Annotated in this window: 443 protein-coding genes, 4 tRNA genes, 5 pseudogenes and 2 riboswitches (2 of these 454 only partly in view); of the genes and pseudogenes, 267 read left to right on the plus strand and 185 right to left on the minus strand. The window is 72.1% G+C overall.

Annotated features, from left to right (window positions below; genetic code table 11):
• The 4 genes in view from FB554_RS00270 to FB554_RS00285 are tightly spaced (at most 8 nt apart) and all read left to right on the plus strand, a layout consistent with a single transcriptional unit that may run on beyond the window.
• On the plus strand, positions 1–774 hold the 3' portion of the coding sequence (locus tag FB554_RS00270; RefSeq protein WP_142004109.1) for a DUF8017 domain-containing protein. The gene continues 279 nt to the left of window position 1, outside the view; 774 of the gene's 1,053 nt are visible here — the last part of the coding sequence; the start codon falls outside the window, past its left edge; the stop codon is at positions 772–774.
• The gene (locus FB554_RS00275; protein WP_142004110.1) at positions 771–1,763 is read left to right on the plus strand and encodes a DUF8017 domain-containing protein; all 993 of its coding nucleotides are present in this window, start codon (positions 771–773) and stop codon (positions 1,761–1,763) included. The genes FB554_RS00270 and FB554_RS00275 overlap by 4 nt, the downstream gene beginning before the upstream one ends.
• Positions 1,764–1,771: 8 nt before the next feature.
• Positions 1,772–2,749, plus strand: coding sequence for a DUF8017 domain-containing protein (locus FB554_RS00280; protein WP_142004111.1), 978 nt, complete (start codon positions 1,772–1,774; stop codon positions 2,747–2,749).
• A gap of 1 nt (position 2,750) precedes the next feature.
• Positions 2,751–3,935, plus strand: a complete 1,185-nt coding sequence (locus tag FB554_RS00285) for a cytochrome P450 (protein WP_236022191.1) — start codon at positions 2,751–2,753, stop codon at positions 3,933–3,935.
• A gap of 70 nt (positions 3,936–4,005) precedes the next feature.
• Here FB554_RS00285 and FB554_RS00290 read toward each other — a convergent pair whose 3' ends face one another.
• Positions 4,006–4,992: an SAM-dependent methyltransferase gene (locus FB554_RS00290; RefSeq protein WP_142004113.1), complete on the minus strand. Its 987-nt coding sequence runs from the start codon at positions 4,990–4,992 to the stop codon at positions 4,006–4,008.
• Positions 4,989–5,336, minus strand: coding sequence for an ArsR/SmtB family transcription factor (locus FB554_RS00295; protein WP_142004114.1), 348 nt, complete (start codon positions 5,334–5,336; stop codon positions 4,989–4,991). Before FB554_RS00295 ends, FB554_RS00290 begins: the two co-directional genes overlap by 4 nt.
• 62 nt (positions 5,337–5,398) lie before the next feature.
• Here FB554_RS00295 and FB554_RS00300 point away from each other — a divergent pair, with 62 nt between their 5' ends.
• The 6 genes from FB554_RS00300 (at position 5,399) to FB554_RS00325 (ending at position 10,449) form a co-directional block, all read left to right on the plus strand.
• A complete protein-coding gene (locus tag FB554_RS00300; RefSeq protein ID WP_211344504.1) occupies positions 5,399–6,622 on the plus strand; it encodes an MFS transporter in 1,224 nt (407 codons plus the stop codon).
• A 1-nt stretch (position 6,623) separates the two neighbouring features.
• On the plus strand, positions 6,624–7,520 hold the full coding sequence (locus FB554_RS00305) for a Rossmann-like and DUF2520 domain-containing protein (RefSeq protein ID WP_236022192.1): 897 nt from the start codon (positions 6,624–6,626) through the stop codon (positions 7,518–7,520).
• 70 nt (positions 7,521–7,590) lie between these two features.
• Positions 7,591–9,114 (plus strand): DNA-3-methyladenine glycosylase 2 family protein, encoded by a 1,524-nt coding sequence (locus FB554_RS00310; RefSeq protein ID WP_142004116.1) that lies wholly within the window; start codon positions 7,591–7,593, stop codon positions 9,112–9,114.
• Positions 9,111–9,641, plus strand: coding sequence for a methylated-DNA--[protein]-cysteine S-methyltransferase (locus tag FB554_RS00315; RefSeq protein ID WP_236022193.1), 531 nt, complete (start codon positions 9,111–9,113; stop codon positions 9,639–9,641). The genes FB554_RS00310 and FB554_RS00315 overlap by 4 nt, the downstream gene beginning before the upstream one ends.
• Positions 9,642–9,793: 152 nt before the next feature.
• Positions 9,794–9,994 (plus strand): hypothetical protein, encoded by a 201-nt coding sequence (locus FB554_RS00320; protein ID WP_142004117.1) that lies wholly within the window; start codon positions 9,794–9,796, stop codon positions 9,992–9,994.
• Between the two features lie 122 nt (positions 9,995–10,116).
• Complete coding sequence (locus FB554_RS00325; protein WP_142004118.1) at positions 10,117–10,449, plus strand: histone-like nucleoid-structuring protein Lsr2; 333 nt, start codon at positions 10,117–10,119, stop codon at positions 10,447–10,449.
• A 39-nt stretch (positions 10,450–10,488) separates the two neighbouring features.
• Here FB554_RS00325 and ligD (FB554_RS00330) read toward each other — a convergent pair whose 3' ends face one another.
• Positions 10,489–11,412 carry a non-homologous end-joining DNA ligase gene (gene ligD / locus FB554_RS00330; RefSeq protein WP_142004119.1) on the minus strand — a complete coding sequence of 308 codons (924 nt, stop codon included), beginning with the start codon at positions 11,410–11,412 and terminating at the stop codon, positions 10,489–10,491.
• Positions 11,405–12,370, minus strand: a complete 966-nt coding sequence (gene ligD, locus FB554_RS00335) for a non-homologous end-joining DNA ligase (protein WP_170206733.1) — start codon at positions 12,368–12,370, stop codon at positions 11,405–11,407. The genes ligD (FB554_RS00330) and ligD (FB554_RS00335) overlap by 8 nt, the downstream gene beginning before the upstream one ends.
• A gap of 18 nt (positions 12,371–12,388) precedes the next feature.
• Between ligD (FB554_RS00335) and ku the strand changes: the two genes are divergently transcribed.
• Positions 12,389–13,390: a non-homologous end joining protein Ku gene (gene ku / locus FB554_RS00340; protein ID WP_142004120.1), complete on the plus strand. Its 1,002-nt coding sequence runs from the start codon at positions 12,389–12,391 to the stop codon at positions 13,388–13,390.
• Positions 13,391–14,058: 668 nt separating this feature from the next.
• Here ku and FB554_RS00345 read toward each other — a convergent pair.
• Together FB554_RS00345 and FB554_RS00350 are read right to left on the minus strand one after the other, a co-directional pair.
• Positions 14,059–14,919 (minus strand): SDR family NAD(P)-dependent oxidoreductase, encoded by an 861-nt coding sequence (locus FB554_RS00345; protein WP_142004121.1) that lies wholly within the window; start codon positions 14,917–14,919, stop codon positions 14,059–14,061.
• Positions 14,916–16,412 (minus strand): flavin-containing monooxygenase, encoded by a 1,497-nt coding sequence (locus FB554_RS00350; protein ID WP_142004122.1) that lies wholly within the window; start codon positions 16,410–16,412, stop codon positions 14,916–14,918. Before FB554_RS00350 ends, FB554_RS00345 begins: the two co-directional genes overlap by 4 nt.
• Before the next feature lie 68 nt (positions 16,413–16,480).
• Between FB554_RS00350 and FB554_RS00355 the strand changes: the two genes are divergently transcribed.
• Entirely contained in the window at positions 16,481–17,134 is a 654-nt protein-coding gene (locus FB554_RS00355) for a TetR/AcrR family transcriptional regulator (RefSeq protein ID WP_142004123.1), read from the plus strand.
• A gap of 46 nt (positions 17,135–17,180) precedes the next feature.
• Here the strand turns inward: FB554_RS00355 and FB554_RS00360 are convergent, their stop codons facing one another.
• Positions 17,181–18,314: a hypothetical protein gene (locus FB554_RS00360; protein WP_142004124.1), complete on the minus strand. Its 1,134-nt coding sequence runs from the start codon at positions 18,312–18,314 to the stop codon at positions 17,181–17,183.
• A gap of 280 nt (positions 18,315–18,594) precedes the next feature.
• Here FB554_RS00360 and FB554_RS00365 point away from each other — a divergent pair, with 280 nt between their 5' ends.
• The 11 genes from FB554_RS00365 (at position 18,595) to FB554_RS00415 (ending at position 31,535) form a co-directional block, all read left to right on the plus strand.
• Complete coding sequence (locus tag FB554_RS00365) at positions 18,595–21,135, plus strand: ATP-dependent Clp protease ATP-binding subunit (RefSeq protein ID WP_142004125.1); 2,541 nt, start codon at positions 18,595–18,597, stop codon at positions 21,133–21,135.
• A 96-nt stretch (positions 21,136–21,231) separates the two neighbouring features.
• Positions 21,232–22,398: an LCP family protein gene (locus FB554_RS00370; protein ID WP_170206734.1), complete on the plus strand. Its 1,167-nt coding sequence runs from the start codon at positions 21,232–21,234 to the stop codon at positions 22,396–22,398.
• The gene (locus tag FB554_RS00375) at positions 22,385–22,915 is read left to right on the plus strand and encodes an amino-acid N-acetyltransferase (RefSeq protein ID WP_142004127.1); all 531 of its coding nucleotides are present in this window, start codon (positions 22,385–22,387) and stop codon (positions 22,913–22,915) included. Before FB554_RS00370 ends, FB554_RS00375 begins: the two co-directional genes overlap by 14 nt.
• Before the next feature lie 73 nt (positions 22,916–22,988).
• Positions 22,989–23,477: a hypothetical protein gene (locus FB554_RS00380; protein WP_142004128.1), complete on the plus strand. Its 489-nt coding sequence runs from the start codon at positions 22,989–22,991 to the stop codon at positions 23,475–23,477.
• On the plus strand, positions 23,449–25,011 hold the full coding sequence (locus tag FB554_RS00385; protein ID WP_211344505.1) for a sensor histidine kinase: 1,563 nt from the start codon (positions 23,449–23,451) through the stop codon (positions 25,009–25,011). Before FB554_RS00380 ends, FB554_RS00385 begins: the two co-directional genes overlap by 29 nt.
• Positions 25,008–25,679, plus strand: a complete 672-nt coding sequence (locus FB554_RS00390) for a response regulator transcription factor (RefSeq protein ID WP_142004130.1) — start codon at positions 25,008–25,010, stop codon at positions 25,677–25,679. Before FB554_RS00385 ends, FB554_RS00390 begins: the two co-directional genes overlap by 4 nt.
• On the plus strand, positions 25,676–27,181 hold the full coding sequence (locus FB554_RS00395) for an SLC13 family permease (RefSeq protein ID WP_236022194.1): 1,506 nt from the start codon (positions 25,676–25,678) through the stop codon (positions 27,179–27,181). The genes FB554_RS00390 and FB554_RS00395 overlap by 4 nt, the downstream gene beginning before the upstream one ends.
• 34 nt (positions 27,182–27,215) lie before the next feature.
• The gene (locus FB554_RS00400) at positions 27,216–28,424 is read left to right on the plus strand and encodes a glycerate kinase (protein ID WP_142004131.1); all 1,209 of its coding nucleotides are present in this window, start codon (positions 27,216–27,218) and stop codon (positions 28,422–28,424) included.
• A 240-nt stretch (positions 28,425–28,664) separates the two neighbouring features.
• Positions 28,665–29,789, plus strand: a complete 1,125-nt coding sequence (locus FB554_RS00405) for a sensor histidine kinase (protein WP_142004132.1) — start codon at positions 28,665–28,667, stop codon at positions 29,787–29,789.
• Positions 29,786–30,928, plus strand: a complete 1,143-nt coding sequence (locus FB554_RS00410) for a sensor histidine kinase (protein WP_142004133.1) — start codon at positions 29,786–29,788, stop codon at positions 30,926–30,928. Before FB554_RS00405 ends, FB554_RS00410 begins: the two co-directional genes overlap by 4 nt.
• The gene (locus tag FB554_RS00415; RefSeq protein ID WP_142004134.1) at positions 30,921–31,535 is read left to right on the plus strand and encodes a response regulator; all 615 of its coding nucleotides are present in this window, start codon (positions 30,921–30,923) and stop codon (positions 31,533–31,535) included. The genes FB554_RS00410 and FB554_RS00415 overlap by 8 nt, the downstream gene beginning before the upstream one ends.
• 40 nt (positions 31,536–31,575) lie before the next feature.
• Here FB554_RS00415 and FB554_RS16995 read toward each other — a convergent pair whose 3' ends face one another.
• From FB554_RS16995 to FB554_RS00430, 4 genes are all read right to left on the minus strand, one after another.
• Positions 31,576–31,749 carry a hypothetical protein gene (locus FB554_RS16995; protein WP_170206735.1) on the minus strand — a complete coding sequence of 58 codons (174 nt, stop codon included), beginning with the start codon at positions 31,747–31,749 and terminating at the stop codon, positions 31,576–31,578.
• Positions 31,750–31,857: 108 nt separating this feature from the next.
• The gene (locus FB554_RS00420) at positions 31,858–32,805 is read right to left on the minus strand and encodes an ABC transporter ATP-binding protein (RefSeq protein ID WP_236022195.1); all 948 of its coding nucleotides are present in this window, start codon (positions 32,803–32,805) and stop codon (positions 31,858–31,860) included.
• Positions 32,806–32,966: 161 nt separating this feature from the next.
• Positions 32,967–33,806 (minus strand): ABC transporter permease, encoded by an 840-nt coding sequence (locus FB554_RS00425; RefSeq protein ID WP_236022196.1) that lies wholly within the window; start codon positions 33,804–33,806, stop codon positions 32,967–32,969.
• Positions 33,799–34,605 (minus strand): ABC transporter permease, encoded by an 807-nt coding sequence (locus FB554_RS00430; RefSeq protein WP_142004136.1) that lies wholly within the window; start codon positions 34,603–34,605, stop codon positions 33,799–33,801. Before FB554_RS00430 ends, FB554_RS00425 begins: the two co-directional genes overlap by 8 nt.
• Before the next feature lie 57 nt (positions 34,606–34,662).
• Between FB554_RS00430 and FB554_RS00435 the strand changes: the two genes are divergently transcribed.
• Positions 34,663–35,187 carry a gluconokinase gene (locus tag FB554_RS00435; protein WP_142004137.1) on the plus strand — a complete coding sequence of 175 codons (525 nt, stop codon included), beginning with the start codon at positions 34,663–34,665 and terminating at the stop codon, positions 35,185–35,187.
• Here the strand turns inward: FB554_RS00435 and FB554_RS00440 are convergent.
• Genes FB554_RS00440 through FB554_RS00450 form a run of 3 tightly spaced genes read right to left on the minus strand, consistent with a single transcriptional unit; the run spans position 35,156 to position 37,842 of the window.
• On the minus strand, positions 35,156–36,052 hold the full coding sequence (locus tag FB554_RS00440) for an HhH-GPD family protein (RefSeq protein ID WP_142004138.1): 897 nt from the start codon (positions 36,050–36,052) through the stop codon (positions 35,156–35,158). The two genes, FB554_RS00435 and FB554_RS00440, sit on opposite strands and share 32 nt — an antisense overlap.
• Positions 36,049–37,125 carry a DNA integrity scanning diadenylate cyclase DisA gene (gene disA, locus FB554_RS00445; protein ID WP_142004139.1) on the minus strand — a complete coding sequence of 359 codons (1,077 nt, stop codon included), beginning with the start codon at positions 37,123–37,125 and terminating at the stop codon, positions 36,049–36,051. Before disA ends, FB554_RS00440 begins: the two co-directional genes overlap by 4 nt.
• Before the next feature lie 42 nt (positions 37,126–37,167).
• Positions 37,168–37,842: a peptidoglycan recognition protein family protein gene (locus tag FB554_RS00450; protein ID WP_142004140.1), complete on the minus strand. Its 675-nt coding sequence runs from the start codon at positions 37,840–37,842 to the stop codon at positions 37,168–37,170.
• Positions 37,843–38,008: 166 nt separating this feature from the next.
• Here FB554_RS00450 and FB554_RS00455 point away from each other — a divergent pair, with 166 nt between their 5' ends.
• On the plus strand, positions 38,009–40,468 hold the full coding sequence (locus FB554_RS00455; RefSeq protein WP_142004141.1) for an XRE family transcriptional regulator: 2,460 nt from the start codon (positions 38,009–38,011) through the stop codon (positions 40,466–40,468).
• On the opposite strand, the gene panC is transcribed toward FB554_RS00455, so the two are convergent.
• From panC to radA, 4 genes are all read right to left on the minus strand, one after another.
• Entirely contained in the window at positions 40,387–41,235 is an 849-nt protein-coding gene (gene panC / locus FB554_RS00460; RefSeq protein WP_142004142.1) for a pantoate--beta-alanine ligase, read from the minus strand. The genes FB554_RS00455 and panC overlap by 82 nt on opposite strands.
• 51 nt (positions 41,236–41,286) lie before the next feature.
• Complete coding sequence (locus FB554_RS00465; protein WP_142004143.1) at positions 41,287–42,348, minus strand: peptidoglycan recognition protein family protein; 1,062 nt, start codon at positions 42,346–42,348, stop codon at positions 41,287–41,289.
• A 149-nt stretch (positions 42,349–42,497) separates the two neighbouring features.
• Positions 42,498–43,238 (minus strand): D-Ala-D-Ala carboxypeptidase family metallohydrolase, encoded by a 741-nt coding sequence (locus FB554_RS00470; RefSeq protein WP_142004144.1) that lies wholly within the window; start codon positions 43,236–43,238, stop codon positions 42,498–42,500.
• 161 nt (positions 43,239–43,399) lie between these two features.
• Positions 43,400–44,779, minus strand: coding sequence for a DNA repair protein RadA (gene radA / locus FB554_RS00475; RefSeq protein ID WP_142004145.1), 1,380 nt, complete (start codon positions 44,777–44,779; stop codon positions 43,400–43,402).
• 101 nt (positions 44,780–44,880) lie between these two features.
• Here radA and FB554_RS00480 point away from each other — a divergent pair, with 101 nt between their 5' ends.
• On the plus strand, positions 44,881–45,501 hold the full coding sequence (locus FB554_RS00480) for a flavin reductase family protein (protein WP_142004146.1): 621 nt from the start codon (positions 44,881–44,883) through the stop codon (positions 45,499–45,501).
• 452 nt (positions 45,502–45,953) lie between these two features.
• Here FB554_RS00480 and FB554_RS00485 read toward each other — a convergent pair whose 3' ends face one another.
• Complete coding sequence (locus FB554_RS00485; protein WP_142004147.1) at positions 45,954–46,757, minus strand: DUF3109 family protein; 804 nt, start codon at positions 46,755–46,757, stop codon at positions 45,954–45,956.
• Positions 46,758–46,795: 38 nt separating this feature from the next.
• Here FB554_RS00485 and FB554_RS00490 point away from each other — a divergent pair, with 38 nt between their 5' ends.
• Entirely contained in the window at positions 46,796–47,722 is a 927-nt protein-coding gene (locus tag FB554_RS00490; protein ID WP_142004148.1) for a Ppx/GppA family phosphatase, read from the plus strand.
• A 211-nt stretch (positions 47,723–47,933) separates the two neighbouring features.
• The gene (locus tag FB554_RS00495; RefSeq protein WP_142007336.1) at positions 47,934–48,725 is read left to right on the plus strand and encodes a sugar phosphate isomerase/epimerase family protein; all 792 of its coding nucleotides are present in this window, start codon (positions 47,934–47,936) and stop codon (positions 48,723–48,725) included.
• A 95-nt stretch (positions 48,726–48,820) separates the two neighbouring features.
• Here FB554_RS00495 and FB554_RS17000 read toward each other — a convergent pair whose 3' ends face one another.
• Positions 48,821–49,375 (minus strand): hypothetical protein, encoded by a 555-nt coding sequence (locus FB554_RS17000; RefSeq protein WP_170206736.1) that lies wholly within the window; start codon positions 49,373–49,375, stop codon positions 48,821–48,823.
• Here FB554_RS17000 and FB554_RS00505 point away from each other — a divergent pair.
• The 27 genes from FB554_RS00505 (at position 49,374) to FB554_RS00635 (ending at position 74,674) form a co-directional block, all read left to right on the plus strand.
• Complete coding sequence (locus FB554_RS00505) at positions 49,374–49,607, plus strand: hypothetical protein (RefSeq protein WP_142004149.1); 234 nt, start codon at positions 49,374–49,376, stop codon at positions 49,605–49,607. The two genes, FB554_RS17000 and FB554_RS00505, sit on opposite strands and share 2 nt — an antisense overlap.
• Before the next feature lie 123 nt (positions 49,608–49,730).
• The gene (locus FB554_RS00510; protein ID WP_392425299.1) at positions 49,731–51,350 is read left to right on the plus strand and encodes a circularly permuted type 2 ATP-grasp protein; all 1,620 of its coding nucleotides are present in this window, start codon (positions 49,731–49,733) and stop codon (positions 51,348–51,350) included.
• Positions 51,344–52,285: an alpha-E domain-containing protein gene (locus FB554_RS00515; RefSeq protein ID WP_142004150.1), complete on the plus strand. Its 942-nt coding sequence runs from the start codon at positions 51,344–51,346 to the stop codon at positions 52,283–52,285. The genes FB554_RS00510 and FB554_RS00515 overlap by 7 nt, the downstream gene beginning before the upstream one ends.
• Positions 52,282–53,127: a transglutaminase family protein gene (locus tag FB554_RS00520; protein ID WP_142004151.1), complete on the plus strand. Its 846-nt coding sequence runs from the start codon at positions 52,282–52,284 to the stop codon at positions 53,125–53,127. The genes FB554_RS00515 and FB554_RS00520 overlap by 4 nt, the downstream gene beginning before the upstream one ends.
• Before the next feature lie 107 nt (positions 53,128–53,234).
• A complete protein-coding gene (locus tag FB554_RS00525; RefSeq protein WP_142004152.1) occupies positions 53,235–54,185 on the plus strand; it encodes a proline dehydrogenase family protein in 951 nt (316 codons plus the stop codon).
• 42 nt (positions 54,186–54,227) lie between these two features.
• On the plus strand, positions 54,228–55,070 hold the full coding sequence (gene proC, locus FB554_RS00530; RefSeq protein ID WP_142004153.1) for a pyrroline-5-carboxylate reductase: 843 nt from the start codon (positions 54,228–54,230) through the stop codon (positions 55,068–55,070).
• An 86-nt stretch (positions 55,071–55,156) separates the two neighbouring features.
• Positions 55,157–55,732 carry a GNAT family N-acetyltransferase gene (locus FB554_RS00535; RefSeq protein WP_142004154.1) on the plus strand — a complete coding sequence of 192 codons (576 nt, stop codon included), beginning with the start codon at positions 55,157–55,159 and terminating at the stop codon, positions 55,730–55,732.
• 302 nt (positions 55,733–56,034) lie between these two features.
• Complete coding sequence (locus FB554_RS00540; protein ID WP_142007338.1) at positions 56,035–57,168, plus strand: acetoin utilization protein AcuC; 1,134 nt, start codon at positions 56,035–56,037, stop codon at positions 57,166–57,168.
• Between the two features lie 233 nt (positions 57,169–57,401).
• Positions 57,402–57,602, plus strand: coding sequence for a helix-turn-helix domain-containing protein (locus tag FB554_RS00545; protein ID WP_142004155.1), 201 nt, complete (start codon positions 57,402–57,404; stop codon positions 57,600–57,602).
• Positions 57,603–57,722: 120 nt separating this feature from the next.
• Positions 57,723–57,821: a 30S ribosomal protein bS22 gene (locus tag FB554_RS00550; protein WP_003792170.1), complete on the plus strand. Its 99-nt coding sequence runs from the start codon at positions 57,723–57,725 to the stop codon at positions 57,819–57,821.
• A gap of 156 nt (positions 57,822–57,977) precedes the next feature.
• Positions 57,978–58,961: an NAD-dependent epimerase/dehydratase family protein gene (locus FB554_RS00555; protein WP_236022197.1), complete on the plus strand. Its 984-nt coding sequence runs from the start codon at positions 57,978–57,980 to the stop codon at positions 58,959–58,961.
• Entirely contained in the window at positions 58,958–60,409 is a 1,452-nt protein-coding gene (locus tag FB554_RS00560) for a lysophospholipid acyltransferase family protein (RefSeq protein ID WP_142004157.1), read from the plus strand. Before FB554_RS00555 ends, FB554_RS00560 begins: the two co-directional genes overlap by 4 nt.
• Positions 60,409–60,693 carry a glutaredoxin family protein gene (locus FB554_RS00565; RefSeq protein WP_142004158.1) on the plus strand — a complete coding sequence of 95 codons (285 nt, stop codon included), beginning with the start codon at positions 60,409–60,411 and terminating at the stop codon, positions 60,691–60,693. The genes FB554_RS00560 and FB554_RS00565 overlap by 1 nt, the downstream gene beginning before the upstream one ends.
• 173 nt (positions 60,694–60,866) lie before the next feature.
• The gene (locus tag FB554_RS00570; protein ID WP_142004159.1) at positions 60,867–61,577 is read left to right on the plus strand and encodes a redox-sensing transcriptional repressor Rex; all 711 of its coding nucleotides are present in this window, start codon (positions 60,867–60,869) and stop codon (positions 61,575–61,577) included.
• Positions 61,574–62,971, plus strand: coding sequence for a glutamyl-tRNA reductase (locus tag FB554_RS00575; protein WP_142004160.1), 1,398 nt, complete (start codon positions 61,574–61,576; stop codon positions 62,969–62,971). Before FB554_RS00570 ends, FB554_RS00575 begins: the two co-directional genes overlap by 4 nt.
• A complete protein-coding gene (gene hemC, locus FB554_RS00580; RefSeq protein ID WP_142004161.1) occupies positions 62,968–63,966 on the plus strand; it encodes a hydroxymethylbilane synthase in 999 nt (332 codons plus the stop codon). The genes FB554_RS00575 and hemC overlap by 4 nt, the downstream gene beginning before the upstream one ends.
• Positions 63,963–65,594 carry a bifunctional uroporphyrinogen-III C-methyltransferase/uroporphyrinogen-III synthase gene (locus tag FB554_RS00585; RefSeq protein WP_142004162.1) on the plus strand — a complete coding sequence of 544 codons (1,632 nt, stop codon included), beginning with the start codon at positions 63,963–63,965 and terminating at the stop codon, positions 65,592–65,594. Before hemC ends, FB554_RS00585 begins: the two co-directional genes overlap by 4 nt.
• Positions 65,594–66,583 (plus strand): porphobilinogen synthase, encoded by a 990-nt coding sequence (hemB, locus tag FB554_RS00590; protein ID WP_142004163.1) that lies wholly within the window; start codon positions 65,594–65,596, stop codon positions 66,581–66,583. Before FB554_RS00585 ends, hemB begins: the two co-directional genes overlap by 1 nt.
• A gap of 98 nt (positions 66,584–66,681) precedes the next feature.
• On the plus strand, positions 66,682–67,629 hold the full coding sequence (locus tag FB554_RS00595; protein ID WP_142004164.1) for a M15 family metallopeptidase: 948 nt from the start codon (positions 66,682–66,684) through the stop codon (positions 67,627–67,629).
• 66 nt (positions 67,630–67,695) lie between these two features.
• Positions 67,696–68,184 carry a MarR family winged helix-turn-helix transcriptional regulator gene (locus FB554_RS00600; protein WP_142004165.1) on the plus strand — a complete coding sequence of 163 codons (489 nt, stop codon included), beginning with the start codon at positions 67,696–67,698 and terminating at the stop codon, positions 68,182–68,184.
• 65 nt (positions 68,185–68,249) lie between these two features.
• Positions 68,250–69,605 carry a glutamate-1-semialdehyde 2,1-aminomutase gene (hemL, locus tag FB554_RS00605; RefSeq protein WP_236022198.1) on the plus strand — a complete coding sequence of 452 codons (1,356 nt, stop codon included), beginning with the start codon at positions 68,250–68,252 and terminating at the stop codon, positions 69,603–69,605.
• A 3-nt stretch (positions 69,606–69,608) separates the two neighbouring features.
• A complete protein-coding gene (locus tag FB554_RS00610) occupies positions 69,609–70,286 on the plus strand; it encodes a histidine phosphatase family protein (RefSeq protein WP_142004167.1) in 678 nt (225 codons plus the stop codon).
• Positions 70,283–70,966, plus strand: a complete 684-nt coding sequence (locus FB554_RS00615; RefSeq protein WP_338070543.1) for a TlpA family protein disulfide reductase — start codon at positions 70,283–70,285, stop codon at positions 70,964–70,966. The genes FB554_RS00610 and FB554_RS00615 overlap by 4 nt, the downstream gene beginning before the upstream one ends.
• A complete protein-coding gene (locus FB554_RS00620; RefSeq protein ID WP_142004168.1) occupies positions 70,963–71,709 on the plus strand; it encodes a cytochrome c biogenesis CcdA family protein in 747 nt (248 codons plus the stop codon). The genes FB554_RS00615 and FB554_RS00620 overlap by 4 nt, the downstream gene beginning before the upstream one ends.
• Position 71,710: 1 nt before the next feature.
• Positions 71,711–73,342 carry a cytochrome c biogenesis protein ResB gene (gene resB, locus FB554_RS00625; protein ID WP_244937439.1) on the plus strand — a complete coding sequence of 544 codons (1,632 nt, stop codon included), beginning with the start codon at positions 71,711–71,713 and terminating at the stop codon, positions 73,340–73,342.
• Positions 73,339–74,430 (plus strand): c-type cytochrome biogenesis protein CcsB, encoded by a 1,092-nt coding sequence (ccsB, locus tag FB554_RS00630; protein WP_236022200.1) that lies wholly within the window; start codon positions 73,339–73,341, stop codon positions 74,428–74,430. Before resB ends, ccsB begins: the two co-directional genes overlap by 4 nt.
• A 4-nt stretch (positions 74,431–74,434) precedes the next feature.
• A complete protein-coding gene (locus tag FB554_RS00635) occupies positions 74,435–74,674 on the plus strand; it encodes a DUF4229 domain-containing protein (protein ID WP_142004170.1) in 240 nt (79 codons plus the stop codon).
• A gap of 183 nt (positions 74,675–74,857) precedes the next feature.
• Here FB554_RS00635 and FB554_RS00640 read toward each other — a convergent pair whose 3' ends face one another.
• The 3 genes from FB554_RS00640 to menE all read right to left on the minus strand — a co-directional run bounded on the left by FB554_RS00640 (position 74,858) and on the right by menE (position 77,248).
• Positions 74,858–75,739: a 1,4-dihydroxy-2-naphthoate polyprenyltransferase gene (locus FB554_RS00640; RefSeq protein ID WP_142004171.1), complete on the minus strand. Its 882-nt coding sequence runs from the start codon at positions 75,737–75,739 to the stop codon at positions 74,858–74,860.
• 72 nt (positions 75,740–75,811) lie between these two features.
• Positions 75,812–76,072 carry a PLD nuclease N-terminal domain-containing protein gene (locus FB554_RS00645; protein WP_142004172.1) on the minus strand — a complete coding sequence of 87 codons (261 nt, stop codon included), beginning with the start codon at positions 76,070–76,072 and terminating at the stop codon, positions 75,812–75,814.
• Positions 76,073–76,093: 21 nt separating this feature from the next.
• On the minus strand, positions 76,094–77,248 hold the full coding sequence (menE, locus tag FB554_RS00650) for an o-succinylbenzoate--CoA ligase (RefSeq protein ID WP_236022201.1): 1,155 nt from the start codon (positions 77,246–77,248) through the stop codon (positions 76,094–76,096).
• 32 nt (positions 77,249–77,280) lie between these two features.
• On the opposite strand from menE, the gene FB554_RS00655 reads away from it, so the two are divergent.
• A complete protein-coding gene (locus FB554_RS00655) occupies positions 77,281–78,027 on the plus strand; it encodes an SDR family NAD(P)-dependent oxidoreductase (RefSeq protein ID WP_142004173.1) in 747 nt (248 codons plus the stop codon).
• A gap of 91 nt (positions 78,028–78,118) precedes the next feature.
• Here the strand turns inward: FB554_RS00655 and FB554_RS00660 are convergent, their stop codons facing one another.
• Positions 78,119–79,057, minus strand: coding sequence for a 1,4-dihydroxy-2-naphthoyl-CoA synthase (locus FB554_RS00660; RefSeq protein ID WP_142004174.1), 939 nt, complete (start codon positions 79,055–79,057; stop codon positions 78,119–78,121).
• A 91-nt stretch (positions 79,058–79,148) separates the two neighbouring features.
• Positions 79,149–79,267: riboswitch (SAM riboswitch) on the plus strand.
• 79 nt (positions 79,268–79,346) lie between these two features.
• Between FB554_RS00660 and metB the strand changes: the two genes are divergently transcribed.
• The 3 genes from metB to FB554_RS00675 are packed head-to-tail and all read left to right on the plus strand — an operon-like array spanning position 79,347 to position 82,049.
• Positions 79,347–80,525 carry a cystathionine gamma-synthase gene (metB, locus tag FB554_RS00665; protein WP_142004175.1) on the plus strand — a complete coding sequence of 393 codons (1,179 nt, stop codon included), beginning with the start codon at positions 79,347–79,349 and terminating at the stop codon, positions 80,523–80,525.
• 31 nt (positions 80,526–80,556) lie between these two features.
• Positions 80,557–81,051: an NUDIX hydrolase gene (locus FB554_RS00670; protein WP_142004176.1), complete on the plus strand. Its 495-nt coding sequence runs from the start codon at positions 80,557–80,559 to the stop codon at positions 81,049–81,051.
• Entirely contained in the window at positions 81,048–82,049 is a 1,002-nt protein-coding gene (locus FB554_RS00675) for an o-succinylbenzoate synthase (protein ID WP_142004177.1), read from the plus strand. Before FB554_RS00670 ends, FB554_RS00675 begins: the two co-directional genes overlap by 4 nt.
• 110 nt (positions 82,050–82,159) lie before the next feature.
• On the opposite strand, the gene FB554_RS00680 is transcribed toward FB554_RS00675, so the two are convergent.
• Positions 82,160–84,190, minus strand: coding sequence for a heavy metal translocating P-type ATPase (locus FB554_RS00680; protein ID WP_211344506.1), 2,031 nt, complete (start codon positions 84,188–84,190; stop codon positions 82,160–82,162).
• A gap of 76 nt (positions 84,191–84,266) precedes the next feature.
• On the opposite strand from FB554_RS00680, the gene FB554_RS00685 reads away from it, so the two are divergent.
• Positions 84,267–84,590 carry an ArsR/SmtB family transcription factor gene (locus FB554_RS00685; RefSeq protein WP_236022202.1) on the plus strand — a complete coding sequence of 108 codons (324 nt, stop codon included), beginning with the start codon at positions 84,267–84,269 and terminating at the stop codon, positions 84,588–84,590.
• Between the two features lie 57 nt (positions 84,591–84,647).
• Here FB554_RS00685 and FB554_RS00690 read toward each other — a convergent pair whose 3' ends face one another.
• Entirely contained in the window at positions 84,648–85,436 is a 789-nt protein-coding gene (locus FB554_RS00690; RefSeq protein WP_142004179.1) for an inositol monophosphatase family protein, read from the minus strand.
• 228 nt (positions 85,437–85,664) lie between these two features.
• Between FB554_RS00690 and FB554_RS00695 the strand changes: the two genes are divergently transcribed.
• From FB554_RS00695 to FB554_RS00710, 4 genes are read left to right on the plus strand one after another with little or no spacing between them, the layout of a single operon-like run.
• Positions 85,665–88,511 carry a hypothetical protein gene (locus FB554_RS00695; protein ID WP_142004180.1) on the plus strand — a complete coding sequence of 949 codons (2,847 nt, stop codon included), beginning with the start codon at positions 85,665–85,667 and terminating at the stop codon, positions 88,509–88,511.
• The gene (locus FB554_RS00700; protein WP_142004181.1) at positions 88,496–91,213 is read left to right on the plus strand and encodes a hypothetical protein; all 2,718 of its coding nucleotides are present in this window, start codon (positions 88,496–88,498) and stop codon (positions 91,211–91,213) included. The genes FB554_RS00695 and FB554_RS00700 overlap by 16 nt, the downstream gene beginning before the upstream one ends.
• On the plus strand, positions 91,210–92,067 hold the full coding sequence (locus FB554_RS00705; RefSeq protein ID WP_142004182.1) for an ABC transporter ATP-binding protein: 858 nt from the start codon (positions 91,210–91,212) through the stop codon (positions 92,065–92,067). Before FB554_RS00700 ends, FB554_RS00705 begins: the two co-directional genes overlap by 4 nt.
• Positions 92,064–92,666: an ATP-binding cassette domain-containing protein gene (locus tag FB554_RS00710; RefSeq protein WP_142004183.1), complete on the plus strand. Its 603-nt coding sequence runs from the start codon at positions 92,064–92,066 to the stop codon at positions 92,664–92,666. Before FB554_RS00705 ends, FB554_RS00710 begins: the two co-directional genes overlap by 4 nt.
• Before the next feature lie 197 nt (positions 92,667–92,863).
• Here the strand turns inward: FB554_RS00710 and FB554_RS00715 are convergent, their stop codons facing one another.
• A complete protein-coding gene (locus FB554_RS00715) occupies positions 92,864–93,631 on the minus strand; it encodes a ribosomal RNA small subunit methyltransferase A (RefSeq protein WP_142004184.1) in 768 nt (255 codons plus the stop codon).
• Between the two features lie 169 nt (positions 93,632–93,800).
• Positions 93,801–94,253, minus strand: coding sequence for a MarR family winged helix-turn-helix transcriptional regulator (locus tag FB554_RS00720; protein WP_211344507.1), 453 nt, complete (start codon positions 94,251–94,253; stop codon positions 93,801–93,803).
• Positions 94,254–94,452: 199 nt separating this feature from the next.
• Between FB554_RS00720 and FB554_RS00725 the strand changes: the two genes are divergently transcribed.
• From FB554_RS00725 to FB554_RS00740, 4 genes are all read left to right on the plus strand, one after another.
• The gene (locus FB554_RS00725; protein ID WP_142007344.1) at positions 94,453–96,357 is read left to right on the plus strand and encodes an ABC transporter ATP-binding protein; all 1,905 of its coding nucleotides are present in this window, start codon (positions 94,453–94,455) and stop codon (positions 96,355–96,357) included.
• 46 nt (positions 96,358–96,403) lie between these two features.
• On the plus strand, positions 96,404–97,198 hold the full coding sequence (locus FB554_RS00730) for a hypothetical protein (protein WP_142004185.1): 795 nt from the start codon (positions 96,404–96,406) through the stop codon (positions 97,196–97,198).
• A 126-nt stretch (positions 97,199–97,324) separates the two neighbouring features.
• Entirely contained in the window at positions 97,325–97,708 is a 384-nt protein-coding gene (locus FB554_RS00735; RefSeq protein ID WP_142004186.1) for a cold-shock protein, read from the plus strand.
• Between the two features lie 2 nt (positions 97,709–97,710).
• Positions 97,711–98,619, plus strand: coding sequence for a DUF3027 domain-containing protein (locus tag FB554_RS00740; protein ID WP_142004187.1), 909 nt, complete (start codon positions 97,711–97,713; stop codon positions 98,617–98,619).
• Positions 98,620–98,636: 17 nt separating this feature from the next.
• On the opposite strand, the gene FB554_RS00745 is transcribed toward FB554_RS00740, so the two are convergent.
• On the minus strand, positions 98,637–98,888 hold the full coding sequence (locus FB554_RS00745) for a DUF2530 domain-containing protein (RefSeq protein ID WP_236022203.1): 252 nt from the start codon (positions 98,886–98,888) through the stop codon (positions 98,637–98,639).
• A 64-nt stretch (positions 98,889–98,952) separates the two neighbouring features.
• Here FB554_RS00745 and FB554_RS00750 point away from each other — a divergent pair, with 64 nt between their 5' ends.
• Positions 98,953–100,428 carry an NCS2 family permease gene (locus tag FB554_RS00750; RefSeq protein ID WP_142004189.1) on the plus strand — a complete coding sequence of 492 codons (1,476 nt, stop codon included), beginning with the start codon at positions 98,953–98,955 and terminating at the stop codon, positions 100,426–100,428.
• Positions 100,429–100,459: 31 nt separating this feature from the next.
• Here the strand turns inward: FB554_RS00750 and FB554_RS00755 are convergent, their stop codons facing one another.
• The 4 genes from FB554_RS00755 to FB554_RS00770 form a co-directional block, all read right to left on the minus strand.
• Positions 100,460–102,343: an FtsX-like permease family protein gene (locus FB554_RS00755; protein ID WP_142004190.1), complete on the minus strand. Its 1,884-nt coding sequence runs from the start codon at positions 102,341–102,343 to the stop codon at positions 100,460–100,462.
• Positions 102,340–103,011: an ABC transporter ATP-binding protein gene (locus FB554_RS00760; protein WP_142004191.1), complete on the minus strand. Its 672-nt coding sequence runs from the start codon at positions 103,009–103,011 to the stop codon at positions 102,340–102,342. Before FB554_RS00760 ends, FB554_RS00755 begins: the two co-directional genes overlap by 4 nt.
• Positions 102,995–103,543 (minus strand): PadR family transcriptional regulator, encoded by a 549-nt coding sequence (locus FB554_RS00765; RefSeq protein WP_142004192.1) that lies wholly within the window; start codon positions 103,541–103,543, stop codon positions 102,995–102,997. Before FB554_RS00765 ends, FB554_RS00760 begins: the two co-directional genes overlap by 17 nt.
• Positions 103,544–103,675: 132 nt before the next feature.
• Positions 103,676–105,322, minus strand: a complete 1,647-nt coding sequence (locus tag FB554_RS00770; RefSeq protein ID WP_142004193.1) for a DNA repair helicase XPB — start codon at positions 105,320–105,322, stop codon at positions 103,676–103,678.
• 107 nt (positions 105,323–105,429) lie between these two features.
• Here FB554_RS00770 and FB554_RS00775 point away from each other — a divergent pair, with 107 nt between their 5' ends.
• Positions 105,430–105,825, plus strand: coding sequence for a type II toxin-antitoxin system VapC family toxin (locus FB554_RS00775; RefSeq protein WP_142004194.1), 396 nt, complete (start codon positions 105,430–105,432; stop codon positions 105,823–105,825).
• Between the two features lie 27 nt (positions 105,826–105,852).
• Positions 105,853–106,791 (plus strand): hydroxymethylglutaryl-CoA lyase, encoded by a 939-nt coding sequence (locus FB554_RS00780; protein ID WP_142004195.1) that lies wholly within the window; start codon positions 105,853–105,855, stop codon positions 106,789–106,791.
• Between the two features lie 13 nt (positions 106,792–106,804).
• Here the strand turns inward: FB554_RS00780 and FB554_RS00785 are convergent, their stop codons facing one another.
• On the minus strand, positions 106,805–108,232 hold the full coding sequence (locus FB554_RS00785) for a hypothetical protein (RefSeq protein ID WP_142004196.1): 1,428 nt from the start codon (positions 108,230–108,232) through the stop codon (positions 106,805–106,807).
• A gap of 71 nt (positions 108,233–108,303) precedes the next feature.
• Between FB554_RS00785 and FB554_RS00790 the strand changes: the two genes are divergently transcribed.
• From FB554_RS00790 to FB554_RS00800, 3 genes are read left to right on the plus strand one after another with little or no spacing between them, the layout of a single operon-like run.
• Positions 108,304–110,253, plus strand: a complete 1,950-nt coding sequence (locus FB554_RS00790; protein WP_142004197.1) for a M13 family metallopeptidase — start codon at positions 108,304–108,306, stop codon at positions 110,251–110,253.
• Positions 110,253–112,403, plus strand: coding sequence for an alpha/beta hydrolase family protein (locus FB554_RS00795; protein WP_142004198.1), 2,151 nt, complete (start codon positions 110,253–110,255; stop codon positions 112,401–112,403). Before FB554_RS00790 ends, FB554_RS00795 begins: the two co-directional genes overlap by 1 nt.
• An 11-nt stretch (positions 112,404–112,414) precedes the next feature.
• Positions 112,415–112,939: a hypothetical protein gene (locus FB554_RS00800; RefSeq protein WP_170206737.1), complete on the plus strand. Its 525-nt coding sequence runs from the start codon at positions 112,415–112,417 to the stop codon at positions 112,937–112,939.
• 350 nt (positions 112,940–113,289) lie between these two features.
• Here the strand turns inward: FB554_RS00800 and FB554_RS00805 are convergent, their stop codons facing one another.
• Both FB554_RS00805 and FB554_RS00810 read right to left on the minus strand, forming a co-directional pair.
• Positions 113,290–115,170, minus strand: coding sequence for a CocE/NonD family hydrolase (locus tag FB554_RS00805; protein ID WP_142004200.1), 1,881 nt, complete (start codon positions 115,168–115,170; stop codon positions 113,290–113,292).
• Between the two features lie 162 nt (positions 115,171–115,332).
• Complete coding sequence (locus FB554_RS00810; RefSeq protein ID WP_142004201.1) at positions 115,333–117,558, minus strand: helicase-associated domain-containing protein; 2,226 nt, start codon at positions 117,556–117,558, stop codon at positions 115,333–115,335.
• A 120-nt stretch (positions 117,559–117,678) separates the two neighbouring features.
• Here FB554_RS00810 and FB554_RS00815 point away from each other — a divergent pair, with 120 nt between their 5' ends.
• The 3 genes from FB554_RS00815 to FB554_RS00825 are packed head-to-tail and all read left to right on the plus strand — an operon-like array spanning position 117,679 to position 121,717.
• Positions 117,679–119,097 carry a hypothetical protein gene (locus tag FB554_RS00815; RefSeq protein WP_142004202.1) on the plus strand — a complete coding sequence of 473 codons (1,419 nt, stop codon included), beginning with the start codon at positions 117,679–117,681 and terminating at the stop codon, positions 119,095–119,097.
• Between the two features lie 35 nt (positions 119,098–119,132).
• Positions 119,133–120,794, plus strand: coding sequence for an AMP-binding protein (locus FB554_RS00820; protein ID WP_142004203.1), 1,662 nt, complete (start codon positions 119,133–119,135; stop codon positions 120,792–120,794).
• A complete protein-coding gene (locus tag FB554_RS00825) occupies positions 120,791–121,717 on the plus strand; it encodes an aldose 1-epimerase family protein (RefSeq protein WP_142004204.1) in 927 nt (308 codons plus the stop codon). The genes FB554_RS00820 and FB554_RS00825 overlap by 4 nt, the downstream gene beginning before the upstream one ends.
• Before the next feature lie 87 nt (positions 121,718–121,804).
• On the opposite strand, the gene FB554_RS00830 is transcribed toward FB554_RS00825, so the two are convergent.
• Together FB554_RS00830 and FB554_RS00835 are read right to left on the minus strand one after the other, a co-directional pair.
• Positions 121,805–122,410 (minus strand): GNAT family N-acetyltransferase, encoded by a 606-nt coding sequence (locus FB554_RS00830; protein ID WP_142004205.1) that lies wholly within the window; start codon positions 122,408–122,410, stop codon positions 121,805–121,807.
• Entirely contained in the window at positions 122,407–123,012 is a 606-nt protein-coding gene (locus tag FB554_RS00835; protein WP_142004206.1) for a TetR/AcrR family transcriptional regulator, read from the minus strand. Before FB554_RS00835 ends, FB554_RS00830 begins: the two co-directional genes overlap by 4 nt.
• A gap of 103 nt (positions 123,013–123,115) precedes the next feature.
• On the opposite strand from FB554_RS00835, the gene FB554_RS00840 reads away from it, so the two are divergent.
• Positions 123,116–123,589 (plus strand): hypothetical protein, encoded by a 474-nt coding sequence (locus tag FB554_RS00840; RefSeq protein WP_142004207.1) that lies wholly within the window; start codon positions 123,116–123,118, stop codon positions 123,587–123,589.
• Here the strand turns inward: FB554_RS00840 and nagA are convergent.
• Entirely contained in the window at positions 123,570–124,487 is a 918-nt protein-coding gene (gene nagA / locus FB554_RS00845) for an N-acetylglucosamine-6-phosphate deacetylase (RefSeq protein WP_142004208.1), read from the minus strand. The two genes, FB554_RS00840 and nagA, sit on opposite strands and share 20 nt — an antisense overlap.
• On the opposite strand from nagA, the gene menD reads away from it, so the two are divergent.
• The gene (menD, locus tag FB554_RS00850) at positions 124,486–126,267 is read left to right on the plus strand and encodes a 2-succinyl-5-enolpyruvyl-6-hydroxy-3-cyclohexene-1-carboxylic-acid synthase (RefSeq protein WP_236022204.1); all 1,782 of its coding nucleotides are present in this window, start codon (positions 124,486–124,488) and stop codon (positions 126,265–126,267) included. The two genes, nagA and menD, sit on opposite strands and share 2 nt — an antisense overlap.
• Before the next feature lie 118 nt (positions 126,268–126,385).
• On the opposite strand, the gene FB554_RS00855 is transcribed toward menD, so the two are convergent.
• Genes FB554_RS00855 through FB554_RS00865 form a run of 3 tightly spaced genes read right to left on the minus strand, consistent with a single transcriptional unit; the run spans position 126,386 to position 129,435 of the window.
• On the minus strand, positions 126,386–127,648 hold the full coding sequence (locus FB554_RS00855) for a GNAT family N-acetyltransferase (RefSeq protein ID WP_142004209.1): 1,263 nt from the start codon (positions 127,646–127,648) through the stop codon (positions 126,386–126,388).
• A gap of 51 nt (positions 127,649–127,699) precedes the next feature.
• The gene (locus tag FB554_RS00860; protein WP_142004210.1) at positions 127,700–128,155 is read right to left on the minus strand and encodes a flavodoxin family protein; all 456 of its coding nucleotides are present in this window, start codon (positions 128,153–128,155) and stop codon (positions 127,700–127,702) included.
• The gene (locus FB554_RS00865; protein ID WP_236022205.1) at positions 128,155–129,435 is read right to left on the minus strand and encodes an isochorismate synthase; all 1,281 of its coding nucleotides are present in this window, start codon (positions 129,433–129,435) and stop codon (positions 128,155–128,157) included. Before FB554_RS00865 ends, FB554_RS00860 begins: the two co-directional genes overlap by 1 nt.
• A gap of 61 nt (positions 129,436–129,496) precedes the next feature.
• Between FB554_RS00865 and FB554_RS00870 the strand changes: the two genes are divergently transcribed.
• Entirely contained in the window at positions 129,497–130,192 is a 696-nt protein-coding gene (locus FB554_RS00870; RefSeq protein WP_142004212.1) for a demethylmenaquinone methyltransferase, read from the plus strand.
• A gap of 184 nt (positions 130,193–130,376) precedes the next feature.
• Here the strand turns inward: FB554_RS00870 and FB554_RS00875 are convergent, their stop codons facing one another.
• Positions 130,377–131,315, minus strand: coding sequence for a hypothetical protein (locus tag FB554_RS00875; protein WP_142004213.1), 939 nt, complete (start codon positions 131,313–131,315; stop codon positions 130,377–130,379).
• 399 nt (positions 131,316–131,714) lie between these two features.
• Here FB554_RS00875 and FB554_RS00880 point away from each other — a divergent pair, with 399 nt between their 5' ends.
• The 16 genes from FB554_RS00880 to FB554_RS00955 all read left to right on the plus strand — a co-directional run bounded on the left by FB554_RS00880 (position 131,715) and on the right by FB554_RS00955 (position 150,364).
• Positions 131,715–133,022: a geranylgeranyl reductase family protein gene (locus FB554_RS00880; RefSeq protein ID WP_142004214.1), complete on the plus strand. Its 1,308-nt coding sequence runs from the start codon at positions 131,715–131,717 to the stop codon at positions 133,020–133,022.
• Between the two features lie 70 nt (positions 133,023–133,092).
• Positions 133,093–133,467, plus strand: coding sequence for an NADH-quinone oxidoreductase subunit A (locus FB554_RS00885; protein ID WP_433997035.1), 375 nt, complete (start codon positions 133,093–133,095; stop codon positions 133,465–133,467).
• A gap of 25 nt (positions 133,468–133,492) precedes the next feature.
• Positions 133,493–134,047 (plus strand): NuoB/complex I 20 kDa subunit family protein, encoded by a 555-nt coding sequence (locus FB554_RS00890; RefSeq protein WP_142004215.1) that lies wholly within the window; start codon positions 133,493–133,495, stop codon positions 134,045–134,047.
• Between the two features lie 242 nt (positions 134,048–134,289).
• On the plus strand, positions 134,290–134,982 hold the full coding sequence (locus FB554_RS00895) for an NADH-quinone oxidoreductase subunit C (protein ID WP_142007347.1): 693 nt from the start codon (positions 134,290–134,292) through the stop codon (positions 134,980–134,982).
• Positions 134,982–136,325 (plus strand): NADH-quinone oxidoreductase subunit D, encoded by a 1,344-nt coding sequence (locus FB554_RS00900; RefSeq protein WP_142004216.1) that lies wholly within the window; start codon positions 134,982–134,984, stop codon positions 136,323–136,325. The genes FB554_RS00895 and FB554_RS00900 overlap by 1 nt, the downstream gene beginning before the upstream one ends.
• Positions 136,326–136,358: 33 nt before the next feature.
• Complete coding sequence (nuoE, locus tag FB554_RS00905) at positions 136,359–137,249, plus strand: NADH-quinone oxidoreductase subunit NuoE (protein ID WP_142004217.1); 891 nt, start codon at positions 136,359–136,361, stop codon at positions 137,247–137,249.
• A complete protein-coding gene (nuoF, locus tag FB554_RS00910) occupies positions 137,246–138,583 on the plus strand; it encodes an NADH-quinone oxidoreductase subunit NuoF (RefSeq protein ID WP_142004218.1) in 1,338 nt (445 codons plus the stop codon). The genes nuoE and nuoF overlap by 4 nt, the downstream gene beginning before the upstream one ends.
• Positions 138,580–141,075: an NADH-quinone oxidoreductase subunit G gene (locus FB554_RS00915; RefSeq protein WP_142004219.1), complete on the plus strand. Its 2,496-nt coding sequence runs from the start codon at positions 138,580–138,582 to the stop codon at positions 141,073–141,075. Before nuoF ends, FB554_RS00915 begins: the two co-directional genes overlap by 4 nt.
• A complete protein-coding gene (nuoH, locus tag FB554_RS00920; protein ID WP_142004220.1) occupies positions 141,072–142,463 on the plus strand; it encodes an NADH-quinone oxidoreductase subunit NuoH in 1,392 nt (463 codons plus the stop codon). The genes FB554_RS00915 and nuoH overlap by 4 nt, the downstream gene beginning before the upstream one ends.
• Before the next feature lie 28 nt (positions 142,464–142,491).
• Complete coding sequence (gene nuoI / locus FB554_RS00925; RefSeq protein ID WP_142007348.1) at positions 142,492–143,163, plus strand: NADH-quinone oxidoreductase subunit NuoI; 672 nt, start codon at positions 142,492–142,494, stop codon at positions 143,161–143,163.
• Positions 143,160–143,984 (plus strand): NADH-quinone oxidoreductase subunit J, encoded by an 825-nt coding sequence (locus FB554_RS00930; RefSeq protein ID WP_142004221.1) that lies wholly within the window; start codon positions 143,160–143,162, stop codon positions 143,982–143,984. Before nuoI ends, FB554_RS00930 begins: the two co-directional genes overlap by 4 nt.
• Complete coding sequence (gene nuoK, locus FB554_RS00935) at positions 143,981–144,280, plus strand: NADH-quinone oxidoreductase subunit NuoK (RefSeq protein WP_142004222.1); 300 nt, start codon at positions 143,981–143,983, stop codon at positions 144,278–144,280. Before FB554_RS00930 ends, nuoK (FB554_RS00935) begins: the two co-directional genes overlap by 4 nt.
• Before the next feature lie 18 nt (positions 144,281–144,298).
• Positions 144,299–146,251, plus strand: coding sequence for an NADH-quinone oxidoreductase subunit L (nuoL, locus tag FB554_RS00940; RefSeq protein WP_142007349.1), 1,953 nt, complete (start codon positions 144,299–144,301; stop codon positions 146,249–146,251).
• The gene (locus tag FB554_RS00945) at positions 146,251–147,804 is read left to right on the plus strand and encodes an NADH-quinone oxidoreductase subunit M (RefSeq protein ID WP_142004223.1); all 1,554 of its coding nucleotides are present in this window, start codon (positions 146,251–146,253) and stop codon (positions 147,802–147,804) included. Before nuoL ends, FB554_RS00945 begins: the two co-directional genes overlap by 1 nt.
• Complete coding sequence (nuoN, locus tag FB554_RS00950) at positions 147,801–149,363, plus strand: NADH-quinone oxidoreductase subunit NuoN (protein ID WP_142004224.1); 1,563 nt, start codon at positions 147,801–147,803, stop codon at positions 149,361–149,363. The genes FB554_RS00945 and nuoN overlap by 4 nt, the downstream gene beginning before the upstream one ends.
• Positions 149,360–150,364, plus strand: coding sequence for a polyprenyl synthetase family protein (locus FB554_RS00955; protein WP_142004225.1), 1,005 nt, complete (start codon positions 149,360–149,362; stop codon positions 150,362–150,364). Before nuoN ends, FB554_RS00955 begins: the two co-directional genes overlap by 4 nt.
• A 292-nt stretch (positions 150,365–150,656) precedes the next feature.
• Here the strand turns inward: FB554_RS00955 and FB554_RS00960 are convergent, their stop codons facing one another.
• Entirely contained in the window at positions 150,657–152,870 is a 2,214-nt protein-coding gene (locus FB554_RS00960) for a PhoX family protein (RefSeq protein ID WP_338070544.1), read from the minus strand.
• A 315-nt stretch (positions 152,871–153,185) separates the two neighbouring features.
• Between FB554_RS00960 and FB554_RS00965 the strand changes: the two genes are divergently transcribed.
• The 3 genes from FB554_RS00965 to FB554_RS00975 all read left to right on the plus strand — a co-directional run bounded on the left by FB554_RS00965 (position 153,186) and on the right by FB554_RS00975 (position 156,553).
• Positions 153,186–154,331 (plus strand): alanine racemase, encoded by a 1,146-nt coding sequence (locus tag FB554_RS00965; protein ID WP_142004226.1) that lies wholly within the window; start codon positions 153,186–153,188, stop codon positions 154,329–154,331.
• Positions 154,324–155,628 (plus strand): D-arabinono-1,4-lactone oxidase, encoded by a 1,305-nt coding sequence (locus FB554_RS00970; RefSeq protein WP_142004227.1) that lies wholly within the window; start codon positions 154,324–154,326, stop codon positions 155,626–155,628. Before FB554_RS00965 ends, FB554_RS00970 begins: the two co-directional genes overlap by 8 nt.
• A gap of 505 nt (positions 155,629–156,133) precedes the next feature.
• Positions 156,134–156,553, plus strand: coding sequence for a hypothetical protein (locus tag FB554_RS00975; protein WP_170206738.1), 420 nt, complete (start codon positions 156,134–156,136; stop codon positions 156,551–156,553).
• A 270-nt stretch (positions 156,554–156,823) separates the two neighbouring features.
• Here FB554_RS00975 and FB554_RS00980 read toward each other — a convergent pair whose 3' ends face one another.
• From FB554_RS00980 to FB554_RS01015, 8 genes are all read right to left on the minus strand, one after another.
• Positions 156,824–158,842 (minus strand): HNH endonuclease signature motif containing protein, encoded by a 2,019-nt coding sequence (locus FB554_RS00980; RefSeq protein ID WP_142004229.1) that lies wholly within the window; start codon positions 158,840–158,842, stop codon positions 156,824–156,826.
• 386 nt (positions 158,843–159,228) lie between these two features.
• Positions 159,229–159,570, minus strand: coding sequence for a hypothetical protein (locus FB554_RS00985; RefSeq protein ID WP_142004230.1), 342 nt, complete (start codon positions 159,568–159,570; stop codon positions 159,229–159,231).
• Positions 159,571–159,621: 51 nt separating this feature from the next.
• A complete protein-coding gene (gene rarD / locus FB554_RS00990) occupies positions 159,622–160,551 on the minus strand; it encodes an EamA family transporter RarD (protein ID WP_142004231.1) in 930 nt (309 codons plus the stop codon).
• A gap of 73 nt (positions 160,552–160,624) precedes the next feature.
• On the minus strand, positions 160,625–161,251 hold the full coding sequence (locus tag FB554_RS00995; protein WP_170206739.1) for a hypothetical protein: 627 nt from the start codon (positions 161,249–161,251) through the stop codon (positions 160,625–160,627).
• Entirely contained in the window at positions 161,248–162,543 is a 1,296-nt protein-coding gene (locus FB554_RS01000; RefSeq protein ID WP_142004233.1) for a hypothetical protein, read from the minus strand. The genes FB554_RS00995 and FB554_RS01000 overlap by 4 nt, the downstream gene beginning before the upstream one ends.
• The gene (locus FB554_RS01005) at positions 162,540–163,319 is read right to left on the minus strand and encodes an ABC transporter ATP-binding protein (RefSeq protein ID WP_142004234.1); all 780 of its coding nucleotides are present in this window, start codon (positions 163,317–163,319) and stop codon (positions 162,540–162,542) included. The genes FB554_RS01000 and FB554_RS01005 overlap by 4 nt, the downstream gene beginning before the upstream one ends.
• 100 nt (positions 163,320–163,419) lie before the next feature.
• Positions 163,420–164,517, minus strand: a complete 1,098-nt coding sequence (locus tag FB554_RS01010; protein WP_142004235.1) for a 2-oxoacid:ferredoxin oxidoreductase subunit beta — start codon at positions 164,515–164,517, stop codon at positions 163,420–163,422.
• Positions 164,514–166,394: a 2-oxoacid:acceptor oxidoreductase subunit alpha gene (locus FB554_RS01015; RefSeq protein ID WP_142004236.1), complete on the minus strand. Its 1,881-nt coding sequence runs from the start codon at positions 166,392–166,394 to the stop codon at positions 164,514–164,516. Before FB554_RS01015 ends, FB554_RS01010 begins: the two co-directional genes overlap by 4 nt.
• Positions 166,395–166,653: 259 nt before the next feature.
• Between FB554_RS01015 and FB554_RS01020 the strand changes: the two genes are divergently transcribed.
• Complete coding sequence (locus tag FB554_RS01020; RefSeq protein WP_142004237.1) at positions 166,654–167,730, plus strand: glycerophosphodiester phosphodiesterase family protein; 1,077 nt, start codon at positions 166,654–166,656, stop codon at positions 167,728–167,730.
• Between the two features lie 347 nt (positions 167,731–168,077).
• On the opposite strand, the gene galK is transcribed toward FB554_RS01020, so the two are convergent.
• The 22 genes from galK to FB554_RS01130 form a co-directional block, all read right to left on the minus strand.
• Positions 168,078–169,289 carry a galactokinase gene (gene galK, locus FB554_RS01025; protein ID WP_142004238.1) on the minus strand — a complete coding sequence of 404 codons (1,212 nt, stop codon included), beginning with the start codon at positions 169,287–169,289 and terminating at the stop codon, positions 168,078–168,080.
• 83 nt (positions 169,290–169,372) lie between these two features.
• Positions 169,373–170,446 carry a galactose-1-phosphate uridylyltransferase gene (galT, locus tag FB554_RS01030; protein ID WP_142004239.1) on the minus strand — a complete coding sequence of 358 codons (1,074 nt, stop codon included), beginning with the start codon at positions 170,444–170,446 and terminating at the stop codon, positions 169,373–169,375.
• 43 nt (positions 170,447–170,489) lie between these two features.
• Positions 170,490–171,884, minus strand: a complete 1,395-nt coding sequence (locus FB554_RS01035) for an ABC transporter substrate-binding protein (RefSeq protein ID WP_142004240.1) — start codon at positions 171,882–171,884, stop codon at positions 170,490–170,492.
• 8 nt (positions 171,885–171,892) lie between these two features.
• A complete protein-coding gene (locus FB554_RS01040; protein ID WP_142004241.1) occupies positions 171,893–172,834 on the minus strand; it encodes a carbohydrate ABC transporter permease in 942 nt (313 codons plus the stop codon).
• A 7-nt stretch (positions 172,835–172,841) separates the two neighbouring features.
• Positions 172,842–173,780, minus strand: a complete 939-nt coding sequence (locus FB554_RS01045; protein WP_142004242.1) for a carbohydrate ABC transporter permease — start codon at positions 173,778–173,780, stop codon at positions 172,842–172,844.
• Between the two features lie 12 nt (positions 173,781–173,792).
• On the minus strand, positions 173,793–176,057 hold the full coding sequence (locus FB554_RS01050) for an alpha-galactosidase (protein WP_142004243.1): 2,265 nt from the start codon (positions 176,055–176,057) through the stop codon (positions 173,793–173,795).
• 16 nt (positions 176,058–176,073) lie between these two features.
• Positions 176,074–177,102, minus strand: coding sequence for a LacI family DNA-binding transcriptional regulator (locus tag FB554_RS01055; protein WP_142004244.1), 1,029 nt, complete (start codon positions 177,100–177,102; stop codon positions 176,074–176,076).
• Between the two features lie 148 nt (positions 177,103–177,250).
• Entirely contained in the window at positions 177,251–177,457 is a 207-nt protein-coding gene (locus FB554_RS01060) for a hypothetical protein (protein WP_142004245.1), read from the minus strand.
• A gap of 112 nt (positions 177,458–177,569) precedes the next feature.
• Positions 177,570–177,770 carry a hypothetical protein gene (locus FB554_RS01065; protein ID WP_142004246.1) on the minus strand — a complete coding sequence of 67 codons (201 nt, stop codon included), beginning with the start codon at positions 177,768–177,770 and terminating at the stop codon, positions 177,570–177,572.
• 67 nt (positions 177,771–177,837) lie between these two features.
• Entirely contained in the window at positions 177,838–178,059 is a 222-nt protein-coding gene (locus FB554_RS01070) for a hypothetical protein (protein ID WP_142004247.1), read from the minus strand.
• 49 nt (positions 178,060–178,108) lie between these two features.
• Positions 178,109–178,309, minus strand: coding sequence for a hypothetical protein (locus tag FB554_RS01075; protein ID WP_142004248.1), 201 nt, complete (start codon positions 178,307–178,309; stop codon positions 178,109–178,111).
• 61 nt (positions 178,310–178,370) lie between these two features.
• Positions 178,371–178,577, minus strand: a complete 207-nt coding sequence (locus FB554_RS01080; protein WP_170206740.1) for a hypothetical protein — start codon at positions 178,575–178,577, stop codon at positions 178,371–178,373.
• 233 nt (positions 178,578–178,810) lie between these two features.
• Complete coding sequence (locus FB554_RS01085; RefSeq protein WP_142004250.1) at positions 178,811–180,451, minus strand: purine-cytosine permease family protein; 1,641 nt, start codon at positions 180,449–180,451, stop codon at positions 178,811–178,813.
• Positions 180,452–180,507: 56 nt separating this feature from the next.
• Entirely contained in the window at positions 180,508–181,263 is a 756-nt protein-coding gene (locus FB554_RS01090) for a hypothetical protein (RefSeq protein WP_142004251.1), read from the minus strand.
• 30 nt (positions 181,264–181,293) lie between these two features.
• Positions 181,294–181,767 carry a CoA-binding protein gene (locus tag FB554_RS01095; protein WP_142004252.1) on the minus strand — a complete coding sequence of 158 codons (474 nt, stop codon included), beginning with the start codon at positions 181,765–181,767 and terminating at the stop codon, positions 181,294–181,296.
• Positions 181,764–183,092, minus strand: a complete 1,329-nt coding sequence (locus FB554_RS01100) for an O-acetylhomoserine aminocarboxypropyltransferase/cysteine synthase family protein (RefSeq protein WP_142004253.1) — start codon at positions 183,090–183,092, stop codon at positions 181,764–181,766. The genes FB554_RS01095 and FB554_RS01100 overlap by 4 nt, the downstream gene beginning before the upstream one ends.
• 31 nt (positions 183,093–183,123) lie before the next feature.
• The gene (locus tag FB554_RS01105) at positions 183,124–183,921 is read right to left on the minus strand and encodes an urease accessory protein UreD (protein WP_142004254.1); all 798 of its coding nucleotides are present in this window, start codon (positions 183,919–183,921) and stop codon (positions 183,124–183,126) included.
• On the minus strand, positions 183,918–184,628 hold the full coding sequence (gene ureG / locus FB554_RS01110) for an urease accessory protein UreG (protein ID WP_236022206.1): 711 nt from the start codon (positions 184,626–184,628) through the stop codon (positions 183,918–183,920). The genes FB554_RS01105 and ureG overlap by 4 nt, the downstream gene beginning before the upstream one ends.
• Entirely contained in the window at positions 184,621–185,253 is a 633-nt protein-coding gene (locus tag FB554_RS01115; RefSeq protein WP_142004255.1) for an urease accessory protein UreF, read from the minus strand. Before FB554_RS01115 ends, ureG begins: the two co-directional genes overlap by 8 nt.
• Before the next feature lie 6 nt (positions 185,254–185,259).
• Positions 185,260–186,963 carry an urease subunit alpha gene (locus tag FB554_RS01120; RefSeq protein WP_142004256.1) on the minus strand — a complete coding sequence of 568 codons (1,704 nt, stop codon included), beginning with the start codon at positions 186,961–186,963 and terminating at the stop codon, positions 185,260–185,262.
• Positions 186,956–187,291 carry an urease subunit beta gene (locus tag FB554_RS01125; protein ID WP_142004257.1) on the minus strand — a complete coding sequence of 112 codons (336 nt, stop codon included), beginning with the start codon at positions 187,289–187,291 and terminating at the stop codon, positions 186,956–186,958. The genes FB554_RS01120 and FB554_RS01125 overlap by 8 nt, the downstream gene beginning before the upstream one ends.
• A gap of 46 nt (positions 187,292–187,337) precedes the next feature.
• Positions 187,338–187,640, minus strand: a complete 303-nt coding sequence (locus tag FB554_RS01130) for an urease subunit gamma (RefSeq protein WP_142004258.1) — start codon at positions 187,638–187,640, stop codon at positions 187,338–187,340.
• 104 nt (positions 187,641–187,744) lie between these two features.
• Here FB554_RS01130 and FB554_RS01135 point away from each other — a divergent pair.
• Positions 187,745–187,993: pseudogene (locus FB554_RS01135) on the plus strand (LLM class flavin-dependent oxidoreductase); the annotation flags it as partial.
• Positions 187,994–188,022: 29 nt separating this feature from the next.
• On the opposite strand, the gene FB554_RS01140 reads toward FB554_RS01135, so the two are convergent.
• The 11 genes and pseudogenes from FB554_RS01140 to FB554_RS01195 form a co-directional block, all read right to left on the minus strand.
• A complete protein-coding gene (locus tag FB554_RS01140; RefSeq protein ID WP_019175589.1) occupies positions 188,023–188,349 on the minus strand; it encodes a thioredoxin domain-containing protein in 327 nt (108 codons plus the stop codon).
• Positions 188,346–188,900 carry a signal peptidase II gene (gene lspA, locus FB554_RS01145; protein WP_077350329.1) on the minus strand — a complete coding sequence of 185 codons (555 nt, stop codon included), beginning with the start codon at positions 188,898–188,900 and terminating at the stop codon, positions 188,346–188,348. Before lspA ends, FB554_RS01140 begins: the two co-directional genes overlap by 4 nt.
• The gene (locus tag FB554_RS01150) at positions 188,897–190,810 is read right to left on the minus strand and encodes a heavy metal translocating P-type ATPase (RefSeq protein ID WP_174718230.1); all 1,914 of its coding nucleotides are present in this window, start codon (positions 190,808–190,810) and stop codon (positions 188,897–188,899) included. The genes lspA and FB554_RS01150 overlap by 4 nt, the downstream gene beginning before the upstream one ends.
• The gene (cmtR, locus tag FB554_RS01155) at positions 190,807–191,166 is read right to left on the minus strand and encodes a Cd(II)/Pb(II)-sensing metalloregulatory transcriptional regulator CmtR (protein WP_077350333.1); all 360 of its coding nucleotides are present in this window, start codon (positions 191,164–191,166) and stop codon (positions 190,807–190,809) included. The genes FB554_RS01150 and cmtR overlap by 4 nt, the downstream gene beginning before the upstream one ends.
• 92 nt (positions 191,167–191,258) lie before the next feature.
• Positions 191,259–192,161: a hypothetical protein gene (locus FB554_RS17895; protein ID WP_343074628.1), complete on the minus strand. Its 903-nt coding sequence runs from the start codon at positions 192,159–192,161 to the stop codon at positions 191,259–191,261.
• A 412-nt stretch (positions 192,162–192,573) separates the two neighbouring features.
• A pseudogene (locus FB554_RS17900) lies at positions 192,574–193,035 on the minus strand (relaxase/mobilization nuclease domain-containing protein); the annotation flags it as partial.
• Positions 193,032–193,622 (minus strand): hypothetical protein, encoded by a 591-nt coding sequence (locus tag FB554_RS01170; protein WP_142004260.1) that lies wholly within the window; start codon positions 193,620–193,622, stop codon positions 193,032–193,034. The pseudogene FB554_RS17900 and the gene FB554_RS01170, both read right to left, overlap by 4 nt.
• Entirely contained in the window at positions 193,619–195,043 is a 1,425-nt protein-coding gene (locus tag FB554_RS01175) for a Rep family protein (RefSeq protein WP_142007352.1), read from the minus strand. The genes FB554_RS01170 and FB554_RS01175 overlap by 4 nt, the downstream gene beginning before the upstream one ends.
• Before the next feature lie 327 nt (positions 195,044–195,370).
• A complete protein-coding gene (locus FB554_RS01185) occupies positions 195,371–195,619 on the minus strand; it encodes a hypothetical protein (RefSeq protein ID WP_077350343.1) in 249 nt (82 codons plus the stop codon).
• Positions 195,619–195,831, minus strand: coding sequence for a hypothetical protein (locus FB554_RS01190; RefSeq protein WP_077350345.1), 213 nt, complete (start codon positions 195,829–195,831; stop codon positions 195,619–195,621). Before FB554_RS01190 ends, FB554_RS01185 begins: the two co-directional genes overlap by 1 nt.
• A gap of 181 nt (positions 195,832–196,012) precedes the next feature.
• Positions 196,013–197,449, minus strand: coding sequence for a recombinase family protein (locus FB554_RS01195; protein ID WP_138572852.1), 1,437 nt, complete (start codon positions 197,447–197,449; stop codon positions 196,013–196,015).
• A 14-nt stretch (positions 197,450–197,463) separates the two neighbouring features.
• Between FB554_RS01195 and FB554_RS01200 the strand changes: the two genes are divergently transcribed.
• Positions 197,464–198,309, plus strand: a complete 846-nt coding sequence (locus tag FB554_RS01200; protein ID WP_142004261.1) for an LLM class flavin-dependent oxidoreductase — start codon at positions 197,464–197,466, stop codon at positions 198,307–198,309.
• A 74-nt stretch (positions 198,310–198,383) separates the two neighbouring features.
• Here FB554_RS01200 and FB554_RS01205 read toward each other — a convergent pair whose 3' ends face one another.
• Positions 198,384–200,468: an MMPL family transporter gene (locus FB554_RS01205; protein ID WP_142004262.1), complete on the minus strand. Its 2,085-nt coding sequence runs from the start codon at positions 200,466–200,468 to the stop codon at positions 198,384–198,386.
• Positions 200,469–200,521: 53 nt separating this feature from the next.
• Between FB554_RS01205 and FB554_RS01210 the strand changes: the two genes are divergently transcribed.
• The 3 genes from FB554_RS01210 (at position 200,522) to FB554_RS01220 (ending at position 205,097) form a co-directional block, all read left to right on the plus strand.
• Positions 200,522–201,067: a MarR family winged helix-turn-helix transcriptional regulator gene (locus FB554_RS01210; protein ID WP_236022209.1), complete on the plus strand. Its 546-nt coding sequence runs from the start codon at positions 200,522–200,524 to the stop codon at positions 201,065–201,067.
• Positions 201,068–201,198: 131 nt separating this feature from the next.
• Positions 201,199–203,127, plus strand: coding sequence for a serine/threonine-protein kinase (locus FB554_RS01215; RefSeq protein ID WP_170206741.1), 1,929 nt, complete (start codon positions 201,199–201,201; stop codon positions 203,125–203,127).
• A gap of 65 nt (positions 203,128–203,192) precedes the next feature.
• Positions 203,193–205,097 carry a serine/threonine-protein kinase gene (locus tag FB554_RS01220; RefSeq protein WP_170206742.1) on the plus strand — a complete coding sequence of 635 codons (1,905 nt, stop codon included), beginning with the start codon at positions 203,193–203,195 and terminating at the stop codon, positions 205,095–205,097.
• A 33-nt stretch (positions 205,098–205,130) separates the two neighbouring features.
• Here FB554_RS01220 and FB554_RS01225 read toward each other — a convergent pair whose 3' ends face one another.
• Positions 205,131–206,387: an FAD-binding protein gene (locus FB554_RS01225; RefSeq protein WP_142004265.1), complete on the minus strand. Its 1,257-nt coding sequence runs from the start codon at positions 206,385–206,387 to the stop codon at positions 205,131–205,133.
• A gap of 207 nt (positions 206,388–206,594) precedes the next feature.
• Between FB554_RS01225 and FB554_RS01230 the strand changes: the two genes are divergently transcribed.
• The 5 genes from FB554_RS01230 (at position 206,595) to FB554_RS01250 (ending at position 211,535) form a co-directional block, all read left to right on the plus strand.
• On the plus strand, positions 206,595–207,365 hold the full coding sequence (locus FB554_RS01230) for an SDR family NAD(P)-dependent oxidoreductase (RefSeq protein ID WP_142004266.1): 771 nt from the start codon (positions 206,595–206,597) through the stop codon (positions 207,363–207,365).
• 38 nt (positions 207,366–207,403) lie between these two features.
• Positions 207,404–208,852, plus strand: a complete 1,449-nt coding sequence (locus FB554_RS01235) for a GntP family permease (RefSeq protein ID WP_142004267.1) — start codon at positions 207,404–207,406, stop codon at positions 208,850–208,852.
• Positions 208,853–208,915: 63 nt separating this feature from the next.
• A complete protein-coding gene (locus FB554_RS01240; RefSeq protein WP_142004268.1) occupies positions 208,916–209,791 on the plus strand; it encodes a transketolase in 876 nt (291 codons plus the stop codon).
• Positions 209,788–210,810 (plus strand): transketolase family protein, encoded by a 1,023-nt coding sequence (locus tag FB554_RS01245; RefSeq protein WP_142004269.1) that lies wholly within the window; start codon positions 209,788–209,790, stop codon positions 210,808–210,810. The genes FB554_RS01240 and FB554_RS01245 overlap by 4 nt, the downstream gene beginning before the upstream one ends.
• A gap of 68 nt (positions 210,811–210,878) precedes the next feature.
• Entirely contained in the window at positions 210,879–211,535 is a 657-nt protein-coding gene (locus FB554_RS01250; protein ID WP_142004270.1) for a GntR family transcriptional regulator, read from the plus strand.
• 35 nt (positions 211,536–211,570) lie between these two features.
• On the opposite strand, the gene FB554_RS01255 is transcribed toward FB554_RS01250, so the two are convergent.
• Together FB554_RS01255 and mmsB are read right to left on the minus strand one after the other, a co-directional pair.
• Positions 211,571–213,055: a CoA-acylating methylmalonate-semialdehyde dehydrogenase gene (locus FB554_RS01255; protein WP_142004271.1), complete on the minus strand. Its 1,485-nt coding sequence runs from the start codon at positions 213,053–213,055 to the stop codon at positions 211,571–211,573.
• Positions 213,052–213,984, minus strand: coding sequence for a 3-hydroxyisobutyrate dehydrogenase (gene mmsB / locus FB554_RS01260; protein WP_142004272.1), 933 nt, complete (start codon positions 213,982–213,984; stop codon positions 213,052–213,054). Before mmsB ends, FB554_RS01255 begins: the two co-directional genes overlap by 4 nt.
• 116 nt (positions 213,985–214,100) lie before the next feature.
• Here mmsB and FB554_RS01265 point away from each other — a divergent pair, with 116 nt between their 5' ends.
• Positions 214,101–214,955, plus strand: coding sequence for a LysR family transcriptional regulator (locus FB554_RS01265; RefSeq protein WP_236022210.1), 855 nt, complete (start codon positions 214,101–214,103; stop codon positions 214,953–214,955).
• Between the two features lie 12 nt (positions 214,956–214,967).
• Here FB554_RS01265 and FB554_RS01270 read toward each other — a convergent pair whose 3' ends face one another.
• Positions 214,968–215,711 carry a MerR family transcriptional regulator gene (locus tag FB554_RS01270; RefSeq protein WP_211344510.1) on the minus strand — a complete coding sequence of 248 codons (744 nt, stop codon included), beginning with the start codon at positions 215,709–215,711 and terminating at the stop codon, positions 214,968–214,970.
• A 102-nt stretch (positions 215,712–215,813) separates the two neighbouring features.
• On the opposite strand from FB554_RS01270, the gene FB554_RS01275 reads away from it, so the two are divergent.
• From FB554_RS01275 to FB554_RS01295, 5 genes are all read left to right on the plus strand, one after another.
• Entirely contained in the window at positions 215,814–217,034 is a 1,221-nt protein-coding gene (locus tag FB554_RS01275; protein ID WP_142004274.1) for an acetyl-CoA C-acetyltransferase, read from the plus strand.
• A 33-nt stretch (positions 217,035–217,067) separates the two neighbouring features.
• Positions 217,068–219,257 (plus strand): 3-hydroxyacyl-CoA dehydrogenase NAD-binding domain-containing protein, encoded by a 2,190-nt coding sequence (locus tag FB554_RS01280; protein ID WP_142004275.1) that lies wholly within the window; start codon positions 217,068–217,070, stop codon positions 219,255–219,257.
• Position 219,258: 1 nt separating this feature from the next.
• Positions 219,259–220,107 carry a CoA transferase gene (locus FB554_RS01285; protein ID WP_142004276.1) on the plus strand — a complete coding sequence of 283 codons (849 nt, stop codon included), beginning with the start codon at positions 219,259–219,261 and terminating at the stop codon, positions 220,105–220,107.
• 5 nt (positions 220,108–220,112) lie between these two features.
• Positions 220,113–221,270 (plus strand): acyl-CoA dehydrogenase family protein, encoded by a 1,158-nt coding sequence (locus FB554_RS01290; protein ID WP_142004277.1) that lies wholly within the window; start codon positions 220,113–220,115, stop codon positions 221,268–221,270.
• Between the two features lie 336 nt (positions 221,271–221,606).
• Positions 221,607–222,353 (plus strand): SDR family oxidoreductase, encoded by a 747-nt coding sequence (locus FB554_RS01295; protein ID WP_142004278.1) that lies wholly within the window; start codon positions 221,607–221,609, stop codon positions 222,351–222,353.
• 21 nt (positions 222,354–222,374) lie between these two features.
• Here the strand turns inward: FB554_RS01295 and FB554_RS01300 are convergent, their stop codons facing one another.
• The 3 genes from FB554_RS01300 to FB554_RS01310 are packed head-to-tail and all read right to left on the minus strand — an operon-like array spanning position 222,375 to position 225,084.
• Positions 222,375–223,040, minus strand: coding sequence for a methionine ABC transporter permease (locus tag FB554_RS01300; RefSeq protein ID WP_142004279.1), 666 nt, complete (start codon positions 223,038–223,040; stop codon positions 222,375–222,377).
• The gene (locus FB554_RS01305) at positions 223,040–224,116 is read right to left on the minus strand and encodes a methionine ABC transporter ATP-binding protein (RefSeq protein WP_142004280.1); all 1,077 of its coding nucleotides are present in this window, start codon (positions 224,114–224,116) and stop codon (positions 223,040–223,042) included. The genes FB554_RS01300 and FB554_RS01305 overlap by 1 nt, the downstream gene beginning before the upstream one ends.
• Positions 224,113–225,084, minus strand: coding sequence for a MetQ/NlpA family ABC transporter substrate-binding protein (locus tag FB554_RS01310; RefSeq protein ID WP_142004281.1), 972 nt, complete (start codon positions 225,082–225,084; stop codon positions 224,113–224,115). The genes FB554_RS01305 and FB554_RS01310 overlap by 4 nt, the downstream gene beginning before the upstream one ends.
• Positions 225,085–225,199: 115 nt before the next feature.
• Positions 225,200–225,311, minus strand: a riboswitch (SAM riboswitch).
• Positions 225,312–225,404: 93 nt separating this feature from the next.
• Between FB554_RS01310 and FB554_RS01315 the strand changes: the two genes are divergently transcribed.
• The 13 genes from FB554_RS01315 to FB554_RS01375 all read left to right on the plus strand — a co-directional run bounded on the left by FB554_RS01315 (position 225,405) and on the right by FB554_RS01375 (position 239,125).
• Positions 225,405–225,779, plus strand: coding sequence for an NADH-quinone oxidoreductase subunit A (locus FB554_RS01315; protein ID WP_142004282.1), 375 nt, complete (start codon positions 225,405–225,407; stop codon positions 225,777–225,779).
• Positions 225,780–225,835: 56 nt separating this feature from the next.
• Entirely contained in the window at positions 225,836–226,363 is a 528-nt protein-coding gene (locus FB554_RS01320; RefSeq protein ID WP_236022422.1) for an NADH-quinone oxidoreductase subunit B, read from the plus strand.
• Positions 226,360–226,884, plus strand: a complete 525-nt coding sequence (locus FB554_RS01325) for an NADH-quinone oxidoreductase subunit C (protein WP_142004284.1) — start codon at positions 226,360–226,362, stop codon at positions 226,882–226,884. The genes FB554_RS01320 and FB554_RS01325 overlap by 4 nt, the downstream gene beginning before the upstream one ends.
• A 5-nt stretch (positions 226,885–226,889) precedes the next feature.
• The gene (locus FB554_RS01330; RefSeq protein WP_142004285.1) at positions 226,890–227,846 is read left to right on the plus strand and encodes a complex I subunit 1/NuoH family protein; all 957 of its coding nucleotides are present in this window, start codon (positions 226,890–226,892) and stop codon (positions 227,844–227,846) included.
• A gap of 91 nt (positions 227,847–227,937) precedes the next feature.
• On the plus strand, positions 227,938–228,591 hold the full coding sequence (locus FB554_RS01335; RefSeq protein ID WP_142004286.1) for a NuoI/complex I 23 kDa subunit family protein: 654 nt from the start codon (positions 227,938–227,940) through the stop codon (positions 228,589–228,591).
• Positions 228,588–229,118, plus strand: coding sequence for an NADH-quinone oxidoreductase subunit J family protein (locus tag FB554_RS01340; RefSeq protein ID WP_142004287.1), 531 nt, complete (start codon positions 228,588–228,590; stop codon positions 229,116–229,118). Before FB554_RS01335 ends, FB554_RS01340 begins: the two co-directional genes overlap by 4 nt.
• A complete protein-coding gene (nuoK, locus tag FB554_RS01345; protein WP_142004288.1) occupies positions 229,115–229,423 on the plus strand; it encodes an NADH-quinone oxidoreductase subunit NuoK in 309 nt (102 codons plus the stop codon). The genes FB554_RS01340 and nuoK (FB554_RS01345) overlap by 4 nt, the downstream gene beginning before the upstream one ends.
• The gene (locus tag FB554_RS01350) at positions 229,420–231,423 is read left to right on the plus strand and encodes an NADH-quinone oxidoreductase subunit 5 family protein (RefSeq protein ID WP_142004289.1); all 2,004 of its coding nucleotides are present in this window, start codon (positions 229,420–229,422) and stop codon (positions 231,421–231,423) included. The genes nuoK (FB554_RS01345) and FB554_RS01350 overlap by 4 nt, the downstream gene beginning before the upstream one ends.
• 5 nt (positions 231,424–231,428) lie before the next feature.
• The gene (locus FB554_RS01355; RefSeq protein WP_236022423.1) at positions 231,429–233,060 is read left to right on the plus strand and encodes a complex I subunit 4 family protein; all 1,632 of its coding nucleotides are present in this window, start codon (positions 231,429–231,431) and stop codon (positions 233,058–233,060) included.
• Positions 233,057–234,505: an NADH-quinone oxidoreductase subunit N gene (locus FB554_RS01360; RefSeq protein WP_142004291.1), complete on the plus strand. Its 1,449-nt coding sequence runs from the start codon at positions 233,057–233,059 to the stop codon at positions 234,503–234,505. Before FB554_RS01355 ends, FB554_RS01360 begins: the two co-directional genes overlap by 4 nt.
• Positions 234,506–234,962: 457 nt before the next feature.
• Complete coding sequence (gene htpX / locus FB554_RS01365; protein ID WP_142004292.1) at positions 234,963–235,832, plus strand: zinc metalloprotease HtpX; 870 nt, start codon at positions 234,963–234,965, stop codon at positions 235,830–235,832.
• 21 nt (positions 235,833–235,853) lie between these two features.
• Positions 235,854–238,358, plus strand: coding sequence for an aminopeptidase N (gene pepN, locus FB554_RS01370; protein WP_142004293.1), 2,505 nt, complete (start codon positions 235,854–235,856; stop codon positions 238,356–238,358).
• Positions 238,355–239,125, plus strand: a complete 771-nt coding sequence (locus FB554_RS01375) for a serine hydrolase (RefSeq protein WP_142004294.1) — start codon at positions 238,355–238,357, stop codon at positions 239,123–239,125. Before pepN ends, FB554_RS01375 begins: the two co-directional genes overlap by 4 nt.
• Positions 239,126–239,131: 6 nt before the next feature.
• Here the strand turns inward: FB554_RS01375 and FB554_RS01380 are convergent, their stop codons facing one another.
• The 4 genes from FB554_RS01380 to FB554_RS01395 form a co-directional block, all read right to left on the minus strand.
• Positions 239,132–239,590 (minus strand): MaoC family dehydratase, encoded by a 459-nt coding sequence (locus FB554_RS01380; RefSeq protein ID WP_338070545.1) that lies wholly within the window; start codon positions 239,588–239,590, stop codon positions 239,132–239,134.
• Positions 239,590–240,348, minus strand: a complete 759-nt coding sequence (gene fabG / locus FB554_RS01385; RefSeq protein WP_142004296.1) for a 3-oxoacyl-ACP reductase FabG — start codon at positions 240,346–240,348, stop codon at positions 239,590–239,592. The genes FB554_RS01380 and fabG overlap by 1 nt, the downstream gene beginning before the upstream one ends.
• Positions 240,349–240,424: 76 nt before the next feature.
• A complete protein-coding gene (locus FB554_RS01390; RefSeq protein ID WP_142004297.1) occupies positions 240,425–241,225 on the minus strand; it encodes an SDR family oxidoreductase in 801 nt (266 codons plus the stop codon).
• A 2-nt stretch (positions 241,226–241,227) separates the two neighbouring features.
• Positions 241,228–241,983: an SDR family oxidoreductase gene (locus tag FB554_RS01395; RefSeq protein WP_236022211.1), complete on the minus strand. Its 756-nt coding sequence runs from the start codon at positions 241,981–241,983 to the stop codon at positions 241,228–241,230.
• Positions 241,984–242,120: 137 nt separating this feature from the next.
• Between FB554_RS01395 and FB554_RS01400 the strand changes: the two genes are divergently transcribed.
• A complete protein-coding gene (locus FB554_RS01400; protein ID WP_142004299.1) occupies positions 242,121–242,720 on the plus strand; it encodes a TetR/AcrR family transcriptional regulator in 600 nt (199 codons plus the stop codon).
• Between the two features lie 214 nt (positions 242,721–242,934).
• Here the strand turns inward: FB554_RS01400 and FB554_RS17475 are convergent, their stop codons facing one another.
• The 3 genes and pseudogenes from FB554_RS17475 to FB554_RS01410 form a co-directional block, all read right to left on the minus strand.
• On the minus strand, positions 242,935–243,066 hold the full coding sequence (locus FB554_RS17475; RefSeq protein ID WP_236022424.1) for an Lsr2 family DNA-binding protein: 132 nt from the start codon (positions 243,064–243,066) through the stop codon (positions 242,935–242,937).
• 113 nt (positions 243,067–243,179) lie between these two features.
• Positions 243,180–243,266, minus strand: a pseudogene (locus FB554_RS17905) (Lsr2 dimerization domain-containing protein); the annotation flags it as partial.
• A 76-nt stretch (positions 243,267–243,342) separates the two neighbouring features.
• The gene (locus FB554_RS01410) at positions 243,343–244,404 is read right to left on the minus strand and encodes a DUF3644 domain-containing protein (RefSeq protein WP_142004300.1); all 1,062 of its coding nucleotides are present in this window, start codon (positions 244,402–244,404) and stop codon (positions 243,343–243,345) included.
• A 391-nt stretch (positions 244,405–244,795) separates the two neighbouring features.
• Here FB554_RS01410 and FB554_RS01415 point away from each other — a divergent pair, with 391 nt between their 5' ends.
• Genes FB554_RS01415 through FB554_RS01430 form a run of 4 tightly spaced genes read left to right on the plus strand, consistent with a single transcriptional unit; the run spans position 244,796 to position 249,371 of the window.
• The gene (locus tag FB554_RS01415) at positions 244,796–245,677 is read left to right on the plus strand and encodes a DNA-methyltransferase (protein ID WP_211344511.1); all 882 of its coding nucleotides are present in this window, start codon (positions 244,796–244,798) and stop codon (positions 245,675–245,677) included.
• Positions 245,677–246,366, plus strand: coding sequence for a hypothetical protein (locus FB554_RS01420; RefSeq protein WP_142004302.1), 690 nt, complete (start codon positions 245,677–245,679; stop codon positions 246,364–246,366). The genes FB554_RS01415 and FB554_RS01420 overlap by 1 nt, the downstream gene beginning before the upstream one ends.
• Entirely contained in the window at positions 246,363–247,550 is a 1,188-nt protein-coding gene (locus FB554_RS01425) for an McrB family protein (RefSeq protein ID WP_142004303.1), read from the plus strand. Before FB554_RS01420 ends, FB554_RS01425 begins: the two co-directional genes overlap by 4 nt.
• 3 nt (positions 247,551–247,553) lie before the next feature.
• Positions 247,554–249,371 carry a DUF2357 domain-containing protein gene (locus tag FB554_RS01430; protein ID WP_142004304.1) on the plus strand — a complete coding sequence of 606 codons (1,818 nt, stop codon included), beginning with the start codon at positions 247,554–247,556 and terminating at the stop codon, positions 249,369–249,371.
• Here the strand turns inward: FB554_RS01430 and FB554_RS01435 are convergent.
• The 4 genes from FB554_RS01435 to FB554_RS01445 form a co-directional block, all read right to left on the minus strand.
• On the minus strand, positions 249,328–250,371 hold the full coding sequence (locus tag FB554_RS01435) for a PGN_0703 family putative restriction endonuclease (RefSeq protein ID WP_217925242.1): 1,044 nt from the start codon (positions 250,369–250,371) through the stop codon (positions 249,328–249,330). The two genes, FB554_RS01430 and FB554_RS01435, sit on opposite strands and share 44 nt — an antisense overlap.
• A 9-nt stretch (positions 250,372–250,380) precedes the next feature.
• Complete coding sequence (locus FB554_RS17005) at positions 250,381–250,551, minus strand: hypothetical protein (protein ID WP_170206743.1); 171 nt, start codon at positions 250,549–250,551, stop codon at positions 250,381–250,383.
• A gap of 313 nt (positions 250,552–250,864) precedes the next feature.
• Entirely contained in the window at positions 250,865–251,239 is a 375-nt protein-coding gene (locus FB554_RS01440; RefSeq protein ID WP_142004306.1) for a hypothetical protein, read from the minus strand.
• Positions 251,240–251,455: 216 nt separating this feature from the next.
• The gene (locus FB554_RS01445; protein ID WP_142004307.1) at positions 251,456–251,959 is read right to left on the minus strand and encodes a YajQ family cyclic di-GMP-binding protein; all 504 of its coding nucleotides are present in this window, start codon (positions 251,957–251,959) and stop codon (positions 251,456–251,458) included.
• A gap of 112 nt (positions 251,960–252,071) precedes the next feature.
• Between FB554_RS01445 and FB554_RS01450 the strand changes: the two genes are divergently transcribed.
• Both FB554_RS01450 and FB554_RS01455 read left to right on the plus strand, forming a co-directional pair.
• A tRNA-Tyr gene (locus tag FB554_RS01450) sits at positions 252,072–252,155 on the plus strand.
• 65 nt (positions 252,156–252,220) lie between these two features.
• Complete coding sequence (locus FB554_RS01455; RefSeq protein WP_142004308.1) at positions 252,221–252,868, plus strand: IMPACT family protein; 648 nt, start codon at positions 252,221–252,223, stop codon at positions 252,866–252,868.
• On the opposite strand, the gene FB554_RS01460 is transcribed toward FB554_RS01455, so the two are convergent.
• Positions 252,856–253,770: an endo-beta-N-acetylglucosaminidase H gene (locus tag FB554_RS01460; RefSeq protein ID WP_142004309.1), complete on the minus strand. Its 915-nt coding sequence runs from the start codon at positions 253,768–253,770 to the stop codon at positions 252,856–252,858. The genes FB554_RS01455 and FB554_RS01460 overlap by 13 nt on opposite strands.
• 107 nt (positions 253,771–253,877) lie before the next feature.
• Positions 253,878–254,249: a VOC family protein gene (locus FB554_RS01465; RefSeq protein WP_142004310.1), complete on the minus strand. Its 372-nt coding sequence runs from the start codon at positions 254,247–254,249 to the stop codon at positions 253,878–253,880.
• Between the two features lie 115 nt (positions 254,250–254,364).
• Here FB554_RS01465 and FB554_RS01470 point away from each other — a divergent pair, with 115 nt between their 5' ends.
• The 3 genes from FB554_RS01470 (at position 254,365) to FB554_RS01480 (ending at position 257,285) form a co-directional block, all read left to right on the plus strand.
• On the plus strand, positions 254,365–255,804 hold the full coding sequence (locus FB554_RS01470) for an MFS transporter (protein ID WP_236022212.1): 1,440 nt from the start codon (positions 254,365–254,367) through the stop codon (positions 255,802–255,804).
• 32 nt (positions 255,805–255,836) lie between these two features.
• Positions 255,837–256,349: a pilus assembly protein HicB gene (locus tag FB554_RS01475; RefSeq protein WP_142004312.1), complete on the plus strand. Its 513-nt coding sequence runs from the start codon at positions 255,837–255,839 to the stop codon at positions 256,347–256,349.
• Positions 256,350–256,457: 108 nt separating this feature from the next.
• Positions 256,458–257,285 (plus strand): DUF4097 family beta strand repeat-containing protein, encoded by an 828-nt coding sequence (locus FB554_RS01480; protein WP_170206744.1) that lies wholly within the window; start codon positions 256,458–256,460, stop codon positions 257,283–257,285.
• A gap of 190 nt (positions 257,286–257,475) precedes the next feature.
• On the opposite strand, the gene FB554_RS01485 is transcribed toward FB554_RS01480, so the two are convergent.
• Together FB554_RS01485 and FB554_RS01490 are read right to left on the minus strand one after the other, a co-directional pair.
• A complete protein-coding gene (locus FB554_RS01485) occupies positions 257,476–259,407 on the minus strand; it encodes an acyl-CoA dehydrogenase family protein (protein ID WP_142004314.1) in 1,932 nt (643 codons plus the stop codon).
• Positions 259,404–260,114, minus strand: a complete 711-nt coding sequence (locus FB554_RS01490; RefSeq protein ID WP_142004315.1) for a TetR/AcrR family transcriptional regulator — start codon at positions 260,112–260,114, stop codon at positions 259,404–259,406. Before FB554_RS01490 ends, FB554_RS01485 begins: the two co-directional genes overlap by 4 nt.
• Before the next feature lie 109 nt (positions 260,115–260,223).
• Between FB554_RS01490 and FB554_RS01495 the strand changes: the two genes are divergently transcribed.
• From FB554_RS01495 to FB554_RS01545, 11 genes are all read left to right on the plus strand, one after another.
• Positions 260,224–261,501 carry an acetyl-CoA C-acetyltransferase gene (locus FB554_RS01495; RefSeq protein WP_142004316.1) on the plus strand — a complete coding sequence of 426 codons (1,278 nt, stop codon included), beginning with the start codon at positions 260,224–260,226 and terminating at the stop codon, positions 261,499–261,501.
• 136 nt (positions 261,502–261,637) lie between these two features.
• Positions 261,638–263,002, plus strand: coding sequence for a 3-oxoacyl-ACP reductase (locus FB554_RS01500; RefSeq protein WP_142004317.1), 1,365 nt, complete (start codon positions 261,638–261,640; stop codon positions 263,000–263,002).
• Between the two features lie 2 nt (positions 263,003–263,004).
• Entirely contained in the window at positions 263,005–263,877 is an 873-nt protein-coding gene (locus FB554_RS01505) for a MaoC/PaaZ C-terminal domain-containing protein (protein ID WP_142004318.1), read from the plus strand.
• Positions 263,878–263,973: 96 nt separating this feature from the next.
• Positions 263,974–264,046: transfer RNA gene (locus tag FB554_RS01510), tRNA-Thr, on the plus strand.
• 47 nt (positions 264,047–264,093) lie between these two features.
• Positions 264,094–264,167: transfer RNA gene (locus FB554_RS01515), tRNA-Met, on the plus strand.
• A gap of 90 nt (positions 264,168–264,257) precedes the next feature.
• Positions 264,258–264,428 (plus strand): 50S ribosomal protein L33, encoded by a 171-nt coding sequence (gene rpmG / locus FB554_RS01520; protein ID WP_142004319.1) that lies wholly within the window; start codon positions 264,258–264,260, stop codon positions 264,426–264,428.
• Between the two features lie 145 nt (positions 264,429–264,573).
• Positions 264,574–265,017 (plus strand): FAS1-like dehydratase domain-containing protein, encoded by a 444-nt coding sequence (locus FB554_RS01525; RefSeq protein WP_142004320.1) that lies wholly within the window; start codon positions 264,574–264,576, stop codon positions 265,015–265,017.
• Positions 265,017–265,436 carry a MaoC/PaaZ C-terminal domain-containing protein gene (locus FB554_RS01530; RefSeq protein WP_142004321.1) on the plus strand — a complete coding sequence of 140 codons (420 nt, stop codon included), beginning with the start codon at positions 265,017–265,019 and terminating at the stop codon, positions 265,434–265,436. The genes FB554_RS01525 and FB554_RS01530 overlap by 1 nt, the downstream gene beginning before the upstream one ends.
• A complete protein-coding gene (locus FB554_RS01535; RefSeq protein ID WP_142004322.1) occupies positions 265,436–266,503 on the plus strand; it encodes a UDP-N-acetylmuramate dehydrogenase in 1,068 nt (355 codons plus the stop codon). Before FB554_RS01530 ends, FB554_RS01535 begins: the two co-directional genes overlap by 1 nt.
• 34 nt (positions 266,504–266,537) lie before the next feature.
• Positions 266,538–267,614, plus strand: a complete 1,077-nt coding sequence (locus FB554_RS01540; RefSeq protein ID WP_142004323.1) for a hypothetical protein — start codon at positions 266,538–266,540, stop codon at positions 267,612–267,614.
• An 80-nt stretch (positions 267,615–267,694) separates the two neighbouring features.
• Positions 267,695–268,090 carry a hypothetical protein gene (locus FB554_RS01545; protein WP_142004324.1) on the plus strand — a complete coding sequence of 132 codons (396 nt, stop codon included), beginning with the start codon at positions 267,695–267,697 and terminating at the stop codon, positions 268,088–268,090.
• Between the two features lie 22 nt (positions 268,091–268,112).
• On the opposite strand, the gene FB554_RS01550 is transcribed toward FB554_RS01545, so the two are convergent.
• From FB554_RS01550 to FB554_RS01565, 4 genes are all read right to left on the minus strand, one after another.
• The gene (locus tag FB554_RS01550; protein ID WP_142007355.1) at positions 268,113–269,267 is read right to left on the minus strand and encodes an NRAMP family divalent metal transporter; all 1,155 of its coding nucleotides are present in this window, start codon (positions 269,265–269,267) and stop codon (positions 268,113–268,115) included.
• 80 nt (positions 269,268–269,347) lie between these two features.
• Complete coding sequence (locus tag FB554_RS01555; protein ID WP_170206745.1) at positions 269,348–270,679, minus strand: pyroglutamyl peptidase; 1,332 nt, start codon at positions 270,677–270,679, stop codon at positions 269,348–269,350.
• Between the two features lie 308 nt (positions 270,680–270,987).
• The gene (locus FB554_RS01560) at positions 270,988–272,028 is read right to left on the minus strand and encodes an adenosine deaminase (RefSeq protein WP_142004325.1); all 1,041 of its coding nucleotides are present in this window, start codon (positions 272,026–272,028) and stop codon (positions 270,988–270,990) included.
• Entirely contained in the window at positions 272,025–272,537 is a 513-nt protein-coding gene (locus FB554_RS01565; protein ID WP_142004326.1) for a DUF5709 domain-containing protein, read from the minus strand. The genes FB554_RS01560 and FB554_RS01565 overlap by 4 nt, the downstream gene beginning before the upstream one ends.
• Before the next feature lie 190 nt (positions 272,538–272,727).
• Here FB554_RS01565 and FB554_RS01570 point away from each other — a divergent pair.
• The 10 genes from FB554_RS01570 (at position 272,728) to rplL (ending at position 279,695) form a co-directional block, all read left to right on the plus strand.
• A tRNA-Trp gene (locus FB554_RS01570) sits at positions 272,728–272,800 on the plus strand.
• A 48-nt stretch (positions 272,801–272,848) separates the two neighbouring features.
• The gene (secE, locus tag FB554_RS01575) at positions 272,849–273,112 is read left to right on the plus strand and encodes a preprotein translocase subunit SecE (protein ID WP_142004327.1); all 264 of its coding nucleotides are present in this window, start codon (positions 272,849–272,851) and stop codon (positions 273,110–273,112) included.
• An 87-nt stretch (positions 273,113–273,199) separates the two neighbouring features.
• Positions 273,200–274,126 carry a transcription termination/antitermination protein NusG gene (gene nusG, locus FB554_RS01580; RefSeq protein WP_142004328.1) on the plus strand — a complete coding sequence of 309 codons (927 nt, stop codon included), beginning with the start codon at positions 273,200–273,202 and terminating at the stop codon, positions 274,124–274,126.
• 89 nt (positions 274,127–274,215) lie between these two features.
• On the plus strand, positions 274,216–274,644 hold the full coding sequence (rplK, locus tag FB554_RS01585; RefSeq protein ID WP_142004329.1) for a 50S ribosomal protein L11: 429 nt from the start codon (positions 274,216–274,218) through the stop codon (positions 274,642–274,644).
• A 97-nt stretch (positions 274,645–274,741) separates the two neighbouring features.
• A complete protein-coding gene (gene rplA / locus FB554_RS01590; protein WP_142004330.1) occupies positions 274,742–275,464 on the plus strand; it encodes a 50S ribosomal protein L1 in 723 nt (240 codons plus the stop codon).
• 136 nt (positions 275,465–275,600) lie between these two features.
• The gene (locus tag FB554_RS01595; protein WP_142004331.1) at positions 275,601–276,545 is read left to right on the plus strand and encodes an SCO4651 family lipoprotein; all 945 of its coding nucleotides are present in this window, start codon (positions 275,601–275,603) and stop codon (positions 276,543–276,545) included.
• 126 nt (positions 276,546–276,671) lie between these two features.
• The gene (locus FB554_RS01600) at positions 276,672–277,655 is read left to right on the plus strand and encodes an SCO4651 family lipoprotein (protein WP_142004332.1); all 984 of its coding nucleotides are present in this window, start codon (positions 276,672–276,674) and stop codon (positions 277,653–277,655) included.
• 92 nt (positions 277,656–277,747) lie between these two features.
• Positions 277,748–278,326, plus strand: coding sequence for a hypothetical protein (locus FB554_RS01605; protein ID WP_142004333.1), 579 nt, complete (start codon positions 277,748–277,750; stop codon positions 278,324–278,326).
• Positions 278,327–278,602: 276 nt separating this feature from the next.
• A complete protein-coding gene (gene rplJ, locus FB554_RS01610) occupies positions 278,603–279,214 on the plus strand; it encodes a 50S ribosomal protein L10 (protein WP_142004334.1) in 612 nt (203 codons plus the stop codon).
• A gap of 91 nt (positions 279,215–279,305) precedes the next feature.
• A complete protein-coding gene (gene rplL / locus FB554_RS01615) occupies positions 279,306–279,695 on the plus strand; it encodes a 50S ribosomal protein L7/L12 (protein WP_142004335.1) in 390 nt (129 codons plus the stop codon).
• A 106-nt stretch (positions 279,696–279,801) separates the two neighbouring features.
• Here rplL and FB554_RS01620 read toward each other — a convergent pair whose 3' ends face one another.
• From FB554_RS01620 to FB554_RS01630, 4 genes are all read right to left on the minus strand, one after another.
• The gene (locus FB554_RS01620; protein WP_142004336.1) at positions 279,802–280,344 is read right to left on the minus strand and encodes an RNA polymerase sigma factor; all 543 of its coding nucleotides are present in this window, start codon (positions 280,342–280,344) and stop codon (positions 279,802–279,804) included.
• A complete protein-coding gene (locus FB554_RS01625; protein ID WP_170206746.1) occupies positions 280,341–281,945 on the minus strand; it encodes a hypothetical protein in 1,605 nt (534 codons plus the stop codon). Before FB554_RS01625 ends, FB554_RS01620 begins: the two co-directional genes overlap by 4 nt.
• A gap of 102 nt (positions 281,946–282,047) precedes the next feature.
• The gene (locus tag FB554_RS17010; RefSeq protein WP_170206747.1) at positions 282,048–282,581 is read right to left on the minus strand and encodes a SigE family RNA polymerase sigma factor; all 534 of its coding nucleotides are present in this window, start codon (positions 282,579–282,581) and stop codon (positions 282,048–282,050) included.
• The gene (locus tag FB554_RS01630) at positions 282,578–284,038 is read right to left on the minus strand and encodes a hypothetical protein (RefSeq protein ID WP_170206722.1); all 1,461 of its coding nucleotides are present in this window, start codon (positions 284,036–284,038) and stop codon (positions 282,578–282,580) included. The genes FB554_RS17010 and FB554_RS01630 overlap by 4 nt, the downstream gene beginning before the upstream one ends.
• Before the next feature lie 426 nt (positions 284,039–284,464).
• Between FB554_RS01630 and rpoB the strand changes: the two genes are divergently transcribed.
• From rpoB to tuf, 6 genes are all read left to right on the plus strand, one after another.
• Complete coding sequence (gene rpoB / locus FB554_RS01635) at positions 284,465–287,950, plus strand: DNA-directed RNA polymerase subunit beta (protein ID WP_142004338.1); 3,486 nt, start codon at positions 284,465–284,467, stop codon at positions 287,948–287,950.
• 114 nt (positions 287,951–288,064) lie between these two features.
• Positions 288,065–291,946: a DNA-directed RNA polymerase subunit beta' gene (locus tag FB554_RS01640; protein ID WP_142004339.1), complete on the plus strand. Its 3,882-nt coding sequence runs from the start codon at positions 288,065–288,067 to the stop codon at positions 291,944–291,946.
• A gap of 462 nt (positions 291,947–292,408) precedes the next feature.
• Positions 292,409–292,783, plus strand: a complete 375-nt coding sequence (gene rpsL, locus FB554_RS01645; protein WP_142004340.1) for a 30S ribosomal protein S12 — start codon at positions 292,409–292,411, stop codon at positions 292,781–292,783.
• On the plus strand, positions 292,783–293,253 hold the full coding sequence (gene rpsG / locus FB554_RS01650; protein WP_142004341.1) for a 30S ribosomal protein S7: 471 nt from the start codon (positions 292,783–292,785) through the stop codon (positions 293,251–293,253). Before rpsL ends, rpsG begins: the two co-directional genes overlap by 1 nt.
• Positions 293,254–293,357: 104 nt before the next feature.
• On the plus strand, positions 293,358–295,460 hold the full coding sequence (gene fusA / locus FB554_RS01655) for an elongation factor G (protein WP_142004342.1): 2,103 nt from the start codon (positions 293,358–293,360) through the stop codon (positions 295,458–295,460).
• Positions 295,461–295,552: 92 nt separating this feature from the next.
• Complete coding sequence (tuf, locus tag FB554_RS01660; RefSeq protein ID WP_142004343.1) at positions 295,553–296,746, plus strand: elongation factor Tu; 1,194 nt, start codon at positions 295,553–295,555, stop codon at positions 296,744–296,746.
• 447 nt (positions 296,747–297,193) lie between these two features.
• On the opposite strand, the gene FB554_RS01665 is transcribed toward tuf, so the two are convergent.
• From FB554_RS01665 to FB554_RS01680, 4 genes are all read right to left on the minus strand, one after another.
• Positions 297,194–298,060, minus strand: coding sequence for a carbohydrate ABC transporter permease (locus tag FB554_RS01665; protein WP_142004344.1), 867 nt, complete (start codon positions 298,058–298,060; stop codon positions 297,194–297,196).
• Positions 298,057–299,040, minus strand: coding sequence for a carbohydrate ABC transporter permease (locus FB554_RS01670; protein ID WP_142004345.1), 984 nt, complete (start codon positions 299,038–299,040; stop codon positions 298,057–298,059). Before FB554_RS01670 ends, FB554_RS01665 begins: the two co-directional genes overlap by 4 nt.
• An 11-nt stretch (positions 299,041–299,051) precedes the next feature.
• Positions 299,052–300,443 carry an ABC transporter substrate-binding protein gene (locus tag FB554_RS01675; RefSeq protein WP_142004346.1) on the minus strand — a complete coding sequence of 464 codons (1,392 nt, stop codon included), beginning with the start codon at positions 300,441–300,443 and terminating at the stop codon, positions 299,052–299,054.
• A 126-nt stretch (positions 300,444–300,569) separates the two neighbouring features.
• A complete protein-coding gene (locus tag FB554_RS01680; protein WP_236022213.1) occupies positions 300,570–301,085 on the minus strand; it encodes a CGNR zinc finger domain-containing protein in 516 nt (171 codons plus the stop codon).
• Between the two features lie 77 nt (positions 301,086–301,162).
• Between FB554_RS01680 and FB554_RS01685 the strand changes: the two genes are divergently transcribed.
• Positions 301,163–302,374 (plus strand): MFS transporter, encoded by a 1,212-nt coding sequence (locus FB554_RS01685; protein WP_142004347.1) that lies wholly within the window; start codon positions 301,163–301,165, stop codon positions 302,372–302,374.
• On the opposite strand, the gene FB554_RS01690 is transcribed toward FB554_RS01685, so the two are convergent.
• Positions 302,368–303,273 carry a hypothetical protein gene (locus FB554_RS01690; RefSeq protein ID WP_142004348.1) on the minus strand — a complete coding sequence of 302 codons (906 nt, stop codon included), beginning with the start codon at positions 303,271–303,273 and terminating at the stop codon, positions 302,368–302,370. The two genes, FB554_RS01685 and FB554_RS01690, sit on opposite strands and share 7 nt — an antisense overlap.
• A 173-nt stretch (positions 303,274–303,446) precedes the next feature.
• On the opposite strand from FB554_RS01690, the gene FB554_RS01695 reads away from it, so the two are divergent.
• Together FB554_RS01695 and FB554_RS01700 are read left to right on the plus strand one after the other, a co-directional pair.
• Complete coding sequence (locus FB554_RS01695; protein ID WP_142004349.1) at positions 303,447–304,718, plus strand: aspartate aminotransferase type Ic; 1,272 nt, start codon at positions 303,447–303,449, stop codon at positions 304,716–304,718.
• Positions 304,719–304,891: 173 nt separating this feature from the next.
• Positions 304,892–305,692 carry an endonuclease I family protein gene (locus tag FB554_RS01700; protein WP_142004350.1) on the plus strand — a complete coding sequence of 267 codons (801 nt, stop codon included), beginning with the start codon at positions 304,892–304,894 and terminating at the stop codon, positions 305,690–305,692.
• A gap of 194 nt (positions 305,693–305,886) precedes the next feature.
• Here FB554_RS01700 and FB554_RS01705 read toward each other — a convergent pair whose 3' ends face one another.
• Positions 305,887–306,738, minus strand: a complete 852-nt coding sequence (locus FB554_RS01705) for a helix-turn-helix domain-containing protein (RefSeq protein ID WP_142004351.1) — start codon at positions 306,736–306,738, stop codon at positions 305,887–305,889.
• Between the two features lie 118 nt (positions 306,739–306,856).
• Here FB554_RS01705 and FB554_RS01710 point away from each other — a divergent pair, with 118 nt between their 5' ends.
• Together FB554_RS01710 and ppsA are read left to right on the plus strand one after the other, a co-directional pair.
• Complete coding sequence (locus FB554_RS01710) at positions 306,857–307,696, plus strand: pyruvate, water dikinase regulatory protein (RefSeq protein ID WP_142004352.1); 840 nt, start codon at positions 306,857–306,859, stop codon at positions 307,694–307,696.
• A gap of 47 nt (positions 307,697–307,743) precedes the next feature.
• Positions 307,744–310,167: a phosphoenolpyruvate synthase gene (gene ppsA / locus FB554_RS01715; RefSeq protein WP_142004353.1), complete on the plus strand. Its 2,424-nt coding sequence runs from the start codon at positions 307,744–307,746 to the stop codon at positions 310,165–310,167.
• A gap of 33 nt (positions 310,168–310,200) precedes the next feature.
• Here ppsA and FB554_RS01720 read toward each other — a convergent pair whose 3' ends face one another.
• The 4 genes from FB554_RS01720 to FB554_RS01735 are packed head-to-tail and all read right to left on the minus strand — an operon-like array spanning position 310,201 to position 313,749.
• Positions 310,201–311,001 carry an ABC transporter permease gene (locus FB554_RS01720; RefSeq protein WP_142004354.1) on the minus strand — a complete coding sequence of 267 codons (801 nt, stop codon included), beginning with the start codon at positions 310,999–311,001 and terminating at the stop codon, positions 310,201–310,203.
• Positions 310,998–311,912 carry an ABC transporter ATP-binding protein gene (locus tag FB554_RS01725; protein ID WP_142004355.1) on the minus strand — a complete coding sequence of 305 codons (915 nt, stop codon included), beginning with the start codon at positions 311,910–311,912 and terminating at the stop codon, positions 310,998–311,000. The genes FB554_RS01720 and FB554_RS01725 overlap by 4 nt, the downstream gene beginning before the upstream one ends.
• Positions 311,909–312,829: an ABC transporter permease gene (locus FB554_RS01730; protein WP_142004356.1), complete on the minus strand. Its 921-nt coding sequence runs from the start codon at positions 312,827–312,829 to the stop codon at positions 311,909–311,911. The genes FB554_RS01725 and FB554_RS01730 overlap by 4 nt, the downstream gene beginning before the upstream one ends.
• Positions 312,826–313,749 carry an ABC transporter ATP-binding protein gene (locus FB554_RS01735; protein WP_211344512.1) on the minus strand — a complete coding sequence of 308 codons (924 nt, stop codon included), beginning with the start codon at positions 313,747–313,749 and terminating at the stop codon, positions 312,826–312,828. The genes FB554_RS01730 and FB554_RS01735 overlap by 4 nt, the downstream gene beginning before the upstream one ends.
• Positions 313,750–314,076: 327 nt before the next feature.
• Between FB554_RS01735 and rpsJ the strand changes: the two genes are divergently transcribed.
• The 34 genes from rpsJ to truA all read left to right on the plus strand — a co-directional run bounded on the left by rpsJ (position 314,077) and on the right by truA (position 333,961).
• Positions 314,077–314,385: a 30S ribosomal protein S10 gene (gene rpsJ, locus FB554_RS01740; protein WP_006946210.1), complete on the plus strand. Its 309-nt coding sequence runs from the start codon at positions 314,077–314,079 to the stop codon at positions 314,383–314,385.
• A gap of 25 nt (positions 314,386–314,410) precedes the next feature.
• The gene (rplC, locus tag FB554_RS01745; protein WP_142004358.1) at positions 314,411–315,076 is read left to right on the plus strand and encodes a 50S ribosomal protein L3; all 666 of its coding nucleotides are present in this window, start codon (positions 314,411–314,413) and stop codon (positions 315,074–315,076) included.
• A 5-nt stretch (positions 315,077–315,081) separates the two neighbouring features.
• Positions 315,082–315,786: a 50S ribosomal protein L4 gene (gene rplD / locus FB554_RS01750; RefSeq protein WP_142004359.1), complete on the plus strand. Its 705-nt coding sequence runs from the start codon at positions 315,082–315,084 to the stop codon at positions 315,784–315,786.
• A 2-nt stretch (positions 315,787–315,788) separates the two neighbouring features.
• Positions 315,789–316,088: a 50S ribosomal protein L23 gene (rplW, locus tag FB554_RS01755; protein ID WP_142004360.1), complete on the plus strand. Its 300-nt coding sequence runs from the start codon at positions 315,789–315,791 to the stop codon at positions 316,086–316,088.
• A gap of 14 nt (positions 316,089–316,102) precedes the next feature.
• Positions 316,103–316,939 (plus strand): 50S ribosomal protein L2, encoded by an 837-nt coding sequence (gene rplB / locus FB554_RS01760; protein ID WP_142004361.1) that lies wholly within the window; start codon positions 316,103–316,105, stop codon positions 316,937–316,939.
• 15 nt (positions 316,940–316,954) lie between these two features.
• A complete protein-coding gene (gene rpsS, locus FB554_RS01765) occupies positions 316,955–317,236 on the plus strand; it encodes a 30S ribosomal protein S19 (protein ID WP_142004362.1) in 282 nt (93 codons plus the stop codon).
• A 54-nt stretch (positions 317,237–317,290) separates the two neighbouring features.
• Positions 317,291–317,665, plus strand: coding sequence for a 50S ribosomal protein L22 (gene rplV, locus FB554_RS01770; RefSeq protein ID WP_142004363.1), 375 nt, complete (start codon positions 317,291–317,293; stop codon positions 317,663–317,665).
• On the plus strand, positions 317,665–318,510 hold the full coding sequence (gene rpsC / locus FB554_RS01775) for a 30S ribosomal protein S3 (protein ID WP_142004364.1): 846 nt from the start codon (positions 317,665–317,667) through the stop codon (positions 318,508–318,510). Before rplV ends, rpsC begins: the two co-directional genes overlap by 1 nt.
• Positions 318,510–318,929, plus strand: coding sequence for a 50S ribosomal protein L16 (gene rplP, locus FB554_RS01780; protein WP_142004365.1), 420 nt, complete (start codon positions 318,510–318,512; stop codon positions 318,927–318,929). Before rpsC ends, rplP begins: the two co-directional genes overlap by 1 nt.
• Positions 318,929–319,204 carry a 50S ribosomal protein L29 gene (gene rpmC / locus FB554_RS01785; protein ID WP_142004366.1) on the plus strand — a complete coding sequence of 92 codons (276 nt, stop codon included), beginning with the start codon at positions 318,929–318,931 and terminating at the stop codon, positions 319,202–319,204. Before rplP ends, rpmC begins: the two co-directional genes overlap by 1 nt.
• A gap of 1 nt (position 319,205) precedes the next feature.
• Complete coding sequence (rpsQ, locus tag FB554_RS01790) at positions 319,206–319,502, plus strand: 30S ribosomal protein S17 (RefSeq protein ID WP_142004367.1); 297 nt, start codon at positions 319,206–319,208, stop codon at positions 319,500–319,502.
• 100 nt (positions 319,503–319,602) lie between these two features.
• Positions 319,603–319,971 (plus strand): 50S ribosomal protein L14, encoded by a 369-nt coding sequence (gene rplN / locus FB554_RS01795; protein ID WP_142004368.1) that lies wholly within the window; start codon positions 319,603–319,605, stop codon positions 319,969–319,971.
• Between the two features lie 4 nt (positions 319,972–319,975).
• Positions 319,976–320,347, plus strand: a complete 372-nt coding sequence (gene rplX / locus FB554_RS01800; RefSeq protein ID WP_142004369.1) for a 50S ribosomal protein L24 — start codon at positions 319,976–319,978, stop codon at positions 320,345–320,347.
• On the plus strand, positions 320,347–320,946 hold the full coding sequence (rplE, locus tag FB554_RS01805; RefSeq protein WP_142004370.1) for a 50S ribosomal protein L5: 600 nt from the start codon (positions 320,347–320,349) through the stop codon (positions 320,944–320,946). The genes rplX and rplE overlap by 1 nt, the downstream gene beginning before the upstream one ends.
• A 5-nt stretch (positions 320,947–320,951) precedes the next feature.
• On the plus strand, positions 320,952–321,137 hold the full coding sequence (locus FB554_RS01810; protein WP_052594758.1) for a type Z 30S ribosomal protein S14: 186 nt from the start codon (positions 320,952–320,954) through the stop codon (positions 321,135–321,137).
• A gap of 94 nt (positions 321,138–321,231) precedes the next feature.
• Positions 321,232–321,630, plus strand: a complete 399-nt coding sequence (gene rpsH / locus FB554_RS01815) for a 30S ribosomal protein S8 (RefSeq protein ID WP_142004371.1) — start codon at positions 321,232–321,234, stop codon at positions 321,628–321,630.
• Positions 321,631–321,657: 27 nt separating this feature from the next.
• Positions 321,658–322,197: a 50S ribosomal protein L6 gene (gene rplF, locus FB554_RS01820; protein WP_142004372.1), complete on the plus strand. Its 540-nt coding sequence runs from the start codon at positions 321,658–321,660 to the stop codon at positions 322,195–322,197.
• 3 nt (positions 322,198–322,200) lie between these two features.
• Entirely contained in the window at positions 322,201–322,575 is a 375-nt protein-coding gene (rplR, locus tag FB554_RS01825) for a 50S ribosomal protein L18 (RefSeq protein ID WP_142004373.1), read from the plus strand.
• Positions 322,576–322,615: 40 nt separating this feature from the next.
• Positions 322,616–323,314, plus strand: a complete 699-nt coding sequence (rpsE, locus tag FB554_RS01830) for a 30S ribosomal protein S5 (protein WP_142004374.1) — start codon at positions 322,616–322,618, stop codon at positions 323,312–323,314.
• The gene (gene rpmD / locus FB554_RS01835) at positions 323,314–323,496 is read left to right on the plus strand and encodes a 50S ribosomal protein L30 (protein WP_142004375.1); all 183 of its coding nucleotides are present in this window, start codon (positions 323,314–323,316) and stop codon (positions 323,494–323,496) included. Before rpsE ends, rpmD begins: the two co-directional genes overlap by 1 nt.
• On the plus strand, positions 323,496–323,981 hold the full coding sequence (rplO, locus tag FB554_RS01840; RefSeq protein ID WP_142004376.1) for a 50S ribosomal protein L15: 486 nt from the start codon (positions 323,496–323,498) through the stop codon (positions 323,979–323,981). Before rpmD ends, rplO begins: the two co-directional genes overlap by 1 nt.
• A 130-nt stretch (positions 323,982–324,111) precedes the next feature.
• Positions 324,112–325,434, plus strand: coding sequence for a preprotein translocase subunit SecY (gene secY / locus FB554_RS01845; RefSeq protein ID WP_142004377.1), 1,323 nt, complete (start codon positions 324,112–324,114; stop codon positions 325,432–325,434).
• 52 nt (positions 325,435–325,486) lie between these two features.
• Positions 325,487–326,059: an adenylate kinase gene (locus tag FB554_RS01850; RefSeq protein ID WP_211344513.1), complete on the plus strand. Its 573-nt coding sequence runs from the start codon at positions 325,487–325,489 to the stop codon at positions 326,057–326,059.
• 14 nt (positions 326,060–326,073) lie between these two features.
• On the plus strand, positions 326,074–326,916 hold the full coding sequence (gene map, locus FB554_RS01855) for a type I methionyl aminopeptidase (RefSeq protein ID WP_142004378.1): 843 nt from the start codon (positions 326,074–326,076) through the stop codon (positions 326,914–326,916).
• Between the two features lie 135 nt (positions 326,917–327,051).
• Positions 327,052–327,273: a translation initiation factor IF-1 gene (gene infA / locus FB554_RS01860; protein WP_006592631.1), complete on the plus strand. Its 222-nt coding sequence runs from the start codon at positions 327,052–327,054 to the stop codon at positions 327,271–327,273.
• Positions 327,274–327,380: 107 nt separating this feature from the next.
• Positions 327,381–327,494: a 50S ribosomal protein L36 gene (rpmJ, locus tag FB554_RS01865; protein ID WP_007928044.1), complete on the plus strand. Its 114-nt coding sequence runs from the start codon at positions 327,381–327,383 to the stop codon at positions 327,492–327,494.
• Positions 327,495–327,696: 202 nt separating this feature from the next.
• The gene (rpsM, locus tag FB554_RS01870) at positions 327,697–328,074 is read left to right on the plus strand and encodes a 30S ribosomal protein S13 (protein ID WP_142004379.1); all 378 of its coding nucleotides are present in this window, start codon (positions 327,697–327,699) and stop codon (positions 328,072–328,074) included.
• 86 nt (positions 328,075–328,160) lie between these two features.
• The gene (rpsK, locus tag FB554_RS01875) at positions 328,161–328,568 is read left to right on the plus strand and encodes a 30S ribosomal protein S11 (RefSeq protein WP_142004380.1); all 408 of its coding nucleotides are present in this window, start codon (positions 328,161–328,163) and stop codon (positions 328,566–328,568) included.
• Positions 328,569–328,597: 29 nt separating this feature from the next.
• On the plus strand, positions 328,598–329,206 hold the full coding sequence (gene rpsD, locus FB554_RS01880; protein ID WP_142004381.1) for a 30S ribosomal protein S4: 609 nt from the start codon (positions 328,598–328,600) through the stop codon (positions 329,204–329,206).
• Between the two features lie 487 nt (positions 329,207–329,693).
• Positions 329,694–330,728 carry a DNA-directed RNA polymerase subunit alpha gene (locus tag FB554_RS01885; RefSeq protein ID WP_142004382.1) on the plus strand — a complete coding sequence of 345 codons (1,035 nt, stop codon included), beginning with the start codon at positions 329,694–329,696 and terminating at the stop codon, positions 330,726–330,728.
• Positions 330,729–330,784: 56 nt separating this feature from the next.
• Positions 330,785–331,576 (plus strand): 50S ribosomal protein L17, sunset domain variant, encoded by a 792-nt coding sequence (gene rplQ / locus FB554_RS01890; RefSeq protein WP_142004383.1) that lies wholly within the window; start codon positions 330,785–330,787, stop codon positions 331,574–331,576.
• 103 nt (positions 331,577–331,679) lie between these two features.
• Positions 331,680–332,033 (plus strand): ArsR/SmtB family transcription factor, encoded by a 354-nt coding sequence (locus tag FB554_RS01895; protein ID WP_142004384.1) that lies wholly within the window; start codon positions 331,680–331,682, stop codon positions 332,031–332,033.
• Positions 332,030–333,064: a cation diffusion facilitator family transporter gene (locus FB554_RS01900; protein ID WP_142004385.1), complete on the plus strand. Its 1,035-nt coding sequence runs from the start codon at positions 332,030–332,032 to the stop codon at positions 333,062–333,064. The genes FB554_RS01895 and FB554_RS01900 overlap by 4 nt, the downstream gene beginning before the upstream one ends.
• Before the next feature lie 9 nt (positions 333,065–333,073).
• Complete coding sequence (truA, locus tag FB554_RS01905; protein ID WP_142004386.1) at positions 333,074–333,961, plus strand: tRNA pseudouridine(38-40) synthase TruA; 888 nt, start codon at positions 333,074–333,076, stop codon at positions 333,959–333,961.
• On the opposite strand, the gene FB554_RS01910 is transcribed toward truA, so the two are convergent.
• The 5 genes from FB554_RS01910 to FB554_RS01930 all read right to left on the minus strand — a co-directional run bounded on the left by FB554_RS01910 (position 333,873) and on the right by FB554_RS01930 (position 338,977).
• On the minus strand, positions 333,873–334,589 hold the full coding sequence (locus FB554_RS01910) for a DedA family protein (RefSeq protein WP_142004387.1): 717 nt from the start codon (positions 334,587–334,589) through the stop codon (positions 333,873–333,875). The genes truA and FB554_RS01910 overlap by 89 nt on opposite strands.
• A gap of 127 nt (positions 334,590–334,716) precedes the next feature.
• On the minus strand, positions 334,717–335,604 hold the full coding sequence (locus FB554_RS01915) for a 5-oxoprolinase subunit C family protein (protein ID WP_142004388.1): 888 nt from the start codon (positions 335,602–335,604) through the stop codon (positions 334,717–334,719).
• A complete protein-coding gene (locus FB554_RS01920) occupies positions 335,601–336,221 on the minus strand; it encodes a 5-oxoprolinase subunit B family protein (RefSeq protein WP_142004389.1) in 621 nt (206 codons plus the stop codon). Before FB554_RS01920 ends, FB554_RS01915 begins: the two co-directional genes overlap by 4 nt.
• Positions 336,221–336,979 carry a LamB/YcsF family protein gene (locus FB554_RS01925; protein ID WP_142004390.1) on the minus strand — a complete coding sequence of 253 codons (759 nt, stop codon included), beginning with the start codon at positions 336,977–336,979 and terminating at the stop codon, positions 336,221–336,223. Before FB554_RS01925 ends, FB554_RS01920 begins: the two co-directional genes overlap by 1 nt.
• A 39-nt stretch (positions 336,980–337,018) precedes the next feature.
• A complete protein-coding gene (locus tag FB554_RS01930) occupies positions 337,019–338,977 on the minus strand; it encodes an elongation factor G (RefSeq protein ID WP_142004391.1) in 1,959 nt (652 codons plus the stop codon).
• A 239-nt stretch (positions 338,978–339,216) separates the two neighbouring features.
• On the opposite strand from FB554_RS01930, the gene FB554_RS01935 reads away from it, so the two are divergent.
• The 3 genes from FB554_RS01935 to FB554_RS01945 are packed head-to-tail and all read left to right on the plus strand — an operon-like array spanning position 339,217 to position 342,339.
• On the plus strand, positions 339,217–339,729 hold the full coding sequence (locus FB554_RS01935) for a carboxymuconolactone decarboxylase family protein (RefSeq protein ID WP_236022214.1): 513 nt from the start codon (positions 339,217–339,219) through the stop codon (positions 339,727–339,729).
• Complete coding sequence (sigJ, locus tag FB554_RS01940) at positions 339,726–340,616, plus strand: RNA polymerase sigma factor SigJ (RefSeq protein WP_211344514.1); 891 nt, start codon at positions 339,726–339,728, stop codon at positions 340,614–340,616. The genes FB554_RS01935 and sigJ overlap by 4 nt, the downstream gene beginning before the upstream one ends.
• 34 nt (positions 340,617–340,650) lie before the next feature.
• Positions 340,651–342,339, plus strand: a complete 1,689-nt coding sequence (locus tag FB554_RS01945; RefSeq protein ID WP_142004393.1) for an ABC-F family ATP-binding cassette domain-containing protein — start codon at positions 340,651–340,653, stop codon at positions 342,337–342,339.
• A 63-nt stretch (positions 342,340–342,402) separates the two neighbouring features.
• On the opposite strand, the gene FB554_RS01950 is transcribed toward FB554_RS01945, so the two are convergent.
• Both FB554_RS01950 and FB554_RS01955 read right to left on the minus strand, forming a co-directional pair.
• Complete coding sequence (locus tag FB554_RS01950; protein WP_142004394.1) at positions 342,403–343,023, minus strand: hypothetical protein; 621 nt, start codon at positions 343,021–343,023, stop codon at positions 342,403–342,405.
• Positions 343,024–343,131: 108 nt separating this feature from the next.
• Positions 343,132–343,692, minus strand: coding sequence for an ArsR/SmtB family transcription factor (locus tag FB554_RS01955; protein WP_142004395.1), 561 nt, complete (start codon positions 343,690–343,692; stop codon positions 343,132–343,134).
• Between the two features lie 214 nt (positions 343,693–343,906).
• Between FB554_RS01955 and rplM the strand changes: the two genes are divergently transcribed.
• The 3 genes from rplM to glmM all read left to right on the plus strand — a co-directional run bounded on the left by rplM (position 343,907) and on the right by glmM (position 346,379).
• A complete protein-coding gene (gene rplM / locus FB554_RS01960; protein WP_142004396.1) occupies positions 343,907–344,356 on the plus strand; it encodes a 50S ribosomal protein L13 in 450 nt (149 codons plus the stop codon).
• A gap of 38 nt (positions 344,357–344,394) precedes the next feature.
• Entirely contained in the window at positions 344,395–344,901 is a 507-nt protein-coding gene (gene rpsI, locus FB554_RS01965; protein ID WP_142004397.1) for a 30S ribosomal protein S9, read from the plus strand.
• 128 nt (positions 344,902–345,029) lie between these two features.
• A complete protein-coding gene (gene glmM, locus FB554_RS01970; protein WP_142004398.1) occupies positions 345,030–346,379 on the plus strand; it encodes a phosphoglucosamine mutase in 1,350 nt (449 codons plus the stop codon).
• A gap of 566 nt (positions 346,380–346,945) precedes the next feature.
• On the opposite strand, the gene FB554_RS01975 is transcribed toward glmM, so the two are convergent.
• A complete protein-coding gene (locus FB554_RS01975; protein WP_142004399.1) occupies positions 346,946–347,494 on the minus strand; it encodes an NAD(P)H-dependent oxidoreductase in 549 nt (182 codons plus the stop codon).
• A gap of 101 nt (positions 347,495–347,595) precedes the next feature.
• On the opposite strand from FB554_RS01975, the gene FB554_RS01980 reads away from it, so the two are divergent.
• From FB554_RS01980 to FB554_RS01990, 3 genes are all read left to right on the plus strand, one after another.
• Positions 347,596–348,273: a TetR/AcrR family transcriptional regulator gene (locus tag FB554_RS01980; RefSeq protein WP_142004400.1), complete on the plus strand. Its 678-nt coding sequence runs from the start codon at positions 347,596–347,598 to the stop codon at positions 348,271–348,273.
• 41 nt (positions 348,274–348,314) lie between these two features.
• Positions 348,315–349,424 (plus strand): pyridoxal phosphate-dependent aminotransferase, encoded by a 1,110-nt coding sequence (locus FB554_RS01985; RefSeq protein ID WP_142007361.1) that lies wholly within the window; start codon positions 348,315–348,317, stop codon positions 349,422–349,424.
• Between the two features lie 78 nt (positions 349,425–349,502).
• Positions 349,503–349,922: an organic hydroperoxide resistance protein gene (locus tag FB554_RS01990; protein WP_142004401.1), complete on the plus strand. Its 420-nt coding sequence runs from the start codon at positions 349,503–349,505 to the stop codon at positions 349,920–349,922.
• Between the two features lie 83 nt (positions 349,923–350,005).
• Here the strand turns inward: FB554_RS01990 and phnE are convergent, their stop codons facing one another.
• The 4 genes from phnE to FB554_RS02010 are packed head-to-tail and all read right to left on the minus strand — an operon-like array spanning position 350,006 to position 353,685.
• Positions 350,006–350,830, minus strand: coding sequence for a phosphonate ABC transporter, permease protein PhnE (phnE, locus tag FB554_RS01995; RefSeq protein WP_142004402.1), 825 nt, complete (start codon positions 350,828–350,830; stop codon positions 350,006–350,008).
• Positions 350,827–351,573, minus strand: a complete 747-nt coding sequence (locus tag FB554_RS02000) for a phosphonate ABC transporter ATP-binding protein (RefSeq protein WP_142004403.1) — start codon at positions 351,571–351,573, stop codon at positions 350,827–350,829. The genes phnE and FB554_RS02000 overlap by 4 nt, the downstream gene beginning before the upstream one ends.
• Position 351,574: 1 nt before the next feature.
• Positions 351,575–352,486 (minus strand): phosphate/phosphite/phosphonate ABC transporter substrate-binding protein, encoded by a 912-nt coding sequence (locus tag FB554_RS02005; RefSeq protein WP_142004404.1) that lies wholly within the window; start codon positions 352,484–352,486, stop codon positions 351,575–351,577.
• 59 nt (positions 352,487–352,545) lie between these two features.
• Complete coding sequence (locus tag FB554_RS02010; protein ID WP_170206749.1) at positions 352,546–353,685, minus strand: TIGR03364 family FAD-dependent oxidoreductase; 1,140 nt, start codon at positions 353,683–353,685, stop codon at positions 352,546–352,548.
• 187 nt (positions 353,686–353,872) lie between these two features.
• On the opposite strand from FB554_RS02010, the gene FB554_RS02015 reads away from it, so the two are divergent.
• Both FB554_RS02015 and FB554_RS02020 read left to right on the plus strand, forming a co-directional pair.
• Positions 353,873–354,646, plus strand: a complete 774-nt coding sequence (locus FB554_RS02015) for a GntR family transcriptional regulator (RefSeq protein ID WP_142004405.1) — start codon at positions 353,873–353,875, stop codon at positions 354,644–354,646.
• Positions 354,643–355,323: a phosphonatase-like hydrolase gene (locus FB554_RS02020; RefSeq protein ID WP_236022215.1), complete on the plus strand. Its 681-nt coding sequence runs from the start codon at positions 354,643–354,645 to the stop codon at positions 355,321–355,323. Before FB554_RS02015 ends, FB554_RS02020 begins: the two co-directional genes overlap by 4 nt.
• A gap of 15 nt (positions 355,324–355,338) precedes the next feature.
• On the opposite strand, the gene FB554_RS02025 is transcribed toward FB554_RS02020, so the two are convergent.
• The 3 genes from FB554_RS02025 to FB554_RS02035 are packed head-to-tail and all read right to left on the minus strand — an operon-like array spanning position 355,339 to position 358,413.
• Positions 355,339–356,178, minus strand: coding sequence for an MOSC domain-containing protein (locus FB554_RS02025; protein WP_142004406.1), 840 nt, complete (start codon positions 356,176–356,178; stop codon positions 355,339–355,341).
• 7 nt (positions 356,179–356,185) lie between these two features.
• A complete protein-coding gene (locus tag FB554_RS02030) occupies positions 356,186–356,710 on the minus strand; it encodes a beta-class carbonic anhydrase (protein ID WP_420809455.1) in 525 nt (174 codons plus the stop codon).
• On the minus strand, positions 356,707–358,413 hold the full coding sequence (locus FB554_RS02035) for a fumarate hydratase (RefSeq protein WP_142004408.1): 1,707 nt from the start codon (positions 358,411–358,413) through the stop codon (positions 356,707–356,709). Before FB554_RS02035 ends, FB554_RS02030 begins: the two co-directional genes overlap by 4 nt.
• 160 nt (positions 358,414–358,573) lie before the next feature.
• On the opposite strand from FB554_RS02035, the gene FB554_RS02040 reads away from it, so the two are divergent.
• The 5 genes from FB554_RS02040 to FB554_RS02060 all read left to right on the plus strand — a co-directional run bounded on the left by FB554_RS02040 (position 358,574) and on the right by FB554_RS02060 (position 363,935).
• Positions 358,574–359,854, plus strand: coding sequence for an extracellular solute-binding protein (locus FB554_RS02040; protein WP_236022216.1), 1,281 nt, complete (start codon positions 358,574–358,576; stop codon positions 359,852–359,854).
• Positions 359,851–360,810, plus strand: coding sequence for a carbohydrate ABC transporter permease (locus tag FB554_RS02045; RefSeq protein WP_142004410.1), 960 nt, complete (start codon positions 359,851–359,853; stop codon positions 360,808–360,810). Before FB554_RS02040 ends, FB554_RS02045 begins: the two co-directional genes overlap by 4 nt.
• Before the next feature lie 3 nt (positions 360,811–360,813).
• Entirely contained in the window at positions 360,814–361,677 is an 864-nt protein-coding gene (locus tag FB554_RS02050; protein WP_142004411.1) for a carbohydrate ABC transporter permease, read from the plus strand.
• A gap of 43 nt (positions 361,678–361,720) precedes the next feature.
• On the plus strand, positions 361,721–362,995 hold the full coding sequence (locus FB554_RS02055; protein ID WP_142004412.1) for an ABC transporter ATP-binding protein: 1,275 nt from the start codon (positions 361,721–361,723) through the stop codon (positions 362,993–362,995).
• 223 nt (positions 362,996–363,218) lie between these two features.
• Complete coding sequence (locus FB554_RS02060; protein WP_142004413.1) at positions 363,219–363,935, plus strand: SDR family oxidoreductase; 717 nt, start codon at positions 363,219–363,221, stop codon at positions 363,933–363,935.
• 13 nt (positions 363,936–363,948) lie between these two features.
• On the opposite strand, the gene FB554_RS02065 is transcribed toward FB554_RS02060, so the two are convergent.
• Positions 363,949–364,866 (minus strand): carbohydrate kinase family protein, encoded by a 918-nt coding sequence (locus tag FB554_RS02065; RefSeq protein WP_142004414.1) that lies wholly within the window; start codon positions 364,864–364,866, stop codon positions 363,949–363,951.
• Between the two features lie 2 nt (positions 364,867–364,868).
• Positions 364,869–365,879: a class II fructose-bisphosphatase gene (gene glpX, locus FB554_RS02070; RefSeq protein WP_142004415.1), complete on the minus strand. Its 1,011-nt coding sequence runs from the start codon at positions 365,877–365,879 to the stop codon at positions 364,869–364,871.
• Between the two features lie 123 nt (positions 365,880–366,002).
• Here glpX and FB554_RS02075 point away from each other — a divergent pair, with 123 nt between their 5' ends.
• On the plus strand, positions 366,003–366,599 hold the full coding sequence (locus FB554_RS02075; protein ID WP_142004416.1) for a DUF4245 domain-containing protein: 597 nt from the start codon (positions 366,003–366,005) through the stop codon (positions 366,597–366,599).
• Here FB554_RS02075 and FB554_RS02080 read toward each other — a convergent pair.
• Genes FB554_RS02080 through xseA form a run of 4 tightly spaced genes read right to left on the minus strand, consistent with a single transcriptional unit; the run spans position 366,575 to position 368,773 of the window.
• Positions 366,575–366,988 (minus strand): type II toxin-antitoxin system death-on-curing family toxin, encoded by a 414-nt coding sequence (locus FB554_RS02080; protein WP_142004417.1) that lies wholly within the window; start codon positions 366,986–366,988, stop codon positions 366,575–366,577. The two genes, FB554_RS02075 and FB554_RS02080, sit on opposite strands and share 25 nt — an antisense overlap.
• The gene (locus tag FB554_RS02085; RefSeq protein WP_211344515.1) at positions 366,985–367,185 is read right to left on the minus strand and encodes a DNA-binding protein; all 201 of its coding nucleotides are present in this window, start codon (positions 367,183–367,185) and stop codon (positions 366,985–366,987) included. Before FB554_RS02085 ends, FB554_RS02080 begins: the two co-directional genes overlap by 4 nt.
• A 22-nt stretch (positions 367,186–367,207) precedes the next feature.
• Positions 367,208–367,540 carry an exodeoxyribonuclease VII small subunit gene (locus tag FB554_RS17855; RefSeq protein ID WP_142004418.1) on the minus strand — a complete coding sequence of 111 codons (333 nt, stop codon included), beginning with the start codon at positions 367,538–367,540 and terminating at the stop codon, positions 367,208–367,210.
• Between the two features lie 9 nt (positions 367,541–367,549).
• On the minus strand, positions 367,550–368,773 hold the full coding sequence (gene xseA, locus FB554_RS02095; RefSeq protein WP_236022217.1) for an exodeoxyribonuclease VII large subunit: 1,224 nt from the start codon (positions 368,771–368,773) through the stop codon (positions 367,550–367,552).
• Positions 368,774–368,840: 67 nt separating this feature from the next.
• Between xseA and FB554_RS17490 the strand changes: the two genes are divergently transcribed.
• Positions 368,841–369,506, plus strand: a complete 666-nt coding sequence (locus FB554_RS17490) for an N-acetyltransferase (protein ID WP_236022218.1) — start codon at positions 368,841–368,843, stop codon at positions 369,504–369,506.
• 10 nt (positions 369,507–369,516) lie between these two features.
• Positions 369,517–370,569, plus strand: coding sequence for a 4-hydroxy-3-methylbut-2-enyl diphosphate reductase (locus tag FB554_RS02100; RefSeq protein ID WP_142004420.1), 1,053 nt, complete (start codon positions 369,517–369,519; stop codon positions 370,567–370,569).
• Positions 370,570–370,965: 396 nt separating this feature from the next.
• On the opposite strand, the gene FB554_RS02105 is transcribed toward FB554_RS02100, so the two are convergent.
• Complete coding sequence (locus FB554_RS02105; RefSeq protein ID WP_142004421.1) at positions 370,966–372,198, minus strand: DNA recombination protein RmuC; 1,233 nt, start codon at positions 372,196–372,198, stop codon at positions 370,966–370,968.
• A gap of 53 nt (positions 372,199–372,251) precedes the next feature.
• On the opposite strand from FB554_RS02105, the gene FB554_RS02110 reads away from it, so the two are divergent.
• Positions 372,252–373,094, plus strand: a complete 843-nt coding sequence (locus FB554_RS02110; protein WP_142004422.1) for an Fpg/Nei family DNA glycosylase — start codon at positions 372,252–372,254, stop codon at positions 373,092–373,094.
• A 34-nt stretch (positions 373,095–373,128) separates the two neighbouring features.
• On the opposite strand, the gene FB554_RS02115 is transcribed toward FB554_RS02110, so the two are convergent.
• Genes FB554_RS02115 through FB554_RS02125 form a run of 3 tightly spaced genes read right to left on the minus strand, consistent with a single transcriptional unit; the run spans position 373,129 to position 375,472 of the window.
• The gene (locus FB554_RS02115; RefSeq protein WP_142004423.1) at positions 373,129–374,127 is read right to left on the minus strand and encodes a DUF389 domain-containing protein; all 999 of its coding nucleotides are present in this window, start codon (positions 374,125–374,127) and stop codon (positions 373,129–373,131) included.
• A 30-nt stretch (positions 374,128–374,157) separates the two neighbouring features.
• Positions 374,158–374,403, minus strand: coding sequence for a DUF2630 family protein (locus FB554_RS02120; RefSeq protein WP_142004424.1), 246 nt, complete (start codon positions 374,401–374,403; stop codon positions 374,158–374,160).
• Between the two features lie 28 nt (positions 374,404–374,431).
• A complete protein-coding gene (locus FB554_RS02125; protein ID WP_142004425.1) occupies positions 374,432–375,472 on the minus strand; it encodes a hypothetical protein in 1,041 nt (346 codons plus the stop codon).
• A 50-nt stretch (positions 375,473–375,522) separates the two neighbouring features.
• Here FB554_RS02125 and ychF point away from each other — a divergent pair, with 50 nt between their 5' ends.
• The 6 genes from ychF (at position 375,523) to FB554_RS02155 (ending at position 378,749) form a co-directional block, all read left to right on the plus strand.
• Complete coding sequence (ychF, locus tag FB554_RS02130; RefSeq protein ID WP_142004426.1) at positions 375,523–376,596, plus strand: redox-regulated ATPase YchF; 1,074 nt, start codon at positions 375,523–375,525, stop codon at positions 376,594–376,596.
• A gap of 153 nt (positions 376,597–376,749) precedes the next feature.
• On the plus strand, positions 376,750–376,983 hold the full coding sequence (locus FB554_RS02135) for a FitA-like ribbon-helix-helix domain-containing protein (RefSeq protein ID WP_142004427.1): 234 nt from the start codon (positions 376,750–376,752) through the stop codon (positions 376,981–376,983).
• Positions 376,980–377,420, plus strand: a complete 441-nt coding sequence (locus FB554_RS02140; protein ID WP_142004428.1) for a type II toxin-antitoxin system VapC family toxin — start codon at positions 376,980–376,982, stop codon at positions 377,418–377,420. Before FB554_RS02135 ends, FB554_RS02140 begins: the two co-directional genes overlap by 4 nt.
• Before the next feature lie 105 nt (positions 377,421–377,525).
• Positions 377,526–378,083 carry a GNAT family N-acetyltransferase gene (locus tag FB554_RS02145; RefSeq protein ID WP_142004429.1) on the plus strand — a complete coding sequence of 186 codons (558 nt, stop codon included), beginning with the start codon at positions 377,526–377,528 and terminating at the stop codon, positions 378,081–378,083.
• A 98-nt stretch (positions 378,084–378,181) separates the two neighbouring features.
• Positions 378,182–378,409, plus strand: a complete 228-nt coding sequence (locus tag FB554_RS02150) for a ribbon-helix-helix protein (RefSeq protein ID WP_142004430.1) — start codon at positions 378,182–378,184, stop codon at positions 378,407–378,409.
• Positions 378,402–378,749 carry a type II toxin-antitoxin system PemK/MazF family toxin gene (locus FB554_RS02155; protein ID WP_236022219.1) on the plus strand — a complete coding sequence of 116 codons (348 nt, stop codon included), beginning with the start codon at positions 378,402–378,404 and terminating at the stop codon, positions 378,747–378,749. The genes FB554_RS02150 and FB554_RS02155 overlap by 8 nt, the downstream gene beginning before the upstream one ends.
• A 213-nt stretch (positions 378,750–378,962) precedes the next feature.
• On the opposite strand, the gene FB554_RS02160 is transcribed toward FB554_RS02155, so the two are convergent.
• Positions 378,963–379,439 (minus strand): DinB family protein, encoded by a 477-nt coding sequence (locus FB554_RS02160; RefSeq protein ID WP_142004432.1) that lies wholly within the window; start codon positions 379,437–379,439, stop codon positions 378,963–378,965.
• A 233-nt stretch (positions 379,440–379,672) separates the two neighbouring features.
• Between FB554_RS02160 and FB554_RS02165 the strand changes: the two genes are divergently transcribed.
• The 4 genes from FB554_RS02165 to ppk2 all read left to right on the plus strand — a co-directional run bounded on the left by FB554_RS02165 (position 379,673) and on the right by ppk2 (position 383,952).
• A complete protein-coding gene (locus FB554_RS02165) occupies positions 379,673–380,647 on the plus strand; it encodes a DUF4240 domain-containing protein (protein ID WP_170206750.1) in 975 nt (324 codons plus the stop codon).
• Between the two features lie 161 nt (positions 380,648–380,808).
• Positions 380,809–382,167, plus strand: a complete 1,359-nt coding sequence (locus FB554_RS02170; RefSeq protein ID WP_142004434.1) for an 8-oxoguanine deaminase — start codon at positions 380,809–380,811, stop codon at positions 382,165–382,167.
• A 172-nt stretch (positions 382,168–382,339) separates the two neighbouring features.
• Complete coding sequence (locus tag FB554_RS02175; RefSeq protein WP_236022429.1) at positions 382,340–382,951, plus strand: GTP pyrophosphokinase; 612 nt, start codon at positions 382,340–382,342, stop codon at positions 382,949–382,951.
• A gap of 116 nt (positions 382,952–383,067) precedes the next feature.
• Positions 383,068–383,952, plus strand: coding sequence for a polyphosphate kinase 2 (ppk2, locus tag FB554_RS02180; protein ID WP_236022220.1), 885 nt, complete (start codon positions 383,068–383,070; stop codon positions 383,950–383,952).
• 21 nt (positions 383,953–383,973) lie between these two features.
• On the opposite strand, the gene FB554_RS02185 is transcribed toward ppk2, so the two are convergent.
• Complete coding sequence (locus FB554_RS02185) at positions 383,974–384,417, minus strand: variant leucine-rich repeat-containing protein (protein ID WP_142004436.1); 444 nt, start codon at positions 384,415–384,417, stop codon at positions 383,974–383,976.
• A 147-nt stretch (positions 384,418–384,564) separates the two neighbouring features.
• Between FB554_RS02185 and FB554_RS02190 the strand changes: the two genes are divergently transcribed.
• The 3 genes from FB554_RS02190 to FB554_RS02200 all read left to right on the plus strand — a co-directional run bounded on the left by FB554_RS02190 (position 384,565) and on the right by FB554_RS02200 (position 388,817).
• Positions 384,565–385,362: a GNAT family N-acetyltransferase gene (locus tag FB554_RS02190; RefSeq protein WP_142004437.1), complete on the plus strand. Its 798-nt coding sequence runs from the start codon at positions 384,565–384,567 to the stop codon at positions 385,360–385,362.
• 117 nt (positions 385,363–385,479) lie between these two features.
• Positions 385,480–387,837: an endopeptidase La gene (gene lon / locus FB554_RS02195; RefSeq protein WP_142004438.1), complete on the plus strand. Its 2,358-nt coding sequence runs from the start codon at positions 385,480–385,482 to the stop codon at positions 387,835–387,837.
• A 476-nt stretch (positions 387,838–388,313) separates the two neighbouring features.
• Positions 388,314–388,817 (plus strand): OsmC family protein, encoded by a 504-nt coding sequence (locus FB554_RS02200; RefSeq protein ID WP_142004439.1) that lies wholly within the window; start codon positions 388,314–388,316, stop codon positions 388,815–388,817.
• Here the strand turns inward: FB554_RS02200 and FB554_RS02205 are convergent.
• The 3 genes from FB554_RS02205 to FB554_RS02215 form a co-directional block, all read right to left on the minus strand.
• Entirely contained in the window at positions 388,814–389,401 is a 588-nt protein-coding gene (locus tag FB554_RS02205) for a GNAT family N-acetyltransferase (protein ID WP_142004440.1), read from the minus strand. The genes FB554_RS02200 and FB554_RS02205 overlap by 4 nt on opposite strands.
• Positions 389,402–389,525: 124 nt before the next feature.
• Positions 389,526–390,605 carry an acyl-CoA dehydrogenase family protein gene (locus tag FB554_RS02210; RefSeq protein ID WP_142004441.1) on the minus strand — a complete coding sequence of 360 codons (1,080 nt, stop codon included), beginning with the start codon at positions 390,603–390,605 and terminating at the stop codon, positions 389,526–389,528.
• Between the two features lie 2 nt (positions 390,606–390,607).
• Positions 390,608–391,789 carry an acyl-CoA dehydrogenase family protein gene (locus FB554_RS02215; RefSeq protein WP_142004442.1) on the minus strand — a complete coding sequence of 394 codons (1,182 nt, stop codon included), beginning with the start codon at positions 391,787–391,789 and terminating at the stop codon, positions 390,608–390,610.
• A gap of 119 nt (positions 391,790–391,908) precedes the next feature.
• Between FB554_RS02215 and FB554_RS02220 the strand changes: the two genes are divergently transcribed.
• Complete coding sequence (locus FB554_RS02220; protein ID WP_142004443.1) at positions 391,909–392,838, plus strand: universal stress protein; 930 nt, start codon at positions 391,909–391,911, stop codon at positions 392,836–392,838.
• Positions 392,839–392,996: 158 nt separating this feature from the next.
• On the opposite strand, the gene FB554_RS02225 is transcribed toward FB554_RS02220, so the two are convergent.
• The 7 genes from FB554_RS02225 to FB554_RS02255 form a co-directional block, all read right to left on the minus strand.
• Positions 392,997–394,340, minus strand: a complete 1,344-nt coding sequence (locus tag FB554_RS02225) for an acyltransferase family protein (protein ID WP_170206751.1) — start codon at positions 394,338–394,340, stop codon at positions 392,997–392,999.
• Positions 394,341–394,381: 41 nt separating this feature from the next.
• The gene (locus FB554_RS02230; protein WP_142004445.1) at positions 394,382–395,131 is read right to left on the minus strand and encodes a type 1 glutamine amidotransferase; all 750 of its coding nucleotides are present in this window, start codon (positions 395,129–395,131) and stop codon (positions 394,382–394,384) included.
• Between the two features lie 3 nt (positions 395,132–395,134).
• Positions 395,135–396,292, minus strand: coding sequence for an ABC transporter ATP-binding protein (locus FB554_RS02235; RefSeq protein ID WP_142004446.1), 1,158 nt, complete (start codon positions 396,290–396,292; stop codon positions 395,135–395,137).
• Positions 396,292–397,362 carry an ABC transporter ATP-binding protein gene (locus tag FB554_RS02240; RefSeq protein ID WP_142004447.1) on the minus strand — a complete coding sequence of 357 codons (1,071 nt, stop codon included), beginning with the start codon at positions 397,360–397,362 and terminating at the stop codon, positions 396,292–396,294. Before FB554_RS02240 ends, FB554_RS02235 begins: the two co-directional genes overlap by 1 nt.
• Positions 397,363–397,369: 7 nt before the next feature.
• Positions 397,370–398,374 (minus strand): ABC transporter permease, encoded by a 1,005-nt coding sequence (locus FB554_RS02245; protein WP_211344516.1) that lies wholly within the window; start codon positions 398,372–398,374, stop codon positions 397,370–397,372.
• 7 nt (positions 398,375–398,381) lie between these two features.
• Positions 398,382–399,389 carry an ABC transporter permease gene (locus tag FB554_RS02250; protein ID WP_211344517.1) on the minus strand — a complete coding sequence of 336 codons (1,008 nt, stop codon included), beginning with the start codon at positions 399,387–399,389 and terminating at the stop codon, positions 398,382–398,384.
• An 86-nt stretch (positions 399,390–399,475) separates the two neighbouring features.
• Positions 399,476–401,143: an ABC transporter substrate-binding protein gene (locus FB554_RS02255; protein ID WP_142004448.1), complete on the minus strand. Its 1,668-nt coding sequence runs from the start codon at positions 401,141–401,143 to the stop codon at positions 399,476–399,478.
• Positions 401,144–401,211: 68 nt separating this feature from the next.
• Between FB554_RS02255 and FB554_RS02260 the strand changes: the two genes are divergently transcribed.
• Both FB554_RS02260 and FB554_RS02265 read left to right on the plus strand, forming a co-directional pair.
• Positions 401,212–401,472, plus strand: coding sequence for a hypothetical protein (locus tag FB554_RS02260; RefSeq protein ID WP_142004449.1), 261 nt, complete (start codon positions 401,212–401,214; stop codon positions 401,470–401,472).
• Between the two features lie 1,578 nt (positions 401,473–403,050).
• Positions 403,051–403,831, plus strand: a pseudogene (locus tag FB554_RS02265) (IS630 family transposase); the annotation flags it as partial.
• A 36-nt stretch (positions 403,832–403,867) separates the two neighbouring features.
• Here FB554_RS02265 and FB554_RS02270 read toward each other — a convergent pair.
• The 3 genes and pseudogenes from FB554_RS02270 to FB554_RS02275 form a co-directional block, all read right to left on the minus strand.
• Positions 403,868–404,611: an IS3 family transposase gene (locus FB554_RS02270; RefSeq protein ID WP_268885465.1), complete on the minus strand. Its 744-nt coding sequence runs from the start codon at positions 404,609–404,611 to the stop codon at positions 403,868–403,870.
• Positions 404,538–404,765: pseudogene (locus FB554_RS17910) on the minus strand (hypothetical protein); the annotation flags it as partial. The pseudogene FB554_RS17910 and the gene FB554_RS02270, both read right to left, overlap by 74 nt.
• 85 nt (positions 404,766–404,850) lie before the next feature.
• On the minus strand, positions 404,851–405,102 hold the full coding sequence (locus FB554_RS02275; protein WP_170206753.1) for a transposase: 252 nt from the start codon (positions 405,100–405,102) through the stop codon (positions 404,851–404,853).
• Between the two features lie 98 nt (positions 405,103–405,200).
• Between FB554_RS02275 and FB554_RS02280 the strand changes: the two genes are divergently transcribed.
• The 7 genes from FB554_RS02280 (at position 405,201) to FB554_RS02310 (ending at position 414,633) form a co-directional block, all read left to right on the plus strand.
• The gene (locus tag FB554_RS02280; RefSeq protein ID WP_338070546.1) at positions 405,201–405,644 is read left to right on the plus strand and encodes a (deoxy)nucleoside triphosphate pyrophosphohydrolase; all 444 of its coding nucleotides are present in this window, start codon (positions 405,201–405,203) and stop codon (positions 405,642–405,644) included.
• Between the two features lie 13 nt (positions 405,645–405,657).
• A complete protein-coding gene (gene typA / locus FB554_RS02285) occupies positions 405,658–407,553 on the plus strand; it encodes a translational GTPase TypA (RefSeq protein ID WP_142004453.1) in 1,896 nt (631 codons plus the stop codon).
• A gap of 38 nt (positions 407,554–407,591) precedes the next feature.
• Complete coding sequence (locus FB554_RS02290; protein WP_236022221.1) at positions 407,592–408,482, plus strand: PIG-L family deacetylase; 891 nt, start codon at positions 407,592–407,594, stop codon at positions 408,480–408,482.
• A complete protein-coding gene (locus tag FB554_RS02295) occupies positions 408,479–408,973 on the plus strand; it encodes a flavin reductase family protein (RefSeq protein WP_142004454.1) in 495 nt (164 codons plus the stop codon). The genes FB554_RS02290 and FB554_RS02295 overlap by 4 nt, the downstream gene beginning before the upstream one ends.
• Positions 408,970–410,730: a VanW family protein gene (locus tag FB554_RS02300; protein WP_142004455.1), complete on the plus strand. Its 1,761-nt coding sequence runs from the start codon at positions 408,970–408,972 to the stop codon at positions 410,728–410,730. The genes FB554_RS02295 and FB554_RS02300 overlap by 4 nt, the downstream gene beginning before the upstream one ends.
• Positions 410,731–410,893: 163 nt before the next feature.
• Complete coding sequence (locus FB554_RS02305; RefSeq protein ID WP_142004456.1) at positions 410,894–413,743, plus strand: FAD-binding and (Fe-S)-binding domain-containing protein; 2,850 nt, start codon at positions 410,894–410,896, stop codon at positions 413,741–413,743.
• A gap of 161 nt (positions 413,744–413,904) precedes the next feature.
• Positions 413,905–414,633, plus strand: coding sequence for a Type 1 glutamine amidotransferase-like domain-containing protein (locus FB554_RS02310; RefSeq protein WP_142004457.1), 729 nt, complete (start codon positions 413,905–413,907; stop codon positions 414,631–414,633).
• 1,366 nt (positions 414,634–415,999) lie between these two features.
• On the opposite strand, the gene FB554_RS17860 is transcribed toward FB554_RS02310, so the two are convergent.
• Positions 416,000–417,037 carry a GNAT family N-acetyltransferase gene (locus FB554_RS17860; protein ID WP_142004458.1) on the minus strand — a complete coding sequence of 346 codons (1,038 nt, stop codon included), beginning with the start codon at positions 417,035–417,037 and terminating at the stop codon, positions 416,000–416,002.
• Between the two features lie 76 nt (positions 417,038–417,113).
• Between FB554_RS17860 and fdxA the strand changes: the two genes are divergently transcribed.
• The 3 genes from fdxA (at position 417,114) to FB554_RS02330 (ending at position 420,011) form a co-directional block, all read left to right on the plus strand.
• Positions 417,114–417,440, plus strand: a complete 327-nt coding sequence (fdxA, locus tag FB554_RS02320) for a ferredoxin (RefSeq protein ID WP_142004459.1) — start codon at positions 417,114–417,116, stop codon at positions 417,438–417,440.
• Between the two features lie 45 nt (positions 417,441–417,485).
• Positions 417,486–418,595 carry a succinyldiaminopimelate transaminase gene (gene dapC / locus FB554_RS02325; protein ID WP_142004460.1) on the plus strand — a complete coding sequence of 370 codons (1,110 nt, stop codon included), beginning with the start codon at positions 417,486–417,488 and terminating at the stop codon, positions 418,593–418,595.
• 123 nt (positions 418,596–418,718) lie between these two features.
• Complete coding sequence (locus tag FB554_RS02330) at positions 418,719–420,011, plus strand: citrate synthase (protein ID WP_142004461.1); 1,293 nt, start codon at positions 418,719–418,721, stop codon at positions 420,009–420,011.
• A gap of 109 nt (positions 420,012–420,120) precedes the next feature.
• On the opposite strand, the gene FB554_RS02335 is transcribed toward FB554_RS02330, so the two are convergent.
• The 3 genes from FB554_RS02335 to dapD all read right to left on the minus strand — a co-directional run bounded on the left by FB554_RS02335 (position 420,121) and on the right by dapD (position 423,089).
• Positions 420,121–421,086, minus strand: a complete 966-nt coding sequence (locus tag FB554_RS02335) for an esterase/lipase family protein (protein ID WP_142004462.1) — start codon at positions 421,084–421,086, stop codon at positions 420,121–420,123.
• A 110-nt stretch (positions 421,087–421,196) separates the two neighbouring features.
• The gene (locus FB554_RS02340; protein ID WP_142004463.1) at positions 421,197–422,141 is read right to left on the minus strand and encodes a hypothetical protein; all 945 of its coding nucleotides are present in this window, start codon (positions 422,139–422,141) and stop codon (positions 421,197–421,199) included.
• Between the two features lie 15 nt (positions 422,142–422,156).
• Positions 422,157–423,089, minus strand: coding sequence for a 2,3,4,5-tetrahydropyridine-2,6-dicarboxylate N-succinyltransferase (dapD, locus tag FB554_RS02345; protein WP_142004464.1), 933 nt, complete (start codon positions 423,087–423,089; stop codon positions 422,157–422,159).
• A gap of 81 nt (positions 423,090–423,170) precedes the next feature.
• Here dapD and dapE point away from each other — a divergent pair, with 81 nt between their 5' ends.
• From dapE to FB554_RS02375, 6 genes are all read left to right on the plus strand, one after another.
• The gene (gene dapE, locus FB554_RS02350) at positions 423,171–424,253 is read left to right on the plus strand and encodes a succinyl-diaminopimelate desuccinylase (protein WP_142004465.1); all 1,083 of its coding nucleotides are present in this window, start codon (positions 423,171–423,173) and stop codon (positions 424,251–424,253) included.
• Positions 424,250–425,023, plus strand: coding sequence for an LOG family protein (locus tag FB554_RS02355; RefSeq protein WP_392425575.1), 774 nt, complete (start codon positions 424,250–424,252; stop codon positions 425,021–425,023). The genes dapE and FB554_RS02355 overlap by 4 nt, the downstream gene beginning before the upstream one ends.
• 233 nt (positions 425,024–425,256) lie before the next feature.
• Positions 425,257–425,598: a DivIVA domain-containing protein gene (locus FB554_RS02360; protein WP_236022222.1), complete on the plus strand. Its 342-nt coding sequence runs from the start codon at positions 425,257–425,259 to the stop codon at positions 425,596–425,598.
• A 4-nt stretch (positions 425,599–425,602) separates the two neighbouring features.
• Positions 425,603–426,043, plus strand: a complete 441-nt coding sequence (locus tag FB554_RS02365) for an SRPBCC family protein (RefSeq protein WP_142004466.1) — start codon at positions 425,603–425,605, stop codon at positions 426,041–426,043.
• Complete coding sequence (locus FB554_RS02370; RefSeq protein WP_142004467.1) at positions 426,040–426,684, plus strand: DNA-3-methyladenine glycosylase I; 645 nt, start codon at positions 426,040–426,042, stop codon at positions 426,682–426,684. The genes FB554_RS02365 and FB554_RS02370 overlap by 4 nt, the downstream gene beginning before the upstream one ends.
• Before the next feature lie 8 nt (positions 426,685–426,692).
• Positions 426,693–427,967, plus strand: coding sequence for a hypothetical protein (locus FB554_RS02375; protein ID WP_236022223.1), 1,275 nt, complete (start codon positions 426,693–426,695; stop codon positions 427,965–427,967).
• A 251-nt stretch (positions 427,968–428,218) separates the two neighbouring features.
• On the opposite strand, the gene FB554_RS02380 is transcribed toward FB554_RS02375, so the two are convergent.
• Together FB554_RS02380 and FB554_RS02385 are read right to left on the minus strand one after the other, a co-directional pair.
• Positions 428,219–429,019: an enoyl-CoA hydratase/isomerase family protein gene (locus tag FB554_RS02380; protein ID WP_142004468.1), complete on the minus strand. Its 801-nt coding sequence runs from the start codon at positions 429,017–429,019 to the stop codon at positions 428,219–428,221.
• The gene (locus FB554_RS02385; RefSeq protein WP_142004469.1) at positions 429,016–429,801 is read right to left on the minus strand and encodes a PaaX family transcriptional regulator; all 786 of its coding nucleotides are present in this window, start codon (positions 429,799–429,801) and stop codon (positions 429,016–429,018) included. The genes FB554_RS02380 and FB554_RS02385 overlap by 4 nt, the downstream gene beginning before the upstream one ends.
• A 159-nt stretch (positions 429,802–429,960) precedes the next feature.
• Between FB554_RS02385 and FB554_RS02390 the strand changes: the two genes are divergently transcribed.
• Positions 429,961–430,128 (plus strand): DUF3117 domain-containing protein, encoded by a 168-nt coding sequence (locus FB554_RS02390; RefSeq protein WP_142004470.1) that lies wholly within the window; start codon positions 429,961–429,963, stop codon positions 430,126–430,128.
• A gap of 151 nt (positions 430,129–430,279) precedes the next feature.
• Positions 430,280–431,512: a glucose-1-phosphate adenylyltransferase family protein gene (locus FB554_RS02395; RefSeq protein WP_142004471.1), complete on the plus strand. Its 1,233-nt coding sequence runs from the start codon at positions 430,280–430,282 to the stop codon at positions 431,510–431,512.
• Between the two features lie 30 nt (positions 431,513–431,542).
• Here the strand turns inward: FB554_RS02395 and FB554_RS02400 are convergent, their stop codons facing one another.
• Positions 431,543–432,178 (minus strand): O-methyltransferase, encoded by a 636-nt coding sequence (locus FB554_RS02400; RefSeq protein WP_142004472.1) that lies wholly within the window; start codon positions 432,176–432,178, stop codon positions 431,543–431,545.
• 160 nt (positions 432,179–432,338) lie between these two features.
• On the opposite strand from FB554_RS02400, the gene sigE reads away from it, so the two are divergent.
• Genes sigE through FB554_RS02420 form a run of 4 tightly spaced genes read left to right on the plus strand, consistent with a single transcriptional unit; the run spans position 432,339 to position 435,574 of the window.
• A complete protein-coding gene (gene sigE, locus FB554_RS02405; protein WP_142004473.1) occupies positions 432,339–432,980 on the plus strand; it encodes an RNA polymerase sigma factor SigE in 642 nt (213 codons plus the stop codon).
• Entirely contained in the window at positions 432,980–433,585 is a 606-nt protein-coding gene (locus FB554_RS02410; protein ID WP_142004474.1) for an anti-sigma factor, read from the plus strand. The genes sigE and FB554_RS02410 overlap by 1 nt, the downstream gene beginning before the upstream one ends.
• A 30-nt stretch (positions 433,586–433,615) precedes the next feature.
• Positions 433,616–435,127: a S1C family serine protease gene (locus FB554_RS02415; RefSeq protein ID WP_142004475.1), complete on the plus strand. Its 1,512-nt coding sequence runs from the start codon at positions 433,616–433,618 to the stop codon at positions 435,125–435,127.
• Positions 435,128–435,175: 48 nt separating this feature from the next.
• Positions 435,176–435,574, plus strand: a complete 399-nt coding sequence (locus FB554_RS02420; RefSeq protein WP_142004476.1) for a twin-arginine translocase TatA/TatE family subunit — start codon at positions 435,176–435,178, stop codon at positions 435,572–435,574.
• Positions 435,575–435,773: 199 nt separating this feature from the next.
• Here FB554_RS02420 and FB554_RS02425 read toward each other — a convergent pair whose 3' ends face one another.
• From FB554_RS02425 to FB554_RS17015, 4 genes are read right to left on the minus strand one after another with little or no spacing between them, the layout of a single operon-like run.
• Positions 435,774–436,910 (minus strand): Mrp/NBP35 family ATP-binding protein, encoded by a 1,137-nt coding sequence (locus FB554_RS02425; RefSeq protein WP_142004477.1) that lies wholly within the window; start codon positions 436,908–436,910, stop codon positions 435,774–435,776.
• A 41-nt stretch (positions 436,911–436,951) separates the two neighbouring features.
• The gene (locus FB554_RS02430; RefSeq protein ID WP_142004478.1) at positions 436,952–437,575 is read right to left on the minus strand and encodes a DUF1003 domain-containing protein; all 624 of its coding nucleotides are present in this window, start codon (positions 437,573–437,575) and stop codon (positions 436,952–436,954) included.
• Entirely contained in the window at positions 437,568–438,887 is a 1,320-nt protein-coding gene (locus FB554_RS02435) for a magnesium transporter MgtE N-terminal domain-containing protein (RefSeq protein ID WP_142004479.1), read from the minus strand. Before FB554_RS02435 ends, FB554_RS02430 begins: the two co-directional genes overlap by 8 nt.
• A 5-nt stretch (positions 438,888–438,892) precedes the next feature.
• On the minus strand, positions 438,893–439,384 hold the full coding sequence (locus tag FB554_RS17015; RefSeq protein WP_170206723.1) for a hypothetical protein: 492 nt from the start codon (positions 439,382–439,384) through the stop codon (positions 438,893–438,895).
• Positions 439,385–439,804: 420 nt separating this feature from the next.
• Between FB554_RS17015 and FB554_RS02440 the strand changes: the two genes are divergently transcribed.
• Complete coding sequence (locus tag FB554_RS02440) at positions 439,805–440,563, plus strand: L,D-transpeptidase family protein (protein ID WP_142004480.1); 759 nt, start codon at positions 439,805–439,807, stop codon at positions 440,561–440,563.
• A gap of 58 nt (positions 440,564–440,621) precedes the next feature.
• Positions 440,622–441,131, plus strand: a complete 510-nt coding sequence (locus FB554_RS02445; RefSeq protein WP_142004481.1) for a YflT domain-containing protein — start codon at positions 440,622–440,624, stop codon at positions 441,129–441,131.
• A gap of 49 nt (positions 441,132–441,180) precedes the next feature.
• Here FB554_RS02445 and FB554_RS02450 read toward each other — a convergent pair whose 3' ends face one another.
• Positions 441,181–442,704, minus strand: coding sequence for an aminopeptidase P family protein (locus FB554_RS02450; protein ID WP_142004482.1), 1,524 nt, complete (start codon positions 442,702–442,704; stop codon positions 441,181–441,183).
• A 68-nt stretch (positions 442,705–442,772) separates the two neighbouring features.
• Between FB554_RS02450 and FB554_RS02455 the strand changes: the two genes are divergently transcribed.
• The gene (locus FB554_RS02455) at positions 442,773–444,215 is read left to right on the plus strand and encodes a threonine/serine exporter family protein (protein WP_142004483.1); all 1,443 of its coding nucleotides are present in this window, start codon (positions 442,773–442,775) and stop codon (positions 444,213–444,215) included.
• A 103-nt stretch (positions 444,216–444,318) separates the two neighbouring features.
• Here FB554_RS02455 and FB554_RS02460 read toward each other — a convergent pair whose 3' ends face one another.
• The 4 genes from FB554_RS02460 to FB554_RS17760 all read right to left on the minus strand — a co-directional run bounded on the left by FB554_RS02460 (position 444,319) and on the right by FB554_RS17760 (position 447,120).
• Positions 444,319–445,101, minus strand: a complete 783-nt coding sequence (locus FB554_RS02460) for a DcrB/PsbP domain-containing protein (protein ID WP_142004484.1) — start codon at positions 445,099–445,101, stop codon at positions 444,319–444,321.
• 139 nt (positions 445,102–445,240) lie between these two features.
• Positions 445,241–445,918 (minus strand): DUF2076 domain-containing protein, encoded by a 678-nt coding sequence (locus tag FB554_RS02465; protein WP_142004485.1) that lies wholly within the window; start codon positions 445,916–445,918, stop codon positions 445,241–445,243.
• A gap of 135 nt (positions 445,919–446,053) precedes the next feature.
• The gene (locus tag FB554_RS02470) at positions 446,054–446,479 is read right to left on the minus strand and encodes a DUF2752 domain-containing protein (protein WP_142004486.1); all 426 of its coding nucleotides are present in this window, start codon (positions 446,477–446,479) and stop codon (positions 446,054–446,056) included.
• Positions 446,479–447,120: a DUF4190 domain-containing protein gene (locus FB554_RS17760; protein ID WP_142004487.1), complete on the minus strand. Its 642-nt coding sequence runs from the start codon at positions 447,118–447,120 to the stop codon at positions 446,479–446,481. Before FB554_RS17760 ends, FB554_RS02470 begins: the two co-directional genes overlap by 1 nt.
• 94 nt (positions 447,121–447,214) lie before the next feature.
• Between FB554_RS17760 and FB554_RS02480 the strand changes: the two genes are divergently transcribed.
• Positions 447,215–448,066, plus strand: a complete 852-nt coding sequence (locus tag FB554_RS02480; protein WP_142004488.1) for a PHP domain-containing protein — start codon at positions 447,215–447,217, stop codon at positions 448,064–448,066.
• Here the strand turns inward: FB554_RS02480 and FB554_RS02485 are convergent.
• The 3 genes from FB554_RS02485 to FB554_RS02495 all read right to left on the minus strand — a co-directional run.
• The gene (locus tag FB554_RS02485; RefSeq protein ID WP_392426345.1) at positions 448,063–449,829 is read right to left on the minus strand and encodes a BCCT family transporter; all 1,767 of its coding nucleotides are present in this window, start codon (positions 449,827–449,829) and stop codon (positions 448,063–448,065) included. The two genes, FB554_RS02480 and FB554_RS02485, sit on opposite strands and share 4 nt — an antisense overlap.
• Positions 449,830–450,404: 575 nt before the next feature.
• Complete coding sequence (locus FB554_RS17765; protein ID WP_276488534.1) at positions 450,405–451,406, minus strand: helix-turn-helix transcriptional regulator; 1,002 nt, start codon at positions 451,404–451,406, stop codon at positions 450,405–450,407.
• A gap of 14 nt (positions 451,407–451,420) precedes the next feature.
• Positions 451,421–451,995, minus strand: partial view of a DEAD/DEAH box helicase gene (locus tag FB554_RS02495; RefSeq protein ID WP_236022225.1) — the final stretch only. Its footprint extends 967 nt past the window's final position; 575 of the gene's 1,542 nt are visible here — the last part of the coding sequence; the start codon falls outside the window, past its right edge; it ends in the stop codon at positions 451,421–451,423.

Raw genomic sequence — 451,995 nt, forward strand, 5'->3', positions numbered from 1 at the left:
GTGCTGGCGTTGCGGGGCGGTGATCCCGACGTGACGGCCGGGCCGGCTGGCAGCGCCAGCCAGCAAGCCGCGCCGACCACGTCGCCAGCGAGCGCAGCCGCCACGCCGTCGGCCGAGGCGTCGCCCCCGCCGCCCCCGGGCAGGGCGACGGCGCTCACGGCCGGGTCGCAGGTCAACGACGGCTCCGAGGCGCAGTACTTCGCCGCGTACGACGTGCCCGGGAAGAGTCAGACCTTCACCGACACCGAGGGCAAGACGGTGCCGACCTTCGACGTGCGCACGGTCGGGACCTATGCGGGGTTCGCCGACGACGAGACCGGCAAGCCGACGGTCATCGGCCGGGGGCCGACCTACTACCGAGACGGCTACTGCGCCAAGGACAAGACCGACTCGCAGGCCATGTTCGTGTGGCACAACGCCAGGTCGAGCGACCCGGCCGGGGCGGCGCCGCTCGTGCTCGAGAAGTGGGTCGAGGCGATCGCCGAGAAGAAGGACGGCGGGACCGAGCAGGTGTCGGCGCAGACGACCCGGCAGGTGATGGTGAACGGCGGCAGGACGAAGGCGGCACAGTCTCGCCAGACCGTCACCAACACCGACACGGTGGACAAGTGCGGGGTCAAGAAGACCGAGGTGGTGGTCACGGCCTTCGACACCGGGAAGGGCACCGCGACCCTGGTGCTCGTCCGTGACGAGGGCCCGGCCAACGCCATGACCGCTCAGCAGGGTGACGCGATCATCGCCACGCTGCGCCCGAGTCCGGGAGCGACAGGGTGAGCAACAACGACGGACAGTGGCGCGGATACGACGAAAGTGCTTGGCGCGACCAGGAGTTCGGGCACGGGCAGGAGCAGTACTACCGCGGTCTGCAGGTGCCGGGGGGCGGCCCCGGCCGGCCCGAGCAGCAGCCGGCGTCGCCCGGCGGGCCCGGCGACGGACGTACGCCCTCGCCGACGGAGCCGAGGCCGCCGTCGGGCTCGGGCTCGGGGTCGGGCGGGAAGCGCGGGAAGACCGTGGCGCTGCTGGCCGCGGGGGCCGTGGCGCTCGCCGGTGCGGGCGTCGGCGGGTTCGTGCTGCTGAACCGCTCTGGTGACGGATCGCCGGCGGTGGCCGGGTCGTCGAGCCCGGCGGCCGGTCCGTCGTCCGCGCCGTCGGCGGCGACGGCGCCCACCGCCGCCGCGTCCACAGGGACGCCCACCCCGACCGCGCGCAACGCCGGGTTCCGGCTCGTCGTCGACCCGCAGCGGGGCGCGTCCTACGAGGTGCCGCAGACGCACAAGGTCGGCGGGAGCGGCATGGTCGTCCGGTGGACGCACCCGGTCACCGGTGACTCCTCGGTCACGCTGCGCAACCCGGCGTCCGGCGGCAACGGGTTCTGCCCGGAGCAGAACGCCATCACCAGCAGCACCGGCTTCTACGACACCTCCGCGGACCCGGGATCGGCCGGGCCGGCGACGTACGACGAGATGGCCAGGGCCATCGCGATCCGCCCCGACGGCAAGTCCTACGGCTCCTACCCCGCGGCGACGTCGACCACGATCACCTTGTCCGACGGCACCAAGGCGGTGCGGTCGAGGGGGACGGTGCCCTCGACCAAGCCGGAGGATCCGTGCCGCAAGTACCCCACCGAGGTGGCCGTCACCTCGTTCACCAACCCGAATAGCTCACGGACCGTCACCCTGGTCACCACCCGGCTGATCGGTTCGCCGCGCGCCGTGTCGGACACTGTCTTCACGACGATGATCGACTCGATCAGACCGGTGTAGGCGGGGACATGAGCGGCAACGACGGGCAGTGGCGCGGATACGACGAAAGTGCTTGGCGCGACCAGGAGTTCGGGCACGGGCAGGAGCAGTACTACCGCGGTCTGCAGGTGCCGGGGGAAGGTCCCGGGCGCCCCGAGCAGGGGCCGGCGTCGCCCGGCGGGCCCGGCGACGGACGTACGCCCTCGCCGACGGAGCCGAGGCCGCCGTCGGGCTCGGGCGGACTCAGCGCCAAGACCGTCGCGCTGCTGACGGCTGGGGTGGTCGCGCTGGTCGGTGCCGGGGTCGGGGGCTATCTGCTCCTGGGGCGAGGTGACGGCTCGCCCGCGGTGGCCGGGTCGTCGAGCCCGCAGACCGGCCCGTCGTCCGCGCCGTCGTCGGCGACGGCTCCCACCGCCGCCGCGTCCAGCGGGACGCCCACCCCGACCGCCACCACAGCCGGGTTCAAGCTCGTCTCCGACACCGAGCGGGGCGGGGCGTACGAGGTGCCGAACGGGTACATGCGTCTCGGCACGAGCGGCGCCGTCGGATGGACGAACCCGGCGACGGAGGACACGATGGCCCAGATCAGCAATGCCTCCTGGGGCGGCGCCGGCTTCTGCAGCAAGCCGACGACGGTGACCACGAACATCGGGTTCTACGGCACGACCACCGACCCGGGCATGGCGGCGCCGTCTGCCTTCGACCGGTTCGCCAAGGCCGCCGCGGTCAGGCCCGACGGCAAGTCGTCTGGTGACTACGCGTCGCCGACCTCGACCACCGTGACGCTCGCCGACGGCTCCAAGGCGGTTCGCACACGGGGCACGGTCCCCTCTCAGCTGAAGGACGACCCCTGCCGCAAGTTCGACACCGAGCTCGTGGTCACCTCGTTCACCCACCCGTCCACCGGTGCGTCGGTGACCCTCGTCGCGAGCCGCCTGCTGGGCACGCCACGGACGGCGTCGGACGCCGACTTCACCAAGATCCTCGATTCGATCCGGCCGGCCTGAGGTGCTGGACGACCCGGCGCTGCGCGTCGACCCCTATCCGGTGCTGGCCGGGCTGCGCGAGCGCGGCGCGCTCGTCGACACCGGTGGCGGGGTGCGGGTCGCGACCACGCGCGCGGCCTGCGACGAGCTGCTGCGCAACCGGGCTCTCGGCCGGATCTTCACCCCGCGCGAGCCGCAGCAGACGTGGGAGACGTTCAACTGGCTGCACGCCGACTCGGTGCTGGACAGCGAGCCGCCGAAGCACACGCGGCTGCGCCGGCTGGTCGCCGGGGCGTTCGGTCGCGGCCACGTCGCACGGCTGGCCCCGACGATCGAGCGGATCTGCCGCGAACAGCTCGCCGATGCGCGGCCGGCTCTGCGCGACGGCGGCTGGGACGTGGTCGAGCACTACGCCGAGCCGATCCCCGTGCGCGTCATCGCCGCGCTGCTCGACTGGCCGGAGCCCGACCAGCACCTGCTGCGCCCGTGGTCACAGGCCATCGTCCAGATGTACGAGCTCGCGCCGTCCGACGAGCAGTGCGCAGCGGCCGTGCGAGCGGCAGGCGAATTCGCTTCGTACGTCGACGATCTCGCCGATGCCCGCGCGAAGAAGCCGGGCGACGACCTGCTCAGCGACCTCGTGCGGGTGCGCGACGGCAGCGACCGGCTCAGCCGCACCGAGCTGATCGCCACCGTCGTGCTGCTGCTCAACGCCGGTCACGAGGCCTCGGTCAACGGCTTCGGCAACGGGCTGCTCTCCCTGCTCGCGGCGCCGGGCGCGCAACGCGCGGTGCGCCAGCACCTCGCCGACGGCGGCTCGCTCGACACGGTCGTCGAGGAGATGCTGCGGCACGACCCGCCCCTGCAGTACTTCGAGCGCACCGCGACCCGCGACACCACCGTGGCCGGCCGACCCGTGGCAGAGGGCGAGAAGGTCGCGGCCCTGCTCGGCGCCGCCGCCCGTGACCCGGAGGCGTTCGACTCGCCCGACGAGTTCCGTTGGGACAGAAGCGGACCCGCGCACCTCGGCTTCGGCGCGGGCATCCACTTCTGCCTCGGCGCACCGTTGGCGAGACTCGAGCTGGCGACGTCGCTGCGCGAGCTGCTGCGGCATACGGCGGGTCTGTCGGTCGTGGACGTGGAGCGACGCCCCACGTTCGTGCTGCGCGGGTGCTCCCGGATCGTCGTGGCCGACTCCTCCGCATGAAACCGGGTTAGGTGCATATGACCCCAATGCATCAGGGTCATATGCACGTAACCCGGTTTCATGCGGGGATTCACACCTCGCGCAGCACCCACCAGAAGTCGCCGAGACCCGGGCGGGCCGTGGCGGCGGTGGAGGCGCTGCGCGCGGCGAGGGCTCGCAGATAGGCCTGCGGGTCGCTCCGCGCCAGGTCGTACGCCGGTGTCGCCGTGCCGAGACCGAGCTCGCCGAACAGGTCGGCCTGGCGCAGTCGCCGGTCGTGCGCGAGCGAGTCGACCGCGACGTGCCCGGTGAGGTCGCAGCTGCCGTCGGGGACGGCCGCGACCTCGTGCCCGTCGCGGAACGCCGTGAGCGACCCGAACGGTGGGCGCGACGATCGCTCGTGGCCGTAGTCGACGGCGACGACGAGCCCGCGGGAAACCTTGTCGCACAACGACTCCCACGCATCGTCGCGCGCGCGGCCGACCTCGGCGCGGGCGCCTGCTTCTCCGGGTGAGGGCCAGTGAGCGGTCAGCCAGGCCAGGTCGGCCTCTGCGGGTGCGTCGCCGAGCCGTTCGGTGCCGTCGCCGGCGACCTCCACCAGGCGCCACGAGCCGCCCTCGTCGAGCTCGACCACGGGCGCGGGCACCACGTCGAGCCACTCGTGCGCGACGACCAGCGCGGGCTCGCGCAGCGGAAGATCGGGCAGGTCGGGCCCTCCGGGGGAGCGGACCCAGGCGACGGATTCGCCCAGGGCGCAAGGGCGTTCGACCACGTCGACCCCGGTGAGCGCGAGGCCCGGGTCGAGGTCGTGCAGCCGGCCGAGCAGCTCGCCCCGGCCGGCGCCCACGTCGACCACGTGCCGCAGCCCGTGCCGCGCGGCCAGCGAAGCGACGGCCCGCGCCAGCAGCTCACCCACCCCGGGGATGCCCTGCGCGGAGGTCGCGAAGTGGCCCGCCGGACCCTCGGGTCGACGATAGAAGCCGGCGCGGCCGTACAGCGCCTCCTGCCACGCGATCTCCCACGGCCGCCAGGTCGAGGGTGTGCTTGGTGGCGCCGGTGTCGTGCCGCCGCTCGTCATGCCCAGCCGGCGACGACGTCGCGCCCCTGGGGGACGGCGAGGTCCAGCAGACCGGGGAACCTGGCGTCGAGGTCGTCCGTGCGCAACCGGTTCAGCCGCCGAGTCCCCTCGTCGCGCTGCTGGATCACCCCGGCCTCACGCAACGCCTTGAAGTGGCCGCTCTGCGTCGACTTGCTCACCGGCAGGGCGAACGTGCTGCAGGCCAGCTCGCCGTCGGACCCGGCGTCGGCCAGCCGGGCGACGATCGCGAGCCGCACCGGGTCGCTGAGCGCCGCCATCACGCGCGTGAACTCCAGCTCCTCGCGCGGCGGGTGCACCAGCTTGGTCGCGGTCCTGCTTGCCATCCCGCCATCGTACTGTCATGTTCCGAGTACCCGAACATCTGTTATGTTCGGGAAATATGAACATGAACGCTGCCAGTGTGCAGAGCCGGCCGACGAGCCGGGGGACCCGGTGGGTGTTCTGGGGGACGGCGTACGCCCTGCTCGTCCTGCTCACCGGGACCAACCTGCCCACCCCGCTGTACCGGGGCTACGAGACGCGGTTCGGCTTCTCGCCCTTCGTGGTCACCCTGATCTTCGCCGCCTACATCGCCGTGCTCATCCCGTCCCTGCTGCTCGCCGGGCCGCTGTCCGACGCGGTCGGACGACGGCGCGTCCTGCTCCCCGCCCTCGGGCTCGCCGCGCTGGGTTCGGCTGCGTTCGCGCTGGCGAGCGACGTCGCATGGCTGTTCGCCGGTCGCCTGCTGCAGGGCGTGGCCGTCGGCGCCGCGTCCGGTGCGCTCACCGCCGCGCTGAGCGAGCTCGAGCCCGGGGGCAACCGCCGGAGGGCGGCGCTGGTCTCCACCGTGGTGTCCGTCGGGGGCCTGGGGCTCGGCCCGGTCCTCGGTGCCGCCGTCGCCGAGTATGCGCCGGCGCCGGGTGTGCTCCCGTTCCTGCTGGAGATCGTGCTGCTGGTCCCGGCGGCGGTCTTCGTCGCGCGGATGCCGGAGACGTCGCGCGGCGCGGCGCCCGCGCTGTCGAGGTGGCGCCCCCGCCGGCCGAGCGTCCCCGCCGCGGTGCGCGGGGTCTTCCTGACGAGCGGCAGCGCCAGCTTCGCCGCGTTCGCCGTGGTCGGCCTCTTCCTCACGATGGTCCCGGCCTACGTCACGAGCGTGACCGGCAGCGGGAACCTGCTGCTCGGGGGTGCGGCCGCCGCGCTGCTGTTCGCGGCCTCGGCCACGGTCCAGGTGCTGACGTACGGCATGCGGCCGCTGCGGCTGCAGATCTGCGGGCTGCCCGTCCTCGCCCTGGGTCTGGGGCTGCTCGTGCTCGCCGGCAGCCGCGGCTCGCTCGGGGTGCTCCTGGTGGCGACCGCGCTGGCCGGGATCGGTCACGGGCTGGTGTTCCTGGGCAGCCTCACCGCGGTCAACTCGCTCGCGCCACCCGCGCAGCACGCCGAGGTGGTCTCGAGCTTCTACGTCGCGCTGTACGCCGGTGTCGGCGTGCCCGTGCTGGGTCTCGGGATCCTGGCGACCCGCACCGGCCTGCTCGAGGCCGTCGGCTGGTTCGCCGCGTCGGTGGCTGCGCTGTGCCTGGTCGTGCTCACCGGGCTGTGCCTGGCGCACGCCCGCGACGGCTACCGTGCGTGACGTGACCGATCAGGAGATGCGCCCGTCGCTGCGGGTCGGTGTGGTCGGAGCGGGCCGCGTGGGGTCGGTGCTGGGTGCCGCGCTGCGCGAGGCCGGTCACTCGGTGGTCGCCACCTCCGCGGTCAGCGACGCCTCGCTCGACCGCGCTGCCGAGATGCTGCCCGGCGTGCCCGTGGTCGAGGTGGACGAGGTCGTACGCCGGTCGGACCTGGTGCTCGTCACGGTTCCTGACGACCAGATCGCTTCTGTCGTCGAGGGATTCGCGGCCATGGGGCTGCTCGACCAGCCGCGCATGGTGGCGCACGCCGCGGGTTCGCTCGGCCTGGCGCCGCTGGCGCCGGTGCTGGAGCGCGGCGGTCTCGGCTTCGCGCTGCACCCGGCGATGACGTTCAGCGGCGAGCCCAAGGACGTCGAGCGGCTCGTCGGAACCATCTTCGCCGTGACCGCGACCGACGAGTCGCTGGCGGTCGCGCAGTCGATCGTGATGGACCTCGGCGGCGAACCGGTCGTGCTCCCGGAGGCCGACCGGGTGACCTATCACGCGGCCCTCGCGCACGCCTCGAACCACGCGGTCACCCTGGTCGCCCAGGCGCAGCAGGTGCTGCGCGGGCTCGGCATCGACGACCCCGGTCGGGTGCTGCGGCCGATCATGGAGGCCACGGTCGACAACGCGCTGCAGCGGGGCGACCGGGCGCTGACCGGTCCGGTCGCGCGCGGCGACGTGGGCACCGTCGCGGCCCATCTCGCCGCGCTGCGCGACGAGACCGTCGACGTGCCGGCCGCCTACCGGGCGATGGCCCGGGCGACCGCCGAGCGCGCGATCGCCCGCCGCACGGTGCCGGCCGAGCTCGTCGGTGAGCTGCTCGACCTGCTCGGCGAGGACGTACGCCCGGAGTGAGTCGCGACCGCCGACCGCCATGTCGCATTTCGGCTAGTCAGGGCCGGTCGAGCGGGTGAGACTGGTCGGCATGCACACCGATCGAGAGGCCTGCGCCGCCGCCGTCCGCTCCCGCGACGCGCGGTTCGACGGCTGGTTCTTCACCGGGGTGCGCACGACCGGGATCTACTGCCGGCCGAGCTGCCCGGCCATGACGCCGAAGGCCGGCAACATGGTCTTCTACCCCAGCGCCGCGGCCGCCCAGGCCGAGGGCTTCCGCGCGTGCAAGCGGTGCCGCCCCGACACCACGCCGGGATCGCCGGAGTGGAACGTCCGGGCCGACGTCGTGGCCCGGGCCATGCGGCTTATCGCCGACGGCGTGGTCGACCGCGACGGGGTGGCGGGGCTCGCGACGCGGCTGGGTTACAGCGTGCGGCAGGTCGAGCGGCAGGTGCGCGCCGAGCTGGGCGCGGGTCCGCTCGCGCTCGCCCGGGCCCAGCGCGCGCAGTCGGCCCGGCTGCTCATCGAGACCACCGATCTGCCGCTCGCCGACGTCGCCTTCGCCGCCGGGTTCGGCAGCATCCGCGCGTTCAACCAGACCGTGCAGGAGGTCTACGCCGTCGCGCCGCGCGACCTGCGCCGCACCCGCGCGGCCGGCCGCGCTGGGCCCGAGCAGGAAGCCGCGCCCGCGAGTCCCCAGGCCTGGCAGCTCGTCCCGCTGCGGCTGGCCGTCCGCCGCCCGTTCCTGCCCGACAACGTCTTCGGTCACCTGGCCGCCACCGCGGTGCCGGGCATCGAGGAGTGGCGCGACGGGGCGTACGTCCGCTCGCTGCGCCTCCCGCACGGCCCGGCGGTCGTGGCGCTCGCGCCCGAGCCCGACCACGTGGCCGCCCGGCTGTGGCTGTCCGACCTGCGCGACCTCGGCGTGGCCGTCAGCCGGTGCCGCTGGACGCTCGACCTCGACGCCGACCCGCAGGCGGTCGACGAGGCGCTGGGGGCCGACCGGCGGCTGGCGCCGCTCGTGCGGCGCGCCCCCGGCCGCCGGGTGCCTCGCTCGGGCGACGCCGAGGAGGCCGCGCTGCGGATCGTGCTCGGCCAGCAGGTGTCCACGGCCGCCGCGCGCACCCTGGCGGCGCGGCTCGTCGCCTCGCACGGCACCGCCCTGCCCGAGCCGGTCGGCGGGGTGACGCACGGGTTCCCGGCGCCGTCCGAGCTCGCCGACCTCGACCCGGCCGAGCTGGCCATGCCCGCCGCGCGACGGCGTACGTTCTCCGGCCTGGTCCGGGCGCTCGCCGACGGCGACGTCGACGTGCAGCCCACCGCCGACCCGGTGGCCGCGCGGGAGGGCCTCGCGGCCCTGCCCGGCGTCGGCCCGTGGACCGTGGAGTCGATCGCCATGCGCTGCCTGGGCGACCCCGACGCCTTCCCGGCCGCCGACCTCGGGGTGCGCCGCGGCGCCGAGTCGGTGGGGCTGCCCGGCGCGCCGGGCGCCCTGGTCGCCGCGAGCGCTGCCTGGCGGCCGTGGCGGGCCTATGCGGTGCAGCACCTGTGGGCCACCTCCGACCATCCGATCAATCGACTTCCCGAGCCCGGGACGACCAAGGAGTCCGCGTGAGCGACAACAACGACAGCACCACCGCCACCGTGCGCCATCTGCGCATGCCGCAGACCCCGGTCGGACCGATCGTGCTGGTGGCCGACGGGGATTCTCTGGCCGGCGTCTACATGCACGAGCACCGGCACGCGCCCGAGGTGACGCAATTCGGGCCGGAGATCGCCGACGACCCGTTCCTGGTCGGTGTCGCGAGGCAGCTGAGCGAGTATTTCGCCGGTGAGCGGGAAATGTTCGACGTGCCGGTGTCACCGCGCGGCACCGACTTCCAGCGACTCGTCTGGGACGGTTTGCGCGAGATTCCCTACGGCCAGACGTGGACGTACGCCCAGCTCGCCCGCCACATCGGCCAGCCGACGGCCAGTCGCGCGGTGGGGCTGGCCAACGGGCGCAACCCGGTCTCGATCGTCGTCCCGTGCCACCGGGTGGTGGGGTCCGACGGGAGTCTGACCGGTTATGGCGGCGGGCTCGACAACAAGCGGGCGCTGCTGGATCTGGAGCGGTCGCACACGGATTCGGCGCTCTTCTGAGAATCGTCGGAGGAGCCCCGGTCACGACCGTTCGAGGTGGCCGGAGGCGCGGAGCCGACGCTCAGGCAACCCGGTTATCCTGGCCACGGAGCGCAGCACCGTGCGGTGCCGCACGGTGCACCACCTCGCGAGACCGACCAGGAGCCAGATCGATGCTGTCGCAGCTGTGGACGTTCATCGCAGCATTGCTGCCGAGCGCGGGTCTGCTCTATCTGTTCGTCATGGTGATCAAGCACATCGTCGAGGGCGACCGACGCGAACGCGTCGCGCAGCGCCAATGGGAGGCAGAGCAGGACGCCGCGGCGAATGCCGAGCCCGCTTCTGTTTCTTCGCAGGACAAGCCCGGCGAGTAGCCTTTTCTGCCCATCTGCCCTACGGTGACCTCGGTTTACCGTATTTCGGTGCGGTCCGATTCGGCCGAATCCACACCCATCTTTGCGGGTGGACGGCCGCTCGAACGAAAGGCATTCTCCCCATGGCACAGAAGGTCATCGTCCAGCTGCTCGACGACATCGACCAGACTCCCGCCGACGAGACCGTGCGTTTTGCGCTCGACGGTGTGAACTACGAGATCGACCTGACCACCGCCAACGCCGCGAAGCTGCGCGACTCGCTGGCCCAGTGGACCGGGCACGCGCGCCGCACCGGCGGTCGCAAGTCCACCGGTCGTGGTGGCAGCTCCGGCGGCAGCGGCCGTCAGGACCTGAACGAGATGCGTGAGTGGGGCCGCAAGAACGGCTTCAAGGTCAGCGACCGCGGCCGCGTCTCGCGCGAGCTGCAGGAGGCCTACGACAAGGCCAACGGCTGAGCCGAGCAGCAGCCGCGGCCCGGCCGGCGTTCTTGTCGGTCAGGCCGCGCTGATCGGGGCGAACAGGTCGCCCTGGTCGGCCAGCCGCTCCAGCACGTCGTCGAGGTCGAGCTGGCGCAACGACTCCGGGTCGTCCGCGCCGGTCTCGACCTCGTCCCACGTCCGGGGCGCGGCGGCGGTCGGGCGGTCCTTCCCCCGCAGGCTGTAGGGCGCGATCGTCGTCTTCGCCGCGACGTTCTGCGACCAGTCGAGGAACACCTTCCCCGGGCGCAGCGACTTGGTCATCCGCCACACGACCAGCTTGGGCTCGGCCTTCTGCAGCCGCTCGGCGATGCCGCGGGCCAGCTCCCGCGCGTCGTCGCTGCTGCGTGACCCGTCGAGCGGGGCGTACAGCTGCATGCCCTTGCTGCCGGAGGTGACCGGGACGACGGTCTCGAGACCCTCGCGCGCGAGCTCCTCGCGCACGAGCAGCGCGACCCGGGCGCACTCGTGCAGCCCGGCCGGGGCGCCGGGGTCGAGGTCGACGACCAGCCGGTCGGGGTGCTGCGGCTCGGACCTGCCGTCCTCCTCCTCGCCGACCCGCCACTGGGGCACGTGCAGCTCCAGCGAGGCGAGGTTGGCGAAGTAGGTCAGGTCGGCGACGCCGCGCAGCAGCGGGTAGGTGACCTTCTCGCCGCCGCCCCGCGAGCCGTGGCCGACGATCGTGGCCCGCTCGATCCAGCGAGGCGTGCCGCCGGGGATGTTCTTCTCGAAGAACGACATGTCGCCGGTGCCGTGCGGCCAGCGCACCCGGGTCACCGGCCGGTCGGCCAGCACCGGCAGCAGCGCGGCGGCCACCCGCGCGTAGTAGTTGAGCACCTCGCCCTTGGTCGTCTCGGTCTGGGGGTAGAGCACCTTGTCGAGGTTGCTCACCCGGAGCCGCTGGCCGTCCACCTCGACGAGCAGCTGGTCCTGGTCAGGCATCGGTGTCCTTCGGGGTCAGGTCGGCTGGAGTCAGGTCGGACGCGGTCAGGTCGGGGCGCAGCCCCTTCCAGGTCGGCTGCCGGAGCCGGCCGACCTCGGAGATCCCGTGGAACTCCAGGTCGACCACCAGGCTCGGACGCACCCACGTCGCCCCGGCCCGCTCGGCGCGCGGCACGTCGTCGACGAACGGGTCGCCCTCGTCGGGCAGCTCGCGCAGCCGGGGGAGCAGCGCGGCACCGGTGCGTCCCGCGAGCCCGCTGCCGATGCGGCCCCGATACTGCAGGCCGCTCGTCGTCGGTGCCCCGATCAGCAACGCTCCCAGGCGATCTCGGCTGTCGGTCTCGAACTTCCACCCGCCCACGACGAACGAGTCGGTGGTGCGGTGCACGGTCTTGCGCCAGTCGTCGCTGCGCCGGCCGGGGACGTACGGCGAGGCCCAGCGCTTGGAGACCACGCCCTCCATGCCTTGCTCGGCGGTCGCGCGGGAGAGGCCCTCGCCGTCGTCGAACACGGGTGGCACCTGCACCCACGGGCTGCCCAGCCCGGCGCCCTCGAGCAGCTGACGCCGATCGCGCAGCGGGAGCCCGGTGACGTCGGTGCCGGCCGCGCGGAGCACGTCGAACGCCATCAGGGTGATCGGCGCGGTGGCCGAGAGTCGTTCTGCCACACGGGCATTGGTCACGTTGAACCGCTCGGCGAGCGCCGCGAACGACGGGATGCCACCGCGCATGACCACGACCTCGCCGTCGAGGAGCAGGTCGTCGTACGCCGTCAGCCCCGACGCGTCGGTCGTGAGCTCGGGGAAGGCGATCGTCACGTCGCGCTCGGTGCGCGACCAGACCCGCACGCGGCCGCCGCGGACGTCGACGAGCACGCGCATGCCGTCCCACTTGACCTCGTGGCACCACTGCTCGCCGACGGGAACCCCCACGGCGGGGGTGGCGAGCATCGGGCGCATGGGGTCATTCTTGGGGGCATGCGAGCCATCTGGAAGGGCGCCGTCTCGTTCGGCCTGGTCAACGTGCCGGTGAAGCTCTACTCCGCCACCGAGAACCACGACGTGCAGTTCCGCCAGGTGCACCGGGAGGACGGCGGCCGGATCAGATATCGCCGGGTCTGCTCGATCGACGGCGAGGAGGTCGCCTACGACGACATCGCCAAGGGGTATGAGACCGAGGACGGCGAGATGGTCGTGCTCACCGACGACGACCTCGCCGAGCTCCCCACGAGCAGCAGCCGTGAGATCGCGGTCGACAAGTTCGTGCCCACCGAGCAGATCGACCCGATGCTGTTCGACAAGTCCTACTACCTCGAGCCCGACAAGGCCGCGGTGAAGCCCTACGTGCTGCTGCGCGAGGCCCTCAGCCAGGCGGATCGCGTTGCGCTCGTGACGGTTTCGCTGCGCACCCGGATGACCGTCGCGGTGCTGCGCGTGCACGACGACGTCATCACGCTGCAGACGCTGCTGTGGCCCGACGAGCTGCGCCAGGCCGACTTCGGGGTGCTCTCCGAGGCCGCCGACGAGGAGGTCAAGCCGGCCGAGCAGGCGATGGCCCAGATGCTCGTCGAGTCGCTCGCGGGCGACTACGACCCCGAGGAGTACGAGGACGACTACGCCGCCGCCGTCCAGGAGCTGGTCCAGACCAAGCTCGAGGGCGGCGAGGTCAAGGCCGCCCCCGAGCCGGAGGAGGCCGGTGGCGAGGTGGTCGACCTGCTCGCCGCGCTGCAGCAGAGCGTCGCCCGCGCCAAGAAGGGCCGCGGCGAGGACGTGCCCGACGAGGTCGCCGAGGCGGGGGATGCGGGCGAGGTCGAGGAGGAGGCGCCGGCGAAGAAGGCTGCGGCGAAGAAGTCGCCCGCCAAGAAGACGGCGACCTCGAAGGCCCCGGCCAAGAAGACGGCGGCGAAGAAGAGCACCGCCAAGAAGTCCACCGCGAAGAAGAGCCCGGCGAAGAAGTCGGCGAGCAAGAAGGCCAGCTGAGCGAGGGCGTACGGCCATTCCCAGGCCGGCCGAGTAGCTCCGTCGCAAGGTGGTCGAGTAGCCCGGCCAACCACGGTGGTCGAGCAAGGCGGCTGACCACGGTGGTCGAGTAAGGCGGCTGACCACGGTGGTCGAGTAGGCCGGAGCGCTAGCGGAGGCCGTATCGAGACCCGTCGGCTTGGTCTTGAGTCACCGAAAGGCGCCGGGAGGCGGAAGTCGGTCCGTGGTCGGCTGGTCTGGCGGCTCGCGGTGGTGACGTTTCTGACAGAGCCTGACGTTGTTGACAGTCGTGCGTGCCGTAGCAGTCCTTTGTGTCAACAACGCACTGTCGTGTCGAGATCGTGGGGTGCTGTCAGGACCGACCCCGCCCAGACTGGCCAGAAGCTCCCAGACTGGTCAGTTGCAACCGACCAGTCTGTGAGTTCGTGACCACTCTGGCGATGTACGCCATCGGCGACTCGCGAGAACGACGTCACCCCAGGCGTACTCACGCCTCCCGGCGCCTTTCGGTCACCACCGAGCGCGGTGACCGGGTCTCGATACGGGCTCCGCTGCGCTCCGGCCTACTCGACCACCTTGGCCGGTCTCGATACGGACTCGCCTAGCGGCTCGCCCTACTCGACCAGCTTTGGCTGCTCGACCAGCTTTGGCTGCTCGACCAGCTTTGGCTACTCGACCGGCTTGGGCTGGGCGAGGGAGTCGTACCGCTTGGCGACGAGGTCCTGGTAGCGCGAGCCGAGGACCTTGGCCACCGTGTGCAGCAGGTGGGCGTCCCCGCCGACGAGCACCCGGGCCTTGCCCGCGAGCATGCCGTCGAAGATCACCTCGGCGGCCTTCTCCGGCGTGGTCCGGGCGAGCTTCTTGTCGAACAGCCGGGCGGTGCGCGCACCGTCCTCGCCCTCGGCGTAGCGCGCGTTGCGGGCGATCGCGGTCTTGATGCCTCCCGGGTGCACGACCGTGAGCGTCACGGGGGCGCCCTCGATGAGCAGCTCCTCGCGCAGCGACTCGGAGAAGCCGCGGACGGCGTACTTCGCTGCGTTGTAAGCGGATTGGCCGGGCATGCTGAGCAGTCCGAACAGGCTGGAGATGTTGACCAGGTGACCGTCGCTGGAGGCCTTGAGGTGCGGCAGGAACTCCTTGCTGCCGTGCACGACGCCCCAGAAGTTGATGCCCATGATCCAGTCGAAGTCGTCGTAGGTCAGCTTCTGGAACTGGCCGGTGAGGGAGACGCCGGCGTTGTTGACCACCACGTCGACGACGCCGTAGTGCTCGGCCACGGCGGTGGCGTAACCGGCCATCGCGGCCCGGTCGGCCACGTCGACCTTGTCGGTGAGCACCGCTGCGGCGCCGGACAGCTCGGCCTGGCGGGCGGTCTCGGCGAGCCCCTCGCCGTCGACGTCGCTCAGCGCGAGCCGGGCGCCGTCACGGGCCGCGCGCAGGGCGAGCGCCCGGCCGATGCCGGAGCCGGCGCCGGTGATGACGACGACCTTGTCGCGCAGGGGAGGGGTGGCGCCTTCGGTGCTGCTCATGCTGGAACCTGCTCTCGCTCGGTCGAACTCGGGGACTTCGCAGGGACGAACCGGACGCCGTCGGTCAGCGGGCCGTGGCGCAGCTTGACCAGGTCGACCGGGTAGTTCTGCCGCAGCTTCCAGGGCCAGTCGGCGCCCTGCCGCGGCATCAGGTGGGCGCTGCGCCGGACGTACCCCGACTGCAGGTCGATCAGCGGGTCGGACGGCAGCTCGTCGGCGCCGGCGGGCAGCTCGGGCACGAACGCGGCGTAACCGTTGCGGCGCAGGTGCCCGAGCAGCCGGGCGACGTAGTCGGCCACCAGGTCGGCCTTCAGCGTCCACGACGCGTTGGTGTAACCGATGGTGAGCACGAAGTTGGGCACGTCGTTCAGCGCCATGCCCTTGTAGACGTAGTGCTTCGCGAGGTCGAGCTCGCGACCGTCGACCTTGAGCACCGCACCGCCGAGCAGCTGCAGGTTCAGCCCGGTGGCGGTGACGACGACGTCGGCGTCGAGGTGGTCGCCCGACTCCAGCACGATGCCCGTCTCGTCGAAGCGCGAGATGCGGTCGGTGACCACGTCGGCCCGCCCGGACCGGATGGCCTTGAACAGGTCGCCGCTCGGGACGGCGCACAGCCGCTGGTCCCACGGGTCGTACGTCGGTGAGAAGTGGGTGCGGTGGTCGAAGTCGCTGTCGGTGAAGAACCGGGCGACGCCCTTGCCCAGCAGCTCGCGCATGCGCTGCGGGCGGCGCCGGCTGAACTGGTAGATGCCGACGCCCATCGCGACGTTCTTCCAGCGCAGCACCGGATAGCTCAGCCACGACGGGGCGCCCTCGAGCGCCTTGCCGATCGGGTCGATGCGGGGCACGGCCGCGACGTACGTCGGTGAGCGCTGCAGCATCGTCACCAGCCCGGCGTCCTTGGCCAGCTCGGGCACGAGGGTGACGGCGGTGGCGCCGCTGCCGACGACCACGACCTTCTTGCCGGTGACGTCGAGCCCCTCGGGCCAGTGCTGCGGGTGCACGACCTGGCCCTGGAAGTCCTCGATGCCGGCGAGCTCGGGCGTGTAGCCCGCGTCGTAGTCGTAGTAGCCGGTGCACATGTAGAGGAAGCCGCAGGTGATGGTCTGCTCTCCGTCGGCCGTCTCGAGGCGCAGGGTCCAGCGCTGGTCCTCGTTCGACCAGTCGGCCTCGACGACCCGCTGCTCGAAGCGGATGAGCCGGTCGATGGCGTACTCCCGCGCGGTGTCGGCGATGTAGCTCTTGATCGAGCCGCCGTCGGCGAGCGAGCGGGTGTCGGTCCACGGGCGGAAGCGGTAGCCCAGCGTGTACATGTCCGAGTCGGAGCGCACACCGGGGTAGCGGAACAGGTCCCAGGTGCCGCCGAGGTCCGTGCGGCGCTCGAGGATCGCCAGGGACAGCTCGGGGTGCTTGCTGCGCAGCGTGGCCGCAGCCCCGATGCCCGAGAGGCCGGCGCCCACGACGACGACGTCGAGGTGCTCGTTGCTGGTCATGCCGTCGACGGTATCGACACCCTGTCGACTAGATCAACAGTGTGTCGAGAACTGATAGTTTCTGCCGCATGGCCACCTCGTCCGCCGCTGCCCGCACCCGGTCCGCCCGGGGGCGTCGCGGCGCCCGCGCGAGCGGCGACGACCGTGAGGCCGCGATCCTCGCGACGGCCGAGAAACTTTTGGAGACAGTCGCTTTCGCCGACATCTCGATCGACGACCTGGCCAGCGGCGCGGGCATCTCGCGGCCGACGTTCTACTTCTACTTCGCCTCCAAGGACGACGTGCTGCTGGCGCTGCTGGACCGGCTGGTGCAGCGCAGCGAGACCGCGATCGCCGGCCTCACGCCGTCGGCCGACGCGGTGCGCGAGGGCTGGCGCGATGCGCTCGGGGTCTACCTCGACACCTTCGCGGCGCAGCGCGGCGTGGCCCTGGCCTGCGCCGACGCGCGGTTCCGCAACGAGCGGGTGCGCCAGGTGTGGGACCGCGCCACCGCCCTGTGGGTCGACAACACCGCGGCCGGCATCGAGTCCGAGCGGGCGCGGGGCGCGGCACCCGCCGGTCGCCCGGCCCGCGAGCTCGCGATCGCCCTCAACGCGATGAACGAGCGGGTGATCTACGGCGTGCTGGCCGGCACCGAGCCGGCCCTGTCGCGCGAGCAGGCGCTCGACGTCCTGGTCGACATCTGGCTCGCCGCGATCTATCTCTCGCCGCCGCAGCTGTAACTCAACCGGCGCCCGAGTCACGTGCGCCGCCAAGGGGATTCGCCGCTCAGGCGAGCGGGTTGGCCGCCTCGAGCAGGCCGTACGTCATCAGCTGGGTCGCGACGTCGCGCACCAGGGAATCGGCGTCGCCGGGGTCGCCGAACACCCGCACGCACTCCTTGACCAGGGTGGCCAGCTGCTGCGGCTCCTCGGTGCCGAGCCACAGCACGGCGCCCGGCCCGCGCAGGTGCACCGGCACCGCCCCCATCAGCACGACGAGCTCGTCGTCGTCCTCCAGCGCCTCGGTGAACGGCCCGCGCACGAGCATCCCGTCGGCCGGAACCTGCGGCGCCGGACGGTGCGGGTCGTGCTGCTGGTAGGGATCGGGCGGCGGGCCGGCCGGTCGGTGGACGACGGGGGCGACCGGCAGCGGTGTGCTGTCGGCGAGGGCCTGCTCGAGCAGCGGGATCGCCTCGGTGACCTCGCGGTAGCGAAGCCTGCGCACCCCGCCGGTCGCCACCGCCAGCGAGGCCAGCGCGCTGAGCGGGTGCTCCAGGGTGGGCAGGGCGGAGGTCTGCGGGACCAGCGACAGCAGCCCCTCGACGAGCGGCACGTCCTCGAGCACGGGAGGCCCGACGTGGGTGGGGTCGCGGTCGAGCAGCACCAGCAGCCGGGCGGTCGCGTCGTCGTCGGCCACCGTGAGGCCCAGCTCGTCGGGCCCGTGCTGCTGCTTGGCGTGCGCGCTGCCGGAGTGGACGACGAACGACAACGGCTTGGGATAGGCCAGCGCGCGGTGCCGGTCGTCGAGCGCGACCGTCTCGTCGGTGAGGTAGGACATGCCGTCGCCGCACAGGTTCAGCGCCGCGGTCGTCTTGCCGGTGCCCGACTCGGCCACCAGGATCGCGAGGCTCTGCGTGGCCGGGTCGACCACGCCGGCCGCGTGCAGCATCACCCGCCGTCCCATCTGCTGCCGGATGCCGGCGTACGTCACCTGCGAGGCCAGCGCGTACTCCACCCGGTGACGTGCCTCCTCACCCTCCCCGACGTACGCCGGTGCCAGGTCGATCGTCTCCGCCGCCTCCCCGAGGGGCTGGGTGACCAGGCAGTGCGACCACTGCGCGCGCACCGTCGCCAGCAGCTCGTCGGGACAGATGACGTCGACCTCGGCCTCGAGGGCGCGAAGTCGCAGCGTCTGGGGCATGCGGCAGCTCCTGGTGCTGGGACGGGAGGAGGGGGTGCGTTCATCGTAGGGCGGAGTCCCCCTCCACCCGGGTGGTCCAGAACGCCGGATCTGCGCGGGTTGTTCGCCCTCGGCGAAACTCCTGGACCGAGCCCGCCGCGACGGAACAGTCTCGGCACCCGTGGCGTTGTGCGCGTCGAGACCGCCGTCCCGCGGGTGGGGAGCCTCCTGTCGTTCTCATCCCGACGCAATAGCATCGGGGTGACCGGCCCCGCGGGACTCGGCACACGAGGAGAAGAACATGTTCGAACGGTTCACAGACCGCGCCCGGCGAGTGGTGGTGCTCGCCCAGGAAGAGGCGCGCATGCTCAACCACAACTACATCGGCACCGAGCACATCCTGCTCGGGCTGATCCACGAGGGTGAGGGCGTGGCCGCGAAGGCGCTCGAGAGCCTCGGCATCTCGCTGGAGTCCGTGCGCGAGCAGGTCCAGGAGATCATCGGCCAGGGTCAGCAGACCCAGCCCGGGCAGCACATCCCGTTCACGCCGCGCGCCAAGAAGGTGCTCGAGCTGTCGCTGCGCGAGGGCCTGCAGCTGGGCCACAGCTACATCGGCACCGAGCACATCCTGCTCGGCCTGATCCGCGAGGGTGAGGGCGTGGCCGCCCAGGTGCTGGTCAAGCTGGGCGCCGACCTGTCCAGCGTGCGGCAGCAGGTCATCCAGCTGCTCGCCGGATACCAGGGCAAGGAGCCGGCCGGTGCCGGCGTCGGCGGCCAGAGCACCCAGCAGGAGGGCACCCCGGCGGGGTCGCTCGTGCTCGACCAGTTCGGCCGCAACCTGACCCAGGCCGCCCGCGAGGGCAAGCTCGACCCGGTCATCATGCGCGAGAAGGAGATCGAGCGCGTGATGCAGGTGCTGAGCCGGCGCACCAAGAACAACCCGGTACTCATCGGTGAGCCCGGCGTCGGCAAGACCGCCGTCGTCGAGGGCCTCGCGGCCGACATCGTGCGCGGCGACGTGCCCGAGACGCTCAAGGACAAGCAGCTGTACACCCTCGACCTCGGGTCGCTGGTGGCCGGCAGCCGTTACCGCGGTGACTTCGAGGAGCGCCTCAAGAAGGTGCTCAAGGAGATCCGCACCCGCGGCGACATCATCCTGTTCATCGACGAGATCCACACCCTGGTCGGCGCCGGTGCCGCCGAGGGCGCCATCGACGCCGCCTCGATCCTCAAGCCGATGCTGGCGCGGGGCGAGCTGCAGACGATCGGTGCGACGACCCTCGACGAGTACCGCAAGCACATCGAGAAGGACGCCGCCCTCGAGCGGCGCTTCCAGCCGATCCAGGTGGCCGAGCCGACGATCCCGCACGCCATCGAGATCCTCAAGGGGCTGCGCGACCGCTACGAGGCGCACCACCGGGTCACGATCACCGACGCGGCGCTGGTCGGCGCGGTCAACATGTCCGACCGCTACATCAACGACCGGCACCTGCCCGACAAGGCGATCGACCTCATCGACGAGGCGGGCGCGCGACTGCGCATCCGCCGGATGACGGCTCCGCCGGACCTGCGCGAGTTCGACGAGAAGATCGCGCACGTGCGGCGCGAGAAGGAGTCGGCGATCGACGGGCAGGACTTCGAGAAGGCCGCGTCGCTGCGCGACGACGAGAAGAAGCTGATCGACGAGAAGGCCTCCCGCGAGAAGGAGTGGAAGGCCGGCGACATCGACGTCGTGGCCGAGGTCGACGAGGAGCTCGTCGCCGAGGTCCTGGCCGCCTCCACCGGCATCCCCGTGTTCAAGCTGACCGAGGAGGAGTCCTCGCGGCTGCTGCGCATGGAGGAGGAGCTGCACAAGCGCATCGTCGGCAACGACGACGCGATCAAGGCGCTCAGCCAGGCCATCCGCCGCACCCGCGCCGGTCTGAAGGACCCGCGCCGCCCCGGTGGCTCGTTCATCTTCGCCGGCCCCACCGGTGTCGGAAAGACCGAGCTGGCCAAGGCGCTCGCGGAGTTCATGTTCGGTGACGAGGACAGCCTCATCACCCTCGACATGAGCGAGTTCGCCGAGAAGCACACCGTGTCGCGGCTGTTCGGCTCACCCCCCGGGTACGTCGGCTACGACGAGGGCGGTCAGCTCACCGAGAAGGTGCGCCGCAAGCCGTTCTCGGTGGTGCTGTTCGACGAGGTCGAGAAGGCGCACGCCGACATCTTCAACTCGCTGCTGCAGATCCTGGAGGACGGTCGCCTGACCGACAGCCAGGGCCGGGTGGTCGACTTCAAGAACACCATCATCATCATGACCACCAACCTGGGCACGCGCGACATCGCCAAGGGCGTCTCGCTCGGCTTCACCGGCGGTGCCGACACCGGCACCGACTACGACCGGATGAAGGCCAAGGTCAACGACGAGCTGAAGCAGCACTTCCGGCCGGAGTTCCTCAACCGGGTCGACGACACCATCGTCTTCCCGCAGCTCACGCCGCAGGAGATCGTCCAGATCGTCGACCTGATGATCGCTCGCCTCGACGAGCGGCTGAAGGACAAGGACATGGCGATCGAGCTGACGCAGGCGTCCAAGGACCTGCTCGCCAAGCGTGGTTACGACCCCGCCCTGGGTGCCCGGCCGCTGCGCCGCACCATCCAGCGCGAGATCGAGGACGCGCTGTCCGAGAAGATCCTCTACGGCGAGATCGGCGCGGGCGAGATCGTGCTGGTCGACGTCGAGGGCGAGGGCAAGGAGGCGAAGTTCTCCTTCAAGGGCGAGCCGCGCGCCGAGGCCCCCGACTCGCTGGCCGCCGAGGCCGAGTCGGCCGGCGCCGGTGGCGACGGCAGCACCGACTGACCGACGACGTACGCCGTGCGGCCCCGTCCCCTCTCGAGGGGGCGGGGCCGCTCGCACGTCCGACGGCCCTCGGCCCGGCGCGGATACGGTGGGCGCGTGCAGCCACCGAACCGCCGTGACCGAACCCTCCGCGCCGCGATCGCCGCAGCCGTGTGCGGTGGGTTGCTGCTGGCGGGGTGCACGTCCGACGCCGGATCCGCAGACGACGCAACCGGATCCGGCAGCTCCAGCAGCGCCGGCGGCGACCGGGGCGGCAGCGACGGCGCGGGCGCCACGAGCAGCTCCGCCGCGCCGGCGGCCACGACCCCACCGACGTACGCCGGTCAGGCCGGCGCCTTCGACGCCGGGGTCGCGAAGCGGCTGGGCCGGTCCACCGTGCCCGACGCCGAGGTCGCCGGACCGACCGGGACGACCGGCACCTGGAAGGGCACCCGGATCGGTGTCGTGGCCAGCGGCGACGACGCGACCCTGGTCGTGCGCGACGGCAGCGCGTGGCGGATCGTCGGCGGCTGGTGGCCCTCGAAGGACCTGCCGGGGCCATACCTCGGTGGCAGGCAGCACGTGCTGGTGCTCGGGTCGGACGCGCGCCAGGGCCAGTCGATCGAGCGCAGCCGCGCCGACACCATCCAGCTGGTCGGGCTCGACGGCCGCGGGGGCGGCGGCATCCTCGGGATCCCGCGCGACTCGTACCTGCCGCTGTCGACGGGCGGGTCGGGCAAGGTCAACGGCGCGATGCCCAGGGGCGGCCCGGCCGCGATGCGCCAGACGCTCGCCGACGCGACCGACCTGCCGATCAAGGGCTGGATGCTGACCGACTTCGTCGGCTTCCAGCGTGCGGTGCAGGCGCTCGGCGGCATCCCGATCACGCTGCCGCGGCCGGTCGGCGACCTCGAGGCCGGGGAGCAGACGCTCGACGGCAAGCAGGCGCTGTTCCTCGCGCGCGAGCGAAAGTCGTTGCCGCGCGGCGACTTCGACCGTTCGAGCAACCAGGGGCTGCTGCTCATGGCGGGCCTCACCCAGCTGCGCACCAAGGGGGTCACCGAGCTGCCGAAGATCCTCAGCACGATCGACCCGCACGTGAAGACCAGCCTCACCCCCGAGCAGGTGCTGACGTTCGTGGGCTCGGCCTACGCCGTCAACCCCAGCCGGGTCGGGCGCGAGGTGGCGTCGGGCTCGCCGGCCACCATCGGTGGCGCGTCGGTGGTGCGGCTGTCGCCGGAGGCGAAGCAGACGTTCGAGAGGTTCGCCGATGGCAACCTCTGACGGGCCGGTCGCCGGCCCGGCCTCGCCGGCGGTCCGGCGCGCCCGGGCCGGCGACATCCGCCCCATCCGCGAGCTGGTCGCGCCCTACGTCGCCGAGCGGGCGATCGTGCCGAAGCCGGCCGTGGCCTACTACGAGTCGGTGCAGGAGTTCCGGGTCGTCGAGATCGACGGGCGGCTCGTCGGGTGCGGCGCGGTGCACGTCATGTGGGACGACGTCGCCGAGATCCGCACCGTCGCGGTCGACCCGACCGTCAAGGGCCGCGGCGTCGGCACGCTGCTGCTGCGCACCCTCGTCGACGACGCCCGCGAGCTCGGGGTGTCGCGGCTGTTCTGCCTGACCTTCGAGGTCGGATTCTTCGCCGCGCACGGCTTCCGCGAGATCGAGGGCCAGGTCGTCGCGCCGGACGTCTACGCCGAGCTGCTGCAGTCGTACGACGAGGGCGTGGCGGAGTTCCTCGACCTCGACCGGATCAAGCCCAACACCCTCGGCAACACCCGAATGCTGTTGCAGCTGTAGCTCCCGCGGCAGATGAAGATTCCCTCATCGCCGCTTCATCATCGCCTCATCCCGCTCCTGCACACTCGTGCCCGTGATGCTGCGACGACTCGCCCTGCTCGGCGCCTGCCTGATGGTGCCGGTGCTGCTGGCGCTGGCCAGCCAGGCCCTCGCGAGCCGCCCCGGACCGCCCGAGCCGCCGCCCGTCGCGCCCGTGCGCCTGCCCGCCCCGAGCACGCCCGCGCCCAGCCCGACCCCGAGCCCGTCCTCGACCCCGCCGTCGAGCTCGTCCGGCGCGCCGGCACCGTCCACGTCCGCACCGTCCGCGACGTCCTCGCCCGCCGGGCGACCGGGCAGCACGTCTACCCCGACCGGCGCCTCGCCGCGCCCGGGGCCGAGTCCGAGCGAGACGTCCCGCCCGCCGCGCCAGACCCCCGCGCCCGCACGGCCCACGGTGCGCGACCCCGGCGGATCGGTCAGCACGCACACGGTCGCGCCGCGCCCGCCGGCGGGCGACGACGACGACCGCGACGACGCGCCCGACGACGATGACGATGACGACGACGGCGGCGACGATGACTGAGCCGGCGCAGGCGGCCCGGCAGGGCAGCCGGGTCACCGCCCGGTGGCGCATCGTCGCGTGGCTCATGCTGGCGCTGGTCATCGCCATGACCGCGCTGATCGTCACCGTGCGCAGCGCGATGATCGCCGAGGTCGGCCGCAACCTCAACGCCGACGTCGTGCAGGAGAACCAGGAGTTCCGCACGTTCGCCGGCGAGGGCCGAAACCCCGAGACGGCAAGGCCGTTCACCGACGTGTCGTCGATGTTCGAGGTGATGCTGCGCCGGCAGCGCGCTGCCGAGGGCGAGATGCTCGTGGGATATGTCCCGGCGCGCCAGCAGGCGTTGACCGTGGAGGGCGTACGCACGCCGAGCCTGGCCGAGGCCGGTCTCGAGCCCGGCTCGCGCGAGTTCGGCCAGCTGCTCACCGGCCCGCGCAGCGGGATCGTCGAGACCCGCGGGGGCGACGCGCGGTTCGTGCGCGACGAGGTCACGCTCGGTGGGGAGCGCGGCGTCTTCCTGGTGCTGGCCTTCGAGCGGCACCACCTGCAGGAGGTCGACAGCACGGTGCGCCTGATGGTCGGCGTGGCCGCGGGGGCGCTGCTGCTGGCGGCCGCGATCGCCTGGCTCGCCGCGGGGCAGATCCTGCGCCCGGTGCGGTCGGTGCGCCGGGCCGCCGCCGAGATCACCGAGCGCGACCTCACCCGCCGCATCCCCGTGCAGGGCAACGACGACATCGCCGAGCTGGCCGTGACGTTCAACGGGATGCTGGACCGGCTCGAGGCGGCGTTCGCCGCCGAGCAGCGGTTCGTCGACGACGCCGCGCACGAGCTGCGCACGCCCATCACGATCATCCGCGGGCACCTGGAGACGATGAGCGACGACCCGGCCGAGCGCGCGGCCACGACCACCCTCGTGCTCAACGAGCTGAGCCGGATGAGCCGGATCGTGAGCGACCTGCTCGCGCTCGCCAAGGCCGAGCGGCCCGACTTCATCCACCTCGCCGAGCCGGTCGACTTGGCCGAGCTCACCCTCGACATCGACGCGAAGATGCAGGCCCTCGGGCCGCGCCGGTGGACTCTCGCCGAGGTCGCCGACGGCCCCGCGGTCGTCGACGCGCAGCGGGTCACCCAGGCCGTGCTGCAGCTCGCCCAGAACGCGGTCGAGCACACCGGCGACGGCGACCTGATCGAGCTGGCCTCGCGCTTCGTGCGCGACCCCGAGCTCGGCGACGCGGTCGCCATCACGGTGCGCGACGACGGGCCGGGGGTGGCCGCCGAGGACGCCGAGCTGATCTTCGACCGGTTCGCCCGCGGCGCGGGCCAGTCCGCCTCCGGTGCGCGCTCGCGCGCCGGCGCCGGGCTCGGCCTCGCGATCGTGCGCGCCATCGCCGAGGGGCACCGCGGCTCGGTGACCCTGGAGAGCCGCCCCGGCGCCGGGTCGACGTTCGGGCTGCTGCTGCCGGTCGGCGAGGTGCCCGCGACGCGCGACGCGGACGAGCTGGAGCTGTTCGAGGAGATCGACGACGACCGCGAGCCCGCGGAGGCGCACCGATGACCCACATCCTGATCGCCGAGGACGAGCAGCGCATCGTCACCTTCCTGGAGAAGGGGCTGCGCGCCGCCGGATACCTGACCACCGCCGTCGACAGCGGACGTACGGCCCTGCTGCTGGCCCGCTCCGGCTCGTTCGACCTGGTGCTGCTCGACCTCGGGCTGCCCGAGCTCGACGGCGGCGAGGTGCTGCAGCGGCTGCGCGACGAGGGCAGCCGGGTGCCGGTGATCGTGCTGACCGCCCGCGACACCGTGCAGGACACCGTCGCGAGCCTCGAGGGCGGCGCCGACGACTACATGGCCAAGCCGTTCCAGTTCGCCGAGCTGCTCGCGCGGATCCGGCTGCGGCTGCAGCCGGTCGAGTCCGAGCCGGGCAACCGCCTCGTGGTCGAGGCCGCCGGCATGAGCCTGGACCTGCGCTCGCGGCGGGTGCTGGTCGACGGGGTCGCGACCGACCTCACCGCGCGCGAGTTCGCGCTGCTCGAGGTCTTCCTGCGCCACCCCGACCAGGTGCTCTCGCGCGAGCAGCTGCTCGGCCAGGTCTGGGAGGCCCACGTCGACCCCGCCTCCAACGTCGTCGACGTGTTCGTGCGGGCGCTGCGGCGCAAGATCGGGCCGGAGCGCATCGAGACCGTGCGCGGCGCTGGCTATCGGCTGCGGGCGCAGCCGTGAGCGCGCCCGTCCTGCACCGCACCCGACCCGAGCCGGCGCCCGCCGCGCCGGAACCGGGCCCCGGGCGCCCCTCGTGGCTGCGGCCGCGCCTGGTCGTCGGCGGGGTGGCGCTGGCGCTGCTCGTGCTGCGGCTGCTGACCCTGCCGGTCGGCAGCGGTCCCGGCGACCTCACCACCGACGGCCGCGCGACGCTGGTGATCTTCGCCGTGGCGGTCGTGGCGTGGGCGTTCACCCCCGTCGACGACACGTACGTCGCGCTCGGCGCGGGCACCGCGCTGGTGCTGCTCGGGGTCATGCCGACCGAGCGGTTCTTCGCCACGCTCGGCGACGACGTCGTCTGGCTGCTGGTCGCCGCGTGCGTCATCGCGGTGGCGGTGACCGCGTCCGGCCTCGCGCAGCGCGCGTCGGCCTGGCTCGTCAGCGGGGCGGGGAGCCCGCGGCAGCTGGTTCACCTGGTCACCGCCGCGCTGGTGATCACCGCGTTCGCCGTGCCGAGCACCTCGGGCCGGGCGGCCCTCGCGCTCCCGGTCTTCCTGGCACTGCGCGGCGTGCTGCGCGAGAGCCACCCCCGGCTCGTGCGGGTGCTCGCGCTGACCTTCCCGACCGTCATCCTGCTCTCGGCCGTCGGGTCGCTCATCGGCGCCGGCGCGCACCTGGTGACCTCGATGATCGTCGAGTCGGCGGTCGGCACCGGCTTCGACTTCTCCCGCTGGCTGTTGCTCGGCCTGCCGCTGGCGCTGGTCAGCTCACACCTCGCCGCCGAGCTGGTGCTGCTGCTGTTCAGCCGCCGCGAGGACCGTCGCGTGCCGCTGCGGGTGCGCGTCGCCGACCTGGAGGAGCGGCCCGGCCAGCTCACCGGGGCGCTGTCGGTCGCCGAGGGGCGGGCGGCGCTGCTGTTGGCCGTCACCGTCGTGCTCTGGTGCACCGAGGACCTGCACGGCGTGCACCCGGCGATCATCGCGCTCGGCGCCGCGCTGGTCGCGACCTCCCCGCGGTACGGCGTCGTCCGCCTCAAGGACGCCCTGCCCCAGGTGCCGTGGTCGCTGCTGCTGTTCATGGCCGCGACCCTCGCGCTCGGCAACGCGCTGCTCGACTCCGGCGCCGCCCGATACCTCGCCGACGGGCTCTTCGGGGTGCTCGGCGTGCGCACCCCCGGCCCGTTCGTCGTCGTGGTGGTGCTGGTCTCGACCGCCGCGCACCTGCTGATCCAGTCGCGCTCGGCGCGCTCCGCGGTGATCGTGCCGATCGTCGTCGCGCTCGCGCCCGGCGTCGGCGCCGACGTGGCCGCGGTGGCCTTCGCCTCGACCGCGGCCGCCGGCTTCTGCCACACCCTGCCCGCGTCGGCGAAGCCGGTCGCGATGTTCGCCCGCATCGAGGACGTCGAGACCTACTCCGCCGCCGACCTGCGCCGGCTGTCGCTGTGGCTCGCGCCGCTGCACGTGGCCCTGGTGCTGGTCTTCGCCTTCTTCGTCTGGCCGCACCTCGGCCTCCCGCTCACCTGACCCACCCGCACCCCGTCACACCGGAGGAACCGTCATGACCGTCCGAGTCCCGCACCGCGTCGTCATCGCCCCGAGCGGATTCAAGGAGTCCCTCGACGCCGAGCAGGTGGCCGACGCCATCGCCGCCGGAGTACGCCGGGCGCTCCCGGGCGCCGTCGTGTTCACCGCCCCCGTGGTCGACGGCGGTGAGGGGTCGGCCCGCACGCTGGCCTCCGCCACCGGCGGGCGCGTGGTCGAGCGCCGCGTGACCGGCCCCGTCGGGGACCCCGTCGAGTCGCACTTCGCGATGCTCGGACGCACCCCCGTCGCCACGGCCCTGGTCGAGATGGCGGCAGCCGCCGGGCTGCGCCACGTCCCGGTGGACCGGCGCGACCCGACCCGCACGACGACGTACGGCGTGGGTGAGCTGATCCTGGCCGCGCTCGACGAGGGCGCGCGCCGGATCGTCGTCGGCTGCGGCGACTCCGGCACCAGCGACGGCGGGGCGGGCGCGCTGGTCGCCCTCGGCGCCCGCGTCCTCGACCGCGACGGCCGGCCGATCGACACGCCTGGCGGGGCCGCCCTGGCCGACGCCGCGTCGCTCGACCTCAGCGGGCTCGACCCGCGCCTGGCCGAGGTCGAGATGGTCGTCGGCTGCAACCTCACGAACGTGCTGTGCGGCCCGCGCGGCGTGGCCCGGGTCTTCGGCCCGCAGAAGGGTGCCACCGAGCAGCAGGTCGAGCAGCTGTCCGACGCGCTCGACACCTGGGCGGGCGTGCTCGAGGCGGCGGCGAGCGAGCGGGGCGTCGGCGGGCTGGACGTGCGGCACGGCGCGGGCACCGGCGCCTCCGGCGGGCTCGGTGCCGCGCTCGCGGTCGGCTGCGGCGCCGAGCTGCGCTCGCGGTTCGAGGTGTTCCTGCACGACGACCTCGGCGCACCCGAGATCGACGCCGCCATCGCCCAGGCCGACCTGGTGATCACCGCCGAAGGGGCGGTGGACTACCAGACCCCGCGCGGCAAGGTGCCCGCCGAGGTCGCCCGCCGCGCCAAGCTGCACGGCAAGCCCGTGATGGCGCTCGCCGGCTCGATCGGCACGGGCGCGGCCGACGTGCACGACATCGGCATCGACGCCGTCGTCGGCATCATCCCGATCCCGATGGAGCTGGCCCAGGCGGTGGAGCAGGCGAGCGACCTGGTCGCCCAGGCCACCGAGCGCGCCCTGCGCCTGGTGGTGCTGGGGGCGGTGATCTCCTCGGCCGCGTGAGGCCGGGGCGAGGCGTGCATTTTGGGTCGATATCGACCCGATGTGGCACGGATCCGGGGGTCGGGCGTGCACTTTCGGGTCGATATCGACCCCGTACGCCCGGGCCGGCCCCCGGACCTGACCGCCGGCGTACGCCCGGGCCGGCCGCCGGAGTCGGCGGAGTCCGGCGGCGGCGGGCGCGCAGGCACCTACGATGACGGCACCGAGCCGTGCCCGTCGCCGGGCCGAACGGAGTCCGCGATGCGCACAGTCCTGCGAGCACAGGCGGCCGAGGCCCGTCTGGTGCTCGGCCTGTGCTGGGCGCTGCTGCTGCTCGGCGTCGGCAGCGCGTGGTCGCAGCTGGGCTCGGCCGAGGGCGAGCCGTTCGCGGGCCGGCTCGCGACCGCCCTGCTCGCGAGCGCCGGTGCGGTGCTGTTCGCCCGGCTGCAGCTGTCGGTCAGTCGCGGCGGAGCGGCGCTCGGGCGCCGGTGGCTGGCCCCGCTTGTCATGGCCACGAGCCTCGCGCCGCTGCTGTGGGACTCGGTCAACCCGATGCTGGTGGTCGCGTGGGCCGCTGCCCTGCTGCAGCGCGACCTGCGGCGATCGCTCGTGGCCTCGGGCCTGCTGCTGGCCGTCCTCGTCTGGGTGTTCCCGCGCTCGCGGCTGGCGGCGATGGGCACCTTCGCCGACCTGTTCTTCGAGCTGCTGCTCTACACCGTCGTCCTGGTGACCGCGACCCGGCTGGCCGTGCTGCTCGACGAGCTGCGGCTGACCCGCGAGGTGCTCGCTCGCCGTCGGGTCGATGCCGAGCGCGAGCGGGTCGGGCGCGACCTGCACGACATCATGGGCCGCACGCTCGTCGCGGCTTCGCTGCGCAACCAGGCCGCGCTGCGCGCGCTCGGCGACCGCGACCCGGCCGGTTCCCGGGAGCTGGAGCGGCTGCACGACACCATCGGCCGCGGCCAGGCGCAGCTGCGCGAGCTCACCTCCGGGCCGGTCGTCACCCGGCTGGACGAGGAGCTGGAGACCTGCCGGATGCTGTGCGAGCGGGTCCAGATCGAGCTGGCCGTGGACGTACGTCGGGAGCCGCCGGGCGAGCAGGCCGCCCTGGTCGCGCAGGTCGTGCGCCAGAGCGTCACCGACCTGCTCGGGCACAGCCGGGCCACCAGGTGCCGCATCGTGCTCGACCGCGACGACTCCGTCACGGTGGTGGCCGTGACCAACGACGGCTCGGTCCTGCGCGAGGAGCCGCCGGCTTCGCGCCCGGCCGGCCAGCTGGCCCGCGCCGTCGTCGCGGCCGGCGGCAGCATCGGCACCGAGCACGCGTCCGGAGGGCTCGCCACTCGCATCGTCCGCCTCCCGATCCGCTCCGAGGTCCCCGCGTGACGCGCCTGGGTCGCGCCCGCGCCCGGCTGGCCGACGGGGAGGGCGCCCGGCTGCTCACCTGGGTCTGGGTGCTGGCGTGGGGCGAGCACGCGATCGGCGAGGGCCGCGACGTCGTCGTGCAGCTGACGGTCGCGGCCGCGGTGCTGCTGGTCGTCGCGTGGGAGGTGACGCAGGACCGGTGGCGCAGCGGCGGTGCGTGGGCCGGGACGCTGCTGGTGGCCGGGTCCGTGGCGCTGGGCGGCGGGGAGCACCTGCGCGAGAGCAGCTATCTGCTGGGCTGGGGAGTCGCCGTGCTCGTGCTCGCCCTGCCGGGTCGCCGCGCCGCAGCGAGCGTCACGGTGGGGGTGCTCGCCGCCGCGGCGGTGTGGGCGGGGCAGGACCCGGCGCAGCTCCCCGCGCTGCTCCTCGGCGCGGTCGCGCAGCTGCTCGTGGTCTGCCTGCTGCAGCAGCTGGTCCGCACCACCCGCCGGCTCCGCCGCTCCCAGGAGGAGCTGGCGCAGACCGAGGTCGACGGCGAGCGCGGGCGACTGGCCGGAGAGCTCAACACCCTCATCGGACGTACGCTCGCGCAGACGGCGGCGCAGGCGTCGCGGGCGCGGACCCGGGTCGGTGTGGACGACCCGGAGGTGCAGGGCCACCTCGCCGAGGTCGAGAGCCTCGTCGCCCGCGGGCGGGACCAGCTGGCCCGGCTCTCGTTCGAGCCGGTGGTGGACGACCTCGCGACCGAGGTGCGCTCGACCCAGACGCTGTGCACCCGCCTGGGGGTCGCGGTCAACCTCTCGGTGGACGACGTCGACGCCGCGGTGCAGCCGGTCTTCGCGCTGCTCCTGCGCGAGGCGGTCACCAACATGCTCAAGCACGCGGCACCGACGCGGTGCACGGTCGTCACGCGGCAGCAGGACGGGGCGGCGCTGCTCAGCATCACCAACGACGGGGTCCCGGCCGGCCCGACCCCGGCCCGCGCCGGGTCGGGCAGCGGCCAGGCGCGCTGGCGCAGCCAGCTGGACCCGCTCGGCGGCACCCTCGAGGCCGGGCCGCTGCCGGGCGGGCGCTACCGCGTGCTGGCCCGGGTCCCGCTGCCCGTGTCGGTGCCCGAGGATGGCCGAGACACCCGGCTGCGAAGGAGCGCCCATGCCTGAACCGTTGCGGTTGCTGATCGCCGAGGACGTCGACCTCGTGGGGGAGGCGTTCGAGGCGCTGCTGGCGGCCGAGGCGGGGATCGAGGTCGTGGCTCGGGTGACGCGCGGCGACCAGGTGCTGCGCGCGGCGCAGGCGCACCGGCCCGACGTCGCCCTGCTCGACATCGACATGCCGGGCAAGACCGGGATCGAGGCGTGCGCCGAGCTGACCGCGGCCCTGCCGGAGTGCAAGGTCATGCTGCTGACCGCCCTGCCCGGCAGCGGTCACCTGCCGCGCGCGCTCGACGCCGGCGCCTCCGGCTATCTCGTGAAGTCGATGACGGCCCGGCAGCTGATCGACGGCATCCGGTCCGTGGCGGCCGGGGGCACCGTGATCGACCCTGCGCTGGCCGCCGACGCGCTGCGCGCCGGCCCCAACCCGCTCACCGACCGCGAGCGCGAGATCCTGCGCCTCGTCGACCAGGGGGTGTCGACCAGCCACATCGCCGAGGAGCTGTTCCTGTCCACCGGCACGGTGCGCAACTACCTGTCCAACGCCATGACCAAGCTCGACGCGGTGAGCCGCATCGAGGCGGTGCGCACGGCCCGGCAGCGCGGCCTGCTGTGACCGGGGTCTGCGCGAGAGCGGCGGCGGAGGCGGTCTCCGACTAGTCGTTCTCGACGTCGCGCTCACCCACGACGGCGACGGCGAGCCAGGCGAGCGCGACCACGATCCCGCCCGCGATGGCGACCGTCTGCCGGTTGCCCTCGACGAGCGCGACCGCCCCGCCGTAGACGGCCGAGACGGCGATGGCGATGAAGATCAGCATTCTGCGGTCCATGCCGCCGAGCGTGCCGCCGACGAGTCGCCCCCACCACCGTCGTACGGCAACGCGTGACCGGCGCAGTCGGATCCGGTGACGGCCACCACGCGAGCGTGATGACACGTGTCACCCAGCCGAACCCCCGGTGTCTGTCGCCCGTCCGCGCCAGGGTGATCCGGAGTAGAGCCGGCGCACGACGTCCTCGATGTCGGGCTCCTCGATCGACAGGTCGCGCACGTCGGCGCGCGCCGACACCGCGGCGAGCACCCGGGCGGCGGTCGTTTGCTCGGCGTCGAAGGCGAGGCGCTGCTGCAGCCCCTGCGCCTCGCTGGCCAGGTGCTGCGTGCCGGGGATGCCGGTGAGGTCCTCGCCTGGCTCGGCGAGGTCGACCACCAGCACGCGCTGCGCACCCACCTTCGCCGACAGGCCGGGGAGCGTCCCGTCGTACGCCAGTCGCCCGTGGTCGACGACCAGCACCCGGTCGCAGAGCCGCTCGATGTCGCCCATGTCGTGGGTCGTGAGCAGCAGCGTGGTGCCGTGCTCGCGCCGCTCCTCGACGAGGAACTCGCGCAGTCGCTGCTTGCTGAGCACGTCCAGCCCGATGGTCGGCTCGTCGAGGATCACCAGGCGGGGCGAGTGCAGCAGCGCGGCGGCCACCTCGGCGCGCATGCGCTGCCCGAGCGACAGCTGGCGCACCGGGGTCGCGAGGAACTCGCCCATCTCGAGCCGGTCGACGAGCTCGTCGGTGCGGGCGCGCTCGCGCGCGGCGTCGAGGCCGTGGATGGCGGCGAGGATCCCGAACGACTCGCGCACCGGCAGGTCCCACCACAGCTGGGAGCGCTGCCCGAACACCACGCCCACCTCGCGCGCGAGCCGGCGGCGGTCCTCGACCGGGCGCAGGCCGCAGGTGCGCACCTCGCCCGACGTCGGCACGAGGATGCCGGTGAGCATCTTGATCGTCGTGGACTTGCCTGCCCCGTTCGCGCCGATGTAGCCCACCGCCGACCCCGCCCCGACCGTGAAGGTCATCGCGTCGACCGCGCGAATCTGCTTGCGGCGCAAGCCGTCCCGCACGCGGAAGTCGCGGGTGAGGTCGCGCGTCTCGATGATGGGGTCTCGGTCTCGGTCTCGATACGCGGCTCGTTCCTCGCCGCCACCCTTCGATACGCGCTCGTCCCTCGCGCTACTCAGGGCATCGCTCGACCGGCTTGGTCCGCTCGACCGGCTTGGTCCGCTCATCCGCCGCCTCCTTGGTAGTGCCGGACCCCCACGCGCCAGAAGAGCAGCGCCATCGCCCAGGCCCACAGTGCCGCGACCGGGGTGAACCAGGCGAGCCAGGTCGGCAGCAGGCCCGGGCCGGGGAGGCCCAGCAGGCGCAGCGCCGGGAGGTAGGCCGTGAAGGCCATGGGGAAGAAGAAGCCGAACAGCACGGTGAGCGGCCGGCCCCAGACCGAGGCGGGCTGCGTCGCGGCGTAGCGACCGCCGTACACGAACGCGTTGGTCATCTCCGCGCCGTTGATCAGGAAGAACTGCGCCCCCGCCGCCCAGACGAACATCGCGGCGAAGATCGCGATGCCCGACACCAGCGAGATCCCGAGCAGCGCGACGGCCGACACCGACCAGGCGATGTCGTTGACGGCGAGGCCGATGACCAGGCAGACGAGACCGACGGCGGCGCGGGTGAGCCGGCGCAGGCTGATGTCGCTCGTGATCAGCTGCAGCAGCAGCGGTTGCGGCCGCAGGTAGAACACGTCGAGCGTGCCGGCACGGACGTACGTCGGCAGGTTGTCGCAGTGGCCCACGACCATGTCGGCGAGCGAGAAGCACAGGTCGGCCAGCCCGAAGACCAGCAGGATCTGGGTGAAGCTGACGCCGCCGAGCGTCCCGACGCTGTGGAACAGCACCCACACCTCGGCCAGCTCGATGAGCCCCACGAGCAACGAGCTCAGCAGGTCGATGCGGAAGTTCAGCCGGTATGCCCGCTGCGACCTCATCCGCGACGCCAGCACCGCGCGGTAGGCCCGCAGGTCGACCTTGCGCGCCGAACCCGTTGCGAGAGAGGAAGATTCAGCCACCCTGCACCTCCAGCTTGCGGCGCCCGGCGCGGGTGGTGAGGTGCCCGGCGGCCCAGGCGGCGGCGAGCCAGGCCAGCTGCGCGGCGAACAGCCCGAGCGACGCGAGGCCGGTCACGCGCCCGGAGAGGATGTCGATCGGATACATCATCATCGACGGGAACGGGGTGGCCTGGGCGACCACCTGCAGCCACGTCGGGAAGATCGCGATCGGCACGAACAGCCCGGCGAGGAAGCCCGAGACGACCATGTAGAGCACCTGGATGCCCCGTGTCTCGACGAGCCAGAAGCCGGTCGTCGCCACGAGGTAGACCACGGTCGCGCCGAGGGTGATGCCGACGAGCAGGCTGGCGGCGCCGAGGACGTACGCCCCCGGCGAGTCGGGCATGGCCATCCCGACCACGAGCGCCCCGATCAGCACGCTCGGGATCCCGCGCGGCACGAGCGACCAGAGCGAGCGGCCGACCTCCTGCACGATCGCGGCGGCCTGCACGTCGAGCGGGCGGATGAAGTCGATGGCGACGCTGCCGTCCTTGATGCGGGTCGCGAGGTCGCTGCGGCCGTGCAGGTTGATCGCACCGAGCAGCCCCTGCGACAGCCAGATATAGGTGCTCATCGTGGCGAGGTCGTAGCCGTTCAGCTCGCCGCCGGCCGCGCGCACGGTCGCGAACAGCATGGCGACCTTGAGGAACCCGAAGGTGACGTTGGCGACCAGCCCGCCGAGCGCGGCGAGGCGATAGGTGGCGCCCTCCCGGACGCCCGCGACGAGCAGCCGGAGGTAGGGGCGCGGTCGCGGGGGCACAAGCGCAGGAACTTACCGCCGCACCCGCCGGCGGACAAGGGGTTCTAGGCTGGGCCGATGGATTCCGCAGCGCCGCAGAGCATCATCGTCATGGGGGTCTCCGGCTCCGGCAAGACCACCGTGGCCCAGGGGGTCGCCAAGGCCACCGGCTTCCGCTTCGCCGAGGGCGACGACTTCCACAGCCAGGCCAACCGCGACAAGATGGCCAGCGGCCACCCGCTCACCGACGAGGACCGGTGGCCGTGGCTGCGCACGATCGGCGAGTGGATCAGCGAGCGCACCGCCGCGGGCGAGTCGACCGTGGTCACCTGCTCGGCGCTGAAGCGCACCTACCGCGACCTGCTCCGCGAGGGGCGGCCCGAGGTGAGCTTCTGCCACGTCGACGTCGACATCGAGGAGCTGCAGCAGCGGGTCGCGAACCGCAAGGGGCACTACATGCCGGCGTCGCTGCTGCAGAGCCAGCTCGACACCCTCGAGCCGCTCGACGACGACGAGCCGGGCGTGACGGTGCTGACCTCGGGCGACCCCGACCAGGTCCTGCAGCAGGTGCTCACCGCGCTCGACCTGCCCGCGGAAGGCTGAACTCCGCCTCGCCCACCGGCTCCACCAGCCCGTCGGCGACCAGCCCGTCGAGGCAGCGCTCGCGCTGCACCTCGTCGTCCCAGACCTCGCGCAGCCGGTCGTGCGGCACCGGGCCGTCCGACTCGCGCAGCACCTGCAGCAGGCGTCCACGCACCTGACGGTCGGTCCCGGCCCACGCCTGTCCCCGCCGCGCCGGCCCGACGTACGCCGGTCGCCCGTTCGCGACCCATGCGCAGCTGCTCTCGACGGGGCAGTCGGAGCAGCGCGGCGCCCGCGCGGTGCACACCAGCGCCCCCAGCTCCATGACCGCGACGTTCCAGACCTTTGCGTCTGAGTCCGACTGGGGGAGAAGGGATTCCGCGACCTGGCGCTCGGCGGTGGTCAGGCTGGGCGCGGCGTGCTGCACCCCGGTCACGAGCCGCGCCTCGACCCGCCGCACGTTGGTGTCGACCACCGCGACGCGGCGACCGAACGCGAAGGCCGCGACCGCCGCGGCGGTGTACTCGCCGACCCCCGGCAGCTCGCGCAGCTCGGCCACCGTGCCCGGCACCCGGCCGCCGTGCCGCTCGGCGATCGCCGTCCCCGCCGCGTGCAGCCGCAGCGCGCGCCTCGGGTATCCCAGCCGTCCCCACGCGCGCACCGCCTCGCCGGGCGCCTCCGCCGCGAGGTCGGCGGGCGTCGGCCACCGGGTGAGCCACTCCTGCCAGACCGGCAGCACCCGCACGACCGGGGTCTGCTGCAGCATGACCTCCGAGACGAGCACGCCCCACGGCGAGGCGTCGGGGCGGCGCCAGGGCAGATCACGCTGCTCGCGGGCGTACCACTCCAGCACGCGCCGGTGCAGCGCGTCGGCCTGCTCGGTCACACGTAGCGCTCGAGGATGCTCGTCTCGGCCAGCCGCGACAGCCCCTCGCGCACCGCGCGCGCCCGGCTCTCGCCGACGCCGTCGACCGACATGAGGTCGTCGAAGTTGGCCGCGAGCAGCTGCTGCAGCGAGTCGAAGTGGTCGACCAGCCGGTCGACGATCGCGCCGGGCAGCCGCGGCACCTTCGACAGCAGCCGGTATCCGCGCGGGCTGACCGAGGCGTCCATCGCGTCGCCCTGCGCGGGGAAGCCCATCGCCCGGGCGCCGGCCGCGGGATCGAGCAGGTCGGTGGCGGTGAGGGCGCTGATGCGCGCCATCGCCTCCTCGAGCGTGAGCGGCTCGCGCGCGGCGTGCAGGTAGTCGCGCAGCACCAGCTCGCGGTCGTTGCCGAGCCCGCCGACCAGCTCCTCCAGCTGCAGCGCCATGAGCCGGCCGTCGGTGCCGAGCTCGAGGAGGTACTGCGTGATCTCGGTGTTGATCCGGCTGACCATCTCGAGCCGCTGGATGACGTTGGCGACGTCGCGCACGGTCACCAGGTCCTCGATCTCCAGCGCGGACAGGGTGCCGGTGACCTCGTTGAGCCGGGCCTTGTAGCGCTCCAGCGTCTGCAGCGCCTGACCCGCGCGCGACATCACCGCGTTGGAGCCCTCGAGCACGTGCCGCAGCTGCCCGACGTAGAGCGCGACGATGCGCATCGACTGGCTCACCGAGATCACCGGGTATCCGGTCTGCTTGGCCACCCGCTCGGCCGTGCGGTGGCGGGTGCCGGACTCGCGCGTCTCGATGTGCGGGTCGGGCACCAGCTGGGTCGCTGCGCGCATGATGCGGGTCGCCTCGCGGTCGAGCACGATCGCGCCGTCCATCTTGGCCAGCTCGCGCAGCCGCGTCGCGGAGAACTCGATGTCGAGCGGGAACCCGCCGGTGCTGATCTCCTCGACCTCCCGGTCGTGCCCCAGCACGATCAGCGCGCCGGTGCGCCCGCGCAGGATGCGTTCGAGCGCGTCGCGCAGCTCGGTGCCGGGGGCGACAGCGGCGAGAGTCTCGCTGAGCACCCACTCGTCGGATCGCTCCACGGAGTGTCCTTGCCAGGGTCGGGGGAGGCGGTCGCGGTGAGTCTAACGACGGGTCGTCGCCGGGCTGGGAGTCCTGGCCAGCTCCCGGTCGACCGCGTCGCGCAGGTCGGGCAGCCGCGCGAACAGCGCGTCGCCGGGGCAGGCGGTCTGCTCGTAGTCGCGGTGCCCGTCGATGGCGTCGGCCGCGAGGTCGTACGACCGGCACAGCCAGGTGCACAGGCTCACCAGCGCGTCCCACTGGGCGCTCGTCGGCAGCGCCGCGGTGAACGTGCCCTGGGTCTCGATGCCCAGGGCCGTGCGGTTCTGGCTGGCGCTGTGCGCGCCGAACGGGAACTCGCCGTCGCGGGCGCGCACCGCGTCGAGGGTGCCGTGCCGGCCCTCCAGCAGGAAGCCGCCGCGGCTGACCGTGAAGTGCTGGCCGGTGTCGCCCCAGCCGTTGGCCAGGTGCCAGCGCTGGATCTGCCGGGCGATGTCGTACGCACTCTGCCGGCTGGTGTCCGCCACGTTGGCCGACGCGGTGTGGTGGATCAGGACCGTGCGCGGCGGGCCGACGAGCCGCGCGCGGCGGCGCGGCTCCTGCGCACCCCACGCCTGGGTGCCGATCACCTCCGGGCCCGGCACCGGCTCGGCGCTGGAGCGGGAGCAGCCCAGCAGGCCCACGCCGAGCAGCCCGGCGGTGCCGCCGAGGACGGCGCGGCGGGCGGGGCGAGACGGCACGGGCGAGGCTCCTGGTGCAGGGGGAGGGCCCAGCACAGCAGAACCGGCTGTGCGGCCGCTGTGCCGGCCCGGGGAAATTCGGGCGGCCGCTCGGGCGGGTTGCCCCCGCACTTGCTCCTAGGTTTGGACTCGGACAGGGAACGGTCGACCGCATCCCGGGGGAGCGATGAGCGACGACTTCGGTGCGACGCTGCGCGGGCTACGGCTCGCGTGCGGCCTCACGCAGGAGCAGCTGGCCGAGCGCTGCGGCCTGAGCGTCGAGGGCATCAGCGTGCTGGAGCGCGGCCGGCGGAAACGCCCGCGCGCCAGCACGATCGACGCCCTCGTGCGCGGGCTCGGGCTCGACGAGGACGACGCGCGGCGGATGCGCCAGGTGTGCAGCAGGCGCCGGGTCGGCGAGACCTGGACCCGCCCCGACCAGGTGCGCCCCGGGTGGGCGCTGCGCCCCGCGCAGCTGCCCGCGCCCCCGCCGCTGCACGTCGGCCGCGACGACCTGGTGCGCGCGGTGACCGACCGGCTGCGCGAGCCGGCCGGGCTGGCCCCGCAGGTGGTCGGCATCACGGGCATGGCCGGCATCGGCAAGACGTCGCTCGCGCTGCGCGTCGGTCACGCGGTGGCGCCGGACTTCCCCGACGGGCAGATCTACCTCGACCTGCGCGGCCACCACCCGGCCGGTGCGCTGGACACCCGGGCGGCGCTGGCATACCTGCTGGTGTCGCTGGGCGTGCACAGCGACGACGTGCCGCGCGACGCCGACCAGGCGGCGGCCGCCTACCGCACGCTGACCAACGGCACCCGGCTGCTCGTCGTGCTCGACGACGCCGCCGACCACGAGGGCGCGGCCGACGTCGCCCAGCTGCTGCCGGGCACGGCCGGCAACGCCGTCGTCGTGGTCTCGCGCAGCGGGCTGTCGGCCCCGACCAGCGGCTTCCACCTCGGCCGGCTCGACGACGCCTCCGCGACCGAGCTGCTGCGCCACGTGCTGGGCCGGGAGCGCACCGACCCCGACGCCGACGCGCTGCGCCGGCTGGTCGAGGGGTGCGCCGGGCTGCCGCTCGCGCTGCGCATCGTCGGCGCTCGCCTGCAGGCGCGCCCGTCGTGGAGCGTCGCCGACCTCGCCGAGCGGCTGGGCGAGCACGGGCCGCTGGTCGAGCTGCACTGCGGCGGCCTGGGCGTCGAGCAGACCCTCGGCGACTGCATGCAGCAGCTGCGCAGCAGCGCGAGCCGCACCGACCGGCTCGCGGCCGAGGCGCTGCACACCATCGGGCTGCTGCCGACGTACGCCGTCTCGGTCGAGGCGATCGGTGCGGCGCACGGGTGGAGCCGGGCGCGCAGCGCGGCCGCGGTCGACCGGCTGGTCGAGGCCAACCTGGCCGAGGAGTCCGCGAGCGGGCAGTACGCCGTCCACGACCTGGTGCACGCCGTCGCCCGCAGCTGGGCCGAGTCCACGACCACACCCGCCCGGCGGCACGCGCTGCGCCTGCGCGTGCTGCGGCACTACGTCGCGCTCGCCTGGCGCAGCCGCGAGCTGTCCCGCACGCCGCCGAGCGGTATCGACCACGGCGCGCTCACCCGCCCGCTCGACCCGGACCTGGGGCCCAGCGCGTGCCTGGAGCTGGTGAGCGCCGACGCCGACCAGGTGCTGGCGCTGGCCCGGGTGGTGGCGGGGCACGACGACGAGAGCGGGCTCGCCGTCGCCCACCTGGCGCTGGGGCTGATGACCTTCTTCGTGGCCAAGGCCGACAACCTCGGCTGGCCCGAGACCCTCGAGCTGGCCCTGGAGCACCTGCCGGACGACGCCCCCGACGAGCGGGTCTGGCTGTGGCAGGACCTGGCCCTGGCGCGCTCGGGCCGCGGTGACCACGCGGCCGCCGCGGAGGCCGCGCAGACCTCGGCGCGGCTCGCCCGGGAGCACGCACGCCCGCTCGCCGAGGCGGGGGCCGAGATCGCCGGGTCCATCGCGCTGCGCCGGCTCGGCCGGCTGCCCGACGCTGTGCAGGCCTGCATGCGCGGGCTGGCGCTGTCGCTGCAGCAGGGTGACGAGCGGGGCGCGGCCGCCGCCTGGCGCGACCTCGGACTGCTGCAGGCGGCGGTCGGGAAGCGGGCCGACGGCGTGCGGTCCGAGCGTCGCTCGCTCGACCTCTACCGCCGGCTCGGCGTGCCGCGCGGCATCGCCATGACGCTCATCAACCTCGGCGTCATGCTGCGCGACGACGGTGCGCTGACCGACGCCCGGTCGCTGCTGGAGGAGGCGGTCGAGGTGAGCCGGTCGGTCGGCGACCGGGCGCTGGAGACCGAGGCGCTCGACGAGCTGGGCTACTGGCACGTCGTGGCCGGGGACCCACGCGGCGGGATCAGCGTGCTCAGCGACGGGCTGGCCCTGGTCGACGACCGCGGCGCGGGGCAGTGGGAGGTGAGCATCCGGCGGCGGCTCGCGATGGCGCTCGACGGGCTCGGCCGGCACGACGAGGCCGACGAGCACTGGCGTACGGCCCTGCGGCGGCACGAGCAGCGGGGCGAGCGGCGCCAGGCCGCCGAGCTGCGTCAGCTCTGGGCGAGCAGGGTGTCGATGAGGCGGACCGGACCCACGCGGGCGGCGACGAGCAGGCGCACGTCGCCGGCGTGATCGTCCGGCGCCGGTGCGAACGTCTCCGGGTCGACGGCGGTGAGGTAGTCCAGGTCGACGTCGTCGGCGGCGTCGAGCACCGCCCGGCCGGCCCGCAGCATGGCGGGCACGCCGTCGGCCCGGGCCGCGGCGGCCGCCCGCAGCGCCCGGGAGAGGGTCAGGGCGACCTCGTGCTGCCGGTCGTCGAGGAAGACGTTGCGGCTGGAGCGGGCGAGCCCGTCGGCCTCGCGCACCGTCTCGATCTCGTGCACGGCCACCGGCAGGTCGAGGTCGCGGATCATCCGGCGCACCAGGAAGACCTGCTGGGCGTCCTTCTCGCCGAAGCACACGATCGTCGGCTGGGTGATGTTCAGCAGCTTGGTGACGACGGTGAGCACGCCGTCGAAGTGGCCCGGCCGGCTGGCCCCCTCGAGCTCGTCGCCGAGCGGCCCGGCGTGCACCGTCGTGCTGGAGCCGCCGTCGGGATACATCTGCTCCGCGTCGGGCGCGAGCAGCAGGTCGGCCCCCAGCTCCTCCAGCAGCGCCTGGTCGGCCTCCAGGGTGCGCGGGTATCGCTCGAGGTCGCTGCGCTCGCCGAACTGCAGCGGGTTGACGAAGATCGAGACCACGACCACGTCGGCCACCTCGCGCGCGTGCCGCACCAGCGCGGCGTGCCCCTCGTGCAGCGCGCCCATCGTCGGCACCAGCGCGATCTCGCGGCCGGCGCGGCGGGCGTCCTCGAGCGCCGCCCGGCACTCGGCGACGGTCGTGACGGTGTGCAGCGGCATGGTTACCTCGGGGTCGGTTGGCCTCGGACGCCGAGGGTAACCGGGGCGCGCTCAGGCCAGCAGCCGCGACCAGGTGTCGAGGCCGACCACCCCGTCGACGGTCAGACCCTTGGCGTCCTGGAACCGCTCGACCGCGGCCTGGGTGCCCGAGCCGAAGATCCCGTCGACGGTGACCGACGCGCCGCGGGCCGTGAGCGCGGTCTGCGCGGCGCGCACGCCCTCGCCCCGGTCGCCGTTCCGGCGGGTCAGGGCCAGCGGCGCCTCCCAGGTGAGGCGACCGACGACCCCGTCGGGGTCCAGCGACCTGCTCGTCTGGAAGGCCTTCACCGCGGCGGTCGTCGGGTCGTCGAAGACCCCGCCGGTGGGTGCCTCGTGCCCGGCCTGCCGCAGCAGCCGCTGGGCGCACGTCACGCGGAAGCCGGTCGCGCCCGGTCGCAGCACCGGCCACGGCCGCTGGGTCGTCCCGCCACCGCCGAGCAGCGCCGCGACGTCGGTGCGCAGCCGGGGCAGCTCGGCGAAGAACGCGTCGCCGGGACAGTCGGTCGAGTCGAACGTGCGGTGACCCTGGATCGCGCTGGGCGCGAGGGCGTACGTCTGGCACAGGAACGCGCACAGCCGCACCAACGACTGCCACTGGGCGGCCGGCGGCAGCGCGGAGGTGTAGGTCCCCTGGTTCTCGATGCCGAGCGCGGTCCGGTTCTGGCTCAGGCTGTGCGCGCCGAGCGGGAACTGTCGCTGCCCGCCGTCCAGCCCCTCCAGCGTGCGGTGCCGGCCCTCGAGCACGAACCCGCCGCGGCTGACCGTGAAGTGCTGGCCGGTGTCGGCCCAGCCCCGGGCGAAGTGCCACTGCTGGATCTGCCGGGCGATGTCGTACGCCGCCTGCTGGCTCACGTCCGAGACGTTCGCCGAGGCCGTGTGGTGGACGACGATCGTGCGCGGCGGCCCGACCATCGTGATGGGCTCGCGGGCGGGCTCGGCACCCCACGTCGCGGTGCCGATGATGCTGGGCCGCTCGACCGCGGCGGCGCCGGGGGCGTTGCGGGTGGCGGCCCCGGTCAGGGCCGCGGCGCCGAGGGCGCTGCCGAGCAGGGTGCGGCGGGTGATGGCGGGCATGCGGGTCTCCTTGCTGCGGGGTGGTGCCGGGCGGCCCGGAGGGCGGGCCGCCCGGCACGCTGCGCCGACCGGAGGCAGGGGGATCGGTCAGCGGTCTCGGAGGGGCAGGGGGTGGTCGTGCCGAGCGCGGGCGGGTGGCCCGAGCGGCCTCAGAAGCACTGCGACGCGGACCAGGCCTTGGTCGTGCGCCAGTCGCCGTGCACGTGGTTGCTGTGCCCGGGGTATCCCGGCCCGAAGATGCCGCCGTAGCCGGCGGAGCGGGCCTGGCGGGCCAGGGCGCACATGCTGACGCCGCTCGGCGGGGTGAAGTCGAGCGCCTTGCCGGTGAGGTGCTGGCTGCTCGACGCGCCGCCGGAGGCGGAGTTGCACGCGCTGTCGCGGAAGCCGGAGCTGACCGGGAGCGGCTTGTCGCCGAGCTGCCGGCGCAGCGCCTGGGCCTGCCACAGGGAGCGGCGCAGGTTCTCCTTCACCGACGCGCTGCCGGTGAAGCCCTTGCCGCAGTTGTTGCTGGCCTCGGCATAGGTGAAGTTGATCGGGGTGCAGTCGGACTTGGTCAGCGAGCGCAGCTTGGCGAAGGTCTGCGAGCCGGCGATGCCGTCGTCGGCGAGGCCGTACGCCTTCTGGAAGCGGGCCACCGCCGCCTTGGTCTGGTCGCCGTAGATGCCGTCGGCGCCCATGACCTGGCCGCTCGGCACCCAGCCGGCGACCCGGATCTGCAGCTCCTTGACGCCGGAGCCGGTGGACCCCGGGCGCAGCGTGCTCGACCAGCTCTCGCAGGCCTGCGCGGCAGACGCCTGCGAGGCGCCGGTGGCGACGCCGACGCCGGTGAGGCCGGCAGCGACGAGGGAACCGGCGGCGATCAGGTGAGGGAGGGAACGTGCGGTTCGCATGAGGAACTCCTCGGTTCGGGGAGCTCCTACGCTCGCGTAGCCGCCCGGCCGGTCACCAGGGACAACGCGAATGTCCGGGTTGTCCGGGTGGGCGCGGTGGCCTCGGGCAACCGCTGCGGATGGTCGCGGTGGGGGCCGCAGCGCGCGCTGGGCAGCGCGCCTCAGCCGGTGCGGCTCGGCTGCGCCACGTCGACCGCGCTCGCGAGGTCGTCGACCTCGATGACGCGCATGCCGGCGGGCAGCGTCTCGTTGCCGAGCGAGCCGCGGGGGATGATCGCGCGGGTGAAGCCGATGCGGGCGGCCTCGGCGAGCCGGCGGGGGACGCCGCCGACCGCGCGCACGTCACCGGCCAGCCCCACCTCGCCGACGGCGATGCAGCCCGCGGGCAGCGGACGGCCGGAGCTGGCGCTCACCACGGCCAGCGCCATCGCCAGGTCGCTGGCCGGCTCGGCGATGCGCACGCCGCCGACCGTCGAGAGGTAGCAGTCGTGGTCGCGCAGCCGGATGCCGACGCGGCTCTCGAGGACGGCCAGCACCATCGCGGCGCGCGAGGACTCCAGGCCGCTGGTGGTGCGCCGCGCCGAACCGCCGCCGCCGGGGGCGACCAGCGCCTGCACCTCGGCCACGAGCGGGCGCCGCCCCTCGAGGGTGACGGTGACGCCGGTGCCGCTGACCGGCTGGTCGCGGCGGGTGAGGAACAGCCCGCTCGGGTCGGGGAGGCCGACGATGCCGACCTCGGACAGGTCGAAGCAGCCGACCTCGTCGGTGGGGCCGAACCGGTTCTTGACCGCGCGCACCAGCCGCAGCCGGGAGTGCCGCTCGCCCTCGAACTGCACGACGACGTCGACGAGGTGCTCGAGCACCCGCGGGCCGGCGATCGAGCCGTCCTTGGTGACATGCCCGACGAGCAGCACCGCGATGCCGCGGGCCTTGGCGTGCTGGATGATCGAGGCCGCGACCTCGCGCACCTGCGACACGTTGCCCGGCGCGCCGTCGACCTCGGCGCTGGTGATGGTCTGCACCGAGTCGATGACGACCAGGTCGGGCTCGACCTGACCGATCTGCCCGAGCACCGTCGCCAGGTCGGTCTCGGCCGCGAGGTAGAGCGTGCGGGCGATGGCCTCGATGCGCTCGGCGCGCATGCGCACCTGGGCCGCCGACTCCTCGCCGCTGACGTAGAGCACCGACCGCGACTCGCGCGCGGCCCGGGCCGCCACGTCGAGCAGCAGCGTCGACTTGCCGATGCCGGGCTCACCGGCCACGAGCACGACCGCACCCGGCACCAGCCCCCCGCCCAGCACCCGGTCGAACTCGCCCACCCCGGTCGAGCGGGCCTCGGCCCGGGTGGCGTCGACCTCGCCGATCGGCTGCGCCGGGCGCTCGACCACCGCCGCGGGGGCGGTGCGGGCCGGGGTGACCCCGGCCTCGACGACGGTGCCCCACGCCTGGCACTCGCCGCACCGGCCCACCCACTTCACGGCGGTCCAGCCGCACTCTGTGCACTTGTACGACGGTCGGGGACTGCGGGTCTTGGCGGCCATGACGGAAACGCTAGGCGGGAGCACCGACAACGCCCCGACGACCCGCCCGGGCGCACCGCCCCGGCCCTCCCGCCGGCGAGCGCGCGAGCGAGACTGGGCGCGTGCGTACCGAGATCTCCGTGGCCGACCTCGAGCCCCGCCGGGCCTACCGCCTGCTGACCTCCACCGTGCTGCCGCGCCCCATCGCCTGGGTGTCGAGCCGGTCGGCCGACGGCGTCGACAACCTCGCGCCGCACTCGTTCTTCACCGTCGCCTCGAGCCGGCCGCCGGTCGTGCAGTTCACCTCGACCGGCGTGAAGGACACGCTGCGCAACGTGCGCGCCACCGAGGAGTTCGTCGTCAACCTCGCGCCCGAGTGGCTGCAGCGTGAGATCAACGAGACCGGCACCGACTTCCCGCCCGGCGTCAGCGAGTTCGCCGCCGTCGGCATCGAGACCGAGCCGTCGCGCACCGTCGCCCCGCCCCGAGTCGCGGGCTCGCCCGTCGCGCTGGAGTGCCGGCTGCACCAGCTCGTCGAGGTCGGCGACAGCACCCTCGTGCTCGGCGAGGTGCTGCACGTTGCCGTCGCCGAGCAGGCCATGTCGCCCGAGGACGACCTGCCGCTGCCCGAGCGCCTGGCCCCCATGGCCCGCCTCGGCCGCAACCAGTGGGCCACCCTCGGTGAGATCCGCGAGGTCCCGCGCGAGACGTACGCCCAGCGCCAGCAGCGCCTCGCCGACTGACCCACGCCCCCACCGCCTGCCGCATTTCGTGCACCAGTGAACGATCTGAGCAGGGTCACCCCCGGGATCCCGGGCCCGGGCCTCCGCATTTCGTGCACCGGTGAACGATCTGGGGTGGGTCACCCCTGGGATCCCGGGCCTGGCCTCCGCATTTCGTGCACCGGTGAACGAAATGCGGCTGGCAGCGTCGGCCACCGGCGGAGGAGAGCCCGTACGCCCGTGCAGACCTGGCAGCGAACAGAGACGTAGGCGACCGAGGGCGGGCGGGGGAGGCCCGTAGGGCCGTGGACGGGCCTGGCGGGAGGCCGAGCCTGCGAGGCCGGATGGCTGGCCCGTAGGGCCTCCCCCGCCCGCCCGGGCCAGATCCCTCACCATGCCTGCGCACCGTGGCCGTCAGTGATCGAGACCCCGACAGGGGCCCCCAAGCGGACCCCCGCTCGCCCCTCAGCGCGTCAGCGCTTCCTGCGGTTCTGCTTCTCCGCCGCGAGCGTCGCCGGGTGCACCAGCAGCGGCAGCAGCTTGCGGCCGCCCGGGCGGCGCGCCGCCTTCGCCTGCTCCAGGTGCGCCTCGCAGTGCTCGACCAGCACCTCGTACCCGGCGTCGCCCATCAGGTGGCGCAGCTCGCCCTCGTTGGACCGGAAGACCGGCTGGGCGCCGACGTGGGCCTCGGGGTTGCCCGAGCAGTACCAGTCGAGGTCGTGCCCACCCGGTCCCCAGCCGCGCCGGTCGTACTCACCGATCGACACCTCCAGGTAGGACGTGTCGTCGGGCAGCTCCACGGTGCGATAGGTGCGCCGGATCGGCAGCTGCCAGCACACGTCGGGCTTCATCGTGTGCGGCTCCTCGCCGACCAGCAGCGCGTGCTGGTGCAGGGCGCAGCCGCTGCCGGCGGGGAAGCCGGGCCGGTTGTGGAAGATGCAGGCGCCGTCGACCACGCGGGTCTTGGTCTCGCCGTCCTCCTTCTCGCGCCAGCCCTTCTTGCTGTGTCCCTCGTCGTAGTACTGCCACTCGTCGGGGCCGAGCTCGGCGACGACCCGTTTGACGTTGCGCAGGTCGTCCTTGTCGCTGAAGTGCGCGCCGAGGGTGCAGCAGCCGGTGTCGGGGGCGTCGGCGTAGATCCCGCGGCAGCCGGAGCCGAAGATGCAGGTCCAGCTGGAGGTGAGCCAGGTGAGGTCGCAGCGGAACCGCTCACCCGTCTCGGCGGGGTTCTCGAACTCCACCCAGGTGCGTGGGATGTCCAGCGGCGTCTCGGTCACCTGCCGGACGATACTTCCCGGTCGGTAGCCTGGCCGACATGCGCCTAGGGGTGATCGACGTCGGCTCGAACACCGTGCACCTCCTCGTGGTCGACGCGCACCGGGGCGCGCGGCCGTTCCCGGCGTTCTCGCACAAGATCGCGCTGCGGCTGTCCGAGCACACCAAGGACGACGGCCGCATCGCCGGCGAGGGCGTCAAGCGGCTCGTGTCGTTCGTGGGGGAGTGCCTCACGATCGCCGAGGACGAGGGGATCGAAGACCTGCTCGCCTTCGCCACCAGCGCGATCCGCGAGGCGCCCAACGGCGAGGCGGTGCTGCAGCAGGTGCGCGACGAGACCGGCGCCGACCTGCAGGTGCTCAGCGGCGCCGACGAGGCCCGGCTGACCTTCCTCGCCGCGCGGCGCTGGTTCGGCTGGTCCAGCGGGCGGCTGCTCTGCGTCGACATCGGCGGCGGCAGCCTCGAGCTCGCCACCGGCATCGACGAGGAGCCGGACGCCGCGATCAGCCTCCCGCTCGGGGCCGGACGCATGTCGCGCGAGCTGCCCGGTAACCCGCCCAGCCGCGACGACGTGCGCTCGCTGCGCAAGCAGGTGCGCAGCGACATCGCGCGAATCGTCAGAGACCTCAACCGTTTCGGGTCACCCGACCACGTCGTCGGCACCAGCAAGACCATCCGTTCTCTGGCTCGGGTGCTCGGGGCGGCGCCCAGCGCCGAGGGTCCGTACGTCCCCCGCCGGCTCGTGCGGTCCGAGCTGGCCGACCTCGTGCCCCGGCTCGCGACGATGACGGTCGAGGAGCGCGCGGCGCTGCCCGGGGTGTCCGCGGGGCGTGCCCACCAGCTGCTCGCCGGGGCGGTGGTCGTGGAGTCGGCGATGCACCTGCTCGACGTCGAGCAGCTCGACCTGTGCCCGTGGGCGCTGCGCGAGGGCGTGATCCTGCGGCGGCTGGACTGGCTGGAGGCCTGAGGTGCCCGACACCCCGCAGCCCCGCAAGAAGGGCACCCGTGCACGCCCCGCCAAGGCCGTGAGCCAGGCCGCGAAGCGGGTGCGTCAGGCGGCCGATCCCGGGCGCAAGGCCGGCGACTCGCGCAAGCCGAAGCCCGAGCCGCTGGCCCCGCCCGAGCCGGGTCGCGCCCCCGCCCGCACCGCGCCGCGGGTCGAGCCGGAGCGGCGCGCGCTGCAGGTCCCCGACGCCAAGGTCGGGCTGTCCACCGCCTCGGTCTATCCGCGCGGCGCCGCCTCGGCGTTCGAGCTCGCCGGGCGGCTGGGCTACGACGCGGTGGAGGTCATGGTCTGGACCGAGCCGGTCAGCCAGGAGGCGGGTGCGCTGCGCGGTCTCGCCGAGCTGCACGAGGTCGAGATCTGCTCGATCCACGCCCCGACCCTGCTGCTGACGCAGCGGGTCTGGGGCACCGAGCCGTGGGACAAGGTCGACCGCTCCATCGAGCTCGCCGAGGAGGTGGGGGCCTCCACGGTGGTGCTCCACCCGCCGTTCCGCTGGCAGCGCGACTACGCCCTGGAGTTCGTCGAGGGGGTGGCCGAGCGCGAGGAGCGCACCGAGGTGCGGCTGGCGGTCGAGAACATGTTCCCCTGGCGGGCCCGTGCCCGCGAGATGCAGGCCTACCTGCCGCACTGGGACCCCGTCGACGTCGACTACGACCACGTCACCCTCGACCTGTCGCACACCGCCACCGCCGGGTCCGACGCGCTCGCGATGGCCAACGCCCTCGGCGACCGCCTGACCCACGTGCACCTCGCCGACGGGAGCGGGTCGTACAAGGACGAGCACCTGGTGCCCGGCCGCGGCACCCAACCCTGCGCCGAGCTGCTGGAATCGCTTGCGGCACAAGACTTCTCGGGATCGATCGTGGTCGAGGTCGGCACCCGCCGTCTCGACGACGAGCAGCGCGAGCTCGACCTGGCCGAGGCGCTCGCGTTCGCCCGGCTGCACTTCGCCGCCCCCCGCTGACCGCGGGGCGACGAACGCGCCGGGGCTCGCGTTCGCCCGGCTGCACTTCGCCGCCCCCCGCTGACCGCGGGGCGACGAACGCTCCGGGGCTCGGTTCAGTCGGTCGGCGTGGCGCTCGGCGCCGCCGAGGGGGTCGTCGAGGTGCTGCCCGTCCCCGTCGGAGAGACCGTCGGGCTCGACGACGGCGTCGTGGTGGTCGACGAGCTCGGCGTCGCCGGGCTGGTCGCCGAGGTGCCGGTCGATGCGGTCGAGGGGTTCGCCGCCGGCGCGCGCTGCACGGTCGCCGGGCGGGTGCCGCAGACGAGGGTGGGCGAGCCGACGACGATGTCGTCACCGGTGGCCGAGGCGGAGGGTCGCGGGACCGACACCCGCACGGTGATCGTGTACGTCGTCGCCGCCCCCGTGGTGAAGGTGTAGACGATGCCGTCCGGCTTGGCGCTGTCGGTGTTGTGGCTCACCGACTGGGTGCCGACGCCGCTGACGGTGATGGTGGCGGTCTGCGTGTTCTGCACGTTCCACGCGACCACCGGGAACGTCATCGTGTAGGTGGTGTTCGGCGACAGGACCAGCGTGATGCTGGTCGAGACGGTCGCCGTCCCGGTGCCGGGGGCGGGGTCGCGGAACGCCCCGAACTGGGTGTCGGCGTTCATGAACCCCAGCCCGCCGGTCCCTGTGCTGGTCAGCCACCCGGTAGCGGACGCGTTGGTCCAGCTCCCTCTGAAGGCGACGCTCGGCACGCTCGCGCAGGGCGAGGCCGCCTGCGCGGGCGCGGCGCCGGCAACGGCGATCGTCGGCACCGTCCAGGCGGCGGCCTTCGCGACCGTTCGTCGACGGGGGCGGACCGTGGTCGGTGTTGCTGATTCGTGCGGCACCATCGCGTGACCTCCCAGCTCGCTTGCGGTGCAACGGGTTCGGTGACCCGCGGACGCGAACCGCAAGGGTAGGCAGACGCCCCGGTCCGGCGCTGCCTCCGAAGGTGTGACCTCGACCGATAGGTTGGCGCGCGTGAACGGCCTGTTCGACGGTTACGAACCCCGGCCTGCGACGTACGACGAGATGTTCGACGGCCCGCAGGTCCGCCCGGGGTATGCCGCCGTGCGCACCCAGGTCGAGCACCTGTCCGGCGAGGAGATGCAGCGCCGGGCGGGCTATCTCAGCAGCGGCTACCTCGACCAGGGCGTCACGTTCGACATCGGCGGCGAGGAGCGGCCGTTCCCGCTCGACATCGTGCCCCGGCTGATCGACGCCGAGTCGTGGCGGGTCGTGGAAGCCGGTGTGTCGCAACGGGTTCGGGCGCTCGAGGCGTTCCTCGCCGACGTCTACGGCGAGGGTCAGGTCTATCGCGACGGGGTGATCCCGCGCCGGGTCGTCACCAGCTCGCCGCACTTCCTGCGCGCCGTGATGGGGCTGCGCCCGCCCGCCGGCGTGCGCGTGCACGTGTCGGGCATCGACCTGGTGCGCGACGCCCACGGCAACTTCCGGGTGCTCGAGGACAACGTGCGCATCCCGTCGGGCGTGTCGTACGTCATGACCAACCGGCGCGCGATGAGCGCGGCCCTTCCCGAGGTCTTCCACGGCCAGCGGGTGCGGCCGGTCGCGCAGTACCCCGGGCGGCTCCTCGCCGCCCTGCGCGCCACCGCGCCGAGCGGCACGGCCGACCCCACGGTGGTCGTGCTGACGCCGGGCGTCTACAACTCCGCCTACTTCGAGCACGCCCTGCTGGCCCGGCTCATGGGCGTGCGCCTCGTCGAGGGCAACGACCTGCTCGCCCGTGACGGCAAGGTGTTCGTGCGCACGACGCACGGCCTGCACCCCGTCGACGTGATCTATCGCCGCGTCGACGACGACTTCCTCGACCCGGTGCACTTCCGGCGCGACTCGGTGCTCGGCGTCCCCGGGCTGCTCAACGCCGCCCGCGCCGGCAACGTCACGATCGCCAACGCCGTCGGCAACGGCGTCGCCGACGACAAGCTCGTCTACACCTACGTGCCCGACCTGATCCGCTACTACCTCGCCCAGGAGCCGATCCTGGCGAACATCGACACCTGGCGGATGGAGGACCCGCAGCACCGCGAGGAGGTGCTGGACCGCCTCGACGAGCTGGTGCTCAAGCCGGTCGACGGCTCGGGCGGCAAGGGCATCGTCATCGGCCCGCGGGCCAGCAAGGGCGAGATCGAGCAGCTGCGCGGCCGGCTCATGGCCGACCCGCGGGGCTGGATCGCCCAGCCGGTGGTGCAGCTGTCGACCGTGCCGACGTACATCGACGGGCGGATGGCCCCGCGGCACGTCGACCTGCGCCCGTTCGCGGTGCACGACGGCAGCACGGTCGACGTGCTGCCCGGCGGCCTGACCCGGGTCGCCCTCCCCGAGGGCGAGCTGATCGTCAACTCCAGCCAGGGTGGCGGCTCCAAGGACACCTGGGTGATCTCCGGCCGTACGCCCGTCGAACCTCTCGCAGCCCGCGCCGCCGAGCACGGCCCGTTCCACCCGAACGTGAAACTCGTTGCGGCACAGGGCAGCCCGGACGCAACGCAGTCGCAGTCGCAGAGCCAGACCCAGTCCGGCGGCGACGGGTCGCAGAGCCAGTCGCAGTCGCAGAGCCAGAGCGGGGGAGCGTCGTGCTGAGCCGCATCGCCGAGGCGCTGTTCTGGATCGGGCGCTACGTCGAGCGGGCCGAGTGCACCGCCCGCGCCCTCGACGTGCACCTGCAGCTGCTCATCGAGGACCCCACGATCGACCAGGCCGAGACCTGCCGCTCGCTGCTGGCCGCGATGGGCGTGCCCACCGACGGGGAGCCCGACCGCGCGGCGGTGCTGCGGCTGCTGCTGACCGACTCCTCCTCGCCGGCCTCGGTGGCCTGGGCGATCGCCTCGGCCCGCGAGAGCGCCCGCCGCTCCCGCGAGGTCGTCTCCACCGAGATGTGGGAGGCCATCAACACGACCTACAACCGGGTCAACGGCAGCCAGCTGTCGCGCTGGCACGCCGCCGACGCCTTCCGCATGGTGCGCGAGCGCTCCAACCTCGTCGCGGCCCTGTGCGACAACACGATCAGCCACGACGCGGGCTGGCACTTCCTCACCCTCGGCCGGTCGATCGAGCGGGTCGACATGACCGCCCGGCTGATCCTGGTCCGGCCCTACACCGCAGGCCCCGAGCCGGTCGGCGCCGAGGCCGCGTGGCAGGTGTCGCTGCGGCTGCTCGGCGCCCACCACGCCTTCACCCGCACCTACCGCGCGATCGAGTCCCCGCGCGCCGCGGCGGAGTTCCTGCTGCTGGACCGGCTCTTCCCGCGCTCGGCGGTCTTCGGGCTCACCCAGGCGGCCGCCTGCCTCGAGGCCCTCGACCCGCGCCAGCCGCGGCTGGGCTTCGGCGGCGACGCCGCCCGGATCGTCGGTCGCGCGCGGGCCACCCTCGAGGTGCGCACCGTCACCGACCTGCTCGACGACCTCGCCGAGGAGATGCAGGGCCTGCAGCAGGTCTGCGCCGACGCGACCGAGGCGGTCAGCGCCCGCTACTTCGAGGGAGCGGTCGCGCCCGAGTGGCTGGGAGGCACCCAATGAGCATGACGCTGCGGCTGCACCACTACACGGGCTACACCTACAAGGGTGGGGCGAGCGCGTCGTACAACGAGGCGCGCATGCAGCCGCAGTCCAACCCCGACCAGACCGTCCAGTACACCAAGGTCGAGGTCTCGCCGCACCCGTGGTCGATGACCTGGACCGACTACTGGGGCACCCTGGTCACCTCGTTCGAGGTGCACGAGCCCCACCCCGAGCTGAAGGTCGAGGCCACCTCGACGGTCACCGTGGACCGGCGCGCCGCCGAGAGCGAGCACCTCGGCTGGGACCAGATGTACGCCGACGACGTGCGCGACCGCTGGCTGGAGGTGCTGTCGGTCGACGAGCGGGTCGAGCCCGGCACCGAGCTGCGCACCGAGCTGCAGCGGCTGCGCTACGACTCCGCCGCCCCCGAGGACTTCGTCGCGCTGGTCGCCCGGCACCTCAGCGACCAGATGGAGCTGGTGCGCGGCCGCACCACCGTGCACCCGCGCAGCCAGGAGGCCTGGGCCGCGCGCTCGGCGACCGCGCAGGACCTCGCGCACCTGGCCATCGGCGCGCTGCGCGCCTTCCGCATCCCGGCCCGCTACGTCGCCGGCTACATGCTCCCCGAGCCCGACCCGCAGGTCGGCGAGACCTACCCCGGCGACCCGCACGCCTGGATCCAGTGGTGGGACGGCGCGTGGGTGCCGCTGGACCCGACCCGCTGCAGCGTGCCCGACGACCACTACGTCGAGGTGGGCGTCGGGCGCGACCACAAGGACGTCGTGCCCCTCTCCGGCATCTTCACCGGCGCCCCCGGCTCGACGATGTTCACCCGCGTCGAGATGACCCGGCTGGCCTGAGCCTGGTTGCGGCCCCCGCTCCGGGCGTACGTCCGCGCTGGCCTAGCCTGAGCCCGCTCGCCTCCGCCGTCGGGCGAGCGCCGACAACGGAGTCGAAGGAGCCAACGATGGATGCCGGTGCCCTGCTCAGGAACTCGCTGCTGGCGCTGAGCCGCAACACCACGGTGCGCGACGTGATCGAGCGGGCGCCGGTGAGCCGCGACGTGGTGCGCCGGTTCGTGCCGGGGGAGAGCCCGCGCGACGCCGTCACGGCCTCGGCCGAGCTGGTCGGGTCGGGCCGCCTGGTCACGATCGACTTCCTCGGCGAGGACACCCTCGAGCAGAGCCAGGCCGACGCGACGCGCGAGGCCTACCTGGTGCTGCTGCGCGAGCTGGGCGCGGCCGGTCTGAGCGACGGCGGCCGCGTCGAGGTCAGCCTGAAGCTCTCCGCGCTCGGCCAGGCGCTGCCGCGCGACGGCGAGCGCATCTGCCTCGACAACGCCCGGCGCATCTGCGCCGCCGCGCAGGAGGCCGGCACCACGGTGACCCTCGACATGGAGGACCACACCACCACCGACGCCACCCTCGCGACGCTCGGCGAGCTGCGCCAGGACTTCCCGTGGGTCGGGGCGGTGCTGCAGGCGTACCTGCGTCGCACGGAGGCCGACTGCCGCGACCTGGCCACGAGCGGCAGCCGGGTGCGGCTGTGCAAGGGGGCCTACCGCGAGCCCGAGAGCGTGGCGTTCCAGGAGACCGTCGAGGTCGACACGTCCTACGTGCGCTGCGCCCGGATCCTGCTGGAGGGGCAGGGCTACCCGATGCTCGCCACGCACGACCCGCAGATCATCGAGGTCGTCCAGTCCGTGGTCGAGGGTGCGGGGCGCGCGCCGGACAGCTACGAATGGCAGATGCTGTACGGCATCCGCCCGCTGGAGCAGCAGCGGATCGCCGACGCGGGGCAGCAGCTGCGCGTCTACCTGCCCTACGGGCAGGAGTGGTACGGCTATCTCATGCGCAGGATGGCCGAGCGTCCGGCGAACACGATGTTCTTCCTGCGCGCCCTGGCCACGAAGAAGTAGTCCCCGGGCCCCGGCCCCGACGCACCGCACGAGGAGATCGAGATGGACCAGACCGCCGAGCGATCCCACGAGTCCCGCCGCGAGCCGGTGGCGATCATCGGTGCCGGGGTCATGGGCGAGACGCTGGTCTCGGGCCTGCTGCGCTCGGGCCGCACCCCCGAGCAGCTGCTGGTCAGCGACCGCAGCGCCGAGCGGCTCGCCGCCCTGAGCAAGCAGTACGCCGTCCAGGTCCTGTCCGTGGCCGACGCCGTGCCGCAGGTGACCACCGTCGTGCTGGCGGTGAAGCCGCAGGACATGGGGGCGGTGCTGGAGACGATCCGGCCGCACCTGCAGCCCGGCACCCTCGTGGTCTCGATCGCTGCCGGCATCACCACTGCCTTCCTCGAGGAGCGGCTGCCCGAGGGCACCCCGGTGGCCCGGGTCATGCCCAACACTCCCGCGCTGGTCGACGAGGGGATGGCCGCGATCAGCGGCGGCACGCACTGCGAGGCCCACCACATGTGGGTGGCCCAGGACCTGATGCGCTCGTGCGGCAAGGTCGTGACGGTGCCCGAGGAGCACCAGGACGCGGTGACGGCGATCAGCGGCAGCGGACCGGCGTACATCTTCTACGTCGTCGAGGCGATGATCGAGGCGGGCGTGCTGCTCGGGCTGCCGCGCGGGACCTCCACCGAGCTCGTGGTCCAGACGCTCTACGGCGCGGCCACCATGCTGAAGGAGACCGGCGAGCACCCGACCGTGCTGCGCGAGCGGGTCTCCAGCCCCGGCGGCACCACGATGTCGGCGCTGCGCGAGCTCGACGACCACAAGGTGCGGGCGGCCTTCCTCACCGCGATGGAGGCGGCCGCGCGGCGCTCCGCCGAGCTCGCCTCGGGGCAGGCCTGAGCCGCGCCTTCTAGCACACGCGGTCGGTGCTGACCGGGTGCTGGCCTCCCCACCCGGGGGCAGGGGGCTCGTGGGACAGTTGTCGCATGACGGCGATCACGGTGCGCGTCCTCGGGGACGACGATTGGCAGATCTACCGCGACATCCGCCTGGCAGCGCTGGAGGAGTCTCCCGACGCCTTCGCAGCCTCCAGGGAGCAGGAGCAGAGCTTCGACGAAGACTTCTGGCGGCAGCGCATGGGGCGCTCCCGTCGACTGGTCGCCGAGCGCGACAGCAAGCCGGTCGGTGTGGTGTCGGTCGGTGACGTGATCGACACCGAGGACGTCGACGAGGACGGCGACGACACCGAGGTCGTCGCCGAGATCTTCGGCCTGTGGGTCACCCCCGACCTGCGCGGCAAGGGCGTCGCCTGGCAGCTGGTCGAGGCCGGCGTGCAGCAGGCCCGGGCCGAGCAGCGCGACCACGTCGTCTACTGGGTCGGCACCGACAACGGCCGCGCCGTGGCGTTCGCCAGCAGCTACGGCTTCCGCCCCACCGACGCCCGGCGCCCGATGCGCGCCCAGGACGCCTCCGACGACGAGGACGACGACAACCTCGAGATGGCGATGGTCTACCCGCTGGGCGGGGACCCGGGTGCGGTGCCGACGTCGGAGCCAGTCTGAGCGGCGAGGAGCGCGCAGCGCAGGTTGGCGGCGAGGAACGAGCCGCCGGCCGGAGCGGAGTGCGACCGAGCGCGACAGCAGGCATGAGCGGCGAGGAGCGCGCAGCGCAGGTTGGCGGCGAGGAACGAGCCGGCGGCCGGAGCGGAGTGCGACCGAGCGCGACAGCAGGCATGAGCGGCGAGGAGCGCGCAGCGCAGGTTGGCGGCGAGGAGCGCGCAGCGCAGGGTGTGGGCGAGGAGTCCCGCAGCCGGTTCTACTGGGACCCGAGCCTGACCCGGTACGACTTCGGGGCGGGGCACCCGATGAACCCGCTGCGGCTCGACCTCACCACCCGGCTGGCCGACGAGTTCGGCGTGCTTGACGCGCCCGGTCTGCAGGTGGTGGCGCCGCGGCTGCCCGACGCCGACGGGGCGTTCCTGCGCACGGTCCACACCGACGACTACATCCAGGCCGTGCGCCGGGCCTCGCTCGACCCTGCCGAGGCCGACCCGGCGTACGGGCTGGGCACCGAGGACGACCCGGCCTTCCCGGGCATGCACGAGGTGTCGACGCTGATCGCGGCGGGAACCCTGCAGGCCTGCCAGGACGTGTGGCGCGGCGAGACCGACCACGCCGTCAACATCGCCGGCGGGCTGCACCACGCGATGCCCGACCGGGCGGCCGGGTTCTGCGTCTACAACGACGCCGCCATCGGCATCCAGTGGCTGCTCGACAACGGCGCCGAGCGGGTGGCCTACGTCGACATCGACGTGCACCACGGCGACGGCGTCGAGCAGGCGTTCTGGGACGACCCGCGGGTGCTGACCGTCTCGCTGCACGAGAGCGGCCGGGTGCTGTTCCCCGGCACCGGTTTCCCCGGCGACATCGGCGGGCCCGACGCCGAGGGGTCGGCCGTCAACGTCGCGCTGCCTCCGGGCACGGGCGACGCGGCGTGGCTGCGCGCGCTGCACTCGGTCGTCCCGCCGCTGCTGGAGGCCTTCCGCCCGCAGGTGCTGGTGACCCAGCAGGGCTGCGACTCCCACTACTCCGACCCGCTCGCGCACCTGGCGATCTCGATCGACGCCCAGCGGACGGCGTACGACACCCTCCACCGGCTCGCGCACCGCCTCACCGGCGGGCGCTGGGTCGCGCTCGGCGGCGGCGGGTACGAGATCGTCGACGTGGTGCCGCGCGCCTGGACCCACCTCGCGGCCATCGCGGCGCACGTGCCCGTCGACCTGGAGCAGCCGGTGCCGAGCGGCTGGCGCGAGCACGTGCGCACCCTCGTCGGTCGCCCCGGCCCCGCGTCGATGGGCGACGGGGTGAGCGAGCACGGGGTGGTCTGGTACCGCTCGTGGCACAGCGGCTACGACCCGGACAGCTCGCTGGACCAGGCGATCATGGCGACCCGCGAGGCCGTCTTCCCTCTCCACGGCCTCGACGTGTACTTCGATTGACCGCGTTCGACATTGTGTGAACCGCGAATTTCCGCCAGGTGACCGGCGTGTCGGGTGGACGGTGGAGCAATCCGCGCACTCAGGACTTTCCACGGCGACCCGTTCGGCCCTATCGTGTGCGCCACAGAGACCGCCAGGCATCCCCTGCGCCACGCAGGGAACACGAGCCACGCGGTGACCAGCAGCCCCACCGCACAGGGGTCACGCACAGTGGGAAGGTCGGGGCGAACCCCATGACAGAAGACCGCCAGGTCGGCGAGGTGTCGTTCATGACCGTCGCCGAGGTTGCCACGCTGATGCGTGTGTCGAAGATGACCGTCTATCGGCTGGTGCACGGCGGCGAGCTGCCCGCCATCCGGGTCGGGCGCTCCTTCCGGGTCCCCGAGGACGCCGTGCACGCCTACCTGCGCAACTCCTTCATCGACTCGGCCTGACCGCCCCCACCCGCCTCGATTCGGGCTGCGCGCCCTCGGGGGATACCCTGGGCGGAACGACCTCGGCTCGCGCCGCGGCTCACTGACATTCCTGATCGCCACACCGAAGGACGACCACGCATGGGTTCGGTCATCAAGAAGCGCCGCAAGCGCATGGCCAAGAAGAAGCACCGCAAGCTGCTGCGCAAGACGCGCCACCAGCGCCGCAACAAGAAGTAAGGCGCCGCAACGTCCAGAGCCCTGGGTCTGACCCGGGGCTCTTGTCGTACCGCCCGCTCGGGTGGTGAGCGACTGGCCAGCGACGCAGGACGTGCCGCACTAGCATCGGCACGAGCCGCACGGAGAGGGGAGCCGCGGATGGGCAAGGTGGTGCTGGTGACGGGCGTGTCCCGTCTCGTCGGAGGGCTCACCGCGCGTGCGCTGAGCGAGCACGACGACGTCGACCGGGTCATCGGGGTCGACTCGGTGCCGCCGCCGCACAGCATCGGCTCGGCGCGGTTCGTGCGGGCCGACATCCGCAACCCGATCATCGGCAAGGTGATCCGGCAGGAGCAGGTCGACACCGTCGTGCACCTGGGCGTCATCACCACGCCGCGGCAGGCCGGCGGGCGCACCGCCCAGAAGGAGATCAACGTCATCGGCACCATGCAGCTGCTCGCTGCGTGCCAGAAGGCGGAGTCGCTGAACCGGCTGGTCGTGAAGTCCACCGGCGCGGTCTACGGCGCCTCGCCGCGCGACCCGGCGATGTTCACCGAGGACATGACGCCCCGCCGCGCCCCCACCGCGGGCTTCCCGCGCGACTCGGTCGAGGTCGAGAACTACGTGCGCGGCTTCGCCCGCCGCCGCCCCGACGTCGACATCACCCTGCTGCGGATGGCCAACATCGCCGGCCCCGGCATGCGCACGCCGCTGTCCGACTACTTCCGCATGCGCGCCATGCCCGTGCCGATGGGGTACGACGGGCGCATCCAGGTGCTCCACCTCGACGACGCGGTGCGCTCGCTCGTCACGTCCGCCACCAGCGAGGCGACCGGAATCATCAACATCGCCGGCGACGGCATCGTCACCGTGCGGCAGGCCGCCCGGCTGGCCGGGCGTCCGACGGTGCCGTTCGTGCCGGTCCTGGCCGGCGCCGTCACCAGCGGCGCCCGTGCCGCCCGGCTCGGGGCGTTCGACTCCAGCCAGTGGCAGTGGCTGTGCTACGGCCGGGCCCTGGACACCACGCGCATGCGTGAGCTGCTGGGCTTCACCCCCGACCACACGACCCGCGACACCATCCGCGAGGTGTTCGGCGCCGACCCGGTCTGGCCGCCGTCGCCCGGGGTGGCCATCTCGTCGCTGATCGGAGACCGCTCGTGAGCCAGCCGTCCACGCCCCGCCCGCGCAGCACCACCGCGGCGAAGAAGACCGCCGCCACCACGTCGTCCGGCACGCCGTCGAGCTCGGCGCCGGCGGGCAAGAAGCCGACGGCCAAGAAGTCGACCGCCAAGAAGGCCTCGACCCGCAAGACCACGACGACCAAGCGGTCAACGACCGCCAAGAAGTCGACGGCCGGCAAGAAGTCGTCGAGCGCGAAGAAGGCACCGTCGACCACGAAGGCCTCGACCCGCACGGCGACGCCCGCCAAGAAGGCGCCCGTGACCAGCCCGCCCGCCGCCACCGAGGAGACGGCCGTGCCCACCCAGCCGGCCGAGCTGGGCGCGGCCAGCCGCGCGGTGCGCCAGCGCCCGCCGCGCAGCCGGGTGCGGGCCGAGGCCGAGGCGCGCCGCACCGATGCCGAGCGCCGGCTGCGCGCCGTGCCCGACATCGCCGAGGTCGCCGACTCGCCGGAGCCGGTCGCCGCCGAGCCCGGCCCGGGCGGCGCTGGTGGCGCCTCGTCTCCCTCGCTGCTGAGCGTCACCGGCGTCGAGCAGGGGGTGTCGGCGCTGGTCGGCCTGCTGCGCGCGGCCGGTCGCACCGCCGGGCTCGAGGGTGAGGAGCTGGAGCGGCGGGTCGCCCGCACCCTGGCGTACCTGCGGCGCCGGGTCACCGGCGACTACGACCTCGACGCGTTCGGCTTCGACCAGGAGTTCACCGAGGAGGTCTGGCTGCCGCTGCTGCGGCCGATCTACCGGCACTGGTTCCGGGTCGAGGTGCGTGGCGTCGAGCACCTCCCGGCCGAGGGCGCGGCCCTGGTCGTGGCCAACCACTCCGGCACCGTCCCGGTCGACGGGCTGATGCTGCAGTTCGCGATCCACGACGAGATCGGGCGGCACACCCGCATGCTGGGCGCCGACCTGGTCTTCTCCTCGCCGTTCATCGGCGAGCTCGCCCGCAAGGCCGGCAGCACGCTGGCGGCCAACCCCGACGCCGAGCGGCTGCTGTCGACCGACCAGCTCACGACGGTCTTCCCCGAGGGGTTCAAGGGCGTCGGCAAGGGCTTCGCCGAGCGATACCGGCTGCAGCGCTTCGGCCGCGGCGGGTTCGTCACGGCCGCGGTGCGCACCGGCGCGCCGATCATCCCGTGCTCGATCGTCGGGGCGGAGGAGATCTACCCGATGATCGCCAACGTCAAGAGCCTCGCGCGGGTGCTGGGCTTCCCCTACTTCCCGATCACCCCGCTGTTCCCGCTGCTCGGCCCGCTCGGCCTGGTGCCGCTGCCGTCCAAGTGGCTCATCGAGTTCGGCCCGCCGATCGAGACCGCCTCGCTCGGTGCGTCCGCGGCCGACGACCCGATGCTGGTCTTCGACCTCACCGACCAGGTGCGCGAGACCATCCAGCAGACGCTCTACTCGCTGCTGCTGCAGCGCCGCTCGGTGTTCTTCTGATGCCGCTGTGGCGACGCCATGAGGAGCGGGGCGAGCAGCAGGCCGGCGGTCAGCACGAGGTGCTCCTGCTCAGCCGGCCCGGCTGCCACCTGTGCGACGACGCGCGCGCGGTGATCGAGCGGGTCTGCGACGACCTCGGCGTCCCCTGGCGCGAGCAGTCGATCGTCGACGACGCCGAGCTGACCCGGCGCTACGCCGAGATGATCCCGGTCACGCTCGTCGACGGCGCCCAGCACGACTACTTCCGGGTCGACGAGCGGCGGCTGCGCGCGGCGCTGCGCTGACCCCGGCACCCGGACGCGGGCGTACGCCTAGCACACGCGGGCTATAACACGGCAGGGGGTCTCGGCGCGACTTTGTGCGGCCGTTCACAAGCGCATATATTGCGGGGGTCCCCATACCTCCGGAATCACCGTTTGGTATAGGCCGCCGCCCACCGAGAGGAGTGCAGGCGCCCGTGTCTGCCGAGCCCGCCGCACACCGGGTCATCCCCGGCGCCACGGTGGCGCGACTCCCGGTCTACCTGCGCGCGCTGAGCGCCCTGGCGACCGCCGGCACCGACACCGTCTCCTCCGAGGAGCTCGCCGAGGCCGCGGGCGTGCGCTCGGCCAAGCTGCGCAAGGACCTGTCCTACCTCGGGTCGTACGGCGTGCGCGGCGTCGGCTACGACGTCGCCCGGCTGCGCGACGAGATCGAGGGCGAGCTCGGCCTGCGGCACGACTTCTCCCTGGTCATCGTCGGCATGGGCAACCTCGGCCACGCGCTCGCGGCCTACTCCGGCTTCGCGACCCGCGGGTTCGCGGTGCGCTGGCTCGTCGACGAGGCGCCCGACGTGGTCGGCACCCGCATCGCCGGCCTCACCGTCATCGACTTCGACGGCCTCGCGCGCGAGTGCAACGACAGCATGATCGGCGTCATCGCGACCCCGCCCGACGCGGCCCAGGACGTCGCCGACCGGCTCGTCGCTCTCGGGGTGCGCTCGATCCTCAACTTCGCGCCCGCGGTGCTGTCGATCCCCTCCGGGGTCGAGGTGCGCAAGGTCGATCTCGCCACCGAGCTGCAGATCCTGGCCTTCCACCAGCAGCACCCGCGGCTGGACCCCAAGGCGCTCGACCGCGACGCGCTGGACCCCAAGACCGACGACCTCGAGGAAGGGGCGGCGCCGTGAGCACCATCGTCATCGGCCTGTCGCACCGCTCCGCGCCGATCGCCACGCTCGAGCGGGCCGCGCTCGACCCGGCCGGGCGCGCCGACCTGCTCGAGCGGCTCTCGGGCAGCGAGCAGCTGCACGAGGTGCTGCTGCTCGACACCTGCAACCGGGTCGAGGTCTACGCCGAGGCGGCGACCTTCCACGGGGCCGTCACCGAGATCGGCGAGGCGCTCGCCGCCGCCACCGGGATGCCGCTGGCCGAGCTGCGCGACAACCTCTACGTCCACTTCTCCGACCGCGCCGTGGCCCACCTGTTCTCGGTCTCGGCGGGGCTGGACTCGATGGCCGTCGGCGAGGCGCAGATCCTCGGCCAGCTGCGCGAGTCGCTGCGCGAGGGCCGCGCGGCCGGTCATGTCGGCAGCGGCCTCGACGGCCTCGTGCAGCAGGCGCTGCGGGTCGGCAAGCGGGCCCACTCCGAGACCGACATCGACGGCGTCAGCCGCTCGCTCATCGAGCGCGGCATCGGTCTGGTCGAGCCGCACCTGGGCTCGCTGACCGAGCTGCGCGTCGCCGTCGTCGGCGCCGGGGCGATGAGCAGCCTTGCGGCACATACGATCTCGCGCGCCGGTTGCGGATCGCTCACCGTGGTCAACCGCACCTTCGACGCCGCCCAGCGGCTCGCCGGCGCGGTCGGCGCCACCGCCCGCGACTGGTCCGAGCTGTCCGACGTGCTGGCCGAGTCCGACCTCGTCGTCTCGTGCACCGGGGCCGTCGGTCACGTGATCGACGAGTCCCTCCTGCCGGCGGCCACCCCCACGCCGACCGCTGAAACGCGGTTTCAGCGCTCTGACCCTGCTGCAGCGGAGTCAGAGCGCTATAACCGCGTTTCGGGCGAGCGGGGGCCGGTGCGACGGCAGGCGTTCATCGACCTCGCCCTCCCGCGCGACGTCGCCCTCGAGGTGGGGGAGCGGCCGGGTGTCCTGCTGGTCTCCCTCGAAGACCTCGGCGACGGCTCGGGCGCCGAGCACGACCAGGTCGGCGCCGTGCGCTCGATCGTCGCCGGCGAGGTCGACGACTACCTCGTGGCGCGGCGGGCCGCCTCGGTCGCCCCGACCGTGGCCCTGCTGCGCGCCCACGCCGCCGATGTGGTGGCCCAGGAGCTCACCCGGCTGCGCGCGCGCACGCCCGGGCTCAGCGAGAGCGACGCCGCCCAGGTGCAGCTCACCGTGCACCGCGTCGTCGACAAGCTGCTGCACACCCCGACCGTGCGCATGAAGCAGCTGGCCGGCGAGGGGCACGACTACACCGCGGCGCTGCGCGAGCTGTTCGACCTCGACCCGCGCCACACCGAGGCCGTGCGCACCCCGCCGCCCGAGCTGCGCGACACCGACCCGAGAGGGGGCGAGCGATGACCGCCCGCACCCTGCGCCTCGGCACCCGGCGCAGCGCGCTGGCCACGACGCAGTCCGAGCACGTGGCCGAGCGGCTGCGCGTGCTCGGCCACGACGTCGAGCTGGTCGAGATCGTCACCGAGGGCGACACCAACCGCGGTCCGCTGGCCCAGATCGGCGGCACGGGGGTGTTCGCGGCGGCGCTGCGCAACGCGCTGCTCGCCGGCGAGGTCGACCTGGCGGTGCACTCGCTCAAGGACCTGCCGGTCGCTCCGCAGCCCGGCCTCGTGGTCGCGGCCGTCCCGCCGCGCGAGGACCCGCGCGACGTGCTCGTCGCCCGCGACGGCCTGACCCTCGGCGAGATCCCCGCCGGTGGCGTGATCGGCACCGGGTCGCCGCGCCGCGCCGCCCAGCTGGAGGCCCTCGGCCTCGGGGTCGAGGTGCGCGCCATCCGGGGCAACGTCGGCACCCGCATCGGCCTGGTCGGCGACTCCTGCGACGGCGTCGTGCTGGCGCGCGCGGGCCTGGCCCGGCTGGGCCGGCTCGACGAGGCCACCGAGGTGCTCGACCCGCTGCAGATGCTGCCGGCCCCCGGCCAGGGGGCGCTCGCGGTCGAGTGCCGCACCGACGACACCGACCTGGTCGAGCTGCTCCGTGGGCTCGACGACGCCGACACCCGAGCCGCGGTCACCGCCGAGCGCGCCCTGCTGGGCGAGCTCGAGGCCGGGTGCTCGGCGCCGGTGGGCGCGCTCGCCGAGATCGTCGAGGAGGAGGACGGCTCGCTGCTCATCTCGCTGCGCGGCTTCGTCGGCTCCACCGACGGCGCGCTCGAGCTGCGCCGGTCCGCCGTCGGCCCGATCGAGCAGCCCGAGCGGCTCGGGGCCGAGCTGGCGCAGGTCTTCCTCGACGACGGGGCGGCCGACGCGATCGCCCCACCCCGACAACCCGGTCCTGCCGTGGACGCAGGACACCCGCAACCCGCAGGACCCGACAGCACCCCGGAGGGTGAGCAGTGAGCAGCACGACCAAGAGCACGAAGACCAAGGCACCCGGCCACGTCGCATTCGTCGGTGCCGGTCCGGGCGACCCGGGCCTGCTGACGGTGCGGGCCGCGCAGCTGCTGCGCGAGGCCGACGTGATCGTCCTGGACCAGATCGCCGACGAGCGGTTCGCCACGGCGCACGCCCGCGAGGGCGTCGAGATCGTCGACGGCGGCCACGGCGAGGCCGGGCAGCGCCTGACCTCGGCGTCGCGGGCCAAGCTGGTCGTGCGCACGGCGAAGGCCGCCGGCGCCGGCGCCCAGGTGGTGCGGCTGATGGACGGCGACCCCGCGACGTTCAACGGGCTCGCCGAGGAGGCCGCCGCCTGCCAGAAGGCCGGCGTGGCCTTCGAGATCGTCCCGGGCGTCAGCGCGGTCAGCGCGGTCCCGGCGTACGCCGGTGTGCCGCTCACCGCGTCCACCTCCAAGGCGGTCCACGTCGTCACGGCCCGCGCGACGGGCGTCGACTGGTCGCGCTCGGTCGACGACGACATCACCGTGGTGGTGCTCGGCGGCGGCGAGGTGCTGACCGGCGCGCTGGAGAAGCTGCTGGCGGCGGGCCGCTCGGCCGAGACCCCGGTGGCGCTGACCTCCGACGGCACGACGATCCACCAGGCCACCCACACCACGACCCTCGGCGAGGTCTCGACCACGCTGCCGCGGGCCGAGATCGGCGAGCCGACGCTGGCCGTGGTCGGTTCCACGGTGCCGCTGCGCGACGAGCTGTCCTGGTGGGAGACCAAGCCGCTGTTCGGCTGGAACGTCCTGGTGCCGCGCACCAAGGAGCAGTCCGGCTCGATGACCGACCGGCTCACCCGCTACGGCGCGACCAGCGACGTCGTCCCGACCATCAGCGTCGAGCCGCCCCGCACGCCGCAGCAGATGGAGCGGGCGGTCAAGGGCCTGGTCACCGGTCGTTACGAGTGGATCGGCTTCACCTCCGCCAACGCGGTGCGCGCGGTGCGCGAGAAGTTCGTCGAGTACGGCCTCGACGTGCGCGCGTTTGCCGGCCTGAAGATCGCCGCGGTCGGCGGGGTCACCGCCGACGCGCTGCGCGACTGGGGCCTGGAGCCGGACCTGATCCCCTCGGGCGAGCAGTCGGCCCAGGGGCTGCTGGAGGACTGGCCCGACTACGACGAGGTCCTCGACCCGATCAACCGGGTCTTCCTGCCGCGCGCCGACATCGCCACCGACACCCTGGTGGCCGGCCTGCAGGAGATGGGCTGGGAGGTCGACGACGTCACGGCCTACCGCACCGTGCGGGCCGCCCCGCCGGCGCCCGAGGTGCGCGAGGCGATCAAGACCGGCAAGTTCGACGCGGTCTGCTTCACCTCCTCCTCGACGGTGCGCAACCTCGTGGGCATCGCCGGCAAGCCCTACCCCAGCACCGTCGTGGCGTGCATCGGCCCGGCCACCGCCAAGACCGCCGAGGAGCACGGCCTGCGGGTCGACGTGCTCGCCAGCGAGGCCTCCGCCGAGGCGCTCGTCGACGCGCTCGCCGACTTCGGCCGGGGTCTCGCGCTCGCGGCCGAGGAGGCCGGCGAGGCGGTGCGCCGCCCGAGCGAGAAGAAGAAGGCCGGCGCCCGTCGCAAGGTCAAGGCCTGATGGCCCGGGCCGACCTGCCCGTACGTCCGCGCCGCCTGCGTCAGACGCCGGCGGTGCGACGGCTGGTGCGCGAGACTCGGCTGCACCCGGCCGAGCTGGTGCTCCCGATGTTCGTCAAGGAGGGCGCCACCGAGCCGCAGCCGATCTCGGCGATGCCCGGCGTCGTCCAGCACTCGCTGGACTCGCTGGTCGAGGCCGCCCGCGAGGCGGTCGCGGCCGGCGTCGGCGGGCTGATGATCTTCGGGGTGCCCGCCGAGCGTGACGAGATCGGTTCGGGCGCAACGGATCCCGACGGCATCCTCAACGTCGCGCTGCGCCGGCTGCGCGACGAGCTCGGCGACGAGACCGTGCTCATGGCCGACCTGTGCCTCGACGAGTTCACCTCGCACGGGCACTGCGGCGTGCTCGACCAGCAGGGCCGCGTCGACAACGACGCCACCCTCGAGCGCTACGCCGAGATGGCGGTCGTGCAGGCCGAGTCCGGCGCGCAGGTGGTCGGGCTGTCCGGGATGATGGACGGCCAGGTCGCGGCCTGCCGCGCCGCGCTCGACGCCGCAGGCCACACCGACACGATCGTCCTGGCCTACGCCGTGAAGTTCTCCTCCGCGGCCTACGGCCCGTTCCGCGAGGCCGTCGAGTCGACCCTGCAGGGCGACCGCGCGACCTACCAGGAGGACTCCGGCAACGCCGTCGAGGCGCTGCGCGAGCTGCGGCTCGACCTCGCCGAGGGCGCCGACATCGTCATGGTCAAGCCGGCGCTGCCGTACCTCGACGTGCTCGCGGCCGTCGCGGCGGAGTCCGACGTGCCGGTCGCGGCGTACCAGATCTCCGGCGAGCTGGCGATGATCGAGGCCGCCGCGGCCAACGGGTGGATCGACCGCGACCGGATGGTGCTCGAGGCGCTCACCTCGATCCGCCGCGCGGGCGCCCAGATCATCCTCACCTACTACGCCGTCGAGGTCGCCGGCTGGCTGCGCGCGGCCGACTGAGGCCCGCCCGTGGACGACCGGCCGGTCAGCCTTTCGGGCGCGCTATCCTGAGGGTGGGGGCGACCGAAGAGCCGACCGATCGAAGGAGTGCCCGCAGCATGTCCCACCTGGGTCGCTCGACCTGCCGTCGTGCCGCTGCGCTGACGGCGGCGATGCTCGCGCTCCCCGTGTCCGCAGCCGTCGCGGGCGAGGCGCCGTCCCCGCAGCGCGCGCCGCACGTCTTCGCCATGCCGGTCACCCCCGAGCGGGTCGTGGTCGCCATCGACGCCGGTAGCCGTGACGACCTGACCACCGCCGTCGTCCAGGACGACACCGGCCGGGTGGTCGGGCGCACCACGCTCACCGCGAGCGGCAAGGGCCTGGTCCCGCTGTCGGTCGCGACCAACACCCGCCAGCGGGTGCGCGTCACGATCGGCAACGCGGTCGAGCCGCCGGCGCCCGAGGTGAGCCGCGTCGTCGTGGCCACCACCGAGACGGCCTACCTGCGCACCAGCTCCTGGCGGGTGGTCAACAAGCGCACCCCGCTCGCGCCTGACGAGGCGCCCAGCAAGGTCGAGAAGGTGCAGGGCGTCCCGCTCGACGAGCGCGCCGCCGTCGCGCTGCGCCAGCTGCTCGAGCGGGCCAAGGGCGAGAAGGTCGAGCTCTACCCCTCGACCGGGCTGCGGTCGTACGGCTGGCAGCAGGGTCTGTACGACTCCTACGTCCGGCGCGACGGCCGCGCCGCCGCGGACACCTACTCCGCGCGCCCCGGCTTCTCCGAGCACCAGACCGGCCTGACCTTCGACGCCAAGTCGCGCTCGGGCGGCTGCGACCTGCAGGAGTGCTTCGGCACGACCCCCGCGGGCGCGTTCCTGCGCGAGCAGGCCGGGTCGGCCGGGTTCGTGGTGCGCTACACCGAGCAGAACACCAAGGTCACCGGCTACCAGCCCGAGCCGTGGCACCTGCGCTACGTCGGGCAGTGGCTGAGCGGCTATCTCGAGGACTCCGGCAAGGGCTCGCTCGAGGACGCGTTCGCGATGCCGCCCGCACCGTCGTACGACCGCTGAGGCCGCAGCGCCGCACGATTGGACCACCAAGCCCCGCACGGTGACCCCGGAACCTATGATTCGGGGGTGACTGCAGGGACGCACTGGCTGAACCACGAGGAGCAGGCCTCCTGGCGTGCCTATCTGCGCGCGTCGCGTCAGCTGTGGGTGCAGCTGGACCGCGACCTGCAGCGCGAGTTCGACCTGTCGCTGGCCGAGTACGAGATCATGTCGATGGTCAGCGAGGCGCCTGGGCGACGGCTGCGGATGAGCGCGCTGGCCCAGATCGTGGTCCAGTCCCGCAGCCGGCTCACGCACACCGCCAAGCGGCTCGAGGAGCGCGGGCTCGTCGAGCGGGTGCCGGTCACCGACGACCGGCGCGGCGTCGAGCTGGTGCTGCTCGACAGCGGCATGGCCCTGGTCAACAAGGCCTCGCACCTGCACGTGCAGGGGGTGCGCGAGCACCTCATCGACCTGCTCGACCCCCAGCAGTTCGCCGCCCTCGGGGCGGCCTCGGCGCGCATCTCCGAGCACCTCAGCGACGTGCCGGTGAGCGCGCCCAACATGGCGCTGTGACGCCCGGTCCGGGGCACCCGGACCACCGTGCCGCCGCCGACGCGGCGGTTGCGACAATGCTGGGTATGTCCGGCTCGACACCCGCCACCACGCCCACCCCTGACCAGCCGACCGAGCGGTCCGCCGCGCTGCTGGAGCAGGCTCGGGCGGTGACCCCGGGCGGGGTGAACTCGCCGGTGCGTGCCTTCCGCGCCGTGGGCGGGACGCCGCGCTTCATCCGCAGCGCCACCGGGCCGTGGCTCACCGACGTCGACGGCAACCGTTACGTCGACCTGGTCTGCTCGTGGGGCCCGATGATCCTCGGGCACACCCACCCCGACGTGCTCGCGGCCGTCACCGACGCCGCCGGCCGCGGCTTCTCCTTCGGCACGCCCAGCGAGAACGAGGTGGCGCTCGCGGGCGAGATCGTCGCGCGCACCCCGGTCGAGCAGGTGCGCCTGGTCAGCAGTGGCACCGAGGCGACGATGAGCGCGCTGCGTCTGGCGCGCGGGGCCACCGGCCGCTCCAAGGTCGTGAAGTTCGCCGGGTGCTACCACGGCCACGTCGACGCGCTGCTGGCCAGCGCCGGCAGCGGGGTCGCGACGTTCGCGCTGCCCGACTCGGCCGGCGTGCCGGAGTCGTCGGCGAGCGAGACCATCGTGCTGCCCTACAACGACCTGGCCGCGCTCGAGGCGGCCTTCGCCGAGCACGGCGAGCAGATCGCGTGCGTCATCACCGAGGCCTGCCCGGGCAACATGGGCGTGGTGCCGCCGGTGCCCGGCTTCGAGGAGGGGCTGCGGCGCGTCACCCGCGAGCACGGCGCGCTGCTGATCAGCGACGAGGTCATGACCGGCTTCCGCTGCTCGCCGTCGGGCTGGTTCGGCGCCGAGGCCAGCGCGAGCATCGAGGCCGACCTGTTCACCTTCGGCAAGGTCATGGGCGGCGGGTTCCCCGCGGCCGCGTTCGGCGGGAGCGCCGAGCTGATGTCGCGCCTCGCGCCCGACGGCCCGGTCTACCAGGCCGGCACGCTCTCGGGGAACCCCGTCGCGACCGCCGCCGGGCTGGCCACGCTGCGCGGCTGCACCCCCGAGGTCTACGCCCACCTCGACTCGGTGGCCCGCACCATCGCCGACGCCGCCTCGCGCGAGCTGACGACCGCCGGCGTGCCGCACACCGTGCAGTGGGCCGGCTCGATGTTCTCGGTCTTCTTCCGCGACCAGCCCGTGCGGACGTACGACGACGCGAAGTCCCAGGACACCGGCGCCTTCAGCCGGTTCTTCACCGCGATGCTGCAGCAGGGCGTGCACCTGCCGCCGAGCGCGTTCGAGGCGTGGTTCGTCAGCGCCGCGCACGACGAGGCGGCCGTGGAGCAGGTGCTGGCGGCCCTGCCGGCGGCGGCTCGCGCGGCCGGGAATCTCTCAGGTTCGGATGGGACACTCTGACCCATGCCGGAGCGTGACGACCCCTCGCCGGCGATCGACCGTCCCCAGCGCACGACCGTCCACCTGGTGCGCCACGGTGAGGTCGAGAACCCGCAGAAGCTGCTCTACGGCCGGCTCCCCGGCTACCACCTGTCCGCGCTGGGGCGCGAGATGGCCGAGCTGGCCGCCGACTACCTCGCCCAGTTCGACGTCACCCACCTGGTGTCCTCGCCGCTCGAGCGGGCCCAGGAGACGATCGCGCCGCTCGCGCAGCGGCTCGGCCTCGACGTGGCGATCGACGAGCGGGTGATCGAGTCGGACAACCGGTTCGAGGGGCTGACCGTCGGTGCCGACCCGCGCCAGCTGGCGCACCCGCGCTACTGGCGGCTGCTGGTCAACCCGACGCGCCCGAGCTGGGGCGAGCCGTACGTCGAGCTGGTCGACCGGATGGCCGCGGCCATCCGCGGCGCCCGCGCCGCCGCGCGCGGCCACGAGGCGGTGATCGTCTCCCACCAGCTGCCGATCTGGACGATCCGCCAGGCGGCCGAGGGGCGCCGACTGTGGCACGACCCGCGGCACCGCTCGTGCAGCCTGGGGTCGGTCACCTCGTTCGTGTTCTACGGCGACGACCTCGACGTGATCGAGTACGCCGAGCCGGCGGCGGAGCTGCTGCCGCGGGCGGCCAAGGTGGGCGGGGCATGAGCGGCGAGGAGCGCGCAGCGCAGGCTGCGGGCGAGGCACGAGCACGCGGCCGGAGCGGAGTGCGACCGAGCGCGACCAAGGGCATGACTGGCGTGCGGGCGAAGGTGGCGGCGGCGGTGATCGCGGTGGTGGCGCTCGCGGGGTGCGGCAACCAGAACGCCTCGATCTCCGAGCAGGCCCGCCAGGGCGACAACAAGGGCTTCATCGCCGGCGACGGCAGCATCGAGACGCTCACGGCCGACCAGCGCAACGTGCCGCTGGACCTGACCGGCACCACGATGGACGGCAAGAAGTGGGACGTCGCGAGCGAGCGCGGCACGGTGGTCGTGCTCAACGTGTGGGGCGCCTGGTGCGGCCCGTGCCAGCGCGAGATGCCGGCGCTGCAGCAGGTGTGGAGCGGCTACCAGAAGGCCGACGCGCCGGTGCAGTTCATGGGCCTGAACCAGCGCGACTCGGTGGCGGCCGCCGACTCGACCATGCGCAAGTTCGGCATCACCTACCCCAGCCTGCGTGACGACGGCGGCCGGACGCTGCTGGCGCTGCAGGGCAAGGCGGCCACGTTCCCGACGACGCTCATCCTCGACCGCCAGGGGCGGATCGCCGCCCGCGTGTCGGGGGAGACCACCGCGCCGACGCTGCGCGGCCTGGTCGACGACGTCGTCAAGGAATCCGCTTCGTGACGGGCGACGCCACCCAGATCATCGCCGCAGGCAGCTTGCCCCTGGCGCTGCTGCTCGCGCTCGCCGCGGGTGCGGTGTCGTTCGCGAGCCCGTGCGTGCTGCCGCTCGTGCCGGGCTTCCTGGGTTATGTCACGGGCCTGTCCGACGACGAGGTCCGGCGCCGTCGGATGGTGGCCGGGGCGGGGCTGTTCGTCATCGGCTTCTCGGTGATCTTCGTCAGCATCGCGCTCGCCGCGAGCGCCGCCGCCCAGTTCCTGCGCGGCAACCAGACGCTGCTCATGCGCGTAGGCGGCGTGGTCGTGATCGTCTTCGGCCTGATCTACCTCGGCGTCATCTTCCGCGGCGGCAGCCAGGTCCGCTGGCGGCCGACGGCCGGGCTCGCGGGCGCGCCGTTCCTCGGCGCCGCGTTCGGCCTCGGGATGGCGCCGTGCGCCTCGCCGGTGCTCGGCGCGATCGTCTCGCTGTCGGCCTCGCTCACCGACGACGCGTCGTCGATGCAGCGCGGGGTGCTGCTCGCGGCGGTCTACTCCCTGGGCATGGGCCTGCCGTTCGTGCTGATCGCGGCCGGGTGGTCCAAGGCCGAGTCGATGTCGCGCTGGCTGCGCGACCGGCACCGTCCGATCCAGCTGGTCGGCGGTTCGCTCATGGTCCTGATGGGGCTGCTCATGGTGAGCGGCATCTGGGAGCAGGTGACCGCGTGGATGCAGCTGCAGCTCGTCAACAACTTCCAACCGGTGATCTGACGTGACCGACCAGAAGACTTCCGTGGCTCCCGCCGACGAGGCGGAGCGCAAGCAGCGACCCGGCCGGGAGCGTACGCCCGCGCCGCGGCTCGGTGTGATCGGCATGGCCCGCTGGTTCTGGCGTCAGCTGACCGCCATGCGCACCGCGCTGTTCCTCCTGCTGCTGCTCGCGATCGCGGCGCTGCCCGGCTCGATCTGGCCGCAGCGCGGCATCGACGCCGCGCGGGTGGCCGACTACCTGCAGCGCAACCCCGAGCTCGGCCCCTGGCTCGACCGGTTCGGATTCTTCGACGTCTACTCCACGCCGTGGTTCGCTGCGATCTACCTGCTGCTGGTGATCTCGCTGCTCGGCTGCGTCATCCCCCGCATGCGCCAGCAGTGGCGCGCCTCGCGGGCCGTGCCGCCGGTGGCGCCGCGACGACTGAAGCGGCTGCCGTCGTACGTCGAGGAAGAGGTCGACGGGACCCCCGAGGACGTCTTCGAGCGGGCCCGGGAAGTCATGCGCGGCAAGCGTTTTCGCACGCGCGAGGGCGACACCTGGATCTCCGGGGAGGTCGGGCTGCTGCGCGAGCTCGGCAACCTGATCTTCCACGTGTCGCTCGTCGTGATCATCGTGTCGATGGCGCTCGGCAACCTCACCGGCTGGCGCGGCGACGTGATCGTGCCCGAGGGCACGTCGTTCGCGAGCACCGCGAGCCGGTACGACACGCTCGACCCCGGCCCGTGGGTCGACGTCGACGGGTTCTCGCCGTGGACGCTGCAGCTGAACGACCTGTCCGTGAACTTCGAGGACCGGGTCGACCCGAGCAGCACGCAGTACGGCCAGCCGCGCGACTTCCGCGCCGACATCACGACGCAGGGCGAGGACGCTCCGGCCGAGCGCCAGGAGCTCGCGGTCAACCACCCGGTGCGGCAGGACAACACCTCGATCTACCTGCTCGGCAACGGCTACGCGCCGCGGGTCACCGTGCGCGACGCCGCCGGCAAGGTGATCTACCAGCAGGCGACCCCGTTCCTGCCGCAGGACAACACCTACACCTCGACCGGCGCCATCAAGGTCACCGGTGCCTCCCCGCAGCAGCTGGGCTTCTACGGCTTCTTCCTGCCGACCCTGGAGTTCGACGAGCAGCGCGGCCCGGTGTCGACCTTCCCCGGCCTGAAGCAGCCGGCGCTGGTGCTCGGGCTCTACTCCGGCAACCTGTTCCCGCAGGGCAAGCCGCAGTCGGTCTACACCCTCGACACCCAGTCGATGACGCAGGTGAAGCAGGAGAACGGCCAGCCGGCCCGGCTGCTGATCCGCCCCGGCGAGACCGTGCAGCTGCCGAACGGGCTGGGCAGCATCAGCCTCGACCGCGAGGTGCCGCGCTGGGCCGGTCTGTCGGTGCGGTCCGACCCGGGCAAGATGCCCGCGCTGGTCGGCGCGATCGTCGGGCTGTTCGGTCTGCTGATGTCGCTCGTCCTGCGCCGGCGCCGCCTGTTCGTGCGCGTCGCCGCCGCGCCCGACAGCACGCCTGACACCCCGCGTACCCTGGTCCAGGTCGGCGGCCTGGCCAAGCACGACGACCCCCGCCTCGACTCGGCGGTTCGGCAGCTGCTGCGCTCGATCGTCCAGAGAGTAGGACCCACGGCATGATCACCCAGATGCTCGCAGTCGAGACCAACCAGGCGTTGGCCGACAACTCGACGTACGCCCTCTACGGCTCGGCCGTCGTCCTCGCCCTGGCCATGCTGTCCTTCGCCGCCGACCTGGCGGCCACCGCGCGGCGCAAGCACGCCGCCGAGGACGCGGCCGAGGGTGGCAGGGCGAAGGCCGGCGCGGCCGGGGCTGACGCCGGTGCGACGAAGGCCGGGGCCACGAAGGCGGGCGCGACGAAGGCGGCTGCAGGGAGCTCGGAGTCCGGCAGCGCCACCGCCGTGCTCACCCGTGACGACCAGCCGCCCGCCGACGGTCCGCAGGCTCCGGTCAAGCGGCAGTGGGCCGGCATCGGCATGTCGCTGACCTGGCTGGCGATGCTGCTGCTCGCTGCGACCATCGCGCTGCGCGGCTTCGCGGTGAGTCGTCCGCCGCTGGGCAACATGTACGAGTTCGCCCTCGCCGCAGCCGGATTCACCCTCGTGGTCTACCTGCTGTGGAGCCTCAAGCGCGACCTGCGCTGGCTGGGCCTGTTCGTCGTGGCGCCGGTGCTGCTCATCGAGATGCTCGCCGCGATGGTGCTCTACACCGAGGCCACCCAGCTGCTGCCGTCGCTGCAGAGCTACTGGCTGTCGATCCACGTCACCATCGCCACGCTGTCGGTCGGCCTGTTCACCGTCGGTGCGGTCGTGACCGTGCTCTACCTCGTGCAGGCCCGCCGCGAGGCGGCGGCCGCCGCCGGCAAGGGCAGGCGGAGCATGCTCGACGCCCTGCCGAGCGCGCGCGCTCTGGACCAGGCGGCGTACGGCGTGCACATGGTCGCCTACCCGCTGTGGATGTTCACCGTCATCGCCGGGGCGATCTGGGCGCAGGTGGCCTGGGGCCGCTACTGGGGCTGGGACCCCAAGGAGGTGTGGTCGTTCGTCATCTTCGTCGTCTACACCGCCTACATGCACGCCCGCCTCACCGCCGGCTGGAACGCCAAGCGCTCCTCCTACCTGGCGCTCGCCGGTTTCGCGTGCGTGATCATCAACTACACCGTCGTCAACATCTTCTTCGTGGGGATGCACTCCTACTCGGGGCTCTGATCCGTTGCTGCGCTACACCCTGCTTCGCCTGCTCGTCTTCTTCGGGATGATGTGCGCCCTCTATCTCGTGGGCATGCGGGGCATCCTGCTGCTGGTCATCTCCGCCCTCGCCTCGGCGATCCTGTCGGTCTTCCTGCTGGCCGGGCCGCGCGAGCAGTTCGCCCAGCAGATCGACGAGAAGGTGCAGGCGCGCCGCGCCCGCGCCGAGGAGCACCGGACGTACGAGGACGACGACGAGGAGTGAGCCGGGCGACGCCGGGAGAGTCGTGCGTGCTTGTGGCGCCGGGGCGCGTCTCCGCATTTCGTTCACTGGTGAACGGTCTGTACGTCGGAGGCCCGGGATCCCGCGGGTGCAGCTCCGCATTTCGTTCACTCGTGAACGGTCTGCGTACGCCCGGGGTCGGCCGGGGCAACCCCTGGCGGCGCCTCAGAGCGCCTGGGTGAGCCAGAGGCCGAGGCCCAGCAGCACGCCGTACGCCAGCAGGTAGATCCCGGTCGAGGCCAGTGCCGGGACGAGGGCGCGGCCGGTGGCGCCGCCGCCGACCGCGCGGACCGCAGGGACCGCCGCGAGGAGCGCGACCAGGGCGATGAGCGCGAGGGGGTAGTCCAGCGCGATCACGCCGACGGCCACCACGGACACCCCGATCAGCGAGGCGAAGAAGACGCGGGAGGCCTGGTCGCCCATCCGCACGGCGAGGGTGCGCTTGCCCGCCTCGGTGTCGCTGGGGATGTCGCGCAGGTTGTTGACCACGAGCACCGCGCACGCGATGGCGCCGACGCCGATCGCGCCGGCCCAGGTGGTGAGCTCGAGCTGCTTGGCCTGGGTGTAGGTCGTGCCGAGCACCGCGACCAGCCCGAAGAAGATGAAGACGAAGACCTCGCCGAGGCCGAGGTAGCCGTAGGGGTTCTTGCCGCCGGTGTACTTCCACGCGGCGATCACGCACGCGACACCGACCAGCAGCAGCCACGGGGTGTTGGCCAGCGTCACCAGCGTGAGCCCGGCCAGCGCGGCGACGCCGAAGCACAGGAACGCCGCGAGCTTGACGTTGGCCGGGTCGGCGAGACCCTGCCCGACCAGGCGCACCGGACCGACGCGCGCGTCGTCGGTGCCGCGGATGCCGTCGGAGTAGTCGTTGGCGTAGTTGACGCCGATCTGCAGCGCGATCGCCACGATCGCGGCGAGCAGGCCGAGCCCGGGGTTCGCGCGCTCCATCGCGTAGGCGCTGCCGGTGCCGACCAGCACCGGGGCGATCGCGGCGGGCAGGGTGCGCGGGCGGGCGCCGTCGACCCACTGCTGCAGGGTGGCCATAGGTGTTGTGCTCCAAGGGGATTCGGGCGCTCGGGCGCGCCGGCGGACAGGGTCGGTCGGGTGGTTCGGCGGTCAGAGCCCGCGCAGGAAGTCGGGGTCGTCGTCGGGACCGCGCGGCCCGGGCGGGCGACCCCGCGGCGGGCCGAACGAGGTGCGGCGCGACCGTCCGACCACCAGCCAGACGATCGCCCCGACCACCGGCACCAGCGCGATCACGCCGATCCACGCGGGCTTCGGGAGGTGCCGCACGCGGTCGTCGGGCGTCTGGATGCAGTCGGCGAGGGCGTAGACGACGACGGCGAGCCCCAGCAGGGGGATCAGCACCCGTCCCATGCGCACCTCTCGCGTCTCGGCCTACCCCTGATTCTGCCACCCGGGCATGGCCGCGATCGCCGCGCGGTCGGGCTTGCCCGGGCCGCGCGCGGGGATGGCGTCGAGCACGAGCAGGCGGGTGGGGAGGGCGTACGCCGGCAGCAGCTCGCGCAGGCCGGCCCGGACCTCCTCGAGGGTCGGCTCCGGGGAGGCGACCACCGCGAGGCTGACCGCCTGCCCCCAGCGCTCGTGCGGTGTCGCGACCGCGACGGCGTCGCGCACCCCGGGCAGCCCGAGGGCCGCCTCCTCGACCAGGCGGGGGGCGACCTTCAGGCCGCCGGTGGTGATGAGGTCGTCGCGGCGTCCGACCACGTGCAGCACCCCGTCGCGCAGCTCGCCGACGTCGTCGGTCCAGAAGCGGCGGGCGCCGGTGGTCGGGTCGGTGTCGAAAACCGCTGCGGTGCGGTCGGACTCGCCCAGATAGCCGGACGCCACGGTCGGCCCGGAGAGCCCCACGCGCCCGTCGTCGCCGATCGTCACGGCGGTGTCCTCGAGCGGCACCCCGTCGTAGACGCAGCCGCCCGCGGTCTCGCTCATGCCGTACGTCGTGCGCACCGCGACGCCCGCCGCGCGCGCCCGCTCCAGCAGCGCCGGTGCGGTGGCCGCGCCGCCGACGAGCACGCCGTCGAACGTGCCGAGCGCCTCGGTCGCCTCGGGGTCGTCGAGCACGGTCGCGAGCTGCGTCGGCACGAGCGAGGTGTAGCGCCGCACCGGCGGCGCCCACGCGAGCGCGTCGACCAGGTCCGCGGTGCGGAAGCCGTCGATCATGTTGAGCAGCAACGGTGCTCGGCGCGCGGCAAGGGAGCGCAGGATCACCTGGGTGCCGGCGATGTGCTGCGCGGGCAGCGCCAGCAGCCACATGCCCTCGCCGCCGAGCCGGTCGTGCGTGGCGGTGCCGCTCGCGCGCAGCGCGGCCCGGGTGAGCATCGCGCGCTTGGGCGCGCCGGTCGACCCGGACGTGGACACGACCAGGCCGAGGTCGTCGGGCAGGTCGGCGTCGTCGGGGACGGCCGGCTCGGGGTCGCCGTCTTCGTAGGGGAGCAGGGCGGGGCCGTCGCCCTCGAGCATGGCGGCCAGCGCCTCGACGTACGCCGGCAGCCGGTCGGGCGCGACGGCGTACGGGCGGATGGGGGGCACCCGGCCAGGGTAGGCCCGTGTTGAATGGCGCCATGACGGCACGTCCCCTGGCAGTGGTGACCGGCGCGAGCAGCGGCATCGGACGGGCGAGCGCCCGCCGACTGGCCGCCGAGGGTTTCGAGGTGATCTGCGCGGCGCGGCGCACCGAGCGCGTCGAGGAGCTGGCCGCCGAGATCGACGGCCGCGCGGTGACCTGCGACGTGACGAAGGCCGACGACGTGGCGGCGCTCGCGCGCGAGGTCGGCGACCGGCTCGACGTGCTCGTCGCCAACGCCGGGGGAGCGCTCGGCACCGAGCCGGTGGTCGAGGCCGACCTCGACGAGTGGCGAACGATGTACGACACCAACGTGATCGGCGTCGCGCGCTGCGTGCAGGACCTCATGCCGGCGCTGGTCGCCGCCGAGGGCGAGGTCATCGTGATCGGGTCGGTCGCCGCGCACGTGTCGTACGAGGGTGGCGGCGGCTATGTCGCGGCCAAGCACGCGGTGCGCGCGATGGTCGGCTCGCTGCGGCTGGAGATGTTCGACCAGCCGGTGCGCGTGTGCGAGATCGACCCGGGGATGGTGGCCTCCGACGAGTTCGCGCTGGTGCGCTTCCACGGCGACGCCGAGAAGGCCGCCGCGGTCTACGCCGGTGTGGTCGACCCGCTGACCCAGGAGGACATCGCCGAGTGCGTGGCGTTCGTCGCCACCCGCCCCAAGCACGTCAACATCGACTCGATGGTGGTGCGCCCGCGCGCGCAGGCGGCGCAGCACAAGATCCACCGGGTGTCGCCCTGAGAAGGCAGTTCACGCCGGTCCGCGCGATCGGGGCACCGTCTGCGGGGCCTGGCGCGAGGCCCGGCCGCGAACTGCCTTCGCGCAGCGACGCTCAGAAGTACCAGGGGAACGGGGACCAGTCGGGGTCGCGCTTCTGCAGGAACTGGTCGCGTCCCTCGACGGCCTCGTCGGTCATGTACGCCAGCCGCGTCGCCTCGCCCGCGAACACCTGCTGCCCCATCAGGCCGTCGTCGGTGAGGTTGAACGCGAACTTCAGCATCCGCTGCGCCTGCGGGCTCTTGCCCATGATCTCGCGGGCGACCTGCAGCGCCTCGGCCTCGAGCTCGGCGTGGTCGGCGACGATGTTGACCGCGCCCATCCGGTGCATGTCCTCGGCGGTGTACGTCCGCCCCAGGAAGAAGATCTCGCGGGCGAACTTCTGGCCCACCATCTTGGCGAGGTAGGCCGAGCCGTAGCCCGCGTCGAACGAGCCCACGTCGGCGTCGGTCTGCTTGAACCGGGCGTGCTCGCGGCTCGCGATCGTCAGGTCGCACACGACGTGCAGGCTGTGCCCGCCGCCGGCCGCCCACCCGGGCACGACCGCGACGACGACCTTGGGCATGGTGCGGATCAGCCGCTGCACCTCCAGGACGTGCAGCCGCCCGCCCTCGGCCTTGACCCGTCGCTCGTCGACGGACTCGGCGGTGTCGCCGTCGGCGTACTGATAGCCGCTGCGCCCGCGGATGCGCTGGTCACCGCCGGAGCAGAACGACCACTTGCCGGCCGCGCCGGTGCCCTCGGGGCCGGGCCCGTTGCCGGTGAGCAGCACGCAGCCGACGTCGGGGGTGCGCCGCGCGTGGTCGAGCACGCGATAGAGCTCGTCGACGGTGTGCGGCCGGAACGCGTTGAGCACCTCGGGCCGGTCGAACGCCACCCGCACGCACCCCACGTCGACCGCGCGGTGGTAGGTGATGTCGGTGAGGTCCTCGAACCCGGGCACGGGCGCCCAGTCGTCGGGCCGGAACGGGTTGGCGGTGGTCTGCTCGCTCACCTGCGTGATGTTAGGCGTACGTCCGTCGCGGCTCACCCAGCGGACGGTGCCGGACACGGCGGCGCCGGGTCGGTTAACGTGGCGCGCGCAACATCCATCAAGACCGGCTGAGGGACAGGCCCGTTGACGCCGGGGCAGCCTTCCGCGAGGCAACTCGCGGAAAAGGTGCCAAGTCCTGCGGCGGCCCTCGGGCCAGCCGGAAGATGGAGCGTCGCAGACGTCTGACCAGGCGCCGGTGACGCGCAGCCTCCGGTCCGCATGGCTGGCCACCTGTGACCAGGAGGACACCATGACTGACATCTCCCGCCTCACCCGCGGACTCACCACCGGCATCAACGCCGACCCCACCCACGGCGCCGTCGTGCCGCCGCTGCACCTCACGAGCACCTTCAGCTTCAGCGGGTTCGGCGAGTGCGGGCAGTATGACTACACCCGCTCGGGCAACCCCACCCGCGACCTCCTCGGCGAGGCGCTGGCCACGCTCGAGGGCGGGTTCGGCGGCACCATCACCTCGACCGGGATGTCCGCGATCGCGCTGTGCACGACCGCGCTGCTCGCGCCCGGCGACACGATCGTCGTGCCGCACGACTGTTACGGCGGCAGCTGGCGACTGTTCGACTCGCTGTCGACGAAGGGCCAGTTCCGTTGTCGCACAGTGGATCTCACCGATCCTGACGCGCTCGCCGAGGCGCTGCGCGAGCGCCCGAAGGTGGTGTGGGTCGAGACGCCGTCCAACCCGCTGCTGCGCCTCACCGACGTGCGCGCGGTGGCCGACGCCGCCCACGCGGCCGGCGCGCTCGTGGTCGCCGACAACACGTTCCTGTCGCCGCTGCTGCAGCGACCGATCGAGCTGGGCGCCGACGTGGTCGTGCACTCGACGACGAAGTACATCAACGGGCACAGCGACGTCGTCGGCGGCGCGGTCGTGGCGGCCACGCCCGAGCTGCACGAGGAGCTGGCCTACTGGGGCAACGTGCTCGGCGTCACCGGCAGCCCGTTCGACTCCTACCTCGCGCTGCGCGGGCTGCGCACCCTGCACGTGCGGCTGCGCGCTCACCAGGACAACGCCCGCGCCCTCGTCGACGCCGCGCTCGACCACCCGGCCGTCGCGCGGGTGCACTACCCCGGGCTCGCCGACCACCCGGGCCACGACATCGCCGCGCGGCAGCAGGACGGCTTCGGCGCGATGCTGTCGGTCGAGCTGCGCGGCGGGGAGGAGGCGGTGCGCGCGTTCGTCGACGGGCTGCACTGCTTCACCCTGGCCGAGTCGCTCGGCGGCACCGAGAGCCTGGTCGCCCACCCCGCCACGATGACCCACGCGTCGATGAGTCCCGAGGCGCGCGCGGTCGCCGGCATCGGCGACGGGCTGCTGCGCTTCTCGGTGGGCATCGAGGCCCCGGAGGACCTGGTCGCCGACCTGCGCGCCGCGCTCGACCGCGCGGAGGCGCGCACCCCCGTGGCCGTCTGAGGTGGTCGGCCCGGGTTCCTAGACTCGGGTCATGCCGATCCCGGAGTACGTCGCCGACCTGCGCGAGCACGTCGGCACCCGACTGCTGTGGTTGCCGGGGACGTCGGCGTACGTCCTGCGCCAGGTCGACGGGCGCCAGCAGGTGCTGCTGGTGCGCCGCTCCGACAACGGCCTGTGGACGCCCGTCACCGGGATCTGCGACCCGGGCGAGGAGCCCGACGTCACCGCCGAGCGCGAGGTGCTCGAGGAGACGTGCGTGCAGGTCGAGGTCGAGCGGCTGCTCGCCGTGTCGTCGCTGATCCCGATGGAGTACCCCAACGGCGACCGCTGCCAGTACCTCGACCACGCGTTCCGCTGCCGCTGGGTCGCGGGGGAGCCGCGGGTCGGTGACGAGGAGTCCAGCGACGTGCGCTGGTTCGACGTCACCGACCTGCCGCCGCTGCTCCCGCGGTTCGAGCGCCAGCTCGCGATGGCCCTCGCGGACGACGGTCCGGTGCTGTTCGGCAAGGCGCAGCGGGTCCGATGAGCGTCTTCGACGTCGAGCAGCTGGTCCTCGGCATGCGGGTGGTGCAGCTGCCGCTGCGCACCCGCTTCCGAGGCGTCACCGAGCGCGAGATTGCCCTGTTCCCAGGGCCTTTCGGCTGGGGCGAGTTCGGCCCGTTCCTGGAGTACGCCCCCGCCGAGTCGTCCCGCTGGCTCGCCTCGGCCATCGAGGCGGCCCACGTCGGCTGGCCCGAGCCGGTGCGCGGGTCGGTGCAGGTCAACGCCACGGTGCCCGCGGTCGCGGCGGGGGAGGTGGCCGGGGTGCTCGCGCGCTACGACGGCACCCGGACGGCCAAGGTGAAGGTGGCCGAGCCCGGTCAGCGCCTGTCCGACGACCTCGACCGGGTGGCCGCGGTGCGCGAGGCGATGGGGCCCGACGCGCGCATCCGGGTCGACGCGAACGGCGGCTGGAGCGTGGAGCAGGCGACCGACGCGCTGGGGCGGCTGGCGGCCTACGGGCTGGAGTACGCCGAGCAGCCGTGCGCCACCGTCGAGGAGCTGCGCGACCTGCGAATCACCTTGGCCCGCAACGGCATCGACGTGCCCGTGGCCGCGGACGAGTCGATCCGCAAGGCCGAGGACCCGCTGCGCGTGGCCCGGCTCGAGGCCGCCGACGTGATCGTCGTCAAGGTCGCACCGCTCGGCGGCGTGCGGCGCGCGCTCGACGTGGTCGCCGAGACCGGGCTGCCTGCCGTCGTCTCGAGCGCGCTGGACAGCTCGGTCGGCATCCGCGCGGGCCTCGCTCTCGCCGCCGCGCTGCCCCGCCTCGACCACGCCTGCGGCCTCGCGACGCTCGGCCTGTTCGACGGCGATGTGGTCACCGAAAGCCTTGTGCCGCAAGGGGGTTCGATCTCCCTGCGCTCGGTCGAGCCCGACCCGGAGCTGCTCGATCGCTGGGCCGCACCCGACCACAGGCGAGCGTGGTGGGCGGACCGGGTGCGGGCGGCGTACGCCCTGCTCCCGCATTTCGTGCACAGGTGAACGAAATGCGGAGCGGGCCCCCGGGATTCCGCAGCTTCCCGCTGCATTTCGTGCGCTGGTGAACGAAATGCAGCGGACCCCGGACCCCGGACCCGGTCCGCCCGGGTCCGTCACTTCGCCGGCGCGGCCTCGTGCTCGATGCCCTCGTGCTCGCGCCCCACGCGGAAGCGCAGCAGGGTGAGGGCGCTCAGCACGACGATGATCGTCGAGCCCTCGTGCACGAACACCGCCGGCCCGATGCCCAGCCCCATCAGCGTCACCGGCACCAGGACCGCGACGATCGCGAGGCTGAAGATCAGGTTGCGCCGGATGACCTGGCTGGTCCGCCGGGCCAGCGCGACCGCGAACGGCACGCGCCCGAGGTCGTCCGACATCAGCGCCACGTCGGCGGTCTCGAGGGCGACGGCCGAGCCCGCCGTGCCCATCGCCACCCCGACCGTCGCGCTCGCCATGGCCGGCGCGTCGTTGACGCCGTCGCCGAGCATCGCGGTGCGCGTGCCCGACTGGGTCAGCGCGCCGACCGTGGCGACCTTGTCCTCGGGCATCAGCCCGCCGCGCACCTCGTCCATGCCGACGCTGCGGCCGACCACGTCGGCGACCCGCTGGTGGTCGCCGGAGATCATCACCATGCGCTCGACACCTGCGTCGCGCAGCGACTGCACCACCGGCGCGGACTCGCCGCGCTGGGTGTCCATCAGCCCGAGCACGCCGAGCACCCGGTCGTCGGTCGCGACGACCATGATCGTGCGGCCGCCCTCCTGCAACCGCTGTACGTCCTCGCGCACCCGGGCGGGCAGCTCGTCCCCGACCAGGGCCGGGCTGCCGATCGCGACGCTGCGGCCGTCGAGCACCGCCCGCACGCCCTTGCCGGTCACCGACTGCACGTCCGTCGCCTCCGGGGCGGGGCCCTCCGGGCGCAGGTCGCGGACCACCGCGGCGGCGAGCGGGTGGTCGCTCAGCCGCTCGACGGCGTACGCCGTGGTGCGCAGCTCCTCCTCGGAGACGCCGGGGGCGGCGACGACGTCGGTCACCCGCGGGCGGCCCCAGGTGAGGGTGCCGGTCTTGTCGAAGCAGATGGCCTGCACGCGGCCGAGGTTCTCCAGCGGGCCGCCGCCCTTGACGAGCACGCCGGCGCGGGCCGCGCGGGCGACGCCGGCCAGCACCGCGCTCGGGGTCGCGATGGCGAGGGCGCACGGGCTCGCCGCGACGAGCACGACCATCGCGCGGTAGAAGCTGTCGGCCGTCGGCTCGGTCAGCACGAAGGTGCCGAAGAGGAAGACGCCGATGACGAACAGCACCACGCCGGGGACGTAGAAGATCTGGAAGCGGTCGAGGAACTGCTGCGTCGGCGACTTGTGCGAGTCGGCCTCGCGCACCAGCTGCACGACGCGCGCCAGCGTGGAGTCCTCGGCGCGGCGGGTGACGACGACCTCGATCGCGCCGGGGCCGTTGATCGTGCCGGCGTAGACGGTGCTCGCGGCCTCGACCGTGGCGGGCACCCGCTGCGCCAGCTCGGGGTCGTCGACCGGCCACTTGTCCACCGGCACGCTCTCGCCGGTGACCGACGCCTGGTCGACGGAGGTGGTGCCCGTGAGCACGAAGCCGTCGGCGGCGATCCGCTCGTTGGGCCGGATGACGGCGACGTCGCCGAGCGCCAGCTCCTCGACCGGGACCTCGGTGACGGTCTCGCCGCGGCGCACCCGGGCGACGCGCGGGGTCAGCTCGGCGAGCGCCTCGATGGACGACTTCGCCTTGGCCATCGCGACCTCCTCGAGCGCGTGGCCGAGGCTGAAGAGGAACAGCAGCACGGCGCCCTCGGCGAAGCGGCCGATCGCGGCGGCGCCGACGGCCGCGACGAGCATCAGGAAGTCCACCTCGAAGCGGCCACGACGCACGGTCATGATCGCCTCGCGGAGGGTGAAGAAGCCACCGAAGAAGTAGGTGGCGAGGAAGGCGGCCAGGGCCGGCCCCGGCGCGTCGGCGACGTACTCCAGGAGCATGCCGACGACGTACGTCACGCCGGAGGCGATCGCGAACCACAGCTCGGCGCGCTCGCCGAGGAAGCCGTGGGAGTGGTCGTGGTCGTCGGTCTTGCCGGGTGGTGGTCCGGTCGTCTGCGAGGTGCTGTCGGTGGCGTTCATGAGGCAACAACACATCATGACATTGTGATTTGTCAATGTGTCGGGTCGGGCGAGTGCCGGTCGTTATGCTCCGCGGGTGCCTGGAAAGCCTCGTGCGACCCGACCGCAGCCGCGGATCGCCGCAGCCGACGCCGCGGAGATCGCGCAGCTGATGCAGGCGCTCGCGTCACCGGTGCGGGTGCAGATCCTCGGCGAGCTGCAGCACGGGCCGTCGTCGGTGGGGGAGCTGGCCGAGCTGCTCGACCTCAGCCAGCCGGCGCTGTCGAACCAGCTGCGGCTGCTGCGCAACCTGCGCCTGGTCGCCACCGAGCGGCACGGGCGGCACGTGCACTACTCGCTGCACGACGAGCACGTCGCCGAGCTGCTGACCCAGAGCCTGCGCCACCAGCGGCACGACTGAGGCGTACGCCGGCCGGCCGGTCTCGTGGGCCGGCGCGGCCCGCGAGTCCGGGCGGGCTCAGCCGACGCGCGCCTGGTCCTGCAGCAGCGGACCCACCCGATCGGCCACCCCCGTCGTCGCCGAGGCCACGAGCCCGCCGCTGGTCTGGTGCGGGCGGTAGGGCGTGCCGTCGAGGTGGCGCGCCGCACCGCCGACCTCCGAGACGAGCAGCGTGCCGGGCACGTGGTCCCACGGCATGGTGCCGGAGTAGACGACGTAGTCGGCGCCGCCGGTCGCGAGCTGGGGGTAGTCCACGCCGCAGCACACCCAGGTCAGCTCCAGCGGTGGCAGGCCGGGCAGCGCGGTGCCGACCAGCCGACGTCGCGACGTGACGCCGCGCAGCGGTCCGTCGGCGTCGACGGTGCGGTCGGGGATCCGCCGGCCGTCGGCGTACGCCCCCGCGCCCCGCTCGGCGACGAACGCCCGCTCGTGCGCCGGCTGCCAGATCCAGCCGCGCACCGGCTGCCCGCCGCGCACCTCACCGACCATGACGGCGTGGTCGGGGGAGCCGTGCACGAAGTTCTTGGTGCCGTCGACCGGGTCGACCGTGAACCAGTGGTCCACGTCGGCCAGCCCCTGCAGCAGCGTGGGGTCGGCGCTGGTGGCCTCCTCGCCGACGACCACGGCGTCGGGGTAGGCCTCGCGCAGCCGGCGGGTCAGGATGACCTCGGCCTCGTGGTCGGCGACCGTCACGAGGTCGCCCGGGTTCTTCTCCATCACCTCACCCTCGGCGAGGGCGCGGAACCGGGGCGTCACCACCTCGGCGGCGACCTCGCGCAGCATGGTCAGGACGGCGTCGGTGTCCACGGGCCACCATCATGCCCGGCCACGTCACCGGGCATGAAACCCGGTTACGGTCGTTTGACCCTGATGGATTCGGGTCATGTGCGCGTAACCGGGTTTCATGCGGGGTGGTCCGCCCGCACGGACGTACGCCGGTCACGCCTTGGCCACGATCCGTCGCCGTCCGCCCGTGGTCCCCACGGGCGGGAGTACGTTCACCTGCCGTGCCGGGTGGGCGGCGGAGGGGGCTTCATGGGGACACCGGTGGCCGTGACGGCCGGGTCCGACGACCAGGTCGAGACCAGGTCCGGGCGGCGCAGGTCAGCCCGACGCACCACGCGCCGGTTCCCGTTCGCGCGCCGGGCCGCCCGGGCGCGCCGGCGTCAGCAGGGTGTGCTGCTGGGGGTGGTGGCGGGGCTGGTGGCGTTCGCGGCGCTGCTGCCGCTCATGACCGGGTCGATCGCGCGGACCATGGTCGACAACCGGGTGCGTGACCTGGGGGCGCTGGGCCGCACGGTCGAGGTCCGGGCCCTGCCCGACGGCGGCACGGTCCCCTCCACCGCGAGCCTCGCGCCGCTGCTGGGGCCGCAGTGGGACGGCATCGCGAGCCCGGTCGTCCAGCAGCAGCGCATCACCGCCGTCGCCACGGTCGCGGGCGCCACCGGCAGGGTCACGCTGCTCGGACGCGCGGGCTTCTGCGACCGGGTCCGGGTCACGGCGGGGCGCTGCCCGACGTCGCGGTTCGAGGTGATGGTGCCGGGGGCGCCGGGCAAGACCGGCGGCGTGGCGCCCGGCGACCGCGTCGTGCTCGTCCAGGACAACGGGGTCAACGTCCCCGTCCGGCGGACGCTGCTGGTCACCGGCCTCTTCACGCCGCGCGAGCCGGCCGCGGACTACTGGTCGGCGACGTCCGTCCCCCAGGGCGTGGCGACCCTGGCCGGCGCCGAGGGACGCACCGTGCCGCCGCCCACCTGGCTCACCCCGCTCGCCAGCTTCACCGGCACCGTGCCGCCGCCCGTCGACCGCAACGGGCCACCCCCGCCCGCCGACCGCGAGTCGCCGCGCTCGCTCGGCTGGTCGAACGTGCAGACGACCGCCTTCCGGCAGCTGATCCCGCTCGCGTTCAGCTACGACAAGCTCGACCAGGCGCGCGGCGCCGTCGAGCGCACCCGTTCGCTCGCGAGCGCGGCGCAGCCACCGGTCGACGTCACCGAGAACGTCACCTTCCTCGACGAGGGGGTCCGTGGTGACGTCGAGCAGGTGCAGGTGATCGCGCCGTTGCTGCTGGCTCAGCTGGTGCTGCTGCAGGTGGTGCTGGTGTGGGTGGTGCTGCGGGCGTTGTTGACCCAGCGGCGCACGGAGGTCGCGCTCGTACGTCTGCGCAGCCCGGGTGCGCGGGGCGCCCGACGCCTGGTGCTGGGTGAACTGTTGCCACCGCTGCTGGTCGGCCTCCCGGTGGGCATGGCACTGGCCTATGCGCTCCAGGCGCTGCTCCGCACCATCTGGGTGCCGGGGCCGGCCGGGTGGAGCTGGCCGGCGCTGGCAGCGGGCGCCGCGGCGGCCTCGGTCTGCGTGGTGCTGCTCCTGGTGCTGGTCCGTGGGGTGGTGCGCACGCCGATCAGTGCGTTGTTGCGCACGGTGCCGCCGCGTCAGCGCCGGTGGAGCCTGTCGGCGGTCGAGACGGTGCTGCTGACGCTTGCGGCGGGGATGCTGGTGGCGGTGGCGACCGGAAACCTCACGGGCGCACCGGTATTGGTCACTCCGTTGGTCATCGCGCTGGCGGTGGGGCTGCTGGTCGGCGGGTTGCTGGTGCCGCTGGGCAACCGGGTGGCAGGGCGGTTGCTCGACCGGGGCCGGTTGCCGTCGTTGCTCGCGCTGACCGGGCTGGCGCGGCGTCCTTCGACGCGGCAGCTGATCCTCGCGCTGACGGCGGCGGGTGCGCTGCTGGCCTTCGGGGCCAGCACCCTCGTCCTCGGCCAGGCGAACCGGGTCGCCGCCACGAAGGCCGCCACGGGCGCCCCCGTGCGCATGCTCGCGATCGATGTCCCGGGCCTGGTCGAGCCGCAGAACCTCGTGCGCGTCGTCGACCAGGTCGACCCGCAGCGCCGCCACCTCGCGCCGGTCTACCAAGTGCGTTCCGGCAGCAGCGACGGCCCGGTCACGCTCGTGGGTGAACCAGCGACGATGAGCCGAATCACCAGCAAGGTCAACGGGATCGACCCGTGGGCCGCGCTGAGGGACGCGCCGTCGGGCGACGGTGCCCTCCCCGCCGTGGTCTCGTCCTGGTCGGCGCCCGCGAGCGAGGGGAGCTTCAGCGCCCCGAGCCTGCGGGTGCAGGACGCCGACTACTCCGTCGTCTCCCGGGTGCCGATCATCCCTGGGGCGGGAGAGAACACGGTGATCACGCCGCTGGCGCCCCAGCTGCCGACGGCCGACCGGCGCGACCTCTCGGCCGAGATCTGGAGCGACGGCAGCGACCCGGCGCTGGAGCAGCGCGCCCGCTCGGCGCTGGTCGCCGCCGGCTACACCAGCGTGACCGTGGAGCGGGCGAGCACGACCCAGCGGAGACTCGATGAGTCCGCGTCGGCGTACGGCCTGCAGCTGGGTCTGGTCGTCGCGGCGGGCTCGGTGGTGGTGGCCGTCCTGGTGCTGGTGGCGGTGCTGTCGTCGCAGGCGGCGGGTCGCCGCCGCGATCGTGCTGCGCTGGAGCGGGCGGGCGTCTCGCGCGGGGTGCTCGGTCGCGCGGGGCGTCTCGAGACGGCGCTGACCGTCGCGCCGTTGCTGCTGGGCGGCGCGGTCGGGTGGCTGGGTGCCCGGCTGGCGGCGCCGAGCATCCCGTGGTTCACGCAGCCGCCGCCCTATCGCGTCGAGGGCGTGGTGCCGCCGGTGCTGCCGGCCCTGCTCGCCGTCGGCGCGGGGCTCGTGGTGGTCGCGCTGGCCGCCCTGCTCGGGCCGTCGGGGGCGGTCCCGGCGCTTACGCGCGGGTCACGCCGTGGTCACGAGTCGCCCGGGTCCGCCGGTGCGCCGGCGCGGGCGGGAGTACGTTCACCTGCCGTGCCGCGCGAGCGGTCGGAGGGGGCTCCATGGCGACGCCGGTGACCGTGACCACCGCGACGGGGGACGAGGTCGAGGCCGCACCGTCGCGCCGGCCCGCGCGCCGGTTCGCGTTCGCGCGCCGGGCCGCTCGGGCGCGCCGGCGTCAGCAGGGTGTGCTGCTGGGGGTGGTGGCGGGGCTGGTGGCGTTCGCGGCGCTGCTGCCGCTGATGACCGGGTCGATCGCGCGGACCATGGTCGACAACCGGGTGCGTGACCTGGGGGCGCTGGGCCGCACGGTGGAGGCGCGGACCGGGAGCGGGACCGCGACCACTCCGGTCTCGGAGATCGCGCCGGTGCTCGGCCCGGAGTGGGACGGCATCGCCGGTCCGCCGGTCGGGCAGTACCGCGTGCAGGCCGCCGGCACCATCCCCGGGTCGATGCAGACGATCACCCTGCTCGGCAGGGAGGGCTTCTGCGACCACGTCCGGCTCAGCGCAGGGCGCTGCGCGACGTCGCGGTTCGAGGTGATGATCTCGGGGGCCTCGGCCCGGGCCGGCCGACTGACCGTCGGCGACTCGACCGTCGTCATCCAGATGAGCGGCGCGACCGAGCCCGTGCGGCGCACGCTGCGGGTCGTCGGCGTCTTCGAACCCCGCGCGGGTGACGACTTCTGGCGCGGCATCGACGTGGGCGCGGTCCGCATCTCCCGCGACGTGGCCGGCGAGCCGGTGCAGCTGCACACCTGGCTCACGCCCGCCGCGACGTTCTCCGGCACCGTCCCCCAGGTGCGCGGCCGGTCCGAGGGGCTCCCGCCACCGCTGGACCGGGACTCCCCGGCCTCGGTGGGCTGGGCCGAGATCGAGACCTCGGTCGCCCGCCAGCTGACCCCCGCCGCGTTCACCTACGACAAGCTCGACCAGGCGCGCGCCGCGGTCGCGCGCAGCCAGGCGCTGGCGGGGCAGTCGTCCACCCCGGTCGACATCACCGAGCAGGTCACCACGATCGACCAGGCCGTGCGTGGTGATGTCGAGCAGGTGCAGGTGATCGCGCCGTTGCTGCTGGCTCAGCTGGTGCTGCTGCAGGTGGTGCTGGTGTGGGTGGTGCTGCGCGCTCTGTTGACCCAGCGGCGCACGGAGGTCGCGCTCGTACGTCTGCGCAGCCCGGGTGCGCGCGGCGCCCGGCGCCTGGTGCTGGGTGAGCTGTTGCCGCCCGTGCTGATCGGGCTGCCCGTCGGGCTGCTGCTCGCCTATGCCCTGCAGACCGTCTCGCGGCTGACCTGGCTCCCCGGCCCGGCCGTCTGGAGCTGGACCGCGCTGCTCGTCGCCGTGGCCGCGACGGCGGTGTGCGTGCTGCTCCTGCTCCTGCTCGTGCGTGGGCTGGTGCGCACCCCGATCAGTGCGTTGTTGCGCACGGTGCCGCCGCGTCAGCGCCGGTGGAGCCTGTCGGCGGTCGAGACGGTGCTGCTGACGCTTGCGGCGGGGATGCTGGTGGCGGTGGCGACCGGAAACCTCACGGGCGCACCGGTATTGGTCACTCCGTTGGTCATCGCGCTGGCGGTGGGGCTGCTGGTCGGCGGGTTGCTGGTGCCGCTGGGCAACCGGGTGGCGGGGCGGTTGCTCGACCGGGGCCGGTTGCCGTCGCTGCTCGCGCTGACCGGGCTGGCGCGGCGTCCTTCGACGCGGCAGCTGATCCTCGCCCTGACCGCGGCGGGTGCGCTGCTGGCCTTCGGGGCCAGCACCCTCGTGCTCGGCCAGGCCAACCGGGCCGCGGCGACCAGCGCCCAGACCGGTGCGCCGGTGCGGTTGCTCGCGATCGACGCCAGCGCCACCGTCGACCCGCAGAACCTCGTGCGCGTCGTGGACCAGGTCGACCGCCAGCGACAGCACCTCGCGCCGGTCTTCCGGGTGCGCTCAGGCAGCAGCGACGGCCCGGTCGCACTGCTCGGCGAACCCGGCCCGATGACTCGAATCGCGAGCAAGGTCAACGGGATCGACCCGTGGGCCCGCCTCGGAGACGCATCCTCCGGCAACGCATCGGCCGGCGGCGCCGGGCTGCCGGCCGTGGTCGCCTCGTGGTCTGCCCCGGCCACGGAGGGCGGGTTCACCGCGCCGAGTCTGCGCCAGGCCGACACGGAGTACGTCGTCGCCGCCCAGGTGCCCCTGGTCCCCGGCGGCGAGGCCAACACCTTCGTCACGCCGCTCGCGCCGCAGCTGCGCACGGCCGACCGGCGCGACCTCACGGCCGAGATCTGGAGCGACGGGACCGACCCGGCGCTGGAGCAGCGCGCCACCGCGGCCCTGCGCGGGGCCGGATACAGCGGGGTGACCGTGGAGCGGGCGAGCACGACCCAGCGTCGACTCGATGAGTCCGCGTCGGCGTACGGCCTGCAGCTGGGTCTGGTCGTCGCGGCCGGCTCGGTCGTGGTGGCCGTCCTGGTGCTGGTGGCGGTGCTGTCGTCGCAGGCTGCGGGTCGCCGCCGCGACCGTGCCGCGCTGGAGCGGGCGGGCGTCTCGCGCGGGGTGCTCGGTCGCGCGGGGCGTCTCGAGACGGCGCTGACCGTCGCGCCGTTGCTGCTGGGCGGCGCGGTCGGGTGGCTGGGCGCGCGGCTGGCGGCGCCGAGCATCCCGTGGTTCACCCAGCCCCCGCCGTTCCCCGTCGCCCAGGAGACGCCACCGGTGCTGCCGGCGGTGCTCGCCGTCGGCGCGGGACTCGTGGTGGTCGCGGTCGTCGCCCTCGTCGCGGGGCGCGGGAAGGAGTCGGCATGAGCACCCGTGGGCTCTCGGTGCAGGTCTCGCGCCTGGTGCACATCTATCGCTCGGACGGGCACGACGTCGCGGCGCTGTCGGGCGTCGATCTCGTCGTCGCGGCCGGCAGCACGTTGGCCCTGCTCGGTCCCTCGGGTGCGGGCAAGTCGACCCTGCTGTCGCTCATCGCCGGCATGGACCGTCCGACGGCCGGGACGATCACCGTCGGCGAGCAGCGCACCGACCAGCTCACCGACCTGCAGCTCGACGCGCTGCGCGGTGACCAGGTGTCGCTGGTGCTGCAGGGTGGTGCGCGAAACCTGTTGCCATACCTCACGATTCGCGAGAATCTCGACCTCGCACGTTGGGGCGTGCAGCACGACGCCCCCGACCCGCAGGACCTCGCCGACCTCATGGGCCTCGGTCAGGAGACGCTGGCCCGGCACCCCGTGCAGCTGCGACCCTCGGAGGCCCAGCTCGCGGCCCTGTGCGTCGGCGCGGCGAGCGGTCCGGGGCTGCTGCTGGCCGACGAACCCACCGCATCGGTGGGCACGGACGGTGCCGAGCGGGTGATCGCCGCGCTGCACGAGCTGAACCGGACGCTCGGCACGACGGTGCTCACGGTCACGCACGACCCGGTGCTCGCCGGGGCGATGGAGCGCACCGTCACCATCCGCGACGGCCGGGTGGGGTCGCAGGCGCACGACGGCGTCGAGCTCGCGGTGGTCGCGCCCGACGGGTCGCTGCCGCTGCCCGACGACATCCTCGACGAGCTCCCGGCCGGGAGCCTGCTGCGCATCCAGCGCGACCCCGACACCGAGCGCCCGCGCATCATCGTCGAGCCCTACGAGGCCGCCCAGGAGGAGGTCCGATGATCCGCCTCGACCAGGTCGACGTCGACGCCGACGGCGCCCCCGTGCTGCCGGGGCCGGCGTCGTTCACGGTGCAACCGGGCCGGCTGCTCGGCATCTCCGGTACGTCCGGGGTCGGCAAGACCCTGCTGCTGCGCCTGCTCGCGGGGGAGGCGCAGCCGGACCGCGGAGCCGTCGAGGGCGTACCCGCTGCCGGGGAGGTCGTCTGGATCCCGCAGGACAACCAGCTGGCCACCACCCTCACCGCGCTGGAGAACGTCGCCGTCCCCCTCGTGGCGGCCGGCACGGCCGGGCGCGCGGGGCGGCAGGCCGCGGAGCGCGCGCTCGAGGAGGTGGGGCTCGGGGAGGCGATGGGCCAGCTCGTCGAGGAGCTGTCCGGCGGGCAGCAGCAGCGGGTCGCGATCGCCCGCGCCGTCGCCCACCCCGCGACCTGCCTGCTCGCCGACGAGCCGACCTCCGCGCTCGACGCCGGCAACCGCCGCCGCATGCTGCAGCTGCTGCACGAGCAGTCCCGCGCCGGCCGCGCCGTCGTCGTCACGACCAACGACCCGGAGTCCCTGGAGGGCGTCGCCGACGAGATCGTCGACCTCGACGCCGGCTGAGCCCCCCGCCCCACCAGCGCATGAAACCCGGTTTCATCCGTCTCCCAGCGCATGAAACCCGGTTTCGGTCGTTTGACCCTGATGGATTGGGGTCATATGCGCGTAACCCGGTTTCATGCCCGCTCTGGGGCATGTAACCCGGTTTCATGCGGGGTGGGGAGCGCGAGGGGGCAGGGGCGCCGGGGGCATCAGTCGCGTCAGGTGCGGCGGCTGCGGTAGGCCGCTACCCACGTCGCGGCGTCGAGGTCACGGGGAAGGGCGCCCGGGCGCCGTTGCGCCGCAAGCCGATTCGCCGCCTCACGGGACACTCCCGCGCCGGTGAGGATCTGCGCGAGGTGACGTCCACGCCCGCCGAACACCCGACGTACGAACTCGTGGTAGTCGCGTTGTTCGCTCGCCGGGAGCAGTGGCTCGGGGCGGCGGCGCAGGTGCAGCAGTCCGGCGTCGACGGAGGGCACAGGGCGGAAGGCCGTCGCCGGGATCCGCTGCACCAGGCCGGTGTCGACCCAGGGCCACCACTGCGCGGTGAGCTGGGTGGCGCCACCGACGCCGGCGCGCTTGCGGGCGACCTCCCACTGGGTGATGAGCAGCGCGTGCTGCCAGTGCGTCTCGCGCAGCAGGTGCCGCAGGGCGGGCGTCGTGACGTGGAAGGGGAGGTTGGCGACCAGCGTGCGGGTGCCGGCCGGCGGCGCGTGCCGCAGGATGTCGCCCGCGCCGATGCACACGTGCGGTCCGAGGGCGGCCCGCTCCAGCGCGGCCACGCGCCGGGGGTCGAGCTCGACGACGTGCAGGGGAGCGCCGATGCGGGCCAGTGGGCGGGTGAGCGCGCCGCGGCCGGCGGCCCACTCGACGTACGGCCCGCCGCACTCTCGGGCGAGGGCGACGACGGCGGTGATGGTGCGCCGGTCGACGAGATCGTTCTGGCCGAGCTCGTGCGGGCCGGGTCGATGGTGCTGCCGAGACATGCTGCTGCTCCTTGAGGAGATGGGGGAGCCGGGCAGCGCAACGCGCCGCCCGGCGGTGAGCCGGGGACGGCGCGGAAGGATCGAGTCGAGAACCGCGCCGTCAGAGACGGCGGGTCCGGGTGAACGTGATCGACATGGCAGCGAGGCTAACCCGCCTGGTCGTGGGCTCCTAGGGCTTTTCGGTGGCCTCGGCGCGGGTGCTGAGGCGGCCCAGGATCTCGCCGAGGCGGCGCCGGTCGGTCTCGCTGAGCGTCGCGAGCAGCGGCTGGTCGGCCTGCGCGGCGCGCACCTCGCGCGCGACCTTGGCGCCCTTGTCGGTCACCCGCAGCACCATCGCGCGCCGGTCGGTCGGACTCGGCTCCCGACGTACGAGATCGCCGGACTCCAGCGCGTCGGTCACCTCGGTGGCCGACCGGGGCGCGATGCGCAGCACGTCGGCGAGGTCCTTGAGCCGCATCGGTGCGCCGTCGTCGCACGCCCGGCTGATGGTGAGGAACGCGCGGGCCTGGTGCGGCGTGAGGTCGTAGGGCTCCAGCGCAGCCATGGAGTGGTGGCGCAGCGCGTGCATCACCCGGCGCAGCCGCGACATGAGCTCCTGGTCGGAGGGGAGCGGTGCGGGCATGGGGGAATAGTACCGCCGATGCTGAGGTTCTGTGATGATGAGGTAACCTCAGCAAAAGGACCTCAGGTGGTCTCGATACGGCCTCCGCTAGCGCTCCGGCCTACTCGACCGGCTTGACGGCTCTGCCTGCTCGACCGGCTCGAAGGCCCGGCCACCGTGAACGCAACACCGTGAACCCCGGAAGAAGGGAGTGGTGCCTGTGACGGCGCCCACGACTCACCCCAGCCCACCGACCACCCCGACCGCCGGCCCGCACGGAGGCGGCCACGGAGGCGGCCGCGGCCTCGGTCCCGCCCGCCGCGACCCCCGCGACCGCACCCAGCTGCAGGAGCACCCGGTCAGCCTGCGCCGGATCGCCGGACTGTTCCGGCCGTACCGCGCCCGGCTCGGGCTCGTGCTGCTGCTCATCGTCGCCAGCTCGCTCGTCGGGCTGGCCAACCCGTTCCTCACCAAGCACCTGGTCGACGTGGCCATCCCGCAGCAGGACGTGTCGCTGCTGCTGTGGCTCGTCGGCGCGATGCTCGGCGTCACCGCGCTGACCGCGGCGCTGGGCGTCGTCCAGACCTGGCAGTCGACCGTGATCGGCCAGCAGGTCATGCACCGGCTGCGCACCGAGGTGTTCACCCACCTGCAGCGCATGCCGCTCGGCTTCTTCACCCGCACCCGCGGCGGTGAGGTGCAGTCGCGCCTCACCAACGACGTCAACGGGATGCAGGGGGTCGTCACCGGCACCGCGACCCAGGCGGCTGCCAACCTCACCACCGTCGTCGGCACCGCCGTCGCGATGGTGGCGCTGTCCTGGCGGCTGTCGCTGCTGACCCTGATCGTGCTGCCGCCGGCGATCTACCTGACCCGGCGCGTGGCCCAGATGCGCCGCGACGTCACGAGCCGCGCGCAGCGCACCCTCGCCGACATGCAGACCCAGATCGAGGAGTCGCTGTCGGTCGGTGGCGTGCAGCTGAGCAAGACGCTCGGCGCGGGGGAGCAGCTGTCCGACCGGTTCACCGCGTCGTCGCGCCAACTCACCACCCTCGAGCTGGCCGCCCAGCTCGCCGGCCGCTGGCGGATGGCCTCGATGCAGATCATCTTCGCCGTCGTGCCGGCCCTGATCTACCTCGCCGCCGGGCTGCCCGCGACCAGCGACGGGATGACCATCGGCACCCTCGTCGCGTTCGTCGCCCTGCAGTCGGGGCTGTTCCGTCCGCTCATGGCGCTGCTCAACGTCGGCGTGCAGCTGACCGCCTCGATGGCGCTGTTCAGCCGGGTGTTCGAGTACCTCGACCTCCCGCTCACGCTGCGCGACCCCGACCACCCGGTGCCGCTGGAGCGGGCGCAGGTGCGCGGCCACGTGCGGTTCGAGCAGGTCGGTTTCCGCTACGCCGGGGCCGACCGCGACGCGCTGCACGACGTGACGATCGACGTCCCGGCCGGCGCGCGCGTGGCCCTCGTCGGCGCCACCGGCTCGGGCAAGTCCACCCTCGGGTCGCTGGTCAGCCGCCTCGCCGACCCGACCTCGGGCCGGGTCACCCTCGACGGCACCGACCTGCGCGAGCTGTCCCTCGCCAGCATCAGCGAGGCGGTCGGCGTGGTCAGCCAGGACACCTACCTGCTGCACGCGAGCGTGCGCGACAACCTGCGCTACGCCCGGCCCGACGCCACCGACGCCGAGATCGAGCAGGCCGCCCGCGCCGCGCAGGTGCACGACGTCATCGCGGGCCTGCCGGAGGCGTACGACACCGTCGTCGGCGCGCGCGGCTTCCGGTTCTCCGGTGGTGAGCGGCAGCGCCTGGCGCTGGCCCGCACGATCCTGCGCGACCCCGCGGTGCTCGTGCTCGACGAGGCGACCAGCGCCCTCGACACCCGCACCGAGCAGGCGGTGCAGGCCGCGCTCGACGAGCTGGCCCGCGGGCGTACGACCATCACGATCGCCCACCGGCTGTCCACCGTGCGCGACGCCGACCTCATCGTCGTGCTCGACCACGGCGAGGTCGTCGAGCAGGGCACGCACGACGGGCTGGTCGCCCGCGGCGGGCGCTACGCCGAGCTGGTGGCCGCGCAGTCCGCGGATCGCGGCGGAACCGACCGGGCCCTGGCCGTAGTCTGAGGCCGGACCTGCACGCACCGGTGCGCCGATCGATCGAGGGGAAGACATGAAGCGCGAAGGCGTCAAGCGGATGATCGGCGGCGGGGTGCTGTTCTTCCTGGTCGCGCCGGCGATCTTCGTCGCCGTCCTGCTGATCGGCGTCGGCAAGTCCGTCGCCGACATCGCCGGGTCCGACCCGGTCCAGCCCGGCGGCACCGCCCAGCTCGAGGCGGGGCAGAAGGTCTCGCTGCTCGTCTTCGCGGGCACCGCCACCGGCGACGGCGCCACCCAGGGCAGCGGCGTCCCCGCGCCGGACGAGACCTGCACCGTCACCGACCCGACCGGCCAGCCCGCCAACCTCACGCGCGACTCCGGCACCGAGGTCAGCGACGGCGGCCAGTCCTACCGCGAGGGCTACACGCTGACCGCCGGGCCGGCCGGGGCGTACACGATCACCTGCGGCAGCTCCGAGGTGCTGGTCGTGGACGAGAACGCCATGAGCGAGCTCGGTCGCAACGTCGGCGGCACGCTGGTCGCCGCGCTCGTCATCCCGTTCGTCGTCGGCGTCATCGGCCTCGCGCTGTTCATCTGGGGCCTGGTGAAGTTCAACCGGTCCAAGAAGGCGATGCCCGCCGGCGGCTACGGCCAGGGTCAGTACGCCTACGGCCAGCAGCAGTACGGCCAGCCGGGCTACGGCGGCGGGCAGCAGCCGTACGCCGGGCAGGACTACCCGCAGCAGGGCCAGCAGTCCTACGACGGCGGCCAGCAGTCGTACGGCAGTGACCAGCAGTACGGCCAGCAGGGACAGGGCGGCCGGGACGGGCAGAACCCGCCGCAGAACCCGTACGGCCCGGCCAGCTGACTCCGCGGAACGGATTCGGCGAGGCCGCATCGAGCGGATAACCTGTGAACGCTGTCGCCGCCGCGCGCCCGAGCGCGCCCTCCGGTCGCCGCGACAGCCCGCAACCATTGAACGAGTAGGTGGACAGTGCCATCCGGCAAGGTGAAGTTCTTCGACGCCGACAAGGGATTCGGCTTCGTCTCCGGTGACGACGGCCAGGACGTGTTCCTGCCGTCGAGCGCCCTGCCCTCCGGCGTGACCCAGCTCAAGAGCGGCACGCGGGTGGAGTACAGCGTCGCCGAGGGCCGCCGCGGCGCCCAGGCGCTCAGCCTGCAGGTGCTCGACCAGGGCCCCTCGCTGCAGGCCCGCGCGCGCAAGTCGCCCGAGGAGATGGCGATCATCGTCGAGGACCTGATCAAGCTCCTCGACGGGCTCGGCGGCTCGCTGCGCAAGGGGGGCTACCCCGCGAGCGCCCACACCCAGAAGGTCGCTGCCGTGCTGCGCGCGGTGGCCGACGACGTCGAGGGCTGACCATGGCTCCCGCGACCCGAGTACGCCCGGAGGACCTGGTGTCCGTCGGCGCGCCCGCCGAGGCGGTCGAGGCGGCCGCGCAGGGGGCGGTCGACACCGAGGCCACTGCTGAGGCGACGTCCGCCGAGGCCGCCGCGCCCGCGCGGGCCGGCCGCACGCGTACCCCGCGCGCCCCGAAGACCGACAAGGTGCTGGTCGACGACGCGGCCCAGGAGCTCGCGCTGGAGGCGGCGCGCGGCATCGCCCAGCCCGGCATGGTGGGCGACCACGTGCGGGTCGAGATGACCGCCGAGCGGCTCGCGACGCACTACTTCGCCTGCCTGGCCCCGGGTTACCCCGGCTGGCTGTGGAGCGTGTCGGTCGCGCGGGCGCCCCGGCAGAAGTTCGCGACGGTCTGCGAGACCAACCTGCTGCCCGGCGAGGGCGCGCTGCTGTCGCCGGAGTGGGTGCCCTACGCCGAGCGGCTCGCCCCTGGCGACATCGGGCCGGGCGACGTGACCCCGTTCGTCGCCGACGACCCGCTGCTCGAGGCCGGCTTCGAGGCCACCGGCGACGAGGACGTCGACCAGGTGGCGGTGTTCGAGCTGGGCCTCGGCCGTCCGCGCGTGCTGTCCGGCGAGGGGCGCGAGGTCGCCGCGACCCGGTGGTACGACGGGGAGAACGGCCCGGGCTCGGAGACCGCGAAGCAGGCGCCGGCGCCGTGCGCGACGTGCGGGTTCTTCGTGCCGATGTCGGGCGTGCTGCGTCAGGTGTTCGGCGTCTGCGCGAACGAGTGGTCGCCCTCCGACGGCACGGTCGTCTCGCTCGATCACGGCTGCGGGGCGCACTCCGAGGTCGACGCGCCCCAGCCCGAGCCGGAGAAGGTCGACCCGCCGGTCGTCGACGACCTGGCTGTCGTCAGCCTGGACTGATCCGGCGCCTGGACCGATCAGGCGTCGGCGGCGTTGCCGCGGCCGCGCCGCAGGTAGGCCCAGCCGAGCGCGCCCAGGCCGAGACCGGCGACGGGCACCCACAGCCACCAGTCGCGCTCGCCCGTGCGCAGCGCCGGGACAGCCAGCACCGCGACCAGGGCGAGCGCCCAGCAGGCGATCCCGATCTCGACGATGCGCAGCGTGTCGACCTGCAGCGGAGCCGGCGGCTCGGCGCGCGGATCGGGCTCGGCCGGGGTGGGTTCGGTCACGCCACCAGGATAGGTGGCGGGATTCGGTCTGCGCCGGGGCCGGGTGTTCCCTACTCTCACCCTCATGAGCAGTCCCGCACCTGCCGTCGCGCCGTCCGCCCTCGACCGCTTCTTCCACATCAGCGAGCGTGGCTCGTCGGTGGCCCAGGAGATCAGGGGCGGGTTCGTCACGTTCTTCGCGATGGCGTACATCGTCGTGCTGAACCCGCTGATCATCGGCACGGTGAAGGACGGCACCGGCGAGTTCCTCGGCGGCGGCCAGGCCCCGAACCTCGCGATGGTCGCGGCCTGCACCGGCCTGGTCGCTGGCGTCATGACGATCCTGATGGGGGTCGTCGCGAACTACCCGATGGCGCTCGCGACGGGGCTCGGGCTCAACGCGTTCGTGGCGTTCGGCATCGCGGCCACACCCGGCGTGACGTGGGCCGACGCCATGGGGCTCATCGTGCTGGAGGGCCTGATCATCCTGGTGCTGGTGCTCACCGGCATCCGCCGGGCGGTGCTCTACGCGATCCCGTCGGGGCTGAAGACCGCGATCACCATCGGCATCGGTCTGTTCCTGACGTTCATCGCGCTGTTCGACGCCGGCATCATCCGCAAGGCCCCGGCGACGCCGGTCGAGCTCGGCATCGGGGGCGAGCTGAGCGGGTGGCCGGCGCTGGTCTTCGTGCTCGGGCTGTTCACCATCGCGGTCCTGCTGGTGCGCAAGGTGACCGGCGCGATCCTGTACGGCATCGTCGGCGCGACCGTCCTGGCGCTGGTCGTCGAGGGGGTCGGCCGGATCGGCTCGCAGACCGACGCCACCGGCAAGGTGGTCAACCCCGCCGGGTGGAGCCTGAACGTGCCGAAGCTGCCCGAGCAGGTGGTCGCCACCCCGCAGTTCGACCTGCTCGGCAACTTCTCGCTGCTCGGGTCGTTCTCCTCGCTCGGAGTGATCGCCGCGATCCTCACGATCTTCACGCTGCTGCTCGCCGACTTCTTCGACACGATGGGCACGATGGTGGCCGTCGGGTCCGAGGGCGGGCTGCTCGACGAGGAGGGCAACCCGCTGAACAGCCAGCGCATCCTGATCGTCGACTCGGTCGCCGCCGCGGCAGGCGGCGCCGCGGGCGTCAGCAGCAACACGTCGTACATCGAGTCGGCGGCGGGTGTCGGCGACGGCGCCCGCACCGGGCTGGCGTCGGTGACGACGGGCGTGCTGTTCCTGCTGTCGATGTTCTTCGCGCCGCTGGTCAGCATCGTCCCGCACGAGGCCGCGACGCCCGCGCTGGTCATCGTCGGCTTCCTGATGATGCAGAACGTCACCGACATCGACTGGCGCGACATCGAGATCGCGCTGCCGGCCTTCCTCACGATGGTGCTGATGCCGTTCAGCTACTCCATCTCCGCCGGCATCGGCGTCGGCTTCATCGCCTACGTCGTGATGAAGGTCGTGCGCGGCAAGGCCTCGCAGATCCACCCGCTGCTGTGGGGCGTCGCGGGGCTGTTCGTGATCTATTTCGCGATCGACCCGATCAAGCAGGTCTTCGGAGTCGCCTGAGCCGCAACGGTTCTCGGCCGGTCGCGCCGGCTCACTCGACGCGGATCTCCTCCGGCCTGATGCGGGTCGTGGTCGCGACCGTGGTGAGGGCGGCGACGACCACGGCGCCGGCGGCGATGGCCGCGAGCAGCCCGGTGACCGCACCCCACGGATATCCGATCTCCGGCGCCGCGGGGGTGAGGTAGGCCGAGCCCGCCAGCGCCCCCGCCAGCACCGACAGCACCCCGCCGGCGACGATCGGCAGCGCGGCCTCCCACCACTGCGCGCCGCGCAGGGTGCCGGGCGAGGTGCCGACCAGGCGCAGGCTGGTGAGCTCGCGACGGCGTACGAGCGCGCGGTCCACGAGCGTGATCGCCAGCCCGAGCAGGCCCAGGGCGAGGATGGTCCCGGCCACGGTCCACAGCGCGCGGCGCAGGCTCTCCACGAAGTCGTACGAGCCGAGGTCGGCCGAGCTCAGGAACGCGTGGTTCGCGTCGGGGCTGGGCCCCTCGATCAGGTCCCGACCGGGGCCCGCGACGACCCGGACGTCCCGGTCGGTCCGGGGGAGCAGCGCGGCGATCCCGGGGGCCGACGGCGGGATCACCATCGCGAAGTTCTGCCCCAACGGATCCTCGCCCCGTGCCTGCACGGGCGTGCCGACGACCGGCACCTCGGCGCCGACCGACCGCGACTGCACCGTGGCGCGGGCCACGAGGTCGCGGTCGCCCATGGGCCACAGGTTCGTCGGGCGGCCGTCCACGCACCCGCGCAGCTGCGGCGCCACGCGGCGCAGGTCGGCGCAGGTGGCGACCAGGGCGTTCCCGACGTAACCGCCCGGTGGGCTGCCGTTGGGGTCGACGCCGGGCTCCGCCAGCTGCACGACGGGCAGGGCGGTGACCGACCGGGCGCCGGGCAGCGCGCGGCCCTCCTCGATCGCGCGGGGGGTCTCGGCCACCGAGGCGGTCGTCCACAGCCGCTGCTCCGACTCCAGGGAACGCTTGGCCTCGAGGTACTGCGGGGTGGTCTCGAACGCGACGAGCACGCCCCGGGCGCCGACCACCACGAACACGCCGATCATGAGTGCGGCCACGGTGCGGGTGACTCCAGCCGGCTGGGCCTGCAGGCGGCGGGCCGCGACGAGCAGGCTCGGTCGCGTGGCGACCCGGAGCAGCAGGTCGGCGGTGAGCCGCACGAACACCGGCACGATCAGCACGATGCCGAGACCGACGAGCGTCACGCCGGCCAGGACGACCGTGCCCCAGGCCCCACCGAGGTTGTCCGGCTTCTGGATCCGGACGACGGCGCACAGGGCCAGGCCGAGCGCCAGGGGCGCGGCGCGCCACAGGCTCGGGCGGCGGGCGTCGGCCCGGTTGGCGGTGGCGACCGCGCTGGAGATGTCTGTGCGCACCGGGATCACCGCGACGGCGACCACGGCGAGCGGCACGCCGACGAGCGCCAGCAGCCAGCCGAGCCAGCCCGGGTCGAGCTGGGCGGCGGTGCGCTCGGCCGTCACCAGGCGTACGCCTGCCAGCACCGGGCGCAGCGCGACGAACGCCACGGCCCCGACGACGGCGCCGACCAGCGCGGCGACGACCGCCTCGACGGCAGCCGTGAGCCGGGTCTCGGCAGGGCTGACGCCCAGCAGCCGCAGGCCCGCGAGGCGGCGGTCGCGCACCGTGGCGGAGAGCCGGCCGACGCTGGCGGCCAGTGCGAGCGTCGGCAGGGCGACCGTCGCGAGCACCGCGAGGTTGAGGCGCTGCAGCTCGGCCGCGGCGTACTGACCGACGAACGACTGCGTCTCGGCGCGCACCGACGCGGTGACCGCGAGCAGCACGAACGCCGAGAGCGCGCAGGCGATCGCGACGAGGACCGACCGGCCGCGCTGGCCGGGGGAGCCCCACGCCAGGCGCAGCCCGAGCCGCGCTGCCGGCTTCATCGTGCCCCGGCGACGGGCGCGTCGAGCGCCCCGTCGCGCATCGTCACCAGCTCGTCGAGCGAGGACGCGACCCGGTGGTCGTGGGTCACGACCAGCAGGGCGGCGCCGATGCTGGCGGTCAGTCCGACCAGGGCGTCGAGCACGACCTCGCCGGTGACCGTGTCGAGCGACCCGGTGGGCTCGTCGGCGAGCACGACCGCGGGGCGGTGCACGAGCGCCCGGGCGACGGCCGCACGCTGGGCCTGGCCTCCGGAGACGGCGCCGGCGCGCCGGTCGGCGACGTCACCGACGCCGAGGTCGTCGAGCAGCTCGCGGGCCGTGGCCGTCGCCGCCTGCCGGGAGCGGCCGAGCAGCATCAGCGGCAGCGCGGCGTTCTCGACGAGCGTCAGCTCGGGCACCAGGTCGCCGCGCTGGAAGACGATGCCGAAGCGCTCCAGCCGCAGCCGGCTGCGCCTCGCCTCGGACAGGCCCGTCAGGTCCGTGCCGTCGAGCGTCACCCGCCCGGAGTCGGGCAGGATCACCCCGCACAGGCAGTGCAGCAGGCTGGACTTCCCGCTGCCGGACGGGCCCATCAGCGCCGTGCGTTCCCCCGGTCGAAGAGTCAGTGACACGCCGCCCAGGGCCGGCGTCGGCCCGTAGGACAGGTGCAGGTCAGTTGCCTCGAGCATCGTTTCCCTCCTTGCGAATCTGCTTGGCCAGCAATTCGATTCGAGTGCCCGACTCCTCGATCCAGCGCAGGTCCGCGTCGAGGTGGGCGAGCTCGTACGTCGTCGTCAGCAGGTCTGCGCCGGTCGCCTTGCGACGGAGTTCCTGCAGCACGCGCATCCGTTCGAGGTGCGCCGCGCGCTGTGCGTCGAGGATGCGTTCGACGGGCCGCCCGGACAGCAGCGCCACGGTCACCCGCGCGCACAGGTCGCTGGTGGCGAACTCGTCAGGCGCCTGCGACTCGAAGACCCACTGGTCGACCCGCGCGACCCCGGCGGGCGTGATGCCGTAGCTGCGACGGTCGGGGCCGCCCCCTGGATCGACCCCGACCATCGCGGCGAGGCCGTCGCGCTCCAGCCGCCCGAGCGTCGCGTAGACCTGCCCGAACGCCAACGGCCGCCGCTGCGCGAACCAGGTGTCGAACTTCTGCTTCAGCGTGTAGCCGTGCGCGGGCTCGGGCTCCAGGAGCGCGAGCAGAGTGGTGGCCGTCGACATGCCGGCGACTGTACACCGAGAGTATTCACTGAGTGAGTACTTGGCGCGTGTCGTGTCGAGGGATCGCTGACCGGTCCGCCGCCCGACGCAGCGGCCAGCCGATCGCGTCACCAGCCTCCCGGGTCAGTACAGCTAGTCGGCGTGCTCGGACAGGTCCTCGGCATCGACGATGCGGTAGGCGTAGCCCTGCTCGGCGAGGAAGCGCTGGCGGTGGGCGGCGAACTCGGCGTCGACCGTGTCGCGGGTGACGACGGTGTAGAAGTGCGCGGTGCGGCCGTCGCCCTTCGGGCGCAGCACGCGGCCGAGGCGCTGGGCCTCCTCCTGGCGCGAGCCGAACGTGCCCGACACCTGGATCGCGACCGACGCCTCGGGCAGGTCGATCGAGAAGTTGGCGACCTTGCTCACCACGAGCAGCGAGATCTCGCCGTCGCGGAACGCCTGGAACAGCTTCTGCCGCTGGCCGACGGGGGTCTCGCCGGTGATCAGGTCGGCGCCGAGCCGCTCGGCGAGCCCCTCGAGCTGGTCGAGGTACTGCCCGATCACCAGGGTCGGGGCACCGCGGTGCTGCTCGACGATCCGCTCGACCACGCCGTCCTTGACCGGCGCGCACGACGACAGCCGGTAGCGGTCCTCGGGCTCGGCGGTGGCGTACGTCATCCGCTCGGACTCCGACAGCGTCACCCGCACCTCGACGCAGTCGGCGGGCGCGATGTAGCCCTGCGCCTCGATGTCCTTCCAGGGGGCGTCGTAGCGCTTGGGCCCGATCAGGCTGAACACGTCGGACTCGCGGCCGTCCTCGCGCACGAGCGTGGCGGTCAGGCCGAGGCGCCGCCGCGCCTGCAGGTCGGCGGTCATCCGGAAGATCGGCGCGGGCAGCAGGTGCACCTCGTCGTAGACGACCAGGCCCCAGTCGCGCGCGTCGAGCAGGTCGAGGTGGGGGTAGATGCCCTTCCGCTTCACGGTCAGCACCTGGTAGGTCGCGATCGTGACCGGCCGGATCTCCTTGCGGGACCCGGAGTACTCACCGATCTCGTCCTCGGTGAGCGTCGTGCGGGCGAGCAGCTCGTCGCGCCACTGCCGCGCGCTCACCGTGTTGGTGACCAGGATGAGCGTGGTGGCCTTGGCCTCGGCCATCGCCCCGGCGCCCACCAGCGTCTTGCCGGCGCCGCAGGGCAGCACGACCACGCCCGACCCGCCGTGCCAGAAACCGTCGACGGCCTGCTGCTGGTAGGGCCGCAGCTCCCAGCCGTCGTGGCTGAGGTCGATATGGTGCGCCTCGCCGTCGACGTAGCCCGCGAGGTCGTCGGCCGGCCAGCCCACCTTGATGAGCTGCTGCTTGATCGCGCCGCGCTCGGAGTTGTGCACCGCGACCGTGAGGTCGTCGAGTCGCTGCCCCACGAGGGGCTGGATCTTCTTGTGCCGCAACACTTCTTCGAGCACCGGCTTGTCGGTGGTGACCAGCACCAGCTGCTCGCCGTCGCGCTCGAGCCGCAGCCGGCCGTAGCGGTCCATCGTCTCGGCCACGTCGATCAGCAGCGCCTGCGGCACGGGGTAGCGGGAGAACCGGATGAGCGCGTCGACGACCTGCTCGGCGTCGTGCCCGGCGGCTCGTGCGTTCCACAGCGCGAGCGGCGTCACCCGATAGGTGTGCACGTGCTCGGGGGCTCGCTCGAGCTCGGCGAACGGCGCGATCGCGCGCCGCGCCTCCTCGGCCTGCTCGTGGTCGACCTCCAGCAGGATGGTCTTGTCGCTCTGGACGATCAGTGGCCCGTCGGCCATACGTGCACTTCCCCTCGTAGTCCGCCAGGAGAGTAACGATCCGGGCCGCCGGATCCTTCCCGCGCCAGCACGGCGCAGATCCTCGACGCGGTTGCCGACGGCAGACGGTGATCGTCGTCGACGCCTCGGCCGTCGTGGAGGCGCTCGTCGGGCTCGAGCCCGACCCGTGGCTGTGGGACGCGCTGGCCGGCGAGCTGGCGGCGCCGCAGCTGCTGGACGTGGGGGTGCTGTCGGCGCTGCGCGGCCTCACCCTCGCCCACCGCCTCGAGCAGAAGGTGGCTGAGCAGGCGGTCCAGGACCACTTCTCCCTGAACATCCACCGGCACGAGATGGCGCCGCTCGCGACCCGGGTCTGGGGCCCGCGTCACCGGTTCACGGCGTACGACGCGAACTACCTCGCGCTCGCAGAGGGGCTCGGCGTGCCGCTCGTCACCTGCGACGCGAAGCTGGCGACCGACGGTCACGCCGCCGAGGTGCGGGTGGCCTCGCCCAGCCGCCGGTGAGTCGCGTCAGGTGCGACGATGCTGGGCATGACCGCGAACCTGCCGATGACCGTGCCGATGGACGGCATGCCCGACCGCATCACGATCTACGAGGTCGGCCCGCGCGACGGTCTGCAGAACGAGAAGTCGGTCGTGCCGACCGAGGTCAAGGCCGAGTTCGTGCAGCGGCTCGTCGGTGCCGGGCTGGAGACGGTCGAGACCACCTCGTTCGTGCCGCCGTCGTGGATCCCCCAGCTGTCCGACGCACCCGACCTGCTGCAGCAGCTCGCGGACACGGGGCACGGCCCGAAGCGACCGGTGCTCGTGCCCAACGAGCGCGGTCTCGACAACGCGCTCGCGGCCGGCGTCGGCGCCATCGCGATCTTCGGCTCGGCCACCGAGACCTTCGCGCAGAAGAACCTCAACCGCTCGGTCGCCGAGTCGGTCGAGATGTTCACCCCGGTCGTGCGGCGCGCGCGCGAGGCGGGCCTGTGGGTGCGGGCCTACGTGTCGATGTGCTTCGGCGACCCGTGGGAGGGCCCGGTGCCCGTCGAGCAGGTCGTCGACGTGTGCGCGCGGCTGATGGACCTCGGCTGCGACCAGCTCAGCATCGGCGACACCATCGGCGTCGGGACGGTCGGTCACGTGGCCAAGCTGCTGGAATCCCTTGACGCGCAAGGCATCCCGGCGTCGAAGACCGCGGTGCACTTCCACGACACCTACGGTCAGGCGCTGTCCAACACGCTGACCGCGCTGCGCCACGGGGTCACCGTCGTCGACGCCTCGACCGGCGGCCTGGGCGGCTGCCCGTACGCCAGGAGCGCCACCGGCAACCTCGCCACAGAGGACCTCGTGTGGGCCTGCCGCGGTCTCGGCATCGAGACCGGTGTCGACCTGGACGCGCTGGTCGGCACGAGCCTGTGGATGGCCGAGCAGCTGGGGCGGCCCTCGCCGTCCGCGGTAGTCCGGGCGCTCGGCGGCGCCTGAGGCGCGCGGCAGGTCAGACCGACGTACGCCGTCCGAGCCGTGCGCGCAGCGCCGCCCGGAGCTCCTGCTCCTGCTCCGGACCCACCGGCGCCGCCGGCTGTTGCGGGACGAAGCGGGCGCCGTCGGCGTCCAGCAGCACCCACGACCCCTCGCGCACCGGGCCGTGCACGAGCGCGGTGCCGGCGGCGTGCGGGTGGGCGCGGCCGAGGTCGAGCAGCCACGCGGGCCGCCCGTCCTGCACGAGCAGCGCCTGCCAGGTGTTGAGGTCGGTGCGCAGCGCGAGGAACGGCCAGGGGCGGCCGGGCTCGCGCGCGGCGGCGCTCAGCCGGGCCAGCGTGCGCGCCGCGCCGAGCAGCCCGTAGCCGACGACCAGCAGCCCCGGCACGACGAACACCCATCCGCGGGGCAGCCCCAGCAGCCCCATGCCGAGCACGATCGCGGCGAACCACCACAGCACCGGACGGTGCAGCGCGGCCCGCCACCGCTGCCGGCGCTCGGGCAGGACCACCTGCTCCTCGGCGTACCAGCTCTCCCGGGCGGCCACCGCCTGCCACAGCTGGACGAACGAGGCCCCCGCCGGGACGTACGCCGTCGCGCCCGCCCCGGGGTCGGGCTCCTCCGGGAGCAGTCGGGTCGGGCGCCGGGCGATGCGCACCGCACCGGTCACGAGCTGCACCGTCGCGAGCAGCAGCATCGGCAGCAGGGTGAGCACGGTGACGGCGACGAGGGTCTCGTCGGAGATCGTCCAGCGGCTCAGCGGCCACGGCATCGTGTGGATCGTGACCTGCTCGCCGGCGCTCGCGAACCAGTCGCGGCAGCCGAGCTCGCTGGTGGCGCCGTCGGCCCAACGCACCTCGCAGCGCTCGCCTTTCGCCGGGTGCTCCCAGGTGCGCACGATCGAGACGGTGCGGTCTGAGCCGAGCCAGTAGAGCAGGTGCGTCACGACCGGGATCGGCACGATCAGCGCCAGCACGACCCCGATCCAGCGCGGCCCCGCGAGCCACCAGCGCCGCGGCCAGGCCAGCGGCCGCCGGCCCTCCACGGCGAGCGCCTGCCGCCACGCGCGCAGCACGCCGACGGTCCAGCGCTGTCCGGACTCGTCGCGCAGGACCACGGCATCGACCTCGCCCACGCCCTCGCGGACGTACGACCTCGCGACGGGGGCCTGGCGCAGCGACTCCAGCGGCAGGACCGCGTGCAGCCGGGACCCGACGACGCGGCCGGTGGGGCCGTCGAGGACCAGGCGGGCCATCTGCTCGCTGCGGGCGCCGCCGTGGCCGACGCGTCCGGGGTGCTGGACGAACGCGGGCAGCGCCACCCCGCCGCGACGGCGCCGCGCGAGCCGGATGCTGGCCCACGGCAGCACCACGACGCCGATCAGGGTGAACGCCGCGGTGAGCAGCTCGGCGACGAGGCGCGTCAGGGTGCTCCCGGAGTCCACGTCCGCGACTGTATCCACGCGCTGACGCATCCCCGGCGCGGCGAGCAGGCCCCGCCCGTATGTTGGGCGGCATGACGTCTTCCGGCCTGACCCTGGACAACTTCGACCGCGACGTGCGCCCGCAGGACGACCTGTTCGGCTTCGTCAACGGGGCGTGGGTGCGCGAGCACGAGATCCCCGAGGACCGGGCCCGCTACGGCTCGTTCGACCGGCTGCGCGAGGAGTCCGAGGCGGCCATGCGCGAGCTGATCACCGAGGCGGCCGGCGCGTCGGCCGAGCCGGGCACCCCGCGCCGGCAGGTGGGTGACCTGTTCACCTCGTTCATGGACGAGGAGCAGATCGAGCAGCTGGGCGCCGAGCCGATCCGCGAGGACCTCGCGCTGGCCGACGGGCTGCAGACCGCGACCGACCTGGTGCGCGCGTCAGGAGCGTTGGCGCGCAAGGGGATCGACGGTTTCGTCGGGTTCTACTCCATCGCCGACGCGCGCGAGTCGACCACGAACGTGCTCTACCTCGCGCAGCACGGCATCGGCCTGCCCGACGAGTCCTACTACCGCGAGGACCAGCACGCCGAGACCCGCGAGAAGTACGTCGCCCACATCGGGCGGATGTTCGAGCTCGCCGGGCTCGACCCCGAGCAGGCGCAGGTCGTCATGGACCTGGAGACGCGGCTGGCCAAGGCGCACTGGGACCGGGTCGCCAACCGCGACGCGGTGAAGACGTACAACAAGACCACGCGCACCGAGCTGGACGAGCTGACCCCGGGCGTCGACTGGTCGGCGTGGCTCGAGGGGGTCGGCGCCGAGGAGTCGGTGCTCGACCCGGTCGTCGTCGAACAGCCTTCGTACCTCACGGGATTCGCCGAGGCGCTCGCGCAGGAGCCCATCGAGGCGTGGCGCGCCTGGCTGCGCTGGCGGATCATCTCCTCGCGCGCGGCATACCTCAGCGGGGCGTTCGTCGACGAGCAGTTCGAGTTCGTCGGCAAGCAGCTCTCGGGCATCCCGCAGCTGAAGGAGCGGTGGAAGCGCGGCGTGGGGCTCGTCGAGGAGCTGATCGGCGAGGCGGCCGGTCAGCTGTACGTCGAGAAGCACTTCCCGCCGCACGCCAAGGAGCGCATGGAGAACCTCGTCGCCAACCTCGTCGAGGCCTACCGCCGCGACTTCGAGTCGCTGCCGTGGATGAGCCAGGCGACGCGCGACAAGGCGCTGGAGAAGCTGGCCAAGTTCACGCCGAAGATCGGCTACCCGCAGGAGTGGAAGGACTACTCCTCCATCGAGATCGACGCCGCCGACCTGGTCGGCAACGTCGACCGAGCGACCGCGTGGGAGGTCGACCGGATGCTCACCCGCGTCGGCGACCCGGTCGACAAGAACGAATGGTTCATGACCCCGCAGACGGTCAACGCGTACTACATGCCGGTGATGAACGAGATCGTCTTCCCGGCCGCGATCCTGCAGCCGCCGTTCTTCGACGTCGACGCCGAGGACGCGGTCAACTACGGCGGCATCGGCGCGGTCATCGGGCACGAGATCGGTCACGGGTTCGACGACCAGGGAAGCCGTTTCGACGGCGACGGCAACCTCACCGACTGGTGGACCGAGGACGACCGCGAGCGCTTCGACGGCCTGGCCAAGAAGCTCGTCGAGCAGTTCGACCGGCTCGAGCCGCGCGACGCGCCGGGGCAGAAGATCAACGGCGGCCTCACCGTCGGCGAGAACATCGGCGACCTGGGCGGGCTGACCATCGGCTACAAGGCGTTCCAGATCGCGCAGGAGACCGAGGCCTCGCCCGAGCTCGACGGCTTCACCGGCGACGAGCGGTTCTTCCTCGGGTGGGCGCAGGTGTGGTGCGGCAAGGCGCGCGAGGCCGAGGCCAAGCGGCTGCTGACGATCGATCCGCACGCGCCGACCGACCAGCGCGCCAACGTGGCCCGCAACCTGCAGGAGTTCCACGACACGTTCGGTGTGGCCGAGGGCGACGGGATGTTCCTGGCCGAGGACGACCGGGTGCGAATCTTCTGATGACGCAACCGAACTCGTACGGCAGCTGGCCCTCGCCCATCACGGCCGACTACGTGCACGGCAGCACGGTGGGGCGCGGCCAGCCCTGGGCCGACGGGGAGCACGTCTACTGGCGGGAGACCCGCCCGCAGGACGAGGGGCGCAGCGCGCTGGTGCGTCGGGCACCCGACGGCAGCACGACGGACGTGTCGCTGCCGGGGCAGGACGTGCGCACCACGCTGCACGAGTACGGCGGCGGCGACTATGCGGTCCGCGACGGGATCGTGGTCTACGTCGTGCGCGACGGGCAGCGCGTCTGGGTGTCGCGCGACGGCGGCGAGCCGCGGCCGGTGACCGCCGAGACCGACGGGCTCGTGCGCTACTCCGGTTTCTGCATCGACCCGCGGCGCGGCGTCGCGTACGCCATCCGCGAGGACCAGCGCGACCCGAGCCTCGAGCCGGTCACCTCCTTGGTGCGGCTGGACCTGTCCGGCGACGGCTCGGGCGTGGGCGAGGTGCTGCAGCCCGGCCGGGAGCGCCAGGTCGCCGACCAAGCCGGTCGAGTAGCGCGAGGGACGAGCGCGTATCGAGACCAGGCCGAGCCTGGTCAAGATGGTCGAGTAGCGCGAGGGACGAGCGCGTATCGAGACCACGCCGAGCCTGGTCAAGCCGGTCGAGTAGCGCGAGGGACGAGCGCGTATCGAGACCAGGCCGAGCCGGACGACACCCCCGCCCCGCCCGACTTCGTGCTGGATCCCGCGTTGTCGCCGGACGGGCGCCGGCTCGCCTGGCTGACCTGGAACCACCCCCAGATGGCCTGGGACGGCACCTTCTTGTGGGTCGCCGAGCTCGACGACGCGGGCGACCTGCGCGAGGCGCGCGTGGTGGCGGGGTCGACCGATGAGTCGCTGGAGGAACCGACCTGGCTCGACGAGAACCGGCTGCTGGTCCTGAGCGACCGCAGCGGCTGGAGCACGTTCCACCTGCTCGACCTGCGCGAGGAGTCGGCGGGGCTGCGGCCGGTGCACGACGACCAGCACGACTACGGCATGCCGCGCTGGGTGCCGCACATGCGCAGCTTCGCCCTGCTCGACGACGGTCGCGTGCTGGCAGGCCGCATCGTCGAGGGTTTCCGCGGTGCCGTCCTGCTCGACCCGAGCAGCGGTGACGTGACCGACGTCGAGCTGCCGATCACGTACATCGACCAGGTCGGCGCCGCCCCCGGCAGCAAGGCGGTGGCCGTGGTCGGCGCGGCGGACGCGATGCCGACCGTGGTGCGCATCGACCCGGACGAGGCGACCCTGACGCCGCTCGCGGGTGAGACCGACGAGCTGCTCGAGCGGTTCGCCGCGCCGCCCGAGGCGATCACCTGGAGCGGTTTCGACGGGCAGACCGCGCACGGATTCCTCTATCTGCCAAGGAATCCCAACGTCGTCGTTCCCGAGGGGCAGCGGCCGCCGCTGCTGGTCACGACCCACGGTGGGCCGACCGCCGCGACGGCTGCGGTCGCGACCCGGGCGCGGACGTACTGGACCTCCCGCGGCTTCGCGGTGCTGGACGTGAACTACGCCGGGTCCACCGGCTTCGGCCGGGCGTACCGCGAGCGGCTGCGCGGGCAGTGGGGCGTCGCCGACGTGCAGGACGCCGCTCTCGGCGCGCAGCACCTGGCCGACAGCGGTGTCGTGGACGCCGAGCGGATGGCGATCCGCGGCGGGAGCGCGGGTGGCTACCTGACGTTGGCGGCGCTGACCACGACCGACGTGTTCTCAGCCGGCACAAGCCTTTTCGGCATCGCCGACGTCGGCGCGCTGGCCGAGCACACGCACAAGCTGGAGAGCCGCTACACGTGGGGACTCATCGGTCCGTGGCCGGACGACCGGTCGACGTACGACGAGCGCTCGCCGATCAACCACCTCGACGGACTCTCCGCGCCGCTGCTCCTGCTGCAGGGTGACGAGGACAAGGTCGTCCCGCCGAGTCAGGCGCAGATGATGGCGGATGCGTTGCAGCGCAAGGGGATTGCGCACGCGCTGGTCCTTTTCGCGGGGGAGGGCCACGGCTTCCGGGTGCCCGCCAACCAGATCCGCGCGCAGGAGCTGGAGCTGTCGTTCTACGGCCAGGTGTTCGGCTTCGACCCGGCCGGTGAGGTGCAGCAGGTCACGCTGTCGTGAACGGCTGGCGGGTGCGCGCTGTCGGGGACGACCTGGACGTGGTCGACCCCGCCGGGCGCTGGCAGCTGCGGGTGACGTGCGCGGCGTCGGCCGAGGGTTGGGAGGCCGCGAGGCGCGGTCGCATCCCCCTCGACGCGGCCTGCACGCTCCAGACCCCGGCAGGTGAGCAGGTGACCTGTCGGCCGCGCGCGGAGATCCCGTTGCGTCGCAGGTCCGCCACGCGCGACGTCACCCTCGCCGGCAGGGCGTACTCCTATCGGCCCACCACCGACCGCGTCTCGGTGCTGGAGCGTGACGGGGTGCGGATCGCGCGGCTGCACAAGTCGTGGCAGCTGGTGTGGAGCGGGCGACGGCCGAGCACCAAGGACCTCGGCTTCACGATGGAGGCGTCGGCGCCACTGGACGTGCTCGACGAGGCGCTCGTCGTCGCGTTCGGCGCCGTGATCGCCCCGCCGGGCCACGAGGGAGCCGTCACCAGGATCGTGCGGTGCCCGATCCGCCTGGCGTCCTCGACGGCCGACCTGCTGCAGGTCTGAGCCGAGCTGCTCGGGGCGGCGGATGTCCGCCGGGGCGTGCGCGGGGCGTGCGTACGACGTTGCGGTTGTCCGCCGGAGCGTGCGGTGGGGCGCTCGGGGAGGCGGTTGTCCGCCGGAGCGTGCGCGGTGCGTGCGTACGACGTCGCGGTCCACCGTCGAGGGGTGCGGTGGGGCGCTCGGGGCAGCGGTCCTCCGCCGGAGCGTGCGCACGCTTGCGCGGAGGACCGCGGTGCCGGCCGGTGGCGCACCACGTGCCCCAGAGTAAAGGGGCCGTGGCACAGGTCAGGGCGGGCGGCGTAAGGCCACCCCGAACCGCCCGCCCTGGCCTGGAGCGCCGACCGCCGCAGTGCTCAGCGCGCCTGCGGCACCCGGATGGTGAAGCTGCCCTGCCCGGGCGCGACCGTGCCCTCCGCGGTGTAGTAGCGCGTGTAGACGTCCAGCCAGGGGGCGCGGGCGCCGTAGGTGCGCCGGTCGTACGCCGGGTTCTGCAGGTCGAGGCTCAGCTTCGCCGCCTGCACGGTCACCTTCTGCCCGCTCGAGCTCGGCAGCCAGTAGCCGTCGTCGAAGTTCGTGCCGACGCGGACCGCGAGCCGGTGGCCGGGCTCGAGCGTCCAGTCCATCGAGCGCAGCGTGAGCGTGGTGCGTCCGTTGCGGGCGAGCACGGAGATCATGTCGTTGACCTGCACGGCGGTGCCGTCGGGTGCGACGTCCCACAGCTCACCGACCACGTTTCCGCTGCCCTTGGTGTTGACCGTGATCTGCGGCGTGCCGGTGAGCCGGACCGCGCGAGCGACCGGCGCGGAGTACGTGGTCAGCGACGAGCCCGGCACCGCCTGCGACAGCTTGCGCGCCGCCGCCCTGCTCGGCTTGGGCGCCCGCAGGTTCTCCATGTCGAACCGGCCCTGCGGCGCCCGCCCGCGCGACCCGTCGTCCGGCCGCGAGCCTGGCCCCTTGCCCGACCCCTTCCCCGACCCCGAGCTCGCACCCGGGTTGAAGCTGCCCGCGTCCCCGGTGTCGGTGTAGCTGCCCTTGGCCAGCGAAACCTGTTGCCGCCCAGTCACGTTCGGCCACGACTCCTCAGCGCGCCACGTCCCGCGATTGTCCTGGACGGCGTACGCCGGGAACGGGTTGGTGGACCGGTCGCCCTTCAGATAGCGGTCGTAGAACGCCATCACCTCGGTGAACCAGCCGGGGCGGCCCATCTTGAGCACGCCGGCGTCGTTGACGTCGTTGCCGCGCACGTGCTCCCACGGTCCGATCCAGCCGCGCTGCGGGCCGGCGTGGTTGTCGAGGTACTGCTGGAAGTCCTCCGGCTTGGTGTTGTCCTCGACGGTCCCCTGCGTGACGAACAGCGGCACCCGTGACCCCTTGGCCTGCGTCGCGAGGTCTCGTGCGCGCCAGTACGCCGACTGCGGGTCCGGGTCCTGGGTATCGGTGAGGTTGTCGCTCAGGCACTGCGGGTTGCGCGTCTCGTAGGTCGCGTTCGCCTTGTAGCGCGAGGAGTCGTCGGCCATCGGCGCGATGGTGGCGATCGAGTTGTACGCCCGCGGCGTGCCCAGGTGGTTGTAGCGGCGGACCCCGTTGTTGAACAGGTAGTTGTACATGTCCCACACCGGCTCCTGCGCGACCACCGCGTCGGGGCCCTGGTCGCCGAGGTTCGCGCCGACGAGGCCGGTCGAGGCGTCGTAGGACTTGCCGTACATCCCGACCTTGCCGGTGGACCACGGCTGGTTGCGGGTCCACGCGATCGCGGCCGCCACGTCGGCCTGCTCGCCGGGCCCGACCCAGTCGAGGCAGCCGGTGCTGCCGCCGAACCCGCGCAGGTCGACGAGCACCACGGTGTAGCCGCGCTTCATCAGCTCGGCGCCGTCGATCAGGTCGTTGAACCGCTCGGACGGTCCGGTGCGCGTGAACCCGTCGTCACCCGTCTGCCCCGCGTGGCTGAAGTAGGGACCGACGGACAGGATGACCGGGGTCTTCGCGTCGGCGGGCAGGTTGGCCGGCCGCAGCACGTCGGCGTGCAGCTCGGCGCCCTTGGACGGGAAGTACTCCTCGGTCCAGGCCGCGCCCTCGGGGACCCGCTCGTTCTCCTCGTGCGTGACGCCCGGAGCGGTCCGGCTCTCGGTGGGGGTGCTCGGGCTCGCCGTGGCGGGCAGGGGGTATGCCCCCGCGGACATGGCGCCGGCCGCGGCCAGGGCCGTGCCGGAGGCGAGCAGTCGTCGGCTGAGCATGCGGATCTCCTCGTGGTGCGCAGGCAGTGCGGGCGGTCGGACGCGGTTCGCGCGTGCGGAGCGAACCGCGCCCGATCTTTGGAAACTAGCCCGGCGTGCGCGCCCGGAGGCGGTTCAGCGGCAACGGGATTCGGGGTCCGGGGTTACCGGTGGGTCGCCCCGCTACTCGACCGGCGCGACGCCGGTGATCCGGTGGATCGGAAGGGTGCGGCGGCTGGCCGAGCCCTCGATGCTGCCGACGACCCGCCCGCCGTTGACGCGCTCGGGGCGGAACAGCGCCCGACGTACGTCCCCGGTCTCGTCGACGTATCCCAGCCACACGGCGGCGTGGTCGGCGGCGGCATCGGCCAGCATCGTGACGGCGACGGTGGCGTCGGTGTGCGGGATCTGCGGCCCCTGCTGGGTCTCGCGGCGCTCGGCCGCCTCGGTCTCGTGCTGGCGCAGCCGGGCGACGAGGTCGGCAGCGACCGTCTCGTCGACCGGATCGACCGTGACCGGGCGGGCGGCGCTGGACCCGCGACCGGTTGCCCGCCGCGCGGTGCGGCCGGCGAGCACGAGCCCGCCGTCGGAGGTCTCCGCGACGGGCGAGTGCGCGCGCAGCAGCTCCATCGCGGTCGCGGCCGGCGCCGGGGAGACCAGCACCGTCGGCGCGATGCGGCGCAGCTGCAGCGGTGCGAGCTCGCGGTCGGCGAGCATGGCGCTGAGCGCCGTCTCGTCCTCGCTGCGCACGTAGCACCCGACCGACCCGACGCGCGCCTGACCGTGCCGCCGGGCGACGTCGGCGACGAGGTACGACAGCGGCTGGGGGAGCGGCGTGCGCGACGCCGCCCCGAGCTGGTCGAGCAGGTCGGCGCCGGCGAGGCCGCTGTCCAGCGCACGCCGGACGCTCCCGGGAGTGAAGCGGAAAACCGTTGCGCCGCCACGAGACTCGACGTCTGCGGCGAGTCGCATGAGACGTCCCAGGTCGTCGGTGAGCGGGCCTGGTGCGATGGCGGTGAGGTCGGCCTGCACGAGCACGTGGTCGACGGGTTCGGGCAGGTGCGCGGCCGCGACCCGGCCCAGGTCGGCCGGGTCCAGGCCGTCGTGCAGCCCGCGGCCGACCGCGCTCAGCGCGCCGCGACCGGTCACCCCCAGCCAGGCGGCCTCCTGCAGCACGGTGGCGACCTGCGTGGGCGCACCGGAGGGCAGCCGCAACGGCCGCATCCACCGCAAGCGTTCCTCGACGTCTGCCAGCCGCGGCGCCGCACCGGCAGGCAGCCCCGCGAGCACCGCCACGACGTCGTGCCGCCGGGTGCGCAGCAACGGCCAGGCCGCCTGCTCGCTGAGCACGTTCACGACCGACCGGCCCTCGAGCCGTTCACCCACGAGCGACGGCGCCCGCACCGTGCTCCACCACGCGACGGCGAGGTCCGCCCACCGGCGACCGGGCTCGCGGGCGCGCCAGTCGTCGTACGCCGGGGTGGGCAGCCATGACGGGTCCAGCTCGCCGTCGGACGCGAGAAGCCCTGCAGCTGCAGCGATCTCGACGACGAATGCTGCTCGGTCGAGTCCCGAGTCGAGCCGGGTCGCGACGGCCTTGTGGTCCTTGACCGACAGCCCGCCCGACCGCAGCACCCGCGGCGGGTCGCCCTCCCAGGCGCGCGCGACCTCCTCGACCTGGTCGAGCAGCTCGAGCGCCTCGGCGCCCGCGGAGGCGTCGATGTCGGCCGTGGTGAGCGTGGTCAGGTCTGCGGAATCCGGTGGCAGCAAAGGGTTCTCGTGCAGCACGCCGCCGCGCAGCGCGATGCCGACCTCGCGCGGCACGACCGCGTCGGCGCCGTCGAGACGAGCCATGAGGCCGGCGGTGACCAGCTCGTCCCGGGCGGCCGTCAGCGCGGCCCCCTCGAACGACGCCCGCGGCACGCCCCAGCGCAGCCGGTCGAGCACCCGCCGGGCGGCGTCGCTCAACCCGCTGACCGCCGCGCCGACGTCGGCGGGTGGGCGCACGCCGAGCTCGGCCGCCACCGGCCCGAGCCCGGCCGGGTGGGTGAGGGTCTCGCCGACCGCGCGGGCGGGGCGCATCCCCTCCGGCGAGCGCCACACCAGGCCGCGACCCCAGAGCTCGTCGAGGGGAGCCGCGAGCGTGGCCTCGTCGGTGCCGAGCAGCGCGGCCGCGGCGGGGCCGGACGCGCCTGCCACGAGCACGGACTCGAGCACGTGCAGCAGCCCGGCATCCAGCTGTTCGAGGGCGCGCCGGGTGCTCGGCACGGTCGCGGCGCGGGCCGCGAGGGCGCTGAGGTTGGCGGGGGCGGGACGCGCGAGGTCGGGCCGCAGCCGGACGAGGCGGGCGAGCTCGGCGTCGTCGCGCGCGCGAACGTCGTCGGCGAAGCTGCGAGCAGGGCTGGGCACCGCAACAGCCTAAGACCGCGCGTGCGGACGACCCGAGCACCGCCGGGCCGATGGGCACGATCCGGCAACGGTTCGTCGACAACCCGGCGCCCCCGGTCAGCCCCGCGCCACGCTGCCCCCGTGGGGGCACGCTCGCAGCTGATGGTCCACCCGGTCTTCACCGGAGCGGTCGCTCTGCTCGCCGTCAACGACCAGCTGCTCAAGACGTACGTCGGTGGCCCGGTCGTCGGCAAGCTCAGCGACGTCGCGGGCGTGGTGCTGCTGGCCTGGTCGCTCGGCGTCGTGACGCGCCGGCCCGCCGCGTCGTCGGTCGTGGTGGCGCTGGCGTTCGCAGCGCTCAAGACGGTCCCCGGCGTGGCCGAGCTGGCGGCGCCGGTGCTCGGTGGCGCGACGCTGCGCGACCCCACCGACCTCGTCGCGCTGCTCGCCCTGGTCCCGTCCACGGCGGTGCTGCGGCGCACCCTGGCGGCGGGCGGTGCGGCACTCCCCGAGCGCCCGCGCAGCCTGCTCGCGATTCCCGCCGTGGTGTTGGCGGTGCTGGCCGTCACTGCGACGAGCTGTGCCCAGGCGCCGCTGCTGACCGACCTGCGCGTCAACGGCAACCAGGTGTGGGTCCAGCAGAACGGCGTGATCGTCGGCGAGCAGACCAGCGCGGCGCCGACGACGGCGCCCGCACCACCGGGTGCGACGTCGTCCGGGACGGCCGGGCTGCTCTCCGCCGCGCCGTCCTCGACCCGTCAGCCGTGGGAGTCGGGTCAGTGGGCGGTCAGCGGCGATGCCGGTGCGACCTGGACCGAGCGCGAGCCGACGGCCGCGCCCGGCGGGGCCCCCGCGACCCGGCAGGCCTGCGCGCCGGACGTCGGCTGCTTCCGCGTGGACGGCGGGCGACTCGTGGAGCACCGGGCGCGCGAGAGCGACCCGTGGCGTACGACCTTCGCGTTCACCTCGGAGCAGGAGCGTCGCCTCGCCCTGCGCAACAACGGCAGGTGCAACGGTGACGCGAACCGCTTCGAGCTCGACCGCGTCGCGATCGCCCGGACGGGTGCCGGTCCGGTCGTTCTGGTCAGCGCGAACAGCGAGGGCCTGCTGCGTCGCGCACCGGACGGCACCTGGAGCCGCGTGGCGGTGATCGACTGCCGCCCCACCAGGTTGTCCGGTCCGTCCTGGGTCAGCAGCCTCGTGTTCCTGCCCATCACCCTGCTGGCCTACAGCCTCGTCCTGGTTGTGCTCGCGGGCGTCCGGCGTCGCTGGTCGTGGAGTACGGCTGCGGGGGTCGCCGCCTTGGGCGGCATCGGCGTCCTGGCCTTCACCTTCGTGCTGGCGATCATGAGCATCGATTACTTGGCGCAGGGCGTCACCTCCCTGGTGCTCTCGGTGGGCGTGTTCGTCGCCAGCCTCGTCGTCGGCCGGTCCGGCGAGCCGGACGTGCCCCCGTCGCCCCGGCCGCCACCCGGCCCCCTGCCACCCGGCCCGCCGCCACCCGGCCCGCCCCCACCTGGTGTGCCGTCATCCGGTGCGCAGCCCCCGCAGCGCTCCTAGGGTGGGCTCACCGACCCCTCGCCGTGGAGGACGCCATGCCTGATGCACCTGTCCCGACCCCGTCGTACACGTCCGGCATCTCCGACGTGCCGCTGCTGGGCGACACGATCCCGGGCAACCTGGCGCGCACCGTGGCCCAGCACGGCGACCGCGACGCGATGGTCGACCGCACCAGCGGCCGGCGATGGAGCTATGCCGAGCTCGCGGCCGACGTCGACGCCGTCGCGAAGGGGTTGCTCGCGCTCGGGATCGCCAAGGGCGACCGCGTCGGCATCTGGGCGCCGAACTGCCCCGAGTGGACGCTCCTGCAGTACGCCACCGCCCGCGTCGGCGCCGTGCTCGTCAACGTCAACCCGGCCTACCGCGCCCACGAGCTGCAGTACGTCGTCCGCCAGTCGGGCATGCGCACTCTCGTCAGCGCGGTGCGGCACCGGTCGAGCGAGTACGCCGCGATGGTGGAGGAGGTGCGCGGCGAGACGCCCGAGCTGCGCGAGGTCTACTACGTGTCGGTGGGGGAGGCGCCGCGCACCGGCGACGACTCCTGGCAGGCGATGGTCGACGGTGGGCGTGACGTCAGCGACGCCGACCTCGACGCCCGCACGGCCGAGCTGGCACCGGACGACCCGATCAACATCCAGTACACCTCGGGCACCACGGGCTTCCCCAAGGGCGCGACGCTGTCGCACCACAACATCCTCAACAACGGCTTCTTCGTGGGCGAGCTCATCGGCTACACCGAGGCCGACCGGGTGTGCATCCCGGTGCCCTTCTATCACTGCTTCGGCATGGTCATGGGCAACCTCGCGTGCACCAGCCACGGCTCCTGCATGGTGATCCCGGCGCCCGCCTTCGACCCCGCGGCAACGCTGGAAACCGTTGCGGCAGAACGCTGCACGTCGCTCTACGGCGTCCCCACGATGTTCATCGCCGAGCTCGGCCTCGACGACTTCTCGAGCTACGACCTGTCCACGCTGCGCACCGGGATCATGGCCGGCTCGCCCTGCCCGGTCGAGGTGATGAAACGGGTGGTCGCCGAGATGAACATGGGCGAGGTGGCGATCTGCTACGGCATGACCGAGACCTCCCCGGTGTCGACCATGACGCGCGTCGACGACGACCTGCGCCGGCGCACCGAGACGGTCGGGCGGGTCATGCCGCACCTCGAGGTCGAGGTCGTCGACCCGGCCACCGGCCTGCCCGTCGGGCGCGGCGAGACGGGCGAGCTGTGCACCCGCGGCTACTCGGTGATGCTGGGCTACTGGGAGCAGGACGACAAGACGGCCGAGGCCATCGACCGGGCGCGCTGGATGCACACCGGCGACCTCGCCGAGATGGACGAGGACGGCTACCTCGCGATCGTCGGCCGCATCAAGGACCTGGTCATCCGCGGCGGCGAGAACGTCTACCCCCGCGAGATCGAGGAGTTCCTCTACACCCACCCGGCCATCGCGGACGTGCAGGTCATCGGGGTCCCCGACGAGAAGTACGGCGAGGAGCTCATGGCCTGGATCATCATGCGCCCGGGCGAGCAGCCGCTCGACGCCGCCGCCGTCAAGGAGTTCGCGACCGGCAAGCTCGCGCACTACAAGATCCCGAAGTACGTTCACGTCACCGACGAGTTCCCGATGACCGTCACCGGCAAGGTGCGCAAGGTCGAGATGCGCGAGCGCGCCGGCGACATCCTGGCGGGCCGGTGAGCGCCGTCGCCCCCAGCGGGGAGCAGTGGAGCATCCACCACGGCGACCAGCGGCTCACCGTCGTCCAGGTGGGCGGTGGCATCCGCGAGTACGCCGTCGGCGACCGCCCCGTCGTCTCCGGTTATCCCGTGTCGGCCAAGGCCGACGCCGGGCGCGGCCAGCTGCTCGTGCCGTGGCCCAACCGCGTCCGCGACGGGAAGTACGCCTTCGCCGGGCGCGACCAGCAGCTCGCCCTCACCGAGCCGGCCCGGGCGAACGCCTCGCACGGGCTCGTCCGCTGGGCGCTGTGGGACCTCGAGGTGCACGAGGCGTCGGTGCTCGTGGTGGCGTACTCCCTTATGCCGCAACAGGGTTGGGACTATCCGCTGCAGCTGCGGGTGCGCTACGAGCTCGGCGACGACGGCCTCACGGTCACGCCCGAGGCGACCAACGTCGGAGACGGCCGCGCGCCGTTCGGCTTCGGCGCCCACCCCTATCTCACGGTGGGGGAGGCGAGGGTCGACGAGGTGACGCTCACCGTCCCGGCGAGCACGGTGCTCGACGTGGACGACCGGCTGATCCCGACCGGCAGCTCGCCGGTGGCGGGCGACCTCGACCTGCGCTCGCCGCGCGAGCTCGGCGCCACCGTGCTCGACCACGCGTTCACCGACCTGACGCCGGGCGACCACGGCCGGTGGGAGGTCGTGCTTGCGAGGGGCGAGCGTCGCGCGACCGTGTGGGCCGACGCCGAGGCCTACCCGTTCGTGCAGGTCTTCACCGGCGACACGCTGCCGGAGGACAAGCAGCGCACCACCGGCGTGGCCGTCGAGCCGATGACCTGCCCCGCCAACGCCCTTGCCACCGGCGACCACCTGGTCGTGCTGGAACCTGACCAGACCTGGTCGGCCCCCTGGGGCATCCGCCCGTCCCCGCTGACCGACTGACGCAAAGCGGGTCGAGTAGCGCGAGGAACGAGCGCGTATCGAGACCCGGCGCAGGGGGTCTCGATACGGCCTCCGCTGCGCTCCGGCCTACTCGACCACCATGGGCGGCGTGACGCCCAGCGCCTGCTCGATCTGCGCCAGCTCGGGGTCGCGCAGGCCGGCGGCGTCGTGGCGCCACCACACCTCGCGATAGACGACGCGGCCGGTCATCCACTCCTCGTAGCCCTCGCCGAGCACGACCTGGCAGGCCGGGGCGGGCGTACGGTCGCTCGCGGGTCTCACCCCGTGCGCGCTGCCCGGTGCGAAGCCGCGGGGGCCGTAGTACGCCGGCGAACCCTCAAGCACGAGAAGGGGACTCATCGTTCGGGCGCGTTCGACCGCGGCGCCCAGCAGGGCCGTGCCGATGCCTGTGGACTGCAGGTCGGGCAGCACCGACAGTGGGCTGAGCACGGTGATGTCGACCAGCGCGCGGCGCGCGTCGAGCCAGCCGTGGCTCAGCCCGACGTGGCCCACCACCCGGTCGTCGACGACGGCCACCAGGCCGGCGTGCGGGACGGCGCCGGCCGCGATCTCGCGCCAGATCGCCGCCACCTGCTCGCCCTCGCCGGCGAAGGCGGCACGGATGACGTCGAGCACGGCGTCGAGGTCGGCCGGCTGCTCGGGTCGGATCTGCGGTCGCGCGGTCTCGGTCATCCGGCGATCACTCGCTCCACGGCCAGGGACAGGGTCGGCTCGACACTATCGACGCGCAGCGGGCCGTCGGGGGTCATGACCTGCAGGCAGATGCCGTCCACGACCGCCAGCAGCAGGCGCAGGGCGTCCTCGACGGGCACCGCGAGCACCCCCTCCTCGTCGAGAGTGGTCAGCCACCCGCGCACGCTCCCGCTGAGGCGGGTGGTGAGCCAGGTGAGCGCGGCGCGCCCGCCCTCGGTGCGCTGCGGTCCGAGCGCGGTGACGTAGAGCCCGAACCACTGGTCCAGCGCCTGCTCGTTCGACATGCCGGCGAGGTGGCCCTCCTGCCCGCCCGGCAGGAACTGCATCAGGCACTCGGTGAGCCGTCGCTGCGGTCGCACGCGCCGGTCGCCGATGCGCTTGTCGGACACCAGCAGGTCCAGGGCCGGCTCGAGGACGGCGTCGTAGAGCGCGGCCTGGGTGGGGAAGTAGTGCCGCAGGGTGCTGGCGCCGATGCCCGCGCGGGCGGCCACCGCACGCACGCTGACCGAGTCGATGCCGCCCTCGACGGCCAGCTGCGCGGCAGCCTTGATGATCTGCTGCCGTCGGTCCGTTCCTGCCATCTTTCCGCCTTTGGTACGCCGTACTAGTACGCCGTGCTAGTTTGCTCCCACCAGGGACTAGCACACCGTACTAGCCCACCAGGTCACAGACAGGGAGCATCCGATGATCGACACCGTTCGCGAGTTCACCGAGGGGCTCCCGCCGCTGCTGCAGTGGCTGGGGGTCGCCCTGGGCGGCGCCATCCCGTTCGTCGAGAGCTACTTCGGGTCGGCCATCGGTGTCGTGGCCGGGCTCAACCCGGTGGTGGCTGTAGCGGCCGCCGTCGCCGGCAACGTCGTCTCGATGCTGGCGTTCGTGCTCACCGCGGACCGGATCCGGCAGCGCCGCGGCGTGCAGGACCCCGCCACGATGACGCCGAAGAGGCAGCGCGTCATGCGCATGCTCGACCGGTTCGGCGTGCCGGGGGTGAGCCTGCTGGGGCAGACGCTCCTCCCGAGCCAGATCTCCTCGGCCGCGCTGGTCGCGGCGGGCGCGCGCACCCGGTCGGTGATCGGCTGGCAGGTCGTCTCGATCATCCTCTGGGGCGTCGGGTTCGCGCTGCTCGCCCGAGCCGGCGTCAACCTGGTGGGAGCGTGAGACCCACTGCGGCTGCAGGGTTCTCGCGGGCCATGCGTCGCACCGTGTCCGGCTCGACGCCAGCTGCCAGCGCGTGCTCGACCGCCCCGCGCATGGTGAGCGTCGACCCGGCCAGCGAGCCGCCCTCGCTCAGCCGCGCCGCGCCGGCGGCGACGGTCACCGCCTGGCCGCCGAGGGCGTACGCACCGTCGGGGAGGCCCGCCGCGCTCATCGCGTCGGTCACCAGCACGGCGCGGTCGGGGCGCAGCCGGGCGACGAGGCGCAGGGTGGCGTCGTGCAGGTGCTCCCCGTCGGCGATCAGCTCGCACCAGACGCCGTGGTCGAGCGCCGCGCCCACCGGCCCGGGGTCGCGGTGGTGCAGCGGGCGCATGCCGTTGAACAGGTGGGTCGCGACGGTCGCACCGCGCGAAAAGGCCTGGGAACACTGGTCGTACGTCGCGTCGGTGTGGCCGACGGCGACGACGACGCCCCGGTCCACCGCGGCCGCGACCACGTCCAGCGCCCCCGGCAGCTCGGGCGCGAGGGTGATCATCCGCACGTGCCCCCGGCCGGCGTCGACCCAGCGGTGCAGCGCTGCCACCGACGGCGGCTGCAGGAAAGCCGGGTTCTGCGCCCCGCAGCGCGGCTCGGACAGGAACGGCCCCTCCAGGTGGATGCCCCCGACCACCGTGTCCCCCGCCTCGACGACCTGGGCCAGCACCTCGATCTGACGCACCAGGTCGTCCTCGGGCGCGGTGACCAGCGAGGCCAGCATCCGGCCCGTGCCGTGCGCGGCGTGGAACGCGGCGGCCGCCCGGATCTGCTCGGGGTCGGCCGAGGCGAAGTCGCCCCCGGCCCCACCGTGGCAGTGAATGTCGACCAGGCCCGCGGGCGCCGGCTCGGGCAGGGGGTCAGGCATGACGGCGAGTCTGCCCGACGTGCGGGCGTGGGGCAGGATTGACCGGGTGAATCCTTCGATGGCGCTGGCGACCGTGCTCGTCGACGAGCTCGTGCGGCACGGGGTGCGCGACCTCGTGCTCTGCCCCGGGTCGCGCTCGGCACCCCTGGCGTACGCCGCCTACGAGGCCGACCGCGCGGGCCGGCTGCGGCTGCACGTGCGGGTCGACGAGCGAGCCGCGGGCTTCCTCGCCCTCGGCCTGGCCAAGGTGACCCGCGTGCCCGTCCCGGTCGTCACCACCAGCGGGACCGCCGCCGCCAACCTGCACCCCGCCGTGCTCGAGAGCGCGCAGGCCTCGGTGCCGATGATCGTCATCACCGCCGACCGGCCCTCCGAGCTGCGCGGCACCGGCGCCAACCAGACCACCGACCAGGTGAAGCTCTACGGGGCGGCGTGCCGGTGGTACCACGAGACCGCCACCCCCGAGGTGCGCCCCGGGCAGAACACCACCTGGCGCAGCGTCGTCGGCCGCGCCATCGCCGAGAGCCGCGGGCTGCCGAGCGGAGACGCCGGGCCGGTCCACCTCAACGTGCCGCTGCGCGACCCGCTCGTGCCGACCGAGGACGACGCCGAGTGGCCCGAGCCGCTCGACGGCCGCGAGCGCGGCGCACCCTGGCTCGAGCTGCGCGCGCCCGACAGCCACCCCGGCGTCTCGACCGGGCCGGGCATCGCGCCCGTGCCGCGCACCCTCGTGCTCCTGGGCGACCTGCCCTCGCCCGACCTCGCCGCCGAGCTGGCCGAGCTCGCCGACGCCGCCGGCTGGCCGCTGGTGGCCGAGCCGTTCGGGCGATACCACCGCGGCCGGGTGACGCCGCACGGGCCGCTGATCCTCGGGGCGAGCGACTGGCTGGCCGACAACCTCCCCGAGCGGGTGATCGTCGGCGGCCGGGTCACGCTCGCGCGCGACGTGCAGCGCCTGCTCGGCAACCCCGCGGTGAGCGTCGAGATCGTCACGCCGCTGACCACCTGGGCCGACGCGGGCCATGTCGTACGCCGGGTGCACGACTGGTCAGACATCGCCCGCAGCCACGAGGCCGTGTCCAACTGCGTCGACCGCGCCTGGGCCTCGCGCTGGCGCAAGGCCGGTGCGGCCCTTGCCGGAGCGGTCGACCCGGTGATCCGGGACTCGTGGCCGAGCGGGCCCGCGATCGCGGCGACCGTCGCCTACAACGCGCCGGCCGGGTCGGCGATCTACGTCGGGTCGTCCAACACCGCGCGCGACCTCGACATCGGCCGCAACCCGGCTCGGATCGCGAAGAACGTTCTGGCCGTAGGGAATCGGGGCCTCGCCGGCATCGATGGTGTGGTGAGCTCCGCGATCGGGCTGGCGCTGTCGACACCGTCCGCGCAGACGTACGCGCTCGTGGGGGACCTGACCTTCCTGCACGACTCCAACGCGCTGCTGATCGGGCCCGGCGAGCCGCGGCCGAACCTGACGGTGGTCGTGATCAACGACGACGGCGGCGGCATCTTCGGCACGCTCGAGCCGGGGCGTCCCGACCTGGGGGAGCCGTTCGAGCGGGTCTTCGGCACGCCCACCGGCACCCGCATCGCCGACCTGTGCGTCGCGCACGACATCGAGCACGAGCTGGTCACCGAGCCCGACCACCTCGCCGACCGGATCCGCAAGCCTCGCAAGGGGATTCAGGTCGTCGAGGTGGCGCTGCCCCGCGTCGGTCAGCGTGCGCTGCGCGAGCGGCTGCGCGAGGTCGCGGCGCAGGCCGTCGCCTCCGCGGGCTGAGCCGGCCGCGCGGCTCGGCCCGCGCTCGGCTGGGCCGGGTGGGGGCGAGGCTGAGCCGGCCGCGCGGCCGAGCGGTGTTATGGGGGAGAGCCAGCCCCGTGCGTACGCCCTCGTCGGGTCAGAAGCCCGTCGCGGCGTCCGGCGCGAACGGCATCGCCAGCGCCGCGTCGAGCCGGGCCACCGCGCCCTGGCGGTGCTCCTGCAGCGTGCCGGCCTGCAGCAGCCGCAGCAGGCTGCCGTCGCCGAGGTAGGCGCCGGCCAGCTGCTGGGTCGTGATCGTGACGTCGGGGACGGCGTCGACCCGCTCCACGCGGCCGCTGCCCGCCTCGTCGGCGACCAGGCGCCAGCGACCGCCCTGGTCGGGCAGGAAGTCGTCGGTGACCTCGAGCACCAGGTCGGCCGCGCCGGAGTAGCCGCGCGCGGCCATCGCCGTCGGCAGGTCGACCAGCCGCAGCCACAGGCTGTCCAGCGCCCCGTCGACGACGCCGCGCGTGGGGCCCACCCAGCGCTGGAGCAGGTCGTCGCGCGAGCACCCGGAGATCTCGACCTTGGCCATCAGGTCCAGCTCGACCAGGCGGCGCGCGAGGGCCAGCCGGGCGGCCGGGGTGCCGACGACGTGCATGACCTTCACCGTGCCCTGCGGCTGACCGTTCTCCCACTTCGGCTCGCGGCGGAACCAGGCGGACCCGACGTCCTCGCCGTCGAGCGTGGCGAGCAGGACGCGCTGCGGCTCCTTGTTGCGCAAGGTGTCCGGGTGCTCGTGGGCGTACGCGGCGTAGAGGTCCTCCGGCAGCGTGACGACGCCGTGCCCCACGGCCGCGCCGGCGAGCGTGGCGGCGCGCACCCGCCCCACGACACCCTCGGCGGCGGCGTCGACCAGCTCGGTGCGCACGCGCCCGGCCTCCTCGTCGAGCCCCGGCGCCACGAGCGTCGTGCCGCGCCCCAGGGTCACCTTGCACTCGCGCGAGGCCAGGCCGTAGCCGAACCGGCCGTAGATCACCGGCTCGCTCGCGTGCAGCGCCGAGATGCCGGTCCAGTCGGTGTCGGCGACGCGGGCGAAGTGGTCGCGGATCATGCTGGTCAGCACGCCCTTGCGGCGCTGGTCGGGATGCACGCCCACCCACGTCAGGCCGCCGACCGACACCTGCCGGACGGTGTGCCGGGGCCCGGGGATGCTGAGGGTGAGGGGGAAGACTCCGTAGACACCGGCGTACAGCGGGGCGGCGGGTGCCTCGTCGTCCGTCGCGGCGAAGCGCTGGTCGGGGGTCAGGCCCCGCAGCACCACGTCGGTCGGGTCCGGGCCGCGCCCGTCCGACCAGACCACCAGGTCGGTGTCGAGGAACTTCTCCGGGTCGTCGGCCACACCCACGCGAATCGCCATGCGTGGCAGTCAAGCAGGGCCGGACGCCGGCGAGAACCGAGTTTCCGTGGGTCAGGCCGTCAGGAGCGCGGCGAGGGTGCCGCCCAGCTCGGTGAGGCGGTCGCGGTCGGCGTCGGCGACCGGCTTGCCGATGATCTCCACCGGCTCCGCGGCGAGCCGCCAGGACAGCCCGGTCGTGATCGACTCGACGGCGCGGCGTGCCCCCGTGGTGTCGGTACGTCCGTGGATCCAGAACGAGAACGGGCGCCCGTCGACGCGGCCGCGCACGTCGTCGTACGTGCTGTCGAAGGCGTGCTTCAGCGCACCGGACATGTAGCCGAAGTTGGCCGGGGTGCCGAGCAGCGTCGCGTCCGCGTCGAGGAAGTGCTCGACCCTGGCCTCGAGCGCCGGCACGACCTGCACGTCGACGCCCTCGATGTCGGGGTCGCGCGCCCCGATCAGGACCGACTGCAGGAGGTCGTCCAGGAGGGGTGTCGGCGAGTGGTGCAGGACGAGCAGCGTCGGCATCAGTCGTCGCCGAGCGCGTGGCGCATCGGCAGCAGCTTGGCCTCGGACTCGGCGAGCTCGGCGGCCGGGTCAGAACCCGACACGATCCCGCAACCGGCGAAAATGCGTACGGCCGAAGGGTTTTCGCGGTCGAGTGCGCCACAGCGCAGGGCGATCGCCCACTCGCCGTCGCCGCTGGCGTCCATCCAACCGACCGGCCCGGCGTAGCGTCCACGGTCCATCTCCTCGAGCTCGCCGATCACCCGCGCTGCGGCGGGGGTCGGCGTGCCGCAGACGGCGGCGGAGGGGTGCAGCGACTCGGCGAGGCGCAGCGACGACGACTCGTCGGTCAGCACCCCCGCGACGTCGGTGGCCAGGTGCATGACGTTGGGCAGGTGCAGCACGAACGGCGACTCGGGCACGTTGATCGAACGGCAGTGCGGCGCAAGGGCGTCCGCGACCGAGCGGACGGCGTACTCGTGCTCCTCGAGGTCCTTCGACGAGCGGGCGAGCTTGGCGGCCAGGGCCAGGTCGTGCTCGTCGTCGCGGGTGCGCCGGATGGTGCCGGCCAGCACGCGCGAGGTGACCAGGCCCTTCTCGCGGCGCACGAGCATCTCGGGGGAGGCGCCGACGAGGCCGTCGACGGCGAACGTCCAGGTGTTGGCGTAGCCGCCGGCGAGGCGGGTCAGCAGCCAGCGCAGGTCGACCGGCCCGTCGCACTCGGCGATGACGTCGCGCGCGAGCACGACCTTGTCGACGTCGCCACCCTGGATGCGGCTCACCGCCTTGGCGACGGCCGACTTCCACTGCTCGCGGTCCAGGGCGCCGGTGCGCAGCGTGGGCTTGGCCGGCGCCGCCGGGGCGGGGTGCGGCTCGACGGTCGGCTGCTGGGGGAGCGTCGCGCCGGTGCGGATCGTCGTGACCCAGCTGGTGCCGCCGCGCCGGCCGACCACGACCGACGGCACGACCAGCGTTGCGCCGTAAGCGGATTCGTCGGCGAACGAGAACGAGCCGAAGGCCACCGGGCCGGTGCCCGGCAGCTGCACGGCGTCGCGCACGACCGACTGGGCGCACACCTCGTGCCACCACCGGTCGGCCTGCGCGAAACGGTCGGGTCCGGAGGTGGTGACCGACGTGGCGCGACCCCACCCGACCAGCCCGTCACCGTCGCGCAGCCAGGTCACGAGATCGGTGGCGGCGACGTCGTCGGGCAGCAGCGCGACCAGGTCGTCCGGCCGCGGCAGCAGGGCGGTGCGCGCCACCAGGGCGGGCGCTGCGCTGGGCACCGGTTCGCTCGTCACGAGGGAACAGACTAAGGGGAGCGGCTCAGGGCGCCCGGTGGCCCTGCGCGAGGATGACCCCATGAACCGCGCCAGCCTCGACAAGCGTCCGCACGACGTCGCCCGGATGTTCGACGACGTCGCGGCGCGCTACGACCTGACCAACGACGTGCTCTCCCTGGGTCAGGACCGGCGCTGGCGGCGGTTGGTCCTCGACGCCGTCGACCCGCAGCCCGGCGACCGGGTCCTCGACATCGCCGCGGGCACCGGCACCAGCTCGGTGCCGTTCCGCGACCGCGGTGCCCGGGTCGTACCCGCCGACTTCTCGCTCGGCATGCTGCGCCAGGGCAAGAAGCAGCAGCCGACGCTCGCGTTCACCGCCGCCGACGCGATGCAGCTGCCGTTCGCCGACAACTCCTTCGACGCGGTGACGATGTCGTTCGGGCTGCGCAACGTCGTCGACCCCGAGGGCGCGCTGCGCGAGTTCCTGCGCGTCACCCGCCCGGGCGGCACGGTGGTGATCTGCGAGTTCTCGACGCCGACCAACCCGGCCTTCCGCAAGGTCTACTCCGAGTACCTCATGGCCGCCCTCCCGCGCATCGCGCGCCGCGTGGGCTCCAACGCCGAGTCGTACGTCTATCTCGCCGAGTCGATCAGCTCCTGGCCCGACCAGGCCGGCCTCGCCGACGTCCTGCGCGCCGCCGGCTGGACCACCCCGCAGTGGCGCGACCTCAGCGGCGGCATCGTCGCCCTCCACCGCGCTACCAAGCGCCCCTGACCCACAACCCCCGATATCGGCCGCAGCTGCGGGTTTCGGCGCCGCTGGGACGTCACAACCCCCGATGTCGGCCGCAGTTGCGGGTTGCGGCGCCGCTGGGACGTCACAACCCCCGATATCGGCCGCAGTTGCAGGTTGCGGAGCCGCTGAGACGTCACAACCTCCGGTATCGGGGGATCGGTGCTCAGTAGTCGCGGAAGTACCGGGCGAAATCCGGCCGAGGCGTCAGCTGCCCTCGCCACCCGCGGCTGCGCAGTGCGTCGTGAACACGGCGAACCGTGCGCGACGGCTGGCGGTAGACGTCCTCCTTGAGGAAGACCGTGCTGAGCCACCCGTCGGTCGCGACGACCTCCCTCCGCTGCAGGTCCTTGCCCCACTGCTCGTCACTCGCCCGATGGCCTGCGCCGTCGTACTCGGCCGCGAGCAGGTACTCGCGGTAGCCCAGGTCGAAGCGGAAGAGCAGGATGCCCGACTCGTCGCGCACCTCGAGCTGGACCGTCGGCTCGGGCAGCCCGCCGAACACCAGGATCAACCGCAGGCGAGATTCCGGCCGCGAGTCGACTCCGGCCCGCACGAGGGCGGCAGCCTCTCGAGCCTGCACCGCTCCGTCCCCGCGGAAGGTGCTGCACAGCTCGCGCAACGACTCGGGAGTCGCCCAGCCCATGCGTACGATCGAGTCGCCCAGCGTCACGAGGGCCACCAGGTCCAGGGTGTCGGCGAGCTCGAGGAACACCGTGGTCGGCGCAGACAGCGGCAGCCCGTCGCGGATCCAGACGGCGTCTTCGGCGCGACCCTCGCCATGCGACTGGCACTGGTGGGCGCGGACCCCTTGCCGGTTCGTCCGGTGCGGCGCCGCGCGGCACACGTGCACCTCCGGATGAGGGTCGACCCACAGCCCCAGCAGCTCCGCCGCGGTGTGGTGACTGATGTGGGCATCGTCGGGCAGGCACAGCAGCGCGGCGCGGCACCGCACTTTCAGGTCCACGGTGACGTCTGCTCCGATGAACACGCCGCGGTGCAGACGCCGAATATCGCGCGACCGCAGACGGCTCATCGGCATGCCGCCGGCTCTGGCGGTCGCCGTGGTGAACGGCTGTGAGGTGTCGAACGTGTCGCCCGTCATGCAAGCAGCGTGGGATCGAGGCCTGTGCCGGCCAACCTCCGCGTCCGCACCTGTGGAACACCCGCCGCGCCCGCGCGCGCATGTGGATGACGTAGATCGGCCGATATCGGGGGTTGTGACGTGCCGGGGCCTCGGGGGCCTGCACCTGCGGCCGATATCGGGGGTTGTGACGTGCCGGGGCCTCGGGGGCCTGCACCTGCGGCCGATATCGGGGGTTGTGACGTGCCGGGGCCTCGGGGGCCTGCACCTGCGGCCGATATCGGGGCTTACCGCCCGCCGTACGCCCTCCGCACCTCACGCAGGCCGGCAGGGTAAGGGTTTCCTTAGTAGGGCCGCAGGAGCTGGCGGTCCTAGACTCGTCGAGTTCGTGAAAGCAGTCACAAGCGCGAGGAAGTAGTCGTGCCAGAGGCCACCGGAGCCACCCCCGACCACCAGGCCGATGTCATCGTCGTCGGCGCAGGTCCGGGCGGCTCGGCCGCAGCGGCCTACCTGGCGATGGCAGGTCTGGACGTCCTGCTGCTGGAGAAGACCAGCTTCCCGCGCGAGAAGGTCTGCGGCGACGGTCTCACCCCGCGCGCGGTCAAGGAGCTGATCACCCTCGGCGTCCCGACGCCCGAGGACGACGGCTGGATCCGCAACAAGGGGCTGCGCATCATCGGCGGCGGCATGCGGCTGCAGCTGGACTGGCCCGACCTCACCAGCTTCCCGCCCTACGGCCTGGTGCGCACCCGGCAGGACTTCGACGACATCCTCGCCAAGCACGCCGTCAAGCACGGCGCCCGGCTGCGCGAGCGCACCAACGTCACCGGCGCGACCCGCGACGCCCAGGGGCGCATCACCGGCGTGACCGCCAAGGACGTCGACGAGAACGGCCGCGCCACCGGCACCACGAGCACGTTCTCGGCGCCGCTGGTCATCGCCGCCGACGGCAACTCCTCGCGGTTGTCGCTCGCGATGGGCCGCGAGAAGCGCGAGGACCGCCCGATGGGCGTGGCCGTGCGCACGTACTACACCAGCCCCCGGCACGACGACGACTACCTCGAGTCCTGGCTCGAGCTGTGGTCCAAGGACGACCAGGGCAAGGACGTCCTGCTGCCCGGTTACGGCTGGATCTTCGGTGTCGGCGACGGCACCTCCAACGTCGGCCTGGGCATCCTCAACACCTCCAGCGCGTTCGGCAAGACCGACTACAAGGAGGTCATGCGGCGCTGGGTCGCGACGATGCCGGACGAGTGGACCTACAACGACCAGACGATGGTCGGCACCATCCGCGGCGCGGCGCTGCCGATGGGCTTCAACCGCCAGCCGCACTACGCCGACGGCCTGCTGCTCGTCGGCGACTCCGGCGGCATGGTGAACCCGTTCAACGGCGAGGGCATCGCGTACGCCATGGAGTCGGGCCGGCTCGCCGCCGAGGTCGCGGCGCAGGCGTTCGCCCGCGGCGACGACGCCGGGCGCGAGCGCGTGCTGCTCGGCTACAACGGCGTGATGAAGGACGCCCTGGGCGGCTACTTCACGCTCGGCCGCGGCTTCGCCAAGGTCATCGGCAACCCTGACGTCATGCGCCTCGCGGTGAAGTACGGCCTGCCGCGCGAGACGATGATGCGTTACCTGCTCAAGGTGATGGCCAACCTGTCCGAGCCGCACGGCGGTTCGGCCGGGGACCGCCTGCTCAACGCGATGTCCCGGATCACCCCCGCGGCGTGAACCACCCGGTGTACACCGTGAATACGATGGACCAGCGCCACGCCCGCGGCGCACGGAAGGAGCCAGCAGCGTGAATGGGCTGACCAACTACTCCTACCTCCCGCTGCTGTTCTTCGCGGGGATCGGTGCGTTCTTCGCGGTCTTCTCGGTCGTCGCCGGGGCGCTCGCCGGCCCCAAGCGCTACAACCGCGCCAAGGTCGAGGCGTACGAGTGCGGCATCCAGCCGAGCCCCCACGCCGAGGGTGGCGGGCGCGTGCCGATCAAGTACTACCTGACGGCGATGCTGTTCATCATCTTCGACATCGAGAGCGTGTTCCTCTACCCGTTCGCGGTCGCGTTCGACCAGCTGGGGCTGTTCGCGCTGATCGAGATGGTGCTGTTCATCACGACCGTGTTCGTCGCCTACGCCTACGTCTGGCGGCGCGGCGGCCTGGAGTGGGACTAGTCCCCCCAGGGAGAAGGAGCGAGACATGGGTATCGAAGAGAAGCTTCCCGCCGGCTTCCTGCTGACGACGGTCGAGCAGGTCGCGGGCTACATGCGCAAGAGCTCGGTCTGGCCGGCGACGTTCGGCCTGGCCTGCTGCGCGATCGAGATGATGGCCGTCGGCACGCCGGACTACGACATCGCCCGGTTCGGGATGGAGCGCTTCAGCGCCACCCCGCGCCAGGCCGACCTGATGATCGTCGCCGGCCGGGTGAGCCAGAAGATGGCCCCGGTCGTGCGCCAGGTCTACGACCAGATGCCCGAGCCGAAGTGGGTCATCTCGATGGGCGTGTGCGCCAGCTCCGGCGGCATGTTCAACAACTACGCCATCGTGCAGGGCGTCGACCACGTCATCCCGGTCGACATCTATCTGCCCGGCTGCCCGCCGCGGCCGCAGATGCTGCTCAACGCGATCCTGGAGCTGCACAAGCACATCCAGAGCACGCCGCTCGGCGCGAACCGGGTCGAGGCGGCCCGCGCTGCCGAGGCCGCCGCGCTGAGCGCGACCCCGACCCACCAGATGAAGGGGCTGCTCGCGTGACCGACGACAACGGCGCCAAGCCCGACAAGAACCCGGCCGACCAGCCCGTCGACGCCAACGCCGGCAACAACACGGCCGACAAGCCCGCCGACAGCAACAACGCGGACAAGAGCAACGCCGACAAGCGCAACGCCGCCGACAAGACCGGCGACAAGCCCACGCTCGGCCCGCCGACCACCGGTCCGGTCACCGAGCCGCCGACCGACCCCAAGCCGCTCACCGAGGCCGCCCAGGAGGGCGCGGTGCTGCCGTCCGAGCAGCGCCAGCCCGAGCCGGTCGAGATCGCCCGCCGCAAGGGCATGTTCGGCTCCTCGCTCGGCAACGACACCAGCGGTTACGGCGGCCTCGAGCGGCCGATCATCTTCCCGGGGGCGACCCCGCGCCCGTACGGCGGCTGGTTCGACCAGCTCGCCGACGGCCTCGAGGCGGCGCTGCCCGCCGTCGGCACCGGCTTCGGCGACGCCGTCGAGCGGGTCGTCATCGACCACGGCGAGATGACGCTGTACGTCCGTCGCGAGCTGCTCGTGCCCGTCGCCCGCGCGCTGCGCGACGACCCGGCCCTGCGCTTCGAGATGTGCACCGGCGTCTCCGGCGTGCACTACCCGCAGGAGTCGCGTCGCGAGCTGCACGCGGTCTACCACTTCCTGTCGATCACCCACGGCAGCAAGCGGATCCGCGTCGAGGTGACCTGCCCCGACGACGACCCGCACATCCCCTCGATCGTGGAGGTCTACCCCTCGGCCGACTGGCACGAGCGCGAGACCTGGGACATGTTCGGCATCCAGTTCGACGGGCACCCGGCGCTGACCCGGATCCTCATGCCCGACGACTGGCCGGGCCACCCGCAGCGCAAGGACTACCCGCTCGGCGGCATCCCCGTGGAGTACAAGGGCGCCACCGTCCCGCCACCCGACCAGCGGAGGTCGTACAGCTGATGAGCACCACCCAGCACGAGCAGCCGAACGACGTCTACGGCGACGAGCAGGACGCCCCCGTCCTCAACGCCTTCGGCGGCGACTGGGACGACATCGCCGACGAGGCGTCCGCCCTCCACGAGGAGCGGATCGTCGTCAACATGGGCCCGCAGCACCCGTCGACCCACGGCGTGCTCCGGCTCATCCTCGAGCTCGACGGCGAGACCGTCACCGAGGCGCGCGCCGGCATCGGCTACCTGCACACCGGCATCGAGAAGAACATGGAGTTCCGCACCTGGGTGCAGGGCGTCACGTTCTGCACCCGGATGGACTACGTCATGCCGCTGTTCAACGAGGCGGCCTACTGCATGGCGGTCGAGAAGCTGCTCGACATCACCGACCAGGTGCCCGAGCGGGCGCAGACGATCCGGGTGCTCATGATGGAGCTCAACCGGATCACCTCCCACCTGGTGGCGCTGGCGACCGGCGGCATGGAGCTGGGCGCGACCACGGTCATGACGATCGGCTTCCGCGAGCGCGAGCGCATCCTGTCCATCTTCGAGATGGTCACCGGGCTGCGCATGAACAACGCCTACATCCGCCCCGGCGGCGTCGCCCAGGACCTCCCGCCCGGCACGATCGACAAGGTCCGCGAGACCATCCCGGAGCTGCGCCGCGGCATCGGCGAGCTGGAGTCGCTGCTGCTGGAGAACCCGATCCTCAAGGGCCGCACCGTCGACGTCGGCTACCTCGACCTCGCCGGGTGCATGGCGCTCGGCATGACAGGCCCGATCCTGCGCTCGACCGGCCTGCCGTACGACCTGCGCAAGGCCGACCCGTACTGCGGCTACGAGACGTACGACTTCGAGGTCGCCACCTGGGACACCTGCGACGCCTACGGCCGGCTGCGGGTGCGCGTCGAGGAGATGCACCAGTCGCTGCGCATCGTGGAGCAGGCGCTGGAGCGGCTCGAGGCGAACCCCGGCCCGGTCATGGTGGCCGACAAGAAGATCGCCTGGCCGGCCCAGCTGTCGGTCGGCAGCGACGGTCAGGGCAACAGCCTCGACCACATCCGCGAGATCATGGGTGAGTCGATGGAGTCGCTCATCCACCACTTCAAGCTGGTGACCGAGGGGTTCCGCGTCCCGCCGGGGCAGGCGTACGTCGGGATCGAGAGCCCCAAGGGCGAGATCGGGTGCCACGTGGTGTCCGACGGCGGCACGCGCCCCTACCGCGCGCACTTCCGCGATCCCAGCTTCAACAACCTGCAGGGCACGGCGGCGATGTCCGAGGGCGGCGCGGTCGCCGACGTCATCGTGGCCGTGGCCTCGATCGACCCCGTGATGGGTGGTGTCGACCGTTGAGCCACGACGGACTGCGCCAGGAAGGCCCGTGTCATGACTGATATCGACGCGCACAGCGACCCGCTGCACCAGCTGACGCCGCTGCAGGCCAGCGACGAGCCGTACGACGAGCAGACCCTGGCCGACCTGCGCGAGGACGCGGCCGAGGTCATCGCCCGCTACCCGCAGAAGCGGTCGGCGCTGCTGCCGCTGCTGCACCTGATCCAGAGCGTCGACGGCTTCGTCACCGGCCGCGGCGTGCGGTTCTGCGCCGAGCAGCTGGACCTGTCCGAGGCGGAGGTCTCGGGCGTCGCGACGTTCTACACCCAGTACAAGCGCCACCCCAACGGCGACTACACCGTCGGCGTGTGCACCAACACGCTGTGCGCGGTGATGGGCGGCGACCTCATCTGGGAGACGGTCTCGGAGCACCTCGGCGTCGAGCACGACGAGACGACCCCCGACGGCAAGATCACCCTCGAGCGCATCGAGTGCAACGCCGCGTGCGACTTCGCCCCGGTGGTCATGGCCAACTGGGAGTTCTTCGACAACCAGACCCCCGAGTCGACGGTGCGCCTGGTCGACGACCTGCGCGCCGGGCGCGACGTGCGTCCGACCCGCGGCCCCGGCAAGGTCTGCACCTTCAAGCAGGTCTCGCGGGTGCTCGCCGGCTTCCCCGACGGCCTCGCCGACGAGGGCGTGGGCGCCGGAGCCGCCTCGCTCGAAGGGTTGCGCCTGGCCAAGGAGGCCGGCGTCGACACCAGCTCCGACGCCAGCGCGGCCGAGGCGAGCCAGGGCGACACCGAGCGCTCGGTCGCCGCCGACGACGCCGCCACGCCCGCGACGCCGCCCGTCACCGGCTCCACCGACACCCCCGCCAACGCTCCGGACGCCGACCCGCAGCCGCAGTCGCACACGCCCGCGAAGGAGGACGAGCAGTCATGAGCAGTGCCGCCGAGAAGCTCACTCCGATCCTCACCAAGTTCTGGGACGACCCGCAGTCCTGGACCCTCGCGACGTACGAACGCCACGAGGGCTACCAGGCGCTGAGCAAGGCCCTGGCCATGACGCCCGAGGACCTCGTGCAGATGTCCAAGGACTCCGGCCTCCGCGGTCGCGGCGGCGCCGGCTTCCCGACCGGCATGAAGTGGGGCTTCCTGCCGCCGCCGGACGGCGGGCCGCGCTACCTCGTGGTCAACGCCGACGAGTCCGAGCCGGGCACCTGCAAGGACATCCCGCTGATGATGGCGGCGCCGCAGTTCCTCATCGAGGGCGTGGCGATCACCTCCTACGCCATCGGCTGCAACCACGCCTTCATCTACGTGCGCGGCGAGGTCGCCCACGTCTACCGCCGCCTGCTGCGCGCGGTCGAGGAGGCGTACGCCGCCGGTCACCTCGGCACGAACATCCACGGCAGCGGCTTCGACCTGGACATCACCGTCCACGCCGGCGCCGGCGCCTACATCTGCGGCGAGGAGACCGCGCTGCTGGACAGCCTCGAGGGCCGTCGCGGCCAGCCGCGCCTGAAGCCGCCGTTCCCCGCGGTGGCCGGCCTGTACGCCCGCCCCACCGTGGTCAACAACGTGGAGAGCATCGCGTCGATCCCGCCGATCGTGCTGCACGGCGCCGACTGGTTCGGCGGCATGGGCACCGAGAAGTCCAAGGGCTTCGGCATCTTCAGCCTGTCCGGCCACGTCGAGCGCCCGGGGCAGTACGAAGCCCCGCTCGGCATCACGCTGCGCGAGCTGGTGGACCTGGCCGGCGGCATCCGCAAGGGCCACCGGCTGAAGTTCTGGACGCCGGGCGGCAGCTCGACGCCGATCTTCACCGACGAGCACTGGGACGTGCCGCTGGACTTCGAGTCGGTCGCCGCGGCCGGGTCGATGCTCGGCACCCGCGCGCTGCAGATCTTCGACGAGACGGTGTCGGTCGTGCGCGCGGTGTCGCGCTGGATCGACTTCTACGCCCACGAGTCCTGCGGCAAGTGCACCCCGTGCCGCGAGGGCACCTTCTGGCTCAAGCAGATCCTGACCCGCCTCGAGCACGGCCAGGGCACCCAGGACGACATCGACAAGCTCGTCGACGTCTGTGACAACATCCTCGGTCGCAGCTTCTGCGCGCTGGGCGACGGCGCGACCTCGCCCGTCACCTCGGCCGTGCAGTACTTCCGCGACGAGTTCGAGGCCGGTATGACCACGCCCTGGTGGGAGCTGTTCCCGCCGGAGCGCTCGGTGCTGTTCCCGACGGCCGCACCGGCGAAGGAGAACGTCAGCGCATGACCACCACCGCCCCCGCCCCCAAGGAGCAGGCGACCGACCTCGTGACCCTCACGGTCGACGGGGTCGCCGTCAGCGTGCCCAAGGGCACCCTGGTCATCCGGGCCGCCGAGCAGATCGGCATCCAGATCCCGCGGTTCTGCGACCACCCGCTGCTCGACCCGATCGGCGCGTGCCGGCAGTGCCTCGTCGAGGTGTCGACCAAGGCCCCCGACGGCGCGATGAAGCCGATGCCCAAGCCGCAGGCCTCGTGCACCCTCGAGGTCAGCGAGGGCATGGAGGTCAAGACCCAGCAGTCCTCGCCGGTGGCCGACAAGGCCCAGCAGGGCGTCATGGAGCTGCTGCTGGTCAACCACCCGCTCGACTGCCCGGTGTGCGACAAGGGCGGCGAGTGCCCCCTGCAGAACCAGGCGATGAGCAACGGCCGGCCCCGCACCCGGTTCGAGGACATCAAGCGCACCTTCCCCAAGCCGATCAGCATCTCCAGCCAGGTGCTGCTCGACCGCGAGCGCTGCGTGCTGTGCGCGCGGTGCACCCGCTTCTCCGACCAGATCGCCGGTGACCCGTTCATCGCGCTCATCGAGCGCGGTGCGCTGCAGCAGGTCGGCATCTACGAGGAGAAGCCGTTCGAGTCCTACTTCTCCGGCAACACGATCCAGATCTGCCCGGTCGGCGCGCTGACCAGCGCGGCGTACCGGTTCCGCTCCCGCCCGTTCGACCTGATGTCGACCCCGAGCGTGTGCGAGCACTGCGCCAGCGGTTGCTCGCTGCGCGTCGACCACCGCCGCGGCGTGGTGCTGCGTCGCATGGCGCTGGAGAACCCCGAGGTCAACGAGGAGTGGAACTGCGACAAGGGCCGCTGGGCGTTCACCTACGCCACGGCCCGCAACCGCCTCGAGACGCCGCTGGTGCGTGACGCGTCGGGTGCGCTGCAGGTCGCGGCGTGGCCCGAGGCGATCGCGGCGGCCGCGGCCGGCCTGCAGATCGCGCGCGACGCCGGTGGCGTCGGCGTGCTGCCCGGTGGCCGGGTCAGCGCCGAGGACGCCTACGCCTACAGCAAGTTCGCGCGCATGGTGCTCGGCACCAACGACATCGACCTGCGGGCGCGCCCGCACTCGGCCGAGGAGGCGGCGTTCCTCGCGCACGCCGTCGTCGGCACCGGCCCCGACACCGGCGCGGTGACCTACACCGACGTCGAGCACGCCCCGTCGGTGCTGCTCGTCGGGCTGGAGCCCGAGGAGGAGTCGCCGATCCTGTTCCTGCGGCTGCGTCGCGCGTTCCGCAAGAACAAGACCAAGGTCGTCTCGCTCGCGCCGTACGCCACCCGCGGCCTGGAGAAGGTCGGCGGCACCCTGGTGCCGACGGCCCCCGGCACCGAGGCCGAGGTGCTCGACGCCCTCGCCTCGGGCGCGGCCGACCTCGGTGACGACGTGGCCGCGACCGTGCAGGACCTCGGCGCCGACTCGCTGATCCTCGTGGGGGAGCGGCTGGCCACGGTGGCCGGCGGCTTCTCGGCGGTGCTCGAGCTCGCCAAGGCCAAGGGCGCCCGCGTCGCGTGGGTCCCGCGCCGCGCCGGTGAGCGCGGCGGCGTCGAGGTCGGCGCGCTGCCCAACCTGCTGCCCGGCGGCCGGCTGGTCACCGACGCGGCCGCGCGCGACCAGGTCGCGACGATCTGGGGCGCCACCGACCTGCCCGACACCGAGGGCCGCGACCTGACCGCCATCCTCGAGGCCGCCGCCTCGGGGCAGCTGGCCGGTCTCGTCGTCGGCGGGGTCGACCCCGACGACCTGCCCGACCCGCAGCTCGCGCGCCGCGCGCTGGAGAAGGCGTTCGTCGTCTCCCTGGAGATCCGCGAGGAGGCCGCGGCGTCGTACGCCGACGTCGTGCTCCCCGTCGCGCCGCACCAGGAGAAGGCCGGCACGTTCTTCGACTGGGAGGGCCGCCCGCGCCCGTTCGAGCAGTCGCTGGAGTCGGTCGCGATGGCCGACTTCCGGGTGCTCGACCTGCTCGCGGCCGAGCTGGGGGAGTTCCTCGGCACCCGTTCGCTGGACCAGACCCGCGCCGAGCTCGACGAGCTGGGCACGATCGGCAGCACCGGCGCCCCGGCGCCGCGCGTGCGCCGCGGGGGAGTGCCGCGGCCGCTCGTCGGCGAGGCCGTCCTCGCGACGTGGAGCCAGCTGCTCGACCTCGGCCTGATGCAGCAGAACGAGCCGTTCCTCGCCGGCACCGCCCACCGGCCGGTCGTGCGCCTCTCGGCGGCCACCGCCCAGGGCGTCGGCGTGGTCGAGGGCCAGCCGCTGAACGTGTCGACCAAGCGCGGCACCATCACCCTGCCCGCCCGCATCACGGCGATGCCCGACCACGTCGTCTGGCTGCCCACCAACTCGCCCGGCTCGACCGTGCGGGCGACCCTCGGTGCGGTCGGCGGCGACCTCGTGCGGCTCACCCCGGGTGAGGCGCTCCCGCAGCAGACCACCAAGGACGGTGTCGCATGAGCCTGCTCGCCACGGCCGCGCAGGCGGTCCCCGCCGCCGTCACCGACAACCCGTCGGCCGACTTCAGCGACACCCCCTGGTGGCTGTCGCTGGTCAAGGCGGTGCTGCTGTTCGTCTACCTGCTGCTCAGCACGCTGCTGGTCATCTGGTTCGAGCGGCGCGTCATCGGCCGCATGCAGCAGCGCCCCGGCCCCAACCGCACCGGCAAGTTCGGTCTGCTGCAGACCCTGGCCGACGGTGTGAAGCTGGCGCTGAAGGAAGACGTCGTCCCGCGCAACGCCGACAAGATCATGTTCTGGCTGGCGCCCGCGCTCGCCGGCGCGATGGCGTTCGTGTCGTTCGCGATCATCCCGCTCAGCAACGGCGTGTGGATGTTCGGTCACTTCACCCCGCTGCAGCTCACCGACACCCCGATCGCGGCGCTGCTGGTGCTCGCGGTCGCCGGTGTGGGTGCCTACGGCATCGTCCTCGCGGGCTGGAGCTCCGGCTCGACCTACCCGCTGCTCGGTGGACTGCGCTCGAGCGCCCAGGTGATCTCGTACGAGATCGCGATGGGTCTCGCGCTCGTGGCGGTCTTCCTCTACGCCGGCTCGATGTCGACCAGCCAGATCGTGACGGCGCAGAAGGGGCTGTGGTTCATCATCCCGGCCTTCTTCTCCTTCGTCGTCTACGTCATCACGATGGTCGGCGAGACCAACCGGCTCCCGTTCGACCTGGCCGAGGGCGAGGGCGAGCTCACCGGTGGCTTCCACACCGAGTACTCCTCGCTGAAGTTCGCGATGTTCTTCCTCGGCGAGTACGTCAACATGTTCACCGTCTCGGCCCTGGCCACCACGCTGTTCCTCGGCGGCTGGCAGGCGCCCCCCGGCATCGCCGCCATCGGTGACGGCATGTTCAACGGCGGCTGGTGGGGCCTGTTCTGGTTCACCGCCAAGCTGTGGGCCTTCGTGTTCCTGTTCGTGTGGCTGCGCGGTTCGCTGCCGCGCGTGCGCTACGACCAGTTCATGAAGCTGGGCTGGAAGGTGCTCATCCCGACCACCCTGGTGTGGGTCGTCATGGTGGCCTTCATCCGCGCCTCCGAGCTGGGCTTCCTCGGCGAGGGCCGGGTCAGCCTGCTGGGCCGGGAGTACTCCCGCGCCACGCTGTTCGTGATCGCCTGCATCGCGCTGCTGGTGCTCGCCGCCGCCTGGATGTGGGACAGCCGCCAGGCGCGCAAGAAGGCTGAGCGCGAGGCCGACCGGCCCGCCGAGGAGGTCGACCCCTTCGCCGGCGGGCACCCCGTACCCCCGCTGCCGGGGCAGCGACTCGTCGAGCCCGCCCCGGCGCTGGCCGCCGCCCGTCCGCAGCGGGCCACCGACGACCACCCGACGGAGGAGATCCGTGGCTGACAACGCCAAGAGCAACGACGACGCGGGCATGCTCGCGAAGGTCGCCGGCTTCGGCGTGACCTTCTCGACCATGTTCCGCAAGGTCAAGACCGAGCAGTACCCCGAGGAGAAGCGGCCGACCCAGCTGCGCTACCACGGCCGTCACCAGCTGAACCGGCACCCGGACGGGCTGGAGAAGTGCGTCGGCTGCGAGCTGTGCGCCTGGGCCTGCCCGGCCGACGCGATCCTGGTCGAGGGCGCCGACAACGACGACGCCACCGGGCAGCGGTTCTCGCCCGGCGAGCGCTACGGCCGCGTCTACCAGATCAACTACCTGCGCTGCATCTTCTGCGGGCTGTGCATCGAGGCGTGCCCGACGCGCGCGCTGACGATGACCAACGAGTACGAGCTCGCCGACGACAACCGCGCCGACCTGATCTTCACCAAGGAGCAGCTCCTCGCCCCGCTGCAGGCGGGCATGCTGCCGGCGCCGCACCCGATGGTCGCCGGCATGGAGGAGCGCGACTACTACCAGGGCAAGGTCACCGGCGCCACGCAGCAGCAGGAGGAGTGGGTGCGCACGCACGAGCACGACGAGCAGCCCGACGGCGCGCAGCGGGAGACCGCGCAGCCGCAGGGCGCGCGACCGGACGGCTCGCAGCCGGTGGGCGGCGCGTCCACCGGCGCCACCCGGGCCGGTGCCGACGGGGCCGCCCGATGATGGCGCTCGGTGGCGGCGAGGCCGCGCTCTTCTGGATCGCCGGCCCGCTGAGCGTGTTCGGCGCGCTGACCCTGCTGTTCGCCCGCAAGGCCGTCCACGCCGCGATGGGCATGGCGCTGACGATGGTGCTGATGGGCGTGTTCTACATCGCCCAGCAGGCCGAGTTCCTCGGCGTCATCCAGATCTTCGTCTACTCCGGCGCCGTGATGATGCTGTTCCTGTTCGTCATCATGCTCGTCGGCGTCGACTCCTCCGACTCCCTCGTCGAGACGATCAAGGGCCAGCGCGTCGCCGGCCTGCTGCTCGCCGGGGCGCTCGCGGCCATGTCGCTCGCGCTGATCGCGCGCACCCAGTTCCGGCCGATCAACGCCTCGGTCGACCCCAACGCCGACGGCAACGTCAGCGGCGTCTCCAAGCTGATCTTCGGCCCGTACGTCTGGGCGTTCGAGGCGACCAGCGCGCTGCTGATCACCGCCGCGCTCGGCGCCATGGTGCTCGCGCACCGCGAGCGACTGCGCCCGAAGCCGACCCAGGCCGACTGGGCCCGCCGCCGGGTCCAGTCCGGCGAGAACGTCGCCGGTCTGCCCGCGCCCGGTGTGTACGCCCGGCACAACGCGGTCGACACCCCGGCCCTGCTGCCCGACGGGCAGCCCTCGGAGCTGTCGATCTCGCGCGTGCTGCGCGCCCGCGGCCAGGTGGCCCCGACCGGCGGCTACCTCGAGGCCACCGAGGACGCCGACCGCGAGACCGGTCAGCCCGACCCCGACTCCGACGGGACGCAGACCGCGGTCGCCGACACCACCCCGGGAGGTGCCCGATGAACGTGACCAACTACATCTACCTCTCGGCGATTCTGTTCGCCATCGGCGCCGCCACGGTGCTGCTGCGCCGTAACGCGATCATCGTGTTCATGGGCGTCGAGCTGATGCTCAACGCCGCGAACCTGGCGTTCGTCACCTTCGCCCGGATGCACAGCGAGCTCGATGGTCAGGTCATCGCCCTGTTCGTCATGGTCGTCGCTGCCGCCGAGGTCGTGGTCGGCCTGGCCATCATCATGGCGATCTTCCGTGCCCGCCGGTCGGCCTCGGTCGACGACGCCAACCTGCTGAAGCTGTAAGGAGCCGGTGTGACCCTCATGACCCCCACGGGCCTGGTGGCCTCCGGCGCCACCGAACAGGCTGCCGCGGCCACCGGTGCCGCGTCGGTCGCCTGGCTCCTCGTCGCGCTGCCGCTCGCCGGCGCCGCGCTGCTGCTGCTCGGCGGCCGCGCCTTGGACAAGGTCGGCCCGCTCGTCGCCACCGCCCTGTCCTGGGGCAGCTTCGTCGTCGGCGCGCTGATCGTGCTGCAGATGATGGGCCGCGACCCCGAGGCCCGCGCCCAGCACCTGGCGCTGTACGACTGGATCCCGGCCGGCGCGTTCAACCTCAAGGCCGGTCTGCAGATCGACCAGCTGTCGATGGTCTTCGTGCTGCTCATCACGTTCGTGGGCTCGCTGATCCACGTCTACTCGCTGGGCTACATGGAGCACGACCCGGCCAAGCGGCGCTTCTTCGCCTACCTCAACCTGTTCGTCGCGGCGATGCTGCTGCTCGTGCTGGCCGACAGCTACCTGCTGCTGTTCGTCGGCTGGGAGGGCGTGGGTCTCGCGTCCTACCTGCTGATCGGGTTCTGGAACTACAACCCGGCGTACGCCACCGCGGCCAACAAGGCGTTCATCGTCAACCGCGTCGGCGACATCGGCATGCTGCTGGCGATCTTCACGATGTTCGCCACCATCGGCCGCGTCGACTTCGTGGGCGTCAACCAGGCCGTCGGCTCGATGAGCCAGGGCGCGCTGCTCGCGATCGGGCTCTTCCTGCTGCTCGCCGCCTGCGGCAAGTCCGCCCAGTTCCCGCTGCAGAGCTGGCTGGGCGACGCGATGGCCGGCCCGACCCCCGTGTCGGCGCTGATCCACGCCGCGACCATGGTGACCGCCGGCGTCTACCTCATCGTGCGCAGCGGGGCGATCTTCGACGCCTCGCCCGACGCGCGCCTCGCGGTCACCATCGTCGGTGCGATCACGCTGCTCTACGGGGCGATCGTCGGCTGCGCCAAGGACGACATGAAGAAGGCGCTCGCCGCCTCGACCATGTCGCAGATCGGCTACATGATGCTGGCCGCGGGCCTCGGCCCGGTCGGCTACGCCTTCGCGATCTTCCACCTGCTGACGCACGGCTTCTTCAAGGCCGGGATGTTCCTCGGCGCCGGCTCGGTCATGCACGGCATGAACGACCAGGTCGACATGCGCCGGTTCGGTGGGCTCAGCGCCGTCATGAAGATCACCTGGGTGACCTTCGGCCTGGGCTACCTCGCGATCATCGGCTTCCCGTTCCTGTCCGGCTACTGGTCCAAGGACAAGATCATCGAGTCCGCCTTCATCGGCGAGGGCTGGCGGCCGTGGGTCTTCGGCGGCGTGGCGATGCTCGGTGCGGGGATCACCGCGTTCTACATGTCGCGGATGTTCTTCATGATCTTCCAGGGCAAGCGCCGCTGGCTGGAGGAGTTCAACGGCAAGCCGGTGCATCCGCACGAGTCCCCGGCGACCATGACCATCCCGATGATGGTGCTGGCGGTCGGCTCGGCCCTGCTGGGCCTCGCGCTCGGCCCGACCGGGATCATCACCGACTGGCTCGAGCCGGTCGTCGGCGGCCACGGCGAGGAGCACCCGGTGCTGCCCGTCCCGGTCATCACCGGCGGCACCCTGCTGGTCGTCGCGCTCGGTGCCGGCCTGGCCTACCTGCGCTACTGGCGCGACGAGGTCCCGGTCACGCCACCGGTCGGGTCGGTCGCGACCCGGGCCGCGCGCAAGGACCTCTACCAGGACGACATCAACGAGGCGGTCTTCGCCCGTCCTGGTCTGCACCTGACCCGCTCGCTGGTCTACTTCGACAGCAAGGGGATCGACGGTGCCGCGGGCGGTCTGGCCGCGATGGTGGGCGGTAGCTCGTCCCGGTTGAAGAAGGTCCAGAACGGCTTCGTGCGGACCTATGCCCTGACGATGCTGCTCGGTGTCGTCGCGATCCTCGGTGCCGTCTGGGTGGTGCAGTGATGTCTAGCTCGTTCCCCTGGCTCACCGTCCTCGGGGTCGTCCCGCTGGTCGGTGCGCTCCTGATCCTGGTGCTGCCGCGTCGCTCGGCCGCGCTCGCGCGCCCGATCGCGCTCGCGACCTCGCTGGTCGCGCTGCTCGTCGGCGTCGGCGCCGCCACCCAGTTCGACTGGGGCGGCGGCGAGGGTCAGTTCCAGCTGACCGAGACCCACGCGTGGATCCCGCAGTTCGGCGTCTCGTACGCCCTCGGCGTCGACGGCATCGCGCTCGCCCTGATCCTGATGAGCCTGATCCTCGTCCCCATCTGCCTGCTGGCGGCCTGGGACGACGTGGCGCCCGACGACGGGCGCCGGCTGCAGACGTACATGGCGCTCATGCTGGTCCTGGAGACCTTCATGATCGGGGTCTTCGCCGCGCGGGACGTCTTCCTGTTCTACGTCTTCTTCGAGGCCATGCTCATCCCGGTCTACTTCCTGATCGGGATGTTCGGCGGGGCGCGCCGGCAGTACGCCGCCGTGAAGTTCCTGCTGTTCTCCCTGGCCGGCGGGCTGATCATGCTCGTCGCCGTCATCGGGCTCTACCTGCAGGGCCCGCGCGGTGGCGACGGCTTCCTGGTCGAGAGCCTGACCGGGCTCGACCTCGGCACCGGCGTGGAGCGGTGGCTGTTCCTCGGGTTCTTCATCGCCTTCGCGGTGAAGGCGCCGATGTGGCCGGTGCACACCTGGCTGCCCGACGCCGCGTCGGCCTCGCGCCCGGCGACCGCGACCCTGCTGGTCGGCGTGCTCGACAAGGTCGGCACCTACGGCATGATCCGGTTCTGCCTGCAGCTGTTCCCCGAGGCGTCGCAGTGGGCGACCCCCGTGGTCATCACGCTCGCGGTGATCTCGATCATCTACGGCGCGATCGTGGCCATCGGCCAGGACGACATGATGCGCCTGATCGCCTACACCTCGGTGAGCCACTTCGGCTTCATCGTGCTCGGCATCTTCGCGCTGACGACGACCGCCGGCATCGGCTCGAACCTGTACATGATCAACCACGGGTTCACCACCGCCGCGCTGTTCCTGTTCGCCGGGATGCTCATCAAGCGCCGCGGCAGCAGCCGGATCAGCGACTTCGGCGGCTGGCAGCGGGTCACCCCGGTGCTCGCCGGCGTCTTCTTCGTCGCGGGTCTGTCGGGTCTGGCGCTGCCGGGTCTGAACTCCTTCGTCTCCGAGTTCCTCGTGATGGTGGGCACGTTCGGCAAGTACAAGGTCGCGACGATCATCGCCGTGGTCGGCGTCGTGCTCGCGGCGCTGTACATCCTGCTGATGTACCAGCGGGTGATGACCGGGCCGAAGCCCGACGACCCGGAGATCGACGGGCGGCCCGTGCGCGACCTGAACGTGCGCGAGAAGCTCGTCGCCGCCCCGCTCATCGCCCTGTTCCTGATCCTGGGCTTCTTCCCGAAGCCCGCGCTCGACCTGCTGCGGCCCGCCGTCACCACGACGCTGCAGCACGTCGGAGTCACCGACCCGGCACCCACGCAGGGTGTCGCTGAGGGGAGCAACCCGTGATCGCCGCGCCCATCGGCGTGCCCGCCGCAGAGTTCCAGCCGAGCGACTTCGCCTATTCGGCGCTGCTGCCGATCTTCATCGTGTTCGGCGCCGCGCTGGTCGGGGTGCTGATCGATGCGTTCGCGCCGCGCGCCAGCCGCTACGTCGCTCAGGTGACGCTCACCTGCGTCGCGCTGGTCGCCGCGTTCGTCGCGGTGGTCACGATCTCCCGCGACAACCTGTCCAAGACCGCCTCGGGCGCGATCGTGATCGACGGCCCGAGCCTGTTCCTGCAGGGTGCGGTGCTGGCGCTCGGCTTCACCGCCGTGCTCGCGATGGCCGAGCGGCTCGACCGCGACCAGCCCGACACGTTCACCCAGGCCGGAGCGGCCACGCCGGGCTCGCCGCAGGAGACCGCGGCCGTGCGGCTCGGCGCCACCAGCACCGAGGTCTTCCCGCTGACGCTGTTCTCCATCGCGGGCATGATGATGTTCGTCGCCGCCGGTGACCTGCTGGTCATGTTCGTGGCGCTCGAGGTCCTCTCCCTCCCGCTGTACATCCTCGCCGGGCTCGCGCGGCGCCGTCGCCTGCTGTCGCAGGAGGCGTCGCTGAAGTACTTCCTGCTCGGGGCGTTCTCCTCGGCGTTCTTCCTCTTCGGTGCGGCGCTGATCTACGGCTACTCCGGCTCGGTGCACCTGAACGAGATCGCCGCGTCGCTGAACCAGGTCGTCGGGCAGGACCCGCTGCTGATCACCGGGCTGGTGCTGGTGCTGGTCGGCCTGCTGTTCAAGATCGGCGCGGTGCCGTTCCACTCCTGGACGCCCGACGTCTACCAGGGCTCGCCCACCCCGGTCACCGGGTTCATGGCGGCCTGCACCAAGCTCGCGGCCTTCGGCGCACTGCTGCGCGTGCTGTACGTCGGGTTCGACGGGCTGGCCTGGAACTGGAAGCCGATCATCGCCGTCGTCGCGGTGCTGACGATGGTCGTGGGCGCCGTGCTGTCGGTGACGCAGACCGACGTCAAGCGGCTGCTGGCGTACAGCTCGATCACGCACGCCGGGTTCATCCTGGTCGGGCTGATCGCGCTCGACCGCGCCGGCCTGTCCGGGGTGATGTTCTACCTCGTCGCCTACGGCTTCAGCACCATCGCGGCGTTCGCGCTGATCGCGCTGGTGCGCAGCCAGGGCAGCGAGGCGACGCACCTGTCGCAGTGGGCCGGTCTCGGCCGGCGCAGCCCGCTCGTGGCGGCGCTGTTCAGCTTCCTGCTGCTGGCCTTCGCCGGCATCCCGCTCACGGCCGGGTTCACCGCCAAGTTCGCGGTGTTCGGCGCCGCGATCGGTGGCGGGGCCACCTGGCTCGCGGTCGTCGGCGTGGTCGCCTCGGCGGTCACGGCGTTCGTCTACGTCAAGGTGATCGTGCTGATGTACTTCTCCGAGCCGACCGGTGACACCGCCGCCGTCGTGCCGTCGGCGCTGGGCGCCGTGTCGGTCGCCATCGGCGTGCTCGCCACGGTCGTGCTCGGCGTCGCGCCGTCGCCGCTGCTCGACCTCGCGCACTCCTCGTCGTTGTTCATCCGGTGACGCAGGCACCCGCCGCCCTGTCCGGCCTCCCCGGCGCCTCGCCCGAGCTCGCGGCTCGGCTGCTCGAGGGCCTCGGCCGGGTCGACGCCCGGCTGCGCGAGGTCGTCGACCACGACGACCCGTTCGTCGCGCAGGCCTCGCAGCACCTGGTCGACGCCGGGGGCAAGCGCTTCCGGCCGATGCTGACGCTGCTGGCCGCCGAGATCGGGGGAGGCGTCTCGCCCGAGGTGGTCGACGCCGCCACCGGCGTCGAGCTGACCCACCTGGCCTCGCTCTACCACGACGACGTCATGGACGAGGCCACGCTGCGGCGCGGCGTCGCCAGCGCCAACGCGGTCTACGACAACTCCACCGCGATCCTCGTCGGCGACCTGCTGTTCGGGCGGGCCTCGGAGATCATCGCCGGGCTCGGCGCCGAGGCGGTGCGCATCCAGGCGCAGACGTTCGTGCGGCTGTGCGCCGGTCAGATCCAGGACGACCGGCAGGCGCCCGGCGACACCGAGCCGATGGCGTACTACCTGCAGGTGCTGGCCGACAAGACCGGTGTGCTGATCGCGACGGCCGCGCGCTACGGCGCGATCTTCTCCGGCTGCACCGACGAGCAGGTCGAGACGCTGCGCGCGTACGGCGAGCTCATCGGCATCGTCTTCCAGCTGTCCGACGACATCCTCGACGTCACCAGCGAGGCCGACGACTCCGGCAAGACCCCCGGCACCGACCTGCGCGAGGGCGTCGCCACCCTGCCCGTGCTGTACGCCCGCGCCGACGAGTCGCCCGCCAACGCCCGGCTGCGCGAGCTGCTGGCCGAGCCGCTCACCGACGACACGCTGCACGCCGAGGCGCTGGAGCTGCTGCGCGCCCACCCGGCGATCGAGCAGGCCCGCGCGCACACGCTGCGGCTGGCCGACCAGGCCGCTGACCTGGCCCGCCGGCTTCCCGCCGGCGACGCCCGCGACGCGCTCGAGGCGCTGCCGCTGTCGGTGGCGCAGCGCTCGGCCTGAGCGGGCGGGCTTCCTCCGTCGACGTCCCCGCCCTGCCTCCGTTCCCTGGCATGAAACCGGGTTAGGTGCGTTTGACCCCCATCGATCGAGGTCAAACGCACGTAACCCGGTTTCATGCGGAGGGGGTGGCGGATCCGCTGCCGGCCGGGCGAGCCCCGTCCCGCAACGGGGCGAGCGCGCACGAGCCCGGCGATGACGTACGCCCTCGCCCACGCACGAGCGCCCGGCACCGTGGTGGTCCCGGGCGCTCGCGTCGTACGTCGTGGTCGAGCGGTACGTCCTCGCGACCTGGTCAGTCCTGCTCGGCCGGGTCGTTGATCCGGCGGCCGGCGACCGCCGCGCCACCGACGACCGCGGCGCCCACGGCTGCGGCGGCCACCGAGGTGGCGGCGTTGCTGCCCTGGCGGGAGACGCCGGTCTCGACGGGCGGGCCCGTGGGGCCGGTCGGCTGGGTGCCCGTGGCCGTCGGCGAGGGCGCCTGCGTGCCGGTCGCGGTCGGCGACGGCGAGGGCTCGCCCGGCTCGTCGGTCGGCTTCTCGACGTAGAGCTGGATGACCGACGGGCGCGGCTGGCCGGTGCCGTCGTAGGGGAACAGCGAGGCCGGGTTGGCCGGGGTGCGGCCCTCGATCTCGCCCGGGTGCTGCACCGAGCAGAGCACCGTGATGTCGTCGACGATGAGCGGCCCGGCCGACTCGGCGCCGTGCGGCACGGTGTGGAACTGCTGCAGGTGACCGGCCTTGTCACCGGCCAGCGGCATCATGAAGAACGCGTCGGCGTTGCCGAGGTCGTTGCCGTCGGTCGAGATCCACAGGTTGCCCTTGCCGTCGAACGCGACGTTGTCGGGGCAGGAGATCGGGCTGACCTGCGACTTGTCGTAGCCGTCGAAGTAGGTCGTCGGGTCCTTCGGGTCGCCACAGATCAGCACGAGCTTCCAGACGAAGTCGGTCTTGGTGTGGTCGTTGCCGGGCGCGGTGATCTCGAGGATCTGGCCGTGCTTGTTGTTCGCCCGCGGGTTGGCCTCGTCGATCTGGCTCGGGACGCGCTTGCTGTTGTTGGTGAGCGCGGCGTACACCCGGGTGTTGACCGGGTTGACCTCGACGTCCTCGGGGCGGTCCATCTTGGTCGGGCCGACCTTGTCGGCGGCGATGCGGGTGTGGACCAGCACCTCCTCGACGCTCATGCCGGGCACCTTCGACTTGCCGCCGACGACCAGCGGCAGCCACTCGCCGGTGCCGTCGCTCACGCCGTCGTCGGCGCCGTCGCCGGTGAACTTCGCGACGTAGAGGTCGCCGTCCTCGAGCAGCTTCTTGTTGTGCTGGCGCGAGCCGGCGACGTACTTCTTGCGCGAGACGAACTTGTACATGTAGTCGAAGCGCTCGTCGTCACCCATGACCGCGACGACGCGGCCGTCGGGGGCCACGGTCACGTTGGCGCCCTCGTGCTTGAAGCGGCCGAGGCCGGTGAGCTTCTTGGGGGTGGAGGTGGGGTCGAGCGGGTCGACCTCGACGATGTAGCCGAACCGGTTGGGCTCGTTCGGCTCCTGCGCGGTGTCGAAGCGCGGGTCGACCTTGTCCCAGCCGCGGCCCTCGCCGTCGATGCCGTAGCGGGCGTACGACTCCTCCTGGCCGGCCGGGGCCGACTCGGCCTTGAAGTAGCCGTTGAAGTTCTCCTCGCCCGACAGGATCGTGCCCCACGGCGTCATGCCGCCGGCGCAGTTGGCGATCGTGCCGAGGACGGTGCGGGCCTTCGGGTCGGCCTTGGTCGCGAGCAGCTTGCTGCCGCGCAGCGGGCCGACGACCTCGAACGGCGTGGAGGCGGTGATGCGGCGGTTCTTGCCGGCGCCCATGTGCGCGGTCCACTCGGCGCCCTTGCGGCTGACCTCCACGATCGACAGGCCGTGGGCCATCATGACGACCTTCAGCTGCTCGACGCTCAGCTCGGACGCCTCGAACATCAGCTCGTCGTTGGTGTACTCGTTGTTGACCACGAGGACGCCCGCGTCGTCACCGGTCTTGACCAGGCCGACGTAGTCGCAGTTGTAACCGAACTGCTTCTCCTGCGCGGCGGCCGTCTGGTTGTCGAAGTCGAACTCCGGCGCGCCCTTGACGATCGGGTCGCCCCACTTGACCAGCGGCTTCCACACGAAGCCCTCGGGGGTGACGACCTTGTCGGTCTCGAACGGCACGGGGGCGGTGCCGGTGAAGTCGTAGACGAAGCGGCTGCGGGTGGCCGGCGCGGCGGGAGCGGCGGCCGGTGCGGCGGCGGCGCGCTGCCCGCCGGCGAAGGTGGTGAGGCCGGCGATGGCGGCCACGGCGCCGGACGCCTGCAGCACGCGGCGGCGGCTGGCGCCACGGGCGACGATGTCGCCGAAGTAGTCGTTGTCGGAGGTGTTCGGCACCGGCTTGGAGCAGGCGTCGTCACACTTGTACTTGCAGGTCATGGGGCTTCGGCCACCTGCGTGCGACGGGCGCAGGAGCGGCAGGAACGTGCGGGTGGGGGCAGTCACGTGAACGGAGTCCTTCGTCGTCCTTGATGGGGTCCCCAGGACGCTAGAGCGACAGGGCGCCCGGTGTCTCGGGTTAGAGGGAAGCCTGGGGGAAGGGTTGGTGACATCGAGGAGAACGAGCCTGCGACGTGGGGGGCGAGCGAGCCTCGGGCGAGCCGACGTGCGGGTGGCAAGCCGGCGTACGGGTGGCGAGCCGGCGTGCGGGTGGCGAGTCGATGTGCGGGTGGCGAGCCGGCGTGCGGGTGGCGAGCCGACGGCCGGTGCGGGCGCACGAGCCTCCGGCGAACCGACGTACGACCGCGTAGCCTGACGGACGTGTCGTCGCCGTGGTCGTCCGTGCTGGAGGGGATCGCCGCGCCGACGGCGGTCATCGACGCGGCGGCGCTGCGCGCCAACGCCGACGACCTGAGGCGCCGATCGCCGATGCCGATTCGCTTGGCCTCCAAGTCGATTCGCGTGCGCGGGTTGCTCGAGCGGCTGCTGGGCGAGGACGGTTTCGCCGGGGTGCTGGCCTACTCCGCGGCCGAGGCGCGGTGGCTGGTCGGGCACGGCGTGCAGGACGTGCTGGTCGCCTACCCGACGGTCGATCGCGACACCGTGCGTGCGGTCAGCGCCGACCCGGTGGCGGCGGAGCAGGTGACGTTCATGGTCGACCTCGAGGAGCACGTGCGGCTGCTCGCGGAGTCCGCGACGGAGCACCCGGTGCGGGTGTGCATCGACGTCGACAGCTCGCTGCGGCTCGGCCCGGTCCACCTCGGTGCGCACCGCTCGGCCGTGCACTCGCCGGGTGAGGCGTCTGCGCTCGCGGCCGAGGTCGTACGTCGGGCGAACCTGCGGCTCGTCGGTCTGATGTTCTACGACGCGCAGGTCGCGGGGGTGCCGGACACCGGTCGGCACGTGCGGCTGATGAAGGAGCGGTCGTGGGCCGACCTGGTGCGGCGGCGCCGGGCGGTGCGGGAGGCCGTCGAGCAGCACGCGCCGCTGGAGATCGTGAACGCGGGCGGGACGGGGAGCCTGCACCGGTTCGCCGACGACGGGGTGGTCACCGATCTCGCTGCGGGCTCGGGGCTGTTCGCGCCGGCGCTGTTCGACCGCTACGACGGCGCGCGGCTGCGATCGGCGGCGTTCTTCGTCTCGCCCGTGGTGCGCAAGCCGGCCGACGATGTCGTCGTGACGTTCGCCGGCGGATATCTCGCGAGCGGCCCGGCAGGCCCTTCGCGCGAACCGGTCGTGGCATTCCCCGAGGGGCTGAAACCGTTGTCCCAGGAGGGTTTTGGCGAGGTGCAGACTCCGCTGCGTGGGCCGGCGGCCCGGTCGATGCGGCTCGGTGACCCGGTGTGGTTCCGGCACGCGAAGGCCGGGGAGATGTGCGAGCGGTTCGACCAGGTGCTGCTCGTGGAGGCGAGCGGCGAGGTCGAGCCGCTGCGGACGTACCGCGGGGAGGGTAAGAACTTTGGCTGACCGCGTCTGGCGCAACTGGGCCGGCAACGTCGAGGCCGCGGGGTTCGACGCGCTGGCGCCGGCCAGCACCGAGGAGGTCGCGCACGCGGTGACGCTCGCGGCGCGCACGGGGCGGCGGGTGAAGCCGATCGGCTCGGGCCACTCGTTCACCGCGATCGGGCAGCCGGTCGACCTGCAGCTGCAGCTGCACCGACTTACGGGCGTGGTCGCGCACGACCCCGAGACCGGGCGGGTGCGGGTGCGCGCGGGGTCGCGGCTGCGCGACCTGAACCGCGAGCTGCACGCGCTGGGGCTGGCGTTCCCCAACCTCGGCGACTACGACGGGCAGACCGTCTCGGGCGCGATCGCGACCGGCACGCACGGGACGGGCGCCGGGCTCACCGGTCTCGCCGGGTTCGTGCGCGGCGTCGAGATGGTGCTCGCCGACGGGTCGGTGGCGCGGTTCGACGACGACCACCAGCCCGAGCTCGTGGCCGCGGTGACGGTCGGCCTCGGGGCGCTGGGCGTCGTGACCGAGCTCGAGCTGCAGTGCGTCCCGACGTTCCTGCTGCGCGCCGAGGAGGCGCCAGACCGGCTCGACGGAGTCTTGGAGCGACTCGACGAAACCATCGACGGCACAGACCATTTCGAGTTCTATTTCTTCCCGCACACCGACCTGGTGCAGACGAAGACGAACACCCGCGTCGAGGACCTCGGGGAGCGCGCCCCGCTGCCTCGCTGGCGCGCCGTGCTCGACGACCGGCTGATCGCGAACACCGCGTTCGAGGGGCTGAACCGGGTGGTCAGCCGCGCGCCCGGCGCGATCCCGCGCGTCAACCAGGTGAGCGCGCGGGCGTTGTCGCGGCGGACGTACACCGATCTGTCGTACGCCGTCCTCGCCACCGAGCGCACCGTGCGGTTCACCGAGTCGGAGTTCGCGGTGCGGCGTGGTGACGTGGCGGACCTGCTGCGCGAGCTGCGGGCGTACTTCCGGCGCGGGGAGCAGCAGGTGGCGTTCCCGATCGAGGTGCGCTTCAGCGGCGCGGACGACCGGTGGCTGTCGACGGGGTACCAGCGCGCGAACGCCTACGTCGCCGTCCACCAGTACCACCGGCGCTCGAATCAGCCCTATTTCCAAGACTTCTGGGCGATGCTGCCCGGCGATGCCCGGCCGCACTGGGGCAAGCTGCACGACCTCGGTCACGAGGAGCTGCGCGCGCTGTACCCGCGCTTCGACGACTTCGTCGCGCTGCGCGACCGCCTGGACCCCACCCGCGTGTTCGCGAATCCGTACCTCGACCGGGTGCTGGGGGTCTAGGGGGGGGGGGGGGGGGGGGGGGGGGGGGGGAGGCCAGCTGCATTTCGTACGTTCATGCACGATCTGAGAGGCCCCGCCCCGGGATCTCGTGGGCGACCCGCTGTATTTCGTGCGTTGGTGCACGATCTGGAGGCTCCGGTCCGCGCCATGCTGGTCGAGTAGTCCGAGCAAGCTGGTCGAGTAGTCCGAGGCGCTGGCCGAGGGCGTATCGAGACCGATCGGTCACGAGCGGCGGAAGGCTCAGAGCTCGTTATCGCGGCAGTACTGCTGCTCGGCAGGGGTGAGGTCGACGTCGCCGTTCTGCCACGCCCAGCACAGCTGTGGCGAAACGGCATTGGGCGGCAGGGCGGGGTCGTCGCCCGTCTGCGAGCGGGAGTACTTGTCGACGCACTGCAGGTACTGCTCGTGCGTGTCGGGGGTGCGACACTGCGTCAGGGTGGGGCCCTTGACTCGCTCGATGCGCCGCTGCAGCTCCCGCCACTCGGTTCGCGTGCAGGCGCGCGTCGTGCCCGTCTCCGGATCCGTGCAGCTGTACGCCCGCGTGGGTGCGGGAGTTGACGCGTGCGTTGTCCCCGTCGGCCGCTTCGTCGTCGAGGGCGAGCTGCTCCGCTCCGCGGTCGAGGTCTGCGGGGCGGGTGCGCTCGGAGTCGGGGTCGGTGCCTTGGTCGGAGAAGGCGACGTGGTCGCCGACGGGGTCACAGTCGTGGGCGGTGCGGGGCTCGATCCGGTTGAGTTCGTCGCCGTAGTGGTCGACATCGTCGCGCTCGACGTTGCGGAGCCCTGCGGTGGATCGTCGCCGTCGGCGGCGCAGCCGGCGAGGACCAGCGATCCTGCGACGCCGAGCGCGATGAGTGTCGGTGTCCGTGACATTCAGAATCCCCCTGCTCGACCGCACGATCTGTGCACCTGCTGCCACGAAACGTAGCGTTCCAGCGCCGTGGTCGGGGTGTTCGGGATCAGCAGCCGCGGTCGACGGCCCGGCTTGTGCGATGCCCTCGAGAGCGGGCGGGGCGGCTACCCAGCTCGCGGTGAGCCGAACAAGCGGGTCGATGTAGTCCGAGGCGCTGGCCGAGGGCGTATCGAGGCCGATCGGTCAGAAGCGGCCGCCGGGGACAGCATGAGCGGTCAGCGGCGCAGCCCGCCAGCGACCGGCGGGTCAGGCCGGTGTGCGACAGCCCGGGGAGGGCGGTCTACCTCAACGGTCGAGCGACACGGGGTAGGCGAGGTCGTCGAGGAGTTCGAGGAGGCCGGGCCTGGTGGTGTGCGTACGACCGGTGGGGCTGGTCCATGTGCAGGTCCCGTCGGGGGTCATGACGACTCGCCACCCGGCTTCGTGCTTCGTGCAGTGGTGGTGCCGGCAGAGGTTCTGCAGGTTGGTCGCGGTCGTCCGCCCCCTCGGCCAGGGTTCGACGTGATCGAGGTCGGTGAACAGGGCGCGCCGGTCGCAGCCGGGGTAGCGGCAACGCCGGTCGCGGCGTTTCACGGCGCGGCGCAGCCGCGCTCCGGGACGGTAGCCGTTGCTTCCTGCTGCGGGTGGTGCGACCGACCGTTCCTCGGGAGGGTCGTCGGCCAGGGCGTGCGGGTCGAAGCGTTCCACGGTGACGCGGGCAGCGCGTTCGCGCAGCAGCTGGATGACCTGTCCGGTCGGGACCGGACCGGCGCGATCGTGGACCACGACGGTCGCGGAGCTCTTCAGGATCTCGGCGGCCTGTTCGAGGGTGACGGGCGAGCGGGCTGACGTGGCGGCCGCCGCACGGGTGGCCGAAGCGCTGACTGCGCACGGGTCATCGTCAGGGTGCTGGCATGGGACGGCAGCGGAGCCGTTTCCTTCGGGCGGGGAGGCGTCCCACTCCGGCGGTGAACCTTCCGCCGGCGATGAGCCGCCCTTCCCTGTCGGCGGTGACCCGCCGGCCGGCGGCGGGGCGTCGCTCTGCGGCGTCTGCGGCGGCGGTCCTCCGGGCGGGACGATCAGCTCGAGATGAGCGATGAGCTCCACGTTGGCCAGGGCCAGGTCGTGCAGCGCGTTGGCGCGGTGCTGTCCGAGCAGCAGCGGCCCACCGGCGCCGTCGCCCGACTTCGCTTCCTGCTGGGCGGCGCGGGCACGCTGGTCGACCGCGTCCATGACGGAGGCGGCCTGCCCGGTGGGCATGACCGCAGTGAGGGCGGACAGCCCGGGGGTGGTGTGCGGGTCGAGCCAGACCCCCGTGTGCTGGGCCTGGGTGCGGCGCAGGGTCGTGCGGGCGGCGCTGGCTTCGAACCGCTCGACCAGGGTGCGTGCCGAGCGGCGGGCCTGGGTGGTCGACCGGTGGTGGACCTCGCGGCCGAGCACGGCCTCCTCGACCAGCTCGCACGTGTCGGGGCGGGCGTCCTGGACCTCGCGCGCGATCGCGGCGGCGGTGTCGAGGTTGGCCTCGCCCCGCGCGACCTCGGCCAGCACGGCCGGGACCCGTTGGGTCAGCCAGACCGCCTCGTCGACCATCGAGTCCGCCGCGTGCGGGCCGAGCCGCAGGGAGGGCGCCAGCAGGTCACCGGCGAAACGGCCCCGGTGGCCCGCGGGGTGCTCGGTGACGTCTCCGGGACGCGGCGCGTCGCCAGCCAGGCAGTCCGTGGCCGACCAGCGCGCCGAGTCGGGAGCAGTATCGAACCGGGCGCAGCGCTCGACTGCGTACGCCCGGACCGCACCGGCCTGGTTCATCAGCTGGTGAGCCAGCACCGTGACGTCCTCGAAACGTGCCAACCGGGCCGCGGCCTCGTCAGCATCACGCCACGCCTGCGGCATCTCCGCAGCGGCCTCGGCGTGCACGGTGACGTCCGGAGGGGCATCGTCGGTCGCGGCAGCAGCTGCGGGCGCAGTGCCGGCGCCGGCGGGATCGCTCCCGGCAGCATCCACCTTCGCGCCGGGCTCGGTGCCCTTGCCCTGGGGGAGGTCGGCCGGGTCGAACCAGGCGTCGTCGCGCTCGATGGTGAACGGGTCGGACTGGTTCATCCGCCGCGCGACGTCGGCGGCGAGCAGCTTCATGCCTTCCAGCTGGAGAGTCACGGGGTCGGTGCCGGCGACCTCGACGCCGCTCAGCATGGTCTCGAGCGCGCCCAGCAGGCCGTCTTCGCACATCAGGTGCTCGAACACCTCACGCGCCCGCGCGGCCTCGTCGGCCGGCGGTTGCTGGTCGCTCCACATCCCCTCGCCGGGGATCGGAGCGGTGTTCGAACTCATGTACGCATACTACGAGCGACCACTGACAACCACCCTGAGCCCGGGTGACCCAGGGGGGTCGGAGGTCGAACCGGACGCGAAGAATCTGTGGGTCTGGCGGGCGTGCCGGCGTGGTCTCGATACGCCGCTCGGCTAGCGCCTCGCGGCTACTCGACCAGCTTGGGGAGGGCTGGCGTGGTCTCGATACGCCGCTCGGCTAGCGCCTCGCGGCTACTCGACCAGCTTGGGGAGGGCTGGCGTGGTCTCGATACGCCGCTCGGCTAGCGCCTCGCGGCTACTCGACCAGCTTGGGGAGGGCTGGCGTGGTCTCGATACGCCGCTCGGCTAGCGCCTCGCGGCTACTCGACCAGCTTGGGGAGCGGCTACTCGACCACCTTGGGGAGCGACTACTCGACCACCTTGGGTGAGGTCGGCTCGGTGAAGGCTACGGGTTTGCCGGCGGCGCGGGCGTACGCGATCTCCCGTGCGGTGGTCTCGCCGACGTACCCGCCGGGGTCGACGATCAGCACCCGGTCTGCCAGGTCGATCTTGCGCAGGTGGAGGGCGCCCAGTGCCGCCTTCTGCTCCTCGGTGAGCGGCTCGGCGGTCGTGGCACCCTGGCCGTACGGAAGCACGCTCGGCCCGACGACGATGACACCGGCGAGGGTCAGGTCGCGGGTGGCGGCGAGGATCTGGTCCGCGAACCGGACGGAGCCGCAGAGGCAGACGATCTCAGGTCGGTCGGGCACGGGGTGGTCCTTCGTGACGAGGTGGGGGAGCGTCCAGCATCCCCGAGCGTGTCAGACCGGCGCCGCGGCGAGCCGTGCCGCCCGACGCGTCCGTCGCGCCGCGCGCAACGAGTCGACCGTGAGCACTACGAGCGCGAGCCAGACGATCCCGAAACCGACCCACCTGGCCGTCGACATCTGCTCGCCGAGCAGCAGCACGCCTGCGAGCAGCTGCAGGATCGGCGTGATGAACTGCAGCAGCCCGATGGTCACCAGCGGCACGCGCCGGGCCGCCGCCGCGAACAGCAGCAGCGGGATCGCCGTCGCCACCCCCGAAAGCACGAGCAGCGCCGTGTGCCAGCCGCCGTGCCCGGTGAACGTCGTCTCGCCGCGCAGCGTCAGGACGACGAGGATCGCCGCCGCCACCGGGCTGAGCACCAGCGTCTCGGCCGACAGGCTCTGCAGCGCCGTCATCGAGCCGCCGACGCGCTTCTTGATGAGTCCGTACGTCGCGAACGACCCGGCCAGCGCCAGCGAGATCCACGGGGGCCGGCCGTACGCGATCGCCAGGTATGCGCACGCGACCGCACCTATCCCGACCGCGACCCACTGCAGCCGGCGCAGTCCCTCGTGCAGCACGACGACCCCGAGCGCCACGGTGACCAGCGGGTTGAGGAAGTAGCCGAGCGCCGCCTCGGTGGTGCGTCCGGAGATGACGGCGAGGACGTACAGAACCCAGTTCGTGGCGATGAAAAAGCTTGCGGCACAAAGCAGTCCGAGTCTGCGCGGATCGCGGAGGAGTCGCCCGAGCGACCGCAGCCGGCGGGTGAGCGCGAGCACCAGCACGCACAGCAGCGCCGTCCAGAGGATGCGGTGGGTGAGGATCTCCCACGCCCCGGCCGGGATCAGCGCGTGGAAGTAGAGCGGGAACGTCCCCCACAGCAGATACGCCAGGAAGCCGTAGACCGCGCCCTTGCGCGCCTCGACCTCCTGCTCGTCCACCCCGCAACGATAGGGCTGTGGTGGGACGACCGGCCGCCGCGTCCGAGGGCCAGACCCGTCGCCGACGCAGTGCTCAGTCGTGGCGGGTCCGCCGGGCCGTCCATCGCGAACGGCCGAGCGTCAGGGTCCACGCCGCGACTGCGACGAGCACGACGACCAGCGTCGGCCAGGGGTGTGGCTGCAGGTTCGTGCGCGCACCGCTGACCGGCAGCCTCGCGGCGAGGGCGGGGGACAGCTGCTGCACGCCGATCGTCCCGACGTACGCCATCAGCGCCACCGCGGGCCCGGCCAGTCGGCCGAACACGCAGGTGGCGACCAGCGCCACCGCCGCGAAGAGTGCCACGTTGCAGGTGATGTCGACCCACCTGGCGTCGTCGGGGAGGCGGAACTGGGCGACCCAGGGGATGCTTGCCGGAATCGTGACTGCGGCCACGGCGACCGTCGCCGCCCTGGTCCGCAGCCGCCGGTGCTGCGTGTGCTCCCAGCTCGCGAGACGTGACACGAGCAGCGCGGGGAGCGCTGCGGCGAGGAGCACGGGCACCAGTTCCCACACCGGGGTGAATCGCGGGATCTCGGTCGCGACGAGGCGAACCTCGAAGACGGTGACGCCGCTGGCGAGCACGAGCAGGAGCGCCCCGACCGACACGGCGATGGCCGCGACGGTGCCGCGTGCGGCGAGATAGAGCCGCCAGCCCGTCACCGGATCGCGCTGCTCGGGAGGCGGCACTCCCGCAGCCGATCCCCGTCCCGGCGCAGCAGCGCGAGCACCGAGCTCGGCTGCAACCGCTGCAGCTTCGCCGACATGCCGCTGTCGGGCGACCCGTCGAGCTGCGGTGGCGCGAACCCGGCCGCCTCGGCGATCCACCGAGCGAACCCGACCGAGGTGGCACGCGCGTCCTGGGCCGGGCCGACGGCGTCGCCGTAGACGTCCCCGCGCCGGTCGCAGGCGGGCAACCCGGCCAGCTGGGCCGCGAGGTCGCCGGCTGCCCAGCCGTCCCAGTCGGACTGGTCCGTCTGGAGGGAGAGAACGGTCGTAGCCGGATCGCGCGGCACCCCGAGCGCGTCGTCGGCGACCCCGGCCCCGAGCGCTCCTGCCGGGGCGTCGGCGGCGGTAAGGACCCGGTCCACCACCTCCGCGAGAGGAGCGAGAATCGCGGCCTTGGCAGCGTGCACGCACACCGGCGTGCCCTGCACCGTGGTGCAGCGGGCAGCTGGCGACGACTCCCGCTGCACCGCCGCCGGCGCCGACTGCCGAGCGATCCCACCGATCAGGAGAGGGACCAGGAGCAGCGCCACCCCTGCGTACGTCGTCGCTCGGCGGACGACGGAACGCTCGCTCACCGCGTGGCTGGCAGCGGCGGCGAGCAGGGCCACGACGCTGGCGAAGAAGAGCAGGCGGAAGACGGTGACCGGGCCCGACTCGATCAGACCTGCGGCTGGAGTCGCTAGCCGCACAGGCGCCACCGCGGGGCCCCACACGTCGACCGCGAGGATGCCGAGCAGGGTCACCGAGGCGGCCACCGTGACGGAGGCGACGCGGGGGAGCAGGCACCCGAGGAGATATCCGAACGCTACGGCGGTGAGCAGCACCAGAGCTGCCCCGGCGATGACCAGCAGGTCGGGACCGCCCGCCCGCGCGTTGCGCGCCGTCCAGACAAGCAGCGGCGCACACCCCATGAGCCAGCCCACCACCGCGGCCAGGCTTAGGAGTCCGAGCTGGGCGACTGCGACCGGACGTCCCGAACGGGTCGCGGACGGAGGGCACATGATGTTTCGGGGCGAGAGGTACCGACCGGCGGTCCACGCAGCGACGGCCGCTGCCCATGGCAGCGCGAGCACGAGCGACTCACGGGTCGTGGCCGAGGTCGCGATCCAGTCGGCGTACGCCCACGTCATCAGCGACCAGGCGCGCAGCAGCACGACGGCTGCGACCCCGCCTGCCAGGACGGCGAGCGCTGACCGCGGGACTGCTCGGAATCGCTGACAGCTCATGGAGATTCGTCCGCCCGTGGGCCGTGGAGTGCGGCGAGATAGCCCGCTTCGTAAGGGCTGGTCCCGGCGCCGGTTGCCTGGCCGGCGCCTGTTGTTCCGCGGGCGCCGAGCCTGGCCAGATCGTCCGGCGTGCCCGTGAACCGCACCTGCCCGTCGGACAGGATGATCACGCGGTCGGCGGCGTGCACCGCGTCGTCGAGCAGGTGGGTGGACAGCAGCACCGTGGCGTCCGTCGCCGATCGGACCGACCGCCGGAAGTGCACGCGCTGCTCAGGGTCGAGCCCCGCCGTGGGTTCGTCCAGCAGCAGCACGCGCGGGCCGTGCGCGGTGGCGGCCGCCAGCCCGAGCCGTTGACGCTGGCCGCCGGACAGCGTGCGGACCCGTTCGCGCTCGCGGCTCGCCAGGCCGACCCGGTCGAGAGCGTCCGACGCCAGGCGGAAGGCGTCGCCCTCGCTGACACCGCTGGCCCACGCGGCGAACGCCACCGTGTCGAGCAGGCGCATCCCGCCGGCGAGGTCGAAGCGCTGCGGCAGCCACCCGAGGAGCTCTCGCGCGGCAGCCCGCCCGTCCGTGGTCCCCACGTCGTGGCCGTCGACGAACGCGACGCCGGCCCCGACGGGTTGCGCGGTCGCCAGCACCGACAGCAGCGTCGTCTTGCCGGCGCCGTTCGGGCCCAGCACGGCGTTCACGACACCCGGCTGGGCGGTCAGCGAGACGCGGGCAAGCGCCTCACGGCGGCGGTATGCCACCGTGAGCCCGCGCACCTCGACACCCATGAATCCCCCCGGCGTGTGATGCGCCGAGGCTACTCAGTCCCGCGACCGCGCACGGCGGATCCGCAGACCTGCGCTCGCAGGTGCGGGCACCCGCCCCGACCTACGCCAGCTGCTCGGGACCCACGCTCCACGTGTCGCTGCCGGCGAGCAGTCGCGCCAGGTCCGCGTCGGTGGCGGGGCCGCCGCCCTCGCTCACGGCGGTGTCGATCTGCGCTCGCACGCCGTCGTCGTACGTCGGGCGCTGGACCGAGCGGAACACCCCCATCGGGACCTGGGCGAACGAGGGGTCGTCGAGCCGGCTCAGCGCGAACGCCTGGGCCGGGTCGTCGGCGTCGGCCCGGTGCCGCACGACGCGCGCCTCGTCGGCCTCGGACTCGGGCACGACCTGCAGCTGGCCGTCGTCGTCGCGCACGACCACGCGCGCCTGCTCGCCCGACCCGACCCGCACGGGCTCGCCGTCGACCAGGTGCATGATCCGCGCCGACGCCTCGTCGCGATCCTTGAGGATCTCGAACGCACCGTCGTTGAAGATCGGGCAGTTCTGATAGATCTCGACCAGCGCCGTGCCGCGGTGCTCGGCCGCCTGGCGCAGCACCTCGGTGAGGTGCTTGCGGTCGGAGTCCATCGTGCGCGCGACGAACGTCGCCTCGCTGCCGAGCGCCAGCGACACCGGGTTGAACGGCCGGTCGACCGACCCCTTCGGCGTCGACTTGGTGACCGCGCCGACGTCGGAGGTGGGGGAGTACTGCCCCTTGGTGAGGCCGTAGATCTTGTTGTTGAACAACAGGATCGTGAGGTTCACGTTGCGGCGCATGGCGTGGATGAGGTGGTTGCCGCCGATCGACAGCCCGTCGCCGTCGCCGGTCACGACCCACACCGACAGGTCGGGTCGCGACGTGGCGATGCCGGTGGCGATCGCCGGGGCGCGCCCGTGGATCGAGTGCATGCCATAGGTGTCGAGGTAGTACGGGAACCGCGACGAGCACCCGATGCCCGACACGAACACGATGTTCTCGCGCTTGAGCCCGAGGTCGGGCAGGAAGCCCTGCACGGCCGCGAGGATGGCGTAGTCGCCGCACCCCGGGCACCAGCGGACCTCCTGGTCGGAGGTGAAGTCCTTGCGGTTCAGCGTCTCGCCCTCGGCGAGCGCGGGGACGCCGGCGGTGCCCACCTGGGGCAGTCCGAGGTCGATGCTCATGAAGTCTCCTGGAGCTCTTCGACATGGTCGGCGATGACACCGGCCAGTTCCGTTGTGCTGAAAGGAAGTCCGCGCACGGAGGTGTGGCTCTGCACGTCGACGAGGTACTTCCCGCGCAGCAGCAGGGCCAGCTGGCCGAGGTTCATCTCGGGCACCACGACCCGGTCGTACGCCTTCAGCACCTTCTCGAGGTCGGCCGGGAACGGGTTGAGGTGGCGCAGGTGCGTCTGGGCGACGCTCGCGCCGGTCGCCCGCACCTGGCGGACGGCCGCGGTGATCGGGCCGTAGCTAGACCCCCACCCGAGCACGAGCACCTTGGCGTCGCCGGTCGGGTCGTCGACCTCCAGCGGCGGCAGCGAGTCGGCGATCTTGTCGATCTTGCGCTGGCGCATCCGCACCATGTGGTCGTGGTTGGTGGGGTCGTAGCTGATGTTGCCGGTGACGTCGGCCTTCTCGATGCCGCCGATGCGGTGCTCGAGGCCCGGCGTGCCGGGCACCGCCCACGGCCGCGCGAGCGTCTCGGGGTCGCGGGCGTACGGGTGGAACGTCGGGTCGCCTTTGTCGTCAACGGCGTTCGGCTCGGTCGCGAGGTCGACGTGCAGGTCGGGCAGCGACTCGATCGAGGGCACCTGCCACGGCTCGGACCCGTTGGCGAGGTAGCCGTCGGACAGCACGATCACCGGGGTGCGATAGGTCGTCGCGATGCGCACCGCCTCGAGCGCGATGTCGAAGCAGTCGGTCGGGGTGCTCGGCGCGATCACCGCGACCGGCGACTCGCCGTTGCGGCCGAACATCGCCTGCAACAGGTCGGCCTGCTCGGTCTTGGTCGGCAGCCCGGTCGAGGGTCCGCCGCGCTGCACGTCGACGACGACCAGCGGCAGCTCGAGGGACACCCCGAGCCCGATCGTCTCGGCCTTCAGCGCGAGGCCGGGGCCGGAGGTGGTGGTCAGCCCGATCGCCCCGGAGAACGCCGCGCCCAGCGCCGCACCCACCCCCGCGATCTCGTCCTCGGCCTGGATCGTGGTCACCCCGAACCGCTTCAGCCCGGACAGCACGTGCAGCAGGTCAGAGGCGGGGGTGATCGGGTAGGAACCCAGCACCAGGGGCCGGTGCGCGCGGTGCGCTGCGGTGACCATGCCGTACGCCATCGCCGTGTTGCCGGTGATGTTGCGGTAGGTGCCGCTCGACATCGGCGCCGGGTCGATCTGGTAGGTGACCGCGAACGCCTCGGTCGTCTCGCCGTAGGCGTGCCCGGCGTGCAGCGCCGCCAGGTTGGCCTCGAGCACCTCGGGCTTCCTGGCGAACTTGGCCTTGAGGAACGCCTCGGTGCCGTCGGTCGGACGGTTGTACATCCACGACAGCAGGCCCAGCGCGAACATGTTCTTCGCGCGCTCCTTGTCCTTGCGCGTCAGCTCGGTGAACTCGGCGAGCGCGTCGACCGTGATCGAGGTCAGCGGCACCGCCTGCACCTGCCACGACTCCAGCGAGTCGTCCTCGAGCGGGTTGGTCTGATAACCCACCTTGGCGAGGTTGCGCTTGGTGAACTCGTCGCTGTTGGCGATGATCGTCGCCCCGCGCGGCAGGTCGCCGAGGTTGGCGCGCAGCGCGGCGGGGTTCATCGCCACGAGCACGTCGGGGGCGTCACCGGGGGTGAGCACGTCGTGGTCGGCGAAGTGCAGCTGGAAGGAGCTGACACCCGGCAGCGTGCCCTGCGGCGCGCGGATCTCGGCGGGGAAGTTGGGGAGGGTCGACAGGTCGTTGCCCAGGATCGCGGTCTCCGCGGTGAACCGGTCACCGGTCAGCTGCATGCCGTCGCCGGAGTCCCCGGCGAATCGGATGACGACACGATCGACTCGCTGGACGTGCTTAGCGCTCACGGCGGTCCTGATAGATCGGCAATAGGTCCTGGTGTCGATCGTACGCCTGTACTTAGGTGGACCTATTCACGACCGCCATGTGGAAGGCCCCCACCCCTCAAGGTGGTCGAGTTGCCGGACAACGCTGGTCGAGTAGCCGGACCACGCTGGTCGAGTAGCGCGAGGAACGAGCGCGTATCGAGACCACGACCACGCATCGACCCCCGATCGCCATCTGCGCGTCGCCCCAGGGTCGCCCACGTTGGGCCAGCCTGACCGCATGAAGCGCATCGCCTCGGCCGGGCTGCTGCTCGGCGCCCTGCTCGCCCAGCCCGTGCTCGCCGGTCCGGCAGTCGCAGCCCGCCCGCCGGGCCCGCCGCCGCGCGTCGCGTTCGACCTGCAGGCCCACCGCGGCGGCATCGGCGAGCGCACCGAGAGCTCCATCTCCTCCTTCGACAACGCGCTGCACACGGGGGTGTCGACGCTGGAGCTGGACACCCAGATCACCAAGGACGCCAAGGTCGTCGTCACCCACGACCGGCAGACCAACCCCGACGTCTGCCGCGACACCGCACCGGCGACACCGGGCGACCCGCAGTTCCCCTACGTCGGCAAGTACGTCAAGGACCTCACCCTCGCCCAGCTGAAGACCCTCGACTGCGGCTTCCAGCAGCGCCCGGGCTACCCCGAGCAGGTCAACACCCCCGGCTCGCGGATGATCGAGCTGTCCGACGTGTTCGACCTCGTGAAGAGCCACCGCGCCAACAAGGTCAGGCTCAACGTCGAGACCAAGGTCGAGGCCGGAGCACCCGAGCAGACCGCCCCGCGCGAGCAGTTCGTACGCCTGGTGCAGCGCGAGATCGCCCGCTCGGGTCTGTCGCGCCAGGTCACGGTGCAGAGCTTCGACTGGGGCGCGCTGCGGGTCATGAACCGTCTCGACCCGTCGCTGCCGCTGGTCGCGCTGACGAACAGGGACTTCCTGCAGGTCGGGCAGCCGGGCGCCTCGCCGTGGCTCGGCGGCCTCGACGCCGACGACTTCGGCGGCGACTTCGTCGCGGCGGCCGACGCCATCCCGGGCGTGACCACGCTGTCGCCGGTCGACGGGTTCCCGCAGGGCTGCTCGGTGTCCGACCCGGCCTGCGAGCCGTACGTCACCCGCGACATGGTCCAGCGCGCGCACGACCGCCGGCTCAAGGTCGTGCCGTGGACGGTCGACGACCCGGCGACCTTCCGCTACCTACTGAGCACCGGCGTCGACGGCATCATCACGAACTACCCGACGCGGGCGCGCGCCATCCTCGCGGCGGAGGGCTACAAGCTCCCCAGGCCGGTCAAGCAGCCCAAGCAGGTCGAGTAGAACGCAAGCAGGTCGAGCAGCCCCCAGGCGGTCGAGTGGAACCCAAGGCGGTCGAGTAGCGGCGAGGGACGAGCCGCGTATCGAGACCCACCCGGCATCGAGCAGCCCTAAGGCGGTCGAGTGGCGGCGAGGGACGAGCCGCGTATCGAGACCCACCCGGCATCGAGCAGCCCTAAGGCGGTCGAGTAGCGGCGAGGGACGAGCCGCGTATCGAGACCCACCCACCCGGCATCGAGCCACGCGCACATCGACCACGGCGCCGCACGACGGACCGGCACAACCGTCCCGAACGGGCCGATTCGGAGCCGTCGGACCCGTTGTGCCGGTCCGTTGTCGGGTGGCGCGGGTTACCGGAGCCGGCGGGCGCCGTCACCCGGCTCGGCGACGAACGCGACCGGGGTCGGGTGGCCGGCGCGCGCCGCGGCGTCGGTGACCGCGGCCGTGACGCGATCGACCGCGCCGGCGTCGACCAGCGCGATCACGCACCCGCCGAAACCACCCCCGGTCATCCGCGCGCCGTACGCCCCCGCCGCCACCGCGGCCCGCTGGATCGTGTCGACGGTCGGGACGGTGATCTCGAAGTCGTCGCGCATCGACGCGTGCGAGGCGTCCAGCAGCGGCCCCAGCTCGCGTGGGTCGGCCCCGGAGGTCAGCAGCGCCGCGGCCTGCTCCACGCGGTCGCTGTCGGTGACCACGTGACGTGCGCGCCGGCGCAGCAGGTCGGGCAGCTCGGCCAGACGCTGCTCCAGACCGTCGACCGGCACGTCGCGCAGCTCCTCGACCCCGAGCGCCGCGGCGGCCCGCCGGCACGACTCGCGGCGCTCGGCGTACGCCCCGTCCACCAGCGCGTGCGGCGTGCGGCTGTCGATCACGAGCAGCGCGAGCCCGGCGGCCGCCGGGTCGAACGGCAGCCAGGTGATCTCGACCGAGCGGGTGTCGATCTCGAGCGCGTGACCCTTCCGGCCGCAGACCGACGCGAGCTGGTCCATGACGCCAGTCGGGGCGCCCGCCACGTGGTTCTCGGCGTCCCGCCCGAGCGCGGCGATCTCGACGTCGGGCAGGTCCCACCCGGCCAGGTCGGCCCACGCGCGAGCGGTCACACAGCTGAGCGCCGCAGACGACGAAAGCCCAGCACCCGCAGGCACGTTCGACGACACGGCCAGATCGATCCCCGGCACCGGCAGCCCCCGCTGCGCAGCCGCCCAGCCGACCCCGGCGACGTACGCCGCCCAGTCCAGACCGGCGTCCGGGCCGACGTCGCCCAGCCGCACCTGCACCGTGCTCCCGAGGTCGGTCGAGTGCACGCGCACCAGGTCGTCGTCCCGACGGCGTACGCACGCCACGGCACCGCGCTCCAGCGCCAGCGGGAGCACGAACCCGCCGTTGTAGTCGGTGTGCTCGCCGACGAGGTTGAGCCGCCCAGGGGCGAACCACGCCCCGTCGGGGGTGGCACCCAGCACGTCGCGGAAGGCGCGGTCGGCGTCGTCGAGGAGAGTCTCGATACGCGGCTCGGCCAGCGCCTCGCCGCTACTCGACCGGCTTGGGTTCTCGCCGCTCATGCTTTCTGTCGCGCTCGGTCGCGCTCCGCTGCGGCCGCGTGCTCGTTCCTCGCCCGCAACCTCCGCTGCGCGCTCCTCGCCGCTCATGCCGATCGCAGCCTCTCCGCCAGCTGCTCCGGCTGGCCGTCGTTGACCCAGCCGCCCTGGCCCGACTCGGAGCCGGCGAGGAACTTCACCTTGCCCTCGGCGCGGCGCACCGACAGCAGCTCCAGGTGCAGCCAGGCCTCCTCGCGGTGCTGGCGCGTGGGCGCCTGCTGCCACGAGGCGATGTACGGCGTCGGCTGGGAGTAGAGCCCGTCGAGCCGGCGCAGCACGTCGAGATAGACGCGGGCGAAGTCGTCGCGCTGCGCGTCGTCCAGCTCGGGCAGGTCGCGGACCCGCCGCGTCGGATAGAGATGGACCTCGATGGGCCAGCGGGCGGCGTACGGCAAGAACACGATCCACTCGTCGGTCTCGACGAGAACCCTTGTGCCAGCACGGCGTTCGGCTTCGATGATGTCGCCGAACAGGTTGCGGCCGTGCTCGGCGGCATACGCCTCGGCGCGCGCGAGCTCGCGGGCGGCGACGGGCGGGAGGTAGGGGTAGGCGTAGATCTGACCGTGCGGGTGCTGCAGCGTCACGCCGATCTCGACGCCCCGGTTCTCGAACGGGAAGACGTAGTCGACCGACCCGATCCGGCCCAGCTCGCGCGTGCGGTCCGCCCAGGCGTCGACCACCAGCCGCGCCTGCTGCGGCGTGAGACCGGTGAAGCTGGTGTCGTGGTCGCTGGTGAAGCACACGACCTCGCACCGGCCGAGCCCAGGACGCGCCTGGAACAGCCCGTCGTCGACGACCTGGTCGGCGCCCGAGCCCAGGCTGAACGAGGGGAACCGGTTCTCGAAGGCGACGACCTGGTAGTCCGCAGAGGGGATCTCGGTGTGCCGGCCGTCGCGCGAGGGGCACAGCGGGCACTCGTCGGCGGGCGGGAGGTACGTCCTCGTCTGCCGGTGCGAGGCCACCGTGATCCAGTCCCCGGTCAGGGGGTCGAGCCGCAGCTGGGAGCTGCTGGCGGCCGGCGGCAGGTCGCGCGGGTCCGGGGTGGGCGTGCGCGCGGTGCCGGCGCGGTCGTACCAGACGATCTCGCGGCCGTCCGCGAGCGTGCCGGTGGTGCGTTCCACGGTGCGGTCTCTCCTTGTCGGTGGCGTGCCCAACACTGCAGGACTACTTCGCGGCCAGCGCGAGCAGGTCGTCGAGCTGGCGGTTCAGGCCGGTCAGCGACGACACCTTCTCGCTCCCGATGTAGATCGCGTCGAGCTGGGGCTGCATGAGCGCCGTGACGTCGGCCGAGTTGGAGGTCATCGGGAACAGGAAGGTCGTGCGGTCGCGCACCTGGTCGGTGAACGGTGACACGTCGATCCCCCGCTCGGTGCGGTTGTAGTCGATCGCGGCCTGGGTGCCGGCGGGGCGCGCCGGGAAGACGACGCCGCTGCGGCCGATGATCTGCTGGCAGGCGTCGCCGGAGAGGAACTTCACCCACTGCGCCGACGTCTGCGGGCTGTCGCTGCTGCGGGTGATCGAGTCGGCGATGCCGTTGAACATCGACGCCCGCCTGCCGTTCGGGCCGACCGGTGTCGGAGCGATGCCGATGTCGAGCTTCTTGCCCTGCGCGTCGGTCAGCGACGTGAACGTGCCGAGCATCCACGACCCGCTGATCGCCATCGCCGCCTGACCGGTCTGCACCTGCTTGTCGACGCTGGTCCCCTCGGAGCCGCCGATCTCGCGGTAGCTCGGCATGAACCCCTTGCGGTTCAGCCCGAAGTACCACTCGATCGTGCGCTGCACGCCCGGCTCGTCGAAGCGGAACGTGCGCCCCCACGGGTTCTGGTCCAGCGGCTGCCACCCGGTGCTGCCGGTGAACGGCGACCACTGCGTCTGCCCCCAGTTGTCGCCGCCGCCACCGCCGCTGGCGAAGCCGTACGTCCGCACCCGGCTCTTGTCGAACCCGGCCTGGTCGCCGCGTCGGCCCCGCTCGTCGACCGTGAGCCGCGAGACGATCCGCTGGAAGCTGCCGCCGTCGGTCGGGTTCCACGTCATGGTGCTCAGCTGCTGCGGCGTGATGCCCGCGGCCGCCACCTTCCGCTTGTCGTAGAACACCGCGACGGTGTCCCAGTCCTTCGGCGCCCCATAGCGTTTCCCGTCCTGGCCCTTCCACAGCTGGCCGAGCCCGGGCTGGAACTCCGCGTCGGTGATCGTGCGCGTCGGCCCGAGCTCGTCCAGCGGCCGCAGCACGTCGAGGTCGGTGAACTGCGGGAACTTGCTGACGTGGTTGACGAACACGTCGGGCGCGGTGTCCGCGATGAAGCCCGCAGTGATCTTCGACCAGTAGTCGTCCCAGCCGTACTGCGTGATGCGGATGCGGGTGCCGGGGTTGGCGCGCTCGAACGCGTCGGCGCAGCGCTGGTAACCGGGCACCTGCGAGGCGTCCCACATCCAGTAGTCGACGGTGGTGCCGGACGAGCCGCCGGAGCCGCCGCCTCCGCAGGCGGCCAGGGACAGGCCGAGCGCGAGCGCGCCGGCGACGACGGACGTACGGCGGGTGGTGGTTCTGCGTCGCATGGTGGACCTCACTTGATGCCGCTGAAGCCGATCGAGTTCACGATCCGCCTGGCGAACACCGCGAACAGGACGAGCATCGGAAGGGCCGCGACGAGCGTCGCCGCCATGAGACCGGGCCAGTCGGGGCCGGTCTGCGGAGTCTGGCTCTTGAACACGCCGAGCCCGACGGTGAGCACCCGCGAGCGGTCGGTGTAGCTCACCATGAGCGGCCAGAAGTAGTCGTTCCACGAGGCGATGTAGGTGAGGATCGCCAGCGTCGTGATCGGGGCGGCCGACATCGGCACGATCAGCCGGAAGAACACCCGCACCTTGCTCGCGCCGTCGATGAGCGCGGCCTCCTCGACCTCGCGGGAGATGCCGAGGAAGAACTGCCGCAGGAAGAACACGGCGAACGGCGTCATGATCATCGACGGCAGCGCGATGCCGAGCAGGGTGTCGACCAGACCGAGCTGCTTGATCAGCACGAAGTTCGGCAGCAGCGTGAAGATCGTCGGGATCATCAGGCCGGCCAGGAAGAAGCCGAACACCCGGTCGCGCCACTTCCAGCGCAGCCGGGAGAAGGCGTACGCCGCGAGGGCCGAGAAGAACACCTGCCCGGCCGTGACGAGCGTCGAGACGATCATCGAGTTGAGCAGGTATCGCCAGAAGTTGATCGGCTGGCCGGCGCCGCCGGCGTCGATCGCCTCCTGCCCGGTCTGCATCCCGAAGACGCGTCGGAAGCCGCCCCAGGAGAACTGGACGGGCAGCGGGTCGCTGGCGCCGGCGTACAGCGCGTTGTTGCTCGACAGGGCCGTGCGCAGCATCCAGTAGAACGGGAACAGGCTGCCCAGCACGACGAGGACCATGAAGGCCCAGGCGAGCGCGCGGCCGACGGTGAACCGGGGCCGGGTCGCCGGCTCGGTCGGTGCGGTGGTGACCGGGTCGGTCCCGGTGGTGGTCGCAGTGGTCATGACGGCCTCAGTCCAGGTCGCTGGAGTCGGCGCGCAGCAGGCGGTACTGCACGAACGAGATGGTCATCAGCACGACCAGTAGGGCGACGGAAAGCGCTGAGGCATAACCGAACTGGAAGCGTCCGAAGGCCAGGTCGTAGATGTAGAGCTGGAGCACGCGCGAGGCGTTGACGGGGCCGCCGCCCGTCGCGATCGCGACCGTGTCGAACACCTGGAACGAGCCGACGACGGTGATGATGAGCACCAGCGCCATGATCGGGCGCAGCAGCGGCAGCGTGATGCTGAAGAACATCCGGACCTCGCCGGCGCCGTCCATCCGGCCCGCCTCGTAGACCGAGGCCGGGATGGTCTGCAGGCCCGCGAAGATCAGCAGTGCGGTGTAGCCGACGTGCCGCCAGACGTTGATGCCCGCGATGGTCGGGATGACCCAGTTCTCGTCGGTGAGGAACGGGATCCGCTCGAGGCCGACCTGGGTGAGCAGGAAGTTCCCGAAACCCAGCTGGTAGTCGAGGATCCAGAGGAAGACCATCGCCGCGACGACGTTGGAGACGAGGAACGGCGTGAGCACCACGCCGCGCAGCCAGGTGCGCTGGGTGAGGCGCTGCATCATCACCGCGATGACGAGCGCCAGGACGGTCTGCAGACCGATGTTGATGGCGACGTACTGCAGGGTGACCCGCATCGAGTTCCAGAAGATCGGGTCGCCGAGCATGCGGCGGTAGTTGTCCAGGCCGGTGAACTCCGCCGGCGTGAGCAGGTTGTAGGTGGTGAAGCTGAGGTAGATGCCCCGGATCGTCGGCCACACGAGGAAGACGAGGAATCCGATGAGGGCCGGTGCGATGAACGCGAGCGCGAGACGGGTGTCGTCGCGGGGCTTGGGTCGGGCGGTGGGAGGCTTCTTGACGGGCGCCGAACGTGACTCGGCGCGTGCGGAACTGGTTGTCATGGGCGAGGTTTCCTACATCTCGGCGCGCACCCTGAAGAGCACGACCTGGTCCGGCTGGATGCGCGGCGGTTGTACGCCGGCAGCCAGGAGAGCGGCGCCGTGCAGCACGGTGCCGGGGTAGGTGCCGTCGGCGGCCCGCTCGCCCCACCAGCGGGGCGGGACGAGGCCGGTCGGCGGCACGGCGGGGAGGAGGGGGCTGATGCGGTAGCGGCGCTCGGGGTCGAGGCCGCGCAGCACCAGCCGCGGGCTGGGGTCTTCCAGCCCGAAGTCGTGGACGACGTAGGCGAACAGGGCGTCGTCGCGGTCGGGGGACACGACGCCGTGCACCAGCACGCCGTCGCCGGGGGCGTCGATGCGCACCGTGTCACCGGTGTGCAGCAGCTCGCGCAGGTCGCGATAGACGTCGATCCACGCGCCGAGCTCGGCGAGCTCCTGCTCGCTGGCCTCGGCCAGGTCCCACTCGATGCCGAAGTGTCCGAAAAGCGCTGTGCCAGCGCGATATCCGAGCGTATGCCGGCGACCGGTCGTGTGCGACCGGCCGCTCGCGACGTGCGAGCCGCACAGCTCGGGCGGGAGCAGCTGGGTGGTCCAGCGCAGCATCTGCTGCCGCTCGTGCGGGTCGATGCAGTCGCTGACCCACACGCGGTCGCAGTGCTCCATCACGCCCAGGTCGACCCGGGCGCCGCCGGACGAGCACGACTCGATCTCCAGGTCCGGGTGGGCGGCCTTGAGCTCGGCCATCAGGCGATAGGTCGCGAGGGTCTGCGCGTGCACGGCCGGCCGTCCGTCACGGGTCCGGTCGCCGGCCTCGACGAGGTCGCGGTTGTGGTCCCACTTGATGTAGCCGATGGGGTACTCCTGCAGGAGCGCCATCATCTGGTCGCGCACGTGGGCGTACGCCTCGGGGATCGACAGGTTCAGCACCTGCTGGTTGCGCGCGAGCACCGGCTGCTCGCGGCGGGCGCCCATGATCCACTCGGGGTGGGCGCGGGCGACGTCGCTGTCGGGGTTGACCATCTCCGGCTCGAACCACAGGCCGAACTCCATGCCGTGCTCGCGCACGCGGTCGACGAGGGGGTGCAGCCCGTCGGGCCAGACGTCGGTCGAGACGACCCAGTCGCCGAGGCCCGCGGTGTCGTCGCGGCGGGCACCGAACCACCCGTCGTCGAGCACGAGCCGCTCGACGCCGAGCGCTGCGGCACGGTCGGCGAGGTCGAGGAGCCGGGGGATGTCGTGGTCGAAGTAGACCGCCTCCCACACGTTCAGCGTGACCTTGCGCGGGCTGCTGGGGTGCTCGGGTCGGGCGCGCAGCAGGCGGTGCAACCGGTGCGCGACGTCGTCGAGTCCGACGCCGAAAACGCCGTAGAGCCAAGGCGATTCGTAGGTCTCGTCACGCTTCAGCTGCACCTCGCCGGGGAGCAGCAGCTCGCCGCCGCCGATGACGCGGTGGCCGTCGAACGTGCGCTCGGCGTAGTGCACGTGGTTGCCGCTCCAGGCGGTGTGCACCGCCCAGATCTCGCCGCCGCCGAACCCGAACCCTGCCTCCCCGGCGTGCAGGACGCCGGCCGCGTCGGCGCCGGTGCGGCCCTTGCGGCCCTCGCGCAGGTGGGTGCCGACGCCGAACGGGCTGCGCTGCGGCACCTTCTCCTTGCCCCAGCGACCGGCGAGGTCGAGCAGCTCGCCCGCCCGCGCCGGCACCGGCAGCGCCAGGGTCAACCCGTCGAGGGTGTACGTCTCGCCCCGGTTGGTGAGGCGGGCGCGGCTGCGCAGCACCCCCTCCGGCGTCAGCTGCACGATCAGCTGCAGACCGAGCTGCTGCTCGGGGTCCTCCGCCTCGATCGTGACGGTGGCGGGGCCGGACTCGAGCAGGTCGGTGGCATCGGGGGTGGAAGTGCCACGGTCGTCGGGGCGCGTGGTGTGGGGGCGCGCGGTGTCCGAGCGTTCGGTGTCGAGCCGCGCGAGGTCGAGACCCGTGACCGTGAAGCGGGGCGACCAGGCGGTCCCGGTGCGCGACCCGGAGATGCCGGGCCGTCCGACGAAGCCGGTGCGGTGCTCGGGGAGGAGCGACAGGCGTACGGGCTCGTCGACGGCGTTGGACCCGACGGTGGGCACGGCGGCCTCGGCGAGCGCGCGGGCGGACTCGGGCGTCTGCGGCCCGAGGTCTGAGCCCCAGTGCACGACCGCGGGGAGCTGGGCGTCGGTGAGGTCGAGCAGGAGGGAGGTGCCGGCCGCGCGCAGGTGCACGAGGGAGGGGAGGCGGGGGTCGGTGCTGGGCATGGGGGGAGAGGGCCTTTCAGCGGGTCCGGGTCTGCGGGGCGGGGCGGGCGGTGGAGTCGCGACGGACGAGATCGCCTGGGAGAGAGAAGGTTTCGGGTGCGGCCTCGGCGGCGAGGACGAGCTCGACGGCCTTCTCGGCCATCTCCTGGTGGGGCGGGGCGACGGTGGTCAGCGGCGGGTGGAGCGACTCGACGATCGGCTCGAGGTTGTCGTGGCCGATGACGGTCAGGTCCTCGGGGATGCGCAGCCCGAGCCGGCGCGCGGCCTCGTAGGCGCCCATCGCCATCCGGTCGTTGAAGCAGGCGAGCGCAGTCGGGCGGTCGGGACGGTCGAGCAACGACAGCGCGCCCTCGAGACCGCCCGCGGTGGTGGCGGCGAAGTCGGGCGAGACGTGCACCCGCAGGTCGTCGTCCGCGCGGCCCTGCTGCTCCCACGCGGCGCGGAGGCCGGCGAGGCGGCTCTCGGCCTCCAGCGACGGGGCGATGGTGACCAGCCCGACCCGCTCGTGGCCGAGCGAGCACAGCTCGTCGACCACCAGGGCGGCCATCGACCGCTCGTCGGGAAGCACCGTCGTGACGGGCGAATCTGTCTGTGCTGTCTCAAGATTCAGCAGCACCAGCCCGCGCGATCGGGGAGTCTCGATGCGACGGTGATAGATCGAGGCGAGGATCGTGCCGCTCACCTGCTGGCCGGCCGCGTGGTCGAGCGCGTCGCGCAGGCGGGTCGGCTCGCCACCGGTCGGGAGCAGCAGCACGCGCACCCCCTGCTCCCAGCAGGCGCGATAGAGGCCGTCGAGCAGACCGAGCCCGTAGGGCAGCGTCGACAGGTCGTCCTCTGCGACGACGGCGACCGCCCGCTCTGGGGTGGTCCGCAACCGGCGGGCCGCGACGTTGGGGGTGTAGCCGAGCTGCTCGGCCGCCTCGTGGATGCGCCGGCGGGTGTCGTCGGAGACCCGGGCGGTCGCCTTGCCGTTGAGCACCACGCTGACCGTCGAGGGGGCCACCCCGGCCAGGGCGGCGACGTCGCGGATGCGCGGGACCGACATTGACGAATCCTTTCGGCAGACACGCTGAAAAAACGATTCGTCACTGTGGCACGGGTCACGCCGGAGCGGCAAGGCTCGGACAGAAAAAGGCCGCTGACCTGGGCGGATGCCTCAGGTCAGCGGCCGGGAGAGCTGCGGTGGGCGTACGTCAGACGCCGCCGCCGCCGCTCGCGTTGCGGCTCTGGTGCGCGTTGCGCCACTGGGTGCCGTTGGTGCGCGACCCCTCGGCGCCGAGCGACACCCCGTCGCTGAGGTTGCGCTTGGAGCCTCCGGCGCCGCCGCCGCGTCGCGCGACGACAGCGATCAGCCCGAGGAACACCAGCAGGACGATCGCGATGCCGATGTAGAAACCCATGACCATTCCCCCTTCGGTTGGTGACCGCCATCCTCCCACCTGCCGCGGGCGCGACGGGGTTTATGCACCGTCCGTGACCGGATCGAGGCCGCCGCCCACGGCGGGGCCGGGGTCAGTGGCCGCCCCACCCGACGTTCTTGGCCTCGGTGTGGCGCGTCTCGTTGCGCTGCCTCGTGTAGGCACTGTCGCCGGTGCCGACGCCCTCGCTCAGCTCCCGCTGCCGACGACCGCTGCCACCTCCACGGCGCGCGATGGCGTAGACCAGTGCGCCGAGCACCAGCAGCACGACGGCGATCCCGATGTAGAACCCCATGACGGTCTCCTCTGGTTGATGGCGATTGGTCGACGCCGCGGCGCGGTGGGGTGTCCGCCGAAGGGACTCACCTGCCGAAGGTGCCGCCGTGCCGCGCGTTGCGGTAATCCTGCTGCGCCTGGGCCCGGTGCAGGTTCTGGATGCTGGAGCGTTCGTGCTCGCTGCCGGTCGACAGCTGGTCGGTCAGATTGCGCTTCGTTGCCGCGCCACCACCGTCGCGCCGAGCGATGACGTAGACCAGTGCGAAGAGCACCAGCAGCACGACGGCGATCCCGATGTAGAACCCCATGGCTACCTCCCTCGGCTGCTCGTGCTTGATCAGTGGTCCGTCGGGCTGCTCACGGCGGCATCGCGCTGCCACCGCGCTTGGTCGCGAACTCGGTCGAGGCCGAGGTGTTGTTCGCTCCGCGAGCCCCGCCGGTCAACGGTTGCCGCCGGTCGACGCGCGACCGGTCCAGGTCGCGGCGGCGGCGCACCGAGTAGCCGAGCACGGCGATCAGCACGGCCAGCGTGACGACGGCTGCGATGACGTATCCCATGACGTCCCCTTTCGTCAGGACGGTGCCGCGCTGACCTTCCGGTGCGGTGCGGCGAGGTCGATCAGCCCACCGGGCCGACGGTGCCACCCGATCGTTTGGTGGCGAACTCGTTCGAGGCCGAGGTGCTGTTGCCCCGGGATCCGCCGCGGGACAGGTCCCGCGGGTCGCGGTGCGTGAGGTCGCGGTCGCCGCCACGGCGTATCGCCAGGCGGATCACCCCCACCAGCACGAGCGCGGCCACGAGGAGGCCGACGACGTAGTAGCCCATGCGAACCCCCTCCGGGAGAGTGACCTCCATCATCCCACCGAACGGCGCTCCTCGGCACGCCTTGTGACGCTTTCGGCATGAAACCGGGTTACGTGCGTTTGACCTTGATGGATTCGGGTCAAACGCACGTAACCCGGTTTCATGCGCAGGGTCGGGGGCGTGGCTCGTACGCCGGTGGCGGCTGATCAGGGCCTGGCGGGATCACCGCGCGGCGGGATCAGGGAGTGGCGGGATCAGGGAGTGGCGGGCAGGACGTGGGTCCCGTCGCGGTCGGTGGCCAGGCACAGCGAGCACAGCGCCCCGGCGCCGGTGGCCGAGTGCAGCATGTCGGGGCGCTCGAACGTCTGCGCGCACACCATGCAGTCGAGCTCGGCGGCCGAGGGGTTGCCCAGCTCGTCGCGCATCGGCAGGTGGGCGAGACCGTCGTCGCCCCGGCGAAGGTAGAACCGCCCGCCCGTCGCCACGGCGATGACCGGCGGGAGCGTCGCGGCCAGGACCACGGCGACGGCGGCCGAGTAGGGCTGCAGGCCCTCGCCCAGCGCGCCGAAGTAGCACGCGATGGACACCCCGCCGCCCACGACGACGGTGCCGAAACCGACCGGGTTGACCGCGTGGAGCATGCCGCGCCGGAACTCCGGCTCCTTGGGGGACAGGCCGAGGACGTACTTGTTGATGGTGATGTCGCTCGCGACGGCGACGATCCAGACGATGCCGAGGTTGGCGTAGAAGCTCAGGATGCTGTTGAGCACGCTGAACATGTCGGCCTCCATGAGCGCCAGCGCGATGCCCACGTTGACGAAGACGAACACCAGCCGTCCCGGGTAGCGGCGGGTGAGCCGGGTGAAGGAGTTGGTCCAGGCGAGCGAGCCGGAGTAGGCGTTGGTGACGTTGATCTTCAGCTGGGAGATCACGACGAGCACGACGGCCAGCACCATCGCGAGCCACGGCGGCATGAGGCGTTCGTAGACGGCGAGGAACTGGTGCACCGGTTCGTTCGCGACGCCGGCGCCCTCTGCCGAGCGTCCGATCAGGTAGACCGCGAGGAACAGTCCGACCGCCTGCTTCAGCGCGCCGAGCAGCACCCAGCCGGGTCCGGCGGCGATGACCGCGGTCCACCAACGTCCAGCGTTCTCAGGGGTTTTCGGCGGCATGAACCGCAGGTAGTCGATGTTCTCGGCGATCTGCGCGATGAGCGACAGGCAGACGCCCGCGGCGAGCATCGCCGAGGCCAGCGAGGCGGTCTGCTGCCCGTCGCTGCCGCGATAGTCCCAGAACGCCTCGACGCTGCCGGGCTCGACGGCGAGCAGGTAGCCGAGCGGCGCCACCATGAGCACCAGCCACAGCGGGGTGGTCCACAGCTGCATCTTCGCCAGCGCCCGCATGCCGTAGATCACGAGCGGGATCACGACCAGGCTGGAGACGGCGTACCCCAGCCACAGCGGGATGCCCAGGCCGATCTGCAGGCCCTGCGCCATGATCGATCCCTCGAGCGCGAAGAAGATGAAGGTGAACGTCGCGAAGATGACGTTGGTCAGGATCGAGCCGTAGTAGCCGAAACCGGAGCCGCGGGTGATCAGGTCGAGGTCGAGGTTGTACCGCGCGGCGTAGATCGCGAGCGGGATGCCGGTCAGGAAGATCACGGCGGCCGCGATGGCGATGCCCCACAGGGCGCTGGCGGTGCCGTACGCCATCCCGATGTTCGCGCCGATCGCGAAGTCGGCGAGGTAGGCGATCCCGCCGAGCGCCGAGGTCGCGACGACGCCGGGTCCCCACCGGCGGTACGACCGTGGCGCGAAGCGCAGCGTGTAGTCCTCCAGGGTCTCGCTGGGGTCGCCCGCGGCGCGGGTCTCGACTGGTGCGGTGGTCGTGGCCATGCGCAGACGATTCACCGCCGGTGTTGCGGTGGCGTCTGGGCGCCGTTACGTCGGTGTTAAGGCTTCGCAGCCGGGTTCGGCTGCGAGGGGGCGCCCGCGATCGCGTCGGCGATCCAGCCCCATCGCCGGCCCCACGTGGCGTCGAGCTCGGCCGTGCGCCGGGTGGCGGTGGTCGCCTTGCGCGAGCCGGCGGCGTAGTGCTTGCGGAACCAGGGGGAGCCTGGCCGCGCGAGCCGCACCGCCCCGACGAACGCGACGGCCGGGACGCAGATCGCCAGCACGATCAACCGGTACTTCCCCTTCGCGACGCAGACCAGGCAGGCCAGCACGGTGAGGGCGATGCTCAGCGCGAGCGCCCAGCGGGCCTGCTGCCCTCCGGTGAGGTCCTCCGACCGGGCGGGGGTGAACCCGAGCAGCACCAGGGCCAGGCACGACGCCGTCAGGGCGACGGCCTGCACCGACGCCTGCCCCTCCTGCGACCAGTAGACGTCGCTCAGGTGCAGGATCAGCGCGAACTCGTCGAGCACGAGAGAGGCACCCACGCCCACGAGAACGCCTGCGGTGGCACGGAATCCGCCGTGCTCGGCGCTCAGCGCGACGAACGCCCCGATGAGCAGCAGCCCCAGGCCGGGGACGGCGTGATGGATGTGCACGCCCGACGACGTGACGTTGTTGCGGAACGGTCCGCGGCCCGCGCGGATCATCCGGGTGATGCCTCGGGTGGCGAGGAAGGTGACGACGAAGGCGAGGAAGCACAGCAGCATGGGCAGCTTGCCCGCGCCGACGATCTCGACGTTCCACCATTCGCTCATGGCTCAGGGTGGCACGCACTCCGCGGTCGGTCAGCGACGCCGGCGCGAGTCGATCACGCCGGTGTCGAAACCGGCCAGGTGCAGGCCTCCGTGGAAGCGGGCGTGCTCGACCTTCAGGCAGCGGTTCATCACGACCTGCAGCCCGGCGTCGGTGGCGCGGTCGGCGACGTCCTGGTCGAACAGGCCGAGCTGCAACCACAGCACCTTGGCGTGCGCGGCGATCGCGTCGTCGGCCACCTGCGGCAGGTCGGACGCCTTGCGGAAGACGTCGACGACGTCGGGCTCGCCGGGAAGGTCGGCGAGGGAGGGATAGACCTTCTGCCCGAGCAGCTCGGTGAGGCGCGGGTTGACGAACCACAGGTCGTACGTCGTCTCGGCCTGGAGATAGGTGGAGACGAAATAGCTTGCGCGAGAAGGGTTGTCGGACGCCCCGACGATCGCGATGGTGCGCGCCTGGCGCAGGATCGCCTGACGCTCGAGGGCGGACGGCTCGGTCCAGGTCATGCGTCGCCTCCCGGCTTCGTCGCGGCGTCGAGCGCCTGGTCGAGGTCCCACAGGATGTCGTCGACGTCCTCGATGCCCACGCTGATGCGCACCAGGTCGGGGCGCACGCCGCCGGCGACGAGCTGGTCGTCGTTCAGCTGCTGGTGCGTGGTCGAGGCGGGGTGGATGACCAGGGTGCGCGCGTCACCGATGTTGGCCAGGTGGCTGCACAGCCGGACCGCCTCGATGAACCGTTGCCCGGCCGCCCGCTCCTCGCCGTCGGGCGCGGCGACCCCGAACGAGAAGACCGCGCCCGGTCCATCGGGGAGGTACCGCTGCGCACGGTCGTGGTCGGGGTGGTCCGGCAGCCCGGCGTACGCCACCCACGCCACCCGCTCGTCCGCGGCCAGCCACTCGGCCACCTGCCGGGCGTTGCGCACGTGCTCGGTCATCCGCTGGGCCAGCGTCTCGACCCCCTGCAGCAGCAGGAACGCGCTGTGCGGCGACAGCGCCGCCCCGATGTCGCGCAGCTGCTCCGAGCGCAGCTTGGTGAGGAAGCCGTACTCGCCGAAGTTGCCCCACCACGACACCCCGCCGTACGACGCCACGGGCTCGGTCATCATCGGGAACTTGCCGTTGTCCCAAGGGAATCGGCCCGACTCGACCACCACGCCGCCGAGCGTCGTGCCGTGCCCACCGAGGAACTTGGTGGCGGAGTGGATGACGATGTCGGCGCCGTGCTCGATGGGGCGCAGCAGGAACGGCGTGACGGTCGTCGCGTCGACGACCAGCGGGATGCCCGCGGCGTGCGCGACCTCGGCGAGGCCCGCGATGTCGGCCACCGCGCCGGAGGGGTTGGCGACCGCCTCGACGAACACGCAGCGGGTGCGCTCGTCGATCGCCGCGGCGTAGTCGGCCGGGTCGCCACCACCCACGAAGACGGTGTCGACGCCGAACCGCCGCAGCGTCACGTCGAGCTGGGTGAGCGTGCCGCCGTAGAGGTTGGACGAGGCGACGATGCGGTCGCCCGCGCCGGCGAGCGCGGCGAACACCGCGAACTCCGCGGCCTGCCCGCTCGCGGTCGCGACGGCGCCGAGCCCGCCCTCGAGGCTGGCCATCCGCTCCTCGAGCGCGGCGACCGTCGGGTTGCCGATGCGGGTGTAGATGTTGCCGTACTTCTGCAGCGCGAACAGCGTCGCGGCGTCGGTGGTGTCGTCGAAGACGAAGCTGGTCGTCTGATAGATCGGCACGGCGCGCGCGCCGGTGGAGGGGTCGGGGACCGCTCCGGCGTGCACCGAGCGGGTGCGGAAGCCGAAGGTCCGGTCGCGCGGTCGGTCGGCGGTCATCGGGCGGCTCGCTTCACAGGCACGAGCGTAATCAGTCGCCCGCCGCGCGAAGCTCACCCCGCCAGGCGTCCCAGATGCCGGAGAGCCGGGAGCGGTGGGCCTGGTCCACCAGCTCACGGGCGTACGCCCCCGTCGCCGCGAGCGAGAAGCATGCCGGCCCAGCGTGGCCGGGCGCCGTCGCGCCGGGGGTGGTCGGGCCGGGTGCGGTCGCACTGGGGGTGGTCGGGCCGGGTGCGGTCGCACCGGCGGGGACGGTCTGCGCCGGCCGCCACCCGAGCGCGGTGACCGTGTCGACGACCCGGGCGCCCGCGAGCATCCCTGGCAGCAGGCAGGACTCGGCGTCGAGCGTCAGGTCCTCGACGAGCGCCGGCTGCCCGGCGAGGGTCATCCGGGTGCGGCAGTCGATCTCGCCGGGGCGCTCGCCGCTGCGGCCGAGCGCGACCCGGTCGCGCAGCAGCAGCCGCCCGGTCTGCTCGACCTGCACGTGCATGGTGCGCTCGACGCGCGCCCCCTCGGCCACCACCAGCGGTTCGCCGTGCCACACCAGCGTCGAGCCGGCACCCACGGCGACCGAGACGTCCCAGTGCGCCGGCTCGCCCCGCCCGTCGTAGGCCACGGTCCCGGCCACGTCGACCAGCTCCAGGGTCGCGCCGTCCTCGACCCGCAGGTCCAGGCTGACCCGGTCGCCACCCAGCAGGGTCGCACCGGTCGCCACCAGCGCGACCCGGGCGGTCCCGGCAGGCGATCGCAGCAGCCGCGGGGAGAGCAGCCCGCCGCGCAGCCGCACCCGCGGTCGCGCGCCGCAGCCGGCGACGTGGACCTGGGTCATGCGTGACGGTGACCCTGCACGAGCGCGTCCTCGTCGCGGGAGTGCGAGTGCGGCGCCATCGGGCCCGGGTCGCTGGGCACCAGTGCGCCACGACGGAACTCGGCGTACGTCCGGCGCACCCAGTCCGCCAGCTCACCGACCGACGCCGGGTCGCGCCGGGACAGCCCCACCACCGGTCGGCCGTCGCGAGCGGCGCGGCCCTGGTCGACCATCAGCTCGGCGTCGACGTCGACGTGCGGGGCCAGGTCGGTCTTGTTGACGACGAGCAGGTCTGCCCGGGCGATGCCGGGGCCGCCCTTGCGCACCACGTCGCCGCCGCCCGCGACGTCGAGCACGAACAGCTGGGCGTCGACGAGCGCCGGCGAGAAGGTGGCGGTGAGGTTGTCGCCGCCGGACTCCACGAGCACCACGTCGAGCGGACCGTGGTCGGCCTCCAGGTCCTCGACGGCGATGGCGTTGGCCGTGATGTCGTCACGGATGGCGGTGTGCGGGCAGGCGCCCGTCTCGACCGCCCGGATGCGGTCGGGCTCGAGCACGCCTGTGGCGCGGAGCATCTCGGCGTCCTCCTGCGTGTAGATGTCGTTGGTCACGACGCCGAGGCGCAGCTCGTCCGAGAGCGCTCGGCACAGCGTGCCGATGAGTGACGACTTGCCGGTCCCGACGGGTCCGGCGACGCCGAGACGCATGGCGCGGGTGGGTTCAGGCACGGAACAACCTCCTGGTGGTGCGGGCGTGGGCGTGCTGCCACAGCTCGCCGGCCGGGGCCGTGGCTGCGGGGATCTGGTCGGGGTCGGTCAGGCCGGCCACGGCCTTGACCACGCGCTCCACCTCGGGGGCGGCGTCCAGCGCCCACCCGACGGTGTCGAGCGGGTCGAGGGGCAGCAGCTTCAGCGCGGCGGCGCAGACCGACTGCACCTCGTCGTGGCAGACGACCCGGGCCAGGTCGTCGGAGCCGACCTCCAGCCGAAAAGCCAGGTGCGCCAACGCGATCGGCCGGGGGAGGACCCGGTCGACGGGCTCTCCGAGGCGGGCCAGCAACCGGCCGTAACCGCGGCCGAGCTCCACCTGCGCGGCGCGCACGACGTCGCTCGGCGTGCGCGCCTCCCAGGCCCGCAGGGCCGGCGCGGGGTCACCGGTGCTGCGCACCAGGTGCAGGGCGACGACGGCGGCACCGGCGTCGACGGCGACCGTGGTGCGCAGCCTCGCCAGCAGGAATCCCGGGACCTCCTCCCGCGACAGACCGGCCTGCACTGCGGGCTCGAGCCCGGCCGACTGGGTGTGGCCGCCGACCGGCAGGCGCCCGTCGGCGAGCAGCAGGGACATCGACGACATCGGTCCTCAGAACAGGGAGTAGAGCTGGGCCAGCGGCAGCCGGTCCACCGGCGCGGGCTGCACCCGCTGGCCGTCGATGTCGATCGCGAACGTCTCCGGGTCGATGTCGATGCGCGGCGTCGCGGCGTTGTTCACCATGTCCGCCTTGGTGACCTTCCGGGTGGATCGCACGCCGATCACGTTGCGCCGCAACCCGATCCGCTCGCCGAGTCCCGACTCTGCGGCCGCGGGGGCGACGAACGCGACCGACCTGGTCGCCGCGTCGTCCTGGGCGAGCGCCGGTCGCATCAGCACCGGCTGCGGGGTGGGGATCGAGGCGTTCGGGTCGCCCAGGGCGGCGTGCACGATGACGCCGGACTTGATCACCAGCGACGGACGTACGCCGAAGAACCGGGGGTCCCACAGCACCAGGTCGGCGAGCTTGCCGGGCTCGACCGAGCCGACCTCGTGGTCGATGCCGTGGGCGACGGCGGGGTTGAGGGTGTACTTCGCGACGTAGCGGCGGGCGCGCTCGTTGTCCGCGCGCTCGTCCGCGCTCAGCGGCCCGAACCGGCACTTCATCACGTGCGCCACCTGCCAGGTGCGGGTGACCACCTCGCCGATGCGCCCCATCGCCTGGGCGTCGGAGGAGGTGATCGACAGCGCGCCGAGGTCGTGCAGCAGGTCCTCCGCCGCGATCGTCGTCGCCCGGATGCGCGACTCGGCGAACGCCAGGTCCTCGGGCACCGCAGGGTTGAGGTGGTGGCAGACGATCAGCATGTCGAGGTGCTCGGCGACGGTGTTGACCGTGTGCGGGAGCGTCGGGTTCGTCGACCCCGGAAGGACGTTCGGCTGCGCGGCGATCGACAGGATGTCGGGCGCGTGACCGCCGCCCGCGCCCTCGGTGTGGAAGGCGTGGATCGACCGGCCGCCGATCGCGCGCAGGGTCGAGTCGACGAAGCCCGCCTCGTTGAGGCTGTCGCTGTGCAGCGCCACCTGCAGGCCGTGCTCGTCGGCGGCGCGCAGGGCCGCGTCGATCGCGGCCGGGGTGGCGCCCCAGTCCTCGTGCACCTTCAGCGCCGCCGCGCCCCCGAGCGCCTGCTCGGCCAGGCCCTCGGCGCTCACCGTGTTGCCCTTGCCCATGAGCAGCACGTTCACCGGCAGGGCGTCGAGCCCGCGCAGCACCGACGCGAGGTGCCACGGGCCGGGCGTGACGGTCGTGGCCTTCGAGCCCTCCGAGGGGCCGGTGCCGCCGCCGCCGAGCGTGGTCAGCCCGGTCGCGAGCGCCTCGTGCACCTGGCTGGTGGACAGGAAGTGCACGTGCATGTCGATGCCGCCAGCGGTGAGGATCTTCCCCTCGCCGGCGATCACGTCGGTGCCGGGGCCGATCTCCAGGTCCGGGTGCACCCCGTCGGCGACGTCGGGGTTGCCGGCGCGCCCGAGCGCGACGATGCGGCCGTCGCGCAGACCCACGTCGGCGCGCACCACGCCCCAGTGGTCCAGCACGACGACGTTGGTGACGACGGTGTCGAGCGCGCCCGCGGCGCGGCTGCGCACCCCCTGGGCCATCGACTCCCTGATCGACTTCCCGCCGCCGAAGACCGCCTCGTCGCCGCCCACGGTGAGGTCGTCCTCGACCTCGACCCACAGGTCGGTGTCGCCGAGGCGCACCTGGTCGCCCACCGTCGGGCCGAACAGGTCGGCGTACGCCGCGCGGTCGAGCTCAACCATCGAGCGCACCGCCTGCGGCGGGGGAGAGCCGGATGCCGGGGACGCGGCGGCGGCCGCCGAGGGCGACCAGCCGCACCTCGCGGGTGACGCCGGGCTCGAACCGCACGGACGTGCCGGCCGCGACGTCGAGCCGGAACCCGTCGGCCGCGGCCCGGTCGAAGGCCAGCGCGGGGTTCGCGTCGGCGAGGTGCAGGTGCGAACCGACCTGGATCGGCCGGTCGCCGGTGTTCTCGACGACCAGGTCGCGCGTCTCGCGGCCGGCGTTGAGGGTGATGGTGCCGGGGCGCACGCGGATCGCGCCCGGCCCCTCGTGCTGGGGTCTGCTCACGGTGCGGTTCCTCGGGGTGCCGGCGCGGACGTACGAGCAAGACGTCTCATGCGATGGGGTGGTGGATCGTGACGAGCTTGCGCCCGTCGGGGAAGGTCGCCTCGACCTGCACGTCGGTGACCAGCTCGGCGACGCCCGGCATGACCTGCTCGCGGGTCAGCACCTCGCGGCCCTGCTCCATCAGGTCCTCGACGAGGGCACCCTCGCGGGCGCGCTCGACGACCCAGGTCGAGAGCAGCGCGACGGTCTCGGGGTGGTTGAGGGCCACGCCCCGGGCCAGGCGGTCGCGGGCGAGCATGCCGGCGACCGCGAGCAGCAGCTTCTCGGTGTCGGCGGGGGTGAGGTGCATGACCGGCACTCAACGGCACCCGCGTTTCGGCCGTGTTTCGGCGGCGTTCGTCGCAGGTGAAACCTGCCGGGAACAACCCGTCGGGTGGTTTAGTTGATATGTCCATGAAGGCATTCGGGTTCCTCAGCTTCGGTCACTACTCGCCGCTCCCGGGTTCGCAGACGCGCACCGCCGGGGAGATGCTCCGGCAGACCGTCGACCTCGCGGTCGCGGCTGACGAGATCGGCGTCAACGGCGCGTACGTCCGCGTCCACCACTTCGAGAAGCAGGCCGCCGGGCCCATCCCGCTGCTGTCGGCGATGGCCGCCCGGACCAAGAACATCGAGGTCGGCACCGGCGTCATCGACATGCGCTAGCGCATGTCGCGGTTGCAACACTCGCCTTATCGGTCGCTCTCGCCGCCTTGCATGCGGTCGCGCAACGCCTCATCGATCTGTGTTGCCGCCGGTGCGCCGGCGAAACCGTTCTCAGCCACATAGACACGGCACGCCAGTGAGTGAACGAGTGTTGTCGGGAACAGGTCGATGCCGTCGACGAGAATCGTAGGCGAGCCTCCGAACCCAGTGTTCGCCGCTTCGGCCTCGGTCCCGATCGTCACCAGCTCGACAGGCACGGCCCCGAGTCCGAGAGCGTCCAGCGCTGCCCGTGCGTTGGCTTCGGCGATTCCCGTGTTCGGGCAGCCGGCGATGTGCAGCAGTTCCACCTTCATGAAGCTTCTTCCGTTCGTTCACCCTCAGCTGTCGTGCGAGGGGTCTGCGTGAGGAGGTTCAGACATACCAGGCCGACACCGGCGACGACGAAGACGTCGGCGACGTTCCCGACGAACAGGTCGCCGTAGGCGAGGAAGTCCGTGACGTGCCCCTGCCCGAACGCGGGCGAGTTCACGAGCCGGTCGACGAGGTTGCCGACCGCGCCGCCGAGGACCAGCCCCAGCGCGACGCCCCACCGCGCCCCGCGCATCCGTGCGGCAAACACGACCACCGCCACGGCGGCGAGGAGGCCGCTGATCGTGAAGATCCAGGTGGCCCCGGAACCGATCGAGAACGCGGCTCCGGGGTTGTAGACCAGCGACAGCCCGAACAGGTCGCCGACCAGCGGGATCCGCTCGCCCTGGGTCAGCTGCGCCGCGGCGAGGACCTTCGAGCCTTGATCGATCGCCAGAGCGAGCGCCGCGACGACGAGGGCGACGACGAGCGCCTGCCTGCTCCTCGTGGATGCCCCGCCCGTCGACTCGACGACAACGGCGTCCTGCGCAGTCACGCGGCGCTCTTCCGGGTCCGGGCAGCCCGCAGGCCGTTGAGGATCACGACGACCTCGGCGATCTCGTGCACGAGCACCACGGCCGCGAGCCCCAGGACGCCGAAGAGGGCGAGCGGGAGCAGGGCGGTGATGATCAGCAGCGAAAGGATGATGTTCTGGTTGATGATGTGCCGTCCGCGGCGGGCGTGGTCGAACGCACGCGGCAGCAGGCGCAGGTCGTGGCCGGTGAACGCGACGTCGGCGGACTCAATCGCGGCATCCGAGCCGGTCGCGCCCATCGCGATGCCGATGTCGGCAGCGGCGAGGGCGGGAGCGTCGTTGATGCCGTCGCCGATCATCGCCACAGCCCCCTTCTCGCCGAGTTCTGCGATCGCGGCGGCCTTGTCCTCCGGGCGCAGCTCGGCACGCACGTCGCCGATCCCGGCTTGGGCGGCGAGGGCGCGGGCGGTGCGAGCATTGTCGCCGGTGAGCATGGTGACCCCGATGCCCTGTGCGGCGAGGGTGCGGACGACCTCGGGGACCTCGGGACGCAGCTCGTCGCGGACGCCAATCGCGGCGACCGGCGTGCCGTCGCGGTGCACGATCACGACCGTCATGCCCTGCTCCTCCAGCCCAGCAACCTGCTCGCCGAGCGTCCCGGCGTCGAGCCAGCGCGGGCTGCCGACCGTGATCCGCGCACCGTCGAGGGTTCCCTCGATGCCGTGCCCGGCCTGCTCGGTCACACCGTCAGCCGCGGGGGCCCCGGGGGCCGCGGCGGTGATCGCGGCCGCAAGGGGGTGGGTGCTGTGCTGCTCGAGCGCGGCGGCCCAGGCCAGCGCCTGCTTCTCGGTCACGCCCTCGGCGGTGAGGACGGCGGTGACGGCGGGCTCGTTGCGGGTCAGGGTGCCGGTCTTGTCGACGGCGACGTGGCGGATCACGCCGAACCGTTCGAACACGGCCCCGGACTTGATGATCACGCCGAACTTGCTCGCCGACCCGATCGCGGCCACCACGGTCAGCGGCACCGAGATCGCCAGCGCGCAGGGAGATGCCGCCACGAGCACGACGAGGGCGCGGGTGATCCACAGCTCCGGGTCGCCGAGCAGCGACCCGATGATCGCGACGAGGGCGGCGAGGATCAGCACGCCCGGGACGAGGGGCCGGGCGATGCGGTCGGCGAGGCGGGCGCGGTCGCCCTTCTCTGCCTGCGCCTTCTCCACCAGGTCGACGATCGTGGTCAGCGAGTTGTCGGTGCCCGCCGCGGTCGTCTCGACCTCGAGCGCCCCAGCGGTGTTGATCGCGCCCGCGGAGACAGTGTCGCCGGGTTCGACTTCGACCGGGATCGACTCGCCAGTGATCGCGGACGTATCCAGGCTGGAGCGTCCCGTGCGGACGATGCCGTCGGTCGCGATCCGCTCACCCGGCCGCACCAGCATCAGCTGACCGACAGCCAGGTCCTTCGCCGGGACCTCGACCGATGCTCCGTCGCGGCGGATGGTCGCGGTCTCCGGGACGAGCTTGAGCAACGCCCGCAGCCCGCCGCGGGCACGGTCCATGGCCTTGTCCTCCAGCGCCTCAGCGATCGAGTACAGGAACGCCAGGGCGGCGGCCTCCTCGACATACCCGAGGATCACCGCGCCGACCGCGCTGATCGTCATCAGCAGGCCGATGCCGAGCTTGCCCTTGAACAGCTTCCGGATCGCGCCCGGGGTGAAGGTCGACGCGCCCAACAGCAGACCGATCCAGAACAGCACCAGCGCCGGGACCTCCAGCCCCGCCCACTCCAGCACCAGGCCGGTCAGGAACGCGACGCCGGAGAAGACCGGGACCATGATCCCGCGGTCCCGCCACCAGGGACGCGCCGCCTCCTCGGCTTCCTCTCCCGAAGTGGTCTCAGGCTCGTCGTGCTCGCAGCCGCACGCCGCGCTCACTCGCCCGCCCCCGTCCCGCAGCAACCCGGCACTGTGCACGAAGAGTCCACGCAGGGCGCGTGCTCGTCGACAGCGAGCGTCACGTCCACCAGTGCGGTGAGCGCCGCCGCCAGATGCGGGTCGGCGATCTCGTAGCGCGTCTGCCGCCCCTCCGGCTCGGCGACGACGATGCCGCAGTCGCGCAGACAGGTCAGGTGGTTGGAGACGTTCGAGCGAGTCAGCTCCAGCTCGCGCGAGAGTACGGCCGGGTAGCTCGGGCCGTCGAGCAGGGTCATCAGAATCCGGGAGCGCGTCGGGTCCGCCATGGCCCGGCCGAGCCGGTTCATGACGTCGAGACGAGAAGCAACAGTCAGCATGCACTGAACTATACAGTGTTGGCTGACTTATTGTCGACTCGCCAGGGCTGCCGCACGCGCTCCGCGCGCTTGCCCTCGGGAACCCTGGTCGCCTACTTTCGCCAGCGCGGCCACTTCGGCAGCCCGCGGTCCTTCCAGGTCTCCACGAGGCCAGCGACCCAGCGGACGGACGCGAAGAGCCCGTAGCTGGCCCCGGCGAGGCCCACACCGACCACGAGCCAGCGCCCGATTCCGAGCCACACGCTCCCGTTTACGTCCAGCGCCCACTGAGCGCCCGTGATGAGCCCGGCGATGCCCATCCAGAGCCCAGCGATGACCACGACCACCGGCAGGAGTGCGAGGCACATCGCGGCGGCAGCCGACCAGAGCTGACGGGTCTCCAGCTTCGCCGTGGCGGCGATGATCCGCTCGGCCCGCTCGTTCGACGCGTCGAGGTTTGCCGTCATCGTCGCCGAGGCCTCCCCGGTGACCTGCTCGACGGCCTTCTCGACCCGCTCCTCGGTGCGCTTCTCGATCCGCTGCACGGCTCCGCCGACCTGGCTCACGAGCTTCTGGTTCGCTGCGGCCTGCGCCTTGAGCCCCTCAATCGCCGAGGCCGTAGCCGCGTGATTCTTCTGCGCCTCCGCGACCAAGCTCCGCGACGCGGCGTTCAAGCTCTCGCCGTTGAGACTCCGCGCGAACTCGCCGAGCGTGCTCGCGATCTCGTTCTGCCTGCTCTCGATACTCGCGATCCTCGCGGACACGTCGCTGGAGGGCGAGGAGGTCGACGCCGGGGCCGCGATCCTCTCCAGCCGCCTCGTCGTCTCCTCGTCCATGACCTTCACGAACCCCGCGAGCTTCTTCTGCTGCTCGGCCAGCCGGTCGAGCCTCGCGTTCTGCGCCTCGACGGCGGTGAGGATCGAGGTCAACACCTCCATCGTCGCCGGACTGCCGAGCTGCTGCGGCGGCTGCTCGTGCGCGTTCTGCTGCTTCAGCCTGTCGAGCGCTGCGCTCATGTTCCTGCTCCTTCTGCTGCTGGTGGTAGTCGAAGAACGCGGCTGCGCCCTCCGGTGTGAAATCCGCCGAGAGCGCACTCGTGCGCTTGCGGCGCTCAGCGCGCCCGGACTCGCCGCGGCGGTCCTCGATGTAGAGCGTCCAGGTCTCCTGACCGGCGCGCTTGCCCTTCTTGCTGACTGGGCTGTGCAGGCGCATCCGCGGCACCCGCTCCCCGTCGCCGCCGAGCTGCTGGTTCTGCTCCGCGATCACCGCCTCAAGACCGGCCTTGTCCACCGACCGGGGATCGGCCAGGGCGGCGCTCATCCGGTCGCCCATCTCGCGGTCGAGACCGCCCTCGGCGAAGTCCTCGCGGCGCAGCTCCCAGTCCTTCGGGGCGTGCTCCAGCCGCTTCACGACCGAGAGGCCGTGATCGCGCATCAACTCGTCGTTCGCCGACTGCACGCCCCGCTGGTTCCCGGCTTTGCGGTCGTGGAACGTGCGGTAATCCGAGAGGGCCTTTCCGGTCCGGTTGCTGTGATTGATCACGAGGATGTGGTTGTGCGGCTTCTTGCCCCGACCATCCACGTGGCTGACCACGAGGCAGTCCGAGTCCGGGTGCATCTTCTTCGCGAGCTGGTAGCCCAGATCGTTCACCCGCTGCACGTCCTCCGGGCTGCTCGAGTCGAACTCCTCGTCGCTGAACGACTGCCGGTAGTGCAGTGCCTCGACGTCGCGCTTCGTGTTCTGCGTGAGCGCGCGGGCGCGGGCCGAGAATGCGCCGGGGCCTCCCGGCACGTCGCACGTGATCGCGACCCCGCGCTCGTCCTCCTTGCCACGGATGTAGCGCTCCGTGTCTCCGGCGCTGGTGCTCGGGCTGTAGTGCGTGGTGCTCATGAGTCCGTCCGATCCCCGAGCAGGGTCCGGACCTCGCGCAGCAGCTCGATCAGCTCGGGCACCTCCGCCGACAGCGCGACCGCCTCGCCGGCCCGCGCGCGGCGGTCCAGGTCGTTGACGTTGATCGCCAGCGGGCGCACCTGCGCGGCAAGCTCCCGGGCGTCCGCCGAGGCCTGCACGCGCGCCTCGACCCCGAGCAGGTGCGCGGCCACGGCGGCGTCCAGCTCCTCGCTCCGGGAGGCGTGCAGAGCATCGCGCACGACGCTCCGCACCCAGGTGCTCGGAGCCAGCCCGAGCCGCTCCGCACGAGTGCGCAGCGCCCCGAGCGTGGCCTCATCGAAGCGCGTATCAAGCCGCCCGCCGCCCCCACGACGACGCTTCGCGCCGCCGTGACTCTGGCGCACAGCCTCCGCATCAGCCCGACCGGTTTTCACCTGGGAGTCGGCCTGCTGCTCCACCTGTACGCCAGAGTGGCAAGCAGTAGGCCTGTCGGACACATCGCTGACGCTCGTGTCCTCCAGCCCTGCTTGCGAGGGGGCTCCGCCCCCTTCGATCCCCTGGAAGAGCGGGTGCTGATCGGCGCTCATGCCGCACCTCCGATCAGCGCCAGCGGCACGTCCGGGCTGCGCACCGCGAGCCCGCTCAGCAGTTCGACAACCGCGCTCTCGGCGTCGTGCTCCGCGGAGGTCTCCGGACCGTAGGTGAGCTCGCACGACGGAGCCACCTGCTGGTGGTACGAGTTGCCGTTGACGCCCGGCGTGTGCGCGGCCGCCGGAAGGCTGCACTGATGCCACTCGTAGGGCTCGATCTTCCCGATGTGCTGCACGAGGTAGCGGTTGATATCGTCGGCGCGGAACACCTTCACGACCGATGCCAGGCGACGGATGAACTGGTCCAGCGCCTCGTCCACGTTGCCCTTCTGGCGGGCGTAGAAGAAGAACTCGACCGGCTCGATGGTGGCCGTGATGACGATCAGTCGCGGAGCCACCTCGCCCTTGTTCTTGTAACGCGCCTTCGCCGGGGAGGCGTTGTACGGATCGAGCAGCAACAGCCAGTCGTTCGCATCCATCGCCGAAGCCCGCAGATCGTCGAGCAGCAGAACCTCCTCCCCGCGCCAGTCATCGAGCGGGTTGCCCGTCGCGGCCCGGTAGACCTGCCACCGCTCGCCGTTCGCGTTCGCCGCGTCAATCGCCGCCATGATGAAGTCCGTTGCGAACCGCGTCTTGCCGATCCCGGCATCCCCGTGGACGAACACCACATGCGTTGAGAAATCACCGGCGCGGAGCTTCGCTGCCGCCCGATACGCGCGGCGCTGACCATAGGCCGACAGTGCGTCGTCGATCTCCCGCTGATGCCGCGAGTAGATGTCGAACAGGCCATCGGTGAGCATGATCTGATCGCGCGTGATCTCGCCCTGGAGCACCCGCTCGCGCATGTCCTCGAAGTTCTCGGCGACGACCTTCTTCTTCACGTGGGCGCGGCCCTTGAGCCACGTCTCCCGGCGCAGGGCGTCGATGCCGAGGTAGTCCGGCCCGCGCACCGTGGCGACCTCCGAAGGGGCGTACTGGTGCTTGTCCGCGTACTTCACGTGCGTCAGGTACGACAGCATGTTGTCGAAGGCGTAGCGTCCGCGACCGGGCTTCTCGACGTACTGCGGCTCGACGCCGATGCCGGACGCGAGCCGATCCAGCGGCGCGCTCTTCGAACGACTGGCGAACTTGATCACCGCGTGCAGGTGATCCGGCTTCGGCTCGACCACGAGTGCCTTCTCCGTGTCGCTCCAGACCTCGCGCTCGTCCTTGTCGTGCACGATGCCGTAGGCCTCGACGACTTCGCAGCCGACCGCCTCGAGCCGCTGCACGATGTAGGTGAGGATCGGCCCGGCCCCCTGCTGGAGCAGCGCGGCCCCGTTCGCATCCTCGGCAGCCCAGGTCCAGTACGACGGATCGAGGTACTGCGTGAGTCCGATGCTCGTGGGGTTGTTCTCCTGCTTAGCCACGGCGACCACCGCCCGCGACATCGTAAGGAGCGTGCGGCGCCTTAAATGACCCCCTATTGACCCCCAAATGAGACCCCAAATGATCCCGCGAGGTCACGCGGCGGTGCGAGGGCGGAACCGGCTCCTGACCAGGCATGTTGGTGCATGGCGCGGCAATCGACAAGCCCTTGCCGCGCCCGTAGGAACGAATGAAGCTCCCGAAACTCTTGGAGTGCGGAACACGGCTTCCGGCGGTCATCACGACGACGGGCAGCCCGCCTCCGGCGGGTGCCAGGGCAGGCCCTCCGGGCGGGGTCAGGTCGGCGGACACGAGGGCGCTGGTGCAGTCGGTGGTGCTCATCGGGCACCGCCCTTGCGGTAGCGCTTGATGACGGCCTGATGCGTGACGCCGAGGGCATCGCCGATCCTCGCCCAGGTCACCCCATCGGCGCGGGCGTCGGCGACGGCGATCTCGACGGCTTCTTCCAGCACGGAGCGGAGCACGCCGAGGTCGTAGAGATGCGCTTCCGCGTCGGCGAGAGTGGGATCGCCCAGACGCCAGCGGAAGCCGTTCACGTGGTCGAAGGCAGCGGAGTTGGCGCTCATCAGCGACCACCACCCATCACGGCGGCGACGGCGGCGCGCTGGCGCGGGGTCAGCGGCGTGCTGGTCAGGCGCTCACCGGCACGACGACCGGCGGCGAGGGCAACGGCGATGACGGGATCGAGCCCATCAGCTTGCGAAACGGGGATCAGGTCCTGGTCGAGCCCAGGACGGTCCAGCGCGGAGGCGCGGGGAGCGTCGATAACGACAGACATCGGAAGTCCTCAAACATGAGTGTGCTTCCGGTTCCCCGCCACGGTAGTTGGGCTGTTTGACCGGCTACTCATCCGGGAGTAGAACCCGCGCTTCTAAGTCGCGGCCCCGGTGGGATCTTCTTGTCTGCAACCATTCTCCCATGACTCGACTCACCAGTCCACTGACGAGTCGACTCGCGTGTCAGTCGCGACGCGGCTCTATTCGAATGAGGTCGGGGTCGAACTTCACGTGACCCGGCGCGATGGGTTCGATGGTCACCGTTACCAGCTCGTCCACGAGCATCCGGCGGCGGTCCATGTCCAAGGCCTTCCACTTCGACTCGACGACCTCCCGGCGCTCCATGGTGCCGAGCGACTCGTCCACGTCCCCCAGCAGCTTCGCCGCCACCGACACCGAGCGGTCGAGTATCTCCGCGTCGATCTGGTCGATGCGGGCCTTTCCGCCCCTGATCGCCTCCGTGATCTCCAGGACGGGCTGGCGCACGTCCAGCAGCAGCGGGCTCAGCTCCTTGACGCGCTCGACCAGAGCGTTCCGCTCGGTCAGCAGCGCCTCGCGGTCCGGCCCGTCGTCCTCCTGCGGCATCACGAGGTCGTGCACGTCCACCGAAGACAGGCGGGTGAGCACCGCCTCGGTGACCATCGCATCGACGGGCTCGCGCTGGCGGGTGAGGTGGAACTGCTCGCCGCAGCGGTACGTCGGCTGCTTGCGGCTGTTGGTCCCCGAGACGAGCGTCGCGCCGCACTTCCCGCACAGGCCAATCGTGGACAGGAGGTACTTCGGCTGGTTGCCCTGCCTCGCCGACCTCCGCACGTTGTCCTCCAGCTTTGCCACCGCGGCCCGCCACGTCTGCTCGCCAACGATGGGCGGGAACGCGTCGCCCTGCACCGGGTACAGCTCGCCCGAGGCGTAGTGCTTGATGTAGCCAGCGTAGAGCGGGTTCGCCAGCAGGTACCGCACGGCATCGACGGAGAACGCCGACCCGCGCGCGGTCAGATGACCGGCGCTGTTCAGGTCCTCGCGGATGCGACGGATCGACAGCGACGGCTCGCCGAGGAACGCATCGAAGGCCCGCCGTACGGCGTCGGCCTCCGCCTCGATCAGCTCACCCTCCCTCGTCCAGCCGAACGCCTTCCAGGAGGACGCCGGGATGCCCTCGGCGCGGCGGCGCTCGTTCGACCTGATCTGACGCTCCGCCTTGCGGCGCGCCTCGAACCGCGCGAGAGCGGCGAGCATCGTCGCCCGGAACTCGCCGTCCGCCGTCGAGAGGTCGATCTCGCCGTCCACGGTGACGACGCGCAGGCCGAGGTCGATCAGCGTGTTCAGGTCCTTCGTGCTGCGCAGGAGGCGGTCCATGTCCACGGCGACGACCATCGAGAACCTGCCCGCGCGGGCGTCGTCCAGCATCTCGGCCCACCGGGTGCCAGCGCGGCGCTTCTTCGTCGCCGACACAGCGTTGTCGTCGTAGACCTCGACGACCTCCCAGTCCTTGGCCTCGGCGAGAGCCCTGATCTTCCGCAACTGGGTCTCGACCGTCCACCGGTCGCCCTTGCGATCCATCGAGGCGCGGACGTAGGCGGCGACCTCGTTCGTCTTCCTCAGCGATACCAGTTCAACCATGCAACCAAGCTTACGTGAACGAGTGTTGCAACCGCGATATAAGCTACGAGAACCCGCTGCAGCTCGCCGAGGAGCTCGGCGCGCTCGACCTGCTCGCCGACCAGCGCATCGCGATCGGCATCAGCCGAGGGTCACCCGAGACGGCGCTGCGCGGCTACGAGGCGTTCGGCTACACCGGCAGCAAGGACCCGCGGGGCGCCGACATCGCTCGCGAGAAGTTCGCCACGTTCCTGCGCGCCATCGACGGCGAGGGCATGGTCGAGGCCGACCCGGCGCGCGCACCGCGCGGCACGCTGCTGCCGATCACGCCGCAGTCCAACGGTCTTCGCGACCGCATCTGGTGGGGCTCGGCGACCCGCGAGACCGCCGAGTGGGTCGGGGAGATGGGCCTGAACCTGATGTCCTCGACGCTGCTCACCGAGGAGGCGGGCATGCCCTTCCACGAGCTGCAGCGCGAGCAGATCGACCGCTATCGCGAGGCGTACGCCGCCGCCGGGCACACACGACCGCCGCGGGTCTCGGTGAGCCGCAGCATCTTCCCGCTGGTCAGCGACGCCGACCGCGCCTACTTCGGCGGCCGCCCGGACAGCGACCAGGTCGGGATCATCGACGGCTACGTCTCGACGTTCGGCAAGACCTATGCCGCCGAGCCCGACGAGCTGATCGAGCAGCTGCGCGCCGACTCCGCGGTGATGGCCGCCGACACGGTGATGCTGACCGTCCCCAACCAGCTGGGTGTCGACTACAACGCGCACGTGCTCGAGGCGTTCGCCACGCACGTCGCGCCGGCGCTCGGGTGGAAGCCGAACACCGACGGCCCGGTGCGCGGCGACCGGATCGAGCTGAGCACGACGAGCTGAGCGGGACGAGCTGAGCGGGACGAGCCGGGCGAGCCCGACGAGCCGAGCCGGCACCGGCGTACGGCTCGTCGGGCTCAGCCCTGGACGTGGGCGAGCTCGCGCTGGTCGTCGGCCGCGGGCGAGTCGGGCTGCGCGGGCGCGAGCCGGCGGGGCCACCAGAACCGGTCCCCGAGGATGAGGGCGAGCGAGGGCACGAGCACCGTGCGCACGACGAGCGTGTCGAGCAGCACCCCGACGCAGACGACCACGCCGAGCTGGGCGAGGACGACCAGCGGCAGCACCCCGAGCACGGCGAAGACCGCGGCGAGCAGCACGCCCGCGCTGGTGATCACCCCGCCGGTCGCGGCGAGCGCCCGGAGCATCCCCTCGCGCGTGCCGTGGCTGCGGCTCTCCTCGGCGGCGCGGGTGACGAGGAAGATGTTGTAGTCGACGCCGAGCGCGACGAGGAAGACGAAGGCGAGCAGCGGTACGCCGTTGTCGAGTCGCTCGAAGCCGAGGACCTGGGTGAACAGCACCCACGAGATGCCGAGGCTCGCGAGGTAGGTCCCGACGACGGTGGTCACGAGCAGCAGGGGCGCGACGACCGATCGCAGCAGTCCGCCCAGGGCGATCACGACGAGTCCGAGGATGAGCGGCAGGATCAGCAGCCGGTCGCGCGAGGACGCCTCGGACTCGTCCAGCGCCTCGGCCTCGGTGCCGCCGACGTGCGTCTCGCCGGTGCCGGCCACGGCGGCGCGGATGTCGCGGACCGCCTGCTCGGCCGCGTCGGAGCCGGGGTCGGCCGTGAGGACGGCCTGGACCTGGCTGACGCCGCCCGCACCCTCGGGCGCACCCACGGCACGGGCCGAGCTCACCCCCTCGACGTCACCGACGACCCGCGCCAGCTCGGTCACGTCCGAGTCGCGGGAGACGATGATGACCGGGTCGGCCGAGCCCGCGGGGAAGGACTCGGCGAGCCGCTCCCCGGCCGCGATGGCCTCGGGCTTCTGCAGGAACTGGTCGGGGCCGTCGAGCCCCGTGCGGATCTGGGTCATGCCGGCCGCCCCGACCGCGAGCAGCATGATGGTCGCCGTCGCGAAGCGGGCGGGGTGGCGGCTCACGGCGTTGCCGATCCGGCGCCACAGCGAGCGCGAGTCGGCGAGGCTGACCTGGCCGGTCCGCGGCACCCGCGGCCAGAAGATCCACCGGCCGAAGACGACGAGCGCGGCGGGCAGGACGACGAGCACGAAGACCGCCGCGACGACGATGCCGACCGCGCAGGCCAGCCCCAGCCCGCGGGTGGCGGGGAAGGCCGACAGGAGCAGCGCCAGCAGGCCGAGCACGACCGTCGTGGCGCTCGCGAGCACGGCCTCGGCGGTGCGGGTGAGGGCGTGCGCCATGGCCTCGCGACGGTCCTCGCGGACCCGCAGCTCGTCGCGGTAGCGGGAGATGAGCAGCAGGGCGTAGTTCGTGCCGGCGCCGAAGACGAGCACCGAGAGGATGCCGACGGTCGACTCGTCCCAGGGGATGTCGACGGCCGCGAGGGTGTGCGTCGCGATCGTCGCGGCGAGCTGGTCTGCCACGCCGACGACGGTGAGCGGGACGAGCCAGAGCACGGGACTGCGGTAGGTGACGATGAGCAGGAAGGCCACGACCGCGGCGGTCGCCGCGAGCAGCCGCAGGTTCGCCCCGTCGAAGACGGCGGCCAGGTCGGCCTGGATGGCCGCGGGCCCGGTGACCTGCGCGGTGACCCCGTCCGGCAGGTCGGCGCGCACCTGGGTGCGCAGGTCGGCGACGACCTCAGCGGTCTGCGTCGCGTCCGCCGCGTCGACGGGCACGACGACGAGCGCCGCGCTGCGGTCGTCGGCCACCGTGGGCGGAGCCCCCGTCGCCCCGGGCAGCTCGCGCGCGAGGCCCGCGATGGCCCCGAGCTGCTGCGGGGTCAGCGCCGCGTCGCTGCTGAACAGCACGACCGCCGCCGACCCGTCGGCCTCGGGGACCTCCTCGAGCAGCTCGGCCGCCGCGAGGCTGTCGGAGCCGACGGGCATCGAGGAGGTGGTCGTCGGGCCACGCTCGGCCTGGCCGACGATGCCGATGACGGCGCCGGCGCCGAGCAGGGCGGCGAGGGCGAGCAGCCCCGCGACCCAGCGTCGAGTGATGAGGTTGGCGAGCCGTTGCATGGCCGTCCTTCGCTAGGATGGTTCGGGAAGTAACTCATTAAGTTACTAAGTAGGTGAGTGATATTAGCGACTCCAGGAAGCCCACGCCAGCCCGCCCCGCGCGGGGCGCCTCGGCGAACCCGCGCACGGCCGGGGACGAGGACGCGCGCACGACCGCGAGCTCGGTCGCCCCGGCGTACGAGCACTCCGCCTCGCTCGAGGCGCTCGAGGAGCTGGTCAACCTCGCGGCGCAGGTGCCCCAGGCCGTGGCACGCCGAGGCGGGCTGTCGGTCTCCGAGCTGCACTCGCTGCGGCACCTCGCCGCGACGCCCATGGGGCCGGTCGAGCTCGCCAAGGTGCTCGGCGTGACCTCGGCGGCCTCCTCCGGCGTCGTCGACCGGCTCGTCGCGCGAGGTCACGTCGAGCGGCGCCCGCGGGCCGACGACGGACGTCGCACCGAGGTCGTCGTCACCGAGTCCGGGCGGCAGGAGATCTTCGCCCTGCTCGCGCCGATGTTCGCCGGCCTCGCCGAGAGCGACAACGCCCTCTCCGACGAGGAGCGGGTCGTCGTGGAGCGCTACCTGCGCGGCGCGGTCGCCGCCCTGCGCGCGGTGATGTGACCGGGCCGCGGGCGGCAGGCCCCGGCTGAGCAGGCCGCGTGCGCGCCGGGTGCCTCGGTGCGCCCACCCGCACCCGACGTACGTCCTCGCGTGCCTGCCGAACCGGGCGCGGCCTGGACATAATGACCCGGGTGGAGGGCGAAGTCGTCGGGGGGAACCGGCTGACCGGTGTTGCCGGGCGGGGCGCGATGGGCGTGGTCTACCTGGCCGACCAGCTCGCGCTGAACCGTCGCGTCGCGGTGAAGGTCGTCAACCCCGCGCTCGCCGAGGACCCGGAGTTCCGGGCCCGCTTCCAGCACGAGGCGCGCATGGCGGCCGCGCTCGAGCACCCGCACATCGTCCCGGTCTACGCCGCGGGCGAGGACCGCGGACGCCTCTACCTGACCATGCGCTACGTCGAGGGCACCGACCTCGCGACGGCGCTGCGCCGGGACGGGCCGATGCCGCCGGCGCTCGCGGTCGAGGTCGTCGAGCAGATCGGGTCGGCGCTCGACGCGGCGCACGCACGCGGCCTGGTGCACCGCGACGTCAAGCCGGCGAACGTCATGCTGACCTGGAGCGAGGGGCGGCCGCACGCCTATCTGACCGACTTCGGGATCTCCAAGCTCGTCGGTGCCGCCGGTCCCACGCGGACCGGGATGGCGCTGGGGACGCTGGACTACATGGCCCCCGAGCTGCTCGTCGGGGACCCCTACGACGGCCGCGCCGACCTCTACGCGCTCGGCGCGGTGCTGTTCCAGGCGCTCACCGGCCGCGTCCCGTTCCCGCGCGGCACCGATGCCGCGCGGATGTACGCCCACCTGCACGACCCCGTGCCCGAGGACGAGCGGGTGCCGCCGGCGCTGATGTCGGTGGTGCGCAGGGCGATGGCCAAGCAGCCGGCCGAGCGCTACGGCACGGCGCGCGAGCTCGCCGCGGCGGCGCGGGCGGCCCTCGGCGGGCGCCCCGAGACCGGCGCGCCCGCGCCCGGGTCGGCGACGTCGTACGAACGGGTCGGCGGGGTGGGTCAGCCGCGCCAGGACCAGCCGCGGCGCGCGGTGCTGCTGGGTGGCGCGGCGGGACTGCTGGCAGCCGCGGGTGTCGGGGGAGCGCTGTGGTGGCAGTCGCGCGAGGAGGGTGATCCGACGGTGCGAAGCGCTGGATCCGGTTCTCCCACAAGCGAAGCCACGCTTCCGGCCACCGAGCCCGCGGGGCGGGTCCTGCCCACGTCGAAGGTCTACTCCGTCGGCCCGAAACCGCAGGACCTGCAGGAGGTGAGCGGCTACTTCTTCAGCCTGAACAGGGGCGACAACAGCTTGTCGTGCATCCTGCAGGACTCGGAGACCGTCAAGACCTACCAGCTGGACGCGGAGCCCCTCTACCTGCTCGAGGGCCGCAGGAAGGTCTGGTGCGTCAACGCCTTCCACGAGATGATCCCGATCGACCTTCAGACCATGGCGGTGGGCCAGGCGGTGCCGATGCCCATGAAGACCAGCTACGACGGGACGTCCGACGGCGATAGGTGGGGGTGGATCGCCAGCGCGCCGGCGGGCATCTACCGGTTCGACCTGGAGACGGGGGAGAAGGACCTCGACGTCCGGGTTCCTGCCGGCGCGGTCATCAACAGGGTCGCGGTGATGGACTCGCGGGTCTACGGCCTCGACATCAGGAAGCGGCTGCTGCACCGCTACAACGCCGCGGACGGTTCGTTGGCCGGTGACCCGGTGCAGGTGCCCGAGGGGTCCTTCGTGGTGGCGGAGCTGGGCAAGCAGCTGATCGTCGGTGGTGGCAAGGCCGGGGCGCGGGTGCTGCGCGGCGATCAGCTGGTGACCCCCGCCATCTTCCGCGACACCAGCGACGTCAACGCGATCATCGGTGATGACTTCAGCGTCTGGGTGGCCTTCACCAGCAACAAGGAGATCCGTCGCGCGCGGATGGACCTGTCCGGGTGGATCGGCGCCCCGGTCCGGGGTGTGCCGTTCGGCCCGCGGTTCATGGCGGGGCTGGGCTCGGGACAGCTGTTGGTGCTTGACGAGGGCACGTCCAAGGTGACCACCGTGACGATCACCCCGCTGCGCTGACCCGCACCCGACGTACGCCCTCGCGCCCCTGCCCAACCGGGCCCGGCCTGGACATAATGACCGGCGTGGAGGGCGAACTCGTCGGGGGCAACCGGATCACCGGCGTCGCCGGGCGCGGTGCGATGGGCGTCGTCTACCGCGGCGAGCAGCCCGCGCTGGGCCGGCCGGTGGCCATCAAGGTGGTCAACCCCGACCTGGCCGACGACCCCGAGTTCCGCGCGCGGTTCGAGCACGAGGCGCGGGTGGCGGGGTCGCTCGACCACCCGCACATCGTCCCGGTCTACGCGGCCGGCGAGGACCGGGGGCGGCTCTACCTCACGATGCGCTACGTCGACGGCACCGACCTCGCGACCGCGCTGCGGCGGGACGGGCCGATGCCGCCGGCGCTCGCGGTCGAGGTCGTCGAGCAGGTCGGTTCGGCGCTCGACGCGGCGCACGAGCGCGGCCTGGTGCACCGCGACGTCAAGCCGGCCAACGTCATGCTCACCTGGCGCCAGGGGCGACCGCACGCCTACCTCACCGACTTCGGGATCTCCAAGGTCGTGGGCGCCGCCGGGCCGACCCGCACCGGCGCCGCGATGGGGACGCTGGACTACATGGCCCCCGAGCTGCTCGTGGGCGACCCGTACGACGGCCGCGCCGACGTCTACGCGCTCGGTGCCGTGCTCTACCAGGCGCTGACCGGCCGGGCGCCGTTCCGGCGCGAGACCGACGCGGCGCGCATCTACGCCCACCTCAACGACCCGGTGCCCGAGGACGAGCGGGTGCCGCCGGCGCTGATGTCGGTGGTGCGGCGGGCGATGGCCAAGCGACCCACCCAGCGCTACACCACCGGCGCCGAGCTCGCGGCAGCCGCCCGGGCGGCGCTCGGCGGCCAGGCGGAGAGGCGCACGTCGTCGGCGGCGGCCGCGCTGCCGTACGAACGTGTCGCCGGCGGCGCGTCCGGCACCGGCGGCCCGGGCCGGCGTGGACTGCTGCTCGGCGGTGCCGCCGGGCTGCTCGCTGCAGCCGGCGTCGGGGGTGTGCTGTGGATGCGGGAGCGGGGCGACGGGCCGACGGTGGGAGGCGGCGGATCGGCTACTCCCACGAGCGAACCCACGCTCCCGGACGACGAGCCGGCCGGCCGCGTCGATGCCCGGGTCGCGGAGCTGAAGGTCGGCCCCGAGCCCAGCGCGCTGATCCCCTTGACGACCCAGTTCTTCTGCGCGAACAACGACAACACGGTGTCGCACCTCTCGTTGTCGACGCAGCGCGTCACCAGCATCGACGTCGGGAAGAAGCCGCTGGAGCTGATGAAGGGTCGCAGCACGGTGCTGTGTCTCAACGACGACTTCTTCATGGTGCCGATCGACATCGGCACGCTGGAGACCGGCGAGCACGTGAAGTTCACGCCCGGCCGGATCACGGCTGTCGCGGCGGAGGACGACGCCGGCTGGGTCTCGACTCCTGAGGGGCTGCACCGTCTGGACCTGAACACCGGGAGGAAGACGTTGAACGTCTCGCTCGACCGGCGGTTCAGCAGCCTGAGCATCGTTCAGGGCGCCCTGTTCGGGATCGACCACGACCGCAAGGAGCTGTGCCGGTTCGACGTCACGACAGGGCAGCAGGCGGCCGCGCCGCTCCCGTTGCCCAGCGACGCCGTGGTGATCGCGTCGGTCCAGGACCAGCTGGTCGTCGCGGGCAGTTCCAGGCTCTGGAAGCTGGTGGGGACGCGTCTCGTGGAGGCGCCGCTCTTCCGGACCGTGCGCGTCTCGGCGCTGTTCCAGAGCGACGCCAGCGTCTGGGCCGGTCTGACGCAGTCGCGTGCGCTCCGCCGGCTACGGCCCGACCTCAGCGGCTTCATCGGTGCACCCGTGCCGGGGGTCACGCTCGGACCGAAGTTCCTGGCCGCCGTCGGGACGGACAACGTCGTCGTCGTCGACGACACCACGTCGAAGGCCACCGTCGTCACCGTGACCCCGCTGCGCTGAGCCGGTCTGCGAGCCGGCCGCGGTCGCCTGCGATCAGCCGCCCTGTGCCCACACCGTGCGCTCCAGGAAGTCGTTGCGCAGGCGTCCCTGCGGGTCGAGCCTGCTTGCGAGCGAACGGAACTCGACGACCCGCGGATAGGCTGCCGCGACGTCGAACCGGTCGACGTCGAACACCTTGCCCCAGTGCGGACGAGCCGCGAGCGGGGCGAGGGCCTCCTCGACCGCGCGCACCGCGGGCCGCACCAGGTCGTGGTCGGGACGCCAGGTGAAGTGCAGGCACAGGCTGTCGCGCCGGTAGCCGGGGGAGAGCCACAGGTCGTCCGCCGCCATCGTGCGGATCTCGCTGACGATCAGCGCATCCCGCAGCCGGTCGCCGACCCGGCTCACCGCCTCGAGCGCCTCGCCCGTGCGCTCGCGCGGGACGAACCACTCGCTCTGCAGCTCGGCCCCGTGGCTCGGTGGGCGTTCGATGCGGAAGTGCGGCAGCCGTTCGTGCCAGGGGCCGGAAACCCCTCTGGCCGTGAGGGACTCGGGCTCAGAGCTGATCCGGCTGTCACCGACCCACTCGCCGGCCGGGTCTAGGCCGAGCAGGGGAGTGGGGGCGTCGTCGGCGGAGCCGATCCGTCGCTTCACGACGGTCTCCGGCAGCGGGCGGCCGTCCCAGTCCGTGAAGACGCTGACGGAGTATCCGGCGCCGAGCAGCGCGTCCGGGTCGGCGAGGAACGCCGCGCGGTCGAGGCCGACATAGACGTCCTGGCGCACGTCGTACGTCGGTTCGGTCGCGAGCGTCAGACGCGTCACGACCCCCAACGCCCCGAGCGCGACCACCGCGCCCGCGAAGTCGGGGTGCTCGCCGCGGCGCAGCGTGACCTGCTCGCCCTCGGCCGTGAGCAGCTGCACCTCGCACACCGCCGACGACAAGTTGCGCAGCCGGTCGCCCGACCCGTGCGTGCCGGTCGAGACCGCGCCCGCCACGTTGATGTGCGGGAGCGACCCGGTGTTGGGCAGCGCCCGGCCGCGTCGCTGCAGGAACGGCACGACGTCGGCGTAGCGCGCGCCGCAGCCGAGCGACACCTCGCCGCTCGCCTCGTCGAACGACAGGTCCGGCGGCAGCCCGCTCAGGTCGATCAGCACCCCGTCGGTGTCGCCGATCGCGCTGAACGAGTGCCGGGTGCCCAGGATGCGGACCCGCTCGTGCGCCGCGAGCAGGGCGGGCACCTCGGCGAGCGCCGACGGGCGTACGACCTCGCCGGAGTAGGTCAGCGTGCCGGACCAGCTGCGCTCCGCCATGTCCCGAATCCTGTTCTCTCCGTGCGAGATCCGCGTTTCCTCAGGTGCATCCCTGGCTCACGGCGGCGCCGGGCGCGGTGGTGGCGCCGAGTCTAGGAGGCGCAACCATCCGCGGGGCCGGCTGTGCGACGCAACAGTTGACTGTTAACAGTCGACGGTCTTAACGTGACGAGCACCACATTCCTCCGGGCGAACAGGACCACCGCGATGAACACCTCCCGAGCCGCCGTCATCACCGGCGCCGCATCCGAGAAGGGGATCGGCCTGGCCGTCGCACGGCGCTTCGCCCGCGACGGGTGGGCGATCGTCGTGCTGGACATCGACGGTGCTGCCGCCGTCGCCGCGGCCGAGCGGATCTGCGCCGAGCACGGTGTGCCCGCGGTCGGCCTGGGCGTCGACGTCGCCGACGAGGCGAGCGTCGGCGCGGCCGAGCGCGCGGTGTCCGCCGAGGTGCAGGCCGGCCGCCTCCCGGCGGTGGGGGCCGTGGTCAACAACGCCGGCATCACCTCGCCGGTGGAGTTCCTCGACACGACGCTCGACCTGTGGCGGCGGGTGCTCGACGTCAACGCGACGGGGACCTATCTGGTCACCAAGGCGTTCCTCCCGCCGATGCTCGACCAGGGGTGGGGGCGCATCGTCAACATGTCGTCGGTGTCGGCCCAGCGCGGCGGCGGCGTGTTCGGCAAGGTCCCCTACTCCTCGGCCAAGGCCGCGGTGCTCGGCTTCACCAAGTCGCTCGCCCGCGAGCTCGGCCCCACGGGGGTCACCGTCAACGCGGTCACCCCCGGGGCGGTCGACACCGAGATCCGGGTCGGCAGCACGCCCGAGCAGGAGGCGCTCATCGCGAGCGCGATCCCCGTGGGGCGCACCGCCACCACCGACGAGGTCGCCTCGGCCATCGCCTACCTCTGCTCGGAGGAGTCGGCATATCTCACGGGCGTGACGCTCGACATCAACGGCGGAAGCCACCTCCACTGACCGCGGTCGCCCGCCGACCCCTGCCTCAGGACATCCAGATGAACACCTTGCTGCTGGCGCACCTCGCCATCACCGTGATCGGCATCGTGCTGCTGATCGTCTGGCTGCGGATCAACCCCGTGGTCTCCCTCGTCGTGGGCGCGCTCTACCTCGGCGTCGCCGGCGGGCTGGGTCTCGCCGACTCGGTCACCGCGGTCAACGAGGGCTTCGGCAACCTGATGACCGAGGTCGGCCTGATCATCGGCTTCGGAGTCATGATCGGGACCACGCTCTCGGCGACCGGCACCCTGCAACGAGTGGTCGACCGGCTCCTGGAGCTCTGCGGGCCCAAGCGCTCGCCGTACGTCCTCGGCCTGACCTCGGGGATCATCTTCCCCTCGATCTACTTCGACGTCGCGCTGGTCATCCTCGCGCCGATCGCCGGCGCGATCGCCAAGCGCACCGGGCGCAGCATCGCGACGCTGGCCGGCTCGCTGGCCATCGGCCTGGAGGTCGGTCTGCTGATCGTGGTCCCGGGCGTCGCGGCCATCGCGGTCGCCGGTCCGCTCGGCGTCGACCTCGGCACCGTGCTGCTGTGGGGCGCCCCGCTCGGGGCTCTGCTCATCGTGGTCAGCGTCTTCCTGCACGACCGGCTGATGCGTCTGGTCTTCAAGCCCGCCACCGACCTCGAGAGCGACTTCGACGACTCGATCTTCGGGACCTTCGACGGCGGGGACGGCGGTGTCGCCGCCGGTCCGGCAGGCCGCCCCGTCGGTGGCGGGGGTGCGGGCGTGCAGACGCTCGAGGCTCCCGCGGCACTCGACGCGCCGCCCGCGGTCGACGCCGGCGCGCCGGCCGGCAAGCAGCCGCCGCTCGTCGTCGCGATGCTGCCGGTCATCGTGCCGATCGTGCTCATCCTGGTGAACACGGTGGCCGACATCACCGGCCACGAGATCGCAGTGCTCGGGTTCCTCGGCAGCCCCGTGGTGGCCCTGCTGCTCGGCCTGGTCGTCGGGATCGCGCTGGCCGTGCCGGCGGTCGGGCGCTGCGGCATCGACGACCTGATCACCAAGGGCGCGCAGACGTCCGGCTCGATCCTGCTGTTCACCGGCGTCGCCGGCTCCCTCGGCCAGGTCATCACGCAGGTCGGCATCGGCGACATGATCAGCGGGGTCTTCTCCGCCAACGCCTCGATCCCGGTGCTGCTGGCCTGGGCGGTGGCCGCGGTGCTGCGGCTCGCGCAGGGGTCGGGCTCGGTCGCGGCGATCACCGCCGCGTCGCTGCTCGCGCCGGTCATGGACACCATCACCACGCCGGCGATCCTCATCCTGCTCGCGTCCGGCGCCGGTGCCGCGTTCGGCGGGCACGTCACCGACAACACCTTCTGGATCTTCAAGCAGCTCCTCGGATTCACCACCAAGGGCACGTTCAAGATCTACACGCTCGCGCAGTCGATCTTCGCCGTGGTCGGCCTCGGCGCGGTCCTGCTCCTGGACGTCGTGGTGTGACGCCACGTGCCTCCCCCCGACCACCCACCACAACCGACCCACACCCGACGAGAGGTGACCACGATGACCGAACGGACGACCCTCGCCCGACCGGCGACCGACGACGACCTGGACGCGCGCGTGCAGCACATCAAGGAAGCGGCCTTCCGCATCCGGCGCAACGCCCTGGTGCAGGCCGAGGTGCAGGGGCAGGGCTACATCGGGCAGGCGCTCGACGTGGCCGACGTGCTGGCCGTGCTCTACGCCGACCAGCTGAACCTGCGTCCCGACGACCCCGAGTGGGAGGGCCGTGACCGGTGCCTGCTCTCGATCGGGCACTACGCCCTGGCGCTGTACGCCGCGCTCGCCGAGGCCGGTGTCATCCCCGAGGCCGAGCTGCAGACGTACGCCTGCGACGACTCCCGGCTCCCGATGTCGGCGATGGCGTCGTACACCCCCGGCGTCGAGATCTCCGGCGGCTCGCTCGGCCACGGCCTGACCATCGCGAACGGCATCGCCCTGGGTCTGAAGCGCAAGGGCAACCCCGCCACGGTCTACAACATCCTGTCCGACGGCGAGCTCGGCGAAGGATCGACCTGGGAGGCCGCCGCCGTGGCGGCCCACCACGGGCTGGACAACCTGATCGCGGTCGTCGACTTCAACGACCAGCAGGCCGACGGGAAGAGCACCTCGGTGCTGAGCATGGAGCCCGTCGGCGCCAAGTTCGAGGCGTTCGGCTGGGCCGTGCGCCGGGTCGACGGGCACGACCTGGCCGGGCTGGTGCGCGCCTTCGAGGAGCTGCGTGCGCTGCCCGACGACCGACCCCGCTGCCTGATCGCCGACACCACGCTCGGCAAGGGCGTCCCCTTCCTCGAGGCGAGGGAGAAGCTGCACTTCATGCAGGTGGCGGCAGACGAATGGGCCAAGGCCCACGACCAGCTGAAGGAGACCTCGGCATGAGCAACACCGCGACCACGACACCCCCGGAGAAGCCGCTCACCTCCGACGCGATGAGCGCGTCGCTGGCCCGGGAGGACCAGCGGGTCACCGCGGCCCCGCTCGGCCACGCGCTGGTCGAGCTGGCCCAGCGTGACGAGCGAGTCGTCGGCCTGTCGGCCGACCTGGCGAAGTACACCGACCTGCACGTCTTCCGCGACGCGATGCCGGAGCGCTTCTACCAGATCGGCATGTCCGAGCAGGCGCTGCTCGGGGCCGCGGCCGGCCTCGCGATGGAGGGGTTCGTCCCGTTCGCCTCCACCTACGCGGTGTTCGCGACGCGACGGGCGTACGACTTCCTGTGCCTCGACATCGCCGAGGCCGGGCTCAACGTCAACATGGTCTGCGCGCTGCCCGGCCTGACGACAGGTTATGGCCCCTCCCACCAGGCCACCGAGGACATCGCGATCCTGCGGGCGATGCCCGGCCTCACGATCGTCGACCCGTGCGACGCGGTGGACATCGAGCAGGCGGTGCCACAGCTCGCCGCGCACGACGGACCGACGTACACCCGCATCCTGCGGGGCAAGGTGCCGCGCGTGCTGGACGAGTACGACTACACCTTCGAGCTCGGCAAGGCGAAGCTGATCCGCGACGGCGCCGACGTGCTGCTCGTCTCGACCGGGCTGATGACCGAGCGCGCCCTGGAGGCTGCCCGTGAGCTGGAGGCCGACCGCATCGACGTCGCGGTGCTGCACGTGCCGACCCTCAAGCCGCTCGACGAGGCCACGATCGTGCGCGAGCTGGCCAAGGACCGACTGGTGCTCACCTGCGAGAACCACACGACGACCGGCGGCCTGTTCGACGCGGTCGCCCACGTGCTCGTGCGCGACGGCATCGCTCGGCAGGTGACGCCGGTCGGGCTGCCCGACGCGTTCCTCGACGCCGGGGCGCTGCCGACGCTGGCCGACCGCTACGGCGTGAGCACCGCCAAGATCGGCGAGCGGGTGCGCGCGCTGCTGTCGCGCAGCGGCGGAGGCTGACTGTCGACGGTCGACCGCGGTTGCTAGGGTCGGTGACCGCGGTCGACTCGGCACGGGAGGAGAGGGCGATGGCCCAGACGGCGGCCCTGTCGGGACTCCGGAAGACCAACCTGCGCGAGCAGGCGCTGCTCGCGCTGCGGCGCGCGATCAGCACCGGCGAGCTGGCTCCCGGCACCCACCTGGTCGAGACCGACCTGTCCGAGCGGCTCGGCATCAGCCGGGGCACCCTGCGCGAGGCCATGCGCCAGCTGCAGCAGGAGGGCATCGTGTCGGCCGGTCCGCGCGGCCGGCTGTCGGTGCGCACGCTCGACGCCCAGGAGGTCATCGACCTCTTCGCGGTGCGAGCGGCGCTCGAGGCGCTCGCCGCGCAGACGCTCAGCACCGCCGACGACAATGACGCCGCGCTCGACCGGCTGCGAGAGTCGGTGCAGACCATGGCCGACCTCACCGGCGTCGACCTCGAGCAGCGCATCGAGGCCGACCTCGCCTTCCACCTCGAGCTGGTGCGGGTCACCGGCAACGCGAGCCTGCTGCACTCCTGGCAGTCGCTCGAGGGCGCCATCCGCATGTCGTTCATGTGGGCAGGCCACGACAAGGCCGCCGGCAACATGCGCGTCGACCGGCACCGGGCCATCGTCGACGCCATCGCTGACGGCGACCCCGAGGCCGCCCGCGCGTGCGTGGTCGAGCACATGCGCGAGGCCGTGGCCAACCTGGTGCAGTGAGCTCGTCCTGCTGAACGGCGCCCGTCGAAAGTCGTTCAGTGCGTGGGGAACCCGAGGTTGACCTGGCTCTCCGACGGCTCCGGCCAGCGGGTCGTCACGACCTTGCGCCGGGTGTAGAAGTTGAACGACTCGGGGCCGTAGATGTGCGTGTCGCCGAACAGCGACTTCTTCCAGCCGCCGAAGCTGAACGAGCCGATCGGCACGGGGATCGGCACGTTGACCCCGACCATCCCGACCTCGACGTCGAACTCGAACTCACGGGCCGTCTTGCCGTCGCGGGTGAAGACCGCGACGCCGTTGGCGTAGTCGTTCGCGTTGATCAGCTCGACCGCCTCGTCGTAGGTGTCGACCCGCACGACCGACAGCACCGGACCGAAGATCTCGTCGTCGTAGACCTTCATGCCGGGCTTGACGTGATCCACCAGCGAGACGCCGAGGAAGAACCCGTCGCCGTCGAACTCGCGCTCGCGCCCGTCGACGACCACGGTGGCTCCCTCGTCCGCGGCGCCACCGACGTACGAACCGACCCGCTGCTGCGCCTCGCGCGTGATGAGCGGGCCCATCTCCGACGCGGGGTCGGTGCCGTCACCGATGGTGAGCTTGTCCATGCGCTGCCTGATGCGCTCGACCACGTCGTCGGCGACGTCGCCGACGGCCACGAGCACCGAGATGGCCATGCAGCGCTCGCCGGCGCTGCCGTACGCCGCGGACACCGCGGCGTCGGCGGCCATGTCGAGGTCGGCGTCAGGCATCACGACCATGTGGTTCTTCGCCCCGCCCAGCGCCTGAACTCGCTTGCCGTTGCTGGCTGCTCGCTCGTAGATCGACGCGGCGATGGGGGTGGAGCCGACGAACGAGACCGCCTGGATGTCGGGGTGGTCGAGGATCGCGTCGACCGTCTCCTTGTCGCCGTTGACGACGTTGAGCACGCCTGGCGGCAGGCCCGCCTCGGTGAACAGCTCGGCCAGCCAGACGGCGGCCGAGGGGTCGCGCTCGGACGGCTTGAGGATGACCGTGTTGCCCGCGGCGATCGCCGTCGAGATCATCCACAGCGGCACCATCGCGGGGAAGTTGAACGGGGTGATGCACGCGACGACACCGAGCGGCTGGCGCACCTGGTGCACGTCGACACCGGTCGCGACCTGCTCGGAGAACTCGCCCTTGAGCTGGTGCATCAGGCCGGCGCAGAACTCCACGTTCTCCAGCCCCCGCGCGACCTCGCCCGCCGCGTCGCTCACGACCTTGCCGTGCTCGCTGGTGATGATCCGCGCGAGCTCGTCGGTGCGCTCCTTGAGCAGGTGACGCATGCGGAACATCACGTCCGCCCGCTTCGCGAGCGGGACCGCCCGCCACCCGCCGTACGCCTGTGCGGCCGCGCCGACGGCGGCATCCACGTCGGCGGCGCTCGCCAGCGCGACCTGCGAGGCGACCTGACCGGTGGCGGGGTTGTAGACCGGGCCGGTGCGCTCGCCGCCGGCGACCTTGGCCCCGTCGACGTAGTGACCGATCGTGCTGCTCATGCCTGCTCCTCGGGTCGGGCCGGCAGTCCGGGTGCCTCGGGGTCGATCTGCCGGATGATGATCGTGCAGTCCTTGTCGCCCTCGCCCTCCTCGAGCGCGCGGCGCAGCTGACCGGCCACCAGCTCGGCGGCCGGAAGCGAGAGCCCGACCGACGCGGCGCCCGCGAGCGCGAGCCCGGCGTCCTTGGCGGCCAGGTCGGCGCTGAACGTCGCGGCGAAACCGTTGTTCGATCCGGCGGTGTCGGTGATGCCGGGCACGGGGTACCACGTGCGCATCGCCCACGACTCGCCGGAGGACACGCGCGCGATGTCGTGGAAGACCTTCGCGTCGAGCCCCAGCCTGCGCGCTAGGACCGCGCCCTCCTGGGCGGCCATCATGCTGATGAACAGCATCATGTTGTTGCAGATCTTCGCGGCCTCGCCCGTGGTCGGGCCGCCGGTCGGGATCACGTTGCCGGCCATCGGCTCCAGCAGCGGCGTGGCCGCGGCGACGGCGTCGGGCTGGCCGCCGACCATGAAGGTCAGCGTGCCGGCCTGGGCGCCGCTCATCCCGCCCGAGACGGGTGCGTCGACGAAGGGCAGCCCCTTGGCAGCCGCCGCCTCGTGCAGCCGCGCGCTGGTCTCGACGTCGATGGTCGAGGAGTCGATCAGCAGGGTGCCCGGCGCGACCAGGTCGATGACCCCGGGGGCGCCCTCCGTGCCGAGATAGGCCGCCGCGGCGTGCTCGCCCTTGGGCAGCATCGTCACGACCGCCTCGGCGCCCTCGACGGCCTCGGCGGGGGAGCTCGCGGGCGTGACGCCCAGCTGCGCGGCGGCCTCGACCGCGGCGGGGGACAGGTCGAAGCCTCGGACCTGGTGGCCGGCCCGCACGAGGTTGGCGGACATCGGTCCGCCCATGTTCCCCAGGCCGATGAAGGCGATGTTCGCCATGCGCGTCTCCTTCGTCGCGTCGGTGCCCCCGACCGTACGACCGGAGCGGGTGCTGATCAATGCAGACGGACGCGCCGATATCGCACTCCCGCTGTGCGTTCGTGCACACTCGTGGCGTGCCCGCGAACCCCGACGACCTGCTCGTCCTGCTGACCGTCGCCCGGCTCGGCCGGTTCACGGCCGCCGCCGACGTGCTCGGGGTCAACCACACCACGATCTCGCGGCGAATCGCGTTGCTGGAGAAGGCGATCGGCGGTCGCGTGCTCGTGCAGACGCCGGGCGGCTGGGAGCTGACCGACCTGGGGCGCGACCTGCTCGGACCGGCCGAGGCCATCGAGCGCGCGGTCGCCGAGGTGGGGGAGCGGGCGACCGGGCGCGGCCAGCTGCAGGGCGCGGTGCGCGTCGCCTCGCCCGACGGCTACGCCATCCACTGGCTCGTGCCCGCGGTCACCCGGCTGCAGCGCGACCACCCGCAGCTGGACCTGGAGCTGATCACCGCGACGCAGCGGGCCCGCGAGGCGCGGTCGGGCGTCGACCTGGAGGTCGTGGTCGGCCGGCCTGCCGTGCGTCGCTCTGCCGCCGAGCACCTGCGCGACTACCGGTTGCAGCTCTACGCGACGAAGACGTACCTCGATCGGGCGGGCACGCCCACTGCGCTGGCCGACCTCGGCGAGCACACGCTCGTCTACTACATCGAGTCCGCGCTGCAGGTCGACGACCTCGACGAGGCCTCCCGGCGATTGCCCGCGCCGCGCTCGTCGCTGCGCTCGACGTCCGTGTTCGCCCACGTCGCAGCGGTGCTCGCCGACGGCGGCATCGGGCTGTTGCCCGACTTCCTCGCCGAGGAGGAGCCGAGCCTGCTGCGGGTGCTGCCGGACTACTCCTACGAGACGGGCTACTGGGCGGTGGTGCGGCGCGAGTCACGCCGCAACCCGGCCGTGCGTGCGGTGCTGGCTGCGCTGCTCGAGTGATCCCGGCTGGTCCTAGGCTCCCGGCCGGCTCGACCCGTCGGCGCGGTCGCGGGCGGTGCGGCGCTCGGCGGTCTCGCGCTTGGTCTCGTTGACCGCCGCCTCGTAGGACGCGACCAGCGCCGCGATCGTCAGCGGCTTGAACCGCTCGACCATCGTGCGCAGCTGCTCGGGCGGCAGCCCCGACTCCTTGTACGCCGGCCACACCCGGGTGCGGAACAGCTCGGTGAGCTCGTCGGCGATGGCGCGGCCGTGCGCGGTGAAGATCTCGTGGGCGGCGACGGCGGCGTCGGCCGGCAGCCCCAGGTCGAGGATCGACACCCCGATCGACAGGTGCGCGCCCGCGACCTGGAAGCGGCCGGCGCCAGCAGGTTCGACGATGCCGAGCGTGCGCAGCGTCGCCAGGTCGCTCTTGCCGAGCCGCCGCCCGGCACGCTCGTCGAGCTCGCTGCGGCTGAGCGTCTCGGGCAGGTCGGACATCCACGGCGCGAGCAGCGTGCGGTGCAGCGCGATCGTCTCGGGCGCGGCATCGGCCGGGATGCGGGCAAGGTAGCTCTCGATCGCGGCGAGGGTGAACCCGTGCGCCTGCAGCTCGCGCACCAGCTCCAGCCGGGCGAGGTGGTCGACGGTGTAGTAGGCCGAGCGGCCCCGCCGGATCGGCGCGGGCAGCATGCCGCGCCCGGTGTAGAACCGCACGGTGCGCACCGGCACACCGGAGCGCGTCACCAGCTCCTCGAGCGTCATCTCCGGCTCCGCCACAGCCCACACCTCCTCGTTCGGGGCCGACCCGACCCTATGCGTACGTCCACTTCTTGGACCGAAGCATAGTGACAGTGACACTGTCAGTGTTAACGTCGTCACATGGCTGAGACTCCCCAGGCGTACGTCTACGACGCGATCCGTACGCCGCGTGGCCGCGGCAAGCAGACGGGTTCGTTGCACGAGGTGAAGCCCATCGACCTCGTCACCGGTCTGCTGCGCGAGCTGCAGACGCGCAATCCCTCGCTCGACCCCGAGCGCATCGACGACGTCGTGCTCGGTGTCGTCACCCCCATCGGCGACCAGGGCTCGGACATCGCCAAGACCGCGGCGCTCGCGGCCGGGCTGCCCGAGACGGTCGCCGGTGTGCAGCTCAACCGGTTCTGCGCCTCCGGCCTCGAGGCGGTGAACCAGGCTGCGGGGCGGGTGCGTTCGGGCTTCGAGGACCTCATCGTGGCCGGCGGCGTCGAGTCGATGTCGCGCGTGCCGATGGGCTCCGACGGCGGTGCCTGGGCGATGGACCCGGCCACCGCGCTCGACCTCGGCTTCGTGCCCCAGGGCATCGGCGCCGACCTCATCGCCACGCTCGACGGATACTCCCGCGCCGACGTCGACGCCTTCGCCGCCGAGTCGCACCGGCGAGCGGCCGCCGCGCAGCAGCAGGGGCACTTCAAGGGCTCGGTGATCCCGGTCGTCGACCGCAACGGGCTCACCGTCCTCGACCAGGACGAGTTCATCCGTCCCGACACGACGGTCGACTCGCTCGCGGGGCTGAAGCCGTCGTTCAAGGACATCGGCGACATGGGCGGCTTCGACTCGGTGGCGCTGGAGAAGTACCACTCGGTCGACGAGATCGACCACGTGCATCACGCCGGCAACTCCTCCGGAATCGTCGACGGCGCGGCCGTGACCCTCGTCGGCACCCCGCAGGTCGGTGAGGAGCTGGGCCTGCGTCCGCGGGCGCGGGTCGTGTCGACCGCCGTGAGCGGCTCCGACCCGACGATCATGCTGACCGGGCCGGTGCCGGCCGTGCGCAAGGCGCTGGCGAAGGCGGGCATGTCGCCGAGCGACATCGACCTGTGGGAGGTCAACGAGGCGTTCGCGGCGGTGGTCATGCGCGTCATGCGCGACCTGCAGATCCCGCACGACAAGGTCAACGTCAACGGCGGCTCGATCGCGATGGGGCACCCGCTGGGCGCGACCGGGGCGATGCTGCTCGGCACCCTCGTCGACGAGCTCGAGCGGCGCGACCTCGAGCGCGGCGCCATCACCCTCTGCGTCGGCGGCGGCATGGGCATCGCCACCGTCATCGAGCGCGTCTGACCTCTGAACTTCCATAGACCACAAGGGATTTCAATGACCACCAGCACCGACCAGGCCAGCGCGGTCCGTTACGACAAGGACGCCGACGGCATCGTCACGCTCACCCTCGACGACCCCGAGGCGAGCGCCAACACCATGAACGAGCGCTACTCCGCCGCGATGGGCGAGGCGCTCGACCGGCTCGAGCGCGAGGTCGCGGACGGCGACGTCAAGGGCGTGGTCGTCACCAGCGCGAAGAAGACCTTCTTCGCCGGCGGCGACCTGCACGCGCTGCAGCAGGTGCAGCCCGAGGACGCCGGCCGCTTCTTCGCCGAGGTCGAGGGCATCAAGGGCCAGCTGCGCCGGCTCGAGCAGATCGGGCGGCCGGTCGTGGCCGCGATCAACGGCACCGCCCTCGGTGGCGGGCTCGAGATTGCGCTGGCCTGCCACCACCGCATCGCGGTCGACGACCGCGGCACCAAGATCGGCTTCCCCGAGGTCACGCTGGGCCTGCTGCCGGGCGGCGGCGGGGTGACCCGGTCGGTGCGCATGCTCGGGCTGCAGGACGCCCTCATGAACTGGCTGCTGCAGGGCCAGCAGCGCGCGCCCCAGGAGGCCAAGGACAAGGGTCTGGTCGACGAGGTCGTCGCCTCCCAGGACGAGCTGCTCCCGGCCGCCCGCGCCTGGGTGCTCGCCCACGCGGACGACGACGAGGTCGGGCAGCCCTGGGACCGCAAGGGCTACAAGCTGCCCGGCGGCACGCCCAGCAACCCCAAGCTCGCCGCGTTCCTGCCGGCCTTCCCGGCCAACCTGCGCAAGCAGCTCAAGGGTGCCGCCTACCCCGCGCCGCGGGCGATCCTGTCGGCCGCCGTCGAGGGCGCCCAGGTCGACGTCGACACCGCGAGCCGCATCGAGTCGCGCTGGTTCACCTCGCTCGCCACCGGGCCGACGGCCAAGAGCATGATCCAGGCGTTCTTCTTCGACCTGCAGGAGATCTCCTCCGGTGCGCTGCGCCCGGACGGCATCGACAAGACCACGGTCGACAGGGTCGGGGTGCTCGGCGCCGGGATGATGGGTGCCGGCATCGCGTACGCCTGCGCCACCCGCGGCATCGACGTCGTGCTGAAGGACGTCAGCGCCGAGGCCGCCGAGAAGGGCAAGTCCTACACCGCCAAGCTGCTCGACAAGAAGGTCGAGAAGGGGCGGATGACCGCCGAGGCGCGCGAGGAGATCCTCGGTCGCATCACGCCGACCACCGACGCGGCCGACCTGGCCGGCTGCGACGCGGTGATCGAGGCCGTCTTCGAGGACGCCGGGCTCAAGGCCAAGGTGTTCGCCGAGGCCGAGGAGCAGCTGCCCGACACGGCCCTGCTGTGCTCCAACACCTCGACCCTGCCGATCACCGAGCTCGCCGAGAACGTCTCTCGGCCAAGGGATTTCATCGGCCTGCACTTCTTCTCGCCGGTCGACAAGATGAAGCTCGTCGAGATCATCAAGGGCAAGGAGACCTCCGACGAGGCGCTGGCCCGCGCGATTGACGTCGTGCAGCAGATCGGCAAGATCCCGATCGTCGTCAACGACAGCCGGGGGTTCTACACCAGCCGGGTGTTCGGCACGCTGATCACCGAGGGCGTCGCGCTGGTCGAGGAGGGCGTCGACCCGGCGACGATCGAGCGCGCCGCGACCATGGCCGGCTTCCCCGCGCCGCCGCTCGCGATGCTCGACGAGGTCTCGCTGACGCTGACCCAGCACATCCGCGGGGAGGCCGAGAAGGCCGCGGCCGCCGCGGGGCAGCAGCTGCCCGAGCAGCCGGGCAGCGCCGTGGTCGACCGGATGGTCGGCGAGTTCGGCCGCAAGGGCCGGGCCGCGGGCGCCGGGTTCTACGACTACCCCGACGACGGCCCCAAGGTCTTCTGGCCGGGCGTGCGCGAGCACTTCACCAAGGCCGACGTCGACATCCCGCTGCGCGACATCCAGGACCGCTACCTGTTCGCGATGGCGCTCGAGACCGCCAAGACGTTCGAGGAAGGCGTCATCGAGTCGGCCGCCGCCGCCAACATCGGGTCGATCTTCGGCATCGGCTTCCCGCCGCTCACCGGCGGCGCCGTCCAGTTCATGCAGGGATATCCCGGCGGTCTGGCGGGGTTCGTGACGCGTGCGCGCGAGCTGGCGAAGGCGTACGGCCCGCGGTTCGAGCCCTCGGAGTGGCTGGTCGCCAAGGCCGAGTCCGGCGAACGGTTCTGAGGTGTCCGCGCCGCCCCTGGAGGGGATCCGGGTCGTCAGCCTGGCGATCAACCTGCCCGGGCCGGCCGCGGCCGCGCGGCTGCGCCAGCTCGGTGCCGAGGTCGTCAAGGTCGAGCCGCCGAGCGGTGACCCGCTCGCGTTCGGCGTGCCCGACTACTACGAGCGGCTGACCGAGGGGCAGCAGGTCATGACGGTCGACCTCAAGGACGACCTGACCCCCGTCTGGAGCCTGCTCGAGACGGCCGACCTGCTGGTCACCTCGTCGCGGCCGGCCGCCCTGGCGCGGCTCGGCCTCGACTGGAAGTCGTTGCACGACAGGGCTCCTCGGCTGTGCCAGGTCGCGATCGTCGGGCACCCGGGGGAGCAGGCCGACGTGGCCGGGCACGACCTGACCTATCAGGCGAGCGCCGGCACCCTGCTGCCGCCGGCGATGCCCACGGTGCTCGTCGCCGACCTCGCCGGCGCCGAGCGAGCGGTCGCCGACGGACTGGCGGCCCTGCTCGCGCGCGAGCGGACGGGCGAGGGGCAGTTCCGGGAGGTCGCGCTCAGCGACGTCGCCGACGACCTCGCGCAGCCGGTCCAGCGCAAGATGACCGGCCACGGCGGGTTCCTCGGCGGCGAGCTGGCGTCGTACCGGATCTACGCAGCCGCAACGGGATTCGTCGCCGTTGCAGCCCTGGAGCCGCACTTCTGGGACCGGTTGCTGAGCGAGCTCGAGCTGACCGAGGGATCGGTCGACGAGCTGGAGCGGGTGTTCGCCACGCGCTCCGCGGACGAGTGGCAGACCTGGGCGCGCGAGCGGGACCTCCCCGTCGCGGCCGTACGACAGATCACGCACGGAGAGGCTTGAGACGCATGGAGCTGACGCGGACATACCGGTCGCCGTGGCTGGACGAGGAGCTCGACGACGTGCGGCAGCTGGCCCGCACCTTCTTCGAGAAGGAGTCGGTGCCGAACCAGGAGCGGTGGGCCAAGGAGCACCAGGTCGACCGGGAGTACTGGAACGCCGCCGGCGACGCCGGGCTGCTGTGCATCGCGATCCCGACCGAGTTCGGTGGTGGCGGAGGCACGTTCGCGCACGAGGCCGTCGTCATGGAGGAGCAGGCCGCCGCCGGTGACGACGCGTTCGGCTACAGCGTGCACTCGACGATCGTGGCGCCGTACATCATGAAGTACGGCACCCAGGAGCAGAAGGAGAAGTGGCTCCCGAAGCTCGCCACCGGTGAGCTGGTCGGCGCGATCGCGATGACCGAGCCGGGGGCCGGATCCGACCTGCAGGCGCTGCGCACGAGCGCCAGGCTGGACGGCGACGAGTACGTCGTCAACGGCTCGAAGACGTTCATCACCAACGGAACTCACGCCGACCTCATCATCGTCGTGGTGCGCACGGGCGAGGAGGAGGGCGGAAAGGGCCTGTCGCTGCTCGTGATCGAGACCGACGGCCTCGCCGGGTTCGAGCGCGGCCGCGTGCTGGAGAAGCTCGGCATGCCGGGGCAGGACACCCGCGAGCTGTTCTTCTCCGACATGCGGGTGCCGAAGGAGAACATTCTCGGCGGCGAGGAGGGCCAGGCGTTCCTGCAGCTCATGGAGCAGCTGCCGCAGGAGCGGCTGATCATCGCCGTGGCGGCCGCCAAGGGCGCCGAGCTGGCGATCGACCGCACGGTCGAGTACGCCAAGGAGCGGCAGGCGTTCGGCCGCGAGCTGATGAAGTTCCAGAACACCCGGTTCGTGCTGGCCGAGTGCGCCACCCAGGCCCGCGCCGTGCGCACGCTCGTCGACCACTGCATCGAGCTGCACCTCAAGGGCGAGCTCGACGCGCAGTCGGCCTCGATGGCCAAGTGGTTCTCCACCGACCAGCAGTGCCAGATCATCGACCGCTGCCTGCAGATCTTCGGCGGCTACGGCTACATGCTGGAGTACCCCATCGCCCGCGCCTACGCCGCCGCCCGCGTGCAGAAGATCTACGGCGGCACCAACGAGATCATGAAGGAGCTCATCGCCCGCACCCTCTGACCCGCGCAGGGCTCCGCCGCGCCCGGCCCGCCGCCCGCCACAAGCTGGTCGAGTAGCGCGAGGGACGAGCGCGTATCGAGACCCCGAGGTCACCTCGCCCGCCGCCCGCATTTCGTGCATCAGTGAACGATCTGCGGAGGCGGGCCGCGGGATTCCGGGTAGGCGCGCCGCATTTCGTGCATCAGTGAACGATCTGCGGAGGCGGGCCGCGGGATTCCGGGTAGGCGCGCCATATTTCGTGCACCAGTGAACGAAATGCGGCCGGTGGGCGGGCCTGGACCGCGAGGGCTGCCGGCCGGTCGGCGGGCGCGTCGCCGGCCCGGCATGATGAGGCGCATGAGCTCTCACACCGGACGCAAGGCCCTGGTCACCGGCGGCGCCAACGGCATCGGCGAGGCGGCGAGCCGGGCGCTCGCGGCCCAGGGTGCGACGGTCGTCGTCGCCGACCGCGACCAGCAGCGCGCCAGCACCGTCGCGGCCGAGATCGGCGGTCAGGTGTGGCCGATCGACCTGCTCGACACCGACGGCCTCGCGGGGCTGCGCCTCGACTTCGACATCCTCGTCAACAACGCCGGCATGCAGGTCGTCGCGCCGATCCAGGACTTCGACGTCGCGGCGTTCCGGCAGATCCAGCGGCTCATGGTCGAGGCGCCGTTCCTGCTCGTGCGCGCGTGCCTGCCCCACATGTACGACCGCGGATGGGGCCGCGTCGTCAACGTCTCCTCGATCCACGGGCTGGTGGCCTCGCCCTACAAGTCGGCCTACGTCACCGCCAAGCACGCCCTCGAAGGCCTCAGCAAGGCCACGGCGCTCGAGGGCGGCCCGCACGGGGTGACGAGCAACTGCATCAACCCGGCGTACGTCCGCACGGCCCTGGTCGAGGGGCAGATCGACGCCCAGGCGCGGGAGAACGGCATCAGCCGCGAGCAGGTCGTCGGCGACGTCATGCTCGCCAAGTCGGCGATCAAGCGGCTCATCGAGCCGGCCGAGGTGGGCGCGCTGATCGCCTACCTCGCCAGCGACGAGGCCTCGATGATCACCGGTTCGTCGTACGCCATCGACGGCGGCTGGACCGCCGGCTGACCGACCCGCCGGCCGAGATCGCTAGCGCCGCATGACCTTTCGCGACAACGCGTTGCCGGAGAACTGCGCCAGCTGCACCAGCACGATGATCACCACGACCGCCACCCCGGTGACGACCCAGTTGAACCGCTGATAGCCGTACGTGATCGCGAACTGCCCGAGTCCGCCGCCACCGATGGCCCCGGCGATCGCGGTCATGTCGACGACGGCCACGAGCGCGAAGGTGTAACCGAGCACCAGCGGCCCGAGCGCCTCGGGCACCAGCACGGTGCGGATGATCCGCCAGGGCGAGGCGCCCATCGCCTGCGCCGCCTCGATCACGCCGGGGTCGACGGCCACGAGGTTCTGCTCGACGATGCGCGAGATCCCGAACGTCGCGGCCAGCGCCAGCGGGAACAGCACGGCGCGGGTGCCGACGGTCGTGCCCATCACCTGCAGGGTCAGCGGCCCCACGGCGGTGATGAAGATGATGAACGGGATCGGGCGCACGATGTTGACGATCACGTTGAGCACGGTGTGCAGCCCGCGGTGGGCGAGGATGCCGCCGGGCCGCGTGGTCACGAGCAGCACGCCGAGCGCGAGCCCGAGCGCCCCGCCGACGAGCACGGTCACGCCGACCATCAGCAGCGTCTGCAGCAGGGACTCCTGCAGCAGCGGCCCGAGCTGGGCCCAGTCGGTGCTCCCCATCAGGCCGACACCTCCTGCAGCGGTTCGCCCGCCTCGCCCGCCGTACGTCCGTGGTCACCGGCCTCCTCGACCGCACCGATGCCGCGCAGCTCGGCGACCATCCGCTCCACCGCGTCCGGCTCGCCGCGCAGGCTCAGGGTGAACGTCGCGAGCGACTCCTCCTTCATCGAGGTCAGGCCGCCGTGCACGATCTCCAGCTCGACGCCCTGCTCGCTGGCACGGCCGAGCACCGCGCCGAGGCTGCGGCCCGCGGCCACGGTGACGGTGACGATGCGCCCCCGGTGCCGCGCGCGCAGCTGCGCGAGGTCGTCGGCGTCGGGCACCGCGTCGAGCGTGGCGCCGACGAGGCGCCGGGTGGCCCCGGCCGTCGGGTTCGCGAAGATGTCGCGCACCGGGCCGAGCTCGGCCAGGCGCCCCGACTCCAGCACCGCCACCCGGTCGGCCAGGCTGCGCACGACCTCCATCTCGTGGGTGATCACGACGATGGTGATGCCGAGCTCCTCGTTGACGCGGCGCAGCAGCGCGAGCACCTCGCGCGTGGTGTCCGGGTCGAGCGCGCTGGTCGACTCGTCGGCCAGCAGGATCGGCGGGTTGGTGGCGAGCGCCCGGGCGATGCCCACGCGCTGCTTCTGCCCGCCGGACAGCTCCTCCGGATAGGCCCACGCGCGCTCGGTCAGCCCGACGAAGTGCAGCAGCTCGGTGATCCGCCGATAGATCTGCTCCGGCTTCCAGCCGGCGACCTCGAGCGGGTAGGCGACGTTGCCGTACACCGTGCGCGAGCGCAGCAGGTTGAACTGCTGGAACACCATGCCGATGTCGCTGCGCAGCGCGCGGATCTGCTTGGGGCGCAACGAGTTCAGCTGCTGGCCCTGCACGGTGACCGTGCCGCTGGTCGGCAGCTCCAGCCCGTTGATCAGCCGCACGAGCGTGCTCTTGCCGGCACCGGAGAAGCCGATGACGGCGAACACCTCACCCCGGCGTACGTCCAGGGTCACCTCGTCCAGCGCGGTCACCTGCGACCCGCCCCGCGAGAAGGTCTTGCCGACCCGGTCGAGGCTGATGATCGACTCGCTCATGACCCCGCCACGTCCTTCTCGAGCCGGGTCAGGATGCTGCCGAGCTGGTCGGCGGGGCGGTCGACGACGACCGACGTGCCCTTGGACTGCCGCTTCACCGCGGCGACGACCTCGGGGGAGTGGTAGAGCTGGGCGATCTTGCGGTAGGTCGGGTCGTCCTTGTCCTCGGCGCGGGCGACGACGACGTTGATGTAGGGCTCGGCCGCCTTGCTCTTCGGGTCGTCCTGGAACAGCGCCGACTTGGGGTCGAGGTTGCCGTCGAGCGCGAAGTTGTTGTTGACGACCGCACCGTCGACCGACGGCAGCGACGCGACGGTCTGCGCGGCGTCGACCGGCTGCACCGTGACCTTCGAGGCGGCACGGTCGATGTCGGCCGGGGTCGACAGCGCGTTGCCGCCGCCCTTGAGCCTCAGCAGCCCCGCCTGCTGCAGCACGAGCAGCGCCCGCGCCTGGTTGGTGGGGTCGTTGGGGATGGCGATCTTGCCGCCCTGCGGGATCTGGTTCAGCGCCGTGTGCTTCTTGGAGTACAGCGGCAGCGGCACGACCTGGGTCGACCCGATCGGGGTGAGGTCCTGGTTGTCGTTGCTGTTGTAGCTCGCGAGGAACTGCAGGTGCTGGAACAGGTTGAGGTCGGTCTGCCCCTGCGCCAGCGCGGGGTTGGGCTGGGTGTAGTCGGAGAACGACACGAGCTTGATCTCGATGCCGTTCTCGCGGGCCAGCCGCTGCAGCGGCGGCCACCACTCCGCACTCGCCTCGGTGGTGCCGATGGTGACCTCGCGCGGCTCGTCGGCCGAGGCGCTGCCGCCGTCGTCCGCGGTCGCGCGGCCCAGGCCGAACCCGGCCGCTAGCGCGACGACGAGGCCGCCGGCGGTGATCGCCGTGCGCACACCCCGCCCGCGCGACCCGGGGTACGGCGGCAGCGGCGGGATCTGGCCCGTCGCGTCCGCGCCGGAAGAGGGGGAAGACATGTCGGAGGCACTCCTCGAGAAACAGCACGCCAGGACCTTCTGCCGCGTCTCCTCCTCCGCACGGGCTCGCAGGCTCACCCGTCCGGCATCGTCGACCGCGGCACAATCGCCGGCGCGAATGTGCTTGTCCGACAGGGCTGTCGGACCGGGTCTCACCTGGAGCACCCCGCCACATCCGTGAGGGTTGCCGCCCAGCCAGCCAGGGCTTGTCGCTGGGTCTCTCGACCGCCGTCCACGTTATGCATCGCATAAGGAGAGGTCAAAACGAGCGGGGGTGACCTCCCTCACCGACCGGCAGCGGCTCGTTAGGCTCTGGTCCCGTGAAGGGTCCCCTCGTCGGCTATCTCGTCGTCGTCGTCGTCGCGCTCGCCGGAGTGCTGCTGTTCGGCGCGGCGATGCTGATGCGTCGGCTCCTGGCGCCGGTGTCGCAGACGCCGGCCCGGCTGACGACGTACGAGTCCGGCGTCGACCCGGTCGGTCAGGGCTGGTCCCAGTCGCAGGTGCGCTACCTCGGATTTGCTTTCCTCTACGTCGTTTTCGCGGTCGACGCGGTCTACCTCTTCCCGTGGGCGACGGTGCTGCGTGACGCCGACCTCGGGGTCGCGAGCCTGGTCGAGATGGGCATCTTCATCGGCGTGCTGGTCGTGGGGCTCGCGCACGCCGCGCGCCGCGGCCTGCTGAGGTGGACCCCGTGACCGTCGACCTGCCCACCCCGCGCGTCGGCCCGCTCCAGGCCGCCGCGCCCAAGCCGATGCGGCTGATCCTCAACTGGGGGCGGCGCTACTCGCTGTGGGTCTTCAACTTCGGGCTCGCCTGCTGCGCCATCGAGTTCATCGCCGGCAGCATGGCGCGGCACGACTTCATCCGGCTCGGCGTCATCCCGTTCGCCCCCGGCCCGCGCCAGGCCGACCTGATGGTCGTCTCCGGCACGGTCACCGACAAGATGGCGCCGGCCGTGCGCCGGCTCTACGACCAGATGCCCGAGCCGAAGTACGTCATCTCCTTCGGCGCCTGCTCCAACTCCGGCGGCCCCTACTGGGACTCCTACTGCGTCACCAAGGGCGTCGACCAGCTGATCCCGGTCGACGTCTACGTGCCCGGCTGCCCGCCCCGCCCCGAGGCGCTGCTGCACGGCATCCTCGTGCTGCAGCAGCAGATCGCCGAGGAGCGCCTGACCACCCGGTCGTACGCCGACCGGCGCCGCTTCGCCGGCGCGGTCACCCGCCCGCTCGTGCGCCGGGACCAGCCGGCCGAGCCGCCGCAGGGCGACCCGTCATGAGCCTGGACGCCGAGCGGCGGGACTGCCCGCCGCAGGAGTGGTACGCCCTCCACGAGCAGCTGCGCGCCGAGGGCTTCGCGTTCTTCGACTTCCTCACCGCCGTCGACGAGACCGACCGTGACGAGGGAGGTCTCGACGTCGTGAGCCACCTCTACGACGTCACGCCCGGCGCGCTGCGGTCGGTGCTGGTGCGCACCCGTGTGCCGGAGACCGAGCCGCTGCGCAGCCTCACGACGCTGTGGCGCGGCGCCGCCTGGCACGAGCGCGAGACGCACGAGATGTTCGGCCTGGAGTTCACCGACTTCGACGACGGCAGCCGGCTCGGCATCCGCCCGCTGCTGCTCCCCGAGGGCTTCGAGGGGCGGCCGCTGCGCAAGGACTTCGTGCTCGCCGCGCGCGTCTCCAAGCCGTGGCCGGGCGCGAAAGACCCTGGGGAGTCAGGCGATTCGCCCGCGCCCCGCCGCGGTCGCCGCAAGAACCTGCCGCCCGGCGTGCCCGACTCCTCGTGGGGGCCGCGGTGATGGAGATGACCTGGCTCGAGGCCGGCGTGCGCGCCGCGCTCGTGCTCGTGGCCTTCCTGGTGCTGCCGCTGCTCGTCGGCCAGACCGAGCACAAGGTGATGGCCCACATGCAGGGCCGCCTCGGCCCGATGCACGCCGGCGGGTTCCACGGCTGGGCCCAGCTGATCGCCGACGGCGTGAAGTTCACGCAGAAGGAGGACATCGTCCCGGCGGCCGCCGACCGATGGGTCTTCCGGGCCGCGCCCGCGGTGGCGCTGGTGGCGTACCTCCTCGCGATGGCCGTCGTGCCGTTCTCGCCGACCCTGGTCGGCGCCGACGTGCCCGCGAGCCTGCTGGTGCTGCTGGCCGTCTCGGGCATCGGCGCCCTCGGCACGCTGATGGCCGGCTGGGGCTCGGGCAACAAGTACGCCCTCGTCGGCGCGATGCGCTCGGCCGCCCAGCTCGTCAGCTACGAGCTGCCGCTGATCCTGGCCTGCGCCTCGTTCGCCCTCGCCGGCGGCACCCTCTCGCTCACCGGCATCGCGCACGCGTGGACGCCGTGGTGGCTGCTGTGGCAGGCACCGGCGGCCCTGGTGCTGCTGGTGGCGGCGACCGCCGAGCTGCAGCGCCCGCCGTTCGACATGCCCATCGCCGACTCCGAGGTCGTGATGGGCCCCTACACCGAGTTCACCGGGCTGCGCTTCGCGTTCTTCCTGCTCGCCGAGTACGCCGGGATCGTCGTGATGTCGCTGCTGGTCGCCGTGGTCTACCTCGGTGGCTGGACGGGCCCGTTCGACGGCGCGCTCGGCTGGCTGTGGACGCTGCTCAAGGGGTTCGCGGTCGCGCTGCTCATCATCTGGATGCGCGTGTCGTGGCCGCGGCTGCGCGAGGACCAGCTGCAGCGACTCGCCTGGTTGGGCCTGGTGCCGCTGGCCCTGGTGCAGCTGGCGATCACCGGCGTCGGCGTCGTCCTCACCGCGTGATGTCCGTTCTCGGAGCGGCTGCTAGGTCACGTCCCTCCTGGCCGGTAGCGTGCGAGCGTTCCCGAAGGAGCCACCTCGGACGGATCACGTGATGCCTGGGCCCAGCAACCGACGCAGCCTCGTCCCGGGCCTCGTCAAGGGCATGGCCACCACCGCCCGGACGATGGCCCGACCTGCGCACACCCACCAGTACCCCGAGCGCCAGCCCGACCTGGCGCCGCGCACCCGCGGCGTCATCGCGCTGCTCGCCGAGAACTGCACCTCGTGCATGCTCTGCGCGCGCGAGTGCCCCGACTGGTGCATCTACATCGACTCGCACAAGGAGACGATCCCCGCCGGCCCCGAGGGCGGGCGCGACCGCCAGCAGAACGTCCTGGACCGGTTCGCGATCGACTTCAGCCTGTGCATGTACTGCGGGATCTGCATCGAGGTCTGCCCGTTCGACGCGCTGTTCTGGAGCCCGCACTTCGAGTACGCCGAGCACGACATCCGCGACCTGCTGCACGAGAAGGAGCAGCTGGAGGAGTGGATGCCGACCGTGCCGCCACCCCCGCCGCTCGACCCCGGCGCGGCCGAGCCCACCGAGGCCCTCGCCGCCCGCAAGCCGGTGCGCGGCCCCCGCGTCATCCGTACGTCCGCCTCGCCCGAGGACCCGAAGGCCGGCGACGCCAAGCCCGACGAGGCCAAGACCGGCGACGCCAAGACCGACCCGACGTCCGACGACCACAGGGCCGGCGACGCATGACGACGCACGACGTCTTCTTCGTGCTCGCCGGGTTGGTCACCGCTGGCGCTGCCGTGCGCGCCGTCACCACCAAGCAGCTGCTGCACGCCGCGCTGTGGCTCGTGGTGAGCCTGGGCGCGCTGAGCGGCTGCTACCTCGTGCTCGGCGCCGAGCTCGTGGCGCTGGTGCAGCTGATCGTCTACGTCGGGGCGATCGTCGTGCTGGTGATCTTCGCGCTCATGCTCACCCGCGCCCCCACCGGCCCGACCACCGCCCACGACACCAGCCCGCTGACCCGCCTCGCCGGCCTGGTCGTCGCCGCGGGCACCGGCGGTCTGGTCGCGGCGGTCCTGATCAGTGCGTACGCCGGCCGCGCCGACGTGCGCTCGCCCGGCACCGAGGCGCTCGCGACCCGGCTCTTCGGCACCTGGGTGTGGCCGTTCGAGCTGTTGTCGCTGCTGCTGCTCGTCGGGCTCGTGGCCGCGCTCGCGATGTCGCGGCTGCAGGTCGCCACCACCCCCGAGGAGCTCGCGGGGGAGGAGCGGTGATCCACCTGCAGCTGCCGCTCGTGCTGGTCGGCGTCCTGGTCGCCACGGGGGTCTACGGCATCGTCGCGCGCCGCAACGCGGTGCTGATGCTCATCGGCGTCGAGCTGCTGCTCGCCGCAGCCGGCCTGCTGCTGGTCACGATGGGCGCCGCCCGGCCCGACCCGCTGGTCGCCGGTCAGACGCTCACGATCTTCCTCATCACCATCGCCGCCGCCGAGATCGCCGTCGCCCTGGCGGCCGTCGTCGCGGTCTACCGCGCGCGCGGCGACGTCGACCTGACCCGACGCGGCGAGGACGACGCGTGAACCTCGCCGTCGCCGGGCCGCTCCAGCCGAGCCACCTGGCCGTCCTCGCGCCGGCCGTGGGCGGTCTGCTGACCCTGCCGCTCGTGCGCCGCAGCGGCCGCGCCACCGCGGTGATCGCGCTGCTCGCCGCGCTCGTCGGGATGGCCGCGGCCGGGGTGCTGCTCGCCCAGCAGGTCACCGGCGTCGCTGTCACCGGGCCGCAGACCATCGGGTCGCTGCCGGTCGGGCCCGCCCTCGACGTCCCGCTCCGGCTGCAGGTCAACCGGTGGAACGTGCTGGTCGCGGCGGCCGTCGCGGTCGTCTCGTTCGCGGTGCAGGCGTTCGCCCGGTGGTACCTGTGGACCGACCCGCGCTACCGCCAGTTCGCCGCGACCGTGGGCATCTTCACCGCCGGCATGCAGCTGGTCGTGCTGTCCGGCGACCTGCTGCTCACCCTCGTCGGCTGGGAGCTGATGGGCTGGTGCTCCTACCTGCTCATCGGCCACGACTCCGCCCGCGAGAAGGCGCGGCGGGCGGCGTACAAGTCGTTCCTCGTCACCCGGCTCGCCGACGCGCCGCTGGTGCTCGGGTTCGCGCTGCTGGCCACCAGCGCCGGCACCACGTCGATCCCCGCGGTGGTCGCCTGGTTCACCGAACCCCCGCTGGCCGGCGCGCAGACGGTGCTGACCGTCGCGATGCTCGGCGTCGTGTGCGGCGTGCTCGGCAAGAGCGCCCAGCTGCCCTTCCAGGACTGGCTGCCCGACGCCATGGAGGGTCCGACGCCCGCCTCGGCGCTCATCCACGCCGCGACGATGGTCGCCGCGGGCACCGTCGTGCTCGCCCACCTGCTGCCGCTGCTGCACGCCGCCCCGGTCGCCCGCAACGTGCTGCTCGTGCTGGCCGGCGCCACCGCCGTGCTCGCCGCGGCCCTGGCGTTCTTCCAGGACGACCTCAAGCGGCTGCTCGCCTGGTCGACCGTCAGCCAGGTGGGTCTGATGCTCGTCGCGCTGACCGTCGTGCCGAGCACCGCCGGCCCCGACCTGGCGATCATGCACCTGGTCAGCCACGCCGCGTTCAAGGCGTTGCTGTTCCTCATGATCGGCTGGCTCACCGTGCTCGTCGGCGGCACCGTCGTGCAGCGCATGTCCGGCGGCATCCGCCGCTATCCGCAGACCCGCACCCTCCTCGCGATCGGGCTGCTCGCGCTCGCGGGCGTGCCCCCGACCGTCGGCTTCGTCAGCAAGGACCTGATCCTCGACGAGGCGGCCAAGCACGCCGCCGACGGCGCGCGCTCGGCGGCCCTCGGGTTCGCCGTCGTCGCGCTGACCACGGTGCTGACGGCGGCGTACGCCATGCGCGCCTGGCTCGTCGTGCAGCACCGCACCGTCTTCGAGCGCCGCTCGCTCGACACCAGCGTCGAGGACAGCCGGGTCGTCGCCGACGTCGGCATCGTCGAGCTGCTGCGCGACGCGCCCCAGGTCGACGAGTTCGGGCACGAGGCCGAACCGGTGGTCGAGTCCGACCCGTTCGAGGACGAGCCCGAGCCCACCGCCCTCGGCCGTCTCGGGCTGGTCGCGCTCGGTGCCGCGAGCCTGCTCGGCGGTGCGCTGGTGATCACGCCGCTGCTGGAGATCGAGTGGCAGCAGCCCAACTGGCTGCTCGTCGCCGCCGCGCTGCTGCTCATGCTCGCCGCCGCGCTGCTGGTGCGGGTGATGTCGCTGCGCACGCGCTACGGCGACGCCGCCGAGCACACCCCGCAGCGCTGGCGCTCGGCCGCGAGCCGGGGCCTCGGCGTCGACGGGCTCTACGTCGCGCTGGTCGCCCGGCCGGTCCTGGCCCTGGCGCGCCTCGTCGCGGCCGGTGAGCGGCAGCTCGACACGGGCGTGAGCGGGCTGGCCTCGGGCGCACGCCGACTCGGCGACTCCGGGGAGAGCCTGCACCGGCGTACGCCCTCGTCCGGGTTGGTCGCGATCCTCGCCGGAGCCCTGCTCGTCGCGCTGCTGGGGGTGGCGCTGTGGTGATCGCGATGGTGGCGGCCGTGCTCGTGCCGCTCGTGGTCGGCGGGGCGCTGGTGTGCTCCGACCGGATGCCGCGCCCGGTGGGGCAGCGCACCGCGTCGGCCGTCGCGCTCGCCGCGGCGGTGGCCTCGGCCGCGTGCGTCGGCGTCACCCTGGTCGACCGGCCGGTGCTCGACCGGCCGTGGGTGACCGCGGTCGGGATGCGGCTGAACCTCGGGGTGGACGGCATCAGCGCCCCGCTGCTCGCGCTCACCGCGGCGATCGGCGTGCTCGTGGTGCTGTACGGCATCGCCCGGCCGCCGCGCGCCCGCTACGGCACCTACCTCGGCTGCCTGCTGCTGGTCGTCGGGGCCGCGCTGCTCACCTTCCTCGCGCGCGACGCCGTGCTGTTCTTCCTCGCGTTCGAGATCGTGCTCGTCCCGATGTGGTTGCTCATCAAGGGTTTTGGCGACCCGGCGACGCGCGACGCGGCCGCGGCGCGGTTCGTGCTCTACACCGTGCTGGGCTCGACGCTGATGCTCGTCGGCATCCTCGCGCTGACCTTCGCGGCCGGCACCGCCGACCTCACCGAGCTCGCCCGCACCCGCGGCTCCGCGCTCGGCACGACCCAGCAGACGATCGTCGCGGCGCTGCTGCTCGTCGGCCTCGGCATCAAGGTGCCGCTCTTCCCGTTCCACTCCTGGCTGCCGGCCGCCCACACCGCCGCGCCGACGACCGGGTCGGTGCTGCTCGCGGCCGTGCTGCTCAAGATGGGGACGTACGGCGTGGTCCGGCTGGCCGTCGGAGCGGTGCCCGAGGGCTTCGCGCGGCTCGCGCCCGTGGTCGGCGTGCTCGCGGTCGTCGGCATCCTCTGGGGCGGTCTGGTCTGCCTGGTCGAGCGCTCGCTGAAGCGACTCATCGCGTGGTCGTCGGTGGCCCACATGGGCTTCGTCATGCTCGCGCTCGCCGCCGGTGGCACGCTCGGCGTGCAGGCCGCGCTGCTCGGCAACATCGCCCACGGCGTCGTGTCGGCGCTGCTGTTCTTCGTCGTCGGCGGGCTCAAGGACCGCTGGCACGGCGACGACCTCGACACCGCCCGCGAGGGGCTGCGCGACGCGCGCCCGCGGCTCGGCCTCGCGCTGGTCGTCGGGATGGCCGGGTCGCTCGCGCTGCCCGGGCTCGCGACCTTCTGGGGCGAGGTGCTCACGATCCTCGCCGCTTGGGACCCCGCGCCCGGCCGGCCCGAGACGCTGTTCGCCTGGCTCGCGGTGCTCGCGGCGCTCGGCGGGGTGCTGGCCGCGGCCTATGCGCTGCGGGTGCTGCGCATCGTCTGGGCCGGCGGCGGCGCGCCCGGCCGCCCGGCGGACGAGCGGCTGCGCACCGACGAGACGCGGGTCGACGTGGCGCGGGTCGACGTGGCGCGGGCCGGAGCGACGCGGGCGGACGAGACGCGCGACGAGTCGCTCGCTGACGGCGAGACGCCTGCCGGTGATCCTCCGACCGGTGCGGTCGCCGTCGCCTCGCCCGACGCCGTCGGCGCGGAGTGGGTCGTCATCACCGTGCTGGTCGTCGCGGTACTTGCCGTGGGCGTCCTGCCCACCGCGCTCCTCGCGATCAGCGAGCCCGACGTGCTGCGGATGCTCGGGGAGGTGGCCCGGTGAGCGTCACGCTCGACTACGCCGCCCTCGCCCCCGTGCTGATCCCGGCGCTGGGTGCGCTGCTCGTGCTCGTCGTCGATGTCGTACGCCCTCGGCTGGGTGCCGCGCACTGGGCGCTGGCCGCGGTCCTGCTCTTCGCCGGCGCCGCGACCGCCGTGCCCGGGCTGCTGCCCGGCGCCGCCGAGCGCCGCACGATGTGCCTGTCCGGCACCAGCTGCCTGTACGTCGTCGACCGGCTGGGCGCGGTCATCCAGGTCAGCGCGCTGGTCTCGGCCGGGATCATCGCGCTGCTCGCCCTGCCCGTCCCGGCGCCGCGTGAGCGCGCGCCGATCTCGGTCGCGATGCTGCTGGCCTCGACCGCGGGCGCCACCGGGGTCACCGCCGCGCGCGACCTCGGGTCCTGGCTGGTGCTGCTGGAGCTGGCCACCCTGCCGACCATCGCGCTGGTCGCCCTGCGGGCGCGGCGCTCCGCGCTGGACGGTGCGCTGACCCTGCTGGTCACCTCGCTGGTGTCCTTCGCGCTGCTCGCGATGGGCGCGGCGCTGTGGTTCGCGGCCACCGGGTCGCCGCTGCTCGACGGTGACGCCGTCCTGCGCGCCGCGGCCGAGCCCGACACCCGCCGGGTGCTCGCGCTGGCCGTCGTCGTGCTGGTCGCCGGGCTCGGGTTCAAGCTGTCGCTGGTGCCGTTCCACGCGTGGACGCCCGAGGCGTACGCCGGGGCGTCGGTGCCCGTCGGCGGCTTCCTCGCGACCACCTCCAAGCTGGCCGCGCTCGGGGCGCTGCTGGCCGTGCTGCGCGGCGTGACCGCGCTCGGCGACGGCGCCCTGGTCGCCGTCGGGGTCGTCGCGGCGATCACCATGACCGTCGGCAACGTGCTGGCGCTGCGCGAGCGCTCGACGCTGCGGCTGCTGGCCTGGTCGACCGTCGCGCAGGCCGGTTGGGTGGTGCTGCCGCTCGCCACGGTCGCGCCCGGTGCGGTCAAGGCCGCCACCGGATATCTGTTCGTCACGAGCATCGCCACCCTGGTGGTCTTCGCCGGCGTCACCCTCGTCGCCCACGCCGAGGGCCGCGGGCGCATCCGCGACCTGGCGACGCTGCGCGGGCTGTTCCGGCGGCGCCCGGTCGCCGCGCTCGCGATCTCGCTCGGGCTGCTGACGCTCGCGGGTCTGCCGCCCGCCGTGCTCGGCCTGGTCGCCAAGGTGCTCGCGCTGCGGCCGGTCGTCGCCGGCGAGCTGTGGTGGCTCGCGGTCGTCGCCGCCCTCAACGCGATGCTCGGCGTCGCGGTCTACCTGCGGGTCGTGCTCGCGATGGCCGGCAGCGGCGCAGCCGACCCCGACGCCGTCCACGACCGCCCGCACCCGCTGCACCTGGCCGTGGTCGCCCTGAGCCTCGTCGCGCTCGCGGTGATCAGCCTGGCCCCCCAGCTGCCGATGGGCCTGCTCGACTGAGCCGCGCCGGACGTACGGCCCCCGGGCGGCCCCCGGGCGCTGAAACGCGGTTTCAGCGCTTCGACTCTGCTGCAGCGAAGTCACAGCGCTGAAACCGCGTTTCAGCGGGGCGGCAGCGCCCCTCCCGCCCCGGCGGTTGTCCGCCGGGGGGTGCGCTGGGCCGCACGGTTCGGCGGAGGTCCGCGAGGGCGTACGCCGGCGGCCGGGCTGGCCTGGTCACCCCCCGGCGGTTGTCCGCCGGAGGGTGCGCTGGGCCGCACGGTTCGGCGGAGGACCGCGAGGGCGTACGCCGGCGGCCGGCCTGGCCTGGTCACCCCCCCTCGGCGGTTGTCCGCCGGAGGGTGCGCTGGGCCGCACGGTTCGGCGGAGGACCGCGAGGGCGTACGCCCGGCGCCGGCGGCTCCGGGTCTCGCGCGATCCCGGGAACAACGCGGGGCTCCCGGCTCGTTCACGGGGCATGCACAACCATTTCAACGGCCTGAAGACCGCCGCTCTGTTCGGCGCGATCTTCGCCGTGCTGCTCGGTGTCGGCGCCGTGATCGGTGGCGCGAGGTATCTGTGGATCTTCGCGCTGATCGGTGTCGCCATGACGGCGTACGGCTACTGGAACAGCGACAAGATCGCCATCAAGGCGATGCGCGCGCAGCCGGTGAGCGAGGCGCAGGCGCCGGAGATGTACCGCATCGTGCGCGAGCTGTCGACCAAGGCCGGCAAGCCGATGCCGCGGCTGTACATCTCGCCGACCGCCGCGCCCAACGCGTTCGCCACGGGCCGTAACCCGCAGAACGCCGCGGTCTGCTGCACCGCCGGCATCCTGGAGCTGCTCGACGAGCGGGAGCTGCGCGGGGTGCTCGGCCACGAGCTGATGCACGTCTACAACCGCGACATCCTCACCTCCTCCGTCGCCGCCGCGATCGCCGGCGTGATCACCTCGATCGCGCAGATGCTGATGTTCCTGCCGATGCTCGGCGGTGGCGGCAACAGCGACGACCGCCCCAACCCGCTCGCGCTGATCGCGATGGCGCTGCTCGCGCCGTTCGCCGCGATGCTCATCCAGATGTCGATCAGCCGCACCCGCGAGTACGACGCCGACGAGGACGGCGCGAAGCTCACCGGCGACCCGCTCGCCCTGGCGTCGGCGCTGCGCAAGCTCGAGCAGGGCGTCGCCGCGCGGCCGCTCGCGCCGGAGCCGCAGGTGGTCAACGCCTCGCACATGATGATCGCCAACCCGTTCCGCGCCCAGGACGTCTCCAAGCTGTTCTCCACCCACCCGCCGACCGCCGACCGCGTCGCGCGGCTGCAGGGCATGGCGGGCTACCGCGGCTGACCCGGGTGGCAGCATGAGCGTGTGTCCTCGCTCACCATCGCTGAAGCCCGTGGCCGTGCCGACCTGATCGGCGTCGCCGGATACACCGTCCACCTCGACCTCGACCAGGGCGACGAGACGTTCGCATCGCGCGCCGAGATCCGTTTCACCGCAAGCAGACCCGGCGCCAGCACGTTCCTCGACGTCGACGCGCGCGAGGTCTCCTCGATCACCCTCAACGGGCGCTCGATCGACCCCGCGACCGTCGCCGACCGGCGCGTGGAGCTGCCCGGCCTGCAGGCCGACAACACCGTCGTCGTCGAGGCGACGATGGCGTACAGCAGGTCGGGGGAGGGCCTGCACCGCGCGGTCGACCCGGCCGACGGCGAGGCCTATGTCTACGGCATGAGCTTCCTCGACGCCGCGCCGTCGATCTTCGCCTGCTTCGACCAGCCCGACCTCAAGGCGCCGTACGACGTCACCGTCCACGCGCCGCAGGGCTGGACCGTCTTCGGCAACGGCGCGACCGAGCAGACCGGGCCGCAGGACTTCCGGCTCGCGACCACCAAGCCGCTGGCGACGTACTTCGTGACGGTGTGCGCCGGGCCCTGGGCCACGCTGCGCGACGAGCACGACGGGATCCCGCTGTCGATCAGCGCCCGGGCCAGCCAGCGCGACCTGCTCGAGGCGCAGGCGCCGCAGATGTTCGAGGTCACCAAGCAGTCGTTCGACCACTACCACCGGCTGTTCGGCGTGCGGTACGACTTCGGCGACTACGACCAGCTGTTCGTGCCCGAGTTCAACGCCGGGGCGATGGAGAACCCCGGCTGCGTCGTGCACTCCGACAGCATGATCTTCCGCGGCGGCATCAGCCGCGCGCAGCTGCTCGGCCGGTCCAACACCATCGCGCACGAGATGGCGCACATGTGGTTCGGCGACATGGTCACGATGACCTGGTGGGACGACCTGTGGCTCAACGAGTCGTTCGCCGAGTACATGTCGCACCGCTGCCTGGCCGAGTCCACCGAGTTCACCGAGGCGTTCGTCGACTTCGGCGCCAGCCGCAAGGCGTGGGGCTATCGCGCCGACCGGGCCCCCTCGACCCACCCCGTCGCCGGCGCGCCCGCACCCGACGCCCACTCCGCGCTGCAGAACTTCGACGGCATCTCCTACGCCAAGGGCGCCTCGGTGCTGCGCCAGCTCATCGCCCACATCGGCGACGACGCGTTCGTCGCCGGGGTGCGCGACCACATCGAGCGCCACCTGTACGCCAACGCGGGCCTGGCCGACTTCATGTCGGCGATGGAGCGGGCCAGCGGCCGCGACCTGACCGCCTGGCAGCAGGCGTGGCTCGGGACGGCCGGCACCGACGTGGTCGCGGTGCACCTCGAGCGCGACGGCGACCGGGTGACCGGCGCGACCGTGACGCGGCACGCGCCGGTGGAGCGGCCGGCCGACCGGCCGCACACCTTCGACGTGGCCGGATACTCCGGTGGCGATCGGGTGCTGCAGGCCGACCTGACCGCCGAGCGCGACGAGCAGCAGGTGCCCGAGCTGGTGGGGCAGCGCGTGCCGGAGCTGCTGATCCCGAACGCCGCCGACCTCACCTGGGCCGAGGTCCGGCTCGACGACGCGACCCTGGCGGCCCTGCCCGAGCAGCTGGCCGGCGTGCCCGACGGGTCCGCCCGCGCCGTCGCCTGGTGCGCCCTCGACGCCGGCGTGATGACCGGCCGCGTCGACCCCCGTCTGCTGGCCGGCACCATCGCGCGCAGCTGGGGCCGCGAGAGCGACGACGGCATCCGTGCCGGCGTGGCGATGCGCATCGTGCCGCGGCTGCGCGCGTTCCTGCCCGCGGCCGAGGTGCCGGACGCCTACCGCGGCATCGCCGCCGCCGGGCGCGAGCTCTTCGACCGCGCCGCCGACGGGTCGCCCGACCAGCTGGCGGGCGCGCGGCTGGTCGCCGGGGCGAGCGACGACGTGCAGCTGCTCGGTCGATGGCTCACCGGCGACGGCCTGCCGGAGTCGCTGCGCGACGACACCGAGCTGCGCTGGGCCGTGGCGCGGTCGCTCGCGCGCGTCGACGCCCTCGACGACGCCACGTTGCAGCGGCTCAGCGACGCCGACCGCACCATGCAGGGCGAGCTCGAGGGCATCCGCATCCGGGCGCTGCGGCCCACCGCCGAGGCCAAGGAGCAGGCGTGGGAGAGCCTTGCCCACGACGCCGACCTGTCCAACTACCAGCTCGTGGCGCACGCCGAAGGCCTTTGGGGCTCAGGCGATCCCGAGCTCCTGCGGCCGTACGTCGCGCGCTACTTCGCGGACGTCCCGCCCCTCGCCGAGCGGGTCACCGGCATGGCCCTCGGGCGGGTGGCGACCGCTGCCTTCCCGTGGCCGGTGGTCGAGCAGGACACGCTCGACCGTTCGCGGGAGGCGCTGGCGCGCACCGACCTGGCCGACGACGTACGTCGGTCGATCGTGGACCAGTCGTTCCTGCTGGAGTGCGCGCTGCGGGCGCGCACGGCGTTCCCGGGTGGCGACACGCCATGACCGTGCGGTGGAGCGTGCTGGTGCAGCCGCTCGACGAGCCGTGGCCGTGGCTGGCCGAGGAGCCCGACGCCGTGCTGCGCACCGCCTCGGTCGGCAAGTGCCTGCTGCTGTCGGAGGTGGCGCGGCGCTGGGAGCGCGGAGACATCGACCCGGCGGCCCGGATCGCTTGGCGCAGCGAGGATTTCGTGCGCGACTCGGGGTTGTGGCACGTGCTCGACCAGCGCGACCTCAGCGTGCTCGACGCCTGCCGGCTGGTGGGGGCGGTGAGCGACAACCTCGCGACCAACGCGCTGCTGCGCGAGGTCGGCGTCGCGCCCCTGGCCGCGCTCGCGGCGCGCTACGCCCTGGCCCCGATGGCGCTGCTCGACCGGGTGCGCGACGACCGCGACCCCGCGCAACCGGGCGTCGCCGACACGCTCTCGCGCGGCTCGGCCCGCGCCCTCGTGCGCTGGCTGCGGCTCACGCACGAGGGCGAGCTGCCTCGGCTGCCGCTGGAGTGGCTGGCCCTCGGCACCGACCTGTCGATGGTGGCCGGGGCGTTCGGGCTCGACCCGCTCGCGCACGCCGAGCCCGACCGCGGCCTGCTGCTGGTCAACAAGACCGGCACCGACGCCACCGTGCGCGCCGACATCGGGCTCGTGACCAAGCACGGCCGCACGGTGGCGTACGCCGTCGTCTCCGGCTGGGAGCCCGGCGCCGACCCGCGTGACGACGTGCTCAGCCGGATGCGCGCCATCGGCGGCGCGATCCGCGACCGGCTGGGGTGAGGCGCCTCAGGGGACGACGACCGACAGCGTCTCGGCGACGCAGGCGGGCTTGTCGGCGCCCTCGAGCTCGATGGTCACCTTGGTGGTGACGGTGAACCCCATCGAGGACGGCTCGACCGACACCAGCTCGACGCCGGCGCGCACGCGCGAGCCGACCGGCACCGGCGTCGGGAAGCGAACCTTGTTGGAGCCGTAGTTGACTCCCATCTTCACGCCCTCGACCTGATAGATCTGCCAGACCAGCATCGGGACGAGCGACAGCGTGAGGTAGCCGTGGGCGATGGTGCCGCCGAACGGGCCGTCCTTGGCCTTCTCGACGTCGACGTGGATCCACTGGTGGTCGCCGGTCGCCTCGGCGAACTGGTCGACCGCCTCCTGGGTGACCTGGTGCCAGTCGCTGTAGCCGAGGTGCTCGCCGACGACCTGCTGCAGCTCCTCGATGCCGTTGAACGTGCGCATGGCCATCAGTCCTTCGGCCCGCCGGCGACGTAGACCACCTGGCCGGACACGAACCCGGCGTCCTCGCTGGCGAAGAACGCCGCCATCGCGGCGATGTCCTCGGGGCGGCCGACGCGCTGCACGGGGATCTGCTGGGCCGCGGCCTGCTGGAAGGCCTCGAAGTCCATCCCGACGCGCTCGGCGGTGGCGGCGGTCATGTCGGTGACGATGAAGCCCGGGGCGATCGCGTTGGCGGTGACGCCGAACTTGCCGAGCTCGATCGCGAGCGTCTTGGTGAAGCCCTGCATGCCGGCCTTGGCCGCCGAGTAGTTCGCCTGGCCGCGGTTGCCCAGCGCCGAGGTGCTGGACAGGTTGACGACGCGGCCCCACTTGGCCTCGGTCATGTACTTCTGCGCCGCGCGGGTCATCAGGAACGCCCCGCGCAGGTGCACGCCGAGCACCGAGTCCCAGTCGTCGGTGGTCATCTTGAACAGCATGTTGTCGCGGATGATGCCGGCGTTGTTGACCAGCACCGTCGGGGCGCCGAGCTCGTTCGCGACCCGCTCGACGGCGGTGGCGACGGCCTCCTCGTCGGCTACGTCGCAGCCGACGCCGATCGCCTTGCCGCCGGCCGCGGTGATCTCGTCGGCCACCTGCTGGCAGGCGGCCTCGTCGAGGTCGAGCACCGCGACGTTCATGCCGTCGGCGGCGAAGCGCTTGGCCACGGCCGCGCCGATGCCGCGGGCGGCGCCGGTGACGATGGCAGTGCGTGTGGTCTCGGACATCCTTGCTGCTCCTAGGGATTCGCGGGTTCTGCTTCGGGTGTGGAGGTCTCGATACGGATTCGCCTAGCGGCTCGTCCTACTCGACCAGCTTGTGGGTGGTCTGGTCGACACGCTGCTGCAGGCGCTGCATCCCGCGCAACCACTTGTCGGTCTGCGCGCCGCGGAAGGCGAAGTAGTCCTTGACCTCCGGGTGTGGCAGGACGAGGAACTCCTCGGCCGCGACGGTGCGCACCAGCGCCTCGGCGACGTCGGCCGGCTGCAGCGCCCCGTCGTGCCCGATCACGTCGGCGAGCTCGCCGTCGCCTGGGCCGGGGTACATGTCGGTGAGCACGCCCTGCGGGCAGATCGCGTGCACGGCGATCCCGCGATGGCCGTACGTCGCCGCCAGCCACTCCGCGAACGCCTCGGCGCCGTGCTTGGTGACGGCGTACGTCGGTTGGCCGAGGATCGTCAGCAGCCCGGCGGCCGAGGCGGTCACCACGAAGCGGCCGGAGCCGCGCTCGAGCCAGCGGGGGACCAGCAGCTCGGCGGCGCGCACGTGCGCCATCACGTTGACCTGCCAGGAGTCGGCCCAGTCCTGCTCGGACGAGCCGGCCAGCCCCTCGCCGCGCGCGATGCCGGCGTTGCCGACCCACACGTCGATCTCGCCGAGGTGGTCGGTCGCGGCGTCGACGAGCGCGCGCACGCCCTCGGGCGAGGCGGCGTCTCCGGCCACCGGGTGCGCGCCCAGCCGGTCGGCGACCTGCTGCAGCGGCTCGGCCAGCACGTCGGCGACGACGAGGCGGGCGCCCTCGGCCTGCAGCCGCTCGGCGATCGCCGCCCCGATGCCGCGCGCGGCACCCGTGACGACGACCCCGGCGCCCCGCCAGTCCTGCATGCTCAGACGCCGCCGCGCAGCGTGATGCCGCCGTCGACCACCAGGGTCTGGCCGGTCGTCCAGGCCGCGTCGTCGCTCGCGAGGTAGGCGACGGCGGCGCCGATGTCCTCGGGCTCGCCCAGGCGCTTCAGCGGGTAGGGCTCGGAGACCTCTTCCTCCTTGCCCTCGTAGAGGGCCTCGGCGAAGCGGGTCTTGACCACGGCCGGCGCGACGGCGTTGACCCGGACGGTGGGTCCGAGCTCCATCGCGAGCTCCTCGGTGAGGTGGATGACGGCAGCCTTCGACACGCCGTACATCGCGATGCCGGGGGCGGGGCGCAGCCCCGCGATCGAGGCGACGTTGACGATCGAGCCGCCGCGCTCCTTCATCGACGCGGCGTACGCCTTCTTGACCCACTCGAGCGCGGCGATCACGTTGACCTCGAAGATCTTTCGCGACACCTCGACGTCGACGTCGAGCAGCGGTCCGAAGGCCGGGTTGATGCCGGTGTTGTTGACGAGCACGTCGAGCGAGCCGAACGTGTCGATCGCCGCCCTGATCGCCTCGTCCTGGTGGGCGGCGTCGTCGGCGCGGCCCGCGACGGCCAGCGCGACGTCGGGGCCGCCGAGCTCGGCGACCGCGGCGTCGAGCGCCTCCTGCTTGCGCGCGGTGATGACGACCTTGGCGCCCTCGCTGACCAGGCGCTGGGCCACCGCGAGGCCGATGCCGCGGCTCGCTCCGGTGATGATCGCGACCTTGCCGTTCAACCGGTTGCTCACGCGTGCTCCTTCTGCCAGTGGCGGCTGGGAAATGCGACTAAGCGCTTGCTTAGCGTCCCGCATGGGGCCATGCTCGTCAATGGATTGCGGCATGATCCGTGCGGACCGACACGAGATCGCTCGAGGAAGGGGTGTCGATGGCACGCCAGACGCCGGCAGCTCGCCAGTCAGAGCAGGAAGCGCGCGAGCGGCTGGTCGAAGCGGCGCGAATCGCCTTCGGCAGCAACGGTTTCCACGGCACCACCACGCGACACATCGCGGCCGAGGCCGGCATGAGCCCGGCCGCCGTCTATGTCCACCACCCCTCCAAGGAGGCGCTGCTCTTCGCGATCTCGCGCGAGGGCCACCTGGCCTCGCTCGACGCGGTGAGCGACGCCGCCGCCTCCGCGGGCGCGCCGGGGGAGCGGGTGCGCGCGATCGTCCGGGCCTTCGTGCTGCGCCAGGCCGAGCACCACGACACCGCGCGCATCGTGAACTACGAGCTCGGCGCGCTCTCGCCCGAGCACCGTGCCGAGATCGACGTGCTGCGCCGCAAGATCCAGCAGACCCTGGTCGACGCGATCGTCGAGGGCGTCGACGCCGGCGCCTTCCCCGCCGTCGACCCCTCGCTCACCGCCACCGCGATCATGGGCATGTCGATCGACGTGGGCCGGTGGTACCGCGACGAGGGCACCTGGACCCCGCCCCAGGTCGCCGACCACCTGGCCGAGATGGCCGTACGCATGGTGCGCGCCTGAGCCGCGCCCCCCGTGCCGCTCGGGGTCGATATCGACCCGGTCTGCCCGGCTCAGCGGTAGTTGGTGAACTTCATGCCGAGAGACGGCTGGTGCTGGTAGCGCTAGTCACGCTTGAAACCTCCGTTGGTGACGTTGGGTTGAGTTGGTCCGAGACGGCGATTCTCGGGCGTATTGCGGACTGAGAGGGGGACTCTGCGGCGGTGCCTCCGACCGCTCAGTGAGCGGAGTGATACGCCTCGATCACGGAGGTCGGGATGCGTGCCCGGTCGCTGACCTCGTGGCCGTTCTCCCGCGCCCAGGTGCGGATCGCGTCCCGCTCCTCCTTCGTGCTCGGGGCCGCGAGGATCGACGTCCTGGTGCTGGCTCGGCGGCGTCCGCCGACCCGGCGTCCGGCGTCGAGAACAGCGCCAGGGCGGCTCGGAGGTCCGCGGCCTCGGCCGCGGTCAGGTCAATTTCGTACTCGACCCCGTCTAGGCCGAAGGCCACGCTCTCGTCGGCGTCAGCCTCGGAGAGGTCGCTGACCAGGGTCACGATCTCCCTGCGCACGGTCGAACGTTAGCCCGTCCAGACCGGGCCGCAGCGCTATTGGCTTGTTAGCACGTCAGCATGTTGACGGGCTGGGTCAGGAGAGGGGCTTGGGCTTGCGGCCCGTGGTGGCCTCGAACCCTTCGGGGGTGGAGCACTTCTTGATCAGGTACTTCACGAAGGCCCGGGTGTAGAGGTACGTGCCTGTGGGCTCGTGGTAGGCGCACCAGTCGGCGTTGGTGTGCTCGGCGTTCGGTGAGCCAGGCTCAGGGCGCACGTTCAGCCGCTTGTACGCCGACACGAAGTGGCTGACGTTGAAGACGTAGGGCAGCCCGTCCTGGACCTCCTGGGCAGCAGGTTTCGGTAGGAGCATGCCCATGCCGGAGACCGGCTGTCGGCGGTCCCTCACGATGACCTGCCCGCGTCGACCCATCTCCTCGACCGTGGCCTTCTCCTCGTCGGTCATGTCGTTGATGTGGGTGTACTGGATCGCGACGGCATCCGGGTCCTTCGGGGCGAGTTCCATCGTCGCCCGGAGCCGGAACTCGAACCGAGGATCGTCGGTCAGGTCGTCGCCAAGGTCGGTGAAGTACTCAGTCAGGAAGCCCTGGAGGTCGGTCGGCAAGGTCTTGCGGAACTGTCGCAGTGCGCGTTCCCCTTGCTCGCTGAACGTCCCGACGAACAGCGGGATGCGCAGTCTGAGGGCAAGGGAGTAGCTGTCCCCAAACTCAGACGTCACCTCGTTCTCGTAGTTGATCAGGAGGGCATGGGAGTGTCCGGCGAGGTTGAGCATCAGCGCCCGGTCAGCGTGGGCGTGGCGGTGCTCCAGCCGGTTGCGGAGACCGATGAACAGCCTGAGGTTGGCTGGCACGGGTTCGGTGCGGTCCTCCCATCGCTCCTTCAGGCAGCGCTCAAGCTCCCACCGCTTGGGTTCACCGTCGATCCGTTCCAGCCGCGTGTGCTTCTTGTTCCAGTACCGGTAGTCGACGCCATCGCGGATGAACTCGGCGTGCAGGAGGTACAGCCAGGCAAGGTGCATGTGCACGACGAACCCCTCGAACGCGCGGGCCTCGGCGGGGTCGTTGTACAGCCGGACAGCGAGGCAGGCTTCCTCGATGCTGGCGTCGAGGGTCGTCTGCCAGCGCGGTGGTCGAGCCATGCGTCAGTGGCCGTTCTCTGGGTTGATGGCGGCGACGGTCGCGTAGATCGAGCCCGGGCACTCAGGGATCAGGCAGGGGTCGAAGACAGCAGCTACCTCGTCGTGAAGGTCCATCCTGAAATCATGCCGGTCCCCTCCGCCATGCGTCCGGCGTTCTCCTCAGGGCTTGGGAGGGCTCTCGCACGGGGTGTCAGGAACCTCCTCCCCGGGATCGTCGGTGGTCGTGGGTAGATTTGCCCGACGGTAGGTAGTTGCTGGACAAGGAGGGCGCATGTTGGATCGGGCGACACACGGACCCCTTGTCCCATCAAGTGCTTCCCGCCTCCCCAACGGCCAACTGAAGGACACCCCCGCCAACCGCGCCCTCCACCCTGTCGAGACGCCCCAGTCGGTGTTCGAGAGCGAGGTGCTTCGAGAGCATGCGTACTACTCGGACAACCGCTCTCTGGTCTTCAACGGCGACGTGTCGAAAGTGCTCCAGGTGCTCGCGAACGAGGGGCTCCAGGTCGACTGCATCGTGACCTCGCCGCCGTTCTACGGTCAGCGCGACTACGGCGTCGATGGTCAGATCGGCCTCGAGCCGCACCCGCAGGAGTTCGTGGACTCCCTCGTGGAGGTGTTCGAACTTTGCCGCCCCGTCCTGAAGGACAGTGGCAGCATGTGGGTGAACCTGGGAGACACTTACTGGAGCGGCAAGGGCGCTCACAAGAGCAACGAGGCGAAGCAGGGCGCTCGCCGGTTCGGGGTCCGTCCGCAGGACCTCGGGGGCGATGGCCTGTGGGCTCGCCCCAAGCAACTCCTCCTGATCCCTCACCGCTTCGCGATTGCGATGCAGGACGCCGGATGGCTCATCCGGAACGACAACGTGTGGGTCAAGCCCAACCCCATCCCCGATCAGGTCCGCGACCGCTCCTCGATCAGCCATGAGTACGTCTTCCATATGACGAAGGAGCGCTGGTACTACTACGACCGCGAGCCCGTCGGGCGTCGTTCGGCCACAGGCCGAACGCTTCCCCCGCTCGACACGTGGGTGCTCCGCCCCTCCCGGGGCTCAAAGAAGCACAAGGCGTCCTTCTCAGAGGAGTTGGTGCGCATCCCGGTGCTCGCTACGACTCCCGCGAACGGTGTCGTGCTGGACCCGTTTGGCGGAAGCGGCACGACGCTGCGGTTCGCTCGCAAGAATGGCTTCCGCAGCCTCGGGATCGACCTGAACGCTGACTACTGCGAGGAGATGGCCGACTCGCTTCGCGGGATGGCTGACCTGGAGGACTAGTGCCCAAGTACCTGACGGACGCCGAGGTTCGCCGCGCCGTTGAACGGCTCGGCCGGTCGTCGGCGAGGGCTCGGATATGCGAGTTCCTGATCGGCGTCAGGACGCTGCGACTCGCGGGCAAAACCGAGGTCGCGGTGGCGGAGTCGGTGCCGGAGTTCATCCAGGCGCTAGAGGAGTTCACGCTCTGGGTGTCAGACGCTGACGTCGACAGTCCGTACTTCAACCCGTTCGGCGGTCAGGCCGCGTTCAAGAGCCCGAAGTTCCGCTCCAATGGGCCGTCCAACACGATGCACGGCTGGGCTACGCAGGCGAACTCGCCGTTCGAGATTCTCAACACGCGACCGAAGTCGATCAAGCGACGGCCGCTGTCGGCGACGCAACTTCGGGCCTTCGTCATCCAGAGTCGGAAGGACGACGATCGCCCCAGGCTGATCGACGCCGCCGTGTGGTTCTACCGGCAGACCGATCTCGAAGGCGATGACGGATCGACCCCGGACCGAGCGGCGCTGGAGGCCAGGTTCATCGAGGACCTCGCGCTCACCAGCGACGACGTCAGCGCACTGTTCCGCTTGGAGGACGAGGACACCGCCGACGACACCATCGGCGACGAGCCCGCCGAGGCTCCCGAGACTCCGGAGACGCTGCCCGTCGACTCGGACGCCCCCGAATCCAGATCGGAGCCAGCGTGACGCTGCAGTACGCCGACGAGGTCGCGGACCCGAGCACCTATATGCCGCGGCACCCATCCGCCCCCCAGCAGGTCGCATCGCAGGATGCGGGCCGCCTCTCCGAGGTACTCGACTACATCGCAGCAGCCGGGTTCACGTTCGAGCCGTGGCAGGTCGCCACGTTCGTCACTGCGCTACGGACCAAGCCGTTCTTGATCCTCGCTGGCATCTCGGGCACGGGTAAGACGAAGTTGCCACAACTGGTGGCCGAGGCGACCGGCGCTCAGGCGGTCATCGTGCCGGTTCGTCCCGACTGGACAGACTCCAGCGACCTGCTGGGCTACGAGCGCCTGACGGGCGACTTCGTGCCCGGCCACTTGCTCACCCTCTGCGAGCAGGCGATGCGTACCCCGGACACTCAGTTCTTCTTCGTGCTGGACGAGATGAATGTCGCCCGCGTCGAATACTACTTCGCGGAGGTTCTCAGCGTCATGGAGAACCGCCGCGCAGCCGATGGCATGATCGTCAGCGAACCCCTCAACCGCTCAGCCCCGAACCAGACCGACAAAGGCGGCGTGGACTGGAGCGCGGTCCACCTCCCCGCCAACGTGTCCATCGTCGGCACCGTCAACATGGACGAGACCACGCATGGCTTCTCGCGGAAGGTCCTCGACCGGGCCTTCGTGCTGGAGTTGTCCGAGGTCGATCTCGCCGACTACGCCTCAGTGTCCAGGAAGACCCCGACTCCGGCCCCCTGGAGTTTCTCCGCGTGGGCACCGGCCCATCTCCGACTCGCAGACGTCCCCGACCCGCAGTCCAATGATGCCGTCGTAGAGGCGGTGAACGCGTTGGTGCGTGCCAACGAGAGTTTGCAGCAGGCGCAACTCCAGGTCGGGTTCCGTGTCCGCGACGAGGTGGCCCTGTTCTGCCTCAACGCGATGGGCTCCAAGGAGTACTTCGTTGATCGCGACGAGACCGTCATTGCCCCGCTGGACCTGTGTCTGAGCATGAAGATCCTTCCCCGTCTCCAGGGTGGGGGCGCGCCGCTTCGGGACGTTCTGAAGGACCTGGAGTCCTGGACGGCACCGAGCCGCACAGACGTGAGCGACTCAGAGAGCCCCTCTGGTTTCCGCAGGACCCACGAGCGGGTTCGACTGATGCAGCAGCGCCTGGACCAGACCGGGTTCACGTCGTACTGGGTCTGACCCGTGGGCCTCCGAATCCAGACTGATCGCTGGGACATCACACTCGAAGGTGCGAACCGCGCGAGCATCTGGGAAGGACGCGCAGCGGCACAGACACCGCGCCTTCGCGTCAGAACCGACAACAAGGATCACCTCGTTGAGTTGATGGCAGACGACGCGACACAGCAGCCGGGCGGCCGGGTGTACGACGGCGTTGGCGCGCGGCTCGTGGAAGAGACCAACTACCGCCTCAGCATCGTCAGCCGACGTGGCGACAGTCCCAGCCTGAGGCACCTGGACCCGAGCCTGATCCGCGATGTGCGGCCCATCCCGGGACACCCGGATGTGCTCAGTGGCAACATCAACTTCCGGTCTCAGGTGGGTGACAGCCGATTCGTCATCGGCGACAGCGAGTCCACGATCGAAGTCATCGTGGAGGTCCGCCCGTCGAAACTCGACTACGAGACGGACTACGAGGACCTGCTCGACAGCGTCACCGGGCTGGCACGGCAACTGGTCCTGGAGTTCCTCCGTGCGACCACGAGAATTGCGAGCACCCAGACCGGAGACGACACCCGGCATATCGAGTGGCTCCTGTTGCTCCGCGAGGAGATTCAGTCGCTGGAGCGAGCGTTGACCTACATCACGGCGAACCCGCACCGACAGTTGGTCCGGGAGACTCGAATGGTGCCCGCAGAGCGCATTCGGCGGGCGTCGTCGGCAACACGCCGCGCGGTCGCGCGAGGTGCGGGCGAGGGCGCATGGCAGGAGTCGGACGGCATCGGCCGCCACCGAACCCGGCTCCCCGCGTCACAGCCTTACGAGACGCTCGACAGCCCCGAGAATCGGTGGCTGGAGGTACAACTGGAACGCGCGACTACCTCGCTGGCGCAACTGCGTCAGGACTTCGAGTCGTCGCAGCGGCAGCGGCCCGGCCGGAAGCCGAACCCTCGCACGCTCGCCATCATTGACGAACTGGTAGCGATGGAGGAGACGCTGGCGCCCTTCCTGACGATGTCGCCGTTCGTGGACGCGTCCTCGTGGGTGAGCCAGTCCTTCGCATCCCTCACGCTTCAGGGACGGCCCGGGTACCGCGAGGCGTACCAGGCGCTCCTTCGACTGAACATGTCTTTGATCGTGGGCGGCGATGCAGTCGACATCCCGGTCCGCGACCTCTCGGAACTCTACGAAATCTGGTGCTTCCTGTCGGTCGTGCATCAGGTCTCCCAGGTGCTCGGGACACAAGTCGATGTCTTCGACCTGGTTGAACTCCGTGACACCGGTGTGCGACTCACCGTCGTGCCAGGCGCGCAGAGCACCGTGAGGATCGCCGCCGATTGGTGCGAGGCGCGGGTCACCTACAACCGGGAGTACAAGATGCGCTCGGGACCGCAGCGGCCCGACATCGTCATCGAGGTGCTGCGGGACGACATGCCACCAGTGCTGCTGCTCCTGGACGCCAAGTACCGGCTCGACACCACACCCGAGTACGTGAAGGTCTTCGGCTGCCCCGGTCCGCCCTCAGACGCGATCGGCCAACTCCACCGGTACCGCGACGCCATCACCGTCAAGTACCCGAAGTACCGCCGAGGTCGCCCAGTTGTGCGAGCCGTCGCACTGTTCCCTCTGGGCGACGGCGACTCCCAGGACTGGGTGAACCATCCCTACTTCGAAGCCATCGGCGAGGTCGGAATCGGCGGCCTCCCGTTCCTCCCCAGCAACACGACGTGGGTGAACGAATGGCTTCGCCACGGGATCAACGCACCCGCGGACAGGCTCGCCTGGCCAGGGCCTGACTTCATCGCCTGGAGTGAGGTCGGCCGCCATCACGCCTCGCCCTAACTGAGCGGTCATCCGACATCTGCCAAACTGCCTCGCTCTCGGATTCTGCGACGTAGCGCAGTTCCAGGTCCCTCGCCACAGCTCGCTGGGCCGCTGACCGGGCGGATCGCCTGAGGATGCCGACGAACTCGTCCAGGGTCGCTGCCTTTACGAGAGTCGGGTCGGCCAGATGCCCTACGTAACCATCCACGAGTCCGCGCGAAGTGACGTCGTCCGTGTGGTGCAGCACGAGCATGGTGGGCGCGGCGGGCCTCCCGGTGAGGTCACCCGACACCGCGGCGGCGAGGGCGTGGCAACGGACCAGCTGATTGACCTGTGGCTCGCGCAACGTTGAGTCGGCGTCCCGCCACAGGCCGCTCGACTCGGCGAGGTCCCTGTAGGGCGCACGGTCGATGTCGACGCGCCGACTGTTGAACCGGTCGGAGTACTTGATCTCGACCGCGAGGAGTTCCTCGCCGCGGGACGTTCCCATCGCGACCAGCGCGTCGACGCGGGTCATGTCGTTCAGATATTCACTGCGACGCCGAGGAGCGAACTCGACCCACACGCGCCGAACCACGTCGATGTCGGTCCGCTGAAGAACCTCCCCCAGCACGCGCGCGGCCCACACCGGGGACTCTTCCAGCGGCCCCAGGAGGTTGAGGGTTAGAGCCTGGCTGGAGGTCAGATACTTCGTGCATCGAACGGGATCGACGCCCCAACCCTCCGAACGGCGCCGATCGTAGAACCGCCGAGCCGACGGGGACGAGAAGTTTCTGCCGTCGAGAGCGTCAGCATCCGTCAGGACGCTTCCCAGACGCCGTGGCGTCCGACCTGCGGTCTCCCCGTACTGCTGGATGCCCAGCACCGCAGCCCGATACCAGGACTGGTGAAAACGCACACGCCGCGCGAGGAGTGGCTCGTCCCGGCGCTGTGGCCCGATGGCCTCCAATAGGTCAGGCGGGTGGACTCCGCAGGCGACTGGCGACGCCGGAGCATCGAGCCGTTCCGCGGAAATCACCCGGGGAGTCTAGGCGGGGCTGTCCTCCGCTCCCGACTGCAAGAGGGAACGGGCTCGTGCGAGCACGGGGGCGACCGAGCAGGCTGTCGCCAGCCACACCACCGGGTTCATCCCGTCGAACGCGTCGGCGGGGGTGGTCATGAGCCGCTCCAGCGCCACCGGGTGAAGCCCTTCAAGCATTCCGGCGAGGAGGGCGGCGAGGCGAGGGAGTGGCTGACCGCCGAGGAGCTGCCAGCAGGGGAGACGGAGTTCGGCGCCGAGGGGAACGGCGAACAGGTCCCCGCGTGCCGCGCGGGCGGACACGTCCTCAGTCGTGGTGGCGAGGGCTGCGGCTGCTTCCTAGAGCGTGCAGGACGAGTCAACGAGCCCTCTGAGGTCTGAAGCGGGGTGTGCTCCTCCAGTGGCTCCGGCAGGGCGTCTGCCCGCACTCCCAGCCGTTCCAGATGGGCACGCACTCCGTCCGATAACGCTTCATCGGCCATGACCGACCGCGCTATCGCTGACGCGACCAGCGTGCGGCCACTACTCGCTCGCGCGGGGGTGGCAGGTCCTCAGCCCGCAGCGTTGCGCGGGACGGTGCCCACTTCGGCTTCCGTGCCTGAGCGACCGCTGGGCAGTGGTCGCGCAAGGCGCACCCGTCGCAGGAGGGGCGGACGCGACCCCGCCAGACGTTCGTGGTGTCGGCCGTGGCGAGTTGGTCCAGGTGGCTGGCAATCTCCTCGCGATGGCGGGCACGTTCGTTCGCGACGATGGGGCCTGCGCGTTCCGCCTCGGGCGGGTCGAAGCCGCGGAGTTCGAGGACAGTCCCGACGTTGGCGTCGCTGTAACGGACGCCGAGCAGGGTGTCGTAGGTCAGCAGCGTCAGCATCGGGTCCTGCAAGGGACTCTTCGGCCATCGCAGCCCGGGTCTTGTAGTCCGCGACGACGTTGGTGCCGTCGTGGTCGCGGTAGAGCAGGACGACCCGACCTTGAGTCCGAGCCGACCGAAGGCGCCCGTGACCGGCACCTCGGTGCCGACCACCTGTATCCGTGCCACGTCGACCAGGCGCTAGATGGCTCCTGACCTGCGCAAACTCTGCCCGGCTCAGCGGTAGTTCGTGAACTGCAGCGCCACGTCCAGGTCGGCGCCCTTGAGCAGCCGCTGCACCTCCTGCAGGTCGTCGCGCGACTTCGACGTCACCCGCAGCTCGTCACCCTCGATGCGCGCCTTGACCGACTTGGGGCCCTCGTCGCGGATCAGCTTGGAGATCTTCTTGGCGTTCTCCTGGCTGATGCCGTCCTTCAGCGAGGCGTCGAGGCGATACTCCTTGCCCGACGGCTTCGGCTCCGGGTCGCCGTCGCCGCCGTAGTCCAGCGACTTCAGCGAGACCCCACGCTTGACGAGCTTGGTCTGGAAGACGTCGAGCACCGCGAGGCAGCGCTCCTCGCTGTTGGCCTTCATGACGATCGCCTCGCCGGACCACTCGATCGAGGCGCCCACGCCGCGGAAGTCGTACCGCGTGGAGATCTCCTTGGCCGCCTGGTTCAGCGCGTTGCTGACCTCCTGCTTGTCGGTCTTGCTGACGATGTCGAACGAGCTGTCGGCCACGGGATCCTCCTGGACGATGACGGGTCGGCGGTCTGCGGGAAGTATGCCGGGCGCCGGGCGGGCGCCGATTGGAGCCCGGGGCGGGTTGGTTGCTATTCTCGCAGCGCTTCACGCCAGGTTGCCCGAGTGGCCAAAGGGAGCGGACTGTAAATCCGCCGCGCAAGCTTCCAAGGTTCGAATCCTTGACCTGGCACCAGCGCCGAAGGGCCCGACCGTCGCGGTCGGGCCCTTCGTGCGTCCGGCACCTCCCGGTCGGTCACCATGGACGGCGTGTACGCCACCCTCGCCCGCGGCGCCGACCTCACCGGCGAGATCGAGGTGCGCCGGTCGCGCTTCCGCGCCGTCGTGCGCCGCGTCGGCGACGAGGCCGCGGCCCGCGCGCTGGTCGAGGAGCAGCGCCGGGCCCACCGCGACGCCCGCCACCACTGCAGCGCCTTCGTGCTCGGCCCGCCGCCCAGCACCGAGCGCAGCAACGACGACGGGGAACCCAGCGGCACCGCGGGGGCGCCGATGCTGGAGGTGCTGCGCGGTCACGGCCTGAGCGACGTGTGCGCGGTGGTGGTGCGCTGGTTCGGCGGCACCCTGCTCGGCACGGGCGGGCTGGCCCGCGCCTACGCCGAGGCGGTCGAGACCGCGCTCGCGCACGCCCCGACCGTGCGCCGGGTGCGCCGCGAGCTGGTCACTCTGACCCTGCCGCACGCCGACGCCGGCCGGGTCGAGAGCGAGCTGCGCGCCCGCGACGTGCAGGTGCGCGACACGACCTACGGCGCCGACGGCGTACGCCTGCTGCTGGCACCCGCCGACGTCGCCGCGCTCACCGAGCAGGTGGCCGCCCTGACGGCCGGAGCCGTCGCGCCGGAACCGGCCGGCGCGACCTGGCTCGACCTGCCGCCGGGTCAGGGCGTGTAGACCGCGGCCTCGCCGTAGAGCTGCTGGGTGAAGCCGGAGACGTAGCCCGACTGGTCGCCCGCGCGCAGGTCGTAGGTGAGGAACATGCCGTAGCCCTCGCGCACCGTGCGCTGGGCGAACGACGCGGCCGTGCTGGCCGGGGTCTCCGACAGCTTGACCGCGGCGGGCGACAGCTGCGCCGCACCGAGCCCGGGCACCTGTGGCACGACGTACGTGCCGTAGATCGCGTTGCCCGAACCGGACAGGAACGTTCCGGCCTGCACCCCGTCGTAGACCGTGCGGGTCGTGACCGGGCCGTAGTAGTACAGGTGCAGGAACGCGTCCGGCAGCTCGGCGCGCAGCGCCTCGATGAAGTAGACGAACGAGAAGTCGTTCGGCTGGCCGGTGCCGTTGGCCCCGTAGCCGGCGTACTCGTCGTCGATGTCGACCCCGTCCAGGCCATACGCGCGTACGACGTCGGCCACCTCCCGCGCGAACGCGGCCGCGGCCTCGCGCGAGGGGAAGTTGCACACGCCCGCGCCCTGGTGGTTGCCGAGGATCGACAGCAACACCTTGGTGCCGCGCTGCTGCAGCGGGCGGATCTGGGTGGCGGCCGCGTCGAGGGTGGCCTGCACCTGGGTGTTGAGGTGCACGTAGGCCTTGGTGCCGTCGTAGTTGATGTTGCCGGCGAAGATCACCGCCACGTCGAAGACGGGGGCGCCGCTGCTCGCCAGGGTGTACTTCCCCGCGTTGGCCAGGGCGTTGTCGTTGACCTCGACGTAGACCAGCGAGGTCGGCCCGGTCTTGCCCTCGACGGCGCGGGCGGCCGGGGCACCGAGCGGCACCAGCGGCAGGGCCAGCCCGGCGGCCGCGGTCTGCAGCATCCGGCGGCGGGTGAGGGGGGAGGGGGTCTGGGCAGGCATGCGAACTCCTTCGCGAAGCGCGGTCAGTCCGGGAACTGTACCGGTTTAGCAGTCGCCGGAGGGGGTTCCGGGACCCCGCTCCTGCCGCTGCGAGGCCCGGCGCGTGCTCAGTCCTTGTCGACCTCGGTGACGCCCTCGTAGAGACCGATCTGGTTGCCGTCGGGGTCGACGAACGTCGCGAACCAGCTGGTCTCGCTGATCGGCGTCTTGTCCATGGCCACCTGGCCGCCGCCGGCCTTCACCTTCTCCAGCGTCTCGTCGATCGAGTCCACGACGACGTACGACCGGGGCTGGTCGAACCCGTCGCCGCGCGGGGCGAGCCCGCCCCCGCTGATGCCGTTGGGTGCCTGCCACATGGGGTAGCCCTCGAAGCCGGGGAGCTCGGCGATCTGCCAGCCGAACAGGTCGTGGTAGAACGCCGTCGCCCGCTGCATGTCGGTCACCGGGATGTCGAGGTGGGTGATGTCGCCGTGTGCCATGAGGTCCCCTTCGAGGAGTGCGGTCGCGGGGTCGCGCCCGTCGTTGACGACTCTGCTGCCCGAGCGCGTGCCGCGGCAACCGATTCGGCCAGGACCGGTGCTCTACGGTGCGCAGGTGAGCACCGAGCCCGCGCTGCTGCGCCTGGACCAACCGGCCGGCAGACGCCTGCTGGCCGCCGCCGTGCTGGGGTCGGGCATCGCCTTCCTCGACGGCACCGTGGTCAACGTCGCGCTGCCGCGCATCGGGGGCGAGCTCGACGCCGAGCTCGCCGGGCTGCAGTGGGTGATCAACGGCTACACGCTGACCCTCGCGTCGCTGATCCTGGTCGGCGGGTCGCTGGGCGATCGCTTCGGTCGCAAGCGCGTATTCGCCTGGGGCATAGCGGGATTCGCGATCACGTCGCTGCTGTGCGCCATCGCCCCGACCATCCACACCCTGGTGGGCGCCCGGCTGCTGCAAGGGGTCGCCGCCGCGCTGCTGACGCCCGGCAGCCTCGCGATGCTGCAGGCCAGCTTCGCCCGCGCCGACCGGATGCGCGCGATCGGCGCGTGGACCGGGATGCTCGGCATCGCGACCGCCGGCGGCCCGGTGCTCGGCGGTTGGCTCGTCGGCATCAGCTGGCGCTGGGCGTTCGCGATCAACCTGCCGCTCGCCGCGATCACCCTGTGGCTGCTGCGCACCGCGCCGGAGTCGCGCGACGAGGAGGCCTCGGGCGAGCTCGACGTGCCGGGCATCCTGCTCGCCCCGCTCGCGCTCGCGGGCCTCACCTGGGCGCTCACCGCCTGGCCCGACACCGGCGCGTCGGCGACCACGGTCGGCGCGGCCGTGCTGGGCGTCGCCGCCGCGGTGGGGTTCGTCGTGGCCGAGCGCCGCTCGCGGCACCCGATGGTGCTGCCGAGCCTGTTCACCAACAAGGTCTTCACCTCGATCAACCTGGTCACCCTGGCGATCTACGCCGCGCTGTCCGGCTCGATGGTGTTCGTCGCGCTCTTCCTGCAGGTCACCGCAGGGTGGACCCCGCTGGCCGCCGGCGCCGCGACCGTCCCGATCAGCGCGGTCATGCTGGTGCTCGCCTCACGCTTCGGCGGCGTCGCGACGCGGCACGGCCCGCGCCTGCCGATGGTGGCGGGGGCGCTCCTGCTGGCCCTCGGGCTCGCCCTGCTGGCGCGCAGCCCCGACCAGCCGTCGTACGTCCTCGACGTCCTGCCCGGCATGCTCGCCCAGGGCCTCGGCCTGTCGATGCTCGTCGCGCCGCTCACCGGCACGGTGCTCGCGGCCGCGCCCGACTCGCACGCCGGCGTGGCCAGCGGCATCAACAACGCGGTGTCGCGCACGGCCGGCCTGCTGGCCGTCGCCGGGCTGCCGCTGCTGGTGGGTCTCTCGGGCCGGGCCTACGCCGACCCCGCAGCCGTCGCCGACGCCTACCGCGCCGCGATGTGGTGGTGCGTGGGGCTGGTGCTGCTCGGGGCGCTGCTCACCGCCGTCACCCTCACCGGCCCGGCGGCGGAGCCCGCCGCGCAGCCGGCCGACGCCGATGGTGTCACCAACCCTTGACGTGACATCACTATGACGTCATAGTGGTGCGCATGGACCTCACGCCGTACGTCGACCTCCTCCGCCGCGACCTGTCCTCCGCGGCCGAGGTCGGGGGCGACCAGGGCCGGGAGGCGGCCCGCACCCTGCTCGTCGCGCTCGAGCCCGCGGCCCGACTCGCGCTCATGGGGGCGGTCGCCCAGGCGGCCGCCGAGATCAGCTCCGAGCTGCCGGCCGGGTCGGTCGAGGTGCGCCTCGCCGGCCGCGACCTCGACTTCGTCGTCGACGCCCCGCCGACCGTGCCCGAGCCGCCCGCCGCGCCCGCGCCGCCCGGCCCGCCGGAGGAGGCCGACGACGGCACCCTGGCGCGCGTCACGCTGCGCCTGCCCGAGCAGGTCAAGAAGCGCGCCGAAGACCTCGCCGGAGACGCCGGTCAGTCGCTGAACACGTGGCTGGTCAACGCCGTTCGCGCGGCGACCACCTCCGGCGGCACCGACTCGTTCGACCCGTTCCGCGACTCCGGTCGCAGTCGGCGGGGTCACTCCCGCATGAACGGCTGGCTGTAGCGCCCGCCTGACCCACCACCCACCCAGGAGCGTCGCCGCGGGCGACGCCCCGCGATGGCGTACGCCCGAGAACGCCACACCCATCCACCGCACGGAAGGCACAGACCCATGGACGAGTACGACTTCGAGACCCCCGAGCCGGTCGAGCTGCACGCCGAGCTCGGCAGCGGCTCCCTGCAGATCACGGCCGGCCAGGTCGGTGTCACCAAGGTCGCCGTCGACGGCGACGAGGGCGGTGACGTCACGGTGACGCAGGAGGGACGTCAGATCAGCATCAGGAGCCGCTCTGGGCGCCGCCTGTTCGGCGTCGGCCTCAGCGCCGACGTGGACGTCCGGGTGCTGGTGCCCACCGGCAGCGACCTGGTCGTCCGGTGCGGCTCGGCCGGCACCAGCGCCGACGGCACCTACGGCACGGGCAGCCTGCGCGCCGGCTCCGGCGGGATCCGCGTCGAGGCGTTCGCCGGCGACGCCACCGTCACGACCGGCTACGGGGACATCGAGCTCGGGGCCGTCGGCGGCTCCCTGCGCAGCAAGACCGGCTCCGGCAGCCTCGCCGTCGGACGCTGCGACGGCGAGGCCGTCGTCACCAGCGGCTCGGGCAGCCTCCGCTTCGACACCTTCGGCCGGCTGCTCGCGGCCAAGACCGGCTCCGGCGACCTCGATGTCGGTCGCGCGGGGGAGTGGCTGGAGTTCAGCGCCGGCAGCGGCGACCTGCGCGTGCGCGAGCTGCGCGCCGGGCAGGTGCAGGCCAAGACCGGTTCGGGCGACATCGACCTCGCGATCCCCGCGGGCACCCCTGTGTGGACCGACCTGCGCACCGTCAGCGGCCGCGTCGACAACCAGCTGCCCAGCGTGGGTCAGCCCGCCGAGGGCGACCCGTTCGTCCACCTGCGCGTCGTCACCGCCAGCGGCGACGTGCGGCTGCGGCCCGCGTGAACCCACGACGAAAGGCCATGACCCATGTGCATCCCACCCGTCACCCGCGAACAGCTCACCACGCAGGCCGTCGCCGAGCGCGAGGCCGCCGGGCAGCGACCCCGCCGCGACAGGCGGCCCCCCGACCCCGGCCGGGCCAGAGTGCTGCGCCGCAGCCTCTGGCACGACCGCGTCGTGGTGACCGTGTCGGTCAGGCCTGCGCGATCGGGGCGGTGATCAGCCCGTCGGGGATGCCCAGCGCGTCGACCAGCGTCGACACGTGCGGCCGCAGCTGCTGGCACAGCGTGTTGACCTGCGCGGTCACCGCGCGCGACCGGGTGGTGTTCAGCCGGCCGTGCTCGAGGAACCAGGCGCGGTCCTCCTCGATCGAGGCGAGGGCGTACAGGCTGCAGACCTGGTCCATCAGCTCCTTGGCCGGGCCCTCGTCCATCTCGTCGACCGCCTCGGCGAACGCCTCCATGACCACCCGGTCGACGTGCGTGCGCGCGGCGAACAGCACGTGGTCCTGGGCGTTGTTGAACATCTCGAACGCGGTCTCCGGCGTCGCCTTGCGCAGCCGCCGGCCGACCCCCTCGAGCGAGTGGTCGGCACGCTGCTCGAACATCGAGAGCTGCCAGCCGCGGTCGTCCAGCGCGCTGTCGTCGTCGCGGCCCTTGGCCACGTCGAGCAGCCGCTGCAGCCGGGCGCGACCGGTGGTGCGCTCGACCAGCCCCTCGGCGACCTGCTTGCTGACCATGCTCACCATCGCGACCTGGTCCAGGTCGCCCCACATCTCCTTGTACTCGGTGAGCAGCCCCTTGGCCACCAGCTGCAGCAGCACCGTGTTGTCACCCTCGAACGTGGTGAACACGTCGACGTCGGCGCGCAGCTGGCCCAGCTCGTTCTCGGCCATGTAGCCCGCGCCGCCGCACGCCTCGCGGCAGGCCTGGATGGTGTCGAGGGCGTGCCAGGTCTGCACCGCCTTCAGGCCCGCGACGCGGGTCTCCAGCTCGCGCTGGGCCTCCTCGTCCTCCTGGCTGCGGGTGCCGGCCGTCCCCGCGCCGTGCAGCTCCTCGAGCCGCTCGGTCACCAGGTTCTGGGCCAGGCTCAGGGCGTACGACTTCGCGAGTCGGGGGAGCAGCTTGCGCTGGTGGGCCAGATAGTCCAGGACCACCGTCTCCTGCTCGGTGCCCGGCGCCTCGAACTGGCGGCGCTGGTCGCCGTAGCGCAGCGCGATCGCCAGCGCCTTCTTGGCCGCCGACCCGGCGCCGCCGCCGACGCACACCCGCCCGCGCACGAGCGTGCCGAGCATGGTGAAGAAGCGGCGGTTCTCGCTGTCGATCGGGGAGACGTACTGCCCCTCGTCGTCGATGTCGCCGAACGCGTTGAGCAGGTTGGCCTTGGGCACCCGCACCTGGTCGAAGGCGAACGTGCCGTTGTCGACGCCCGGCAGCCCGGCCTTGACGCCGTTGTCGCCGATCGTGACGCCCGGCAGTGCGTTGCCGGCCTCGTCGCGCACCGGCACGAGCACGGCGTGCACGCCGTGCGAGCCCTCGTCGGTGATCAGCTGGGCGAACACGACGGCCATCCGCCCGTCGCGGGCGGCGTTGCCGATGTAGGTCTTCACGGCCGACTCGGTCGGGGTGTGCACGACGAGGTCGCCGGTCTCGTGGTCGTACGTCGCGGTCGTCTCGAGGCGCGCCACGTTCGAGCCGTGGCCGACCTCGGTCATCGCGAACGCGCCGAGCAGCTTCCCGGTCATGATCTGCTCCAGGTGCTCGGCGTGGTGCCGCTCGGTGCCGAGCCGCGCGACGGCGCCGCCGAACAGGCCGAACTGCACGCCGAGCTTGACCAGCAGCGACAGGTCGCCGTAGCCCTGCATCTCGAACAGCACGCAGGAGGCGCCGTAGTCGCGCTCCCCGCCGTAGGCGTGCGGGAAGCCGACCCGGCCGTAGCCCTCGGCCGCGAGCTCGGTGAGCTGGCGGGTCACCCGCTCGCGCTGCTCCTCGAGGGAACCTCCGGGCTCCCCGAGCAGCTGGTCGGGGACGGCCCGCTCGCGGAACTCCTCGCGCAGGTCGCGCCAGGCTCCGTCGAGCACGGAGCGCAGCTGCGTGGCGGTCTCGGTGGGGCGGTGCTGGGTCATGTCGTGTCTCCTCGAGAGGCGGGGGGACCGTTCAGGATTCCGGCCACGCCGAAGGCGGCGAGGTCGGCGAGCTGGGCCACCACGACCTCGCGTGGCGCCCGGTCGGGCGAGACCAGCCAGCGGTCGGCCGACTCGCGGACGAAGCCGACCAGGCCGTGCGCCCAGGTCTCGGCCGCGTCGGCGTCGAGCCCGCGCGCGTTGAGCGCGGTGGTGAACACCTCCGCCAGCGCCGTCGCGACCGTGTCGGACAGGCCCGCCATCGGGTCCTCCTGCAGCGGGCCGTCGACGATGGGGCGGCGGGTGACGAAGCGATAGACCTCGGGGTCGCGCTCGACCAGGCGCAGGTAGCTGTCGATCACGGCGGTCAGCGCCGGCCGCGGGTCCCCGCCGGGCCGCAGCGCTGCCGCCTGCTCGCCGACCGAGTCGGCCAGCGCGCGCTGGATCTCGCTCAGGATCAGCTCGTCGACCGACTCGCACACCGCGAGGTAGAGGCCGACGCGATCGCCGAGGTGTCGGTAGACCACCGTCTTGCTGGTGCCGGCGACGGCCGAGATCTCGTCCATCCCCACGGTCGGGCCGTGCGTGCGGATCGCGCGCAGCGCCGCCTCGACCAGCTGGCGGCGCCGCTCCTTGCGGTGCTCGGCCCAGCGCACGTCACGGCCGTCGGGTCGGGGCGCTTCCTGGGGCGCCGGCTCAGCAGGGGTCATGGCAGAGAGGGTACCCGCTACGAGCCGTACCTGCTACTGTCGGTATCGGTAAATCTCGGTCGCCGCTCGGCGACCGACCGGGCACCCCGAGATCCAGGAGACATCGGCCATGACCCCACGCGACGCCGTCATCGTCGGCGGCAACCGCATCCCGTTCGCGCGCTCGGGCGGGCGCTACCTCAAGGCCTCCAACCAGGACATGCTCACCACCGCGATCGACGGTCTCGTCGCGCGGTTCGGCCTGCAGGGTGAGCGGCTGGGCGAGGTCGCCGCGGGCGCGGTGATCAAGCACGCCCGCGACTTCAACCTCACCCGCGAGGCCGTCCTGGGCTCGCACCTGTCGCCCGAGACCCCGGCGTACGACGTCCAGCAGGCGTGCGGGACCGGCCTGGAGACCGCGGTGCTGGTCGCCAACAAGATCGCCCTCGGGCAGATCGATGCCGGCATCGCCGGCGGGTCCGACACCACCAGCGACGCCCCGCTCGCGCTCAACGACGACCTGCGCCGCACCCTCATGCAGGCCAACTACGCCAAGACCCCGCAGCAGCGGCTCAAGGCGCTCACCAAGATCCGCCCCGCCCAGCTCGCGCCGGAGCAGCCGCGCAACGCCGAGCCGCGCACCGGGCTGTCGATGGGTGAGCACATGGCGATCACCGCCAAGGAGTGGGGCGTGCCGCGCGAGGCCCAGGACGAGCTCACGGTGCGCAGCCACCAGAACCTGGCGGCGGCGTACGACCGGGGCTTCTTCGACGACCTCGTCACGCCCTACCTCGGCCTGACCCGCGACCAGAACCTGCGACCGGACAGCACGGTCGAGGCGCTCGCCAAGCTCAAGCCGGTCTTCGGCAAGGGCGAGGGCGCGACGATGACCGCCGCGAACTCCACCCCGCTCACCGACGGGGCCGCCACCGTGCTGCTCAGCTCGCGCGAGTGGGCCGCCGAGCGCGGCCTGACCCCGCTCGCGCGGTTCGTCGACGCCGAGACCGCCGCGGTCGACTACGTCACCGGCAACGAGGGGCTGCTGATGGCCCCGGCGTACGCCGTGCCGCGCCTGCTCGCGCGCAACGGCCTGACCCTGCAGGACTTCGACTACTACGAGATCCACGAGGCCTTCGCCTCGACGGTGCTCGCGACGCTCTCCGCGTGGGAGAGCGAGGAGTTCTGCAAGGGCAAGCTCGGCCTCGACGCGCCGCTCGGCTCGATCGACCGGGACAAGCTCAACGTCAACGGCTCCAGCCTCGCGGCGGGCCACCCGTTCGCCGCCACCGGCGCGCGCATCGTGGCCTCGCTCGCCAAGCAGCTGCACGAGAAGGGGTCGGGCCGCGGCCTGATCTCCATCTGCGCGGCGGGGGGCCAGGGCGTGGTGGCGATCCTCGAGGCCGCATGAGCGGCGAGGAGCGCGCAGCGCAGGTTGGCGGCGAGGAACGAGCCGCCGGCCGGAGCGGAGTGCGACCGAGCGCGACAGAGGGCATGAGCGGCACCAGCGACAAGCGACGGAACGTGACGAACGTGGAGGACCAGAAGTGACCGACACCTACTCCCAGCTGGTCAACAACGGCATGGGCAAGACCGTCGCCACCCGGCTCGGGCTGCCCCGGCCGGCGACGCTGCGGCGCTACGAGCAGGGCCAGTCGCTGCTCGAGGCGCCCGCGGCGGTCGGCACCGTCGCCGACGGCACGAGCGGCCAGGCCGCGCGCGGCATCGTCGTCGCCTCGGGTGCCGAGGCGGTCGACGCGACGCCCGAGACGACGTACGCCGGCAAGCTCGGCGCGGTCGTGCTCGACGCGACCGCCGCCGCGACGATCGACGACCTGGAGCAGCTGCGTGCGATCCTCGCGCCGGCCGTGAAGGCGCTCGGCAAGAACGGCCGCGTCGTGATCCTCGGCACCACGCCCGCCGAGATCGACGACGTCGAGCGGGCCGCCGTGCAGCAGGGGCTCGAGGGCATCATGCGCAGCATCGGCAAGGAGCTGCGCGCCGGCGGCACGGCCAACCTGCTGTGGCTCGACGGCGACGCGCAGGGCGACGCGGCGCTGCTCGCGGCTCCGCTGCGCTTCCTGCTCTCCAGCCGCTCGGCGTACGTCAGCGGCCAGCCGCTGCGCGTGCGCTCCGCCCAGGTGAGCGAGGCCGACGACTGGACCAGGCCGTACGTCGGTCAGACCGTCGTCGTGACCGGCGCCGCCCGCGGGATCGGCGCGGCCATCGCCAAGGTCTACGCCCGGGCCGGGGCCCACGTGATCGCGGTCGACATCCCGGCGGCCGGCGAGGCGCTCGCCACGGTCGCCAACGAGATCGGCGGCACCGCGCTGCAGCTCGACATCACCGCGGCCGACGCCGGCCGGCGGATCGCCGACGCGGTCGCCCAGCGCGCCGAGGCGCTCGACGTGATCGTGCACAACGCCGGCATCACCCGCGACAAGCTGTTCGTCAACACCGACGCCGACCGCTGGGGGAGCGTGCTCGACGTCAACCTGCGCGCCGAGATGCGCATCGACGACGTGCTGCTCGACCCGTCGGTCAAGGGCGGGCTGCGCGACGGCGGGCGCATCGTGAGCGTCGCCTCCACCAGCGGCATCGGTGGCAACCGCGGTCAGGCCAACTACGCCGCGTCCAAGGCCGGGGTGATGGGCATGGTGCGCCGGCTCGGCGAGCAGCTGCGCGACCGGCAGATCACCGTCAACGCGGTGGCGCCCGGCTTCATCGAGACCGAGATGACCTCCAAGATCCCGTTCGCCACGCGCGAGGTGGGGCGCCGCATCAACTCGCTGATGCAGGGCGGTCAGCCGGTCGACGTGGGCGAGACGATCGCGTTCCTGTCCGAGCCGGGCAGCGCGGGGGTCACCGGCCAGGTGCTGCGGGTCTGCGGCCAGAGCCAGCTCGGGGCCTGACCATGACCCGCACCATCGAGCTCACCCGTGAGCCGCGGCTGGCCCGTCTGTTCGCCAAGGCGGTCGCCACGTCCGCCGGCCGCGGCGGGGCGCTGCCCGACCTGGAGGTCGTGCGCCCCGACGTCAAGGTCGACCCTGCCGCGCTCGCGGCCTACGACCGGGTCTGCGGCTTCCCGCTGCGCGACGAGCTGCCCTCGACCTACCTGCACGTGCTGACCTTCCCGCTGCAGGTCGCGCTGTTCGCCGACCGCTCCTACCCCTACCCGCTCACCGGGTCGGTGCACCTGAGCAACCGGATCGTGCAGCACCGCCCGGTGGGGGTGCGCGAGCCGCTGCGGCTCAGCGTGCGGGCCACCGACGCCACCCCGCACCGGCGCGGCGCCACGGTCGACATCAAGGGCCAGGTGCACGCCGGCGAGGAGCTGGTGTGGGAGGGCAGCAGCACCTACCTCTACCGCGGGCAGAAGGCCGAGGGGGAGGTGCCGCCCAAGGCCGACGAGCCCGAGGCGGTCGACGGCACCGGCGCGCTGTGGCGCCTGCCCGGCGACCTCGGGCGTCGCTACGCGGCGGTCAGCGGTGACGTCAACCCGATCCACATGTCCCGGCTCGGCGCCAAGGCGCTGGGCTTCCCGACCACGATCGTGCACGGCATGTGGAGCGCCGCGCGGATGCTGGCGGCGGTCGAGAACCGGGTGCCGCCGGCGTACGTCTTCGACATCGCCTTCGGCAAGCCGGTGCTGCTGCCCTCGACCGTGAAGTTCGTCGCGCACGACGGCCCGGACGGCGTCTGGCAGCTCGCGCTGCGCAACGCCAAGAAGGGCACCGTGCTGGCTCGCGCGTCGGTCGGCCCGGCCGGCGCCGGCTCGATTTCGTGATCGGCGAGGTGAGCGTGTAACCTCGTCGCTGCGCTACCGCGGCGCACCACCCCAAGACCCAGCCGGTCAGGGATGGCGCGCGTCCGGTGGAGGCAGGCCCCCATAGCTCAGTCGGCAGAGCGTCTCCATGGTAAGGAGAAGGTCAACGGTTCGATTCCGTTTGGGGGCTCGGGTTCAGAGCAGCCGGCCCACCCGGGCCGTGCGGCTCGACCGCAAGGCGGGGTAGCTCAGCTGGTTAGAGCGCACGACTCATAATCGTGAGGTCGCGGGATCGAGTCCCGCTCCCGCTACTGAAACACTCGTAGCACCGACAGCACGCACGCTGCGCCGCCGCGGCGCGGCTCGAAGCACAGACCGTTTTCCGAGAGCAGGTTGCCCCGATGGCCAAGAAGAGCCTTGACGTCCGCCCCAAGATCACGCTGGCGTGCACCGTCTGCAAGGAGCGCAACTACATCACCAAGAAGAACCGTCGGAACAACCCCGACCGGCTCGAGATGATGAAGTACTGCCCGCGCGACGGCAAGCACACCCTGCACCGCGAGACCCGCTGACGCCGCGCGTCAGACGCGTTCCGACGCCGCCCCGGCCCACCCGGCCGGGGCGGCGTCGTCGTTCTCCCCGGGCGCGGGGCGCGCGGGTGCGGGTGTTCCCGGGCCCACGCCGTACGCCGGCCGCCACGGCCGTACGCTCGTCACCATGCCGGTCAACGCAGCGGTCGAGGGACGTCAGTATCCCCCCACCGAGCCCTACCAAGTCTCCCGCGCCAAGATCGCCGAGTTCGCGGCAGCGGTGGGCGCCACCGACCCGCTGCACACCGACCCCGAGGCGGCCCGCGCCGCGGGCTACGCCGACGTCGTGGCGCCGCCGACGTTCCTGGTGAGCGTCGCGCAGCAGGGTGAGGCCGCCGCGATCGTCGACCCCGAGGCCGGCATCGACTTCACCCGCCTGGTGCACGGCGAGCAGGCCTTCGAGCACCACCGCCCCGCCATCGCCGGCGACGAGGTGACCGCGCAGACCACGGTGACCAAGGTGCGCACGGCCGGCGGCCACAGCATGGTCACGCTGACCACCGAGGTGCGCGCGGGCGAGGACCCGGTGTGCACCACCACGTCCGTCATGGTCGTCCGAGGGGAGTCCTGATGCCCGCGCTCGCCGACGTCGAGGTCGGGCAGCAGCTGCCCGGCCGCACGATCCACCTGGAGCGCGCCGACCTGGTGCGCTACGCCGGGGCCAGTGGCGACTTCAACCCGATCCACTGGGACGAGCGCACGGCCACCGGTGTCGGCCTGCCCGACGTCATCGCGCACGGGATGCTCACCATGGGCCGGGCGATGGACGTCGTCGCGGCCTGGGCGGGCGACCCGGCCCGGGTGGAGTCCTGCTCGACCCGGTTCAGCGGGATGGTGCCGGTGCCGCACGACGGCGGAGCCGACCTCGAGGTCGGCGGCGTCGTCAAGGCCGTCGACCCCGAGCGGGGCACGGTCGAGGTCGAGCTGACGGCCACCAGCGGCGGCGCCAAGGTGCTCGGCCGCGCCCGCGCGACGGTGCGTCTCGACTGATGCGCGAGCTGCACGACGCGCCGCTGGCGGCGCTCACCACCATGCGGGTCGGCGGACCCGCCCGGCGGCTCGCGGTCGCCGACACGACCGACGAGCTGGTCGACACCGTCCGCGAGGTCGACGACGCCGAGGAGGCGCTGCTGGTGCTGTCCGGCGGCTCCAACGTCGTCATCAGCGACGACGGCTTCCCCGGCACCGTCTGCCGCATCGCCACCTCCGGCATCGAGGTCGAGCGCTCCGACGCCGACGCGGTGCAGGTGCGGGTGGCCGCGGGCGAGGTGTGGGACGACGTGGTCGCCCGCGCCGTGGCCGAGGACTGGTCGGGCATCGAGTGCCTGTCGGGCATCCCCGGGCTCACCGGCGCCACCCCCGTGCAGAACGTCGGCGCCTACGGCCAGGACGTCGCCCAGACCATCACCGAGGTGCGCGTCTACGACCGCGCCGAGCAGCAGGTGCGCGCCATGAGCGCCGAGGAGTGCCGGTTCACCTACCGGCACTCGCTGTTCAAGGCCTCGGGCCGTTACGTCGTGCTCGACGTGGTCTTCCGGCTGGAGCGGTCCGGGCTGTCCCAGCCGATCTCGTACGCCGACCTCGCCGTCGGCCTCGGCGCCGAGAAGGGCGACCGGGTGCCGCTCGCCGAGGCGCGCGAGGGGGTGCTGGCCCAGCGGCGGCGGCGCGGCATGGTGCTGGAGGAGGCCGACCACGACACCTGGTCGTGCGGGTCGTTCTTCACCAACCCCCAGCTCGACCACGTGCAGCTGACCGAGCTGCTGCGCCGCTCGGCCGCGCTGCTCGGGCCCGACGTCGTGCCTCCGCAGTTCCCCGGCGCGAACGGCTCGACCAAGACCAGCGCCGCCTGGCTGATCGACAAGGCGGGCTTCGGCAAGGGCTACCGGATGCCCGGCCCCGCGGCCCTGTCGACCAAGCACACGCTCGCGATCACCAACCGCGGTGCGGCCACCGCGCGCGACGTCGCCGACCTCGCGCGCGAGGTGCGCGACGGGGTGCGCGAACGATTCGGCGTCACGCTGGTCAACGAGCCCGTCTTCGTCGGTCACTCGCTGTAGCGTTCCGCCCACGACGCAGGGGAGGGGTGGGCAGGTGACGCGACACGGTCGGCCGGACCGGCTCGGCAGGGGCGGCGCCGCGACGGCACTCGTGCTGTCGCTGCTGCTGGCGAGCGGGTGCACGACGAGCGGCGGGCAGGGGGCCGCCTCCAGCGCGAGCTCCACGCCCGGCGCGAGCAACAGCGCCGCGACCCGCGGCTCCTCGCCGAGCGCCGTGTCGACGAGCGCTCCGTCGACGAGCTCGACGAGCGCGTCCTCCCCGGGCAGCTCCACCACGAGCTCGGCCCCCCGCCCGACCACCGACCCGCAGCAGGCCGCGGCGGCCAAGCCTTACCTCGACAAGGCCGACGCCGCCGGCGAGGTCGAGCAGGTGATGCCCGGATATCGCGTCGTGCAGAGCGAGCGCTGCGTGGTCGTGGGCGACCTGCTCGAGGGGCAGCTGCGGCGCCACCTGCGCGAGTGCGACACCGCGGTCCAGCGCATCCGGCGCGGCTGGCCCAAGCCGCTGCCGCAGGAGAAGGTCCTGGTGCTGGCGCCGGAGAGCGACCAGGCGTTCACCACCCTGCTGCGCGTGACCGCAGAGGATTCCGAGGGGCAGATCTCGGGGTGGACCGGCCAGTTCGTCGTCGCCCGGCACCTGGGCGGATTCACCACCGAGGACCAGGTTTATGAGCTGACCCAGGTGATCTTCCTGTTCCTGGCCATGCCCAACCCGTGGTCCGGGGGCGTCGCGTGGGTCAGCGCCGGGGCCGCCCTGTGGCTCGCGGAGGAGTCGATGCCGGACGGCGCGCTCCCCGTCGACGAGATGCTCCTGGACGTCATGCCGCCGGCCGACCGGCTCGACGCCCTCCCTGCCGACGAGGACGTCGACACCGAGGTCTTCGGCTGGCCGTACAGCTATGCGGCGGCGGTCTTCGTGGTCGAGAGCTTCGGCAAGGACGCCCTCGTGCGGCTGCTCGAGCGGCAGAACGTCACCGGCATCACCGACGACGAGGCCGTGCGCCCCGTGCTGGGCATCTCCTACGCCGAGCTCGACCGCCGCTTCTCCGCCTGGATCAAGCGCCAGCTGGCCGGGCTCGAGCCGGCGCCCGGCGACGAGGGGACGGCCTGACCTGCCCCGAGGGGTCTGGTGGCCGCGGCGCGCGCGACCTACCGTGGTGTGACCGAGGTCACCACGAGGAGGTGGGGCCGGTGCTGTCGCCCCTGGTCTGGTACGCCGCGCTGTGCGTCGGCCCGGCCGCGGCCTTCGCGCTGCTCGAGCGGGGTGCGCGCGCCTGGACCGGGGCCGACCCGATCCGCCGGCCGGGCGTGAGCGCACCACCCGCCCCCGTCGTACGCCCTCCGCGCCCGATCGAGCTGCTCGCCGACGACCTCGGCCGGCTGCGCGACGAGCTGGCCCGGCTGCGCCGGTCCGGCGGCTACGCCCGGCGCCACCACATGCTCGCGGCGGCCCTGGCCTACGACGACGCGCTGCGCGACTGCTGCCGCGCCCTGGACGTGCCGGTCGAGATGACCAGCGCGCCGCTCGACCCGGTCGAGCGGCTGCGCCTGGAGGCAGAGCTGGAGGCCGCCGGCCTCACCTGGTGACGCGGCGGACCGGGCCATCGGCTCACGTCACCAGCGTGCCGAGCTGGGAGATCGAGGACCACGCCAGCCACAGGGTGACCAGCCAGGCCAGCACGCCGACGAGCAGCAGCGCGCGTGGGTAGGCGTATCCGTCGAGCAGGTCGGCGCGGCGCCAGGCCACCCACAGCAGGATGCCGACCCCGACGGGCAGGATCAGCCCGTTGATCGCGCCGGCCAGGATGAGCATCGTCGTCGGGGTCTGACCCAGCGCGAGGAACAGCACCGCCGCGAGCGCGATGAACCCGGCGACCATGAGGTTGCGGCGCTGCTCGAGCCGCCGGCCGAACGAGACGATGAACGACACGCAGGTGTAGGACACCCCGATCACCGAGGTCAGCCCGGCCGCCCACAGCACGAGCCCGAAGAAGCGCCGCCCGATCTCACCGGCCGCCGCCTCGAACGCCGTGCCGGCCGGGTTGTCCGCGGCGAGCACCGTGCCGCCGGCCACCACGCCGAGGATCGCGAGGAACAGCACGACCCGCATCGCCGCGGTCACCAGGATCCCGGTGATCGATCCGCGGGTGATGGCCGGCACCTGGTCGCGCCCGGAGATGCCGGCGTCGACGAGCCGGTGGGCGCCGGCGTAGGTGATGTAGCCGCCGACGGTGCCGCCCACGAGGGTCGTGATCACGACCAGGTCGATCTGCGACGGCGCGACCGTCTCGCGCAGCGCCTGCCCGACGGGCGGGTCGCTGACCACGGCGGCGTAGGCCGTCAGCCCGAGCATGAGCAGGCCCAGCACGACGACGACCTTGTCCATCGCGGCGCCGGCCCGCCGGACCAGGAAGATGCTCACGGCCAGCACGGCGGACAGGGCCGCGCCGAGGCGTACGTCGATGCCGAGCAGGGTGTTCAGGCCGAGGCCCGCACCGCCCACGTTGCCGATGTTGAACGCCACGCCGCCGAGCACGACGCAGGCCGCGAGCAGCACCCCGAGGCCGGGGCGCACCCGCTGCCCGAGCTCCTGGGCGCGCAGGCCGGAGACGCCGATGATCCGCCAGACGTTCAGCTGGATCGCGATGTCGATGAGGATCGAGACCACGATCGCGAACGCGAACGCCGCGCCGAGCCGCCCGGTGAACGTGGCGGTCTGGGTGATGAAGCCGGGCCCGATGGCGCTGGTGGCCATCAGGAACATCGCGCCCAGCAGCCCGGTGGGTGCCGCGCGACGCAGCCTCCCGCCCGTGCTGGAGGCGTCGCCGGCGGGTGCCGCGCCGGTCACCGTTCGCCCGAGGTCGCGGCGACCGCCCGCACCAGCAGGGCGCGGGTCTGACCGATGATCTGGGCGCGGTTGCGCTCGAAGCCCGGCGCGCTCAGCACGTCCCGGTCCTGCGGCAGCCCGTCGAGCACGGGGGTGTGGATGTGCCCGCCCGGCAGGGACGGACGTACGGCGTCGCGCAGCAGGGTGGCGCGGTAGGCGATCTCGTTGGACAGGTAGTTGCCGCCGCCCCCGGCGCGCGCCTTCGAGCCCGGCGTGGGCCCGTCGGGGCGCACCGTGCCCGGGCTCGGCGCGGCCGGGCACGCGGTCGTCACCGGCCCGTCCGGCGTGCTCGCGTCGACCTCGGTGACCTGCGTGTTGTGCGCCACCGGGAACGGCCCGGTGGAGCCGGCCGCCATCTGCGCCATCGGCAGGGTGGCGCTGGTCCACTGCGGCTGCGGCGTCACGGTCGGGATGCCCGCGCGGATCGGCACCCGGCCGCGGTAGCACACGCCCTCGTTGTCGCCGAAGCCCGCGCGCCAGGCGCCGTTGGTCTGCTCCAGGTCGAACCGGCCGGGCCGGCCCTGCGAGGTCGTGGCGAACAGGTCGATCCGGTCCCGCCCGACGTACGTCGGCAGCAGCGTGCGCTCGACCATCCCCTGCTCGAAGTCTCGCCAGCGCACCGGGAACAGCGCGGTCTCGATCCGGGCCGGTCCCGCCGGGGTCTGCACGACGGTCCCGTCGAGCGCCAGGGCGGTCGCGCCGGACGGGTTCCCCTGGCGGATGTCGCGGTCCAGCGTGAACGGGTCGAACCCGGTGAGCACGACGCGCTTGGTCCCGGGCCGGCCCTGCAGCCGGATGTCCTCCTGGCCGCGGCTGACCCGGTCGAGGCGCGCGATCAGGTCGGTGCGCTGGGTCTCGGTGAGCTCGAAGCGCGGCTCCCACTGGCGCAGCGCGGCCACCATCGCGAGCCGGGTCCAGTAGAGCGGGCGGTCGTCGCTGCGGTCGAGGGTGCCCATCTGCACCTGCCCCTGCGCGCGCTGCACGGCGGTGCGCCACAGCCGCTGCGCGCTGGTCTGCACGAGGCGCTCCGCAGCCTTCGCGCTGCCCGCACGGCACAGATTGTCGGTGAAGCCGCTGCGCAGGTCCTCGAAGCCGCCCTCCACCACGAAGCGGCGCGCCTGCGGCTGCTCCAGGAAGGCCTCTTCGTACGGCAGCGCGACCGTCGTGTCGATGCAGCCGGCGCTCGTGGGGCGGGCTGCGGTGGCGGCGGGCGCCGGCGGTGCACCGAGGGCGAGGGCGCTGGCCAGGGCGGTGGCCGCGACGAGCGCGCGGCGTGCGGGCAGGGGCATGAGGGGGCTCCGATCGGCGAGGGGCGGCGCGGGGCCGGCCGAGCGGACCTGGTCCGCCGGGTCGCCCGCGCCGGGCACGAACGGGGGGAGTCTAGGAACGCGCGCTGTCCGCGCGGGGGTTGCGGCGCCGCGGATCCCGCAGATCGTGCGTGGACGTACGAAATGCAGCGGGCGACCCCGGAATCCCGGCGAGGCGCTGCGCAGATCGTGCGTGGACGTACGAAATGCGGCGGGCCACCCCGGAATCCCGGTGAGGCGCTGCTCAGATCGTGCGTGGACGTACGAAATGCGGCGGGCCGGGCCGAGGGCTACCGCGCCCAGGCGTCGATGTCCTCGAGCGCGCCGCGCTGGACGTCCTCGGGCGCGCGCGAGGCGCGCACCGACGAACGGGCCAGGTCGGCGAGCCCCGCGTCGTCGAAGCCCAGCTCGTCGCGGGCGGCGTCGTACTGGTCGACCAGGCGCGAGCCGAACAGCAACGGGTCGTCGGCGCCGAGGGCGACGGTGGCGCCGGCGTCGACCAGGCGCCGCAGCGGGACGTCCTCGAGGCCGGGGTAGACCCCGAGCGCGACGTTGCTCGCGGGGCACACCTCCAGCGCGACCCCCGCGTCGACCACCCGGTCCAGCACCACGTCGGACTCGGCGCTGCGCACGCCGTGCCCGAGCCGGTCGGGGCCGAGGGAGTCCAGCGTCTGGCTGACCGCGGCCGGTCCGAGCAGCTCGCCGGAGTGCGGCACGCTGGCCAGCCCGGCGTCGCGGGCGATCTCGAACGCCTTCGCGAACTCCGGTGTGCTGCCTCGCCGTTCGTCGTTGCTCAGTCCGAACCCGACCACCTCACCGGGCCGGTCGCCGGCGTGCCGGGCCGCCAGCCGCGCGAGCGTGCGGGCGTCGAGCGGGTGCCGGATGCGCGAGGCGGCGACCACCACCCCGACCCCGGTGCCGGTGTCGTCGCTGGCCGAGCGGGCCTCGTCGAGGATGATCTCCAGCGCGGGCGTGATGCCGCCGACCGGCTGGGCGTACGACGTCGGGTCGACCTGCAGCTCGAGCCAGCGCGACCCCTCGGCCGCGTCGTCCTCGGCGGCCTCGCGCACCAGTCGGCGCAGGTCGTCCTCGCCCCGCACGCAGGCCCGCGCGGCGTCGTACAACCGCTGGAAGCGGAACCAGCCGCGCTCGTCGGCCGCCGACAGCTGGGGCGGCCAGTCCGCGAGCAGCGCCTCGGGCAGCCGCAGCCCCCGCTCGCGCGCGAGCTCGCGCAGCGTCTCGATGCGCATCGATCCCGTGAAGTGCAGGTGCAGGTGCGCCTTGGGCAGGTCGCGGGTCGAGCGCCGGGGCTGCGCGGGCTGGCCGGTCACGCCTCGTCGGAGTCCTCGTCGACCACGTGGATCGCGGCCTCCTCGGCGGAGTCGGCCGCGCCGTCGACCCCGACGTCCTCACCGACCAGCTCGGACTCGGCGTCCTCGTGGCTGCCCTCGTCCTCGGCGACCAGACGCCCGGCGCGCTCGTCGCCGACCTCCCCGTCGGACAGGAAGTCGTCCTCGGCGGGGATCGCGTCGGGGTCGTCGCCGCCGACGTTGGTGACGTCGGGGTTGGCCAGCGGGTCGTCGACGGCCAGGTTGGGGTCGGGCTCCTCCTCGGAGAGTCGCTCGTCGAGGCTCTCGCCCTCGAAGACCTCCTCGGCCGTGTCGAACGTGCCCTTGGCGGGCCGGTCGGCGGGGGAGTAGCCCTCGTCGAGGGGGTCGTCGACGCCGCGGTCGTCCAGCGTCTCGTCGGGCTGCAGCTGGCCGAGGTCGTTCAGGCCGTACGCCGTCAGCTCCTCGTCGGATGCCTTGTCGTACTCGCTGTTCGCGGCGTCGTCGCTCATGGTGCCGAACCTACCCGCGCTCGGCCCGCCACCGCCGGGGTGGGCCGCCTCGCGGTGGCCGGGGTCGGCCCGCTCGGTTCGCGTCGTCCCCACCCGGTCGCGTATGCTCGTTCCTCGGGTGGTTGACGACAACCATGATGAGTGCTGTCCGCAGGCCACCCCCGCGCCGCCGGTCCCGCCCCGGCAGCGAAGGGCACTAGCTCAATTGGCAGAGCACCGGTCTCCAAAACCGGGGGTTGGGGGTTCAAGTCCCTCGTGCCCTGCACCGACCTGCTGTCCCGAGCAGCACCGACGAGGAAGAAGTGATCTGCGTGAGCACATCCAGCACCGCGGAAGACCGTGGCGCAGGGCGCAGCGCGCAGCAGAAGCCCAAGGGCAACATCTTCGTCCGGATGGCGCTGTTCGTCCGGCAGGTCATCGACGAGATGCGCAAGGTCGTCTGGCCGACGCGCCAGGAGCTCGCCCAGTACACCGTGGTCGTGCTGATCTTCGTGATCTTCGTGATGCTCTACATCGTCGGGCTCGACGAGCTGTTCAAGCGGTTCGTGAGCTGGGTCTTCGGCGCAGCCGGCTGACCCTGACCCGGCCGACCGCGCCGGTGGGGCCGGCGCGGGCAGCGCACGACCCACAGCACATCCACGCAGCGACAAGGAAGCAGGTCCATGACCGACCAGAGCCCCCAGGAGCAGGAGGCCGGCGTCGTCTCCGACGACACCGAGGCCCTGAGCGAGCCCATCGGGGAGCAGGCCGAGGTCGTCCTCGACGAGCCGCAGTCGCAGCAGGACGCCGACGCCGACACCGAGGCCGAGCTCGACGAGGCCGCCACCGCGGTCGCCGAGGGTGAGGGCGACCTGGCGCCGGTCGAGGACGACGAGACCGAGGTCGTCACCGACGACGCGGACGGCGACGACGCCGAGGAGACCGGCGAGGCCGGCACCGACGACGAGGCCGACGAGCCCGCCGAGGACCCGCGCGAGGCGTTCATGGCCGAGCTGCGCTCGCAGTTCGGCGAGTGGTACGTCATCCACTCCTACGCCGGTTACGAGAAGCGGGTGAAGACCAACCTCGAGAACCGCATCGTCTCCTTGACCATGGAGGACTACATCTTCCAGATCGAGGTCCCGATGGAGGACTTCTCCGAGATCAAGAACGGGCAGAAGAAGACCGGCACCCGCGTGCGGATGCCCGGTTACGTGCTCGTGCGCATGGACCTCACCGACGAGAGCTGGGGCGCGGTGCGCCACACCCCCGGCGTCACCGGCTTCGTGGGCAACGCCCACCAGCCCTCGCCGCTGTCGCTCGACGAGGTCATGACGATGCTCAACCCGACCTTCGAGGAGCCCGAGACCAAGCAGGCCGCGGCGGCCGAGACCGGCGGCGCGGCCCCGCGCACCGGCACCTCCGCCCCGACCACCGAGGTCGACTTCGAGGTCGGCGAGTCCGTCACGGTCATGGAGGGCCCGTTCGAGACGCTGCCCGCCACGATCTCCGAGATCAACACCGACACCCAGAAGCTGAAGGTGCTGGTGTCCATCTTCGGCCGGGAGACCCCGGTCGAGCTGTCGTTCAACCAGGTCGCCAAGATCTGACCGCGCGACACCCCCGTCCGCGACGCGGGCGGGACTGCAACCGGGTCATCGCCCACGGCGTCGGCCCACGAACCGCAAGGAAGTAGAGCATGCCCCCCAAGAAGAAGGTCGCCGGCTTCATCAAGCTGCAGATCCAGGCCGGCCAGGCCACCCCGGCTCCGCCGGTCGGCCCGGCGCTGGGTCAGCACGGCGTCAACATCATGGAGTTCGTCAAGGCGTACAACGCCGCGACGGAGGGCCAGCGCGGCAACGTCGTGCCGGTCGAGATCACGGTCTACGAGGACCGCTCCTTCACCTTCATCACCAAGACGCCCCCGGCCGCCGAGCTGATCAAGAAGGCCGCCGGCGTGAACAAGGGCTCGGGCGAGCCGCACAAGGAGAAGGTCGGCAAGCTGACCAAGGACCAGGTGCGCGAGATCGCCGAGATGAAGATGGCCGACCTGAACGCCAACGACATCGACCAGGCCAGCAAGATCATCGCCGGCACCGCCCGGTCGATGGGCATCACCACCGACTGACGTCGGTGACCACCGTGGTTGGGCCGGCGCTGGCCCGTACAACCACACCTCCCACGAAGAACCAGGGCCGCGCGAGACGCGGCCGAAGGAGAGCACCATGAAGCGCAGCAAGAACTACCGCGCCGCCGAGGAGAAGATCCAGGCGGACAAGCTGTACGCCCCGCTCGAGGCCGTGCGGCTGGCCAAGGAGACGGCGAGCACCAAGTACGACTCCACCGTCGAGGTGGCGTTCCGGCTCGGCGTCGACCCGCGCAAGTCCGACCAGATGGTGCGCGGCACCGTCAACCTGCCCAACGGCACCGGCAAGACGGCCCGCGTGCTGGTCTTCGCCAACGGTGACAAGGCGGCGGCGGCCGAGGCGGCCGGCGCCGACTTCGTCGGCTCCGACGAGCTGCTCGACAAGGTCGCCGGCGGCTGGACCGAGTTCGACGCGGTCGTGGCCACCCCCGACATGATGGGCAAGGTCGGCCGGCTCGGAAAGGTGCTGGGCCCGCGCGGCCTGATGCCGAACCCGAAGACCGGCACCGTCACGATGGACGTGGCCAAGGCCGTGTCCGACATCAAGGGCGGCAAGATCGAGTTCCGCATCGACAAGCACGCCAACCTGCACTTCATCATCGGCAAGGCGAGCTTCGACGAGAAGGCGCTGGTCGAGAACTACGCCGCGGCGCTCGAGGAGATCCTGCGGCTGAAGCCGGCCGCGTCCAAGGGCCGCTACATCACCAAGGCCACGATGAGCACCACGATGGGCCCGGGCATCCCGCTGGACTCCAGCCGGACCAAGAGCCTGCTCAGCGAGGAGGCCGGCGAGTCGGCCTGACCGACCCGTCCGAGCTCGTACGCCAGGCGCCCGTCCCCATCCGGGGGCGGGCGCCCCGCGTTCTCTCAGGTTCGCGGCGCATACTGGCAGCCACTCACGGCCGACCACCGTCGGATCCCGAGACCGAGGAGCCACCATGAGCGCCACCACGAAGCGACTGACCGTCGGCGCCGGCGTCACCCTCGCCGCAGCGCTCGCCGTCAGCGGCTGCCAGTCCAGCCAGCAGGCCACCGACACCTCCGCGGCACAGCCCGCAGCCGCGCCGAGGGCCGGTGCGCAGGTCGACGGCAAGGACCTCGCCGGCAAGCTGCAGTCCGCCTCGCTGGCGGCGAAGTCGGTGCGGGTCTCGCTCACCGGGTTCGGGGAGTCCGCCGCCATCGGTAGCGCCGACCTGGCGTTCGTCTCGCCGCAGCGCACCGACCTGCAGGTCAGCGCCACCGACGCCCCCGGCAAGCAGCTGCGCATGGTCGACGGCACCGTCTATCTGTCCGCGCCCCAGGGCGTGGCGAACGGCGGCAAGCCGTGGGTCTCGGCGTCGCAAGACTCCCAGAACCCCTACGCCAAGGCGGGCGTACAGCTGCTGCAGCAGGCGCTCCAGCAGGCCCCGACCGCGCAGGCCGGCATCGTCGCGCGCAGCAAGGTCACCACCGTCGGCAGCGAGAAGGTCAACGGCGTCGACGCCACCCGATACCGCCTCGCCACCCCGCTCGGCTCGGTCGTCGACCAGCTGGCCAAGGGGCTGCCCGCCTCGGTCCGCGAGGACCCGGAGGCCGGGCGGATGCTCGGCATGGTGCGCCAGATGACCCAGGGCGTCACGGTCACCCAGGACCTGTGGGTCGACGGCGGCAACCGTCCGCTGCGCCTGGAGCTGACCGTGCCCGACCTGCTGCGCAGCATGGGCCAGGGCGCGGGCGGCCAGGGCTCGGACAAGGCCGCGGCCGCTTCGGGCGAGAAGGTGACGCTGACGTACAGCCGGTGGGGTGCGCCGGTGCAGATCGCCGCGCCGCCGGCCGCGCAGACCCAGCCGGTCGAGGACGCCTGGGGCGACCAGCTGCCCCGCAAGGGCGGCAGCCCCGCCTGACCTCGCGGCCCTCGTCCACAGGGCTCGACCCGTTCGAGCGCACCCCCAGGCGATCAGGCCCTACAGTCCTGCTCACCCCCTGACGTCGACACCGGGTCGACGGGGGCTCTGAGGGGATCGAGGGTCATGACCGTTCACCGCTTCCGCCTGCCCGTGTGCGGGGTCGCCGCGCTGCTGGGCGCCACCGTGCTCACCGGCTGCCAGTCCGGCGGCGACGACGCCGCGACCTCGGCCGCGACGCCCAGCGCCGCCACGTCCAGCACCGCACGCGCCGCGAGTCCCGCGGCTCCCGCGGCCACCACCACCGCTCCGGCCGCGGCGACGAGCGCCTCGGCCGCCGCGCCCACGCCGGGCACCGTGGTCGACGGCGCGACGTTCGGCCGGCGCATCGAGCAGGCCACCCGGTCCGCCAAGACGGTGCGGGTCAGCATGCCGGCCCCGGACGACCCCTCCCAGTCGCTCGACGCCGACATGGTCTTCGTCAGCCCGACCCGCACCGACCTGTCGATGGCCTTCCCGGTCGAGAACCCGCAGGACGAAGGCTTCGAGCTGCGGATGGTCGACGGCTCGCTCTACTTCTCCAACCCCGACCCCGAGATCGACGCACAGTGGCTCTCGGCCGACGAGGGCACCCGCAACCCGTTCGCGCAGACGCTGGTCGGGATGATGCAGGAGAGCGCGCGCGTCGCCCCGGCCGGCCAGTCCGCGCTGTACGCCAAGAGCCGCGTGACCGCGGTGGGCCCCGAGCGGGTGGCCGGCACCCAGACCACGCGCTACCGCGTGGCGGTCCCGATGACGGTCGTGCTGGACGGCGTCGAGAAGTCCTACCGCTCCACGGGCGGGCTCGACCCCGAGCTGGAGAAGGAGCTGCCGCGGCTGCGCCAGCAGGCCAAGGGCCAGACCCTGACCCAGGACGTGTGGGTCGACGCGCAGCACCGCCCGGTCCAGGCGGAGGTGGCCACCCCTGACCTCGGCGGACCGAAGACCGAGCCGATGACGATCACCTACAGCCGGTGGGGCAAGCCGGTCACGGTCGAGCGCCCGCCGGCCGACCAGACGCAGTCGGTCGACACCGCGTGGGGCAGCGAGGTGCCGCCCTGGCTGGAGTGACGCGTGCCACCCGTTCGCTTTTTTGGCCTCTGTCCACTTTCGGTTACGGTGTTCTTTGTTACTGATCCGTAGCACCTGGGGGAGCAGAAGTCATGAGCGCTGTGTCGCGCCGCGCCGTCGCGCGGGGAGCCGTCTGGAGCTTGCCGGTCGTGGCGGTGGGAGCAGCCGCTCCGGCCTTCGCCGCGTCGCGGCCGTGCCCGACGATCCCGCCGGGCTCGGACTGGAACACCCGCATCACCGCCGGTCGGCCGTCCTCCATCGGTGGGGGCTACGGCTGGGGCGGCAGCACCTTCTCGGTATTCCGTGACGCGACCACCAGCGGCGGGTTCACGCTCACCTCGAGCACCACCATCTCCGGCCTGATCCCGGGCCAGACCTACACGATGGAGGTGGCGATCGGCTGGAACTACGGCAACAGCAGCGCCTCGAGCAGCACCGCGGCCGGCGCGCGCATCCGGGTCGACGGCACGGAGGTGTTCAGCGGCCAGACCCGCACGGCGGACCTCGGCGGCACCCCCGGGACGCGGACGTACACCGTCACGTTCACCGCCCGCGGCGAGACCGCCAGCCTGGACCTGGAGATCTACGTCCTCGCGCGCACCTTCGGGCGCAGCGCGTCCGACGACGTCTACATCAACATGCCGACGTTCACGAACTGCATCCCGCGCTGAGCCCGGCGGTGCCGATTTGGTCCGCCGGTCGTCTCGGCCGTACGCTGGGACCACCAATGACCGCCGGTCGTCGGCGCACCGAGAGGTGCGACGACCGAAGGTCCCGCCAGGTGCGGGCGACCAGCGCAGGTGAGCAAGGCCCGTGTGCCGGTGGCGACACCGTGCACGCGAGCGGCACGCACCGCGTGCCCTGAGAGCCCCGCGCGCCTGCGCCGGGGCTCGTTCCATGTCCGGGCTCCTTCGTCCGACCGGCCTCGAGCCCGGAAGGAGGACCGCATGCCCAACGCTCAGAAGGACGCGGCGATCGCCGACCTCGCGGAGAAGTTCCGCACGTCGACGGCGGCCGTGCTCACCGAGTACCGCGGACTGTCGGTCGCCCAGCTGACCAAGCTGCGCACCGACCTGCGCGAGCACGCGACCTACTCCGTGGTGAAGAACACGCTCACCCAGCGGGCTGCGCAGGAGGCCGGCGTCACGGCTTTCGACGGCCAGCTGGAGGGCCCGACCGCGATCGCCTTCATCACCGGTGACCCGGTCGAGGCGGCCAAGGGCCTGCGCGACTTCGCCAAGGAGAACCCCCTTCTCGTCATCAAGAGCGGTGTGCTGGACGGCAACCCGCTCACCGGCGACGAGATCAACAAGCTCGCGAACCTCGAGTCGCGCGAGACCCTGCTCGCCAAGCTGGCCGGCGCCATGAACGCCCAGCTCAGCCAGGCGGTCTACCTGTTCGCCGCTCCGCTGTCGCAGACCGCTCGGGTCGTCGACGCGCTGCGCGCGAAGGTGGAGACCGAGGGTCCCGTCACCGACGAGCAGGCCCCCGCGAACGAGCCCGAGGCCGCTGCGGCCGAGGGCAGCACCGACGTCGCCGAGGGTGGCGACGAGGGCTGATCCGCACCCCGCGGACCACCCAGCCAGAACCCACGCCACTCACGGCACCGAGCGGCCCCGGCCGCCCGGATCAGACAGAAAGGACGCCATCATGGCGAAGCTCAGCAACGACGAGCTCCTTGAGGCCTTCAAGGAGATGACCCTGATCGAGCTCTCGGAGTTCGTGAAGCAGTTCGAGGACACCTTCAACGTCACCGCCGCGGCCCCGGTTGCCGTCGCGGGTGCCGCCCCCGCCGCTGGCGGCGGCGACGCCGGTGCTGCCGAGGAGCAGGACGAGTTCGACGTCATCCTCGCCGCTGCCGGTGACAAGAAGATCCAGGTCATCAAGGAGGTCCGCGCGCTGACCTCCCTCGGCCTGAAGGAGGCCAAGGACCTCGTGGACGGCGCCCCCAAGCCCGTCCTGGAGAAGGTCGACAAGGCTGCTGCCGAGAAGGCCAAGGAGCAGCTCGAGGGCGCCGGCGCCACCGTCGAGCTCAAGTGAGCCTGATCTCCTAGATCACGCCGAACGGCGCGTGACCCCCACGTCGGGGTCACGCGCCGTTCGCGTTCCTGCGGGCTCTCGTGAGGCGGCTCGCGGGACGGGCGGGTCAGGCCGTCGTGGGCGCGACGGGCGCGACCACGCCGTCCTCCTCCGGCTCCAGCTCGCCGCGCAGCGAGCGCAGCGCGCGATGGGTGTTGCTGCGCACGGCGCCGGTCGACATCCGCAGGGCCTCGGCCGTCTCGGTCACCGACAGCTCCTCGAGGTATCTCAGCACCACGACCGCCCGCTGCCGCGGCGGCAGCCGGGTCACGAGCCGCACCAGGTGGTCGCGCGTCCACGCGGCGTCGAGGTCGACGACCACGGCCTCCTCGTGGTCGCGCACCGCGGCGTCCGACACGACCTCCCGGCTGGCCGCGCGCCGACGGCCGGTCAGGAACTGGTTGACCATCATGGTGCGCAGGTAGGCCCCGACCGACCGGCTCGCGACGACCCGCTCCCACCGGTGGATGGCCTGCGCGAAGGTCTCCTGCAGCAGGTCCTCGGCGTCCTGGCGGTGGCCGGTGAGCGACCAGGCGAGCGCGCTCAGCCGCCCGCCGTACGTCCTCAGCAGCTCCTCGAGGTCACGGTCCGTCGGCGTCGCGCGGCTCATGACGCGCCGCCGACCTTGCCGGCCGTCACGCTGCTCAGCCGGGTCGCGACGTCCCGCGCCGTGGCCGCCGCGGCGGGGTCGGGCGCCAGCGGCTCGTCGTAGCTGGCCCGCGGGTCGTCCCAGGCGATCTCGGCCGCGGTGCTGACGACGTACGTCCCGACCCGGACGACGGCGGTGGCCGCCGAGCGGTGCCGTCGCGGGTCCTCGCGCGCGACGTAGAGGAAGTGGGTCGCCGGGTCGGTGCCCGCCCAGCTCGCGCGAGGCATCTCGGCGCTGCCGGGCGTGGCCGCGCCGGGCTGCGCCCCGCTCTGCGGCGCGGAGATCTGCCCGGTGTAGGCCAGGATCGCCCGCTGCGCCTGCTGCTCGCTCGGGAAGACGTTGACGACGACGTACGCCCCGTCCAGCTCGCCGGCGCGCTCGCGGGTGACCAGCCGGAACGTGGTGGCCGTCGGCACCCCGTCGCCGGTGAGCGGGCACGTCTCCAGCGTGCCGACGGCGACCCCGCCGGTCATGCACACGCCCTGCGCGAGGTTGCCCCCGCGGAACCCGGCCCGGGGCGGCGCGCCCGTCGACCAGCCCTGCGGGAGCTCGGAGGCGACGGGGAGCAGCTCGGGAGAGATGACCTCGCGGCCGACCGGCACCGGCTCGGCCGACGGGTCCTTCATCGTGGTCTCGTCGCTGCCGGGCACCGCGCGGCCCTGGGTGGGCGGGAAGCCCGAGCGGCGCTGCAGGTCGGCGGTCGCGAGGGCCGCGCGGGTGGCGATCCGTTCGGCGAGCGGCTGGTTCTCGGCATAGCCGGCGGCGGTCACGAGCACGTCGCCGACGCGCACCACCGCGAGGGCCGCACCCGGGCCGATGCCCTGCGCCTGCGGGTCGGTGTCGTTGCCCTGACGGGGGCCGGCCGGCGGGTTCAGCTCGTGCGGCTGCAGCCGCCACAGCTGGTGCGTCGCCGCGTCCTGCCCGGCCCACGGCCGGGACTCCGGGGTCTGCGGCCAGCGGCAGTAGCCGGTGTTGTCGCGCAGCTGCTGCAGGGCGGCGGCGCCCTTGCCGGTGGTGAACCCGAGCACCATCGCGCGCAGCTGGCGCGGGCTGCTGGTCGACTCGGTGAACGACATCGCGATCGGCTGCAGCGCCTGCTGGGCGCCCGGTGCCTGGCAGTTCATGCCCATCGCCGGCACGTCGCCGCTGGCCTGGGTGCCCGTCGCGCTCAGCCGCACGCCGTCGTAGTCGCCCGGCGCGAACTCCTCGGGGAAGACGTACCGCTGCTGCTGCAGGAGCCGCTGTCGGTATCCCTCGATCGCGGCCCGGTCGCCCTGGCTGACCGGGTCGTTCGGGATCGACGGCGCCGTCGCGACCCCGGTCACCTGCGAGTCCAGGCGCAACGGGGCGCCGCCGCCCGCGAGCAGCACGCTCGCGGCGAGCGCCGCGGCGGCTGCACCCACCCCGGCCGTGCTCCAGGCGCGACGACGGCGCTGCAGCCGGCCGGCCCGGCGCCGGGCGCCGGCGATGACGGCCGACGCGGGCGGCTGCGACGGCTCGAGCCGGTCGTACGCCTGCAGCAGCGCCCGTTCGAGGTCGTCCTGCGGTGCCTGCTGGCTCACTCTGGTCATGGTGCCCTCCCGGGGTCGTGGTGACCTGCCCTTCGTAGGAGGAGACGAGGTGAACCCGCCGGGCGTCACGCCAGAGGTGCCGCCGGGGCCCGCTCAGCCGCCTGCGGCGAGCCGGTCGTCCGGCGAGCGCTCCTGCTCGGCGAGGCCGCGCAGGGTCTCGTACGCCCGGTGCGTCGTCGAGCGCACCGCGCCGGGCGACATCGACAGGGCCTGGGCGATCTGCTCGGTGGAGAAGTCCTCGAGGTAGCGCAGCACCAGCACGGCGCGCTGCCGCTCGGGCAACCGGGCCACCCGGTGCAGCAGGCCCTGCTCCTGCTCGGTGCCCTCGAGCGCGGTCACGGGCGACACGCGCGCGGCGACGACCGCGTCCGACACCACCTCGCGCGCGCTCGCCCGGCGCCGACCGGACAGGAAGAGGTTGGCCATCATGCTGCTGACGTAGGCCCCCTGGTGGCGGCTGCTGCGCACCCTCGACCACTTGCGCACGACCTGCACCAAGGTCTCTTGCACGAGGTCCTCGGCGTCCTGGCGGTGGCCGGTGAGCGACCAGGCCAGCGCGTTGAGCCGCGGACCGACCACGGCGACGAACGCGCGCAGCTCCTCCTCGCCGGGGCCGGCGCCGATCACGACTGCCGCCCGTGGTTGGCCGCCGTGGTCTCGGCGACCTGCCGGGCCAGCGCCGGCGCGCTCTGCGAGCTGTCCGTCACCTGCACGTGCACGCTGATGAGGAACCGCCCGTCCCGGATCAGGGCGATGGCCTGCTCGATCCTGCCGGCCCGCCGGGGCTCGCTGGCCGCGAACAGCGAGCTGGTGGCGGAGTCGGCGCCCGGCCACGGCCGACGCTCGGCGCCCGGGATGCGCGGCAGGTCGGCGCCGTCCGGGCCGGTGTAGGCCGAGGCGGCCCGCGCGGCGTCCTGCTCGCTGGGGAACGCGTTGATGACCACCGACCCGTACCCAGCACTGCCGGTCGCCCGGTCCAGCAGCGCGAGCCGGCTCGTCGTCGGCACCCCCGGCCCGTCGGCGGGGCAGCTCACCGTCTCGCGGGTCCCGACCTCGCACGGCGATCCGGCCGGCGCCCCACCGGGGAAGGCCGTGGAGGTCGTCGGGTAGCGCCACCCGGCTGGCAGCTGCTCCGCCCGCGGCATGCTGGCCTCGGGGACAGCGGCAGCACCGGGCGCAGGGGTGGTGCCCGGTGCAGGTCTCCCTCGCGTGGGGCCGAAGCCGGAGCGTCGCTGCGCCTCCGCCGTGGCCCGCGCCGCGCCGGTCGCCATGGCCTCTGCCTCGGACTGCGTCGGGGCATAACCGGCGGCCATCACGAGCACGTCGCCCACCCGGACCGCCGCGAGCGCGGCGCCCGGTCCGATCCCCGGGCCGCTGCCGTAGGGTCCGCCGAGCCGGTGCGGCCCCAGCCGCCACAACCGATGGGTCGCCGAATCTGCTCCGGCCCAGACGACGGGAATGCGCACACCCGACCAGCGGCAGCGTCCGGTGTTGTCGATCAGCTGCCGGAACGCCTCGGCGCCCGTCCCGGTGGCGTAGCCGCTCAGCGACGCGCGCAGCTCGCGAGGCCCCGTGCGGACCTGCTGCACGCTGGCGGCGACCGGGCCGGCAGCCGAGCCGTCCTGGCAGTCCAGCCCCCACGCGGGGACCTCCCCGAGTCCCTGCTTCCCGCGGGCGGCCAGGGTGAGGCGGCCGAAGCGACCGGGCGCGAACTCGGTGTCGAAGGCGTACTCCTGCAGGCCTTGGATGCGCGTGCGTTCGGTGGTCGAGAGCCCGGTCGCCGCCGCGGTCGGGGACGCGGGCGCGGTGGCCGGGCGGCTCGCCGGGACCACGGCCGGCTCGCCGGGAGTGCCGGCGGTGACGACCAGCGCGGCGGCCGCAGCGGCTGCCACGAGACCGGCTGCGCCGCCGGTGGCCCACCGGGTCCGGCGCCGACGGCGGGCCACCTCGGCGAGGGCGCCGTCGATCCACCGCTCGGCCGGCGGCAGGGGAGAGCGGACGCGGTCGTACGCCTGCTGCAGCTGCTGCGCCAGCGCGTCGTCCGGGCGGTCGAGGTCGCCGGTCCCGCGCGGGGGACTGCTCATGGCGTTCATCGTGGCCCTCCTGAGGGTGGTCCGTCGGGTTCTCCCTCCAGACGCGGTGGGCCGGCGCGGATGTCACGGCGCGTCCGCGGATGTCACGACACGCCGCGCGCCTCTTGACCGGTGACCCCGCGGCGGGCCACCATCGTCGGCAACAACGCGGATCGTCAGGCCGCCCGAGACCAGCACAGGGCCGGGCTGGAGGCGGTTCGCGACAGACGGCACGGGGCCTGCGGAGGCCCACTAGACATGCTGCCCTCCCTTCGGTATGCTGTCGCTTTGCGCTGCCCTGTGCTCACCCTCTCTCGCCATCACTGACGATGTTCGGCGCTCTTCGTGCTGCGTCCGTTGAGAACCACGTCGATGGCTGGTCCGGGAAGCCGGGCGGTGCTGCCCGCCGCTCAGTAAGGCTCTGGAAGGACCCCTTCGTTGGCTGCCTCGCGTACTGCGACTCAGACTCTGTCCTCGGCAAAGACGGCTTCTGGTCGTCTGTCCTTCGCGAAGATTCGCGAACCCCTCGAGATCCCTGACCTGCTCGCCCTCCAGACGGAGAGCTTCGACTGGCTGCTCGGCAACGAGCGCTGGCAGGAGCGCGTCGCCGCCGCCAACTCCGGTGGCAAGGTCACGGTTCCCGAGCGTTCCGGTCTGGAGGAGATCTTCGAGGAGATCTCCCCGATCGAGGACTTCTCCGGCTCGATGTCCCTCTCGTTCCGCGACCACCGGTTCGAGGACATCAAGTACTCCATCGAGGAGTGCAAGGAGAAGGACATGACCTACTCCGCTCCGCTGTTCGTCACGGCGGAGTTCATGAACAACAACACCGGTGAGATCAAGAGCCAGACGGTCTTCATGGGCGACTTCCCGCTCATGACCGACCGCGGCACCTTCGTGATCAACGGCACCGAGCGCGTCGTCGTCTCGCAGCTGGTCCGCAGCCCCGGGGTCTACTTCGAGCGGTCGGTCGACAAGACCTCCGACAAGGACGTCTACACCGCCAAGGTCATCCCGAGCCGCGGCGCGTGGCTGGAGTTCGAGATCGACAAGCGCGACATCGTCGGCGTGCGCGTCGACCGCAAGCGCAAGCAGTCGGTCACCGTGCTGCTGAAGGCCCTGGGCTGGACCGAGGCGCAGATCCTGGAGGAGTTCGGCGACTTCGAGTCGATGCGCCAGACCCTCGAGAAGGACCACACCGCCGGCCAGGACGAGGCCCTGCTCGACATCTACCGCAAGCTGCGCCCGGGCGAGCCGCCGACCAAGGAGGCCGCCCAGACGCTGCTGGACAACCTCTACTTCAACGGCAAGCGGTACGACCTGGCCAAGGTCGGTCGCTACAAGATCAACAAGAAGCTCGGCCTCGAGGAGCCGCTGTCGGAGTCGACGCTGTCGGTCGACGACATCGTCGCCACGATCCGCTACCTCGTCGAGCTGCACGCCGGCAACGAGACGATGCCGGGCCGTCGTGACGGCGAGGACGTCGAGGTGCGCGTCGAGGTCGACGACATCGACCACTTCGGCAACCGTCGCCTGCGCAGCGTCGGCGAGCTCATCCAGAACCAGGTCCGCACGGGCCTGTCGCGGATGGAGCGCGTCGTGCGCGAGCGGATGACCACCCAGGACGTCGAGGCCATCACGCCGCAGACCCTGATCAACATCCGGCCGGTCGTCGCCTCCATCAAGGAGTTCTTCGGCACCAGCCAGCTGTCGCAGTTCATGGACCAGAACAACCCCCTCGCGGGGCTGACGCACAAGCGTCGCCTCAACGCGCTGGGCCCGGGTGGTCTGTCCCGTGACCGCGCCGGCATGGAGGTCCGTGACGTCCACCCGAGCCACTACGGCCGCATGTGCCCGATCGAGACCCCCGAGGGTCCCAACATCGGTCTGATCGGCTCGCTGGCGTCGTACGGCCGGATCAACCCGTTCGGGTTCGTCGAGACTCCCTACCGCAAGGTCGTCAAGGGCAAGGTGACCGACGAGGTCGTCTACCTGTCCGCCGACGAGGAGGACGAGCACGTCATCGCCCAGGCGAACGCGCCGCTCACCGACGACCAGCACTTCGCCGAGGAGCGGGTCCTGGTCCGCACCAAGGGCGGCGAGGCGACCGACGTCCCCGCCGACGAGGTCGACTACATGGACGTCTCCGCGCGCCAGATGGTGTCGGCGGCGACCGCGCTGATCCCGTTCCTGGAGCACGACGACGCCAGCCGCGCGCTCATGGGCGCCAACATGCAGCGTCAGGCCGTGCCGCTGGTGCGCTCGGCCTCGCCGCTGGTCGGCACCGGCATCGAGTACCGCGCGGCGCTGGACTCCGGTGACGTCGTGCGGGCCGACAAGGCCGGCGTCGTCGAGGAGATCTCGGCCGACCTGGTGACGGTGGCTGCCGACGACGGCACCCGCCAGACCTACCGCATCGCCAAGTTCACCCGCTCCAACCAGGGCACCTGCTACAACCAGCGGGTCGTGGTGAACGAGGGCGACCGCCTCGAGGTGGGCGCCGTCATCGCCGACGGTCCCGCGACCGACGGTGGCGAGATGGCGCTCGGGCAGAACCTGCTCGTGGCGTTCATGCCGTGGGAGGGCCACAACTACGAGGACGCGATCATCCTGTCGCAGCGCCTCGTGCAGGACGACGTGCTGTCCTCGATCCACATCGAGGAGCACGAGATCGACGCCCGCGACACCAAGCTGGGCCCTGAGGAGATCACCCGGGACATCCCGAACGTCTCCGAGGAGGTCCTGGCCGACCTCGACGAGCGCGGCATCATCCGCATCGGCGCGGAGGTGCGCGACGGCGACCTGCTGGTCGGCAAGGTCACGCCCAAGGGCGAGACCGAGCTGACCCCGGAGGAGCGCCTGCTGCGCGCCATCTTCGGCGAGAAGGCCCGCGAGGTGCGCGACACCTCGATGAAGGTGCCGCACGGCGAGACCGGCACGGTCATCGGCGTCAAGGTGTTCGACCGCGAGGACGACGACGAGCTGCCGCCCGGCGTCAACCAGCTGGTGCGTGTCTACGTCGCCAACAAGCGCAAGATCACCGACGGCGACAAGCTCGCCGGCCGCCACGGCAACAAGGGCGTCATCGCCAAGATCCTGCCCGTGGAGGACATGCCGTTCCTCGAGGACGGCACGCCGGTCGACATCGTGCTGAACCCGCTCGGTGTTCCCTCCCGCATGAACCCCGGCCAGGTGCTCGAGCTGCACATGGGCTGGGCGGCCTCGCGCGGCTGGGACATCGAGGGCACCCCCGACTGGGCCGCGCGCATCCCGCAGGACGCGCGCACGGCCGAGCCGAACACCCGCATCGCGAGCCCCGTCTTCGACGGCGCCCGCGAGGAGGAGATCCGCGGTCTGCTCGACTCGACCACGCCGACCCGTGACGGTCAGCGCCTGGTCGACAACACGGGCAAGGCGCGGCTGTTCGACGGGCGTTCCGGCGAGCCGTTCCCGGACCCGGTCGCGGTCGGCTACATGTACATCCTCAAGCTCCACCACCTGGTCGACGACAAGATCCACGCTCGCTCGACCGGCCCGTACTCGATGATCACGCAGCAGCCGCTGGGCGGTAAGGCCCAGTTCGGTGGCCAGCGGTTCGGCGAGATGGAGGTGTGGGCGCTCGAGGCCTACGGCGCCGCCTACGCGCTGCAGGAGCTGCTGACGATCAAGTCCGACGACGTCACCGGCCGGGTGAAGGTCTACGAGGCGATCGTGAAGGGCGAGAACATCCCCGAGCCGGGGATCCCCGAGTCCTTCAAGGTGCTCATCAAGGAGATGCAGTCGCTCTGCCTGAACGTCGAGGTGCTCAGCTCCGACGGTCAGACGATCGACCTGCGCGACTCCGACCAGGAGGTCTTCCGCGCCGCGGAAGAGCTCGGCATCGACCTGTCTCGGCGCGAGCCGAGCAGCGTCGAAGAGGTCTGATCTCGAGCCCGGGCGCCGCGGCGACGCGGCGCCCGGGATGAGGTCGACAACGCGAATATCACTGACACTCAACTGATTTCAGACTTCTAGAACCACGAAAGAAGGACAGCGAACGTGCTGGACGTCAACTTCTTCGACGAGCTTCGGATCGGCCTGGCCACCGCCGACGACATCCGTCAGTGGAGCCACGGCGAGGTCAAGAAGCCGGAGACCATCAACTACCGCACCCTCAAGCCCGAGAAGGACGGCCTCTTCTGCGAGAAGATCTTCGGCCCCACCCGGGACTGGGAGTGCTACTGCGGCAAGTACAAGCGGGTCCGCTTCAAGGGCATCATCTGTGAGCGCTGCGGCGTCGAGGTGACCCGGTCCAACGTGCGCCGTGAGCGCATGGGCCACATCGAGCTCGCCGCCCCGGTCACCCACATCTGGTACTTCAAGGGTGTCCCGAGCCGGCTCGGCTACCTGCTCGACCTGGCGCCGAAGGACCTCGAGAAGGTCATCTACTTCGCGGCCTACATGATCACCTCGGTCGACGAGGAGCAGCGGCACGCCGACCTGCCCTCGCTCGAGGCGCAGATCGAGGTCGAGAAGAAGGAGATCGAGAACCGTCGCGACGGTGACGTGAACACCCGCGCGAGCAAGCTCGAGGCCGACCTCGCCGAGCTCGAGAAGGAAGGCGCCAAGGCCGACGCGCGCCGCAAGGTGCGCGAGTCCGCCGAGCGCGAGATGAACCAGATCCGCAAGCGCGCCGACCAGCAGGTCGAGCGGCTCGAGCAGGTCTGGGACCGCTTCAAGAACCTCAAGGTCCAGGACCTCGAGGGCGACGAGGTGCTCTACCGCGAGATGCGCGACCGGTTCGGTCTGTACTTCGAGGGCGGGATGGGCGCCGCGGCGCTGCAGAAGCGTCTCGAGACCTTCGACCTGGACGCCGAGTCGGAGTCGCTGCGCGAGATCATCGCGACCGGCAAGGGTCAGAAGAAGACCCGCGCCCTGAAGCGGCTCAAGGTCGTCACCGCCTTCCAGCAGACCAAGAACAGCCCCACGGGCATGGTCCTGGACTGCGTGCCGGTCATCCCGCCGGACCTGCGCCCGATGGTGCAGCTCGACGGTGGCCGCTTCGCGACCTCCGACCTCAATGACCTCTACCGCCGGGTCATCAACCGCAACAACCGTCTGAAGCGACTGCTGGACCTCGGGGCTCCCGAGATCATCGTGAACAACGAGAAGCGGATGCTGCAGGAGTCGGTCGACGCGCTGTTCGACAACGGCCGGCGCGGTCGTCCGGTCACCGGCCCCGGCAACCGGGCGCTGAAGTCGCTGTCCGACATGCTCAAGGGCAAGCAGGGCCGCTTCCGGCAGAACCTGCTCGGCAAGCGCGTCGACTACTCCGGCCGTAGCGTCATCGTGGTCGGCCCGCAGCTGAAGCTGCACCAGTGCGGTCTGCCCAAGCAGATGGCCCTGGAGCTGTTCAAGCCGTTCGTGATGAAGCGTCTGGTCGACCTCGACCACGCGCAGAACATCAAGTCGGCCAAGCGCATGGTCGAGCGCGCGCGTCCGGTCGTGTGGGACGTCCTCGAAGAGGTCATCACCGAGCACCCGGTGCTGCTCAACCGTGCGCCCACGCTGCACCGCCTCGGCATCCAGGCCTTCGAGCCGCAGCTGGTCGAGGGCAAGGCCGTCCAGATCCACCCGCTCGTCTGCTCGGCGTTCAACGCCGACTTCGACGGTGACCAGATGGCCGTGCACGTGCCGCTGTCGGCGGAGGCCCAGGCCGAGGCCCGCATCCTGATGCTGTCCTCGAACAACATCCTCAAGCCGTCCGACGGCCGTCCGGTGACCATGCCGACCCAGGACATGATCATGGGTCTGTTCCACCTGACGTCCGAGGTCGAGGAGGGGCAGACGGGTCGAGCCTTCTCGTCCGTCGCCGAGGCGCGGATGGCGTACGACGCCGGCGAGATCCAGCTCGGCACGCCGATCAAGGTGCGCATCGACGACTTCGTGCCGTCGGTCGACGCTCCGCTGCCCGAGGGTGCCCAGCTGGGCGAGGACGGCCGCGCCGTCAGCGCCCTGGTGGAGACCACCCTGGGTCGCGCGCTGTTCAACGACACGCTCCCGGAGGACTACGCCTTCGTGAACGTGCCCGTCGACAAGAAGGGTCTGTCGGCGATCGTCAACGACCTCGCCGAGCGCTACAGCAAGGTGCAGGTCGCGGCGTCGCTGGACGCGCTCAAGGAGGCCGGTTTCTACTGGGCCACCCGCTCGGGCACGACCGTGTCCATCGCCGACGTCGTCATGCCGGACAAGACCGAGATCCTGGCCGGCTACGAGACCAAGGCGGCCAAGGTCCAGCAGCAGTTCGACCGCGGTCTGATCACCGACGACGAGCGCCGTCAGGAGCTCATCGAGATCTGGACCCAGGCGGCCAACGACGTCTCCAAGGCGATGGAGGAGAACTTCCCCAAGAAGAACCCCATCTACCGGATGGTCTCCTCGGGTGCGCGTGGTAACTGGTTCCAGCTGCGCCAGCTGGCCGGCATGCGTGGCCTCATGGCCAACCCGAAGGGCGAGATCATCCCGCGCCCGATCAAGGCGAACTTCCGTGAGGGCCTGTCCGTGCTGGAGTTCTTCATCTCCACGCACGGCACCCGCAAGGGTCTGGCCGACACCGCTCTGCGGACGGCCGACTCGGGTTACCTCACGCGTCGTCTGGTCGACGTGTCGCAGGACGTCATCATCCGTGAGGACGACTGCGGCACCGAGCGCGGCCTGACGCTGCCGATCGCGCAGCGCAACGCCGACGGCGAGCTCGTCGAGCACGAGGACGTCGAGACCTCGGTCTACGCGCGGACGCTCGCCTCCGACGTGGAGGTGGACGGGGAGGTGCTGGCCGCGGCCGGTGCCGACCTGGGCGACGTCAACCTGGACAAGCTGGTCGCCGCGGGCGTCGAGGAGGTCAAGGTCCGTTCGGTCCTGACCTGCGAGTCGCGCGTCGGCACCTGCGCCAAGTGCTACGGCCGCAGCCTGGCCACCGGCAAGCTGGTCGACATCGGTGAGGCCGTCGGCATCATCGCGGCCCAGTCGATCGGTGAGCCCGGCACGCAGCTGACCATGCGCACCTTCCACACCGGTGGTGCCGCGGGTGACGACATCACCCAGGGTCTGCCGCGTGTGGTCGAGCTGTTCGAGGCCCGCACGCCCAAGGGTGTGGCGCCGATCGCCGAGGCCAGCGGCCGGGTGCAGATCGAGGAGACCGACAAGGCTCGTCGCATCCTGCTCACCCCGGACGACGGCTCCGAGGAGCACGCCTACCCGGTCAGCAAGCGCGCGCGCATGCTGATCGAGGACGGTCAGCACGTCGAGGTCGGCACGCTGCTGGTGCAGGGTGCGATCGACCCGAAGCAGGTGCTGCGCATCCTCGGCCCGCGCGCGGTGCAGAAGCACCTCGTCGACGAGGTGCAGAGCGTCTACCGCCAGCAGGGTGTGTCGATCCACGACAAGCACATCGAGGTCATCGTGCGGCAGATGCTGCGCCGCGTGACGATCATCGAGGCCGGCGACACCGAGCTGCTGCCCGGTGAGCTCGCGGAGCGTTCGCGCTTCGAGGACGAGTCGCGCCGCGCGGTCGCCGAGGGCGGCCGGCCGGCGTCGGGTCGCCCCGACCTGCTCGGGATCACCAAGGCGTCGCTCGCCACCGACTCGTGGCTCTCGGCCGCCTCCTTCCAGGAGACGACCCGGGTGCTCACCGAGGCGGCGATGCACGCCAAGAGCGACCCGCTGCTGGGCCTGAAGGAGAACGTCATCCTCGGAAAGCTCATCCCGGCGGGCACCGGCCTGACGCGTTACCGCAACGTCACGGTCGAGCCCACCGAGGAGGCCAAGGCGGCGCTGTACGCCCTGCCCGACTACCAGGCCTACGACTACCCGGTCTTCGGCCCGGGCAGCGGCGAGGCCGTGCGGCTGGACGACGCGAGCCTCGGGTTCTCCGACGGCTGACGAAGCGCGTAGCGAAGGTTGGGGGTCGAGCTTGCGAGGCACCCGGCCGGAGCGGAGTGCGAGGAGGCCGTCGAGAAGGTCCGACGGCTGACGAAGCGCGTAGCGAAGCAACGACCGTGCGGCGCAGCTCCCGGGAAGGGAGCTGCGCCGCGCGGCGTTGTAGCAGGTGTACGGATTTGGCGGCGTGTCGGCGCGCCGGTACGCTTGATCCTCGTGCGTGGGCTCTGCCCTGCCCCGATAGATCGCCCGATGCTCGGCGCGACGGTTCGCGGGCATCAGGCCCCCACACGCCCCCGCCGGGCATCCGCAGGAGTTGTTCCTGCCGGAAGTGCAGGGGAGGGCGCCAGCTGACACACCCGACCGCGTGGGTCGGATGGGAAGCCGGACCAACCAAGGAGCTCGACGACGGCGTACGCGCCTGTCGCCGGCAGACAAGACGAAACGACAAGGTCGGAGAACAGGTTGCCTACCATCAACCAGCTCGTCCGCAAGGGTCGCCAGGACAAGGCCAGCAAGGTCTCCACCCCGGCTCTTAAGGGCAGCCCCCAGCGACGCGGCGTGTGCACCCGCGTCTACACCACCACCCCGAAGAAGCCGAACTCCGCGCTGCGCAAGGTCGCGCGCGTGAAGCTGACCTCGGGCATCGAGGTCACCGCTTACATCCCGGGTGTGGGCCACAACCTGCAGGAGCACTCGATCGTGCTCGTGCGCGGCGGTCGTGTGAAGGACCTGCCGGGTGTGCGCTACAAGATCATCCGCGGCTCGCTCGACACCCAGGGTGTCAAGGGCCGCCAGCAGGCCCGTAGCCGTTACGGCGCGAAGAAGGAGAAGAAGTAATGCCTCGCAAGGGCCCCGCTCCGAAGCGCCCCCTGGTCGTCGACCCGGTCTACGGCTCGCCGCTGGTCACCCAGCTGGTCAACAAGATCCTGCTCGACGGCAAGAAGTCGACCGCTGAGCGCATCGTCTACGGCGCCCTCGAGGGCTGCCGCGAGAAGACCGGCACCGACCCGGTCGTCACGCTCAAGCGCGCGCTCGACAACGTCAAGCCCGCCCTGGAGGTCAAGTCCCGCCGCGTCGGTGGTGCGACCTACCAGGTCCCGGTCGAGGTCAAGCCCAACCGTGCGGTGACCCTGTCGCTGCGCTGGCTGGTCGGCTACTCCCGGCAGCGCCGCGAGAAGACGATGACCGAGCGCCTGATGAACGAGATCCTCGACGCGAGCAACGGCCTGGGTGCCGCGGTCAAGCGTCGTGAGGACACCCACAAGATGGCCGAGTCCAACCGGGCCTTCGCGCACTACCGCTGGTGACCCGTCGGTGCGTCGCGACCGGCCCGCCGGTCGCGACGCACCAACGCAGCGGTTCCACCGCTGTTCGATACTGACGAACTCACGAGAGACGAGAAGAGACTCCTGTGGCACAGGACGTGCTGACTGACCTCAACAAGGTCCGCAACATCGGGATCATGGCGCACATCGACGCCGGCAAGACCACGACGACCGAGCGGATCCTGTTCTACACCGGCGTCAACCACAAGATGGGCGAGACGCACGACGGCGCCTCGACCACCGACTGGATGGAGCAGGAGAAGGAGCGGGGGATCACCATCACCTCCGCCGCCGTCACCTCGTTCTGGAAGGGCTACCAGATCAACCTGATCGACACGCCCGGCCACGTCGACTTCACCGTCGAGGTCGAGCGCAACCTGCGCGTCCTCGACGGCGCCGTCGCCGTCTTCGACGGCAAGGAGGGTGTCGAGCCGCAGTCGGAGACCGTGTGGCGTCAGGCCGACAAGTACGGCGTCCCGCGCATGTGCTTCATCAACAAGATGGACAAGATGGGCGCGGACTTCTACTTCTCCGTGCAGACGATGGTCGACCGCCTCGGCGCGACCCCGCTGGTCATGCAGCTGCCGATCGGTGCCGAGTCCGACTTCGAGGGCGTCGTCGACCTCATCTCGATGAAGGCGCTGACCTGGCGCGGCGAGACCAAGCTCGGTGAGGAGTACGCCACCGAGGAGATCCCCGCGGACCTGCAGGCCAAGGCCGAGGAGTACCGCAACCACCTGATCGAGAAGGTCGCCGAGGCCGACGAGGAGCTCCTCGAGAAGTACCTCGGTGGCGAGGAGCTGACCGAGGACGAGATCAAGCAGGGTGTGCGCAAGCTGACCCTCGCCAACGAGGTCAACCCGGTCTTCTGCGGCACCGCGTTCAAGAACAAGGGCGTGCAGCCCCTGCTCGACGCGGTCATCGACTACCTCCCGAGCCCGATCGACGTCAACGGCGCCGACGGCCACCAGCCCGGTGACGAGGAGACGGTGATCCACCGCAACGCGGACGCCGAGGAGCCGTTCGCGGCGCTGGCGTTCAAGATCGCGGCTCACCCCTTCTACGGCACGCTGACCTACATCCGGGTCTACTCCGGCCAGATCACCGCCGGCTCGCAGGTCATGAACGCGACCAAGGGCAAGAAGGAGCGTCTGGGCAAGCTGTTCCAGATGCACGCCAACAAGGAGAACCCGGTCGACAAGGCCTCGGCGGGTCACATCTACGCGGTCATCGGACTGAAGGACACCACCACCGGTGACACCCTGTCCGACCTGAACGAGCAGATCATCCTCGAGTCGATGACCTTCCCGGAGCCGGTCATCCACGTGGCGATCGAGCCCAAGACCAAGGGCGACCAGGAGAAGCTCGGCACGGCCATCCAGCGCCTGGCGCAGGAGGACCCGACCTTCACCGTCCGCCTCGACGAGGAGACCGGCCAGACCGTCATCGGCGGCATGGGCGAGCTCCACCTCGACATCCTGGTCGACCGCATGAAGCGGGAGTTCAAGGTCGAGGCCAACGTCGGTGCGCCGCAGGTCGCCTACCGCGAGACGATCCGTCGCCCGGTCGAGAAGTACGACTACACCCACAAGAAGCAGACCGGTGGGTCCGGCCAGTTCGCGAAGGTGCAGATCACCTTCGAGCCGCTGGAGACCACCGAGGGTGAGCTGTACGAGTTCGAGAACAAGGTCACCGGTGGTCGCATCCCGCGGGAGTACATCCCCTCGGTCGACCACGGCATCCAGGAGGCCATGCAGCTGGGTGTGCTCGCCGGCTACCCGCTGGTGGGCCTGAAGGCCACGCTGCTCGACGGCGCCTACCACGACGTCGACTCCTCGGAGATGGCGTTCAAGATCGCCGGTTCGATGGCGCTCAAGGAGGCCGTCCGCAAGGCCGACCCGGTGCTGCTCGAGCCGATGATGGCGGTCGAGGTGCGCACGCCCGAGGACTACATGGGCGACGTCATCGGCGACATCAACTCCCGCCGTGGCCAGATCCAGGCCATGGAGGACATCAGCGGTGCCAAGGTCGTCCGCGGCCTCGTCCCGCTGTCGGAGATGTTCGGGTACGTCGGCGACCTGCGTTCCAAGACGCAGGGTCGTGCGAACTACACGATGCAGTTCGACTCCTACGCCGAGGTTCCCCGGAACGTCGCCGAGGAGATCATCAAGAAGATCCGGGGCGAGTGACGCGTATCCTCGCGTCAGCCCACCGGTAAGGAAAGAGAAACCCAACCGGCGCCGCCCCGGCGCCGCAAGCACGTCCTTGAAGGAGGACCCCAGTGGCTAAGGCCAAGTTCGAGCGGACCAAGCCGCACGTCAACATCGGCACGATCGGTCACGTCGACCACGGCAAGACGACGCTGACCGCTGCCATCACCAAGGTTCTGGCGGACAAGTTCCCGCAGTTGAACAAGGCTGCGGCGTTCGCTGACATCGACAACGCTCCCGAGGAGCGTCAGCGCGGTATCACCATCAACGTCTCGCACCAGGAGTACGAGACCGACAAGCGGCACTACGCCCACGTCGACGCCCCGGGTCACGCCGACTACGTGAAGAACATGATCACCGGTGCGGCTCAGATGGACGGCGCGATCCTCGTGGTCGCCGCCACCGACGGCCCGATGCCGCAGACCCGTGAGCACGTGCTGCTCGCGCGTCAGGTCGGTGTGCCCTACATCCTGGTGGCGCTGAACAAGGCCGACATGGTCGACGACGAGGAGATCCTCGAGCTCGTCGAGATGGAGGTCCGTGAGCTGCTGTCCAGCCAGGAGTTCGACGGCGACAACGCCCCGGTCGTGAAGGTCTCGGCGCTCAAGGCGCTCGAGGGCGACGCCGAGTGGGTCAAGTCGGTCGAGGACCTGATGGACGCGGTCGACGAGTCGATCCCGGACCCGGTGCGCGACACCGACAAGCCGTTCCTGATGCCGATCGAGGACGTCTTCACGATCACCGGTCGTGGCACCGTCGTCACCGGCCGCATCGAGCGCGGTGTGCTGAACGTGAACCAGGAGGTCGAGATCGTCGGCATCCGCCCGGAGAAGCAGACCACCACGGTTACCGGCATCGAGATGTTCCGCAAGCTGCTCGACGAGGGTCGTGCGGGCGAGAACGTCGGCCTGCTGCTGCGCGGCACCAAGCGTGAGGACGTCGAGCGCGGCCAGGTCGTCGTGAAGCCGGGTTCGATCACCCCGCACACCGAGTTCGAGGCGCAGGTCTACATCCTGGGCAAGGACGAGGGTGGCCGTCACACGCCGTTCTACGACAACTACCGCCCGCAGTTCTACTTCCGCACCACCGACGTGACCGGCGTCGTGCACCTCCCCGAGGGCACCGAGATGGTCATGCCGGGCGACAACACCGAGATGACCGTCGAGCTCATCCAGCCTGTCGCCATGGAGGACGGCCTGCGCTTCGCGATCCGCGAGGGTGGCCGCACCGTCGGCGCCGGCCGCGTCACCAAGATCATCAAGTGACGATCTGCTGACGCACTAGCTGCACGCGCAAGGCCCCGGGCTTCGGCCCGGGGCCTTTCGCATGCCTGCGCACGGGCGGCGCACGGGTCGGCGGTGGTCCGGCGGGGGGTGCGGTGGGGCGCACGGGTCGGCGGTGGTCCGCGAGGGCGTACGGGCGGTTGGGCAGCGCACGGTGCGGCGGTGGTCCGGCGGGGGGTGCGGTGGGGCGCACGGGTCGGCGGTGGTCCGCGAGGGCGTACGGGCGGTTGGGCGGCGCACGGTGCGGCGGTGGTCCGGCGGGGGGTGCGGTGGGGCGCACGGTTGGGCGGTGGTCCGCGAGGGCGTACGTCCTCGCCGGGGTGGCGGTGGTCCGCCCGGGGGTGCGGTGGGGCGCACGGGTCGGCGGTGGTCCGCGAGGGCGTACGTCCTCGCCGGGTCAGCGGTGGTCCGCCCGGGGGTGCGGGGTGGTCAGCCCTTGTCGGCGCCGCTGGTGAGGCCCTCGGTGAGCCAGCGCTCGGCGATGCCGTAGAGCACGATGATCGGCACGGTGAGGATGACCGAGCCGGCCATGAGGACGGTCTTGGGGACCTCGATGCCGTTGGACAGCTGCGACAGGCCCAGGGAGACCGTCCAGTCCTCGCGCTTGGCGGCCAGGAACAGCAGCGCGAAGAGGAACTCGTTCCAGGCGATCATGAACACGAACAGCGCGGTCGACATGATCGACGGCAGCGACAGCGGCAGCGTGATGCGCAGCAGCGTCTGGGCGCGGCTGGCGCCGTCGATCGCTGCGGACTCCTCGATGCTGACCGGGATGGTCTCGAAGTAGTTGCGCAGCATGTGGATCGCGATCGGCACGGTCTGCACGACGTAGACGAGCATCAGCCCGACGAGCGAGCCGGCGAGGCCGAGCTTGCTGAACCCGATCACCAGCGGGATCGCGAGCACGATGACCGGGAACAGGTAGACCGACAGGAACAGCGCGCTCACCGTGCGGCGACCGAAGAAGTCGAGCCGGGCGACGGCGTACGCACCGAGGACCGACACGATCATCGTCAGCACCATCGCGAGCAGCGCGACCTCGAGCGAGTTGCGCATGAAGCCCAGGAAGCCCTGGCCGCCCTCGTCCTCGGGGGCGAGCACGTCGCGGTAGGTCTGGGTGGTGAAGACCTTGGTGTCGTACCAGAGCCGGCCGGGGTTCTTCAGCAGCTCGTCGATGGGGACGAACGACAGCAGCACCATGTACAGGAACGGGAAGACCGTGATCACGACCAGGCCGGCGATGACGACCCAGCGACCGATGCCGAAGACGCGGTTCTGCAGGGCGTGGCGGTTCATGCGTCCTCCCGCTCCGTGCGGTTGAGCCACTTCAGGTAGAGCAGCAGGAAGACCACCATCACCAGCGACAGCACGACCGCCTGGGCGGCCGCGGCGCCGGCGTCGAACCGGCCGGTGAGGTAGTCGTACACCCGGACGGCGGCGACCTCGGTGCCGGCGGTGCCGCCGGTGAGCAGGTAGACGTCGTCGAACTTGTTGAACGTCATGATCAGGCGCAGCACCGCGAGCAGCGCGATGACCGAGGCCAGCTGCGGCAGCAGGATGTGCCGGAAGCGCTGCCAGGGCGTCGCGCCGTCGACGATGGCCGCCTCGGTGATGTCGCGCGGGATCGCCTGCAGCCGGGCGAGCAGGAACATGAACGCGAACGGGAAGTAGCGCCAGATCTCGAACGCGATCACGGTCAGCAGCGCCAGCGGCTCGACGCCGAGGAAGTCCTTGGCCTGGTCCCAGCCGAGGAAGCGCTGGCCCCAGACGTTGGCGACGCCGTACTGCGTGTTGAGCATGACCTGCCAGACGAAGGCGACGGCCACGACCGGGGCGACGTAGGGCAGCAGCATCGCCGAGCGCACCAGCCCGCGGCCGGGGAAGGCGTCGCGCAGGGCCAGGGCGGCCAGCAGACCGAGCGCGATGGAGCCGACGGTCGAGGCGACGCTGTAGACCACCGTGGTCAGCATCGAGCTCCAGAAGCCCCGGGCGCCGAGCACCTCGCGGAAGTTGTCGAGGGTGAGCGGGCGGAACGGGCTGGCCTCGCGGATCTGCAGGAACGACAGGTCCTGGAAGGCGATGAGCACGTTCCACAGCACGGGGATCACGACGACCGCGATGACGACGATGACGGTCGGGGAGACCATCAGCAGCCCGTCGCGGTTGTCCTTGCGGCTGCGGCTGAACGTGCGCTCGCGGTCGTTGTCCGTGCCGCGCGGCGCGGCCGGGGTGGTGGGGACCTCGGGTGTCGGGTCCGAGGCGGTGGTCGCAGGCATCGCAGTCCTCCTCAGCTGCCCGACGTGGCGATCTCGTCGACGGCGTCGCGCGCCTCGCGCGCCGCGCCGGTGGGGGTCATGGAGCCGTTCGCCATGCCGGCCACCGCCTTGGAGATCGGCAGCTCGGCCGAGACGGGGCCGAGGATCGAGCCCTGCCCCTGGGGGATGGCCCACCGGTTGAGGTTGGTCCAGACCCCGGAGATGGCGTTCATCGTCTGCGGGTCGTAGACCGCGTCGAGGCGGCGCTTGGTGTCGACGCCCGAGGGCAGACGCCGCCATGCCTGGACGTACGCCTGCGACCCGGGGGTCGGGCCGAGCCGGGCCGGGAACTTGCCCTCCGGCGCCATGCCCATCCACTGGGTGTAGCCGTCACCGAGGGCGTAGCTGATGAGCCGCTTGGCGCCGGTGGTGTTCTGGCCCTTGATCACCGCCCACGACGCGACCTCGCCGAAGCCGCCGGCGCCGGTGCCGTCGGGACCGTTGACCGCGGTGACGACGCCGCTGTTCTTGGCCAGCCACGTCCGGTCGCGCTGGCACGGTCCGCAGGTGGGCAGCGCGTCGTTGCGCAGCCCGGCGAGCTCGTCGAGGATGAACGTGGACCACAGGACCATCGCCGACTGGCCCGAGAAGTAGCTGGCCCGGGTGGTGTCGACGTCCTGCCGGCCGTCGGGGGAGAAGGAGCGGGCGAGCTGGTCGTACGTCGACCAGGTCCGCTCGCAGGGCGGGTCGGTGATCTGCACGGCGCCCGCGCGGTCGACCAGCTGGCAGTCGTTGCCGAGCGCGAGCGACTCGAACGACTGCTGGGTGAACACGTCGGCCGGGTCGGTGCTGAGCGTGATGCCGAACTGCTTGTCGCGGGTGAGGGTGCGCGCGGCGCGCACGAGGTTGTCGTACGTCGTCGGTGGCTGGAGCCCGGCCTGCCGGAACAGGTCCTTGCGATAGACCAGCACCTGCGCCCACCCGTCGGAGGGGACCGCGAGCGACTCCTGGCCCTCGCTGGTCATCTGCACGGTGCGCGGGGCGAAGGTGTCGCGGCCGAGCTGGTTCATCACCTCGGTCGCGGCCGGGCGGTCGAGCACGTCGAACCGGTCGAGCTGGCGGACGTAGCCGAGCGGCAGGCCGCCGACGACGTCCGGAAGGTCACCGGTCTGCGCGGCGCTCGCGATGAGCTGCGGCAGCTGGGCCTCGTCGACGGCGACCAGCTCGGCGCTGACACCGGTGCTGCGGGTGAAGCCCGCGAGCATCGCGCGCTGCGCGGCGATGCGGTCGGTCTGGGCCTCCAGGCTCCAGACGACGATCTGGTTGGGCGGGCGCGGCTCGTCGTCGGCGCATCCCGCGAGCGCAGGGGTCAGCGCCAGCGCTGCCGCGGCGGCAGCGGTCGCGGCGCGAGCACGTCGGCGCATGAGACCTCCCTCGGTGTGGACCACCCCTCATAGGACCGCGTGGGGGGCCTACTGGGAAAGGCTTTTCGCAGAATTTCACCCCTGCGGGTACGCGTGACGTGCGTGACAGCAGTGACCGGTGTGCCGTCAACGTCGGCGCGCGCGGTGGGCCGCGGCCTTGACCCGGTTCTGGCAGCGGGTCGAGCAGAACCGGCGGTGGGCGTTCTTGGACAGGTCGACGTAGACCCGGTCGCAGGCCGGCGCCGCGCACACCCCCAGGCGGCTGCCGAGGTCGCCGCCGATCGCCATGGCCAGGCCCGCGGCGATGCCGGCGGCCCAGCCGCGCTCGAAGCTGTCGTCGGGGCCGTGGAAGTGCAGGCCGTAGCCGCCGTCGGGGCGCAGGTCCAGCTCGGGGCGGGCGCGGGTGTCGCGCAGCATCCGGTTCACCAGCTCGGCGGCCCCCGCGAGGTCGTCGCCGTCGAGCTGGCCGAAGACCGAGCGGGCCCGGCGCACGTGCGGCAGCAGCGACTGCGCCTGCTGCTGCGTCGGCGAGCTGTCGTAGCCCGCCGCGGTCAGCGCCACGCGCACGGCGTCGCGCAGCGGCGCGCCCGCGGGCTCGGCCACGGCTCGTCCGCCGTCCTCCCCGGGGGACAGGGCGTTCACCAGGGCCACGGTCGCGCCGATAATGCGTCGAACGTGACTGTTGAAGTGCATTTCAGTAGTCATCTAGCCTCCGGGTCATGTCACTGGACAACGAGCGTACGACAGTCACGAGCCGGTCGCGCGGCGGCACCACGCGAATGCTGCTCCCGCTGGTGGTCGCCCGCGTGGTCAACCGGCTCGGCGGCTTCTCGATGGGCTTCCTCGGCGCCCGGCTGAGCGTCGACCTGGGCGCCCCGATGTCGCTCGTCGGGCCGGTGCTCGCGATCTTCGGGCTGTGCACGATCCCCTCACGCGTGCTCGGCGGGGTGCTGGCCCACCGCATCGGCTCACGGCGCACGCTGGTCGTCGGCCTGCTCGCCTGCGCGCTCGCCCAGGCGGTGGTGGCCCTCGCCGGCAGCGTGGCGACGGTGGTGCTGGGCGCGGTGCTGCTGGGGCTGGCCCAGGAGATCATCGAGCCGGCCACCCAGGGCTTCGTCGCCGAGCAGGTGCCGGCCGAGCGGCGCGCGTCGGGGTTCGCGCTGCTGTCGGCGGCGATGTCGGTCGCCGGGGTGCTGGCCGGCGCGGTCGCCGGGCTCGTCGCGCCGTTCGGCGTCGCCTGGCTGTTCGGCGTCGACGCGATCACGAGTCCCGCGGCGGCGGCCGTCGTGGCCGTGCTGCTCGTCGACGTCCGGCCCCCGCGCGAGCCGGGCCGCTCCTGGCGGCGCTCGCTGTCCCCGCGGCTGCTCGCCTGGACCGGGGTCGGCGCCGTCTACGGCACGCTCGTGATGGTCGTCGTCTTCTTCTTCCCGCTGGCCGTCGTGCGCGCGGGCCATCCGACGGCGTACGCCGGGTGGCTGCTCGCGGTCGTCGCCGGCTTCGCGGTGCTCGCCCAGCGGGCCGTGGCGCACCTGGAGACGCGCGTCCGACCAGCGCTGCTGCTCGTCGCCGGCTACGTCGTGCTCGCCGGCGGGCTCGCGCTGTGGGCGACGGGCACGGTGACCGGGCTGCTCGTCGGGGCGACCCTGGAGGGGGCGAGCGGGTCGCTGCTGCTCGGGACGCAGCAGGCGGTCGCGGCCGGGATGGCCCGGCCGGGCGACGAGGCGGCGGTGATGACGACGTACGGCCTGTCCTGGGGTGTCGCGGCGGTGCTGGCTCCGCTGGTCGGTGCCCCGCTGCTCGAGCGCGGGCCGCAGCTGCTGTGGGGCGCGGCGGCCGCGCTCGCCGGCCTGCTGGCCGCCGGGCACCTGGCCGCCCACCTCGCCGGGAGGGTGCGAGGTGGGCGGAGCCGGGTGCGGGCGGTGGCTCAGTGACCGACCCAGCAGCGGGTGGGGCGGAACCCGGTGGGCGCGTCGTCGAGCGACAGCTCGAACGTGGACCACCCCGGCGCGTCCTTCTCCTCGCCGACGCCGCTGTCGGTCAGCGTGCGGCCCGAGGCGTCGGAGCACACGACCGACAGCAGGTTCGCCGACCCCTTGCCGACCGTGCGGTAGCGGCCGCTGACCTTCGGCGTGCCGGAGTCGGTCTGTCCGAACGAGAACGACGGGTCGACCTCGGCGACCGTCGCGTAGTCGTCGGGCTGGTTGTCCTTGATGCGCAGCGAGACCCGGGTGGCCGACGTCTCCGCGCCGCTGAGCGTCTTGCTGGACGCGAGCACCTTGATCTCGTCGGTCAGGCCGGCGACGGGCACCTGCTCGTCCTGGATGGCGACCACGTCGCCGCGGGCGTCGCGCAGCACGAACTGCACGGTCACGGTGCCCCGCTCGGTGGAGGTCGCGCGCAGCACGGCATAGAGGTTGGTCGTCGAGCTGCTGCCGGAGCTGTACGCCCCGAGCCGCTCCACCGTGACCCGGGTCGCCGGGCCCGGTCCCAGGTTGCCGAGGGTGGCGTTCACCGTCGTGTCCGGCGCGAGCTCGCCGTGCTTCACCGGCGCCTCGGGGGAGGCGCCGCCCGTCGCGGGCGGGCCGGGGTTGTCCGCCGGCGGGGTGGTCGCGCCGGTGCCGGCGGAGCTCGGGGTCGCGGTGCTGGAGCCGGGGGCCGTGCTGGGTCCGGAGGTGCTGGACGGTCCGGACGGGGCCGCGCTCGACGAGGTGGTCGTGGGCGGCGCGTAGTCGGTGATGGTGTCCGGCGCGTCGTCCCCCTGGCAGGCGGTCAGCCCGAGGGCGAGGCTCGCGGCGAGGGCGAGCGAGGCGGTGGTGCGGGAGGTGCGCATGGCGGGCGTCCTTTGCGATCGTGAACACGGAACGCCGGTATGAGTGTTTGCAGCTGCGAACGGTTCCATCGACTTCTGCGCGGGGCCGGCGACGCCGGTGAGACGCCCGGGAGCGAGGCCCGCGGCCCCTGCGACAATCGAGGGACCGCCCGTCTGAACCAAGGAGACGTCCCGTGGCTCTTGCCGACCTGTCCGCCGCCGAACTCGCCGACGCGCTCGCGACCCAGCGCACGGCGTACGACCGGATCCGCGAGCAGGGGCTGACGCTCGACCTCACGCGCGGCAAGCCGTCGAGCGAGCAGCTGGACCTGTCGGAGGAGCTGATGCGGCTGCCGCAGGGGCACACCGCGGCCGACGGCACCGACGTGCGCAACTACGGCGGGCTCGCGGGCCTGCCCGAGCTGCGCGAGATCTTCGCCGAGCTGCTCGGCGTCGAGCCCCGCCAGCTCGTCGCGGGCGGCAACAGCAGCCTGACGATGATGGCCGACACCCTGAAGAACCTGCTGCTGCACGGCGGCGTCGACTCCGAGCGGCCCTGGCTGCAGGAGGAGAAGGTGACCTTCGTCTGCCCGGTGCCCGGCTACGACCGCCACTTCGCGCTGCTGGAGTCGCTCGGCATCGAGATGATCACCGTCCCGATGAACGCCGACGGTCCCGACGTCGAGGCCGTACGCCGGCTGGTCGCCGACGACCCGTCGGTCAAGGGGATGTGGCTGGTCCCGACCTACGGCAACCCCACCGGGATCACCTGCAGCCAGGAGGTCGCGGCGGAGCTGACCGCCATGCCGACCGCCGCGCCGGACTTCAAGATCCTGTGGGACAACGCCTACGCGCTGCACCACCTGACCGAGGACGAGACCAAGTCGGCCGACGTGCTGTCGCTGGCGTCGGCCGCGGGCAACCCGCACCGGCCGGTCGTGTTCGCCTCGACCAGCAAGATCACCTTCGCCGGGGCGGGCGTCGCCTTCCTGGCCGGGTCGCCGGAGACCGTGAAGTGGTTCACCGGCCACCTCGGCAAGAGCTCGATCGGCCCCGACAAGGTCAACCAGCTGCGGCACGCGCAGTTCTTCGGCGACGCCGACGGCGTGCGCGCCCACATGGCCAAGCACCGCGAGATCATCAAGCCCAAGTTCGACGCGGTCGAGCGCATCCTGAGCGACGACCTCGGCGACTCCGGCGTCGCGCGCTGGACCACGCCGGAGGGTGGCTACTTCGTGAGCCTCGACGTGCTGCCCGGCACGGCCGGTCGCGTGGTCGAGCTGGCCAAGGACGCCGGGGTCGCGCTGACGCCGGCGGGCGCGTCGTTCCCCTACGGCAACGACCCCGACGACACCAACATCCGGCTCGCGCCGACCCTGCCGCCGCTCGCCGAGGTCGAGTCGGCGATGGCGGTCGTCACGACCTGCGTGCTGCTCGCGGCGGCCGAGAAGCTCAGCGCCGGCTGAGCCGAGGGCGTCCACCGAGCCGAGGGCGGCGGCGGCCGCGAGGCGGGCGCTGGGGAAGGGGTTGGCGCGGCCCGAGCGCGCAGGCTTGAGCAAGTCTTGAACCTGCGTTCACCCGGGCCTGACCGACGCGCGAGCAGCATGGGGCTCGTCCGTCCCCCCTCCGGAGGAGCCCCATGCTCACCAGCGCCCGTCGCGCGCTCGCCGTGGTCGGCGTCGCCGCACTCGCCGCCACCACCCCGACCTGGACCGCCGGCCCGGCCAGCGCGGCGACCTCGCCCCCGGCGGCCGTCAGCGTCGCCGACTACTACGCCGGCACCGAGGGCCTGACCGGTCTGCCCCTGAAGAACAAGCTCAACGACATCGTCAGCACCCAGTCCGTGCTGACGTACGACCAGGTCTGGGACGCGCTGCGCCGCACCGACGAGGACCCGGCCAACCCGAACAACGTCATCGAGCTCTACACGGGCAGGTCGACCCCGAAGACGAACAACGGGGGAGACGTCGACAACTGGAACCGCGAGCACGTCTGGGCCAAGAGCCACGGCGACTTCGGCACGACTCCCGGGCCCGGCACCGACCTGCACCACCTGCGGCCGACCGACGTGACGGTCAACGCCGACCGCGGCAACCTCGACTTCGACAACGGCGGCACGCAGAACGACGAGGCGCCGGGCAACTACGCCGACGGTGACTCCTGGGAGCCGCGCGACGCGGTCAAGGGAGACGTGGCACGGATGATCCTCTACATGGCCGTGCGCTACGACGGGGACGACGGGGCGCCCGACCTGGAGGTCAACGACCAGGTCAACAACGGGTCGGCGCCCTACCACGGCCGGGTCTCGGTGCTGGTCGCGTGGAGCGCGCAGGACCCGCCGGACGCGTTCGAGCAGCGGCGCAACGAGACGGTCTACGCGATCCAGGGCAACCGCAACCCGTTCGTCGATCGCCCCGAGTGGGTCGAGGCCATCTTCTGACGCAGGCGGCGCACCAGCGGTGCGTCCCCCCTCCCCTCACGGGAGCGCGCCGCCGGTGCGCCTCGTGAGCGCGACCGACCCGCAGGTCTCCACCCCTGGGCGCGCCCGCGGACCAGCCTTCGGGAGCGAGGACCGCGACGGCAACCCTGCGGGCCGAAACTGCCGCCAGACTGCCGCTCGCGCCGGCCCCCGCGTCAGGTGCCGGGCTCCTCCCAGTCCCAGGCGAAGCCGTACGACCCGGGCGGCACGTCCTTCAGCGCCAGCTGGACGAGGGGCTCGCGCTCGCGACTGACCGCGCCGGTCACCTCCTCGCGACCGGCGGTCGCGGTGACCTGCCACAGCCGAGCCGGCGGCGCCTCGAACTCCACGCTGACGGCGAGCGAGGCCATGCCGCGACGCGAGCCGCGCAGGACCCGGTGGGAGGGCTCGCCCGCGTCGTCGGGCTCGAGCACGGTGTAGTCGATGACCGCCGACTCGCCCTCCTGGAGCGGGCGGGCGAACTGCAGGCCGAAGATGACCAGCCCCAGCGTCGGGACCTCGCGGCGGCCCGCGACGGTGCAGCCGTGCACGTCGCTCAGCTGGACCCGGGGGAGCACCAGGGGGTCGGCCGCGTTGATCAGGCAGGTCCCGCGCACGCCGTCCTCCAGGGCCAGGATCACCGCGTGGTAGCGGCACTCGACCATCCGTCGCGAGGCGGAGATGCGGGCCCGGCTGGAGACGTGGGTGTAGCGGATGTCCTTGCCGTACTCCTCGGCCAGGAAGCGGCTGACCTGCTCGTCGTCGGTGACCCCCGTCCGGGCGAACAGCCGCTCGAACGGAGCCATCGGGACCTGGGCCCAGGTGCGCAGCAGCCGGGCGCGCTCGCCGCGCGGCAGCGCCAGCGCGGTGGCGAGCGACTCCAGCGTCGCGAGGTGCGGCTCGCGCACCTCGTCGCGCTCGAGCGCGCGCAGCGTGCGCACCGACACGCCCGCTCGCTCGCTCAGCTGCTGCTGGGTGAGTCCGTGCTCGCGGCGCAGGGTGCGCAGGAGGGCGGCGCGCTGGTCCATGTGCCGAGTATCACTGCCCCGGGGGCTGGTGCTCGGAGGCCGGGACGGTCGTCTCGCAGGGCGAGGAAGGTCCAGGCCTGCTGCACGGGCGGGGGAGCGACCTGGGAGACTGCCGCTCATGACCCCCGACCAGGCCGAGCAGGTGTCGGCGACGCCGGCGTTCTTCCTGGCCGGTGGCACGGGCATCTCGGCCGAGACGCTGGGCAACATGATCCTCGGGCAGTTCCCGACGGTGTCGTTCCAGACCCGCAAGATCCCCTTCATCAAGTCGGTCGAGCAGGCCCGCCAGGTGGTGGCGCTGGTCGACGCGGCCAAGACCGACGCGGTCACCCCGCTGGTCTTCTCCACGGTGGCCGACGAGGAGATCCGCGCCGAGCTGATGAAGACGGTGTGCGCGTTCATCGACCTGTTCGGCTCGCACCTGGACATGGTCGAGCGGGTGCTGCACGTCAACGCCGCCCACGACGTCGGGAGCGTGCACGGCATCGCCGACCAGCGGGCGTACGAGGCCCGGATGAAGGCCATCGACTACTCCATGGAGCACGACGACGGGCAGAGCCTGCGCGCGCTGGAGCAGGCCGACCTGATCCTCGTCGCGCCGTCCCGGTGCGGCAAGACGCCTACGTCGATGTACCTCGCGATCCAGCACGGCCTCAAGGTCGCGAACTACCCGTTGGTCGAGGAGGACTTCGAGTCCAGCGACCTGCCCCGCCCGATCCGGCCGTACGCCGACCGCATCTTCGGCCTGTTGTCGACCCCGCAGCGGCTGAGCCAGGTGCGCAGCGAGCGCCGACCGGGCTCGCGCTACGCCACGCTCGCGCAGTGCAGCTACGAGCTGCGCCGGGCCGAGGCGCTCTACGCCACCCACCGCATCCCCTCGGTCAGCTCGGCGAACATGTCCGTCGAGGAGATCGCCGCGGTGATCCTGCAGAACCTCGACCAGCGCCCACGCAGCTGAACCCGGCCGCGACGACCCCAGAGCAGCACCTCGGAAGGACACCGCAGATGACACGCAACGTGGAGTGGTTCGCCGACCTCGGCCTCGACGACGTCGAGCGGGTCGGGGGCAAGAACGCCTCCCTCGGCGAGATGGTGCAGCACCTGGCCAAGGCCGGGGTGCAGGTGCCCGACGGCTTCGCCACGACGGCCGAGGCCTACCGCCGCTTCCTGACCGAGGGCGGGCTCGCCGACGACATCAACGCCCAGCTGCGCGCCCTCGACGTCGACGACGTGCGCGAGCTGGCCCGGGTCGGCCGCAGCATCCGCGAGACCATCGAGTCCCACCCCTTCCCGGAGGACCTCGAGCAGGACATCCGCGCCAGCTACGACCGGCTGGTCGAGGAGAACGGCGAGGAGGTCTCCTGGGCGGTGCGCTCCAGCGCGACCGCCGAGGACCTGCCCGACGCGAGCTTCGCGGGGCAGCAGGAGACCTTCCTCAACATCAAGGGCATCGACAACGTCCTCCACGCGATCAAGCTGGTCTACGCCTCGCTCTACAACGACCGGGCGATCGCCTACCGCGTGCACAGCAACTTCGACCACGAGGCCGTCGCGCTGTCGGCCGGCATCCAGCGGATGGTCCGCTCCGACGTGGGCGCCTCGGGCGTGATGTTCACGATCGACACGGAGTCCGGCTTCGACGACGCCGTGTTCATCACCTCGTCATACGGCCTCGGCGAGGCGGTCGTGCAGGGCGCCGTCAACCCCGACGAGTTCTACGTCTACAAGCCGGCGCTGCGCGCCGGCCGCCCGGCGATCCTCAAGCGCGGCGTGGGCTCCAAGGCCATCAAGATGGTCTACACCGACGACGCCGGGGTCGGGCGCACCACCGAGTTCATCGACGTCGAGGAGGCCGAGCGCCCGCTGCTGTCGCTGACCGACGACGAAGTCACCCAGCTGGCCGAGTACGCCCTCAAGATCGAGGAGCACTACGGCCGCCCGATGGACATCGAGTGGGGCAAGGACGGCGTCGACGGCGGGCTGTACATCCTGCAGGCCCGGCCCGAGACGGTGAAGTCACGCCAGGCCGGCTCGACCCTGCAGCGGTTCAGCCTCGCCGAGCGCGGCACGGTCGCGGTCGAGGGCCGCGCCATCGGCCAGAAGATCGGCGCCGGCGCCGTGCGCACGCTGCGCTCGGTCGAGGACATGCACGAGTTCCAGACCGGCGAGGTGCTGGTCGCCGACATGACCGACCCCGACTGGGAGCCGATCATGAAGCGCGCCAGCGCGATCGTCACCAACCGCGGTGGGCGCACCTGCCACGCGGCGATCATCGCCCGCGAGCTGGGCATCCCGGCCGTGGTCGGCACCGGCAGCGCCACCTCCACGCTGACCGACGGTCAGGAGGTCACGGTCTCGGCGGCCGAGGGCGACACCGGCTTCGTCTACGAGGGCAAGCTGGACTTCTCGGTCGACGAGACCTCGCTGGACTCCATGCCCGACATCCCGGTCGGCATCATGATGAACGTCGGCACCCCCGACCAGGCGTTCGAGTTCTCCCGGCTGCCCAACAAGGGCATCGGCCTGGCGCGCCTGGAGTTCATCATCAACCGGCAGATCGGCATCCACCCCAAGGCGCTGCTCGACCTCGAGGCCGGCGGCGGCAACCTCTCGCCCGAGCTCAAGGCCGAGATCGAGGCGCTGACCGCGGCCTACGACAGCCCGCGCGAGTTCTTCGTCAAGCGGGTCGCCGAGGGCGTCTCGATGCTGGCGGCCGCCTTCGCGCCCGAGCCGGTCATCGTGCGCATGTCCGACTTCAAGTCCAACGAGTACGCCAACCTCGTCGGCGGGACGGCGTACGAGCCGGACGAGGAGAACCCGATGATCGGCTACCGCGGCGCCTCGCGGTACCTGTCGGAGGACTTCGCCGAGTGCTTCGCGATGGAGTGCGCGGCGCTGCGCCACGTGCGCGACGAGATGGGCCTCACCAACGTCAAGGTGATGATCCCCTTCGTGCGCACCCTCGGGGAGGCCCAGGGCGTCACCGACCTGCTGGCCGAGCACGGGCTCGAGCGCGGCAAGAACGACCTGCAGGTCGTGATGATGTGCGAGATCCCGAGCAACGCGGTCAACGCCGCCGAGTTCCTCGAGTTCTTCGACGGGTTCTCGATCGGCTCCAACGACATGACCCAGCTGACGCTGGGGCTGGACCGCGACTCCTCGCTGGTCGCCGACAAGTTCGACGAGCGCGACCCGGCCGTCAAGCAGATGCTCAGCATGGCCATCACCGCCTGCCTCGACCAGGGCAAGTACGTCGGCATCTGCGGCCAGGGCCCCAGCGACCACCCCGACCTCGCGGAGTGGCTGATGGAGCAGGGCATCCAGACGATGTCGCTCAACCCCGACACCGTGGTCGAGACGTGGATGCGGCTGGCCCGCAAGGTCGGCACCGCGCCGGCGGAGGAGTCCGAGGCGCCCGCAGGCTCGTGAGCCCGGCGGGGGCGTGCTGCGCGGGCCGGCGGCCTAGTCGTCGGACAGCGTCATCGAGACGATGCGCCGCCCGGCCAGCAGCACGCCGCCGGCGAGCACCACGAGCGCGGCGAGGACGGCGTACGCCGTGGGCACGGGCTGAGCGGCCTCGGCCGTGACGTCGCTGGCCGCCTGGAGCACCGAGGTGCCCCAGCTGCGCGCCGACAGCCACTTCGTCGGGCCGATCAGCCCGGCGATGGTCGACTCCCAGATCAGCCAGTAGGCCAGCGCGCCCACCACGCTGCGCCGCAGCGCGACCGCGAGCGCGGTGAAGATCCCGACGTACGCCACACCCGAGACCGCGCTGCCCGCCACGATCGCGAGGGGCAGGCCGTCGCCGGGATGCAGCACCATCGCCGAGATCCCGAGCGGCAGCACGCCGAACACCACCACCGCGCCGAGGATCACCAGGGCCTTGCTCAGCACCAGGGCCACCCGCGAGATCGGCTTCACCAGCAGCTGGATGATCGAGCCGTCGTCGAACTCCGTGGAGATCAGCGTGGTGGTGCAGATCAGCGTGACGACCGGCACGACCACGCCGATGCCGAAGGTGCTCAGGAAGTTCTGGGTGGCGGTGCCGTCCATCGCCGCGAACCGCTGCTGCACCAGGGTGAGCGCGATGAGCAGCACCGGCAGCGCGAGCAGCAGGAGCACCCGGGCGCGGCCGAGGAGCGAGCGCAGCGCCAGGCGCACGACCGGTCCGCTCAGCGGGGACGTGCCGCTCGGCGCGGCGTTGCCGGCGGGCAGGGGGCCGGGCGGGGCCGGCTGCGGGGTGGCGGGCGGTGGGGTCGTCATGCGTTCACCAGGTAGGAGAAGACGCTCTCGAGCGACTCGTCGGTCGGCGTGAGCTCGAGCAGCCGGATGTCGTGGGCGCGGGCGATGCGGGGGACGGAGTGGGCGAACCGGCCCAGGTCGTCGGTCTCGACCTCGAGGGTGTGCCGGTCGCGCAGCCGGGCGCCGCGCACCGACGGGTCGGCGAGCAGCAGGGCCGCGAGCCGACGGTTGTCGGAGGAGCGCAGCCGGTACTGGTTGGGCCGGTCGGTCATCAGCCGGCGGATCTCGGCGAAGTCGCCGGAGGCGGCGTGCCGGCCCGCGACCACGACCTCGACGCGGCGGGCCAGCTGCTCGACCTCCTCGAGGATGTGCGAGCTGAACACGATGGTGCGGCCGCGCTGCCCGAGGTCGGTGAGCAGGTTCATCATCTGCCGCCGCTGGATCGGGTCCATGCCGTTGAACGGCTCGTCGAGCAGCAGCACCTGCGGGTCGTGCACCAGCGCCGAGGCGACCTTGATCCGCTGCCGCATGCCCTTGGAGTAGGTGTGCACCTTGCGGCCGGCCGCGTCGGCCAGGTCGACCAGCTCGATCGCCCGCTCGGTCGCGGCCGCCGGGTCGGACACCTGCTGCAGGTCGGCGCTCAGGCGCACCAGCTGGCGGCCGGTGAGGAAGTCGTACAGCTGCTCCTGGACGGGCACCAGGCCGATGTCGCGATAGACCGACACCCGCTCGCGCACCGGCCGGTCGCCGAGGGTGACCGACCCGGCCGAGGGCGGCAGCAGACCGGCCATCATCGACAGCAGGGTCGACTTGCCGGCGCCGTTGGGGCCGAGCAGCCCGGTGATGCCCGGGCTGAGCACCATCGAGACGTCGTTGACCGCGACGACGTTGCCGTACCACCGGGACACGCCCGCGAGCACCAGGTCGGTCACAGCGAGGCCGCCTTCCGGGTGCGGGCGAGCAGGATCGCGGTCGGGACCAGCACCCAGGCGGCCGCCACCACGACGAAGAAGAGCGTCCACCCGGGGGTCGTCACGCGGGGGAGCAGCTCGATCGGCGTCGGCTGGTCGAACAGCCCGCTGACCAGCGCGGCGACCGCGGTGAACGGGTTGAGCGCGGCGGCGACGAAGGCGAGCGTCTCGTTGACGTTCTCGTACGCGATCCCCAGCAGCGCGGTGACCATGCCCGAGGTGATCATCAGCGTGACGATCACGCCGGTGACCGACAGGCCGGTGCGGGTGGTCAGGGCCGAGACCATCGCCGAGATGGCCGCCAGCATCACCGCGAGGATCGCCATGCCGGCGAGGGCGGCGAGGTAGGCCTTGGTGTGCTGGCCGACCGGCAGGTCGGAGCTGATCGCGACCCCCCACCAGATCGTCAGCGGCACGGCGACGATCGCGAACACCGCGGTCGCGAGGGCCGCGAGCCGCACCAGGATCAGCGTCGTGCGCGAGACCGGGCGGGCGAAGTAGAGCACGATCGTGCGGTATCGCAGGTCGCGCGCGAAGAGCACGGGCGCCTGCGCCGCGACGAAGACGGTGAGCAGCAGCTGGGTCCAGAACGGGTAGCCGAAATAGGTCGACAGCGGCCCGAACAGGTCGGCCCGGTCCGACAGGGACATCCGCTTCAGCTGGATGATGATGCCGGCCAGCACCAGCGCCGGCACGAACATGATGATCGTCACGACCCAGGGCACGATCTTGGCCTTGCCGGTGCGGCCGATGCCGAAGTAGTGGGCGAGCGCGGTGCGGAACAGCGAGCCCGCGACCGCGCCGGGGGAGCGGCGCTGCCCGGTGAACCGGCGGTAGCCGATGTCGTGGATGACCCCGCTGGGCCCGGACGTGCTCATCGGGCGCCTCCCGTCGCCTCGAAGACCTCTTCGAGCGTGTGGTGGATCTCCTGCACCCGCACCAGCCCGAGGCCGAGGTCGGTGACGACGTCGCGGACCACGTCGAGCGCGCGCGGGTCGTCGATCCGCACCCGGATCCGGTCGCCGTCGGGCGCGGCCTGGATGCCGCGGTCGAGCAGCGCCTGGCCCACGCGCCGGTCGGAGCCGTACGGGCCGAGCACCTCGACCAGCACGGTGCCGGTGGTCTGGGTCAGGTCGGTGGTGGCCGAGGCGCGCAGCAGCCGGCCGCTGTCGATGACGACGACGTGGTCGGCCGTGCGCTCCAGCTCGCCGAGCAGGTGGCTGGTGACGATCACCGAGATGCCGAAGTCGTGGCCGATGCGCGAGATCAGGTCGAGCATGTCGTCGCGCGAACGCGGGTCGAGCCCGTTGGTGGGCTCGTCCAGCAGCACCAGGCGCGGGTCGTGCACGATCGCCTGCGCCAGCTTGACCCGCTGCCGCATGCCGGTGGAGTAGCCGCCGATGGGCCGGTGCCGCTCCTCGGCGAGCCCCACGTGGCGCAGCACGTCGGCGGTGCGCTCGCGGGCGTCGGTGCGCGGCAGCCCCGACACCTGCGCCATGTGCAGCACGAACTCGGCGGCCGAGACGTCGGGCGGCAGCGCGTCGTGCTCGGGCATGTAGCCCACGACCGCGCGGATCGCGGCGCCGTGCGTGCGGGTGTCCATGTCGAGCACCCGCGCCTCGCCGGCGGTCGGCGCGAGCAGCCCCAGCAGCACCTTGATGAGCGTGGACTTGCCGGCGCCGTTGACGCCCACGATCCCGGTGACCCCGGCCGGCACGTCGACGCTGAGCGCGTCGAGGGCGCGGACCCGGGGATACTGGACCGTCAGATCTCGGGTCTGTACGACTGGTGCCCCCACGCGAGGCACCCTAGCCTCCGGGGCGGCCGGTTCCGGCTCGATTTGGCCGCGTGCCGCGGACTCTGGCACACTGGACAAGTTGCTTGTTGCGCGGCGCTGACCTCGGTCGGCCCGTCACCCCCGAGCAGCGCGCAGGACCCGTTCGCGGGGCCGCCGCACATCGGAGCAAGCCCCGGTCCGTCAGGACCGACCCACACCATCGGATCGATCGTTCCGGTGTGCCGCGAGGCCACCGCGACACACCCGAGCGCGTGGGTCGGAGCACAAGCCCGACGCACCGGCCACGGACGTTTGTTGTTGTTGGACGCGAGAGAGAGACGCGAGCGAATGGCGGGACAGAAGATCCGCATCCGGCTGAAGTCGTACGACCACGAGGTCATCGACAGCTCGGCGCGCAAGATTGTCGACACGGTGACCCGTGCCGGTGCCACGGTCGTGGGCCCCGTGCCGCTGCCGACGGAGAAGAACGTCTTCTGCGTCATCCGGTCGCCGCACAAGTACAAGGACAGCCGCGAGCACTTCGAGATGCGCACGCACAAGCGCCTGATCGACATCGTGGACCCGACCCCCAAGGCTGTCGACTCGCTGATGCGTCTGGACCTCCCGGCCGACGTCAACATCGAGATCAAGCTCTGACCGGGCAAGGGAGGAACGACTCACCATGACTCACATCACGGAGCGCCCGGTCAAGGGCGTCCTCGGCGAGAAGCTCGGCATGACCCAGGTCTGGGACGCCGAGAACCGCCTCGTCCCCGTCACCGTCATCCAGGCGGGCCCCTGCGTCGTCACGCAGGTCCGCGGTGACGACGACGGCTACCACGCGGTGCAGATCGGCTACGGCCAGATCGACCCGCGCAAGGTCACCAAGCCGCTGAAGGGCCACTTCGACAAGGCCGGCGTGACCCCGCGTCGTCACCTCGTCGAGGTGCGCACCTCCGACGCCGCCGAGTACGCCCCCGGCCAGGAGATCACCGCCGAGGCCTTCGAGGCCGGCGCGGTCGTCGACGTCGTCGGCACCACCAAGGGCAAGGGCTTCGCCGGTGTCATGAAGCGTCACGGCTTCTCCGGTGTCGGCGCCTCGCACGGTGCGCACCGCAACCACCGCAAGCCGGGTTCGATCGGTGGCTGCGCCACCCCGGGTCGTGTCTTCAAGGGCATGCGCATGGCCGGCCGCATGGGCGGCGTGCGCCAGACGACCCAGAACCTCACCATCCACGCCGTCGACGCCGAGAAGGGTCTGCTGCTGGTCAAGGGCGCTGTGCCCGGTCCCCGCGGCGGCATCGTCCTCGTCAAGTCGGCCGCGAAGACCGCTGCGAAGGAGGCCTGAGCGAGATGACGACCGTCGACATCCTGGGGCCGACCGGTGCCAAGTCCGGCACCACCGAGCTGCCCGCCGAGATCTTCGACGTGCAGACCAACGTCCCGCTGATCCACCAGGTGGTCGTGGCCCAGCTCGCCGCTGCGCGCCAGGGCACCCACGCCACCAAGACCCGCGGCGAGGTCCGCGGCGGTGGCCGCAAGCCGTACCGCCAGAAGGGCACCGGCCGGGCGCGTCAGGGCTCGACCCGCGCGCCGCAGTTCGCCGGCGGTGGCACCGTCCACGGCCCGCAGCCGCGTGACTACAGCCAGCGCACCCCGAAGAAGATGAAGGCTGCCGCGCTGCGCGGCGCCCTCTCCGACCGGGCGCGGCACGGCCGCATCCACGTCGTGGCCGGTGTCGTCGAGGGCGACGCCCCGTCGACGCGGTCCGCGGCGACGCTGCTGGACGGGCTCAGCGAGCGCAAGAACCTGCTCGTGGTGCTGCACCGCGACGACGAGGTCGGCGCCAAGAGCGTGCGCAACCTCGCCGACGTGCACCTGATCTGGTCCGACCAGGTCAACACCTACGACGTGCTGTGCGCCGACGACGTGGTCTTCACCCAGGCCGCGCTCGAGCACTTCCTGAGCTTCGGCGAGCAGGCCCGGGTCGCGGCGAAGGCCGCCAAGGAGGCCAAGAAGGCTCCGGTCGAGGCCGAGCAGAGCGAAGGGGACAACTGACCATGAGCACTGGACGCAAGGACCCGCGCGACATCCTGATCGCGCCGGTCGTCTCGGAGAAGTCCTACAGCCTGCTCGACGAGGGCAAGTACACCTTCCTCGTCGACCCGCGGGCCAACAAGACCGAGATCAAGGTGGCCGTGGAGCAGGTCTTCGGCGTGAAGGTCGACTCGGTGCACACCATGAACCGCCCGGGCAAGACCCGCCGGACCCGCTTCGGCACGGGCAAGCGCAAGGACACCAAGCGCGCGATCGTCTCGCTGCGCGAGGGCTCGATCGACATCTTCGGCCAGGTTGGCTGAGGAGGGACTGACTGATGGCTATCCGTAAGTACAAGCCGACGACCCCCGGTCGTCGCGGCTCGAGCGTGGCCGACTTCGCCGAGGTCACCCGCTCGACGCCGGAGAAGTCGCTGGTCCGCCCGCTGACCAAGTCCGGCGGCCGCAACGCCTCGGGCCGCATCACCACCCGGCACATCGGTGGTGGCCACAAGCGCGCCTACCGCGTCATCGACTTCCGTCGCGCCGACAAGGACGGCATCCGCGCGAAGGTCGCTCACATCGAGTACGACCCCAACCGCACCGCCCGCATCGCGCTGCTGCACTACGCCGACGGCGAGAAGCGCTACATCATCGCGCCGAGCCGGCTGAAGCAGGGCGACTGGATCGAGAACGGCCCCAACGCCGACATCAAGCCCGGCAACAACCTGCCGCTGCGCAACATCCCGACCGGTACGGTCGTCCACTGCATCGAGCTGCGGCCCGGTGGCGGTGCGAAGATCGCCCGCTCGGCCGGCGCCCGCGTGCAGCTCGTCGCCAAGGACGGCCCCTACGCGCAGCTGCGCATGCCCTCCGGTGAGATCCGCAACGTCGACGTGCGCTGCCGCGCCACCGTCGGCGAGGTCGGCAACGCCGAGCAGAGCAACATCAGCTGGGGCAAGGCGGGCCGCATGCGCTGGAAGGGCAAGCGCCCGACCGTGCGCGGTGTCGCGATGAACCCGGTTGACCACCCGCACGGTGGTGGTGAGGGCAAGACCTCCGGTGGACGCCACCCGGTCAGCCCGTGGGGTCAGCCCGAGGGCCGCACCCGCCGCCCCAACAAGGAGAGCGACAAGCTCATCGTGCGTCGCCGCCGTACTGGCAAGAAGCGCTGATAGGAGCCATTCGAGATGCCACGCAGCCTGAAGAAGGGCCCCTTCGTCGACGACCACCTTGCCAAGAAGGTGGAGGCGCAGAACGAGGCGGGCACCAAGAACGTCATCAAGACCTGGTCCCGCCGGTCGATGATCACCCCCGACATGCTCGGCCACACCCTCGCGGTGCACGACGGCCGCAAGCACGTCCCGGTCTTCGTGACCGAGGCGATGGTCGGTCACAAGCTCGGCGAGTTCGCCCCGACCCGCACCTTCAAGGGTCACGAGAAGGACGACCGGAAGGGGCGCCGCCGCTGACGCGGTGGCCCGTGACGAGCCATGACTGAGACGAACGACAGTAGAGGTACAGCGATGGAAGCCAAGGCGCAGGCGCGGTACGTCCGTGTGACGCCGCAGAAGGCCCGCCGCGTCGTGGACCTGATCCGTGGGAAGCAGGCCACCGAGGCCGTCGCGGTGCTGCAGTTCGCGCCCCAGGGGGCGAGCGAGCAGATCCGCAAGGTGCTGGAGAGCGCGATCGCCAACGCGCGCTATGCAGCCGACCAGGCTTCCGCGCCGTTCGATGAGCGCACGCTCGTGGTGAGCGAGGCGTACGTCGACGAGGGCCCGACCATGAAGCGGTTCCGCCCGCGGGCCCAGGGCCGCGCGAGCCGGATCAACAAGCGCACCAGCCACATCACGGTGCGTGTCGCACAGCCGCAGAAGACGACCGCCGAGGGAGGCAACTGATGGGTCAGAAGGTCAACCCGAACGGCTTCCGACTCGGCATCACCACCGAGCACAAGAGCCGCTGGTTCGCTGACAGCAACAAGCCGGGTCAGCGTTACCGCGACTACGTCAAGGAGGACGTCGCGATCCGCCGCCTCATGTCCACGGGCATGGAGCGGGCCGGCATCAGCCGGGTCGAGATCGAGCGCACCCGTGACCGGGTCCGCGTCGACATCCACACCGCCCGTCCGGGCATCGTCATCGGCCGCCGCGGCGCCGAGGCCGACCGCCTGCGCGGTGAGCTGGAGAAGCTCACCGGCAAGCAGGTTCAGCTGAACATCCTCGAGGTCAAGAACCCCGAGGCCGACGCTCAGCTGGTCGCCCAGGGCATCGCCGAGCAGCTCTCCGCCCGCGTGTCGTTCCGACGCGCGATGCGCAAGGGCATGCAGTCGGCGAGCCGGGCCGGTGCCAAGGGCATCCGGGTGCAGGTCTCCGGTCGCCTCGGTGGCGCCGAGATGAGCCGCACCGAGTTCTACCGCGAGGGTCGGGTTCCGCTGCACACGCTGCGCGCGAACATCGACTACGGCTTCTACGAGGCCCGCACCACCTTCGGCCGCATCGGCGTGAAGGTCTGGATCTACAAGGGTGACCTCACCGCCAAGGAGCTGGCGCGCGAGCAGGCCGCCGCCCCGTCGCGCCCGTCGCGCGGCCGTCGTGACGGCGACCGTCCGGGCCGTGGCGACCGTGGCGACCGGGGTGGCCGTGGCCGCCGCGACGCTGCTCCCGCGCAGGAGACCCCGGCCGCCGCTCCGGCGACCGAGGCCGCTCCCGCCGAGGCGACGAGCACCGAGGGAGGCGAGTCCTGATGCTGATTCCCCGTCGAGTCAAGCACCGCAAGCAGCACCACCCCAAGCGTGGCGGCGCTGCCAAGGGCGGCACCACCGTGGCGTTCGGTGACTACGGCATCCAGGCCCTGGAGCCGGCGTACGTCACCAACCGTCAGATCGAGTCCGCTCGTATCGCGATGACCCGCTACATCAAGCGTGGCGGAAAGGTCTGGATCAACATCTACCCGGACCGCCCGCTCACCAAGAAGCCCGCCGAGACCCGCATGGGTTCCGGTAAGGGCTCGCCCGAGTGGTGGGTCGCCAACGTCAAGCCCGGCCGCGTCATGTTCGAGCTGTCGGGTGTGTCCGAAGAGGTGGCACGCGAGGCGCTGCGCCTGGCGATGCACAAGCTGCCGATGAAGTGCCGCTTCGTCGCGCGTGAGGGTGGTGACTTCTGATGGCAGTCGGTTCCAAGGACCTGATGCCCGAGCAGCTGCGCGGCATGGACGACGCGGCGCTCCGTGAGGAGCTCGGCAAGGCCAAGCAGGAGCTGTTCAACCTGCGGTTCCAGTCGGCCACCGGCCAGCTGGAGAACAACGCCCGGCTCCGGGCGGTCCGCAAGGACATCGCGCGGATCTACACCGAGATGCGCGAGCGCGAGCTGAGCATCGGCCGCGCGCCGCAGGCCGAGACCGAGCCGGCCGAGCAGAACGAGAAGGAGAGTGTGGGCTGACATGGCCGACAACACCGCCGACGTCGAGACCGGCCAGGCCGACACCGACCGCAACTACCGCAAGACCCGTCGGGGTTACGTGGTGAGCGACAAGATGGACAAGACCGTCGTGGTCGAGGTCGAGGACCGCGTCAAGCACGCGCTCTACGGCAAGGTCATGCGCCGCTCCAGCAAGGTGAAGGCGCACGACGAGGAGAACACCGCCGGCATCGGCGACCGCGTTCTCATCATGGAGACTCGCCCGATGTCCGCCACCAAGCGGTGGCGTCTGGTCGAGATCCTCGAGCGCGCCAAGTAAGACGTCCGGGGCCCGACCCCGAACCAAGACCCGTATCCGTTCCACCAGGCTCGCGCCGCCGCGGCGGTCCGAGAACCAGTGAGACGACAGGAGAGAAACTGTGATCCAGCAGGAGTCGCGACTTCGCGTCGCCGACAACACCGGTGCCAAGGAGATCTTGTGCATCCGGGTTCTCGGCGGCTCGGGCCGTCGCTACGCCGGCATCGGTGACACCATCGTGGCCACCGTCAAGGACGCCATCCCCGGCGGCAACGTCAAGAAGGGCGATGTCGTCAAGGCCGTCATCGTGCGCACCGTCAAGGAGAAGCGCCGCCCGGACGGTTCCTACATCAAGTTCGACGAGAACGCCGCCGTCATCCTCAAGGGCGACGGCGACCCGCGCGGAACGCGCATCTTCGGCCCGGTGGGTCGTGAGCTGCGTGACAAGCGCTTCATGAAGATCATCTCGCTCGCGCCGGAGGTGCTCTGAGGCCATGGCGACCAACAAGCCGAAGATGAAGATCAAGAAGAACGACCTCGTGCAGGTCATCACCGGTCGCAGCCAGGACAAGGGCGGCGACAAGGGCAAGCAGGGCAAGGTCATCGCGGTCTACCCCGAGAGCCAGCGCGTGCTGGTCGAGGGCGTCAACCGGATCACCAAGCACACGCGTGCCGGTGCCGGTGGCTCTGCCTCGGGTGGCATCGAGGTCGTCGAGGCGCCGATCCACGTGAGCAACGTGGCCATCGTCGACCCCGAGGACAACAAGCCGACGCGCGTGCGCATCCGCGAGGAGCAGGTGGAGCGCGACGGTCGTACCAAGACGGTCCGCACCCGGGTTTCCGCGCGGACCGGTAAGGACCTGTGATGACTGACGTGACCGAGACCACCGAGACCGTGGCCGACGCTCCGGCCGAGAAGGTCGCCCCGCGGCTCAAGCAGCGCTACCGCGAGGAGATCAAGGACGCCCTGCAGGAGCAGTTCAGCTTCGCCAACCCCATGCAGGTGCCGACCGTGACCAAGGTCGTCGTCAACATGGGTGTCGGCGACGCCGCCAAGGACTCCAAGCTGATCGAGGGCGCCATCCGCGACCTCGCGACCATCACCGGCCAGCGGCCGGCGGTGACCAAGGCGCGCAAGTCCATCGCGCAGTTCAAGCTGCGCGAGGGCATGCCGATCGGTGCGCACACCACGCTGCGCGGCGACATGATGTGGGAGTTCCTGGACCGGCTGATCGCGATCGCGCTGCCGCGCATCCGTGACTTCCGTGGCCTGTCGCCCAAGCAGTTCGACGGCAACGGCAACTACACCTTCGGTCTCAACGAGCAGTCCATGTTCCACGAGATCAACCAGGACAAGATCGACCGCGTCCGCGGCATGGACATCACGGTCGTCACCACCGCCACCAACGACGACGAGGGGCGGGCCCTGCTCAAGCAGCTGGGCTTCCCGTTCCGGGAGAACTGAGAACGATGGCCAAGACTGCGCTTGTCAACAAGGCGAACAAGAAGCCGAAGTTCGCGGTGCGCGCCTACACCCGCTGCCAGCGGTGCGGCCGTCCGCACTCGGTCTACCGCAAGTTCGGCCTGTGCCGGATCTGCCTGCGCGAGATGGCGCACCGGGGCGAGCTCCCGGGCGTCACCAAGAGCAGCTGGTAAGCACCCCACCTTTCACCGACTCACCAACACCGTAGGTCGGCCGCGGCGAACCGCCCGCAGCTGAAACCCCGGTGAGGAAGGGCAGAAGCCCACCATGACCATGACCGACCCGATCGCGGACATGCTGACGCGAGTGCGGAACGCCAACTCGGCGCACCACGACTCGACGTCCATGCCGTTCTCGAAGCTGAAGTCGCACATCGCGGAGATCCTGGAGGCCGAGGGCTACATCGCCGGCTGGCAGGTCGAGGACGCCGAGGTGGGCAAGACTTTGACCATCGACCTGAAGTACGGCCCCAACCGGGAGCGCTCCATCGCGGGCGTCCGGCGGGTGTCCAAGCCAGGTCTGCGCGTCTACGCCAAGTCCACGAACCTGCCGAAGGTTCTGGGCGGGCTGGGCGTCGCCATCATTTCCACGTCGTCCGGCCTCCTGACCGACAAGCAGGCGGCCGCCAAGGGTGTGGGCGGGGAAGTCCTCGCCTACGTCTGGTGATCTAGGGACCAAGGAGGAGATCTACAGATGTCACGAATCGGACGTCTTCCGGTCCCGGTGCCGAGTGGTGTCGAGGTGACCATCGAGGGGCAGGACGTCAGCGTCAAGGGCCCCAAGGGCCAGCTGGCGCTCACCGTCGCCGAGCCCATCACTGTCGCCAAGGGTGAGGACGGTGCCGTCGAGGTCGCCCGCCCCGACGACGAGCGCGAGTCGCGTGCGCTGCACGGCCTGACCCGCAGCCTCATCAACAACATGGTCGTCGGGGTGACCGACGGCTTCACCAAGAAGCTGGAGATCCACGGCACCGGTTACCGCGTCACCGCGCGCGGCACCGACCTGGAGTTCGCTCTCGGCTACAGCCACTCGATCACGGTGAAGGCCCCCGAGGGGATCCAGTTCGCCGTCGAGAACCCGACCCGGTTCTCGGTCTCGGGCATCGACAAGCAGCTCGTCGGTGAGGTCGCGGCCAACATCCGCAAGCTGCGTCGTCCCGACCCCTACAAGGCCAAGGGCGTGCGCTACGAGGGCGAGCACATCCGCCGCAAGGTCGGAAAGGCCGGTAAGTAAGCCATGGCAAAGATCATCAAGCGCGCCAGCAGCAAGAGCGCCGCTCGCGACCGTCGTCACCTGCGCGTGCGCAAGCACGTCACGGGCACGCCCGAGCGTCCCCGCCTGGTCGTGTCGCGCTCCAGCCGCCACGTCTTCGTGCAGCTGGTCGACGACACCGTGGGCAAGACGCTCGCGTCGGCCTCGACGATGGAGAGCGACCTGCGCGGCTTCGACGGCGACAAGACCGCCAAGGCCAAGCGCGTCGGCGAGCTGCTCGCCGAGCGGGCCAAGGCGAGTGGAGTCGAGGCCGTCGTGTTCGACCGTGGCGGCAACCGCTACGCCGGTCGTGTCGCGGCGATCGCCGACGGCGCCCGCGAGGGAGGCCTGACCCTGTGAACGTCGCCCTGAACAACCGCTTCGAGAAGAGGAACCACTGATGGCTGGACCACAGCGTCGAGGCGCCGCTGGTAACGCCCAGGGTGCGAGCGACAACACCAACAGCAACGACCGCGACAACCGCCGGGGTGGCGGCCGCGGCGGTCGCGACCGCGACAACCGTCGCGGTGGCGGCGACGACCGCAACCAGTACCTCGAGCGCGTCGTCACCATCAACCGCGTGGCCAAGGTCGTGCAGGGTGGCCGCCGCTTCAGCTTCACCGCGCTGGTCGTCGTCGGTGACGGCGACGGCACCGTCGGTGTCGGCTACGGCAAGGCCAAGGAGGTCCCCGCCGCGATCGCCAAGGGTGTCGAGGAGGCGAAGAAGAACTTCTTCCGCGTCCCGCGCATCCAGGGCACCATCCCGCACCCCGTGCAGGGTGAGGCCGCGGCCGGTGTCGTCCTGCTCCGTCCGGCCTCGCCCGGTACCGGTGTGATCGCCGGTGGTCCGGTGCGCGCCGTGCTGGAGTGCGCCGGCATCCACGACGTGCTGTCCAAGTCGCTCGGCTCGGACAACGCGATCAACATCGTCCACGCGACCGTGGCCGCGCTGCAGGGCCTGGAGCGGCCCGAGGCCGTCGCCGCGCGTCGTGGCCTGCCGCTGGACGCCGTCGCCCCCGCTGCCATGCAGCGCGCGATGGCCGAGGGCCAGGCCGAGAAGGCCGAGAAGGCGGCTGCTGCAGCCGGGACGGGGGCGTGATGTCGCAGCTGAAGGTGACCCAGATCCGTTCGGAGATCGGCGGCAAGCCGCAGCACCGCGAGACCCTGCGTTCGCTGGGTCTGAAGCGCATCGGCCACACCGTCGTCAAGGAGGACCGGCCCGAGTTCCGCGGCATGGTCCGTTCGGTCGCCCACCTGGTGACCGTGGAGGAGGTTGACTGATGGCCGACAGCACGAAGGCCGAGAAGGGCGCGGACGAGAAGGTCCACGCGCTGAAGCTGCACCACCTGCGTCCGGCCCCCGGCGCCAAGACCGCCAAGACCCGCGTGGGTCGCGGTGAGGGCTCCAAGGGCAAGACCGCCGGCCGCGGCACCAAGGGCACCCAGGCCCGCTACCAGGTGCCCGCCGGGTTCGAGGGTGGTCAGACGCCGATCCACATGCGGCTCCCGAAGCTGCGTGGGTTCCGCAACCCGAGCAAGGTGTACTACCAGGTCGTGAACCTCGACACCATCTCGACGCTGTTCCCCGAGGGCGGCGACGTGACGGTGGCCGAGCTCGTGGCCAAGGGCGCGGTCCGCAAGGGCCGCCCGGTGAAGGTGCTCGGCACCGGCGAGCTGACCGTGGCGGTCAACGTCACGGCCGACAAGTTCTCCGGCTCTGCCAAGGAGAAGATCGAGGCTGCGGGCGGTTCGGTCACCAGCGCGTGACCCCGTCTCAGTAGTGCGACGCCCCGGGTGAACCGGCCCTGCACGGGCCGGAGCGCCCGGGGCGTCGTGCTGCAGGTATCGTCTCTTTTCGTTCACGACCAGCCACCGACGGTGGCACGCAGGAGGACCAGTGCTCACCGCCCTCGGCCGCGCGTTCCGGACGCCGGATCTGCGCAAGAAGATCTTCTTCACCCTCGCGGTGATGGCGCTCTTCCGCCTCGGCTCGCACATCCCGACCCCGGGCATCAGCTACGACCTGGTGCAGCAGTGCCAGCGGGCTGCGTCCTCCAGCGGCAATTTGCTGGGCCTGGCCAACCTGTTCAGCGGTGGCGCGCTGCTGCAGCTGAGCATCTTCGCGCTCGGGATCATGCCGTACATCACGGCCAGCATCATCGTGCAGCTGCTGACGGTGGTCATCCCGCGCTTCGAGCAGCTGAAGAAGGAGGGGCAGAGCGGCACCGCGAAGATGACGCAGTACACGCGTTATCTCACGATCGGACTGGCGCTGCTGCAGTCGGCCACCCTCGTCACCACCGCCGCGCGCAACCCGGGGGCGCTGCTCGGCGCGCAGTGCACGCAGATCATGCCCGACCAGAGCCTGCCGACCCTGGTCATCATGGTGCTCACGCTGACCGCCGGCACCGGCCTGGTCATGTGGCTGGGTGAGCAGGTCACCGAGCGCGGCGTCGGCAACGGCATGTCGCTGCTGATCCTCACCTCGATCGCTGCCAGCGTGCCCGCTTCGATCTGGGCGATCCGCACCCAGGGCTGGGGCCGCTTCGCCCTGGTGATCGTCATGGGCCTCGCGATCACCACGGCCGTGGTCTTCGTCGAGAACTCCCAGCGCCGCATCCCGGTGCAGTACGCCAAGCGGATGATCGGGCGTCGGTCCTACGGCGGGACGACGACGTACATCCCGCTGAAGCTGAACATGGCCAACGTGATCCCGCTGATCTTCGCCAGCTCGCTGCTGTCGCTGCCGACGCTGCTCGCGCAGTTCACGATGCCGGCGCCGGGCTCGACCGAGGAGCCGGCCGCCTGGGCGCAGTGGGTCACCGAGAACCTCTCGCCGACGACCGGCGGTGTCTGGTACGCCGCGCTGTTCACCGGCATGATCCTGTTCTTCACGTTCTTCTACGTGTCGATCACCTACCAGCCCGACGAGGTCGCCGACAACCTCAAGCAGGCCGGCAGCTTCATCCCGGGCGTGCGCGCGGGCAAGGCCACCGCGCAGTACCTCGGCTACGTGCTCAACCGCATCACGACCGTGGGTGCGATCTATCTGTCGGTGCTGGCGCTGATCCCGCTCGTCGCGTTCGACGTGCTGGGGGCCGACCAGAACTTCCCGTTCGGCGGTGCCTCGATCATCATCCTCGTCGGTGTCGGGCTCGAAACCGTCAAGCAGATCGACGCCAAGCTGCAGCAGCACCACTACGAAGGGTTCTTGCGGTGACGGCTGCGGCCGACCACCGTGCTCGTTCTCGATCGCTCAGGGAGTCTCCGTCATGCGCTTGATCATCCTTGGACCGCCCGGTGCCGGAAAGGGCACGCAGGCCGAGCGGCTCGCTGCCGAGCGGGGCATCCCGCACATCTCCACCGGCGACATCTTCCGCAGCAACATCAAGAACGAGACCCCGCTGGGGCTGCAGGTCAAGGGCATCCTCGACTCGGGCGGCTACGTGCCCGACGAGGTCACCGACCAGATCGTCGCCGACCGGCTGGCGCAGCCCGACGCGCAGCAGGGGTTCCTGCTCGACGGCTACCCGCGCACCATGCCGCAGGTGCAGGCGCTCGACGCGCTCATGGAGCAGCAGGGCCAGCCGCTGGACGCGGTGCTCAAGCTGACCGTCGTCGAGGGTGAGCTGGTGCAGCGTCTGCTCGAGCGCGCGCGCACCTCCGGTCGCACCGACGACACCGAAGAGGTCATCCGCGAGCGGCAGGCCATCTACGAGCGGGAAACCGCGCCGCTGGCCGCCTACTACGCCGAGCGCGGCCGGCTCGTGGAGATCGACGGCATGGGCTCGGTCGACGAGGTCGCCGGCCGCATCGGGGCCGTCCTCGACGGCCTCGGCCGCTGACCCGCGGCCCGTCCATGGTTCGCCTCGGTCGATCGACCCTGCCCGCCAAGACCCCCGACCAGGTGCGCACGATGCGCCGGGCCGGGATGGTCGTCCGGCAGGCGCTGGACGCCGTCGCGGCCGAGCTGGCCCCGGGGCGCACCACCGGTCACCTCGACGCGGTCGCCGCGCGGGTCATCGAGCAGGCCGGGGCGACGCCGAGCTTCCTCGGTTACCACGGCTTCCCGGGCGTCGTGTGCGTCAGCGTCAACGACGAGGTCGTGCACGGCATCCCCGGTGAGCGGGTGCTCGAGGCCGGCGACCTGGTGTCGGTCGACTGCGGCGCGATCGTCGACGGCTGGCACGGCGACGCCGCGTTCACCGCGGTGGTCGGGGGAGAGGCCGCCGCCCGGCCCGAGGACCTCGAGCTCAACGCCGTGACCGAGGACGCGCTGTGGGCGGGCATCCGGGCGCTGCACCCGGGGGAGCGGCTGCACGAGGTCGGGGCGGCCGTGCAGGACCTGGTCGAGGCCGAGGCGGCCCGGCGCGGTCGCACGTTCGGGATCCTCGACGGCTACACCGGCCACGGCATCGGCACCGAGATGCACCAGGAGCCCTCGGTCTACAACGAGCGGGTGCGCGAGCGCGGGCCCAAGGTGCGCGTCGGCGCCACGATCGCCATCGAGCCGATGATCACCCTCGGCACCCACGAGTCGCACGAGCTCGACGACGACTGGACCGTCGTCACCGACGACGGCTCGCGCGGTGCGCACTGGGAGCAGACCGTCGCCGTCACCCCCGGTGGGCTGTGGGTGCTGACCGCCGCCGACGGCGGCGAGGCGCGCCTGGGCGACCGGTACGCCCCGCTCGACGGCTGACGTACGCCCTGCACCGCCCGATTTCGCGGAACGACACCCCTGCGCGTAAACTTGATCCTCGGTCACGTCTGTGCGTGATCGTCCTGGTCGTTCCCATCCGAGGGGGCGGCCGCCAACCAACGGATTGTGGAGGACATGGCCAAGAAGGACGGTGTCATCGAGATCGAGGGCACGATCGTCGAAGCTCTCCCGAACGCGATGTTCCGGGTGGAGCTGACCAACGGTCACAAGGTGCTCGCTCACATCTCCGGGAAGATGCGTCAGCACTACATCCGGATCCTCCCCGAGGACCGGGTCGTGGTCGAGCTCAGCCCGTATGACCTGTCCCGCGGCCGGATCGTCTTCCGCTACCGCTGACCCAGGCGGGACCGGCCATCCGGCCGGGCCCGTGCGCACCACCCCGAGAAAACCCACCCGTCGACTCACGTCCCCGTGATTCGGCCTGACTTCGAGACGGTAGGCAGATGAAGGTCCAGCCGAGCGTCAAGAAGATCTGCGACAAGTGCAAGGTGATCCGCCGCAACGGCCGGGTCATGGTGATCTGCGACAACCTGCGCCACAAGCAGCGCCAGGGCTGAGCACCAGCACGACTCGCGGTCTTCGACCGCACGCCACAACTGCATCCACGCACCACCCGACCCCTGCCGGTCAGCTCCGGCCGACCGCAGGACGTCACCCCCGGCGCGAAGGCCGGGGACCCAGCAACCAGCCACTCCGGCTGACGCGGGACCGGCGGTGCGTCTCACACCTTCGCACCGCACCCAAGGAGAACCCGCCACCATGGCACGACTCATCGGAGTCGACCTGCCGCGCGAGAAGCGCGTCGAGGTCGCCCTGACCTACATCTTCGGCGTCGGCAAGACCCGCGCCGCCGAGACCCTCGCCGCGACGGGCGTCAGCCCCGACACCCGCGTGCGCGACCTCAGCGAGGAAGAGGTCGTCAAGCTGCGCGACCACCTCGAGAGCAGCTTCCGCCTCGAGGGCGACCTGCGCCGTGAGGTCGCCGCCGACATCCGCCGCAAGGTCGAGATCGGCAGCTACCAGGGTCTGCGCCACCGCCGGGGCCTGCCGGTCCACGGCCAGCGCACCAAGACCAACGCCCGCACCCGCAAGGGTCCGAAGCGGACTGTGGCTGGCAAGAAGAAGGCCACCAAGTAAGTCCCGCTGTCATCGGTCCGACTGAGACGAGACAGCACAGCCGGACGTACCCCAAAGCCTTATTCCGCTAGCACAGGAGAAACACCATGCCTCCCAAGACCCGAGGGTCCGCGGGCGCCAAGAAGGTGCGCCGCAAGGTCAAGAAGAACGTCGCCGCCGGCCAGGCGCACATCAAGAGCACGTTCAACAACACCATCGTGTCCATCACCGACGAGACCGGTGCCGTGATCTCGTGGGCCTCCGCCGGCCAGGTCGGCTTCAAGGGCTCGCGCAAGTCCACCCCGTTCGCCGCGCAGATGGCGGCCGAGGCCGCCGCCCGCCGCGCCATGGAGCACGGCATGCGCAAGGTCGACGTCTTCGTCAAGGGCCCGGGCTCCGGTCGTGAGACCGCGATCCGCTCGCTGACCGCCACCGGCCTCGAGGTCGGTGCCATCAGCGACGTCACCCCCACGCCGCACAACGGCGTTCGCCAGCCCAAGCGCCGTCGCGTCTGACCGGCCGACCTTCCTAGGAGATACGAACCATGGCCCGTTACACCGGCCCCATCACCAAGAAGTCGCGCCGGCTCAAGACCGACCTCGTCGGCGGCGACAAGAACTTCGAGATGCGCCCCTTCCCGCCCGGCCAGCACGGCCGTGGCCGGGTGCAGGAGAAGGAGTACCTGACCCAGCTGCAGGAGAAGCAGAAGGCTCGCTTCACCTACGGCGTCATGGAGAAGCAGTTCGTCCGCTACTACAAGGAGGCGGCGCGTCGCCCCGGCAAGACCGGTGACAACCTGCTCATCCTGCTGGAGTCGCGGCTCGACAACGTCGTTTACCGCGCCGGCCTCGCCCGCACCCGCCGTGCGGCCCGCCAGCTCGTGACGCACGGTCACTTCGAGGTCAACGGCCAGCGCGTCGACGTCCCGTCCTACCGGGTCGAGCAGTACGACATCATCACCGTCCGCGAGAAGTCGCGCGAGACCTTCCCGATCCAGCTGGCTCGGGAGACCTTCGGCGAGCGTCCCGTCCCGGCGTGGATGCACGTCTCCGACGGCACCCTGCAGATCCTGATCCACCAGCTCCCGGTGCGCGAGCAGATCGATGTTCCGCTCACCGAGCAGCTGATCGTGGAGCTGTACTCGAAGAACTGACGCTCCTTCGTCGCGTCGTTCTTCGTCGTACCGCTCCCCGCTCAGCTGCCGCGCTCTTTGGCTCGGCTCCTCGCAGGCCGGGCGGCGGACGGGCTCGCACGCTCGCTCCGTCCGCCGCCCGCCCTGGTCGTCGCCTCGCGGCCGTCGACCTTCTGAGGTGGCCGGGTCTCCCGGGCTCTTGCCACACGCTGGTCGAGTAGGGCGAGGCGCTAGCCGAGCCCGTATCGAGACCGGCACACGTTGGTCGAGTGGGGCGAGGCGGTAGCCGAGCCCGTATCGAGACCGGCACACGTTGGTCGAGTGGGGCGAGGCGCTAGCCGAGCCCGTATCGAGACCGGCACACGTTGGTCGAGTGGGGCGAGGCGCTAGCCGAGTCCGTATCGAGGCCAGTGCAGAACCACAACCGAATACGGCAGTTCACGGACCGATGTGACTGCTGGTCTTCACGAGGCGTCATATAGCGGTCGCCCGTGGGAAGGAAATCACCGTGCTCATCGCACAGCGCCCCACCCTCAGCGAGGACGTTGTCTCCGAGAACCGGTCCCGGTTCGTCATCGAGCCGCTGGAGCCGGGCTTCGGCTACACGCTCGGCAACTCCCTGCGTCGTACGCTGCTCTCCTCGATCCCCGGTGCCTCGGTCACGAGCCTGCGGATCGACGGTGTGCAGCACGAGTTCTCCACGGTCCCCGGGGTCAAGGAGGACGTCACCGAGATCATCCTCAACATCAAGGGCCTGGTCGTCTCCTCGGAGCACGACGAGCCGGTCGTGATGTACCTGCGCAAGCAGGGCCCCGGCGCGGTCACCGCTGCCGACATCGCGCCGCCCGCCGGTGTCGAGGTGCACAACGCCGGCCTGCACATCGCGACCCTGAACGACAAGGGCAAGCTCGAGATGGAGCTGACCGTCGAGCGCGGCCGCGGTTACGTCTCGGCGCAGCAGAACAAGTCGGCCGACAACGAGATCGGCCGCATCCCGGTCGACTCGATCTACAGCCCCGTGCTGGCCGTGACCTACAAGGTCGAGGCCACCCGAGTCGAGCAGCGCACCGACTTCGACAAGCTCATCGTCGACGTCGAGACCAAGAACTCGATGGCCCCGCGCGACGCGATGGCCTCCGCCGGCAAGACCCTGGTCGAGCTGTTCGGCCTGGCCCGCGAGCTCAACGTCGAGGCCGAGGGCATCGACATGGGCCCGTCGCCGACCGACGCGGCCCTGGCCGCCGACCTGGCGCTGCCGATCGAGGACCTCGAGCTGACCGTGCGGTCCTACAACTGCCTCAAGCGCGAGGGCATCCACAGCGTGGGTGAGCTCGTGGGTCGCAGCGAGGCCGACCTGCTCGACATCCGCAACTTCGGGGCCAAGTCGATCGACGAGGTCAAGGACAAGCTGCGCGAGATGGGTCTGCAGCTCAAGGACAGCCCGCCCGGGTTCGACGCGAGCGCCATCGCCGACCGTTACGAGGACGACGACCTGCAGGGCGAGGGCGACGACGCCAGCTTCGCCGAGGACGAGCAGTACTGAGCCGCTGAGACCGGCCGAGCCCGCGAGGGCGTACGCCGGAGCGAGAAGGAGACACCATGCCTACCCCCACGAAGGGCCCCCGCCTCGGCGGCGGCCCCGCGCACGAGCGGCTCATCCTGGCCAACCTGGCTACGCAGCTGTTCGAGCACGACCGCATCACCACCACCGAGGCCAAGGCCAAGCGGCTGCGTCCGCTCGCCGAGCGTCTGGTGACCTTCGCCAAGCGTGGCGACCTGCACTCGCGCCGTCGCGTGCTCACGGTCGTCCGTGACAAGGGCGTCGTGCACCGGCTGTTCGAGGAGATCGCGCCCGACATGGCCGAGCGTCCCGGCGGCTACACCCGCATCACCAAGATCGCGCCGCGCAAGGGTGACAACGCCCCCATGGCCGTGATCGAGCTGGTGCGCGAGGCCGTCGTGAGCAAGCCCAAGCGCGCCGTCGTCGCCGAGGCCGAGGGCGCCACCAAGCGCGCGGCCAAGGAGTCCGCCGCCGAGGAGACCACCGAGCCGCAGGCCACCGCCGCCGCGCCGGTCGTCGACGCCGAGACCGCTGCGGCCACCGAGGCGCCGGTCGACGACGCCGCCGCTGCCGACGAGGCCAAGGACGCCGGCGAGGGCACCGACGGTGGCTTCGGCCCCGACTCGGCCGCCCCGACCGCCGACGGCTCGGCCCCCGAGGGCTTCGACGTCAAGGGCAACAAGGACTCGATGAAGTACCACGTGCCCGGTTCGCGCTGGTACGACTCCACCGAGGCCGAGGTCTGGTTCCGCACCGCGGACGCCGCCGTCGCCGCGGGCTTCGCGCCCGCCGGTGGCGAGGACGCCCAGCAGGCCGACAAGGACGCCTGACCGGTCGCGCACCCGCGCAGCACGCACCGCCGCCCCGGCACGACTCGATCGTGCCGGGGCGGCGGTCTGTCGTGGGTCAGGCGTTGAGCGCTAGTATTTGCGCATGCATGCAAGTACGCATCCTCCGGCCTGGAGCGAGGACGTCGTGACCCTGGCGGTCGAGGTCCTGCGGGTGCTGGCCGACCCCACGAGGCTGCAGCTGGCCGGTCTGCTGCTCGACGAGGAGCGCTCGGTCTCCGAGCTCGCCGCTGCCCTGGGGAAGCCGACCCCCGCGGTGTCGCAGCATCTGGCGAAGATGCGGATGGCGCGCCTGGTGATCACGCGCAAGCAGGGGACCTCGGTGCTGTACCGGGTGGAGAACGACCACGTGCGTCAGCTGGTCACCGACGCGATCGGACACGTGGAGCACCTGCTGGACGACGTCCCGGCGCACCACCGCGTCGCAGGAGAGTCATGACCGGCCGGCACGAGCACGGTCACGACCACGAGCACGAGGTGGGCGCCTGGGCGCGCGTGCGGCATGCCACCTCGGAGCTGCTCGGCGGCCACTCGCACGATGCTGCCGACCAGGTGGACGAGGCGCTCGAGGCCGACGCCCGGGGCCGTCGGGCGCTGTGGATCAGCCTGGCGGCGCTGCTGGTCACGGCCCTGCTGCAGGGGATCGTGGTGGTCTTCACCCGGTCGGTCGCCCTGCTGGGCGACACGCTGCACAACCTCGTCGACGCCGCGACGGCCATCCCGCTGCTCGTCGCGTTCTGGCTGGCGCGGCGCCCGGCGAACGACCGGTTCACCTACGGTTACGGCCGGGCCGAGGATCTCGCCGGTCTCTTCGTCATCGTGATGATCGCCCTGTCCAGCGTGCTCGCGGGATGGGAGGCGATCTCCCGGTTGATGGACCCGCGCGGGGTCTCCTACGTCTGGGCCGTGGCGCTCGCCGGACTCATCGGGTTCGCCGGCAACGAGCTGGTCGCCCGGTACCGCATCCGGGTGGGGCGGCAGATCGGTTCGGCCGCGCTGGTCGCCGACGGGTTGCACGCGCGCACCGACGGCTTCACCTCGCTGGCGGTCGTGCTGGGCGCGATCGGCGTCGCGGTCGGGTGGTCGTGGGCCGACCCGGTCATCGGCCTGCTGATCGCGGTCGCCATCCTCGGGGTGCTGCGCTCGGCCGCCAAGCAGGTCGGGGCTCGCCTGATGGACGCCGTCGACCCCGACCTGGTCGGGCGCGCGCGTGCCGTCATGCGCGACACCCCAGGGGTGCTGGGTGTCCGGTCCGTGCGGCTGCGGTGGATCGGCCACACGCTGCACGCGGAGGCTGACGTGGAGGTGGCCGGGCGTGCCACCGCCGAGGCGGCGCACGACGTCGCCCATCGCGTCGAGCAGCGCCTCATGGGGCAGCTTCCGAGGATGACCGCGGCCGTGATCCATGTCAGTCCCAGGCCCGCGCGCACCGAGCTCAGCGGCTGCACCGAGGGTGAGGACGCCGCCTAGACTCGGCGGGTGCGCCTCCGAGTCGACTTCGCCTACGACGGCACCGACTTCTCCGGGTGGGCTGCCCAGCCGGGGCGGCGGGCGGTCGAGAGCGAGCTGTCGGCGGCGCTGAGCCGGGTGCTGCGCGCCCCGGAGCCGGTGCGGCTCGTGGTGGCCGGGCGCACCGACGCCGGGGTGCACGCGGCCGGCGCGGTCTGCCACGCCGACGTCGACGAGGCCGCGTTCGCTGCGCTGCCCGGCCGCTCCGACCGGACGCCCCAGGAGGCGGCCGTCACCCGCCTCAACGGCGTGCTGCCGCCCGACGTGGTCGTGCGGGACGTCCAGGTGGCGCCGGAGGGGTTCGACGCGAGGTTCTCCGCGCTGCGGCGCCGGTACCGCTATCGGCTGTGCGACGACGTACGTCGGCTGGACCCGGTCCGTCGGCGCGACACCGTCGTGCACAAGCGGGCGCTCGACGTCGCCGCGATGGACGCCGCCGCACGAAACCTGTTGGGGTTGCACGACTTCGCCGCGTTCTGCAAGAAGCGGGAGGGCGCGACGACGGTGCGCACGCTGCTGGACTACTCATGGGTGCGCGGGGCCGACGGGGTGCTCGAAGCGACCGTGCTGGCCGACGCGTTCTGCCACTCGATGGTGCGTTCGCTGGTCGGGGCCGTGGTGCCCGTGGGCGAGGGGCGGCGGGAGGTCGACTGGCCGGCACAGGTGCTGTCGGCAGGTCGGCGCGACCCGGCGGTGGCGGTGATGCCCCCGCACGGCCTGTCGCTCGTCGAGGTGGTCTACCCGCCGGACGACCGGCTGGCCGAGCGGGCTACTCAGGCTCGCGCGACCCGTGAGCTTCCGGCGACTGCGCGTCGCGCGCCCGACGAGCCCGGACCCGGCGAACCACCCACCAGATGATCAGGATCGCGAGAACGACGACGACGACCTTCTGCATCGGGCCGGTGACGTTCTCGACGAGGTACCACCGCCGGCCCAGCTGGTAGCCGGCGACGATGAACACGCTGTTCCAGATCAGGCTGCCGAGGCCCGTGAGCAGCGTGAAGCGCAGCAGGTTCATGCGCTGGACCCCCGCGGGGATCGACACGAAGCTGCGCACCAGCGGCACCATGCGGCCGAAGAAGACGGCCTTCTCGCCGTGCCGGTCGAACCAGCCGACCGACTTGTCGACGTCGGCCGCGTCGAGCAGCGGCATGCGCTCGGCGATCAGGCGCAGCCGCTCGACCCCGACCAGCGCACCGATCCAGTAGAGCGTCAGCGCCCCGACCACCGAGCCGATCGTCGTCCAGACGATGGCGCCGACCAGCGACATGCTGCCCTGCGCCGCGGTGAACCCCGCGAGCGGCAGGATGACCTCGCTCGGGATCGGGGGGAAGAGGTTCTCGAGCGCGACGGCGAGTCCGGCACCCGGAGCCCCGAGCGCCTCCATCATGTCCACGGTGAATCCGGCGATCCCGCCGGGCTGGCCGGGGTCGGCGGCGGACGTCGGCAGGGCGTGCAGCGCCTGCTGCGCCGTGCTGGCGATCATGGAGGGGGCTCCTGGGAGGTCGTCGTCGCACGGCGGCGATCTGGTGTCGGGTCGAGGTGGCAGTCCAGCACACCCGGCTGGATGGTTGCTGGGCGTCTGCCGAACGTGTCACCCGGCGTGCCGGCCGTCACGATATCCCCGCGAGCCGGCTCGGGCGCAGCCGAAGGCGTACGTCGGTGCCGGGGGTGAGCTGCGCCAGCAGGTCGGTCTCGGCCGGGTCGAGCACGGCGACCACCGGATAGCCGCCGGTGGTGGGGTGGTCGGCGAGGAACACGATGGGGCGGCCGTCGGGCGGCACCTGCACGCAGCCGCGCACCACCCCCTCGCTGGGCAGCTGGTCGTCCCGGCTGCGGTCGAGCGCGGGTCCGTCGAGCCGCACGCCCACCCGGTCGGTGTCCGCGGAGACGGTCCAGGCGCCGTCGAGGCGGTCGCGGCTCGCGTCGGTCAGCCAGTCGGCGCGCGGGCCCCAGGTGGCGCCGAGCGTCAGGCCGGTGGTGGGCAGCGCGAACGGCGCGACCTGCCGGTCCACCGCCACGGAGCCGGCGGGTCGGCCGACCTCGAGCCGGACGCCGGGGCGCAGCGGGGCGGGGCCGAGGCCCGAGGTGGGGTCGCTGCTCAGGCTGCCGAGAACCGTGGGGACGTCGACGGACTCGGCGACGCCGCCGCGCACGGCGAGATAGGTGCGCAGGCCGGCCGAGGCCGCTCCCAGGGTGAGGGTCTGCCCGGCGGCGAGGGCGACCGGCAGGCCGAGGCCGACCTGCTGGTCGTCGACCGTGACCACGCACGGCGCGCCGCCGACGGCGACGGTCACGGGCGCCTCGACCTGCAGCCGCAGCCCACCCAGCAGCGTCTCGACGGCCGCCGCCCCGGGATCGTTGCCGAGCAGCCGGTTGAGCGCGCGCAGCGTGGTGCGGTCGGCCGCCCCGGACGGGGGCACGCCGAGGGCGCGGTGGCCGGGGCGGCCCAGGTCCTCCACGAGCGCGAGCCGGTCGACCTGCTCGACGAGGAGACTCACGGTGCCTCCCCGTCGGTGAACCGCACGAGGGTGCCGGGCTGCAGCAGCGAGGGCGGGTCGCGGTCGGGGTCGAACAGCGTGACGTCGGTGCGCCCGACGATCTGCCAGCCGCCGGGGGAGTCGGACGGGTAGACCGCGCTCAGCCCGGCCGCGAGGGCGACCGAGCCGGCGGGGATGCGGGTGCGGGGCGTGTCGCGGCGCGGCACGGCGAGGTCGTCGCGCTCGCCCGAGAGGTAGCCGAATCCCGGTGTGAACCCGAGGAACTCGCAGGTCCAGGTCTGAGCCGTGTGCCGGCGGACGACCTCCTCGGGCGACACGTCCAGCAGGGTGGCGACCTCGGCCAGGTCCGGGCCGTCGTACGTCACGGGGACGGTCACGGTGGGCGCGTCGGCTGCGGGGGCGGTGGGCGTCTCGAGCGGGCGGCCGCGCAGGTCGTCGGCGAGGGCGCTGGGGTCGACGCCCGGGTCGAGCACGAGCAGCACGGTGCGGCTCGCCGGGACGATTTCGCGCACGCCCGGCGGCGGTTCGGCGTGCAGCGCGGCGGTGAGGGCGCGGCGGTGCCCCGGCTCGTCGAGCTCGACCAGCAGCGCCTGCTCGCCGACGGGCAGCAGCCGCATCACGCGAACGGCCGGATCGTCACTCCGGCGTCGGCGAGGACCGCGCGCACGGCGGTGGCGGCAGCGACCGCGTCGGGGGAGTCGCCGTGCAGGCACACCGAGTCGGCGTCGACCGCGACCGTGTCGCCCGAGGTCGTCTCGACGACGCCCTCGACGACCATCCGGCGGGCGCGATCGGCGATCTCGTCGGCGTCGTGCAGCACGGCGCCGGGCTCGCTGCGCGGCGCGAGCGTGCCGTCGTCGGTGTAGGCACGATCGGCGAAAGCCTCACGGACCGTGGGGATCCCGGCGTCCTCGGCCAGGTCGAGCAGCACAGACCCGGGCAGGCCGAGCAGCGGCAACGTCGGGTCGAGCTCGCTCACCGCGCGGACCACCGCGGCCGCCTGCCCCTGGTGGTGCACGACGGTGTTGTAGAGCGCGCCGTGCGGCTTGACGTAGCGCACCCGGGTGCCCTGGCTGCGGGCCACGGCGTCGAGCGCCCCGATCTGGTAGACGACGTCGGCGTAGAGGTCGTCCGGCGAGACGTCGACGAAGCGCCGCCCGAAGCCCGCGAGGTCGTGATAGCCGACCTGCGCCCCGACGCTCACCCCCTGCTCGGCCGCCAGCGCGCAGGTGCGCACGAGCGTGGCCGGGTCGCCCGCGTGGAAGCCGCACGCGACGTTGGCCGAGGTGACCACCCGCAGCAGCGCCTCGTCGTCGCCGAGCTGCCAGCGGCCGTAGGACTCCCCGAGGTCGGCGTTGAGGTCGACGGTCGCCATGGGGCAAGCCTGCCACCTGCCCCCGCCCGTACGCCCTCCTCACCGCGGCACGTCACGGAACCAGACCTCCCGGTCGGCGGGGTCGGGCCCGCGCCGGGCCCGGACGGGCGGGGTGCCGCGCACCGGGGCGTGGTGGTCGAGTGCCGTGACCAGCAACCCCTCGCCGCCGGTGAGGTCGGGCAGCCGGGCGGCGAGGCGAGGCACCTGGTCGGTGGCGAGGTGGGCCTCCAGGTGGGCGTGGCTGCCGTCGGTGGTCGAGGTCTGCAGCGTGCCCCCGAGCCGGCCGAGCAGCGACACGACCGTGCCGAACGCCGCGTCCGGCAGGTCGACCTCGACCCGGTCGACCGGCTCGCACACCCGGGTGCCCGCCTCGTCGAGCGCCGCGCGCAGGACGACCGGGGCGAGGTGGCGGAAGTCGCCGGCCACCGACGAGACCGACTTGTCGAACTTCTGGTGCGGCTTGCTCTGCCGTGGGTAGTACCCCGAGGCCGTCATCGTGACGAGGCAGTCGGTCACCTCCCAGCCGAACCGCCCCTGCCGCAGCCCCGCGCGCACCCCCTCCTCGGTCGCGGCCACGAACGCCGGCGGCAGGTTGCCCCGCTCGACGCCGGGGGAGAACGCCACGCCGGAGCCGACCGGCGCCGGCTCGACCCGCAGCCCGATCGTCGCGAGATAGGGGTTGCCGCCGGTCTTGATCCGGTCGAGCCCGGTCCCGGTGCCGGCGACCCGTTCGACGCAGACGACGGAGGTGGGGAGGAAGCGGGTGGCCACGGCGTACCGCTCGCGCAGCAGCGCCTCGATGACCTCCTTCTGCACCTCGCCGTGCAGCCGGACCGCCGCCTCGCCCGCCTCCTCGTCGAGGGTCAGGTCGATCAGCGGATCCTCGTCGGCGAGCTCGGCCAGCCCGGCGAACATCGCGGTGCGCTGCGCGGGGTCGAGCGGCTCGACGAGGGCCTGGAGCGTGGTGGGCGGGAAGCGGTGCGCTCGTCGTCGCGGCGGTCGGCCGACCACGTCACCGACGCGCGCGGCGGGCAGGCCGCGCAGCACCGCGATCTCCCCGGCGCGCACGCGCCGCTCGTCCTGCAGCCCGCCCGGGCGACTCACCTCGATGCGGGTGACCCGGCGCGCCGCGGAGTCACCGACGACGAGCTGCTCGCGCACCCGGATCTGACCGGACCACAGGCGGATCCACGCCCGGCGTGCACCCTCGGCGTCGTGGTCGACGGCGAACACGCTGGCGGCGGTGGGGGTCTGCTGCTCGCTCGCCCGGGGCAGGACCTGCCGCAGCGCGGACCGCAGCTGGGGGAGGCCGGCGCCGGTCACGGCCGACCCGACCAGCACGGGGGCGAGCCGACCGGCGGCGGTGGCCCGGCGCAGCGCCTCTGCGACTTCCACCTGGTCGATGGGCTCCGCGTTCGCCCACCGCTCCAGCAGACGGTCGTCGGACTCGGCGACCGCTTCGACGGTCGCCTCGTCGGTCAACGAGATCGTCTGCGCCGCAGCGGTTCTCGTACCCTCGCCGAGCGCGCGGGTGAGAGGCGCGACGTGCGGACCCAGCCGACGACGTACGTCGGTGAGGACTCGACCGACATCGGCACCCGATCGGTCGATCTTGTTGACGAACAACAGGGTTGGGACTCCGATGCGTCGCAGCGCGCGCCACAGCACGACGGTCTGCGGCTGGACCCCCTCGACGGCGGACAGCACGAGCACCGCCGCGTCGAGCACGGCGAGCGAGCGCTCGACCTCGGCGATGAAGTCGGGGTGGCCGGGGGTGTCGAGGATCGTGACGGCCAGGTCGTCGAGGGCGAAGGAGGTGACGGCCGCGCGGATGGTGATCCCGCGGCGCCGCTCCAGCTCCATCGAGTCGGTGGCGGTGGTGCCGTCGTCGACCCGGCCGAGGGAGTCGACGGCACCGGCCTCGAAGAGGAGGCGCTCGGTCAGGCTGGTCTTGCCGGCGTCAACATGCGCGACGATCCCGAGGTTGAGCAAGGACATGGGGCAGCTCCAGGGCAGAACGGATGGGGGTCCGGAACTGGCTGGGAGCTGCGCGCACGAGGGTGCCCTTCTGACTCGGTGACTGGTGCGCCCAACCTGGCACGGGTGCGGGAGGAGGCGCACCCGGTTTTCCCGGTCGGTGTCACACCTGGGCCGCGGGCGGTGTCTCCCCCTGTGACCGCCGGAACGAAAGGACCCGCCTCAGGGCCCGCATCAGCCTCGACCCGCCCCGGACGCTCGTGACCCGAGCCGTCTCGTGGTTCTCCCGCCGGACGTACGGCGCCGACCTCGACCCCAGCCGCGCGATGGGCCACCACCCGAGCCTGCTGCTCACGGTGGGCCGCTTCGAGCAGCGGCTCGCTCGCTGGGACGCGCTCGACCCGCGGCTGAAGCACCTCGCCGTGATGGGTGCCGCCCACGCCATCGGTTGCCGGTGGTGCACCGACTTCGGCTACTGGCTCTCCGCCACCGACGGACTCTCGGAGGACGTGCTGCGCGACGTGCCGACCTGGCGCACCAGCGACCGATTCACGCCGGTCGAGCGGCAGGTGCTGGCGTACGCCGAGGCGATGTGCGCCACCCCCGACGAGGTCACCGACGAGATGGTCGCCGCCCTCGACTCGGCGCTCGGCACCCGTGCCCTCGTCGAGCTGACCATGATGGTGGCCGTGGAGAACCAACGGTCGAGGTTCAACAGCGCGCTCGGCCTCACCAGCCAGGGGTTCGCCGACCGCTGCGAGGTGCCGGCATGACGGATCCGCAGTCGTTGCAGGCGGATTCGACGACCGAGTTCGAGCAGCTGCGCCCGCGGCTGTTCGGCGTGGCCTATCGGATCCTGGGGGTCGTGGCCGACGCCGAGGACGTCGTCCAGGAGACCTGGATCGCCTGGCAGGCTGCCGACCGCACCGGCGTCGCAGCGCCGTCCGCCTATCTCACCAAGGTGGTCTCCAACCGCGCGCTCAACCGGTTGCGTGACACCCGCCGGCGCCGCGAGGACTACGTCGGTCCGTGGCTCCCCGAACCGCTCGACACCAGCCGCCGACCCGACGAGGCGGCCGAGATCGCCGACTCGGTGTCCTACGCGCTGATGGTCATGCTCGAGCAGCTGACCCCGCTCGAGCGGGCCGCCTTCGTGCTGCGCGAGGTCTTCGACGTGCCCACCGCCGAGGTGGCCGAGTCGCTGGCCAGCACCCCCGCCGCCGTACGTCAGCTGGTCGCTCGTGCCCGCGCCCACCTCACCGAGCGGGACCGGGCGTACGACGTCGACCCGAGCGCGCACCAGCGGATCGCCCGCGCCTTCCTCGTCGCGCTGGCCGGCGGCGACCTGGACGGCGCCACCGCGCTGCTCGCGCCGGACGTCGTGCTCGTGACCGACGGCGGCGGGGTGCGCCGTGCGGCGCTGCGGCCCATCGAGGGCCCGGACCGGGTGCTGCGCTTCGCCGTCGGGTTGGCGACGAAGAACCCCGGGTACACGGTGGAGGTGCGCGAGCTCAACGGCGTCCCGTCCGCGGTGATCCGGCGCGGCGAGGAGGTCACGACCATGCACCTGCGCATCGTCGACGGCCGCGTGGACCGGATCTTCTTGGTGCGCAACCCGGGCAAGCTCGGCGACCTGGGGCTGACGCCGAATCCGGGATGACGTCGGGGCGCGCAGCAGCCAGACTGCTGACCTCGTGGGCCACATCGACGTCAACGACATCGTCTTCTCCCTCCCCGACGGCCGGCCGCTGCTCGGCGGGGTGAGCCTGCGCGTCGGCGACGGCGCGAAGGTGGCGCTGGTCGGACCCAACGGCACCGGCAAGACCACCCTCATGCGGATCATCAGCGGCGAGCTGGCGGCGCAGGACGGGGCGATCACCCGCACCGGAGGGCTCGGCGTGATGTCGCAGTTCGTCGGGCGCACCGGCGAGGGGCACCCGCAGACCGTGCGCGACCTGCTGGTGAGCGTCGCCCCGCCCGACGTGCGCACCGCGGCCCGGGCGGTCGACGCCGCCGAGCTCGAGATCATGGAGCGCGACGACGAGCCGGCCCAGATGGCGTACGCGCAGGCCCTGGCCGACTGGGCCGACGTCGGCGGCTACGACCACGAGACGCTGTGGGACGTCTGCACCGTCGCGGCGCTCGGGGTGCCCTTCGAGAAGGCCCAATGGCGTGATCTGACAACGCTTTCCGGCGGGGAGCAGAAGCGGCTGGTGCTCGAGGCGCTGCTGCGCGGGCCCGACGAGGTGCTGCTGCTCGACGAGCCGGACAACTACCTCGACGTGCCGACCAAGCGCTGGCTCGAGCAGCAGCTGCAGGCGTCCGACAAGACCGTGCTGCTGATCAGCCACGACCGCGAGCTGCTCGACCAGGTCGCGACGAGCATCGCGACGCTCGAGCCGACGGCGGCAGGCAGCATCGCGTGGGTGCACCCGGGTCGGTTCGCGACCTACCACCAGGCGCGGGCCGACCGGATGGCGCGGCTGGAGGAGCTGCGCCGGCGCTGGGACGAGGAGCACGCCAAGCTGAAGGCGCTGGTGCAGATGTACAAGCAGAAGGCGGCCTACAACTCCGACATGGCCGCGCGGTACCAGGCCGCGCAGACCAGGCTGCGCCGCTTCGAGGACGCGGGCCCACCCGAGGCGACGCCGTACGAGCAGAACGTGAAGATGCGGCTGCGCGGCGGGCGGACGGCCAAGCGGGCGGTCGTCGCCGAGCGCCTGGAGCTCACCGGTCTGATGAAGCCGTTCGACCTGGAGGTCTGGTACGGCGAGCGGGTCGCCGTGCTCGGCTCGAACGGCTCGGGCAAGAGCCACTTCCTGCGGCTGCTCGCGGCGGGCGGCAGCGACCCGGACGTGGAGCACCAGCCGGTCGGGGACGTACGCCCGGAGCCGGTGGCGCACGCCGGCGCCGCCCGCCTCGGGTCACGGGTGCGACCGGGCTGGTTCAACCAGACCCACGAGCACCCCGTCTGGTCGAACCAGACCCTGCTGGAGATCCTGCACCGCGGCGACGACCACCGCGCCGGGATGCCGCGCGACCTGGCCTCGCGCGCGCTCGACCGCTACGAGCTGGCGCGGGCGGCCGAGCAGCGCTTCGGGTCGCTGTCGGGCGGGCAGCAGGCCCGCTTCCAGATCCTGATGCTGGAGCTGTCCGGCGCCACGCTGCTGCTGCTCGACGAGCCCACCGACAACCTCGACCTGCACTCGGCCGAGGCGCTGGAGGACGGGCTCGCGGCGTTCGACGGCACGGTCGTCGCGGTCACCCACGACCGGTGGTTCGCGCGCGGGTTCGACCGGTTCCTGGTCTTCGGCGCCGACGGCAAGGTGCGTGAGTCGCCCGACCCGGTCTGGGACGAGACCCGGGTGCGTCGGGACCGGTGACGGAGCTGCATCTGGCGTGACAGGTCGGGTCGGTATCGACCCGATCTGCCCGCGGCCGCCGGGTCAGTCGGCGTCCGGGTCGCCCTCGCGGAACGGGATGCCGCGCTGCGCGGTGGCGGCGCCCAGTGCGTCGACCAGCTCGCCGAACTGCTGCTCGGTCACCATGCCGAGCCCGACGTCGACGCGGCCCTGGCCGTTCGTCGTCGGCTTCAGGGAGAGCCGCTGGTCGTCGGTCAGCGTCGAGGCGAACCCGTCGTGGTCGCGCACGTGGATGCGCACCGAGTGCGGCGCGTGCCCGGCCGTGCTGCGCTGCGCCTTGCCGTGCGTCAGGTGCTCGACCCCCGACACCGCCTGCCACGGGATGCGCATCTGCTCCGGCCCGACCAGCCCGGGCTCCTCGACCGCGATGGTCAGCAGGTCCTCGCCGGTCCTGCGCGCCAGCGCGAACCCGTTCACCGCCATCAGCCCGGCGGCCAGGCCGCCGCCGAGCCCGATCAGGACGAAGGTGACGTTGCGGATCCGGAAGCCGTCGCCCGCGATGTCGATGACCGCGAGTGCGAGCAGCAGCAGCATCGCGACCGTCACGACGCTCATCCGCACCGCGACCTTCCGCTCGCGCGCGGGGTCGGTGTAGAGGGCATAGCTGCGGCCGGGCGTCGCCGGCGCGGGGTGGGGCACGGTCACGGGGGAGCCTCCTCGGAGGGGTCGGGGCGGGGCGAACCTACAGACGCACCCGCCCGCCGATCCGCTCCACGCGCGACTGCTCACCCGGCGCTGCCGGCGCTCGCAGGCTCAGCGCGGGTCGACCGGCAGCAGAGCGGTGTACGCCGTCACCCGCCGGGCGCCGGGCGTCCCCGCTCCGATGCGCCGGTATCGGGCGACCACCTCGCTCAGCTCCGCGCGCAGGGCGGCCAGCTGCTCCTCGCTGACCAGCACGAGGGCGTCCTGCAGCCCCGCCTCGTCCTGCCACACCGGCTCCCACGCCTCGCGGTCGTCGATCCAGGCGTGCGTCTTCTCGGCGAAGTGGTCGACGTAGTCGTGGGCCAGCCAGGCGCCCATGCCGTCGTCGTCGCCGAGGTTCGCGGTGGCGAGGTCGTCACCGTCGTCGTCGGCCTCGGCCAGCGCCCACACCCGGGTCTTGGCGTTGCCGAGCCCGGTGTCCTCCACCAGCCCGGCCCCGGCCAGCACCCGCACGTGATAGCTCGTCGCCCCCGTGTGCGTGCCGAGCGCCTGGGCGAGCTCGGTGGCGGTGGCGCCCCCGTGCAGCCGCAGGTGGGCGACGATGCGCGAGCGCAGCGGGTGGGCCAGCAGCCGCCACGCCGGCGTCGCCTCGGGGGTGTCCGCGGGGGTCATGTTTTGCACAATACGTGTGCAAAAGCCGGCGAGCAAGGTCTGCCGGCCCCCGACGTACGACCGAAAAGCCTTGTGCGACAACGTGATCCGGGCGGTTGGCACGATTTGGGAGGGGTGTCTGCACCCCCGTAACATGGTGGGTCGGTGCTGAACCGGGTGTGAAACCCGCAGCACGAGCAGACCCCGAAGCAACAACGACCGAAGGTGACGAACCGTGCGTACGTTTACCCCCAAGCCGGCCGAGGTCAACAAGGACCGCGTCTGGCACGTCATCGACGCCACTGACGTGGTGCTCGGCCGGCTGGCCAGCCAGACGGCGATCCTGCTGCGCGGCAAGCACAAGCCGACCTTTGCCCCGCACGTCGACACGGGTGACTTCGTCATCATCGTCAACGCGGACAAGGTGGCGCTGACCGGCGCCAAGCTGGAGCAGAAGAAGGCCTACCGCCACTCGGGCTTCCCGGGCGGGCTCAAGGCTGTCTCCTACACCGACCTGATGGCCAAGGACCCCGCCAAGGCTGTCGAGAAGGCCGTGCGCGGCATGCTGCCGAAGAACTCCCTCGGGCGTCAGCAGCTGAGCAAGCTCAAGGTCTACGCCGGCGCCGAGCACCCGCACGGTGCGCAGAAGCCGGTCCCGTTCGAGATCACCCAGGTCGCGCAGTAAGCCCGGCCCCCTGAGCCTTTAGACAACCAAGGAGAACCGTGGCTGACCAGACCCAGCTCGACGCCCTCGAGGCCGACGAGCCGCAGCTTCAGAACTACACCAGCGAGAGCACCGAGGCCCCGGCCGAGGGCGAGGAGGTGCGCCGTCCGAGCGCGTCCGCGCCCGGTTCGGGCACCGGCCGCCGCAAGCAGGCCATCGCCCGCGTGCGCATCGTCCCGGGCACCGGCGTGTGGAAGATCAACGGCCGCACCCTGGAGGAGTACTTCCCGAACAAGGTGCACCAGCAGGAGGTCAACGAGCCCCTGAAGGTGCTCGAGCTCGACGGTGCGTACGACGTGCTCGTGCGGGTGCACGGCGGTGGCCCCTCGGGCCAGGCCGGTGCCGTCCGCCTGGGTGTCGCGCGCTCGCTCAACGAGGTCGACGCCGAGCTCAACCGCCCGGCCCTGAAGAAGGCCGGCTTCCTGACCCGTGACGCCCGCGTCCCGGAGCGCAAGAAGGCCGGTCTCAAGAAGGCCCGCAAGGCGCCGCAGTACAGCAAGCGCTGATCGCGCGAGCCGCCTGGAGCGGCACCCGGTGTGTCCGGGTGCCGCTCTCGGCATGTCCGGGGGAGTATTTTCCGATGCACCGCCGACCGGGGGTCGGGCGGGGGACTGAGCGAGAGGTGTCCTGAAGGATGAGCCGACTTTTCGGAACCGATGGGGTGCGGGGCCTCGCGGGCGTCGACATCACCGCGGAGCTGGCGCTGTCGCTCGCGACGGCAGCCGCCCGGGTGCTCGGCGACGGGCCCGACCACCGCGCCAAGGCCGTGGTCGGGCGCGACCCGCGCGCGTCGGGGGAGTTCCTGTCGGCCGCGGTCGTCGCCGGCCTGGCGTCCGCCGGCATCGACGTGTACGACGTGGGCGTGCTGCCGACGCCGGCCGTGGCCTACCTGACCGCCGACACCGGCGCCGACTTCGGCGTGATGCTGTCCGCGTCGCACAACGCGATGCCCGACAACGGCATCAAGTTCTTCGCCCGCGGCGGGCACAAGCTGCCCGACGACGTCGAGGACCGCATCCAGGCCGCCATGGACGAGCCGTGGACCCGCCCCACCGGTCCCGACGTGGGCCGGGTGCACACGATGGACGACGGCGCGACCCGCTACATGTCGCACCTGCTCAAGGCGCTGCCGCGCCGGCTCGACGGCCTCAAGGTCGTCGTCGACGCGGCGCACGGCGCGGCCAGCGAGGTCTCGCCGGAGATCTTCCGGCTGGCCGGGGCCGAGGTCGTGACCATCGGCGCGCGGCCCGACGGGCTGAACATCAACGACGGCTACGGCAGCACCCACCTGGAGCGGCTGCAGGTGGCCGTGCTCGCCCAGGACGCCGACCTCGGCATCGCCCACGACGGCGACGCCGACCGCTGCCTCGCGGTCGACGCCGAGGGCACCGAGATCGACGGCGACCAGATCATGGCCGTCCTCGCGCTCGACCTGCTGGAGCGCGGCCAGCTCGCGCAGGACACCCTCGTCGCGACCGTGATGAGCAACCTCGGGCTGCTCAACGCGATGAAGGAGCACGGCATCCAGGTCGAGCAGACGGCGGTGGGGGACCGCTACGTCCTGGAGCGGATGCGCGAGGGTCGCTTCTCCCTCGGGGGCGAGCAGTCCGGCCACGTCATCCTGCTCGAGCACGGCACCACCGGCGACGGGGTGCTGACCGGCCTCATGCTGGCCTCGCGGGTCGCCGCGACCGGGCGCTCGCTCGCCGACCTCGCGGCGGTCATGACCCGCATGCCGCAGGTGATGATCAACGTGCGCGACGTCGACAAGAACGCCCTCAGCGGCAACGCCGCCGTGCAGGCCGCGGTCGCCGACGCCGAGCGCGACCTCGGCGACGACGGGCGGGTGCTGCTGCGCAAGTCCGGCACCGAGCCGGTCGTGCGGGTCATGGTCGAGGCCGACACCGCCGAGCGCGCGCAGGCCGTGTGCGAGCGGCTGGTCGAGGTCGTCCGCTCCGAGCTCGCCCTGGCCCCCGCGGTGTGAGACCGGCGACGGCGGCCCAGGCACCTGCGCGGACCTACCCCCGAACGCCCCCGACCAAAGGCGGTCGAGTAGGCCAGTCCCACGGTGGTCGAGTAGGCCAGACCCACGGTGGTCGAGTAGGCCGGAGCGAAGCGGAGGCCGTATCGAGACCGGGTCACCTGCTCGTGGTGACCGAACGGCGCCAGGAGGCGTGAGTACGCCTGTGGTGACGTCGGAATCGCGAGTCGCCGAGGGCGTACATCGCCAGAGTGGTCACGAACTAACAGACTGGTCGGTTGCAAGTGGCCAGTCTGGGAGATTCTGGCCGGTCTGGGCGGGGTCGTTCCTGACCCGACCGCGCGAAGTCGACACGACCCTGCGCTGTTGACACACAGTGCTGCTACAGCACGCAGATCTGTCAACAACGTCAGTCCGTGTCAACAACGTCGGGGGCTGTCAGGAACGTCATCACCGCGAGCCGGCAGACGGGGCCATCCACGGGCCGGCTCCCGCCTCCCGGCGGCATCTCCCCGACCAACCCGTGGATCGCGGAGGTCGTCGTGTGCTCGTGGGCTCTGGCGAGCGGGTCAGGCCGCCTGCGCCTCGCGTACGTCGTCGGCCAGGCGGGTGAGCACGTCACGCAGGGCGGTGACGACCTCGTCGTGCTCGGCGGGGTTCTCGCCGAGGCGCGAGATCGGCAGCGAGGCGGTCGGCTCGTCGTGCGGTGCGCCGCCCGCGATGCCGGCGGCCTTCAGCGCCTCCTGCTGGGCCCACTGGCCGCCGTACTGCGACAGCGCGGCGCCGATGGCGCCGACCGGCTTGCCCTTGATGGGGGCCTCGCCGTAGGGCCGGGAGGCCCAGTCGATCGCGTTCTTGATCACGGCGGGGAGGCCGCCGTTGTACTCCGGGGTGATCACCAGGAGCGCGTCGGAGTCGGCGACCTGACGGCGCAGCTCGGTGACGGTCTCGGGCACCTCGGGACCGTCGACGTCGTCGCTGTAGAACGGCAGCCGCTCCAGGCCGCGGGCGATGCGGACCTGCACGCCCTCGGGCGCGGCCTCCTGGGCGGAGTGGGCGATGGCACGGTTGACGGAGTCGGCGCGCAGGCTGCCGACGAGGACCAGGACGGTGGTCACGGGATCTCCTGGGGAGGGGTGCGGGGCGGAACAAAACGGACTGTAGTCCGCTTCGTGGTCGCCGTGCACGTCGGGCGTCCACCGCGTGGGACGATGCGGGCATGCAACGAGGCGGTGCCGAGACCCTCTGCGGGTCCGCCCTGCCGCTCGTCGACTCCCCGCTGGTCGCCGCCGCGGGCGGGCGCGAGGTCCGCCAGGACGCCGCGCGCAACGCCGCCAAGATCCTCGACGCCGCGACCCGCCTGGTCGACCGCGACGGGGTCGAGGCGGTGACCATGGACGCCGTCGCCGAGGCGGCCGGGGTCGGCAAGGGCACGGTGTTCCGCCGCTACGGCAGCCGGGCCGGCCTGATGGGCGCGCTGCTGGACCACACCGAGCTGCAGTTCCAGCGGGCGATGCTCACCGGCCCGCCCCCGCTCGGCCCGGGCGCGCCCCCGCGCGAGCGGCTGCTGGCGTTCGGCGCCGCCCGGCTCGAGCTGGTTCTGCGCCACCGCTCGGTGCTGCTGGCCCGGGGCGACGCCCCGCACGGCGCCCGCGGTGCGTACGACCTCGCGTGCACCCACGTCCGTCACCTCCTGCGCGAGGCGGGCGTCCAGGGCGACCTGGAGCTGCTCGCCGAGCAGCTGGTCAGCCTGGTCGAGCCGGGCTGGGTGCACCGCCAGGTCGGACCGGCCGGGCGCTCGCGCGAGCGCACCCTCGCCGCCTGGGAGGACCTGGTGCGCCGCGTGCTCGACGCGCCCGCTGCGACCGCCCCCGCCGCCTCCGGGGCGCGGTCGTGACGCGGTTGTCGCGACGTGGCGAGGTCGAGCCGTTCCACGTCATGGAGGTGCTCAAGGCCGGTGCCGAGCGCGCCCGCACGCACGGTGACGTGATCCTGATGTGCGCCGGTCAGCCGTCCACCCCGGCCCCGGCGGTCGTGCGCGAGGCGGCGGCCCGCGCGCTCGACGAGCACGTCCTCGGCTACACCGAGGCCACCGGCATCCGGCCGCTGCGTGAGGCGATCGCCGCGCACCACGCACGGACGTACGCCATCGACGTCGACCCCGACCAGGTGGTCGTGACGACCGGCAGCTCCGGTGGTTTCACCGCCCTCTTCCTCGCCGCGTTCGACCCCGGCGACGTGGTGGCGATGACGCGACCCGGCTACCCGGCATACCGAAACACGTTGCAGTCGTTGGGTGTTCGCGTGCACGAGCTGGCCTGCGGGCCCGAGACGAGGTTCCAGCCGACGGTCGAGATGCTCGAGCAGCTGCCCGAGCCGCCCGCCGGTCTGATCCTCGCCAGCCCGGCGAACCCCACCGGCACGGTCATCGACGAGCACGAGCTCGCGGCCATCGCCCGCTGGTGCTCCGAGCACGGCACGCTGCTGGTGAGCGACGAGATCTATCACGGCGTCTCGTTCGGCCGGCGCTGCGCGAGCGCGTGGGAGACCTCGCGCGACGCGGTGGTCGTCGGGTCGGTGAGCAAGTTCTTCTCGATGACCGGGTGGCGGCTGGGCTGGATGCTGCTGCCCGAGCCGCTGGTGCGCCCGGTCGAGCTGCTGTCGGGCAACCTGTCGATCTGCCCGCCGGCGCTGGCCCAGCACGCCGCGCTGGCCGCGTTCAGCCCCGAGGCCCAGGCCGAGCTCACCGGCCACGTCGAGCGGTACGCCGTCAACCGGCAGCTGCTGGTCGACCGGCTGCCCGAGCTCGGCATCACCAGCTATGCCCCGCCCGACGGCGCGTTCTACGCCTGGTGCGACGTCGGCCACCTCACCGACGACTCGACCGCCTGGTGCGCCCGGCTGCTGGCCGAGACGGGGGTGGCGATCACCCCGGGTGTCGACTTCGACCCGGTCGACGGTCGCCGCTTCGTGCGGCTCAGCTTCGCCGGCTCGACCGCCGAGGTATCCGAGGCGATGGACCGCCTCGCTGCGCGTCTCAGCAGGTGACGCCGCTCGGGAAGGACCCGGCCACGGTCGTACGTTGGACCAGGCACCATCCCCTGCACCCGAAAGGACGTTGTTGTCATGGCAGAAGCCATCACTGACGAGCTCTACGCCACCGCCGCCACCGCCAAGGGCGGCCGCGAGGGCACGGTCAAGAGCGCCGACGGCGTGATCGACCTGCCGCTGGGCAAGCCGGGCAGCACCAGCAACCCCAAGGCCAACCCCGAGACGCTGTTCGCGGCCGGCTACGCCTCCTGCTTCTCGGGTGCGCTCGCCGCGGTCGCGGGCAAGGAGGGGCTGGACGTGTCGGAGTCGACCGTCACGGCCAACGTGCACTTCGGCAAGACCGACTCCGGCTTCGGCCTCGCGGTCGACATCTCCGCCGACATCCCCGGTGTCGACGCCGCCAAGGCGCAGGAGCTGGTCGAGGCAGCCCACCAGCTGTGCCCCTACTCCAAGGCCACCCGCGGCAACATCGAGGTCAACGTCAGCGTCGCCTGACAACCTCAGAAATTGATCGAGACGACCAGGCACGCCTGGTCGTCTCGATCAATTTTGAGGTACGCGCGTGGCCGGGTCCGCCTTCAGGCAGCCAGCCGACGGCGTACGCCCGCGGACAGCTGGTCCACCGCGACGATCAGCACCAGCACCACCAGGATCTGGGTCAGCATCTGGTCGAACTGGAAGGTCTTGATCGAGCGGGTGATCAGCAGGCCGATGCCGCCCGCGCCGACCAGGCCCAGCACCAGCGAGCTGCGCACGTTGACGTCGAAGCGGTAGAGCAGGAGGCCGACCCACTGCGGCATGACCTGCGGCAGCGTGGCGTTGGCGATGCGCTGGCTCGGGCTCGCGCCCGCGGTGGCCAGGGCCTGCCCCGGGCCGGGGTCGACGTCCTCCATCGACTCGGCCCACAGCTTGCCCATCACGCCGGTGTTGTGGCAGATGATCGCGAGGATGCCGGCGAACGGGCCGAGTCCCACCGCGGTCACGAAGATCAGCGCGAACACGATGTCCGGGACGGCGCGCAGCACGCTGAGCAGCCACCGCGCCGCGTGGTAGGCCGCGGGGTGGGCGGTGCCGCGCGCGGCCACGGCGGCGAGCGCCAGCGAGAACGGGATCGACAGGGTGGTGCCGAGCAGCCCGATGGCCAGGGTGATCAGCGACGCCTCGATCGCCGGCCGCAGCACGGTGGCCCAGTCGAGGTCGGGCGGGATGGTGTCGGCGAGGAAGGCGGCCATGCCCTGCCACCCGGTCACCAGCAGCGAGGGGCTGACGTCGGTGAGCAGCAACGCGGCGACGTGCGCGGCGACCAGCACGGTCAGCAGGGTCGCGACGAGGGCCCGGCGCCGGCCGCGGCGGGGGTCGGCCGGGACGGGCAGCGTCCGGGCGGAGCCGGTGAGCGTGGTCATGCCGCCACCTCCAGCGGGGCCGCGCCGGCGTAGAGCAGGTCCAGGTCGGCCGCGGACACGGTGCCCGCGGGCTGGTCGAGCAGGAGACGCCCGTCGCGCAGCCCGACCGTGCGGTCGGCATGGCGTGCGGCGAGCGCCGGCTGGTGCAGCACCGCGACGACTGCGAGACCCTCGCTCCGGGCCAGGTCGCGCAGCAGCGACATGACCTGCTCGGCCGCGCGCGGGTCGAGCGCGGAGACCGGTTCGTCGGCGAGCAGCACCGGGGCCCGCTGGCACAGGGCGCGCGCGACCGCGACCCGCTGCTGCTGCCCGCCGGAGAGCCGCCCGGCCCGGTCGTGCGCCCGGTGGGCGAGGCCGACCCGGTCGAGGCAGCCCATCGCCTCCTCGCGCAGGGCGGTGGGGAACAGCGCCGGAGCGAGGCCGCGCCAGCCGAGGCGGCCCAGCCCGCCGGCGCACACGTTGTCCAGCACCGACCGTCGCGGCACCAGGTGCACCCGCTGGAACACCATGGCCACCGGTCGCCCGCTGACGTGCTGCTCGGCGGCCACCTCGACGGAGCCGGCGTCGGGGACCTCCAGCCCGGCGACGCAGCGCAGCGTCGTGGACTTGCCGCACCCGTTGGGGCCGAGCAGCGCCAGCAGCTCACCGGACCGGACGTCCAGGTCGAGCCCGTCGAGCACGGTGCGCCCGGCGTACGCCTTCGTCAGGCCGCGCAAGCGCAGCGCGGCGTCGCGCGTGGTCATCTCAGACATCCTCTTCGCTCAGCTTCATCGTCTTGGCCAGGTCGAACATCGGCCGGTAGGACTCCTTGGTCACCGGCACCATCGGGCCGGGCGGGGTCACGTCGAGGAACCCGGCGACCTTCTCGACGTCCTTGGGCGAGAGCTGCAGCAGCGCCTCGCGCACGGCCTTCTTGAACGCCGGCGGCGCGTCGCCGCGCACCGTGATCGGGTCGTTGGGGATCGGCTCGGAGGTCCAGATCCGGCGGTACTCCGCGGGCCGGAAGGTTCCGGCCTTGGTCGCGGTGGCCAGCGTCTGGCTGTTGATCTGGGCGGCGTCGACGGTGCCGCCGGTCAGGGCGAGCAGCGACTCGGGGTGCCCTCCGCTGTACGTCGTGCGCACCTGCCCCTCCTTGAGGCCGGCGCGGGTGAGGGCATAGCGCGGGAGGGCGTCGCCCGAGGTCGAGCCGGGGGAGCCCAGGGCGAGCGACCGGCCGCGCAGGTCGGCGAGGGTGCGGACGGGGGAGTCCTTCTTGACCCAGATGCCCGCGGTGTAGGTGGACGGCTTCCCGTCGGCGGTGCCGAACGAGGCGACCGGCTCGGCCCCTGCGCGCTGGCTGGCGAAGACGAAGCCGAGCGGCCCGAACTGGCCGAGGTCGAGGCGCTTGTTGCGCATGGCGAGCACCTCGGCGCTGTAGTCCTCCACGATCTGCAGCGAGACGGGGCAGTCGAGCTTCTTCTCCAGGGCTCCCGCGAGGACGCGGTAGGCCGGCTCGAGCTTGGCCGGGTCCTCGTAGGGCTCGACGCCGAAGCGCACCTCGCCGCCGGGGCAGGTGTCGCTGCCGCCGGCGGCCTCGCTGGAGGAGCAGGACGTGAGGGCCAGGGGCATGGCGACGGCGAGTGCGGCGGCACAGGCGCGCAGGCGGTTTCTGGACATGGCGGGGCCTTTCAGGGGAGGCAGGGGGTGGCGGAGCAGGGGTTGCGAGGTCGAGGAGGTCAGGGGCGGGGGAAGGTGCGCCGGGCGAGTCCGAACGAGAGCGTCATGCCGACGCCGGAGGTCACGGTGATCACGCGCAGACCCGGCCACGGTTCGACGTCGAGCACGTCGGTGGCGGGGCTGCTGGCGTACACCCCCTGCCAGCGCTCGAGCACGGGCAGCGCGGCCGTCTTGAGCAGACGGGCGAGCGCGGTGTGCAGCTGGTGCTCGACCGCGGCCGACAGGAACGGCTCGGGCGTCGCGGCGTAGTCGTGCGAGTCGCCGACGAGCAGGGTGCCGTCGGGCAGCTGGGTGAGCATCAGGTTCGCCTGGGCCGCGAGCAGCCCCGGCGCGGTGGACTCCAGGTGCCGGCGCAGCGGCGCCAGGTCGGCGACCTCGCCGAACGCGCCGTAGCGCAGCACCGAGGTCGCGGTCAGCAGCGCAGGCCGCACCTGCGGCCCGGGTGCGGCCAACCGGGTCATCTGCAGGCTGCACCGCTCGACGCGGTGCTCGTCGGCGACCGCGGGGAAGAGGTGGTCCAGGTCGTGCCCCGAGCAGAGCACCACCTGCTCGGCGCGGATCGTGCCGCGGTTGGTGTCCACGCGCGTGCCGATCGAGTCGGCCTGCACGCCGATCACGTTGTGCCGCCAGCAGATCGGCACGCCGGCAGCCTCGAGCCAGCCGGCCAGCCGGGGCGCGGTGGTGCGGGGGTCGACGCGCAGGTCGTGCCGCAGCCGCAGGCCGCCGCGCAGCTGCTCGCCGGCCAGCCCGGCCAGCTCGTCGTCCAGGTCGGAGCGGTCGAGCAGGGTGGCGTCGCCGGGCCTGGCCGCGGCGAACGCCTCGAGGACGTCGAGGTCGGCGCGGTCGCCGGCGAGCACCACGGCGCCGGCCTCGTCGACCGGGATGCCGGTGCGCCGCGACATGGTGAGCCAGCCCTCGCGGGAGGAGCGGGCGAGGTCGCGCAGCGACTCGGGCTGGGCGGTCACGCAGGCGTGGCCGAAGTTGCGGATGCTGGCGCCGGCGGGTCGTGCGTCACGGTCGAGCACGACGACCGATCGGCCCTGGCGGTGGGCCTCGAAGGCGTGCGCGAGGCCGACGATGCCGGCCCCGACGACGACCACGTCGGCGGCGGAGGGGAGCAGGGTGGGAGAGCTGAGCACGGCTCCACTGTGCGTGCTCGTCGGGCTGGTACGCCAGCCAGAACGGCACTTGTACAGACAAGTTTGACGAGCGTTCACTGTCGGACAGATCCCGTTCACTTCATGGAAAATCCCGGGATGGACGAGGTCGCACGATCCTGCGGCAGCCGGCTTGCGCGGGCCGAATCGACACTTGTACGGTCAACTCGTGACCCCGCCCCACAGCACGAGTCCGCTGCACGTCCGGCTGGCCGACACCCTGCGCGAGCGCATCCGCTCCGGCGCCTGGCCGGCCGGCTCCTCGCTGCCCAGCGAGGCCGAGCTCGGCCAGGAGTTCGGCGCCTCGCGCGGCACCGTGCGCGCTGCCGTGCAGGCGCTGCGGGCCGAGGGGCTCGTGGTCGGCGGCCGCGGCCGGCCACCGGTCATCCGCAACGCCCCGCCGGCCCAGAGCTTTTCGTCGTTCCTGTCGTTCACCCGCTGGGCCGAGTCGATGGGTCGGGTGCCCGGGCAGCGCACGCTCGAGGTCGCGCGCCGGCCCGCCGACGACGAGACCGCGGCGGCGCTGGGACTCGGTCCGGGGCAGCCGGTGGTGCAGGTGCTGCGCCAGCGCCTGCTCGACGGCGCGCCGTGCCTGGTCGAGCGCACGAGCTTCACGCTCGAGGCGGGGTCGGCGCTGTTCGGTTTCGACGCCGACTCCGGCTCGATCTTCCAGTTCCTCATCGACCAGGGCGTCGACCTCTATCGCGGCCAGCACGTCATCGACGCGGTCGGGGCCGACGCGACCGACGCCGACCTGCTCGGGGTGCAACCGGGGGCGCCGCTGCTGCGCGTGCGCCGCACCACCTCGTCCCGGGAGGGTGCGCCGCTGGAGTTCTCCGACGACCGCTACCTCCCGGGCCTGGCCAACTTCACCATCGAGAACACGATGGACGCCGCGCCGGCGCTGGTGCGCGTCCAGACCGTCGAAGGGACCGCCTCGTGACCCGCCCCGCTCTCGCCGCGCTCGACATGGCCGGCACCACCATCGACGACCACGGCCTGGTCTACGACGTGCTGCGGGAGGTGGTGGAGGACGTCGCGCCATCCGTGCGCGCCGACGACCTGCAGCGCCACATGGGCACCGAGAAGGCGCACGCGATCCGGGCGCTCGCGGCAGCCGGCGGCGTCGAGCTCACCGACGAGCAGGTGGCCGAGCGGTTCGACACGTTCCGCAGCCGGCTGGCCGGCCGCTATGCCGACCGGCCGCCCGTGCCGCTGCCCGGGGTCGAAGACGCGCTCGCGGCGTTGCGGGCCTCCGGTGTGCGGGTTGCGCTCACGACCGGTTTCTCGCGCGACATCACGAATTCCCTTGTGGAGCAGCTGAACTGGCGTGACAGCATCGACGCGCTCGTCTGTGGTGACGAGGTCGCGCAGGGCCGGCCCGCGCCATACATGATCTTCCGGGCCATGGAGCGCACCGGCGTGCTCGACCCGCACGAGGTGCTGGCCGCGGGCGACACCGCCGTCGACCTGCAGGCCGCCACGCACGCCGGTTGCGGGTGGCGCGTGGGGGTGCTCACCGGGAAGGCCGACCGCGCCGCGCTCGAGGCGCAGCCGCACACCCACGTCGTCGAGGGCGTACGCCTGCTGCCGCAGCTCCTGAGGCTCGCCGCCGCCTGAGGAGGGGGAGGCGGCTCAGTGGGCCAGCACCTCGTCGCCCACCCGGATCTCACCGGTGGAGTCGGGGATGAGGTTGGTCGCGAACAGCGTCTTGCTGCCGGAGCGGCGATAGCGCGCCAGCGTGCGGATCGGCTCCTTGCCGGTGTCGAGGCTGCTGAGGTCGATGGTCGTCATGACGCAGCGCTCGTTGGGCTTGGCGTTGCGCATCCGGACCCCGCCGATCGTCAGGCCGGCCCAGCGGTCCTCGGCGAACGGCTCGTCGCAGTGGAGCACCAGGTTCGGCCGAAAACGCTGCATCGGCAACGGATCTGGAGCCTCGTCCCCGCGCTCGAGGGCGTCGGACACCATCCACTCGTTGAGCTGGCGCAGCGAGCCGGTGGTGGCGACGGTGACCGGATAGCCGTCGGCGAACGCGGTGTGGTCGCCAGCGCGGGCATGCGCCGGGTCCAGGCGCCGGGCACTCGGGTCGGGGCACCACACCAGCCGTACGTCCTCGCGGCCGATCGCGCGCCCGACCCACTCGTGCGCCTCCGCCGCAGCAGGGAGGGCGCCCAGCCGTTGCGAGAACAGCTGCACCTCGACCCGGTCGCCGTCGACCGGCTCGTCCACCTCGAGCGGGGGGAGGCCGGGTGCGCGCAGCCGCAGCGCCGAGGTCACCTGCGGGTCGGTGCGCGCGGTGTCGGAGGTGATGCGGAACAGCGCGTGCACCTCGCGCGCGGTGACGGCAGTGCCGTCGCCGTCGACGACCATCCACGAGCGGTCGTCGACGAGCCCGCGCAGCTGCACCTGGGCCGCCTCGACCGGCCGGATCGCGCTGCTCTTGAGCGGGTGCAGGTTGATCGCGAGGATCTTCACGAGCGCCTCACCGGTGCTGGGTGAGCAGGCCGGTGTCGACGTCGTAGAGGAAGCCGCCGACCTGCACCGTGTCGGGGATCAGCGGGTGCGAACGCACCTTGGCGACGTCCTGGGCGAGGGCGTCGAGCTGGTCACTGATGACGTGGAAGCTCTGCCACGAGGCGTCCTGACCGGCCGACTCGCCGATCGTGCGGCGCAGCTGCTGCTCCGAGGCCGAGGCCATCGCGCAGCGGGTGTGCGGCACGACGAGCACCCGCTGCACGTTGAGCAGGTGCACCCCGAGCACCATCGCCTCGAGCGCCGAGTTGTCCACGCGCCCACCGGGGTTGCGGAAGATCTTCGCGTCGCCGGGAGCGAGCCCGATCATGCCGAGCGGGTCGATGCGCGAGTCCATGCACGTCACGATCGCCACGCCGGCGCGCGCCACACCGTCGAAGCCGCTGAGCGAGAACGACTGTGCGAACTCACGATTCGCCGACAACAGGTCGTCGAACGAGCCGTTGATCTGGGAGTTGTCGGTCACGTCGCTCACAGTCCTGGCCTCGTCGTGATGGTGAATGCGGTCGGCTTCGCGGTCGCGGCGAAGAAGTCGTTGCCCTTGTCGTCGACCACGACGAAGGCGGGGAAGTCCTCGACCTCGATCTTCCAGATCGCCTCCATGCCGAGTTCGGGGTACTCCAGCACCTCGACGCTCTTGATGCAGTCCTGCGCGAGCCGCGCCGCCGGGCCGCCGATCGAGCCGAGGTAGAAGCCGCCGTGCGCGGCGCACGCGTCGGTGACCTGCTTGCTGCGGTTGCCCTTGGCGAGCATCACCATCGAGCCGCCGGACGCCTGGAACTGGTCGACGTAGGAGTCCATCCGTCCCGCGGTCGTCGGGCCGAACGACCCGGAGGCGTAGCCGTCGGGCGTCTTGGCCGGCCCGGCGTAGTAGACCGCGTGGTCGCGCAGGTAGTCGGGCATCGGCTCGCCGGCGTCGAGCCGCTCCTTGATCTTCGCGTGCGCGATGTCGCGGGCCACGACCAGCGGGCCGGTGAGCGACAGCCGGGTCTTGACCGGGTGCTTGGTCAGCTCGGCGCGGATGTCGTCCATCGGCCGGTTGAGGTCGATGCGCACGACGTCTTCGTCGGCGCCGTCGGACTGCTCGCCGCCGAGCTGGGCGTGGGTGGTGTCGGGCAGGAACCGCGCCGGGTCGCGCTCGAGCTCCTCGATGAACACGCCCTCGGGCGTGATCTTGCCGAGGCACTGCCGGTCGGCCGAGCAGCTGACCGCGACGGCCACGGGCAGCGACGCGCCGTGCCGCGGCAGCCGCACCACGCGTACGTCGTGGCAGAAGTACTTCCCGCCGAACTGCGCGCCGATGCCGAGCTGCCGGGTCAGCTCCAGCACCTGCTCCTCGAGCTCGCGGTCGCGGAAGCCGTGGCCGGTGACGGCGTCACCCTCCTTGGGGAGCTCGTCGAGATACTTGGCACTGGCGTACTTCGCCGTCTTGAGCGCGAGCTCGGCGCTGGTGCCGCCGATGACGATCGCGAGGTGGTAGGGCGGGCACGCGGCCGTGCCGAGCGAGCGCAGCTTCTCGTCGAGGAAGGCCATCATCCGCTCGGGGTTCAGGATCGCCTTCGTCTCCTGGTAGAGGAAGGACTTGTTGGCCGAGCCGCCGCCCTTGGCCATGAACAGGAACTTGTACGCGGTCTCGTGCCCGGGCGCGGTGTCGGCGTACAGCTCGATCTGGGCCGGCAGGTTGGAGCCGGTGTTCTTCTCCTCCCACATGCTCACCGGCGCCATCTGGGAGTAGCGCAGGTTGAGCCGGGTGTAGGCGTCGTAGACACCGCGCGCGATGGACCGCTCGTCGGGCGGGCCGCCGGCGTCGCCGACCAGCACCTGCGAGCCCTTCTTGCCCATGACGATCGCCGTGCCGGTGTCCTGGCACATCGGCAGCACGCCCGCCGCCGCGATGTTGGCGTTCTTGAGCAGGTCGAGCGCGACGAACTTGTCGTTGTTGGACGCGGCGTCGTCGTCGAGGATCGAGCGCAGCTGGGCCAGGTGCGCCGGCCGCAGGTAGTGCGCGATGTCGTGCATGGCGGTGTCGGTGAGCAGCTGCAGTGCCTCGGGGTCGACCTCGAGGAAAGTACGCCCGCCGGGGCCCTCGACCGTGCGCACGCCCTCGCGGGTGAGGAGGCGGTAGCTCGTCTCGTCGGGGCCGATCGGAAGCATGTCTTCGTACGCGAACTCCGCCATGCCCCAAAGGGTATCCGCGGATCGGGACCACCCCGACACGGGCGAATCGGAGTGGCCTAGTTGGTGGCGGTCGTCACAACGCCGGGTGTAGACCTGGTGCCACCAACTTCATGGAGGAGGAGGCTCGATGCAGCACGGAGCACGCCACAGGCGTACCGCCGTGGCCGTGGCCGTCGCCCTCGCAGGGACGCTCGGTCTGGCCTCCTGCGGTGACGACAGCTCGTCCGGCGGCGGCACCCAGACGCTGACGTGGTACATCAACCCCGACGTCGGTAACGCCGACCCCAGCGCCGAGAAGGGCGGGCAGGCCTACCTCGCGAAGGTCTGCTCCGACGCCTCCGGCGGGCGATACCGGATCAACGTGCAGCTGCTGCCCAACAGCGCCAGCGACCAGCGCATCCAGCTGCTGCGCCGGCTCGCCGCGGGCGACCGCACGATGGACCTGATGAGCATCGACCCGGTGTTCGTGCCGGAGTTCGCCCAGGCCGGCTACCTGGCCCCGGTGCCGGAGTCGCTGACACCGCAGTTCACCCAGGACCGGGTGCGCTCGGCCGTCCAGGCCTCGACGTGGGACGGCAAGCTGGTCGCCGTCCCGTTCTGGGCCAACACCCAGCTGCTCTGGTACCGCAAGTCCAAGGCGCAGCAGGCCGGTCTCGACATGAGCCAGCCCGTCACCTGGGACCAGCTCATCCAGGCGGCGCGCTCCAGCGGCACCGACCTCGGTGTGCAGTCCTCGCTGTACGAGGGCTACGTCGTGTGGATCAACGCGCTCATCGCCGGTGCCGGCGGCAAGATCGTCAACAACCCGGGCGCGATGGGCGAGGACGTCCAGCTCGGCATCGACAGCCCCGCTGGCCGCGAGGCCGCGCGGATCATCAGCACGATCGCCAAGGGCGGTCTGGGCGGTCCGTCGATGAGCACCAGCGAGGAGACCGAGTCGCTCGACCTGTTCAAGGCCGGCGGCGCCAACTACCTGGTCAACTGGCCCTACACGTACGGCGCGCTGACCGGCGACAAGTCCGACGTCGCGGCGACCACCTACCCCCGGACGGTCGAGGGTCGCAACGCCGCACCGCCGTACGGCGGGATCCAGCTGGGCGTCGGCGCCGAGAGCCGCAACCCCGACCTCGCCTACCAGGCCGCCGCGTGCATCACCAACGAGAAGAACCAGGCGACCTACATGGCCAAGGCGGGCAACCCGGCCAGCCGCAAGTCCTCCTACCAGGACCCGGCCGTGCTCAAGGCGTTCCCGAACGGCATCGCCCAGACGATCTCCCGGTCGCTCGACCAGGCGGTGCCGCGCCCGCAGTCGCAGTACTACGGCGACATCTCCACCGGTCTGCAGCAGCGGTTCAGCCCGCCGAGCTCGGTGACCCAGCAGACGCCGAAGACCGCGCAGAATTTCATCCAGGACGTGCTGAAGGGTGAGGCCCTGCTATGAGCACCATCTCCACCGCGGTCGAGTCGCCGGAGACCGACGAGCGCAAGCGCAGGCCGGGCCTCAGCGACCGCGCCAGGGGTGAGCGCAACCTCGGCTGGAAGCTGGCCGGGCCGGCGTTCGTCATCATGCTGCTGGTCACGCTCTACCCGATCGCCTACGCGATCTACCTGTCGCTGTTCAGCTACCGCCTCACCGACCCCGAGGCGCGACGGTTCGTCTTCCTGCAGAACTACACGACCGCGCTCACCGACCCGCTGTTCTGGGAGGCGTTCGTCACCACGTTCATCATCGTGGTGGTCACCCTGGTGATCGAGCTGGTGCTCGGCATGGCGATCGCGATGCTGATGCACCGGGTCGTGATCCCGCGCCGCACGCTGCGCACGGTGGTGCTGATCCCGTACGCCATCATCACCGTGGTCTCGGCGTTCTCCTGGCTGTTCGCGGCCCAGGTCGGCACCGGCTTCTTCAACCACTGGCTCAACGCGTTCACGTTCGGTGCGTTCCCGCTGGACTACGACTGGTTCGGCGGCCGCTGGTCGGCGCTGACGATCATCTGCCTGTCGGAGATCTGGAAGACCACGCCGTTCATGTCGCTGCTGCTGCTGGCCGGGCTCGCCCAGGTCGACAGCGCGATGGAGGAGGCGGCCAAGGTCGACGGCGCCACCTGGTGGCAGCGCTTCCGCAAGGTGGTGCTGCCCAACATGAAGGCCGCGCTGATGGTGGCGGTGCTGTTCCGCACGCTCGACGCCATCCGGATCTACGACAACCCGCAGGTGATGACCGGCGGTGCGAACAAGACGATGACGTTATCCATGCTCGTCGCGAACGAGACGATCAACCGCGTCGAGATCGGCATCGGGTCGGCGCTCGCGGTGATCCTGTTCGTCATCGTGCTGATCGTGGCCGCGATCTTCGTGCGCGGCTTCAAGGTCGACCTGACCGGTGGAGGGAAGTAGGCGATGGAGACCAAACCCAGCCCCAAGACCCGCAACTGGTTGTTCGTCGCGTCCATCGTCATCATGATCTGGACCGCGATCCCGCTGCTGTGGATCCTGGCCACGTCGTTCAAGGGCACCGAGGCGCTCGCCGACTCCGAGCAGAACCGGTTCGGCAACTTCTGGCCCAAGGACCCGACGCTGGAGAACTACAAGCTGATCTTCACCGGGGAGGCCAGCGACCTGTTCAACCCGGCGCTGCGCAACTCGCTGATCGTCTGCCTGGTGGCGACGCTGATCAGCGTGGTGCTGGCGACGTTCTGTGCGTACGCCATCTCGCGCCTGGACTTCCCCGGCAAGAAGACGATCCTCACCACGGCCCTCGCGGTGTCGTTCTTCCCGGTCATCGCGATGGTGACGCCGCTGTTCAACCTGTGGCGGCAGATCGGTCTGTTCGACACGATCCCGGGTCTGATCATCCCCTACCTGGCGCTCACCCTGCCGCTGTCGATCTGGACCCTGACGGCGTTCTTCCAGCAGATCCCGTGGGAGATGGAGCAGGCGGCCCAGGTCGACGGGGCGACCAGCTGGCAGGCGTTCCGCAAGGTCATCGCCCCGCTGGCCGCGCCGGGCGTGTTCACCACGGCGATCATCGCGTTCTTCACCGCCTGGAACGACTTCGTGTTCGCCTCCAACCTGACGTCCTCCAACAGCGCCCGCACGGTGCCCGCCGCGCTGGCGTTCTTCACCGGCGCCAGCCAGTTCACCCAGCCGACCGGTGCGATCGCCGCCGCGGCGGTCGTCGTCACCATTCCCGTCGTCATCCTGGTGCTGCTGTTCCAGCGCCGCATCGTCGCCGGCCTCACCTCGGGCGCGGTCAAGGGCTGACCGCCCGCCGTCCAGCCCTCGCGCCCAGAAGGAGCAGAACGCAATGTCCAGCATCGAGCTGAAGAACATCTCCAAGCAGTACGACGACGGTTACCAAGCCGTCACCGACGTCAACCTCGACATCGCCGACGGGGAGTTCGTGATCCTGGTCGGCCCGTCCGGGTCGGGAAAGTCGACCCTGCTGCGGATGATCGTGGGGCTGGAGGACATCTCCTCCGGCGACCTGCTCATCAACGGCAAGCGGGTCAACGACCTGGCGCCGCGCGACCGCAACCTCGCGATGGTGTTCCAGAACTACGCGCTCTACCCGCACCTCACCGTGTTCGAGAACATCGCCTTCCCGCTGCGGCTGTCCAAGGGGTCGCACAGCGAGGAGGAGATCAAGAGCAAGGTCAACGCCGCCTCGTCGATGCTCGAGCTCGACGACCACCTCGAGCGCAAGCCGGCCAACCTCTCCGGTGGTCAGCGCCAGCGCGTCGCGATGGGCCGAGCGATCGTGCGTGACGCCGACGCGTTCCTGTTCGACGAGCCGCTGTCCAACCTCGACGCGAAGCTGCGCGGCCAGATGCGCACCGAGATCGCCCGCATGCAGCGCCGGCTCGGCGTCACGACCGTCTACGTCACGCACGACCAGACCGAGGCCATGACCCTCGGTGACCGGGTCGCGGTGCTGAAGAAGGGCGTGCTGCAGCAGGTCGCGAGCCCGCGCGAGCTGTACGAGCAGCCGGTCAACCTGTTCGTCGCAGGCTTCATCGGGTCGCCGCCGATGAACTTCCTGCCGGCCGAGGTCGAGGGCGGGGTGCTGCGCCTGCCGTTCGCGGACGTACCCGTCAGCGGTGCGCTCGCCGACCGGGTGCGCGACCTGGACCTGGTGATCGTCGGCATCCGCCCGGAGTACTTCAAGGACGCCTCGCTCGGCGGCTCCGAGGGCGTCGACTTCACGGCGGTCGTCGACCAGACCGAGTGGCTCGGCAACGAGCAGTACGCCTACATCCCCTACGAGACGCACCCCGGGGTGCAGGGACGGCTCGACGAGCTGGACCGCGAGCTCGACGGTGAGGGCATGCGGCCGCAGGTCGTGGTCAACCTCGACTCCCGCTCGCGGGTGCGCGAGGGCGCCGAGGCGCAGCTGACGTTCGACCCGAGCCTGATGCACGTCTTCGACCCCAACACGGGCGAGAACCTCACGCGCGACGAGGACAAGGCCGCCGAGATCGCCCGCGACAGCGAGGAGCAGCGCAAGTCCGCGCTGGAGCGCGCGCAGCGGCTGGCGAGCGAGCAGAGCGAGCGCCCGCAGCAGCGCGAGCAGACCGCCTGATCGCAACCCCGCCCGCCGACGACGGCGGCACAGCCCATGTTGTTGGGCCGCGTCTCCTCCTCGCGGCGAGCTCGCAGGCTCCCTCGTCGCGCATCGTCGACGGCGGCACAGCAAGCACGACGGCGGCACAGATAACTTCTGTGCCGCCGTCGTCGTACGTGTGCCGCCGTCGACGATGGACGGGCGGGGGAGCGTACGCCTTCGCCGGGCTTACGTTGGTGCCATGAGCGATCGCAAGAGCGTCCTGATCACCGGCGGCACCCGAGGCATCGGGCGTGCGTGCGTCGACGCGCTCGCCGACGACTGGCACGTCATCGTGGGCGGGCGAGACGAGAGCGCGGTGCGTTCCCTCGTCGAGTCGCTGCCCTCTGCCGCGCCGTTCGTCGCCGACCTGGGTGACGAGCACTCCACCGCCGCGGCGGTGGAGGCTCTCGGGCTCGACCGGCTCGACGGCCTGGTCCACTCGGCGGGGGTTGCGGGCGGCGCGGCCACGCCCGAATCGAACCGCGCGATGTGGCGAAACATGTTGGAGCTCAACGTGATCGCCGTGTCGGAGCTGACCCGGCTGCTGCTGCCCGCGCTGGTCGCCGCGCAGGGCACGATCGTCACGATCAACTCCGGCTCGGGTCTGCGCGCGAGCGGCAAGGGCGGGCACTACCCGGCGTCGAAGTTCGCGCTCACCGCGCTCACCGACGTGCTGCGCGAGGAGCTGCGCCCCGACGGGGTGCGGGTGAGCTCGGTGCACCCCGGACGGGTCGACACCGACATGCAGCGCGAGCTCGTGGCCGGCGAGAACCGGGCGTACGACCCCGAGGAGTTCCTGCGGCCGGAGTCGGTGGCCGTGGCGGTGCGCACCGCGCTGACCGCGACGCCCGACGCGACCTACGAGACCATCTCGATCCGTCCGGGGCCGGCGGCGACCAACCGACGCACCAGCTGAGTCCCGTTGTGGCTCAACCGAGCTCGTCGCGGCGCGGCGGCTGGGCACCCTGGCGCGACACGGTGATCGCCGAGCTGCGGATGGCCAGGTCGACCGCCTGCAGCAGCTGGTCCTTGGAGGCCATGCGCAGCCGTTCGCGCGCGTCGACCCCGCCGAGCAGACCCTGGTCGAGCAGCCCGGCGATCAGGCCGGACATGAACGAGTCGCCGGCGCCCACCGTGTCTGCGACCTCGGCGCGCACGCCCGGCACCTCGACGGTCTCGCCGGTGGCCGTCACGTGCACGAGGGCGCCGTCGGCACCCCTGGTCGCGACGACGAGGGCGGGGCCGAGGCGGCCCCACAGCCGCAGGATCTCGGCCGTCGACGTCTCGTCGCCGTGCAGCCAGGAGATGTCCTCGTCGCTGGCCTTGACCACGTCGCTGAGCCCGACGATCTGCTCCAGGTCGGAGCGGACGTCCTGCGGCTCACCCATGAGCGTGGGACGCACGTTGGGGTCGTACGAGATCGTCGACTCGGCCCGACCGCGCAGCAGGGCCTCGCGCACCTGCGTCGCGCCGGGCTGCATCAGCGCACCGATCGATCCGGTGTGCAGGTGGTCGAAACCGGTGGGCACCTCCGCGAGGTCCCACGCCAGGTCGAACTCGTAGGTGGCAGAGCCGGATTCGTCGACCGTGGCGGTCGCGGTCGCGGTGCGCTCGGCGTTGCGGCTGCCAGGGGTGAGGCCCACGAAGTCGTGGCCCAGGTGCTCCTCGATCAGCCGGCCGTGGTGGTCGGTGCCGATGCTCGTGGCGAGCTCGACGTGGTGGCCGAGCCGGGCCAGGCCGACGGCGACGTTGAGCGGGCTGCCGCCGACGTGCTCGCGGGTCTCCCCGGAGGACTCCTTGACGATGTCGACGAGCGCCTCGCCGACGACCAGGCTGCGGGCGCCCACGGTCACGGGGTCCGGCCGGGGCCGGCGTAGCCGGCGAGCTTCTCGATCTGGTGCTGGGCCTCGATCAGCCGGATCGTGCCGCTGCGCGAGCGCATCACGAGCGACTGCGTCGTGATGCCGCCGGAGCGGTATCGCACGCCCTTGAGCAGCTCACCGTCGGTGATGCCGGTGGCGACGAAGAAGCAGTTGTCGCCGCGCACCAGGTCGTCGGTGGACAGCACCCGCTCGAGGTCGTGACCGGCGTCGACCGCGCGCTGCTTCTCGTCGTCGTCCTTCGGCCACAGCTTGCCCTGGATGACGCCGCCCATCGACTTCATCGCGCACGCCGCGATGATGCCCTCGGGGGTGCCGCCGATGCCGAGCAGCAGGTCGATGCCGGTGCCCTCGCGGGCCGCCATGATGGCGCCGGCCACGTCACCGTCGGTGATGTAGCGGATGCGCGCGCCGGCCTCGCGCACCTCGCGCGCCAGCTGCTCGTGACGGGGCCGGTCGAGCATGACGACGGTGACGTCGGAGACGCTCTCGTGCTTGACCTTGGCGACCCGGCGGATGTTCTCGGCGACGGGCAGGCGGATGTCGACGACGTCGGCCGCCTCCGGGCCGGTCGCGAGCTTGTCCATGTAGAACACGGCGCTGGGGTCGTACATCGAGCCGCGCTCGCTCACGGCCAGGACGCTGACGGCGTTGGTCATCCCCTTGGCGGTGAGGGTGGTGCCGTCGATCGGGTCGACCGCGACGTCGACGTCGGGACCGGTGCCGTCACCGACCTGCTCGCCGTTGTAGAGCATCGGGGCGTCGTCCTTCTCGCCCTCGCCGATCACCACGGTGCCGTTCATCGACACGGTGGAGATGAGCGTGCGCATGGCCTCGACCGCGGCGCCGTCGGCGCCGTTCTTGTCGCCGCGGCCCACCCAGCGGCCGCCGGCCATGGCCGCGGCCTCGGTGACCCGTACGAGCTCGAGCGCCAGGTTGCGGTCGGGAACTCGGGTGCTCGTGCTCGGATCTTGGGTCATGTCGCTCCTCGGGACGGCAGCTTCGGCGCCGAGCGCCGGCGCTGCGCCGACTCTATCGACCGGCTCAGGCGTGCGGACCGGCCCGTGGTGAGCCCGGCCAGGAGCATCGGGGACCATGGGGGCGTGCCCGCCACCCTCGCCCAGCAGACCCAGCCGTCCCCGCAGCCGCCCGCCCGGCGCCGGGGGATGAGCGGCTCGGCCCGCAGCATGGTCATCTCGATGCTCGTGGTGCTCGCGGGGTGCGCGGTCTGGATCGCGATGGTCCCGCGGGTGAGCACCACCGCGCAGCCGGTGCAGAACGTCCCGGCCATCGCCCGGGAGGTCGGCATCCAGCAGCGCTGGGACGTCGCCGTGCCGGCCGGGCTCGGCGAGCAGTGGGTGCCGGTCAACGTGCGGCTCATCCGGCTGGAGAACCAGCCGCCCACCTGGCACGTCGGCTATCGCGCACCCTCGGAGGACTTTCTCTCGATGGAGCAGACGCAGCGCGGCGACGCGGCGTGGGTGGCCAAGCAGACCAACAACGGCACCCCGCAGGGACAGGTCTCGCTGGACGGCGCGACCTGGCAGCGGTTCACCGCGGGTGACCGCCGCAGTCTCGTACGCACCGAGCCGCTCAGCGGGCTGCGCACCGTGGTCCTGGGCGAGGCCGACTGGCCGGAGCTGGAGGCGTTCGCGAAGTCGCTGGAGCCGACCCGTCAGGGCACAGCCACGGGGCGCTGACGGGCGGACCGTGTCAGGGGACGCAGGCGGTCGGCTACCTCGGCTGCCGACCTCAGCCGACCCTCGGCGATGTCCAGAACGAGGTCGAACTTCTCGTCGTCGGAGGCGACGACAGGGACACCGTTGAGCCCGAGGAACAACCGGGTCGCCACGAGGGCCGTCCGCTTGTTGCCGTCGACCAGTGCGCGGTTCGTGATCAAGGACGACAAGAGCGCGGCGGCCTTGGTGACGACGTCGGGGTAGGCCTCGTTGCCCAACGCGCTGGCCCGCGGGCGGGCGAGCGCGGACGCAATCAGTCCCCAGTCGCGCACCTGGGGTGGCCTCCCGAGCGCCGCGCGGGCACACGCCAGCACGTCGTCGAGGTCGAGGTAATCGACCTGGTCGGTCACGCGTCCTCGAGGCGACGAAGCACGTCGGCATCCTCGGTGACGATCTGTGTCAGGAGTTCGTCCCGCAGCTGTCGCCGGTGCGCGGTGTAGTCCTCGATCGCCTGGACGACGACGGCGTGCATCGACCGGCCCTCGCGCTCGGCCGTGTCGCGCAACGAGGCGGTTTGCTCATCGGTGAGCCGAAGCGTCATGGCCATGACCGGATGATACCGCGCGGTATCACTCCTCGTCGGTCGTGGCGGCGTCGAGGCGCTGCTCGGCGGAGTCGAGGCGGCGCTGGCAGTGCGCCGCGAGCTTCTCGCCGCGCTCCCACAGCCGCATGCTCTCGTCGAGCCCGGCCGAGCCGCCCTCGAGCTTGCTCACGATGCTCACCAGCTCGTCGCGGGCGTCCTCGTAGGACAGGTCGGCGATGTCGGCGTCGGCCTCGTCGTCGGAGCCCTCGGACCCGACGGCCGGGTCGTCGGCGTCGCCGAGGCTGGCGTCGTCGAGATCGCCGCCGTCGTCGAGACCGGTGTCGTCGAGCGTCTCGTCGGACTCGTCAGGATCTGCCATGCCCGCAGCCTAGGAGACCGGGGTGACAGCGAAGTCGCCGTGGGCGACGGTGACGCGCAGGGTCTCGTCGGGGTCGACGTCGGCCCGGTCGAAGACGACCTGCCCGTCGGCGTGGCGGACCACGGCATAGCCGCGGCGCAGGGTCGCGTCGGGGGAGAGCGCCCGCAGCTGCGCGCGCAGGTGGCCCAGGCGGTCGTCGGCGCGCTCGAGCCGCAGCTGGGCACCGGCCCGGCCGCGGCGGTGCAGCTCGACGACCTCGCCGCGGCGGATGGTGACGAACGTGCTGCGGTCGGCGAAGGCCGGGCGGGTGCGGGTGGCCTCGAGCCGGTGGCGCTCGTGGCGCACGCGCGAGCGCAGCGCCTGCATCGCGCGCCCCCGGGCGGCGGAGATCTGCTGCAGCTCGGCGGCGATGTCGGGCACGACCACCTTGGCCGCGTCGGTGGGCGTGGAGGCCCGCACGTCGGCGACGAAGTCGAGCAGGGGCGCGTCGACGTCGTGCCCGATCGCGCTCACCACGGGGGTGCGCGCGTCGGACACCGCCCGCACCAGGGCCTCGTTGCTGAACGGCAGCAGGTCCTCGACCGAGCCGCCGCCGCGCGCCACCACGATGACCTCGACCTCGGCCAGCGCATCGAGCTCGGCCAGCGCCCGGCTGACCTCCTCGACCGTCGTGGGCCCCTGCACCGCGACCTCGCGGATCTCGAACTGCACCGATGGCCAACGGCGGCGGGCGTTCTCGACGACGTCACGCTCGGCCGCGCTGTTGCGCCCGGTGATCAGGCCGACGCGGCGGGGCAGGAACGGCAGCGGCCGCTTGCGGCCGGCGTCGAACAGGCCCTCGCTGCGCAGCAGCTGCTTGAGCTGCTCGACGCGGGCCAGCAGCTCGCCGATGCCGACGTGGCGGATCTGGCGGGCGTCCATCATCAGCGAGCCGCGCTTGGTCCAGAAGACGGGCTTGGCGTGCACCACCACGCGGGTGCCCTCCTGGATGCTCGGGCCCATCGCCGCGAGCGTGGTGGCCGGGGCGGTGACCGACAGCGACATGTCGGTCTCCGGGTCGCGCAGCGTGAGGTAGCAGGTGGCCCCGCGGCGGTTGAGCTGCATGATCTGGCCCTCGACCCACAGCGGCACCATCTTGTCGACGTAGTCGGAGATCTTCAGGCTGAGCTTGCGCACCGGCCACGGCTGCTCGGCCGTGGTGTCGGAGGCGCGCTCGGGCAGGGGAAGACTCACGGGGGCAGCGTAGGCGTCGCCGCCGACACGGGGGCGCTGACGCAGGCGGTGGCTACGCTCCCGACCCGTGCACCCGATCGCCCAGGCCGTCGTCGCGGCGCTGGACGACGCCTTCCCGCCCGTCGACGGGCGCTGGACCCGGGTGCCGCTGTGGCGGCCCGGCCTCGAAGGTGTCGTGGCGATGACGGGCCACGCCTTCGTGGCAGTCGGCGACGACGTCACCGACACCCGCCTCGACGAGCTCGGGGCCGACGGCTTCGGCGGCGCGGCCGACGCGCGGTTCACCGTGGCGCTCGCCGGCACCGGATATCTCGAGGTCCACGACCTGCTGCTGGCACGGCGCGCCGAGCGCACCCCCGGCACCGCAGCGGTGCCGCGGCCCGACCTGGCCGACCACCCGCGCGTACGTCTGGCTCGCCTGCTCCGCGACGACGTCACCGTCCACGGGTCGCCCGACCCGGCGCTCGGCGACGTGATCACTCTTGGCCGTGGCGTCGCCGGGCTCACCGAGCTCGGCCTGGAGCTCGACCCGGACGGGCCTGCGCGACGGGGCGCGGGCGTACTCGCTGCGGCCCTGGGCATCCCCGAGCCGGGGACGCCCGTCGTGGCGGCCTGCGCGCCGGGCAACACGCGTGCGGTGCGGCGGTTCCTCGCGGCGGGATTCGTGCCCGTCGGGTCGGTGCAGCTGTGGCTGCCGGAACGGCCGTCCGGAGGCGTTGCGACCGGCGTCTAGCATGGAACGCATGACCGACACCGCCGCCCCGGCCCAGGCCAGCGACGCCGCGACGCCCGACGAGAGCGCCACCAAGCGGGTGCTGCTCGCCGCGCCCCGCGGCTATTGCGCCGGCGTCGACCGCGCCGTCGTGACGGTCGAGAAGGCGCTCGACCTGTACGGCCCGCCCGTCTACGTCCGCAAGCAGATCGTCCACAACAAGCACGTCGTGACCACGCTGGAGAAGCGCGGCGCGATCTTCGTCGACGAGACCGACGAGGTGCCCGAGGGCGCCACCGTCATCTTCTCCGCCCACGGCGTCGCGCCGGTGGTGCACGACGAGGCGAAGGCCCTCTCGCTGAAGACGATCGACGCCACCTGCCCGCTCGTCACGAAGGTGCACCGCGAGGCCGTGCGCTTCGCCGACGACGACTACGACATCCTGCTCATCGGCCACGAGGGCCACGAGGAGGTCGTCGGCACCTCCGGCGAGGCGCCCGAGCACATCACGCTCGTGCAGAGCCCCGACCACGTCGACGAGGTCGAGGTGCGCGACCCCGAGAAGGTCGTCTGGCTCTCGCAGACCACGCTGTCGGTCGACGAGACCATGGAGACCGTGCGGCGCCTGCGCGAGAAGTTCCCCCAGCTGCAGGACCCGCCGAGCGACGACATCTGCTACGCCACGCAGAACCGCCAGCTCGCGGTCAAGCAGATGGCCCCCGAGACCGACCTGATGATCGTCGTCGGCTCCACGAACTCCTCGAACTCGGTGCGCCTCGTCGAGGTCGCGATCGAGCACGGCGCCAAGGACGGCCACCTGGTCGACTACGCCGACGAGATCGACGAGTCGTGGCTCGAGGGTGTCCAGACCGTCGGCGTCACCTCCGGTGCGTCGGTGCCCGAGGTGCTCGTGCGTGACGTGCTCGACTTCCTCGCCCGGCACGGTTTCGAGGACGTCAAGGCCATCACCGCCGCCGAGGAGAGCCTGCTGTTCGCGCTCCCCAACGAGCTGCGCCGCGACCTCAAGGCCCGCCAGGGCAAGGAGGCCGACAAGATCCGCCACGACGCCGGCTCGCTGCACTGATCGACTGACGCGCCGGTCCGCGCGACGTCACAACCCCCGGTATCGGCCCTTGTGACCTTTTCCGCGCGTCGCGTGACGTCACAACCCCCGGTATCGGCGCTTGTGACCGCTTCCGCGGGTCGGGCGACGTCACAACCCCCGGTATCGGCCCTTGTGACCGCTTCCGCGGGTCGCGTGACGGCACAACCCCCGGTATCGGCGCTTGTGACCGCTTCCGCGGGTCGCGTGACGGCACAACCCCCGGTATCGGCGCTTGTGACCGCTTCCGCGGGTCGGGCGACGTCACAACCCCCGGTATCGGCCCTTGTGACCGTTTCCGCGCGTCGCGTTACGTCACAACCCCCGGTATCGGCTCTTGTGACGCGCTTCTGACCACCCCACCCCCGCCGTACGTCCTCAGCCGGCGTCGCGTGTCCGCTCGCTCTCCCCGGGGCGGGGTGCGGCGTTGGAGACCGATCGGCCGTCCGCCAGCCCCAGATCGAGCTCGGGGCGGGCATCGTCGGCGGTGGCTGCGGCGAGCAGCTCGGGCGCGGACAGGCTGCGCGGGGTGGCCTCGATGGGTGGCACCTCGGGAAGCTCGGAGTCGGTCAGCCCCAGCTCGTGCATCTTGCGGCCGGTGGCCAGCACGCGCGACTCCAGCGACCCCACCAGCTGGTTGTAGGTCTCGACGCTGCGCCGCAGCGAGCCGCCCATCGCTGCGACGTGCTTGCCCATCGTGCCGAGCCGCTCGTGCAGCTGGCGGCCGAGGTCGAGCAGCTCGCGCGCGTTGCTGGTGAGCGCGTCGTGCTGCCAGGCCAGGGCCACGGTGCGCAGCAGCGCCATCAGCGTGCTCGGCGAGGCCAGCACCACCTTGCGGGCCAGGGCGCGGTCCATCAGCGACGGGTCGCTCGTCAGGGCGTCGGCGAGCATCGCGTCGGCGGGCACGAAGCAGGCGACCATCTGCGGCGCGTCGTCGAACGCCGACCAGTAGGCCTTGGCCGCCAGCGTGTCGACGTGGCCGCGCAGCGCCCGCGCGTGCGCCGCCAGGGCGTCGGCGCGCTGCGTCGCGTCGAGGCCGTCGGCCTGCGCGTCGAGGAAGGACGTCATCGGCGCCTTGGCGTCGATCACCAGCACCCGCTCCCCGGGAAGGCGCACGACCACGTCGGGCCGGACGCGCACGTCGTGGCGCGTCACCGCGCTCACCTGCTCGTCGAAGTCGCAGCGGGACAACAGCCCGGCGTGCTCGAGCACGCGGCGCAGCTGCAGCTCGCCCCAGGCGCCGCGCGCCGTCGAGGAGTTGAGCGCACCGGCGAGGCTCGCGGTCTCGCGGTGCAGCGAGGCGGTGCTGGTGGCGACCTCGCCGAGGCGGGAGGTGAGCCGGCCGTACTGCTCCTGCCGGTCGCGCTCGAGGGTCTGCACCTGCTGCTCGACCCGGCCCAGCGCGTCGCGCAGCGGGCTCAGCGCTGCCGCGGTCTGGGCGTCGTCGGCGACCGTGGCCTCGAGGTCGACCACGCGCTCGCGCAGCAGGTCGCGCTCGGTGCTCACCGCAGCGGTGCGCGCGGCGAACGACTGGCGCAGCCACGCCGCCGCACCGAGCGCGCCGACGACGAGGCCGACGAGCAGGCCCACCAGGGCGATCACGATGTCCATGCCGAGCAGGCTGCCATCCGGCACTGACAACGGTGGCCGCTAACCTCGCTCCGATGCCAGAGGGACACGTCACGCACCGCATCGCGGGGGCGCTCAACCGCGCGTTCGCGGGCCGCGTCGTGCGCTCGACCAGCCCGCAGGGCCGCTTCGACGAGGGGGCCGCGCGCTTCGACGGGCACGTGTTCGACCACGCCGAGGCCTACGGCAAGCAGATGTTCCTCGCCGCGCAGGGCGTCGACGACATGGTCAACATCCACCTGGGGCTCATCGGCAAGTTCGCGCTGACCCCGACGTACGACCTGCCCGAGGTGGGTCAGATCCGCTGGCGTCTGCAGACCGAGGACCCGCCGATGACGATGGACCTGCGCGGCGCCACCGTCGTGGCGCTGCGCACGCCCGAGGAGGTCGAGCAGATCGTCGCGCGGCTCGGCCCCGACCCGCTGCGCACCGACGCCGACCCCGAGGTCGCCTGGGCGCGAATCCATAAGAGCGCCAGCCCGATCGGCGTGCTGATGATGGACCAGAAGATCTTCGCCGGCGTCGGCAACATCTATCGGGCCGAGACGCTCTTCCGGAACCGCATCGACCCGTTCATGCCCGGAAAGTTCTTGCGGCGCAACGAGTTCGAGGCGCTCTGGGACGACCTCGTCGAGCTGATGCCGCTCGGCGTGCGCGACGGCCGCATCGACACCGTGCACACCGACCACACGCCCGAGGCGATGGGGCGTGCCGCGCGCGTCGACCGGCACGGCGGCGAGGTGTACGTCTATCGCCGGGAGGGGCAGCCGTGTCTCGTCTGCGCAACGCCGGTCAGCAGGGTCGAGCTGGCGTCGCGAAACCTGTTCTGGTGCAAGCGGTGTCAGCCTCGGTCGCGGCGACGGGCCGTGCGCGGCTGACTGACCGACGTGCGTGCGCCGGTCAGGGCGCGACTCAGTCGTGGACGTGGGCGCGGCGTTCGACCATCCGGCTGCGCGCCCGGTGGAAGAAGGCGGCGTCACGGCTCTCGGCATAGGCCCAGCCGGCGCGCAGCGAGAGCACCGTGAGCAGGCCGGAGGCGATGAGTCCGCCGAAGTTCAGGCCGAGCTGTGCGGCGCTGCCGACGAACTCGTCGACGTCCCACAGGGCGAGGCCGAGCGCCATCCCGCCCGCGGCCGGCACGGTCGTGACGGAGATGAAGACGCCCACCATGGCGTTGGACTTGTCGGTGGCCATCGCGAGCACCCCCGCCGCGCCGGCCAGCAGGGCGACCACGAACGACCACTGGTCGGGTTTCCAGATGAAGCCGGTGAGCGGTCGAGGGCCGGTGATGGACAGGGTGTCGATGAACCCGGTGCGCAGCCCGATCCAGGCCAGCGCGGCGGTGGTGAGGATCGCGAAGACGAACCCGGAGACGAGCAGGACCAGCGACCGGCGGACCAGCTGGAGGTGCCCGAGCCCGAGCCCGGTGCAGATCGCGGCGATGAGCATGAACTCCGGCCCGACGACCATTGCGCCCACGACCAGCACGGGGGAGTCGGTGATGATCGCGACCCCAGCGAGCAACGTCGCGAGCAGCAGGAACAGGTAGTACGACACCGTGGGGGTCGCGGCGGACTCCGCCTGGTCGAGCACGACGTCCCAGATCACGGCGTCGTCGGCCTCGCCGGGCGCGTCGTGCTCGATGCGGGCCGCCTGGTCGAACGGCGTGGCGGCGGGGCGGGTGAGGACGATGCCGCCGCGCGTGGCCACCCCGATCTGGCGCAGCTGGCCCACGACCGAGCCGACCAGCTCACGGGCCACGTCGGCCTCGAAGACGTCGCCGACCGGCTCGAGGGAGGCGCCGCGGACGTACGTCACGTTGCAGATGCCGCCGTTGTCGGTCAGCAGGTCACGCACGTCGTCGCCGAGCTCGGTCGGGACGGTCAGCCGGAGGTGCAGGAGCCCGCTCATGCGGGCGATCCTGCCGCAGCCGGCACCGGATCAGCTCTCGTAGTTCTCCACGACGCTCTGTGGGCGGACCTCGGCCTCGCTCGCGGGCTCGCCGAACTCGCGCTTGGCGTCGCGCTGGCGCAGCAGGTCCCAGCACTGGTCGAGCTGGCGCTCGATGTCGGCCAGCTTGCGCTGCTCGTCGGCCGCGGAGATCTCGCCCTTGCCGAGCTGGCTGCGCAGCTGGTGCTCGGCGTCGACGAGGTCCTTGATGCGGGTGTGGATGTCGGGGTCGCTCATGGGGGCATCGTGCCACTGGGCCCCGACATCAGTCCTGCAGCACCCCGAGGTAGCGGCGGGGGACGTGGGCCAGCAGGCCACGGTCCAGCGCGATCACCGTCGGCGAGAGCTCCTGGGTGGGATGCAGGTCGGGCAGGTCGTCGTGGTGGGAGAAGGGTGCCTGGCTCTCGGCCTGCAGGACGGCCGGCGCCGCTCCATCGAGCAGCAGCAGCACGCTGATCCGGCGTCGGCGGTTGATGCCGGTGCCCCGGCTCGCGGCCAGGCGTGAGCGCTCACGTACCCGGATGCCGACGGCGCTCACCTGCGTCCAGGACAGGTCCCACCCGCGCGGGCCGGTGCGGCGGATGCCGGCCGCGTCGATCTGCAGCTGCTGCGGACGGATGGTCAGGCCGCCCAGGAGGAGGAACAGGCTCAGACCGGTGAACATCGCCCCGACCAGGCCGCCCATCACGCGCTCACCCGTCCCGCTCAGCCCGTTGGTGGCGAAGGCGGCGGACCACAGCGTGGAGCTCCCGAGCAGCAGGCAGCCGGCACCCGCCAGCAGGATCAGCAGCCGGGTGCGCTGCGGGGCCAGCTCGATCGACACCGGCCCGTACGCCGGTTGCCGGCTGGCGGAGTCCGGCGCCGGGAGCGGGGGCGCAGCGCCGGGCCGGGCGGGTTCCTCGAACGTCGGACCCGGCGGCGTGGTGACGGGCGCCGGCTCGGCCAGCGCGGGCGTACCGCCCTGCAGCTGCGGCTCCGACGGTTCCGGCAGCAGCGGCGCCCGCCGCAGCCCGAGGAACGCGAGCACGGCCAGCGGCAGGGCGAGGAGGGCGTACCGCTCGTCGGCCTGGAGGGCGTACGCCGAGCCCAGCATGAGCCCGAACGCGCCCGCCACGACGGGCAGGGGCAGGCGCCGAGTGCCCGGTCCGAGCTGCCAGAGCATGGCCGCCACCAGACCCACGACGAACAGGACCCCCACCCACCCGGGCAGCCGCCCGACGATCTCGGTGAGGCCGGCGGCGGTCGTGACCATCAGGTTGCTGCTGAGGAAGGCGACGGTCAGCAGGGTCCGCCGGGGGTGGCTCATGGCGGCATGCTGTCAGCAGCCCGGCGACGGCGACGTAGGATGCATGTCTCGTGGCACTCACCATCGGGATCGTCGGCCTGCCCAACGTCGGCAAGTCGACCATGTTCAACGCCCTGACCAAGAACAACGTGCTCGCCGCGAACTACCCGTTCGCGACGATCGAGCCCAACGTCGGGGTGGTGCCGCTGCCCGACCCGCGCCTCACCCAGCTCGCCGAGGTGTTCAGCAGCGAGCGGATCGTCCCCGCCACCGTGTCGTTCGTCGACATCGCCGGCATCGTCAAGGGCGCGTCCGAGGGGGAGGGGCTCGGCAACAAGTTCCTCGCGAACATCCGCGAGGCCGACGCGATCTGCCAGGTCGTGCGCGCGTTCGTCGACGACGACGTGCACCACGTCGACGGCAAGATCGAGCCGGCGTCGGACCTGGAGACCATCAACACCGAGCTGATCCTCGCCGACCTGCAGACCCTCGAGAAGGCGGTGCCCCGCCTCGACAAGGAGGTCAAGGGCAAGAAGACCGACAAGTCGGTCCTCGACGCCGCGCTCGCCGCGCAGGCGGTCCTGGAGGACGGTCGTACGCTCTTCGCCGCCGGCGTGGACACCGCGCCGATCCGCGAGCTCGGACTGCTGACCGCCAAGCCGTTCCTGTACGTGTTCAACGTGGACGAGGACCAGCTCACCGACGAGGCGTTCCAGGCCGAGATGTCGAAGCTGGTCGCCCCCGCCGAGGCGATCTTCCTCAACGCCAAGCTCGAGTCCGACCTCGCGGAGCTGTCCGACGAGGAGGCCGCCGAGCTGTTGGAGTCGGTCGGCGTCGAGGAGCCGGGCCTGCACCAGCTGGCGCACAAGGGTTTTCGCACGCTGGGGCTGCAGACGTACCTCACCGCTGGGCCGAAGGAGTCGCGCGCCTGGACGATCCCGGTCGGCGCCACCGCCCCCGAGGCCGCGGGCGTCATCCACACCGACTTCCAGAAGGGCTTCATCAAGGCCGAGGTCATCTCGTTCGACGACCTGGTCGACGCCGGCTCGGTCGCCGAGGCCCGCTCGCGCGGCAAGGCGCGCATGGAGGGCAAGGACTACGTGATGCACGACGGCGACGTCGTGGAGTTCCGCTTCAACGTCTAGCGATGCCGGCCGTGTTGGCGTTCGTGCAGATGGCTGACGTGCTCCAGGATCCACCGATGTTGGTGGTGTACGACTGTGTCGGGAGTCGCGAGGCCATTGGGGTGGTCTTCAGCGAGTGCTAGCGTCGATGCAATCAGGTCGGAGGTGATTGACGTGTCGTCCATCGTCGTTCGCGGGCTCGACGAGTCCGTCAAGGCCAGGCTTGCCGCGCAGGCGAAAGAGCACGGTCGGTCCATGGAGGCCGAAGTCCGCGACATCCTGACCAAGGCAGCGACCCGACCCAACATCGGCCTCGCACTCCTCGAGGCGGGGCAGGCTATGGGCGGTGTCGAGGAACTTCCGGTGCCTGAACGTGCCGACACCGCTCGGGCTGCCGACTTCTCGTGATCATCCTCGACACCAACGTCGTGTCCGAGGTGCTCAAGCCTCAGCCCGACGCGCGCGTAGTCGCGTGGTTGGAATCACTGACCGACGACGTCGCAATCACTGCTGTCACTCTGGCCGAACTCCTTGCGGGCCTCCGCCGCCTGCCTGTCGGCATGCGGAAGGAAGATCTCACGGCCCGGGTTGAGTCCGCGATCAGGCCCTACCGCGACACCGGGGCGATCATTGCCTTCGATGTACTTGCAGCACCTCGGTATGCAGAGATCCTGGCGGTCCGCGAACGCGGTGGTCTGCCGATCTCGACCGGGGACGCGCAGATCGCGGCGATCTGCCGAGCCCACGACGCGACCTGCGCGACGCGCAACGTGAAGGACTTCGTGCACACGGGCATCGCGCTCATCGACCCGTGGACGGGGGAAGCGCAGTCGCCGACTCCGTGACGCCCGCCCCTACCGAAAGGCTCTGCTCATCCCCGTCATCGTCCCTCGCCCTCGCGGGCCGAACTCGGTGGCGGTGGAGGGCCGTCCGCTGCGAGGGTCCTCTGTATGAGCCTTCCCACCCCGACGCTGGAGACCGAGCGGCTACGGCTGCGGCCGTTCGTCGACGGTGACGCCGACGACCTGTTCGCCCTGCAGAGCGACGCTCATGTGCTGCGCTACTGGGACTCCTCGCCGTGGACCGACCGCAGCGCGGTCGCGAGGTTCATGGAGGGCAACCGCGCGATGGAGGCCGGCGGGACGGGTGCTCGGGTGGTGATGGAACGTACGCCTGACGGCGCCTTCGTGGGCTGGTGCACGTTCAACAGCTGGAACCCTGGTTTCCGCAGTGCCTCGCTCGGCTTCTGCCTCGTCGAGCCGGCGTGGGGTCGCGGCTATGCGGCGGAAGGAGCTGGTGCGTTGCTGCGCTGGGCCTTCTCGACGTTGGACCTGAATCGCGTTCAGGCCGAAGCGGATACGCGCAACGCGGCCTCCGCGCGCGTGCTCGAGAAGCTCGGCTTCGTCCTCGAGGGAACGTTGCGCGAGGACTGCATCGTCGACGGCGTCGTCTCCGACTCGTGGGTCTACGGGCTCCTGCGGCGTGACTGGGACCAGCGAACGTCCTAGCCCGGGTGCGCCCGCACCCCGCGCAGCACTGGCCGCCGGATGCCGGGTCTCGGCCTCACCTGGCATCGAGCGGTATCCCACTCGGTATACTCGCCGTCGTGGCGGCGACGATCAAAGTGAGCGAGGAGCTGCGCGACCGGATCAACCGGGATGCGCAGGAACGGGGCGTGACTGCCGCCGGTCTGATCGAGCGTCTCCTCGACGCGCACGAGCGTCGTCAGCGCATGGCGGCCGTCGGTCGCGCGGCCCGAAGTGCCGACGCCGACTACTGGGACGAGGCACACGCATGGGATGTCGCCCTCGAAGATCCTGGCCGCGGTGAGTGAGCTGCGTCGGGGCGCCGTCGTCTGGGTGGAGCTGGACCCCGTCCGCGGCAGGGAGCAGGCGGGTCGGCGGCCGGCTCTCGTGGTGGCGAGCGACCTCTATCTCGAGCAGGTTGATTCCCTCGCGATCATCCTTCCGGCGACGACCACCGATCGTGGCTGGCCCAACCACGTGCCGCTGACGGGCTCGCGGCTGCGGCTGTCGAAGCCGACCTACGCCATGACCGAGCAGCCTCGGACCGTGACGCGAGACCGGATCGCCGAAGAGGCGGGGCAGGTCGACGCGGCTACGATGCGCGAGGTCGACATGTGGCTGCGCGACTTCCTTGCGCTGCCGCAGTAGCGCCGGGGTCTCGAGCCTCCCGGGCCGATGTCCCGACCGGGAGGAGGCCCGGTGCCTCGGCCGGCTGACGCACATGAGTGGTCCCGGACGACGGACCGGCACAACACCCGGATGCGGCCCTCTGCGACCGGGTCCGACCGGTTGTGCCGATCGGTTGTCGGGTCCGCTCGACCGACAGGCGCTGTCGATGTCCGGTCTATTCGGACAGCGAGGTCAGTCGCGCCGCGCCTCGCGGATCTGCTCCACCAAGATGTCGCCGTGGCCGGCGTGCCGGGCCAGCTCGGCGATCATGTGGCCGTAGACGAAGCGCAGGTTGACCGGGCCCTGGTGCCACATGCACTCGTCCTCCAGCTCGTGCTCGGCCGCGATGGTGCGCGAGCGGGCGCACGCGTCGAGAAACGCCTGGCGCACGTTCTCGATCGTGTCGTCGTCAGTGAGCACGAAGCTCTCGTCGACCGTGTCCGGCAGCCCGAGCTCCTGGCGCGGCACACCCGCCACGCGCGAGTGGAACCAGATGCGCTCCACGAAGGTCGCGTGCTTCACCAGGCCCATGGGCGTGGTCAGCGAGGGGACCAGCCGCGAGCGCGCCTCGGCCTCGTCGGCGTCGTCGAGGATCCGGGCGATCTCGGCCCGCTGGACGTCGAGAAGGCCCTCGAGCAGCTCCCGCTCGGTCGCGACGTGGAGGTTCATGCTCCGAATGCTAGGTGCGGCGTGCATCTGGACAGGACAAAGCTGCGCGTGCCCACGAGATGCCGCGGGAGTCGTGGCCGCCGACCGCGTTCGTCCCGTCCGGATGCACGCCCGGTCGCACCCCCGAGTGCCCCACGCGCCGAATGCCAGGAGGTGGAGCTGGCTCACGTGGGGTCGCGGGAGCGCACGCCGAATCGATGGCACGGGCGGTCGCGCCCTGCCACTATGCGCGCATGCGACTGCGCCGTCGGGTCATGCCCGAGAAGGAGTTCTGGAGCCACATCGATGTGCTCGGCGGTTCGGTCGACGAGGACGCCGTCGCGCGCCTGGTCGACCGGCTCCGTGAGCGTGGGCGTGGCACCCCCGAGGCCTTCGCCGAGCGCCTCGCCCAGGTGCTGTACGACCTGGATCGCCAGGACCTGTTCGAGCAACCGGTGCAGTGGGACGACGACCCGGACGATCACGTGATCCCGCTCAGCTCCGACACGTTCTTGTATCTGCGGGCCGGCCTCGTGGCGAAGGGCAAGCAGGCGGTCGACCAGGCGATCGCCGACCCGAGGACCCTGCGGAATCGCCGCTGGTCCGACAGCGAGGGCCTTCTCTACGCCGCTGAGGAAGCAGCCGGCCGAGAGATCGACACCAAGTACGACTACGAGACCGGGCGCAACGAGGCGTACTGGACGATGCCGTCACCGTCCGAGATGGACGGTCCACGCCCGCCAGTTGCGCCGATCCTGTCCGATCTGCTCGACCCGATCGACGGTGAGCCCTTCGAGGGGCCCGGCGTCGAGTCCGACGGGGGCGACTTCGAGCCGGACGACCTGGATCTCGACTTCGACTGGCCGCTGTGGTTCCCCGAGATCGCTGTCGACGGTGCGCTCGACGCCGTGGTGCAGCCCCTCCTGGAGCACGGCGGCCTCCCGGCCGATATCGCCGCCCAGGTCGAGGTGCGGGTCGACTTCGGCAACGGTTGGCAGGTTGTCCCGCAGCAGCGAGCGGGGGTCGTCGACGAGTTCGGCAAGGTAGTGGCGGTGGGTTGCCAGCTCGACCAGCCGACCGCCAAGTCGTGGCCGATCTATGACCAGGAACGCGCCCTCGCGGCGGTGCTGGCCCGGTGCGTGCTCACCGTGCTTCCGGATGCTCACGGTGCCCGTCAGGCGCTCACCGACGTGGACGCCGCGGGCACAGACCTCCTGCCACGGTCCTGACCACCGAACTCGACGCCCGTTGACTCCGCCCCGCCCACGACCTACCGTCGTCGCAGCCGCGCGAGGCGGTTCCTGGATCGGCAGACAGGCCCACTGAGCCGCCGCCCGCACGCCGCGGGCGAGCCGCCCGGGCCGCGACGGCCCCGCACGTGGGAGGGCCGATGACGCGCCTCTGGATCAAGAACCCCCTCGGGGTCTTCACCGCCGACGACACCCCTGACGCACCTGACGCATCCGGCGGTCTGGTCGTCGAGAACGCTGTGATCACAGAGGTTCTCGCGCGCGGCGCTGAACCGTCGGCGCCGGTCGAGGAGGTGTTCGACGCCTCGCAGCACGTGCTCACGCCGGGGCTGATCAACACCCATCACCACTTCTACCAAACCCTCACTCGCGCCTGGGGTCCCGTCGCCGACGCCGAGTTGTTCCCCTGGTTGACCGGCCTCTATCCCGTATGGGCCCGACTCACCCCGCGCGCGCTCGAGCTGGCCACGACCGTGGCGCTCGCCGAGCTGTTGCTCTCCGGCTGCACGACCGCGGCCGACCACCACTACGTCTTCCCGCCAGGGCTCGACGAGGCCATCGACATCCAGGTCTCCGCCGTACGCCGGCTCGGACTCCGCGCGACCCTCACCCGCGGCTCGATGACGCTCGGTCAGGACGACGGCGGCCTGCCGCCGCAGTCGGTCGTGCAGCCCCTCGACACGATCCTGGAGGACAGCGCGCGGCTGGTGCGGACGTACCACGAGACCGGTCCGGGCGCCCAGGTGCAGATCGCCCTCGCGCCCTGCTCGCCGTTCTCCGTCACCACCGACGCGATGCGTGAAAGTGCCCGTCTGGCAACGGATCTCGACGTCCGGCTGCACACGCACCTCGCAGAGACACTGGACGAGGAGGACTTCTGCCGCGAGCGGTTCGGGATGCGCACGGTCGACTACCTGGAATCCGTCGGGTGGCTGACCGACCGCACCTGGCTCGGCCACGGCATCCACTTCGACGACGAGGAGATCAGCCGGCTCGGCGAGGCGGGGACGGCCGTCGCTCACTGCCCGACGTCGAACATGCGCCTGGCCTCGGGAATCGCCCGCGTGCTCGAGCTGGAGGACGCCGGGGTGCCGGTCGGTCTCGGGGTCGACGGGTCGGCCTCCAACGACGCCTCGACGATGGTCGCGGAGGTGCGTCAGGCGCTCTACCTGCAGCGGCTGCGCTACGGCGCCTCGGTGCCGGTGCACCGCGCTCTGGCCTGGGGGACCCGCGGCTCCGCGCGGGTCCTGGGCCGCGACGACGTGGGCGTGCTCGCCGTGGGCAACCAGGCCGATCTCGCGCTGTGGCGCCTGGACGAGCTGCGCTTCTCCGGCAGCCACGACCCGGTGGCCGCGCTCGTGCTCTGCGCGGCCGACCGTGCCGACCGTGCCATGGTCGGCGGGCAGTGGCGGGTGGTCGACGGGCGCATCCCCGACCTCGACGTCGACGCGCTGGTCGCCGAGCACAGCGCTGCCGCTCGTGGCCTGATCTCAGGCTGAGCCAAGCCGCCCCGGCTAGCCTGGCTCCATGGGCTCCGGAGAGGGTGGTCGCTTGTCGTCCCAGGAGGTTCCGGGCGAGGAACCCAAGGTCGTGTTCGACCAGATGCTGCGCACCTTCGCGCCGGCCCGCGAGGACGAGCTGGTCACGTTCGTGCGCGAAGACCTGCGCACGATGCGGGTCGAGCTGCAGCGCTTCATGCTGGAGTACGAGTTCGGGCTGCGCGAGGTCGAGACCAAGCTCGACATCCTGCGCGAAGAGTTCCTGCACATGCACGAGTACAACCCGATCGAGCACGTCTCGACGCGGGTCAAGTCGCCCGAGAGCATCCTGGAGAAGGTCGCCCGGCGGGGGACGGCGTACGACCTGATGTCGATCCGCCGCGAGATCACCGACATCGCCGGCGCGCGCGTGACGTGCAGCTTCAGCCAGGACGTCTACCGCATCTTCGACCTGCTCACCCAGCAGCACGACGTGACGGTGCTGCGCGTCAGCGACTACATCGCCGAGCCCAAGCCCAACGGCTACCAGTCGCTGCACGCGGTCGTGCAGGTGCCGGTCTTCCTGTCCAGCGGCGCGGTCGACGTGACGGTCGAGATCCAGTTCCGCACGATCGCGATGGACTTCTGGGCGTCGCTTGAGCACAAGATCTACTACAAGTACGACCGCAACGTCCCCGAGCGCATCCTCACCGAGCTCGCCGACGCGGCGACGACCGCCGCCGAGCTGGACGTACGCATGGAGCGGCTCCACCGCGAGCTGCACGGCCGGGGCGACCCGGCCTGAGTCGTACGCCCGCTCGCCGCTGTTGACCCGGCGGCCACGTGGCGTTCGCCGCAGGTTCCCCGAGGGCGTACCGGTGGCACCCGGTCGTGCGATGGAATGCCCTCATGGTGCAGCACATGAACCTCCGCGAGTACATCGACAAGCTGCGGATCGAGGGTTACACGGTCCAGGACGCCGAGGGTGAGGACCCGGTCCTGATCACGCCCGACGGCAAGGCGGTCGAGACCTGGCGGCAGGGCTACCCGTACGAGGAGCTGCTCGACCGGGAGACCTACGACGAGGAGAAGTACAAGTTGCAGGTGGAGCTGCTGAAGTTCCAGTACTGGAGCCAGGAGGTCGGCGCCAAGCACGTGCTCGTCTTCGAGGGGCGCGACGCCGCCGGCAAGGGCGGCACGATCAAGCGGTTCATGGAGCATCTCAACCCGCGCTCGGCCCGGGTCGTCGCGCTGAACAAGCCGTCCTCGACCGAGCAGGGGCAGTGGTACTTCCAGCGCTACGTCAACCACCTGCCGACCGCGGGGGAGATCGTGCTGTTCGACCGCAGCTGGTACAACCGCGCGGGCGTCGAGCGGGTCATGGGGTTCGCGACCGACGAGGAGTACGACATCTTCATGAAGCAGGCGCCGCAGTTCGAGCGGATGCTCGTCGACAGCGGCATCACCGTGACGAAGATGTGGTTCTCGGTCACCCAGGACGAGCAGCGAACTCGCTTCGCGCTCAGGCAGATCGACCCGGTGCGCCGGTGGAAGCTGTCGCCGATGGACCTGGAGAGCCTGGACCGGTGGGAGGAGTACACCGCGGCCAAGGAGGCCACGTTCGAGCTCACCGACAAGAAGTACGCCCCGTGGATCGTCGTGAAGAGCAACGACAAGAAGCGTGGCCGGCTCAACGCCATGCGGGCGTTCCTGCACCAGTTCGACTACGACGGCAAGGACACCGACGTGGTGTTCGCGCCCGACCCCAAGATCGTCAGCCGCGCGAAGCACACCGAGGGCGACTGAGCCCGGGGCGGTGCGGGTCGGTCAGGCCTGCGCGCGCTGCGGCCAGGCGCGAGCCCACGCGACGACCTGCCGCACGGTCTCGTCGTCGTCCTCGGCGAGGGAGTCGAGCAGCTCTTCGCTCACCGACGGGTTGGCCGCGACCCACGTGCGCACCTGGGGCGCGGGGTCGGCGGCCAGCCGGGCCAGCAGCTCGGCCGGGGCGGCCGGCTGCCGCGCCACGCACGTGCGAACCGAGTCCTCGTCGTCGCCGGCGAGCCGAGTGAGGACGTCGGCGGGGCAGTGGTGGTTGAGCGCCGCGCTCTCGCGGATGCGCGGGTCGGGGCTCTCGGCGAGCAGGCGCAGTCGCCGCACCTTGCCCTCGGTCACCGGCGGCGTCGGGTGCACCGCGCGAATCTCCTCCGGGGACAAGCGTTCTCCCGCCGAGCTGCGCAGCTGGGCACGCTGCTGCTCGCTCAGGAAACTCACGCACGACATCGCGATCCTCCGAGTGGTGGGCTGCAGGAACACCCACCGTAACCAGCGGCGACGCTGACTTCGGAAATTCGGCTGCGGGGGCGCGCGGCGGGGTAATAGCGTCAGGGATTCCCCCACCCCCGAGGAGTCCGCGCACGCATGCCCGTCACCGACCCTGCCGACCTGCTCGCGGCGTACGACGAACAGCTGCGCACCGAAGCCGAAACGCCTTCTGCCATATCGGTTTCCGCGAGCGGACCGTTGCGGTTGGTCACGTTCTCCGGCGGGAGGGGTTTCATCACGTATCGCGACCTGGGCGACCTCGACGAGGCTGGCATCCGACGGCTGGTGCCGAGTGCGCTGGCGCATTTCCGGGCCGACCCGCAGATCTCCCGGGTCGAGTGGAAGACCCGAGGGCACGATCGTGCCCCTGGGCTGCACGACGCGTTGTGCGACAACGGGTTCGCGCCCGGCGAACCGGAGTCGATCATGATCGGTGACGCGGGGCTGCTCGACGTCGAGGTGCCGCTGCCCGAGGGCGTCACCGTCCGAACCGTCAGCGACGAGAACGACGTCCGCGCGATGAGCGCGATGCAGGACGAGGTGTTCGGCGACCCGGTGACACCGGCGCACGCCGACCAGCTGCTGGCGCGCCTGGCCCGCGGCGACGGCATGTCGCTGTGGGTCGCCGAGGTCGACGGCCAGGTGGTCAGCGCCGGTCGCCTGGAGCCCGTCCCGGGCACCGACTTCGCCGGGATCTGGGGCGGCGCGACACGACCCGAGTGGCGCAGCCGCGGCATCTACCGCGCGCTCACCGCGGCGCGGGCGCGGGCCGCGCTCGCCGCCGGAAAGACCCTGATCCACAGCGACTCCACCGAGTTCTCGCGCCCGATCCTCGAGCGGGCCGGCTTGGTCAAGGTGTCCACCACCACGCCGTACGAGTGGCGTCGCAGCTGAGCCGTACGCCCTCGCTCGGCCGGGAATGACCCACGTCACCGGGCAAATACTTCACTCCGGGAACAACTGAGCCGCCTTCTGCCTTGATAAGGCAAGACTCAACTTTCAAGGAGTGGCATGACCCAGAACCTCAGGCTGCCGGTCCTGTTCCTGCAGGACCAGGTCGCCCTACCCGGAATGACCATGCCCATCGAGCTGGACGACCAGGCGCGCGCCGCGGTCGAGGCGGCCCGAGCGGGCTCCGACGGCAAGCTGCTGCTCGCCCCGCGCGTGGGCGACCGGTACCCGACCTTCGCCGTCGTCGCCACCATCGAGCAGATCGGCCGGATGCCCGGTGGCGCCCGCGCCGCCGTCCTGCGCGCCGAGAGCCGCGCGCGCATCGGCCAGGGCGTGACCGGCCCCGGCGCGGCCCTGTGGGTCGAGGCCGAGACGGTCGACGACCCCCAGATCACCGAGCGGGCGAGCGAGCTCGCGACGGAGTACAAGCGCCTCCTGGTCGCCGTGCTCGAGCGGCGCCAGGCGTGGCAGATCATCGACGTTGTCAATGGCGTCAAGGACCCGGCGCAGCTGGCCGACATGGCCGGCTGGGCGTCGTACTTCACGCTCGACCAGCGCGTCGAGCTGCTCGAGGAGCTCGACCTGGAGCAGCGTCTCGAGGCGCTGATCGGCTGGACCGGCGACCACCTCGCCGAGCAGGAGGTCTCCGACAAGATCGCCGACGACGTGCGCGAGGGCATGGAGAAGAGCCAGCGGGAGTTCCTGCTGCGCCAGCAGCTCGACGCCATCCGCAAGGAGCTCGGCGAGGACGAGCCGGAGGGCGCCGAGGACTACCGCACCCGCGTCGAGTCCGCCGACCTGCCCGACGCGGTCCGCGAGGCCGCGCTGCGCGAGGTGGGCAAGCTGGAGCGCGCGAGCGACCAGAGCCCCGAGGGCGGCTGGATCCGCACCTGGCTCGACACCGTGCTCGAGCTCCCCTGGAACGAGCGCACCACCGACCGCACCGACATCACCGCCGCGCGCGAGGTGCTCGACGCCGACCACCACGGGCTCGACGACGTGAAGGACCGCATCGTCGAGTACCTCGCCGTGCGCGCCCGTCGCGCCGAGCGCGGTCTGGAGGTCGTCGGCGGCCGCGGCTCCGGTGCCGTGCTGGCCCTCGCCGGCCCGCCCGGCGTCGGCAAGACCTCCCTCGGGGAGTCCGTGGCACGCGCGCTCGACCGCACGTTCGTACGCGTCGCGCTGGGTGGCGTCCGGGACGAGGCCGAGATCCGTGGTCACCGGCGGACGTACGTCGGGGCCCTGCCGGGCCGCATCGTGCGGGCGATCAAGGAAGCCGGCTCGATGAACCCGGTCGTGCTGCTCGACGAGATCGACAAGGTCGGCAGCGACTTCCGGGGCGACCCGGCGGCCGCGCTGCTCGAGGTGCTCGACCCGGCGCAGAACCACACGTTCCGCGACCACTACCTCGAGCTCGACCTCGACCTGTCCGACGTGCTCTTCATCGCGACGGCCAACGCGCTGGAGACCATCCCGCCGGCCCTGCTGGACCGCATGGAGCTGGTCTCGATCGACGGCTACACCGAGGACGACAAGGTCGCGATCGGCCGCGACCACCTGCTCCCGCGGCAGCTGGAGCGGGCCGCCCTCGGCGCCGACGAGGTGACGATCACCGACGCCGCGCTGCGCGAGATGGCCGCCAACCACACCCGCGAGGCGGGCGTGCGCCAGCTCGAGCGGCTCATCGGCAAGGTGCTGCGCAAGGTCGCGACCGAGCTGGCCACCGACAAGGCCCAGGTCCCGGTGACCGTCGAGGCCGGCCGCCTGCGTGACTACCTCGGGCGGCCACGGTTCACGCCGGAGTCCGAGGAGCGTACGGCCGTGCCCGGCGTCTCCACCGGCCTCGCCGTGACCGGCATGGGCGGCGACGTGCTGTTCGTCGAGGCCAGTGCGCCCGTCACCGACGAGCCGCTCCAGCCGGGGGAGGGCGGCACCCGCCTGACCCTCACCGGGCAGCTCGGCGAGGTGATGAAGGAGTCGGCGCAGATCGCCCTGTCCTACCTGCGGGCGCACGGCGCCGAGCAGGGCATCGACGCGGCGCGGCTGCGCGGCTCGGTCCACCTGCACGTGCCCGCCGGGGCGATCCCCAAGGACGGCCCCTCGGCCGGCGTCACGATGGTGACGGCGCTCGCGTCGCTCGCCTCGGGGCGCTTGGTGCGCGGTGACGTCGGCATGACCGGCGAGGTCACGCTGAACGGTCGCGTGCTGCCGATCGGCGGCGTGAAGCAGAAGCTGCTCGCCGCCCAGCGGGCCGGGCTGAAGACCGTCTTCGTCCCGCAGCGCAACGAGCCCGACCTGGACGACGTGCCCGACGAGGTGCTCGCCGAGCTGGACGTGCGTCCGGTCAGCGACGTGGCCGAGATCCTCGAGTACGCCCTCGAGCCGGCCGCGCAGCAGGGTGGCGCCGTGGCGGCGTGACCACGCCCACCCCGCAGGTGATGGCCGGCGCCTTCCGGGCGCCGGCCATCACCGTTGTCCACCGGGTTCCTGGGGCGCGCACCGGGGCCGCGGGAGAAAAAGTTCTTGAAACGTGTAACGCCCTGCGGGCCCCTAGCGATATGACCAGTGAAGCGAGGCGCCACCCGGACCCCCGAGCGGGTGGCGCCTCGCTTATTCATGAGCTCAGCTCCTCCTCCGGCAGTCCGTCGCACGCTCGGTTCGCCTTTGTGAGCTCGGCTCCTCCTCCGGCAGACCGTCGCAGGCTCGGTTCGCCTTTGTGAGCTCGGCTCCTCCTCCGGCAGTCCGTCGCAGGCTCCGGCCTGCCGGCATCGTCGCCGAGCTGGGCCTGCCGGCATCGTCGCCGAGCTGGGCCTGCCGGCATTGTCGCCGAGCTGGCCGTTCCGGTCGCTGGGCAACCGGTCCCGCGGACGTACGCCGTGAGCGACGATGAGCGCATGGACGCCGAACAGCTTCGGGCGCAGCAGGCGCCGCTGCGCGAGAAGTACGCCGCCGACCCCACCGCCGCCAAGACGCCCGTCCGGGCGCAGGGCAGCTTCCGCGAGCCCGGCGTGACCGCCACCATCGAGGGTTTCGCCGGCCCCGTCCGCGCCGGGCTGCACGAGTCCACCGGCGGCGACGGCTCCGACGCCTGCTCCGGCGACATGCTGCTCGAGGCGCTGCTCGGCTGCGCCGGCGTCACGCTGCGCGCCGTCGCGACCTCGATGGGCGTCGAGCTGCGCTCGGCCGACCTGCGCGCCGACGGCTTCTTCGACGCCCGCGGCACCCTGGGCATCGACCGGTCGGCCCCGGTCGGCCTGACCGACGTGGTGGTCACGGCCACGCTCGACACCGACGCCGACGACAAGGCGCTCGAACGCCTGGCGCGCTCGACCGAGCGCTACTGCGTCGTCGGTCAGTCGCTGAAGGAGCCGGCGCGCTTCGAGGTGCGCCGGGCCTAGGTCGGCGTGCGCCGCATCACCAGCCGCGGCAGCCTGCTCGCGACCGCGTCGGTCTCGCCGACGACATCGAACCCCACCGCCTCGAACATCGCCCGCGTGCCGACGAACGCCATCGTGGTGTCCATCCGCCCCGGCGGGTCGACCGGATACGCCTCGACGGCGGGCGCGCCGCGCTTCCCGGCGTACGCCACCGCTCCCTCGAGCAGGTGCCGCGTCACCCCCTGGCGGCGGTGCCCGCCGCGCACGACCACGCAGATGATGCTCCACACCGGCAGGTCGTCGACCGGACGGATGAGCTTCGAGCGCACCAGCCGCGGGATGTGCTCGCGCGGCCCGATGCTGCACCACCCGACCGGCTCAGCGTCGCGATAGGTGACCACGCCCTGCGGCTCGCGCGCGGTGAGCGCGCGCATGGCGTCCTCCCGGGTGTCGCCCAGCTCGGCGACCTGCTGCTGGGTGCACCGGTGCGACAGGCACCAGCAGTGCGTCTTGCGCCGGCTGGCGTTGATGACGTCGCCGAAGTCCTCGAACCGCTGCGGCGTGACCGGGTGGGTCGCCCAGGTGGGGTCTTCGTCCGCGGCCATGCGCCCAGCACAGCACAGGACGCGGTCAGACGGTGTCCGCTTCATGGCGTCGAGACGCACAAAGAAAGATCGAGGCGGACAGGCATGCCTGTCCGCCTCGATCCTTTCTGAGGTTGGTGCCCGCTCAGGCCAGGACGTCGACCATCTCGTGGTCGGAGACCCCCGACGCCAGCGCCGCGAGGTGCTGCCGGGTGTCGCCGAACGTCCGGTCGATCTCGGCGAGCCGCCCGGCGAGGTGGCCGACGGCGTACTCCGCCGTCATGCCGATGCCGCCGTGCAGCTGGATCGCCTCCTGGCCGACGCGCCGGCCGGCCTGCCCGACGACGACCTTGGTGCGCGACGCGGTGACCGCGTCGCCCGGGTTCTCGGCGATGACCATGGCCGCGAAAAGCGCTGTGCTGCGGGCCAGCTCGAGCTCGGCGTACATGTCGGCGGCGCGCTGGGTGAGCGTCTGGAACGTCATCAGCGGCACGCCGAACTGCTTGCGCGTCTTGAGGTACTCGGTGGTCAGCTGCAGCGCACCCTCCATCGCGCCGAGCGCCTCGCCGGCCAGCGCGACGATGCCGAGGCACAGCGCCTCGGTGAGCACGTCCGCGGCGCGGTCGGGGCCGACCAGCAGCGTGGCCGGGGTGTCGGACAGCTGCACCAGCGGACCGGAGCCTTCGGGCACCTGCGCCAGGAACAGTCCGAGTCCGCCCTCGGTGCTGGCCGGCACGACGACGTACGTCGCTGTCGCCACCGAGGGGACCGGCCCCTTGGTGCCGGTGAGCTTCACCTCGTCACCCGTGCCGCTCGCCGTCACGTCGGTCTCCAGCGGCGACCAGGCCCGGCCCGGCTCGGCCAGGGCCGGCAGCACGAGGGCCTCGCCGGACAGCGCCTGCTCGAGCACGTCGGAGCCCGAATCCGCCTTGGTGAGAACGTAGTTCGCGACCAGGGCGTCGGCGTACGCAGTGCGCACGCCGCGGCGCCCGAGCTCGGACGCGACCACGCTAACCTCGACTGGGGAGGCGCCGAAGCCGCCGTCCTCCTCGGGGAAGGGCAGGCCCAGCGCTCCCAGCTCGGCCAGCGCCGACCAGGTCTTCTCGTCGTTGTCGGTCGGGCCGACGGGGGCGTTGCCGTCGCCGTACTGCGGGGCGTGCCGCTCGGCCAGGGTGCGCACCGCGTCGCGCAGCGCCTTCTGCTCAGCGTCGATCGTGAAGTCCATGGTCAGCCCTTCAGTCCGAGGATGCCGGTGGCGATGATCTGGCGCTGCACCTCGTTGGAGCCGCCGTAGATCGAGGCCTTGCGGAAGTTGAGGTAGGTCGGCATCGCGCTCGCGGTCCAGTCCCACTCGGCGCCGAGCGCGCCGGACTCCCAGGACAGCGCCGACGGGCCGGCGATGTCGACAATGAGCTCGAGCACGTCCTGCTGCAGCTGCGAGCCGCGCAGCTTCAGGATCGACGACGCGGGGTCGGGCTTGCCCTCCTTGGAGCCGGCCGCGACGCGCAGCACGGTGAGCTCCAGCGCCATGATCTGCGTCTCGAGCTCGGCGATGCGGGCGGCCAGCAGCGGCTCGTCGAGCAGCGTGCCGTCACCCGAACGCACCTGGGAGGCATAGGTTTTCGCGTCGGCGAGGCGCCGCTTGATCGAGCCGACGGGGGCCACGCCCACCCGCTCGTTGCCGAGCAGGAACTTCGCGTAGTCCCAGCCCTTGTTCTCCTCGCCGACGAGCTGGTCGGCGGGCACCCGCACGTTCTCGAAGAAGACCTCGTTGACCTCGTGGCCGCCGTCGATGAGCTGGATGGGGCGCACGGTCACGCCGGGGGACTTCATGTCGATGAGCAGAAAGGAGATGCCCTGCTGCTTCTTCGGGGCGTCGGGATCGGTGCGCACCAGGGCGAAGATCCAGTCGGCGTGCTGGCCCAGGGTGGTCCAGGTCTTCTGCCCGTTGACGACGTACTCGTCGCCCTCGCGCACCGCAGTCGTGCGCAGCGACGCGAGGTCGGAGCCGGCGTCGGGCTCGGAGAACCCCTGGCACCACCAGATGTCGAGGTTGGCCGTGTCGGGCAGGAAGCGCTTCTTCAGCTCCTCGCTGCCGAACGCCGCGATGACCGGGCCGACCATGTTGGCGTTGAACGCCAGCGGCGGCGGCACCGACGCGGCCTGCATCTCCGACAGCCAGATGTGGCGCTGCAGCTCGGTCCAGTCCTGGCCGCCGTACTCCGTGGGCCAGCCGGGCACCGCGAGGCCAGCGGCGTTGAGCAGGCGCTGGCTCTGGCGTACGTCGTCGGGCTCGACCTCACCGCCCGCATGCCAGCGATCGCGCAGGTCTTGGGGGATCTCGGTGGTGAAGAACTCCCGCATCTTCGTCTGGAAGGCGGCGTCCTCGTCGCTGAGCTTGCGATGCATGCGCATCCTCCTGAGGCGTGGTCGACGCGACCATACTAAGCGGTTGCTTACCTGGTGTGGGAAGGGTTTCTGCGCGATTCACCGCCACGGCGGCCCCCAGGGGCGTGCCAGGATGAGGCATGGCTGACGAGAGCACCCGCGAACCCGCCCCCGAGGTCACCGTCCCGGCCGACAGCGCGCCCGACGGCGCCGTGATCGTCGGGGTCGACGGGCAGGAGCACGACTCCACCGTGGTCACCTGGGCCGCCGACGAGGCCGCCTCGCTGGGCAGGCCGCTGCACCTGCAGGAGGTGGTCGACCTCGGCATCAGCCTGATGGCCGGCGAGGGATACCTGCCGATGACCTCGCTGCCGGCCGACACGCTGGAGGGGGAGGCCTCGACGCTGGCGCGCGCCGCGCAGGTCGCCCGCGCCCGGCAGCCCGAGCTCGCCGTGACCGCGTCGTCGGTGCCGGGGTCGGTCGCCGGGGTGCTCGTCGAGCTCAGCAGGAGTGCCACGGCCATCGTCGTGGGCGGCGGCGGTGAGCCGAGCAGGCCGTTCGTCGGCTCCACCGCGCTGTCGGTGGCCGCGCACGCGCAGTGCCCCGCCGTCGTGCTGCCCGACCAGCTGACCGGCGCGTCCGGTCGGGTCGTGGTCGGGGTCGACGGCAGCAAGCAGAGCGGCGCCGCCGTCGACTACGCCCTGTCCTACGCCGCCCGCCACGGCGCGACGCTGCGCTGCGTGGTCGCCTGGTCGGTCGAGGTCGTCGACGGCGCCGTCGTCACCGAGCCCGGCACCCCCGAGTGGGACGCGGTCGAGACCAAGCACCGGGCGCTCGTCGAGCGCGTGCTGGCCGACCGGCGTACGGCCTTCCCCGACGTGCCCGTCGAGATCGAGATCCGACGCGGCAAGGCTGCCACCGCGCTGCTCGAGGCGGCCCAGGGCGCCGACCTGCTGGTCGTCGGCAGCCGCGGCCGCGGCGGCTTCACCGGCATGCTGCTGGGCTCGGTGAGCAAGCGCGTGCTCGAGGGCTCCACGATGCCGGTGGCGGTGCTGCACAAGGGCGAGTGACGCGACTGCCGCTGTCCCGGCCCTTGTCCCTGCCCCCCTTCTCCGGATGAAACCGGGTTTCGTGCGTCTGACCCTGATGCATTGAGGTCTAACGCACGAAACCCGGTTTCATGCGCTCCGACTCCACTGGGGTGCGGTCAGAGCGCTAGAACCGCGTTTCAGCGGGTGGGGGAGGGGGCGGCGGTCGTACGCCCGGCGCGGGTGAGTGCGTAACCCACCACCACGAGGGCGGCGCCGACGGCGGGCACGAACCGCATGCCCACCAGCTCGATGCCACCCGCCTCGAACGGCGCGACGAAGCCGGCGCAGGCGACCATCACCAGCCCGACGAACGCCACGGCGGTGCCGAGCACGGCGAGCGGGGCGGGTGGCGCCGCCACCTGGCCCGCGCCCTGCTCGGCCCGGCCCAGCGCGAGCACGAGGGCCACGGTGACGAGCGCGGACAGCGCGATCCACACCAGCTTCCAGGCCCACCAGGCGCCGCTGGCGATGGCGGGCAGGGGCGCGTCGAGCGCCAGCAGGATGCCGGCCGCGGCGGCGAATCCGCTGAGGTGCCAGAGGAACACGGTCATGATGCGCAGGTTCACCCCGACCGTCGCGGCCCACGGGCCGGGGCGCTGCAGCCACCGCGCGAGCGCCGGCCGCAGCAGCATGAGCAGCGACAGCTGCAGCAGCGCGACCAGCACCACGCAGATGCTCGGCGGCATCATGTTCGACACCTTCTGCCCGGGCAGACCGATCATGCTGACGGGGTAGTCGCCCAGCTGCGTGGCCACGAGCAGCAGCGCCACGGCCGCCGCGGCGCCGGCCACCCACGCGAGGCGGGGCAGCCGCTGGAGCCGACCGTCGGCGTACCAGAACCCCAGCTCCTGGCAGAGTCCGAAGACGAGCGCGTAGTTGAGGAAGGCCAGCGCCGCCCAGCCGGTGCCCTGCGCCTGGTCGAGCAGCAGCACCCCGACCGGCAGCACCGTCGGCAGCAGCAGCGGCCACCGGCGGTGGACCGCCAGCTGCGCGGGCGCCAGCAGCGCGAGGAGCAGGTAGATCGCGAGGAACCACAGCGGCATCGCGGCGGCGGTGCCGGCGGCGTCGAGCGCTCGCTCGGGTGCGCCGAGCGCGACCGCCACCCAGGCCCCGACCAGCCAGACCGCGAGGAAGATCAGCGTCGGCCGCAGGACCCGGTCGACCCGGCCGGCGAGGTAGGCCGCGACCGGGCGGCGGGTGCCGTCGGCGCGCGGCGCGAGCGAGCGGTGGTTGGCGAACCCGGCGGCGAGGAAGAACAGCGGCATGACCTGGAAGAGCCAGGTGAGCGGCTGTGCCCAGGTGGCGACCTCGAGCATGTTGCGCAGCCGCAGCGACCCCTCGACCCGCTCGGGCGCGGCCATCGTCCAGTGCCCGAGCACCACCACGAGGATGCTCGCCGCACGCACCGCGTCGATCACCCGGTCGCGGTCGGCCGGGGTGCGGGCGTCGAGCTCGGTCGCGCTCGGGCGGGCGGTGGTCACCTGATCGAGTCTGCCGCGCCGCGGGCCGCCGAGCGGGCGGATCACGAACCCTGACGGGCCAGCGGTGCTCCCACGATCGCGGCGAACCGGTCGGCCAGCAGGTCGCCGAGCGCCCGCAGCTCACCCTCGGCGGCACGTACGTCGTCGGCGGCTGCCGCGACGTCGATGCCGTCGGCGCGGGGCAGGTTGGCCGACGGCTTGTCGACGGTCCAGGCGTCGAAGATCTGCGGGCCGGCCTCGGGGTGGAACTGCACGCCCCACGCCCGCGGCCCGATGCGCACGGCCTGCGGCGAGCCGTCGGGGGCCTCGGCCAGCAGCGTCGCCGCGGCCGGCATCCGCACGACCACGTCGTCGTTCCACTGCACGACCGGGCGGCGGTCGAGGTCCTCCAGCAGCGGGTCGCCGGCGCCCTCGCCGGTGAGCCGGATCGGGGTGACGCCGGTGGCGTGGCCGTGCGGGTTGCGTCGCACCTCGCCGCCCGCGGCCACGGCGAGGAGCTGGTGACCCAGGCATACGCCGAGAGTCGGGACGTCACGCGAAAGTGCTTGTCGCAGCAGCGATTTCACGGGCGACAGCCAGGCGAAGTCGGCGTCGTCGCCGGCCCCCATCTCGCCGCCGAGCACCACCAGCGCGTCGTGCTCGTCGAGCGAGTCGGGCAGCTGCTGGTCGGCGTCCGGCCGGTAGGGGTGGCGCACGTCCAGGTCGAGCCCGGTCGCCGCCCACCGCTCACCCAGCCAGCCGGGCGGGCAGGAGTCCTCGTGCTGGACCACCAGCACGCGATGCGTCGCCACGGCTCAGATCTCGGCGATCGACGCGGGCACCCCCGGCTCGTCACCGAGGGGCGCGTCGGCCGACGGGTCGGTGACCGACGCCTCGACGCTGTGCGGCTTGATCGTGCCGGCCTGGATGTCCTCCGCCCAGTGGCAGGCGACCCGGTGGCTCTCGGGCACCCCCGCGATCTGCACCGTGCGCAGCTCGGGGCGCTCGTCGTCGCACCGCGTCTCCTGCCGCCACGGGCAGCGGGTGTGGAAGCGGCAGCCGCTCGGCGGGTTCGCCGGGCTCGGCAGGTCGCCCTGGAGCAGGATCCGCTCGCGCCGGTCCTCGACGGTCGGGTCGGGCACGGGCACCGCCGACATGAGCGCCTTGGTGTAGGGGTGCAGCGGCTCGGCGTACAGGTCGTCGGCCGCCGCCTCCTCGACGATCGAGCCGAGGTACATCACCCCGACGGTGTCGCTGATGTGCCGCACCACGGCCAGGTCGTGCGCCACCACCAGATAGGTCAGGTCGAACTCGTCCTGCAGCTGCTCCAGCAGGTTGATCACCTGCGCCTGCACCGAGACGTCGAGCGCGCTCACCGGCTCGTCGGCGACGATCAGCTTGGGGTTGACCGACAGCGCGCGGGCGATGCCGATGCGCTGGCGCTGCCCGCCGGAGAACTCGTGGGGATACTTGCGCAGCGCCTGCGGCGGCAGCCCAACCGCGGCCAGCAGCTCGCGCAGCCGCTCCTGCGCCTCGCCCTTGTTCTGGGTGAGCCCGTGCGCCTCCATGCCCTCCAGCAGCAGCGACTCCACCGTCTGGCGCGGGTCGAGGCTCGACAGCGGGTCCTGGAAGATCATCTGCATGTCCTGCCGGCGGCGCCGCAGCGGCTCGCCGTCGAGCTGGGCCAGGTCGGTGCCGTCGAACTCCACCGACCCCGCGGTCGGCTCCTCCAGCTTCAGCAGCGCTCGGCCCAACGTCGACTTGCCGCAACCGGATTCGCCGACAAGGCCGTACGTCTCGCCGCGCCTGATCTGCAGGTCGACACCGTCGACGGCATAGACATAACCGATCGTCTTGTCGAAGATGACGCCGCGCTTGATCGGGAAGTGCACCTTGACGCCGCGGGCGTCGAGCAGCACGTCGTCGCCCGCGGGCGGGCGAGGTTCGTCGGTCTCGGTGGCCACGGTCGACATCAGGCCTCCTCGGGGTCGCGGGCGGGTGTGGCGCCCTGGTCGGGCGGCAGCGGGTTGAAGCAGCGCAGCAGGTGCGGTCCCTCGACACCCTGCTCGATCGGCTCGAGCGCGGGGGCCGCCTCGACGCACCGGTCGATCGGCTGGGAGCAGCGCGGCTGGAACGCGCAGGAGTGCGTCCACGGCAGGTTGTCGGCGACCGAGCCGGGCACCGGGTTGAGCGGCTCGTGCCGGCCCGCGTCGAGCCGCGGGATCGAGCCGAGCAGCCCGCCGGTGTAGGGGTGGCGCGGGTCGGCGAACAGGTCGTGGCGACCGGCGCGCTCGACGATGCGGCCGGCGTAGAGCACGTTGACCTCGTCGACGAGACCGGCCACCACGCCGAGGTCGTGGGTGATCATGATCAGCGCCGTGCCGGACTCGCGCACGAGGTCCTGGAGCAGGGTGAGGATCTGCGCCTGGATCGTCACGTCGAGCGCCGTCGTCGGCTCGTCGGCGATGAGCAGCCGCGGCTTGCAGGCCAGCGCCATCGCGATGAGCGCGCGCTGGCGCATCCCGCCGGACAGCTGGTGCGGATACTCCTTCAGCCGCCGGTTGGGGTCGGGGATGCCGACCTTGTCGAGCAGCTCGCGCGCCTCGGGCATCGCCTGCTTGCGGCTCTTGCCCTGGTGGCGCTCGATGACCTCGGTCACCTGGATGCCGATCGGGATCACCGGGTTCAGCGACGACAGCGGGTCCTGGAAGATCATCGCCAGGTCGCGCCCGCGCCGGTCGCGGCGCTCGCGGTCGCGCAGCGACAGCAGGTCGGTGCCGTCGTAGAGCACCTCGCCGGTGATCCGGTTGCCGCGCTTGGGCAGCAGCCCCATGATCGCCATCGACGTCACCGACTTGCCGCAGCCGGACTCGCCGACGAGACCGACCGTCTGGCCGGGGCGTACGTCGAAGCTCACCTTGTCGACGGCGGTGAACGGCTCGTCGCCGCGCCGCTGGAAGACGACGGACAGGTCGCGCACCTGCAGCAGCGGCTCGCCGCCGACGTCGCTGGTGGACGGGCGGTCGGTGGTGGGGACGGTCATGTGCCGCTCACCTCCTGCTCTTGGGGTCGAGGGCCTCGCGCAGCGACTCACCGAGCAGGGTGAAGCCGAGGGCGGTGACGATGATGCACGCGGCCGGCCAGAAGGCCAGGTGCGGGAAGGTGTCGAACAGCGACTGCGTCTGACGCGAACCGAGCATCTGGCCCCACTCCGGGGAGTCGTCGGTGACGGCGCCGAGACCGATGAAGGTCAGGCCGGCGGCGTCGATGATCGACGTCGCGAGCACCAGGGTCGCCTGCACCAGGATCGGCGCGAGCGAGTTGGGCAGCATGTGTCGCAGGACGATCGCCCGTTGCTTCACACCGAGCGCTCGTGCCGCGAGCACGTGGTCGCTGTGCCGCTGGGCGAGCATCGAGCCGCGCAGCAGCCGCGCGAAGATCGGGATCTGCACGATCGCGATGGCCACGATCAGGGTGTTGTTCGAGGCGCGGCCGTAGAGGGTCGCGATCGCGGTGGCCAGCAGGATCGAGGGGATCGACAGCATCACGTCGACCACGCGCATGATGGCCGAGTCGATCCAGCCGCCGAACGCACCGGCGAGCGTGCCGAGGATCAGGCCGCCGATGAACCCGCCGATGGTGGCGAGGAAGCCGATCTGCAGCGTCTGCCGGCTGCCCCAGATCAGGCGGGAGAGCAGGTCACGCCCGAACGGAGACCCGTCGGCTCCCAGCGGTGAGCCGGGCTCGGGGCCTGGCACCGGGTTGTTCGCGGAGGACACCTTGTCGATGAGGACGCGTGCGGCCGGGTCGTGCGGGGCGAGCCACGGCGCGAAGATCGCCAGCAGCACGACCAGCCCGGTCAGCACCGCACCGATCCAGAAGGCGGGGTTGCGGCGCAACCGCTTCCAGGCGCTGGCCAGCAGGCTGGTGCCCTCGCCGCCGGCGACCTTGCCGGCCTCGGCGACCTGGCCACCCCCTCGGGAGGGGCCGGCGGTGGACTCCGCGAGCGCGTCGATGCGCTCCTTCTTGCGGGTCATCGGGTTCAGGGAGCTCATCGCGGCCTCACCGGGTCCTGACGCGCGGGTCGATGATGGCGTAGCCGATGTCGACGAGCAGGTTGACGACGACATAGCCCGCGGCGGCCATCAGAATGAACACCTGGATCACGGCGTAGTCGCGCAGCTGGATGGCGCTGGCGAGCGACTCGCCGATGCCGCCCCAGACGAAGACCCGCTCGGTGAGCACCGCCCCACCGAGCAGCGCGCCGATCTGCAGACCGAGCGTGGTGGTCACCGGGAGCAGGGCGTTGCGCAGCACGTGCCGCCACCGGATCGTGCGCGCGGTGAGGCCCTTCGCCTCGGCGGTGCGGACGTAGTCCTCGTCGAGCACGTCGAGCACCGCGGCGCGGGTGATCCGGAAGATCACCGCGAACGGGATGGTGGCCAGCGCGATCGAGGGGAGGATCAGGTGCTGGATGGCGTTCCAGGCGGCGTCCCACTCGCGGGTGAGGATCCCGTCGAGCACGAAGAAACCGGTGACCCGGGTGGCGTTGATGTCGCCCTGGCGCCCCTGCAGCGGCAGGATCTGGTTGTCGATCGCGAAGAAGTACTTCAGCACGAACGCCAGGAAGAAGACCGGCACCGCGACGCCGACGAGCGAGCCGATGATCGACATGTTGTCGAAGATGCCGCCGCGGCGGCGCGCCGCGAGGTAACCCAGCGGCACCCCGAAGAGCACCGCGATGAAGATGGCCGTCACCGACAGCTCGAGGGTGGCGGGCAGCCGCCGCAGGAACAGGTCCATCGCGTCGGTGCCGGGCAGCACGCCGGTGGAGGTGCCGAAGCGTCCCTGGAAGGCGTTGCCGAGGAACGTGAGGTACTGCTGGAAGACGGACTTGTCGAGCCCGAGCTGAGCGCGCAGCGCGGCGCGCTGCTCGTCGTTGCAGCGCTCGCCGCAGATGGCGTCGACCGGCCCACCGGGCAGGGAGCGCGTCCAGGCGAACAGCAGGATCGACAGCACGAACAGCACGCCGATCATCTGCAGCACGCGGCGCACGATGAATCTGAGCACAGCGACCTTCCGGGGACGGGAGTCAGGCGGGGCAGCAGCGGGGGTGGCCGCCCACGACGTCTGCGTGCGCGGCCACCCCGGCTAGGTCACTTCTTCTCGGCGGTGGCGAAGTCCTCCGCGGTGAGCGGGCTCGGCACGACACCCGTCACGTTCTTCGCGAAGACGATCGCCGGCGGGCTGCTCGAGATCGGCAGACCGACCATGTAGTCCTTCATGAGCTTGCCCATGAGGTTCTTGTAGGCGGTCGTGCGCTGACCCTCGTTGACGATGCCGTCGGCGTCCTTGATCTCCTTCAGCAGGGTGTTGCCGAACGGGTAGCCGTCGACGCCGAAGGCGCCACCGGGCGAGCCGAAGAAGTTGGCGACGAAGTTGTCGGCCGTGTTGTAGTCACCGGTCCAGCCCAGGAAGAACGCGTCGGCCTGGCCCTGGTCGGTGCTGGTGAGGTAGCCGCCGTTCCACGGCTTGGTGACCGGCTGCACCTTGACACCGATCTTCTCCCAGTCGCTCTTGACCTGCTGGAACACCTTCTGCGGGTCCGGCATGTACGGCCGGCTCACCTCGGAGGGGTACCACAGCTTGATCGTGAGGTTGGACTTGCCGGCCTGCTGCAGCAGCTGCTTGGCCTTGTTCGGGTCGTAGTTGTACTTCGTGACGTCCTTGTTGAACCCGTCGACGTCCTTGGGAATCCATTGGGTGGCAACGACTGCATTCTCGGGCAGCTGGGTCTTGACGAACTGGTCGCGGTTGATGCCGTACATCAGCGCCTGGCGGACCTTGAGGTCCTTCAGGTCCGGGTTCGCCTTCGGGTTCAGGCCCAGGTAGAGCAGGTTGAACGCCGGGCGGATCTGCAGGTTCTCGTCCTGCTTCAGCTTCGGCCAGTCGACCGGGTTGGGCAGGTCGTAGCCGTCGATCGTGCCGGCGGCCAGCGCCTGCTTGCGGGCGGTCTCGTCGGGGATGATCTTGAAGACGAGCCGGGCCGGCTTGGCCTTGTCGCCCCAGTAGTCGTCGTTGCGGACCATGGTGATGGTCTTGTTGGCCTCGTCGTACTTCTCGAGCTTGAACTTGCCCGTGCCCGTGGGGTACTTCAGGGCGTACTCGGAGTAGGTGTAGCCGTCGCCCTGCGGGGTGATGTCGTTAGCCTTGTACTTGTCCATCGCGGTCGGGCTCTGCATCGAGAACGACGGCAGACCCAGCAGCGCGGGGAACTTCGAGGTCGGGCGGTTGATGTCGATGACGACCTGGTTCGCGCCCTTGGGCGTGCAGCTCTTGTAGAGCGCCTCGGCCGCACCCTTGGACTTGAAGCCGCCCATGTTGTCGGCCCAGTAGGACGCGGCCGTCTGGCCGGCGGCGTTCTGGTCGAACATGCGGGTGAAGTTCTTGCAGACCGCGTCGGCGTTGAACGCCGTGCCGTCGGTGAACTTGACGTTCTGCTGCAGGTCGAAGGTCCAGGTCTTGCCGCCGTTGGACGGGGTCCACTTGGTGGCGAGGCCGGGGGCCAGGTCGGCCGTGCCGGGCTTGAAGTCGACGAGCGTCTCGAAGATCTGGCGCGCGGGCCGGAAGGTCTCGCCGTCGGTGCCGTAGAAGGGGTCGAACATGGCCGGGGCGCCGGCTGCGCCGAAGGTGATCGTGTCGCCGCCTCCGCCGGAGCCGCTCGCCCCTGCTGAATCCTCGCGATCGGACGATGCGCACGAGGCGAGCGTCAGGGTGACTGCGCTCACCGCGGCCAGGGCTGCGACCCTGCGGTTGACCGTCATGGGTACCTCTCATGCTGGGACGGGCTCCAGGCCGTGCGGGCACGCCTGAGGCACGTGATCGAAGTGGTGTGACCCTACCCACACGGCCAGGTTCGCGCGGGGCAGTTGCGCAGGCCCGTGTCCGAGTCGAGACCTCCCGCGAGCGCCTCGATACGCTCGCCCGGTGGCGCGGCGACTGGTGGCGCGGCGACTGGTGGCGCGGCGACTGGTGGCGCGGCGACTGGTGGCGCGGCGACTGGTGGCGCGGCGACTGGTGGCGCGGCGACTGGTGGCGCGGCGACTGGTGGCGCGGCGACTGGTGGCGCGGCGACTGGTGGTTGACGACCTGATTCGCCCCTCGGTGCCGCGATGTCGGCCCCGGACCGCTGGCCCTCGTGCAGGTGAGCGCCCGAAGACCGCTGGGGAGGCGTACGTCATGCACGTGCGCTGCGGCGAGGCTCGACCCCCGGAGGACCACGCCCAAGGTGATGCGAGTGATGTCGTGCACACCGGGTGATGCGGGTGGCCGTGGGCGCCAAGAGCGCTAGGGCCGGAGCAGAGAAGCGCGAACGCTGTCGCGGGGTAGTGGGCGGCGATTTTGCCCGGTGCGATGCAGGGCGGCGGCCATCGGGGAACGGCGTGGTTGGCTGCTCCAACCGTGCAGACCGCGCTCAGTGTACGAACGCCTGCGGGCCTTCACTTCGACAAGCACTGCCACGAGCCCCCGGCCCGGGGCGCACCAAGCGCACCGGGGCTGGGCGGACAATACAGCGCACCAGTCGACAGTGGTCTTCCGGCGACATTGGGCCTTCACGGCGGCGGAAAGAGCAGGTTCATCCGGCTGACGGGACCGGCTCGACACCGTAATCCAGGAGCTACATGAACGCGACCGCCACGAGCTACCTGGCGGGGTCACCAACCGCGCACCGCACCATCCAGAGGATGCGCCGATCATTCGCGGCGCAAACCACCGTCGGTCGTGCGGGGCCTGGTACGCTTCCTGCTGTCCGAAATTGACAGCGAATCAGGAGGGGTTCCCAGTGGCACGCAAGACGATTGCTCTCGCATTGAGTTTTCCGATGGTGTTTGCAGTCTCTGCCCCGAGGGCTGAGGCGCTTGGGTTGCACGTCCAAAGGCTGCCAACTGACAACAAGCTCCGCTGGTACGCCGCCTACCTTAATGATGACTATGTCCGGAATAGCTCGGCGTGCGGTCCGGTTGATCGCGTGAGGGCGAAGATCGCTTTCCAGGCAGTGGCCACAAGTAACGGAATGTCGATTCGCAATCCACGAATCACGAATCTAACCCTGGGGTACGAATTTGGCTCAGGGAGCCTGAATGGAAAAACGGGCAGTCTGAAGTGGATATCAGGGCCCTCGTCCCGCTGGGTCGTAGGTACAGAAATGGAATTGGTCACTTACCTGTCAGGTAAAACTATCAATATCTACCAACCCTGGGGCAATTCCCCCACCTTTAACCTTGGTGTCACAATCAAGGGGCGCCCTTACTGTGGGGCCATTTTTCAGGTCCGGTTCACCCGCTGAATAGCTTCGGAGCGCCTTCTTCTGCCCTCGTCTTTAACGGTCCATCCTCCGTGGCGAGGGTGATGGGCAGATCCGAGGGGGAAGCCCGCTCGTCGCGCTGGTGTCGCCAGCCTGCTACGTATGGGACACCCGCGGGTTCCGGCTCGTTGTGGCCGAGCTCCGTCGAAATGGGAGTTAAAGATGTCGAGGGCTATTATTCTGTAGTGGTGGTCACATTAGTGCTTTGCTCCATGTTTGACCACCTCCCTTGCCACTGAATGCAAGTGGGCTGGACTCGCTAGTGCGGCGCGTCGTTAGTGTCTTAACGGTTTGGTTTTGGGAGACTGGGGCATGGCGAATCGTCCTGCTCCGGCGTTGGTGTTGCGTGATGGTGATCGTGAGTAGCTGTGCCGATTGACCAGGTCCCCCAGTGTTCGTGCGGGCCTGGCGCAGCGGGCGCGGATCGTGCTGCTGGCTGCTGATTGGGAGTCGAACACGGCGATCGCGGGCAAGGTCGGAGCGAGCCGGCTGACGGTGATTGCCTGGCGGAACCGGTATCAGGACAAGGGCGTCGACGGCTTGGCCGATGAGGCCAGGTCGGGTCGGCCGCGGACGAGGGATCACCGGGAGATCGCGTCGGCCACGCTGAAGCCGCCGCCGGCGAAGTACGGGGTCACGCACTGGTCCTCGCGTTTGCTGGCGCGTCATCTTCGGATCGGGGATGCGACGGTCGCGCGGGCCTGGCGGGATACGGGATCCAGCCCTGGCGTTCGGAGACGTTCAAGTTCTCCACCGACCCCGAGCTGGTCGCCAAGGTCACCGATGTTGTGGGGTATACCTGAATCCGCCGGAGAACGCGGTCGTGCTGTGCGTGGATGGGAAGTCCCAGATCCAAGCACTGGACCGGACCGCACCGATGTTGCCGATGCAACCCGGGTTGCCCGAGCGCCGGACCCATGACTACAAGCGGCACTGCACCTCCACGCTGTTCGCCGCGCTGGAGATCGCCACCGGCACCGTCACCGCAGCCTGCAAGCAGCGGCACCGACACCAGGAGTTCCTACCATTCCTTAAGCAAGTCGCCCGCGCCTACCCCGAGGGCGAGCTGCACCTCGTGATGGACAACTACACCGCGCACAAGCACGCAGCCGTGAAGACCTGGCTGGCCGCGAACCCGCGCGTGACCTGTACCCGGTTTCTCGGACGGTTTCGGTTGGGGTGATCATGCCGCGGTGCTCGTGGCGGCGTGAAGGGTTTCGTACTCGGCCGGGGACAGGTAGCCCAGGGCGGAGTGCCTGCGGTGGGGGTTGTACCAGGCTTCGATCCACTCGAAGATCGCCTTGGCGAGGTCGTCCTGGGTGGGCCAGTCGCGCCGGTCGAGCAGCTCGATCTGCATCGAGCCGAAGAAGGATTCCATCAACGCGTTGTCGTAGCAGGACGCGATCCGGCCCATCGATCCCAGCAGCCCGGCCTCGCGGAGCCGGTTGCCGAACAGCCATGACGTGTACTGGGTTCCGCGGTCCGAATGCACAACAGTCCCAACGGGTTTGCGGTGCATCCTGGCCATCTCCAGGGCGTCGACGACCAGCTCGGTGCGCAGGTGATCAGCGATCGACCAGCCGACCACGCGGCGGGAGTAGACATCCAGCACGACCGCGCAGTACACCCACCCGCAGCCGGTGCGGTGCTGGGTGATGTCGGTGACCCACAACCGGTCGGGGCGGTCGGCGACGAACCGCCGGTTGACGTGATCGGGCCAGGTCGCCACGTCCCGCACGCCGGGACCGCGCCACCGGCGCCGGTGCACTCCCTGCAAACGCTGAACGCGCATCAACCGGGTCACCCGGCGGCGCGACACCGCGTGCTCGTGCCCCCCCGAGGGCCAGCTCGGCGTGCACCCGCCGCACCCCGTAAGTCCCCCGCGACCGCTGGTGCACCTGGATGATCGCCTGCAACGCGTACGCATCAGCCACGTCCCGCGCCGAGGGCCCGCGACCGGCCTGCCAGTCATAGAACGAAGAGGACGGCACCTGCAACGCCCGCTCCACGCCGCTACGCGACACCCCTTTTGCGTGGCTCCATTGCAGCCGCCACCGTGACCAGCCGCGGGCCGGCCCCATCCCGCAGGTCGACCTCCTGCCCGGCCAAGGCAGCCACGGCCAGGCACCTCATTTTGGGAGGACGTTCTCGCTGGCGAAGTAGGCGCTAGCCCGCTTGAGGATCCCAGGTCTCCATCGCCTGACGCCGATTCTCCCGCCGCAACCGGACCAGCTCGCCCCGCTCATCACGCGACAAGCCAGGCCTGTGCCCGGCATCGACCTCCGACTGATCCATCCACCGCCGCAGACAAGACTCACTGATCCCCAAATCCTTCGCGATCTGCGCGATCGGCTTCTCCCGCTGCCGCGCCAGCTCCACCGCGCGCTGACGGAACTCAGGTGACTTCGGTGCCGGCATCATCGGCTCCTTCCTCCAAGACGATCATCGCCTCAGAACAGGTGTCCGGGATACCGGGTACAGGTCAGATGTGGGTGTGTCCTCGATACGCTCGCCCGGTGGCGCGGCGACTGGTGGTGGGGGCGGCGCTGGTCGACGACCTGGTTCGCCCCACGGTGCTGCTCGCCGCGCGGCGCACCGAACCCTCGCGCCTGGCCGGCGGGTGGGAGCTGCCGGGCGGCAAGGTCGAGCCCGGCGAGACCCTCGAGGCCGCGCTGCACCGGGAGATCGCCGAGGAGCTCGGGGTGCAGGTCGAGCTCGGCGACGTCGTCCCGGGACCGCTCACCGGTGAGCAGGTGAGCGGCCTGTGGCCGCTGGGGGAGGCGTACGCCATGCACGTGCGCTGGGCGCGCACGACCCGCGGCGAGGCGCGGCCTCTGGAGGACCACGACCAGCTGCGCTGGCTGACCGGGACCGAGCTGTACGACGTCGCCTGGCTGCGCGACGACCTGCCGGTGGTGCGCACGCTGGAGTCGCGATTCGGAGCAACGCGCCCGGCCTGAGACACTGACCGTCGTGCCAACTCAGACCCGCAGCGACGTGCGCAACGTCGCGATCGTCGCCCATGTCGACCACGGCAAGACCACCCTCGTGGACAAGATGCTCTGGCAGACCGGGGCGTTCGGCGAACGCGACACCGTCGAGACCACCGGTGAGCGGGTGATGGACTCCGGCGACCTGGAGCGGGAGAAGGGCATCACGATCCTCGCCAAGAACACCGCGATCCACTACACGGGTCCGGCGGCGCAGGACTCCGGCATCACCATCAACATCATCGACACCCCCGGCCACGCCGACTTCGGCGGCGAGGTCGAGCGCGGCCTGTCGATGGTCGACGGCGTGGTGCTGCTGGTCGACGCCTCGGAGGGGCCGCTGCCGCAGACCCGGTTCGTGCTGCGCAAGGCGCTCGCCGCGCGCATGCCGGTCATCCTGTGCATCAACAAGGTCGACCGTCCCGACTCGCGCATCGAGGAGGTCGAGGACGAGACGTACGAGCTGTTCATGGACCTGCTCGACGACGCCGAGGGGCACGCCGACCAGCTCGACTTCCCGGTGGTCTACGCCTCGGCCAAGGCCGGCGTCGCCTCGACCGTGCGTCCCGCGAACGGCGAGCTGCCCGAGGGCGACGACCTGGAGCCGCTCTTCCGGACGATCGTCGAGACCATCCCGGCGCCGTCGTACGACGACGCGAAGCCGCTGCAGGCGCACGTCACCAACCTCGACTCCTCCAACTTCCTCGGGCGCCTGGCGCTGCTGCGGGTGCACAACGGCCAGATCCGCAAGGGGCAGCAGGTCACCTGGTGCCGCGCCGACGGCAGCCAGCAGAAGGTGAAGATCACCGAGCTGCTGATGACCAACGGTCTGGAGCGCGAGCCCGCCGAGCAGGCCGGGCCGGGCGACATCATCGCCGTCGCGGGCATCCCCGACATCACCATCGGCGAGACGCTGGCCGACCCCGACAACCCCGAGCCGCTGCCGCTGATCACGGTCGACGAGCCGGCCATCTCGATGACGATCGGCACCAACACCTCCCCGCTGGCGGGCAAGGTGCGCGGCTCCAAGGTCACCGCGCGGCTGGTGAAGGAGCGGCTCGACCGAGAGCTGATCGGCAACGTGTCGCTGCGCGTGCTGCCGACCGAGCGCCCCGACGCCTGGGAGGTGCAGGGCCGCGGCGAGCTGGCGCTCGCGATCCTCGTGGAGCAGATGCGGCGCGAGGGATACGAGCTGACCGTCGGCAAGCCGCAGGTGGTCACCCGCGAGGTCGACGGCAAGGTGCACGAGCCGGTCGAGCACCTCACGATCGACACCCCCGAGGAGCACCTCGGCACGATCACCCAGCTGATGGCCGCCCGCAAGGGGCGCATGGAGCAGATGACCAACCACGGCACCGGCTGGATCCGGATGGAGTTCAAGGTGCCCTCGCGCGGGCTCATCGGCTTCCGCACCCAGTTCCTCACCGACACCCGCGGCACCGGCATCGCCCACCACGTGTTCGACGGCTACGAGCCGTGGCACGGCGAGATCAAGACCCGGCAGTCGGGCTCGCTGGTCGCCGACCGCACGGGCGTGGCGACGACGTACGCCATGTTCAACCTGCAGGAGCGCGGCACGATGTTCGTCGAGCCGACGACCGAGGTCTACGAGGGCATGATCGTCGGCGAGAACTCCCGCGCCGACGACATGGACGTCAACATCACCAAGGAGAAGAAGCTCACCAACGTGCGCTCCTCCACGGCCGACGTGCTCGAGCGGCTGATCCCGCCGAAGCACCTGTCGCTCGAGGAGTCGCTGGAGTTCTGCCGCGAGGACGAGTGCGTCGAGGTGACGCCCGAGGCCGTGCGCATCCGCAAGGTGCAGCTGAACGCCAACGACCGTGCCAAGGCGGCCTCCCGCGCCCGGCGCGACGGCTGAGGATTTTTTCGCGAGGAGGCGCAATCCCATTGCGGTGGTTGCTGATTCACGCACACCCCGACGACGAGACTCTGTGGACCGGGGTCGCTGCCGCGCACCTTCTGGAGCGCGGCGACGAGGTGCACGTGCTCACGATGACCCTCGGCGAGGAGGGCGAGGTCATCCCTGCCGACCTGCGTCACCTCGAGCTGCCTGCCGGGCAGCCGCGTGCCGCCGACGCGCCCGACCCGCTCGCGGACGTACGCCGGGGTGAGCTCGACGGTGCCATGCAGGCGCTGGGCGTGACCTCCTGGACCGTGCTCGGCGACGATCCGGGGGAGCCGCGGGTGCGCGACTCCGGCATGGTCGGGACGCCGTCGGCCGAGCATCCGCGGGCGTTCGTCGGGGCCCCGCCGGAACAGGTCGCGCCGGCCGTGGCCGAGCGGGTGCGCCGTCTCGCGCCCGACGCCGTGCTGACCTACGACCGCACCGGCGGCTACGGCCACCCCGACCACGTGCGCACCCACGAGGTGACGCTCGCGGCGCTGCGGCTGCTGGACGACCCGCCCGCGCTGTACGCCCGGGTCACCCCCGAGTCGTGGTGGCAGCAGGACCTCGCGGGGGTCGGTGACCTGCTCACCCCCGAGCGTCGCGACGCCTGGCGGGTCGGCGCGCCCGCCGACGACCACACCGCGCGGCTGTCGGTCGTGCCCGACGAGCAGGTGACCCACGTCGTCGTCGACGCCGCGGCCGTGCCGCGGCAGGTGGCCGCGCTGACCCAGCACCGCACCCAGGTGCGGTTGCTGGGGGAGCCGGCGCAGGCGTACGCGCTGAGCAACGACATCGCCCTGCTGCTCACCGGCCGGGAGGCCTATCAGCAGCTGGACGTCGCGACCGGTGAGCCGCTCGCGGCGGGCGGTGACCCGCGTCCGCTGGGAGGGCAGGCATGACCGACGACGTCGACCCCGACTTCTACCGCCGGGCCGTCTCGCGGTTCGCCTCCGGCGTCACCGCCGTGACCACGGTCGCCGACGGGCAGGACTACGCCATGACCGCCAACGCGATCGCCTCGGTCTCGCTCGACCCGGTGCTCATGCTGGTCTCGGTCGAGCAGGAGGCGCGCTTCCACGACGCCATCCTCGAGGCGGGGGTCTTCGGCATCAGCGTGCTCGCGGCCGACCAGCGCCCGACGGCGGCCTGGCTGGCCACCCGCGGGCGCCCGCTGCACGGGCAGCTCGACCGCGTGCCGCACCACCGCGGCGAGGCGACGGGGGTGGCGCTGCTGGACGACGCGCTCGCGACGTTCGAGCTCGCCACGACCGCCGTGCACCCCGCTGGTGACCACTCCATCGTCGTCGGACACGTACGCTCGGTGCAGGCGAGCGAGCGGCCGGGGGAGGCCCTGCTCTACTACCGCGGACGATTTGGAGCAGCGAAGTGACCCACGGCGACCCGGGCGGGCCCGACGTGCCCCGCACGCGCGCGACCGCGCGACCGACGGACGAGCAGCCGGGGGGCCGCTCGGTCTGGAGCAGCATCTGGCTCCGGCTGGGGCTCACCGCGCTGGTGCTGGTCGGCGCCTACCTCGCCCTCGCGCTCTGGCAGGGCGACCGCATCGCGTCCGGCACCCAGGTCGCCGGGGTCGACGTGGGCGGCCTGAGCCAGGACGACGCCCGCGCCAAGCTCACGAGCGAGGCCTCGACCCTCGCCACCCGCCCGGTCACCGTCGAGGTCGGCGACGAGCGGGTGCAGGTCGTCCCGCGCGACGCCGGCCTGGCCATCGACGTGCCGGGCTCGCTCGCGGGGCTCGGTGAGCGCAGCCTCAACCCCGCCGACGTGCTCGGCAAGCTCACCGGCGGCAGCGAGCGCGACGCCGAGGTCACGGTCGACCGCACCAAGCTGGGCGACGCCCTCTCGGTGGCCGCGGGCACCGTGCTGGAGTCGGCCCCCAAGGACGGCAGCGTCTCGATCGAGGGCGGCAACGTCTCGGTCGTGCGCTCGACCCCCGGTCAGGGCATCGACGCCGAGGCGGTGGCCGAGGAGATCGCGTCGGGCTGGCCGGCCAAGACGCAGTTCTCCGCGCCCGTCGCGTCGCGGCAGCCCCGGCTGACCAACGCCGAGATCGACCGGTTCGTGCGCGACGTCGCGACCCCCGCGACCAGCGGTGCGGTCACCGTCAAGGTCGACGACACCAGCGCCGAGCTCTCGCCGCGCCAGCTCGCGACGGTGACGACGATCAAGCAGAGCGGCGGCAAGCTCGCCGCCACCGTCGACGGGGCCGAGGCCGCCGACCTGCTGCTGGAGCAGAAGCCCGACCTCACCGTGCCGGCGCGCAACGCCAAGGCCACCATCACCGACGGCAAGCCGCAGGTCACCCCCGCGCAGGACGGCAAGAAGCTCGACGAGGCCAAGCTCGGCCCGGCGGTGCTCAAGGCGATGACCTCCAGCGACAGCCGCACCGTGAACGCCCCGGTCGTCGTCGAGAAGCCGCAGGTCACGACCGACGACCTCAAGGGCATCGACCTCACCAGCCAGATCAGCGAGTTCCGCTCGAAGTTCCCCAACACCCCGAGCAACAAGGTGCGCACCCAGAACATGCGGGTCGCCCTCGCCGCGATGAACGGCACCGTGGTCGGAGTCGGGCAGCAGTTCAGCCTGATCCAGACGCTCGGCGGCGAGCTCACCCCCGACAAGGGGTACGGCGCGGCGCCCACCATCCAGGGCGGCAAGGAGCGCGCGGCCCAGGGCGGCGGCGTCTCCCAGGTGTCGACCGCGCTCTACAACGCGGCGTTCTTCGCCGGCGTCCAGCTCGACGAGCACAAGGCCCACTCGTTCTGGATCGAGCGCTACCCCGCCGGTCGCGAGGCCACGCTGTGGGTGCCGAAGATCGACAACAAGTGGACCAACGACACCGACAAGCCGATCGTCGTCCAGAGCTTCATCGAGGGTGACGAGGTCGTCATCCGCTTCCTCGGCCAGCGCAAGTACACCGTCGAGACCTCCTCGAGCGAGAAGTACAACATCCGCCAGCCCAAGACCGTCCGCGACGACGACCCGGGCTGCCTGCCGGTGCCCACCAACATCGGGTTCGACATCGACGTGACCCGGGTGCTCAAGCAGGGCGACAAGGTCGTACGCACCGAGAAGGAGACGACCAAGTACGCCGCCGCCGACCGCGTCATCTGTACGAATACCTGATGGGTTCAGCTCCTCCTCCGGGAGCCGCTTGCTGCGCTGCGTTTGCGGATTGTTCTGTCCCGGCTCCTCCTCCGGGAACCGCTTGCTGCGCTGCGCGGCTCCCGGCATCGTCGCCGAGAGGCCCGGCATCGTCGCCGAACCGCCGGACCGTCAAGATGGAGCGATGACCACCGAGCTCGTGTCGCGGTTGCGCGCCGCCGGGGTGCGCGACGTGCTCGACGACAGCACGAACCGCGCGGCCTACTCCTCCGACGCCTCGCTCTACCGCCTGGTGCCGAGCGCCGTCGTGCGACCCCGCGACCGTGACGAGGTGCTGGCGACGCTCGCCGTGTGCCGCGAGCTGGGCGTGCCTGTCACCGCGCGCGGCGGGGGGACCTCCATCGCCGGCAACGCGGTCGGGACCGGCGTGGTCTTCGACTTCAGCCGGCACCTCGGGAACGTGCTGTCGGTCGACCGCGAGGCGGCGCGCGCGGTCGTGCAGCCCGGCACGGTGCACGCGACCCTGCAGAAGCAGGCGCTCGCGAACGGGCTGCGCTACGGCCCCGACCCGTCCTCGCACTCGCGCTGCACGATCGGCGGGATGATCGGCAACGACGCCTGCGGCAACCGGGCGCTCGGCTACGGCAAGACCTCCGACAACCTGCTCGGCCTCGAGCTGGTCACCGCCGGCGGCGAGGTGCTGCGCGTGCGGCACGGCGACGAGCGGACGCAGGTGCTGGCCGGGTCGCCGCTGCTGAGCGGCCTGGACGAGATCGTCGGCCGGCACCTGGGCACCATCCGCACCGAGCTCGGCCGGTTCAACCGGCAGGTCTCCGGCTACGCCGCGCAGCGGCTGCTGCCCGAGCAGGGGTTCGACGTGACCCGGCTGATGGCCGGCAGCGAGGGCACGCTCGGCATCGTCACCGAGGCCGAGGTCGCCCTGGTCACCGAGCCGGAGCACCGGATCCTGGCCGTGCTGGGCTATCCGGACATCTCGACGGCCGGGGCCGCCGCCGTCGCCCAGCTGGAGTTCGGCCCGGTCGCGGTCGAGGGCATCGACCGGCGCATCGTCGAGATCCTCACCGCGCGCCGTGGCCCGCAGGCCGTGCCCGACCTGCCGCTCGGCGACGGCTGGCTGCTCGTCGAGCTCGCCGGCGACGACCGGGCCGAGGTCGTCGCGCGCGCCGAGGCGCTGTGCGCGGCGTCGGGCGCCGTGGAGGCCAAGGTCGTCACCGACCCCGCCGAGGCCGCGACGATCTGGCGGGTGCGCGAGGACGGCGCCGGTCTCTCCGGTCGCAGCCCGCGTGACCGGCCGGCGCACGCCGGGTGGGAGGACGCCGCGGTGCCGCCCGAGCGGCTCGGCGACTACCTGCGCGACTTCGACGCGTTGCTCCTGCAGCACGACCTGACGGGGCTGCCCTACGGTCACTTCGGCGACGGCTGCCTGCACATCCGCATCGACTTCCCCCTCGAGAAGCCAGGCGGCACAGAGGGATTCGGTGACTTCCTCAACGACTCCGCCGAGCTGGTCGCCTCCTACGGCGGGTCGCTGTCGGGGGAGCACGGCGACGGCCGGGCGCGCAGCGGGCTGCTCGACCGGATGTACTCCGCCGACGCACTCGGGCTGTTCGCCGAGATCAAGCGGCACTTCGACCCCGAGAACCTGCTCAACCCGGGCGTGCTGGTCGAGCCCGCCGCACCCACCGCCGACCTGCGCGTCCCGCAGGCGCGGCCGGTGCGCGAGAAGCTGGCGCTGGCGTACGTGCACGACGGGGGTGACTTCAGCCAGGCGGTGCACCGGTGCACGGGCGTCGGGCGCTGCCGCGCCGACAGCACCGGCTCGGGCGGCGTGATGTGCCCGAGCTATCTGGCCACGGGAGAGGAGAAGGACTCCACCCGCGGCCGGGCGCGCGTGCTGCAGGAGATGGTGAACGGCACTGTCGTCAAAGGGTTCTCGGCTCCCGAGGTGCACGACGCGCTCGACCTGTGCCTGTCCTGCAAGGGGTGCCTGTCGGACTGCCCGACCGGCATCGACATGGCGAGCTACAAGTCAGAGGTGCTGCACCAGACGTACAAGAAGCGGGTGCGGCCGCGCGCGCACTACGTGCTCGGGCAGCTGCCGCGCTGGGTCCGGCTGGGCAGCCGGATGCCCAGGGTCGTCAACGCGATGTTCGGGGTGGGGGAGCGGTTCGCTCAGGCCAAGAAGCTGGCCGGCGTGGACCCCCGGCGCAGCATCCCGCCGCTCGCGACGGAGACCTTCCGGTCGTGGGCGACGGCGAACGGCGTTGGTGTCTTTGCGAACTCGGCCGATCCCATCGACGGTCGGGAGCCGGTGCTGCTGATCGTCGACACCTTCTCCGACCACTTCTCTCCCGACCTGGCGAAGGCCGCCGTGCGGGTGCTGCGGCAGGCTGGTTACGAGCCGCTGATCACCGAGCGGTCCGGCTGCTGCGGCCTGACCTGGATCTCCACCGGGCAGCTCGACGCCGCGCGCAAGATCCTCGGCAGCCACCTCGACGACCTGCTCGGCGCCGCCCGGCTCGGGCTGAAGCTCGTGGGCCTGGAGCCGTCGTGCACCGCCGTGCTGCGCTCCGACAGCCTCGAGCTGACGCCGGGCGAGACCGCGGAAACCGTTGCGGTGCAGGTGCGCACGCTCGCCGAGCTGCTGCGCGACACCCCCGGCTGGGAGCCGCCGCAGCTCGATGGGCTTCGCGTCGTCGCGCAGCCGCACTGCCACCACCACGCGGTGATGTCGTGGTCCGCCGACGCCGAGCTGCTGCGCCGAGCCGGCGCGGACGTACGGCGGTTGGGCGGGTGCTGCGGGCTCGCCGGCAACTTCGGCGTCGAGCTTGGCCACCACGACGTGTCGGTCAAGGTCGCCGAGCACCAGCTGCTGCCCGCGCTGCGCGACGAGCCCGACGCGGTGCTGCTCGCCGACGGCTTCTCCTGCCGCACGCAGGCGGCCGACCTGCTCGACCGCCGCGGCATCCACCTCGCCCAGCTCCTGGACCCCGAGCCCACGGTGGTCGAGTAGCCGCCCCACGGTGGTCGAGTAGCCGCGCGAGGGACGAGCGCGGCGTATCGAGACCCCTCACCCCACGGTGGTCGAGTAGCTGCGCGAGGGACGAGCGCGGCGTATCGAGACCCCGCCGTTATCCGGAGGCGCCGCCGGTCGAGGCTCGATACCGTCACGCCGTGACCACCGAGCAGCCGACCATCCTGGCCACGTCCGGGGGCATCCGTCCCGGCGCCCGAACCCGTTGGGAGTTCAGCGAGCTCACCGATCTGGCGGTCGACCTCGCGGGCATCAGCGGACGCGCGCCGAAGGTGTGCTTCCTCGGCACCGCCGGTGGCGACGACTCGGCGTACGTCTCCTTCTTCTACGAGGCCGCAGTCGCGGCCGGCTTCGCGCCGAGCCACGTGGCGGTGCTCTCGATGCCGAACGTCGCCGACATCACCGAGCACCTGCTCGCCCAGGACGTGGTGTGGGTCGGCGGCGGCAGCGTCGCCGGGCTGCTCGCGCTGTGGCGCCTGCACGGTGTCGACCAGGCGATGCGCGCGGCGTGGGAGGCCGGAGTCGTGCTGACCGGCGTCTCGGCCGGGTCGATCTGCTGGCACGTCGGCGGCACCACCGACTCCTTCGGGCCGGACCTGCGCGTGGTGTCCGACGGCCTGGCGCTGCTGCCGTTCTCCAACGGCGTGCACTACGACTCCGAGGAGCAGCGCCGCCCGAAGTTCCAGGCCGCGATCGCTTCCGGTGAGCTGCCGGCGGGCTACGCCACCGATGACGGCGTCGGTCTGCTCTATCGCGGCACCGAGCTGGTGGAAGCGGTCAGCGAGAGCGACGGCAAGGGCGCCTACGAGGTCCGCCGCGGCGAGGACGGCCAGGCGGTCGAGACGCCGCTGGACGTACGCCGCCTCTGAGGCCCGCCCCGCCGCCACCGGGTCGATATCGACCCGATCTGCCCGCTTTTCGGGCGGTTGGTGTGTCATCTGGGGTCGATATCGACCCGGTTTGTCCAGTCTGTGGCCGGTGGGTGCCGAGAGTCAGGCACGGCCGCCGCGGACCTGCCGGTACGCCTGTGTCGCCAGCACCAGTCCGGTCACCGACAGCGGCACGCCGACCGCACGCTCCGCAGGGGAGCGGGACAGTGCGTTGGCGGGAATCCCTATGGCGCAGTAGGCCGCTGATAGCGATAACCATGGGTCTATGGAGTTTCGCATTCAGTATGTGGGCCCTCGATCTGGTGCTGCTGGCCCCCGCTAAGGGCAGCATCGTCGGACTTTGAGGCCAGCCTAAAGACCATGCGGAGAAGGCTGTCTGTTAGGCTAGTTGCATCATGAGTTGGCGCCGCTGGCTGTTCCCCTGGGGGGCGGTGGTGGTTGTAGTTATTGCCGCCGCATTCTCGCTGCCTGCGCTGCCTCTGCTCCCGGATCGAGTGGTAATTCAGTGGAAGTCCGGGCAGCCATCCCAATACCTGCCGCGATTAGCTGTGCCGCTGAGTTTCGTCGTCTCGGCGATTTTTCCGGTGCTTGTCTTGTGTGCACTTTCCGTTGCCAAGACAGCGCATCGCATGGTCCGCGTCCTGTTTTCGGCCTCAGCTTACCCTCTCTCTATCATGCTTGCCGGGTTCTATTGGGCGGTCCTTGCGCCTCAGATTTCTTTGCGGGACGGGGCGGAGCTGGCGCGTGCGAACGGCCCCTCGGTTCCCGTCGCACTATCAGGCCTTCTGCTTGCTGCGCTTGTGTTCATCCCATCTTATGGTTTCTCCCGTAAGCTTTTAATGACAGGTTCGTAGGCCGAGGCGATCGTCGTAGCAAGTAGCGGCCAGTTGAGGCTCGCCCGCCGTGGGGCCTGGAGTAGCGGCCCGGGTGGTGTGGTCAGCAGGAAGGGTAGGAGGCCGTCGCCATCCCGGGTGCAAGGGCCGGTACGACGTCCTGCTGCGTCCGCGGGTCGGCGAGTTCACCGTCGGGCAGCAAGATGCGGTGGAAGGAGCACGCGTGCTGGACCCGATTCAGGGAGTGCGGAAGTGGTCGCTTCGGTCGTGCCACCCCCAACCGCTGCTTGACCACCCCCATGGGGACTCCCCGGATCGTACGGACGGGAGGGGCAGATCAGTCATGCCGGGGTCGGCGACCGGAGGCCTTGAATCAAGAGCCGCGAGGGCGGCAACGGGGCTGTCTTCGGCGGATCTGCATGCGGCCGAGGGAGACTCGCGGCCGCCCGACCACGCGTCGGGGAAATGGTAGCTGCCGGGTCTCGATACGCGGCTCGGCTAGCGCCTCGCCGCTACTCGACCGGCTTGGGGCGCTGCTCGGCCGGCGCGGGGTGGGCGTAGACGTAGTCGTGGTGCACGGTGAACCCGAGCGACCGGTAGAGCGCGACGGCGGGCCCGTTGTCGGCCGTCACCTGCAGGTAGAGCGAGCCCGCGTCGGCGCGCTGCGCCTCGCGCACCAGCGCCGCCAGCACGCGCCGCGCCAGACCCTGCCGCCGCAGGCCCTCCTGCACGTGCACCGCGAAGACCCCCGCCCACCCGGGCGAGACCGCCAGCCGTCCGACGGCGTCGGGCACCTCAGCGGCACCGAGCGTGACGTAGCGACCGTCGCGCACCTGGCCGAGCATCGCGGTCAGCGTCGTCTCGTGCTGCTGCTCGCGCGGGGTGGCGCCGCTGATCCACCGCGCGTCGACCGCCTCGGCCACCCGCGCCGTCGGGTCGTCCGGCAGCTGCGCCAGGGCGAGCGCGACGTCGTCGGTCGCGGCCGTCATCACGAGCGTCCGCGGCATGGTCTGCCACCCGCGCGCGAGCACCGCGGCGCCCAGCGGATCGTCCGCAACCTCGAAGCCGACCGGCCCGAAAACCTGCATCAGTGCTGGCTGTTCGCGGTCGGCGTACCACTGCTCGACCTGATCCAGAGCCGCCTCGACGTCCAGCCCGGGGTCGCCGAGCGGCAGCGCGCTGTTGCCCCGCCCGGTGTAACCGTCGGCGGCCCGCAGCAGCCACCGGCCGAGCCACTGCGACTCCAGCGGCGGCATCCCGCCGACCATCAGCTCCTGCAGGTCGGTCGCCGAGATCGCCCGGTGCGGCCGGCCGCGCCGGCTCGGCGGAGGCGGCACCCGCTTGGCGGCGACCACGGCCGCCCGCGGGACGCGCACGTCACCCCGCCGAGTACGTACGACCGCCGTCGACTCGTCCAGCCCGACCAGGTCGCCAAGTGCATCGGTGAGCGATCCGTCCGCATCGCGGAACCGCAGGACGACGCGGTCGCCCACGCTGACGCGGGACTCGGCGGGAGTGAGGCAAGGCTCACTGCGCGGGTCCGGGGTCACCTCGGCATACTAGGTACTGCTCGTGCACAGCACCCGGCTCGGACCGGTGCGCACCGTTTGCCAGGAGGATCCTTCCGTGACCTATGTCATCGCTCAGCCGTGCGTCGACCTCAAGGACAAGGCCTGCATCGAGGAATGCCCGGTCGACTGCATCTACGAAGGCAAGCGGTCGCTGTACATCCACCCTGACGAGTGCGTCGACTGCGGCGCCTGCGAGCCGGTCTGCCCCGTCGAGGCGATCTACTACGAGGACGACACCCCCGAGGAGTGGGCCGACTACTACAAGGCCAACGTCGAGTTCTTCGACGACCTCGGCAGCCCCGGCGGTGCGGCCAAGCTCGGCATGATCGACAAGGACCACCCGATCATCGAGGCGCTGCCTCCGCAGGAGCACGACGAGTGAGTCCGTCGGGCCGCCACCACCGGCTGACCCGGCGTTCGTGATCGCGTGACGCTCCAGCTCCCCGACTTCCCGTGGGACAGCCTGGCCGCGGCGAAGGCCCGCGCCCAGGCGCACCCCGACGGCATCGTCGACCTGTCGGTCGGCACGCCCGTCGACCCGACGCCGCCGCTGCTCCAGGACGCGCTGCGCGCCGCCGCCGACGCCCCCGGCTACCCCCAGACGTGGGGCACCCCCGCGCTGCGCGAGGCGGTCAGCGGCTGGTTCGCGCGGCGCCGCGGCGCGAGCGGCGTCGACCCCGACGGGGTGCTGCCCACGGTGGGCTCCAAGGAGCTCGTCGCGTGGCTGCCCACGCTGCTCGGGCTCGGCCCGGGCGACCAGGTGGCCTTCCCCGCCGTGGCCTACCCGACGTACGACGTCGGCGCCCGCATCGCGCGCGCCGAGCCGCGCCCGATGACCAGCCTCGTCGGGCTCGGCCCGGGCGCGGCGCCGAAGCTGCTGTGGCTCAACACGCCCAGCAACCCCACCGGCCAGGTGCTCGGCGTCGAGCACCTCAAGAAGGTCGTCGACTGGGCGCGCGAGCGCGGCGTCGTCGTCGCGAGCGACGAGTGCTACGCCGAGCTGGACTGGCGCGACGACGCCGACGGGCCGACGACCCCGAGCGTCCTCGACGACCGCGTCACCGGCGGCGACCACCGCGGCCTGCTCGCGGTCTACTCCCTGTCCAAACAGTCCAACCTGGCCGGCTACCGCGCGGCGTTCCTCGCCGGCGACCCCGCCCTGGTCGGCCAGCTGCTCGAGGTGCGCAAGCACGCCGGGATGATCGTGCCGTACCCGGTGCAGCGGGTCCTTGAGACCGCCGTCGGCGACGACCAGCACGTGGCCGCCCAGAAGACGACGTACGCCCGTCGCCGCTCGGTCCTGCTCGCCGCCCTGCGCGAGAGCGGCTGGCGGATCGACCACAGCGAGGCCGGGCTCTACCTGTGGGCGACCCGCGGCGAGCCCGCACGGGCCACGGTCGACGCCCTCGCCGAGCAGGGCATCCTCGTCGCGCCGGGCGACTTCTACGGGCCGACCGGAGCCCAGCACGTGCGCATCGCGCTCACCGCCACCGACGAGCGGATCGAGGCCGCGGCGCAGCGGTTGCGCTCGGCTTGACGCTCGGTCAAAACCGACCGTTCTGGGCCGACCGGGGCCCTCGCTGCAGGCGGTTGACCCTGGGGTAACGTCGGCCTCGCTGACTTCCCGGCGCCAGCCGGGCTGGAGAGGAACGGACTGCACATGACTACCGAAGGCGCCGCCACGCTGAAGGCGGGCGACCGAGAGCTGGAGCTGGCCCTCCAGCCCGCGACCGAGGGCAACTCCGGCTACGACATCTCCGCGTTGCTGAAGGAGACCGGCAACACCACGCTGGACGTTGGCTTCGTCAACACCGCGTCGTGCCAGTCGGCGATCACCTACATCGACGGCGACGCCGGCATCCTGCGCTACCGCGGCTATCCCATCGACCAGCTCGCCAAGGAGTCCACCTTCCTGGAGGTCTCCTACCTGCTGATCTACGGCGAGCTCCCCACCCAGCAGCAGCTCGAGGAGTTCACCGCCCGGGTGAGCCGCCACACGATGCTGCAGGAGGACCTGAAGGACCTGCTCGCGGCGTTCCCGCGCGACGCGCACCCCATGTCGGTGCTGTCGGCGGCGGTCTCGGCGCTCGGCACCTTCTACCCCGACGCCCTGTCGATCACCGACGAGGAGCAGATCGACCAGTCGTCGGTGCGGCTCATGGCCAAGCTGCCGACCATCGCGGCCTACGCCCACAAGAAGAGCCAGGGTCAGCCGACGCTCTACCCCGACAACCGCCTCGACCTGGTGAGCAACTTCCTGCGGATGACCTTCGGGGTCCCCGCGGAGGAGTACGACGTCGACCCGGTCGTCTCCAAGGCGCTCGACCAGCTGTTCATCCTGCACGCCGACCACGAGCAGAACTGCTCCACCTCGACGGTGCGCCTGGTCGGCTCGGGCCACGCCAACCTGTTCGCCTCGATCAGCGCCGGCATCCACGCGCTGTCCGGCCCGCTGCACGGCGGCGCCAACTCGGCGGTGCTCGCGATGCTCGACGAGATCGACGGCAGCGACGACGACGTCGACACCTTCATGAAGCGGGTGAAGAACAAGGAGGCCGGCGTCAAGCTGATGGGCTTCGGCCACCGGGTCTACAAGAACTACGACCCGCGCGCCGCCATCGTGAAGGAGACCGCCCACGAGGTGCTCCAGAAGATGGGCGTCAACGACCCGCAGCTCGACATCGCGATGCGGCTCGAGGAGATCGCGCTCAAGGACGACTACTTCGTCGAGCGCAAGCTCTACCCGAACGTCGACTTCTACACCGGCCTGATCTACAAGGCCATGGGCTTCCCCACCGACATGTTCACGGTGCTGTTCGCCATCGGCCGCCTCCCGGGCTGGATCGCCCAGTGGCGCGAGATGATGAACGACCCGGCCACCAAGATCGGGCGCCCGCGCCAGGTCTACATCGGTGAGACCGAGCGCGCGTACGTCGGCATGAACCAGCGCTGACCCCGCGCCGCCCGACAGCGCCGAACGCACGACGGCGGACCACGTATGACGTGGTCCGCCGTCGTCGTATCTGGTCCGCCGTCGTGGCCGGCGGGCCGAGCGCCGGGGCCTACGCGAACGGGATCGGCGCGTAGCCGCGGCAGGCCGGACGGAACGACTTGGGGCCGTCGGCCAGGGCGTTCATCGTCAGCTGCAGCGTCGGGTCGTCCAGGTAGATCAGCGCGTGGCCGGTGAAGTCGCCCGGGCAGCGCTCCTGCAGCAGCACGTTGTTGACGTCGTCACCCTCCAGCGCCTGGGTCTGGTACGGCGTGACGACCTTGTCGTACTTGGTCATCACGACCGTGTAGCTGGGGCCGGTCGGCACCCGGTTGCCGTCGGCCCACAGCTCGCGCGTGTAGTCGCTGGAGTAGGTCTGGTCGATCGCGCCGGGGAACTGGCCGAACTCCGACAGCCCGGTCACGAAGCCCATCGCGTTGAACGTGTTGCCGAGGGTGACGATGCCGTTGAGGTCGGTGCCGTGCGAGCTGGGCGCCCAGCCGACGTAGTGGTCGACCTGCGAGGCGCCGCCCATCTTCTTCATCCACCACATCGGCACGGAGCCGCCCTGGGAGTGGCCGACGATGTCGACCTTGGCCGAGCCGGTGGAGGTGCGCACCCGCTGCACGAACGAGGCGAGCTGGTTGGCCGAGTCCTTGATGTGGCCGAGGCCGCCGACGCGGCCGAACGACGCCGCGGTCATGCCGTAGTTCAGGGCGTAGACGCAGTAGCCGGCGTTCTTCAGGCGCGGCGCGATCTTCACGAAGCTGGAGCCCATGTTGGTGAACGTGCCCGGGACCAGGATCACCGGGTTGGGCTTGTCGGCGCTGGGCTTGCAGGTCCAGTCGTTGGCGCCGCGGACGTAGCCGGGCGCGGCGGCGTAGTTGGCCAGCGACTCGGCGAGGCCACCCTCGGGGAGCGGGGCGGCCTGGGCCGGGCTGGCCGAGGCGATGCCGATGCCGACGGCGGCCAGGGAGGCGCCCGCACCGAGGGTCAGGGCGCGCAGGCGGGAACGGGTGGGGGTCTGACGGTGCAGCATGACGTGCTCCATGCGGGTCGGGGGGAACTGCCGATCCACCGGAGGTTACTGTGACGTAGGTCACGATGGGGGTTTGCGAGCCCGCCGTTCCGCAGGGCGAGCGGCGGGGATCAGCCCAGCCGGATGCGTACGTCCGTCGCGCCGACCGGGTCGCGCGCCGGCTGCCAGGACCACCCGGCGCGCCCGCGCTGGCGCACCCACTCGCGGTCGCCGACGGTCACCCGGGTGATGCCCTCGGCCTGGGCGTGCGCGACGGCCCAGGTGCCGAGCGTGCGCGCGGTGGTGACGTCGCCGCCGTCCGCGCTCACCGTGGCGCCGTCCGCCTGGGCGCGCACGCCCGTCTGCTCGCGCAGCTTGGTGACGACCTGCGCCGCGCTGCTGCTCTCGGTCGGCGGGTCCAGCCGGCACCCGACCGCGCCCGGCGCGGACCCGGAGAGGGCGTCGGTCATGACGCGCCCCTCGGTCTCGTGGTCGGCGTAGGCGTCGGGGAAGCCGCTGCGCTGGACCTCCTGGGCCACCTGGGTCAGCGGGCGGGTCTGCCAGCCGTCGACCTGCACGAGGTGGCGGTAGAACTCGCCGCTGGCGTACACCGGGTCGGCGACCTGCTCCAGCGTGCCCCACCCCTGGCTCGGGCGCTGCTGGAAGAGTCCGACCGAGTCGCGGTCGCCGTAGGCCAGGTTGCGCAGCTTCGACTCCTGGATCGCCGTCGTCACCGCGATGTTCGCGGCGTAGCGCGGCAGGTCGCGCAGGGTCGTGCCGACCGTGACGATCGTCGCCGCGTTGGCGGTCTGCTCGGGCGTCAGCTTCTCCTCGCTCTCACCCGAGCGCAGGAGGCAGCTCTCGTTGCCGAAGTAGTTGCTGAGGTACTGATAGGCCTGCCACCCGCCGAAGCCGAGCGCGGCCACGAGCACGAGCGGCAGCAGGCAGCCGACGAGCCGCACACCCCGGCCGCGCGGCTGGTGCTCCTCGAACGTGAATCCGTCGTCGTGCCAAGCATTCTCGTCGTCGGCGAACAGGGGTTCATCGTGCTCCTCGGCGCGACGACGGCGGGGCAACGCAGGTGCTCCGCGTCAGTCGTTGGCGTGCAGGGCGTCGTTGAGCGCGATGCCGTGCCCCTTGCGGGTGCGGGCCTCGACGACGCCGGTGGTGGAGTTGCGGATGAACAGCACCCCGTCGCGGCCGGACAGCTCCTTCGCCTTGACGACCGAGCCATCCTCCAGCGTGACCTTGGTGCCGGCCGTGACGTAGAGCCCGGCCTCGACCACGCAGTCGTCGCCGAGCGCGATGCCGACGCCCGCCTGCGCGCCGACGAGGCAGCGCCGGCCGATCGACACCCGCTCGGTGCCGCCCCCGGACAGCGTGCCCATGATCGAGGCGCCGCCGCCGATGTCGGAGCCGTCGCCCACGACGACCCCCTGCACGATGCGCCCCTCGACCATCGAGGTGCCGAGGGTGCCGGCGTTGAAGTTGCAGAAGCCCTCGTGCATCACCGTGGTGCCGGCGGCCAGGTGGGCCCCGAGGCGCACCCGGTCGGCGTCGGCGATGCGCACCCCGCTCGGCACGACGTAGTCGGTCATCCGCGGGAACTTGTCGACGCCGAAGACCTGCACCGGTCCCTCGGCGCGCAGCCGCAGCCGGGTCTGCTCGAACCCCTCGACCGCGCACGGGCCGACGTTGGTCCAGACCACGTTGCTCAGCACGCCGAACAGCCCGTCGAGGTTGATCGTGTTGGGCTCGACCAGGCGGTGCGACAGCAGGTGCAGCCGCAGGTAGGCGTCGGGCACGTCGGCCGGCGCGGCGTCCAGGTCGATGACCGTGGTGACGACGGACGTACGCACTCCCCGGGCGGGGTAGACCTGGGCCAGCTTCTCCAGCTCGGCCGGCGCGGCCGCGCCGTCGGGCACCTCCCCGAGGGCGGGCGTCGGGAACCAGGTGTCGAGGAGCTGGCCGGCGTCGGTCTCGGTGGCGAGGCCGTGGCCCCAGGCGGTGCGCTGATCCGTCATGGCGCCCAGGGTAGGGCGCGCGCCCGCGACGCCCCGGGGTGGTTCGCGAGGTGAGCCACCGCCGTGCGCGAGGATGGCCGCATGCCGACCCCGCACCTCGACCTGAGCGCCGACGTGGTCACGCTGACCGCGGCGGTGTGCGACATCCCCTCGGTCAGCCGCGACGAGCAGGCGCTCGCCGACGCCGTCGAGACCGCGCTGCGCGCCGTGCCGCACCTGGAGGTGCTGCGCGACGGCAACGCGGTCGTGGCGCGCACCGACCTCGGCCGCGACGAGCGGGTGCTGCTCGCCGGCCACCTCGACACGGTGCCGCTCACCGACCCGCCCAACCTGCCCGTGCGCCGGGTGGACGGGCTGCTCTACGGCCGCGGCACCACCGACATGAAGGGCGGGGTCGCGGTGCAGCTGGCCCTCGCGGCGACGCTCGCCGAGCCCAACCGCGACGTGACCTACGTCTTCTACGACTGCGAGGAGATCGAGGACGAGTTCAACGGCCTCGGACGCCTGGCGCGCACCCACCCCGACTGGCTCGCGGCCGACTTCGCGGTGCTGCTCGAGCCGACCGACGGCGGGGTCGAGGGCGGCTGCAAGGGCACGCTGCGGGTCGACGTCACCACCAAGGGCATCGCCGCGCACTCGGCCCGGCCGTGGAACGGGCACAACGCGATCCACGACGCGGGCGAGATCCTGACCCGGCTGTTGGCGTACGAGCCCGAGACCGTCACCGTCGACGGGCTCGACTACCACGAGGCGCTCAACGCGGTCGGCATCAGCGGCGGGATCGCGGGCAACGTGATCCCCGACGTGTGCCGGGTGTCGGTGAACTACCGCTTCGCGCCGACCAAGAACGCCGAGGAGGCGCTGGCCCACGTGCGCGGCGTCTTCAGCGGCTTCGACGTCACCCTCGGCGACAGCGCCGACGGGGCGCTGCCCGGGCTCGACCGGCCCGCCGCGCAGGCCTTCGTCGCGGCGCTCGGGCTGCCGGTCACCGCCAAGCAGGGCTGGACCGACGTCGCCCGGTTCAGCGCCCTCGAGGTGCCCGCGGTCAACTTCGGCCCGGGCGACCCCAACCTCGCCCACACCGACGACGAGCGCTGCCCCGAGCAGCAGATCACCGATGCCGAGGCCGCGCTGCGGCGCTGGCTGGAAGGAGCCGGAGCGTGACCGACCAGACCCGACCCACCGGGGGCGAGGACTACTTCAAGGGCGCGACGATGCTGCGCGGCCGCAACGTCCCCCAGACGACGACCGACCAGCGGCTGCTCGACCGCTCCGACTCGGCCGAGTGGGTGCACACCGACCCGTGGCGGGTGCTGCGCATCCAGAGCGAGTTCGTCGAGGGCTTCGGCGCGCTCGCCGAGCTGGGCCCCGCGATCAGCGTGTTCGGCTCGGCCCGCACCAAGCCGGGCAGCGCCCACTACGAGCTCGCCACCGAGGTCGGCCGGCTGCTCGTCGAGGCCGGCTACGCCGTCATCACCGGCGGCGGCCCCGGCACCATGGAGGCCGCCAACAAGGGCGCCAGCGAGGCCGGGGGAGTCAGCGTCGGGCTCGGCATCGAGCTGCCCTTCGAGACCGGGCTGAACCCCTACGTCAACCTCGGCATCAACTTCCGCTACTTCTTCGCGCGCAAGACGATGTTCGTGAAGTACGCCGAGGGATTCGTCGTGCTGCCAGGCGGATTCGGCACTCTCGACGAGCTGTTCGAGGCCGTCACCCTGGTGCAGACCCGCAAGGTCACCCAGTTCCCGCTGGTGCTGCTCGGCAGCGACTTCTGGGCGCCGATGCTCGACTGGGTGCGCGGCACCCTGCTCGCCGAGGGCATGATCGGCGAGCGCGACCTCGACATGCTGCAGGTGCTCGACGACCCGGCCGAGGCCGTCCGCGCCGTCGTCGGTGACCAGCCCGTCCAGGGCACCGGCCGCGAACCTGACTGAGTCTTTCTGGCTCAGCTCCTCCTCCGGCAGACGCTTGCTGCGCTGCGCGTCTGCCGGCATCGTCGCCAAGCCGCGCCGACCCTTCTGGCTCAGCTCCTCCTCCGGCAGACGCTTGCTGCGCTGCGCGTCTGCCGGCATCGTCGCCGAGCCGCGCCGACCCTTACGAGCCCGGCTCGCCGCCGACGTACGACCGTGGCGGCGCGTCGCGCGGGCGGGTGGCTTATCGTCGGGGCGTGATCGCCCTCTTGCTCGCGCTGCTCGTGGTGGTCGTCGGCCTCGCGGTGGCCATCGCCATCGGACGCATCCCCGTGACCGGGATGGACGACGCCCCGAGCACCAGTCCGTTCGACCCGCTGCCCGAGGGCCAGGTCACCGACGAGGACCTGCAGCGGCTCCGCTTCGACCAGACGCTGCGCGGCTACCGGATGAGCCAGGTCGACGCGACGCTGGACCGGCTGCGCGACGAGCTGCGCGACAAGGACCGCGAGATCGCGCGGCTGCGCGGCGACGTCGACACCTACGCCGAGCGCGACTACTCCGAGCGCGACGCCGACGCCTACTCCGAAGACACCTGAGCCCGTGGCGCCCGTCCGAGTCGTCCGCGAGGTCGAGGCCGACGTCCAGCGGCTGTGGCAGGTCGTCACCGACTGGCCGCGCCACGGTGACATCGTCCCGCTGACCGAGGTCGTCTCCGACGGCTCCCAGGTCGTCGGCATCACCGGTCTCGGGCCGCTGCGCTTCCGCGACCCGATGGCGCTGCGCGACATGGTGCCCCCCGAGGGCGACCGGCCCGGCTCCGTCCGCCTGGAGAAGCAGGGTGCGGTGCTCGGCGGCTGGGCCGAGATCGAGGTCAGCGCCCTCGGCCCCGGCCGCAGCCGGCTGGTCTTCACCGAGGAGATCTGGCCGCGCCCCGACGCCGTCGGCAAGCGGCTCGGCGCCGTCGCGACCCCGCTCACCCGGCTGTTCGTCCGGCTGCTCGTCGACGGGCTCGTGCGCGGCGCGCAGGACCCGCCCCGATGACCCCTGAGGCACCGACCCCCGACGGGCTCGTCGCGGGGCCCGACGGCCGCCTGCGCTGCGCGTGGGCCGGCAGCGCCCCCGACTACCTCGACTACCACGACCACGAGTGGGGCCGCGAGGTCCGCGGCGAGACCCCGCTGTACGAGCGGCTCACCCTCGAGGCGTTCCAGTCCGGTCTGGCGTGGATCACCATCCTGCGCAAGCGTCCGGCCTTCCGCGCGGCGTTCGCCGGGTTCGACCCCGAGGTCGTCGCCCGGTTCGGCGACGACGACGTCACCCGGCTGATGGCCGACGCGGGCATCGTGCGCAACGCCCGCAAGGTGCAGGCCGCGATCACCAACGCGCGCGCCGTGCTGCGGCTGCGCGACCAGGGCGGCCTCGACGAGCTGTTCTGGTCGCACCGGCCGGACACCCACCGCCGGCCCCGCACGCCCGCGGACGTCCCGGCGAGCACGCCCGAGTCGGTGGCGCTCGCCACGGCGCTGAAGAAGTCCGGGTTCGCGCACGTCGGACCGACGACGATGTATGCGGCGATGCAGGCCTGCGGGGTGGTGGACGATCATCTCGAGGGATGCGTGAGCGGCCGGGAGGGCCGCGACGCCGCAGCAGCACAGGCAGCACCGACCGGGGGAGCAGGATGACGACCACGATGACCGAACCAGACGCATCGGCCGCACCGGCCAGCGAGCGGGGCCGCGCGGGCTCCCCGTGGCGCCGGCTCCTGGAGCAGCGCTTCCTGCCCCTGGTCGTCGCCGGCTACCTCGCCTGCCGGTTCTTCTCGTTCGTGGTGATCTCGCTGGTCGCCGGCCACCAGGACCCCGGTGGCATCCCGCGCGGGCCCGAGGACGGCGTACAGCCCGGTTATCTGGACATGACGCGCGTCTGGGACGGCGACTGGTACCGCCGGATCGTCGAGGAGGGCTACCCCGACGTGCTGCCGCGCGACGAGCAGGGCGAGCTGCAGCAGAACCAGTGGGCGTTCTACCCGCTGTTCCCGATGCTGGTGCGCGCGCTGATGACCGTCACCGGCGGGTCGTTCGGCCTGGTCGCCTCGAGCCTGGCGCTGGTGCTCGGCACCGCCGCGGCCGCGGTCATGGCGGTGCTGCTGCGCGACCGCGTCGGCCCGTTCGTCGCGCTGTGCGCGGTGCTCGTCTACGCCGCCTCGCCGCCCTCGCCCACGCTGCAGCTGGCGTACACCGAGTCGCTCGCGATGCTGCTGCTCACCGGCTTCCTGCTCGCGGTCTCGCGCGAGAAGTGGGGCGTCGCGATCGCCCTCGCGCTGCTCACCGGGCTCGCCCGCCCGATCGCCGTCCCGCTCGGCCTCGTCGCGCTCGTCGCGGTGATCTGGCGCTGGCGCGACCGCGCCGACCGCCCCATCGGCCGGGGGGAGTACGCCGCGATGCTCGGCGCGCTCGTCGCGTGCGGCGTCAGCGGCCTGATGTGGGCGACGTACGCCGGCTGGCGCACCGGCATCCGCTCGGCCTACACCGACACCATGGCCACCTGGCGGGCCGAGGGCGAGATCCACCCGTTCACGCCGTGGTTCAAGAACGCCGGGTACGCCCTCGGCGACACCGCCGGACCGCTCCTGGTCGTCGTGCTCGCCGGGCTGGTCGTGCTCGGCTTCGCGGGCCCCTGGGCCGCCGGCCTCGGGCCGGTGCTGCGCACCTGGTCGCTCGGATACCTGCTCTACCTCGGCGCCGTGCTCGACCCGTGGACCAGCACCTACCGCTACCTGCTGTTCCTGTTCCCGCTCGCCGTCGTCGCGATCGGCGGCGGCTGGGCGCGCACCGACCCCCGCGCCCGCGAGTTCCGGTTCACCGGCCTGCGCACGGTGGTGCTGGTCGGCCTCGGCCTCGCCTGGCAGGTGTGGTGGATCTGGGAGCTGCTGCGCATCATCCCCCCGGCCGACAACCCGATCTAGTTTCCTTGGCCTCGGCGCCGAGGCGCACGGTCGGGCGGTGGACCGCTGAGGGGTGCGGCTGGGCGCACGGTCAAGCGGTGGACCGCGGGGGCGTGCCGGGGCGCACGGTTGCGCGGTGGACCGCTGAGGGGTGCGGCTGGGCGCACGGTCAGGCGGTGGACCGCGGGGGCGTGCCGAGGCGCACGGTCGGGCGGTGGACCGCCGAGGGGTGCGGCTGGGCGCACGGTCAGGCGGTGGACCGCCGAGACGGGTCAGCGCCCGTGGAAGGTCGGCTTCTCCTTGGCGAGGAAGGCCTCCACGGCGTCGCGGTGGTCCTGGGTCGCGCCGGTGCGGGCCATCAGCTCGCCCTCGTTCTCCAGCGACTCCGCCAGGTCGTGGCTGGCGGCGAAGCCGACGGCGCGCCGCACCGAGCCGTACGCGATCGTCGGGCCCGCCGCGAGCCGTCCCGCGAGCTCGGCGGTCGCCGCCGGCAGCTCCTCGGCCGGGACCACCCGGGTCGCGAGGCCGAGCCGGTCGGCCTCGTCGGCGCAGATCGTGCCGCCGAGCAGCAGCAGCTCCTTGGCCTTGGCGACGCCGACCAGCCGCGGCAGCGTCCACGACGACCCGGTGTCGCAGGACAGCGCGATGCCGGTGAAGGCCAGGTTGAAGCTCGCGGTGTCGGCCAGCAGCCGGAAGTCCGCGGCGAACGCCAGCGACGCGCCCGCGCCCGCGGCCACCCCGTTGAGCGCCGCGACCACCGGCTTGTCCATCGTCGCGAGCAGCGTGACGATCGGGTTGTAGTGCTCGCGCACGGTGACGCCCAGCTCGCCGGAGCCGTCGCGCAGCCCGGCCACGTGCTCCTTCAGGTCCTGCCCGACGCAGAACGCCCGGCCGGTGCCGGTCAGCACCACCACCCGCGCCTCCGGGTCCTGCGCCACCGACCGCAGGGTCGCGAGCAGCGCGTCCTTGGTCGCGTTGTCGAGGCTGTTCATCGCCTCCGGGCGGTTCAGCCGCACGGTGGCCACCCCGCCCTCGAGCTCGAGCACGACGGGGCCCTGCGTGGACTCGCTCATGACACTCCTTGCTGGTCGAGGCAGGCGTCGACGTACGCCGACGCCCGGGGGAGCAGCGCGCTGCTCAGTCGGTCGAAGCAGGCGGCCGCACGGTCGCCGGCCCAGTCTGCGGGAAGCACCGCGTCGGGCAGCCCCGGGTCGCGGAAGAGGAACTTGCGCCACTCGTGCACGAGCTCGGTGCGCCGGGCGTACGCCGTGCGCTCGTCGAGCCCGTCGACGTCGGGCACGAGCGTGCCCGCCCACCGCACGAACCCGTCGTACGCCCTCGTCAGCTCGGCGAGGTCCCACAGCTCGGCCGCGAGCGCGCGTCCGTCGCCGTCGAGCTCGGCCGAGAACGCGTGCACCGGCACCTCGCCGACGGCGCTGTCGAGCTCGGGGGAGGGGCGCGGCGCGATCCAGGTGTCGGCCGACATCCGGGCGTAGCCGAGGTAGGTCAGCGAGTCGGCGACCCGCGCCCGGTGGCTGCGGTCGGCGATCCGCTCGGCCAGTACGACCAGGTGCCAGCGGCCGTCCCAGCCGGGTGCGCTGCTGCGATAGATGCGCTCCCACGCGGCCGACAGGCGCCGCTCGGCCCGCGGGGTCATCGCGTAACCGCGGGTGCCGTCGTGCTCGTGCGCCTCGAGCCACCCCTCGCGGCTGAGCCGGGAGACGGCGGTGCGCACCGCCTCGGGCCGCACGTCGACGGCGCCGAGCAGCCGCACCACGGAGGCGATCGGCGCCCATCCACCCCGGCGGGCGAGGTGATCGCCGTACAGATCGAAGACGGCGGCCCGGGCGTGCATGAGCACAGTTTGCCGCAGCGGGCTCCTGTGAGATTTCCCCCAGGGCGCTCGGGCAGGGGATAATGCCTGCAGCAGCAGAGCGCTCGTGACGGCTGACCGAGGCAGGACGACCGCGTGACTTCGGCGCTCGGATGAGTCGCGCGACAGAAAGGGAGACCCATGGCGGCGATGAAGCCCAGGACCGGTGACGGCCCGCTCGAGGTGACCAAGGAGGGCCGCAGCATCCTGCTGCGCATGCCCCTGGAGGGCGGTGGCCGGTTGGTCGTCGAGATGAACGCCGAAGAGGCGAAGGCGCTCGAAGACGCCATCAAGGGCTGCATCGGCTGAGCCAGCCCCGTCGTCGACGGCCCCGATCCGCACGCCGGGTCGGGGCCGTCGTACGTCCGGCCCCAGCGGGCGGGGGAGGCGCCGCACCCGCACGGGCGGACGGGCGTACCTTCCCCCTGACAGACCCGCGGGCATCGGGTTTCATGACGCCATGGCTCGATCACGACACCTCGCCGTTGTCCAGGCCGGCGGTCAGGGTTCGCGCATGGGAGTGCTCACCGAGGAGCGCGCCAAGCCCGCCCTGCCGTTCGCCGGCTCCTACCAGCTCATCGACTTCCCGCTGTCGAACCTGCACCACAGCGGGATCGACTGGGTGTGGCTGTGCCTGCAGTACCAGGCCGACACCCTGCACGACGTCGTCGCCAACGGGCGACCGTGGGACCTCGACAAGACCCGCGGCGGCCTGCGCCTGGTCTTCCCCCGCCAGACCAGCGGTGACGGGGACGACCTCGACGAGGGCTTCGCCACCGGCAACGCCGACCAGCTCTACCGCATCCGTGAGGCCCTGGCCGAGTCCGACGCCGACGTCGTGCTCGTGATGAGCGCCGACCACGTCTACGAGATGGACTACACCGACGCCATCCGCACCCACGAGGAGGCGGGCGCGGAGTGCACGGTGGTGACCACCACGACCTCGATCGAGGAGGCGGCCAGCCACGCCACCGTCGAGTCCGCCGCCGACGGCACGGTCACCCTGTTCGAGTACAAGCCGGAGAACCCCACGACCGGCACCATCGCCACCGAGGTGTTCGTCTACGACCGCGAGCTGCTGGTGCAGGGGCTCGAGGAGCTCGCCGACCAGCTGGCTGACGAGGCCGAGGAGGGCGACAGCGGTCTCGGCGACTTCGGCGAGCACCTGCTGCCCTGGTTCGTCGACCGCGGCAAGACCGTGGTGCACGCGCTCGAGGGCTACTGGATGGACGTCGGCCGGCCGGAGACGTACCTCCAGGCGCACCGCGACATGATCGAGGGCAAGGTCGACGCGTTCGACGCGGACTGGCCGATCCTCACCCAGCAGCCGCAGCGCGAGCCGGCCCGGTTCGACAAGGGCTCGGTGGTCGAGGACTCCTTCGTCAGCCCCGGCGCGGTCGTCGCCGGCACCGTCAAGCGCAGCGTGCTCGGCCCGGGCGTGCGGGTCGAGAAGGGCGCCACGGTCACCGACTCGGTGATCTTCAGCGACACCGTCGTGCGCGCCAAGGCGCAGGTGAGCTGGTCGATCGTCGACGAGGACGTGACCATCGGCAAGGGCGCGGTGGTCGGCGGGCGGCCGCGCAAGCGCCCGGTGCCCAGCGAGTCGATCACGATGATCGGCACTGGCGCCCGGGTTCGTGGCGGCGGCACCGTGAAGATGGGCGAGCAGGTCGCCCCGCGCGGGCGCCGCTGACCGGGCGGCCGGGCCGGCCGCCGTCCTGCCTCAGCCGCGCAGGACGGCGGTCAACAACCCGTCGCCGACCGGCAGCAGCGTCGTGACCAGGCGCTCGTCGTCACGCAGCTGCTTGCCGAGGTCGCGCAGCACCACGGTGGTCTCGTCGCGCACCGCCGGGTCGCCGACCCGGTCGTGCCACAGCATGTTGTCCAGCACGAGCGTGCCGCCGGGGCGCAGCAGCCGCAGCGCCTGCTCGACGTAGGCGGGGTACTCCGGCTTGTGCCCGTCGACCAGCACGAGGTCGTACGCCCGGTCGGCCAGGCGCGGCAGCACGGCGAGCGCGCTGCCGACGATGGTGCGGGTGCGCTGCGGGGGATAGCCGGCGGCGGCGTACGCCTGCTTGGCCGCGCGCTGGTGCTCCGGCTCGATGTCGATGGTGGTGAGCACCCCGTCGCGGGGCATCCCGCGCAGCAGCCACAGACCCGAGGAGCCGGCGCCGCTGCCGATCTCGACAACCGCGCGCGCGGCCGTCGCCGCGGCCAGCACGCTGAGCGCCGCACCCACCGCGGGGGCCACCGGGGTCGCGCCGAGCTCGTCGCCCCGCCGCCGGGCCGCCTCGATGGCCTCGGGCTCGGTGGGGAACTCCTCGGCGTAGGCCCACGTTGTGGGTCGCATGGTGCTCATGGTCCCGACTGTAGTGGCGCGCCGCCGGCCGGCCGCAGCCGCGCGCGGTCGGACCCCGCATGCTGCGTGGCCAGCCGGTGCACAGCAGACGTCCAGGTTCACGCCCGAGAATGGGGGCATCGGCGGTGCCGGGGCATCGCCGCAGAAAGGTGAACCGACCATGAGCACCGACTCGACGATCCTGCGCGGCCGTCCGCGCACCGAGGTGCCCGACGAGGCGCCCCCCGGCTGGGAGCCGCCCAGCTGGGAAGAGATCGTCACCGAGCACTCCGCCCGCGTCTACCGCCTGGCCTACCGGCTGACCGGCAACGTGCACGACGCCGAGGACCTCACCCACGACGTGTTCGTGCGGGTGTTCCGCTCGCTGCACTCCTACCGGCCCGGCACGTTCGAGGGCTGGCTGCACCGGATCACCACCAACGTCTTCCTCGACAAGATGCGTCGCAAGCAGCGCATCCGCTTCGACGCGCTCGCCGACGACGCCGCCGCCCGGCTGCCCAGCCGCGAGGTCGGCCCCGAGCAGCAGCTCACCGACGCGCAGTTCGACGACGACGTGCAGCGCGCGCTCGACGCCCTGCCGCCCGACTTCCGCGCGGCCGTCGTGCTCTGCGACATCGAGGGGCTGTCCTACGACGAGATCGCCGCGACCCTCGGCATCAAGCTCGGCACCGTGCGCTCGCGCATCCACCGCGGCCGCGCCCAGTTGCGCGACGCGCTGGCCCACCGCGACCCGGCCGTGCGCGCCGCCGCGCGGGTCGAGACCCCGACCGCGCCGCTGTCCCCGGTGGTGGCCGGCACCTGATGACCTCGGCGCCCCGGATGCTGCGACGCGACCCTTCCGAGGGTCGCCATCTGGGCGACCTCGTGCACGACTACGTCACCGACGCCCTGCCGGGCGACCAGGCGCACCGCGCCGACCAGCACCTGCTCGTGTGCGGCATGTGCCGGGCCGCCGTCGACCAGGAGCGCCGGCTCATCGCGAGCCTGCAGGCGTTCCCCGCCCCGGGGCGGCACCAGGACCTCGTGAGCGGCCTGCTCGGCCTGGCCCAGGAGCTGCCGGCCCCGCCCCCGCCGCCGGCGCGCCCCACCGGCCGGCCCTGCCCGAGCATCGTCTCCACCGGGGCGCCCGCGCAGTACCAGTCGGCCCGCCACTCCCTGGCCGCGGCGCTGGTCGCCGTGGTCGGCTGCGCCGGAGCCGCAGCCGTCGTGGCCACCGTCCCGGCGCGCACCGCCCAGCCGGGCCGGGCCCCCGCGACCCCGATCACCTCGGTCCAGCTGCGCGGGCTGCCCACGACCGGCAGCGGCGTCGGACCGGTCGCCGCGAACCGCGCCGAGGAGGACGCCCGGGCGGCCACCGGTGGCGCCACCGTGCGCCTGCAGACCGGTGCCGTCATCCGGGTTCCGTGACGCCCCGCCCCCTGCGGCACAATCCCAGTCATGACCGACGACCGATCCGGCAGCACGCCTGCCTCCGGCCGGCGCCCTGACGGCACTGCGCCGGACACCCCCGCCGGGTCGGCCGACCCCACCCCGCCCCCGTCAAGCACGCCGCCGCCGACCACGCAGCCGATCGACCTCGACAGCACCGGTGCCATCGGCCGCGCCCCGGCGCCCGCCCAGCAGCCGGACGGGTCCGCACCCCAGGCGCCCCGCTGGTCCACCCGGCCCAGCCAGGGAGCCGCGCCGCTGCCCGGCGCTCGCCGACCGGGCGGACCCGGCGGACCCGGCGACGGGCGTACGTCCGGCGCGCCTGGCCCGGTCCCGCCCGGTGCCACCGGCGCAGCTGCGGCACCGGCCTCCTCGGGAGTCCCGGCCACCGCCGCGACCCCCGTCTCGGCGGCCGCGCCACCCGCTGCACCGCCGCGTCGGGGCCGGGGCGGCCTGGTCGCGGGAGCCGTCGCCCTCGCGCTGCTCGCCGGCGGCGCGGGCGGCCTCGCGGGCGCCGCGCTGAGCGACCGGCAGCAGGAGAGCGCCGCGCAGTCCGGCCAGGTCACCGACCCCGACGTGTCCCAGGTGGCGCAGTCGGTGCTGCCCGGCGTCGTGACGCTGCGGGTGGGGGAGAGCGCGAGCTCCGGCGGCGTCGGCGGCAGCGAACGCTCCGGCACCGGCTCGGGCTTCGTGATCCGTCAGGACGGCTACATCCTCACCAACAACCACGTCGCGACGGCGGCCGGCGAGAACGGCAAGATCACCGTGGTCTTCGCCGACGGGGAGCAGGTGCCCGCGACCCTGGTCGGGCGCGACGCGTCCTACGACCTGGCCGTCGTCAAGGTCGACAAGACCGGCCTGCCGACGCTGCTGTTCGGCAGCTCCGACCGGGTCAAGGTCGGCAACCCGGTGATCGCGGTCGGCGCGCCGCTGGGCCTCGACAGCACCGTCACCACCGGCATCGTGTCCGCGCTGAACCGGCCGGTCGTGGCCGGGCAGAGCCAGGACCAGCGCTCGTACATCAACGCGGTGCAGACCGACGCCGCGATCAACCCCGGCAACTCCGGCGGCCCGCTGGTCGACGAGCGCGGTCAGGTCGTCGGGATCAACACCGCCATCGCGCGGGTGCCCGGCTCCAGCTCGGGCAGCGGCGGCAACATCGGCCTCGGCTTCGCCATCCCCGCAGACACCGCCAAGCGCACCGCCGACCAGCTCATCAAGTCGGGCAAGGCCGAGCACCCCGCGATCGGGGCGCTGCTTGACCAGAGCTACACCGGCGAGGGGGCGCGGATCACCGGCTCCGGCTCGACCCCGGCCGTCACCCCCGGCGGGCCCGCCGACAAGGCCGGGCTCAAGGACGGGGACGTCGTGCTGAGCATCGACGGGCGCAAGGTCACCAGCGCCGACATGCTCATCGTCACGATCCGGTCCAAGGCCGTCGGGGACCGGGTGCGGCTGTTGGTACGGTCCGGGGGCAGCGAACGCACGGTCGAGATGGTGCTCACCGCGGGCGCGAGCTGAGCAGGCACCCAGTGACCACGACCAGACGCGCGAGGAGGGGCTGAGCAGGTGGAGCTGTTCGGGATCAACACGACCGAGTTCCTGATCGTGCTCGTCCTCGCCATGCTGGTCATCGGGCCCGACAAGCTGCCCGAGTACGTCCAGAAGCTGCGCGAGGGCATCACCAAGGCCCGCGAGATGGCCGACGGAGCACGCTCGCAGCTGAAGGACCAGATGGGTCCGGAGTTCGAGGACATCAACTGGCGGCAGTACGACCCGCGGCAGTACGACCCCCGCGCCATCGTGCGCCAGGCGCTGTTCGACGAGCCCCGGCCCGAAGACCCCGCCGCGGCGCAGACGATGCCGGACCGCACCCCCGACCACGTGCCCGAGACCCCCGCGCAGCCGGACTACCTGACCCGGTTCGACCCCGACCGCGCCACCCCCTGGGACATCGACGCGACCTAGGGAGCCGTTGGCCTCCCGGAGCGCCCTGGGGCCCGCGCGGCGAACCGGTCGTTGCCGACTCGCTGTTCCGCGGTCCCCGCCAGCGCGCCTTTACTCTGGGGCGGCTCGTGCGCCGGCCGACGGGTCTCCTGGCGCACTACCTGCCCCAGAGTAAAGCCGCTGACGCGGCACCCCGGGGGCGAGGCCGCTGCCCAGGGGCTCAGCGCCCGGCGGGCGTGAGGCCGAGGGAGCGGCCGGCGAGGCCGCGGGAGCGGGAGCTCAGCGAGCGGGCGATGCCGCGCAGGGCCGTGCCGGCGGCGCTGTCGGGGTCGCTGAGCACGACCGGGGTGCCGTTGTCGCCGCCCTCGCGCAGGCGGGTGTCGAGCGGCACCTGGCCGAGCAGCGGCACCTGCGCGCCGACGCTGCGGGTGAGCGACTCGGCGACGGTGCGGCCGCCGCCGCTGCCGAACAGCTCCTGACGGGAGCCGTCGGGCAGCTCCAGCCACGACATGTTCTCCACGACGCCGACGATCCGCTGCTTGGTCTGCAGCGCGATCGCGCCGGCCCGCTCGGCCACCTCGGCGGCAGCCTGCTGCGGGGTGGTGACGACCAGGATCTCGGCGCCCGGGATGAGCTGGGCGACGGAGATCGCGATGTCACCCGTGCCGGGCGGCAGGTCGAGCAGCAGCACGTCCAGGTCGCCCCAGAAGACGTCGGCGAGGAACTGCTGCAGCGCGCGGTGCAGCATCGGGCCGCGCCAGACGACCGGCTGGTTGCCGGGCACGAACATGCCGATCGAGATGACCTTCACCTCGTGGCTGATCGGCGGCAGGATCATGTCGTCGACCTGCGTCGGGCGGTGCTCCACGCCGAGCATGCGGGGCACCGAGAAGCCGTAGATGTCGGCGTCGACCACGCCGACCTTGAGGCCCTCCTGGGCCAGGGCGGCCGCGAGGTTGACCGTGACCGACGACTTGCCGACGCCGCCCTTGCCGGAGGCGACGGCGTAGACCCGGGTCAGCGACCCGGGCTTGGCGAAGGGCACCTCGCGCTCGGCCTGGCCGCCGCGCAGCTGCTCCTTGAGGGAGGCGCGCTGGTCGTCGCTCATGACCCCGAGCTGTACGTCGACGCCGGTGACGCCCTCGACGCCCGAGACGGCGGTGGTGACCCGTTCGGTCAGGGTCGCCTTGAGCGGGCAGCCGGCGATGGTGAGCAGCACGGTGACCCGCACCTGCCCGGCGTCGCTGATCTGCACGTCGTCGACCATGCCGAGCTCGGTGATGGGGCGACGGATCTCGGGGTCGTCGACGGTCGCGAGCGCGGCCTGAACGGCGTCCTGGGTGGGGATGGCGGACATATCACCATCGTAGGTCGAGCCCGGTGCGGCTCGACCAGCGGTCAGCCCTGGCGCGACTGCTGGGCGTCGGCGGCCTTGTCCGGCTCCTGCGGACGCAGCGTCCCGCGCTCCTCCAGCTCCTCCAGCAGCGAGCGCAGCTCGGAGCGCACGAAGTCGCGGGTCGCGGTGTCGCGCAGCGCCAGGCGCAGCGAGGCCACCTCGCGGGTGAGGAACTCGGTGTCGGCGAGGGCCCGCTCGTCGCGGGCCCGGTCCTGCTCGAGCCCGACCCGGTCGCGGTCGTCCTGCCGGTTCTGCGCGAGCAGGATCAGCGGGGCGGCGTAGGACGCCTGGAGCGACAGCAGCAGGGTGAGCAGGGTGTAGTTCAGCGCGCGCGGGTCGAACTGCGCCGACTCGGGCATGAACGTGTTCCAGCCGAGCCACAGGACCACGAAGATGGTCATCCCCATGAGGAACGTGGCGGTCCCCATGAACCGGGCGAATCGCTCGCTCCACACGCCGAAGCGCTCGTTGTCCCAGGGCACCCGGGGCAGCAGACGACCGCGCCGCTCCAGCGGCTGGTCGAGCCGCTGCTGCGGACGCTCGCGCCGGGCCAGTCGCTTGGCGCGCTGCCCCTCGCGCGTCTCGCGGTCGCGGCCGCGCTCGTCGGACGTGCCGCGCTCAGCCACGGCGACCTCCGATCGTGGTGGGGCGCGGCTGCTCGCCGCTGTGCAGCTCGTGACGGCGCTCGCGCCAGTCGTCGGGCAGCACGTGGTCGAGCACGTCGTCGACCGTGACGACACCGACGAGGCGGCCAGCGTCGTCGCACACGGGCATGGCGACCAGGTTGTAGGTCGCGAACGTGCGGGTCACCGCGGCCAGCGGCAGCGAGGGGTCGATGGGCTCCACCGAGCTGTCGACGACCTGGCCGACCGCGCTGTGCGGCGGCTCGCGCAGCAGCCGCTGCGTGTGCACCATCCCGATGTAGCGGCCGGTCGGCGTCTCGTGCGGTGGCCGGGTGACGAACACCGCCGACGCCAGCGCCGGCGCGAGCTCCTCGCGGCGCACCATCGCCAGCGCCTCGGCGATGGTGGCGTCGGGGCCGAGCAGCACCGGCTCGGTGGTCATCAGACCACCGGCGGTGTTCTCGTCGTACGTCAGCAGGCGCCGCAGGTCGGCCGCGTCGTCGGGCTCCATCCGCTGCAGCAGCGCCTCGGCCTGCTCGGGCGGCAGGTCGGCGAGCAGGTCGGCGGCGTCGTCGGGCTCCATGGCCTCGAGCACGTCGGCGGCCCGGTCGGTCGCGAGGCCGGCGATGATCTCGACCTGGTCGTCCTCGGGCAGCTCCTCGAGCACGTCGGCGAGCTTGTTGTCGTCGAGCGCCGCCGCGACCTCGGCGCGACGCTCCGGCTCCAGGTCGTGGATGACCTCGGCCAGGTCGGCGACGCGCAGGTCGTCGTAGGTCTCCAGCAGCCGCTCGGCGCTCTGCGCCTTCGAGCGCTCCTGCAGCCCGCTGACCTCGTCGACCGGCACCAGCGCCGTGGCGCCGGAGCGGCGTCGGGTCAGCCGGGACAGCGCCTGGCTCGCCGACGAGGAGGCGCTGGGGCGCCGGACGAACACCTTGACGAGCATCCAGTCGCGCCGGGCGTTCTGCTCGAACGCGACGTCCTCGACGATCGCGTCGTAGTCGCCCTCGGGGCTGGCGACCCGAACGGTGCGGTCGAGCAGGTTGGCGACCACCTGCTTCTCGCCGGTGCGCGCCTCGAAGCGGCGCATGTTGACCAGGCCGGTGGTGATCACCGCGCCCGCGTCGATCGCGGTGACGCGGGTCATCGGCACGAACACCCGCCGGCGGCCGTGCACCTCGATGACCAGCCCGATGGCGCGCACGCGCTGCGGGCTGCTGAAGGTGACGACGACGTCGCGGACGCGGCCCACCTGGTCACCGACGGGGTCGAAGACCGGCAGACCCGCCAGCCTGGAGACGAAGACCCGGGTGCTCATCGGGCTCAGGTTAGCGAGCGCCCTCGGGGTGGGGCGTGCCCGCCCGTGGTGTCGGCGACGGTCACGTCGGCACGCTCCAGGTCGGGTGCCAGGGCCAGCACGGTCACCCCGGTGTCGGCCCACCGCCGGGGCAGCTCGGCGGGCAGCACGTCGGCGTTGAGCCGCTCGGCGGCCAGCGCCGCGGCCGCCTCGGGCCACGCCGGATCGTCGACGGGCAGCACGCGCACGGCGCACGGCAGCACGGCGAGTCGAGCGCGAGAATCCTTGCCGCGCAGCACGATCGACGCTTCGTCGCCGAGGAACGGCAGCGGCTGCTCGCCCGGTCCGGTCACGAGCAGGACCTGCTCGTCGTGGTAGGCGAACCACGCGGCGACGGCCTCGGCCGGGGTCGCGCCGACCCACAGCACGCTGCTCTTGCTGAGCGCCTCGTGGACGAGTCGGCCGACCGGCGGGGGCGTCTCGTCGGCGGGGGACTTCGGGCTCGGGGGCGTCGTCACGCGACCAACTCTAGGCAGTGCGCCGAGGGGTGATGGAGATCACGTCGTTCGATTGGAAACTTTTCGACGTCGAAACTATTGTACGTAGTGCAAGGTCACCGACGAGGTCAGGCGAAGGAGGGGGACCGTGAACACGACCATGTACACCCGCGGCGGACAGGCCATCGTCCGCGCCGCGGACGTCTACCGCACCGAGCGGATGCGCGACCGCGCCCGGCGCGTGCTGTGGCTCAGCCGGTGAGCTGACCACCACGAGACAAGCCCTCTGCCTTCTCGGCAGGGGGCTTCTTCGTGCTTCCCCGAGAGACCTCTCTCGGGAACTGGTGCAACCGGGCGGGACTGGCGTACGTCTTGTCCGTAGATGGGTCAGGGGGGCTCATCGCGCCGTCCCAGCGGCGAGACACGTGAAGGAACGGACAAATGAACAGCAACACTGTGATCGACCGGCGCATCGCGCTGCAGGGGGCGGCCGCCGCAGGGGCCCTGGGGGTCATCGGGCTGGCGAACGCCGGAGGGGCGAGCGCCGCGACAGCGGGGAGCGCCGCGGCCGCGCCGGCGCCCAGCATCCTGCCCGCCGCGACCTACCCGGTGCTGCGGGTGGGCTCGACCGGGACGGCCGTGCGCGACCTGCAGAGCAAGCTCTCCGGGGCGGGCTTCTGGCTCGGCTCCGTCGACGGCTCGTTCGGGAGCCTGACCCAGCAGGCCGTGTACGCCATCCAGAAGTACCACCGGCTCAGCCGCGACGGCGTGTGCGGGCCCATCACCTGGGGCAAGGTCAACCTGCGGCGACGCCCGGTCGCGCGCAGCACGTCCTACTCCCACATCGAGATCGAGAAGAGCCGCCAGCTGTGCTACGTCGTGAGCGGCGGCCGGGTGCAGTTCTGCTTCAACACCAGCACCGGCTCCAACAAGCCGTTCTACGCCTGGGGCAAGTGGTACAACGGCCAGACGCCGAGCGGCACGTTCAAGTGCTACCGCTACGTGCCGGGCTGGTACAACAACGCCCTCGGCGCGCTGTACCGCCCGGTCTTCTTCAACGGCGGCATCGCGCTGCACGGCTCGACGAGCATCCCGCCCTACCCCGCCTCGCACGGCTGCTGCCGGCTGTCGACCCGGGCGCAGGACCTCATCCTGGGCCGCGGCGACCTCGGCATCGGCCGCACGGTGGTCGTCTACTGAGCCCGATGTTCACCGGGGGGAGTGGCCCGCCGCACCCGCGGTGGGCCACACTCTCGGGATGAGCACACCAGGCATGACGCCGCGCGCCGGCCAGCAGCTGCTGACCCTCCAGTACCCCATGTCGCTCGGGGTCTTCGACGACTACGCCGGAGCCCAGCGAGCCGTCGACCACCTGTCCGACAAGGACTTCCCGGTCGAGAACTGCATGATCGTGGGCACCGAGCTCAAGCAGGTCGAGCGGGTCACCGGGCGCCTCACCTGGGGGCGCATCCTGCTCGGCGGCGCCCTCAGCGGTGTCTGGCTGGGTGCGTTCGTCGGCCTGATCTTCTCGCTGTTCGGCACGAGCGAGAGCGTGCTGTCGATCCTCGCGTCGACGATGCTGTTCGGTCTGCTCTTCGGTGTCGCCTGGGCCGCCGCCGGCTATGCCGTCACCCGCGGCCGCCGCGACTTCACCTCGGTCACCCAGGTCGTGGCGACCAAGTACGAGGTGCTCGTCGAGCACAAGTTCGCCGAGCGGGCGCGCGAGCTGCTCGCGCAGATCGACGGCGGCCCGTCGCTGACCGGCTGAACCGGGTCAGGGCCGGCCGATCACGACCGGCCGGCCCAGGACCGAGCGGTCAGGACCGGTCGCCCGACCAGATCCCGGCGATCCACGCCTCGACGTCGTCGGACGAGCGCGGCATGAAGCCCGACAGGTTGTCGCAGCCGTCCTCGGTGACCAGCACGTCGTCCTCGATGCGCACCCCGATGCCGCGCAGCTCCTGCGGCACCAGCAGGTCGTCGGCCTTGAAGTACAGCCCCGGCTCGACGGTGAGGATCATCCCCGGCAGCAGCTCGGCGTCCTTGTAGTCCTCGGCCCGGGCGAGCGCGCAGTCGTGCACGTCCAGCCCCAGGTGGTGGCTGGTGCCGTGCACCATCCAGCGGCGGTGGTACTGCCCGGTCTCGCTGTCGAGGGTCTGCTCGACGTCGATGCCGTCGGGCAGCAGGCCCCAGTCGTACAGGTGCTCGGCGATGACCCGGATCGCGGCGGCGTGCACGTCGGAGAACTTGTTGCCCGGCCGCACTGCGGCGATCCCGGCCTCCTGCGCGGCGAAGACCGCGTCGTAGACCTTGCGCTGCGCCGGCGAGAAGCGCCCGCTGACCGGGAGGGTGCGGGTGATGTCGGCGGTGTAGAGCGAGTCGACCTCGACGCCCGCGTCGAGCAGCAGCAGGTCGCCCTCCTTGACGTCGCCGGTGTTCTTGATCCAGTGCAGGGTGTTGGCGTGGTCGCCCGAGGCCGCGATGGAGTCGTAACCCACGCCGTTGCCCTCGTGGCGGGCGTACAGCCCGAAGACGCCCTCGACCCAGCGCTCGCCGCGGCCGCGGCGGACGGCCTCGGGCAGGTCGGCGACGACCGCCTCGAAGCCGTGCGCGGTGGCCTCGACCGCGCGGCGCATCTCGCCGATCTCGTGCTCGTCCTTGACCATCCGCATGGTCGACAGCTGACGGGCGAACTCGGCGTCGAGCTCGCGCTGCTTCTCGGTGCGCTCGTCGGTCTGCCCCTGCGCGCTGCGCGCCCGCTCGACCAGGGCGCGCACGTCGACGTCGGCGTCGGCGACCACGCGCAGGTCGATGCTGCCGGCGTCCTTGGCCACCGCGTCGGGCAGCTCGTCCACGTGCCGGGCGGTGAGACCCAGCTCGGCCTCGACGTCTGCCAGGGTCGGGCGCGCGCCGACCCAGAACTCGCCGTAGCGGCTGTCGCCGAAGAACTCCTCGGTGTCGCGGCCCGCGAGCGGGCGGAAGAACAGGACCGCCTCGTGCCCGGCGGGCTCGCCGTCGTCGCCGGTGAGCGGCTCGAGCACCAGCACCGCGTCGGGCTCGCGGTCGCCGCCGAGCCCGGTGAGGTAGGCGAAGGCGGTGTGCGGGCGGAAGACGTAGTCGGTGTCGTTGCTGCGCACCTTGAGCCCGCCGGCGGGGATCACCAGCCGCTCACCGGGGAAGGCGGCCGACACCTCGGCGCGGCGCCGGGCGGTCGCGTCGGCGGCAGCGATGCGCTCGGGCGGCGTCTGGTCGCGGTCGGCCCAGCCCTGCGCGACGAAGTCGCGGAACTGCGCGGTGTGCGGCTTGCTGCGGTGCTCGGCCTGGCGCTGCTTCTCGCTCACGGGTTCATCGTTGCACGGACGACATTTCGATGTTGAACAAGACCCGGTCTGCCGTGCACAGTTGACCGGTGCCCGCTTCTGTTCCCCACGCTCGTCGTACGCCGACCCCCGGCGAGCTGCGCGACCGCGCCGGTCGCGTGCTCCGCGCCACCAAGCCGCCCACCCTGGCGATCGGGGTGCGCGGCGACGAGCACGGCCCCGAGGACCAGCGCGCCCGTGAGGTCATCGACCTGGTGCTGCGCCTCGGCGAGACCCTGCTCGCCACCGGTTCGTCGGCGTCCGACGTCACCAGCACGATCCTGCGCCTGACGAGGGCGTACACCGTGCGCTCGGTCAACGTCGACGTCACCTACACCTCGCTGACCGTCTCCTACCACCGCGGGCCCTACCGCGACCCGGTGACCGTGATGCGCGTGGTGCCCACGATGGCCGCCGACTACACCAGGCTGGAGGGGCTGCAGGCGCTGGTGCGCGACATCGTCGAGGAGGGCCTCGACCTGCCCGACGCGCGGGAGCGGCTCGACGAGATCGTCGCCGCCCACCACCCCTACCGCCGCTCGGTGGTCACCCTGTCGATGGCGCTGCTGGGTGGCGCCGTGGCGGCGCTCCTCGGCGGCGGGATCGTGCTGATCCTGCTGGCGGCCGGCACCGCGGCGCTCGTCGACCGGCTGCAGCGGAGCCTGTCGCTGCACGGGCTCCCGGCGTTCTTCTCCCAGGCGGTCGGCGCGGCCGTGCCCACCGTCGTCGCGCTGCTGCTGTGGGCGGTCGCCGCGCGGTCCGACTACGACATCCCCGTCTCGCTCACCCCCTCGATCATCGTGGCCACGGGGGTGGTCGTGCTGCTGGCCGGCCTGTCCGTGGTCAGCTCGGCGCAGGACACCATCGACGGCTACTACGTCACCGCCGGCGGGCGCGCCTTCGAGGTGCTGATCCTGTCCTCCGGCATCGCCGTCGGGGTGCTCGCCACCCTGGCGATCGGCCAGCGGCTCGGGGTGCCGCTGCACGTCAACCCCAACATCGGGTTCGCCGGCAACCTCCTCGTCGAGACGGTCGCGGCCGGAGTGGTGGCCGCGGCGTACGCCGTCGCGTCCTACACCGGCATGCGCGGCATCGCCTTCTCCACGGCGATCGGCGCGTTCGGCTGGGTGCTGTTCCGGCTCGGCATGCAGCTGTTCGACATGTCGCCGATCACCTCGACCGCGGTCGCGGCCTGCGCGGTGGGGGCGCTCGCGCAGACCATCGCCAGCCCGTTCCGGGTGCCGGCGCTGGCGCTGAGCACCGCGGGCATCGTCCCGCTGCTGCCGGGTCTCGCGGTCTTCCGCGGCATCCTCGACCTGGTCGACCCCGGTGGTGCGGCCGACGCGGGTACGACCACGCTGGTCACCGCTGCCGCGACCGGGATGGCCATCGCCGCCGGCGTCTCGCTGGGGTCGCTGCCGATCCGCCGGCTGCGCGCCGACCGGGTGCAGCGCCGGCTGCTGCGCCGCGCCGCCGCCGACCCGCGCGAGTAGCCGCGCGACTCAAGCTGGTCGAGTAGCCGCGCGAGGGACGAGCGCGGCGTATCGAGACCCGCGCGGCGTACGAGACCCGCCGCGGACGTACGACCGGCTCGGCTCAGTCCGTCGAGGTGCTCGGGGTGGCGCTCGGGGCGGGGGAGTCGCTGGAGGTCGAGGAGCTCGTGCTGTCGCCGTCCTCCCCGTCCTTGTCGCTGTCCGAGGACGCTGCGTCGGACGACGTTGCGTCGGACGACGTCGGGCTCGTGCTGCCCGGCGTGCTGCTCGGGGCGGGCGGCGCTCCCCACGACCAGGAGTTGAGGATGCCGTTCTGCACCCCGCCGGTCGGGCCGGCGTTGCTCGACGCCGAGGTCATCGTGGTGATGAAGACGCTGCCGTTCTGCACCAGGTAGTACTGCGTCTGGGTGACCGGGATCTCCTCGGTCGTGCGGGTCATCCGGTATCCCGCGGCCGGCACGCCCCCGATGGTCCGGTCGGCGAGGCGCGTGACGGTGGCGCCCTTCTGCCGCTGGGCGATCATGCCCTGCTCGACCAGCTCGCCGAGCGGCGGCGGCTCCTTGAGCGAGGTGCGCACGACGCTGAACGAGGGATAGATCTTGCCCGCCTGGTCGGGGGAGCGCAGGAACAGCACGGTGCTCGGCTGCTTCCCGGTGTCGTCGGCCCACCCCTCGGGAGCGGCCACCCCGAACGACTTGTCCTTGGCGGCGACGGCCCCCTCGGCGGCGTCGGTCTGAAGGTTGGTCGGGCCGGGCACCTCGAGGGTGGTCGGCAGCGACGGCGCGTCGCTCGGCACCTGCGACTCGTCGACCGACACCGCGCACGAGGTGAGCACGGCGGCCACCGGGAGAGGCAGGAGCAGACGAAGCAGACGCGGGCCGATCACGCTTCCCGAGGCTACGTCAGGCCGACGGGTCTGCCTCGGCGGCACGCGGACGCCCCGCGCCGTTCGGCGGCGTGCACGGGAGAGGCCCCGGATCCGCTGGGGATCCGGGGCCTCTCGTCGGCCGTACGTCGTCGCCGGCTCAGACCGGACGAGCGGACTTGGCGTTGTAGTACTGCGTCGACTCCGGCTTCCAGAGCAGGACCAGGATCGCGATCGCCAGCAGCACGTTGATGGCGGACACGACCCGCGACAGGGTCGGCACGGTCTGCGAGAACGAGGCCAGGAAGGAGACGATGTTCAGCGCGCCGAGCACGGTCGCCACGATGCGGGCCCACGACTTGCCGTCGCCGTTGGTCTTGGCCATCCACAGCCACAGCGCGACGCCGAGCAGGCCGAGGATGACCGCGAAGATCATCCCGCCGGTCGCCGCCGTGTTGATCTGGTCCTCGGTGAAGCCGGGGTTCGTCTCCCGGATCTGGTCCTTGACCGAACCCGTCATCAGGAAGCTGAGGAGGAGGCCGAGCAGGCTCAGGCCGGCACCGGCGTACATCAGCTTCTGGGCCAGGTCGATCGATTTCGGCTTGGCCGCGTCGACCGGTGCGCCCATGCCGCCACCGGGCATCTGCGGCGCGCTGCCGTAGCCACCCTGCGGAGCGCCGGGGTAGCCGCCGCCCTGCGGGGCGCCGTGACCGGGCTGACCCTGGGGCGCGCCGTAGCCGGGCTGCCCCTGCGGGGCGCCGTAGCCGGGCTGACCCTGCGGGTAGTTCTGGCCGCCGGGCTGACCGCCCTGCGGGTCATACGGAGGCTGGTTGCTCATCTGGGATCCCCCAACGAAGAAGATTGTGCGGTCGCACGCCACCTTGTCAGGTTCGCCACACCGGTACCAGTGCGACACTGCCGTTCGGCGGTCGAAAATGTGCGCGCTCCGGGGCGGGGTAGGGCGCCGGCCGCCTCACAGCGGCTGCAGCACCTCCAGGCCGGGCAGGTTGCGCACGATGCCGAAGACCAGGAAGGCCACGGCGACGCTGATGCCGATCCCGGTGGGGGCGAGCCCGCCGCCGCGTGCGTCCGGGTCGCGCCGGCGCCACAGCGACCGGACCAGGAGCACCCCGACGACCAGCAGGAGCGGGAGCAGGAGGGCGTGCTCCTGCATCGCCTCGCTCACGTCACCGTGCAGCAGGTCGTACGCCGCGCGCGTCCCGCCGCATCCCGGGCAGGCCAGGCCGGTGGCTGAGCGCAGGAAGCAGGTCGGGTAGGCGCCGGGCTGGTGCGGGTCGTTGCGGTAGAGGTAGGTGACGAACGCGGCCGCGCCGAGCAGCCCGGCGGCCCACGCCAGCAGGCGGGGCCACCGGGCTCGCGGAGCCTGGGCCGGGGTCACTACTCCTGGTTCTCCAGCTCCTGCAAGAAGGACGGGTCGGCGAGGCCGCTCGCCACCATGGCGATGAGGGCCAGGGCCGTGGCCAGCGCGATAATGCTCGTGACCAGGCCGACCGTCGCCATGGTGCGGTTGGTCTGGACGCCGTTGGACCGGTCGATCTCGCCCTTGCCCATGAAGCTGAGCACGATCCCGGCGATGGCCATCGGTGCCCCGAGGTAGCAGCAGAACATCAGCGGGATGCTCGCGATGCCGAGGATCATCGACCACAGCGCCTTCTGGTTCTGCGGGTTCGTCGGCGGGCCGTAGCCGGGCTGGCCGTACCCCGGCTGGCCGGGGTAGCCACCGGGCTGGCCGTAGCCCGGGGCGCCGTACGTCGGCTGCCCGGGGGCGCCGTACGTCGGCTGCCCGGGGGCGCCGTACGTCGGCTGCCCGGGTCCGCCGTAGCTGCCGCCCTGCGGGCTCCCGTAGCCGCCGTCCTGCGGGCTCCCGTAGCCGCCGTCCTGCGGGCTCCCGTAGCCGCCGCCCGGCGGGGTGCCGTAGCCGCCCTGGGGGCTGCCGTACCCACCGGGCTGCTGCCCGCCCTGGGGGTAGTTCGGGTCACCGGGCTGGCCGCCCTGGTCCTGCGGCGGTTGGTTGCTCATCTGGGGGTCCTTGCGACGGAAACGTGCGGGCGGGAGCCACCCTGTCACCTTCGTCGCCCCGCGACCATCGCGACACCGCGGCTACCCTGCGGCAATGCGGATCGACCTGCACACCCACAGCTTCGCCAGCGACGGCACCGAGAGCCCCGGTGACCTCGTGCGGGCGGCCGCGACGGCGGGGCTGGACGCCGTGGCCCTGACCGATCACGACACCACCCAGGGCTGGGCCGAGGCCGCGCGCGCCGCCCGCGAGGCCGGCATCGCGCTCGTGCCGGGCATCGAGGTCAGCACCCGCACCGACGACGGCATCAGCGTGCACGTGCTCGGCTACCTGTTCGACCCGGCCGAGCCGGCCCTGCTCGCCGAGCTCGATGCCTCGCGCGAGTCGCGCGTCGGCCGGGCGCGCACGATGGTCGACCGGCTGGCGCAGGACTACCCGATCACCTGGGACGACGTGCTCGCCCAGGCCAGCGAGGGCGCCACGATCGGCCGTCCGCACATCGCCGACGCCCTCGTGGCGAACGGGGTCGTGCCCGACCGGTCGGCCGCGTTCGCCGACCTGCTGCACTCCCGGTCGCGCTACCACGTGCCGCACTACGCGCCGCACCCCGTCGAGGCCGTACGCCTGCTGCGCCGAGCGGGCGGCGTCGCCGTCATGGCCCATCCGTTCGCGGCCCAGCGCGGACGCGTGGTGGCCGACCCGGTGGTGGAGGAGATGGCGGCCGCGGGTCTCGCGGGGCTGGAGGCGAACCACCGTGACCACGACGAGCCGGCGCGCTCGCACGCCCTCGACCTGGCGAACCGGCTCGGCCTGCTCGTCACCGGCAGCAGCGACTACCACGGCACCGGAAAGCCCAACCGGCTCGGTGAGAACCTCACCGAGCCGGCTGTGCTGGAGCAGATCGAGGCGCTCGCGAGCAGCGGCACCTCGATCGTGCGTCCCTAGAAGTCGCTCGTCCGCGACCCGTCGTGCCCGTCCGAGCCGTTGTCGCGCGGGTCGACCCGGCCGTCGACGCGCTCGCGGCGCACGGCGCGGCGGGCGCGGGTGACCAGGTGCAGACCCTCGGGGCCGTGCTCGGTCACGCCCTCGATGACCGCGCGCTCGACCAGCTCCTGACCCAGGGCGCCGCGGCGCATCATCGGGTCGGCGTTGAGGTCCTTGACCAGCGCGAAGCACATCACGGCCATCACGAGCACGAACGGCAGCGCCGACACGATCGTGATGTTCTGCAGCGAGGTGAGTGCCGCGGACGCGTCTCCCTCGGCGAACCCGGCCAGCAGCATGACCGCGGCCACGCCACCGGTGAGGACACCCCAGAAGATGACCGTGCCGCGGGCGGGCTCGGTGTCGCCCCGCTCGGACAGCGTGCCCATCACGATGGACGCCGCGTCGGCACCGGACACGAAGAAGATCGCGACCAGGAACATCACCAGTACCGCCGCGACCGTGGCGAGCGGGAAGTGGTCGAGCACCTGGAACAGCGCCGTGTCGGAGTTCACCGAGCCGTCGGCCGCCGCGAGGTCCTTGGTCTGGCTCTGCTGCCAGATCGCGGCGCCACCGAAGATGGCGAACCAGACCAGGCTGACCAGGCTCGGGACCAGCAGCACACCGGTCACGAACTGGCGGATGGTGCGGCCCTTGCTGATCCGGGCGATGAACATGCCGACGAAGGGCGTCCAGCTGACCCACCAGGCCCAGTAGAAGATCGTGTAGCCGGCGAGCCAGTCGTGCATCGCGGCGCCGCCCGAGGCGTCGGTGCGGGCACCCATGCTGGCCAGGTTGTCGAAGTAGCTCCCGATCGCGGTCGGCAGCAGGTTGAGGATGAAGATCGTCGGGCCGACCACGAACACGAACACGGCCAGCACCAGGGCCAGCACCATGTTGATGTTGGACAGCCACTGGATGCCGCGGGCCACGCCCGAGACGGCGCTCAGCACGAAGCCGATGGTCAGCAGGCCGATGATCGCGACGAGGGTGAACTGGCCGACGGTGTCGACCCAGCCGGTGGCCTGCAGACCCGCGGAGATCTGCAGCGCGCCCAGACCGAGCGACGCGGCCGAGCCGAAGAGCGTCGCGAAGATCGCGAGCATGTCGATGATCTTGCCGATGGGGCCCTCGACCCGCTCGCCGAGCAGCGGCCGGAAGACCTCCGAGATCAGCTGGCGGCGGCCCTTGCGGAACGTGCCGTAGGCGATCGCGATGCCGACGACGGCGTAGATCGCCCAGGGGTGCAGCGTCCAGTGGAACAGCGTCGTGGCCATCGCGACCTGCGTGGCTTCGGGGGTCTGCGCCTCCGCGCCGGAGCCGGGCGGCGGCGACAGGTAGTGCGACAGCGGCTCGGCGACACCGAAGAACATCAGGCCGATGCCCATGCCGGCGCTGAACATCATCGCGATCCACGAGACCGTCCGGAACTCCGGCTTCTCGTGGTCGGCGCCGAGCGGGATGTTGCCGTAGCGGCTCGCGGCCAGCCAGATCGCGAACACCACGAACGCCGAGGCCAGCGTCACGAACAGCCAGCCGGTCGTGTTCATGACCCAGCCGAGGGCGTCGCCGGACGTCTCGCTCAGCTGCTGCGGCGCGGAGAACCCGAACGCCACGAAGGCCAGCGCCAGCACCGAGGTGACGCCGAAGATCAGCCAGTCGACACCGCTGCTGTTGCGCTCGCCCCACGGCTCGCGGATCGGTCCGCGGATGCCGCCGAGCAGCGGGTGGCTGGGTTCGGGCGGCGCAGCCGTCGCCCCGGTGTCGTGGGGCTCGTCGGGGTAGAACCCGTCGGTGCGCTCGTGCTCATTTCGTGTCGTTGACACGGATCGACCTCGCTCGTCGTCGTACGTCGTTTCGTGCGGTCGTCATCTGCTTCAGACGGTGCGGCCTACCGGACCTGGCCGAAGACCGACTACCTACTTTTGTGCAACGCCTAGATCAGATCAAGTCGAGACTAGGCCCGCGCGCAGGTCGTGACCGGATTGAAGCCCTAGGAATTCGGGCGTACGAACGTGGTCGGCGGCTGCCGCTGAGCGACCCCCTGCGGTCGTTCACCGGCAGCCGCCGACTCGAGCTCCGCCGTGGGTGGCGCCGGCGATCCCCTCGTCGACCGGCGCCCCCCGTGGCGCGTGACGGCGGTTTCCCCCTGCGCCGTTCACGTCGGCTCGCGGCCCCCCGACCGCTTGCCTGTAACCATGGTGCGCGAGCGGGCGCTGCGCTCGCCATGGGACTACGGCCGATCTTTCCCTCGCGTAGGTCCTACGACCTTGGCCGAGGGACCCGACCGGGACCGGTCCTAGGACTCCTGCTCGGCCTCGGTCTCGGGGACCCGGCCGAGCAGCTCGGGCGGCAGCGTCCAGGCGATCGCGGCCCGCTGGGTCACGCCGAGCTTGCGCAGCACGTTGCCCACGTGGGTCTTCACGGTCTTCTCGGAGATGTGCAGCCGGCGGGCGAGCTCGGCGTTGCTGGAGCCGTCGCGCGCGATGAGCACGGCGACCTCGACCTCGCGGGCCGTGAGGTCGGTGGAGACCACCGGCGGCTGGTAGGTGCGGATGAGCTCGGCGACCTCGGTCTGCACCCGCTCGCACAGGTCGGTCGCCTCCTTCGCCTGGCCGGAGACGGTGGCGATGCCGGCGTCGTCGGCGCTGCGCCGCAGCTCCTGCAGCGTGCGGGTGAGCACGTCGAGACGCTCGCCGATGCGGTTGAGCAGGTCGGCCTCGGTGCGCACCCGTTCGCTGTCCAGCTCGGGGTAGAGCTCGTACAGCTCACCGCCCAGCTGCTCGTCCTGCAGCAGGGAGACCATCAGCGCGCGCGACAGCCAGGTCTGGGCGCGCACGAACTCCTCGGAGAAGGTGTGCGGCTTCAGGCTCTGCGAGCTGATCATGCCCACCGGCTCGCCGGTCTCGACGTCCAGCAGGGGCGTGAACACGGCGTCGTTGGACAGCTGCTCGGCGTCGCCGAGCGGCGCGCCGCGGTGCAGCATGCGGCCGTCGTCCTGGCTGTAGAGGTAGGGCTTGCCGGAGGAGCGCACCCAGTGCGAGACGCCGCCCGGCGCGGCGGTGAGCATCTCGGAGGCGAGCCGCTGGTCGCCGTCGAAGATGTAGGACAGCACGATGCTGCTCTCGCCCCGGAAGTGCCCGATGTAGAACGCGTCGAGCGGCGCCAGCCCGGCCAGCGCCGCCTTGATCGCGGCATAACGGCGGGTGGTGTCGCCGCGGTCGGCCGAGCGCAGCCGGCGGTCGGCGTTGCGCAGGATCGCCACCGACTCGGGGCTGAACCGTGACTCTGCCTCGGCCACCGCGCCGCTCCCGGTCAGTCCTGCGACGGGGTGCTCTGGCCGGACTGGCCCCCACGCGTACGACGACGGCGGCGCCGCGGCGCGTCGCCCGAGCGGCGCGGGGTCTCGCTCGCGGCCTTCGGCTCGCGCTGGTCGCCGCGCTGGCCGCCGCGGGAGCGGCCGCCACCGCGCGAGCCACCACGGCCACCGCCGCGCTGCCCGCCCCGGCCGGCGGAACCGCCGCGGGACTTGCCCGTCTCGCCCAGGTCCTCGATCGCCTCGCTGTCCAGCCCGGCGCGGGTGCGCTCGGAGCGCGGCAGGGTGCCCTTGGCCCCGGCGGGGATGTCGAGGTCGGCGTACAGGTGCGGGGAGGAGGAGTAGGTCTCGGCCGGCTCGGGGATGCCGAGGTCGAGGGCCTTGTTGATCAGCCCCCAGCGCGGCATGTCGTCCCAGTCGACGAAGGTCACGGCGATGCCGGTGTTGCCGGCGCGACCGGTGCGGCCGACGCGGTGGACGTAGGTCTTCTCGTCCTCGGGGCACTGGTAGTTGATGACGTGGGTGACGTTCTCGACGTCGATGCCGCGGGCGGCGACGTCGGTGGCGACCAGCA

It is taken from the genome of Barrientosiimonas humi (genome assembly GCF_006716095.1).
Classification (GTDB): domain Bacteria; phylum Actinomycetota; class Actinomycetes; order Actinomycetales; family Dermatophilaceae; genus Barrientosiimonas; species Barrientosiimonas humi.

Excerpts from the sequence above, each read along its gene's own strand:
- FB554_RS01480 (WP_170206744.1), top strand. The coding sequence starts at position 256,458 with ATGGACGAGTACGACTTCGAGACCCCCGAGCCGGTCGAGCTGCACGCC.
- rpsG (WP_142004341.1), top strand. The coding sequence starts at position 292,783 with ATGCCTCGCAAGGGCCCCGCTCCGAAGCGCCCCCTGGTCGTCGACCCG.
- rplC (WP_142004358.1), top strand. The coding sequence starts at position 314,411 with ATGACTCACATCACGGAGCGCCCGGTCAAGGGCGTCCTCGGCGAGAAG.
- FB554_RS00705 (WP_142004182.1), top strand. The coding sequence starts at position 91,210 with ATGAGCACCCGTGGGCTCTCGGTGCAGGTCTCGCGCCTGGTGCACATC.
- FB554_RS02335 (WP_142004462.1), bottom strand. The coding sequence starts at position 421,086 with ATGCTGCACCGTCAGACCCCCACCCGTTCCCGCCTGCGCGCCCTGACC.
- FB554_RS00365 (WP_142004125.1), top strand. The coding sequence starts at position 18,595 with ATGTTCGAACGGTTCACAGACCGCGCCCGGCGAGTGGTGGTGCTCGCC.
- FB554_RS00550 (WP_003792170.1), top strand. The coding sequence starts at position 57,723 with ATGGGTTCGGTCATCAAGAAGCGCCGCAAGCGCATGGCCAAGAAGAAG.
- FB554_RS01085 (WP_142004250.1), bottom strand. The coding sequence starts at position 180,451 with ATGGCCACGACCACCGCACCAGTCGAGACCCGCGCCGCGGGCGACCCC.
- FB554_RS00875 (WP_142004213.1), bottom strand. The coding sequence starts at position 131,315 with ATGACGGGCGACACGTTCGACACCTCACAGCCGTTCACCACGGCGACC.
- rpsM (WP_142004379.1), top strand. The coding sequence starts at position 327,697 with ATGGCACGACTCATCGGAGTCGACCTGCCGCGCGAGAAGCGCGTCGAG.
- infA (WP_006592631.1), top strand. The coding sequence starts at position 327,052 with ATGGCCAAGAAGGACGGTGTCATCGAGATCGAGGGCACGATCGTCGAA.
- FB554_RS01130 (WP_142004258.1), bottom strand. The coding sequence starts at position 187,640 with ATGCACCTCACCCCCGCCGACACCGAGAAGCTGCTGCTCGCGGTCGCC.
- FB554_RS02275 (WP_170206753.1), bottom strand. The coding sequence starts at position 405,102 with ATGCCGGCACCGAAGTCACCTGAGTTCCGTCAGCGCGCGGTGGAGCTG.
- FB554_RS01705 (WP_142004351.1), bottom strand. The coding sequence starts at position 306,738 with ATGGACCAGCGCGCCGCCCTCCTGCGCACCCTGCGCCGCGAGCACGGA.
- rplQ (WP_142004383.1), top strand. The coding sequence starts at position 330,785 with ATGCCTACCCCCACGAAGGGCCCCCGCCTCGGCGGCGGCCCCGCGCAC.
- FB554_RS01810 (WP_052594758.1), top strand. The coding sequence starts at position 320,952 with ATGGCCAAGACTGCGCTTGTCAACAAGGCGAACAAGAAGCCGAAGTTC.
- FB554_RS02400 (WP_142004472.1), bottom strand. The coding sequence starts at position 432,178 with ATGAGCACCATGCGACCCACAACGTGGGCCTACGCCGAGGAGTTCCCC.
- FB554_RS00695 (WP_142004180.1), top strand. The coding sequence starts at position 85,665 with ATGGGGACACCGGTGGCCGTGACGGCCGGGTCCGACGACCAGGTCGAG.
- radA (WP_142004145.1), bottom strand. The coding sequence starts at position 44,779 with ATGGCCGCCAAGACCCGCAGTCCCCGACCGTCGTACAAGTGCACAGAG.
- FB554_RS01895 (WP_142004384.1), top strand. The coding sequence starts at position 331,680 with ATGCATGCAAGTACGCATCCTCCGGCCTGGAGCGAGGACGTCGTGACC.
- FB554_RS02410 (WP_142004474.1), top strand. The coding sequence starts at position 432,980 with ATGACCTCGGCGCCCCGGATGCTGCGACGCGACCCTTCCGAGGGTCGC.
- FB554_RS01235 (WP_142004267.1), top strand. The coding sequence starts at position 207,404 with ATGAACACCTTGCTGCTGGCGCACCTCGCCATCACCGTGATCGGCATC.
- FB554_RS02170 (WP_142004434.1), top strand. The coding sequence starts at position 380,809 with ATGACGCGCCTCTGGATCAAGAACCCCCTCGGGGTCTTCACCGCCGAC.
- FB554_RS01930 (WP_142004391.1), bottom strand. The coding sequence starts at position 338,977 with ATGTCCTTGCTCAACCTCGGGATCGTCGCGCATGTTGACGCCGGCAAG.
- FB554_RS00680 (WP_211344506.1), bottom strand. The coding sequence starts at position 84,190 with ATGAACGCCACCGACAGCACCTCGCAGACGACCGGACCACCACCCGGC.
- FB554_RS00300 (WP_211344504.1), top strand. The coding sequence starts at position 5,399 with ATGAACGCTGCCAGTGTGCAGAGCCGGCCGACGAGCCGGGGGACCCGG.
- FB554_RS01690 (WP_142004348.1), bottom strand. The coding sequence starts at position 303,273 with ATGCGCACCTCCCGCACCACCGCCTCGCTCGCCCTCGCCGCGAGCCTC.
- FB554_RS00915 (WP_142004219.1), top strand. The coding sequence starts at position 138,580 with ATGACCACCACCGCCCCCGCCCCCAAGGAGCAGGCGACCGACCTCGTG.
- FB554_RS01090 (WP_142004251.1), bottom strand. The coding sequence starts at position 181,263 with ATGAGCGAATGGTGGAACGTCGAGATCGTCGGCGCGGGCAAGCTGCCC.
- hemC (WP_142004161.1), top strand. The coding sequence starts at position 62,968 with ATGACCGCCCGCACCCTGCGCCTCGGCACCCGGCGCAGCGCGCTGGCC.
- FB554_RS01595 (WP_142004331.1), top strand. The coding sequence starts at position 275,601 with ATGAGCGCCACCACGAAGCGACTGACCGTCGGCGCCGGCGTCACCCTC.
- rpsQ (WP_142004367.1), top strand. The coding sequence starts at position 319,206 with ATGGCCGACAACACCGCCGACGTCGAGACCGGCCAGGCCGACACCGAC.
- FB554_RS02160 (WP_142004432.1), bottom strand. The coding sequence starts at position 379,439 with ATGAACCTCCACGTCGCGACCGAGCGGGAGCTGCTCGAGGGCCTTCTC.
- rpsE (WP_142004374.1), top strand. The coding sequence starts at position 322,616 with ATGGCTGGACCACAGCGTCGAGGCGCCGCTGGTAACGCCCAGGGTGCG.
- FB554_RS01460 (WP_142004309.1), bottom strand. The coding sequence starts at position 253,770 with ATGCCTGCCCAGACCCCCTCCCCCCTCACCCGCCGCCGGATGCTGCAG.
- FB554_RS01035 (WP_142004240.1), bottom strand. The coding sequence starts at position 171,884 with ATGCGACGCAGAACCACCACCCGCCGTACGTCCGTCGTCGCCGGCGCG.
- FB554_RS01630 (WP_170206722.1), bottom strand. The coding sequence starts at position 284,038 with ATGAGCAGTCCCCCGCGCGGGACCGGCGACCTCGACCGCCCGGACGAC.
- FB554_RS01985 (WP_142007361.1), top strand. The coding sequence starts at position 348,315 with ATGGAGGTGCTCAAGGCCGGTGCCGAGCGCGCCCGCACGCACGGTGAC.
- rplJ (WP_142004334.1), top strand. The coding sequence starts at position 278,603 with ATGCCCAACGCTCAGAAGGACGCGGCGATCGCCGACCTCGCGGAGAAG.
- mmsB (WP_142004272.1), bottom strand. The coding sequence starts at position 213,984 with ATGGCGAACATCGCCTTCATCGGCCTGGGGAACATGGGCGGACCGATG.
- FB554_RS02245 (WP_211344516.1), bottom strand. The coding sequence starts at position 398,374 with ATGAGCTCCCTGAACCCGATGACCCGCAAGAAGGAGCGCATCGACGCG.
- FB554_RS00945 (WP_142004223.1), top strand. The coding sequence starts at position 146,251 with ATGTCTAGCTCGTTCCCCTGGCTCACCGTCCTCGGGGTCGTCCCGCTG.
- FB554_RS01440 (WP_142004306.1), bottom strand. The coding sequence starts at position 251,239 with ATGCTGACGCTGCTGACCTACGACACCCTGCTCGGCGTCCGTTACAGC.
- FB554_RS01490 (WP_142004315.1), bottom strand. The coding sequence starts at position 260,114 with ATGACCCCTGCTGAGCCGGCGCCCCAGGAAGCGCCCCGACCCGACGGC.
- FB554_RS01245 (WP_142004269.1), top strand. The coding sequence starts at position 209,788 with ATGAGCAACACCGCGACCACGACACCCCCGGAGAAGCCGCTCACCTCC.
- FB554_RS00790 (WP_142004197.1), top strand. The coding sequence starts at position 108,304 with ATGACGTCTTCCGGCCTGACCCTGGACAACTTCGACCGCGACGTGCGC.
- FB554_RS02000 (WP_142004403.1), bottom strand. The coding sequence starts at position 351,573 with ATGACCACGCGCGACGCCGCGCTGCGCTTGCGCGGCCTGACGAAGGCG.
- FB554_RS02240 (WP_142004447.1), bottom strand. The coding sequence starts at position 397,362 with ATGACCGTCCCCACCACCGACCGCCCGTCCACCAGCGACGTCGGCGGC.
- nuoF (WP_142004218.1), top strand. The coding sequence starts at position 137,246 with ATGAGCAGTGCCGCCGAGAAGCTCACTCCGATCCTCACCAAGTTCTGG.
- rplO (WP_142004376.1), top strand. The coding sequence starts at position 323,496 with ATGGCCGACAGCACGAAGGCCGAGAAGGGCGCGGACGAGAAGGTCCAC.
- metB (WP_142004175.1), top strand. The coding sequence starts at position 79,347 with ATGACTGACATCTCCCGCCTCACCCGCGGACTCACCACCGGCATCAAC.
- hemL (WP_236022198.1), top strand. The coding sequence starts at position 68,250 with ATGTCCGGCTCGACACCCGCCACCACGCCCACCCCTGACCAGCCGACC.
- FB554_RS01465 (WP_142004310.1), bottom strand. The coding sequence starts at position 254,249 with ATGGCACACGGCGACATCACCCACCTCGACATCCCGGTGACCGACATG.
- dapE (WP_142004465.1), top strand. The coding sequence starts at position 423,171 with ATGCCGACCCCGCACCTCGACCTGAGCGCCGACGTGGTCACGCTGACC.
- FB554_RS00470 (WP_142004144.1), bottom strand. The coding sequence starts at position 43,238 with ATGCGAACCGCACGTTCCCTCCCTCACCTGATCGCCGCCGGTTCCCTC.
- nuoE (WP_142004217.1), top strand. The coding sequence starts at position 136,359 with ATGACTGATATCGACGCGCACAGCGACCCGCTGCACCAGCTGACGCCG.
- FB554_RS02105 (WP_142004421.1), bottom strand. The coding sequence starts at position 372,198 with ATGGACATCGTGATCGCCCTGGTGGGCCTGCTCGTCGGCCTCGTCGTC.
- FB554_RS01605 (WP_142004333.1), top strand. The coding sequence starts at position 277,748 with ATGAGCGCTGTGTCGCGCCGCGCCGTCGCGCGGGGAGCCGTCTGGAGC.
- FB554_RS01710 (WP_142004352.1), top strand. The coding sequence starts at position 306,857 with ATGACCCCCGACCAGGCCGAGCAGGTGTCGGCGACGCCGGCGTTCTTC.
- FB554_RS01925 (WP_142004390.1), bottom strand. The coding sequence starts at position 336,979 with ATGGCGACCGTCGACCTCAACGCCGACCTCGGGGAGTCCTACGGCCGC.
- FB554_RS01330 (WP_142004285.1), top strand. The coding sequence starts at position 226,890 with ATGACCTGGCTCGAGGCCGGCGTGCGCGCCGCGCTCGTGCTCGTGGCC.
- FB554_RS00415 (WP_142004134.1), top strand. The coding sequence starts at position 30,921 with ATGCCTGAACCGTTGCGGTTGCTGATCGCCGAGGACGTCGACCTCGTG.
- nusG (WP_142004328.1), top strand. The coding sequence starts at position 273,200 with ATGACCGACCAGAGCCCCCAGGAGCAGGAGGCCGGCGTCGTCTCCGAC.
- FB554_RS00655 (WP_142004173.1), top strand. The coding sequence starts at position 77,281 with ATGACGGCACGTCCCCTGGCAGTGGTGACCGGCGCGAGCAGCGGCATC.
- FB554_RS01675 (WP_142004346.1), bottom strand. The coding sequence starts at position 300,443 with ATGCGCCGACGTGCTCGCGCCGCGACCGCTGCCGCCGCGGCAGCGCTG.
- FB554_RS01730 (WP_142004356.1), bottom strand. The coding sequence starts at position 312,829 with ATGAGCACGTCCGGGCCCAGCGGGGTCATCCACGACATCGGCTACCGC.
- FB554_RS01255 (WP_142004271.1), bottom strand. The coding sequence starts at position 213,055 with ATGAGCAGCACGATCGGTCACTACGTCGACGGGGCCAAGGTCGCCGGC.
- FB554_RS01565 (WP_142004326.1), bottom strand. The coding sequence starts at position 272,537 with ATGAGCGACGACGCCGCGAACAGCGAGTACGACAAGGCATCCGACGAG.
- FB554_RS02175 (WP_236022429.1), top strand. The coding sequence starts at position 382,340 with ATGCGGGTCGAGCTGCAGCGCTTCATGCTGGAGTACGAGTTCGGGCTG.
- FB554_RS01070 (WP_142004247.1), bottom strand. The coding sequence starts at position 178,059 with ATGGGGTTCTACATCGGGATCGCCGTCGTGCTGCTGGTGCTCTTCGCA.
- FB554_RS00900 (WP_142004216.1), top strand. The coding sequence starts at position 134,982 with ATGAGCACCACCCAGCACGAGCAGCCGAACGACGTCTACGGCGACGAG.
- FB554_RS01850 (WP_211344513.1), top strand. The coding sequence starts at position 325,487 with ATGCGCTTGATCATCCTTGGACCGCCCGGTGCCGGAAAGGGCACGCAG.
- nuoI (WP_142007348.1), top strand. The coding sequence starts at position 142,492 with ATGCTCGCGAAGGTCGCCGGCTTCGGCGTGACCTTCTCGACCATGTTC.
- FB554_RS00755 (WP_142004190.1), bottom strand. The coding sequence starts at position 102,343 with ATGAAGCCGGCAGCGCGGCTCGGGCTGCGCCTGGCGTGGGGCTCCCCC.
- FB554_RS01010 (WP_142004235.1), bottom strand. The coding sequence starts at position 164,517 with ATGAGCATCGACCTCGGACTGCCCCAGGTGGGCACCGCCGGCGTCCCC.
- FB554_RS00830 (WP_142004205.1), bottom strand. The coding sequence starts at position 122,410 with ATGACCGAGACCGCGCGACCGCAGATCCGACCCGAGCAGCCGGCCGAC.
- rpmC (WP_142004366.1), top strand. The coding sequence starts at position 318,929 with ATGGCAGTCGGTTCCAAGGACCTGATGCCCGAGCAGCTGCGCGGCATG.
- rplB (WP_142004361.1), top strand. The coding sequence starts at position 316,103 with ATGGCTATCCGTAAGTACAAGCCGACGACCCCCGGTCGTCGCGGCTCG.
- rpsJ (WP_006946210.1), top strand. The coding sequence starts at position 314,077 with ATGGCGGGACAGAAGATCCGCATCCGGCTGAAGTCGTACGACCACGAG.
- FB554_RS02480 (WP_142004488.1), top strand. The coding sequence starts at position 447,215 with ATGCGGATCGACCTGCACACCCACAGCTTCGCCAGCGACGGCACCGAG.
- rpsS (WP_142004362.1), top strand. The coding sequence starts at position 316,955 with ATGCCACGCAGCCTGAAGAAGGGCCCCTTCGTCGACGACCACCTTGCC.
- FB554_RS00435 (WP_142004137.1), top strand. The coding sequence starts at position 34,663 with ATGGATTCCGCAGCGCCGCAGAGCATCATCGTCATGGGGGTCTCCGGC.
- FB554_RS00615 (WP_338070543.1), top strand. The coding sequence starts at position 70,283 with ATGAGCGGCGAGGAGCGCGCAGCGCAGGCTGCGGGCGAGGCACGAGCA.
- FB554_RS00820 (WP_142004203.1), top strand. The coding sequence starts at position 119,133 with ATGCCTGATGCACCTGTCCCGACCCCGTCGTACACGTCCGGCATCTCC.
- FB554_RS02110 (WP_142004422.1), top strand. The coding sequence starts at position 372,252 with ATGCCAGAGGGACACGTCACGCACCGCATCGCGGGGGCGCTCAACCGC.
- FB554_RS00350 (WP_142004122.1), bottom strand. The coding sequence starts at position 16,412 with ATGACCAGCAACGAGCACCTCGACGTCGTCGTCGTGGGCGCCGGCCTC.
- FB554_RS00930 (WP_142004221.1), top strand. The coding sequence starts at position 143,160 with ATGATGGCGCTCGGTGGCGGCGAGGCCGCGCTCTTCTGGATCGCCGGC.
- FB554_RS01230 (WP_142004266.1), top strand. The coding sequence starts at position 206,595 with ATGAACACCTCCCGAGCCGCCGTCATCACCGGCGCCGCATCCGAGAAG.
- FB554_RS02085 (WP_211344515.1), bottom strand. The coding sequence starts at position 367,185 with ATGGCCATGACGCTTCGGCTCACCGATGAGCAAACCGCCTCGTTGCGC.
- ccsB (WP_236022200.1), top strand. The coding sequence starts at position 73,339 with ATGATCACCCAGATGCTCGCAGTCGAGACCAACCAGGCGTTGGCCGAC.
- FB554_RS01355 (WP_236022423.1), top strand. The coding sequence starts at position 231,429 with ATGGTGGCGGCCGTGCTCGTGCCGCTCGTGGTCGGCGGGGCGCTGGTG.
- FB554_RS01455 (WP_142004308.1), top strand. The coding sequence starts at position 252,221 with ATGGACGGCGTGTACGCCACCCTCGCCCGCGGCGCCGACCTCACCGGC.
- proC (WP_142004153.1), top strand. The coding sequence starts at position 54,228 with ATGGACCAGACCGCCGAGCGATCCCACGAGTCCCGCCGCGAGCCGGTG.
- nagA (WP_142004208.1), bottom strand. The coding sequence starts at position 124,487 with ATGCCTGACCCCCTGCCCGAGCCGGCGCCCGCGGGCCTGGTCGACATT.
- FB554_RS01990 (WP_142004401.1), top strand. The coding sequence starts at position 349,503 with ATGGCAGAAGCCATCACTGACGAGCTCTACGCCACCGCCGCCACCGCC.
- lon (WP_142004438.1), top strand. The coding sequence starts at position 385,480 with ATGACCCAGAACCTCAGGCTGCCGGTCCTGTTCCTGCAGGACCAGGTC.
- FB554_RS01310 (WP_142004281.1), bottom strand. The coding sequence starts at position 225,084 with ATGTCTTCCCCCTCTTCCGGCGCGGACGCGACGGGCCAGATCCCGCCG.
- sigE (WP_142004473.1), top strand. The coding sequence starts at position 432,339 with ATGAGCACCGACTCGACGATCCTGCGCGGCCGTCCGCGCACCGAGGTG.
- FB554_RS00855 (WP_142004209.1), bottom strand. The coding sequence starts at position 127,648 with ATGGCGATTCGCGTGGGTGTGGCCGACGACCCGGAGAAGTTCCTCGAC.
- FB554_RS01910 (WP_142004387.1), bottom strand. The coding sequence starts at position 334,589 with ATGATCGCCAGCACGGCGCAGCAGGCGCTGCACGCCCTGCCGACGTCC.
- FB554_RS02035 (WP_142004408.1), bottom strand. The coding sequence starts at position 358,413 with ATGGCGGAGTTCGCGTACGAAGACATGCTTCCGATCGGCCCCGACGAG.
- htpX (WP_142004292.1), top strand. The coding sequence starts at position 234,963 with ATGCACAACCATTTCAACGGCCTGAAGACCGCCGCTCTGTTCGGCGCG.
- FB554_RS02120 (WP_142004424.1), bottom strand. The coding sequence starts at position 374,403 with ATGAGCGACCCCGACATCCACACCCGCATCAAGGACCTCGTCGACGCC.
- FB554_RS02215 (WP_142004442.1), bottom strand. The coding sequence starts at position 391,789 with ATGCATCGCAAGCTCAGCGACGAGGACGCCGCCTTCCAGACGAAGATG.
- FB554_RS02395 (WP_142004471.1), top strand. The coding sequence starts at position 430,280 with ATGGCTCGATCACGACACCTCGCCGTTGTCCAGGCCGGCGGTCAGGGT.
- FB554_RS00765 (WP_142004192.1), bottom strand. The coding sequence starts at position 103,543 with ATGTCGACGGCCACCACTCTGCTCGCGCTCCTGGAGCCCGAGCCCGCG.
- FB554_RS00840 (WP_142004207.1), top strand. The coding sequence starts at position 123,116 with ATGATCGACACCGTTCGCGAGTTCACCGAGGGGCTCCCGCCGCTGCTG.
- ku (WP_142004120.1), top strand. The coding sequence starts at position 12,389 with ATGCGAGCCATCTGGAAGGGCGCCGTCTCGTTCGGCCTGGTCAACGTG.
- FB554_RS01920 (WP_142004389.1), bottom strand. The coding sequence starts at position 336,221 with ATGCGGCTGCTGCCCGTCGGCGAGCAGGCGCTGCTGGTCGAGCTCGAC.
- FB554_RS00360 (WP_142004124.1), bottom strand. The coding sequence starts at position 18,314 with ATGCCCCAGACGCTGCGACTTCGCGCCCTCGAGGCCGAGGTCGACGTC.
- FB554_RS17000 (WP_170206736.1), bottom strand. The coding sequence starts at position 49,375 with ATGAACGCCGACACCCAGTTCGGGGCGTTCCGCGACCCCGCCCCCGGC.
- FB554_RS02145 (WP_142004429.1), top strand. The coding sequence starts at position 377,526 with ATGAGCCTTCCCACCCCGACGCTGGAGACCGAGCGGCTACGGCTGCGG.
- ligD (WP_170206733.1), bottom strand. The coding sequence starts at position 12,370 with ATGCGCCCGATGCTCGCCACCCCCGCCGTGGGGGTTCCCGTCGGCGAG.
- FB554_RS00760 (WP_142004191.1), bottom strand. The coding sequence starts at position 103,011 with ATGCTCGAGGCAACTGACCTGCACCTGTCCTACGGGCCGACGCCGGCC.
- FB554_RS01505 (WP_142004318.1), top strand. The coding sequence starts at position 263,005 with ATGACCCGCACCATCGAGCTCACCCGTGAGCCGCGGCTGGCCCGTCTG.
- FB554_RS00730 (WP_142004185.1), top strand. The coding sequence starts at position 96,404 with ATGAAGCGCGAAGGCGTCAAGCGGATGATCGGCGGCGGGGTGCTGTTC.
- FB554_RS00375 (WP_142004127.1), top strand. The coding sequence starts at position 22,385 with ATGGCAACCTCTGACGGGCCGGTCGCCGGCCCGGCCTCGCCGGCGGTC.
- rpsH (WP_142004371.1), top strand. The coding sequence starts at position 321,232 with ATGACCATGACCGACCCGATCGCGGACATGCTGACGCGAGTGCGGAAC.
- FB554_RS00870 (WP_142004212.1), top strand. The coding sequence starts at position 129,497 with ATGAACCGCGCCAGCCTCGACAAGCGTCCGCACGACGTCGCCCGGATG.
- FB554_RS01340 (WP_142004287.1), top strand. The coding sequence starts at position 228,588 with ATGACGACGCACGACGTCTTCTTCGTGCTCGCCGGGTTGGTCACCGCT.
- FB554_RS00980 (WP_142004229.1), bottom strand. The coding sequence starts at position 158,842 with ATGAGTTCGAACACCGCTCCGATCCCCGGCGAGGGGATGTGGAGCGAC.
- FB554_RS00545 (WP_142004155.1), top strand. The coding sequence starts at position 57,402 with ATGACAGAAGACCGCCAGGTCGGCGAGGTGTCGTTCATGACCGTCGCC.
- FB554_RS01335 (WP_142004286.1), top strand. The coding sequence starts at position 227,938 with ATGCCTGGGCCCAGCAACCGACGCAGCCTCGTCCCGGGCCTCGTCAAG.
- FB554_RS00700 (WP_142004181.1), top strand. The coding sequence starts at position 88,496 with ATGGCGACGCCGGTGACCGTGACCACCGCGACGGGGGACGAGGTCGAG.
- FB554_RS01555 (WP_170206745.1), bottom strand. The coding sequence starts at position 270,679 with ATGCCCCTGCCCGCACGCCGCGCGCTCGTCGCGGCCACCGCCCTGGCC.
- FB554_RS02305 (WP_142004456.1), top strand. The coding sequence starts at position 410,894 with ATGACCACCGAGCTCGTGTCGCGGTTGCGCGCCGCCGGGGTGCGCGAC.
- FB554_RS02125 (WP_142004425.1), bottom strand. The coding sequence starts at position 375,472 with ATGAGCCACCCCCGGCGGACCCTGCTGACCGTCGCCTTCCTCAGCAGC.
- FB554_RS02200 (WP_142004439.1), top strand. The coding sequence starts at position 388,314 with ATGGACGCCGAACAGCTTCGGGCGCAGCAGGCGCCGCTGCGCGAGAAG.
- FB554_RS00860 (WP_142004210.1), bottom strand. The coding sequence starts at position 128,155 with ATGCCGACGCTGCTCGTCCTGCACCACTCGCCGACACCCCTCCTGGAC.
- rplF (WP_142004372.1), top strand. The coding sequence starts at position 321,658 with ATGTCACGAATCGGACGTCTTCCGGTCCCGGTGCCGAGTGGTGTCGAG.
- FB554_RS01700 (WP_142004350.1), top strand. The coding sequence starts at position 304,892 with ATGCTCACCAGCGCCCGTCGCGCGCTCGCCGTGGTCGGCGTCGCCGCA.
- FB554_RS01685 (WP_142004347.1), top strand. The coding sequence starts at position 301,163 with ATGTCACTGGACAACGAGCGTACGACAGTCACGAGCCGGTCGCGCGGC.
- FB554_RS02005 (WP_142004404.1), bottom strand. The coding sequence starts at position 352,486 with ATGTCCAGAAACCGCCTGCGCGCCTGTGCCGCCGCACTCGCCGTCGCC.
- FB554_RS01190 (WP_077350345.1), bottom strand. The coding sequence starts at position 195,831 with ATGTCTGTCGTTATCGACGCTCCCCGCGCCTCCGCGCTGGACCGTCCT.
- rplL (WP_142004335.1), top strand. The coding sequence starts at position 279,306 with ATGGCGAAGCTCAGCAACGACGAGCTCCTTGAGGCCTTCAAGGAGATG.
- rpsC (WP_142004364.1), top strand. The coding sequence starts at position 317,665 with ATGGGTCAGAAGGTCAACCCGAACGGCTTCCGACTCGGCATCACCACC.
- FB554_RS00505 (WP_142004149.1), top strand. The coding sequence starts at position 49,374 with ATGAACCCCAGCCCGCCGGTCCCTGTGCTGGTCAGCCACCCGGTAGCG.
- FB554_RS00805 (WP_142004200.1), bottom strand. The coding sequence starts at position 115,170 with ATGCTCAGCCGACGACTGCTCGCCTCCGGCACGGCCCTGGCCGCGGCC.
- FB554_RS01955 (WP_142004395.1), bottom strand. The coding sequence starts at position 343,692 with ATGACCCCCGCGGACACCCCCGAGGCGACGCCGGCGTGGCGGCTGCTG.
- FB554_RS00465 (WP_142004143.1), bottom strand. The coding sequence starts at position 42,348 with ATGCCCGCCATCACCCGCCGCACCCTGCTCGGCAGCGCCCTCGGCGCC.
- nuoK (WP_142004222.1), top strand. The coding sequence starts at position 143,981 with ATGAACGTGACCAACTACATCTACCTCTCGGCGATTCTGTTCGCCATC.
- FB554_RS01375 (WP_142004294.1), top strand. The coding sequence starts at position 238,355 with ATGACCGTGCGGTGGAGCGTGCTGGTGCAGCCGCTCGACGAGCCGTGG.
- FB554_RS16995 (WP_170206735.1), bottom strand. The coding sequence starts at position 31,749 with ATGGACCGCAGAATGCTGATCTTCATCGCCATCGCCGTCTCGGCCGTC.
- rplE (WP_142004370.1), top strand. The coding sequence starts at position 320,347 with ATGACTGACGTGACCGAGACCACCGAGACCGTGGCCGACGCTCCGGCC.
- FB554_RS01095 (WP_142004252.1), bottom strand. The coding sequence starts at position 181,767 with ATGACCTGGACCGAGCCGTCCGCCCTCGAGCGTCAGGCGATCCTGCGC.
- FB554_RS00310 (WP_142004116.1), top strand. The coding sequence starts at position 7,591 with ATGCACACCGATCGAGAGGCCTGCGCCGCCGCCGTCCGCTCCCGCGAC.
- FB554_RS01050 (WP_142004243.1), bottom strand. The coding sequence starts at position 176,057 with ATGCCCAGCACCGACCCCCGCCTCCCCTCCCTCGTGCACCTGCGCGCG.
- FB554_RS01240 (WP_142004268.1), top strand. The coding sequence starts at position 208,916 with ATGACCGAACGGACGACCCTCGCCCGACCGGCGACCGACGACGACCTG.
- FB554_RS00645 (WP_142004172.1), bottom strand. The coding sequence starts at position 76,072 with ATGGGACGGGTGCTGATCCCCCTGCTGGGGCTCGCCGTCGTCGTCTAC.
- FB554_RS00610 (WP_142004167.1), top strand. The coding sequence starts at position 69,609 with ATGCCGGAGCGTGACGACCCCTCGCCGGCGATCGACCGTCCCCAGCGC.
- FB554_RS02270 (WP_268885465.1), bottom strand. The coding sequence starts at position 404,611 with ATGCGTACGCGTTGCAGGCGATCATCCAGGTGCACCAGCGGTCGCGGG.
- FB554_RS00670 (WP_142004176.1), top strand. The coding sequence starts at position 80,557 with ATGCCGATCCCGGAGTACGTCGCCGACCTGCGCGAGCACGTCGGCACC.
- phnE (WP_142004402.1), bottom strand. The coding sequence starts at position 350,830 with ATGACCACGCTCACCGGCTCCGCCCGGACGCTGCCCGTCCCGGCCGAC.
- FB554_RS00400 (WP_142004131.1), top strand. The coding sequence starts at position 27,216 with ATGACCGTCCGAGTCCCGCACCGCGTCGTCATCGCCCCGAGCGGATTC.
- FB554_RS00520 (WP_142004151.1), top strand. The coding sequence starts at position 52,282 with ATGAGCATGACGCTGCGGCTGCACCACTACACGGGCTACACCTACAAG.
- FB554_RS01305 (WP_142004280.1), bottom strand. The coding sequence starts at position 224,116 with ATGAGCGAGTCGATCATCAGCCTCGACCGGGTCGGCAAGACCTTCTCG.
- FB554_RS00710 (WP_142004183.1), top strand. The coding sequence starts at position 92,064 with ATGATCCGCCTCGACCAGGTCGACGTCGACGCCGACGGCGCCCCCGTG.
- nuoH (WP_142004220.1), top strand. The coding sequence starts at position 141,072 with ATGAGCCTGCTCGCCACGGCCGCGCAGGCGGTCCCCGCCGCCGTCACC.
- cmtR (WP_077350333.1), bottom strand. The coding sequence starts at position 191,166 with ATGCTGACTGTTGCTTCTCGTCTCGACGTCATGAACCGGCTCGGCCGG.
- FB554_RS02330 (WP_142004461.1), top strand. The coding sequence starts at position 418,719 with ATGACTACCGAAGGCGCCGCCACGCTGAAGGCGGGCGACCGAGAGCTG.
- FB554_RS01115 (WP_142004255.1), bottom strand. The coding sequence starts at position 185,253 with ATGTCGTCGATGTCCCTGCTGCTCGCCGACGGGCGCCTGCCGGTCGGC.
- rpmG (WP_142004319.1), top strand. The coding sequence starts at position 264,258 with ATGGCCAAGAAGAGCCTTGACGTCCGCCCCAAGATCACGCTGGCGTGC.
- FB554_RS00675 (WP_142004177.1), top strand. The coding sequence starts at position 81,048 with ATGAGCGTCTTCGACGTCGAGCAGCTGGTCCTCGGCATGCGGGTGGTG.
- FB554_RS00280 (WP_142004111.1), top strand. The coding sequence starts at position 1,772 with ATGAGCGGCAACGACGGGCAGTGGCGCGGATACGACGAAAGTGCTTGG.
- dapD (WP_142004464.1), bottom strand. The coding sequence starts at position 423,089 with ATGACGGATCAGCGCACCGCCTGGGGCCACGGCCTCGCCACCGAGACC.
- rpmD (WP_142004375.1), top strand. The coding sequence starts at position 323,314 with ATGTCGCAGCTGAAGGTGACCCAGATCCGTTCGGAGATCGGCGGCAAG.
- FB554_RS02445 (WP_142004481.1), top strand. The coding sequence starts at position 440,622 with ATGAGCACACCAGGCATGACGCCGCGCGCCGGCCAGCAGCTGCTGACC.
- rpmJ (WP_007928044.1), top strand. The coding sequence starts at position 327,381 with ATGAAGGTCCAGCCGAGCGTCAAGAAGATCTGCGACAAGTGCAAGGTG.
- FB554_RS02415 (WP_142004475.1), top strand. The coding sequence starts at position 433,616 with ATGACCGACGACCGATCCGGCAGCACGCCTGCCTCCGGCCGGCGCCCT.
- FB554_RS01620 (WP_142004336.1), bottom strand. The coding sequence starts at position 280,344 with ATGAGCCGCGCGACGCCGACGGACCGTGACCTCGAGGAGCTGCTGAGG.
- FB554_RS01055 (WP_142004244.1), bottom strand. The coding sequence starts at position 177,102 with ATGTCGGTCCCGCGCATCCGCGACGTCGCCGCCCTGGCCGGGGTGGCC.
- FB554_RS01040 (WP_142004241.1), bottom strand. The coding sequence starts at position 172,834 with ATGACCACTGCGACCACCACCGGGACCGACCCGGTCACCACCGCACCG.
- hemB (WP_142004163.1), top strand. The coding sequence starts at position 65,594 with ATGGCCCGGGCCGACCTGCCCGTACGTCCGCGCCGCCTGCGTCAGACG.
- FB554_RS02100 (WP_142004420.1), top strand. The coding sequence starts at position 369,517 with ATGACCGACACCGCCGCCCCGGCCCAGGCCAGCGACGCCGCGACGCCC.
- FB554_RS01530 (WP_142004321.1), top strand. The coding sequence starts at position 265,017 with ATGCCCGCGCTCGCCGACGTCGAGGTCGGGCAGCAGCTGCCCGGCCGC.
- FB554_RS02115 (WP_142004423.1), bottom strand. The coding sequence starts at position 374,127 with ATGAGCGGGCTCCTGCACCTCCGGCTGACCGTCCCGACCGAGCTCGGC.
- FB554_RS01600 (WP_142004332.1), top strand. The coding sequence starts at position 276,672 with ATGACCGTTCACCGCTTCCGCCTGCCCGTGTGCGGGGTCGCCGCGCTG.
- FB554_RS17760 (WP_142004487.1), bottom strand. The coding sequence starts at position 447,120 with ATGAGCAACCAACCGCCGCAGGACCAGGGCGGCCAGCCCGGTGACCCG.
- FB554_RS01670 (WP_142004345.1), bottom strand. The coding sequence starts at position 299,040 with ATGCCTGCGACCACCGCCTCGGACCCGACACCCGAGGTCCCCACCACC.
- FB554_RS01720 (WP_142004354.1), bottom strand. The coding sequence starts at position 311,001 with ATGACGACCCCACCGCCCGCCACCCCGCAGCCGGCCCCGCCCGGCCCC.
- FB554_RS01000 (WP_142004233.1), bottom strand. The coding sequence starts at position 162,543 with ATGAGCTGTCAGCGATTCCGAGCAGTCCCGCGGTCAGCGCTCGCCGTC.
- FB554_RS01280 (WP_142004275.1), top strand. The coding sequence starts at position 217,068 with ATGACCACCAGCACCGACCAGGCCAGCGCGGTCCGTTACGACAAGGAC.
- sigJ (WP_211344514.1), top strand. The coding sequence starts at position 339,726 with ATGACGGATCCGCAGTCGTTGCAGGCGGATTCGACGACCGAGTTCGAG.
- FB554_RS01250 (WP_142004270.1), top strand. The coding sequence starts at position 210,879 with ATGGCCCAGACGGCGGCCCTGTCGGGACTCCGGAAGACCAACCTGCGC.
- FB554_RS01020 (WP_142004237.1), top strand. The coding sequence starts at position 166,654 with ATGAAGCGCATCGCCTCGGCCGGGCTGCTGCTCGGCGCCCTGCTCGCC.
- FB554_RS17005 (WP_170206743.1), bottom strand. The coding sequence starts at position 250,551 with ATGCTTGAAGGGCTTCACCCGGTGGCGCTGGAGCGGCTCATGACCACC.
- ppk2 (WP_236022220.1), top strand. The coding sequence starts at position 383,068 with ATGAACCTCCGCGAGTACATCGACAAGCTGCGGATCGAGGGTTACACG.
- FB554_RS02295 (WP_142004454.1), top strand. The coding sequence starts at position 408,479 with ATGACCGACGACGTCGACCCCGACTTCTACCGCCGGGCCGTCTCGCGG.
- FB554_RS02435 (WP_142004479.1), bottom strand. The coding sequence starts at position 438,887 with ATGAGCACCCGGGTCTTCGTCTCCAGGCTGGCGGGTCTGCCGGTCTTC.
- FB554_RS00640 (WP_142004171.1), bottom strand. The coding sequence starts at position 75,739 with ATGGCCACCCTGCAGCAGTGGGTCGACGGCGCCCGCCCGCGCACCCTG.
- FB554_RS00355 (WP_142004123.1), top strand. The coding sequence starts at position 16,481 with ATGGCCACCTCGTCCGCCGCTGCCCGCACCCGGTCCGCCCGGGGGCGT.
- FB554_RS01100 (WP_142004253.1), bottom strand. The coding sequence starts at position 183,092 with ATGACCGCCGACCGACCGCGCGACCGGACCTTCGGCTTCCGCACCCGC.
- rplX (WP_142004369.1), top strand. The coding sequence starts at position 319,976 with ATGGCGACCAACAAGCCGAAGATGAAGATCAAGAAGAACGACCTCGTG.
- FB554_RS00715 (WP_142004184.1), bottom strand. The coding sequence starts at position 93,631 with ATGTCTCGGCAGCACCATCGACCCGGCCCGCACGAGCTCGGCCAGAAC.
- FB554_RS00490 (WP_142004148.1), top strand. The coding sequence starts at position 46,796 with ATGCGCCTAGGGGTGATCGACGTCGGCTCGAACACCGTGCACCTCCTC.
- FB554_RS01380 (WP_338070545.1), bottom strand. The coding sequence starts at position 239,590 with ATGGCCATGCGCACGTTCAACGGCATCGAGGAGCTGCAGCAGGTCGTC.
- FB554_RS01300 (WP_142004279.1), bottom strand. The coding sequence starts at position 223,040 with ATGGGGAGCACCGACTGGGCCCAGCTCGGGCCGCTGCTGCAGGAGTCC.
- FB554_RS01390 (WP_142004297.1), bottom strand. The coding sequence starts at position 241,225 with ATGCAGGACTGGCGGGGCGCCGGGGTCGTCGTCACGGGTGCCGCGCGC.
- FB554_RS01320 (WP_236022422.1), top strand. The coding sequence starts at position 225,836 with ATGCGGCTGATCCTCAACTGGGGGCGGCGCTACTCGCTGTGGGTCTTC.
- FB554_RS01080 (WP_170206740.1), bottom strand. The coding sequence starts at position 178,577 with ATGGGCTACTACGTCGTCGGCCTCCTCGTGGCCGCGCTCGTGCTGGTG.
- FB554_RS01980 (WP_142004400.1), top strand. The coding sequence starts at position 347,596 with ATGCAACGAGGCGGTGCCGAGACCCTCTGCGGGTCCGCCCTGCCGCTC.
- FB554_RS02060 (WP_142004413.1), top strand. The coding sequence starts at position 363,219 with ATGAGCGATCGCAAGAGCGTCCTGATCACCGGCGGCACCCGAGGCATC.
- FB554_RS17895 (WP_343074628.1), bottom strand. The coding sequence starts at position 192,161 with ATGAGCGCAGCGCTCGACAGGCTGAAGCAGCAGAACGCGCACGAGCAG.
- FB554_RS01550 (WP_142007355.1), bottom strand. The coding sequence starts at position 269,267 with ATGTTCCTGATGGCCACCAGCGCCATCGGGCCCGGCTTCATCACCCAG.
- FB554_RS00780 (WP_142004195.1), top strand. The coding sequence starts at position 105,853 with ATGACCGCGAACCTGCCGATGACCGTGCCGATGGACGGCATGCCCGAC.
- FB554_RS02375 (WP_236022223.1), top strand. The coding sequence starts at position 426,693 with ATGACCGAACCAGACGCATCGGCCGCACCGGCCAGCGAGCGGGGCCGC.
- FB554_RS00750 (WP_142004189.1), top strand. The coding sequence starts at position 98,953 with ATGAGCAGTCCCGCACCTGCCGTCGCGCCGTCCGCCCTCGACCGCTTC.
- FB554_RS00455 (WP_142004141.1), top strand. The coding sequence starts at position 38,009 with ATGAGCGACGACTTCGGTGCGACGCTGCGCGGGCTACGGCTCGCGTGC.
- rplA (WP_142004330.1), top strand. The coding sequence starts at position 274,742 with ATGAAGCGCAGCAAGAACTACCGCGCCGCCGAGGAGAAGATCCAGGCG.
- FB554_RS02050 (WP_142004411.1), top strand. The coding sequence starts at position 360,814 with ATGGAGACCAAACCCAGCCCCAAGACCCGCAACTGGTTGTTCGTCGCG.
- FB554_RS02210 (WP_142004441.1), bottom strand. The coding sequence starts at position 390,605 with ATGGACTTCACGATCGACGCTGAGCAGAAGGCGCTGCGCGACGCGGTG.
- FB554_RS00385 (WP_211344505.1), top strand. The coding sequence starts at position 23,449 with ATGACGACGACGGCGGCGACGATGACTGAGCCGGCGCAGGCGGCCCGG.
- fabG (WP_142004296.1), bottom strand. The coding sequence starts at position 240,348 with ATGTCCGAGACCACACGCACTGCCATCGTCACCGGCGCCGCCCGCGGC.
- FB554_RS01105 (WP_142004254.1), bottom strand. The coding sequence starts at position 183,921 with ATGACCCAGGTCCACGTCGCCGGCTGCGGCGCGCGACCGCGGGTGCGG.
- FB554_RS01400 (WP_142004299.1), top strand. The coding sequence starts at position 242,121 with ATGGCACGCCAGACGCCGGCAGCTCGCCAGTCAGAGCAGGAAGCGCGC.
- FB554_RS01065 (WP_142004246.1), bottom strand. The coding sequence starts at position 177,770 with ATGGGGTTCTACATCGGGATCGCCGTCGTGCTGCTGGTGCTCGGCGCA.
- FB554_RS00390 (WP_142004130.1), top strand. The coding sequence starts at position 25,008 with ATGACCCACATCCTGATCGCCGAGGACGAGCAGCGCATCGTCACCTTC.
- FB554_RS00295 (WP_142004114.1), bottom strand. The coding sequence starts at position 5,336 with ATGGCAAGCAGGACCGCGACCAAGCTGGTGCACCCGCCGCGCGAGGAG.
- FB554_RS00890 (WP_142004215.1), top strand. The coding sequence starts at position 133,493 with ATGGGTATCGAAGAGAAGCTTCCCGCCGGCTTCCTGCTGACGACGGTC.
- FB554_RS01525 (WP_142004320.1), top strand. The coding sequence starts at position 264,574 with ATGCCGGTCAACGCAGCGGTCGAGGGACGTCAGTATCCCCCCACCGAG.
- FB554_RS00720 (WP_211344507.1), bottom strand. The coding sequence starts at position 94,253 with ATGCCCGCACCGCTCCCCTCCGACCAGGAGCTCATGTCGCGGCTGCGC.
- FB554_RS00540 (WP_142007338.1), top strand. The coding sequence starts at position 56,035 with ATGAACCCGCTGCGGCTCGACCTCACCACCCGGCTGGCCGACGAGTTC.
- galK (WP_142004238.1), bottom strand. The coding sequence starts at position 169,289 with ATGAGCGGCGAGAACCCAAGCCGGTCGAGTAGCGGCGAGGCGCTGGCC.
- FB554_RS00320 (WP_142004117.1), top strand. The coding sequence starts at position 9,794 with ATGCTGTCGCAGCTGTGGACGTTCATCGCAGCATTGCTGCCGAGCGCG.
- FB554_RS02425 (WP_142004477.1), bottom strand. The coding sequence starts at position 436,910 with ATGTCCGCCATCCCCACCCAGGACGCCGTTCAGGCCGCGCTCGCGACC.
- FB554_RS02255 (WP_142004448.1), bottom strand. The coding sequence starts at position 401,143 with ATGACGGTCAACCGCAGGGTCGCAGCCCTGGCCGCGGTGAGCGCAGTC.
- rplR (WP_142004373.1), top strand. The coding sequence starts at position 322,201 with ATGGCAAAGATCATCAAGCGCGCCAGCAGCAAGAGCGCCGCTCGCGAC.
- FB554_RS01195 (WP_138572852.1), bottom strand. The coding sequence starts at position 197,449 with ATGGTTGAACTGGTATCGCTGAGGAAGACGAACGAGGTCGCCGCCTAC.
- FB554_RS01205 (WP_142004262.1), bottom strand. The coding sequence starts at position 200,468 with ATGCAACGGCTCGCCAACCTCATCACTCGACGCTGGGTCGCGGGGCTG.
- FB554_RS00405 (WP_142004132.1), top strand. The coding sequence starts at position 28,665 with ATGCGCACAGTCCTGCGAGCACAGGCGGCCGAGGCCCGTCTGGTGCTC.
- glmM (WP_142004398.1), top strand. The coding sequence starts at position 345,030 with ATGAGCCGACTTTTCGGAACCGATGGGGTGCGGGGCCTCGCGGGCGTC.
- FB554_RS01005 (WP_142004234.1), bottom strand. The coding sequence starts at position 163,319 with ATGGGTGTCGAGGTGCGCGGGCTCACGGTGGCATACCGCCGCCGTGAG.
- FB554_RS02465 (WP_142004485.1), bottom strand. The coding sequence starts at position 445,918 with ATGAGCAACCAGCCTCCGTATGACCCGCAGGGCGGTCAGCCCGGCGGC.
- map (WP_142004378.1), top strand. The coding sequence starts at position 326,074 with ATGGTTCGCCTCGGTCGATCGACCCTGCCCGCCAAGACCCCCGACCAG.
- glpX (WP_142004415.1), bottom strand. The coding sequence starts at position 365,879 with ATGACCCAAGATCCGAGCACGAGCACCCGAGTTCCCGACCGCAACCTG.
- FB554_RS00290 (WP_142004113.1), bottom strand. The coding sequence starts at position 4,992 with ATGACGAGCGGCGGCACGACACCGGCGCCACCAAGCACACCCTCGACC.
- rplD (WP_142004359.1), top strand. The coding sequence starts at position 315,082 with ATGACGACCGTCGACATCCTGGGGCCGACCGGTGCCAAGTCCGGCACC.
- FB554_RS01535 (WP_142004322.1), top strand. The coding sequence starts at position 265,436 with ATGCGCGAGCTGCACGACGCGCCGCTGGCGGCGCTCACCACCATGCGG.
- FB554_RS00595 (WP_142004164.1), top strand. The coding sequence starts at position 66,682 with ATGTCCCACCTGGGTCGCTCGACCTGCCGTCGTGCCGCTGCGCTGACG.
- rplV (WP_142004363.1), top strand. The coding sequence starts at position 317,291 with ATGGAAGCCAAGGCGCAGGCGCGGTACGTCCGTGTGACGCCGCAGAAG.
- FB554_RS02055 (WP_142004412.1), top strand. The coding sequence starts at position 361,721 with ATGTCCAGCATCGAGCTGAAGAACATCTCCAAGCAGTACGACGACGGT.
- FB554_RS01170 (WP_142004260.1), bottom strand. The coding sequence starts at position 193,622 with ATGAGCGCCGATCAGCACCCGCTCTTCCAGGGGATCGAAGGGGGCGGA.
- FB554_RS00345 (WP_142004121.1), bottom strand. The coding sequence starts at position 14,919 with ATGAGCAGCACCGAAGGCGCCACCCCTCCCCTGCGCGACAAGGTCGTC.
- FB554_RS00795 (WP_142004198.1), top strand. The coding sequence starts at position 110,253 with ATGACGCAACCGAACTCGTACGGCAGCTGGCCCTCGCCCATCACGGCC.
- nuoL (WP_142007349.1), top strand. The coding sequence starts at position 144,299 with ATGACCCCCACGGGCCTGGTGGCCTCCGGCGCCACCGAACAGGCTGCC.
- FB554_RS01060 (WP_142004245.1), bottom strand. The coding sequence starts at position 177,457 with ATGGGTTTCTACATCGGCATCGCGATCGTCCTGCTGGTGTTCCTCGGG.
- FB554_RS02440 (WP_142004480.1), top strand. The coding sequence starts at position 439,805 with ATGAACAGCAACACTGTGATCGACCGGCGCATCGCGCTGCAGGGGGCG.
- rpsD (WP_142004381.1), top strand. The coding sequence starts at position 328,598 with ATGGCCCGTTACACCGGCCCCATCACCAAGAAGTCGCGCCGGCTCAAG.
- FB554_RS02370 (WP_142004467.1), top strand. The coding sequence starts at position 426,040 with ATGACCCCTGAGGCACCGACCCCCGACGGGCTCGTCGCGGGGCCCGAC.
- FB554_RS00740 (WP_142004187.1), top strand. The coding sequence starts at position 97,711 with ATGGCTCCCGCGACCCGAGTACGCCCGGAGGACCTGGTGTCCGTCGGC.
- FB554_RS02380 (WP_142004468.1), bottom strand. The coding sequence starts at position 429,019 with ATGAGCGAGTCCACGCAGGGCCCCGTCGTGCTCGAGCTCGAGGGCGGG.
- FB554_RS01075 (WP_142004248.1), bottom strand. The coding sequence starts at position 178,309 with ATGGGATACGTCATCGCAGCCGTCGTCACGCTGGCCGTGCTGATCGCC.
- FB554_RS02190 (WP_142004437.1), top strand. The coding sequence starts at position 384,565 with ATGCCCGTCACCGACCCTGCCGACCTGCTCGCGGCGTACGACGAACAG.
- rplP (WP_142004365.1), top strand. The coding sequence starts at position 318,510 with ATGCTGATTCCCCGTCGAGTCAAGCACCGCAAGCAGCACCACCCCAAG.
- FB554_RS01900 (WP_142004385.1), top strand. The coding sequence starts at position 332,030 with ATGACCGGCCGGCACGAGCACGGTCACGACCACGAGCACGAGGTGGGC.
- FB554_RS02390 (WP_142004470.1), top strand. The coding sequence starts at position 429,961 with ATGGCGGCGATGAAGCCCAGGACCGGTGACGGCCCGCTCGAGGTGACC.
- FB554_RS17855 (WP_142004418.1), bottom strand. The coding sequence starts at position 367,540 with ATGGCAGATCCTGACGAGTCCGACGAGACGCTCGACGACACCGGTCTC.
- panC (WP_142004142.1), bottom strand. The coding sequence starts at position 41,235 with ATGCCGCTGCACACCGTCACGACCGTCGCCGAGTGCCGGGCGGCGCTC.
- FB554_RS00535 (WP_142004154.1), top strand. The coding sequence starts at position 55,157 with ATGACGGCGATCACGGTGCGCGTCCTCGGGGACGACGATTGGCAGATC.
- FB554_RS02220 (WP_142004443.1), top strand. The coding sequence starts at position 391,909 with ATGGCTGACGAGAGCACCCGCGAACCCGCCCCCGAGGTCACCGTCCCG.
- ligD (WP_142004119.1), bottom strand. The coding sequence starts at position 11,412 with ATGCCTGACCAGGACCAGCTGCTCGTCGAGGTGGACGGCCAGCGGCTC.
- FB554_RS00325 (WP_142004118.1), top strand. The coding sequence starts at position 10,117 with ATGGCACAGAAGGTCATCGTCCAGCTGCTCGACGACATCGACCAGACT.
- FB554_RS02165 (WP_170206750.1), top strand. The coding sequence starts at position 379,673 with ATGCGACTGCGCCGTCGGGTCATGCCCGAGAAGGAGTTCTGGAGCCAC.
- FB554_RS00770 (WP_142004193.1), bottom strand. The coding sequence starts at position 105,322 with ATGGCCGACGGGCCACTGATCGTCCAGAGCGACAAGACCATCCTGCTG.
- FB554_RS01290 (WP_142004277.1), top strand. The coding sequence starts at position 220,113 with ATGGAGCTGACGCGGACATACCGGTCGCCGTGGCTGGACGAGGAGCTC.
- FB554_RS01325 (WP_142004284.1), top strand. The coding sequence starts at position 226,360 with ATGAGCCTGGACGCCGAGCGGCGGGACTGCCCGCCGCAGGAGTGGTAC.
- FB554_RS01275 (WP_142004274.1), top strand. The coding sequence starts at position 215,814 with ATGGCTGAGACTCCCCAGGCGTACGTCTACGACGCGATCCGTACGCCG.
- FB554_RS02205 (WP_142004440.1), bottom strand. The coding sequence starts at position 389,401 with ATGGCCGCGGACGAAGACCCCACCTGGGCGACCCACCCGGTCACGCCG.
- menD (WP_236022204.1), top strand. The coding sequence starts at position 124,486 with ATGACGGCGAGTCTGCCCGACGTGCGGGCGTGGGGCAGGATTGACCGG.
- FB554_RS01295 (WP_142004278.1), top strand. The coding sequence starts at position 221,607 with ATGAGCTCTCACACCGGACGCAAGGCCCTGGTCACCGGCGGCGCCAAC.
- FB554_RS01665 (WP_142004344.1), bottom strand. The coding sequence starts at position 298,060 with ATGAACCGCCACGCCCTGCAGAACCGCGTCTTCGGCATCGGTCGCTGG.
- FB554_RS02235 (WP_142004446.1), bottom strand. The coding sequence starts at position 396,292 with ATGTCGACCGTGGCCACCGAGACCGACGAACCTCGCCCGCCCGCGGGC.
- rplK (WP_142004329.1), top strand. The coding sequence starts at position 274,216 with ATGCCCCCCAAGAAGAAGGTCGCCGGCTTCATCAAGCTGCAGATCCAG.
- FB554_RS01485 (WP_142004314.1), bottom strand. The coding sequence starts at position 259,407 with ATGACCCAGCACCGCCCCACCGAGACCGCCACGCAGCTGCGCTCCGTG.
- FB554_RS01225 (WP_142004265.1), bottom strand. The coding sequence starts at position 206,387 with ATGGCGGAGCGCAGCTGGTCCGGCACGCTGACCTACTCCGGCGAGGTC.
- FB554_RS01140 (WP_019175589.1), bottom strand. The coding sequence starts at position 188,349 with ATGAAGGTGGAACTGCTGCACATCGCCGGCTGCCCGAACACGGGAATC.
- FB554_RS01045 (WP_142004242.1), bottom strand. The coding sequence starts at position 173,780 with ATGACAACCAGTTCCGCACGCGCCGAGTCACGTTCGGCGCCCGTCAAG.
- FB554_RS01410 (WP_142004300.1), bottom strand. The coding sequence starts at position 244,404 with ATGGCTCGACCACCGCGCTGGCAGACGACCCTCGACGCCAGCATCGAG.
- FB554_RS02385 (WP_142004469.1), bottom strand. The coding sequence starts at position 429,801 with ATGCACGCCCGGGCCGCCGTCTTCGATCTGTACGGCGATCACCTCGCC.
- FB554_RS02045 (WP_142004410.1), top strand. The coding sequence starts at position 359,851 with ATGAGCACCATCTCCACCGCGGTCGAGTCGCCGGAGACCGACGAGCGC.
- rplW (WP_142004360.1), top strand. The coding sequence starts at position 315,789 with ATGAGCACTGGACGCAAGGACCCGCGCGACATCCTGATCGCGCCGGTC.
- ppsA (WP_142004353.1), top strand. The coding sequence starts at position 307,744 with ATGACACGCAACGTGGAGTGGTTCGCCGACCTCGGCCTCGACGACGTC.
- FB554_RS01120 (WP_142004256.1), bottom strand. The coding sequence starts at position 186,963 with ATGGTTGAGCTCGACCGCGCGGCGTACGCCGACCTGTTCGGCCCGACG.
- FB554_RS01475 (WP_142004312.1), top strand. The coding sequence starts at position 255,837 with ATGGACCTCACGCCGTACGTCGACCTCCTCCGCCGCGACCTGTCCTCC.
- FB554_RS01185 (WP_077350343.1), bottom strand. The coding sequence starts at position 195,619 with ATGAGCGCCAACTCCGCTGCCTTCGACCACGTGAACGGCTTCCGCTGG.
- FB554_RS00525 (WP_142004152.1), top strand. The coding sequence starts at position 53,235 with ATGGATGCCGGTGCCCTGCTCAGGAACTCGCTGCTGGCGCTGAGCCGC.
- FB554_RS00835 (WP_142004206.1), bottom strand. The coding sequence starts at position 123,012 with ATGGCAGGAACGGACCGACGGCAGCAGATCATCAAGGCTGCCGCGCAG.
- rpsK (WP_142004380.1), top strand. The coding sequence starts at position 328,161 with ATGCCTCCCAAGACCCGAGGGTCCGCGGGCGCCAAGAAGGTGCGCCGC.
- FB554_RS01495 (WP_142004316.1), top strand. The coding sequence starts at position 260,224 with ATGACCCCACGCGACGCCGTCATCGTCGGCGGCAACCGCATCCCGTTC.
- FB554_RS00565 (WP_142004158.1), top strand. The coding sequence starts at position 60,409 with ATGCCGCTGTGGCGACGCCATGAGGAGCGGGGCGAGCAGCAGGCCGGC.